At 52.0% G+C, this 461,373-nt stretch carries 319 protein-coding genes, 2 tRNA genes, 4 pseudogenes and 1 riboswitch; of the genes and pseudogenes, 159 read left to right on the forward strand and 166 right to left on the reverse strand.

Translation table 11 applies throughout. The features are described from left to right. The 6 genes from BN4609_RS10345 to BN4609_RS10365 form a co-directional block, all read left to right on the forward strand. A partial coding sequence (locus BN4609_RS10345) for a transposase (RefSeq protein ID WP_164071645.1) occupies positions 1-199 on the forward strand: 199 nt, incomplete at its 5' end. Between the two features lie 86 nt (positions 200-285). Further along, positions 286-504, forward strand: a complete 219-nt coding sequence (locus tag BN4609_RS10350; protein WP_068856613.1) for a hypothetical protein — start codon at positions 286-288, stop codon at positions 502-504. Positions 505-558: 54 nt separating this feature from the next. Then, positions 559-2,874, forward strand: coding sequence for a hypothetical protein (locus BN4609_RS10355; protein ID WP_068856614.1), 2,316 nt, complete (start codon positions 559-561; stop codon positions 2,872-2,874). Between the two features lie 166 nt (positions 2,875-3,040). Continuing rightward, positions 3,041-3,178 carry a hypothetical protein gene (locus BN4609_RS16570; protein ID WP_164071646.1) on the forward strand — a complete coding sequence of 46 codons (138 nt, stop codon included), beginning with the start codon at positions 3,041-3,043 and terminating at the stop codon, positions 3,176-3,178. Positions 3,179-3,399: 221 nt separating this feature from the next. Continuing rightward, positions 3,400-3,924, forward strand: a complete 525-nt coding sequence (locus tag BN4609_RS10360; RefSeq protein WP_084791535.1) for an RNA polymerase sigma factor — start codon at positions 3,400-3,402, stop codon at positions 3,922-3,924. Position 3,925: 1 nt separating this feature from the next. Beyond that, positions 3,926-5,263 carry an anti-sigma factor family protein gene (locus tag BN4609_RS10365; protein WP_068856616.1) on the forward strand — a complete coding sequence of 446 codons (1,338 nt, stop codon included), beginning with the start codon at positions 3,926-3,928 and terminating at the stop codon, positions 5,261-5,263. Between the two features lie 15 nt (positions 5,264-5,278). Here the strand turns inward: BN4609_RS10365 and BN4609_RS10370 are convergent, their stop codons facing one another. Both BN4609_RS10370 and BN4609_RS10375 read right to left on the reverse strand, forming a co-directional pair. After that, positions 5,279-6,067: a glycosyltransferase family 2 protein gene (locus BN4609_RS10370; RefSeq protein WP_068856617.1), complete on the reverse strand. Its 789-nt coding sequence runs from the start codon at positions 6,065-6,067 to the stop codon at positions 5,279-5,281. A gap of 4 nt (positions 6,068-6,071) precedes the next feature. Further along, positions 6,072-7,349, reverse strand: coding sequence for a glycosyltransferase family 4 protein (locus tag BN4609_RS10375; RefSeq protein WP_068856618.1), 1,278 nt, complete (start codon positions 7,347-7,349; stop codon positions 6,072-6,074). Positions 7,350-9,051: 1,702 nt separating this feature from the next. Here BN4609_RS10375 and BN4609_RS10380 point away from each other — a divergent pair. Continuing rightward, positions 9,052-11,475, forward strand: coding sequence for a DUF7689 domain-containing protein (locus tag BN4609_RS10380; RefSeq protein WP_068856619.1), 2,424 nt, complete (start codon positions 9,052-9,054; stop codon positions 11,473-11,475). 9 nt (positions 11,476-11,484) lie between these two features. After that, complete coding sequence (locus BN4609_RS10385) at positions 11,485-11,976, forward strand: hypothetical protein (RefSeq protein ID WP_068856620.1); 492 nt, start codon at positions 11,485-11,487, stop codon at positions 11,974-11,976. 84 nt (positions 11,977-12,060) lie between these two features. On the opposite strand, the gene mobV is transcribed toward BN4609_RS10385, so the two are convergent. From mobV to BN4609_RS10470, 16 genes are all read right to left on the reverse strand, one after another. Then, a complete protein-coding gene (gene mobV, locus BN4609_RS10390) occupies positions 12,061-13,407 on the reverse strand; it encodes a MobV family relaxase (protein WP_068856621.1) in 1,347 nt (448 codons plus the stop codon). A gap of 190 nt (positions 13,408-13,597) precedes the next feature. Beyond that, a complete protein-coding gene (locus tag BN4609_RS10395) occupies positions 13,598-14,548 on the reverse strand; it encodes a DUF8464 domain-containing protein (protein WP_068856622.1) in 951 nt (316 codons plus the stop codon). 276 nt (positions 14,549-14,824) lie between these two features. Then, positions 14,825-16,084: a primase-helicase family protein gene (locus BN4609_RS10405; RefSeq protein WP_371833706.1), complete on the reverse strand. Its 1,260-nt coding sequence runs from the start codon at positions 16,082-16,084 to the stop codon at positions 14,825-14,827. A gap of 379 nt (positions 16,085-16,463) precedes the next feature. Beyond that, complete coding sequence (locus BN4609_RS10410; RefSeq protein WP_068856624.1) at positions 16,464-16,835, reverse strand: hypothetical protein; 372 nt, start codon at positions 16,833-16,835, stop codon at positions 16,464-16,466. Next, positions 16,832-18,055 (reverse strand): site-specific integrase, encoded by a 1,224-nt coding sequence (locus BN4609_RS10415; RefSeq protein ID WP_084791539.1) that lies wholly within the window; start codon positions 18,053-18,055, stop codon positions 16,832-16,834. Before BN4609_RS10415 ends, BN4609_RS10410 begins: the two co-directional genes overlap by 4 nt. 789 nt (positions 18,056-18,844) lie before the next feature. Continuing rightward, positions 18,845-19,321, reverse strand: coding sequence for a 2-C-methyl-D-erythritol 2,4-cyclodiphosphate synthase (ispF, locus tag BN4609_RS10420; RefSeq protein ID WP_021992166.1), 477 nt, complete (start codon positions 19,319-19,321; stop codon positions 18,845-18,847). A 53-nt stretch (positions 19,322-19,374) separates the two neighbouring features. After that, a complete protein-coding gene (porV, locus tag BN4609_RS10425) occupies positions 19,375-20,550 on the reverse strand; it encodes a type IX secretion system outer membrane channel protein PorV (RefSeq protein ID WP_021992165.1) in 1,176 nt (391 codons plus the stop codon). A gap of 64 nt (positions 20,551-20,614) precedes the next feature. After that, complete coding sequence (gene porU / locus BN4609_RS10430) at positions 20,615-24,169, reverse strand: type IX secretion system sortase PorU (protein ID WP_068856626.1); 3,555 nt, start codon at positions 24,167-24,169, stop codon at positions 20,615-20,617. Between the two features lie 46 nt (positions 24,170-24,215). Continuing rightward, the gene (locus BN4609_RS10435) at positions 24,216-24,833 is read right to left on the reverse strand and encodes a fumarylacetoacetate hydrolase family protein (RefSeq protein ID WP_021992163.1); all 618 of its coding nucleotides are present in this window, start codon (positions 24,831-24,833) and stop codon (positions 24,216-24,218) included. A 91-nt stretch (positions 24,834-24,924) separates the two neighbouring features. Then, the gene (tsf, locus tag BN4609_RS10440) at positions 24,925-25,923 is read right to left on the reverse strand and encodes a translation elongation factor Ts (protein WP_021992162.1); all 999 of its coding nucleotides are present in this window, start codon (positions 25,921-25,923) and stop codon (positions 24,925-24,927) included. Between the two features lie 50 nt (positions 25,924-25,973). Further along, positions 25,974-26,819 carry a 30S ribosomal protein S2 gene (rpsB, locus tag BN4609_RS10445; protein ID WP_021992161.1) on the reverse strand — a complete coding sequence of 282 codons (846 nt, stop codon included), beginning with the start codon at positions 26,817-26,819 and terminating at the stop codon, positions 25,974-25,976. A gap of 190 nt (positions 26,820-27,009) precedes the next feature. Continuing rightward, complete coding sequence (rpsI, locus tag BN4609_RS10450) at positions 27,010-27,396, reverse strand: 30S ribosomal protein S9 (protein ID WP_021992160.1); 387 nt, start codon at positions 27,394-27,396, stop codon at positions 27,010-27,012. An 8-nt stretch (positions 27,397-27,404) separates the two neighbouring features. Next, on the reverse strand, positions 27,405-27,866 hold the full coding sequence (rplM, locus tag BN4609_RS10455) for a 50S ribosomal protein L13 (RefSeq protein ID WP_068856627.1): 462 nt from the start codon (positions 27,864-27,866) through the stop codon (positions 27,405-27,407). A 971-nt stretch (positions 27,867-28,837) separates the two neighbouring features. Beyond that, positions 28,838-29,794, reverse strand: a complete 957-nt coding sequence (locus tag BN4609_RS10460; protein ID WP_068856628.1) for a HipA domain-containing protein — start codon at positions 29,792-29,794, stop codon at positions 28,838-28,840. 66 nt (positions 29,795-29,860) lie between these two features. Then, positions 29,861-30,187, reverse strand: coding sequence for a HipA N-terminal domain-containing protein (locus BN4609_RS10465; protein ID WP_068856629.1), 327 nt, complete (start codon positions 30,185-30,187; stop codon positions 29,861-29,863). Positions 30,188-30,223: 36 nt separating this feature from the next. Next, a complete protein-coding gene (locus BN4609_RS10470; RefSeq protein WP_068856630.1) occupies positions 30,224-30,451 on the reverse strand; it encodes a helix-turn-helix transcriptional regulator in 228 nt (75 codons plus the stop codon). A gap of 554 nt (positions 30,452-31,005) precedes the next feature. Between BN4609_RS10470 and trpS the strand changes: the two genes are divergently transcribed. After that, a complete protein-coding gene (gene trpS, locus BN4609_RS10475) occupies positions 31,006-32,097 on the forward strand; it encodes a tryptophan--tRNA ligase (protein ID WP_068856631.1) in 1,092 nt (363 codons plus the stop codon). A gap of 92 nt (positions 32,098-32,189) precedes the next feature. Here trpS and BN4609_RS10480 read toward each other — a convergent pair whose 3' ends face one another. After that, entirely contained in the window at positions 32,190-33,158 is a 969-nt protein-coding gene (locus BN4609_RS10480) for a transporter (RefSeq protein WP_068856632.1), read from the reverse strand. Between the two features lie 414 nt (positions 33,159-33,572). On the opposite strand from BN4609_RS10480, the gene BN4609_RS10485 reads away from it, so the two are divergent. Further along, positions 33,573-34,040, forward strand: a complete 468-nt coding sequence (locus BN4609_RS10485) for a GNAT family N-acetyltransferase (protein ID WP_068856633.1) — start codon at positions 33,573-33,575, stop codon at positions 34,038-34,040. A 53-nt stretch (positions 34,041-34,093) separates the two neighbouring features. Then, the gene (locus BN4609_RS10490; protein ID WP_068856634.1) at positions 34,094-35,116 is read left to right on the forward strand and encodes a hemolysin activation protein; all 1,023 of its coding nucleotides are present in this window, start codon (positions 34,094-34,096) and stop codon (positions 35,114-35,116) included. Between the two features lie 10 nt (positions 35,117-35,126). Here the strand turns inward: BN4609_RS10490 and BN4609_RS10495 are convergent, their stop codons facing one another. Continuing rightward, positions 35,127-36,254 (reverse strand): glycosyltransferase family 4 protein, encoded by a 1,128-nt coding sequence (locus BN4609_RS10495; RefSeq protein WP_068856635.1) that lies wholly within the window; start codon positions 36,252-36,254, stop codon positions 35,127-35,129. Positions 36,255-36,586: 332 nt separating this feature from the next. Here BN4609_RS10495 and BN4609_RS10500 point away from each other — a divergent pair, with 332 nt between their 5' ends. Continuing rightward, positions 36,587-37,186, forward strand: a complete 600-nt coding sequence (locus BN4609_RS10500) for a hypothetical protein (RefSeq protein WP_068856636.1) — start codon at positions 36,587-36,589, stop codon at positions 37,184-37,186. A 3-nt stretch (positions 37,187-37,189) separates the two neighbouring features. Then, on the forward strand, positions 37,190-38,260 hold the full coding sequence (locus BN4609_RS10505; protein ID WP_068856637.1) for an XRE family transcriptional regulator: 1,071 nt from the start codon (positions 37,190-37,192) through the stop codon (positions 38,258-38,260). A gap of 287 nt (positions 38,261-38,547) precedes the next feature. On the opposite strand, the gene BN4609_RS10510 is transcribed toward BN4609_RS10505, so the two are convergent. From BN4609_RS10510 to BN4609_RS10540, 7 genes are all read right to left on the reverse strand, one after another. Further along, complete coding sequence (locus tag BN4609_RS10510) at positions 38,548-42,480, reverse strand: Eco57I restriction-modification methylase domain-containing protein (protein ID WP_068856954.1); 3,933 nt, start codon at positions 42,478-42,480, stop codon at positions 38,548-38,550. 6 nt (positions 42,481-42,486) lie between these two features. Further along, positions 42,487-43,506, reverse strand: a complete 1,020-nt coding sequence (locus BN4609_RS10515; RefSeq protein WP_068856638.1) for a restriction endonuclease subunit M — start codon at positions 43,504-43,506, stop codon at positions 42,487-42,489. Between the two features lie 231 nt (positions 43,507-43,737). Beyond that, positions 43,738-44,946, reverse strand: a complete 1,209-nt coding sequence (locus BN4609_RS10520) for a tyrosine-type recombinase/integrase (protein ID WP_068856639.1) — start codon at positions 44,944-44,946, stop codon at positions 43,738-43,740. A gap of 5 nt (positions 44,947-44,951) precedes the next feature. Further along, a complete protein-coding gene (locus tag BN4609_RS10525; protein ID WP_068856640.1) occupies positions 44,952-45,611 on the reverse strand; it encodes a hypothetical protein in 660 nt (219 codons plus the stop codon). Between the two features lie 2 nt (positions 45,612-45,613). After that, positions 45,614-46,546 (reverse strand): relaxase/mobilization nuclease domain-containing protein, encoded by a 933-nt coding sequence (locus BN4609_RS10530; RefSeq protein WP_068856641.1) that lies wholly within the window; start codon positions 46,544-46,546, stop codon positions 45,614-45,616. After that, a complete protein-coding gene (locus BN4609_RS10535) occupies positions 46,543-46,908 on the reverse strand; it encodes a MobC family plasmid mobilization relaxosome protein (protein ID WP_068856642.1) in 366 nt (121 codons plus the stop codon). The genes BN4609_RS10530 and BN4609_RS10535 overlap by 4 nt, the downstream gene beginning before the upstream one ends. A 192-nt stretch (positions 46,909-47,100) precedes the next feature. Next, positions 47,101-47,544 carry a DUF3408 domain-containing protein gene (locus tag BN4609_RS10540; RefSeq protein ID WP_068856643.1) on the reverse strand — a complete coding sequence of 148 codons (444 nt, stop codon included), beginning with the start codon at positions 47,542-47,544 and terminating at the stop codon, positions 47,101-47,103. A gap of 543 nt (positions 47,545-48,087) precedes the next feature. On the opposite strand from BN4609_RS10540, the gene BN4609_RS10545 reads away from it, so the two are divergent. Further along, positions 48,088-48,402 (forward strand): helix-turn-helix domain-containing protein, encoded by a 315-nt coding sequence (locus BN4609_RS10545; RefSeq protein WP_068856644.1) that lies wholly within the window; start codon positions 48,088-48,090, stop codon positions 48,400-48,402. A gap of 41 nt (positions 48,403-48,443) precedes the next feature. Further along, positions 48,444-48,746 carry a helix-turn-helix domain-containing protein gene (locus BN4609_RS10550; protein ID WP_068856645.1) on the forward strand — a complete coding sequence of 101 codons (303 nt, stop codon included), beginning with the start codon at positions 48,444-48,446 and terminating at the stop codon, positions 48,744-48,746. A 96-nt stretch (positions 48,747-48,842) separates the two neighbouring features. Here BN4609_RS10550 and BN4609_RS10555 read toward each other — a convergent pair whose 3' ends face one another. The 15 genes from BN4609_RS10555 to dapF all read right to left on the reverse strand — a co-directional run bounded on the left by BN4609_RS10555 (position 48,843) and on the right by dapF (position 68,166). Beyond that, positions 48,843-49,217 (reverse strand): virulence RhuM family protein, encoded by a 375-nt coding sequence (locus tag BN4609_RS10555; protein ID WP_068856955.1) that lies wholly within the window; start codon positions 49,215-49,217, stop codon positions 48,843-48,845. A gap of 14 nt (positions 49,218-49,231) precedes the next feature. After that, a complete protein-coding gene (locus BN4609_RS10560; RefSeq protein ID WP_068856646.1) occupies positions 49,232-50,563 on the reverse strand; it encodes a site-specific integrase in 1,332 nt (443 codons plus the stop codon). A 3-nt stretch (positions 50,564-50,566) separates the two neighbouring features. Then, the gene (locus tag BN4609_RS10565) at positions 50,567-51,898 is read right to left on the reverse strand and encodes a site-specific integrase (protein WP_068856956.1); all 1,332 of its coding nucleotides are present in this window, start codon (positions 51,896-51,898) and stop codon (positions 50,567-50,569) included. 354 nt (positions 51,899-52,252) lie between these two features. Then, positions 52,253-53,590: a DUF6080 domain-containing protein gene (locus BN4609_RS10570; protein ID WP_068856647.1), complete on the reverse strand. Its 1,338-nt coding sequence runs from the start codon at positions 53,588-53,590 to the stop codon at positions 52,253-52,255. 116 nt (positions 53,591-53,706) lie between these two features. Then, entirely contained in the window at positions 53,707-55,218 is a 1,512-nt protein-coding gene (locus BN4609_RS10575) for a DUF6080 domain-containing protein (RefSeq protein ID WP_206196554.1), read from the reverse strand. Between the two features lie 195 nt (positions 55,219-55,413). Next, positions 55,414-56,028, reverse strand: a complete 615-nt coding sequence (locus BN4609_RS10580; protein WP_306455827.1) for an HAD family hydrolase — start codon at positions 56,026-56,028, stop codon at positions 55,414-55,416. Between the two features lie 28 nt (positions 56,029-56,056). Next, positions 56,057-56,935, reverse strand: a complete 879-nt coding sequence (locus BN4609_RS10585) for a decaprenyl-phosphate phosphoribosyltransferase (protein WP_068856648.1) — start codon at positions 56,933-56,935, stop codon at positions 56,057-56,059. Between the two features lie 25 nt (positions 56,936-56,960). Beyond that, positions 56,961-58,022 (reverse strand): acyltransferase family protein, encoded by a 1,062-nt coding sequence (locus BN4609_RS10590; RefSeq protein WP_068856649.1) that lies wholly within the window; start codon positions 58,020-58,022, stop codon positions 56,961-56,963. A 41-nt stretch (positions 58,023-58,063) separates the two neighbouring features. Continuing rightward, entirely contained in the window at positions 58,064-59,200 is a 1,137-nt protein-coding gene (locus tag BN4609_RS10595) for an acyltransferase family protein (RefSeq protein WP_306455828.1), read from the reverse strand. Continuing rightward, complete coding sequence (locus BN4609_RS10600; protein WP_068856650.1) at positions 59,187-61,031, reverse strand: phosphoethanolamine transferase family protein; 1,845 nt, start codon at positions 61,029-61,031, stop codon at positions 59,187-59,189. The genes BN4609_RS10595 and BN4609_RS10600 overlap by 14 nt, the downstream gene beginning before the upstream one ends. Before the next feature lie 56 nt (positions 61,032-61,087). Further along, positions 61,088-61,705, reverse strand: coding sequence for an HAD family hydrolase (locus BN4609_RS10605; RefSeq protein WP_068856651.1), 618 nt, complete (start codon positions 61,703-61,705; stop codon positions 61,088-61,090). A gap of 84 nt (positions 61,706-61,789) precedes the next feature. Next, positions 61,790-62,065: a biotin synthase gene (locus BN4609_RS17000; protein WP_241033256.1), complete on the reverse strand. Its 276-nt coding sequence runs from the start codon at positions 62,063-62,065 to the stop codon at positions 61,790-61,792. A 1,253-nt stretch (positions 62,066-63,318) separates the two neighbouring features. After that, positions 63,319-65,508, reverse strand: coding sequence for a glutamine synthetase III family protein (locus tag BN4609_RS10620; RefSeq protein ID WP_068856654.1), 2,190 nt, complete (start codon positions 65,506-65,508; stop codon positions 63,319-63,321). 547 nt (positions 65,509-66,055) lie between these two features. Next, positions 66,056-67,291: an LL-diaminopimelate aminotransferase gene (locus BN4609_RS10625; RefSeq protein ID WP_068856655.1), complete on the reverse strand. Its 1,236-nt coding sequence runs from the start codon at positions 67,289-67,291 to the stop codon at positions 66,056-66,058. A 32-nt stretch (positions 67,292-67,323) separates the two neighbouring features. Continuing rightward, positions 67,324-68,166 (reverse strand): diaminopimelate epimerase, encoded by an 843-nt coding sequence (gene dapF, locus BN4609_RS10630; protein WP_068856656.1) that lies wholly within the window; start codon positions 68,164-68,166, stop codon positions 67,324-67,326. A 424-nt stretch (positions 68,167-68,590) separates the two neighbouring features. On the opposite strand from dapF, the gene BN4609_RS10635 reads away from it, so the two are divergent. From BN4609_RS10635 to BN4609_RS10650, 5 genes are all read left to right on the forward strand, one after another. Next, the gene (locus BN4609_RS10635) at positions 68,591-71,107 is read left to right on the forward strand and encodes a TonB-dependent receptor (protein WP_068856657.1); all 2,517 of its coding nucleotides are present in this window, start codon (positions 68,591-68,593) and stop codon (positions 71,105-71,107) included. Positions 71,108-71,283: 176 nt separating this feature from the next. Beyond that, positions 71,284-71,622: a DUF8478 family putative metalloprotein gene (locus BN4609_RS16585; RefSeq protein ID WP_164071648.1), complete on the forward strand. Its 339-nt coding sequence runs from the start codon at positions 71,284-71,286 to the stop codon at positions 71,620-71,622. Positions 71,623-71,731: 109 nt separating this feature from the next. After that, complete coding sequence (locus BN4609_RS10640) at positions 71,732-74,071, forward strand: TonB-dependent receptor (protein ID WP_068856658.1); 2,340 nt, start codon at positions 71,732-71,734, stop codon at positions 74,069-74,071. A gap of 255 nt (positions 74,072-74,326) precedes the next feature. Further along, positions 74,327-76,549 (forward strand): TonB-dependent siderophore receptor, encoded by a 2,223-nt coding sequence (locus BN4609_RS10645; protein ID WP_068856659.1) that lies wholly within the window; start codon positions 74,327-74,329, stop codon positions 76,547-76,549. Positions 76,550-76,613: 64 nt separating this feature from the next. Then, the gene (locus BN4609_RS10650; protein WP_068856660.1) at positions 76,614-77,813 is read left to right on the forward strand and encodes a PepSY-associated TM helix domain-containing protein; all 1,200 of its coding nucleotides are present in this window, start codon (positions 76,614-76,616) and stop codon (positions 77,811-77,813) included. A gap of 101 nt (positions 77,814-77,914) precedes the next feature. Here BN4609_RS10650 and BN4609_RS10655 read toward each other — a convergent pair whose 3' ends face one another. Next, on the reverse strand, positions 77,915-78,328 hold the full coding sequence (locus BN4609_RS10655; protein ID WP_021992579.1) for a DUF6515 family protein: 414 nt from the start codon (positions 78,326-78,328) through the stop codon (positions 77,915-77,917). A gap of 729 nt (positions 78,329-79,057) precedes the next feature. On the opposite strand from BN4609_RS10655, the gene BN4609_RS10660 reads away from it, so the two are divergent. The 3 genes from BN4609_RS10660 (at position 79,058) to BN4609_RS10670 (ending at position 82,556) form a co-directional block, all read left to right on the forward strand. Beyond that, positions 79,058-80,122 carry a glycosyltransferase gene (locus BN4609_RS10660; protein ID WP_068856662.1) on the forward strand — a complete coding sequence of 355 codons (1,065 nt, stop codon included), beginning with the start codon at positions 79,058-79,060 and terminating at the stop codon, positions 80,120-80,122. A gap of 298 nt (positions 80,123-80,420) precedes the next feature. After that, positions 80,421-80,924 (forward strand): hypothetical protein, encoded by a 504-nt coding sequence (locus tag BN4609_RS10665; RefSeq protein WP_068856663.1) that lies wholly within the window; start codon positions 80,421-80,423, stop codon positions 80,922-80,924. Between the two features lie 9 nt (positions 80,925-80,933). Next, the gene (locus tag BN4609_RS10670; protein ID WP_164071649.1) at positions 80,934-82,556 is read left to right on the forward strand and encodes a hypothetical protein; all 1,623 of its coding nucleotides are present in this window, start codon (positions 80,934-80,936) and stop codon (positions 82,554-82,556) included. Between the two features lie 257 nt (positions 82,557-82,813). Here the strand turns inward: BN4609_RS10670 and BN4609_RS16590 are convergent, their stop codons facing one another. Beyond that, complete coding sequence (locus BN4609_RS16590) at positions 82,814-83,134, reverse strand: hypothetical protein (RefSeq protein ID WP_164071650.1); 321 nt, start codon at positions 83,132-83,134, stop codon at positions 82,814-82,816. A gap of 559 nt (positions 83,135-83,693) precedes the next feature. Here BN4609_RS16590 and BN4609_RS10675 point away from each other — a divergent pair. The 6 genes from BN4609_RS10675 (at position 83,694) to BN4609_RS10710 (ending at position 91,009) form a co-directional block, all read left to right on the forward strand. Continuing rightward, the gene (locus BN4609_RS10675; protein WP_068856665.1) at positions 83,694-85,142 is read left to right on the forward strand and encodes a lipopolysaccharide biosynthesis protein; all 1,449 of its coding nucleotides are present in this window, start codon (positions 83,694-83,696) and stop codon (positions 85,140-85,142) included. A gap of 5 nt (positions 85,143-85,147) precedes the next feature. Continuing rightward, positions 85,148-86,110, forward strand: a complete 963-nt coding sequence (locus BN4609_RS10680) for a glycosyltransferase (RefSeq protein ID WP_068856666.1) — start codon at positions 85,148-85,150, stop codon at positions 86,108-86,110. Positions 86,111-86,705: 595 nt separating this feature from the next. Beyond that, entirely contained in the window at positions 86,706-87,407 is a 702-nt protein-coding gene (locus BN4609_RS10690) for a hypothetical protein (RefSeq protein ID WP_164071651.1), read from the forward strand. A 630-nt stretch (positions 87,408-88,037) separates the two neighbouring features. After that, positions 88,038-88,715, forward strand: coding sequence for a hypothetical protein (locus tag BN4609_RS10700; protein ID WP_068856670.1), 678 nt, complete (start codon positions 88,038-88,040; stop codon positions 88,713-88,715). Positions 88,716-88,796: 81 nt separating this feature from the next. Then, positions 88,797-90,173: a bifunctional cytidylyltransferase/SDR family oxidoreductase gene (locus tag BN4609_RS10705; RefSeq protein WP_021992690.1), complete on the forward strand. Its 1,377-nt coding sequence runs from the start codon at positions 88,797-88,799 to the stop codon at positions 90,171-90,173. A 26-nt stretch (positions 90,174-90,199) separates the two neighbouring features. Further along, positions 90,200-91,009: a LicD family protein gene (locus tag BN4609_RS10710; RefSeq protein WP_068856671.1), complete on the forward strand. Its 810-nt coding sequence runs from the start codon at positions 90,200-90,202 to the stop codon at positions 91,007-91,009. On the opposite strand, the gene BN4609_RS10715 is transcribed toward BN4609_RS10710, so the two are convergent. Next, a complete protein-coding gene (locus tag BN4609_RS10715) occupies positions 90,984-91,823 on the reverse strand; it encodes an O-fucosyltransferase family protein (RefSeq protein WP_068856672.1) in 840 nt (279 codons plus the stop codon). The two genes, BN4609_RS10710 and BN4609_RS10715, sit on opposite strands and share 26 nt — an antisense overlap. A gap of 416 nt (positions 91,824-92,239) precedes the next feature. Between BN4609_RS10715 and BN4609_RS10720 the strand changes: the two genes are divergently transcribed. The 4 genes from BN4609_RS10720 (at position 92,240) to BN4609_RS10735 (ending at position 96,310) form a co-directional block, all read left to right on the forward strand. Further along, positions 92,240-93,139, forward strand: a complete 900-nt coding sequence (locus BN4609_RS10720; RefSeq protein WP_164071652.1) for a class I SAM-dependent methyltransferase — start codon at positions 92,240-92,242, stop codon at positions 93,137-93,139. Then, complete coding sequence (locus BN4609_RS10725; RefSeq protein ID WP_084791541.1) at positions 93,136-94,074, forward strand: glycosyltransferase family 2 protein; 939 nt, start codon at positions 93,136-93,138, stop codon at positions 94,072-94,074. Before BN4609_RS10720 ends, BN4609_RS10725 begins: the two co-directional genes overlap by 4 nt. A gap of 131 nt (positions 94,075-94,205) precedes the next feature. Then, on the forward strand, positions 94,206-94,604 hold the full coding sequence (locus tag BN4609_RS10730; protein ID WP_021992696.1) for an energy transducer TonB: 399 nt from the start codon (positions 94,206-94,208) through the stop codon (positions 94,602-94,604). Then, on the forward strand, positions 94,601-96,310 hold the full coding sequence (locus tag BN4609_RS10735; RefSeq protein ID WP_068856674.1) for a tetratricopeptide repeat protein: 1,710 nt from the start codon (positions 94,601-94,603) through the stop codon (positions 96,308-96,310). The genes BN4609_RS10730 and BN4609_RS10735 overlap by 4 nt, the downstream gene beginning before the upstream one ends. Positions 96,311-97,740: 1,430 nt before the next feature. Here the strand turns inward: BN4609_RS10735 and BN4609_RS10740 are convergent. From BN4609_RS10740 to pyrE, 10 genes are all read right to left on the reverse strand, one after another. Then, positions 97,741-98,430 carry an HAD family hydrolase gene (locus BN4609_RS10740; protein WP_068856961.1) on the reverse strand — a complete coding sequence of 230 codons (690 nt, stop codon included), beginning with the start codon at positions 98,428-98,430 and terminating at the stop codon, positions 97,741-97,743. Between the two features lie 79 nt (positions 98,431-98,509). Beyond that, on the reverse strand, positions 98,510-100,060 hold the full coding sequence (locus BN4609_RS10745; RefSeq protein WP_068856675.1) for a YifB family Mg chelatase-like AAA ATPase: 1,551 nt from the start codon (positions 100,058-100,060) through the stop codon (positions 98,510-98,512). A gap of 11 nt (positions 100,061-100,071) precedes the next feature. Next, positions 100,072-101,076 carry a DUF4369 domain-containing protein gene (locus BN4609_RS10750; RefSeq protein WP_068856676.1) on the reverse strand — a complete coding sequence of 335 codons (1,005 nt, stop codon included), beginning with the start codon at positions 101,074-101,076 and terminating at the stop codon, positions 100,072-100,074. Continuing rightward, on the reverse strand, positions 101,077-102,750 hold the full coding sequence (locus BN4609_RS10755) for a tetratricopeptide repeat protein (protein ID WP_068856677.1): 1,674 nt from the start codon (positions 102,748-102,750) through the stop codon (positions 101,077-101,079). Between the two features lie 21 nt (positions 102,751-102,771). Next, a tRNA-Leu gene (locus BN4609_RS10760) sits at positions 102,772-102,857 on the reverse strand. Between the two features lie 417 nt (positions 102,858-103,274). Next, the gene (locus BN4609_RS10765) at positions 103,275-105,032 is read right to left on the reverse strand and encodes a hypothetical protein (protein ID WP_068856678.1); all 1,758 of its coding nucleotides are present in this window, start codon (positions 105,030-105,032) and stop codon (positions 103,275-103,277) included. 339 nt (positions 105,033-105,371) lie between these two features. Further along, on the reverse strand, positions 105,372-105,944 hold the full coding sequence (locus BN4609_RS10770; protein ID WP_068856679.1) for a hypothetical protein: 573 nt from the start codon (positions 105,942-105,944) through the stop codon (positions 105,372-105,374). Then, positions 105,941-107,278, reverse strand: coding sequence for an argininosuccinate lyase (argH, locus tag BN4609_RS10775; RefSeq protein ID WP_068856962.1), 1,338 nt, complete (start codon positions 107,276-107,278; stop codon positions 105,941-105,943). The genes BN4609_RS10770 and argH overlap by 4 nt, the downstream gene beginning before the upstream one ends. Positions 107,279-107,319: 41 nt before the next feature. Further along, positions 107,320-107,733, reverse strand: a complete 414-nt coding sequence (locus BN4609_RS10780) for an SRPBCC family protein (RefSeq protein WP_068856680.1) — start codon at positions 107,731-107,733, stop codon at positions 107,320-107,322. Between the two features lie 55 nt (positions 107,734-107,788). Continuing rightward, positions 107,789-108,421 (reverse strand): orotate phosphoribosyltransferase, encoded by a 633-nt coding sequence (pyrE, locus tag BN4609_RS10785; protein ID WP_021994308.1) that lies wholly within the window; start codon positions 108,419-108,421, stop codon positions 107,789-107,791. A 670-nt stretch (positions 108,422-109,091) separates the two neighbouring features. On the opposite strand from pyrE, the gene BN4609_RS10790 reads away from it, so the two are divergent. The 4 genes from BN4609_RS10790 (at position 109,092) to BN4609_RS10805 (ending at position 113,395) form a co-directional block, all read left to right on the forward strand. Continuing rightward, positions 109,092-109,406 (forward strand): hypothetical protein, encoded by a 315-nt coding sequence (locus BN4609_RS10790; protein ID WP_164071653.1) that lies wholly within the window; start codon positions 109,092-109,094, stop codon positions 109,404-109,406. 83 nt (positions 109,407-109,489) lie between these two features. Next, entirely contained in the window at positions 109,490-111,307 is a 1,818-nt protein-coding gene (gene argS, locus BN4609_RS10795) for an arginine--tRNA ligase (protein ID WP_068856682.1), read from the forward strand. Between the two features lie 92 nt (positions 111,308-111,399). Then, positions 111,400-111,870: an RNase H family protein gene (locus BN4609_RS10800; protein ID WP_068856683.1), complete on the forward strand. Its 471-nt coding sequence runs from the start codon at positions 111,400-111,402 to the stop codon at positions 111,868-111,870. A 127-nt stretch (positions 111,871-111,997) separates the two neighbouring features. After that, a complete protein-coding gene (locus BN4609_RS10805; protein WP_068856684.1) occupies positions 111,998-113,395 on the forward strand; it encodes an alpha-L-fucosidase in 1,398 nt (465 codons plus the stop codon). Between the two features lie 162 nt (positions 113,396-113,557). Here the strand turns inward: BN4609_RS10805 and BN4609_RS10810 are convergent, their stop codons facing one another. Together BN4609_RS10810 and ribD are read right to left on the reverse strand one after the other, a co-directional pair. Further along, complete coding sequence (locus tag BN4609_RS10810) at positions 113,558-114,703, reverse strand: glycosyltransferase family protein (RefSeq protein ID WP_068856685.1); 1,146 nt, start codon at positions 114,701-114,703, stop codon at positions 113,558-113,560. A 92-nt stretch (positions 114,704-114,795) separates the two neighbouring features. Beyond that, on the reverse strand, positions 114,796-115,773 hold the full coding sequence (gene ribD, locus BN4609_RS10815) for a bifunctional diaminohydroxyphosphoribosylaminopyrimidine deaminase/5-amino-6-(5-phosphoribosylamino)uracil reductase RibD (RefSeq protein ID WP_068856963.1): 978 nt from the start codon (positions 115,771-115,773) through the stop codon (positions 114,796-114,798). A gap of 135 nt (positions 115,774-115,908) precedes the next feature. Here ribD and prmC point away from each other — a divergent pair, with 135 nt between their 5' ends. Genes prmC through BN4609_RS10830 form a run of 3 tightly spaced genes read left to right on the forward strand, consistent with a single transcriptional unit; the run spans position 115,909 to position 117,989 of the window. Further along, positions 115,909-116,769 carry a peptide chain release factor N(5)-glutamine methyltransferase gene (prmC, locus tag BN4609_RS10820; protein WP_068856686.1) on the forward strand — a complete coding sequence of 287 codons (861 nt, stop codon included), beginning with the start codon at positions 115,909-115,911 and terminating at the stop codon, positions 116,767-116,769. Positions 116,770-116,794: 25 nt separating this feature from the next. Then, the gene (locus tag BN4609_RS10825; protein ID WP_068856687.1) at positions 116,795-117,301 is read left to right on the forward strand and encodes a regulatory protein RecX; all 507 of its coding nucleotides are present in this window, start codon (positions 116,795-116,797) and stop codon (positions 117,299-117,301) included. Then, positions 117,285-117,989, forward strand: a complete 705-nt coding sequence (locus BN4609_RS10830) for a ComF family protein (RefSeq protein ID WP_068856688.1) — start codon at positions 117,285-117,287, stop codon at positions 117,987-117,989. Before BN4609_RS10825 ends, BN4609_RS10830 begins: the two co-directional genes overlap by 17 nt. 767 nt (positions 117,990-118,756) lie before the next feature. Here the strand turns inward: BN4609_RS10830 and eno are convergent. Together eno and BN4609_RS10845 are read right to left on the reverse strand one after the other, a co-directional pair. Then, entirely contained in the window at positions 118,757-120,064 is a 1,308-nt protein-coding gene (gene eno / locus BN4609_RS10840; protein ID WP_021994318.1) for a phosphopyruvate hydratase, read from the reverse strand. Between the two features lie 279 nt (positions 120,065-120,343). Then, positions 120,344-121,765, reverse strand: a complete 1,422-nt coding sequence (locus BN4609_RS10845; protein WP_206196555.1) for an alkaline phosphatase — start codon at positions 121,763-121,765, stop codon at positions 120,344-120,346. 316 nt (positions 121,766-122,081) lie between these two features. Here BN4609_RS10845 and BN4609_RS10850 point away from each other — a divergent pair, with 316 nt between their 5' ends. Continuing rightward, positions 122,082-122,759 (forward strand): hypothetical protein, encoded by a 678-nt coding sequence (locus tag BN4609_RS10850; RefSeq protein ID WP_068856690.1) that lies wholly within the window; start codon positions 122,082-122,084, stop codon positions 122,757-122,759. A gap of 129 nt (positions 122,760-122,888) precedes the next feature. Here BN4609_RS10850 and BN4609_RS10855 read toward each other — a convergent pair whose 3' ends face one another. From BN4609_RS10855 to BN4609_RS10875, 5 genes are all read right to left on the reverse strand, one after another. Further along, entirely contained in the window at positions 122,889-123,218 is a 330-nt protein-coding gene (locus tag BN4609_RS10855) for a hypothetical protein (RefSeq protein ID WP_068856691.1), read from the reverse strand. Positions 123,219-123,338: 120 nt separating this feature from the next. Then, a complete protein-coding gene (locus BN4609_RS10860; protein ID WP_068856692.1) occupies positions 123,339-123,758 on the reverse strand; it encodes a hypothetical protein in 420 nt (139 codons plus the stop codon). 24 nt (positions 123,759-123,782) lie between these two features. Continuing rightward, positions 123,783-124,076: a winged helix-turn-helix domain-containing protein gene (locus tag BN4609_RS10865; protein WP_068856693.1), complete on the reverse strand. Its 294-nt coding sequence runs from the start codon at positions 124,074-124,076 to the stop codon at positions 123,783-123,785. A gap of 3 nt (positions 124,077-124,079) precedes the next feature. Further along, the gene (locus tag BN4609_RS10870; protein ID WP_068856694.1) at positions 124,080-124,658 is read right to left on the reverse strand and encodes a hypothetical protein; all 579 of its coding nucleotides are present in this window, start codon (positions 124,656-124,658) and stop codon (positions 124,080-124,082) included. 89 nt (positions 124,659-124,747) lie between these two features. Continuing rightward, positions 124,748-125,386 carry a hypothetical protein gene (locus tag BN4609_RS10875; protein ID WP_068856695.1) on the reverse strand — a complete coding sequence of 213 codons (639 nt, stop codon included), beginning with the start codon at positions 125,384-125,386 and terminating at the stop codon, positions 124,748-124,750. Between the two features lie 712 nt (positions 125,387-126,098). On the opposite strand from BN4609_RS10875, the gene BN4609_RS16595 reads away from it, so the two are divergent. The 4 genes from BN4609_RS16595 (at position 126,099) to BN4609_RS10895 (ending at position 130,894) form a co-directional block, all read left to right on the forward strand. After that, complete coding sequence (locus tag BN4609_RS16595; RefSeq protein WP_164071654.1) at positions 126,099-126,248, forward strand: hypothetical protein; 150 nt, start codon at positions 126,099-126,101, stop codon at positions 126,246-126,248. Positions 126,249-126,333: 85 nt separating this feature from the next. Beyond that, positions 126,334-126,933 carry a DUF4923 family protein gene (locus BN4609_RS10885; RefSeq protein ID WP_068856697.1) on the forward strand — a complete coding sequence of 200 codons (600 nt, stop codon included), beginning with the start codon at positions 126,334-126,336 and terminating at the stop codon, positions 126,931-126,933. Continuing rightward, positions 126,930-127,886: a site-specific tyrosine recombinase/integron integrase gene (gene xerA, locus BN4609_RS10890; protein WP_068856698.1), complete on the forward strand. Its 957-nt coding sequence runs from the start codon at positions 126,930-126,932 to the stop codon at positions 127,884-127,886. Before BN4609_RS10885 ends, xerA begins: the two co-directional genes overlap by 4 nt. A 194-nt stretch (positions 127,887-128,080) precedes the next feature. Then, the gene (locus BN4609_RS10895) at positions 128,081-130,894 is read left to right on the forward strand and encodes a M16 family metallopeptidase (protein ID WP_068856699.1); all 2,814 of its coding nucleotides are present in this window, start codon (positions 128,081-128,083) and stop codon (positions 130,892-130,894) included. A gap of 533 nt (positions 130,895-131,427) precedes the next feature. Here BN4609_RS10895 and BN4609_RS10900 read toward each other — a convergent pair. The 4 genes from BN4609_RS10900 to BN4609_RS10920 all read right to left on the reverse strand — a co-directional run bounded on the left by BN4609_RS10900 (position 131,428) and on the right by BN4609_RS10920 (position 137,920). Then, positions 131,428-131,673 (reverse strand): hypothetical protein, encoded by a 246-nt coding sequence (locus BN4609_RS10900; protein ID WP_068856700.1) that lies wholly within the window; start codon positions 131,671-131,673, stop codon positions 131,428-131,430. A 1,098-nt stretch (positions 131,674-132,771) separates the two neighbouring features. Then, a complete protein-coding gene (gene secDF / locus BN4609_RS10910; protein ID WP_068856702.1) occupies positions 132,772-135,762 on the reverse strand; it encodes a protein translocase subunit SecDF in 2,991 nt (996 codons plus the stop codon). Between the two features lie 120 nt (positions 135,763-135,882). After that, positions 135,883-136,974, reverse strand: a complete 1,092-nt coding sequence (locus BN4609_RS10915) for an endonuclease/exonuclease/phosphatase family protein (protein ID WP_068856703.1) — start codon at positions 136,972-136,974, stop codon at positions 135,883-135,885. Between the two features lie 13 nt (positions 136,975-136,987). After that, entirely contained in the window at positions 136,988-137,920 is a 933-nt protein-coding gene (locus BN4609_RS10920) for a rhomboid family intramembrane serine protease (RefSeq protein WP_068856704.1), read from the reverse strand. A gap of 215 nt (positions 137,921-138,135) precedes the next feature. On the opposite strand from BN4609_RS10920, the gene BN4609_RS10925 reads away from it, so the two are divergent. After that, complete coding sequence (locus BN4609_RS10925) at positions 138,136-138,408, forward strand: HU family DNA-binding protein (protein WP_021994075.1); 273 nt, start codon at positions 138,136-138,138, stop codon at positions 138,406-138,408. A 184-nt stretch (positions 138,409-138,592) separates the two neighbouring features. On the opposite strand, the gene BN4609_RS10930 is transcribed toward BN4609_RS10925, so the two are convergent. Then, positions 138,593-140,002 carry a C1 family peptidase gene (locus tag BN4609_RS10930; RefSeq protein WP_068856705.1) on the reverse strand — a complete coding sequence of 470 codons (1,410 nt, stop codon included), beginning with the start codon at positions 140,000-140,002 and terminating at the stop codon, positions 138,593-138,595. 85 nt (positions 140,003-140,087) lie between these two features. Then, on the reverse strand, positions 140,088-143,234 hold the full coding sequence (locus BN4609_RS10935) for a C10 family peptidase (RefSeq protein WP_084791544.1): 3,147 nt from the start codon (positions 143,232-143,234) through the stop codon (positions 140,088-140,090). 278 nt (positions 143,235-143,512) lie between these two features. On the opposite strand from BN4609_RS10935, the gene BN4609_RS10940 reads away from it, so the two are divergent. The 5 genes from BN4609_RS10940 (at position 143,513) to BN4609_RS10960 (ending at position 149,875) form a co-directional block, all read left to right on the forward strand. Continuing rightward, positions 143,513-143,773 (forward strand): hypothetical protein, encoded by a 261-nt coding sequence (locus BN4609_RS10940; RefSeq protein ID WP_068856707.1) that lies wholly within the window; start codon positions 143,513-143,515, stop codon positions 143,771-143,773. 308 nt (positions 143,774-144,081) lie between these two features. Then, the gene (gene dxs, locus BN4609_RS10945) at positions 144,082-146,013 is read left to right on the forward strand and encodes a 1-deoxy-D-xylulose-5-phosphate synthase (protein ID WP_068856708.1); all 1,932 of its coding nucleotides are present in this window, start codon (positions 144,082-144,084) and stop codon (positions 146,011-146,013) included. 1 nt (position 146,014) lies between these two features. After that, on the forward strand, positions 146,015-147,358 hold the full coding sequence (trkA, locus tag BN4609_RS10950; protein WP_068856709.1) for a Trk system potassium transporter TrkA: 1,344 nt from the start codon (positions 146,015-146,017) through the stop codon (positions 147,356-147,358). Next, positions 147,355-148,812, forward strand: coding sequence for a TrkH family potassium uptake protein (locus tag BN4609_RS10955; RefSeq protein ID WP_068856710.1), 1,458 nt, complete (start codon positions 147,355-147,357; stop codon positions 148,810-148,812). Before trkA ends, BN4609_RS10955 begins: the two co-directional genes overlap by 4 nt. A 100-nt stretch (positions 148,813-148,912) precedes the next feature. After that, positions 148,913-149,875, forward strand: a complete 963-nt coding sequence (locus tag BN4609_RS10960) for a type I phosphomannose isomerase catalytic subunit (protein WP_021994084.1) — start codon at positions 148,913-148,915, stop codon at positions 149,873-149,875. Between the two features lie 225 nt (positions 149,876-150,100). Here BN4609_RS10960 and BN4609_RS10965 read toward each other — a convergent pair whose 3' ends face one another. Beyond that, positions 150,101-151,507: an undecaprenyl-phosphate glucose phosphotransferase gene (locus BN4609_RS10965; RefSeq protein WP_068856711.1), complete on the reverse strand. Its 1,407-nt coding sequence runs from the start codon at positions 151,505-151,507 to the stop codon at positions 150,101-150,103. A gap of 294 nt (positions 151,508-151,801) precedes the next feature. Here BN4609_RS10965 and BN4609_RS10970 point away from each other — a divergent pair. Next, positions 151,802-151,872: transfer RNA gene (locus BN4609_RS10970), tRNA-Gln, on the forward strand. 360 nt (positions 151,873-152,232) lie between these two features. On the opposite strand, the gene tyrS is transcribed toward BN4609_RS10970, so the two are convergent. The 6 genes from tyrS to metK all read right to left on the reverse strand — a co-directional run bounded on the left by tyrS (position 152,233) and on the right by metK (position 157,422). Further along, positions 152,233-153,534: a tyrosine--tRNA ligase gene (gene tyrS / locus BN4609_RS10975; RefSeq protein ID WP_068856712.1), complete on the reverse strand. Its 1,302-nt coding sequence runs from the start codon at positions 153,532-153,534 to the stop codon at positions 152,233-152,235. Positions 153,535-153,629: 95 nt separating this feature from the next. Next, positions 153,630-153,881 carry a membrane protein insertion efficiency factor YidD gene (gene yidD / locus BN4609_RS10980; RefSeq protein ID WP_021994087.1) on the reverse strand — a complete coding sequence of 84 codons (252 nt, stop codon included), beginning with the start codon at positions 153,879-153,881 and terminating at the stop codon, positions 153,630-153,632. Continuing rightward, the gene (gene rnpA / locus BN4609_RS10985) at positions 153,878-154,282 is read right to left on the reverse strand and encodes a ribonuclease P protein component (RefSeq protein WP_068856965.1); all 405 of its coding nucleotides are present in this window, start codon (positions 154,280-154,282) and stop codon (positions 153,878-153,880) included. Before rnpA ends, yidD begins: the two co-directional genes overlap by 4 nt. Before the next feature lie 24 nt (positions 154,283-154,306). Continuing rightward, positions 154,307-155,053 (reverse strand): uroporphyrinogen-III synthase, encoded by a 747-nt coding sequence (locus tag BN4609_RS10990; protein WP_068856713.1) that lies wholly within the window; start codon positions 155,051-155,053, stop codon positions 154,307-154,309. Between the two features lie 10 nt (positions 155,054-155,063). Next, positions 155,064-156,083 carry a DUF4271 domain-containing protein gene (locus BN4609_RS10995; RefSeq protein ID WP_068856714.1) on the reverse strand — a complete coding sequence of 340 codons (1,020 nt, stop codon included), beginning with the start codon at positions 156,081-156,083 and terminating at the stop codon, positions 155,064-155,066. A 76-nt stretch (positions 156,084-156,159) separates the two neighbouring features. Beyond that, a complete protein-coding gene (gene metK, locus BN4609_RS11000) occupies positions 156,160-157,422 on the reverse strand; it encodes a methionine adenosyltransferase (protein ID WP_068856715.1) in 1,263 nt (420 codons plus the stop codon). Here metK and BN4609_RS16600 point away from each other — a divergent pair. Then, positions 157,404-157,967, forward strand: coding sequence for a hypothetical protein (locus BN4609_RS16600; protein ID WP_164071655.1), 564 nt, complete (start codon positions 157,404-157,406; stop codon positions 157,965-157,967). The genes metK and BN4609_RS16600 overlap by 19 nt on opposite strands. 395 nt (positions 157,968-158,362) lie before the next feature. On the opposite strand, the gene BN4609_RS11010 is transcribed toward BN4609_RS16600, so the two are convergent. From BN4609_RS11010 to BN4609_RS11020, 3 genes are all read right to left on the reverse strand, one after another. After that, on the reverse strand, positions 158,363-159,487 hold the full coding sequence (locus BN4609_RS11010; protein WP_084791546.1) for a YncE family protein: 1,125 nt from the start codon (positions 159,485-159,487) through the stop codon (positions 158,363-158,365). 83 nt (positions 159,488-159,570) lie between these two features. Further along, positions 159,571-161,571, reverse strand: coding sequence for a TonB-dependent receptor plug domain-containing protein (locus tag BN4609_RS11015; RefSeq protein ID WP_068856717.1), 2,001 nt, complete (start codon positions 161,569-161,571; stop codon positions 159,571-159,573). A gap of 54 nt (positions 161,572-161,625) precedes the next feature. Continuing rightward, positions 161,626-161,813: riboswitch (cobalamin riboswitch) on the reverse strand. Positions 161,814-161,986: 173 nt separating this feature from the next. After that, a complete protein-coding gene (locus BN4609_RS11020) occupies positions 161,987-163,690 on the reverse strand; it encodes a Na/Pi cotransporter family protein (protein ID WP_068856718.1) in 1,704 nt (567 codons plus the stop codon). A 90-nt stretch (positions 163,691-163,780) separates the two neighbouring features. On the opposite strand from BN4609_RS11020, the gene BN4609_RS11025 reads away from it, so the two are divergent. Further along, complete coding sequence (locus tag BN4609_RS11025; protein ID WP_068856719.1) at positions 163,781-165,442, forward strand: nucleoside kinase; 1,662 nt, start codon at positions 163,781-163,783, stop codon at positions 165,440-165,442. 666 nt (positions 165,443-166,108) lie between these two features. On the opposite strand, the gene BN4609_RS11030 is transcribed toward BN4609_RS11025, so the two are convergent. The 3 genes from BN4609_RS11030 to BN4609_RS11040 are packed head-to-tail and all read right to left on the reverse strand — an operon-like array spanning position 166,109 to position 169,063. Further along, on the reverse strand, positions 166,109-167,086 hold the full coding sequence (locus tag BN4609_RS11030) for a phosphatase PAP2 family protein (protein WP_068856720.1): 978 nt from the start codon (positions 167,084-167,086) through the stop codon (positions 166,109-166,111). 7 nt (positions 167,087-167,093) lie between these two features. After that, positions 167,094-168,092, reverse strand: a complete 999-nt coding sequence (locus BN4609_RS11035) for an NAD-dependent epimerase/dehydratase family protein (protein WP_068856721.1) — start codon at positions 168,090-168,092, stop codon at positions 167,094-167,096. An 8-nt stretch (positions 168,093-168,100) separates the two neighbouring features. Continuing rightward, positions 168,101-169,063, reverse strand: a complete 963-nt coding sequence (locus tag BN4609_RS11040) for a cation diffusion facilitator family transporter (RefSeq protein ID WP_241033250.1) — start codon at positions 169,061-169,063, stop codon at positions 168,101-168,103. Positions 169,064-169,352: 289 nt separating this feature from the next. Here BN4609_RS11040 and rnr point away from each other — a divergent pair, with 289 nt between their 5' ends. The 3 genes from rnr (at position 169,353) to BN4609_RS11055 (ending at position 173,383) form a co-directional block, all read left to right on the forward strand. Then, on the forward strand, positions 169,353-171,548 hold the full coding sequence (gene rnr, locus BN4609_RS11045; protein WP_068856968.1) for a ribonuclease R: 2,196 nt from the start codon (positions 169,353-169,355) through the stop codon (positions 171,546-171,548). Between the two features lie 255 nt (positions 171,549-171,803). Then, positions 171,804-172,142, forward strand: coding sequence for a 30S ribosome-binding factor RbfA (gene rbfA / locus BN4609_RS11050; RefSeq protein ID WP_021992372.1), 339 nt, complete (start codon positions 171,804-171,806; stop codon positions 172,140-172,142). Next, on the forward strand, positions 172,139-173,383 hold the full coding sequence (locus tag BN4609_RS11055) for an FtsX-like permease family protein (protein WP_021992373.1): 1,245 nt from the start codon (positions 172,139-172,141) through the stop codon (positions 173,381-173,383). Before rbfA ends, BN4609_RS11055 begins: the two co-directional genes overlap by 4 nt. Before the next feature lie 44 nt (positions 173,384-173,427). Here BN4609_RS11055 and BN4609_RS11060 read toward each other — a convergent pair whose 3' ends face one another. From BN4609_RS11060 to miaB, 5 genes are all read right to left on the reverse strand, one after another. Further along, the gene (locus tag BN4609_RS11060) at positions 173,428-175,074 is read right to left on the reverse strand and encodes a pseudouridine synthase (protein WP_084791548.1); all 1,647 of its coding nucleotides are present in this window, start codon (positions 175,072-175,074) and stop codon (positions 173,428-173,430) included. Between the two features lie 1,035 nt (positions 175,075-176,109). Next, on the reverse strand, positions 176,110-176,667 hold the full coding sequence (locus tag BN4609_RS11065) for a hypothetical protein (RefSeq protein WP_164071656.1): 558 nt from the start codon (positions 176,665-176,667) through the stop codon (positions 176,110-176,112). Between the two features lie 5 nt (positions 176,668-176,672). Next, the gene (locus BN4609_RS17265; RefSeq protein ID WP_164071657.1) at positions 176,673-176,978 is read right to left on the reverse strand and encodes a C10 family peptidase; all 306 of its coding nucleotides are present in this window, start codon (positions 176,976-176,978) and stop codon (positions 176,673-176,675) included. A gap of 357 nt (positions 176,979-177,335) precedes the next feature. Further along, positions 177,336-179,162, reverse strand: a complete 1,827-nt coding sequence (locus BN4609_RS11075; RefSeq protein WP_068856724.1) for an ABC transporter ATP-binding protein — start codon at positions 179,160-179,162, stop codon at positions 177,336-177,338. Between the two features lie 349 nt (positions 179,163-179,511). Then, positions 179,512-180,834 (reverse strand): tRNA (N6-isopentenyl adenosine(37)-C2)-methylthiotransferase MiaB, encoded by a 1,323-nt coding sequence (gene miaB, locus BN4609_RS11080; RefSeq protein ID WP_068856725.1) that lies wholly within the window; start codon positions 180,832-180,834, stop codon positions 179,512-179,514. An 845-nt stretch (positions 180,835-181,679) separates the two neighbouring features. Here miaB and BN4609_RS11090 point away from each other — a divergent pair. From BN4609_RS11090 to BN4609_RS11140, 7 genes are all read left to right on the forward strand, one after another. After that, positions 181,680-182,102: an META domain-containing protein gene (locus BN4609_RS11090; protein ID WP_021992546.1), complete on the forward strand. Its 423-nt coding sequence runs from the start codon at positions 181,680-181,682 to the stop codon at positions 182,100-182,102. Between the two features lie 1,434 nt (positions 182,103-183,536). Continuing rightward, positions 183,537-184,442 carry a hypothetical protein gene (locus tag BN4609_RS11105; RefSeq protein ID WP_164071658.1) on the forward strand — a complete coding sequence of 302 codons (906 nt, stop codon included), beginning with the start codon at positions 183,537-183,539 and terminating at the stop codon, positions 184,440-184,442. A 388-nt stretch (positions 184,443-184,830) separates the two neighbouring features. Next, entirely contained in the window at positions 184,831-186,276 is a 1,446-nt protein-coding gene (locus tag BN4609_RS11110) for a DUF6734 family protein (RefSeq protein ID WP_068856731.1), read from the forward strand. Between the two features lie 86 nt (positions 186,277-186,362). After that, positions 186,363-187,385 (forward strand): hypothetical protein, encoded by a 1,023-nt coding sequence (locus BN4609_RS16605; RefSeq protein WP_164071659.1) that lies wholly within the window; start codon positions 186,363-186,365, stop codon positions 187,383-187,385. Between the two features lie 1,201 nt (positions 187,386-188,586). Then, positions 188,587-189,126 carry a hypothetical protein gene (locus BN4609_RS11130; RefSeq protein WP_164071660.1) on the forward strand — a complete coding sequence of 180 codons (540 nt, stop codon included), beginning with the start codon at positions 188,587-188,589 and terminating at the stop codon, positions 189,124-189,126. A gap of 204 nt (positions 189,127-189,330) precedes the next feature. Continuing rightward, on the forward strand, positions 189,331-190,821 hold the full coding sequence (gene cysS, locus BN4609_RS11135; RefSeq protein WP_068856736.1) for a cysteine--tRNA ligase: 1,491 nt from the start codon (positions 189,331-189,333) through the stop codon (positions 190,819-190,821). A 64-nt stretch (positions 190,822-190,885) separates the two neighbouring features. Further along, a complete protein-coding gene (locus BN4609_RS11140; RefSeq protein ID WP_068856737.1) occupies positions 190,886-191,167 on the forward strand; it encodes a putative quinol monooxygenase in 282 nt (93 codons plus the stop codon). A 115-nt stretch (positions 191,168-191,282) separates the two neighbouring features. Here the strand turns inward: BN4609_RS11140 and BN4609_RS11145 are convergent, their stop codons facing one another. The 4 genes from BN4609_RS11145 to BN4609_RS17270 form a co-directional block, all read right to left on the reverse strand. Beyond that, the gene (locus BN4609_RS11145; RefSeq protein WP_068856738.1) at positions 191,283-191,747 is read right to left on the reverse strand and encodes a MaoC family dehydratase; all 465 of its coding nucleotides are present in this window, start codon (positions 191,745-191,747) and stop codon (positions 191,283-191,285) included. A 63-nt stretch (positions 191,748-191,810) separates the two neighbouring features. Beyond that, positions 191,811-192,272 carry a nucleoside-diphosphate kinase gene (ndk, locus tag BN4609_RS11150; RefSeq protein ID WP_021992095.1) on the reverse strand — a complete coding sequence of 154 codons (462 nt, stop codon included), beginning with the start codon at positions 192,270-192,272 and terminating at the stop codon, positions 191,811-191,813. Between the two features lie 623 nt (positions 192,273-192,895). Then, entirely contained in the window at positions 192,896-193,780 is an 885-nt protein-coding gene (locus tag BN4609_RS11160) for a PfkB family carbohydrate kinase (protein WP_021992094.1), read from the reverse strand. A gap of 1,202 nt (positions 193,781-194,982) precedes the next feature. After that, positions 194,983-195,462, reverse strand: coding sequence for a leucine-rich repeat protein (locus BN4609_RS17270; RefSeq protein WP_368730396.1), 480 nt, complete (start codon positions 195,460-195,462; stop codon positions 194,983-194,985). Positions 195,463-195,605: 143 nt separating this feature from the next. On the opposite strand from BN4609_RS17270, the gene BN4609_RS11165 reads away from it, so the two are divergent. The 6 genes from BN4609_RS11165 to BN4609_RS11190 all read left to right on the forward strand — a co-directional run bounded on the left by BN4609_RS11165 (position 195,606) and on the right by BN4609_RS11190 (position 202,947). Next, the gene (locus tag BN4609_RS11165; protein ID WP_068856740.1) at positions 195,606-196,238 is read left to right on the forward strand and encodes an epoxyqueuosine reductase QueH; all 633 of its coding nucleotides are present in this window, start codon (positions 195,606-195,608) and stop codon (positions 196,236-196,238) included. 2 nt (positions 196,239-196,240) lie between these two features. Continuing rightward, the gene (locus BN4609_RS11170; protein WP_084791556.1) at positions 196,241-198,226 is read left to right on the forward strand and encodes an AAA domain-containing protein; all 1,986 of its coding nucleotides are present in this window, start codon (positions 196,241-196,243) and stop codon (positions 198,224-198,226) included. A 14-nt stretch (positions 198,227-198,240) separates the two neighbouring features. Continuing rightward, positions 198,241-198,675 carry a hypothetical protein gene (locus BN4609_RS11175; protein WP_021992670.1) on the forward strand — a complete coding sequence of 145 codons (435 nt, stop codon included), beginning with the start codon at positions 198,241-198,243 and terminating at the stop codon, positions 198,673-198,675. Continuing rightward, positions 198,653-199,303, forward strand: a complete 651-nt coding sequence (gene trhA / locus BN4609_RS11180) for a PAQR family membrane homeostasis protein TrhA (protein ID WP_021992671.1) — start codon at positions 198,653-198,655, stop codon at positions 199,301-199,303. Before BN4609_RS11175 ends, trhA begins: the two co-directional genes overlap by 23 nt. Before the next feature lie 73 nt (positions 199,304-199,376). Continuing rightward, positions 199,377-201,062, forward strand: a complete 1,686-nt coding sequence (locus tag BN4609_RS11185) for a hypothetical protein (protein WP_068856741.1) — start codon at positions 199,377-199,379, stop codon at positions 201,060-201,062. A 217-nt stretch (positions 201,063-201,279) separates the two neighbouring features. Beyond that, entirely contained in the window at positions 201,280-202,947 is a 1,668-nt protein-coding gene (locus BN4609_RS11190; protein WP_021992673.1) for a putative transporter, read from the forward strand. A gap of 121 nt (positions 202,948-203,068) precedes the next feature. Here the strand turns inward: BN4609_RS11190 and BN4609_RS11195 are convergent, their stop codons facing one another. Beyond that, positions 203,069-204,829, reverse strand: a complete 1,761-nt coding sequence (locus tag BN4609_RS11195; RefSeq protein ID WP_068856742.1) for a 1-deoxy-D-xylulose-5-phosphate synthase — start codon at positions 204,827-204,829, stop codon at positions 203,069-203,071. A gap of 306 nt (positions 204,830-205,135) precedes the next feature. On the opposite strand from BN4609_RS11195, the gene BN4609_RS11200 reads away from it, so the two are divergent. The 12 genes from BN4609_RS11200 (at position 205,136) to BN4609_RS11260 (ending at position 218,945) form a co-directional block, all read left to right on the forward strand. Then, positions 205,136-206,587 carry an MFS transporter gene (locus BN4609_RS11200; RefSeq protein WP_206196557.1) on the forward strand — a complete coding sequence of 484 codons (1,452 nt, stop codon included), beginning with the start codon at positions 205,136-205,138 and terminating at the stop codon, positions 206,585-206,587. 113 nt (positions 206,588-206,700) lie between these two features. Continuing rightward, a complete protein-coding gene (locus BN4609_RS16610) occupies positions 206,701-206,919 on the forward strand; it encodes a hypothetical protein (RefSeq protein ID WP_164071662.1) in 219 nt (72 codons plus the stop codon). 621 nt (positions 206,920-207,540) lie between these two features. Next, entirely contained in the window at positions 207,541-208,449 is a 909-nt protein-coding gene (locus tag BN4609_RS11210) for a DUF362 domain-containing protein (RefSeq protein WP_241033257.1), read from the forward strand. 21 nt (positions 208,450-208,470) lie between these two features. Continuing rightward, positions 208,471-208,974 carry a hypothetical protein gene (locus tag BN4609_RS11215; RefSeq protein WP_068856744.1) on the forward strand — a complete coding sequence of 168 codons (504 nt, stop codon included), beginning with the start codon at positions 208,471-208,473 and terminating at the stop codon, positions 208,972-208,974. Positions 208,975-208,986: 12 nt separating this feature from the next. Further along, the gene (locus BN4609_RS11220) at positions 208,987-210,510 is read left to right on the forward strand and encodes a 4Fe-4S binding protein (RefSeq protein WP_068856745.1); all 1,524 of its coding nucleotides are present in this window, start codon (positions 208,987-208,989) and stop codon (positions 210,508-210,510) included. Between the two features lie 54 nt (positions 210,511-210,564). Next, a complete protein-coding gene (locus tag BN4609_RS11225) occupies positions 210,565-211,971 on the forward strand; it encodes an aldo/keto reductase (RefSeq protein ID WP_068856746.1) in 1,407 nt (468 codons plus the stop codon). Continuing rightward, entirely contained in the window at positions 211,968-213,833 is a 1,866-nt protein-coding gene (locus tag BN4609_RS11230; protein ID WP_068856747.1) for a TonB-dependent receptor plug domain-containing protein, read from the forward strand. The genes BN4609_RS11225 and BN4609_RS11230 overlap by 4 nt, the downstream gene beginning before the upstream one ends. 173 nt (positions 213,834-214,006) lie before the next feature. Continuing rightward, positions 214,007-215,803, forward strand: a complete 1,797-nt coding sequence (locus BN4609_RS11235; RefSeq protein ID WP_164071663.1) for an ArnT family glycosyltransferase — start codon at positions 214,007-214,009, stop codon at positions 215,801-215,803. Between the two features lie 66 nt (positions 215,804-215,869). Continuing rightward, the gene (locus BN4609_RS11240) at positions 215,870-216,643 is read left to right on the forward strand and encodes an ABC transporter ATP-binding protein (protein WP_206196558.1); all 774 of its coding nucleotides are present in this window, start codon (positions 215,870-215,872) and stop codon (positions 216,641-216,643) included. A gap of 57 nt (positions 216,644-216,700) precedes the next feature. Beyond that, a complete protein-coding gene (locus tag BN4609_RS11245; RefSeq protein ID WP_068856750.1) occupies positions 216,701-217,225 on the forward strand; it encodes a nitroreductase family protein in 525 nt (174 codons plus the stop codon). 775 nt (positions 217,226-218,000) lie between these two features. Then, the gene (locus BN4609_RS11255) at positions 218,001-218,429 is read left to right on the forward strand and encodes a hypothetical protein (protein WP_021992685.1); all 429 of its coding nucleotides are present in this window, start codon (positions 218,001-218,003) and stop codon (positions 218,427-218,429) included. 72 nt (positions 218,430-218,501) lie between these two features. Continuing rightward, positions 218,502-218,945: a D-Ala-D-Ala carboxypeptidase family metallohydrolase gene (locus tag BN4609_RS11260; RefSeq protein ID WP_068856972.1), complete on the forward strand. Its 444-nt coding sequence runs from the start codon at positions 218,502-218,504 to the stop codon at positions 218,943-218,945. A 308-nt stretch (positions 218,946-219,253) separates the two neighbouring features. On the opposite strand, the gene BN4609_RS11265 is transcribed toward BN4609_RS11260, so the two are convergent. Continuing rightward, positions 219,254-221,602: a hypothetical protein gene (locus BN4609_RS11265; RefSeq protein ID WP_068856753.1), complete on the reverse strand. Its 2,349-nt coding sequence runs from the start codon at positions 221,600-221,602 to the stop codon at positions 219,254-219,256. A gap of 63 nt (positions 221,603-221,665) precedes the next feature. Next, on the reverse strand, positions 221,666-221,878 hold the full coding sequence (locus tag BN4609_RS11270) for a hypothetical protein (protein WP_068856754.1): 213 nt from the start codon (positions 221,876-221,878) through the stop codon (positions 221,666-221,668). 1,278 nt (positions 221,879-223,156) lie between these two features. On the opposite strand from BN4609_RS11270, the gene BN4609_RS11275 reads away from it, so the two are divergent. The 8 genes from BN4609_RS11275 (at position 223,157) to BN4609_RS11315 (ending at position 235,775) form a co-directional block, all read left to right on the forward strand. Beyond that, positions 223,157-224,482 (forward strand): hypothetical protein, encoded by a 1,326-nt coding sequence (locus tag BN4609_RS11275; RefSeq protein ID WP_068856755.1) that lies wholly within the window; start codon positions 223,157-223,159, stop codon positions 224,480-224,482. Positions 224,483-224,493: 11 nt separating this feature from the next. Continuing rightward, a complete protein-coding gene (locus BN4609_RS11280) occupies positions 224,494-226,569 on the forward strand; it encodes a beta-L-arabinofuranosidase domain-containing protein (RefSeq protein WP_068856756.1) in 2,076 nt (691 codons plus the stop codon). Between the two features lie 160 nt (positions 226,570-226,729). Further along, the gene (locus tag BN4609_RS11285) at positions 226,730-227,290 is read left to right on the forward strand and encodes a DKNYY domain-containing protein (protein ID WP_164071664.1); all 561 of its coding nucleotides are present in this window, start codon (positions 226,730-226,732) and stop codon (positions 227,288-227,290) included. 405 nt (positions 227,291-227,695) lie between these two features. Further along, the gene (locus BN4609_RS11290) at positions 227,696-229,225 is read left to right on the forward strand and encodes a GH3 auxin-responsive promoter family protein (protein ID WP_068856758.1); all 1,530 of its coding nucleotides are present in this window, start codon (positions 227,696-227,698) and stop codon (positions 229,223-229,225) included. 42 nt (positions 229,226-229,267) lie between these two features. After that, positions 229,268-231,355 (forward strand): Ig-like domain-containing protein, encoded by a 2,088-nt coding sequence (locus BN4609_RS11295; protein WP_021993535.1) that lies wholly within the window; start codon positions 229,268-229,270, stop codon positions 231,353-231,355. A 36-nt stretch (positions 231,356-231,391) separates the two neighbouring features. Next, positions 231,392-232,204: a DUF3108 domain-containing protein gene (locus tag BN4609_RS11300; protein ID WP_021993534.1), complete on the forward strand. Its 813-nt coding sequence runs from the start codon at positions 231,392-231,394 to the stop codon at positions 232,202-232,204. 1,005 nt (positions 232,205-233,209) lie between these two features. Further along, positions 233,210-234,283, forward strand: coding sequence for a metallophosphoesterase (locus tag BN4609_RS11310; RefSeq protein WP_068856760.1), 1,074 nt, complete (start codon positions 233,210-233,212; stop codon positions 234,281-234,283). A 67-nt stretch (positions 234,284-234,350) separates the two neighbouring features. Next, positions 234,351-235,775, forward strand: coding sequence for a retropepsin-like aspartic protease (locus BN4609_RS11315; protein ID WP_068856761.1), 1,425 nt, complete (start codon positions 234,351-234,353; stop codon positions 235,773-235,775). A 21-nt stretch (positions 235,776-235,796) separates the two neighbouring features. Here BN4609_RS11315 and BN4609_RS11320 read toward each other — a convergent pair whose 3' ends face one another. Then, the gene (locus BN4609_RS11320; protein ID WP_068856762.1) at positions 235,797-236,498 is read right to left on the reverse strand and encodes an SIR2 family NAD-dependent protein deacylase; all 702 of its coding nucleotides are present in this window, start codon (positions 236,496-236,498) and stop codon (positions 235,797-235,799) included. A gap of 244 nt (positions 236,499-236,742) precedes the next feature. Between BN4609_RS11320 and bamJ (BN4609_RS11325) the strand changes: the two genes are divergently transcribed. The 7 genes from bamJ (BN4609_RS11325) (at position 236,743) to BN4609_RS11355 (ending at position 243,709) form a co-directional block, all read left to right on the forward strand. Continuing rightward, positions 236,743-237,348 carry a BamJ family beta-barrel-assembly machinery protein gene (bamJ, locus tag BN4609_RS11325; RefSeq protein WP_068856763.1) on the forward strand — a complete coding sequence of 202 codons (606 nt, stop codon included), beginning with the start codon at positions 236,743-236,745 and terminating at the stop codon, positions 237,346-237,348. Positions 237,349-237,393: 45 nt separating this feature from the next. Beyond that, complete coding sequence (gene bamJ, locus BN4609_RS11330) at positions 237,394-238,272, forward strand: BamJ family beta-barrel-assembly machinery protein (RefSeq protein ID WP_068856764.1); 879 nt, start codon at positions 237,394-237,396, stop codon at positions 238,270-238,272. 119 nt (positions 238,273-238,391) lie between these two features. Beyond that, positions 238,392-239,396 carry a BamJ family beta-barrel-assembly machinery protein gene (gene bamJ / locus BN4609_RS11335; protein WP_068856765.1) on the forward strand — a complete coding sequence of 335 codons (1,005 nt, stop codon included), beginning with the start codon at positions 238,392-238,394 and terminating at the stop codon, positions 239,394-239,396. 233 nt (positions 239,397-239,629) lie between these two features. Next, on the forward strand, positions 239,630-240,046 hold the full coding sequence (locus tag BN4609_RS11340) for a hypothetical protein (protein WP_164071665.1): 417 nt from the start codon (positions 239,630-239,632) through the stop codon (positions 240,044-240,046). A gap of 243 nt (positions 240,047-240,289) precedes the next feature. Beyond that, positions 240,290-240,754: an Lrp/AsnC family transcriptional regulator gene (locus BN4609_RS11345; RefSeq protein WP_021992779.1), complete on the forward strand. Its 465-nt coding sequence runs from the start codon at positions 240,290-240,292 to the stop codon at positions 240,752-240,754. A 110-nt stretch (positions 240,755-240,864) separates the two neighbouring features. Beyond that, on the forward strand, positions 240,865-242,634 hold the full coding sequence (locus BN4609_RS11350; RefSeq protein ID WP_068856767.1) for a membrane dipeptidase: 1,770 nt from the start codon (positions 240,865-240,867) through the stop codon (positions 242,632-242,634). A gap of 58 nt (positions 242,635-242,692) precedes the next feature. Beyond that, positions 242,693-243,709 carry a M28 family peptidase gene (locus BN4609_RS11355; RefSeq protein WP_068856975.1) on the forward strand — a complete coding sequence of 339 codons (1,017 nt, stop codon included), beginning with the start codon at positions 242,693-242,695 and terminating at the stop codon, positions 243,707-243,709. 117 nt (positions 243,710-243,826) lie between these two features. On the opposite strand, the gene BN4609_RS11360 is transcribed toward BN4609_RS11355, so the two are convergent. After that, positions 243,827-244,411, reverse strand: coding sequence for a DUF4294 domain-containing protein (locus BN4609_RS11360; RefSeq protein WP_394806067.1), 585 nt, complete (start codon positions 244,409-244,411; stop codon positions 243,827-243,829). Positions 244,412-244,612: 201 nt separating this feature from the next. Continuing rightward, positions 244,613-245,431, reverse strand: a complete 819-nt coding sequence (locus BN4609_RS11365) for a pyridoxamine kinase (protein ID WP_021992775.1) — start codon at positions 245,429-245,431, stop codon at positions 244,613-244,615. A gap of 946 nt (positions 245,432-246,377) precedes the next feature. Between BN4609_RS11365 and BN4609_RS11375 the strand changes: the two genes are divergently transcribed. The 13 genes from BN4609_RS11375 (at position 246,378) to BN4609_RS11440 (ending at position 269,171) form a co-directional block, all read left to right on the forward strand. Next, a complete protein-coding gene (locus BN4609_RS11375) occupies positions 246,378-247,880 on the forward strand; it encodes a butyryl-CoA:acetate CoA transferase (RefSeq protein WP_068856769.1) in 1,503 nt (500 codons plus the stop codon). A gap of 921 nt (positions 247,881-248,801) precedes the next feature. Continuing rightward, the gene (locus BN4609_RS11380; RefSeq protein ID WP_068856770.1) at positions 248,802-250,223 is read left to right on the forward strand and encodes an IPT/TIG domain-containing protein; all 1,422 of its coding nucleotides are present in this window, start codon (positions 248,802-248,804) and stop codon (positions 250,221-250,223) included. Positions 250,224-250,251: 28 nt separating this feature from the next. Then, positions 250,252-253,383, forward strand: coding sequence for a SusC/RagA family TonB-linked outer membrane protein (locus BN4609_RS11385; protein ID WP_068856771.1), 3,132 nt, complete (start codon positions 250,252-250,254; stop codon positions 253,381-253,383). 36 nt (positions 253,384-253,419) lie between these two features. Further along, on the forward strand, positions 253,420-255,489 hold the full coding sequence (locus BN4609_RS11390) for a RagB/SusD family nutrient uptake outer membrane protein (RefSeq protein ID WP_068856772.1): 2,070 nt from the start codon (positions 253,420-253,422) through the stop codon (positions 255,487-255,489). A 39-nt stretch (positions 255,490-255,528) separates the two neighbouring features. Continuing rightward, positions 255,529-256,548 carry a DUF4973 domain-containing protein gene (locus BN4609_RS11395; RefSeq protein WP_068856773.1) on the forward strand — a complete coding sequence of 340 codons (1,020 nt, stop codon included), beginning with the start codon at positions 255,529-255,531 and terminating at the stop codon, positions 256,546-256,548. A gap of 986 nt (positions 256,549-257,534) precedes the next feature. Then, the gene (locus tag BN4609_RS11405) at positions 257,535-258,533 is read left to right on the forward strand and encodes a C1 family peptidase (protein ID WP_241033251.1); all 999 of its coding nucleotides are present in this window, start codon (positions 257,535-257,537) and stop codon (positions 258,531-258,533) included. Between the two features lie 28 nt (positions 258,534-258,561). Further along, positions 258,562-259,239, forward strand: coding sequence for an HAD family hydrolase (locus tag BN4609_RS11410; protein WP_068856776.1), 678 nt, complete (start codon positions 258,562-258,564; stop codon positions 259,237-259,239). Between the two features lie 471 nt (positions 259,240-259,710). Then, positions 259,711-262,632 carry a leucine--tRNA ligase gene (leuS, locus tag BN4609_RS11415; protein ID WP_068856777.1) on the forward strand — a complete coding sequence of 974 codons (2,922 nt, stop codon included), beginning with the start codon at positions 259,711-259,713 and terminating at the stop codon, positions 262,630-262,632. An 87-nt stretch (positions 262,633-262,719) separates the two neighbouring features. Then, positions 262,720-263,673, forward strand: a complete 954-nt coding sequence (locus BN4609_RS11420) for a YitT family protein (RefSeq protein WP_068856976.1) — start codon at positions 262,720-262,722, stop codon at positions 263,671-263,673. Then, positions 263,639-264,235, forward strand: a complete 597-nt coding sequence (locus BN4609_RS11425) for a non-canonical purine NTP diphosphatase (protein WP_068856778.1) — start codon at positions 263,639-263,641, stop codon at positions 264,233-264,235. Before BN4609_RS11420 ends, BN4609_RS11425 begins: the two co-directional genes overlap by 35 nt. Positions 264,236-264,315: 80 nt before the next feature. Beyond that, the gene (gene porZ / locus BN4609_RS11430) at positions 264,316-266,598 is read left to right on the forward strand and encodes a type IX secretion system anionic LPS delivery protein PorZ (protein ID WP_068856779.1); all 2,283 of its coding nucleotides are present in this window, start codon (positions 264,316-264,318) and stop codon (positions 266,596-266,598) included. A 195-nt stretch (positions 266,599-266,793) separates the two neighbouring features. Next, positions 266,794-268,221 carry a hypothetical protein gene (locus BN4609_RS11435; protein ID WP_068856780.1) on the forward strand — a complete coding sequence of 476 codons (1,428 nt, stop codon included), beginning with the start codon at positions 266,794-266,796 and terminating at the stop codon, positions 268,219-268,221. Continuing rightward, on the forward strand, positions 268,218-269,171 hold the full coding sequence (locus BN4609_RS11440) for a glycosyltransferase family 2 protein (RefSeq protein WP_068856781.1): 954 nt from the start codon (positions 268,218-268,220) through the stop codon (positions 269,169-269,171). The genes BN4609_RS11435 and BN4609_RS11440 overlap by 4 nt, the downstream gene beginning before the upstream one ends. 939 nt (positions 269,172-270,110) lie before the next feature. Here BN4609_RS11440 and BN4609_RS11450 read toward each other — a convergent pair. Continuing rightward, complete coding sequence (locus BN4609_RS11450) at positions 270,111-272,522, reverse strand: outer membrane beta-barrel protein (protein WP_068856782.1); 2,412 nt, start codon at positions 272,520-272,522, stop codon at positions 270,111-270,113. A 519-nt stretch (positions 272,523-273,041) separates the two neighbouring features. On the opposite strand from BN4609_RS11450, the gene BN4609_RS11455 reads away from it, so the two are divergent. From BN4609_RS11455 to BN4609_RS11490, 8 genes are all read left to right on the forward strand, one after another. Next, complete coding sequence (locus BN4609_RS11455) at positions 273,042-273,428, forward strand: VOC family protein (RefSeq protein WP_068856783.1); 387 nt, start codon at positions 273,042-273,044, stop codon at positions 273,426-273,428. Between the two features lie 214 nt (positions 273,429-273,642). Beyond that, positions 273,643-274,536, forward strand: a complete 894-nt coding sequence (locus BN4609_RS11460) for a glycosyltransferase family 2 protein (RefSeq protein WP_164071666.1) — start codon at positions 273,643-273,645, stop codon at positions 274,534-274,536. 144 nt (positions 274,537-274,680) lie between these two features. Further along, entirely contained in the window at positions 274,681-276,141 is a 1,461-nt protein-coding gene (locus BN4609_RS11465; protein ID WP_068856784.1) for a rhamnulokinase, read from the forward strand. A gap of 109 nt (positions 276,142-276,250) precedes the next feature. Further along, positions 276,251-277,504: an L-rhamnose isomerase gene (locus BN4609_RS11470; protein ID WP_068856785.1), complete on the forward strand. Its 1,254-nt coding sequence runs from the start codon at positions 276,251-276,253 to the stop codon at positions 277,502-277,504. A gap of 17 nt (positions 277,505-277,521) precedes the next feature. Continuing rightward, a complete protein-coding gene (gene rhaT, locus BN4609_RS11475; RefSeq protein ID WP_068856786.1) occupies positions 277,522-278,553 on the forward strand; it encodes an L-rhamnose/proton symporter RhaT in 1,032 nt (343 codons plus the stop codon). Between the two features lie 135 nt (positions 278,554-278,688). After that, entirely contained in the window at positions 278,689-279,498 is an 810-nt protein-coding gene (gene rhaD, locus BN4609_RS11480; protein WP_068856787.1) for a rhamnulose-1-phosphate aldolase, read from the forward strand. A 263-nt stretch (positions 279,499-279,761) separates the two neighbouring features. After that, positions 279,762-280,679 carry a helix-turn-helix domain-containing protein gene (locus BN4609_RS11485; RefSeq protein ID WP_068856788.1) on the forward strand — a complete coding sequence of 306 codons (918 nt, stop codon included), beginning with the start codon at positions 279,762-279,764 and terminating at the stop codon, positions 280,677-280,679. Positions 280,680-280,987: 308 nt separating this feature from the next. Further along, a complete protein-coding gene (locus BN4609_RS11490; RefSeq protein WP_068856789.1) occupies positions 280,988-282,034 on the forward strand; it encodes a threonine aldolase family protein in 1,047 nt (348 codons plus the stop codon). A gap of 412 nt (positions 282,035-282,446) precedes the next feature. On the opposite strand, the gene BN4609_RS11495 is transcribed toward BN4609_RS11490, so the two are convergent. From BN4609_RS11495 to BN4609_RS11510, 3 genes are all read right to left on the reverse strand, one after another. Then, positions 282,447-284,303, reverse strand: coding sequence for a 4-hydroxy-3-methylbut-2-en-1-yl diphosphate synthase (locus BN4609_RS11495; RefSeq protein ID WP_068856790.1), 1,857 nt, complete (start codon positions 284,301-284,303; stop codon positions 282,447-282,449). A gap of 1,735 nt (positions 284,304-286,038) precedes the next feature. Further along, entirely contained in the window at positions 286,039-289,896 is a 3,858-nt protein-coding gene (locus BN4609_RS11505; protein WP_084791570.1) for a glycosyl hydrolase 115 family protein, read from the reverse strand. A 38-nt stretch (positions 289,897-289,934) separates the two neighbouring features. Next, the gene (locus BN4609_RS11510) at positions 289,935-292,736 is read right to left on the reverse strand and encodes a glycosyl hydrolase 115 family protein (RefSeq protein WP_106390586.1); all 2,802 of its coding nucleotides are present in this window, start codon (positions 292,734-292,736) and stop codon (positions 289,935-289,937) included. Positions 292,737-293,112: 376 nt separating this feature from the next. Here BN4609_RS11510 and BN4609_RS16615 point away from each other — a divergent pair, with 376 nt between their 5' ends. Next, the gene (locus BN4609_RS16615) at positions 293,113-293,340 is read left to right on the forward strand and encodes a hypothetical protein (protein ID WP_164071667.1); all 228 of its coding nucleotides are present in this window, start codon (positions 293,113-293,115) and stop codon (positions 293,338-293,340) included. On the opposite strand, the gene purE is transcribed toward BN4609_RS16615, so the two are convergent. The 4 genes from purE to BN4609_RS11535 all read right to left on the reverse strand — a co-directional run bounded on the left by purE (position 293,327) and on the right by BN4609_RS11535 (position 298,123). After that, positions 293,327-293,833: a 5-(carboxyamino)imidazole ribonucleotide mutase gene (purE, locus tag BN4609_RS11520; protein WP_068856795.1), complete on the reverse strand. Its 507-nt coding sequence runs from the start codon at positions 293,831-293,833 to the stop codon at positions 293,327-293,329. The genes BN4609_RS16615 and purE overlap by 14 nt on opposite strands. An 85-nt stretch (positions 293,834-293,918) precedes the next feature. Then, complete coding sequence (locus BN4609_RS11525; RefSeq protein ID WP_068856796.1) at positions 293,919-294,536, reverse strand: phosphatase PAP2 family protein; 618 nt, start codon at positions 294,534-294,536, stop codon at positions 293,919-293,921. 49 nt (positions 294,537-294,585) lie between these two features. Then, positions 294,586-296,091, reverse strand: coding sequence for an RNA polymerase factor sigma-54 (rpoN, locus tag BN4609_RS11530; protein WP_021992521.1), 1,506 nt, complete (start codon positions 296,089-296,091; stop codon positions 294,586-294,588). A 1,387-nt stretch (positions 296,092-297,478) separates the two neighbouring features. Further along, positions 297,479-298,123 carry a hypothetical protein gene (locus BN4609_RS11535; RefSeq protein ID WP_068856797.1) on the reverse strand — a complete coding sequence of 215 codons (645 nt, stop codon included), beginning with the start codon at positions 298,121-298,123 and terminating at the stop codon, positions 297,479-297,481. Between the two features lie 516 nt (positions 298,124-298,639). Between BN4609_RS11535 and BN4609_RS11540 the strand changes: the two genes are divergently transcribed. The 4 genes from BN4609_RS11540 to BN4609_RS11555 all read left to right on the forward strand — a co-directional run bounded on the left by BN4609_RS11540 (position 298,640) and on the right by BN4609_RS11555 (position 303,638). Beyond that, positions 298,640-299,452 carry a type IV toxin-antitoxin system AbiEi family antitoxin domain-containing protein gene (locus BN4609_RS11540; RefSeq protein WP_068856798.1) on the forward strand — a complete coding sequence of 271 codons (813 nt, stop codon included), beginning with the start codon at positions 298,640-298,642 and terminating at the stop codon, positions 299,450-299,452. Beyond that, positions 299,449-300,252 carry a nucleotidyl transferase AbiEii/AbiGii toxin family protein gene (locus BN4609_RS11545; RefSeq protein WP_068856799.1) on the forward strand — a complete coding sequence of 268 codons (804 nt, stop codon included), beginning with the start codon at positions 299,449-299,451 and terminating at the stop codon, positions 300,250-300,252. The genes BN4609_RS11540 and BN4609_RS11545 overlap by 4 nt, the downstream gene beginning before the upstream one ends. A gap of 218 nt (positions 300,253-300,470) precedes the next feature. After that, positions 300,471-303,110 (forward strand): DNA mismatch repair protein MutS, encoded by a 2,640-nt coding sequence (gene mutS, locus BN4609_RS11550; protein WP_068856800.1) that lies wholly within the window; start codon positions 300,471-300,473, stop codon positions 303,108-303,110. Between the two features lie 39 nt (positions 303,111-303,149). After that, positions 303,150-303,638, forward strand: coding sequence for a GNAT family N-acetyltransferase (locus tag BN4609_RS11555; protein WP_068856801.1), 489 nt, complete (start codon positions 303,150-303,152; stop codon positions 303,636-303,638). Between the two features lie 19 nt (positions 303,639-303,657). Here the strand turns inward: BN4609_RS11555 and BN4609_RS11560 are convergent, their stop codons facing one another. The 3 genes from BN4609_RS11560 to BN4609_RS16620 all read right to left on the reverse strand — a co-directional run bounded on the left by BN4609_RS11560 (position 303,658) and on the right by BN4609_RS16620 (position 306,845). Further along, positions 303,658-305,439: a hypothetical protein gene (locus BN4609_RS11560; RefSeq protein WP_164071668.1), complete on the reverse strand. Its 1,782-nt coding sequence runs from the start codon at positions 305,437-305,439 to the stop codon at positions 303,658-303,660. 15 nt (positions 305,440-305,454) lie between these two features. Beyond that, positions 305,455-305,841, reverse strand: coding sequence for a hypothetical protein (locus BN4609_RS11565; protein ID WP_068856803.1), 387 nt, complete (start codon positions 305,839-305,841; stop codon positions 305,455-305,457). A 785-nt stretch (positions 305,842-306,626) separates the two neighbouring features. Continuing rightward, the gene (locus BN4609_RS16620; RefSeq protein WP_164071669.1) at positions 306,627-306,845 is read right to left on the reverse strand and encodes a hypothetical protein; all 219 of its coding nucleotides are present in this window, start codon (positions 306,843-306,845) and stop codon (positions 306,627-306,629) included. Between the two features lie 649 nt (positions 306,846-307,494). Here BN4609_RS16620 and BN4609_RS11570 point away from each other — a divergent pair. Further along, a complete protein-coding gene (locus BN4609_RS11570; RefSeq protein WP_068856804.1) occupies positions 307,495-308,412 on the forward strand; it encodes a hypothetical protein in 918 nt (305 codons plus the stop codon). Positions 308,413-308,432: 20 nt separating this feature from the next. Here BN4609_RS11570 and BN4609_RS11575 read toward each other — a convergent pair whose 3' ends face one another. Continuing rightward, positions 308,433-310,913, reverse strand: a complete 2,481-nt coding sequence (locus tag BN4609_RS11575; RefSeq protein WP_068856805.1) for a glycoside hydrolase family 127 protein — start codon at positions 310,911-310,913, stop codon at positions 308,433-308,435. 146 nt (positions 310,914-311,059) lie between these two features. Here BN4609_RS11575 and BN4609_RS11580 point away from each other — a divergent pair, with 146 nt between their 5' ends. Further along, positions 311,060-313,165 carry a M6 family metalloprotease domain-containing protein gene (locus BN4609_RS11580; protein ID WP_068856806.1) on the forward strand — a complete coding sequence of 702 codons (2,106 nt, stop codon included), beginning with the start codon at positions 311,060-311,062 and terminating at the stop codon, positions 313,163-313,165. Positions 313,166-314,190: 1,025 nt separating this feature from the next. Here BN4609_RS11580 and BN4609_RS11585 read toward each other — a convergent pair. From BN4609_RS11585 to BN4609_RS11665, 15 genes are all read right to left on the reverse strand, one after another. Then, on the reverse strand, positions 314,191-314,886 hold the full coding sequence (locus BN4609_RS11585; RefSeq protein WP_068856807.1) for a DUF3823 domain-containing protein: 696 nt from the start codon (positions 314,884-314,886) through the stop codon (positions 314,191-314,193). Between the two features lie 79 nt (positions 314,887-314,965). Beyond that, on the reverse strand, positions 314,966-316,801 hold the full coding sequence (locus tag BN4609_RS11590) for a RagB/SusD family nutrient uptake outer membrane protein (protein ID WP_068856808.1): 1,836 nt from the start codon (positions 316,799-316,801) through the stop codon (positions 314,966-314,968). 14 nt (positions 316,802-316,815) lie between these two features. After that, positions 316,816-320,022, reverse strand: a complete 3,207-nt coding sequence (locus BN4609_RS11595) for a SusC/RagA family TonB-linked outer membrane protein (RefSeq protein ID WP_084791572.1) — start codon at positions 320,020-320,022, stop codon at positions 316,816-316,818. Between the two features lie 837 nt (positions 320,023-320,859). Beyond that, positions 320,860-321,618 carry a DUF3823 domain-containing protein gene (locus tag BN4609_RS11600; protein WP_068856809.1) on the reverse strand — a complete coding sequence of 253 codons (759 nt, stop codon included), beginning with the start codon at positions 321,616-321,618 and terminating at the stop codon, positions 320,860-320,862. Between the two features lie 20 nt (positions 321,619-321,638). Then, entirely contained in the window at positions 321,639-323,600 is a 1,962-nt protein-coding gene (locus BN4609_RS11605) for a RagB/SusD family nutrient uptake outer membrane protein (protein ID WP_068856810.1), read from the reverse strand. Between the two features lie 21 nt (positions 323,601-323,621). After that, on the reverse strand, positions 323,622-326,894 hold the full coding sequence (locus tag BN4609_RS11610) for a SusC/RagA family TonB-linked outer membrane protein (protein WP_084791575.1): 3,273 nt from the start codon (positions 326,892-326,894) through the stop codon (positions 323,622-323,624). Positions 326,895-328,187: 1,293 nt separating this feature from the next. Then, positions 328,188-328,814 carry a hypothetical protein gene (locus tag BN4609_RS11620; RefSeq protein ID WP_068856812.1) on the reverse strand — a complete coding sequence of 209 codons (627 nt, stop codon included), beginning with the start codon at positions 328,812-328,814 and terminating at the stop codon, positions 328,188-328,190. Between the two features lie 6 nt (positions 328,815-328,820). Next, on the reverse strand, positions 328,821-329,219 hold the full coding sequence (locus tag BN4609_RS11625; protein WP_164071670.1) for a hypothetical protein: 399 nt from the start codon (positions 329,217-329,219) through the stop codon (positions 328,821-328,823). 602 nt (positions 329,220-329,821) lie between these two features. After that, complete coding sequence (locus BN4609_RS11635; RefSeq protein WP_164071671.1) at positions 329,822-330,427, reverse strand: hypothetical protein; 606 nt, start codon at positions 330,425-330,427, stop codon at positions 329,822-329,824. Positions 330,428-330,538: 111 nt separating this feature from the next. Beyond that, the gene (locus tag BN4609_RS11640) at positions 330,539-330,826 is read right to left on the reverse strand and encodes a hypothetical protein (protein ID WP_068856816.1); all 288 of its coding nucleotides are present in this window, start codon (positions 330,824-330,826) and stop codon (positions 330,539-330,541) included. Positions 330,827-330,857: 31 nt separating this feature from the next. Further along, positions 330,858-331,877 carry a hypothetical protein gene (locus tag BN4609_RS11645; RefSeq protein ID WP_164071672.1) on the reverse strand — a complete coding sequence of 340 codons (1,020 nt, stop codon included), beginning with the start codon at positions 331,875-331,877 and terminating at the stop codon, positions 330,858-330,860. 361 nt (positions 331,878-332,238) lie between these two features. Next, on the reverse strand, positions 332,239-332,742 hold the full coding sequence (locus BN4609_RS11655) for a hypothetical protein (protein ID WP_164071673.1): 504 nt from the start codon (positions 332,740-332,742) through the stop codon (positions 332,239-332,241). 353 nt (positions 332,743-333,095) lie between these two features. Then, positions 333,096-333,746, reverse strand: a complete 651-nt coding sequence (locus tag BN4609_RS16775) for a hypothetical protein (protein WP_206196559.1) — start codon at positions 333,744-333,746, stop codon at positions 333,096-333,098. A 155-nt stretch (positions 333,747-333,901) separates the two neighbouring features. Further along, positions 333,902-335,329: a DUF6734 family protein gene (locus BN4609_RS11660; RefSeq protein WP_164071674.1), complete on the reverse strand. Its 1,428-nt coding sequence runs from the start codon at positions 335,327-335,329 to the stop codon at positions 333,902-333,904. Between the two features lie 761 nt (positions 335,330-336,090). Further along, positions 336,091-336,564 (reverse strand): hypothetical protein, encoded by a 474-nt coding sequence (locus BN4609_RS11665; protein WP_068856821.1) that lies wholly within the window; start codon positions 336,562-336,564, stop codon positions 336,091-336,093. Between the two features lie 162 nt (positions 336,565-336,726). On the opposite strand from BN4609_RS11665, the gene BN4609_RS11670 reads away from it, so the two are divergent. Beyond that, the gene (locus BN4609_RS11670) at positions 336,727-336,960 is read left to right on the forward strand and encodes a hypothetical protein (RefSeq protein WP_068856822.1); all 234 of its coding nucleotides are present in this window, start codon (positions 336,727-336,729) and stop codon (positions 336,958-336,960) included. 245 nt (positions 336,961-337,205) lie between these two features. Here BN4609_RS11670 and BN4609_RS11675 read toward each other — a convergent pair whose 3' ends face one another. After that, positions 337,206-340,301 (reverse strand): fibronectin type III domain-containing protein, encoded by a 3,096-nt coding sequence (locus BN4609_RS11675; RefSeq protein WP_084791577.1) that lies wholly within the window; start codon positions 340,299-340,301, stop codon positions 337,206-337,208. Positions 340,302-340,691: 390 nt separating this feature from the next. Between BN4609_RS11675 and BN4609_RS11685 the strand changes: the two genes are divergently transcribed. The 5 genes from BN4609_RS11685 to BN4609_RS11705 all read left to right on the forward strand — a co-directional run bounded on the left by BN4609_RS11685 (position 340,692) and on the right by BN4609_RS11705 (position 349,310). Next, on the forward strand, positions 340,692-342,950 hold the full coding sequence (locus tag BN4609_RS11685) for a TonB-dependent receptor (protein WP_438360819.1): 2,259 nt from the start codon (positions 340,692-340,694) through the stop codon (positions 342,948-342,950). 100 nt (positions 342,951-343,050) lie between these two features. Beyond that, the gene (locus BN4609_RS11690) at positions 343,051-344,946 is read left to right on the forward strand and encodes a glycoside hydrolase family 32 protein (protein ID WP_068856826.1); all 1,896 of its coding nucleotides are present in this window, start codon (positions 343,051-343,053) and stop codon (positions 344,944-344,946) included. A 76-nt stretch (positions 344,947-345,022) separates the two neighbouring features. Further along, positions 345,023-347,206: an alpha-galactosidase gene (locus tag BN4609_RS11695; RefSeq protein WP_068856827.1), complete on the forward strand. Its 2,184-nt coding sequence runs from the start codon at positions 345,023-345,025 to the stop codon at positions 347,204-347,206. A 48-nt stretch (positions 347,207-347,254) separates the two neighbouring features. Next, entirely contained in the window at positions 347,255-348,412 is a 1,158-nt protein-coding gene (locus BN4609_RS11700) for an MFS transporter (RefSeq protein WP_068856828.1), read from the forward strand. Positions 348,413-348,419: 7 nt separating this feature from the next. Next, the gene (locus BN4609_RS11705; RefSeq protein ID WP_068856829.1) at positions 348,420-349,310 is read left to right on the forward strand and encodes a carbohydrate kinase family protein; all 891 of its coding nucleotides are present in this window, start codon (positions 348,420-348,422) and stop codon (positions 349,308-349,310) included. 190 nt (positions 349,311-349,500) lie between these two features. Here BN4609_RS11705 and BN4609_RS11710 read toward each other — a convergent pair whose 3' ends face one another. Further along, on the reverse strand, positions 349,501-352,191 hold the full coding sequence (locus tag BN4609_RS11710; protein WP_241033252.1) for a hybrid sensor histidine kinase/response regulator transcription factor: 2,691 nt from the start codon (positions 352,189-352,191) through the stop codon (positions 349,501-349,503). Positions 352,192-352,474: 283 nt separating this feature from the next. Beyond that, entirely contained in the window at positions 352,475-353,047 is a 573-nt protein-coding gene (locus tag BN4609_RS11715; protein ID WP_068856830.1) for a flavodoxin, read from the reverse strand. A gap of 343 nt (positions 353,048-353,390) precedes the next feature. Between BN4609_RS11715 and BN4609_RS11720 the strand changes: the two genes are divergently transcribed. Together BN4609_RS11720 and BN4609_RS11725 are read left to right on the forward strand one after the other, a co-directional pair. Continuing rightward, entirely contained in the window at positions 353,391-353,618 is a 228-nt protein-coding gene (locus BN4609_RS11720) for a hypothetical protein (RefSeq protein WP_068856831.1), read from the forward strand. Between the two features lie 55 nt (positions 353,619-353,673). Continuing rightward, complete coding sequence (locus BN4609_RS11725) at positions 353,674-354,768, forward strand: hypothetical protein (RefSeq protein WP_068856832.1); 1,095 nt, start codon at positions 353,674-353,676, stop codon at positions 354,766-354,768. 480 nt (positions 354,769-355,248) lie between these two features. On the opposite strand, the gene BN4609_RS16625 is transcribed toward BN4609_RS11725, so the two are convergent. Further along, positions 355,249-355,602 (reverse strand): hypothetical protein, encoded by a 354-nt coding sequence (locus tag BN4609_RS16625; RefSeq protein ID WP_164071675.1) that lies wholly within the window; start codon positions 355,600-355,602, stop codon positions 355,249-355,251. 498 nt (positions 355,603-356,100) lie between these two features. Further along, positions 356,101-357,222 (reverse strand): glycosyltransferase, encoded by a 1,122-nt coding sequence (locus BN4609_RS11735; protein WP_068856834.1) that lies wholly within the window; start codon positions 357,220-357,222, stop codon positions 356,101-356,103. A gap of 406 nt (positions 357,223-357,628) precedes the next feature. Between BN4609_RS11735 and BN4609_RS11740 the strand changes: the two genes are divergently transcribed. The 5 genes from BN4609_RS11740 (at position 357,629) to BN4609_RS11765 (ending at position 365,131) form a co-directional block, all read left to right on the forward strand. Continuing rightward, complete coding sequence (locus BN4609_RS11740; RefSeq protein ID WP_164071676.1) at positions 357,629-358,606, forward strand: hypothetical protein; 978 nt, start codon at positions 357,629-357,631, stop codon at positions 358,604-358,606. Positions 358,607-358,728: 122 nt separating this feature from the next. After that, entirely contained in the window at positions 358,729-359,349 is a 621-nt protein-coding gene (locus BN4609_RS11745) for a hypothetical protein (RefSeq protein ID WP_068856836.1), read from the forward strand. A gap of 458 nt (positions 359,350-359,807) precedes the next feature. Then, on the forward strand, positions 359,808-360,710 hold the full coding sequence (locus BN4609_RS11755) for a helix-turn-helix domain-containing protein (RefSeq protein ID WP_068856838.1): 903 nt from the start codon (positions 359,808-359,810) through the stop codon (positions 360,708-360,710). Positions 360,711-360,733: 23 nt separating this feature from the next. Beyond that, positions 360,734-361,639, forward strand: coding sequence for a helix-turn-helix domain-containing protein (locus BN4609_RS11760; protein WP_068856839.1), 906 nt, complete (start codon positions 360,734-360,736; stop codon positions 361,637-361,639). Between the two features lie 297 nt (positions 361,640-361,936). After that, a complete protein-coding gene (locus BN4609_RS11765; RefSeq protein ID WP_164071677.1) occupies positions 361,937-365,131 on the forward strand; it encodes a choice-of-anchor J domain-containing protein in 3,195 nt (1,064 codons plus the stop codon). 1,551 nt (positions 365,132-366,682) lie between these two features. On the opposite strand, the gene BN4609_RS11775 is transcribed toward BN4609_RS11765, so the two are convergent. From BN4609_RS11775 to BN4609_RS11850, 15 genes are all read right to left on the reverse strand, one after another. Next, complete coding sequence (locus BN4609_RS11775) at positions 366,683-369,757, reverse strand: SusC/RagA family TonB-linked outer membrane protein (protein WP_068856842.1); 3,075 nt, start codon at positions 369,755-369,757, stop codon at positions 366,683-366,685. A gap of 6 nt (positions 369,758-369,763) precedes the next feature. Continuing rightward, positions 369,764-371,527 carry a RagB/SusD family nutrient uptake outer membrane protein gene (locus tag BN4609_RS11780; RefSeq protein ID WP_068856843.1) on the reverse strand — a complete coding sequence of 588 codons (1,764 nt, stop codon included), beginning with the start codon at positions 371,525-371,527 and terminating at the stop codon, positions 369,764-369,766. A gap of 14 nt (positions 371,528-371,541) precedes the next feature. Continuing rightward, positions 371,542-374,667, reverse strand: a complete 3,126-nt coding sequence (locus tag BN4609_RS11785) for a SusC/RagA family TonB-linked outer membrane protein (protein WP_068856844.1) — start codon at positions 374,665-374,667, stop codon at positions 371,542-371,544. A gap of 16 nt (positions 374,668-374,683) precedes the next feature. Beyond that, positions 374,684-375,751 (reverse strand): DUF4961 domain-containing protein, encoded by a 1,068-nt coding sequence (locus BN4609_RS11790; protein ID WP_084791585.1) that lies wholly within the window; start codon positions 375,749-375,751, stop codon positions 374,684-374,686. A 6-nt stretch (positions 375,752-375,757) separates the two neighbouring features. Continuing rightward, positions 375,758-376,222: a DUF5004 domain-containing protein gene (locus BN4609_RS11795; protein ID WP_068856845.1), complete on the reverse strand. Its 465-nt coding sequence runs from the start codon at positions 376,220-376,222 to the stop codon at positions 375,758-375,760. Positions 376,223-376,244: 22 nt separating this feature from the next. Further along, entirely contained in the window at positions 376,245-378,134 is a 1,890-nt protein-coding gene (locus tag BN4609_RS11800) for a RagB/SusD family nutrient uptake outer membrane protein (protein ID WP_068856846.1), read from the reverse strand. Positions 378,135-378,620: 486 nt separating this feature from the next. After that, positions 378,621-379,913, reverse strand: coding sequence for an SGNH/GDSL hydrolase family protein (locus tag BN4609_RS11805; protein WP_164071678.1), 1,293 nt, complete (start codon positions 379,911-379,913; stop codon positions 378,621-378,623). A 110-nt stretch (positions 379,914-380,023) separates the two neighbouring features. Beyond that, a complete protein-coding gene (locus BN4609_RS11810; protein ID WP_438360817.1) occupies positions 380,024-380,944 on the reverse strand; it encodes an alpha/beta hydrolase in 921 nt (306 codons plus the stop codon). A gap of 80 nt (positions 380,945-381,024) precedes the next feature. Then, a complete protein-coding gene (locus tag BN4609_RS11815) occupies positions 381,025-382,410 on the reverse strand; it encodes an SGNH/GDSL hydrolase family protein (protein ID WP_068856982.1) in 1,386 nt (461 codons plus the stop codon). A gap of 48 nt (positions 382,411-382,458) precedes the next feature. Next, positions 382,459-382,710: a hypothetical protein gene (locus tag BN4609_RS11820; protein ID WP_068856849.1), complete on the reverse strand. Its 252-nt coding sequence runs from the start codon at positions 382,708-382,710 to the stop codon at positions 382,459-382,461. Between the two features lie 1,309 nt (positions 382,711-384,019). After that, entirely contained in the window at positions 384,020-386,305 is a 2,286-nt protein-coding gene (locus BN4609_RS11830) for a GH92 family glycosyl hydrolase (protein ID WP_106390591.1), read from the reverse strand. Between the two features lie 289 nt (positions 386,306-386,594). After that, positions 386,595-389,138 carry a family 78 glycoside hydrolase catalytic domain gene (locus BN4609_RS11835; RefSeq protein ID WP_068856852.1) on the reverse strand — a complete coding sequence of 848 codons (2,544 nt, stop codon included), beginning with the start codon at positions 389,136-389,138 and terminating at the stop codon, positions 386,595-386,597. A gap of 14 nt (positions 389,139-389,152) precedes the next feature. After that, positions 389,153-391,795 carry a glycoside hydrolase family 2 protein gene (locus tag BN4609_RS11840; protein ID WP_068856853.1) on the reverse strand — a complete coding sequence of 881 codons (2,643 nt, stop codon included), beginning with the start codon at positions 391,793-391,795 and terminating at the stop codon, positions 389,153-389,155. A gap of 180 nt (positions 391,796-391,975) precedes the next feature. Beyond that, entirely contained in the window at positions 391,976-394,297 is a 2,322-nt protein-coding gene (locus tag BN4609_RS11845) for a GH92 family glycosyl hydrolase (protein ID WP_084791590.1), read from the reverse strand. 20 nt (positions 394,298-394,317) lie between these two features. Next, complete coding sequence (locus tag BN4609_RS11850; RefSeq protein WP_206196560.1) at positions 394,318-394,641, reverse strand: glycosyl hydrolase-related protein; 324 nt, start codon at positions 394,639-394,641, stop codon at positions 394,318-394,320. Here BN4609_RS11850 and BN4609_RS11855 point away from each other — a divergent pair. Together BN4609_RS11855 and BN4609_RS16630 are read left to right on the forward strand one after the other, a co-directional pair. After that, complete coding sequence (locus BN4609_RS11855) at positions 394,616-397,303, forward strand: helix-turn-helix domain-containing protein (protein ID WP_068856855.1); 2,688 nt, start codon at positions 394,616-394,618, stop codon at positions 397,301-397,303. The genes BN4609_RS11850 and BN4609_RS11855 overlap by 26 nt on opposite strands. Before the next feature lie 1,377 nt (positions 397,304-398,680). Beyond that, complete coding sequence (locus tag BN4609_RS16630; protein ID WP_164071679.1) at positions 398,681-398,845, forward strand: hypothetical protein; 165 nt, start codon at positions 398,681-398,683, stop codon at positions 398,843-398,845. A gap of 476 nt (positions 398,846-399,321) precedes the next feature. Here the strand turns inward: BN4609_RS16630 and nadA are convergent, their stop codons facing one another. The 16 genes from nadA to BN4609_RS11935 all read right to left on the reverse strand — a co-directional run bounded on the left by nadA (position 399,322) and on the right by BN4609_RS11935 (position 429,292). After that, positions 399,322-400,311, reverse strand: coding sequence for a quinolinate synthase NadA (gene nadA, locus BN4609_RS11860; protein ID WP_068856984.1), 990 nt, complete (start codon positions 400,309-400,311; stop codon positions 399,322-399,324). Between the two features lie 914 nt (positions 400,312-401,225). Then, a complete protein-coding gene (locus BN4609_RS11865) occupies positions 401,226-401,573 on the reverse strand; it encodes a heavy-metal-associated domain-containing protein (protein ID WP_068856856.1) in 348 nt (115 codons plus the stop codon). A 24-nt stretch (positions 401,574-401,597) separates the two neighbouring features. Beyond that, positions 401,598-403,814 (reverse strand): TonB-dependent receptor, encoded by a 2,217-nt coding sequence (locus BN4609_RS11870; protein WP_068856857.1) that lies wholly within the window; start codon positions 403,812-403,814, stop codon positions 401,598-401,600. Between the two features lie 664 nt (positions 403,815-404,478). After that, on the reverse strand, positions 404,479-405,069 hold the full coding sequence (locus BN4609_RS11875) for a hypothetical protein (protein WP_068856858.1): 591 nt from the start codon (positions 405,067-405,069) through the stop codon (positions 404,479-404,481). A 67-nt stretch (positions 405,070-405,136) separates the two neighbouring features. Continuing rightward, on the reverse strand, positions 405,137-405,955 hold the full coding sequence (locus tag BN4609_RS11880) for an outer membrane beta-barrel protein (protein ID WP_164071680.1): 819 nt from the start codon (positions 405,953-405,955) through the stop codon (positions 405,137-405,139). A 1,415-nt stretch (positions 405,956-407,370) separates the two neighbouring features. Continuing rightward, positions 407,371-409,365 carry a sialate O-acetylesterase gene (locus BN4609_RS11885; RefSeq protein WP_068856860.1) on the reverse strand — a complete coding sequence of 665 codons (1,995 nt, stop codon included), beginning with the start codon at positions 409,363-409,365 and terminating at the stop codon, positions 407,371-407,373. 319 nt (positions 409,366-409,684) lie between these two features. Further along, positions 409,685-410,377 carry a DUF3823 domain-containing protein gene (locus BN4609_RS11890; protein WP_068856861.1) on the reverse strand — a complete coding sequence of 231 codons (693 nt, stop codon included), beginning with the start codon at positions 410,375-410,377 and terminating at the stop codon, positions 409,685-409,687. Between the two features lie 21 nt (positions 410,378-410,398). Beyond that, positions 410,399-412,219, reverse strand: a complete 1,821-nt coding sequence (locus BN4609_RS11895; protein ID WP_068856862.1) for a RagB/SusD family nutrient uptake outer membrane protein — start codon at positions 412,217-412,219, stop codon at positions 410,399-410,401. Positions 412,220-412,232: 13 nt separating this feature from the next. Continuing rightward, complete coding sequence (locus BN4609_RS11900; RefSeq protein WP_164071681.1) at positions 412,233-415,349, reverse strand: SusC/RagA family TonB-linked outer membrane protein; 3,117 nt, start codon at positions 415,347-415,349, stop codon at positions 412,233-412,235. A gap of 353 nt (positions 415,350-415,702) precedes the next feature. Further along, a complete protein-coding gene (locus BN4609_RS11905; protein ID WP_068856864.1) occupies positions 415,703-417,346 on the reverse strand; it encodes a hypothetical protein in 1,644 nt (547 codons plus the stop codon). A gap of 216 nt (positions 417,347-417,562) precedes the next feature. Next, positions 417,563-419,293, reverse strand: coding sequence for a glycoside hydrolase family protein (locus BN4609_RS11910; protein ID WP_068856865.1), 1,731 nt, complete (start codon positions 419,291-419,293; stop codon positions 417,563-417,565). A gap of 241 nt (positions 419,294-419,534) precedes the next feature. Next, positions 419,535-421,118 carry a glycosyl hydrolase family 28 protein gene (locus BN4609_RS11915; RefSeq protein ID WP_122982648.1) on the reverse strand — a complete coding sequence of 528 codons (1,584 nt, stop codon included), beginning with the start codon at positions 421,116-421,118 and terminating at the stop codon, positions 419,535-419,537. 103 nt (positions 421,119-421,221) lie between these two features. Then, positions 421,222-423,192: a glycoside hydrolase family 97 protein gene (locus BN4609_RS11920; protein WP_068856867.1), complete on the reverse strand. Its 1,971-nt coding sequence runs from the start codon at positions 423,190-423,192 to the stop codon at positions 421,222-421,224. 10 nt (positions 423,193-423,202) lie between these two features. Continuing rightward, a complete protein-coding gene (locus tag BN4609_RS11925; RefSeq protein WP_068856868.1) occupies positions 423,203-425,938 on the reverse strand; it encodes a substrate-binding domain-containing protein in 2,736 nt (911 codons plus the stop codon). Between the two features lie 437 nt (positions 425,939-426,375). Further along, entirely contained in the window at positions 426,376-427,752 is a 1,377-nt protein-coding gene (locus BN4609_RS11930) for a 3-keto-disaccharide hydrolase (RefSeq protein WP_021993791.1), read from the reverse strand. Positions 427,753-427,867: 115 nt separating this feature from the next. Further along, positions 427,868-429,292, reverse strand: a complete 1,425-nt coding sequence (locus BN4609_RS11935) for a Gfo/Idh/MocA family oxidoreductase (protein WP_021993792.1) — start codon at positions 429,290-429,292, stop codon at positions 427,868-427,870. A 324-nt stretch (positions 429,293-429,616) separates the two neighbouring features. On the opposite strand from BN4609_RS11935, the gene BN4609_RS11940 reads away from it, so the two are divergent. Next, a complete protein-coding gene (locus tag BN4609_RS11940; protein WP_068856869.1) occupies positions 429,617-429,892 on the forward strand; it encodes a hypothetical protein in 276 nt (91 codons plus the stop codon). Between the two features lie 1,217 nt (positions 429,893-431,109). Here the strand turns inward: BN4609_RS11940 and BN4609_RS11950 are convergent. From BN4609_RS11950 to dcm, 3 genes are read right to left on the reverse strand one after another with little or no spacing between them, the layout of a single operon-like run. Beyond that, positions 431,110-431,631 carry a hypothetical protein gene (locus tag BN4609_RS11950; protein WP_068856871.1) on the reverse strand — a complete coding sequence of 174 codons (522 nt, stop codon included), beginning with the start codon at positions 431,629-431,631 and terminating at the stop codon, positions 431,110-431,112. Between the two features lie 7 nt (positions 431,632-431,638). Beyond that, positions 431,639-432,364, reverse strand: coding sequence for an NgoBV family restriction endonuclease (locus BN4609_RS11955; protein ID WP_206196561.1), 726 nt, complete (start codon positions 432,362-432,364; stop codon positions 431,639-431,641). 36 nt (positions 432,365-432,400) lie between these two features. Further along, complete coding sequence (gene dcm / locus BN4609_RS11960) at positions 432,401-434,056, reverse strand: DNA (cytosine-5-)-methyltransferase (protein ID WP_241033254.1); 1,656 nt, start codon at positions 434,054-434,056, stop codon at positions 432,401-432,403. Between the two features lie 582 nt (positions 434,057-434,638). Here dcm and BN4609_RS17275 point away from each other — a divergent pair. From BN4609_RS17275 to BN4609_RS12005, 8 genes and pseudogenes are all read left to right on the forward strand, one after another. Next, positions 434,639-435,115, forward strand: coding sequence for a carboxypeptidase-like regulatory domain-containing protein (locus BN4609_RS17275; protein WP_068856872.1), 477 nt, complete (start codon positions 434,639-434,641; stop codon positions 435,113-435,115). After that, positions 435,112-435,354 (forward strand): TonB-dependent receptor, encoded by a 243-nt coding sequence (locus tag BN4609_RS17280; RefSeq protein ID WP_068856873.1) that lies wholly within the window; start codon positions 435,112-435,114, stop codon positions 435,352-435,354. Before BN4609_RS17275 ends, BN4609_RS17280 begins: the two co-directional genes overlap by 4 nt. Before the next feature lie 81 nt (positions 435,355-435,435). Continuing rightward, a pseudogene (locus tag BN4609_RS17285) lies at positions 435,436-437,463 on the forward strand (TonB-dependent receptor domain-containing protein). A gap of 95 nt (positions 437,464-437,558) precedes the next feature. Continuing rightward, positions 437,559-438,686, forward strand: a pseudogene (locus BN4609_RS11980) (PepSY-associated TM helix domain-containing protein). Positions 438,687-439,423: 737 nt separating this feature from the next. Further along, positions 439,424-440,395: pseudogene (locus BN4609_RS11990) on the forward strand (DNA adenine methylase). Then, positions 440,388-441,212, forward strand: a pseudogene (locus BN4609_RS11995) (type II restriction endonuclease). Before BN4609_RS11990 ends, BN4609_RS11995 begins: the two co-directional pseudogenes overlap by 8 nt. Then, a complete protein-coding gene (locus BN4609_RS17010) occupies positions 441,209-441,388 on the forward strand; it encodes a hypothetical protein (protein ID WP_241033255.1) in 180 nt (59 codons plus the stop codon). Before BN4609_RS11995 ends, BN4609_RS17010 begins: the two are co-directional and overlap by 4 nt. A 340-nt stretch (positions 441,389-441,728) precedes the next feature. Continuing rightward, the gene (locus BN4609_RS12005; RefSeq protein ID WP_084791599.1) at positions 441,729-442,598 is read left to right on the forward strand and encodes a DNA-methyltransferase; all 870 of its coding nucleotides are present in this window, start codon (positions 441,729-441,731) and stop codon (positions 442,596-442,598) included. 248 nt (positions 442,599-442,846) lie between these two features. On the opposite strand, the gene BN4609_RS12010 is transcribed toward BN4609_RS12005, so the two are convergent. After that, entirely contained in the window at positions 442,847-443,602 is a 756-nt protein-coding gene (locus BN4609_RS12010; RefSeq protein ID WP_068856875.1) for a helix-turn-helix transcriptional regulator, read from the reverse strand. 206 nt (positions 443,603-443,808) lie between these two features. On the opposite strand from BN4609_RS12010, the gene BN4609_RS12015 reads away from it, so the two are divergent. The 9 genes from BN4609_RS12015 to BN4609_RS12055 all read left to right on the forward strand — a co-directional run bounded on the left by BN4609_RS12015 (position 443,809) and on the right by BN4609_RS12055 (position 455,531). Next, entirely contained in the window at positions 443,809-444,468 is a 660-nt protein-coding gene (locus BN4609_RS12015) for a DUF1349 domain-containing protein (RefSeq protein ID WP_106390595.1), read from the forward strand. Positions 444,469-445,649: 1,181 nt separating this feature from the next. Beyond that, positions 445,650-445,856 (forward strand): hypothetical protein, encoded by a 207-nt coding sequence (locus tag BN4609_RS12020; protein ID WP_164071683.1) that lies wholly within the window; start codon positions 445,650-445,652, stop codon positions 445,854-445,856. Positions 445,857-445,864: 8 nt separating this feature from the next. Next, positions 445,865-446,323, forward strand: coding sequence for a hypothetical protein (locus BN4609_RS12025; RefSeq protein ID WP_068856877.1), 459 nt, complete (start codon positions 445,865-445,867; stop codon positions 446,321-446,323). Between the two features lie 291 nt (positions 446,324-446,614). Next, positions 446,615-448,030 (forward strand): hypothetical protein, encoded by a 1,416-nt coding sequence (locus BN4609_RS12030; protein WP_068856878.1) that lies wholly within the window; start codon positions 446,615-446,617, stop codon positions 448,028-448,030. 400 nt (positions 448,031-448,430) lie between these two features. Continuing rightward, positions 448,431-448,814 (forward strand): hypothetical protein, encoded by a 384-nt coding sequence (locus tag BN4609_RS12035; RefSeq protein ID WP_068856879.1) that lies wholly within the window; start codon positions 448,431-448,433, stop codon positions 448,812-448,814. Positions 448,815-449,325: 511 nt separating this feature from the next. Continuing rightward, positions 449,326-449,856 (forward strand): O-acetyl-ADP-ribose deacetylase, encoded by a 531-nt coding sequence (locus tag BN4609_RS12040; protein ID WP_206196562.1) that lies wholly within the window; start codon positions 449,326-449,328, stop codon positions 449,854-449,856. A gap of 476 nt (positions 449,857-450,332) precedes the next feature. Then, positions 450,333-452,165, forward strand: a complete 1,833-nt coding sequence (locus tag BN4609_RS12045; protein WP_068856880.1) for a glycoside hydrolase family 2 protein — start codon at positions 450,333-450,335, stop codon at positions 452,163-452,165. 581 nt (positions 452,166-452,746) lie between these two features. Beyond that, positions 452,747-453,757 (forward strand): virulence RhuM family protein/type II toxin-antitoxin system death-on-curing family toxin, encoded by a 1,011-nt coding sequence (locus BN4609_RS12050; protein ID WP_068856881.1) that lies wholly within the window; start codon positions 452,747-452,749, stop codon positions 453,755-453,757. Positions 453,758-454,298: 541 nt separating this feature from the next. After that, positions 454,299-455,531 carry a hypothetical protein gene (locus tag BN4609_RS12055; protein WP_164071644.1) on the forward strand — a complete coding sequence of 411 codons (1,233 nt, stop codon included), beginning with the start codon at positions 454,299-454,301 and terminating at the stop codon, positions 455,529-455,531. Positions 455,532-455,625: 94 nt separating this feature from the next. Here BN4609_RS12055 and BN4609_RS12060 read toward each other — a convergent pair whose 3' ends face one another. Further along, on the reverse strand, positions 455,626-458,301 hold the full coding sequence (locus tag BN4609_RS12060; RefSeq protein WP_068856883.1) for a leucine-rich repeat domain-containing protein: 2,676 nt from the start codon (positions 458,299-458,301) through the stop codon (positions 455,626-455,628). Positions 458,302-459,349: 1,048 nt separating this feature from the next. Here BN4609_RS12060 and BN4609_RS12065 point away from each other — a divergent pair. Beyond that, a complete protein-coding gene (locus tag BN4609_RS12065; protein WP_068856884.1) occupies positions 459,350-460,273 on the forward strand; it encodes an AraC family transcriptional regulator in 924 nt (307 codons plus the stop codon). The last annotated feature ends 1,100 nt before the right edge of the window (positions 460,274-461,373 follow it).

The following is a 461,373-nucleotide window of genomic DNA, read 5'->3' on the forward strand; positions in this document are numbered from 1 at the left end:
CCGTTCTTTCAATGTTATTGCTGCAACATTCTATGAACATTACGATGATATTCTTAACTTTTATAAAAATAGATCATCTAATGCTGCAGCTGAATCCTTTAATGCGAAAATCAAAGCCTTCAGAGCATCACTAAGGGGTATCGTTGATGAAAAGTTCTTTCTGTATCGACTTGCAAAGATTTATGCTTATCCCCACTAAATTTCCACTGACCCCACAAAACACCTAAGAAGCGAGCTATAGAATAAGAAAAACAGTAAAATAGTTTATTTAAAAATCAAATTAAGATGAAAAAGAAAACAATTTACATGCCACCGTCTACCGAAGTTGTGGACGTGGAAACAGAAGGACACCTGTTAGCCAACACGTGGTCTACAAACAACGGAACGTCATCTGAAGGCTATATCATAAACGGTCTGCCTTCTGAGGAAGACGACCAGTGGGTGAGACCTGACTTTAACAACAGTGAAGAAAGCGAATCGAAAGGCTACAACGTATGGGATTAAGCAAGACGGGAAAGTGGAAAAAAGATTAAAAGAGAACAAGAAAGGAAAGAGGATATGAAAAAGTTTACAATGTTTTTAGCAAGCGTCGCCACCGCCTTATTCGGCTTTACGACAACCGCTTCGGCACAGTATGAGACGGAGCAGCAGATTCCTTGGGTTGATCATGCGTCTACCTTGGACAAGGCTCTTAACGCTCCGAACGGAATATATCTGTGCTACATGCAGACCGTAAACGGCAATACGACATACAGCTTTGTCACTGCCGGAGGTAGGTTCGGCACACAGGCTGTCACAACAAACCGCGGTATGACTCTGATACTCGCAGCAGAGAGAGAGGATCAATACATGTTCCGTACAACACTATCCAATCCTAATGCGGACAGACAGAACTTCCTTGGCTGTTATAATGGAGATGATACACCTATAATAGGGGGCAATAACAATACTGACGCCTATATGGACAATGACAACAACACATACTCTCGCTGGACCATTGCTGGAGCCGCCAACGGGTATGACATTTACTTCACCGTTCAGGACGGAGGACTATCATCCTCCCCTCACTATCTTCAGCTCAGGGACAACGGCTCTCTGTATGTATCTGAAAACCGTCCTTCCAACAACGGCAAATGGCTTCTTATAGAACGGAATGAGTTCAGAGAGGTTATAACAGGTGTGACAGGACAGACCAATATTGAGGTGAGCGGACTGTTCAACAATACCCGTTTCATACGCTACATGGACGGAGCGTACTCCTGGACATGGTATGACATAATCAAAAACCAGCAAGAAAAGTACGAGGACGAGCTGACAAAAAGCGGTCCGAACGGTCTTGGCATCTCCAGCCTCGGGGCTTATCGTGGAATGGCACCTAACGTTGAGTACGCCGGAGGGAACGGAGATAGCTATGCGGAAAACTACGGTTCGTTCAGCGCAGGAGAGATGCGCGACCCCGTAATCATGCGTCAGCAGTATACAGGACTTAAAGAAGGAACATACATTGTCACCGCTCAGGCATTCGTGTCAAACGATGCCGACGTCACGGCAGCAGCCAATTCGGCAGAGGCGGGAGCATATCTCTTCGCGTCAGGTTCGACAGGCGAGCAGGACGGTGCGCTCATACAGCTCCTCAATGAAGCTGAACAGAACGATTTCACCACAAACTTCTACAATGCCCAGAAGACCTATCTCGGCAACGACGCGTACTTCCGCGGCAACGTGGCGGCAGGTGAGTTCCTCGCGACAAACAACGGTACGATAAGCCGTGAGGACGCTATGTACAATCCGAACATGAGAAACCACATCATCACAATAGCCGTGAGAGTGAATGAAGGAGGACGTCTTGCCATCGGTGTGGCAAAGACCGAAAATGCAGGACGGGCTTACTTCGACAACATAAGAGTGTGGTACACGGGTAACAACGAGTTCGGACTCGACGCATATAGCACAAACAGTACCACAATATCACCCGACAACCTCTACGGAATAGACAATCTGCAATACGGATATCCGCGTGTCTTCAACCTCTCACGTGACTTCGGAATAACCAAAGACAACGCCGAAACATACGAACCTAAGTGGGAAGCCCTCGTATCACCGGTGAACCTGACCTGCACACAGGTATGGAACACATTCGGAAAAGGCACCCGGCTGAGCGAGCTTGTGGGTCTTGCGGAAGACGGACATGAGATGCGCTTCAAGACAGTAGACCTGTCAAGGGCTGACGAAACGGCAATCTACGCCGGCAAATGCTACGTCATAAAAGTACCGGAGGCGCCACAGATAGCACGCTTCACGGGCTCCGACCCGACCCAAGCAGTGGAAGGCGTGGACAAACATGAGTTCAGTATATTCAGCACAGATCCTTTCATACAGGGCGACATCACCTACTACGGTCCGGTATACCAGTTCAACGGTGTGACACGCACATCGACGCTGGAAGGCCTTATCACCGCAAACAATGCGGGAACATACGAGAACGGCACCGTGACAAAGATATACTACAGTCCTGACGGAAGCGGTGACGTGAAGTTCACGGGCTACTTCTACAAGCCGGCATCGGTAAGCAACGCCTACGTTGTGTCAAGAGGGAACATGTATTTCCTCGGTAACCAGAGCTGGAAGAGCCTCACCGGAACAATGTGGACGCTCGAGGAGCTGAATCAGGAGAACAATAACAAACTGACATTCGACTTCGGTGACGGAGAAACGACCGGCATAGAGGACCTCAGTTCCGTTACAGATGACGCTTCGGAAAAAGCCGACGGCGTGTTCAACCTCAACGGACAGAAAGTTGCTGACGGCACTTCCACCGAAGGACTTGCCAAAGGAATATACGTTATAGGAGGTAAAAAGATTGTCGTGAGATAAGCTTATGATAATACACTCAGGCAGTATGGCATCTCAGGATTAGTGCCGTCTGCAAGCCGGAAAGCCGTCCGCTTTCCGGCTTTTATTATAAAACCGGTTTCTCCAGGCAATGAAAGTGTGAACTCATGTTGCTCTCGCTTGTCCGGTTTTTTATTAAAACAGACCGTTGAATCACAACCGCCACATTAACGAGAGAGCTTATCTGATGACGGAAAAAGGCATCGTCACGGGCGTGGAACAGATGAGCGAGCCTGTATTGACCGCTTATCCGCTTGTCCATGCATACGTACCGCCAGGAACATGAAAGCAATTAAACACATATTAAAGCAGACAACTGTGCTTCCACAACCGTATGCCGGGATTACATTATAAAGCCCGATGAATCACGTAAAATTCAATAAACGACAAAAAAATGTCATGAAAAACACGTCGTTTTCGTATTTATCACGTCTTTATATATAGGAACAGCAACGACATCAACAGTCAGGCTGCACAGCTATACGAACATCCTAAAACGAGAAAAAAATGTTGGGAACACTACGAAAAAGATTATCCGGAGACGCGCTGGAGCTGTTCGTAAGGGAACAGACAGACAATATGTTCAGGTTCGCATTCTTCCGTACAGGCGACAGAAGCACTGCCGAGGACATCGTACAAGATACCCTGCTGAGCGTATGCAGGCAGGGCAACAGACCGACAGAGCCGGAGAAACTGAAAAGTTATGTATTCAAGGCTCTGTCAAACAGATGCTGTGACGCGGTACGCAAGCACAACACCACAACAGAACCTCTTACCTTCCGCATGGCAGAAACGGTCGAGGACAACGATGGCAACGAGCGTTCGGCGGTGGAGGAATATACGCGCATCGAAAGAGTTCTGGGCGAAATACCGTACGAACAGGCAGAAACAATACGCATGCACATAATAGACCGGCTGAAATTCACCGAAATTGCGGATATCACCGAAACGCCCGTCACAACGGTGAAATCAAGATTCAAATACGGAATTGAGAATATAAAGAAAAGAATAAACACCCGAAAAAACAATTGATATGGATTGTAACAGTTTTAGAAAAAATGTGTACGACTTCATAGAAGGAAGCACAGACCAGGACCTGACACGTGAGATGGAAAATCACGCAAAGGCTTGTAAAGAATGCGGAGAATTTCTGGAACAGACCGAGAAAGCCATAAGCATGATACGTCCGACATGCGACGTGAAGGCGTCGGACGCTCTGAAAGAGAAACTGAGAATGATAACCACCGGAGCAATAAAGACCGACAGACAGCGCAGAAAGACAATGCCTGTGTTCAGACGCTACGCTGCCATCGCCGCATCGGTGCTCGTTCTTCTGACAGGAGCAGCGGCAATAGGCGGCATACTGCTTAACAGCAGCACGGCAAACGCTGCGCCCAAAGCCATAACAAGTGCGCAGGCATCCGAATATTTCAGTAAAGCCGTACCACTGAAACAGTCGTCTGTACGCCTGAAACTGAACGTGCGCACCTCTCCTAACGAGAACTTCGCGTACGTGACACCTGTGAGCGGATTCGTGGAAACGGTACTGACATTTGTCAACAAGGACAACACCATGCTCTGGAGGATAGAGAAACAGAACGGACGCGCCATCGTCTGCGACGGTAACAGACAGTATATGTGGGGCAAGGGCGGCACAATGGGTTATGAGAGCGGAGCCGACTACGAGGGTTTCGCTGAAGGTCTTCTCACTCTGTTACCGGCAGACATCAACATAATAAAAGGCTTGATGCGTACCTGCAACACCCAAAGCAGATACTCACTCGACACAAGCGACGAGGGAATAACAATAACCGCGACCTCTCCCGCCATAGGAAAAGGGCGCGACGGGAAACCTCTGAACTCGGCGATAGACGAATCCGACAGCAAGACCGAGTACATATTCGACAGCAAGACGAAGATGCTGAAAAGCTACAACGTATGGATGAAGGTGATGGGCGTATATGTGAAGGTGATAGAGAGCACCTCTATAGAATACAATAAAAGCGTGGACGTGGCATCAATGCTGAAACGACCGGACAATATCAGAACATGGATTGACGTGACAGCCGACTATGGCATGTTCGCCGGAAGTACGGCAGAGCAAGCCGTAAAGAAGGTGTTCGAGGCTGTGACAGAAGGAAAGACACAGAGCGTAAGGAAAGTATTGTTCTGCTACGACATCGGAATGATAGACAGCCTGTACGGTGGAGCCGCCACCGTAACAGTTGGAAAGGCATACAAGGAAGGTACTTACGCTGGAGTGTTCGTACCTGTAGAACTGAAATACAAGGACGGAAAGGTGAAAAAACTTACCGTCGCCGCACGCAACGACAATAAGGGCGGCGCATGGACAATAGACGGAGGACTGTGAGAGACAGCCGTACCGTCAGCGGCGCAACAACGCTCTGACAACGAACCAGAGATGCATCGCCACGGTGGGGAGCGTTCCGTAATGAACGCACATCACACGGAAGCGTTCCTTCAACGAGGCGCGGTGGTTCTCGGTTGTCATGCCTTCGGCAAGATAGTTCACCACAACCATGTTGACATTGCGCAGTGCGAGCCGCTCACGGGCGGCTCTTTTCATTATGCGTATGCACCAGTCTACGTCGGCTGAGAAACGGTATCGCAGGTCGTAAGGCACCGCACGGGCTATGTCCGCACGTGCGTAGAACGCCTGATGACAGACGAGCATGCCGTGGCGGAACGACTTCCAGTCGAGCCGCTCAGGCGGTGTCAGCCTCCTGTGCGCCACAAACCGACCCTCCATATCCACAAGATCGGTGTCACCATACAGCGCGGCGGGCAGTTCCCCGTCCGTCCCCACGCATGCGGCAATATCGCTGAGAGTATGCGGCGAAGGATAAGAGTCGCCCGCATTCATGAACACCACGTAGTCGCCGGTGGCTCTTCCCAACGCCTTGTTCATAGCGTCGTAAAGCCCGTTGTCAGGCTCCGACACGATGACAACCTCATGACCGCGGTCCGTGGCGTCAGACTCCGCCTTGTAAGCCCCGGCTATCGCCACCGTGCCGTCGGCGGAACCGCCGTCCATTATGATATGCTCCACATTGCGCCACGTCTGTCCCATCACGCTGTCGAGCGTTGTCTTCACCGTCCGCTCAGCATTATACGTACATGTGACGACCGTAAATCTTATGTTCCTACAGTCCATTTCCTCAGATTATATATTTCTTCATGGCAGCCGTCTCGTTGTAAACCTCAATGTATCTCATTGCCACGCTCTGCTGCGAATAGTGCGTATGGACCTTCGACACAGCCGCTCTGCTCATAGCCTCATAGTCGTCACCACACAACAGCCGGTGCATACCTGCGGCAAGGTCGTCAGCCTTTCTGAAGTCAGCCACATAGCCGTTCTTCCCGTGATCTATCATTTCAGGTATGCCACCCGTACGGAATCCCACACACGGCACGCCGCATGCCATCGCCTCCATGATGGTGTTGGGCAGATTGTCCTCAACCGACGGCAGCACATATATGTCGGCGGCGTTGTATATTACGGCTATCCGCTTCTCGTCGCTTACATATCCCAAGGCGCACGTTTTGAGCGCGAGGCGTCCCGCCATATACTCCGACTCGCCGCCGAGCACAGCCACCACCGTACTCTCCTTCATCTCCGGATGGTCTGCCACGAGCCTGTCCACAGCCTCGATGAAATACTCCATACCCTTGCGGCGGTCGGTCACGCGGTGCGACACGAAGAGAATCACCTTCTTGTCCTCCGGCAGTCCCGTCTCCCTACGGCATTCCGCCTTGTCGCTCCGGCGGAAGAACACACGTCCGTCGATGGCGTTCGGGATGCTCACTATGCGCTGTCCCTTGAGCAGCGCACTCTGCCGCGCCTGACTCTCGAGCCACCGGCTGCAAGCCACAAAGCATATGTTTCCTGCTGAATAAAGAGCTTTTTTCCTGCGCCATATCCTGTTTGAGAGGTCATACCTGGACCCGCCGTCAGGCAGAAGCGGACATCCGGCGCATCCGGTCTTGTAAGACATGCATCCCTCCGAGTAATGGCAGATGCCCGTGGCTTGCCACATGTCGTGCATGGTCCACACCACCGGCTTGCCGCTCTTCACTATCTTTCTGATGTTTCTCAACGACAGCATGCCCTGGTTTATCCAGTTGAGATGCACCACGTCAGCCCACTTGAACTCCGGCAGCGACGTTATGTCCGTTCCGCAATTTGCGATGTCTATCTCGAAAAGATGATTTTTTGAGAACCGCAGATGATTGTATATGCACCATCTTTCCCACAGAAAGTTCCAGCGGGCGCGCATCCTGCCGGGCACTTCCGCCACGGTGATGCTGTCGCTCTGCTTGTCACGCACAAGCATCTTTGCCTTCTCGCCGCTGTTGATGAGCGCCTCCAGCAGTCTTCCTGCGGCAACCGCCGCTCCTCCGGTACGCTCGCTTGTATTTACAATCAGTACATTCATTTTGCCTGTCCGACTTTTTCTCCATACTTAAGACTTCAAACGGGATTTCTGAAAACACCATATTGCTTTCCCGAGTGCAGCCTATCTTATGCAAAGATAGCGCAAACGAGTGGAATGAAAGCTTGCTTTCAGATTCCCGAGTGCAGCCTATCTTATGCAAAGATAGTGCAAACGAGCGGAAAGAAAGCTTGCTTTCAGATTCCCGAGTGCAGCCTATCTTATGCAAAGATAGTGCAAACGAGCGGAAAGAAAGCTTGCTTTCACTTTCCCGAGTGCAGCCTATCTTATGCAAAGATACAAAAATGTTTTATTCAACCCACACCTTATTATATAATAATACAATCCCGTGAAAATAAAAAAAACGGCTGCCGCGCACCCCCATTATCCGATAAACACACATCAGTAAACCGCCCGCCGCTCCTCCGCCCCACAGTGTCAGACACCCTGCATTGCTACCCTGACAAAACCATGGCGACAATGGCATCTCATAAAACGTTAACATCCTTAAAATCAGAAGAATATATGAGAAGCGCTATAAAATATTCCCAAATATGCGGAAATATCGCATAAACCCCCTCCAGGCAACCCTTCAGAATGTCATAATGCTACCTATGGATGACAAATCATGCCATTATCCAAACCCACGGACGACATTTCCGCACATTATGAACGTTGTGCGCGTACACAGATTATTGACATATGTCAAAAAAGAATTAAAAATATCATATTATATGTTTTATTGTTTGCAGGTATCAAAAAGCCTTTGTATCTTTGCAACGTCAAAAGGTTAATAGATTGTTTAGGTTAGTAGTAATAGATTTAGGTTTTTAGTTATTAGGTTTAAGGTAAATCAAAACGATTGTTTAACAGGTAACAATGCTGGGCCGTGAGGTTCGCATTTGTTTCGAAAATTTTTTTAGTTAAACATAGGAATATGTCACTGCTTGTTGAAAGTAGTGGCATTTTTCTATTTTAGACGGTTACAAAACCGACCGCTTCAACGGCACAACGTGAACCTCGTAGAATCACGTACGCAAGCCGGACATTCCACCGGTGCGATAAAGACATTTACATTATATACCATCCACACTCCGTTCCACCGTCATACTCACGGGTTTCCTGTCTTATAGGAAATGCGGCGGGCTGAATCAGGAACAAACGCGAAGCAATACAACGACAGTTGTGCTGAAGAGCGAAAAAGCGCAGTTTTTTAAGTGAAAAACACGCTAAAATCTGCCGAATAGCTTAAAATGAGCGATTTATAACGGTTTCACCTCAATGGAGGTAATGATTTAGCAACATTCCTAATTTCTGCAATCTGCGTACAGTTGCTGTCAAACAACTCTTCTTGGCTGCAAAAATACAAAAAAGAAGGAATTTACATGCCAAGATTGTTATAAAAAACATTAAAAGCAACAACAAATATTAGCAAATCTTTTGCTTATTTGTTTTTTTGCATTATATTTGCAGCGAAAATAAATTTAAAAAAAGCATGGTGCATGAGACTTGCATTGTCTCAGAATAATTATGCTACGATGGAAATGCGTAAAAAGCTATCGTATAGAGGCAACTAAAATTTTGTTTCTTTCGTAGCTTTTATGAATTAGAATTGTAAATTGGAGTCACCAAGGTCAGATTCTGTTTGACCAAGACTTATGTTTTATTTATTCACCCCACTTTAAGTGGCCTTAATTTTACAAACATGAACAAAAAAGTATTCCATTGCAATGGCAAAACGATTTTGACCATCGCTGTCACAAGTCTTCTTGTTGGCTGTAACTCTGAATTGGACTTAGCTTCGTATCAGCAGAAAGAAGAAAAGTCTATCGTTAGTAGCAATATTGATACCCAAACACAAGCTACAACTACGGATTATTTGGGTAAAAGTTTTTATCTTTCAAGTCAAGATGGCGAGCAATCTTTGCTTACTACAAGAACTGGAATTGGTGCCGAGAAGCTAACTCGTAGCTTCGTGGTAAATGCTGAGTCTGAGCAAGAAAAGTGCTTAGGCGTTCATGTTATGGCAGCTTGTGTCAATGAAGGGAAAAGTCTTCAAAAGATAGAAGTTTGGGTAAACAATGAGTACGTTGATGATTTGGACATCACCTCCAACGAATGGCAGTTCGTTTCTTTGAAAAATAGTGGTAAAATCCATCTATTTGCAGGGAAAAATACAATAACTTTTGCAGCCAATGCACCTTATTATCCTGAAATCGATGCTATTCAGGTTGAAGATGAAGCTAGTGCATTACTAAAAGAAGACCCTATGTATAAGGACTTCATTAAGCAAATTAGTGCTCCCAAGAATTTAGGCAATGAAAAGTTAGATCAAGATAAGGTTGACAACCTTCTTTGCAAGTTGGCAGAAGAAAAAGCAATCACTCGCTCTGCTTATGAAAAAGGGTATAACTGGCAAGTAACCCCTCGCACATTAGAGAATCCTGATGGCAATTATCAACACAAAATCTGTGTGCCTATCACCTATACCTATCATCGTAAGTTATCTTTGACCAAAGGAACATACACATTTATGACAGGACCTATCGATGGGGATGATTTCTATTCTGTTGACCCTGTGATGTATCTCTACAAGATAGACGACCCTCATAATTATTCATATTACAATGATGATGCTTCTGGACGTGGTCGCCATTCGCAGATAACAGCAACATTACCTGCAGGAGACTACTACTTGGTTATTCGTGCCTATAGCAGCTCTTACGCTTCCACAACAACAGGAAGGCAAGGACTTATCAATGTTTATCAGAATGGTTCTATATTAAATTCTCAAACTCCTGTAGCAGGATATGTTGTTGATGTGGACTCTCCAAATACTGGTATAATAAATTATTTTACAGCGTATTCTTCTGGCATTCCAGCTTTTTATTTGGAAGAAAAGAGTTCAAGAAAGGTTAAATTCTTTGGTGAAACTTATTTCTATGTTCCTCCAATGGAACAAATGTGGATTGATGACGCTCGCCTCCGCTTGACCAAGCCTTCGGCTAATGACAGGTATCGAATGTTAGTTACCTGTGTCGGTGCTTTCGGAGCATATTATGGCAATTGTGATGTTTACGGTTCTTGTCAACAGGTATTAGATAGTGATGGATTTTCTAAAGATTTTCCTAATTTAAAATCGAATGATGCCATATATAGTAGTGCAAGCGGCACCTATGTGTACAATTGTGCCTCGTGGGCTGGAGGTTTAACCTACGGATGGACTTGGAACGGTATAACTGCGAACAAGTATTCTTCATCTCTTGTTGGACCAAATTATGGTTCCCCTTATATATGGGATAGTTGGGATGCTTATTTTGGCAATACCCCTCAACGATATGCTGGTGCTATAGCTTATACACGTGACGGTGCTCATTCTGGTAATGGAGTCATTGCAGTTTGGTCAACTAGTGACAAAATTTCTGATGTTACGCATTTCTCTTGTAGGGCAACAGCAAACAATCAACCTCATGGCTATGCTTGGGAAAGTAAACCTGGTGGAGCTAGACGTATTTTTCATCCAAGAGATGCCTTGTCAGGCTCTCTTTATGGCTCAATCATTGCATATTATCGTGATGCTAGTGTCTCTGATGACCCAACGACAATGGCGACAAGGGGCTTGTCAACTGCTAACAAATTGACATTTGAGGAATCTATTAAAAGAGGTTTGACCGTTATTAAAGAAGTTACTCTTACTCCAGAGCAAGAAAATAAAATTTCTCAAATCACCACACGTTCCTCAAGTTCGTTTGCTGACACAAAGATTTCGGCATTATATAATGCATGGGAAAAAGCCATTTCGACACCAGAACACCAGCTTCTTAGCAATCCGAGTTCTCTCATCGAAATTCCAGAAGGAAAAGATTTCATGGATTACTGTAGCAAGAACAAAAAAGAGGCCTTTCTATTTTTTGCAAAATTGTACTTTGTGAATAAAGAGAAAACTGTGGCAAAAGAAATCTCATATAATATGTTCTGTACGTTATTCACGGAATACGCAGATATTATCGAGAAAGTTAAGCAGGAATGGAAAGAAAAGCAATATGATGAAAAAGGTGCATATATAGCCCCTTTGCCAGAAACATTCTTGAAAGAATATGTCAAGAAATTAATAGATAAACTTATATAGGATAAAACAATGAAGAAATTATTGGGTATCATATTATTGACAGTACTGGTTGTATTTAGTTCATGCAACTCTAATACAGATGCTTTTCTTACGGGAACATCACCACAACTATTTGGTATATGCCAAGTGAATACAGGTAGTGTTGTGCAAGATAAAGATTCAATAGCCTTTACTGATTTAGATATTACATGGTTCAATCCAAAAACAAGAGAAATCAAATTTAAGGAATATGATAAAATAAAATCCATCCCAATCTATGCATCAATAAGTGTAAAAAGTTCATCTGAGACACTGTTCATTATAGCAGCTAATATCAATCCCGTAGTGAATCGTGCATACGATGATTTGGTTTTATTCTGCGACAAGGATGGCAAATACTATCTCAACGATAATTATCCGAATTATTGGAATTTAGAAAAGACAAAACAAAATGCAGATAAGCGTTCTGAAGGTTGGAATAAATTTATCAATCTTCTCAGAAAAGAAGGGCGTATCAAATAATTAAAAGAGACGGAATTTTTCCGTCTCTTTTTTAAGTTATGCAGCATGAAAGTAATATGATTATGAGTTGCAAACTCACTTTCTCTAATATTTTATCATTTGTTTTTTAAACGGTCTTAGTTTATTCCATTGTACTTTGAACCATTCAATAACAGGCTGTCTATTGATATACAAAAACAGTTGGTTCGGCTTGGTAGAATCAGAAAACACCTTGATTTCAGTATTCTCCACATTGAACTTTCTTTTGTGTTCCTCAGAATAGAGCGAACCGCTAAAGTTCAAAGCCTTTCCTGTAAGAAGCACTCCGATTTGCTCAACGGTGAAGCCAATCTTCCTGCACAGGTTTTCCATTTGCAAACGTGCCTCCAACATCGGGAACCAATGCTTGGCTTTGCGGACGATGTCATTGAGCAAAGAAACTTCTGTTGCGTGCTTGCTCTTCAATTCTACGACCTCTGCTTGGTGTATCTGTTGCATCTCGCCGAGTTGTTGGCTGTGGCTGTCCTCCATTCGCTGTATTTTCTCATGGAGTTCGTCAATGTATTGCTCTCGGTCTGTCACAAGCTCACACAACTTTCGGTTGTGTTGCTCCACCTCTTTCAATTTTCCACTGCCCAAAAGAGAACCAATCTTCGACACAAGGGCGGTCTTGGCTTCCGTCTTGGCAGCCTGTAGTTTCTCTGTGTTGATTTCACTCTTGGTCTGTTTTAGCAGTCGCTCCGCTTCCTCCACATCAGATTGCAACAGTTTCATGCAGTTTTGAAGTCTCTCCGTCTCTCGCTTGATGTTGCGGTAATACTGTGCCGTGGTGGTATGCCTCGCATCCGATCCACGGACACCTCGCTTCAAGCCATACTTGCCCATGGCTTCCGCATAACTGTCGTGATAGCCAACCATCTTGTCACGGTTGAGCACATCATCGGCACACAGCCTCACGGCATTGGCTTTCTTGCGGTATGTCCGCTTGCCTTCTTCCGCTGTCTTGTTCTTCGCCTTTCTCCGCTCGCCTGTCACTATCGGAACGATGGAGGCGTGGAGGTGCGGCGTGTGCTCATCCATGTGGAGAACCACCGACACGACATTCTCCTTGCCGAATGTGTCCTGCAACCACTTCAAGCTGTCGTTGCACCAATCGTCAAGCTGACCATTGGCTGCGATGTTCATCATGTCCTCGTGCGTTCCAGACAGCACGGTTCTAATCACCCTCACCTGGTCATTGGTTATCTTGCGCTTGACGCCTGCCGTCTTGATGCGGTGGGCGATGGCTTCGTCACGACCATACACACCGCTCGGCATCTTGACAAGCTCACGGTTGAGGTGTGTTCTTGTCGGGTCGGCGTTGTCGGGTATCACCTTGCGCTCGATGTGGTCTGATTCCCTTGCGTCCGAGCTGCCCTTCGCCTTCTTGAAATCCAAACTGAAATGTCCCATAATAAACTTGTTTTTGAGTTATACAATTCCGCTTGCCGCATTGCGCCCTGCGCATGACTCACGGGGTTTCAAAAGGGGGTGCCCCTTTTGCTCAATGGGTGTTTTTAGCGGTGGTGTGCCACTGCGTCAAGAAAACGCCCTATTGAGCTATGGCTTTTCCGTTCAGAATAGCCATTGGAGCAGGAACCGCCTACATGCCCAAGGCTGCGCCTTTCCTGCGAGGTGGAACAGTCTGCTTAACAGGCTGTACTTGGTGTACTGACTGTTTGGATTTCACTCCGCACAGATAGTCGTTCAAGTCGTTGTATTCACTGTACAAGTGGGATGCGTCCCTCACATGGTAGCCGAGAGCAGTCTCGATGGCAAGTGTAGCCTTACGCCCTGCGTCATCGTTGTCGAGCAGACAACTGATGCGTTCGTAGCCATGGAGTGCATCAATAGCCTTGTCCACGTTGCTTGTGGAGTTGAGTATCACATAGTCCTGTGCGTCCAATGACGGACAAGCAGGAAACTTCTCCAAGCGTAACGAGAGAAAAGAAAGATAATCCATCATGCCCTCGAAAACATAGCAAGCGTATCTTGGCTCGCCTTGATGTCGGATATGAGTGATATCTTTGGGTGACATGCACCCCTTGAAGAATCGGTTACGCACCTCATAGCCACCCGACTTGTTCTTGAAGCCGATGGCAAAGTAGTTTTTATAGTTATGCGAGAAGTGGAGTTCCGCACATTCCTTTTGGGCAATGTGCAGATTAATCTTTCGCTCGCTCAGATAGCGCAGGAGTGCAGGATGGTTAAGTTCCCTCACTTCCAATCGCTCAAAACTCGGCTCGGTAGCTTGCTGAGTAAAAGAAAAGTCGGTCGGACGAACATGGGGAGTTTGCTTCTCCATCTTGTCCAAAAGATAAGGCAGGTTGTCGGATGCGTAAAGATAGGACACAAGGGTGATGATGTTGCCGCCCTTGCCCATGCCGAAATCGAACCAACTGTTCATCGTGGTGTTCACCTTGAAAGATGCCTCGCTCTCGTTTCTCAGCGGTGACTTGTACCAAAGGTTTGCGCCCTGCTGCTTGACAGGGCGGTGTCCCAAACTTTGCAGATAGTCTGCAATCTTGATTTGCTTTGCTTCTTGAATGTTCATGTCTTACTGTGGATTAAGTGGTGTATGTATTTCTGATGAATTGTTGAGAATCGTATGTATTGGTATGATAGTCAAATACTTATCTTCTCAAAAAACTCTCAACAAATGGTTCTTTTCAACAAAATCACTGGGCAAAAGAGAAAGAAAGGCATGAGCCGTCATGTTTTCTCTTTTCAACAGTCTCTTTCTTTTGTTGAGAGATTTGTTGAGAAAATGTTGAGCCTTAAATACTTGATATTCAATACTTCTTTCATCATATTCAACAATTCAACAAAATTATATGCTATTTAGCTTGTCCCTCGTTACAGTGTAGAACCTGCCCACACGTTTTGTTGGCGAGTAGTGACCGCTGCTATTGTAGTTGTACTCGTATGAGGTGTAGGTGAGGGCGTTCTCTGAAGGTTGCAGCTTCCAACAGTCCTGCACTATCTTTCGCACAAGGTACTTCTCCGCTTTCACGTGGTTGCATTGCAACAAGGCGATTGCGTCATTGAGGCAGAATTGCAAACTGTCGGTTTGGGTGTTCTCCATGACCTCAAGGAACAGCTCCGACATTTCCACCTCAAGTCTGTTACGGTTGCAGCGTATGATTCTCCTCAGAGCATCGGTCGCTATCTGTTCGGGGGCGAACCACATTCGGCTCTTGTGCTCTGTGGATAGCGTTCTGCCTTGCAGATGGAACAGAAAAGCGGGTATCTCCGCCTTCAGTTTCTCCAAGAAGCCGGTATCGTCAGATTGCAACGATGAAATCTTCCTCACCCAATATCGGGTCTCGCCCTCGTCAATGATGACAGGGAGTGATTCGTTGTTGGAGCACAGCACGAACTTGGCAAAGAAGGAAATCTCGTTCCTGTCCTTGCCCTTGGCTTCCACCTTGTACGAGAGGGTGGTGCTGAGGTTCTTCAACCGCTCGGAATCCTCCCTACGACTGAGCAACACCTCGTCCACGACAATCAGCAGCTTGCCAGCCCAATCGGAATTGAACTGACTGCGGAAGTCCTCGTTGGTGTTGAATGTCACGTTGTCTTGGAACAACGCTTTCAGAAAGTTCAAGAACGTGGTCTTGCCTGTGTTCCTCTCCTCTGATACGAGCAGCAGAATGGGCAACTTCTGCACAGGTCTGAGATAGAGCAGTTGCAGGTAGTCCATGCCAAGGTCATATTGCTCACCGAAGATGTGACTAACCAACTTCTTGATATTAGGGAAGTCCCCTTGCATCGGCTTATGTCCTATCGGCTCGTATAGGTTCAGGAAACCGTCTATCACCGTGCGGTGGTTCACATGTTCGGGAACAGTACAGAAGCCGTCATACTTGTGAACGTACTTGATGAACTCCTTGCCGTAGTCCTGACGCAAGGTCTCCATGTTCCAAGGGATGCGCTTTCTTACCTTTCCTCCTGTGATGGTAGGTTGGTCAACCACCTTGTACAAGGTAGTGCCAACACGGATGAACACCTCGTTTGTCGGAGATGCTGCCTGTGGTTGTTTTCTTTCCACAACCACAGGCTGATTGTTGTCGTTTGTCTTGCTCATAATCTAACTTTTGTGAGTTGATAAAATTAAAGTTGCAAAGGTAAGGGCGGAAAATCAAAATGCAAAACACAAACTTGCGCAGAATGGAGAAGTTTGCACCGACAATGTTAAAAGATTGGAAATCAAGGTGCTTGATGTTGCCAATCGGGATAAGATGAAACAAAAAATCCCGAAGAGAGGTTTCCTTGCGAACCTTTCCTCGGGATGAACAAAAATGTATTCCTGCATGTCATACGTTTTATATGTCATACGATAAGCATGTAAAACGTTTGACATCGGCAGCTCTGCATTCTTCACAGAAATGCTTGATACGACAGTGAATCAGTAAGCCAACAAGTCAATACGACAGTGAATAATCGAAGCGTCAAAAATGCGACCATTCTTAGCTGAAGACATTTGTCCCTCCGTAGATTTGCAGGACAATGGCTGTTTTCTCTTTTGCTCCGTACAACCTCTTGAAGATAGCATCACGAAGTTGCGCTGCACCATTGGAGGTTAGACGGAAGCAAATGGCAACAACCATAGGGAATCCATACAGCGTTTGCCAAACATCTTTGGAAAGTTTTTGCCTCTTTTGGACTTCCGACATCAACAACATACCTTCTTTATATATGGCTCTTATCACGGCTTTGAGCTTCGGGGTTGTGACATAAAGCATATCTACCAACTCATTTTCACTCATCCACAAGTCCTCTAGGTTGGACGGAATGGAAAGCCTTCCATTTCCGTCCACGGTGATTACAGTCCTTTTCATGCCATCCCTCCCATTGCAGGCAAATGCCCCTTGATTCGACTTTCAAAGACAGATATGTCATGGTCAAGCTTGGTGCTTGTCACCTTGGCATATATCTGTGTCGTGGTGATATTCGTGTGACCAAGAATCTTGCTCACGCTCTCTATCGGCATTCCGTACTCCAAGGCTAAAACAGCCCAACTATGACGTGAGACATGAAACGAGACACGCTTCTTGATGCCACACATTGCAGCAACTTTCTTTATGCGCTTGTTGATGCTGTCAAGGTTGCCGATATTGAACAAGTGACTTCCTTTTCTGAAAGCCTTGTATCTCCCAATAATCTGCATGGGAATGTCCATCAACTTGATTTGGAACGGAACACCTGTCTTCTGACGCTTGGAAACAATCCAAGGAGCACCGTTTATCATGCTGATGTTATCTTCCGTCAAGTTTTTGATGTCGATGAAAGATATACCTGTCCAACAGCCAAAGATAAAAAGGTCTCTCGCAAATGCCATGTTCGGGTCTTCCAACTTTATCTGTGTCATGGCGGTAAGCTCGTCCAATGTCAAGAACTCACGTTCCTTGTGGTCTGGGTCAACGTGGTACATGGCAAATGGATTTCTCGGTATCTTGCCGTTGTAGTGAGCTGCCGTTACAATATGCTTCAGTGGTATGGAGTAAATCCAAATGGAGGACTGCGCAAGTCCGACGACATTCTTCAGATACAGGCAATAGTCACGGATGAATTCCTCAGTAAGCTCGTTCATGGACATATCGCTGCGCTTGTACTGATACTTGATGAAATCGGCAACATACTTTCTTACCGTCAGATACTTGCGGTAGGTGTTCTTGGCTCTATCCTTGCCCACACGCTTGGCAAAAGCTGCGTTCTCCTTGTCAAAGGCTCTGAGCAATGTCTCGTATTCCGTGCCTATGCCTTGGTAGGCGTTTCTCACCATTTCAGCGGTAACGAACGCCTCACGGTCGGAAAGTCGTTGGTAATGCTTGGTGATTTGAGCCTTGATGTTGTCAAGCGCAAAGTTCACCTCCTTGGCTTCCTTACTCTTGCCTGTGGCTCTGTTGCCCTTGGCATCCCAAATAGCCTTGGTAACGCTCTGCTTGCAACTGAACTGTGCGATAGTTCCGTTGATTGTCACTCGTCCCATGATAGGGACAATTCCGTTTCTCTCCTTGCTTCCATTTACATAGAAGACTGTCTTGAAAGTGCATCTCATAATTCTTACTTTTTTGTTCGGTGCAAAATTAAACTATGAGAGTTGCATGGCAAAGCCAAAACCTACGCAGAATGGGGAAATATGAACCGCTACCGTTAAAAATGCTTATTAGGGCGTTTCCATTGGGTAATGATTTGAAAGCGTTTCTACTTCTCTAATCTGCTTTTTCCTCATTTCCTTGTCACTGACAACTAAAGCCAAAGACTGCCACAACCACTTGAAACTCAAAACAAATGCTCTATTTTGCTATTTTTTGCCTTTTTAGGCGTTCTTTTAATACAAAAACAGGCATTGGCGGTATGATGACCGCTTCTGGATAATACAACAAAATGACGAACGGCAACGAAAAACCATCCACCGTTAACTCCACAGGAATGAGTTATTTGCCGGAGAAAAACTTTCCGGCGTGAAAAACGCGATTTTTCGAGACAATCATTAAAACACTGGCGCACAGCGGATTAGGCAAAAACGCGTTTTCATATGGCGACAACCATGCTGCGGAAGAGGCTCTTCAGGCATGCGGAAGAGCCTTTATGGGCGTGCGATACGGGCTTTTCCGCATGACGGGAAAGGCTTTCTCACGGCACAGAGGAGACAGAAAAAGAGTGAAAAAGGTGTTTTACAGTTGAAAAATACGGAAGAAACGGAATAGAGACTGTGCCAAGACGCGCTTACGACACACCGCGACACGCTCCGGACAGACCATTTTGCGGCACGCCGTACTCTATTCCGCGCTTTTGCGATGTCAAAATATTTTACTGCCTGAACGATGACGGCTGACACCTGATGTCAGCCGTATATGAGCACCGTGGCATATGCGCTGATGCCTTCCTCACGCCCAGTGAAGCCCAGACGCTCGGTTGTTGTCGCCTTCACCGACACGTTGTCAACGTCCGTGCCTATCACCTCAGCCATACACCGGCACATGTCCGGAATGTGAGGATTGAGCTTGGGACGCTCCGCGCACACCGTGGCGTCGATGTTGCCCACCGTGTATCCTTTCTCAGCTATCAGCCCCACGGTCTTCTTCAGGAGTATCTTGCTGTCCACGTTGAGCGTCTCCTCCGCCGTGTCGGGGAAGTGATAGCCTATGTCGCGCATGTTTGCCGCACCGAGCAAAGCGTCGCACACGGCATGAATGAGCACGTCGGCGTCGCTGTGTCCGAGCAGTCCGAGTCCGTGGTCTATCTTTATTCCTCCGAGCCAGAGGTCGCGTCCGGCTACCAGCCTGTGCACATCGAAGCCGAATCCCACACGTATTTTCATGTCCTTATACTTGTTCCGTTAATATAAAATGCATGTTTCCGCCGTCCCGCTCGTCATCTTCTGAACAGGTCTTTTATTCCGTCCATGTCGAAGCTGAGCGTGAACCGCAGTGTCTGGTCGAGCGGATTGCTCTTCGCCGTGGCTATAAGATATGCGGCGTCGAGCGAGAACACGCTCATCTTGAAGCCCGCGCCGACCGTGAAATACTTACGGTTGCCCTTGTTCTCAGCCTCATGGTGATAGCCTGCACGCAGGGCGAACTGGTCGTGATACACGTATTCGCCACCCACACTCCAGTATATCTCCTGCAGCTCTTCCTTAAAACCGCCCGGCGCATCACCGAAACTCTTGAATATACCACCTATGCTGCTCACGTCGTAATAGTCGCGCTGGACACGCTCCTGATAGTCTTCAGTCGACTCACCGTCGTTCTGCTTGGGATAGGTAGGCACGAGAAGCTTGTTGGCGTCAGCCGTGATGGTGAAGCGGTTATACTCGTCCACCGGCACCATGAGCGCGGCTCCGAGGCGCATGTTGGTAGGGATGAACTCGCTGTTGTCGTCGCCTCCGAACGTTATCTTGCTACCGATGTTCGATATGTTCAGTCCGAGACCGATCTGACACTCGCGCGAGCCTATCGTGAAATAGTCCTGATAGTATGCCGCGATGTCGGCTGCGAAAGCGCTTCCGGGCGATGTGTCCTCAGTGTAGTCGTAGGTAAGGTCGGAGTAAATCCATCTCACTGCCGCCGCAATGGAGAACTTCTCGCTGAGCATTATGGAGTAAGCCACGTCGAGCGACATCTCATACGGGTTGATGGTCATGCCCGCGTCCTCACTCATGCCGCCGCCTGTGTACACCTCTCCGAGCGAGAAGTAGCGCAGCGAAGCCGACACTGCCGAGTAGTCGCCTATGCGGTAGTAGCCTGCAAGATAGGCAAGGTCCATGTCGCTTACAAGCTGCCGCAGCCATGGCGTATAGTTGAGGGCGACACCTGCCCTGGATATTGTGAAGGGATATTTTGCCGGGTTCCAGTATTGCGAAACCACGTCGGGGTCGGTCGCCACACCCGCGTCACCCATACCGGCGGCACGCGCGTCAGGAGCGATGGTCTGCGATGTGACCGACGTGTTGACAGGGTTGAACATGTTCTTCTTGTCCTGCGCCGGAGCAGCCAGCACAAGACCGAAAGACAGGCACACAGCCAGTATTCTTATCTTTGCGTTCATTCGTATGATGTTTGTCGTTAAATTAAAATATAATATGGCACTGAATTAAAAACGACGATGCGTCCTATTTATTGCCGACAATGACAAGTTTCTTTGCCTTGGAGGTCTGCGGGCTGCCGTCCGACGACATTCTCACACGGTAGAGATATACTCCCGTGCCGAGCCGGCTGCCTCCGTCGACGGTCAGGTCCCAGTCCACGGTGTAGGCACTTCCCGTGCTCACTCCGCTCTCCTCGTGTGTCCAGAGCAGGCGTCCGCTCATGTCCATCACGTCGATTGCCACGTCCAGGTTGCTTCCCGCGCGGTCGTGGCTTATTATGAATGTTGTGGAGGTGGTGGCGGGGTTGTCCGTACAGCTCACGCTGAGCAGCTGTGGGGAGAGCCCTTTCACCACGTTGAAGCGCAGACTGGTGGACGACATGTTGTTGAACACGTCCCATGCGCGGAACTCGAGCGTGTGTTCGCCTTCCTCGAGCTCGGGAATGTTGTAGTATGTCGAGCCTCGGGTGTATGTTCCGAAGTCGTAGCTGAAGTTGTCGTTGAGATTGTATGTGCGCGCCATCTCGCCGTCGATGACGAGCTGCAGGTCGTGTCCTATACCGTTGCCGGATGTGTTGATGCCGTCCTTGTCCATTATCTCGGCTACGAAGTATGGCGTGCTGTTCACCTTGCCACCGTTGACGAACGACGGCGAATTGAGATAGCAGAATATCGACGGACCCACGGAGTCGTTCTCGGCGATGTCTCCTCCTCCCACGGTGAACGCCTCGCAGCTGCCGTTGCCGATAAGTGTGCGGTCGTTGCTCACGGCATAGAGGTTGATGAGTCCGGTGCCGTCGGTATAGTTGATGTCCTTGGGCACGGCGAAGGAGAACTCGAACCGTCCGCCGGATATGCTGTCGTTGCCGCTGAAGAGCACCTTCGTGCGGTCGTAATAGGTGAACGGCTGGGCAGAAGCCTCATCCTCGTTGCGGTTGTTCCACCGGCATGTCACCAGCTCGCGGCTGTCGCGCACGGTCGCCGAGAGCACACCGCCGAACGTCGGAGCGTCCTTCACATATCCGCTCACTCTCATTATGTTGCCCGCTCCCACCGACACTGTCTTGCCGTCGGTGACGTCGGTTCCGTTTATAGAGTCTACCACAACGGTGAGCTTGGGCAGGCAAAGCGTCATGGCAGGGTCGCCCAGCAGCGAGTACTGAAGGTTGTTCACCACCTCCATGTCGCCGTTTGTCATCACACTGTTCTTCGCCAGCCGCTGCGCCTCACCGAGCGTGGTGGGTTTCCCGTCGGTCAGGGTGAGCACGTTGCGGAGGAAGTTCATGTTCATCGTCTTGTTGTGGGAAGCATACACAGTGCGCGTTGTGCCGTAGAAAGCGACGGCTCCTCCCTTCGGATTGAGCACCGCAGTCTCTCCTATTGTCTGCTTTGTTCCGTCGAAAGGCATGATGTCGCACGACGCCGTAATCCACAACGGGAGGTTGGTGTTGGTGAAACCGGCGAAGTCGGAAAGCCTCAGCACCGACTCGTGGGATATCTGGTCGGCTCGTCCGTGTCCTGCATAGTCCATGATGAGAGCGCCCGCCTGCTGCTGCTGTTTTATGGCTCTGCTTGCGTCGGGATAGGAGTTTCCGGTGGAGGAAGTCTCACGCTTGTATGCGTCCCAGAGCACTTTCTTTATGTTGAAGCCCGGATTGAGCCGCGCCACCATGTCGGCGGCGTCGTTCACGTCGGTCATGTGTATGTTGTAGTTTCCGTCATCTCCCATGAACATAAGGGTGTTCTGCCACGCTCCGGCATTCTCGTTCCCGGTGTAGCTTATCACCTTGTCCACCATCACGGCGGCATCGCTCTCTGTCGTTACGGGAAATCTTCCCACCGCCACATCGAGCTTGTCGCGGAGTAGAGGATTCTCTCCCTCACCGTCATCGAGCATGCAGAAATAGCCGTCGTCGATGTAGCAGCTCACCTCGTTGAACGAGTTCTCGCTCTCGAAGCACAGCAGGTAGTCGTCAGGATTGAGGTTGCGGCACTCCTGTGTGAGCATCCGGTTGTCCCACACACAGTCTCCGAAGAGCACCAGATACTTAGGAATGTCGTCCTCGGATGACGCCCTGTCGTAGAGCATCTTGAGGTAGTTGCGGTAGGCGCTGGCGTCGGGCGTGCCGCTCGAGAACTCGTTGTAGAGCTCGTCGGCAGGCACAATGCGCACTCTCAGTGCGTCGCGTGTCTCGTGGAACTCCTTCAGCCGTTCCGCCTGCTTCCTCAGTTTCTGCGACGTGGGGATGATTATCACCATGTCGGCGGCACCGTCCGCGTGCAGATCCTGGTTGGTTATGTTATACACATACTGCGGTACGGGGAACGACGAGGCAAGGTCGGGCGCGGCAAAAGGCTTGTCCCATGCCATCGACACGAAGTCGAGGCGCGCCGGTCCGCCCGAAACGACACTTATTCTTACAGTGTTCTGAGCCTTCGAGTTGCTTATCCTGTATGTTCCCGACTTCTCGTTGCCTTCGTCATATGCGCCGAGAGTGACATTGAGCGTGCCCACTACGGAGTCGTTGAACTCCACCTGCACACGGCACGCGCTGCCCGCCGTGACATTGACAGTGAGCGAGCCGGCGGCGGTCTCGGGGTTTCCTGCCATCTCCACCGTGTAGGGCGACGACGCTGTTATCTGACGGGTGTCGAACAGATTGCGCCCGCCCTGATACCAGGCGTAGCCGTCCGTCTCGTAAAGAGAATGATAATCGTAGGATGAGGGATAGAACGACGCGATGAAGTCTTCCTGGGATATGCGGGCGGGAGAGCCTTCGTCGTTCTGTGTTATGAAATAATATCCGTAGTCGGAATAAGGGTTGCGCGTGCGGCGGGTGCTGTTGTTCGCCTTCCACGACACCGGACCGAGAGCGTGGAACAGCAGTCTGCCTCCCACCTCACACAACGGAACCTCGCGCAGGTCGTCGTTTTCGGCAAGGTCGTCATCCGAGAGCCGTTCGTCCCTAAGGTTGCCGCCGTAGCCGTATACCTTCACTTTATTTATATCAGAAAAGCCAGCCTGACGGATGAGCGACTCACTGAGCTGGTACACCCCGGTGGAAGGCACGCGTATCTTTGCCCACCGTCCGGAGGCGAGAACCGAATGGGCGGCATAGCGCGAGGACGGGTCGGAAGCGGTGCGTGCGGCTGCTCGTCGTGCGGAAGACACCGGACGGGCTTCCTTCTTCAGCATGAAGCTGACCAGAAGACGGTAGCGTCCGTCGCGGTAAACCACCGGACAGAATTCCGTCTGGAGCGAAGGCCGCTTACGGTCGAACACTATGCGGCTGCTTATCTCAGGCATAGCGGGCGGCAGTCCGGGCACAATCTTTCTGTAAGCCTCAATGTCCCGGCGCGGCATATCGACGAATTCAGGATATGCCAAAGACACTGTGTAAACGGAATCGGAATAATTCTCAGGCAACGGGAAAGTGCTTGCAAAATGCGGAAGCACGGAGTCTGTCCTCACCTGACCTGCCGTCAGGTTGAAGAACTTCTGCGCTCCGGCATCCGAAGCATGCATGAGCAGGAGCATCAGAAAGAATATACTGTAAAACGGTCTGTTCACGCTTATCATACGCTTTAGCTTTTTCCGGCTGTCCGTAAACCGGCTTCGTCACGGTCTAACGGCACGAGAACCCGAGCACCTTGCGGTCGTCGAGCCAGCCCTCCAGTCTGTCTCCTATGGCGACAGGACCCGTTCCGGCTGGCGTTCCGGTGTATATGAGGTCGCCGGTCTTCAGTGTGAAATACTTACTTATATAAGATATGAGTTCGTCGACAGCGAATATCATATCGCCCGTACAGGCTTGCTGAACGGTGGAACCGTTTATGTCGAGCCGCAGATTTATTGCCTGTATGTCGCGGAACCTGCCTATGTCCACCCACTCGCCTATCGCCGCCGAGCCGTCAAAACCCTTTGACAGTTCCCACGGCATGCCTTTCTCGCGCAGTCTGCGCTGCATGTCGCGGGCGGTGAAGTCCACTCCCAGGGTCACGGCATCGTAGTAGCGGTGGGCGAAACGCTGCGGAATGGACTTGCCCAGACGGCATATCCGCACCACAAGCTCTGCCTCATAGTCTATCCGCCCCATGAAGTCGGGCACGAAGAACGGCTTCCTGTCCTTCAGCAAAGCGGAGTCCGCCTTTGTGAAAATCACAGGTTCCTCCGGTTTATATAACGTTCCGTCCAGCTCTTTATTGTGCCGGACATAGTTCATTCCTACAGCAAATATCTTCATTTTGGATAATTAACAAAAGACGGAGTCATAAAGAGCATATGCTCCCCATAACTCCGTCATCTATCATTTGAGCGAATTATCAGCCGTAATCTTATTCAGCAACAAGGGTGAAACGCTTGTAAGCGACAATCTTCAGGTCCTTGTCCTGCTTCTTGAGATAGTCTGCCACGCTTGTCTTGTCGCCGTCGCCGAACTGGAACTCCTGGTTTACGAGACAGCATTCCTTAAGGAATTTGGCAAGACGACCTTTGGCGATGTTCTGTATCATCTGCTCCGGCATGTTGGCAGCCTTCTGCTCCGCTGCCTCCTTCTTGATGACAAGAGCCTTGTCGGCTTCCTCTCTTGTGAGCCAGCCTTTCTTGATGTTCGACTCGATGTGGTCCTCGCTGTCAACCAGGTTAGGATTCAGACCGGCTTTCTTGAGTGCAACCTCGACAGCCTTCTCTATCTGTTCCTCCTTTGTCTTCTGCACAGCCACCTGGAACTCATTGTCCTTCACTTCCTGAGGAACAGACTCCTCATCGAGCGCAATAGGCTTCATGGCAGCCACCTGCATTGCCATCTTGTGTCCCAGCTCCGCATTTTCCTTGTTGAGCTGAACCATTGTGGCGAGAGTGTGCTTACCCATGTGGTCGTACACCTCGATGTTATCGCCCTCAAGAACATTGTATCCGTCGAGCTCCATCTTCTCGCCCGTGATGCCCGAACGCTGTGTGATGGCATCCTGAACAGCCGATCCGTCGGCAAGAGTAAGAGCCTTCACCTCGTCGAGAGTGTGCGCCTTGGCAGCGATGGCAGCGTCTAGTATGTCGCTTGTCAGCTTGATGAAGTCAGCTCCGTTAGCCACGAAGTCGGTCTCGCACTTCAATGCCACGATAGCTGCGAAGCCGTCCACCTTCTTCACGAGCACACATCCGTTGGATGTCTCACGGTCTGAACGCTTTGCGGCGATGGCGAGTCCACGCTCGCGGAGCAGGTCTTTTGCCTTGTCGAAATCGCCTTCAGCCTCTGTGAGAGCCTTCTTCACGTCAGCCAGACCGGCACCGGTCATTGCGCGAAGTTTCTTTATATCGTCAATTGAAACAGCCATATTTTATTATAGTCTTTTGATTATGAATGAATGAATGGTTTCTTATACTGTTACTCTGCAGCCGGTTCCTCAGCAGCGGGAGCCTCTGTTGCCTGAGCGGCAGCCTCTTCGGCGGGAGCGTCCTTGCGTGCCTTGCGTGCGCGCTTCGGTTTTGCGTCGGCGGCAGCCTCAGCCTGTTCTGCGGCAGCCTTCTCGTCTGCCTTCTCAGCCCTGCGCTCCTCCAGACCTTCGGCAATGGCGTTGCAGCATGCTGTAAGAACCACGTCGATGGAGTCCTTGGCGTCGTCGTTGGCAGGTATGACGAAGTCGATGTTCTTCGGATCAGAGTTTGTATCTACCATCGCGAAGACAGGAATACCCAGACGGTTTGCCTCTCTCACGGCGATATTCTCCTTCATCACGTCCACAACGAAGAGTGCGCTGGGCAGGCGTGTCAGGTCTGATATAGAGCCGAGGTTCTTCTCCAGCTTGGCGCGCTGGCGTGTTATCTGCAGCAGCTCGCGCTTCGACAGCTTGGAATAAGTACCGTCGTTCATCAGTTTGTCTATGTTGGCCATCTTCTTAACAGCCTTGCGTATTGTGGGGAAGTTGGTGAGCATGCCGCCCGGCCAGCGTTCGATGACGTAAGGCATATTTACGCTCGTTGCCTTCTCGGCAACGATTTCCTTTGCTTGTTTTTTAGTAGCGACAAACAGGATTTTCTTTCCTGACTTGGCAATCTGCTTGAGAGCGTCCGCAGCCTCGTCAATCTTGGCTACTGTCTTGTGCAGATCGATGATATGAATGCCGTTGCGCTCCATGAAGATATAGGGAGCCATAGCGGGATTCCATTTGCGACGCAGGTGACCGAAGTGGCATCCTGCTTCCAATAACTGGTCAAAGTTAGTTCTTGACATTGTTGTTTTTGTTTGTTTAAATTGTTTACTTTCCTTTTAGTTTTCTCTAACCAGCCTGTGGGTAATCCGTAATACACTACCCGAAGTCTCACAGGCTTGGATACTAAACTCATGCATCCCACGCACCGGACATCACGCCGCGACGCACTGCCATGGCGGCAGCAGACGGCACATCCGGCACAGGACGACATTAACGCTTGCTGAACTGGAAGCGGCGGCGTGCCTTCGGGCGTCCCGGCTTTTTACGCTCAACGGCGCGTGAATCGCGTGTGAGGAAGCCTTTGTCCTTGAGAGTCTTCTTGTCATCGGCATTGATTTTCACCAGCGCGCGTGCTATTGCGAGGCGCAGAGCCTGGCTCTGTCCGGTGTAACCGCCACCGTCAAGATTTGCCTTAATGTCGTATTTGCCTTCCACGTTCAGCAGTTGCAGCGGCTGCTTCACAACATACTGCAGTATGGCTGAGGGGAAATATTTCTCCAGTTCTACCTTATTTATAATGATCTTGCCTGTACCCTCTGTGAGATAAACACGGGCTACAGAAGTCTTGCGGCGACCAATTGCATTTATCATTTCCATCTTACTGTTTATTTATACTGGTTTATATCGATTGTCTTAGGCTTCTGAGCGGCCTTGTCGTGCTCATCGCCCTCAAATACATAAAGGTTATTCAACAGCTTGCGTCCGAGCGGACCTTTGGGCAGCATGCCCTTAACAGCGTGACGAATGATTCTGTCCACACCGTTGGGACGGTTGCGCAAGTCTGCCGGTGTGTTGAAACGCTGTCCGCCAGGATAACCAGTATAACGGGTATAAACCTTGTCGGTCTCCTTCTTTCCGGTGAAAACCACCTTAGAAGCATTGATGATGATTACATTGTCTCCACAGTCAACATGAGGTGTGAAGTTCGGTTTGTACTTTCCGCGGATAAGTTTTGCTACTTTAGAGCAGAGGCGGCCTACCACCTGATCAGTTGCATCAACAACAACCCACTCCTTCTTCGCAGTTTCCTTATTGGCGGAAACAGTCTTGTAACTTAAAGTGTTCATTGTTTAATTTAAATATTACTACTAAAAAACATTATAACTTTGCGCGAGCGATTCACTAACCGTGAGGTCCGGCCAAAGACCTCCACTATTAACACTCTCACGCTGGGGACTCTAAGTGTATCCCCGAAATAATCGGACTGCAAAATTACTTAATTTATTCAGCGGGAGCAAACGGGAACGGCGCGGAGAAAGTAATATTAATAAAATTTAACTGTTTTAGATATTATTAATACCGTTATCAACCTGCACCGACCGCATTACGCACATACGGGACAAGGTGAGGAGGATGACGGAACGGATTCGGAGACGCACAGGATAACGCAAACCGACATTAACAGATGTTCACGTTTGGAGATTCGGATTTAACATATCGTTTTCCGCATTCCGGCATTCCGACAGACAGCCGGCAGTGACCGGAAAGCCCGTCCGGCACCCTCCGGAGGGCGATTTTATATGAATCTCACAGCCGGAAAGGCTCTTCTGCATTGCAGAACATGCCATAGCGGTGTGCGGAAAAGGCTTTCCGGTGGTGCGATACGGGCTTTTTGAGGTCATGAAAAAGGCTTTCCGGTGGTGCGATACGGGCTTTTTGAGGTCATGAAAAAGGCTTTCCGGTGTAATGAAAAAGGCTCTTTGAGGACACGGAACGGGCTTTTCCGCAAAACGGGAAATGCCGTCCCTTAATATCAAACAGCACAAGCGGTTGTATGACAAAGAGTTACGCATTTCACAGAAAAACGCGATTTCCGGTGCAAAATTAAGTCCAAGGGCGTCGCAACCCGGTTTTTCCGCGTTTTTGGAGGATGCCGTTTAACATTCCGGACAGTGCATTTATGATTTTTTAAACAATCGTATATCATATATACAACACCTCACATGGCGTCATGACATATCATATACGATACTATTATATATAATGTGCGGCACTGTCATATATAAGGAACGGCAGCGCGCGCGAGGCACATCCGCTCCTACTTCAGCATCACTATGCGCCGCAGGATGAGGTTCTTGTATTGTCTTTTCATGTCATGCGGCAGGAACGAAGAGTCTATTATCCCGAACCATTTCGGTATGGCGCGGCTGAAGCGTTTAGCCATATTGTCTATCACCTTGGCGTCGACGCCCGACGATGTGATAGACTTTATGAAATCATCTCGCCTGAGCCTGCGCTTCTTACCGTTGAGCGTGAGAGCCAGTTCTTCAGGGTCGCCGGGCATGATGAGCGCGGTCGCCACCATGTCGTAGGCAGGAGTGAGCGTGTAGCCGGTCGTCCCGTTGTTGTAGAGCGAGAAGTTCTTCAGATGCATGTCGGCGTTGCCGGTTATCCACGAGAACACCACCACTTCCCAGAAGTTGACGAGGTCGAGCTTCGGAGCCGCCGAATACTTCTTTATAGCCTTTGCTATCTGCTCGTACGAACCCTTGTATTTATATTCGGTGAGCCTCTCCGTGAGCTGGCACATGTCCTCCATCGGCACCTTCGCGCCCGTCTCCGTGCGGTCCACGCGCCTCGTGATGTAGCACAGCTCGCCGTCGCTGAAGCGTATAAGACTGTGAGGCACCACGCTTATCCTCACAGCCTCGGCAAGGTGCATGGTGACATCCTCAAGCTCGGGCAAAGCCCTGTAGGCGTCGGTCTGCGGCTTGAGGATGAACCGTCCCCACAGACCGACGATGGTGAAGCGGTCGGGCACGTTGCGCCCTCCCTTGTCAATGTCGAGCGACAGCTTTGCCTGCACACCAGTAAGCGTGCTCTGGCTGCGCACCACCTGCCGCGCGAGGTCGCCCAACTGCGCGCGAACGTAAGGCAGAGCCGGTGCCTCGCGCACACCGAAGAACTTCCGCGCACACGCCGGATGATAGTCTTTCTGTCCTTCTTTCAGCGGCTTGTAGCAGTGAAGGCATATTCTTTCCGATTCGTTTTCCATCCCGATAACAGTTTATGAAGTCATTGTCCGTCCTGCCCGATGCGGCTTGCGGAGGCGCGACCACGGTCAGTCGTCGTCCTGTTCGGGCACCACGCTCACCGCCCCTATGCAGTCCTTGCAGCACGCCATGAGCAATGCCATGCGGTCGAGCCGGTTTATCTTCCAGCTCCTCTCCGCTATGCCGAGCAGCCAGCCTTCGGGTATGAGCCCGTCGAAGAAAGGAAACAGCACGGTGGCATGATAAGCCTCCTTCCTCAGAGTGAGCGTGAGGCTCACTGCCTCGGCACCGTCTGAGGCAAGATAAGAGCTGTCGTAGCTGAACGTGAATCCGTTCTCGTCCTCGACAAGACGTCCGGCGAGACGGTCGTAAAGATAAACGCGCGCTGTCTTCATATTCTCTTTAGCATAATGATGTACGTGTCAATGTCCTCACTCCTCACGCTTCCGGCTTCCGCCGCCAGCCTCAACCGCCCCCACCTGTCTGCCGAAGAGGCTCAGCACCTGGTTTATCTTGTCCATGCGCAAGGTCTGTTTGCCCTGTTCGAGCTCACGCACAAAACGGAGTCCCACGCCCGACTTGTCGGCAAGGTCCACCTGCGTGAGGTTGAACTTCTTTCTCATCTCTTTCACAAATGCGGCTATTTCCCTGTCTTCCATATTATACCCGTTTGGGTACAAATATAGCAATTAAACACGTATATTATACCTTTTAGGGTATAATTTTATTGAAATCATTTTATATTATACCCTTTCGGGTGTAATAAGAACACAAATCACAGACAATGACAACCGCCTTGCGCGGACGGAGACACTCCCGTACAGCACCATACAGATTGCCGTAACGGTATATAAGCAGCTGTCCTAAATTAACCTATAAATATAATTACTCATATGTTATATCCGTCTTTCTCATCATCCTATGTGCTCTTCAGGGATTCATTCCGGTGTCTCTTCGGTCGTACATTCCGCCAACCCCACTCTCCGGACTTTGAAATGCAGTTTCTGAACGGCACACAATATGACGGCAATTGATTGGGAACATCTGATTAATCATGACAAAAACGGCATTAAACGGACATTCTCCACTTCCACAGGCGCATTGTTTGGCGTATGTCAGAAAATGTTAGTACCTTTGTGGGCACACTTGGCAACGAAGCGCGCGGGATGCCCACGCCGCCGAGAAACCGTTAACATAACAATATAAAAACACAATGGGAAAAGTAATTCTTACCGGTGACCGCCCTACCGGAAAACTTCATCTGGGCCACTACATAGGTTCGCTGCGCCGCAGGGTGCTGCTTCAGAACGAAGGCAACTACGACCGCATGTTCGTCTTCATGGCTGATGTGCAGGCACTCACCGACAATGCGGAGAATCCTGAGAAGATACGCCGGAACATCATCGAGGTGGCTCTCGACTATCTGGCTGCCGGACTCGATCCGGAGAAATGCACGCTCTTCATACAGAGCCAGATACCCGAGCTTGCCGAACTTACCACATATCTGATGAACCTCATCACCGTGTCGCGCGTGCAGCGCAACCCTACGGTGAAGACAGAGATAAAGATGCGCAACTTCGAGGCTAACATTCCGCTCGGATTCTTCTGCTATCCGGTGAGCCAGGCTGCCGACATCACACTGTTCAAGGCTACCACAGTGCCGGCGGGAGAAGACCAGGAGCCGATGCTGGAGGTGACACGCGAGCTGGTGAGACGCTTCAACCAGACATATGCCGAGGTGCTCGTAGAGCCGGAGATAATGCTGCCAGAGAACGCCACGGCGCGCCGCCTGCCAGGCACCGACGGCAAGGAGAAGATGAGCAAGAGTCTGGGCAACTGCATCTATCTGAGCGACCCGGCTGACGTGGTGTGGCAGAAGGTGCGCTCGATGTACACCGATCCGGACCATCTTCGGGTGGAAGACCCGGGCAAGGTGGAGGGAAACGCGGTGTTCACATATCTTGACGCCTTCTCGACAGACGACGACTTCGCGCAGTACTGGCCCGAGTACAAGAATCTGGACGAGCTCCGCGACCACTACCGCAGGGGCGGACTGGGCGACATGAAGTGCAAGAAGTTTCTCAACACCATCATAAACAACATGCTCGAACCGATGCGCCAGCGTCGCCACGAGTATGAGAAGGACATTCCGGAGATATACAACATCCTGCGCCGGGGCACGGAGAAGGCGCGCGAGACAGCGGCACAGACAATGAGCGAGGTGCGCCATGCAATGCGCATAGACTACTTCGACGACGCCGAACTCATACGCCGTCAGGCAGAATATTTCGCCGGAGGAAAATAAGGAAACGCGGATGCGGGCGCACGGCGCGCCCATCACACATCCTCATACAGCGTCAACGCCGCAGGCACAGTGTGTCTGCGGCGTTGCTGTATTCATCCCGCCTGACCGCGCGAAGCCTTCCGCTCATGGTTCCATATCTCAACGCTGTTTATTATGTTCTGCCATAGTATGTAGCAGCCCGGTCCCACCGACGACAGCGGATTGAGGTAGGTGTAGGATATCCATATGGCGAAGGCGGTGTTCTTCTGTCCGAGTGCCTGTCCGGCATTGACGGTGCTGTCGAAGTAATGACCTATGAACCGTCCCACGGCAAACTGCATCAGGCACAGGATAAATACCACTACGGCTATCGCTATGAGGAATGTCCAGGTGGTGTCGGCATGCACTATGTTCTTCACAGTGGTGCCGCTGACAATCATAAGGGAACCGCACCACAGGTAGTAAGCCAGATCCTTCACTGAGAGTATGGCGCGGTGGAGGCGCCGCATATGGTGTTTCACGACATAGGCGAACAGCATCGGAGCCACAAGCACCGTACACACCTTATATAATATGATGAAGAACGCCTCGAAGAACGACATGTGCGCGCCCTTCTCTATGAGCGGAAGGCACAACGGTATGAGCAGAGCAGTGATGAAGTTTGACAGAAACGTGTATGCCGTCATCTGCTCTATGTCGCCTCCTATCTTCCTCACCACCACGGCGGCGGCTGACGCGCACGGTCCGATGACGCATATAAGCATAGCCTCCATGAGCACAAGACTGTCGCCGGTCATGCCGAACCCCACCACAAGAGCCGTGATAAGCACTACCGTGAGCAACTGGAACGCACTCACCCAAAGATGCCACGGCACTATGCGGAGCTTTCTGAAGTCTACCTTGCAGAAGGTTACGAAGAGCACGAGAAACATGAACACGGGCAGCATGGCGTCGAGAACGGGCGCGAAGAAGGCGGAGGCTGCGCTCAGCGAGGGGGTGAAGGCGAACGTGAGATAGAATATGGCTCCCATGGCAATGGCTATGGCGAGAGTCCAGTCTTTTATGAACCTGATGACACTCATAACGTTTTGGATTTGTCTTACAGGTGACAAAATTAGCACAAAATTATCATATTCGTCGCCCCGCAAACGCTTTTTTTGGCACACAGATTGCGTAGAATAAGATAATGGAGAGACTTGCGGAGGCGTTTGTCGGTTTTTTATCGTATCTTTGCATAAGCCGTGCTGCACTCGGGAAAGTGAAAACCTGTTTTCTTTCCGCTCGTTTGCTACGGCTTTGCATAAGTCAGGCTGGCACTCGGGAAAATAAGAGCAAGCTCTTTTCCGCTCATTGGCACTGACTTTGCATAAGCCGTGCTGCACTCGGGAAAGTGAAAACCTGTTTTCTTTCCGCTCGTTTGCTACGGTTTTGCATAATTCAGGCTGGCACTCGGGAAAACAAGAGCAAGCTCAATGTTATTATAAAACGATGGAATAATGAACATACGCAGAGCGTCTGAAAAAGACATACCACAGATAAAGAAACTGCTCGATCAGGTGAACGCCGTGCATCATGAGGGGCGTCCGGACCTGTTCCGTCTCGGGCGGAAATATGACGACGGAGAACTCAAGGACATATTACAGGACGACAGACGTCCGGTCTTTGTGGCGGCTGACAGCAGCGACACGGCTGTGGGATATGTTTTCTGCGTGCTGCAAAAACCCGGAGACAGCCATATTCTCGAACCTGTCACCACCCTGTATATAGACGACCTGTGCGTAGACAAGGACTGTCGCGGACAGCACATCGGCACGGAGCTTTACCGGCATGTGCTCGACTTCGCGCGCGAGAAAGGCTGCCACAACCTCACACTCAACGTGTGGAGCTGCAACCCGGAGGCAATGAGGTTTTACGAGCGTTGCGGACTGACACCGCAGAAGGTGTGCATGGAACAGATTATCTGACAGCCGCGACGCGGTTATTACACCCGGACAATCATCAGAAAAGGCAAAAGACAATGGACAAACAACCGGCAAAAGTGGATGTGGCGGTACTCATCCTGTTCTTCAACCGCCCCGAAAGACTCAAGGAAGTGTTCGATGAAGTGAGGAAGGCAAGACCATCGCGGCTCTTCCTCTATCAGGACGGACCGCGCGGCGGGCACGACATTGCCGGCATCGAGGCATGCCGGCGCGTGGTGGAGGACATTGACTGGGAGTGCGACGTACGCCGGATGTACCAACAGCGCAACTACGGCTGCGACCCGTCGGAGTACATATCGCAGAAATGGGCGTTCTCCATCGTCGACAAATGCATAGTGCTTGAGGACGACGATGTGCCGTCGCAGTCGTTCTTCCCGTTCTGTAAGGAGATGCTCGACCGTTATGAGCACGACGAGCGCATCACCATGATAGCAGGCTTCAACAGCGACGAGGTGACGCCGGGGGTGCCGTGCGACTACTTCTTCACGTCGGTGTTCTCCATATGGGGATGGGCTTCGTGGAGGCGGGTCGTAGACACGTGGGACGCTTCCTATGCCTTTCTTGACGACGAGTTCGCCATGAGCCAGCTCAAAGGAGTGATGCGCCAGAGACGCTATTGTGCCGACACGCTGCGCGCATGCTACGACCACCGCCCCTCTGGAAAGGAGTATTATGAGACTATCTTCTGGTCTGCCATGGTGATGAACAGCGGACTCGCCATCATGCCTACACGCAACATGATAAACAACCGGGGCGCGACCGAAGGCTCCACCCATTTCGCAGGAAGCCTCGCCACAATGCCACGGAGGCTGCGGAGACTGTTCACAATGAGACGCTTTGAGGTGGATTTCCCGCTGAGACACCCGCGTTATGTCATAGAGAATGTGGAGTACAAGGAGCGGACATACCGCACCTACGGCTACGGACATCCGTGGATAAAGGCTGGAAGGTCGGTAGAGGAGCTTCTGCTCAACCTTCGCTACGGCAACTTCGGCATCATTGCGCGCGCCGTACGACGCCGTCTGGCAAAATGGATGGGACGCGACAGCCACAAATAAGGGGCACGGCTCATCCGAGATAAATCCTTTCGTATTCTTCCTGCATATGTCTTATGCCGAACCGCGACATGGCATATGCCTTGGCTTCAGCACCGAGCGAGCGGAGGTCGGAGCGTGGTATGACTTCTCTGAACAGCCGGAGGAAAGCCTCATCATCATTGCCGCTCACCTTCAGGAGCCATGAGGGAGGCAACGTGTCGCCCAGACCAGGACAGTCGTTTGCCACGACTGGCAGACCCGCCATGCTCGCCTCGATGGACATTATGCTCAGACCTTCAAACTCGGAGGGCATGAACAGGCAGTCGAAAGATGAGAGCACGCCCGACAGGCCGTACATCGGCGGAGTAAGAGTGGCATTGCCGCACCGCGCCACGGCACGCTCCACGTCGGGCAGAAGACTGCCGTCGCCCATCACATGAAAGTGATAACGCCTGTCGCCAGCCATGCTCCCGAGCAGCCTTATAAGATGTTCCACTCCTTTCTGACGCTCCATTCTTCCGGCAAAGAGAACGTTGATGCAGCCTTCCTTTATCCCTGCATACGGCTTTTGGGCAACAGGCTGCACACCATTATATATAATAGGAAGAGTCTGTCCGTAGGCTTTCGCGTAGCACGACTGCACCGACGGCGATATAGCCACGTTGCTCGCGGCGCGCTGAAAGAACCGTTCCATGTGTCTGCCGAGCCTTTCCTGACCCGTCCAGAGGCGCGTGTTGTGCACCGTCCGCACTATGCGGCAGCGGCGAGTCCATGGAAAGAGGAGGCGGAAAAAGCGTATACACATGTCCGGAGTCTCCGTGTGCACGTGTACGACATCGGGTCGCCAGCACATGTATACGGGCAGGAACCACAGCGGAAAGCACAGTGCTGCGATGCGTTCGAAAAGAAAGTGGAAGCGTATGTCGGGCATGTGCGCGCGGTGGAAGCGTATGCCCGAGCGGTTGAGACCGCCGATGAACTCACGTGTGAAAGGCGTAGAGGCGCGCATCACCTCCACCATGTGATATTCCGTTCCTGCCGTATGGGATGACGCTATGTTTGCCGCCACCTTCTCGGCACCGCCCAAATCGAAGTGGGTCACTATGTGGAAGATACGCACGGGACGCTTTCTTCCGTCATGCTTTCCGGTGTCTGTCATTGCATTATGGTTTTTCTTATTGTCCAAATGTTGCGCTAAGTGAAATATTCTTGTAAATCAGAAAGTTATCCTCAATCAAAAAGAGAATAGGTAATGGTTTGGAAACCACCGAACTTCACCATTCTGCTCATCTTCAATAAGTCAATCAACTGGGACAAAGGTACGAAATAAATTTGAGAATGTTCCATAAAAACACTTTTTAAACGATAGATGTATATAAACAAATTATTGCGAAATGTTAAAATACGAGCAAATGGAATATTTTTCTACATATTGTTGCTTGTATTCGGAATATTTTCCGTATATTTGTTACCAGATTAAAAAATTAAATTATGGAGATATTTCAGACATCTTTATTCCCTTCAAGGAAGGGAGAGTTTAAACCCGATGAGTTCAAAAATGCAATCCATGGTACCCCATTTTTAGAATGCGTAAAAAATGGATTAAACAATGGCTTTCGTAGAATGCGAGAAACTTTTGCAGCAGGTGATATGTCAATGCGGAATGAATCCAACTTTTTACATGAGGCTATTTTTAATAGTATAAGGACTCAGATTGATACCTATATGCCAACTTGGAATGTAAATTTTTCTACCAATAAAATTGGTTCTGAAAGGTTGTTCTTTACATTTGGGGACTATATCTTTATTCTTAAGATTACTGGGGCAAAAACTAATGACACCAAGCCGTCACGATGTATTGAATATCAAGAAGCGGATAAGCATATTATCACTTTGGAATACACCTTAGATGACATGCGGGAATCAATACAATCTGCATATTTCCAATATAAAAAGGGTAAATCGTCAACTTACATTATGTCTGTTCCATTGTATCAACCTTTTGAAATCCAAGAAGAAGCTCAATCGGAAGATATAAAAATAGAAGTGAAGAAGCCAATACTAAAGGTTTCAAAGAAAAAAGCGAAGTAAAATATGAACCCATTTAATTATGAGAAGTTAGAGATAGCTCGATTACTCAGACAAAAGACCCAAAAAGACGTTGTTAAAGATGTTGGAATATCACAATCAACTTTATCTAAAGCTGAACATGGGTTATTGGAGTTGTCTGATGATATGATGCAGAAATTGAGCCAATACTACGACATGCCTATTGAGTTTTTTTCCGAAATGTATGAGGTTCCACCTGTAGGTTATCTATATTATAGACGGAAATTGACTATAACAAACAAAATAATAGATTCTTTCATAGCGAAAGTACAAATTTTCAAGGCTATCATAGATTCTCTTATGCAATCAGTTGAACTTCCAGATTATACCCTAGACAACTATAGACCAAGCGAAGATTTATCTCCCAAAGAAATAGCGCATAAAATTCGCTTTTCTTTGAAAGTATTTCATGGACCTGTTCCTAATTTAAGTACTTTATTGGAAAATAATGGAATTGTGATAGTTCGGTTTGATTTCGGAACCGAAAAAATTGACGGTGTTTCAGCTATAACAAATGAAAATAGGAAGGTTATGTTCATTAATAGCCAAATGCCTGATGATAGAATTCGGTTTTCTATGGCTCATGAATTAGGACATATTATTATGCACATTGCAAATCCACCAAAATCAAGTGAAGAGGCTGAAAGAGAAGCGGATGAATTTGCAACAGAGTTTTTAATGCCCGAACTTGAAATACGTCCGATGTTGGAAGATTTAACAATTTCAACCTTAGCCACACTCAAAAGAAGATGGAGAGTATCCATGCATGCAATAGTGAGAAGAGCTAAAGATTTGGAAGTTATTAGTAATCAACAATATCGCAATATGCAAATTTATTTTTCAAAGAAAGGATACACTAAATCAGAACCAATACAATTGCCAATTGAGCAACCTACAATTCTGAAAGAAACATTACGATTATACAAAGATGAGCTTGGATATTCTGACCAAGATTTGATGAGCATAATGCATATAAATAAGAATGATTTTGCAGAATGGTTTGCACCACAACCTAAAATTATAAGGCTTCAACCGATTTTTAATAAGAGTATTTAGGAATAGCGTGTTCTTGGCTATATAATTCAAGAATAAAAACATAGGAGATTAAGCATATGGCAACGAATCCACCGTCTGGTGACGGACATCGTAATGGGGCAGTGAAAGGACGTTCACAGACTTTCAATCCCAAGACAGAACAATGGGTAAAACGAGATTCCGAAACAGGTCGTTTTATGGATGTTAAGAAAGATGGTACGCCATTCAAAGGCGTAAGGAAAGAAAAATGATTATTGCTTATAGCGAAGGTGGGCGAGTTATCCCCACCTTCGCTTTAATTTATACTTTTACTGCATTGGTTTTATCATCTTTTCGATGAATGCAATTTCTTCATCGGTTAGATGATATTTGATATAAAGTTGTTGGTCTATTTCGGGTATTGTTCCACTCCAATTAATATCACCATTTATGGTAAAATCTTGAATCGGAACAAATGCAAAACATTCCTTTGTCACATTTACAGAAGTTATCCCTTGCCGAAGAAAAAAACGAGCAAATTTCGTTAGAAGATACTTTTTATAATTCGTAGCTTCTTCCAATGTACAGAAGACAGCTGTATCAATGTAAGTTTCAGTATTAATTTCAGCAGGGGATAGTATTTGAGGCTCGGTTAATACCCGATATCCTTCACCCGGTTTAACACTCATTTCACCATTGCTGGGAACAAAACGACCAACAATTATCTTAAATTGGTCTATATACTCAATACCCTTAGATATGTCTGTGCGATAAACTTTCGCCCATCCTTTGCTTGTAAGTATCTTCACATCACCTTTATCACTTCCTCGAAAATATGTTCTAAATCCAAATGGATTGATTGAAAGAACAAGACTATTCAGATATGATATGGATTTTGATGTTATTTTTTCAAGGATAGAAACAGCCGCATTTGAACGAATAAGTGTATCAAATTGATTTAAGTATCGGTTTGCCGTAATATCTTTTAAGGCATTATAATTTGTTACCTTACAAGTTCCATTATAATTCGCATCCCATAAGAACGTACAAAGCCCGCCTGCAATATCAACCGTAGGAAAAAGGTCTTTGCTTAGCTCGTAGTCATGTAGTTGAGAAAGATGAGTATCAGAAATCATATCAGAACGAAATTCATCCAAACCTCTTCCACCCGCATACCAACGTGCAGGCATTATCAAACTTATATAATCAGGATGTACTCGTTTTGCAATATTCATAAAGTATTGATACACAGGAACGGCTCCTCTATCAGTGCCTCCGTCCATAACCTGATACGGTGGATTTCCTACTATCGCATTGAATTTCATATTGTCGTCATCATTAGCTTTCCAGAACGAGCGTCCCTTTGCCATCTTCTCGATGAAGTTCTGGGGTTTGTTCTTGATTTGGTTGATTAAATCCTCGAAATAACGTGTGTTTACTTTGGTTTTTCGGAAGCCTACCAGCGTCCGCTTGGTGATACTCTTTGCCATCGGTGTCTTGCACACCACGAAGATGTTCTCCGCCACCACCTTGTCCCATACCGCCTGTTGTTCCTCCAACGTGTCGGCGGAAATGGTGCTGTCTTTCAGCCGCGCCCGATAGATGCCGTAAGCCATGTAAAGCGGATACAGGCCGGACTTGGAGTTGATTTCCAATATCCGTGCATCGGAAGTGAATACCTCAGCCGTCACCTTGCCGTGGTCAATGAAACGTGGCTCGTAAAGCGTGTACTCGTATTCCTTGTCAAAGAAGTTGTAGCCACCCAGACAGTCGCCGAGGTGCATGTTCACCACGCGCCACGGCGTAAGCACGGTTTCCTTATCCGGATTGCGGAAGGTGCTGAAAATGTCCGTGATGCGTCCGATGCGTTTTTCCACACTTAGCTTGTCCGCAGCCTTGGCCATCGCACGGATGCGCTTGCCTGCCGCACGGAAGATGTCTGGGTCGTAGTATTTCTTGAAGGTGTTGAACTTCTGCTTGCTCACCCCCTTGGGCATAAACTCTTGCCACGAACGCGGGTCTATCTTCTCGGCGAAGTTGTCAATGGTGATTTCCTCGTCCTCGTTCTCCAACTCCGCACCATAGATGAGCAAAGGCATACGGATGGAAATGCCCCGGAGAATAGAAATGGCCGCCTCACGGTTTTTCGTCTTCTTTTTCAGTTCTTCCAGTCTGCGCTTCTCTTCCTCGGTAAGTTCCTTCTTGGATTTCTTCTCCAGCTTCTCCTTCTCCTCGTATTCCTCGCCCGTCAGCCCTTGGTTGTTGATGTCCACCTGATTGGTCTTGGGCATCGCCTTGGTCTGGCCGATTATCTTTTTCAGGTCGTCAAACTCCTGCAACTCCAAATCGCCCAGTTTCAACAGTTCGTCATTGTAAAGGCTGTTGTCCTCGAAGCCGTTGCGTACCACGCGCTCCACATAGACTTTCTTGAGCTGCTCCAGCATACGAGGCACATCAAACTTGTCCATCCGGGAGCCTTCAATGGAAATAACCGGACAGAAGTTGAGGAAGTCGCCCATAATCTTGCGGTCGTTCTGTGAGGTCTTTCCCGCCTTAGCGGAAATCTTGGCGGTCTCGGCAAGCACACGCAAGGTGCGGTCGGGGGCAAAGTCGAACACGTAACACTGCTCCTTCACACGCCCGTTGATGGTGGCAGGGGTCTGCACCCGGAAAATAGTCTGCATATAACTGGATGCCGCCGTATTGTATGAGCCGGACAGCATGAACACAGCCGTCCATGCAGGAACGCTTACACCCGTTGTCAAACGCCCGCAGGACAGGGTAATGGTGCGTGTCGCATCTGGGTCTTTGCCGATGGCGTTGTTCACCGCTTCCAAGGCATCGCGGCTTTCCTCGTCCTCATCGCCGTCACCAGCCACGTTGACGATGTTAAAATACTGGAATACTGGATGCCGCTGTAACAACGCACTGAGTGCCTTGGCCTCCTTTACCCCCGGAAGCATCCACAGCGTATGCCGAAAGATACCCCGGTATTCCTCGTTGGCAAAAGGATAACAGCTATCCTTGTCCTCCTTGGTCAGCAGGTTGAGGAAAGCGGGAACATCCCGTTCGTGGACAAAGCCGCCATCCTCGTTCACGCGGAAGAACTCGCGGAAATTGAACGCTACGTCCTCATCGGCGAACTCTTTGAGCAAGCGTCCGAGGTCGTAGGTATAGATGTTCATGACGGGCAGTGCTGCGTAGGGATTCGGGTCGCCCTGATGTACCCTGTCCCATTCCTGTTTGGCGCGTTGCTCCATCACGTAGTCCCAGGTGTATATCTCGTCCTCCTTGAAATCGTCCAGTAGGTTGAACGGTGTTCCTGACAAGCGCAGGACTTTTGTATCGTCCTTGACCAGTTCCGCCATCACCGCCTTGCCCAGTTCCGTCTGTGTGCCCTCGTGCGCCTCGTCCACGATAATCAAGTCCCAAGGCGTGGCGAACACTTCATTGTTCTTATCGAAGTTGCCGCCCACCAGTTCCGAGCCGCGTAAGTCCTGCATAGAAGCGAAATAAACGTAATGCAGACCGTTAGCCTTTGTCCGCCGTTCAAGGCTCTCGTGACTGTCCCCGTTGTTCTTCGAGCCGTAGGCAAAATCACTCCGGTCATAAAATATCTTGCCGAAGTCCTCGAACCATCCGCTGTCCACCACGGGACGGTGGGTCAGAATGAGTGTCCGCCGGAAATCCATGTCCTTGACCACCTGCAAGGCGGACAGGGTCTTGCCGAAACGCATCTTGGCATTCCACAGCATCTGATTGCTTTTCTTGAACTGCCGCTTGGTCTTGTCGATGGCTTCCCGCTGCTCGGGACGGAAGATGATTGGGCTTCGCCCGTATGCCACCTCTCCCGGCAAAAGGGATTCCTTGCCCTCCTTGACGGCTGCGATGGCACGTTTCACAACATCCAAGTTGGTGATGAACCATTCGTTGGCTCCGTTCACCTTGTCAAACACTTTCTTCTTTACGCCGGAACGCTCCAATACGACATGGACTTCCTTGTCGTTGAATGAACGCAAGCCTCCCCGGTTGTAGAGAGCCAACTCGGTGTAAAGCAACTCATAGCGGATGCCTGCCGTCTGCGTGTATTGGTTGATGCGTTTCCTTGCCGCCTCGTTCAAGGGCTTGCTGTTCGGTGCCAGCCCGATGACGTTCCCGTCGTCACAGGTGGCCTCGCCTATTTTCAGACAGCCCTCGTGTTCGGCATCGTTGATGCGGAACACATATATCAGCTTCAGTTTCAGGGAAGAGAAGTATTTCATAGGCATTCATTTTAGGAGGTCGATATATTTGATTCGCTTGCCTTTGCGTCCGGTCTGAGGATCTTTGGCCCGCCAGTCCTTGATAAGGCAATACGTCCCGTTGTGCTTGAATATGTTATCCGTTCTGCATCCCTCGCAAGGAGTGACAATTTCCTTGCTTTCACCGAAAAGGGACACTTCCGTGTGTACCTTGTCCTTGCAACTCCCGGGGACAACGCCTTTCAGCCCGTCCATCTGCCACACGTTCCACGAGATAATATAGGCGATGTAATTGATGGATTTTTGCAAAGGGTTCTTGCCGAATTTGGCACGGTAATACTCGATGAAAGAATAGAGCATGGACTCACGGGCGATGAGCAGGCTGTCACCCTGCCATTCGTAAGCGTATGTACTCTTGTAGGCTTCCTGTGCAGCTTCCAGCCACAGGCCGGAAGTGTCTGTATTCTCGCTGACGACCCGCAGTTTCCGGTCAAGCAGGCCTATACGCTCGACGATGGGAATGACAGCCCCAGTGGTGGTATCATAGCGGCTGACTATATAGGGAGCTTCGCCACAGGTGATTTCAAGACGGGTGTCACGCACATAGTCTTTCCATGTTTTTCCTTCGGGAAAAGTTATCTTGTCAGAATTCGTTGTCCATCCGTACGTGCCATCCTCTGACGTGTATTCCGTGTTGAACACGTCTTTCCTGCCGAACCACGCTTCATCAATGAGGTTGTTCTGCGCGTTGCACACCCATGAAGGGGTGAACACCTCCGCCATGTCCCGTACACGCGCCGACTGGGTGTCCCTGTGCTTCAGGATGCGTGGCATGATGACCTGTCCGTTTTCGCCCGTAATAAGCCCCGGCAATATCGGGTCATGGTAGCCATACCCTTCGCCGAGGTGTTCATAATCGGAAGTTGCCCAGAAGATATTGCACACGGCATCGCCCCTGCTCGTCGTATGGTCTTTGAGCAGGGTCGCCAACAGTTCCGGAGAAGCCCGGAGGATGTCGTTCTCCAATATGTCCGCTATGTCTGGCATGTCTGATACGCTTGGGGCAAAGCGTATCTCCTGACGGGAGATACACTATCGGGTGCAAATTTACACATTTTTGCGAAAAATGAGCAGTTTGCACCCGGCTAAAATACACTTGACAAGCATAAAAGCAGCCAAAAATAGCCTTTGTTTTACAAGCCAACAGGAAACAATCTGATTATCAGCCTTTATTCTCTCCCGTCAGAAGCACCGCCATTGTTTTCAAACAATCCCTGCCTATAAGTCTTTTAGGATGATAGAGTTCGCCTTGTCTATCACCGAACCGTCCAAGGAGGCGAGATAGATACGTGTGGTTTCTTCCGAATCATGTCCCATACCTTCGCTGATGACTGAAATAGGTATGTTCTTGCTTTTGGCAATACTTGCCCATGAATGCCGGCTCACATACATGGTAAGCGGTGTCGTTATTCCGCACAGCCGGGCGATTTCCTTCAGATACTTGTTGATACGGAACATCGTGCTCTTGTATTGGCTGCGCAAATTGATGGATGGAAGCTTGAGGATGGGAAGCAGATAATCCTCGGAACAGCCTGCCGCATATTGGGCGACAATCGCTTCCATGCAGCTTTCCCATTTGATGTGCAATTGCTGCCCCGTCTTATGCCTGCGGTAACTCAATATCCCGTTCTTCAGGTCGGACTTCTTGAGGTACGCCATGTCAATGAACGACATACCACGGGTGTAAAACGAAAAGAGGAACATGTCCCTCGCCAGTTCCCAATGCGGTTTCCCGCTCAGGTTAAGTTCCTTAATGTGCTTGATGTCTTTGAAATGGATGGCACGTTTTGGGGTCTTGTCCATTCCGGTATAGACATGCTTGAATGGATGCTTTTGCACGGTCAGCCCTTTTTCCACGGCACGGTTGTAGGCGGCACGGAGGATACGCATATAAAATGATATAGTGTTCAAAGACACGCTTTTCATCTTCAACCAAGCCTCGTATTCCATCATCAGGTCCGCATCCATATCATCTAACTGCACATCCTTGTTGCGTCTGAAACGCATGAAACTGGATAATGCCGCCGAATAGGTTTCTGATGTCCGTTCCCTGTTTAACCGCCTTAACTGAGCGATGACCGATTCCATGAAGCTGTAGAAGGACTGCAATTCAGATATTTCACGGAAACGGCTTATGATGGCATCTGTGGAGCAACTATCTTTACAAGACAACTCTTTGATAACGGATTCCAACCTCCCCACATCCCGGTTCACTTGCTGGACAATCAACCGAAGGTGATGCTTCCTTTCTGCCGGAAGCATGGTGGGTATGTCAATCATTGACAACTTCCCGTTCCATTCGCTTTCAAATATCCGGTAGTCCGTCCTGATGTGTCGGACCACGCGGTTGTGGATCACTTGATAATAAATGCTGCCCTCCTTGCCGTCTATGGAAGAAGGACGGAATTTTGCTTTTACTGATGCCATCCACGTTACTTTTTGTTATTGGTAATTTGTTCCACTTTCAACTTCTCCTGCATCAGGCTGTCGGAAACAGCCTTCAAATCCCTGTCATAATCGTCAGCCTCTTGGCGCAACCACTCTATGGTTTCCTCGTCACGCCGGATGTCAAACACATCGTTCAGCCAAAGGATAGTCTTTGCATCGCAACCTCCCCATGAACGAATAATCCGGAACTTCAGCGCATCGTCCGCATACTGACATCTGGACTGCCAAAGTTCGATGTTGCCCCAGATGGATAGACCGCAAACGACACCCATGACGACCAAAAAGGAAAACACCTTGCTTGACTTGATGTCGAAGCTGTGGCGGTGGATATGTTCCTGCGGTTCGTTCACCTGTCCGTTAGCACTTCGAGTAAACGATTCTTTCAAATCACGCAACAGATTCAGAATCCGGTTTGACGTGTAGACTTCCGCCTCTCCGAATTTGGTCAGTATGGCTTTAGTCTGTTCCCGGTTTTCTCTGGCAGAAGTATTCAGCAATTCCTTTATGGGAGCCAAATCCATTGCCGGAGGCTGTCCGTCTGACTGGTTGTTGCTTACTTTCGGAGTATTCTCCAACTTGCTGTTTATACTCTTTAAGGCACTTTTGATGTCCTCAAAGAGCGCATACACTTCGTTATTATCCATGTTTATAAACTGATTTTACGTTGTTTCTTTTTCTTACGTTTTAACTGTTTCTCAAAATAGTTCTCATCTGCCTGACCGTTTGTAGCATTCGGCATGAGCAAGCCTATGGAACCACTGTACAAATCATCGTTGCCCATCACTTCAGATTGCAGTGTCGGCTGTTCGGAAACCTGATTGCCCGTCATTATCCTTTGCTGTTCCTCCTGCCTGTTGGCGTTCATAGCCTCGTCTATCTTGGAATAGCTGAACCGCCTGTCAATCTTGGAGCCGCTGAACGAATAGCCGTTCTTGGAGAATATGACACCCTGTACCTCGTTCGACTTGCCTTTGTACTTGAACTGCATTTTCACTCCTTGTTTTTCCAGATTAACGGCTAACTGCCGCCAGTTACCGTATCTTGAAACTTCCGATTTAAGGAGAAAATAAAGTTCATATTTAGTCTTGTCCGGTTCTTTCAGCCGATGCAGTTTCACCTTTTCCTTGCCTTCGGATACGTACAGACCGTACTTCCGTGTCAGTTCCTTGCAGATACGTGTGCTACGTATCCGCTCGTTCTGGTCGCTGATTGTCCTGCCGTCATTAGCGATGCGGTTGAATGCGATATGCACGTGCGGATGCTCCTTATCAAAGTGGCGCACGACAAGAACCTGTGTGTCCTTTATACTCATTCTCTCCAAGTATTCCAATGCAATTCCTGCCATTGTCCGATCGGTAAGGCGGTGTTCGTCCTCTCTGGAGAATGCCAGTGCAATATGTCCGACAGGCTTCGTCACTCTCGGATTCATCCCTGACTGCGCCTCAAAACTCATGACTATCGTGTCCTTATCTTCGGAAAACAAGCCGTCACTAACAAGGATTTCGGCATCCTTTTCCTTGTCAAGAATGTAGTTCACCACCCCCCTGAAATTACTACCCTTGACGATTTTGGCTATCATAGGAAGATAAGGTTCAGAAGTTCCTCGATACGTGCCACGAGCACGCGGCACTCCACTCTCACCGTGACGAAGCCTGCGGCATTCGCCTTGTGCGCAATCTGGTTCAGATTGTTTGCCATACCGCACAGCTTGCGGACATAATTCGTGTGTTCTGGCGTGAGCCGTTCCTTCACATGGCAGCTTCTCATACACTCGCGCAGGAATTCCCCGGCAGATATGCCTGCGCTCCGAGCCTTGCCTTTCAGGGTGTAGTAGTCCGATGTCGCCATCTTCACCGTGAGACGGTATTTCAGCTTGTCTGCCGCCTCCTTCTTGGGGCGACCGCCCTTCTTTCTTCTATTAATTTTTTGTTTTTGTTCCATCTGTAAGATTCAAATTCTAATGTCTATAATGTTGATACTGATTAGACCAACGGGATGCGGCTTCCACGAGTTTTTGAGAGTGGGAGCAGGCGGTTTCGGTATGCCCGAAACACAAACTTGCTCCCCTCAAAACTCCGTTGGATTGGTTCAGAGTAACTCCGAATAACATCCCGTAAACCTGCTCCTTAATTCTCAGAGTTTACGCCATGCCTCGATGTCCTCCCCGTAGGTGGCAAGGTGGTGGCGGGCGATGTTCTCCATCAGTCCCGACACGCTCATCCTGCGACTGCCGAACAGGCTGACGATGCGGTCGAGGGCATCGCGTGTGTCGCGGCTGAGGAACACGGGCTTCCGGTCTTCGATGGACGGTACCGGGAGGAACATTGCCTTGTATTCCTCCAGCGATGCCCTGCGTTGCTTGCCGCTGACACGGTGTATCACCTGCGGGCTTCCATCCGTATTTTCCTGCACGGTTTCACCTGTTTGTTCATTCATGTTCTCATCCGTACCTGTCTGTACATCCTCGTACTCCTGTGCCGGCATACCGGCGGACTTCTGTTCTTCCACTTCCGGCTTGGTTCCCAAAAAGATTTTCAACTCTTCATCCATCGTCTGGTTGCTTACGTTCTTTCTCATACTTGTTTGAATTAAATGTTTAACAATAGTGGTCGTAGTGCGCACATTTGACCGATTATCGGCAGCAAAGGAAATGGATATAATGCAGGAAGTCAAATACTTGGATTGGCTGTGGCAACAATGTGGCATTTTGCATTTTTCATGTATGATTAGTGGTGGATGATTCACCGATTTGCCACGGAGGTAAAGAATAGCCGTTTAATATTTAAGGGCTTAATCTGACCGGATAAGACGAAAATAAAAATGTTTTCAGGGGGCTTGATTGGAGAATCATCTTGCATACATGGTATCCGAAATGCGCCACAGGCTACCGTACCAGCGTCAAATGCTGCCACAATGATGCGGGTTGGTTGGAATCTGCCGAAGTTGGCTTTTCTTTGTACAGTCGGCAACCGGAAGGGTTGTTGCGGAATATAGAATTAAGCCAATCCCTACCACTTGCAGCCACAAGCTGCCAGTCAGTAATAAAGCCATTGTCCGATGTTGGTATTGGCTTTACTTTGCAGACAAACAGGATTACCAACAATAAAAACAGTATATGCAATGAATGAATTTGTGATTATCTCGAAAGACGTGTTTGAAGAAATGGTCGGGAAGTTCAACCGCTTCTCCGACCGGGTGAATGAAATCCTCGGCAAGAGGGAGGAAGGACGGCTCAGCCGCTGGATGGACAATCAGGATGTCTGCCAGCAGCTGCGTATCAGTCCGAGAACCTTGCAGACGCTTCGTGACAACGGAACGCTGGCTTACTCCCAAATTGGACATAAGATTTTCTACAAGCCGGAGGATGTGCTGCGTATCGTACGGCTTGTAGAGGACAGACGAAAGGATGCCGCCTATCGGGGAAAGACCATCTGAATATAATTGAATTTATTGTACCACTAAATCCACTGTAATAAATGAACAAAACGATTATGACTAACGATGAATGGGCTGTCGGCTTCATGGAGCAATTGGATTCCATGCTCAACGGCATTGAAAGCATGAACGAAAAAAGCAAGGCTTCATTCGGTAATGAACGCTTCCTGACGGACAAGGAAGTGTCGGCATGGCTCAAAGTGAGCCGACGTACCTTGCAGGATTATCGTAACAACGGGATGGTGTCCTATTACCAGTTGGGTGGTAAGATTCTCTACAAGGAATCTGACATCGAAAAGCTGGTGATGGGCGGGTATCGGAATGCTTACCGAACGGAAACATAATTTTGTAAAGTGTGAAAGGAACAGAAGCCGATGGAGACAGGTAAATTACCCGGCCATCGGCTTCTTGCATTATTATCATTATAGGTACAAACAACACTAACATTTGTATCGCGGATTGGCTTCGGACAGTGAAAAGAACAAATGAATGGGCTTTTCCTGATTGGGCGCATACAGCCTTTCCATAATGAACATTCTGAAAACCATACATTCCCTGCTGCGTAGTCTGAATGCAAGAGCTATGACGATTTCAAGGCTGTACACCATGTAACGTGTCCCGTCTTCCTGTCTGATGTAGCACATGGTTGTTTCTTCCAACAGTTCATGATTCTTATAAATATCACGGATAGCCTTGCGGATGTCACAGCAGAATACCATAAACAGGTCTGACATTTCCTGCTGTGTCATCCAAACAGGATCGGTCGGTATCGTGACCATTCCTATTTCACTAATTGTAATGATTCCTCGTTCCATGTTTGTATTATTTTTCATTTGTCAGAATTTCGTTTACATTCCTTTTTCCAGCCGCTGTAATTGCCACATTTGAATACACGTGAGGGCATTCCGTCATCAGGCAAGGAGAACTTGCCTTTGGTCGTTTCGGACAATACAGCCAAATCCCGGCTTACTTTCTGGTTGGTGATTTCCGCATAGATTTGGGTCGTCCGAATGGAGGAATGTCCCATCATCTTGCTGATGCTCTCTATCGGAACACCGTTGTTCAGACAAATCAGTGTTGCGAAGGAGTGTCGGCTTTGATAGTAGGTAAGGTGGCATTCCAAGCCGCATTGTTCGGCAATCATTTTCAGGCTACGGTTGAGGTTTCCGGTAATTGGCACATAAAACAGCTTACCGTCTTTTCCTTCTCCGCGATACTTTTCAATGATGCGCAGGGGGATATCTAACAACTTGATATGACACTCCGCTTTGGTTTTCTGTCGGGCAATGTGAATCCACTTGCTGCCATCCTCTTTCGTGATGATGTTGTCCTCTGTCAGGTTAGCCAAGTCAGCCCTCCCGATACCCGTAAAAGTCGAAAAGACGAAAAGGTCTCTCGTATGGCAAAGCCTGTATGTAGGCAGTTTAGCATTCAACAGCTTTTCAAACTGCTCGCCCGTCAGGTAGCGGTGGTTCACCGGGACTTTCTCAATCTTATGTCCTGCAAACGGGTCGCGTTTGAGGATATGCTTCTTCAGGGCGAGCCGAGTCATCTTGTGCAGCAGAATGAGATAGTCGTTGTATGCCGACACTTTCAATTTAAGTACGGTGGAAAGATAGAATGTGAAGTCTGTCATAAAGCGCATGGTCAGCGAACGCAATGGCATGTCCTCCATGTCATACTTGTACTTCATAAAATTGTGGATATGCTTGCGTGTGGTCAGGTATCGGATATAACTGTGCCTTGTCCTGTCAATGCCCACACGTTTGGCGTATTCCTCATTATGTTCGTCCATCAATGCGAGAAGGGTTTCTTTTACCTGCGACTTACCAGTTACGGCATTCTTGATGATTTCAGCCGACACGAAGCCATAGCTGTCCACATTTTCCTTATAGGCGATACGGGCTTTGGCTTCCAATGCGGACAAGGTATCGTTCAATCTGAACAACTCCTTTTTCTTCTCGCCTGCAAGGTTTTCCTTGCGTCCGTCCATAATTGCCTTGCCTGCATCGGCATCCCAATATACAGGTTCAATTTCCAATCCTGTGGAATACTGACTCACCTTGCCGTCAAGGGTAATACGTCCCATAATGGGGCATTTGCCGTTTTTCTTTACCTTTTGTCGGTTGATGTAAAACAATAGTTTGAACGTACTTCGCATGACTTATCCCTCCATCATTTGTTTAACAATAGCCCTTTGTTTCCAACTTGGATTGACCCTGCGCCGGGTGTTATCCTTGCGTATTGTGGAAGGGGCTGCATCAATCCCGAACAGGGAGAACTTGTCGCCAATGGCATCATTCAGCCTGTCCACGTCACGGTCAATCTTGTCCTGCGTGACTTTCGCGTACCGTTGTGTAGTCTTGATATGTTTGTGTCCCATGATTTTACTTACCGTTTCGATAGGAATACCCTGTGAAAGACATATTATGCTGCCGAATGTATGTCTGGCTTGATGAAATGAAATCGGACGGTTGATACCGCACATCACAGCCATTTTCTTCAGATGAATGTTCATGCTCTCCTTCGTAAGCATAGGCAGCAGCCTGCCTGCGGCATCCATGCCCTTGTATTTTTCCAATATGGCGAGCGGTATTTCCATCAGCCTTATACATTCGGGTGTACCTGTTTTCTGACGCTCGGTGTGAATCCACAAACTTCCGTCCTCGGCTTTTACGAGGTTCTTCTCCGTCAATGCCCTCATGTCGCAGTAACAGATGCCCGTCCAGCATGAGAACAGGAACATGTCCCTTGTGAAGTTACGGTTGGGCGTGTCGTAAGTCATGTTGGCAAACTTACCCAGTTCCTCTTCCGTAAGGTACATCTGCTTGAACTCCGGCTTTTGTGGTCTGTAACCTTTGAACGGGCTGAACGGAATAATGCCACGGAACACGGCAAGCATCATCACGCTTTTCAGGCGGTTTACATGTCCGAGTATGGTCTTGGGCATGAAACGCTTGACGGTGCGCATATACATATCGAAATCCTCGATGAAATTCTCATCCATCTGCTTGACGGGCATGTCTGAAAGACGGTACTTGTCTTTCAGAAACGTGGCGAGATGGCGGTAAGTATTCGTGTAATGGTAATAGCTGGTTGCGGAACGGTTCACGCCCACACGTAAAGCATATTCCTCATTATGCTCAGTAAACAGTTTCATGATGGTGTCCTGTGCTTCCGCCAGCCCTTGATAAGCGTTCTTCACTTCCTCTGCCGAAACGACTTCTTTAATATCCTTCAGTTCGTTGAACCGTTGTCGGAGTAGAAGCAACGTGCGTTCAATCTCACGGTTTGCCATAACCGTCATTTTACTCTTGCCCGTACACCGTTGTGCCGTGGCATTCCACAACTTGGCATTTACCTTGAATTTGCAGGAAAACTGTGCGATGGAGTTCTGTTTTCCCTTGACGGCTATTCTACCCATGAGGGGAGACAGCCCGTTCTTGTCCTGTCCGCTGCGTTTGATATAAAGCAGCACTTTCATTTCTGTCTTCATTGCCATAACTTTTTGGTTGCAATATTAGTGATACATTGCCGACCGACAGAATTGGAAATGGTGCAGAACGGTGCAAACGGAACGGACACTGCTAAATCTGCGGATTTGAAGCCATTACCACTCGTATAATGCTTGTTTACAAGCATTAGGAATGCTGTTTTTCAGGCTTTAAGCTGGTAGCAGGACAGGTAATGACTTGGTAGCGGAAACCTTGCATTATCCTGCCTTTCCTTGCTGTTTGGCTGTAATGGCAAACAACCGCAAAACCGTTGTTTTACAACGCGTTCCGTTTGATTTTCTTTATTCCCATCTCCCTTGCTTTGATGCTTCTTTCTTGTTTTACAGTCTTATTCCTTATACGAGATAACCGGTTATCAGCCAGCCGTTGTAACACCACAGCCAGATGGTGAGAAGCAGCGTGAGCGCACGCGCGAAACGGCTTGTCCGCGTGCCGGCGTTCCTAAGGACGTAAGCCGCCGCTATGGGTATGACAAACGCCCAGTGGGCAGTCATGATGTACACTTCGTTTATACCGAACCCGAAGACTATATGCATCGTCATGTCGAAGGCGAACCACGACAGGACGAGACGCAGCAGCCGAGAGTGTCTGCCGTACCATATTCCGGCGGCGAAGAGCAGCACTATGAGAGCCTCTACGACGTAGCTTGCCGCCCAACGGTAGCTTACGAACACCGGGCGGGTCTGCTGCACGTCCTCAAGAAGATGGCTCCGGTGGAGTTGGAGAGACTCTCCGAAGAGATTCTCTGTTATAGAACGCATGCGAGGAGTGGTTATGTCGCTCCACTCAAGCAACGGTATGTCCTCCGTCATTGCCTTTCCGTTCTGCTTCCTTACCCACTCGTCGTGCGCCTTGAACTTGTCTCCGAAGTTCGGATTCTTCTGTTTCAGATGGTCCTCTATCTTCTTTATGTTCTCCGACTGCGGCTTGATGATAGCCTGCTGCTGCCAGTAGAACAGCCCGGCGAAGAGCAGCAGGGGGACAACGAACGCCGTGACATACCGCCACGAGAACGCCTTGCGGCCGTTGGTGAACAGAAGTGCCAGTCCCGTCTTCACTCCGTTGGAGAGCGTCATGCCCGCCGAGAGGAAGAAAAGCGTGCCTGCGAGCAACGGCGACATGGGCTTGCGCTCCTTCATTCTGGTGCCTGCTATATATATGGTAGCCACAAGAAGGAACATGGAAATGCCGAAATGGTCGGGCACCATGGTGGCTATGAGCACATGAGCGAAACCGTAGAGCATAGCCGTAAGCAGCATGGCGTCGCGCCGCGACACACCAGCCAGCCCGTTGAGTATGCGCAACATGAACACGGAGGCATATGTTGCGCAGAACACATTGAGCGAGGCGATGAAGAAAACGGCGAAGTTGAAGCCCGTCACTTCCATGAGCCAACTGTTCAGCCAGTACAGAGGCAGGAGCAGGGCGATGTATAGCGGATGCCGCAAAGTGGAATAATGGACACGCAGGCACGACACCGCTATGCACGAGAACACGTCATATCCCGACATGTTGAGGTGGTTGTAGAATATCGTCCAGAACCCTCCGTGGGCTCCGATGGTGAACCGGTCGAACCTGCTGTATATCAAAAGACCGTTGAACAGAATGAATACCATCATCGAAACGAGCGCGAACAGCCGTTCCTCTTTTCTTATCTTGAATATTGTTTTCATCTTCGTAAAGTCGTTGTTTCATTATTCCCGTCAGCCGGTTTCATGCCTTCAGGCAGCCGGTTTCATGCTTTCTGGCAGCCGGTTTCATACTTTCAGGCAGCCGATAATGCGTTTTCTCACAACAGATAAGACGCGATGAGCGTGATGTTGTAGCCCAGAAGGAAACATGTGAGCAGGAACACCGTCACACCGGCGGCACGTCTCACACGTCTGCCGGAGACTGTAAGGATGTACGCAGTGGCTATAGGAATGGCGTATATCCAGTGTGCCGACATGATGTAAACCTCGTTTATGCCAAACCCGAGACCCATGTGCAACGCCATGTCGAGCATGAAACAAGACATGACAAGCCACATGAAGCGCGACCGGCGACCGAACCACACACCGGCGGCAAACAGGAACAGTATGACAGCCTCTATGACATAGTTAAGCGGCGAAGAGTAATGCACTATCATGGGACGCTTCCTGAACTCGTCCATAAGCAGGTAGTCCTTGTGCAGCTGAATGGATTCGCCGAAGAGGTTTTCCACAGCCGACATTGTGCGAGAGGTGGATATGTCGGTCCATCTCATGAACTCACCGTTGCTGATGGGCTTTCCCTGCCTCACCTTTTTAGGCTTCGCGGTTTTCTTCGGAGCCTGTCTTGCGGTGTCGGAAACGGCGTTTGAGGCACGCGCGGAGGCAGTGTCGCCGCCCGTGGAAGCCTTTACGACGGCAGATCCGTTCTTTTCCGATGTCATGGCAAGTGCTTTCCGCTCATTCTGAAGCCTCGTTTCCTTCTGCCGCTGTTCCGCTTCCTTCTTCGCCTTCAGCCTGGCTTTAGCCTCGTTGCGCGCCATATCGCGCGGCCATACTATATGGTCATACTCCAGCCGGCTGCACGTCCAGAGCAGCGCCGAAGGCAATATGACAGCGGCAAGTATGTATGAAGGACGGAAGAAACGGCGTCCGTTGACAAACAGCGCGGACATGAACGTCTTCAGACCGTTGTTGAGCGACGTTCCGGCAGTGAGCATAAAGAGCGCTATTGTGTGCCATGCCGTCATGCGTCTGCCGTCTTTCATCCACTGCCCCGACAGGTGAAGCGTGAGCAGGAGGAGCATCATCGAGATGATGAAATGGTCGGGCACCATGGACGAAAGCATCACGAAGGCGAACGAGAAGCAGAACACCGTCATGAGTGTGGCGTGGTTTCCGTCCAGTCCGACGATGTCGCGCATTATGCGGCGGAGGAATATCATGGCGTAGAAACCGAAGAAAATCTGTATCGCCGCCACGATGAATATGGCGCAGTTGATGCCGGTCAGCCTCATCAGGAGCTGGTTTATAAGATACGGAACATACATGTAGAACGCCAGAAGAGGATGTCGGTAGACATTATATCCGGCAGTCCAGTCGCTCACCACGGAATAAGTGATGGGGTCGAAACCCGATATCTGGAAGTTGCGGATGAACAACTGCCAGTAGTATTTAGTCAGAGGAGTGAACCGGTCGAAGTATTTTATGATGACAAGAGAGTTCATCGCAACGAGCATAAGCATCATTACCGCCGCGAAAAGACGCTCCTCGCGCCGCAGTCCGAATATGCGTGAGGCAGCCTTTATGAGTCTGTTGTCTTTCAGTTTCATCTTTTTGATGTTGCTTCAGAATTGTCATGACAGTCCGTCAGGCACATTATGCCGCCGCGTCATGGTTGTTATTATCCTATTCTATATTCTTTCTTACAGCATGTCCGCCTTTTCCCCGCTCCACATCATGGCTTTTCATTTCATTAATGAAAAACCATACGGGCAACGGACTCACGGACACCCGGTCAGCGCAGGCTATTTTCCGAACGGCTGGTAGTGGTGTTCGTCCGCATAGCCGAAGAGTTCCCTGTCGCCCCGGCTGTCACCATAGGCTATGACATAGAGCCGGTCGCGCCCTGTAAGAACCTCTTCCAACCGTCTCACCTTTTCCTTTCCGTAACAGTTGGGCGTGGCGAAACGTCCGGTGACGAGCCCTCCGGCCACCTCCGCCTGCGTTGATATGACGCGCACCTTTCCTGTCCCGAAGCGTGCGTCGAAGAACGGCTCGACCCATCTGCCGATGCTTGCCGTCACCACATACACCCTCTCTCCCTTTTCCAGAGCATTGCCTATGCAGCTCATGGCGGCATGCCTGAGTATGCCGTCGCGCTTCCGGGCGAAATCGGCACACAACCTGTCGAACTCCTCCACAGGCATTCCTCCGAACAGATGTGCGAAGAGTCTTTCCTTCACACTGCCTCCTGAGACGAGCCGCAGCTTCATCATCACAAGCAGCGGACTATAGCGCAGCAGTGCCCCGATGAGCGCGCGACTGCCTTTCGCGTGCCTTATGAAGGCGATGAGCGAGTCGGCGCGCGTTATAGTGCCGTCGAAGTCGAATACGTGTACTGTCTCTTTTCCATTCATCATTCAATATTCCCTCACGTCTGTACAGTGTCTACAGATAAATCATCACAAGGAAAGCGAGTCCCCACGCTATAAGGACAAACTGCGAGAAGCGGTCGTGCATTATCACCTTCGTAGGGTCGCCGCTCCTCTTGTCGACCACCGTTATCTGTATATACCGCAGAAGTCCCAGCAGCACGAACACCGACGTGAGATACAGGTTCTCCGTTCCGAACTGCCTTGCCACCTCCGGCGACACGGTGTACATGATGTAGCACACAAGCGTAACGGACGCCGTGATGGTGACAGCCTGATTGATGAAGGTCAGGTTATAGCGTGTGGTGTTCTTCCGCGGAGCCTCTCCCGTCTCGTTCATGCGTATCACGTCGTCGCGCCTCTTTGCGAAAGAGAGGAACAGCGTGAGCAGGAACGTCATGAGAACAATCCATTTGCTCAGCACAATCTCGCCCACTATGCCTCCCGCAAGGATACGCAGCACGAACCCGAAGGCGATGATGCACACGTCGATGATGGCATACTGTTTCAGCCGCGAGCAGTAAGCGAGGTTCATCACATAATAGAACAGCAGCACAGCCATCGCCGAAGGCATCAGCGGCGCAGGCAGGAAGAGCGCGGTGCCGACGCTCAGCACGAACATCACAGCCATTATCCTGTATGCCGTCCCCACCGAAACCTTTCCGGCGGCTATGGGTCTGTGGCATTTCTCAGGATGGTTGCGGTCGTCGTCGGCGTCCACTATGTCGTTGTAGCAGTAGATGGACGAAGCCGTGAATCCGAACGCCACGAACATTATGAGAGTGTTGACGAACACGCCGGTGTTGAACAGTTCGCTGCTGAAGAACATAGGAATAAAGACAAACAGGTTCTTTATCCATTGCTGCGGACGTATGAGTTTCAGTATATCTTTCATATATATAAATAGGTGTATTCATTGTTCACGTGTGCTGTCCGCCCTTTGCCGGAGTAAGCATGCGCACCACCGGCGACACCATGCGCTGCAGCAGCCATGCCGCCGGAACGGTTATCGCCGTGGTGAGAAGGAATGTCTGCCAGTAGCCCAAGTGCATATGGTGTATGTGTACAAGCACGAAGTTGCTGTGTATGAGATAGCATTCCAGACTCAGCGCGCCCACCGTGCGCAGCGCGGCGTTCATCCATCCGGGCGTGCGGCGCAGCATCCTGACGAGCAGCAGCACCGTGGTGAAGGTGAGCGGGATGTATATCATACGCTCGACGAACAGCGGGAACCTGCCGTGCAGCTCCTGTTCGAGATACAGACACGTGCCGAACGTCATGCCGAACGTCACGAGCAGCAGCGGCATGGAGCCTTTCTGAAGGCACCGCCGTTCCATTACGAGCTGTCCGGCGTTGATGCCGAGGAAGAAAACCGGCACCCTGCTCCAGAATATCTCTATGTGACCGACAGCCGAGTGAAGCGGTCCCACCCACTGCACCGCCACACACCACACCACCATCAGCACCGGCAGCCAGCGGTATACCGGCAGTCTGGAGACGAGCCACATGTAGGGCGGTGCGGCGATATAGAGAGCCATGATTGCCGGGATGTACCAGAACGTCAGTTCGTCGTGTTCCCAGAATCCGAGGTTCAAGGTCACGTCGCCTATCAGGTCGCCCAGGCTGCTGCTGTAGCGACCGCTTCCGAGGAAGTCGGGAACATAGAAAAGGCATGCCATGACGAGCCATGCGGGGAAAATGCGCGCGAACCTTCTGGCGTAGAAGAGCCTCGTGTCCGGATGGCGCGTCCATGCGAACCACAGTCCCACTCCGCTGAGGAAGAGAAACATGTCCACCCCCACATTGCCGCAACGGTGCAGTCCGTAGAACGGGTCATCGCGTCTCACCCACACGTGGAACAGTATGATGAAGAGCATAGCCAGTCCCATCAGCTCGCCCCTGAAGCGGCTTATGTCTGCAAGAGGAATGCCCCCTCCGTCCTTTCCGGCTGTCTTTAATCCGCCGTTCTTGCCTGTGTTCATATTCAGGATATATCTTTAAGCCGCACGCCGTAGACGGTGTGTCAGCCTTTCTTCATTTTGTTTATTATAAGCCTTGTAGCCCATGCCAGAGCCACGCAGGCAATGATGTAGAGCAGAAGTCCGGCATAGACGTCGCCGCGGCGGCTTATGCCGATGAATATCTTGCGCGCCACGGGATGTATCACGAAAAGTGCGGCGGAGAGCTTGCCCAGATGCGAGAGCTTTATACAGAGATAGACGGGCATGAGCTTCACCGTACCCACGGCGGCAAGACACACATACAGCGGTGCCCACAGCCACAAGTGGAAATTCATTCCGCAGAGTATCACACTCAAATAAGACAGAAACGTGATCAATGCCCATATCCGACGCGGCATATGAACGCAGTATCTGGCATAGAGAAGTCCGGCGCAGAAAGGCAGCATACTGCCTATGAAGTTGTATCGCAGACGGTTGAGCGTCTCCCCCTGAGGGTCGCATACCACCTGCAAACCCCAGCACACGACAACCACCGCCACCGCCGACAGCCATCCTCCGCGCCTCAGCAGCAGTATGTAAACGGCATAGACCTGCAGCATAAGACCGAAAAACCAGTACGGACCGGGCCATATCACCTTGTCGGGAGAGGGCATAAGGTTGTTGAGCATGAGCAGCTGTCCGATGATGTCGGGCACGGCATAGCGGTGCGCGCCCGGCGTTATGGCGTCGACCATGATGAATATGGCGAAGCCCACAATCATCATGTCGAACAGCTTGCGGAAGTGTGTCCGCATGAACGTCATCCTGTCCGGCACGGGCACATGCGGCGTGTGCTCATATTTAGCCACCAGTCCGTAGGCACTGAGAAAGAGGAACACCGGCACGCCGTAGTGTCCGAAGAACGACAGCAGGTGCACAGGCAGGTTGATGTCGGGCTCGAGCAGTGCCCGCATCAGTGCCATGCTGCGGTCTTTGTCGAACGTATATTCATTCTCCTTCACGGCGAATCCCAGCCAGTGGCAGTAGTTGTGGAGCACTATGCCCGCAATAGCCATTGCCCTGAGAGTCGAGCACTCGGTGCGCGAAAGCAGTTGGTTGTTGTTTATTTTAAGCATATCCTGTGTGGTGTTATGTATCGGCATGCGGGCTGTGCGCTGTATGCGGCGGCGCGCCATGCCTGTCTTCTCATATTCCCTCAAGCCTGTCGTAGTCGGTGACTCCCTTCAGCAGCCTCGGGCGGGTCTCGTCGTAGTCGGGCGACAGCAGGTCGTAGCGCGGCTCGTAGCATGGCGCCGAGATGCCTGCGAGCCCCATGAGCAGATGCGGCAGGGCGTCGGTCATGAACCGTCTGTCGCGTGCCGCCCTCATTGCCCTGAGCACTTCCGGACGCCTGCGCGCGTATCTTGACGAGCACCATATCCAGAACGGGATGTCGAACTCGGCGTGCGCGAGCCGCGCGTCTATCTCAGCCGAGTGCATGCGGCAGAAGAAGTGCATGTCGCCCTCGTAGCATTCCTCGCCGTGGTCGGGCATGTATATCACCACCGCGTCGTCGTTGCGGAAGCGGTCTACAATCCTGTCCACCACGGAGTCGTTGTATAGCACTGCGTTGTCATAGTCGGAAAGGATGCGTCTCTCCCTTGCGTTGAGGTTGGGCTTGAGCTCCTTGTAGTCGTCGCCCTTGAACAGTTTGCGGTCTTTAGGACTGCGCTGGCGGTAGCTCACGTGCTGTCCTATGAGATGGAAAATCACCAGGTTGTGGTCTCCTCCCTGCCCTTTCAGCCTGTCGTAGTCGTCGAGCAGACCCTCGTCATAGGTGTGCAGGCGGTCGTTGCGCGTGTCAAACTGCGCCTCACTGAGCGTAGGGTTGTTGAGGAAGAAGCCGCCGCTGAAGTCGTATACCGCCTCATGCGCCTTCGGCAGAAACTGGTTTGTGAGGAACGTCACGTGGTATCCTGCCTTGCGGAACACCTCTGTGAAGAGCGGATAGTCGCACCACTCGCCCTTCTGCCCCTCCACGCGCGTGGAGAAAACACTCTTGAACACGAAGCTCGTGAGGTTGTGGGGCGACACCACATCGGTGAACTTCACGAGGCGTCCCTGCCTCTCGAGCCTCTGCTGACGGGGCGTCGTGGGCATGGGATAGCCGTACATCGCCGAGTGGTGGCGGCTGTAGCTCTCGCCGATAATGAGCACAATGGTGGGGCTGCTGTACGAGCAGCTGTCCACCCTGACGTCGTTTATGCCTGCTATGAGCCTGTCTATCTGCTTTGCCGCGAGCGAGTTGGCATACACGCTGAACACAAGCCGGTAGGCTGGAAGATATAGCTGGGCGTGGTCTTTCTCCGTGAGCGTGTGCTCCACCTCGCCTATGTTGGTGCCGCTCATGAGCTTCCATGTAGCCTGTTTGTTGTCCGCCGACACGACGGTAGCCCACACCACCATTATCACGACGGCAAGTCCGGCGGCAGCCCTTACGTAAGCCTCCGACGCGAACGCGGCTATCCTCCTGCCCGCCTCGCGCAGGCGTTGCTCCGTGCGGTGCGGGATGATGTGGGGGAACTTCAGGCGCAGGGCAGTGAGCACATGCAGGATGATGAGCGCGAGCACCCATCCCACGCTGCTTGTGATGACTCCCGGCGACACGCACGAGCGCAGAAACTCGCCCGCCTCGCGCGTGTCGGTCTCGCCGACGAGCATGAGCATCGAGGGCGTGAGCGTGGACTGGAACTTCACAAAGCAGTATACGTCGACGAGCGACGTGGTGTAAAGTGCCACATAGAGCAGTCCTCTCGCCCACCGCCTTACGGCAAGCGGCAGCAGCGCGAGCACTATGCACAGGGCGTAAGTGTCGAGCAGCAGTTCGAGATAAAGATTGTCGTAAACCTTGGCACCCTTACTGTCGGGCAACACCGCCCACGAACTTACGCATCCGAGCGCGTACATGAAAAAGAAGAACGAGGCGTTGGCGCCTATCGGCTTTACGGCAAGCGTGAGCGCATCGCACAGTGCTTTCACAACTTTCTGCATGTTATGGAATTTTTGGCAAAGTTACATCAAAATCGTGAAATACGGAAATAAACTCCTCACTGACGCGCACCGGCGATGATGCTGTCGAGCTGCCGGCGCGTGTCCTCCGCTCCGGTGAACACTATTCCGTGCATTCCCAGCCTGCGCGCCGTCTCCACATTCGCCTCCTTGTCGTCGATGAAGACTGTCTGCTCCGGCTTCAGCGAATAGCGGTCGAGCAGTATGCGGTATATCTGAGGCTCGGGTTTCACCTCCTTCTCTATGCCCGACACCACGGTGCCTTCAAGGAGCGAGAGGAAGTCGAACCGCTCGAAAGCCACGTGTATGTTCTCAGCCGACCAGTTGGTGAGACCGTACAGCCGGTAGCCTTCGTCCTTCAGACTGCGCAGCAACGCCACGCTCTCCGGCTTCTCTCCCCGTAGCATCTCTCCCCAATGCACCGGAAACATCTCTATAGCCTCCCTGAACTCGGGATGAAGGGCAGTGAGCTGTGCCACGCCCTCGGCGTAGCTGCGTCCCCGGTCGTTCTCAAGATTCCACTCGTCGGTGCATATGTTTGCGAGGAAATACTCCATACGGCTGTCGTCGTTGAAGTATCCGCGATAGTAGTAGCGGCTGTTCCAGTCGACGAGCACGCCTCCGAAGTCGAATACGATGTTCTTTATCTGTGACATGTCTGTATGTAAATGGTTTTGTGATTATGTCGCCTGCATATTGCAGAAGCGTTATTATGTTGCAAATATATAAATTCAACGGCATTACAGCAAATTGTCACCGCGCTTTTTGGCGTGACACCGTCGCACGACAGGAAAAACGGTGCGGAATACATGAAAACGCGGTTTCGCATTGACTGTTTTTAAATAAAACAGGCTGCACTCGGCAATTTGAAAGCATGCTTTCATTGCACTCACTGGCACTGTCTTTAAATAAAACAGGCTGCACTCGGCAATTTGAAAGCATGCTTTCATTGCACTCACTGGCACTGTTTTTAAATAAAACAGGCTGCACTCGGCAATTTGAAAGCATGCTTTCATTGCACTCACTGGCACTGTTTTTGAATAAAACATGCTGCGACAGGCAATTTGAGAGCAAGATATCATTACGTTCGTTGGCACTGTTTTTGAATAAAACAGGCTGGGACAGGCAATTTGAGAGCAAGATATCATTGAGTCCGTTGGTATTTTTTTTTGACAAAAGAAAACGGCGAAAGAGATTTCGGATAACGCTGAAAAGTGTATCGCACAGCCTCATCCGTTCCTCCATTTCACGGTTTTACTGTTACAGAAAGCCCGTTTTGCGGCAGACGTGTCACCGGAAAGGCTCACCGACAGCTCCGAAAAGGCTTTTCCGCACCGTCAAAATGCCTTTTCCGTACTGCGAAACGGGCTTTCCCGCAGGACGGAAAAGCCTTTCCTGCAATGTTGAAAAGGCTTTTATAAATGGTAAGAATGTGTATGTCATTGGTTTACAATATATTATCCGAATCGCAAAATACTGCGCCAAATGCGTCCGGACAGACGCCCAGCCGCAAATAAACGGTTCTCGCGGAGTTGAGGTTGGACAAATATACGGGTTCGTTGGTATTGCGCACAGAGAACATGTATACCCGTCTCATACCGCAGCCTGCCAAAAGTAGAGACGCAAGATTTTGCGTCTCACGAGGAGACGATAGCAACACACGCATGCAACAATGCATTGACGGCAAAGGACTTACCTCATTGTGAGACGCAAGATTTTGCGTCTCTACTTTGGGCAGGCAACCGTAGTGAGCCTGAGGCATTCACCTTATATTACAATGGCGGCAGCCTTGTAGAGACGCAAGATTTTGCGTCTCACGAGAAGGTAAGTGCAATATATATTGACAGGAATGTGCTGATAGACATTGAGTTTGTTGCTCGGGAGACGCAAGATTTTGCGTCTCTACTTTTTACAGGCATCATAATGAACCCGAGACTTTCACCTTACATTACAATGGCGGCAGCCTTGTAGAGACGCAAAATCTTGCGTCTCACGATTAGGTCAGTCCAATTTTTATTGACGGGAATATGCTGATAGACATTGAGTTTGTTGCTCGGGAGACGCAAGATTTTGCGTCTCTACTTTTTACAGGCATCATAATGAACCTGTGACTTTCACCTTATATTATAATTGCGGCAGTCCTGTGGAGACGCAAAATCTTGCGTCTCCCGTTGAGTCCACAGCAACACAGGCACACAAAAAACGCTCTCCACAGCTATTGCAGCCGCGGAAAGCGTCGGACGTATGATATTCTTATTTAGTCTGAAGGTTATTTTATGAACAGCAGCTCACGGTATTTCGGCAAGGTCCACAGCTCGTCCGACACGATGAGCTCGAGCTTGTCGATGTGGCGGCGTATGAACTCGAGCTTCGGAGCCACGGTGTCGTGATAGGCGATAGCCTTCTCGCGGCAGCTCTCTATCCTGTTCGCCACCTTGCGCGCCTCTACGAGTTCCTCAACGCCGGTCTCTATTATCTGCGTGCGCTGTGCTATTTCCTCTATTATCTTCTTGTTTCTCGACGTCAGCTCATCAGCCTTGTTGGCAGGGAATATGTCGTACATGCTCTGCACGTTCTTTGCCAGCTGACTCTGATAGTGCGTACATACGGGTATGATATGGTTCATCGTGAGGTCTCCCATCACCCTTGCCTCAATCTGGATGCGCTTGGTGTAGGTCTCCCACTTCACCTCGTTGCGTGCCATCAGCTCCTTGCGGTTCATCACGTTGAGCTTCTCGAACATGCCGATGCTTTCCTCGTCGAGGTAGCGGTCGAACACCACGGGGCATGAAGTCTCGCAGTCGAGTCCCCTGCTTTCGGCTTCCCTCTTCCACTCGTCGCAGTATCCGTTGCCCTCGAATATTATCGGCTTGCATGTCTTCACGTCGTCTCTGATCACGTCTATGATGGCACTCATCTTGTCCTCTCCCCCCGCTATGAGCGCGTCCACGCGCTGCTTGAAGCTGTTGAGAGCCTCAGCCACAGCCGAGTTGAGCACAATCATCGCACTGGCACAGTTTGCCTCAGAGCCCACAGCGCGGAATTCGAAGCGGTTGCCGGTGAACGCGAATGGCGACGTACGGTTGCGGTCGGTGTTGTCGATGAGCAGTTCGGGTATCTCAGGTATGTCGAGCTTCAGTCCCTGTTTGCCCGCCACGTTGAGCAGTGTCTCCTTGTCGGCGTTCTCGATGTGTTCGAGCAGTTGGCTGAGCTGGTGTCCGAGGAACGACGAGATGATGGCAGGCGGTGCCTCGTTGGCTCCCAGACGGTGGGCGTTTGTGGCACTCATGATGCTTGCCTTGAGCAGTCCGTTGTGGCGGTAGACAGCCATGAGCGTCTCCACGATGAACACCAGGAAGCGCAGGTTGTCCTCTGGCGTCTTTCCCGGAGCGTGGAGCAGTATGCCCGTGTCGGTGGTGAGGCTCCAGTTGTTGTGCTTTCCCGAGCCGTTGATGCCCGCATACGGCTTCTCGTGGAGCAACACCCTGAAGCTGTGCCGGCGCGCAACCTTCTTCATGAGAGACATGAGCAGCATGTTATGGTCTACCGCAAGGTTGCACTCCTCGTATATCGGAGCAAGCTCAAACTGGTTTGGCGCCACCTCGTTGTGGCGGGTCTTGCACGGAATGCCAAGCTCAAGAGCCTGCACTTCGAGGTCTTTCATGAAAGCCTGGACACGTTCCGGAATGGTTCCGAAGTAGTGGTCGTCCATCTGCTGGTTCTTTGCGGAGTCGTGACCCATGAGCGTGCGTCCGGTAAGCAGCAGGTCGGGACGTGCGGAATAAAGACCTTCGTCCACGAGGAAATACTCCTGTTCCCATCCCAGATTGCATGAAACCTTGCGCACGTCGGGATAGAAATACTGGCAGACAGCCTGTGCCGCCGTGCCCACGGCATGGAGAGCGCGCAGCAGCGGAGCCTTGTAGTCGAGTGCCTCTCCTGTGTATGATATGAAGATAGTGGGAATACAGAGCGTGTCATCGATGATGAATACGGGCGAGGTGGGGTCCCATGCCGAGTAGCCGCGTGCCTCGAAGGTGTTGCGTATGCCCCCGCTCGGGAACGAGCTTGCGTCAGGTTCCTGCTGCATAAGCAGTTTGCCGGAGAACTCCTCTATCATTCCGCCCTTGCCGTCGTGCTCGATGAAGGCGTCGTGTTTCTCCGCCGTGCCTTCCGTGAGAGGCTGGAACCAGTGGGTGTAGTGCGTCACTCCGTTCTCCACAGCCCATTGCTTCATGCCCTTGGCTACCGCATCGGCAATGGAACGGTCGAGCCTTGTGCCGTTGTCCATTACGTCGATGAGCTGTTCATAAACGTCGCACGGAAGATACTTATACATCTTGGCGCGGTTGAACACGTATTTTCCGAAATACTCCGACGGGCGTTCGGCGGGTGTGACTGTTTCCTGTGGTTTCTTCTTGAAAGCCTCTGCCACAACCTCAAATCTTAAGTTTGCCATTGTTTTAAGAATGTTATTTTTGGGTTTTACTGTTGCTATTGCTCCGCATGTGCTGTGTCAGCATTCTATCAGTTTACATGTATTGCGGTGCAAAGTTAAGTTTTTTTTGTCAAAAACCGTGCAAGCGAGTGCAATAAGAGTTTACTCTTTTATTGCCGAGTGAAGCCGGTTTTATCCAAAAACCGTGCAAGCGAGTGCAATAAGAGTTTACTCTTTTATTGCCGAGAGAAGCCGGTTTTATCCAAAAACCGTGCAAGCGAGTGCAATAAGAGTTTACTCTTTTATTGCCGAGAGAAGCCGGTTTTATTTAAAAACCGTGCAAGCGAGTGCAATAAGAGTTCACTCTTTTATTGCCGAGAGAAGCCGGTTTTATCCAAAAACCGTGCAAGCGAGTGCAATAAGAGTTTACACTTTTATTGCCGAGTGCAGCATGATGATGTATCCGTACCGCAATGCCGGACACACTCTTACACTTAAAAAACGACATGGCAGGCATGCCTCCCGCTGCGTAAGGAGGCTTGCCTGCCATGTCGTGACGAGGCGGCGGTCAGTTGCCTGCCCATGCGGTGATGCGCTCCATTGCCTCGTGGCAGTCCTCGCTGTTGCCGAACGCCGTGAGCCGCACGTAGCCCTCGCCGCTCGGTCCGAACCCCGCTCCGGGCGTACACACCACTCCTGTGGCGTAGAGCATCTGTTCGAAGAACTTCCGGCTGGGCGTTCCTCCTGGCGTCTTCATCCATATGTAAGGAGCGTTTCTGCCTCCGTATACCTCCAGCCCCGCACCTTTGAGCGCGTTGAGCATATATGCCGCGTTGTCCATGTAATAGGCTATGGTCTGCCTTATCTGCTTCTTGCCCTCCGGACTGTATATGGCTTCGGCAGCCCTCTGGCTGATATAGCTCGTCCCGTTGAACTTGGTGCTCTGCCGTCTGCTCCACAGCCGGTTGAGCTCTATGCGCCTCTTGTTGTCGAGAGTGGCTGCGGTGACTTCCTTGGGAATTACCGTATATCCGCATCGCACGCCTGTAAAACCGGCTGTCTTCGAGTAGCTGCGGAACTCTATAGCCACCTTCCGCGCACCCTTTATCTCGTAGATGGAGTGCGGGATGTCGTCGTCCTGGATGTATGCCTCGTACGCCGCGTCGAAGAGCAGCAGCGTGTCGTTCTCCAGAGCATAGTCCACCCAGCGGCGCAGCTCGCTCTTTGAGAGCACCGTTCCCGTAGGGTTGTTGGGATAGCAGAGGTATATCATGTCCACACGGTGGTCGGGTATCTGCGGTATGAAGTTGTTCTCAGCCGTGCAAGGCATGTAGTTCACGTTGCTCCAGCGTCCGTCCGAGAGTGTTCCGGCGCGTCCGCACATCACGTTGGAGTCTATATACACGGGATAGATGGGGTCGGTCACACCTATGCTGTTGTCCCATCTCACAATCTCCCCGATGTTTCCGGTGTCGCTCTTGGCGCCGTCGTTCACGAATATCTCGTCCAAATCGGGGCGCACTCCGCGCGGGATGAAGTCGTTCTTCACTATCGCCTCACGCAGGAAATCGTATCCGTGCTCAGGACCGTAACCCCTGAACGTGGCGGCAGAAGCCATCTCGTCGACAGCCCGGTGCATGGCTTCCGTCACGGCGGGGCACAGCGGACGGGTCACGTCGCCTATGCCCAGGCTTATCACTCTCACCTTAGGGTGTGACAGACGGAAGGCATTCACCTTCTTTGCTATGTCCTCAAAGAGATAGTTGTCGGACAGTTTCAGATAATGCTCGTTTACTAATGCCATATGCGTATGATGTTTCTTGTTTGCGGAAATGACTATATGAAGACCTCGCCTTCGAACACAAACTCGGCTCCTCCGGTGAGCCACACGTGGTTGTCTGCCTCGTCCCAGAACACGTTGAGCTCGCCTCCGTCCATCACGATGGTGCTCCTGCGTCCGGCGCGGCATGTGAAAGCGGCAGCCACGGCAGTGGCGCAGGCTCCTGTGCCGCATGCCATGGTGATGCCGCTTCCTCTCTCCCAAACTCTTGTTCTTATCTTGTCTTTGTCTGTGATCTGCGCGAACTCGATGTTGCAACGCTGCGGAAAAGCCGCGTCATGCTCCAGAATGCTCCCGTAGCGGGCTACGTCGGTGTGGAGGATGTCGTCGGTGAATATGACGAAATGGGGATTGCCCATCGACACGAACGTGCCGCTGAACGTCCGGAATGCCGCCGACAGACGTCCGCACGAGGCGTCGTCATACTGTGCGGGGCATGTCATGGCGGGCTCAAGCATATCCACCGTCACGCTCTCCGTACATCCGTCGGCGCCGAGATGCAGCCTGAGGGTCTTCACACCCGACAGAGTGGCGAGCCGTATAGTGGTCTTCTGTGTCAGATTCTTGTCGTGCACATATTTCCCTATACACCTTGAGGCATTGCCGCACATCATCGCCTCCGAACCGTCGGCGTTGAAAATGCGCATCGTGAAGTCAGCGTCTGTGGTGTCGGAGGGTCTGCCTATGAGCACAAGTCCGTCCGCTCCGATGCCGGTGTGGCGGTCGCTGAGCGCTACGGCTGCCTTTTCGGGCTCAGGAACATCGTATAGCGATGTGTCTACATAAATATAGTCGTTGCCTGCGCCGTGCATTTTTGTGAACCTGACAAGATTTTTCATTTTGTCCGCTTTTATACTTGTTTCATGTCTTTTTATAACGTCCAATTGCAAAAATAAGACAAATTGAGATAATATTGAGTCATTATCGCATAAAATAATTGCATCATCCATGACGAAATTACGGTTTACCCGTATTATAGAACAAAATGTTTCATATTATAACCAAAATTGTCGTATTATATTAAAATATGACACTCACATCACAAAAAAGTTACGGCTTGTTCCCGCATATGCGTTTTTACCGGAACAGACAATGCGGGACCACCCCACTGAGGATGCGCGTATTTCATATAAAATGTTCCTTATTGTTAAACTATAATAAAAATTCGGACTTGCTGTATATAACAGACTGTCTTATGCGTATATAAATACGTAAGGGAAACAACACAACAGACAGAACTTAACACAAATAATAATCGGGAAGATGAAAACAAGGTTGGGCATTCTGGTGATGGTGTTCATCATCAGCTCTACAATCACGGCGCAGACCAATGCCGTGTCTTTCAAACTGAAAGGCGAACTGCTCGACTCTCTGACAAAAGACGGAGAGGCGTACGCCACGGTGACGGTGGCGAAGAAAGAGGCTCCTTCCGAGCCTGTGGCAAAGCATGTGACAGACAAGAACGGACGTTTCATGATAAGCGTCAAAGGTGAGGGCGACTTCACGGCAACGCTATCATCGTTGGGCAGACAGCCCGTGGTGAGGGAGTTCAAGGCTCCTGCCGACGGTAAGACGGTGGACCTCGGGACAATGTATGTGCACGATGCGGCAAACGAACTGAAAGGCGTTGAGGTGGTGGTACAGAAGCCGCTGGTGAAGTCGGACATAGACAAGATAGAGTATAACATATCGGACGACCCTGACTCAAAGTCGAACACGATGCTTGAGATGCTGCGTAAGGTGCCGCTCGTGACGGTTGACGGCGACGAGACAATTAAGGTGAACGGCAGCAGCTCGTTCAAGGTGTATGTGAACGGACGCCCGAACAACATGATGAGCAACAACCCGAAGGAGGTGCTGAAAAGCCTTCCGGCAAACAGCGTGAAGCGAGTTGAGGTGATAACAAACCCCGGACCGAAATACGACGCCGAGGGTGTGGGAGGCATACTCAATATCATCACCGAGGGCAGCGGGCTTACGGGATACACCGCAACGATGTCCGCCAACGTGGACAACAGAGGACAGGGAGCCGGACTTTTCGGCACTGTGAAGAGCGGAAAGCTTACTGTCAGCGTGAACTACAACTATAACGGCAGAAACCGCACACCACGTTCCAAGAGCTGGGGAAGCCGGAAGAGCATCGGGGAAATAGACGAGAACTCGTCTGACGTGGAGAGTTACAGCTCGTCGAAAAACAAATACGACTTCCAGTACGGGTCGATGGAGGCGAGCTATGAGATAGATACGCTGCGGCTGGTGAGCATGTCCTTCGGTATGTACGGAGGCGGAAACAGGACCCGGTACACAAGTGTCACGGATGCCACATCGCCTCTTTCGGGCGAAGACATATACAGCTATACGTCGCATAACAGGTCGAAGAACAGATGGACTTCCATAAACGGAGGCATAGACTATCAGCGTCTTTTCCATGTGAAAGACCGCATGCTGACCTTCTCTTACAGGATAAACTCCAACCCGAGCAGCTCGGACGGCAACTTCTATTACACTGACATGACGGCTGACGGCACGTGGCTCGACTTCCTGCACCGCATGAACGAACAGCGCAACAAGAACGAGCAGAACACCGTGGAGAACACTTTCCAGGTGGACTTCACCACGCCCATAGACACGATACACACCGTAGAGGCTGGTCTGAAATACATTCTGCGCAACAACAAATCGGATGACGACCGCTACCAGAGGATGGCGGGAAGCGACGACGAATATGTTTTCTCCGACGAATACAGCACGCATTTCAGACACCGCAACGACATTCTGGCAGCCTACATGGGCTATGGCATCAGACTGAAAAGGTTCTCCGGACGTCTGGGACTGCGCTATGAGCACACCATACAGGACGTGAAGTATCTGCTGGGACGGGGCGACGACTTCCGCAAAGACTTCGACGATGTGGTCCCGTCGGTGAGTGTCGGCTATAAGATTACGGACATGTCGAACCTCAGACTCGGCTATAACATGCGCATATACCGTCCGGGCATATGGTCGCTCAACCCTTACATAGACGACAGCAACCCTACAAGCATCAGTCAGGGAAACCCGAATCTGGACAGCGAGAAGAGTCATTCGTTCAGCCTTTCGTACAATAACTTCACCCAGAAACTGAGCCTCAGCTTCACAACCAAGTACTCGTTCACAAACAACAGCATACAGAGTCTGACGCAATACATCAACGATACGGAGATTCCCGGACTGCATAACCCAACAGGAAAGGATGTGATGTATAGCACATACAAGAACATAGGAAAGACCAGAAGCCTCGATTTCAGCGCATACATCAACTGGAACATCACTCCCGACACACGCATTTACTCCAACCTGAACGGCGGATACAACTATCTGTCTGACGGCAACGGACTGAGCAACCACGGCTGGAACATGTTCTATTATGCGGGAGCGCAGCAGACATTCCCGCACGACTGGCGCATCGGAATAAACGTTTCGGGTCAGACACCTTATATATCTCTTCAGGGGAAAGGAAGCAGTTACTTCTTCTACGGAATGAATGTCTACAAGTCGTTCCTTGACAAACGGCTTACGGTATCGCTGTTCGCAAACGACTTCTTCAACCCTTGGAAGAGACCGACGTCCTCGCTCGAGAGCATCAACTTCGTGTCAACGAGCCGCTCGGAGTACTCTTCCATACGCTACGGAGTGAGCGTGAGCTTCCGCATAGGCAAGCTTACGGCAAGCGTGAAGAAGGCAGCCCGCACCATAAACAACGACGACGTGAAGGGCGGAGGAAACAATAATCCGCAATAAGCCGGTGTGTTCTGTCTCCGCATATGATTGTTGTAATATGCGGAGACAGAGCGTTTTAATAAATATTTTTTGTATCTTTGCACACTCAAATACACCAAGCCGTGAACCCGGCGGGTGGTGGCAGTGCGGCGGAAACGTCACTGTGCCACATCAAGTAAAACGTAACGTAACCGGATTTGAGCAAAAGACTACGCATAACAACGTCACTGTTCCTGCTTGTACTCTTCCTTGTGTTCAAGGCAGGAGCAACGTTGTTTGTACACGTTCACGTCATTGACGGAGTCAAGATTGTCCATTCCCATCCTTATTCGGGCAGCAACCACAGCCACTCATCATCTCAAATCCACTCCATAGCCTATGCCTCTGCCCAGCAGATGACAGCCCCCGGCGAAGCCGCCACGCTGCGTGTATGCCTTCATCTGCTCCATGTCTTTCTGCAGGACGACACGGTAAGCGTTCTTACGGCAGGCTGCATACATGGCGTCAAGAGCCGCGCGCCTCCTTATTTATATTAATATGTCATTACGGTATGCCGGGCATTGTCTGGCAGCACCGCCTTTTTCATCATGCCGGAAGCATTCCGCCGACGGCAGACAAACCATTTATCACACATATTAATACACAATGAGACATCATATTTTAATGCTTGCGCTGGCACTGTACAGCGCATACGGCACAGCGCGTACCGACGGAAACGGACCGGTGACGGAGGGTAACGCGGTAGCCGTACACGTAATAGAGAAAGACAGTGAGGACAATCTGCCGGGCGCAGTAGTAAAGATAAAGGAGACCGGACAGGCGGCAGTGACCGACGCGGACGGACATTGCCTGTTCCGAAACATTCCCGACGGGACATACACACTGACCGTCAGGCTTCTCGGATATGACTCACAGGAGAAGAAGGTGAGCGTGAGCCGCGACTTCGCAGCCGACGTACACTTTGTCATGACAGCCGATGTCACCGTGACCGACGAGGTTGTCGTGTCAGCCAACCGCAACGAGACGAGCCGCCGCGACGCACCTGTCGTGGTGAACGTACTTAACAACAAGCTCTTCGAAGCGGTCAACTCGTCAGACCTCGCCAAGTCTTTGAACTACCAGTCAGGGCTCCGCGTGGAGAACAACTGCCAGAACTGCGGCTTCCCTCAGGTGCGCATAAACGGTCTGGAAGGCCCTTACTCACAGATACTCATCAACAGCCGTCCTGTGGTAAGCGCTCTCTCGGGCGTCTACGGACTTGAACAGATACCGGTGAACATGATAGACCGCGTGGAGATTGTGCGCGGAGGAGGATCCGCGCTGTTCGGAGCCAACGCCGTGGGAGGCACCATCAACGTCATAACAAAGGACCCCGTGAACAACTCCTTTCAGGTTTCATCGACGCTGTCAGACATGAACGGCAAGGCGTGGGAGCAATACTTCGGAGCCAACGCGTCGCTCGTGTCAGACAAGAATACCTATGGCGTGGCACTGTATCAGTCATACCGCAACCGGAATCCGTACGACGCGGACGGCGACGGGTTCTCGGAGCTCGGCAAACTCAACATGAACAGCTTCGGACTACGAGGTTATTACCGTCCGTCACAGTTCAGCCGGCTGGGCATAGAGTATCATGTCACCAACGAGTTCCGCCGCGGAGGCAACAAGTTTGACCTCGAACCGTTCGAGACGGACATCACCGAGCAGACCAAACACGTGATAAACAGCGGCGGACTTACGTATGATGTGTTCTTCAACAGTTACAAGCACAAGCTGTCGTTCTACTCGTCCATACAGCACACCGACCGCAACAGCTACTACGGAGCGCAGCAGAATCCGGACGCATACGGCAAGACCGACGACCTCACATGGGTGGCGGGAGCGATGTACACCGGCAACTTCAGCCGCCTGCTCTTTGCTCCAGCCGTCATAACATCGGGCATTGAGTATCAGAACAACTCGCTCCATGACGTGATGCTCGGCTACAACCGCGACATGAGACAGGACGTGCGCATCGGCGGCGGATTTGTCCAGAGCGAGTGGAAGATAAACCGTTTCACGCTGCTGGCAGGCTTCCGGGTGGACAAGCATAACCTTATAGACAATCCGATATTCAGCCCGCGCGTCAACGTGATGTACAAACCGTCTGACAAACTGCAGGCGCGCCTCACATGGTCCACAGGATTCCGCGCTCCGCAGGCTTACGACGAAGACCTCCACGTGACCGCCGTCGGAGGCGAGGGTGTGCTCATCAGGCTTGCCGAAGGGCTGAAGCCGGAGCGTTCCAACAGTTTCAGCGCGTCGGCAGACCGCACGTTCAGCTTCGGGCACTGGCAAGCCAACCTGCTCGTGGAAGCGTTCTACACACAACTCAACGATGTGTTTGTGCTTGAGAAAACGGGCACGGACGCTTCGGGAAACATAATAAAGGAACGCCGCAACGGCAACGGCGCGAGGGTGTACGGCATAAACTTCGACGGCAAGATAGCCCACGGCTCGGAACTGTCGCTACAGGCAGGCTTCACGGTACAGAGCAGCCGTTACATCAAAAAAGAGAGTTGGAGCGAGGATCCTGACGTCGCTCCGACCAGATACATGCCCCGCACGCCCGGCTGCTACGGCTACTTCACACTCACGAGCGCACCCCTGCGCAACTTCGACTTCTCGCTCTCGGGTGTCTATACGGGCAGAATGCGTGTGCCGCACATCGCTCCCGACGCCTCGGAGATACCCGCCGGATATGAGTACAGCTACATCACGAAAGACGAGCTCGTGCATACACCCGACTTTTTCGAGCTCAACCTCAAGCTCAACTACACGTTCGTGCTCAGCGACCACGTGAAACTGAAGCTCAACGGAGGCGTGCAGAACATGCTCAACGCCTTCCAGAAAGACCTCGACAAAGGCGGTTTCCGCGACTCGGGATACTTTTACGGTCCGGTGCAGCCGCGCACATACTTCATCGGTTTCAAGATAACAAACTGACGTTCCAGGCACGGCAGACCTCTGCCCGCACCGCAACAAGCCCCATACAGGATGCCGCCCCGCATGCCATTACCTTCACTTGTGGCTCCACGCGGCATTTTCCTGTATGACGACTCATACAAATCATAATTATTGGGTATTGTCTGTTATAAGCCCGTACCTTAACTTTGCAGCACTCTTCAGACGCGCACGGACGCATCGGAAGAGTGCTTTTTGTATAAAGGATAATAACAATACAACGACAAACTTATTCATATGGAATCACACACAAAACACACAACACTCTTCAAAACACACACATGCCCTATCCGCATTTTGTCTCTGCTTGTCGCGCTCGCCGCATTCCTGCATGCCGGTGCGGAGAATGCAGAAGACAAAGACGCTCCCAACACAGTGGACACTATGAACATATACAGCCTGAAAGAGGTGGAGGTGTCTGCCAGCATGCGCAACCGCTTTGCCTCACCGACAAGCCACACCGTGGCGAAGATACAGCTCGGCGACCTCGAGAATCCCCAAGTCTATCAGACGGTGAGCAGCGCGCTTCTGAAGGAACAGCTCGTCACGAATCTCAATGACGCTCTGAAGAATGTCCCGGGCGTACAGCGTCTGTGGGAGAGCACCGGCAGACAGAGCGACGGAGGAGAATATTACACCATGCGCGGATTCTCCGTACAGCCCACCATCATCAACGGTGTGGCAGGTCTGAGCAACGGAGCTCTCGACCCGGCAAACGTTGCCAAGATAGAAGCGATAAAAGGTCCGTCGGGCACTCTATACGGAGGCAACCTCATAAGTTACGGAGGTCTGATAAACATAGTGACCAAGACACCCTACAACAGTTTCGGAGGCAGCGTGGGATATATGACAGGCAGCCACGGACTGAACAGGTTCACTGCCGATGTGAACACCCCTCTCAGCAGCAAGGCATACCTGCGTGTCAACGCAGCCTACCACTATCAGCGCAGCTTTCAGGACGCCGGTTTCAGCCGGTCGCTGTTCATCGCGCCATCCTTCCGCTTCGACGCGAGCGACCGTCTGACGTTTCTTGTCAACGCCGAATACTACGCACCCGAGCGCGCAGTAGCTCCAATGATATTTCTCTACCGCTCGTCGGATGTGCAGTTCAAGGACACCAGACTCTTCGACGCGGCATACAAGAGGAGCTTCACAAGCGATGAGCTCACCATAAGCAATCCCACTTTCGGGCTGCAGGCGCAGGCTTTGTACAACATCAACAGCCATTGGAGCTCTCAGACAATAGTGTCGAGCAGCATAGCAGGGAGCGACGGCTACTACACTTACCTCTGGAACAACCAGTCGTCGCAGCTCTTCACACGCTACGCATCTAAGGTCAACTCCACTTCCTCGGCAATAAACATACAGCAGAACTTCAATGCCGACCACCGCTTCGGCACCGTACGCAACCGCTTTCTTGCCGGTGCCGACTTCCTGCAGCGCAACATTGTGAACAACGCCAACCCGTGGGTGGCAAACGGAGAAGTGTCTTTAGCGGACGGAAGCGACACAGGTGTGCTTACGGCATCTGCCATAGACAAGCTCGTGGCAGAAGGCAACGCCACACAAAGCAGGGCTAAGGTGACCATCTACGGAGTGTATGTGTCTGACGTGATAGATATCACACGCCACCTGTCAGCACTCGTCGGACTGCGCCTTGACAACTATTCGGGAGGCTCCATGTACGCGACGGAGGAAGTGAAAGACCAGCTTTCGTTCTCCCAGAAGCTCGGACTGGTGTTCCAACCCCTGCCCGACAAGCTGTCGTTGTTTGCCAACTACATGAACGGCTTCACCAACAACGACCCTGTATCAGTGTATGACAAGGACGGCAAGTTCGTGAAAACGAAGGTGCTCGACCCCGAACATGCCAACCAGTGGGAGGCTGGAGTGAAAGCCAATCTGTGGGACGAGCGGCTCACACTCACGGCAAGCTACTATGACATACGTGTGGGCAACCGCAGCATGACCGACCCCGACAACCCGCTCAACACCATCCAGGGTGGCGTGGAAAGGAGCAAAGGCGTGGAGCTGAGCCTCACAGCCAACCCGCTGACAGGGCTCAACGTCATCATGGGATACAGCTACAACGACAACAAGATTACCAAGGACGCCGCCGACGGCGACTATCTCGGACGCCGGTCGGAGAGCGCCGGACCGGCTCACATGTTCAACCTGTGGGCAAGCTACCGTTTCTTCACAGGTGCGCTGAAAGGCTGGTCGGTGGGTCTGGGAGGCAACGCCGCAAGCGAGAACAAGGTTCTCAACAGGCGCAGCACAGGCACATTCGCATTGCCCGGATATGTTGTCGTGAACGGACTCCTGTCGTACACCGGCGACCGCTACACCATTTCGCTCAAGGCAGACAACCTGCTCAACAAGAAATATTACAACGGCTGGAGCACGGTGTCGCCCCAGCGGCTGTTCAATGTGTCCATAGGTGCGGAGTACCGTTTCTGATTATGCACACCGGACAAGCATAAGATGATATCAAATAAAAACCGTAACAAAGGCGTTAAATGTAATGAAGATACGCAAGATTGCCTATAAACTGCACCTGTGGGTGGGACTTGTGACAGGACTGATAGTCTTCATCGTATGTCTCACGGGCTGTGTTTGGGCGTTCAAGCTCAACGGATGGATTGACGGGAAAGAATCCGTGGCGTCAGTCACGAAGGCTCACGGCTTCATGCGTCCGTCGGTTGCCGTCGCCCGCTCGTCAGCCGTCATCGGAGAAAGACAGCCCGAATCGGTCACCTACACGCCCGAAGGAGTTGTAGAGGTGGCATTCCGCGACAGCTCGGGAGTGACCTCAGTGAGTCTGGATGCCGCCGAAGGACGAATCCTTGACGTGCGCCACACGCCGCAGCACGACATATGGAGCTTCATAGGTGAGGGTCATTACTCGCTCTGGCTGCCCGTAAGCATAGGACGCCCGATAGTAGGCTACGCCACCCTGCTGTTCTTCCTGACCCTCATTTCCGGACTTGTACTCTGGTGGCCGAAGAACCGCCGTGCGCTCAGAGCGGCTCTTCTGCCGAAGTGGAACGTCGGCACCCGACTGCCACGACGGCTTTACGACCTTCACAACGTAATAGGATTCTACGCCGCGCCGCCGCTCATAGTCATCGCCATGACAGGTATGGTGTGGGCGATTGACTGGTGGGGCGACGGCATATATGCCCTGACGTCCGGCGGGAAGAGCGAGGTGCCGTGGCGGTTGGCACAGTCGGACACCACAGCCGTCCTCTCTCAAAAAGACGGCGGCGGCTCATCCGCCACATTCGACATCACCCGTGCTGACATGCTCACAGACAGTCTGTACAGAACGATGTCCTCACCGCGCCTCATGATGGTGTCGTTGCCCGACACGGCAGACAAGACCTCGGCTCTCGTGGTGGTGGCTCAGCGCGACCGGCTTGTATATTATGACGCTGACCGCATGTCTTTCGACCGCTACACTTTTAAGGAAATCACCCCCGAAGGAGCATATCACGGAAAGTATGCCGACAAGACCTTTGCCGACCGTCTGCGCCGTATGAACTATGACATACACACCGGAGGCATAGCCGGACAGGGCGGTCGCGTCATCATATTCGTTGCCTCTCTCTTCGGCATGACCCTCCCGTGGACCGGTGTCGCACTCTACATCAACAAGCGTCGGAAGCGGAACAAGCATAAGGACAAGACCGCAAACAAACACATAACGCAGCATACGCCATAGCTGTATATAACGGATGAGGATGCACCCGTAAGGGCACATCCTCATCATCTTTCATCAATGAACTCACAATCTCATATGTCAACGTCTGCCGTAATCATATATCAGACAAACCCCACCACCTTATACATCTTTCCGTGCCGTGTCTTCACCTTCTTATACAGCACTCCGTCTGAAAGATAAAGTTTCTCCTTGTTGCGTCTGACAGTCTTCGGTTTGTATATCTTCTCGACGAGAAGACCTATCGGCGGACGCACTATCTCATACCTCGACGGCGCGAGCTTACGGTAGTATCTGCCTCCTTCGTCGTATATGAACCGCAGTCCGTTGAAGCTCACATATATGCTCTTCGACGGTATGACGCTTATTGTCCTGCTTCCGAAAGTCCTGTGGCTCGGTGCAACCACTTCCACTCTCCTCACCTTCTTCGGCTTTTTGGGTTTGTGAGGTTGTGCCAACGCTCCTGTGCATGCCATACTCATGACAGCTGCAATCATACAAACAATAATCTTCTTCATAACAGTCAGTTTTTTGTGGTTGTTGTTATTGTTATACTATCACTCTCTTGCGGTATGATGTCATTATCCCCATACAACAGTCTGTATGTGTCTGTGACATTCCGCCACTCAGCCGTTGCCGGCGTTTCCGAGACAGAACAGGCATTCGCAATGAGTGTCTGTGCTCCGCATTGCCTATGCCGTTTGTCTTTTGCAAAGACAGTGCAAGCGAGCGGAAAGAGAGCTTGCTCTTTATTTCCCGAGTGCCGCCTGTCTTATGCAAAGATGGTGCAAGGCGAGAGCAACGACAAAGTGGAAAAACAGAGTTTTTACAACTTTGGCATTGCCGAGCCGAAGTTTATCTTATGCAAAGGTGAAAATAAAATATCATTCCCGCAAAATGATATCCCTAAACCTGCATAGGGAAAAACCTAAACGTTGTAGAATATTCCCTATCGTTGGCTTGACGGCAAGGCGGCATACATATAAGCATATGATAAGAGGATGGTCAAAAACAGACGGTTTTGTTTTGTAAGTCGGACTGTTTGCACTATCTTTGTATAAGATAAGCTGCGGTTCGGCAATGCATAAAATGAAAACACTACGTGATTTCCATTTTCCATTGCACTCACCTTGCACTATCTTTGTATAAGACAGGCTGCACTCGGGAAAGCCAGAAAAAGATTTTGTCACACCCGTTCACACCTTATATTATATATAACAACACCCACCCGCATACAGACAACAGGCATGAAAGTATATTTCTATCACACGCAGGACATCGCACACATCCGCAGACGGATGGAGGCGGGAGAGTTTCCGGCACACTTCCTTTACGGAGCCGCCGGACTGGAGGCAAACGGCATAGGCGTGGTCTGGCACCGCTCGCGTCCCGGTCTGCCCCGATGGCGCATGATGCTCCGCAACGCCCGGCTCATACTCACCTCACGCGAGCGTTTCGACGCCGTGTATGCCACCCATTACCGGGGGCTCGAGCTCATAGTCCTTCTGCGCGCGCTGCGTCTGTTCCGCCGCCCCGTTGTGATATGGCACCACCAGCCTGTGGTCACCTCCAAGGGTTTTGTGCGTGAGCGTTTCGGCAGACTGTTCTATCGGGGATTCGACCGCATGATATTCTTCTCGCAGAAACTGATGGACGACTCGCTCCATTCGCCCAAGGCGCGACCGTCACGCATGGTGCTCGGACACTGGGGGGCGGACCTCGGTTTCTACGACCGTGTGATGGCTGAGGGCGGCGACCGGCGCACGGGATTCATATCCACGGGCAAGGAACTGCGCGACATGCCGACGCTCGTCAGAGCGTTCAACCGCACAGGAGCGCGCCTCGACATATACACCGGACGCAACACGGGAGGGGTGAACTATGAGGAGGTGTTCGCGGCGAATCCTCCAAAGGAGAACATCAGGGTGCACTACGTCAACGGACTTTGTCCCTACGAGCTCAGCCTGAAGGTGAACCGCGCCGCCTGTGTGGTGATATGCTGCAAGGAGACGAGATACACCGTGGGGCTCACCACCGTGGTGGAGGCTCTCGCCCTCGGACTGCCCGTCATATGCAGCCGCAACCCTCAGATACCCGTAGACTTCGAGGCGGAGGGCTGCGGCATCACAGTGCCCTACTACGACACCGACGGATGGGAACGGGCTGTGCGCTACATCACCGACCATCCCGACGAGGCGCGCGAGATGGGAAGGCGGGGCAGACGTCTCGCCGAGCGGATGTTCAACGACAGCAGGTGCGCGCGCGAGGTGGCGGAGGTGCTGCGCGGTGCGGTGAAGGAGAACGGACGGTGATGCGGGAACATTGTGTTTTACTGTTTTACCCCCCGTTAATACATATGACATATACTTAGTTAAAGTATCGAAAATATCTCATTTCATTACATTATGATATGTTTTATATTAAAATGTTTCACTAAATTGCACGTCAGACAATACAATCTGAAACGTCAGCCGAGCCGGTCATTGTGGTGTCCGGACCTTTCCGGGAATGCTGCCACACGGATGTGGCAACCGGCAACGGCACGGCTTTGGCGTCAGAAACCTGTTTGCTCGCAACGGACATTTACTAACTCTTTAAACATATCAGATTATGAAAGGCTATATCATTTCCTTCTGCATGGTGCTGGCGGCTCTGCTTCTGTCCACACTATCGTTCCTTGTAAACAACAGTACTTACATAACCATACACTCGCTTCCCGGCATCGCGCTCGCGGCAATAGTGCTGTGGCGGCTGCATCAGGTGAGCCGCAAAGGTCTCGACGAACGCCGCCATGCCCTTGCAATGATGTGCGGATGGCTCTTTTTCTTCGTAGTCCTCACCGGACCGCTGCTTGTCGACGGTTATCCGGCGTACTCCACAGTCATCGTTCTCGGCTGGGGCATCGCCGTGGCTATGGCTTGTCTGTTCCACTTATACCGCAACGTGGCGGTGGGAGCGGCAGGCGTGGCAGTGTGGATCGCGTTCGTAGCCTTCGCCGTGCCGGCATGGTCGTCCTACTGCAACAACCATACAGACTCGCGGGCTGACAACACCGGGCAGAGCACCGGGGTGCAGGCAGCCGACGGTGAGGGCGCGATGCGCATAACCGGATGATTAAAACATATGATAAAAAAAATGATTTCAGATTCTCTCTTAACTCCTGCCACGAGGACACTCATTCTTGCGGCAGGAGTGTTTTTTTGCGTTTCCCATCATGAGGCGGCGGCTCAGATGCCGGCGGACAGTCTCAGTCTGACGTCGATGACATTCGTGCGGCAGTCGTTCGCGCGCAATTTCTACAACTCGTCGAAGGTGATGAGCAGCATCAACATGGACGGAGCGCGGCTCTTCCTGCCCGATGCAGCCGACGTGGTGCTGATGGGCGGCGACAGCACCGAAGCCGTGACGATGAGGCAGGAGGGGCGCACGCTCCTGCTCGGCACACCGGCTGACAGGCGGGCGGCGTCCACACTGCGTGTCGGAGCGTTCCATCCCTACCTGTGCTATGAGGCTCGGTTCAGCGGTGTGGACGACGGTGAGACAGCCGGGATAGACTTCGCCGCAAACGACGGGAGCGGAACGGTGATACGCACCGTGTACAGCCGGGGGCGCATAGTGTCGTATCTCACCGGCGCGGACGGCACAAAGGAGCTTGCCTCCAAGGATGTGGGACGGCTCGGAAGGGTGGCTCTGCGCGTGCAGTACACTGGCGTGCGGTTTCACGTCTTCATGCTCCGCGACGACGGTGAGGCGCGTCTGCTCTACAGCGCGGAGCGCGACATGCGCCGCGCCGACACCTGCACGCGCTTCTCGTTCGGTGTGCGCGCGGAGCTGCCTGAGGGCGGAAGCGTGAGGCTGGAAGACGCCCGCAGTCTGCTGGCATGCGGCACCGGACAGGCAGACCCGCAGGTGGTGCAGCTGAAGGACGGCTCTCCGCTCATACGCGACGGACGGCTTTATGTATGCATGACCACCAGAGGATTCGAGCGCATATGCGACTCGTGGCAGGGAGTGTACTCCATCGGCACCGACTCATACGACCTGCGGCTCGAGGGCGCGCTCTTCTTCGGCAAGGGCGACGGACTGATGTACGGCTTCCACGCCACGAAGATGGTGTACGACGAGGACGCAGGACGCTTCCTGGTGATGACCACCACGCATGAGGACACCCACACGCTCGCCTTCTGCTCGTCCGAAGCCGACCTGCTCCACGGCATGCATTATCTGGAGTGCGAGGAGCTGCCGTTCCCCCACAGCTACTCCAACGGACACGGGTTCAATACCGAGGACCCTGACTTCTTCTTCGACAGCGGTGCCGGGAAATGGCGTCTCGCCTACTGCGCGCTGAAAGACGGATCGTACGTGACGTATCTCTGCGAGAGCGACAACTGGGACGGACCGTACCGGCAGGTGGCTGAGTCCGACCGCAACAACAACACCGGGATAAGGATAACGACCGTGGGCGGAAGGCGGCATGTGCTGAGCGGCGGTCCGGGCACGACGTTCTACATCTACGACTATCCGTCGCTGCGGTGTCTCGGCACGTTCAGCCAGCAGTTCCCCAACGGCGGATTCAGGGGTTGGCCAACCATAGTGCCCGTGCCATACGGCAACTTTGAGCGTTACCTGTGGATAACATTCGACCGCGGAGCACAGACCGGCCGCTATTCGTACGGCACGCTTTACTTCTACCTCGGTGACAGGATGTGGCGCCGCCATGACCCTGACGGGAACAAACGGCATTGACCGCGCCACATTGCATTCCCCCGCTCACCCCTCCGCATCCTAAAAGTAGAGACGCAAAATCTTGCGTCTCACGATTAGGTCAGCCCAATTTTCATTGACAGGAATATGCATATAATAAATGTGCACGTTGCTCGTGAGACGCAAAATTTTGCGTCTCTACAGGCTGGCGCCATTGGTATGGCATGGGGGAAAATATCTTGCTGGGCGGGGACATCCATTTTCCGCAATGTCAATATCGCATCACCCTCAACACGCTTTCACGTATGTGTCATATCGCGGGCATGGCGCGGAATGAATAAAAATACGTTTCCGACGGTAAAATATTTTGACAAAAATAATTTCATAAACAGGATATGATATACCGGAAAAATGTCTTTTACGATACCGAAAAAGTGGAACGGCGATGCGGCATGCTCCGTCGCGTCACGCAGGAAAGCCTGTTCCGCAGCACCATAACGGCTCTTTCGCACCGCAAAAAAGGCTGAACGGCAATGCGGAACGGGCTTTTCGGACTTGCGGAAAAGCCCGTTCCGCACGACGGGAAAAACAATATCAGTCCGTCGAAAGGCATAAGCCATTGTATATCAACACATTGGTAAAACCGTCTGAAAACCGCGCGTACGCCGCCACACATGTTCCCGTCCGCGAAAAAACAGCTCTCGCGAGGTTGACGTTGTTGCCGGATGAATAAATATTCACTATCACCGCATGTTTATGCAAAACCCGTACTGACATGCGGCGGCACCATAACCACAACATGTCATTATACCGCCGGAGTACGTTCCTCACCCTATTCACATGCCCTTCAACACTCCTCCTCACCGCTGACGGCATATTGCCTGCCGCTTCCGCACGGTGTAGTCCGCCTCAACTTCAGTAAAAACGTAAGCCTATATGCCTTACAGCGGCACGGCATATGTATGCAATATGACAACCGGTTGCGGACAAGCCATGACCGGCAACGACCCCGCCGGACGCGGAAGGGCGTCAGCCGGACGGCACGATTGCGGCACACGGGGACGGCGGAAGGAAATTATTTCTGCGTTTTTCTTTGATTATTAGCCGATAAGCATTACTTTTGCGCATGTTTCGCACACCCCGGCGGCTGCGGGACACTCATCATCCTGAACGGGCGGAATGGAATCACTGAAAGAAAAAACGGCAAAAGGACTGTTCTGGGGAAGCATGAACAACGGCGTGCAACAGATTGTGGGCGTGGTGTTCGGCATCATCCTCGGACGGCTGCTGTCACAGTCGGACTACGGCATGATGGCAATGATAAGCGTATTCTCGCTCGTAGCCACGGCACTGCAGGACAGCGGTTTCCGCACAGCCCTCACCAATCTGCGCGACCCCAAGGACAGCGACTACAACTCGGTGTTCTGGTTCAACATAATAGTGGGCACGCTGATGTATGCCGTGCTCTTCTTCTGCGCGCCGCTCATAGGACGCTACTACAACGCGCCCGACGTGGTGCCGCTCTGCCGCTACGCCTTCCTGAGCATCATCATAGCGTCGCTGGGCACGGCTCAGTCGGCTTATCTCTTCAAGCGTCTGCAGGCGAAGCAGCAGGCGAAGGCGGCGATGACGGCAGTGCTGGCGTCGAGCGTCACGGGCTCGGTGATGGCATGGCAGGGCATGGCATACTGGTCGCTGGCTACGCAGGGACTGGTGTATGTGTCGATAAACACGTTCATGCAGTGGCACTACTCGCCGTGGCGGCCGTCGCTCAGAGGCATAACGTTCGAGCCGGTGAGGCGCATGTTCCGCTTCTCTTTCAAGATTCTGGCAACCACCATCATGACCCACGTCAACAACAACGTGCTCAACATCCTGCTGGGACACTACTTCTCGCCGCGCGACACGGGCGTGTACAATCAGGCTTATCAGTGGAACACCAAGTGCTCATCGCTCGTTCAGAGCATGGTGACGCAGGTGGCGCAGCCCGTACTCGTGGGTCTCGACAACGAGAAAGGGCGTCAGATGAACGCCTTCCGCAAGATGATGCGCTTCACGGCGTTCGTCTCCTTCCCGCTCATGCTGGGCTTCGGACTGGTGGCGAGGGAGTTCATCGTGTTGGCGATAACCGAGAAGTGGCTGCCCAGCGTGTATCTCATACAGATTCTCTGCATCAGCGGCGCGGTGGTTCCGCTGTCCACCCTGCTGTCGAACATGATAATAAGCAAGGGGCGGTCGGGCACGTTCTTCTGGTGTACGTTCTCGCTCGGCATAGCTCTCATATTGCTCATGCTGCTCATATGGCAGCTTGGCATAACGGCGATGGTGACGGGCTACGTGGCTGTCAACGTGGCGTGGCTCTTCGTGTGGCTCTTCTTCGTGCGCCGGCTCACGGGCTACGGTGTCATGATGTTCCTGCGCGACACGGTGCCCTTCGCCCTTGCGGCTGGCGGAGTGATGGCTCTGGTCTATGCTGTGACGGCTCCGATAGCCTCCCTGTGGCTGCTCCTCGCGGTGCGCATAGTGCTTGCCGTGGCGGCATACTACGCCGTGATGCGGATTGCGAGGGTGAGGATACTGGACGAATGCACGTCGTTCGTGCTTTCAAGAATAAGGAAAAAACACTGAGCAACATGACGAAAGGAAAAACGGTGGCGGTGGTGATGTGCACCTACAACGGCGGTATGTTCCTGCGCGAACAGCTCGACTCCATACTGCGGCAGACCTACCCGATAAGCGAGATAATAGTGCAGGACGACTGTTCTACGGACGACACCATGGACATACTGCGCTCCTACGCTGCCCGCGACAGCCGCGTGAGGGTGACAAGAAATGCTGTCAACCTCGGGTTCAACCGCAACTTCAGGAGCGCGGTGATGAAAGCCACGGCAGACTTCGTGGCTATCTCCGACCAGGACGACGTGTGGATGCCCGACAAGATAGGGCTTATGGCGGAGGCGATAGGCGACTATAACATATGCTACTCCGACCATCTGCGCGGCACGACGATGGAGACGGCGCACACGGTGAGCCCGCGCTGCTCGCTCGAGGCTCTGATGTTCGGCGGCTTCGCGGGGCATACGATGCTCCTGAGACGCGATTACGTGCAGCGTGAAGATGTGTGGATGGAGGGCATATACTACGACTGGAGTCTCGGACTGAACGCATGGTTTCACGGCGAAAAGGCGATAACGCACATCAGCAAACCGCTCAACTGGCATCGCTCACACCCACGCGAGGCGGCACTGTTGCAGAGTATGAGCGCCGGTCCCGCACCTAAGAGGCGTCCCACGTGGCAGCCATACGTCCTCGGCATAGCCCACTACCGCCGCCTGCAACGCAAACCTACGTGGCAGAGGCTCTACTCACACATAATGGTACACACGCGCCAGCCGCGCTTCAGGCTCCACCACACCATGGCGCGGCTCATGCTCAGCCGCAGTCCGCTGGCTCTGCTGCGACTCTGCGCCATATGCATGAGGCACCGTCGCGACATCTATCCCGACGCGGCTAAGGCTCGCGGAGTGATGGGAATGGTACGCGGCTTCTTCCACCCGATGATATTCGCCTACCGCTGTTCGCTGTTCGACCTGTGAGCCTCGGGCGATATGGCATGCCTTAAGCACCCCTCACCCTACCTCCCATCGCCTTTACGCATAGTCAATATCGCACGCAAGAGACTATACATGCCGCGATATCACATCCCAACATCACGGCGTCAGCCCTGTAGAGACGCAAAATCTTGCGTCTCACGAGCAACGGACTCAATTTCTATCAGCATATTCCCGTCAATATATATTGGGCTTACCTTCTTGTGAGACGCAAGATTTTGCGTCTCTACTTTTAGGATACGGCGATATAAGACAGAAAGTTGCATCATTTCATTACAACGGCGTCTGCCTGTAGAGACGCAAAATCTTGCGTCTCACGAGCAATGAACTCAATTTCTATCAGCATATTCCCGTCAACAAATATTGGGCTTACCTTCTTGTGAGACGCAAAATTTTGCGTCTCTACTTTCTGCAAACAGCGCGACAAAACACACATCAATATCCTCCGCATACAGCACTTTTTCAGCCCTGCATGGTGCGGAATCGAAGTTTTTCCCTATATTTGCAGCATATTATCTGCACCCGTAAAAAACGCAGTACAAACCTATATCACACATAAACTATACAAAAACAATCTGCTATGATTAAGAAATTAATGCTCATCTTGCTGCTGCAAATATCCTTTGCATCATGTGTCTGCGCACAGAAAGTAATAGACTGGAGAGCCACACGGGACAGTGTGGCAAAGCATGCCGACAAGTTCCTTGAAGTGGAAGGCGTGAAACTGAGACCGGGTATGACAATGAAAAGAGCCTTGGAGATATTTGATGCAATCGGTTGGAAACCAGATCCGTTCTATGACGTTGAAGAAGATGACCTGCAATTGCATATTCTTTACGGAACATCCTTGGGCATAAAGAACTGCGCAATGTTCATAGCACCGACAGATAAAGACCGGAATATCGTAGGCATAATTGGCATAACCTATATTGAAAGCAATTCTTTTAAAAAACTGAAAGAAACGTATGACAAGGTGAAGAAGTCTCTATCTGAAAAGAATTATGCGCTCTCAAGCAGGGAATATTTTAAAGACAAGGAAACGGAAAACTCCAAATCAAACAAGAAAAAGCTTCAAGCACTGGCTCAAGATGAAGCTGTTTTTGAAACGACATTTACCGCTTCCGACAATCCTGACTACAATGTACTGGGATATGCCTCACTTTTCATAGAACGTTATAAGGACAAAACCGGTTCGTTCAATTCTGTTTCCGTGATATATTCAACGTCAGACAAATTTATAGAAGAGGTGGAGGACAATCCCGAATTTATGTTTCCAAGATAAAAACGACTCATATACAAAAACACAAAACAGCGTTGACTTGCGTACCAAGAGAAAGAGACACAAATATGACAGGACTTTTATCTGACACGCATATCGCACAAACATGCCCGGAAGACGCAACAAACACACTGACCGCCAGTATGTCTCCGTCAACGTAAATTGTCTCACCTTAATCGGGAGACGCAAAATCTTGCGTCTCTACTTTTAGGATACAGAGATATAAGACAGAAAGTTGCATCATTTCATTACAATGGCGACAGCCTGTAGAGACGCAAAATCTTGCGTCTCACGAGCAACGGACTCGATTTCTATCAGCACATTCCCGTCAACAAATATTGGGCTTACCTTCTCGTGAGACGCAAAATCTTGCGTCTCTACTTTATGCCAACAGCGCGACAAGACACCCGTCAATATCCGCCGCAAACAGCCATACCGCAACATACCATCATCCTCCCCGACATCCGCAACTTATTTTTCTTACCTCCGCAAACAGCACTTTTTCAGTCCTGCGGAGCACGGACTCGAAGTTTTTGAGTATATTTGCAGTATGTTATATGCACGCTGAAATCAAAGAGCAAACTCATGTTTCATCGGCATGTATCCCCTTTTCACCATATAATACTTACAACTATGGCACAGAAAATCTTATTTACGTTATTACTGCAATTAACCTTTGCAAATTCAGCATTTGCGCAATCAGACGAAGTGGGAGAATATCTTACACAGAACTCAAAAAGATTTCTCACCGTCAAAGGACTTGAATTAAAACCTGGACTGCTCATGGAAGACGCACTGAAAGCGTTTGAAGCCAAAGGATGGGAGCGATCCAAATACTTTGACCATTTTATAGAAAAGAACAATACTTATGTTTTAAATGGCACATTTTACAACCGCAGAGACTGCAAGATTTTTATTGTTCCTACTTCAAACAACAAGAATATTGTCGGAATAATTGGTATCAGTCTGCCCGAACAAGATACTTTTAAAGATTTGAAAAATCAATACGACGATCTGAAAGCAGCTCTCAGCGAGAAATATCATATGGTTTCATCAACGGAATCGTTTGATGATGAATCTATTGGAGAAGGAGCACTTGACGAGTTGAAACTTATGGCTATATCACGCGATGAAGCGAAATTCACGACTGAATTCCATTTGTCGGAAAACAAAGAAGATGATTTGTTAGGCTATATAAAATTGATTATCGGTCACATAAAGGTTAAAGATAATGATTATTTTAAAATTGTAATCCTATACTGTACCTATGATCATATAATGGACCAAATAAATGCAAGTGACGACTTATGATTTCCCACAAATAAAACAAACATACATCAGACTATCATACAGGATATCCAACATATTCATACATAAGATAAAGACATACATATGAAACAAAATATCGCCGTGATACTGGCAGGAGGGGTCGGCACGCGACTCGGAATGTCGACACCGAAACAGTTCTACAAGGTGGCGGGAAAGATGGTTGTGGAACACACCATCGACGTGTTCGAGCGCAACCCGAGGATTGACGAGATTGCAATAGTGTCGAACCCGATGCTCATTGCCGACTTCGAGAACATCGTGCTGCGCAACAAATGGCGCAAGGTGAAGAAGATACTCAAGGGCGGAAAGGAGCGTTACGACTCGAGCCTGTCGGCAATCAGGGCTTACGGACAGAGGGAGGTGAACCTCATCTTCCACGATGCGGTGCGCCCGTTGCTGAGCCAGCGCGTGCTCGACGACGTGATTGACGCGCTCGGGAAGTATGAGGCGATAGACGTGGCGGTGCCGTCGGCGGACACGATAATTGAGGTGGAGGGCGACTTCATCAGCAACATTCCCGACCGGTCGAGGCTCCGCCGAGGACAGACTCCGCAGGCTTTCGACATCAGAGTGATAAGAACAGCGTACGAACTGGCACTGAAAGACCCGGCGTTCCGCACGACGGACGACTGCGGAGTGGTGCGCCGCTACATGCCGCAGACACCGGTCTACGTGGTGAGGGGTGAGGAGAGCAACATGAAACTCACCTATAAGGAGGACACATACATGATGGACAAGCTCTTCCAACTGAAGAACACGGAGGTGGGAACGGCAATGCCCGACGCGCGGTTCTTTGAAGGCAAGGTGGCAGTGGTGTTCGGAGGAAGCTACGGAATAGGCTCCGACATCGTGCGGATGCTCGGCGAACGCGGCGCGAGGGTGTTCGCCTTCTCGCGCAGCATGGGCGGAGTGGACATCGGAGACAGGCAGTGTGTGGACAGCACTCTGAAGCGCGTGGCTGACGAGGCGGGCAGGATAGACTTCGTGATAAGCACCGCAGGCATACTGAACAAGGAACCGCTGGCGGCGATGGACTACTCCGTGATAGAGTCGGCTGTGCGCACCAACTACATGGGAACGGTGAACGTGGCTGTCGGGGCGTATCCTTATCTGAGGCAGTCGGGCGGACATCTCATCTTCTTCACGTCAAGCTCATACACCAGAGGACGCGCTTTCTACAGCATATACTCGTCAACCAAGGCTGCGATAGTGAACTTCGTGCAGGCTGTGGCACAGGAATGGGAGGGCGACGGAATAAAGATCAACTGCATAAACCCGGAACGTACGAAGACGCCAATGCGCGTGTCGAACTTCGGAACGGAGCCCGACGACACGCTCCTGAAGCCGGAGAAGGTTGCCGAAGCCACTCTGCGGACGCTCGCATCAGACTACACCGGACAGGTGGTGGACGTGAGACGCGCCGCGACAGACAACAGATGACTTACTGAGAATATCCATACGACAGAATGAAAAATACTTTTCTCGAGGAATACAAGCGCAGAACGCTGAGACAATGTCAGCTGAAACAACTCGGCATACTGGCGGAGATAGACCGCATATGCGGCAGACACGGCATACGTTACTGGCTCGACGGCGGCTCACTGCTGGGTGCCGTGCGTCACGGAGGGTTCATTCCGTGGGACGACGACATAGACATCGCAATGACTCTTGACGACCTTGAGCGGTTCAAGAAAGTGGCTCCGAAGGAGCTTCCGGCATCGCTGACGCTGCAGACCCCGCAGAGCGAGGACACGAAAGAGCCGATAGTGAAGGTGCGCGACCTCAATTCGTTCTTCGTGGAACCGGGAGATGACTTCTCCGCAGGATATGAGAAAGGGCTCTATGTGGACATTTTTCCCTTCATAGACTATCCCGACGTGTCACGCGGATTCGCAAAACGATATGGCAGAGGAATATCAAAGTGCTACTCGATACTGCGCCGTCCGCACCGTTACTCGCTGCGCTCGGCTGCCGAACTGCCGTGGTTTGCCGCGCAATACGCACTTTGCCGCATGGCGTGGAAGCTGGCTTTCGCATTCAGGAAGAAAGGAACTTACATGTCGAACACGCTCGTGAACAACGGCTACGGCATCATGCACCTGAAGAAAAGCATCTTCCCGCTCGGCACGATAACATTCGAGGGGCGCACGTTCAGCGCACCGCAAGACCCCGACGCCTACCTGCGCGACCTGTACAACGATTATATGCAGATACCGCCAAAAGAAAAACAGAAGATCCACTCGGTCTTCATCATGCCCGAACTGATAGGACAATAAGCTCGCTTCCTCCTATTGCCGACGCCATGGTGGAGAAGCTGCTGCCTGCCGAACCGTATATGCGACGGGTGAGCGAGAGCGTCCACATGTCGGTGAGTCCGCCTCGTATGCCCTCCGTGCTTCCGCGTGCTGCCGCGTCGGAAGGTGTTATGATGCGGTCGGCAAAGACGTCGCGCATCTGCCGTTTCACCCCTTCGCTGTCGGTGGCGAGGAATATGCGCAGGTCGGGATGGGCTTCCAGCTCGCGCCTACCCGCCTCTATGAAGAGCGAGGTGGGACTCTTCTCTATCGACTCGGCGTTGTCGGTGCGGCGAATGTGCATGCCTATCGTATAGCCGGAAAAACTCTCGCGGAACGTCTCCACGCGCTCCATAACCTCGTCAACAGGACGGAATATCTTCTTGTACAGGTCATTGTCGAATGTGCCGAACTCCTGATAGCAGCTCATGTAGCACCGTCTGCCGCGCAGCCATGCCTCAAAATCGAAGTCCGTCTGCTTCAAGGGAGTGACGAACTGCTCGTATATTCGGGCGTCAAAAACAACCTTCTGAAACGCCTTGGGTATCCAGAAGTTGCGCCGACGGGGACGGTCGTTGACGAGAAAATCAAGTCCCCGAGCCTCACGAAGGTCGAAAAGAGAACTGTCTACTGGTCTGAATATATCGCGGAACGGGGCATTCAACGCCCAGTCACGGAACCATACCACCTGCATCTTTCCCCCGACGGCATGGCACAGATTGTATGCCGACACCACGGCACGCATCCTGTTGGCAAGTCCGCCGGCAGGTATCAACATCAAACGGGTCTTGTTCATAACATTATAATGTATTGGCAAAGATAACGCAAACGAGCACAATGAGAGCTTGCTCTTGCATTGTCGAGTGCAGTTTTTATGAGACAAAGATAATGCAAACGAGCGAAAAGAAAGCTTGCTTTCACTTTCCCGAGTGCAGCTTATCTTATACAAAGATATTAAAATAACGCTCAATACGCCTCAAAAGTGCCGATTATTTCAAAACGGACAAGTATTTTAGAGCAATAATACTTATCTTTGCATAAGATATGCTGTATTCCGGAACAACAAAGCAAACTACATTTCCGGATGCAGCCACTGTCTTCCGACATTATATTACTGCACCGGTGTTGCCGGAACACACAGTCTCACGGCATGCCGCAAAGGCTTTGACACAACGGGACGGACCGGCTTCAGACTATCGTTTGACAATAAAGATGAACACAGAACAGAACACTACCACAAGATGGATGAACGGCATCGCCTACGAGGTCGCTTTCTGGAACAACGTGTACAGATGGAAATGGACCTTCGACGGAATGATGAACTGGTCGAAATACGGAGGAGTGATAACGCTCGAAGGGTTCGACGCAAACGCCTTCCTCATAAAGACGGACAACCCGAAAGTGCTCGACGTGGGATGCGGAATGAGCTACGCCACGGGCAACCACATCATGCGCGACGGACGGCTCATGCCGCTTGACATCCGTTACATTGACCCGCTTGCGGCTTACTTCAACAGAATAATGGCGCGCCACCGCCGCAAGCTGCCTGAGATAGAGTTCGGAATGGCTGAGTATCTGTCGGCTTTCTATCCGTCGCACGACATATCGCTCGTGGTGATACAGAACGCCCTCGACCACTCCGCCAACCCCATGAAAAGCATATACGAAAGCATCGACGTGCTGAAAAAAGGCGGATGCCTCTATCTTAACCATCACATAAACGAGGCGGAGACCGAACACTACAAGGGATTTCACCAATACAACATATGCCGCGAGGACGGAAAGCTGATAATATGGAACAAGAACGAGAGGCACGATGTGGCTGAACTCACAGCCGGATTCGCCGAGCTCACCGTAGGACTGACCGAGAACGGGCATGTGGCGGCAGTGATAAGAAAGACCGCCGACGTGCCGCAGAGTCTCATAGACGACAAGGGCGACAAGCGCGCGCTGTGCTCCCTGTTCATGGAGAACGCCAGAACAGCATCCTCGCCGTGGCACGGGCTGAAGAACAGCGCGGCTTACTGGAAATACAACATATTGCAGTTTTTCATCCAGAGTCTGCCGTGGGCACTGAAGATGAAGCTGAAAAAACTCATCAGACAGGCATGAGCCGGGCAATGACAAGCATCATAATACCTGTCTACAGGACGGCGGCGACACTCATGAGATGCGTGGAAAGCATAGTCGCACAGCAGGACGCGCGCTTCGAGATGATACTCGTAGACGACGGGTCGCCCGACCGCTGTCCGGCAATGTGCGACTCCCTGGCTGCCGCCGACAGCCGCATAAGGGTGATACACAAGCCGAACGGCGGACTGAGCAGCGCACGCAACGCAGGCATAGAGGCATCGCGCGGCGACCTGCTTATGTTCGTCGACTCCGACGACCACATAGCTCCCGGCACGCTCTCCGCCCTGAGCCGTCTCGCCGAAGAGCATCCCGAATATGACATCATAGAGTTTCCCATATGCCGCGAGATGCCTTCCGGCAGACAGGAGATGACGGATTTCGGGTGCCGCGAATACCGCGACATGGACGAGTACTGGCTCTCGTGCCGCGCCTACATGCACGCTTATGCCTGCAACAAAATATACCGCCGCGCGCTATTCGACGGCATCAGATACCCGGAAAACATGATTTTTGAGGACATACACACCCTGCCACTGCTCATGGAGAGGGCGGGCGTCATTGCCACTACCGACAAAGGAACCTACCACTACCGCTGGAACAGCGCGGGAATATCCAACAACGCCGGAGGAGAGGCATGGCGCACGCTGCTCGCCACTCACATCATGATGCTGCGGAAGACGCGCCGCCGCTCGGACGAATGGACCGGATACTACATGCATGTGCTCAACATCCAGATATACACAAGCGAACTGACAGGCGACCGCCCCACGCTCCCCACCGTGAGACAGGGCTTATGCCGGGTGGACAGACGATGGCGGCTGAAGGCCCTGCTGCTCTATGTGCTGGGCGTGGGAGGGCTTTGCCGCGCCAACAGAATGCTGCGGACGATTGCCGGACGCAGGCAGAAGGACTAAACAAGACTACACTGCGGCGACGGTGTGTAATATTGTGTAACGGATTGTTTGCTCCGTTTTGTTTTTTTATCCTATATTTGCAGCGTCCTTACAAGACAGAAACAAACAAACCTCTAAAAAACAAACGCATTATGAAAAGATTTCTTATGATGGCGGTTGCTGTGATGATGATGACACTTACGGCAAACGCACAGACAGCGAAAGAGCAAAAAGACAAGGTGTATGACGTATGCGAGGTACTTCCAGAATATCCCGGCGGCACAATCGCACTGATGAAGTTCCTGGGTGAAAACGTGGTATATCCGCCGGAGGCAGCGAAGCGCAAGGAGCAGGGACGGGTTCTTGTGGGATTCGTGGTTGAGAAAGACGGCTCGATATCCGATACGGAAATCCTCACACACGCCACTCCGGCACTCGACGAGGCTGCCGTGGCTACGGTGAAGAAGATGCCGCGCTGGAAGCCCGGAATGCAGGACGGAAAGAAGGTGAGAGTGAAATTCAGCGTACCGATAACATTCCGGCTGAAGTGAGAACCAACCGCACCGGCATACTGCACATACTCTGCGTCACGGTCATGCTCGCCGCCGCATGCTCACATCGCGCCTCCTACAACAGCACGATAGAGCAGGCGGAGGGCATGACCGACACCGATCCGCACGGCGCGCTCACGCTCATCTACGGACGGAAGGACAGTCTGTGCGCCGGTGCGGCGGACAGTGCGCTCTACGAACTGGTATACACAGAGGCGGTGCACGACCTTGGCGTGAAACTGAACGACGGAAGATATATCAGCAGCAGTGCGCAGTACTTCATGCAGGACGGTGACAGAAGGCGCAGGGCAAGGGCTCTCGTGCAGGCAGCACTCTGCATGTATGACAACCGCAACCTGCACGACGCCGTCATGCTCATGAAGAAGGCGGAGGACGTGGCGGACGGAGAGGACGACAGTTTCCTGCATTTCAGGATAGCCGCAGCACTTGCAATGATGAACAGGGAGACGGGAAACCGCACTCTGGTAATGAAATACCGCAGACGCGAACTGGACGCCGCACGCCGCTCGGGAAGCGAGAGGCACATGGCAAGGGCATGGAACGACATGGCGGCAGAATACAGAAGGACAGGCGACACCGACAGTTTCATGACATGCATGAACCGTTGTCTGCCGCTCACCTCAAAGGCTGCGCCTGAGGCACAGGCTCTCATACGCACCAACATGGGCTGCTACCACATGAACAGAGGCGACACCGCACGTGCCATGCAGCTCTTCACCATGGCTTACACCGCCTCGCCCGACCGCCTGGCGTCACTCATGCTGGGCGACATATACGCCACAAGAAACGACATGGACAGGGCTGTCGCCATGTGGTATGACGCAGCCGACTCATACACTGCCGCCATAAGCAAGAATGCTCTGAAGCGTCTCATAGCCAGATCATTGGCAGACGGCGACGGCAAGACACAGCTGTTCCTGAGCGAGAGACTCAACAGCGTGTACGACGGGGAGATATCCGCCGGTACGGCAAGCGAGCTGGTGAACCTCCAGAAAGACTACGACAGCATGCGCAGCGAACGGCTCCACCAGGAAAGAATCATGAAGATGGGAGGCGCGGCGGCACTGCTCGTCATGGTGATGGTGTGGTTCATCGTCTACCACAGGCGCAGGATGAGCCACTACGGGCGCGTGATAAACACTCAGAACCGACGGCTGAAGGAGATGAACGACGGATACACGCGCGACCTTGAGCACTACCGCGAACTGCGCCTGACGCTTGACGGACTGCAGAAGGAGCACGAGAAGTATGCCTCGCTCATAGAGGTGAAGACGCGGGAACTTGAAAAGATGCAGGCGCAGCTTGCCGAATATCAGAACGACAGACGCAAACCGGAGCAGTGGAACATGGAGGACAGACTGATAAACGCTGACTGTGTGTACGCCCTCCACCGCATGGCTTCCGCCGGGCGCGCGGCTGGGAAGCAAGACTGGGACGCGCTGCACGCACTCATAAACAGTCACGACAGCAGACTGGGCGAGCTGCTCGCCTCTCACAGCAACCTGTCTCCCACAGAGATAAACGTCATCATCCTCACGCGCCTGCGGTTCATCCCCACGGAGATAGCGGTGCTGACAGGCATGTCGTCGCAATCGGTCACCAACACGAGGGCGCGTCTGCTGACAAAAATGTTCGGCGTGAAAGGCGGAGCGAAGGATTTCGACGACCGCATACGGGGGATATAACCACTCCATATCATGATGCATTCCCAATCACCCCAAATCTCCGTCCGCCACCACCCTCCACCCCTTTTCCCGCACAATTACAACGGTGCCAGCCTGTAGAGACGCAAAATCTTGCGTCTCACGAGCAACAAATTCAATTTTCATCAGCATATTCCCGYCAATAAAAATTGGGCTTAMCTAAYCGTGAGACGCAAGATTTTGCGTCTCTACWTTTWGCCGACAGCAGCATAAAACAYAMATCCTCATCATGACATYACAACGGCGCCAGCCTGTAGAGACGCAAAATCTTGCGTCTCACGAGCAACAAATTCAATTTTCATCAGTATATTCCCGCCAATAAAATTGGGCTTAACTAACCGTGAGACGCAAGATTTTGCGTCTCTACTTTTTGCCGACAGCAGCATAAAACACAAATCCTCATCATGACATCACAATGGCGCCAGCCCTGTAGAGACGCAAAATCTTGCGTCTCACAAGCAACGAACTCGATTTCCATCAGCATATTCCCGCCAATAAAAATTGGACTTACATAACTGTGAGACGCAAAATTTTGCATCTCTACTTTTTGCCAACAGCGATATAAAACATATATACAAGCGGTATAAAACACATATCCGCATCATATAACCATCACGCCATCCCATAACCCCTACACCTGTTGCATATTTATACAAAACCATTACGACAACCGCATAATTATACATCTACACATCCGAAATACCGGTGTCAAAACGTGCGGACAGCCATCCGGACGCAAATACGCTGTTTTTGCGCTTTTTATGTAACACTCTATCACACAGCCGTTTACGTAAAATCAATAAACAACAGTGCCTTTTCCGATTTGCGGAAGAGCCTCTTTGACCCTGCGGAAGAGCCCGTTCGGCATGACGGAAAAGGCTCTTTCATGGCACGAAACAGCCTTTTCAGCAGCGCGGAGCAATCTCTTGCGTCGCTCTTCCCCACCCTTACACACAGGCGAAAAAAGCTATACGGTGACACCATAACGTGCGTTTCATGTGCGAACAGATATATATATCACGATAAAACACATATTTCGCAGAACATTACAGCAATTTAATCAACATATGGCATGCTTTCTGCTGCAAAGCGGCGACAGTAAGGACGACTTGGACAGACAAACAAATCGCCCTGTCATTTGTCTGATTCAAATTTTCAGAGGATATTTTTCAGAGACTTCATTTTTGCATAATTATGCAAAAACGGGCACACTTTCAAACCCGAATCAGTCGTCAGACTTCCATTCTTATTTAGTACTTCTGTCAGCCGGATTGTATTCGGCTTTATCGAAGATGTGACGGGCTACACCGGGAAAAAGCGGAATACAAGATGACGGCAACAGTGCGGAAAAAGGCTGAAGAGCTGACAATATACATCAAATGTACAATAAGCGTTCTAATGACCGAATCGTGTTAAAGCAGCCCCGGCAGTTGGCTGATGCTTGTTATACGCTCAAGGCGGTCATGGGAGAACTCGTCCGCATGCTCATATTTCCACGTCACGTGGAACGGCACGTACACCGCAGAGGCACCGATAGAAAGCATCGGCATGATGTCGCTCTTAAAAGAGTTGCCCACCATGAGCAGTCTGTGCGGCTCCACACGCAGCGTGCGGCACAACGACAGGCACGCCGCCTTGCTCTTGTCCGCCACAATCTCCACATGAGAGAAGTATTGCGACAGTCCCGAACGCATCAGCTTGCCACGCTGGTCGTGCAGTTCGCCCTTTGTGAAGAGCACGAGCCGGTAGCCGCGAAGGGCTTCGAGAGCGTCGCGCACTCCCGGAAGAGGAGTGGCAGGAAGGCGAAGCAGCGACTTGCCGAGGTCTATTATGCGAGCCACGTCGGCTGCGGATATGCGGTAGCCGCTGAGCTTCAGGGCGTTCTCCACGAGCGAGATGGTGAACGCCTTGCCCCCGTATCCGAGCAGAGGCATATTGGCTGACTCCACTGCAAAGAGTTCGTCAGACACCGTTGTGGCGTCGGCGTAAGGCTCAAGTATGCCGCAGTAGCGTCTCTCTGCGTCGGCGAAGTGCGACTGGCAGTCCCAGAGCGTGTCGTCGGCATCGAATGCTATGACGCTTATGTTGTCGAATTTTCCCATTGTAGAATGTCTTTCAGTGAAACGGTGCCTGCGCTTCCATACAACGGCAGGAAGCATGCCGCATCATCAGACGCGCTTTTCAGTTGAGTCCTCTCTCCGCCCAGTCGCCCCGGTCGAGGTTGCGGTATGAGATGGCTTCGGCGAGATGTTCCGGCATGACACGCTCGCTCGCGGCAAGGTCGGCAATGGTGCGCGCCACCTTCAGTATGCGGTTGTATGCCCGTGCCGACAGACTCAGACGCTCCATGGCGGTGCGCAGGAGTGCCACACCCTCGGTGTCGGGCTCGGCGAAGCTGTGTATCATGCGCTCGGACATCTGCGCGTTGCAGTGCACTCCCTTGTAGGGGCGGAACCGTTCCTCCTGTATGCGTCGCGCGGCGATGACCCGCTCGCGTATGGCAGAGCTCGGCTCGCCCTGCGCTGTCTTCGATATGTCCTTGAAAGGAACAGGCGTTATCTCCGTCTGTATGTCTATTCGGTCGAGCAGCGGACCCGATATTTTGCTCATATACCGCTGTATCTGTCCTGGCGTACACACACAATGGTGCGTCGGGTCGCCGTAATATCCGCACGGACAGGGGTTCATCGAGGCGACGAACATGAACGAGCATGGGAACTCCGTGGTGTATTTGGCGCGCGAGATGGTTATCTTGTGGTCTTCCAAAGGCTGCCTGAGCACCTCGAGCGTGGACTTGTTGAACTCGGGAAGTTCGTCGGCGAATAGCACGCCATTGTGCGCAAGGGATATCTCTCCGGGCTGTGGATTGACTCCGCCTCCCACAAGCGCCACCTCGGAGATGGTGTGGTGGGGAGCGCGGAACGGACGCTGCGAGATGAGCGAAGTGCCCCTGCCGAGCTTTCCCGCGACGCTGTGTATCTGCGTGGTCTCAAGACTCTCGCTGAGCGAGAGGGGCGGGAGGATGGACGGCAGACGCTTTGCCATCATGGACTTGCCGCTGCCCGGCGGACCTATCATTATCATGTTGTGCCCTCCGGCGGCTGCCACCTCGAGCGCGCGCTTCACGTTCTCCTGTCCACGGACGTCGGCGAAGTCGAGCTCAAACTTGTATTGCTGCTCGTAGAACTCGCGGCGCGTGTCGATGACAGTGGGCTCGGGACGTTCCTTTCCGGTGAGGAAGGCTATGACGTCGCGTATGTTCTCCATGCCGTATACCTCGAGATTGTTCACCACGGCTGCCTCGCGCACGTTCTGCTTGGGAACGATCAGTCCCTTGAACTTCTCGGCGCGGGCGCGTATGGCGACGGGAAGCACTCCCTTGGCAGGCTGGAGACTGCCGTCGAGACTCAGCTCGCCTACCATCATATAGCTATCGAGCCCGTCGGAAACGATGCTTCCCGCCGCTGCCAGGATGGCTATGGCGAGAGGCAGGTCGAAACTGCTGCCTTCCTTGCGAAGGTCGGCAGGAGCCATGTTGACGGTGACGTCGGCACGCGGAAACTTGTATCCGTTATACTGAAGGGCGGACGCTATGCGGTCCCGTCCTTCGCGTACGGCAGCGTCACCGAGACCGGTGAAGTGATACATCACCCCACGGTTGAGATTCACCTCGATGGTAACAGTCGTGACATCAAGTCCGTTCACGGCTGCACAATATGTTTTTACGAGCATCAGTATATGGTTTATTGTGTCTTTCCGGGCGTCAGCTGCTTCTTCAGCTCTTCCATGTTGAGGTTGCGTGCCACCACACGTCCGTTCTTCACAACGATGTTGTCGGGTATGTAACTGAACGCGAGCGTTCTGAAAAGGCGGCTGTTCAGCATTTCTCCGTCGCACACCACGTCGCAGTCGAACATGTTGTTCGTCACGGTGCGGCGGCAGTCGTCTATGGACGCATCGGCACATATGCTAACCAGGGTGAAGTCCGCCTCTCCGTTCTTCTTCATGAGCGACAGCTGCCTAAGCACGTTTATACTCTCATAACTCCACGAAGCCCATGCGCAGACAACGGCTGTCGGAGTGGCGGAAAGGCTTGCGGCGGTTATTGTCTTGCCGTCGATGGTCTTTGCGGAGAATGACGGAACCGCCATGCCTGTCTTCGAGCTGCCGCGCCCTTTTATCTGCCGCTGCAGCTGGCGGAGATATCCGTATTTGGTCTGATGCTTCAGCATGAGGGTTATAAGACTGTCGGCAACGGCAAGGTCAGGACTCTGCGACTGGATGAAATAGCGTCTTACAAGATATGAGCCGACCATCGAAGCAGGGTGGTCGAGGATGAACTGCCGCGCGTATTTCCTTGCCTCGGGCGGGGATGCGGACGCCACCTGCTCCCGGAAAGAGTTCATCAGTTTGTTGTCGTCCGTCCCTTTCACTTCCATTTCCTTCAGATTGGACGCGCTTCCCCTTATTTCCACGGTCTTTCCAGGCTCCGCGAACACCGGCTGTTCGGTGAAGTTGGGGAATATTATCATAAGAGTCATCGGACGGCGGCACGGCACCTCGTAGCTGAAACGGCCCGCCTCGACCTTTATAGTGTCGAGTTTGCCGTTGTCGCCGTCGGGCGTGTATACATAAAACTCACCCTGGTTGAGGTGGAGCAGACGACCGTCGATCTTGAAATGACTATCGTCGGTCGAGCACGACACCATAACCAGGGTGAGCAGAAATAAATATATGAGTTTTCTCATTTACTTCAGTATGGACAGTTCCAGGTCGTTGTCAGCATACGCCTTCAACGAAGGATCTTTCTGAAGAGCCTCTTTCAGATAAGAGGATGTGGCGAACTTGTTTGCCTGACGTGCTGCGACGATGGCGTGCAGATAGGCAGTCATGCCGTTCTGTGCGGGCACCTTGTCGAGCGTTGCGGCTGCTGCGGCGTAGTTCTTGTTAAGAATCTGTGCGAGCGCGGCACTGTTTGTGTTCACGTCACCGAAGTCTTTCTCAGCCTGGGCATAGTTGCCTTTTGCTATGTTGAGCACACCGAGAGCATACGATACGTTCTCAGAACCGGCAGCCTTAGCTATGTCTGTCTCCGCCTCAGCCACGTTTCCGTTGATGAGGTAGATAAGTCCGCGGTTGGCATAAGCCTCAGCCGCGTTACTGTCTATGCGCAGAGCTTTCTCTATATAAGACGCTGCCGCATCCTTCTCACCCTTTGCCAGGCTCAGGGAAGCGAGGTTGTTGTAAGCCCGGTAGTCGCGGTCGTAAAGCTCGGCTGTCTTCTTGTATATCTCCTCTTTCTTTACGTTGTCGTCCACAAGAGTAGCCGCGTAGAGCAGTTCGTCCGCACTCAGTTTCGTGGGATCTTCCGCATACTGCTGCTGTATCTGCTCGTCGCTGCGGCCGATTGTCTCATAATTGATGATCAGACGTGCGCGGCGGAGCTCCGGCAGGATGCCGTCGGCGAGCTCGCGGAACACAGCCGACATGTTGCGGATCTGCTGTTCGCGCTCCTCCGGGTCTTTATACATTGACAGAACACGCAGAACGACTTCCTTGTCCTGAAGGTCTGAAGCCTGAACAAGCTTCTGGAAGCCTTCCCAGTCCTGTGCTGTGTAGTGCGCGTCGATACCTGTGCTCACGTTTGTTTTCTTGAGTTGCTCCTTCACGTAGCCCTCAGACACGTTCTGACGCTTGTAAGCCAGCTTGTCGTTGAACTTCACGCCGCCCTCCGGTGAAGCGTATGCCTGCACCTCGACATTCTGTATGTTCAGTCCCTCACGGTCGTCGTTGATCTTCTTCAGCATTCTGACGAACTCAGTGACAGAGTTGTTCTTCAGCTCGCTCTTGCGCAGGTTAGCCTGATTGATAAGGAACTTGATGTTGGCTTCCTGCTTCTTTTCCCTTACGCGCTGGAACGAGTCGGGAGCTATGCAGCCACCGTCGGTGAGGATGGTTTTCCTGTACAGTTCCGAAGTAGAGATTACTCCGGTAGCCACTTTCACTGCCGGCACATCATACTTCTTATTTCCCTTGCGCGCGTCGAAAGTGAGATACAGCTCGCTCTGCTGCATTTCAGGCACATAGTCGAAGCTGGTCTTCATCGTATAACGGCCACCAAGACGGTATGAAATGGTCTGGTTGTTGCCCATGACCTTCTCTCCCTGGAACGTGGCACTCTCTCCTTTGGCAACCTGTCCGTTAGCGTAGCGCAGCTCGGGAGTAACAGTTACGGTTGCCTTTTTCTTCATATACTTTTCAGGAAACATTCCGCTTATGGTTGCCGGAACCTCTCCTGCCTGTGATTCAAGCGGATTCGGTGTCACTGTAAAGTTGTCGGCTGACAGTGGACCCATCTTTGAGCATGACGCGAAAACAAGAACGGAGCATGCCGAAAGGGTATAAATAAGTTTCTTCTGCATAGTTGTAGTTTTTAGAATAAGTGCCGCGAGCGGGACTCGAACCCGCACAGCCATTTCTGGCCAAGGGATTTTAAGTCCCTCGTGTCTACCAATTCCACCATTGCGGCATCGTCTTTGCAATATCAGCCGGTCCTCTTACAGACTGTCACGGCATACATACCTTATTGTAGTACGTAAACCGTCACATGTGGCTTCAATACATATTGCAGATGCAAAGTTAAGGCATTAAATCATAACATCCAAAACAATTTACACTATTTAATACTTTGTTTCCATGCTGAAACAGTGATTGCATACCGCCGCAGAATAAGACGCCGCAGACAGCATGCCGACTATTATGCTTCCGGACTGCCATCTGCGGTTCTCATCTTACCGTTACTCAAACAGAGACATTAGCCCTATGCCTCCATCATTTCACCTTATTATATATATACACATACTTTATCCATTATATACACATTCTTTACTTATGATATACAAAGCCACATTATATTATATATAACATCGTCTGCCGACACGCCATGTCAATTCGCGCCCAGTTCGCTGAGCCGCTGGTCACACGTGCGTATCACCTCTTCGGTGCTCTGTATCACACTTTTCAGATAAGCCGAGTCAGGGTCTTTCACCTGCTGCGCCTTGTATTTTGCGAGCTGGTTTACGGCATTGTTGCGTCGCGACTGCCACTCGGCAATCCTTGACGAGTCCTTTGACGACGATCCGGACGATGACGACACGCTCGCTCCGGTGCCTATATTGTAGGTCGAGGCAGACCGTGTGGTCTTCGCCGTACTCTTCGTTCCCGTGACGGCATTCACCGCACCCTGCACAAATGCGGACAGTATTCCGCCCCAGAATGCCGCGTTCTGCTGACGCTTCAGCTCCTGCTGGCGTTTCAGTTCGGCAGCCTGCGCCGCCTGACGTTGCTGGTATACCTTCATAGCAGCCTCATAACGTGCCACATATTTTGGAATACTGTCGAGATTACTTGCCGTATATCGGAGATAATCTTCCGCGCTTTCAAGATAAGTAGAATCCTCTCCCTGTATGTAAGAATCCAACAAACTCGTTGTTGTATTAAATTGTTTTGTTGCAAGTTCTATGTCAAAGGAGTATTCTTTAATAAGAAAACTATAATCAGGTTTTTTCTCTATGATATATGAAATAGTGTTCATATTATCAATATTATCATTTGCTTTATTGTACAAAGACAATGCAGTGAAGAACTTCGCCCATGGTTTTTCCACACCTTCATGAGCATAGAAGTCAATCACTTTGTCATACTCACGCTTCTCATAATACTCTTCACCTTTATCGCGGAATCTTGGTTCAGAGTTCATTTCCGGAGTATAAGCCACATATTCACTCATTTCCGTTTTCTTAACTTCCCAATTATTTTCGAACTTATCAAAACGCACACTGTTGAAAACAGGAGGAACGGAATACTCGTCATGCCCGATCATGACGCCGCCTTCTTTAAGCAGACCAGCATCATAAGTATAATATACACACCAGTTACATTCCTCACCATACTTCTTGACAAACGATTCCACATTGAAATAAGGAGCAAACATCCTCACAGTTAATGCCCCATACGGTATAATCTCTTTTCCCGACTGAGAAAGCAAGCCCTTTTTGCCATCGTCATCTGCTGATATATAATTTTCCGCAAACACATCATCAATTTCCACTCTTTCCGCCCCGATAAAGAAATATCCCGGAACATACACCCGTTTATCGGTCATGATGCTGTCGCGCAGCACCGTTCCGTTCAGGTCGTATATGCGGCTCGGCGTTCCCTTGGCATATATGACGGCAGGCTCAGCGTCATGATATACAGCCACAGAGTCGCCGGTACGCTCCATCTGATTGTCGTACACATAGTCCACACCCTTGTCTATGGCGTCACAGAAGAGGAAGCTTGAGTATTGCGTCGGCACTATGAACTTGCCTGACATGTCAGCAATGCCGTTCCTGTCATGTCCGTTGTTCACGATGAAAACATCCTTTCCGTCGCTCAGCCTGTCCTTTACGATGCTGTAGTATACGGCGGGCAGGATGACCTTTCCCTCCATGTCGGCGCGCCCCACAAGCTTGCTCTTCGACATGAGGAGCATATAGTACGTGCCGTCAGGGTCCTGTCTTATCTCCACACGTTTGAGTTTTAGCGACTTCTTCAGCTCTTTCATCTTGTCCTTGTGAGCCTTCTCAAGGTCCTTCAGAGTCTGAGCCGGTGCGGCGGCACACACCGCCAGCAGCAGGAAATGAATAAAAAATCTGGTCATATCTTATATGTCTGAAAAATTATCTGTCCCGAAACGACCGTCCGCCATCGCCTCACAGCCGGACCGGCACGCGCCAGACGATTGCGTGAACAGCCTGACTACCGCGTTTGCAGATGCAGTGTCATGACGGCTGACAAAGATGCGGAGTGAAGAAAAGATAATAACATAATTGCCCGTCCGCACACATATACCGTATGCAAAGGTAGGAAAACGCAGCCGTAACCGCAACAGGCACAGCTGCGACAAGTGTCCGGAACGAGGCTTACCGTGTCCGGACGGTAAGAAATGATGCCTTAACGGCATGTTTTCATGGTAAGTTATAAGAAATAAAAACCGCCGTCAGTTGGTCACCGCTACCACTCCTGACGGACTGTACGTGGCGTGATAGCGCGTCAGCGGACTGCCTTTGTCACCCTTGACGATGTTTCCGCCGGTGTTCATGTTGTACTCGCGGTGACACGTGCCGCACGTCGCGATGCCTGTGGACGCCACACTCAGCGGATGGCTTCTCACCGGAACCATGTTCGGATTGAAGCAATTGGGGCACTCGGCGTCGTAGGCATAGAACACCGGAGGGATGTCCAGATTGCCGTAACCGAACCATATGGCGTTGTTCATGCCAAGGAGCACCGACACGCGCTCATCCTCGGCGGTGAATATCACGTCGTCTGTCATGTTCTGGTTTGTGGTGAACCTGTAATGCCGCGCGCCTCCCTTTATCACCGTCGTCACCTTGCAGAAGATGCCCGTTCCGCCCACCGCGCTGCCCAGCGCAGCCGAATGGGCGTGTGTGGCGGTGTTGAATACGAATCGGCACGGATATGTGCTGTACTCCGACATGGTGTCACCGCACGACGCCGGCAAAAGCGCCATCATCACGGCACACACTGTTGACGTCACTCCCTTTCTCATTTCAGCAACTCCTTTTCGGCTTCCTCGGCACGGCTGAAGCCGAAACCGTCGTACACACTCTTCATAAGCTCCGCTATACGGTCATTGCACAGGTTGCCCATGCTGCCCTCGTGCGTATGGCATATATTGCGGTCGGCGCGGTAGGTTCCGTTCTCTATCTCCATGCCCACCTTGCGGTAAGCGTCGCGGAAAGGCATTCCCGCGGCGGCGAGGCGGTTCACCTCCTCCACGGAGAACATCGGGTCGTACATCGGATTGTCCAGAATGTTGCGGTTCACCTCCATCTTGCTGATGATGTACGCCGCCATCCGCAGACAGTCCTTCAACTCTCCGAAAGCCGGGAGGAACACCTCCTTTATTATCTGAAGGTCGCGGAAGTATCCCACTGGCAGGTTGTTCATGATGAGCGTTATCTGCTCCGGCAGAGCCTGAAGCTTGTTGCACTTCGCCCGTATCAGCTCGAACACGTCGGGATTCTTCTTGTGCGGCATGATGCTGCTGCCCGTAGTGCATTCCTTTGGCAGCCTTATGAAGCCGAAGTTCTGGCAGTTGAACAGGCATGCGTCGAACGCCATCTTGGCGAGGGTGCCTGCCACCGACGCCATGGCGAACGCCACGTTGCGCTCCGTCTTGCCGCGTCCCATCTGCGCGTATACCACGTTGTAGTCCATCGAGGCGAACCCCAGCAGGCGCGTCGTCATCTCCCTGTCGAGCGGAAACGACGAGCCGTAGCCTGCGGCAGAGCCGAGAGGGTTGCGGTTTGCCATGCGGTAGGCAGCCTGAAGAAAGAGCATGTCGTCGGCGAGAGACTCCGCATAGGCTCCGAACCACAGCCCGAACGAGCTGGGCATGGCTATCTGCAGATGGGTGTAACCAGGCATAAGGACGTCCTTGAACTGCCCGCTCTTCTCCTGAAGCTCGCCGAAGAGCGTCATCACCCCGTCGGCTATCTCGCGCAGCTCGTGGCGTATGAAGAGCTTCAGGTCAACGAGCACCTGGTCGTTGCGCGACCTTCCGCTGTGTATCTTCTTGCCCATGTCGCCCAGACGCCGCGTGAGCAGCAGCTCCACTTGTGAGTGCACGTCCTCCACCCCGTCCTCTATCACGAATCTGCCTTCCGTGCAGTCGCGGTAGATATTCCTTAGTTCGGCGAGCAGGGCGTCCAGTTCGTCCTTCTCCATGAGTCCTATCGACTGTAGCATCTTTATGTGCGCCATCGACCCGAGCACGTCGTAGCGTGCCAGATAAATGTCGAGTTCGCGGTCGCGTCCCACGGTGAAGCGTTCTATCTCGGCGTTCACCTCAAAGTTCTTTTCCCAAAGTTTTGTAGCCATCTGTCCTCTTTCTTTCTCCGGCATGCCCGCCGGTGGTGTTGTTATTCGTAGTTTATAGCCTGCAACACGTCGGCAATCTTCTCTATGCCCTGTTGCAGCGGTTTCTGCACCATACCCTTTATGAAGGGGTTAAGCTCCGCCTTTATGGTTATCTTCATCTTGCACGACGTTTCCGTTACGGGCAGAATCTGTATCCAAAGGTTGAAAGGCACGGGGCTCGACTCCGTTCCGAACTTGATGCACTTGGGCTCCTCGCGGTCCACTATGCGCAGCCTCACGTTTCCGGCTGGCGGCACGCTTACCGATATCGAGTCGTTGTCGAAGGTCAGATCCTTTATCTTGTCCTCCGGTATGCGGTTCTTCACTCTCTCTATGTTCTCGAGGTTGCTCAGCATGTCATACACCTTCTTCTGCGGGAAGAGTATCTGGCGTATGCTGCTTTCGAATGTTGTCATCGACATGATATGTGTGTTTTTATGTTCATTTGTTGCCTTGCAGGCGCGGAGCCGGTCACTTGCGCCACTCCGACGGGTTCTTGCGCCACTCCGCCAGCACCTCCACGTCGCTCTCGGCGATGTAGCCCGTAGCCACAGCCTCAGCCACCACGTGGTCGTAGTCGGTCAGAGTCTCCAGTCTCACCCCTGCTTCCGCGAACGCCTCTGCGGCGACGGGGAAGCCGTAGGTGTATGAAGCCACCATGCCCACAACCTCATATCCTGCCTCGCGCAGCGCAGCCACAGCCTTCAGACTGCTTCCTCCGGTGGAGATGAGGTCCTCCACCACAACCACCTTCGAGCCTTTCTCCAGCTCGCCCTCTATGAGGTTGCCCATGCCGTGGTCCTTTGCCTTGCTGCGCACATAGACGAAGGGGAGGTTCAGCTCGTCAGCCACGAGCGCGCCCTGTGCTATCGCTCCCGTAGCCACACCTGCCACAGCCTCAGCCTCGGGGAAGTGTTCGAGGACGGCGTGCACCAGCTCGAGCTTCACGAAGTTGCGCAGTCCGGGATAAGACAGCGTCTTGCGGTTGTCGCAATAGAACGGTGATTTCCAGCCCGAAGCCCATGTGAAGGGGTCGTTCGGCTGTAACTTTATAGCCTTGACGTTAAGCAGTTTCGACGCGAAGTCTTTCTTCAAAGTGTCCATGATGTATGTTTTTTAATTATTGTCTTTATTGGATGCAAAGTTAAACTAATTAGACCGAAAGTCAAAATAAAACACCGCGACATTAAAAAATATTTACAAAACGGTTGCCGCCCCGTCTCTCCTTCAGTGAGCCGGAGACCGCCGCGCGACGCCGCCTACCCCGTTCCCTTCCACCATAAAGCCGCCTCCGGAGCGCGTCCTCATGCCTCCCATGCTGGCAAAAAGCCCCTTCCGGCATGCAGGAGAGCCTTTGTCATGAGGCGGAAAAGCCTTTTCCGTGGTGCCGGAAAGCCTCTTTGGCAGCGCGGAAGAGCACGTTCCACACCTCCGCCGCTACCATATCGCATCACAACATATTGTATATCAACAAATTATACCATTTTCTCAAAACTGCGTTATTCGCGTTCCGACACGCGTTCGGGCGCAAAACGGTGAGTATAAAAGACGTATGCCGGTAAAATATTTTGACAAAACGGCATTTTCAGACTGTATGTCACGCATGACGGATATAAAACTTCATTATCATCGCAATATATTCGCACCAATGCCGTTTTTATTAAAAACTATGGTGGCGTCAGCCCTGTAGAGACGCAAAATCTTGCGTCTCCCGAGTAAAAGGCATGGCAACGACAGGTGGATTTTTGCCTTTGTCTATAGCGCATACTTGCTTGTGAGACGCAAGATTTTGCGTCTCTACTTGGATAGTCAGTGCATAGTAGGGTGTGTTTGTTTCATTGGCGACTATGAGCTGGGCGGCGAATGGAAGCTGACACACGTCGGTTACGACTATCTGATACTAAGAGTCAGTCCCTTGTCTGACAATGCTGACGACATAAGCATGGTGAAAAGCATATACACCAACTCCATGCTGACTCTGGAATACATCACCGCAGACAGGATGTACGTGGAGTCTCCGCTCAGCTTCACCCGCCAGACAGTGGGGTTACACCGCGTGAGCGGAGAGCCTGACAGCACCAAGCCTTGACACCACAGATGTTTGCCTGTATTTTATTTTGATTTTTGCGAGGTTTGTGTTAACTTTGCATCCACAATCATCTTCATAAAATCATGAACATCGAAAAAGCTTTATGCAGTTCGGTCATCAAGGCTGTGAAGGAACTGTACGGACAGGATGTGCCTGAAAAAATGGTGCAGCTGCAGAAGACTAAACGTGAATTCGAGGGACACCTCACACTCGTGGTGTTCCCGTTCCTGAAAATATCGCACAAGAAACCGGAGGATACCGCCGGGGATATAGGACAATGGCTGAAGGCGAACGAGGACTGCGTGGCGTCATACAACGTGGTGAAGGGATTTCTCAACATCGTCATCTCAAACGCAGCATGGATAAGCCTGCTCAACGACATCAACGCCGACCCGGCTTACGGAGAGCGCAAGGCGACGGAGAAGTCGCCTTTGGTGATGATTGAATACTCCTCGCCCAACACCAACAAACCGCTGCATCTCGGACACGTGCGCAACAACCTGCTGGGCTGGAGCCTCTCAAAGATAATGGAGGCGAACGGCAACCGCGTGGTGAAGACAAACATCGTGAACGACCGAGGCATACACATCTGCAAGTCGATGCTTGCATGGCTGAAGTGGGGAAACGGTGAGACGCCCGAGACAAGCGGCAAGAAGGGCGACCATCTCATAGGCGACTACTACGTGGCTTTCGACAAACACTACCGCGAGGAGACAGCCGCGCTCAAGGCGCAATACGTCTCCGAAGGTATGGACCCGGACGAGGCGGAGAAGAAGGCTAAGGAAGAGGCGCCGCTGATGAAGGAGGCTCACGCGATGCTCGTGAAATGGGAGCAGGGCGACAAGGAGGTGCGCGCGCTGTGGCAGAAGATGAACTCATGGGTGTACGCGGGCTTCGACGAGACCTATAAGGCTCTCGGAGTGGGCTTCGACAAGATATACTACGAATCGGATACTTACCTCGAGGGAAAGGCAAAGGTGGAAGAGGGACTCGCAAAGGGTCTTTTCTTCAGAAAGGACGACAACAGTGTATGGGCAGACCTCACCGATGAGGGACTGGACCAGAAGCTGTTGTTGCGGTCCGACGGCACCAGCGTGTACATGACGCAGGACATAGGCACGGCGGACATGCGCTTCCGCGACTTCCCCATAGACAAGATGATATATGTCGTGGGCAACGAACAGAACTACCATTTTCAGGTTCTTTCCATACTGCTTGACCGTCTCGGGTTCAAGTGGGGAAAGGAACTTGTGCACTTCTCATACGGTATGGTGGAACTGCCCAACGGCAAGATGAAGAGCCGCGAGGGCACGGTGGTCGACGCCGACGACCTCATCGCCGAGATGATAAAGGACGCACGGCAGACCAGCGAGGAACTGGGCAAGTTCAAGGACATGACCGGGGAGGAGCGCGACGAGATAGCACGCATCGTCGGAATGGGCGCGCTCAAGTACTTCATACTGAAGGTGGACGCACGCAAGAACATGCTTTTCAACCCGGAGGAGAGCATCGACTTCAACGGCAACACGGGTCCGTTCATACAGTATACGCACGCCCGCATACGCAGCATACTGCGCAAGGCGCAGGCGGAAGGCATCGTCCTGCCCGACAGCCTTGACCCTGCCATGCCGCTCAACCGGAAGGAGACCGAGCTGATACAGAAGATGAACGAGTATGGAGCGGCTGTGGAGCAGGCGGGAAAGGACTATTCGCCAAGCGGCATAGCAAACTACTGCTACGAGCTCACAAAGGAGTTCAACCAGTTCTATCACGACTACAGCATACTCAGCGCAGACAGCCTGAACGAAAAAACTGTGCGTCTCGTGCTCGCGGCAAACGTAGCCAAGACTCTGAAGAACGGCATGGACCTGCTCGGCATAGAGGTGCCCGAGCGCATGTAAAGGCTCCGGCATACATCACATACGGGTGCGCCGCCCTACGCCTGCCTGCGGCACGGCTGACCGGCGCGCACCTTTCACCACACACTTAAGCAATGAACAACCAACCGCTCAATCCGCCCGACTACCGTCACGACACCGTCCTGCCCCTCCCTCCGGAGGTATCGGCGCAGGCATGGGCTGTAGACGCGGCGTGCTCGGGCAATCCCGGACCGATGGAATACCGTTGCGTGGATCTCGCCACGGGTGCGGTGGTGTTCCACTTCGGACCAATGCACGGCACAAACAACATAGGCGAGTTTCTCGCCATCGTACACGCGCTGGCTCTGATGGAGCGCGACGGCATAAAGGGAAAAGCCATCTACTCCGACAGCCACAACGCAATACTGTGGGTGAAGAAGAAGCAGTGCAAGACCAAGCTGGAGCGTACGCCGCGCACAGAACAGCTCTATCAGATAATAGCACGCGCCGAGAACTGGCTCCGCACACACCGTGTCACCACACCTATACTCAAATGGGAGACGCAGAAATGGGGAGAGGTGCCGGCTGACTTCGGGCGCAAATGACGCCCGTACTCACCGTCTCTCCTTACGACGCGCGGCAAACCTCACGCACACACATCACCGGCGGCACGCCCGTACGCGCCGTACCACACTCGGAAAAACTGAAAACCAACATAAAAACTTACCTGACATGACAAGTAAAAAACTGTTTATCACGCTTTTCATCCTTCTCGCCGGACTCACAGCGACAGCCCGACAGAAGTCTCTGCACCAGCTTCAGCAGGAGTTTACTGACCTCCGTTTCGGCATGTTCATACACTTCAACATCCCTACTTTCGCACCCGACGACTGGCCAGACCCCGATCTTCCGCCGTCGGTATTCAACCCCACGAAGCTCGATTGCAGCCAATGGGCGAAGGCGGCGAAGTCTGCCAACATGTCCTACGGGTGTCTCACGACCAAGCACCACAGCGGTTTCTGCATCTGGGACACCAAGACCACCGACTACAACGTGATGAACTCGCCGCTCAGACGCGACGTCGTGCGCGAGTATGTCGACGCCTTCCGCAAGGAGGGACTGAAGGTGATGCTCTATTACTCCATCCTCGACACCCATCACCGGTTGCGTCCCAACATGATAACTCCCGACAAAATCGCAATGATAAAGGCACAGCTGAGGGAGCTGCTCACCAACTACGGACCCATCACAGCACTCATCATAGACGGCTGGGACGCTCCGTGGTCGCGCATAAGTTATGATGACGTGCCGTTCCCGGAGATTTATCACTTCATCAAATCGCTTCAGCCGGAGTGTCTGGTGATGGATCTCAACGCGGCGAAATATCCGCGCGAGGCTCTGTTCTACACCGACATAAAGTCATACGAGCAGGGGGCGGGACAGAAGATATCAACATCCGAGAACCGCCTTCCGGCTTTGGCGTGCCTCCCTCTGCAGCAGAACTGGTTCTGGAAGGAATCGTTCCCCACCGACAAAATGAAACCGGCGGAGGAGATGATAAACCAAAACGTCATACCATACAACAAGGCTTACTGCAACTTCATACTCAATGTGGCTCCCAACCGCGACGGTCTGATGGACGAAAACGCGCTGGAGGAGCTGCGCAAGATGGGTAAAATGTGGAAGAACGACGGCAGAGTGGCGGAGCTGCCGGAGTGTGACGCGCCCATAACAGAGCGCAACATAGCCAAGAACAGACCCGCCGAATCGTCATGGAGCTACGACTACGGCATCATGGACTTTGCCAATGACGACGACTTCGTGAGCGCATGGACGTCCAATCCGAGGGTGAACACGCCATGGTGGAGCGTTGACCTGGGCGACGGAAAGACCATCGACATGGTGACGATAACCGAGGAGAAGGGCGGCGTGATGCGGGAGTACACGCTCGAATACCGCTCAGGCGGAGCGTGGAAGACGCTTTTCAGCGGTGAGGCAAAGACGCTGAGCCGTGTCAAGATACACCGTTTCGCTCCGGTGAAAGCCGATGCCGTGAAGGTGACAGTGACCCGCCACGACGGCACAGTAAAGATTGCCGAGCTGGGAGTATATACTCCTTATAAGGAATAAATATATTTTTTATAACGAGCAAGCGTATTTCCAGTACGTGACGGATATATTCCTTATAGGGCAACGGTATGCTTCTTATAGGAAGACAATACTCTTCTTATAGAGAGACAATATGATTCTTATACTATACAGAAAGCCTCCTTATCACGCATAAGGGGGCTTTCACACTCCTGCGAAACGCGACGGTAGCAGCGAGAAGAGGAACGACAGCGACATGTGATGCTCAGGCACGGAAGCCGCCGCACGCTCTATGCGCGACATGATGCGCACCGCACAGCAGTCTACCCAGCTGCGGAAATCGGGGTCGGGAGTATATTCTGACGTGAAGTCGAGCAGACGTCCGAGGTCGAAATCCGTGCTCACGATGCCTGCCCCGCAACGGCTCGCGTCGTGGGCGTTGCAGTCCTGCTCGATGTGCGCGGGCACCATGAGTATCGGTTTGCCCAGATACATCGCCTCGCACACCGACTCAAACCCTGCCGTAGTGGCGTAGGCGCGGCATCCCGCGAGCGACTTGAGGAACGCCTTGTCGTCTATCTGGTTGAACGTAAGGGTGGAGTCGACCTTATATACCTTGTCAACGCCCTTCCTGTCCCAGAAGAAATTGAGCGGCACACCGGGATTGTCGCGGTGCCACCGCGCTATGCTCTCACCGTAACCCGCATTGACCATGTAACCGTGAATATAGTCACCGTCAGACGGTCGGGTGTCGAGCACCTCGCGGCGGAGCAGCGGCGGCACCACGCTCACGCCCTTCCGGCTGTCGTCCGCCATGCTTCTGAACGACAGGGCGAGCTTGTCCTGCGCGCCTATACACGTGATGCGCGTGAACATACGCAGGAAGAAGAGGCTCACCGGGCTTCCCTTCGGAAACTCGAAACCGCTGTGCAGGAAAAGATACTGATGTCCTATGCTCACCTGCGGGACCTGCGGACGGAACAGAAGATAGGTGAGTCCGGTGAGCAGCTCGTAGAAGTTCACCACGAGGTCTGCCTTTGTCTGTATTATCCGGCTGCGTATAAAGAGAATGCTCTTCATGTAAGTCGGAGTCTTGAAGATGTTGTATGCCACGCTGCGCGTGAGGTTGCTGCGCTTGTTTGAGGGCGTGGGGAGGAAGTTGGGACTGTCGAACAGCCTTATCGGAGTGTCCATGCTGCGGCTGAAGAAGTCGGGCAGACTGCGCGCCCCGCTCTTTCCCACAAGCACCTCCACCACCTCATGACCGTTGCGACGGAGCATTGCCTCCATTGTCATTGCCTGCGTGAGATGTCCGCGGCCCTCGCCCTGTACGATGAAGAGAATTCTCATAGATTGTCGTGTTATGGTTGTTGTTTCCTCTTACACAATGTAAAATTATTCATTCCCGGTTACACCGGCATTCAATACATATGACAATTGCGTTAAATGTTGTCATGCCGTGCGTGTCCATAGGTGATTATCGTGTTGGCACCGTATGTCTCCGCGCCTGTCACGACTATGTCTGAGGGCAGCTGCGGAGCCTTTGTCCCGCCGCCGGTCGCGATGGGTGCCGTCTCCACACGTATCTCGTCCCACATCCCTGATGCGATGAACGTGCCGTGGGTGAACGCTCCTCCCTCCACTAAAACCGACTGCACGCCGCGCCGCCAAAGCTCTTCGAGCAGCTGCGGAACAACAGGACGGCTGAAGTCGAGCCCCGGAAAGAACGGGCGTTCGCGGTCGATGACTATCCGCAGAGGGTCTTTGCCCGCCCAGTGGCGCACGTTGAGCCGCGCGTTGTCGCGCCTGTCGGTGACGCTGCCTATGAGTATGGCGTCGTGGCGTGCGCGAAGCTTGTGCACCAGCATGCGCGTGAAAGGTGTGGAGAAAGCCATCGGACGGAAGCGGTCGTCGATGTATCCGTCAGCCGACTGCGCCCACTTCAGGGTGACGAAAGGACGTCTCAGACTGTTGAACGTGAAGAACACTCGGTTGAGACTGCGGCACTCGCTCTCCAGAACGCCCACCGTGACGTCTATGCCCGAGGCGCGCAGCTTTTCTATACCGCGCCCGCTCACCTTCGCGAATGTGTCCACGCAACCAACCACCACGCGACGCACGCCCTTCCTCACAATGAGGTCGGCACACGGCGGAGTCTTGCCGTAGTGGGCACACGGTTCCAGACTGACATACATGGTGGCTTCCGGCAGCAGCCGTTCGTCGTCAGGCGCGACCGAGGCGAAGGCGTTCACCTCGGCATGACCCTCTCCGCAGCGCACGTGGTAGCCCTCACCTATGATGCGTCCGCGGGCAACTATCACCGCCCCCACCATAGGATTGGGGCTGGCGTTGCGGCGTCCGCAGGCTGCAAGCTGAAGGCAGCGGCGCATGTACATTTCGTCTGTCGTGCTCTGGTTCATATCAAAATTATTAAGTATCTTTGTTCCGGCAAACGGCGGACGAGCACGCCCTGACAGGCGTCTGAGCATCATCATGATGCCGTAGTAGCCGGATAAAACCACATCAAAACATAAAATACCACCCTCAAAGACATCATGACGTACAGAGAACTATGGAACACTCTCACCCCGGTCTGCGGCGAGCGCGAGGCGAAAAGCGTCGCGCGGCTGGTCTTCGAGCAGCGTTTCGGTCTTGACATGACCGACATTTGTATAGGCAAAGATAAACAATTATCAGAAGAAACACACAACGAAATGAAAAAAATTGCTGCCCGCCTGCTGCAAAACGAGCCCGTGCAGTATGTTCTGGGCTGCGAGACGTTCTGCGGACGGACATTCGCCGTGCGTCCGGGAGTGCTCATTCCGCGCCCCGAGACAGAAGGGCTGATACAGCTCATGCACAGTCTTGGCAGCAGGGAAAAGCCCGCGCCGCGCATACTCGACATAGGGACGGGAAGCGGATGCATAGCGATAACAGCTGCGCTCGACATGGCGGGAGCCGACGTCACGGCATGGGACATATCGGAGGAGGCACTTGCCACGGCTGAGGAGAACGCCGCCACGCTCGGAGCCCGCGTGCGCTTTGTGAGGCAGGACGCGCTCCGCCCGCCTGAGGACGAGGCTCTGTGGGACTTCGTGGTGAGCAATCCGCCATACATATGCATGAAGGAACGCGCGGAGATGAGCCGCAACGTGCTCGACCACGAACCTGCCACCGCGCTCTTCGTGCCCGACGACGACCCGCTCATGTTCTACCGTTCGATAGCCCGCTACGCACGGCGCGCGCTCAGAGACGGCGGATGGCTGCTCTTCGAGATAAACCCTCTGTATGACGGAGACATGACGGCGATGATGGCGGAAGAGGGCTTTGAGGGCACGGAAACATATGACGACATTTTCGGACGACGCCGCTTCGCCGCCGCACAAAGGCAGGACAGCGGACCGGTGACGGCATGACCGGAAAAGAAAAACATCACACACAATGGCACAACTGAAGAATATGACCGAGGAACAGGCTCTGCGCAGGCTGGCGGCAATGTGCTCCAAAGCCGAGCACTCCTCAGGAGAGGTGGACGCGAAGATGCGCTCATGGCAGATGGACGACGGGGCGCGGACGCGCGTGGCTGAACGTCTGAGAAGCGCGGGATATGTGGACGACGCGCGGTTCTGCCGCTCGTTCGTGCACGACAAGATGGAGTTCGACAAATGGGGACGCCGCAAGATAGAGACGGCTCTCTACAGGAAAGGGGTCAGCCGCGACATCTACGCGCCCGTGCTCGACAGCATCAGCGACAGCGAGTATGCCGAAGCTCTGCGCCCGATGCTCGAGGCGAAGCGGCGCAACACAAAGGCACGGAGCGACTACGAGCTGAACGCGAAGCTCATAAAATACGCCCTCTCGCGAGGATACGGGATGAACATCATACGCATGTGTCTCGACACGGACGCCTGCCCCGACGCTGACGGAAGCGATGAGGACTTTTTTTAGACTTTTACGCTGTCTCACCGACATCATCGCCCCGCGTCTCTGCGCCATATGCGGAGGACGTATGTCGGCAGACGAGGACACCATCTGCGCGCGCTGCGACATGCGCCTGCCGCGCACCGGACACCTTTCCGACCTGACAGGCAACGAGATGGCTCGCCTCTTCTGGGCGAGGATAGCAGTGGTGAGAGCCGCCGCCATGTGGATGTATCAGCCACATTCGGAGGTGAGCGCGGTGATTTACAACCTGAAGTACGGCGGACGCCCCGAACAGGGACGGCAGATGGGCATGGCGGCGGCACGCGAGCTGAACGGCGCAGGATTCTTCGAAGGCATAAGCATGATTGTCCCCGTGCCGCTGGCAAAGGAGAAACTGGCGCGCCGGGGCTACAACCAGAGCGAGGAGATAGCGCGCGGCGTGGCAGCCGTGACGGGTCTGCCGGTAGCCACAGGAGTAGTGGAACGCATACGCGACACCGAAAGCCAGACAAGAAAGACCGACCTTCAGCGCGTGGAGAACGTCGAGGGGGCTTTCCGGCTGACGCGCCCCGACAGGGTGGCAGGACGCCACGTGCTCATTGTGGACGACGTGGTGACCACCGGCTCCACCGTTTGCGCGTGCGGCAGGGAGCTGATGAGGGCAGGCGGAGTGAGCGTCAGCGTGATGTCGCTCGGCTTCACCCACCAGTAGAACACATAAAAACACACGATTGACCCGGACACAATATGACGGCGGTCAATTTGATACATCTACTTAATAAAAACCATGAAAATGCATATTCATGCAATTATCGGAGTAAAAAATATTGACAATTGTTTTTCATGAAAGAGAAAAGCGGAGCGTGACATCCGGCGTTCCGCCACACACGAAAAAGCCTTTTCCGCCACCTCCACGACCCTCCGCCAACGCCTTTACACCATCCGGACGACACAGAAAAGCCTTTCCCGCACAGCAGAAGACACTGTTCCGCAGCGCGGAAAAGCACGTTCAGCCACACGGAAGAGCCTTTTCCGCAACGCCAAAGAGCCTTTCCCGCCGACCGGAAGAATGCGCATCAGAGCGCGGAACAGCGCAAACAACTGATTTACAATATAATAAATAAAGTCTCTGAGAATCGCGTATTTGCCGCCACAATGGCTTACGCACCCGAAAAACGCCTTAATTTGGAGTTGACGGTGAATATTCATGCAAACGCGACATCGGTTTCCGTATAAATATGCAATAACGCTCCCGTCATCATCCACAACCTGAAGCGCGTGGCGGAAGGCATCGCATACGGGCACGCCATATCGTTCCACCACGTCCGGAACAGCATACGTCCGCTCCGCGAATAATCCTTATCGCACGGTGACAATCACAAATCACGACATATGAATGTTGCCTACGGACAGGGACAAAACAAAGAAAGGCAGTCCGAAGACTGCCAATCTCATGAGCAAAATTAAAATTGAAAAAAGTTATTTCAGTTTGGTGTAACCGTACTTAGACACACCGGCGAGTTCCTCTTCGATGCGGATAAGCTGGTTGTACTTAGCCATACGGTCTGTGCGGCTCATCGAACCGGTCTTTATCTGACCTGAGTTTGTAGCCACGGCGATGTCGGCTATCGTTGTGTCCTCGGTCTCTCCGGAGCGGTGAGAGGTTACAGTTGTGTAGCCATGACGGTGAGCCATCTCGATGGCATCGAGAGTCTCTGTGAGCGAACCAATCTGGTTGACCTTGATGAGGATAGAGTTTGCCGCACCCATCTGTATACCTTTCTGGAGGAACTTCACGTTTGTAACGAACAGGTCGTCACCAACGAGCTGGCAGCGGTCGCCTATAGCGGCTGTCAGTTTCACCCAGTTCTCCCAGTCGTTCTCGTCGAGACCGTCCTCGATAGAGTCGATAGGATATTTTGTGATGAGCTCCTCGAGATACTTGATCTGCTCTGCAGCGGTGAGCTTCTTGCCGTTAGGATCCTTCTTCTTGCCGTTCTTCAGCTGGCTGTAGTCATAGAACCACTCGCCGTTCTCGCATACAGCGAACTCGCTGGCAGCGCAGTCCATGGCGATCTTAACGTCCTTGCCCGGCTCGTAGCCAGCGTCCTTGATAGCCTGTATGATGCTGTCGAGAGCGTCCTCAATGCCGTCGAAGTTAGGAGCGAAGCCACCTTCGTCACCCACAGCTGTAGAAAGTCCGCGGCCCTTGAGCAGTTTTGCCAGAGCGTGGAACACCTCGGCGCCCATGCGGATAGACTCCTTGATGGACGGAGCACCTACCGGACGGATCATGAACTCCTGGAAAGCGATGGGAGCGTCAGAGTGTGCTCCACCGTTGATAATGTTCATCATAGGAACCGGCATAGTGTAAGCGTTGCATCCGCCGATATAGCGATAGAGTGGCATGTTCAGTGCTTTAGCGGCAGCTTGTGCCGTTGCCAGAGATACGCCGAGGATGGCGTTGGCACCGAGGTTGCTCTTTGTCGGGGTACCGTCGAGCTCAAGCATCTTCATGTCGATAGCACGCTGATTGAACACGCAATCACCTTTGAGCGCGGGAGCGATGATGTTGTTGACATTGTCAACAGCCTTCTGAACGCCCTTTCCGCAGTAACGGCTCTTGTCACCGTCGCGAAGTTCGAGTGCTTCGTTCTCACCGGTAGATGCTCCAGAAGGAACAGCCGCACGGCCCATAACACCATTGTCGAGGGTCACTTCAACCTCTACAGTAGGATTTCCTCTTGAGTCGAGGATCTCTCTTGCATGAACTTTTTCTATTACCATAATCGTATTTTTATATTGAAGAATAATTATTCACATGCAAAGTTAATACCAATTATTAAAATAAAGGCACTTGCGGTGGTTATTTTTTCGTTTTATGAAGTTAAAAAAAACGAAGTGTGAGAGCTTATTGCGGGCTTTGCAATGTGGAGAATGCAAAACGCCGTGCCGGCAGGTATTGATGTCCTGTTCTCCGGCACGGCGCATATGGTTTTCCAGTCAGCCCGCCGCATTGTTTCGGGTAAGGCTGTTACGCTGTCTCCACAGCATTTCACCGCATGCTTATTTCTTGTCCCAACCGGCGGCGACGGCTATCTTTCCGGCTATGGTAGTGTTGTCTATCCTGCCTGTGAAAGCCTCCGCTCCGGCACCGACGGCAAATACCGGCACATAGCCGTTGGAGTGTCCGCCACTCTGCCATCCCACCATCGCAGCCTCAGCCATGGTGCGCCGTGCCGCGTCGGATATTCCATTGAGCGTGGCATAGAGGTTCTTGCTCTCCTGGTCGTGCCCTTCGGTGAGGTTGCGGTATGCCTTCTTGAGCCTGTCGGTCTGATGGTCGGTAAGCTCTACCTTGTCCCAGAAGCCCCAGTTTGCCTTCAGGTCTTTCTCCACCTGTTCCCATGTGAGTTTCTTCCCGTACTTCTTATACAGCTGCTCAAGATGTTTTGAATATCTCTCCGCGCTCATTTTCTGATATTTGAGCAGGTCGGTGTGTAGCTCGTACTTGCCGCGTCCGAGCACAATGCCGCCCGTCTCGTGGTCTGCCGTGACGACGATGAGCGTCTCGTCAGGGTGCTGCTCGTAGAACTCATAGGCAACGCTGATGGCGCGGTCGAAGTCCTGTGTCTCCCTGAATGCCGCCGCCGCGTCGTTGGCATGGCACGCATAGTCAATCTTTCCGCCCTCTATCATGAGGAAGAAACCGTCCTTGTTCTGTTTCGTCAGCGCGCTTATACCGGCTCTGGTGACCTCCTGCAGAGTCATGTCGGAGCCCGAGCGGTCGATGGCGTAAGCCAGAGAGGAGCGGTCGCCGGCATTGTCCTTCTCCTGCTGGAAGAGGATTATGCGGTCAGCGTTTTTCAGTTTCTTACGGAAATCCTTATACCCCCGCGCAATGGTATAGCCCGCTGCGGCACACTGGTCGTAGAGCGAGCCGGTGGCGGTGGCGTCGTTCTTGTTCTCCGGACTGGCGAAGTCGCTGCCCGCATAGAAGTCGAATCCGGCTGTGATGAGGTCCTTTCCTATCTCATAATACATGTTTCGGTCGGGACGGTGAGCGTAGAACGATGCCGGTGTGGCATGGTTCACCGTCACGCTTGTGCCCACACCTACAGCCGCTCCAGCCTCTTTCGCCCACACGGCGATACTGTTCACCACCGTGTTCTGGTCGGCGAGCATGCCTATCACACCGTTTTTCGTCTTGTTGCCTGTGGCAAGCGCGGTGCCTGCGGCGGCTGAGTCGGTGACCCCGTTTGTGCCGGAGAATGTCGTGACAAAGCCCGTGTAAGGGAACTGCGCGAACTGCAACGGCACGGTGCCGATGAATCCTTCGACGGCTGCGAGATAGGTCTCGGTGCCGTTAACCTGGTTGACGCCCATGCCGTCGCCTATGAAATAGAACACATACTTGGCGCGCCCTTCGGCAAACGCCGTCACCGCCATCACGAACAAAGCCGCTGCGGTCAAAATAAACTTCCTCATATCGTTATCGCAAAATATATTTTCATTATGCCGGCACCGCCGGAAAGACACCGGTGCGGAGCCGTAAGCGCAAGGCGGCGGAATGCGGATGCGGAGAAGAAAAGCCCCGTAAGGTGCTCCGTCACACCTGCGACACCGCCTTTACAGCGCAAATTTAGTAATAAAATACATGAAAAACAACCCCTGAAATATGTTTTTTCGTCCGTTTAACAGCAATGTAACACCACCGGCGAAACATTTTTATCGAAAAATGACAACACAGTCTTGGATGTTTCGGCAAATTGTCGTAACTTTGAGCCAAACGAAAACCAAAGCTATGAACGATAAGATAACACCTGACAATTTCGAATCTACCTATGTCGATCCGATAGAGGAAGAGCGGATAGACAAGTTTGTATGCGACGAGATGGCACGCCAGATACACCGCTACATCAAGGCTATGTCGGGCACTAAACACGCCATGCTGATGTTTGAGGAGCGCATATCCCGCATGTCGGTGCCCGAGAAGGAGCAGGCGATAGCGCGCTACATAGACCTCAACCGTAAGGTGCTGAGCGGTCTTGACTTCAAGATTGTGCTCGCAAGAGCGATGGCGAACTACTGCGACACGTTCGCCTATCTGCTGCGGATGGTGAACGACAAGCGCAAGGCGGTGTACTATCTGAACCGCATCAAGGCGAAATACATGCAGTATCACGAGATATTCGAGCAGGACGGCAAGTTCGGCATGAAGGACTGCAAGGGCAATGTGCTCATCAGTCCGCAGTACGACTTCCTGCGCACATGCTACGTCTACCGCGACGACCTGAGCATAATGCCGGTGATAGCGCAGAAGGACGGCAAGATGGGACTTATCCTTCCCGACGGCAAGGACACCGTCGTAGCCGACTTCCTCTACGACGACATATCGCTGCGCGACGACCCTCCGTACTTCGAGGCGCGCAAGGGCGGCACGGAAGGATATATAGACGACAAAGGCAATTTCACAGAATAAACTGACGGCGGGAAAGCGATGACTTTCCCGCCGTTTTTCTTTTGTATATCATGTGGCGATTATACGGCTGACGACCGACACTCTTATGTGCCGCATACACGCCGGACAGACCGTCCGGCCGCGACACCATCAATCGTCATCGTTGCCATGTTTATACATCAGTTCGGTCTTGACCACCTCCTGTTTCACCAGCTTCGAGTCGATGAAGGTGAACTCCGTGGTGACAGATACCCACTGATCTCTGAAAACGGCTTCTATATAAAGCAGCTTGTCCACCCTGCGGTTATTCTCTATACTCTGGGCCTCACGGGCGAGAGGCTTGCCATAACGCTTCACGAACTCGTCCTCGCTTATGCCCAACTCCACCTTCTCCGTACTGAAACGGCTGCCGGACTTCAGCGTGCCGCACGCCGTGAACAACACCAATACGGCTGCCATGAGAAACAGTCTTACATTCATATTGTCATAAAACTAAAAACAATTATACATCCGATTCACTCTCACTTAGATTGCAAATCTATATATTTTATGACTTCGTCACTCACAGCCGGCAGTTAAAAAAACGTAAACCGCAGCGCCTTACTTCTGTGCCTTGATGCCGTCGGCTATCTTGCGGCACAGCTCACTGTCGTCGCTCAGTCCCTCTTTGGCAAGTATCTTCTTCAGAGCCTCGGTGGTGACGTAAGCCTGAACGACGAATGTGGACGCGGTGTCGCCCTCCGGACGGATGATGACACTCACCTCGGTGCGCACCGCTGTGGTGACGCTCAGCAGCGTGTTGCTGTTCTCATACTTCTTGGCTTTGACAAACCCGGACGGCGAGTCGACGCTCTCCACGAACCAGCCGTCGTCCACCAGCCACGCCAGTGCCTTCTGCAGGAGCGAGTCCTTGCCCACTTCGGCACGGTATTGCTCAGCCGCGCGCGCCGGAACGGCAGTCATTACAGCCACCGCAAGGAGCGCGGCGGCAAGGAATCTCTTTGTGTTTTTCTGTCTCATAAAAATCTTATAGTTTGTAAGTTCTCATTTCACGATATATTCCTTCAGTGCCTCCACATAGTCGGAGAACGCCTGGAGTCCCTGCGGGGTTATGCGGCATGTGGTGCGCGGACGCTTCCCGCTGAAGCCCTTCTCCACCTCCACATAGCCCGCTGCAGCCAGTTTGTCTATCTGCACGCTCAGGTTGCCAGCCGTGGCTCCGGTCTGAGTGCGCAGCCAAACGAAGTCAGCCTCGTCCACACTGACGAGCAGCGACATCACGGCGAGCCTCAGCTCACTGTGGAGCAAGGGGTTGAGCGGTTTGAACCTGCTGCCCATACGTCATTCGGTTTTACGCTCGCGGTCGATAGACAAGCCCTCGAGCACACAGAACAGATAGAAAAATATGTAATAAAGCGAACTGTGCAGTCCGATGCCGGAGAAGAAAGGCCTGTCGGAGAAAACGGCATTCACAATGATGACGATGCCCCAGCCGCCTATAACGAGCAGGCCGGAAGAGCGCAGCAGGCCGCACAGCAACAGCATGGCGCAGGCAGGCGGAGCCACCATCATGACGATGGTGAGATTCATATTCCCCTTGAGCGAATAATAGGCTGCCACAAGTCCCATGAAGGCGAAGAGCAGAAAGCCGTTGCGGAGTATGCGGCTGAAGAACATGCCGCGCCATGTCCACATTCTATAGAGCACGAAAGGCACAGCCAGACTCACCACCGGCACGGCCATCCATGCCCACATCCACGGACCGGGCTCAACAAACTTGACCACGAGGCTCATCACAAAGGCGAGCGCTCCATAGACGGTAAGGAAATTGAACCGGCCGATGTTCTCCTTGCGGGCGCGGTTTATCATGTCGGTTATCACACGGAGACTCTCCTGCTCCGTCATATTCTTGTTTTCCATAAACTTTGTTTCTTCGGTTTCATATTATCAATATCAGCCGGCGGAGACCTGTGAGTCTCGGCCCCACAACCGCCGCGACGGCACGTGGGTCACGCCTTGCGGCGATGGCGCAGACAGATGAAGAAGCCCGGAATGACCAGCTCGCACAGCACAGCAAGAGCCATGGCTATCATCTCATAAGGGCCGGCATAAATCAGGGCATAAGACGCGCACACCACGGCACCGCCCGTCGCACCGCCCATAATGAGACGATTGTCAATGATGTATCCCGTGACCACTCCTGCAAAACCCATGAGGAGGATGATTACGGGAGTGACCGGCAGGGGACACAGACCGAGGTTCGCCGCCACGACACCCAATATCCACACCACAAAGCATGACCCTCCGAACGCAGCCCACACAAAGCCTGTCACCTTGCTGACGAACGAACGGGGAGTCACTCCGCGCACTCGCGTCATGACAGAAGCGGTGGCTATGCCCACTACAGCCATGAATATCCACAGCAGATTCCACGAGGCGTTGCCCGTGTGCTGCCACAGATGACCAACGACAAGGGCTGTGACAAACACCAGCACGCCCCAGAGAAGCATCACCCTGCCAGTATACCGCTCCACGTCGCGGCGGCTCTTGTCTATCAACTCTTTTATCAGCTCCAGACGGTATCCGGCGTCTGCCGCATCCGATGTGATGTTCTGACTGACATCACGAGTTTTTTCTGTTCCGTCCATAATCTTTTCCTGTTTAGATGGTTAATACTGTATGTCGCATTGAATGTGCGGACAGCCGGAACGCCTCCTGCCTGACACCCGCGTAAAAGGAGCGGGACGTGTGTCCGGGGAATGACCGGATGTTCACAATGCAAATATAAATAAGTTTACAATATAAACCAAACTATTTTATAAATAAAACTTTCCGGTGATGTCGTTTTAACTTTCTTTTACATCGCAACAGAGCATCCCTCCTCGTCTCCGCCCCTCCGCAGGACGGAAGGAGAGCACCGCATGACATGGGAGGGAAACCGTATAAACGCATAAATATGCATCAAACGGCGGTAAAAAATTTTGACAACGGAAAATCGCGAAAGAGAAAAGCGGAACACGCGGAAAAGCCTTTCCGGCAGCCGGAAAACGTCTCCCGAGACCTGCCGACGGTCATAAGGAGAGACGGAAGAGGCTTTATGGCGTGCCCGGAAAGGCTGTATGACGCCACGGAAAAGGCGGAACGAAGATGCGGAAGAGGCTCTTTCGCATTGTCATAAAGCCTCTTTCGCATGACGGAAAAGGCGCATCCGGACGGCAACATGGCGCAAACGTCTGACATACAAAGACTTGCGCAAACACCAAAATACGGACGCACAGCGCGGCGGAACACGTCTGGCGCGCACCGGAGGCACTCTCGCGGGGTTGGGAGGAAGTAGGGAGCACGGCATATACGCTTTTGATGTATAAATATGCAAAAACACTGTCAGAGGACGGAATAAGCCTTGTGACGACGGCATTGTGCGGACACTGGAAAAAGACCCAGCCGCAACGCCACCGCACCACCGCGCGCACGCTACAACGCCGGAGTACGGAGGGCTTCTCAGGATAAACAAATATAAAATATGACATATACATTATTATATAACGAAAATATTGAGTACTTTTGCCGCGCATAACAAAAAGAAAAGATTAAAATGAAGAAAACAAGACTTATGCTCATGGCAATGCTGGCATGCTTTTGCTGCATGGGCGCACAGGCTCAGGGACTGAAGGACTTACTCAACGGCATAAGCAACGTGGCTGAACAGATAACCGGCAAGTCGACAACCGTTGAGTCGATTACCGGAACATGGACCTACGACAGCCCGCAGATGAAGCTCGAGAGCGACAACGTGCTGGCGAAACTGGGCAGCGCAGCCGCAAACGCGAAGGTGAGCGACAAGCTGGGCACAGTGTACAAGAAGGTGGGACTGGACAAGATAAGCATCACATTCAGCGCCGACAGCACATACACCTCGACCATAAACGGCAGGGAGACGGCGGGAACATACTCGCTCGACACGAAGAACAAGACGCTCACAATGAAGACACGGCTCGGACTGTCGCTGAAGACTCACGTGAACGTGAGCGGAGACCACATGACACTGCTCTTCGAATCGGAGAAGCTGATGGACGGACTGAAGACCGTGACGAACATGGCGGCACAGGTGAACTCGACGGCATCGACCATCAACTCGCTCATAAAAAGCTATGACGGCATAAGCCTGGGCTTCAAACTGAAGAAGACAAAGTGAGCGCGACACCATCCGACAACGACAGCGGAAAACAGAGAAGGCACGACAGCGCGACCGTAAGGAGGTATCTGCGCTATCTGAAGCTGGAGCGCAACTACTCGGCAAACACAATAGAGGCTTACCGCAACGACATAGCGCATCTGGAACGCTACATGAGGCAGGAGGGACTGACGCCCGAAAGCGTGACGTGCGGGCATCTGAACCACTTCGCAGCGACGCTCCACGAATACGGCATAGGTCCGTCGTCGCAGGCAAGGATACTGAGCGGGGTGCGCTCGTTCTTCAGATATCTGCTGCTGGAGGGGTATGTGGAGGACGACCCCTCCGAACTGCTGGAGTGGCCCACACTCGGCGAACATCTGCCGGAAGTGCTCACCACAGAGGAGATAGACCGCATGGAGGCGTCGATAGACCTGTCGAAATGGGAGGGACAACGCAACAAGGCGATAATAGAAACGCTCTTCTCGTGCGGGCTGCGGGTGTCGGAACTGACCACGCTGAAGATGTCCGACCTCTTCACCGACGACAATTTCATACGCATAAAGGGCAAGGGCAGCAAGGAGAGACTGGTGCCCATATCAGCCAAGGCGGTGAAGGAACTGAAGCTGTGGTTCTTAGACCGTAACCTGATGAAGATAAAACCGGGCGAGGAGGACTATGTGTTCCTCAACCGGAGGGGAGCGCACCTCACACGCACGATGGTGTTCATAATGATCAGACGGTGCGCCGCGGACGCCGGAATAGAGAAGAACGTGTCGCCGCACACCCTGCGCCACTCATTCGCCACAGCCCTGCTCAAAGGTGGAGCCGACCTGAGAGCCATACAGGAGATGCTCGGACACGAGAGCATATCGACAACGGAGATATACACACACGTGGACATGACGACACTCAGACAGGAGATACTGGAGCACCATCCGCGCAACATAAGGTATGCGGAAGGCAGGGAATGAGAAGGGAGGAGACTATCCATATGGTAAGTCACGGACGCTTTTTGATGAGCGTTTAATCAAAAAAAAGCGTCAGTGACTTTATTATTGACACATCACACTCCGTTTTTTCTTATAAAAAGAGATGTATTATTAAATAAAAAGAGGTATATTTGCAGTTTGGAAATATAACACATCAAATTTAAAGTCTATATTTTATGAAACTCAGGAAAATCATGGCGGCAGTCCTCATATGTTTCGCAGGACTCGCCAACGCCCAGATGCAGATGCCCACAATACCGCTCGACCCGGACGTGCGCATAGGCAAGCTGGACAACGGACTGACTTACTACATCCGTCACAACAACTGGCCGGAAAAACGCGCGAACTTCTACATCGCACAGAAAGTGGGCTCGATACAGGAAGAGGAAAGCCAGCGCGGACTCGCACACTTCCTGGAGCACATGTGCTTCAACGGCACAAAGAACTTCGAGGGCAACGAGGTGATGAGATTCTGCGAGAGCATCGGTGTGCAGTTCGGACGCGATCTGAACGCCTACACGTCGATAGACCAGACCGTGTACAACATATCGAACGTGCCCACAGACCGCCAGTCGGCGCTCGACTCATGCCTGCTCATACTGCACGACTGGGCAAGCGAGCTGACGCTCGACCCGAAGGAGATAGACAAGGAGCGCGGAGTGATACACGACGAGTGGCGCATGCGGTCAAGCGCATCGGGTCGCATGTTCGAGCGTAATCTGCCGAAGCTCTACCCGGGCTCGAAATATGGTCTGCGCTACCCCATCGGTCTGATGAGCGTGATAGACAACTTCAAGCCGAAGGAGCTGGAAGACTACTACCACAAATGGTATCACCCGCAGAACCAGGGCATAATCGTCGTGGGCGATGTGGACGTGGACCACGTCGAGGCGGAGATAAAGAAGCTGTTCGGAGACATAAAGAACCCTGAGAACGCGGCACCGATTGTGGACGAGCCTGTGCCCGACAACGCCGAGCCTATAGTCATAATAGACAAGGACAAGGAACAGCGCACCAACATGGTGGAGGTGATGATAAAGCACGATGTGTTCCCCGACTCACTGAAGAACACCATGGCTTATCTGGTGTACGGATATGTGAAGGGTGCCGCGATGAGCATGCTCAACAACCGCTACACTGAGGCTGCGCTCAGCGCAGACTGCCCTTACGTGAACGTGGGAGCAAGCGACGGCAACTACATATTCGCCAAGACGAAAGACGCTTTCGACATAGGCATCATGCCCAAGGAGATGGGCAAGACGGCAGACGCTGTGAAAGCGGCTTTCATAGAGGCAAGACGCGCGGCTGAGTTCGGATTCACCGCCACTGAGTATGAACGCTACAGACAGGACTACCTCAGCTCTCTGGAAAAGGCATACAGCAACAAGGACAAACGCTACAACGAGCAGTTCTACAGCCAGTATCTGGGTCACTTCCTCTCGAACGAGCCGATGCCGTCGATAGAATTCCAGTATCAGACGATGAAACAGCTCGTGCCGATGATTCCGGTGGAGGCTGTGAACGAGGTGATGAAGGAGCTTGTGCCGCCTAACGACACCAACCTCGTGATAATGAACTTCAACAACGAGAAGGAAGGGAACGTGTATCCGACAGAGGAAGCGTTGCTCGGAGCCGTCAAGGCAGCACGCGCAGAGCAGATATCGGCTTATGTGGACAACGTGAAGAACGAACCGCTCATCACCGAGAAACCTAAAGCGGGAACAATAAAGAGCGAGAAGAAGAACGCGAAGTTCGGATATACAGAGCTCAAACTGTCGAACGGCGCCACAGTGGTCCTCAAGAAGAGCGACCTGAAGAAAGACCAGGTGATACTCAGCGCAGAGGGATTCGGAGGCTCGTCGCTGTACGGCGAAAAGGACTTCGTGAACCTCAAGGTGTTCGACGACGTGATAGGACAGAGCGGACTCGGCTCTTTCTCACTGACTGAACTGAACAAGGCTCTCGCAGGAAAGATTGCCAACGTGAACCTGTCAATGGACGGTCTCTACACACACGCAAGCGGATCGTCAACACCGAAGGACGTGGAGACAATGCTGCAGATGCTTTATCTTTACTTCACAAACATCAACAAGGACCAGAAGTCGTTCGACAATCTCATCAAACAGTATGAGGTTGCGCTTAAAGACCGTGCTCTCTCACCCGACGTGGCACTGGGAGACTCGCTCACGGCAACCATGTACGGACACAACCCGCGCCTCAAACCGCTCGTTACGGAAGACCTTCCGCAGATAAGCTATGACCGCATACTGCAGATGGCAAAGGAACGCACGGCTAACGCCGCAGGATGGACATTCACTCTGGTGGGCAACTTCGAGGAGGACTCCATACGTCCGCTCATATGCCAGTACATAGCATCACTGCCTGCACAGGGCAAGATTGTGAAAGGCAAACGCACGGCATTCATGCAGAAGGGTGAGATAGTGAACGAGTTCAAGCGCAAGCAGGAGACTCCGAAGTCTACCGCATACATGATGTGGCACAACGAAGACATGCCTTATACTCTTGAAAACTCCATCCGCGCAGACATGGCTGGACAGATTCTTTCGATGATTTATCTGAAGAAGATACGCGAGGAACAGAGCGCGGCTTACTCCGTAGGAGCACAGGGCTCGGCTTCTATCAGCGACAACTACCACAACATCAACATCTTCGCTTACTGCCCGATGAACCCTGACAAGAAGGAACTGGCGGTGAAAATAATGAACGAAGAGGTGAAGAACATGACCAAGACATGCGACGCCGACATGCTGAAGAAGGTGAAGGAATTCATGCTGAAGAGCATAGACGACGAGAGCAAGACAAACGGTTACTGGGTTGGCGTGATAGACACTTACCGCAAGTATAACATCGATATGGACACCGACTATAAGAAGACAGTGGAGGCTCAGACTACACAGAGCATCTGCGACTTCATGAAGGAGTTTCTCAAACCGGGCAATCATATATCTGTAATAATGATACCGGAATAATAAGAATGCACGTGCCGGGGCATGACGGCACACAATATCTCTGCGGACGCGGTGTGAGAACGGCGTTACAGAGGCAAATACAAACAGTCTCCGGAGACACGACAAATGTCTCCGGAGATTTTTTTATCCCCTGTCGGTCATTATACTTCATCCGTATTCAGTACTGACATCAGACATATCGCTTTCCGACATTGCCAAAGATGTAGCGGGCTACATCATAAAAAGCGGTGAAGAACAATGGCGTCAGCCCAGTAGAGACGCAAAATCTTGCGTCTCCCGAGCAACAAACGTAGCAATAACTGCCATATCCTCACTCCAACTTATTGCCCAACCTTACGTCTCCCGAGCAACAAACGTAGCAATAACAGCCACATCCTCGCCCCATCTTATTGTCCATCCTTGCGTCTCCCGAACAACAAACGCAACAATGACTGCCATATCCTCACCCCAATTTATTGCCCATCCTTACTTGTGAGACGCAAAATTTTGCGTCACTACTTTTTGCAGGCTGAGATACAAAAGGAATATATTCATCATGCCATAACAATGGCGTCAGCCTGTAGAGACGCAAAATCTTGCGTCTCCCGAACAACAAACGCAGCAATAACTGCCATATCCTCACTCCAACTTATTGCCCAACCTTGCGTCTCCCGAACAACAAACGCAACGATAACAGTCATATCCTCACCCCAATTTATTTCCCATCCTTGCTTGTGAGACGCAAAATTTTGCGTCTCTACTTTTTGCAGGCTGAGATACAAAAGGAATATATTCATCATGCCATAACAATGGCGTCAGCCTGTAGAGACGCAAAATCTTGCGTCTCCCGAGCAACAAACGCAACAATAACAGTCATATCCTCACCCCAATTTATTTTCCATCCTTGCTTGTGAGACGCAAAATTTTGCGTCTCTACTTTTTGCAGGCTGAGATACAAAAGGAATATATTCATCATGCCATAACAATGGCGTCAGCCTGTAGAGACGCAAAATCTTGCGTCTCCCGAGAAATAAACGCAGCAACGGCAGTCACATACCCACCCCAATTTATTGCCCATCCTTACGTCTCACGATAAGGTCAGTGCAAACCATTTCCGGAACAGTCATATTGCCATACACACATTCCCTGCACATTACAACATATATATCATCATGTAAGTTTGTTTATAACGCACTGTAATAATCGCACTTTTTGCTTGTGAGACGCAAGATTTTGCGTCTCTACTTTTGATTACCAATATATAATACTGCGTTATTTTCATGTGTGAAACAGTGCCGGATGGCGCAATGAAAGTTTGCTTTCAGATAGCTAAGCACAACCTGTTTTTATTAAAAACAGTGCCAGCGAGCGCAATGAGAGCTTGCTATCAAATTGCCGAGCGCAGCCTGTTTTATTTAAAAACACCCCATAATTCACTGTAAACTTATGATGACCGGTAAGGGATAATACGCGATGTCGCTTTTGTTTTTACTATAACAAGGCTGGTGAGCATAATGTATGCATTGATAATAATACCGCAACCGCACACATATATATTATATACCACACACATATATATTATATAATGTATAAAGGACGGTGCTACATGCACTAAGAATATATTATATAATGTATCAGAAACAATGCGATACGGACACCATATATATTATATAATGTATAAAGGACGGTGCTACATGCACTAAGAATATATTATATAATGTATCAGAAACAATGCGATACGGACAACATATATATTATATAATGTATAAAGGTCTGTGCGGTATTGTCAGCATATATTTAATATAATGTGTGTATGGAAGGAAAAAAAAGACATAAAAAAAGGTTGCATTCCTGAAACGGTATGCAACCTTTAACTATAAAATTATGAAAGAGTTGTCTTACTTATTCCTTGCCACCGCGTCTTTCTCACGTATCTTACGACCCAATGTGAAGTAAGCTACAGGGGCTGCAATGAATATTGAGGAGAACGTACCGAATACGATACCCAGAATCATTGCAAGCGAGAAGCTGCGTATACTCTCACCTCCGAAGAACAGAATGACGATGAGCACGAGCAGAGTAGAGGAACCGGTGTTGATTGTACGTGCAAGAGTCTGGTTGAGTGAATCGTTGAACAGCGTCCACTTGTCACGGTTCATGTACAACTGCATGTTCTCACGTATACGGTCGAACACAACCACCTTGTCGTTGATGGAGTAACCGATAACCGTCAGTATGGCTCCGATGAATGTCTGGTCTATCTCGAGCGACATCGGCAGAATGCCCCACATCAGCGAGTATACACCCAGAACGAATATCGTATCGAATGCCAGTGCGGCTGTCGAACCGATTGAGAATGCCACGTTGCGGAAACGTAACAGGATGTAAAGGAATATCGCTACGATTGCCACAAGCACACTGATGATGGCTCCGTAGGTGATGTCCTTGGCGACAGACGGACCGACCTTTGCGCTGCTTATGATGGAACCGCCCTCACGTATGTCCGGATTTCTGAACTTGGAGATATCCTTCTGTGTGATAAGACCGGCTGACGAAAGCGACTTGAAGAGTATGCTCTCCACCTCGGCATCAACGTTCTGGTCGTTGGACTCTATCTTGTAGTTGGTGTTCACACGTATTGTCTTGCCGTCAACACCTATGGCTATGGCACTGAAAGTGGATTCGCCGAAAGCTCCGTCGAGTGCTTCACGAACCTGCTCGGGCTCTACCTTCTGCTCAAAACGCAGCACGAAATTGCGTCCTCCTGTGAAGTCGATACTCTTGCTGAAGCCGCGCCAGAAGAAACTTACGAAGAAGATGAGCGTCAGAACACCCCAAACGGTGAACGAACGCTTGTAGCCTCCCATGAAGTTGAAGTTGGTGTTCTGAGGCATCTTGCGCGAGATGGATGTGGAGAACGTGAGGTTCTGCCACTTGTCGCGCTTCATCTGATGGTCGTAAACAAGACGTGTCAGGTATACTGCGGTAAAGAACGAACAGCAGATACCGATTATCAGTGTTATGGCGAAGCCTCGGATAGGACCTGTTCCGAACACTGCGAGAATCACACCTGTGATGATTGACGTCAGGTTGGAGTCGAAGATAGCTGAGAAGGCGTTCTTATAACCAGCCTGCAATGCAGTCTTCACGTTCAAGCCTTTCTGCAGTTCTTCCTTCGCACGTTCATATATGAGCACGTTGGCATCGACCGCCATACCGAGAGAAAGCAACAGACCGGCTATTCCAGGCATGGTAAGCGCGGTCTGGAAGGAGCTCATCACACCCAACGTAAAGAAGAGGTTGAACAGCAGAGCCATGTTGGCGAGCAGTCCGGGGATTACGTTATAGAGGATAATCATGTAAATCATGAGGATGACAAACGCTATAACGAACGATATAAGACCCTGTTGTATGGACTGGGCACCGAGCGACGGACCTACGATATCTTCCTGTACGATGCGTGCGGGAGCTGGCATACGTCCCGATCTAAGCGTGTTTGCAAGGTCCTTTGTATCCTCAATCGTGAAGTTACCAGTTATGGCTGAGCTTCCGCCGGTGATTTCACCGTTAACGCGGGGAGCCGAGTAGACGCTTCCGTCAAGTACGATTGCTATTGCCTTTCCGATGTTTGCCTTTGTCATAGCTGCCCAACGGCGTGCGCCCTCTGTGTTCATTCTCATGCTCACCTCAGGCGCGCCTGTCATATGGTTGAACTCATCAGTAGCTTCTGTAACGACATCTCCTTCCAGCGGAGCGCGTCCGTTGGTGGTCGTCACCTTGATGGCATGCAGCTCGTACATGTTCTTCACGCTCAGACCGTCACTCGGTTTGGCACTCCAAAGCAGCTTGCAGTCGGACGGAAGAATCTTCTTCGCCATTGCGGAATAGATTATCTTGTCCACTGCGGCTGTGTCGAGAACGTTGGCATAACCCACGACACTGAGTGAGTTAGCGCCTGTAGTGGTGAGCATGGAGAGCAGCGGATTTGCCTTCTTTGCCTCTTCCGATACTTTAGAGGCAGAGGTCTTGGCAGCCTCAGCAACCTTTCCCTTCAGCTCAAACTTGCTGTTCTGTGCCTTTGCGGCAGTCTCCTTCTTTGCTGAAGTGGTGTCAACGGCAGCAGTGTCAGCCTCTTCCGGACCGTTATTGGCGAGCGTCTGGTCTATCTGGACAAGGTAAGGAATTATCTCTTCGGCATTGTATGTCTCCCAGAACTCGAGGTTTGCGCTACCCTGAAGAAGCCGGCGTATACGTTCAGGCTCGCGTATTCCAGGCATCTCAACCATGATACGGCCTTCCTGTCCTTCAAGTTTCTGGATGTTGGGCTGAACGACTCCGAACTTGTCTATACGTGTGCGGACAACCGTAAAAGAGTTGTCTATCGCAGCCTTTATCTCTTCGCGCAGCACTTTCTCCACGTCCTTGTCAGAGCTTACAGGCGAAACCTTACCCTGAAGTCTTTGTGTTGCGAACAGTTCAGAGAGGTGATGACCGGGCGCGTTTCTCTTGTACGCCTCGATAAAGAGGCTCAGAAAGTCCTTCTGGCTTGCCTCTTCCTCAGCCTTGGCTTCATTGAGCGACTTCACGAAAGCAGCGTCGGTCTTATGCTCGGCAAGCGCTGCCACAACGTCCGGAACACTTACTTCGAGGACAACATTCATACCGCCTTTAAGGTCAAGACCAAGTCCGATCTGCGTCTCAAGGCAATCCTGATAAGAATAAATTCCGAGATACTTCACAGAGTCTTTGTAGTCCTGCTGTGCAATCGGGTCCTTTATCTTTGCAATCTGGCTGTCATAGTAGCTTGTGGCAACCGAGAATGACAAATAAAAGATGCTTGCAAGCGTCAACAAGACAGCTGTTACAATTACAATTCCTTTGTTTTGCATTTTGATATATTGTTATTAATTATTTTATTTTTCTATGTATAGACGTGCAAAGATAATATTTTTTTCACATTACGAAAAATTTATGCACCTAATTATATATATTTTAAGGCATTATGAAGTTTATTTCCACGTATCGCCGTGTTTTTCCAACCAGCATATTATAGGATAATGGTCGGACGCCTTTATCTTGCTGTCTACAACACAGCGCACGGGCTTCCAGTCGTCGGAACACATGATATTGTCTATCCGGACATAGAATCCGCTCTCGTGATAGGATATTCCCGGTCCGTTGCCGCTTGCCACATAGCAGTCTGTGAGTTCGTCGGCAATGACTCGGCGGACATAAGATATGGGACTGTCGTTGAAGTCTCCGCACAGTATGATGCTCTTTCCCTTGTTGTCACGTATATACCGCGCCACTGCCTCTGCCTGCGGAGCGCGCACCGCCGAAGCCGTTCCAAGTTTATGGACAAGTTTCTGTGACTCGCTCCTTGCTGAGTCCTTCTCCATCCGTCCCTTCATCATCGACTTGAAATTGCTTTTCTCATCGTCTGAAAGACCGATAGACTCGAGGTGGTTGGCAATGAATATCAGAGTGTCGCCCCGCACGTTCAGTGTGAACGCAGCCGAATGATTGTTTTTTGATTCGTAGCTAATGCGCTTCTTTCCCAATATCGGGAATTTGCTGAAAAGAGTTATCACGTCCGAGCTTCCGGAAGGCTTCACGGTGTCGCTGTAAGCATACACCGCAGTCATCCGGCTGTACATCCTGTCGCGCTTGTCCGTTGTCGTGCCACTTTCCTGAAGGCATACGATATCGGAATTCTGCTCAAGGATGTATTCCACAATCTCACTCGGCTTGTCCGCGTCGCTCCAGTCCCTGAAGTTCCAGACATTGTAAGACATCACTTTCACCGTTCCGGGCGGAAGAGACCCGTTTATATTCAGCGGTGTATACACTCTTACGGGTGAATAACACACGACGAATCCCGCAAAGGGGATTATCACCCGCTTTATGCTGAACACTATCCAGAACGCCGTAAAAGCGAGGTTTATGCAAAGAAAGAGTGGAAACGTGAGTCCTACAGTCGCCAGCAGAGGATGGTCTACAGGGTTGAACACATCGCTGTGACCTACAAGAAACATCACGATTATTGTCGCGATGTTTGCCCCGGCAATGATTTGCAGTGTCAGTTTCCCAAGACATTTCATCCCACTACCGCCTTTATTTTCTGTTGCTGCTGTCGAAGAGAGTCTGCTTTTCCTCCTTTGTCAAGCTGTCATATCCGTTTCTCCGTATCTTGTCGAGTATGCGGTCTATCTCCTCCTGTTCCGCTTTCTTATGCGCGTTGTACTCCCAGTCGGGGTCGGAACCGGCAGACTGGCGTCCGGTGTCGCTCCTGCGGTTTGCCGTCCATCTGTTTCTCTGCCTCTCCCATGAGGCGCGCATGCTGTCGAAAAACTGCGTTCCGCCGTCCATGCCGTATCCTGTGCCCGGATGCGAACGCCAATAGCGTATCATCATATAGCCGAAAGCCATACCTCCGAGGTGCGCAAGATGCGCAACACCATCGCCCGGTGTGGAGAGAGCCTGCGCCACCTCAAGTCCCGCATATATGATGACGAACCACTTAGCCTTTATGGGGAACGGGAAGGGAAATATGAAAATGCGCTGTTCGGGGAATATCATTCCGAATGCGAGCAGTATGCCGTACACCGCACCGGAGGCACCCACGGTCGTCCACGTGTTGAGTCCCTCCGCGTTGGCTTCAGCCACCTGCAGCAGTTCAAACATCCCTATGCCCGGCACCTGCTGCGCCGCGATGACATGGAACTGCACAAACTGCGCCAGCTCCTGAAAAAGTCCGGCACCCACACCGCACGCCATGTAATAGAAAAGGAACTTCTTCGGTCCCCATACATTCTCCACCACGCACCCGAACATCCACAAAGCGAACATGTTGAGAAACAGATGCATGAATCCCGCATGCATGAACATGTAAGTGAAGAACTGGTAGAAATGAAAGTCGGGAGCAAGAAAGAAATGCAGCCCGAACACATCATTCAAGTCTAAACCGCGCCACATCACCAACGTGGCAAGATATACTATGACATTGATGATAAGGAGATTCTTGGTTATCTTTGGAATATTGAACATACGAAATATCTGTAATTAAATGAACACGAGGGCAAAATTACGAAAAAATATCTGTTATACTGAATAAAAAAAGGGTGTAAACCGTTTTTTTTCAGAAATAAGTTCATTTTTTTTTATTTTTTGTTTGATTTATGAAAGTATTGATTTATATTTGTTCCCGATAAGAATACTGGCAATAAAGAAACTACATATTTAATCATTTAAAATTCATAATTATGAACAAAACAGAACTGATAGAGAAAATAGCAAACAGCGCAAACCTGAGCAAAGCAGACGCAAAGAAAGCTCTTGACGCTACCGTTGACGCAATCAAGGCTGCGCTCGTAGAAGGCGACAAAGTACAGCTCATCGGATTCGGAACATTCAGTGTGAACGAGCGTCCGGCACGCGAGGGCATCAACCCCGCCACAAAGGAGAAGATAACAATCGCCGCAAAGAAGGTCGCTAAGTTCAAGGCAGGTGCCGAACTGGCTGATGCCATCAAATAAAAAGAACAATTTTTCACAGCATTAATTTTTCAATCAAAGGGGTATGGACTATGTTCATGCCCTTTTTCATTTGCGTCCGGTCCCGCGCGGAGCACACCGCAGCGTCACCGTAAGGATGCAGACGGCGACCGGAACGCATCGTGCCGTCCGGTCGCCGTCCTGTCTCCTCAATGCCACAAAGCCGTCAGTCGTCCGTTCCGAAGAGCGGATCCTCTGGCATCACCATCACCGGCTTCTGCTCATACTGCCTCAACATGTCCTGCGGAACATACTTCTTGTCAACCACAAGACGGAACATATACTCGCGGAACCATCTGTCCGACATTATCAGACAGCCAGCCTGACCGTATGACGCGCCCCAGCTGTTCTCCACCTTCCACTTCTTCGCCTTGCCGTCCGCGCCGAGGTCGACAGCCGTGAGAGTCATGGCGTGTGTGGAGCCGCTGTCGTATGTGGATATGCGCTCAGCCTTGTCCATGCCGAAAGTGGTGCCGAAGAGCGAGCCGTAGTCATAGTTCTCGGTGTCGAGATAGCCTCTTTTACGGTCGAGCTGCTTTCCCACGTCGTAGGAGCTGTACATCTTCCTGCCGTCCTTTATCGAGGCGATGGCAAGCCGCTCTATGTCGTCCATCGGCAGATTGAGATACTTCCAGTTCTGTCCGTCGTAAGTGTGGCGGTCGTACTCCACCTCGTAAGTCTTGTAATACTCCCGTCGCGGGTCGTTCATCACCATTATGAACGAGCCCTTCAGAGGTCCTCCCACCGTAGCCTCATAAAACTCCTTCGGCGTATACTTGCGCGGTTCGCCCACCGTCCTGCCGTCCTTTGTCCTGAAGGCATAGGTGAACTCGCTCACCGGCTCGCCGAGGGTGAGACACAGCATGTTGTAGACAACAGACAGCATCTCCGTCTTACGCTCTTTCAGGGCAGCCGCCTTCTTGCCTTCCGCCGCCATCTTGCGCAGCTCGAGTCCGAACTCGCGCAGTTTCGACGACACCAACGACGACATCTTGCTTGTGTTTTCAGCCGAGAAAGTCTCAGGCTGCACACCTGCCGGAACGAGTCCGTACTTGTCCGCAAGGTCGCTTACTCCGCAGAAAGTACCGCCGTCGCTGAGCGGATTCTTGAAGAAAAACCTCACCCTCTCCGAGTCTATCGGCTCGCCGGCATGGTCTATCACGCCCTGCAACATGAGGTTGGCTTTCTCCAGCTGGTCGTAGAAGAACAGGTAGTTGTGAGAGAACTCCACCGTCAGCGAGTCGGCGTGCTGCTTCGCGAAGTTGGCTCTCAGCACGTTGAATCCCGAGAACATCCAGCAGCGTCCGGAGCTTTTCTGGTCGTGTATGCTCTGTGCCGGTGTCTCGTCACTGAAATACGTGTCCACCGTTCCCTGATTGGCGAAGTTCACCGCTATGTCGTCAATCCTGTTTGAAGCCATTGCGTTGAACACAGCCTTTGCCGAGGGCAATGCCCCGTGTGCCTTTCTCATGGTGCCGAGCATGTCGGGCGTAATGCCACCGTCCCTGCTCTGGGCGTATGCTGCCGCCGCTACGGACAGGCAGATACAGAAAATCGTGATTCCTTTTTTATTCATGTCTTTATGTGATGTATAGTCATTCGTTCGTACACACTCCCGCCGCCCGGGCGGGAGCCGGACGGAGTCACCGTCCGGCATGGCGTCAGAGCGCCACTTTCCTGCCGTTCACGATGTATATGCCTTTGGGCAGCTGCGGCATGATGACGTGTCCGTCTCTCACCGTGGCGGTGCCCACTCTCACACCGTCGACGCCATACACACCCGTCTCTCCGTCCTTCATGCCGGTCTCCGTTCCCTCTATGCCGTCTGTCACGGTGTTTATCGGAAGCTGTGCGGCGCGCAGACCGTCAGGCAGCTTTGTCCTGAAATAAGCCCTGAAGGGTTTTACGTCAGCGTCCTCCGTAGCGAGAGTGAATGCCGTACCTGCGTCGTTGAGCACGTATATGCCGTTGTCTGTCAGTGTCACAGTGGTGCCGTAGAAGCTGTAGCTGTCGGTTCCAGCCACGATGCGCGCGCCGTCTGAAGCCGCCACATCGACGTCTGACGCCGAGAACACGAGTGTCTTGCCCACCAGACTCTCGTCTGTCACCGAGAAGATATACGGCACTCCGTCCTGCATAGCGTCCGTCGTCTCGAAGAAGATGCCCGCTCCCTCGTCAGCCATACTGAATTCTTTGAGCATCAGTCCTTTCTCGGTGTTTATCCCGACAGGCACTCCGTCTGCCGTCACACTTTCCGGACGGAACGGCAGGGCTATTGTCTCCCACGAGCTGCCCATGCCAGCCTTGTCCACCACACGGCTGTAAGACATTGTCCGAGCCGTGAAGTTCTCGGGCGAGAAGAACCCGTAGCTGTCAGAGACAGTCACGTCTCCGGCTGTTCCGCCTTTCACCACCTGCGCCGACTCGAGTCCCGACGGCGTCTCCATATCCTCCCCTATGAAGAACAGGGCTTCCGGAGCGCGGCTTGCGTTCACCATGGTCACCTGCGGCGCATGCCTCAGGTCTACAGCCACTATGTCTCCCATCGGGATGTATCTCGCTGTTGGAGCCGATGCCGTCTTGCTTCCGTCAGCCTTGTAGGCTATCACTCCGTCCATCAGTCTGTTCACGTTGCCCAGTCCTCCCGAGGCGAGCTCGCCGCCCGTGCCATACTCCACGTTGAATCCGTATTGCATTCCCGTGGTCAGATTGTCAAACCTGAAAGGCAGCGACACGGTCTCTCCCGGCTCTATGCTTGCAGGCAGCAGCGTGTTCGAAAGGCTCCAGAAGGTGCCCTGCCCTATCTCTCCTCGCCATATGTTGAGCTTCACATTGCCCTCGAACTTTGTCCGGGCGTTGTTCTTCACTCTCACCTGTCCCTCTATGAAGTCGCCGTAGATGGTGCCCGAGGTGATGTTGCTGAACGTCATGGAGCTCACCTGCAGGCTGGCAGCGTCAGCCGCCGGGGTCGCCGTTATGTCCACCGTTGTGTGTCCTCCCGGCACCACGTTGTTGCCTGCACCGTCGTATGTGAGCCACACGTTGTATGTTCCCGTCTCCTTTGGAGTGAAGAAGAAGGTGAGCGTTGTGGTGTGTCCCTTCTTCAGCGAGAGAGCCGAGCGGCTTGCCTGTCCGCCCTTGTCACCGGTCTTGCTTGCGAAGAGATATATCTCGCCATAGAACTCTTCGGTGTTGTTTCTGAACGTCACGTCGAGCTTCTGCTGCCTGTTCACCGTCCTGTCGCCCGTGAACTCTATCGACTCTATGGCGAGGTCTACCGGGCGTGTGTACATTTCGAGCGTGTAAGACCCGTCAGCCTTCACGTCGGCTATGATGTGGCGGTCTTTTATGTTGAAGCTTGTCTTCCACACGTCCGACCCCGTTGTCTTGCTTATCGGCACCACAGTGTAGACGCCTTCCTCCAGTCCGCTGATGCCGAAGCTGCCTCCGTAGTAGTAGTTCGCGCCCAGATTGTCAGCCCGGCTGGTCTTGCCTATGCTCACGAGCGAGCCGTCCTCAGCCACATAACCTATGCCGTAGTCGAAGCTGTTGGTCTCTCCCGTCCAGTTGATGTAGTTGCTGAATATCTCGTCGCCCCTTATCTCGGTGTCGTTGATGGTCATCATAGCCGTGTCGTCAGCCTCCACTCCGTCAGGCAGACGCAGTATGAGAGCCTCCTGTCCCATGGAGTAGCCGTCGCTGCTCGAGCTTGCCCCGATGCCGCTGTTGTCTCCGGGGTTGAGTATCTCTATGCGGAAGTAGCCGTCGCTGCCGCCTCCCCATCCCCAGTTGAGGTGGAAAAGCCCGTCTCCGTCGTATCCGTCCACCACGAAGGCGTGCGCTCCTCCCGACGCCGTACCGGCGAAAGCTACGGGATGACCGGTGGCTATCTCGTTGTAGATAAGGTCGGTCCACTCGTCCAAGGTGTAGTTGCTGCGGTACTCGGAGTGCGTGGCGTCATCATATCCGAAGTATTCTGCCAGCGGCTTTCCGCCGTTGAAACCCGCTCCCGACGACGGACCGTAGCCCATCTTGACTCCCGTTCCCACATACACCATCAGCTCCGCCACGGCGTTCTTCTGCTCGTCGGTGCTCTGTCCGTCGTATATGTCGGTCATGTTCGCCCAGTCTATCTCCGTTCCCTTGGGAATGGAGGGCATGCTTATCTGATGTCCGTTGCTGTCGAACGAATAGCGCGGTATGCTCTTCACCACCGCGTCGGGCCACTTGTAGAAGTACATCACCTGCGCGAGAGCCGTCGCCACGCATCCCGTCGCGCTGCGGTCGCCCTGCGTTCCGTCCGCGTTGTAGTAGCGCGGGCACAGCAGATTGTACGGGTCGCCCTGGTTCCAGCGGCTTGTCACGAGCGGTTGTATGGCGTGGCGCACCTTCTGCGCCTTCATCTGCCGGGCTTTCCTTTCAGCCGTCTCTTTGGTCACGCCCTCGCTGTCGAGGCGGTCGATGAACTCCAGATAGCCCTTCAGCCATGCCATCATGCCCTCCGGAGCGGTAGCCGGGTCGAACTCTCCGCTGTCAGTATAGCCGAGGACAGCCTCCGTGCGGTCGTCGCCCGACACGATGACATATCCCCTGTCGCCGCCCGCATTGAATATATAATATCCCGCAACCTCCGCGGCTGCCGACCTGCGGCGCGCCTTATACGCCGGTGTGGCGTCGGTTGTCATGGTTATTCCCTTCCCGGCAAGAAACGCCCTTGCCGTCTCGTGTGCCTGCTCCTTGCTTATCGGGTCTGCGTGAAGACACATTGTAAGAAGGAGACACAACATCGTAAGTAATCCTTTTCTCATAGATACAGTTTTTATTATCAGTGTTATTTATCGGTCGTATAGGTCAGTCGCTGCCGCCGTCACTCGTCCCGTAACCCGCACCCTTCCTCACAAGGACATGCACATGAGCCTAATCATGACTGTGACGGCATCTATCGGCAAAGATAGCAATTTTGTTCTTATCTGCACAATATTACTCTTAAAAAGAGGAAATATACCACTTTTTTCATCTTCCGCAATACTTCACGCGCCGCGCGACGGATGCATGCGCATGGCGGGAAACGCATAAATATACTTAGATGATTTTGACAACGCAAAACCGCAAAACAGAAACGGCGGCAGACCGGAAACCGTATAATAACCGCATACGCATGCGTTTCCACAACAGCGGAGGCATCCAGAACATGCCGAACGGGCTTTTCCGCTCCTCCGGAACGTCTCTTCCGGTCATCGGGAAAGGCTCCTTTGCATCGCGGAACGGGCTTTTCCGCATCGCGAAAGAGGCTCATCCGCATGCCGGGAAAAACCCAATAAACGCGCAAAACACGGCAACGCGCTGAATGTCAGCCACATAACCATACATCGAAAATAAGCGCATAAAAACACCGGAGGCAGTCTGCCGTGACTTACAGGCGATTCTCGCGGGGTTGAGGACGTGCCGAATGAATAAATATGCACGCGCATATGAATATTTATGCACAAACGCTCCGCACCGCCATACACCGCACGCCGCGCCACACATGGCACTGACGCGCACGTCGGGGGAATAATCCGTAAAACGTGAAATAATAATGCCGATATATTCGAAATAAGAAAATTTTTATGTAAGTTTGCATACCTGTTTATATGATACATATTACTGATACAGATGGACAAGAACAAGCTGCGGCTCCTCAGCCGCATAAGATATCCTGAAGACCTGCGACACCTCAGCGTGGAGGAGCTGCCCGAACTGTGCAGGGAACTGCGCGAGGACATCGTAGACGAACTGTCTGTCAACCCCGGACACCTCGCCTCGTCGCTCGGAGTGGTGGAGCTCACCGTGGCTCTGCACTACGTCTTCGACACGCCTTACGACCGCATAGTGTGGGATGTGGGCCATCAGGCTTACGGACACAAGATTCTCACCGGACGGAGAGACTGCTTCTGCACAAACCGTAAGCTGAAAGGGCTGCGGCCGTTCCCCTCGCCTCTTGAGAGCGAATACGACACATTCACGTGCGGACACGCCTCCAACTCCATCTCGGCTGCGCTCGGCATGGCGGTGGCGGCGAAGAAGACGGGGCACGACGACCGGCATGTGGTGGCTGTGATAGGCGACGGGGCAATGAGCGGAGGACTCGCCTTCGAGGGCATCAACAACGTGTCGTCCTCGCCAAACGACCTGCTCATCATCCTCAACGACAACGACATGTCCATTGACCGCGCCGTGGGGGGAATGGAGCAGTATCTGCTCAACCTCGACACCAACGCCACATACAACCGCCTGAGATACAGGGTGTCGCGCTGGCTGCACTCCAAGGGTTATCTCAACGACAACCGGCGCAAAGGCATCATAAGGCTCAACAACGCGCTGAAGTCGGCGTTGAGCCACCAGCAGAACATCTTCGAGGGAATGAACATACGCTACTTCGGACCGTTCGACGGGCACGACGTGGCGGAGGTGGTGCGCCTGCTGCGCCAGCTCAAGGACATGAAGGGTCCAAAACTGCTGCATCTGCACACCACCAAAGGCAAGGGATATGAGCCTGCCGAGAAGGAAGCCACCATATGGCACGCGCCGGGGAAGTTCGACCCCGAGACGGGAGAGCGGCTCGACACCGTGCCCGCAGGGTGCCCGCCGCGCTATCAGGACGTGTTCGGGCAGACGCTCCTGCGCCTTGCCAAGGACAACCCGCGCATAGTGGGAGTGACGCCCGCCATGCCCACAGGATGCTCCATGAACATCATGATGAAGGCGATGCCTGACCGGACGTTCGACGTGGGCATAGCCGAGGGGCACGCCGTGACCTTCTCGTGCGGAATGGCTAAGGACGGACTCATACCGTTCTGCAACATATACAGCTCGTTCGCGCAGCGAGCCTACGACAACATCATACACGACGCCGCCATACTCAACCTGCCCGTAGTGCTCTGTCTCGACCGCGCCGGACTCGTGGGAGAGGACGGACCAACACACCACGGGGCGTTCGACATTGCCGCGCTGCGACCCATACCCAACCTCACCATAGCATCGCCCATGGACGAGCGCGAGCTGCAACGGCTGATGTACACCGCGCAGCTGCCCGGAAAGGGGACGTTCGTCATACGCTATCCGCGCGGCAGAGGACTGCTCTCCGACTGGGAGTGTGACTTCGAGGAGATAGAGGTGGGCACCGGACGGCTCATACGCGAGGGCTCCGACCTTGCCATACTCAGCTACGGTCCGATAGGAAACAACGCCGCCCAGGCGATAGACAGCCTGAAGGCGGAGGGCTGCACGGCGTCGGTGGCTCACTACGACATGCGCTTCGTCAAGCCGCTCGACACACGGCTGCTCAATGACATAGCGCGACGCTTCAGCCGCATCATAACCGTTGAGGACGGCGTCAGGGCTGGAGGGTTCGGCTCGGCGGTGCTCGAATGGATGTGCGACAACGGACATCACCCCGACATAACGCGCATCGGACTGCCCGACACGTTTGTGGAGCACGGCAAGGTGGAGGAGCTTCAGAGAATAACGGGTACTGACGCGGAATCGATAAAGAACGAAATAAAAAAGGCACTCGGACTTAACGACGCACAAAACAATACTCACTGACATGAAAATAATAATAGCCGGAGCCTATGCCATAGGCACTCATCTGGCTCGCCTGTTCGCGCGCGAGCACGAAAACATCATTCTCATGGACGACAGCGAGGAACGGCTCGAACGGGGAGAAGCCGACCTCGACATTCTCACCATCAACTCCTCGCCAACCAGCGTGAAGGGTCTCAAGGAGGCGGGAGCCGACCACACCGACCTCTTCATTGCCGTGACGCCCGACGAGAACACCAACATCACGGCATGCATACTTGCCAAGGCGCTGGGCGCAAAGAAGACTGTGGCGAAGATAGACAATGCCGAATACATGGAGCAGGAGGCTCAGGAGTTTTTCAGGAAAATAGGAATAAGCTCGCTGATATACCCGGAAATGCTCGCCGCAAACGACATAAACACCGGTCTGAAGATGTCGTGGGTGAGACAGCGGTGGGACGTGCACGACGGCGCGCTCGTCATGATGGGCATCAAACTGAGGGAAAGCTGCGAGATACTCAACCAGCCTCTGCGCACTCTTTGCGGTCCGGACGACCCTTACCACGTCGTGGCGATAAAACGGATGAACGATACCATCATACCGGGAGGTAACGACTCGCTACAGCTGAACGACATGGCTTACTTCATGACAACGCGCCAATACATTCCCTACATCCGGCAGATTGTGGGCAAGGAACATTATGCCGACGTGAAGAACGTGATGATAATGGGAGGCGGGGCTACCGCAGTGAGGGCGGTGAACACGATGCCCTACTACATGGACGCGAAAATAATAGAGACCGACGAGGAACGATGCGAGCAGCTCAACAATCTGCTTGACAACGACAAGGCGCTCGTGATAAACGGCGACGGACGCGACATCGCGCTGCTCACGGAGGAAGGCATAAGGAACACTCAGGCTTTCGTGGCGCTCACGGGCAACGCGGAGACAAACATCCTTGCCTGTCTCACGGCTAAAAGACTGGGAGTGCGCAAGACCGTGGCTATGGTGGAGAACATCGACTACATAAGTATGGCGGAGAGCCTCGACATCGGCACCATCATCAACAAGAAGGCGATAGCAGCCAGCCACATCTATCAGATGATGCTCGACGCCAACGTGTGCAACGTCAGATTCCTCATGGCTGCCAACGCCGACGTGGCGGAGTTCATACCGAAAGAGGGCTCGCGCATAACGCAGAAGGAGGTGAAGGACCTCGGACTGCCCAAAGGAATGACCATCGGAGGACTCGTAAGAGACGGCAAGGGGATGCTCGTGTCGGGTAACACACGCATAAACGCGGGCGACTCAGTGGTGGTTTTCTGCCACGACATGAACATGAAGAAAATAGAAAAACTGTTCATATGATCAACCTGAAAGTCATTTACAAGATCATAGGCTCACTCCTTTTCATCGAGGCTGCGCTCATGTCGGTATGTCTCATAATGGCTATGGCATACGGAGAGGACGACATGTATGCCTTCCTCTATGCCGTGGGGATAACCGCGGCGTGCGGGGCGGTGCTGAGATACATGGGGCGCAACAGCGGTAACATGCTCTCGCGGCGCGACGCCTATCTGGTGGTGTCGCTGGCATGGGTGCTCTTCAGCCTTTTCGGAACACTGCCGTTCGTCACGGGAGGATACATAAAGAGCTTCACCGACGCATACTTCGAGACAATGTCGGGATTCACCACCACCGGCGCTACGATAATAGACGACGTGGAATGTCTGCCGCACGCCATACTCTTCTGGAGGTCGCTCACCCACTGGATAGGCGGTCTGGGCATCGTGTTCTTCACCATCGCGCTGCTGCCGTCGCTCATCGGAGGCTCGGTGAAGATTTTCGCGGCGGAGTCTACGGGTCCCATCAAGATGAAACTGCACCCTAAGATATCCACAAACTCGAAATGGATAGGAAGCGTTTACATCATTCTCACACTGGCATGCGCACTGAGCTATATGTTCTTCGGCATGGACTGGTTTGACGCCATAAACTATTCCATGTCGACAACAGGCACGGGCGGATTCGCCACACACAACGCCAGCATAGCCCACTTTCAGAGTCCGGGAATAGAATACAGTGCCATCCTGTTCTGTTTCCTGTCGGGAACAAACTTCACCCTGCTCTATTTCACAATGGCGAAACTGAGGTTCAGGGAGCTGTTCATGAACTCCGAGTTCAGGCTTTACTTCATTCTCGTGGCGGCGTTCTCGCTCTTCATCGCCTGTGAACTGGTGGTGCACAACGGCTATGATGTGGAGCACGCGCTGAGAAGCAGCCTCTTCCAGGTCACGGCGTTCATCACAACTACAGGCTTCTTCAGCGACGACGCCGGACTGTGGCCGCACGTCACATGGGTGGTTCTGTCCTTCTGCATGTTCATCGGGGCATGCTCGGGCTCGACAAGCGGCGGTCTGAAATGCGTGAGAGGTGTGATGCTGCTGAGGATAGTGAGGAATGAGTTCCGACAGATACTGCATCCCAACGCCGTGCTTCCGCTAAAGATAGACAGCACCAACGTGCCAAACAACAAAAGGGTGACGCTGCTCGCCTTTCTCACGGTGGACCTCATACTGATTCTGGTGTGCTCGTTCATCTTCATAGTGCAGGGCATCGAGTCGACAAACGCGGTCACCGTGACGCTCAGCAGCCTTGGTAACGTGGGACCGGCTCTCGGTTCCGACATCGGTCCCACAATGTCGTGGAGCTCTCTCCCCGACAATGTCAAGTGGATATGCACGCTGCTCATGCTCGTGGGACGTCTCGAGATATTCTCCGTTCTCGTGATTTTCACATCGGCGTTCTGGAAAGACAACTGACAAGGACGCCCCAAGGGCGCATACTGTCACTTACATCATATGGCATACAACAACGGATATATAGCTCTCAAATATAAATAACTGTAAAAACAAACGCATCATGAAACCATTAAAATTCAACCCGCTGCTCAAGTCAACAATATGGGGCGGCGACAAAATCATCCCTTTCAAGCATCTCGACATTACACAGGAGAACGTGGGAGAAAGCTGGGAGATTTCTGGAGTGAAGGGCAACGAGACAACCGTAAGCGAAGGCGAGCTTGAGGGAAAGAGCCTCAACGAGGTTGTGGAACTGATGAAAGACGAGCTCGTGGGGAAAGAGAACTACAAGCGGTTCGGCAACGAGTTCCCGCTGCTCATCAAGTTCATTGACGCGCGTCAGGACCTTTCCATTCAGGTGCATCCTACGGACGAGATTGCAAAAAAACAGGGAAAGGAACGCGGAAAGACCGAAATGTGGTATCTGATGGACTCTGACAAGGACGCCACTCTGCTGTGCGGACTGAAAAAGAAAATCACTCCGGAGGAGTATGCGGCTATGGTTGAGAACGACACTATAGTAGACGCGATTGCCAGATACGACGTGAAGGAGGGCGACTGCTTCTTCCTTCCGGCTGGCAGAATACACGCCATCGGCACAGGATGTTTCCTCGCCGAGATTCAGCAGACAAGCGATGTGACCTACCGCATATACGACTTCAAGCGCAAGGACAAGAACGGCAACTACCGCGAACTGCACACAAAGCAGGCTGCCGAGTGCATCAACTATAACGTGGAGGACAACTATCGCACCAACTATCTGCCCACTAAGAACATGGGAGTGTCGCTTGTGAAGTGCCCGTATTTCTGCACCGCCGTCTACGATCTGGACGAACCGATGACCATCGACTACTCCGAGCTCGACAGTTTCGTCATACTCATCGGACTCAAAGGTGAGGCTACGATAACCGACAACGAGGGCAACGTGACCTCACTCAAGGCTGGCGAGAGCATACTCGTGCCCGCAACGACAAAGGAACTGAAGGTTGACGGCACGCTGAAGTTCCTCGAGACTTATGTATAACAGTGCATCTGCTTACGCATAAAGATGCGGAAGCTTACGCATAAAAGCAAAAAGGCTTATGCATAACGGTGCGGAACCCTACGCATAACGGTGCATGCCGCATGGCGGAAAAGGCTTTTCCACCTCGCAGGGACACCGGTAAAGACGACAGAGACAGGCTGCGGAACAACTCCGTCAGACCTGTCTCTGTCTTGTTCTTTTACTCACACAACTTGCAGGATGCTTCTAATAAGCGTTCTTGTCGCCCGTAAATATGTTGGCGACGGTCTTATATATAATGTAGAGATCGAGCGAGAAGCTCCAGTGTTCCATATACCATATGTCATGATCGACACGCTTCTCCATCTGCGAAAGCTCTTTTGTCTCACCCCGGTAGCCCGTCACCTGACTCCAGCCGGTGATGCCCGGCTTCATGTAATGGCGCACCATGTACTCGTTTATCACCTTTGAGTAGTCCTCGGTCTGCTTCACCATGTGCGGGCGGGGACCCACAACGCTCATCTGTCCGAGCAATACGTTGATGAACTGGGGGAACTCGTCGATGTTGGTCTTGCGCATTATGTTGCCCCACTTGGTCTTTCTCGGGTCGTCCTTCGTTGCCTGGAGCGTGTCAGCCTGGTCGTTCACCTTCATGCTTCTGAACTTAAGGCAATAGAATTCCTTGCCGTTTATGCCGCTGCGCAACTGCTTGAAGAAAATCGGACCGGGCATTGTGAGCTTGGTGATTATGCTCACCACAATGAGTATTATGGGAAAAAGGGTCACCAGAAACACCAGAGAGAAACACACGTCGAACAGCCTTTTCACCATACGGTTGCCCACCTTGCTAAGCGGTTCGCGGTAAAGACTGAGATAAGGCACACTCCCGAACATGTTGAAAAACATGCGGTGGTGCAGATAGTTGGTCACGTTAGGCACGCTGTAGAAATGCACCAGATGCCTTATACAATAATTGATGATCGGCAGAATCTCGTTTTTGCGCACCGACGGAAGACAGCAATACACCTCCTGTATGTCGCTGTTCTGCCTCAGATAATCGGTCACCGACGACGGCTTTCCTATATACTTGCACTCTTCGGGAAACCTGTCATTAGGCTCGTCGTCAAAATATCCGGCTATCTCATAGCCTTTGTATGGCGACGACACCATCTCGTTGTAAAGGGCTACAATATTGTCATAGCTGCCCACAAAGGCAACCTTGCGTATGTGCTTTGTCCCCGAGCGGTACCACACAACGGCTTTTCTGACCGCAAACCTGTATAATATTATAAGCAAGGCGGACGAAAGCCAGAACAGCATAAACACAGGAAAAGACAGGCAACTGTAGTCTCCGAACCAGAGTATAAGCCAGCTGAGCACGGCATAATAAAAAATATTGCGTATCACACGCACAGCTATCTTAAAGCGCGTGGCATGCTTTTTATAGAGCACCACACCGTTGTTGGAAGTGCAGAGCAGATATACCACCGATGCCATAAGCATGGTCTGGCGCGCAGAAGCCATTCCCCCCTCACATCCGAAATTCAAAAGAAATGCATAATAAAGAAGATTCAATATCAGCAAATCACCCAATAGAACTGCCATTATAAGCACCGTATTATTGTCGGTGTTATCTATACGGTTTCCTCCCATTCTTAGTTTAAGTTTTAGTTTGTAAGCTGTCTGATATAAACTTGCACTCTGATGCGCATCAATTCGGTATGCTGCAAAAATAGAAATTATTCCTCAAATAACGTTGAATTTTCATTAAAAATATTTATAAAATTACGTTTCATAAAGAGAAAAAGCCTGTTTCATATCATTATGCCATGTCTACGCCACTGTATGACAGCCTTTTCCACACCACCATAAAGCCCGTCCGGAATGAAAAAATGGCGCGAAAAATTTGGTGATAGCACGGAAAACAACTATCTTTGCAACCGTATTTGTCCTATGGTGTAATGGTAGCACTACAGTTTTTGGTTCTGTCAGTGGTGGTTCGAGTCCGCCTGGGACAACACGGAAAGCGTACAGTCATCAAACCGTACGCTTTTTTTCGCACCGGCATAGACGCTTACCACACCGGAACACGGGGCAGTAGAAATTCGGAACACACGTATTATTATACAGCGAAAGAGCCGCTTCGGAGCGGCTCTTTCTATTTAACGATGATGAAAGTATCACCTTTCAGTGTCAGAAAATAAATCTTTCAGTGGCACAAAGTCAATCTTTCAGTAACGGTATATCAACCATTTCATGCCTGCATATCCGCCATATTGCGTTAACGTATACACCTTATTATATATATGCGTTTGCAGTAGCATGACGTCATACGCACCTTCTCATTGCGGATTATGCGTCTTGCGCCGGGCGGGAAATCACTTCACAGTGATGAGATAATAGTTCTTCTTTCCGCGCTGCACGAGCAGATACTTACCGTCTATGAGGTCTTCGGCAGTCACGACACGGTCGAACGCCGCCAGCTTTTCCTTGTTGAGCGACACTCCTCCGCCCTGAACGAGCTTACGCATCTCACCCTTGCTTGCGAACACTTTGGCTTCGTCGCTTGTGAAGAGGTCCACAGCCGGCTGTCCGAGCTTGTCCTTCGGCATGTCGAAATGAGGCACTCCCTCGAATATGTTGAGCAATGTAGCCTCGTCAATCTTCTGCAGCGTCTCCTTCGTTCCCTTTCCGAAGAGGATGCCCGAAGCCTCTTTCGCCATCTCGAGATCTTCCTCCGAGTGCACCATAACGGTTATCTCGTCGGCAAGACGCTTCTGAAGCACGCGCTGACCCGGGTCTGCCTTGTGCTGCTCCACGAGCGAGTCGATGGTCTCCTTGTCCAGACTTGTGAAGATCTTTATATATCTTTCGGCGTCGTCATCGCTCACATTGAGCCAGAACTGATAGAAAGCGTAAGGCGTGGTACGGTTCCGGTCGAGCCACACATTGCCGCTCTCGGTCTTTCCGAACTTCTTTCCGTCAGCCTTGGTGATGAGCGGACACGTGAGCGCGAAAGCCTCAGCCTCGTTGCCCAGAGTACGTCTGATGAGCTCAGTACCCGTTGTCATGTTGCCCCACTGGTCGTTTCCACCGAGCTGGAGTCTGCATCCCTTGGTCTTATACAGATAAAGGAAGTCGTAGCCTTGGAGCAGCTGGTAAGTGAACTCGGTGAAAGACAGACCGTCGCGCGACGTTCCGTTGAGCCTCTGCTGCACGCTTTCCTTCGCCATCATGTAGTTTACGGTGATGTGCTTGCCCACAGTACGCGCGAAATCGAGGAACGTGAAGTCCTTCATCCAGTCGTAGTTGTTCACCAGCTCAGCCTTATTGTCGCCCTCGGCGTCGAAGTCGAGGAACTTCGCCACCTGCTTCTTGATGCACTCCTGGTTGTGATAGAGCGTCTCGGCATCAAGCAGATTGCGCTCCTGGCTTTTACCCGAAGGGTCGCCTATCATACCTGTCGCGCCGCCGACGAGTATTATCGGCTTGTGTCCGCAACGCTGCAGATGGCGCAGCATCATGATTCCGCACAGGTGACCAATGTGTAAAGAGTCGGCTGTCGGGTCGGTGCCGAGATATGCCGTAACCATTTCCTTCTGCAGGAATTCCTCTGTTCCCGGCATTATCTGCGCGAGCATGCCGCGCCAGCGCAGTTCTTCAACAAAGTTCTTAATCATCAGATATATGTTTTTTGGGGATTAAATGTCGTGTGTAATATATTTTCCGGGGCGCATGCGGATGGTATTCCGTGTGCGCTCCGGTTCTTTTCCGTTTATGGGACGGGGTCGTATCCGCTTCCACCCCACGGATGACACCTGAGCAGTCTTCTCACAGCGAGATACAGACCTTTCACCGGTCCGTGCTTGAGCAACGCCTGCCGGGCGTATTCCGAGCATGTAGGCGTGAACCGGCACGATGGAGGAGTAAGCGGACTGATTATTTTCTGATAGAACACCACCGGCACCACAAGCACGCATGCCAGGCAATGCGACAGGAAGGAAAGTATGCGTCTGAGGGTGTTCATAGCTTCTCACCGAGTCTGACAAGCAGGCTGCGCACACGCGACTCCACCTCTTCCGTGTCATGAAGGTTGTTGTCGAGCCATATCAGGGCAACCGCCATCATCCTGTCAGGACGCGCCTCCATGCGGTCGAGCACGATGTGCTTGTTCTTCCGGTAAGCCTCCCTCAGCTGCCGCTTCACCCTGTTGCGCTTCACGGCACGCTTGAAGTGACGTTTCGAGACGCTCACAAGCACCTTCGCCTGCGGTGCGTTCTCCCCGTCGCGCTCCACCTCCAGATACACCATCCTCACCGGAAACGAAGTCATCGCACGGCTTCCGCCTCCGCCGAAGAGCCTTTCCATGAGCGTCCGGCTCGTTATGCGCTCTTCCTTTTTAAGTGTGAAAGCCCTGTCTGCCTGCATCATTCCGGTTGCCGGTATCTGCCGTCACTTGTTTTTCTTGAGATAATCTCTCAGCGCGCTCGTCATGGAAGGATGCTCCGCCGTAGGCGCCTCGATGTCGAGAGACATTCCGCTCTCCTGCACAGCCTTCGCCGTAGCCGGTCCGAAAGTGGCTATGCGCAGGTTGGCGCACTTGTCGTCAGGTATGTTCTTCTTGAAAGACTTGATGCCCATCGGTGAGAAGAACACGAGCATGTCGTAGTCGAACGCCTCCAGCTCCTCGTCCGTGAAGTCGTTGCTCACGGTACGGTACATCACACATTCGCCGTGTGTCAGCCCCTTCGAATCAAGCAGTTTCCTCACGTCATCGTTATGAACCTCGCTCATGGGGACAAGATATCTCTCCTCCTTATGCTTCACCATGGTGGGCAGAAGGTCGTCTATCTTGCCCGTGGTGCCGAAGAACACCTTGCGCTTGCGGTACTGCACATACTTCTGTATGTAGAGTGCGATTGTCTCCGTGACACAGAAATACTTCATATCCTCGGGTATCTCGACACGCATTTCCTTTGCCAGCTTGAAGAAGTTGTCTATCGCATGGCGTGAGGTAAAGACGATTGCGGTATAGTCGAGGATGCTTATCTTCTGCTGCCGGAACTCTTTCGGGCTCAACCCCTCCACCTTGATGAAAGGTCTGAACACAAGTTCTACGTTGAATTCCCGTGCTATGTCATAATAAGGAGATTTCTCGCTTGCAGGTTGTGGTTGAGATATTAAAATCTTCTTTATCATCTTTGATTTGTTAGAAATTCACTTTCAGATAGTCGCCTGCCATGCCCAGGATGCCGAGCAAAGCAAACACCGGCATTATTTCAAGGGCACAAAAGTACAAAAAAAATTGCAGAATGGCTTCCCTCCGCCTGAAAAAGATGTTGTAAATCTTATAGAATGACAGTATTTTTGAGAAAATAACGACAGCCGATGTCAATAAAAGCGTGTTGCCGACCGAAAACCCGAAGTAGGCGTGAAGCAGCACAACGGGCAGCAGGCACAGCCCTTCAATGGACATGATGAACAGCAGCGACTTCATCCACGACTCGTTGCGGCGGCGGCTGAAGAACACTATGCCGCACAGCCATTGCAGGAGCATCTTGAGCATGACGTACGTCACGAATATGGCGAAGAACGCTCCGATGACCACATACTGGTCTACCACGAACGTGTCGGTGACGTAGGTCTGTATGTAGAAGAACGTGACGAGCGACAGCAGAAGGCACGTCTGCATCATGAGGAAGAACTGGAAGCGCAGCTCGGAGGATGTCTCCGTGAGCGCGCCGGCATCGTCGCGGCTGGCGCGGAAGAACCTCCGGGCTTGCCGCGACATGAATCCGCGCGACTTGGAGAGGGCTATCGCGCCAAAGACGAAGCATGCCAGAAGCAGGGCCGTGATGAGATTGTCGCGCCCCACGCTGTAAGGCACGGGGTCGCCAGCCACTCCCGGCAGTCCGCCATAGAGGTCGGGATCGAAGCAGGGCTTGCCCGTGAAGTACGACTCCCGGCAGAGCGCGTCGAGCGTCAGGTCCACGCTGCTCTCCGTGTGGCTGTATCCGGGCAGACCGAGCGTGTCCGGACGTGTGCTCGGAGCCACTATCACAGGCTCGAAGTTTGCGCTTACGGCAGAGTCCTGCTGCGCCGGTGTGGCACCGGCGGGCAACCTGTCGAGCACCTCCTTTACCGTCAGCGGTCTGGCGTGCGTGTGTGTGTCAAGACTGTCTGCCGTGACCGCCGCATGGCGCACGGAGTCTGCCTGCACTGTTGTCATAGCGTTATTGATATGCTTGTTAAACGTTTTCTCACCACAGAGCATCCTGTCTTATGCCCCTTCCTCGCGTCAGGCGTCATTTCAGACCGAAAGCCTCCTTTATCATGTCCGTCTTGTCGAGCTTCTCCCATGTGAAGAGCTCCACGCTCACGGTGCGTGTGGGATGATAGTGGCTGGTGAATGTCTTCTCCACCACCTCGTTCTTCCGTCCCATATGACCGTAGGCGGCGGTCTCCAGATACATTGGCTGGCGGAGCTTCAGCGCACGCTCTATCGCCTTTGGACGGAGGTCGAAGAGGCGTCCGATGGCAGCGGCTATCTCACCGTCGGTCATGTCCACATGACTGCGTCCGTATGTATTGACATATATGCTCACCGGACGCGCCACACCGATGGCATAGCTTATCTGCACGAGCATCTCGTCGGCGACTCCCGCAGCCACCATGTTCTTGGCGATGTGGCGTGCGGCATAGGCAGCCGAACGGTCCACCTTGCTTGAGTCCTTGCCCGAGAACGCGCCTCCGCCGTGCGCTCCCTTGCCGCCGTAAGTGTCTACTATTATCTTGCGTCCGGTGAGTCCGGTGTCGCCGTGAGGTCCGCCTATGACGAACTTTCCGGTGGGGTTGACGTAGTATTTGATGTCGTCGCCGAAGAGCGCGAGCACCTTCTCCGACTTTATCTGCGCCTTCACCCTCGGCATGAGCACCGTCCTCACGTCGTGCTCTATGGTTGCGAGCATGCGCTCATCGTCCGTGTCGAACGGGTCGTGCTGCGTAGACACGACGATGGTGTCTATGCGCTGGGGCACGCCCTCGTCAGAGTATTCCACCGTAACCTGACTTTTCGAGTCGGGACGGAGATATGTCATCACCCTGCCTTCCTTGCGGATGTCGGCGAGAGTGCGCATTATGAGCTGCGCGAGGTCGAGCGCAACGGGCATGTAACTGTCGGTCTCGTTGGTGGCATAGCCGAACATCATGCCCTGGTCTCCGGCTCCCTGCTCCTCGTCCTGCTCACGGCTGACACCCCGGTTGATGTCGTCGCTCTGCTCATGTATGGCGGTCAGTATGCCGCACGACTCACTGTCGAACTGGTATTCCGACTTTGTGTAGCCTATCTTCCGTATGGTGTTGCGCGCCACAGTCTGCAGGTCTATGTAGGCGTCGGAGCGCACCTCGCCCATTATTACCACCTGTCCGGTGGTCACGAAAGTCTCGATGGCACAATGCGCATGCTCGTCGTATGCCAGAAACTGGTCGAGCAGCGCGTCAGATATCTGGTCAGCCACCTTGTCGGGGTGTCCCTCAGATACTGATTCTGATGAAAAGAGATAACTCATTTTTACTGTATTTGTTTTTATGTGAGGCAAGAAATGCTCCTCACTGCAAGACACAACGCATGGCGCGAGATTACCTTTCACGCCGTTTTAGCATTTTTTTCCGTGGTTGCAAGCAGCCAAATTCTTCCACACTGTTTCACATTCTGTTTACAATCTCTTGGATAATTCCTGCAAAATTACGTATTATTTCCAACATGGGCAAATTCTTTTTTCTTAATTTTAATGAGACTTCCGTTGTCCTCTTCCATACCGTCCGCACCGCGTGTCATGCTCCGCCGCACGGCATGACGCATATTGCATATTTATGCAATGACGCCCTTCACGTGATGAATAAATATGCACAGCAAAACGGCGAGAATGCCGCCGTGGCGCGCGAAGGCTGCTGCGGGCGCGAATACGCAGGTTTTGAGCGTTTCAGCCAACCGACTGTCACACAGCGCGTTGTGCCTTTCAGCATGACGGAAGAGATTTTCCGGCAATGCGAAAGAGCCTTTTCGGGGTCGCGGAAGAGCCTTTTCCGCACTGTCATACAGGCTTTCCGGTGATGCCGTACGGGCTTTCCGGTGGTGCGGAAAAGGCTCTTCCGCACCTGAAAACGCGCTCCGTGCCATCATAATACGTTCTCCGAGGTGGCGCGAACTGGCTGAAAGCACCGTCCGGCAAGCCACATGCCGCCTGTCCGTTTCTATTTCGCGATTTTGTTTTGTCAATATTTTTTACTGTCAGTATTGCATAAATATTCATTTCCACATTATCCTATGGTCGTACGCAAAGCCTCCTTCCACACCTCCTGACGCAATGAACCGTCCTGCATAACCGCAAAAGAAGAGCCGGACACAGCATTATCATACGTGTCCGGCTCTTGTCTCATCCACCCTTTTTACCCTTTTACCTTTTTACTTTTTTACCTTTTTACCCTTTCACACTGTCTCATTCCACCTCAGTTGAGGAACACAACCTTCTTCGGGTTCTGCCCTCCCGAGGCGAACTTACCTACATATTTGCCCTGCGCATTGAAGTGATACACAGTGCCGTCTCCCCACACGAAGTTGGTGGTGCAGATGTATATGTCGCCCGTTATGCCACTCACGCTTATTCCGTAAACGGTGGATTTCTTCAGCTCCTCGGGCATATCCTTCAGCACTCCGGTGTCTTTCGCTCCGGTGTTGAGGTTATAGGAGTACACCTCGGTGGTGCCTGTGTACGGCTGTGTGGAGTAGTCGGTGGTGGTGTATGCCACATAGAGCGTGCCGCCGTTGCCCGCGATGTGGGTTCCCTTGCCTATATCGGTGAGCTTGCCCGTCCTCGGGTCGTACACCTGCACGGGGTTCGTACACTGCGTGTAGTCAGCCGAGCCGTATCCGCACACCACAATCTTGCCGCCCGAGGCGACGATGCTCTGCGGGTTTGTCATTATCTCCACCTGCTCAGCCTTGTCGAAACTCTTCTCGTCTATCACCGACATGCGGTTGTCATAGCCCCATCCTGAGTTGACGCAATACACCTTACCGTCAGCCACAGTCACCTGCTCGGGGTTCTTTCCCACCTGCACAGAGCCTTCATACTTGAGCGTGGAGGCGTCGAGACGGCTCACGTAGCCGCCGTAGGAAGTGACGTAGATGTAGCCCGAGCCTGCCGCCAGACCGCGCACCTGACCCAAATCTTCCATAGAGGCGAACGACACGCGCGCCTCCTCCTTGCCCACTCCGTTGAGCTTCACCACGTAGTTGGAGTTGTACACCGCCATGTACAGGCTGCCCTTATAGGCTATGATGTCCTGTCCGGTGTCGCCTATCTTGCGCCCGTTCTGTATCTCGTAGATGTCGGTAGTGGTGCTGCCGTACATCCGGTCGTCTGTGAAGTTGAAGCATCCGAGGTGCGCGTTGTTCTCTCCGTAAGACCCTTCGTTGAGCACAAAACCGCGTGTCCGCGCCAGCTCAATCTTCGAACCTTCGTCCTGCCACGACCATCTGTCGTCGTTGTCGTCACACGATGCTAACATAGCAGCAGCCGCCATGACGCACAGCGCGGCTGTCTTGATTTCCGATTTAAACATTTTCTTCATTTCCGTATTGTCTTTATGTTATATCTGTATTGTCGTTATATATTGAAATTGATGTTCTTTCAGTCATGCCGCAGAGCCTGCGGTCATAAGCCGAAGGTAGCCGTCAGTTCCACGGAACGTCCCGGCATGGGATAATATCTTATCACTTCGTATCGGCAGTCTGTCAGATTGCGCACGGCGGCATTGAGCGTAGCCGACCACCGTCTGAACCTGAATGTGCGGTTCACCGACACCGTGTGCTCCGCATATCCGTCTATCTCATACTCCCGGGTGTTCTGCTGCATGGCATAGCGGCTGCCGCACATCTGCACGCTGTAGGTGATGTCAGCCCACGGAGTGAGCACCGTCAGCACCGCGTTGCCCGAATGCCGGGGCGTGTAAGGTATCTGGCTCTTGTAGTAGAGAGCCGAGGCGTCGGTCACATCGAGTGCCTCCTGAAGCATGTACGACGCTCCCAGCTCCACGGCAAAACCGCCAAACGGTTCAACGCGGGCGGCTATGGTGGCGTCCAGTCCGTTTATCCTCACCTTGCCGAAGTTTGCCATCTTCCACACATAGAGCGTTGGGAAAGCCACTATCTTGTCCTTAACGCTGTTGTGGAAACAGTCGGCTGTGAGCCTCACATAGGCGAGACAGCCTGTCGGGCGGCTCGTCCATGCCAGTCCCACATTGAGCTCCTCAGCCTTCTCGGGCACAAGTGTGGAGGTGCCGCTGCGGGCATAATACATGTCGTTGAACGCAGGCAGGCGGAACGTGTGCTTGTACATCGCCCTCAGATAGAGTGCCTCGTTCCTCAGCAGACGCAGCGAGAAGGCAGCCGACGGTGACAGCCGACGGCGGTCGGAGGGTCTGTCGCCGTGCTCCACATGATCCGTAGCCCATGTCGCCACAAGCCCCGCGCCAATCTCGGCGCGCCCTGCCGTCCAGCGCGCGGTGAGTGCGGTGAGCGACGTCAGCCTCCGTGGCGCGGCATGGTTCTCCGTGTTTGAGCTCAGGGTGTTGACAAAGGCGTCCTGCGCGAGCGACAGCGACAAGCCCCTGAAGGGGAACCATCCTATCGTGGCAGAGGCGTAGTATTCGTTCTGGCGGTAGGTCTCCACGTGTCTGCCGCCAGGATATTTCACGTCGGTGTCGGCATATCTGTTCCATGAGCTTACGTATTTTGCCCTCGCCTCGAGCTTCATTCTCCGTCCTATATTCTGTCCGTATACGCTCTGGACGAAGAATTCCTCGTCCCACATGCGCTCGTGCGACTTTCTGGTGTTGTAGAGGATGACCGCTCCGGGCAGCCCCCGCGACGAGCTGAACCACTGCGCCTTCACGTCCAGACGGCTGCCGCGCGGCAGCAGGGCATACAGGTTAGCCTCGCCCTGCCATGAGTATATGTCGGTGTTGTGACGCTTGTCGGTGAGCCGTTCAGCCCCGTTGGGCAGCTCGTAGGGATAGCGTCCGTCGGCACGCATGTATGTACCGTCGAGCGACAGTGTCAGACTGTCGCCCAGCCTCTGCCAGTATCGCAGCTGCGGAGACAGCAGTCCCCAGCTTCCGGAGCGCACTCTTGTGCGCAGCGACCAGTCGCGTCCGTCGGCGAAAACGGGTTTCCTGCCAGTTATCGACAGCACAGCCGCAGAGGCGCGGTGGCGCGCCGGCTGCATCACGTCGTCGTCCTCGCCGAGCGTGAGAGTAACGTTCTGCACGTTGTCTGTCGTGAACCGGCTCAGATCAATCTGTCCCGCCTGCGTGTTGCTCACCGTAACACCGTCGTAACTCACGGCAGTATGTCCCGCCCCGAGGTTGCGCACAGACACCGTCTTCATGCCTCCTATGCCGCCATAGTCCCTGACATTGGCTCCGGCAAAGCGTTTCACGGCATCAGAGAGGGTGTATATGCCGGCGCGCTCAAGCTCGTCTCCGCCGACAGTCTGCACCGGACGCGCCGACCGCACGGTGCGGTCTATGCGGCGGGCGGTGACCTCCACTCCGCCGATATGCCTCACTCCGCCGTCCAGAGAGTCGGACGGTGTCTGCGCGCAAACGCCTGTCGATACCGCGGCGAGCGCGGCGGAAAGCACAAGTATGTTCATTTTATGACAATGAAAAAGGGCATTTCGCGCGGTCTTCCTCGAAACCGCATGAAACATCAATGAGCATTGAAGGCAGGTCTTCTGACTCGCAGCCCGGACGCGAACGCCTTCCCGGTGAATTGCCAGTGGCTTGTTGTTCGCTCCTGATAAGGGCTGCTCACAGCAGCGGGACTGTCGGAGACTCTCACTCCGTTCCCTTTTCATCGCGCCTGAGACGCGAACCTTTCAACGCTGCAAATATACATAATTTATCTGTAATACTCTTATCCGCACCTCAAAAAACTGTCCGCGCCACGGCTTTTACGCCTGACCTCATGACAGGAAAGCCTTTTCCGCACACCGGAAGACGCACGGCGGCGCGGCTGGAATGTCCAACCGCGCCGCCGTCATTGTGCTTGCGTGCCTGCCGGGACCGTCACGCCTCTCTCTGCCGCGTGCCCATGTGCACCTCGACAACGTTCACCACATAGTCTGCCAGCTTCTCGCACTCGCTCACGATGTCCATATACATGGTGCCGATGGCGTACGTATACTTATGGTCGTTCACGTCGTTTATGTTCTGGCTTTTAAGTTGTGTGCGGTAGTTGTTTATCTCGTTCTCTATGTTGAACGACCTGTTGACGTCGAGGTTGTCCTTCCGTCCGGAGATGATAACGTTCATCTGGGCTATGCTGTCGTTGGTAAGGCTGAACATCTGATGCAGGTGCTGATACTGCTCTTCGGTAAAGTCTTCCTTTCCCTTTATCTTTCTGTTGATGGTGCGGGCTATGTTGTAGCAGCTGTCACCGATGCTTTCTATCTCCGATATCTCGCGCAGCATGACACGTATCTTCGCTTTCGTCTCGTCGCTGAGGTGCGCGTTGCTCACGTTGTCGAGATATTTGGCAATCTCAATCTCCATGTTGTCGCTGATGGACTCATATTTCTCTATGCGCGCGAAGAGCTTTGCGAAGTCGGCGTCGTTGTTTGTCTCGAGCAGGTCGCGCACCATTGAGAACATTCGCTGTATGCGTTCGGCGAACAGGGTTATCTCCTTCCGCGCCTCAAGCACCGACAACTCGGGGGTCTGCATGATGCCGCTGCTGATGAAGCGCAGGCGCGAATCCTCGTCCTCATCGCGTCTTTTCATCTTTATAATCCTGCATACCGCCTTTTCCATCTGCGGTATGAACCATATCAGGATGAACGTGTTGCACACGTTGAAAGCCGTATGGAACATGGCGAGCACCATCGACAGCTTCTGCGCTCCGGCGTGTCCGTCAGCCGGGTCGTAGTTTACGAGCGAGCAGACCATATTGACGAACGGATAGAAGAACACGAGAACCCACACCACACCGAACACGTTGAACATGAGATGTGCGAACGCTGCGCGGCGCGCCTGGGTGTTGGCGCCGAGCGCGGCGAGGTTTGCGGTGATGGTGGTGCCGATGTTCTCACCCATCACAAGGGCTATGCCGAGGTATATGGGAAGCACACCGGTGGAGCACAACAGTATGGTTATTGCCATGACCGCAGCCGACGACTGCACCACGCACGTTATGGCGGTGCCGATGAGGAGGAATATGATGATGGTGAGATAACTGCCTGTGTCGAACGACTTGAAGAATTCTACAAGTTCGGGATTGTTGTCGAGCCTGAGCTCATTGCCCGCCTGACTGAGCAGGACAAGGCTGAAGAACATGAAAGCTATACCGAAGAGGAAGTCTCCTATATAGCGGTGGCGCCTCGTATAGATAAGAACCAGACCCACGATGAACGCCGGGAAGACAAAGTCTATGAGGTTGACGGAGAAGCCGAGGCTCATGATCCATGCCGTGAGGGTGGTGCCTATGTTGGCTCCCATGATGACCGAGATGGCTTGTGCGAGCGTGAGCAGCCCCGCGTTGACAAACGAGACGGTCATCACGGTGGTTGCCGACGACGACTGGACGGCGCAGGTGATGAACGTTCCTGTGAGCATACCGGTGAAGCGGTTGGTAGTCATGGCGCCGAGAATGTGGCGCAACTGCGCTCCTGCCATCTTCTGTAGGGCTTCGCTCATCACCTTCATGCCATAGATCAGAAGTGCCAAAGAACCGATAATCTTCAAAAAAATGCTAAAATAATCTGGCGATTCCATATGTAAATGTTATGATTGTTCAATGATTGCATATACTTTATGAAAAATGAATTACCTTTACGTTCATTATCAATAAAAACGATTCCGTATATGAAACAGATGTTGCAAATACGTTGCAAAAATAATAAAAAAACTCTAACAGCAGAAATAGGAAGTACACTTTCTGACATTTTTAATGAACATAAGATGTCCATGCGCTACGGTCCGGTGAGCGCGAAGGTCAACAATAAAGTGGAAGGCATGCACTATAGGGTGTATAACAACAAGGACGTTGAGTTTCTCGACCTTTACTCCGCTTCAGGTTCGAGGGCATACACACGCACGCTCTTCTTCGTGCTTTGCAAGGCGGTGCACGACATCTTTCCCAAAGGCAGCGTGGTGATAGACATCCCCGTGAGCAACGGATACTACTGCGACCTGCAGATAGGACGCGCCGTCACACTGCAAGACGTGGACATGCTGCGCACGAGGATGCAGGAGATAATAGACCGCGCGTTGCCCATCCACCGCCACGAGGCTACCACCGAGGAGGCTACAGAGATGTTCCGCAAGCTCGGAACGCACTCTAAGGTGACCCTGCTGAAGACCATCGGAAACATCTACACCACCTATTATGAGATAGACGGATATGTGGATTACTTCTACGGAACGATGCTCACGAACACCTCGCAGCTGCATCTCTTCGGACTGGAGAAGTATTACGACGGACTGCTGCTGCGCATACCTGCGGCAGACGACCCGTCGAAGCTGGGCGAGATGACGCGGCAGGACAAGATGTTCGAGATATTCCAGGAGCACCACCGGTGGCAGAACCTCGTGGGGATAGGCACCGTGGGAGCGTTCAACGAGGCTGTGGCGCACGGCAGGACAAACGACATAATAAACGTGTCGGAGGCTCTTCAGGAGAAGAAAATATCGAGAATAGCCGACGAGATAGCCCAACGCAGGGGCGTGAAGGTGGTGCTCATATCGGGACCTTCGTCGAGCGGGAAGACCACCACGTGCAAACGGCTGTCCATACAGCTGCTCACCAACGGCATAAAACCGGTGCCGATTTCGCTCGACGACTACTTCGTGGACCGCGAGCTCACACCGAAGGACGAGAAGGGCGAGTATGACTACGAGAGCCTCTATGCCCTTAACCTGCCGCTGCTCAACAGCCAGCTCGGCGCACTTTTCAGAGGAGAGGAGATTGAACTGCCCAAATACAACTTCCAGTCGGGAAAGAGCGAGCGCAGCGGACGGCGCATGCGGCTCGGTGAGAACGAGATTCTCGTGATGGAGGGAATACACGCGCTCAACCCCGAACTGACTGCCCAGATACCCGAGGAGCACAAGTTCCGCGTCTACGCATCGGCTCTCACCACCATACTTCTTGACACTCACAACTACATTCCCACCACCGACAACAGACTGTTGCGCCGCATCATACGCGACTACAAGTATCGCGGAGTGAGCGCGCAGGAGACTATACACCGCTGGCCGAGCGTCCGCGCCGGTGAGAACAAGTGGATATTCCCTTATCAGGAGAACGCCGACGCGATGTTCAACACGGCTATGATATACGAGCTTGCGGTGATAAAGGGACAGGCGGAGCCGTTGCTCGAGCTCGTGCCGGAGAACTGCGACGAGTATGCCGAGGCTTACCGGCTGCGCAAGTTCCTGCGCTACTTCACCCCGGTGCGCTACAACACGCTGCCCTCCACATCGCTCCTGCGCGAGTTTCTCGGCGGAAGTTCGTTCAGGTATTGATTTTCCATCCATCCGTTTCACACCGTCCGGCTGCGCAAAGCACGGGCGGTTTTTCTTTTTTCATATAATTCATACACAACTTTAATATAAGTTATAAACAGCTTTAATATAATTCATACACACCGGCAGCATGTATGCCGCACTGCCGGAAAGTGACTGGCGCACCGGCACACGCACACTGTCCTCATGCCGGAACCGCACGATGGAATGAATAAATATGCAGTTCAGGAAGTAAAAAGTTTTGACAAAACAAATCAGCGAAACAGAAACGGGAAAACGGAACGAAACCTTCCGGACGACAGTTTAAAAAGTTCCGCACATCCGGAAAAAGACAATCATGGCGTATAAAACACCATTTTCACGCACGACATTGATGAAACCGTGTCGCGGAAAAGGCTGTCCGGCATCACAGTAAAGGCTTTGCCGTGTCATGAAAGAGGCTTTCCCGCATCACGGAAAAGGCTCTTTCGCGGCACAGGAAAGCGCATACCGAATGATAAAAACACATAATCCGCTATATATCAACGACTTGCTTAAACCGCGCGAGAGCGGCGTATTTGCCTCCGGAGAGTCTTCCGCGCTCCGCTGCGGCAGTCATGACGAGTTGAGGGGGAATAATTATGCATACGCAAAAGCATATCCGCATAATTATACATTCTGGCGTGCTCACCTGCGGACGCGCCTCTGCCGCATCCTGCCGGTGAGTCCGAAGAGCAGAGCGTAAAGCAGGAGTCCGCTCACGAATCCGGCTATCGAGTCGATGGCATAGTGGGCTTGGATGTACACCGTGGACAGGCACAGCAGCACATAGAGCGGAGCCAGCACCACGAGAAGCAGCTTGCTGCGGCTGTGAAGGGCAAGCATCATGAGTATGGTAGCCACTCCCACGTGCGAGCTGGGGAACGCTGCGGTGGGCCGTTCGCCCGCTGCCTTGGCTCCTTCAACCATCGCATAGAACGTCCCGTCGGTGTATCCCGGTGTGGGAAGACACTCGCGGTGGGTGTTGAAATAGTAGTGCACGTCGGGGAATATGCCTGCCGCCGCGTTGCCTGTACCTATCGCCTTATAATAATATGTGGGTCCGGTGACCGGCACAAGTACGAATATCACGTAATAGATGAAGAACGCCGACAGCACTATGAAGGCGCAACGCTCGAACTCCTCATACCTGCGGAAGAAATAGAAGAACACCACCAGGGCTATCAGAGGATAGTAGGAGGCGTAGCCAAGACTCATAAGCTCGCTCACGACAGGCGACGGGAAGCGCGCCGAAAAGGCAAGGGCGGGCTGGAATCCGAACACCGTCTGCTCGAGAGAGGCGAACACGTGGTCGAGGTTAGGGAACACCCTGTTGAGCTCATAAGTGTCGGGATACCACCAGGCAAGCAGCACTATCTGCGTAATTACGCGCGCGGCGCGGGTCAGCCTGCACGGCACGAGCCTGTAGACCACCCACAGCGCGACTATGGTTGCGAGCACCCGCATGCGTCCGAGCACCATTGCCTCGGGGTTGACGCTCTTTGTATAGGTGAAGAGCAGCACCATGAGTGTGAGCGCGGTGTACGCCACGACAGCCCACTCCACGGCAAGCAGTCCGCGCACAGGCTTCTTCTCAATCTCGAAAAGTTTCTTTATGTAGTTCATTTCTGTGTCACAACCATTTGTTATCCTTATACCATGCCACCGTCTCCTTCACTCCCCTGTCGAGCGGATAGTGCGGATGGAAGCCCAGCTCGTCGAATGCCGGCTCCACGTCACACCGCCAGTTGCGTTGCCTCAGTATGTGATACTTGTCGGCGTTGAGGGCTGTCGGGCGTCCGGTGATGTGGCTTATGCGCTCCCCAGCCCACGTTACGAGGCGCAGCATCCATAGCGGAGCCACCACGCGCGCCACCCATGGAGAGCCCAGCTCGCGGCGGAGGATACTGCTGAAGTCGGCTGATGAGTACACATGTCCGTCGGTAAGGAAATACTTTCTGCCGCTCATGCCCCTGTCCAACGCGAGGAACACCGCCTGCACAACGTCCTTCACATACACGAAAGTGATGTCCTGACGCCTGTAGCCCACGGCAAAGTCCACATGCGAGGCTATGCTCCGTGCCATCAGGAAATAGTCTTTCTCGCGCGGACCGTACACGCCCGTGGGGCGCAGAATGATGTAAGGGAAGTCGTTGCCTATCGATTCGAGGTAGCGTTCAGCCTCAAGCTTGCTCCTGCCGTATGCGGTGTTGGGGCGCGGAATGTCGTTCTCGCTTATGTCGCGGTAGGGCTGCCGCTCGCACACGGCTCCGTAAACGCTCAGCGAGCTGATGAACACGAAACGCCTCAAGGGCATCTGCAACGCCAGAAGAGCGTCCACCAGATTCTTCGTCCCCAAGGTGTTCACCCTGTGGAAGTCATCGCGGTGAAGGCACTTCGTCACTCCTGCGGCATGCACCACGTAGTCGAACGTGTGGTGTCCGAGACTTTTTCCCAGCCTTTCAGCCGAAGAGAAGTCAAGCTCTATGAAGTTTATGCGCTTGTCGGTGAGATAGCGCCGCGAGCTCGTATGCCTCACGGCAGCCCACACGTTCATGCCTCGGCGCAAGGCTTCCTCAACGATAAAGCTGCCGATGAAGCCGCTCGCGCCGGTTATAAGAATATTGCTCATTTTCGCAGTCAGTTGTCATTAAGTGATAAGTCGGGGTGTACGGAAGGGTCGTGATATTCTCCTCCTTCCTTCAGAGGCTCCACATGAATGTTCACATATGTGTGGCTGCCGAACCGTCCGCGCAGCCTCCGTTCTATGTTCGTGGCGTGCTCGTGAGCCTCATACAGCGAAAGACCGCCCGGCATACGCACGTGCATCTCTATGGCATAGAGGCTTCCGATGCGCCGTGTGCGCAGGTTGTGTATGCCGCTCACCTGCGGCTCGTCCGTGGCGATGTCCGTAATCTCGTCCTCAACGCTTCCGGGCAGGCTCTCCTCGAGCAGCTCGCCCGTAGCCTCACGCACAAGTCTGTAAGCCGAACGGATGATGAGCAGACCCACGACGACGGCGGCTATAGGGTCGAGCACAGCCCATCCGCTGCCGAGAATGATGGCTCCGCCTATGCCGATGGCGGTGCCCACCGAAGAGAGGGCGTCGCTGCGGTGATGCCATGCGTTGGCTATGAGCACCTGAGAGCCCGCCTCACGTCCCGCCCTGACAGTGAAGCGGTAGGCTGACTCCTTCACAATGATGCTCACAAGAGCCGCCACCAGAGCGATGACACCGGGCGTGCCGATGTCCTCACCTTTGAAAAAGCCGATGACGGACTTCACTCCTCCCACGCATATCATGGCTCCCGTGGCAAACAGCACCGCACCTATGATTGCCGTGGCGAGCGTCTCATACTTGCCGTGACCGTAGTCGTGGCTGTAGTCCTGGGGCTTGCTGCTCAGTCTTACAAAGACAACCACGACAATGTCGGTGAGAAAATCGGAAAGCGAATGTGCCGCATCGGCTATCATGGCAGCCGAACCTCCGAGCACTCCAGCCACAAACTTGAACACAAGCAGCACCACATTGGCAAGACCGCCAAGCAGTGTCACACGGTATATCTCACGCTCACGCTCATCCGTTTTCATCTCTTCGAACATATTAACGGCTGCAAATTTAAGTATTTTAATTCACATTACGTCTTACTATTCATTAATTTACATAAAACAGAGGGTTTAATGCAAAATTATCGTAAAGGTGAAAGGATTTCTCGGATTTATTTTGTTTATTTGCATATACTTACATCCGGACTGCGTGACACAGGCTCTTCCGTGCCGCGGAAAAGAGGCGGAAAAACAGCGGAAACAGCCACCTCGCACCGAAGGAAAGGCTCCAGCACGGGACGACAGAGCCGCAACGGACAGTCCGGAAAACAAAAACCCCGACATTATGGCAAAAGGAAAAAAGGGCGGGAAACGCCTTACTAAGAAACAGCTTTCGGAGAAGCTCGAGGGCTTCTTCACTTCACAGCCTGACAAGACATTCAGTTTCAAGGAGATATTCCGTACCCTGCACCTTGACACACACCCTCTGAAGATGCTCGCAATAGACATCATGGAGGAGATGGCATGGGACGACTTCCTCACCAAAGTGAGCGACAACTCCTACCGGCTCAATACGAAAGGGCAGGTGCAGGAGGGCACGTTCCAGCGCAAGCAGAACGGAAAGAACACGTTCATACCCGACGACGGCAAGGCACCAATATTCGTTGCGGAGCGCAACTCCATGTGGGCACTGACGGGAGACAGGGTGAGGGTGTCGGTCATGGCGCGCCGGCGGCACCACATAAAAGAGGCTCAGGTGATAGAGATAATAAAGCGCGCCAAGGACACTTTCGTGGGACGGCTGCGCTCCGACCGCGACATCACCTACCTCATAACGCAGGACGGCACCCTGCCGGCAGGCATCATAATACCGCGCCGCAAGCTTAAAGGAGGCAAGAACGGCGACAAGGCGGTGGTGAGGATAATGCAATGGCCCGACGGCGACAACCGTAACATGATAGGAGAGGTGACAGACGTGCTCGGTCCTACGGGCGACAACGACGTCGAGATGAACACCATCCTCGCGCAATACGGACTGCCCTACAAGTATCCCAAGGCTGTGGAGGACGCCGCCGACAAGATAACGGGCGAGATAACAGAGGAGGATCTGAAGGAGAGGGAGGACTTCAGGCAGACCTTCACGTGCACCATCGACCCGCACGACGCCAAGGACTTCGACGACGCACTGTCCATACGGAGGCTCGGCAACGGCTTGTGGGAGGTGGGAGTGCACATCGCCGACGTGTCGCACTACGTAAAAGAAGGCTCCATAATAGACAAGGAGGCACAGAAAAGAGCTACGAGCATCTACCTCGTAGACCGCACCATACCGATGCTTCCGGAGCATCTCTGCAACTTCGTGTGTTCTCTCCGGCCCGACGAGGAGAAGCTTTGCTACAGCGTGATATTCAATCTTGACGACGAGGCGACGGTGAAAAGCTACCGCATAGCGCACACCGTCATACGCAGCGACAGGCGGTATGCCTACGAGGAAGTGCAGCAGCTGCTCGAGGACAACGGCGTTGTCGACGGTACGGGAGAGCCCGCTCCCGCTCCGGGAAAGGACGGATACAAGGGTGAGAACGCCGAGATGCTCATCACGCTCGACCGACTTGCCAAGAAGCTGCGCAAGGCGCGGTTTGCCAACGGAGCCGTGAAGTTCGACCGGGAGGAGCTCCATTTCGACATCGACGAGAAGGGAAAGCCCGTGCGCTGCTACTTCAAGAGGTCGAAGGACGCCAACAAGCTCATCGAGGAATTCATGCTTCTTGCCAACAGGACGGTTGCCGAGAGCGTGGGAAAGGTGAGGAAAGGTGTCAAGGCGAAGACTCTGCCATACCGCGTACACGACAATCCCGACCCGCAGAAACTGGAGACTCTGCGCGAGTTCATAGTGAAGTTCGGCTACAAACTCAAGACCGAAGGCACCAAGGGAGCTACGGCGCGGTCGCTCAACAAGCTTATGGACGACTGCCAGGGAAAGAAGGAGCAGAACCTCATACAGACCGTCGCGCTGAGGGCTATGATGAAGGCGAAATACTCGATACACAACATCGGACACTTCGGACTGGCTTTCGACTACTACACTCACTTCACTTCGCCCATCCGACGCTACCCGGACACCATGGTGCACCGGCTGCTCACACGCTACCAGAACGGCGGACGCAGTGCCAACCGCGAGCACTACGAGGAGCTGTGCAAGCACTCGAGCGAGATGGAACAGATTGCCGCCAACGCCGAACGCGACTCCATCAAGTATAAGGCAGTGGAGTTCATGAGCGACAAGATAGGCAATGTGTACGACGCGCACATAAGCGGCATCCAGTCGTACGGCATCTACTGCGAGATTGACGAGAACCATTGCGAGGGACTGGTACCCATGCGCGACCTCAACGATGACTATTATGACTTCGACGAGAGGAACTATTGTCTGGTGGGACGGCACCGACATCACAAGTACCAGCTGGGCGACCCGATACGCATAAAAGTGGCGGCGGCGAACCTGGAGAAGAAACAGCTCGACTTCACTCTCGCCGAATGACGCCTCCGGAGAGACACGCACGCAGGGCGTGAAGCATGGGGAAAAGGAAAAATAAAACTGCTTTTATTTCCTCATACACACGGTTTGCAGTATCTTTGCATAAGATTTGCTGCACTCGGGAATATAAGAACAAGCTCTTATTCCGCTCGTTTGCTAAATCTTTGCATAAGATTTGCCGCACCCTTATGTACGGGAAAAGTTTTTTATTCCGTCCGTATGCAAACTCGTCTCACATAAAACAATAATATATAAAACATGCAAGAAACAAGACAAAACCGCATAGCAAGACTCCTGCAGAAGGAGCTCAGCCTCATATTCCAGTCACAGACACGCATGATGCACGGCGTGATGGTGAGCGTGACCCGCTGCCGTGTGTCGCCCGACCTGAGCATATGCACGGCTTATCTCAGCATTTTCCCGTCGGAGAAAGGCACAGACATGATAAAGAACATCAACGCCAACGAGCGCACAATACGCTATGAGCTCGGCACGAGAGTGCGCAACCAGCTGCGCATAATACCCGAACTGAGATTCTTCATCGACGACTCGCTCGACTACATCGAGCGCATAGACGAACTGCTGGGCAAGAAATGAAACGGCACAACTTTCCTTTCTACATCGCCAGACGGTATCTTTTCTCTAAGAAAAGCACCAATGTCATAAACATAATATCGGCAATATCGGTCACGGGTGTTGCCGTCACGACAATGGCTCTGGTCATTGTGATGAGCGTGTTCAACGGGTTTCACGACCTCGTGGCGTCGTTCTTCACCAGCTTCGACCCCCAGCTGTCCGTCGTTCCAGCCAAAGGCAAGGCGGTGGCTGCTGACGATCCGCTGCTCACACAGATGAAACGGCTGCCCGAGGTGCAGGTTTCCACCGAATGTGTGGAGGAACTCGCGCTCGCCATGTACGGCGACAGGCAAGCCATGGTGACCGTGAAAGGAGTGCAGAGCAACTTCGACAGCCTTACAAACATACGCGACATACTCTACGGCGACGGCAGTTTCACGCTGCAGGCAGCCAACCTCCAGTATGGCATTCCGGGCATACGTCTTGCCCAGACGCTCGGCATGGGCGCGCGATGGGACGGCTTTCTGAAAATATACGCGCCCCGGCGGGAGGGTCAGATGGTTGATGTGACCAATCCGTCGGACGGTTTCGTAGCCGACTCCATACTCTCCGCAGGCGTCGTCTTCGCAGTGAACCAAGCCAAGTATGACAAAGACTATATCCTGACATCAGTAGGTTTCGCCCGTAGGATATTCGACCGGCAGGGCATGGTCACCTCTCTCGAGTTCAGGCTGAAGCCGGGCAGCAGTCTGAAGGCGGTGAAAGCGGAGATGCAGAAGATAGGAGGCGACAAATACCGCGTGCTCGACCGCTTCGAGCAACAGGCAGACACGTTCAAGATAATGCAGATAGAGAAGGTGCTTGCCTACATATTCCTCACGTTCATACTCATAGTGGCGTGCTTCAACATCATAGGTTCGCTGTCGATGCTCATCATAGACAAGAAGCAGGATGTGGAGACTCTGCGCAGCCTCGGAGCAGGCGACAGGCTCATAACGCGCATCTTCCTCTTCGAGGGACGGATGATATCTGCCATAGGAGCAGCCATAGGCATCGTCGTCGGACTGCTGCTGTGCTGGCTGCAACAGACCTACGGGCTTGTCGCCATGGGCAGCACCAGCGGAGCGTTTGTCATCAACGCCTATCCCGTGAGCGTGCATTATGACGACGTCGCGCTGATTTTCGTCACCGTGATAGCCGTGGGATGGCTTGCCACATGGTATCCTGTGAGATACATGTCAAGGCGTCTGCTCGGCGACTGACCCCTCTTCCGGTGTCAGGGCACGCCATTGTCCGTGCCCTGCCCTTACATTTCCTGAAACCCATCATCAACACAGAACGTCATGGTCTTGCCCGTGGAAGGATGGACAAGAGTGAGCGACGTGGCGCGGAGACACATCCTTCCGCCGCCCTTGCCGTAGAGTCTGTCGCCCGAGATGGGGCATCCCAGCCCGTCCTTATGGGCGCAGTGCACGCGCAGCTGGTGGGTCCTGCCTGTCAGAGGATAGAGGCGTACGAGCGTGCGGTCGCCCCGACGCCCCATTATCTCATAGCGTGTGACGGCGCGCCTGCCTGTCTCCATGTCCACTTTCCGGCGCGGACGGTCGTTGAAGTCGGCTCCCAGCGGCAGGTCTATCGTGCCCTCGCCCGGACGGTCGGGTGTCCCGTCGAGCAGCGCGGTGTAGCGTTTGCTCACCGTGCGAGCCTCAAACTGGGCGTGCAGAGCGCGCTGAGCCTGTGCCGTGCGAGCCATGACGAGCAGTCCGCCGGTGTCCATGTCGAGCCGGTGGACGGCAAGAGCCTCCCCCGCACCGCCGTAACGGGCGCACATGAGCGACAGAGCCGACACACAGCCGCCGCGACCAGGCACGCTCAGCATGCCGTGGGGCTTGTCCACCACCACAATGTCGTCGTCCTCATACACTATCTTCAGCTCACCCTCAAACACCGTCCCGAGCGGGTCGGGCTCCACATCAAGCCCCTGCATCATGTAGCGCAGCAGCGGACCGCACTTGCCCGTGCACGACGGATAGAAGTGTCCGTGACGGCGAAGCTCGCCCGACGGTGAGCCGCCCCACCAGAACTCAGCCATGCAAAGCGGCTTGTAACCGCGCTGATAGGCATACTGCAACAGCTTGGGAGCGCAGCAGTCGCCTGTCCCGGCAGGCGGAGCACCGGCAGAGAAGGTGGCGAATATGTCGGGCAGGGAGCGTCGCTCGCCGCGAGCGTTGAGCATCTCGTAGCGTCGGAAGAGCCACTCCTGCAGTCCGTCGCTCATAAGGCGGCGGCGTGTCCGCAGACGCTCAAGCCTTTCGTCGAGAGGGCGCAGGCGGGCGGCAAGCTCCTCGAGCCGGGCGGCATAGGCGCGTTTCATGCGCCTCAACTCAGCCTTCATGAACCTGCTCTCGTTCCTCAGTCTCTCCTCCACAGCCTCGTCCGTGCCGCCGCGGCGCGTCTCCTCCCTGCGCAGGCGTGCCTCCTCCATCTGCCGCCGGTATGCCGCTGTGGCGTGGCGCGCCTCTTCCTCCACATCCTTCATTTCCTTCATGAGAGCCAGCCGGGCGGGGTCGGCGGCGCAACGTTCCAAATCCCTGCCCACCTCCGTTATCTGCCGCTCACGCATGCGGAAGTATCCTCCGGGGCGGCAGGCGTCGAACACCGGCGGCACGAAGTAGGTCCAGTCGTTGCGTCCGGCAAGAAGTCCGGAGTAGGCGGCAAGAAAAGCCGTGCCGCCGTCGCCCGTGTCCACCACAAGCACGCCGAACATCTTGCCGCCTCCGTGCTCCTGCCGCAGCACTCCGCTCTCATCCACATGACGCTGCACCTCACTTGCCGCCGCCACACACATGGGATGCGGTGTGTAGCAGAAGGGGAAAGTGAACTGCCGCGGACGCTCAAAACGTCCGTGAAGCGCATGCAGGCGCGGGTCTTTGGAAGAATGATCTGACGACATGGATGTGTGTATGATGATTTGAAGTGGCGCGTAGTGCGTCACGGATGCAAAAATAACGATTATTCGCTCCGCCAGCAAGCAATCGCCGTTTTTTCAGTTTTTTACGGCAAGATGCAGGTGTCCTGAGCACCCGAAGGCGGACATCACGAGGCTGCACCGTGTATTCCGGGAACCGCCGCCATAGCATGCGGACTACAGGACGGTGAGGGATGTTTTCTATTATATATAAAGTTAAATATACTTAACATCGTATCTGAAAGGTTAAAAACGCATCTTCAAAATCTCGGAAAAAACGAATAAAGACAGAAAAAGCACCGAATAACGCGAAAATCGGCATTTTCATGTCATTCCGTATAACTGTCGTATATTCAGCATATTACGCCATCAGAAAAGCGACATGCCGCGAACGGCATATTCTCCCGCGCCCAACGCCTCAGCCGAAAAGGCTTTTCCGCAACGCCAAAGAGCCCGTTTCATACTGCCAAAGAGCCTTTCCCACGCCACGGGAAAGCCCGTATGAGACATCGGAAGAGGCTTTTCCGCAACACCGGAAGCACCTTTCCGCCATGCGGAAAAGGGTAGACAGGCATACGGAATGGGGGTAGCACCGCCTCGGGAGCGGCGCGGGGGATGTATGGAAAGCGGAAAACGCTGTCCGGAGGGAGCCGGAACAGGAGAAGCGGAATGTTAAAACGGAAGTGCCGGAGAAGGAGTGAGGGCATAAAAGGCACGGTTTTTGAAGCCGGTATGCCATACGTCGCACCATCTGTCATGCACTTTATGCCGCATAGCATACGCCCCGCACAGTGCAGCTCATTCCCTTAAAGCCAAACCGGTCATCAGAACGCCGAATATACATTTAAGGTTTATTGCCAGCTCTTCATCCCTCATCCGCACTGCCGCCGTCATCTTGTCTTCCGCTTTTGCACGGTAAGATACGCCGCATATTCTACAGAAGAGGAAGAGAAACTGACCGACAGCAGCAGGCGATAAGGATGATGTCTGATGACCGGTTCAGCTCAGAAGAGTCTTTCATCACACGGGAATCCTCACCCCTATACAGGTTATTATATATTCGGGTGATATTTTCCGGTCCTTGACGTACATCACATCAAGCCCGTCAGATTCCCATGACACAGGCCGCAACGACCTCATGTCATCCTTATCAGAATCGAACTCCTCCATCCGTATATCCACATATTGCACACCGGACTCTTTAAACCAGCTGTCTGACATGAGTCCGAACTTAACGACAAACGGCTCTATGACCGGTGGTTTTGAACTGAATATGACACGGGTGAAGGTAAAAGGACCGACCACATTGCCTGACACACGCGACTCGGAGTCGCTGAACCATCTCGGCGCTATGCCTTCATCATACTTATAGCATGTAGAAAACGCATCGTCAGAGGATGATTCCACCATATAGGGATTGCCCTCAGCATCGTAGAGTTCAAACTGATAGAAAACACTATACACATGTTCACCTTTTCCAGTTAAAGTGGAGTCGTCATCGTCACCACACGATACCAATGTGAAAAGCGACATCATCACTGAGACGACAAGCACCATATTCTTATATATCCTGCGCATAACAGTCATTTGTTATAAGTTATACCTGTTATTACTTGTAAGTTTTTCGAATAATTGAAGTCATAATCTACATATCCGGATGATTTAAGGGCATTATAAAGATAATATCCGTTACAATATCCATCCCAGCCCCAATTGCAATGTACATAATTCTTTTCCGGTGTCCTTGTTCTGTCCAACAGACGCAGATCATCAGCCGCATAATAGGCGTGAGTGTCATATTGTATACGATAGCCATCAACCACCCAGGCGTGCCCCTCAGAGTTTACAGTATTCTTACCGCACATATATACAGGCTGCATATTATTCAATGAACCCGCGATTTTTAGAAACTGTAGTCACTCAAAGAACCGCATGTATAGTTTTTCAATATCCTTTTCATAATCATTAAGTATTAAACCGTCGTCAAAATTTGTTACAAATATAGTGAAAGTTCAACTATATTACTACTCGAAAGAATAATATTTACAACATTTAACACACGGAACAGCAGCCGGGACAACACCGGGTCATGGCAGCGTCTCACGTAAGGCAAGAGACAGGAAACTGATGGTGTGACACGGAAAGAAGCATATCTGTTATAAAAAAACCGGCAACATGATATGTTACCGGACAAATACGGCATGCCTTCCATTCGTGGGATGCAAGCCTGCGGCTACGTTTCCGCCTCACGACTGCAGGTCGTGCAGCTTACGGTAGTAGCCGTTGAGAGCCATCAGCTCGTCGTGCGTGCCTCGTTCCACGATGCGTCCCTCGTGCAGGACACATATCTCGTCGGCGTTCTTTATGGTGGACAGGCGGTGCGCTATAGCCACCGTGGTGCGCGTCTTCATGAGCTTCTCGAGGGCGTCCTGCACCAGACGCTCGCTCTCAGTGTCGAGAGCCGAGGTGGCTTCATCGAGTATCAGTATGGGCGGATTCTTGAGAATGGCGCGCGCTATGCTCACTCTCTGCCGCTGACCGCCGGAGAGCCGTCCTCCGCGGTCGCCTATATTGGTGTCGTATCCCTGCTCGGAAGCCATGATGAAGTCGTGCGCGTTGGCTATCCGCGCGGCGCGTTCCACATCTTCCCGTGTGGTGTTTTCCACGCCGAAAGCGATGTTGTTGTAGAACGAGTCGTTGAAGAGTATCGCCTCCTGGTTGACGTTTCCGATGAGCATCCGCAGGTCGTGTATGCACAGGTCGCGCACGTCGGTGCCGTCGATGAGCACCTGTCCCTCCTGCGTGTCGTAGTAACGCGGTATGAGGTCGACAAGAGTCGACTTGCCGCTGCCGCTCTGTCCCACGAGCGCGACGGTCTTGCCTTTCTCTATCTTAAGGTTGATGTCGCGCAGAACCCACTTCTCCCCGTACCTGAACGACACGTTGCGGAACTCTATGCTGTGTCCGAACGACGTGATGCGCACCGGTTCCGGCTTCTCCTTTATGGTGTTCTCAGCCTTCAGTATCTTGTCCACGCGCTCCATGGACGCCAGACCTTTCGGTATGTTATAGCTTGCCTTGGAGAACTCCTTCAGCGGATTGATGATGCTGTAGAGCATCACAAGGTAGTAGATGAACATCGGTCCGCTCAGCGTCATGTTGTTAAGGACGAGCGTACCACCGAACCACAGCACGATGACAATGAGCAAAGTGCCGAGGAACTCGCTCATAGGGTGGGCGAGCTGTTGGCGTGTATTGACCCTGCGTACCTGCTCCCTGTAGGAGCTGTTGATAGAGTCGAAGCGGCGGTTCATCTTCTCTTCGGCGCAGAAAGCCTTGACTATGCGCAGTCCGCCGAGCGTTTCCTCGACGAGACTCATCGTGTCGCTCCACATTGCCTGTGCCTTGATGGACTTCGCCTTGAGCTTTCTGCCGACGAAACCCATGAACCATCCCATCACCGGAACGATGACAAGGGTGAACAGAGTGAGCTGCCAGCTGATGAAAAGGAGCGTGGAGAAGTAGAAGACAATGAGTATGGGGTTCTTGAAAAGCATGTCGAGCGACGACATGATGGAGCTCTCCACCTCCTGCACGTCGCCGCTCATGCGGGCTATGATGTCGCCCTTGCGCTCCTCGGAGAAGAAGCCCAGCGGCAGCGACGTTATCTTGCGGTAGAGCTGGTTGCGTATGTCGCGCACCACACCGGTGCGTATCGGGATGATCGTTGCGGACGAGAGGAAGTACGCCCCGGTCTTGAGAAACGTCATGAAAGCCAGGAACAGTCCGATGACGAGCAGCGTGGTGGACGCCCCGAGAGCGTCTATCATCTGATAGACATAATAGTTCATGTTGTTTGTGAGCACTTCCTTTATGTCCGCGCTGCCTATCGCGAGGAGCACGGGATGCGTGTCCGTTGTGTCGATCTTGAACAGAATCTTGAGTATCGGCATTATTGCGAGAAACGAGAAGATATTCAATATCGCCGAAAGAATATTGAAAATAACCGTCAGGACAAGATATTTCTTATACGGCGGAACGAATCGGCGCAATACTTGGAAAAACTCTTTCATCAGTGTGTATTGAGGAGCTTGTTATATTATTATATATGTATGAATACTTCAAATACGGCATGTGCGGTCTTGATAAACTGATTGTCCGCAACGTGAATGCCCAGACTGCCATTATGCAAAAACAACGCAAGCGAGCGCAATGAGAGCTTGCTCGCAGATTGCCGAGCGCAGGATGTTTTATGCAAAAACAACCCAAGCGAGCGCAATGAGAGCTTGCTCGCGGATTGCCGAGCGAAGGATGTTTTATGCAAAGTTAGCGTTTTTGCGTTATATTACAAAATATGGAAGGTCATTTAAAACAAATATGCCGCCCAACAGAGTGTGCGGCATATGCTGTTTTATTGTGAAATCAGTCAGTGGCAGTGCCGAGCAGCGTCGCGCTTGTGGAGCCTGTGACTCTCACCCGCACCGTCTCGCCGATGTGATGCCGTCCCTTGTCGAACACCACCATCTTGTTCTGCTCCGTTCGTCCGCACAACTGCTCGTGGCTGCGCTTGCTGAATCCCTCCACGAGGACGTCGAACTCGCGCCCCTCGTCGCGCCTGTTAGCCTCAGCCGACAGCTCCGTCTGCAGATGTATCATCTCGTTCAGGCGGCGCAGCTTCACCTCCTCGGGCACGTCGTCGGGCAGATGTTTCGAGGCGTAAGTGCCGGGACGCTCGCTGTACTTGAACATGAACGCCGAGTCATATGCAGCCTCCCGCATGAGCGAGAGCGACATACGGTGGTCCTCCTCCGTCTCGCTGTGGTAGCCCACGAATATGTCTGTGGACAGTCCGCAGTCGGGAATGATGCGTCTGATAGCCTCCACCCTGCCCATGTACCATTCCCTGGTGTACTTGCGGTTCATCAGTTTCAGTATGCGGTCCGAGCCCGACTGCACCGGCAGATGTATGTGACGGCACACGTTGGGCATCTCGGCAATGACGTGCAGCGTGTCGTCGCTCATGTCCTTAGGGTGGCTTGTGGTGAAGCGCACGCGCATTCCCGTCGCCGTCTCAGCCACAGTCCGCAGCAGCTCGGGGAAGGCGATGACGTGTCCGTCGTGCTCGAAGCGGTATGAGTTGACATTCTGTCCGAGCAGCGTCACCTCCTTATAGCCCCGCTCCTCAAGGTCGCGCACCTCGCGGAGGATGCTCTCCACGTCGCGCGAACGCTCACGGCCGCGGGTGTAGGGCACTATGCAGTAGTGGCAGAAGTTGTTGCATCCGCGCATGATGCTCACATATCCGCTTATGGGCTGAGCCAGGGCTATGCGCCGGGGAACGATGTCGCGGTAGGTCTCTGTGGTGGAAAGCTCTATGTTCATAGCCTTGTTGCCCGTCTCGGCTTGCGCCGTGAGGTCGGGCAGAGTGAGATAGGCGTCAGGTCCGGCTACAAGGTCGGCGCCGTGGTTCTCCAACAGATCGTCCTTCACCCGTTCCGCCATGCATCCCAGCACACCTATGATGAGCTTCCTGCCCTTGCGCCGTTCGGCGTTGAGAGCCTCCAGACGATGATATATCTTGTTCTCCGCGTTCTCGCGTACAGAGCATGTATTAAGGAAAACGGCGTCGGCGTCATCAGCCGATTCGCACAGGTCGTAGCCCGCCATCTTCATGACCGAGGCGACCACCTCGCTGTCGGCGACATTCATCTGGCATCCGTATGTCTCGATAAAGAGTCTCTTCATTTTTGATATGTTATGTTAAACTTCATCGTCAGACAACATGGCTGCGGCACGACACAGCATGTGCTCCACCGCCATATTGCCCGACAAAAACCTTTTATTTTGCAAAGTTAATGCAAACCGAGCGCAGGATAAAATAAACGCAGACTTATTTTTACAGGCGAGTAAAGCGGAGTCTTATATTAAGACGAAGCGATACGAAGCACGGAAAAGATAAGGATGCGCTTATTTTTCATGCCGAGGTGCAGCTTAACTTATTCAAAGTTAATGCAAACCGAGCGCAGGATAAAATAAACGCAGACTTATTTTTACGGAGCGAAGGAAGCGGAGGCTTACGGAAGACTACGCTATACGAAGCGGAGGAAAAACAAGTATGCGCTTATTTTTCATGCCGAGGTGCAGCTTAACTTATTCAAAGTTAATGCAAACCGAGCGCAGGATAAAATAAACGCAGACTTATTTTTACGGGCGAGTAAAGCGGAGTCTTATGTTAAGACGAAGCGATACGAAGCACGGAAAAGATAAGTATACGCTTATTTTTCATGCCGAGGTGCAGCTTAACTTATTCAGAGTTAATGCAAACCGAGCGCAGGATAAAATAAACGCAGACTTATTTTTACGGAGCGAAGGAAGCGGAGGCTTACGGAAGGCTACGCTATACGAATCACGGAAAAACCTCATTATGCCATTCCACGGTTTAATTAACGCACGTTAAAGTTGTTAATGTATAATATTTTATTCTGCTTTACCGCTTCTTTCAACTATCTTTGCGGTCGCAAAACAGACACAGGTATAAAAGATTGTTCAGACTGACATAATTCATTATTTTAATAAAGCGACATACTGACATGAAGAAAGTATTATTTGCAATATGCATGACCGCGTTCCTCGCCTCGTGTGCGACAAGCGGTAAAATAAGGTCCATATCAGCACTCGCAGGCGAATGGAACATCACCGAAGTGGAAGGCAAGGCTGTCGGAGCAGGCAATGACGGCAACGCACCGTTCATCGGTTTCGACACGAAAGAGAACCGCGTGTACGGCAGCACAGGATGTAACCGCCTCACAGGAGCGCTCAACGCCAACGTGGAGACAGGCACGATAGACTTCGGGGCACTGGGAAGCACACGTATGATGTGCGCTGACATGAAGACCGAACAGGCTGTGCTCGGAGCTCTCGGCAAGGTTTCTACGTTCAGCATGCAGAAGAAGGGCGTGCTCGAATTCAAGGACAGCACAGGCAAGACAGTAATGACACTGAAGCACAAGTAAACAAAACATACACAAACCACATTTTCATAAGGCAGGAAGAGCACCCTCACGCACGGCTGCAAACGCACGGCACGGGATGCGCTTCCTGCCTTTCCGTTTTACATGAAAGCCTGAAACGCGCGACAATCCCGAATCGGTCATCAGACTTCCATTCTTATTTCGTGCTGCTGTCAGCCGGATTGTATCATGCTTTATCGAAGATGCAGCGGGCTACATCGGGAAAAAGCAGGATGCAAGATGACGGCAGCAGTGCGGAAGAAGGATGAAGAGCTGACAATAAACCTTAAATGTATAATCGGCGTTCTTATGACAGATTCGGGATAATCATAACAGCGACGCAGCCTTGAAGGTATGATAATATACACGAGTCCGTACGTTTTCAACCAGCCAAAAAAACCGCGCGGCATTGCCGGAAATGAATATTTATGCAATAAGGAAAGTAAAAAATCATTACATTTTTTTCTTTCAAAAGAGAGAATAAAAACCGTTCCGAGCAAGCATTCGCACCCTCTTCACCAGCTCCTCCCCACCCTCCGCACCGCCATAAAACCCATCGCGGCGGACATTCCTCACAATATTGGCTCGCCACGACCGTCCTCCCGCACCACGGAAAAGCACGTTCCGCACCATAAAAAAGCCTTTCCCACACCACAGGAAAGCCCGTATCGCGACACCGAAAAGGCTCTTCCGCAACCCGGCAAACACCACCTTGCAGCACAAATACGCACAAACCACTGACTGTCAACATCTTACCAAAACCGCACAAAACCTGCGTATTCGCGTCCGCAATGTCTTTACGACGAAAATATCTTACTCTCGCGGAGTTGCCGATGGATAAATATGCACACCCGTCCGCGCCTTTGCATTTTTATACGAAATTAGGTGTCCGCAATCCGAAAGCAAGCCCTTATTGAGCTGTTGACTTTGCCTTATACATGTAAACAACGCGATATTATATGTGGGCAAACCAAAGTAGAGACGCAAAATTTTGCGTCTCACAAGCAAGGATGCGCAATAAACAAATGCGAAATATGCCTGCCATTACCGCGCTTTTTGCTCGGGAGACGCAAGGAGGGGCTATAAACAAATGCTATTATATGCCTGTCATTGCCGCGCTTTTTGCTCGGGAGACGCAAAATTTTGCGTCTCTACTGGGCTGACGCCATTGTTATTTTGATACAAAAAAACGTGCAAGTGAGTGCGATAGTGTTTTACACATATCCCCACACACTCTTCCCTATCCAATAACCTTTTTCCTTTCATTCCGTGCTGACGCCTCATCCGCTATACGTTAAAAACCGTTATGAAATGTAATAAAATCATAGGCATGTGGCAAATTAAGTTAAATCTCATCTCAATTCATGTCATATTGCAAGCGCGGTATGCACATTTATCGCTATATTAGCGGATATTCATAACCTAAAAACACACATTATGAAACACCTCTTTATACTATTATTCCTATGTCAGGGCATTCTCATGCAAGCCCAGACACGCCTCAGCGAGATGCCGTGGCATGAGCGCGACAGCATCATCACAGCGAAGGTGAAGCGGTTTTTCAACGAGGAGAAAAGCCGGAATTATGACGACTGCGTCACGATAATACGTCAAAGGGACAACGACATGTATAATATCAATTGGGTGGCAGAGGCATATTCTCCTTCGTCAATCAAGAAAGGCGTATGGAGAGCAGTTGTTCCTTCTGACTCATATTTATATGATGTAAGACTGTACGGCGAGCGTATGATCTTTGGCGGTGACTATGTGAACCGGCTGGTAGCCACGGCTCTTTTGGACGAAAACCTTGATGTGCTTATGACTTCAATGACAGATGACTGCACATATTATTGGTATAAATACGACATGAACGACAGGGTGACCGGTGTCTTCGACCATCCTACACGCAGACCGGCTAAATATAAAAGACCTACGGACGAACAGCTGCATTCCGACGAATATGCATGGGGCAGGTCGATTGCCTCGCTCAGCAAGGATGAACGCATACGCGTGCTCACCGGTATAGCATTCAACGCCTTGCAAATGTTAGACGGATTTGACAGAAAGGAGGCTGTGCTGTATTCTGTCATTTCAGAGTCAACCTTCAAGTTCATAGGACATTACTGGCTACCGGAGAAAAACCTTGATGTCCGTCCGAGCGAGGTTCCGAGAGGCATGAGCCCGGACGACATTTATCATCGTGTGGAAATATACTGGGAAAAAGCCAAAAGAGTGGGATACGCAACGTCACAAGTGGCGGTTGTCTACATAAMCGACAAAGACCACCGCGCGTTTCTCGTCCGCAGGAATAAAATGAAAGACGCACCGCCACTGCTTGACTGATGACGCTGTTGTCAGTTATATACATGCCGGATTGCACGTCTTCCTGAGCAGGCATAGACACTACATTTCAATATAAGAGCCGGATGCTCACAGGTCCGGCTCTTGTTCTCATCACATATGCAGTATATCTTCATACATAAAACAAGCTTCGGCGGTTTTTATCCGACACAAACCACGATATGTGAATCATTGTTACAAAACTCTATAAAATCTTATTTATATGATAAATTAAGTTAAATCACGTCCAACTTCCTTTCATATTGTAAGTGTAATATGGAATTAAAGTGTTATATTAGCGGATGTGCAACAACCTGAAATAATCTGATCGGGTACAAAAACACATACCACCACATTTATATATACTACTATATTAAAACAATCATATTATATGAAAATCACACAGACTTTATGGACAGGGCAAAAGGATTTATTAAAAGACGGATTCGGTTGGATTGATTCTGAACACCATCTGACAGCTTGGGCTTTAAGCAGCATAAAGCTACGGGAGTTTTACGATGACGTTGTCCTATACACAGATTCACAAGGAAAGAAGATATTAGGTGACTGCCTGCACCTGCCATACACTGAAATCAAAGTGGTGTATGATAATCTTAAATGCCGTCAGGCACACTGGGCATATCCCAAAATCATGACTTATTCTCTTCAGGACGGACCGTTCCTTCATGTTGATGGAGACGTCATACTGACACATCCTATAAGTGAAGACATCATGGAAGCCGGACTTATAGCGCAGAACAAGGAGATAATAAGCGATTACTATACAGGTATGGTAAACGATATTATCAAACGTGGAACCGTATTTCCGTCTTATCTCAAAAAAGACATAGACGAAAAGACGTTCGGCTCATATAATGCCGGTGTGATAGGAGGCTCTGACATAGATTTCATAAAGAGATATTGCAATGAGGCAGACAAGATAATCAGGGACAACGGAATGAATGACCCTGCATCACCGAACATGGCTGTCAACAATAACATCTTGTTTGAGCAGATGCTGTTCTATTCCTTGGTGAAACATGAGAACAAGAGTGTGAAAACAGTGGTAAGCCATGATGTTCAGGACAACGGGTATTCTTACCATGAATTTGCTGACTTTTATCAGCAGGACAAACATCCGTTGATACATATGCTGGGCGGACACAAAAGAAGCCGCAAAGTATGTGAGCTGATGAGGAGAATGCTGTTCAAGCTGTCACCGCAGACTGCCGGCAATATCAGCATGCTGTTCAGAGACAACCACGTCAGACTCGTGTCAGACACCGGCAAAGAGCCTGACTTGTCAATACAGATGTGCGTAGGCATGTACCTGGACCATTTGAAAGACACGACAGCCAAGTGGAATGACATTCCACGTGACAGACTGTTTGAAAATGAGAGACAGTCATCCTCATACCTCGATTTTATGATTGGTGAAAATCATAACCGTGAAGAGTTTGTTTTTAAACGCAATCCTTACACGGATATCTTTCTTATTCCCGAGGAATGGCAGGAAGAAGCCAAAATACTGGTAAGAGACAGGATTGACAGAAAGAAAAGCATGAAGCCACTGAACGTCGCACTTATTCCCCTGCTTTACGGCAACAAAGGGTACAGTGAGGTTCTTATAAACGACTTACAATACAACATTCTGCTGTTGTCAGAAAAAGAGACCGGCTATGATGATTTGTTTGAAGGCATAAAGTCATGTATGTCTGATGATGTGGTCATTGATGACAGACAACTGCACGATTTAATCAAGGTTGAATCCGAGTATCTTGCATATAACAAATTACTGTTTATATATCAAAGTCATCAGAAATGTCCTATACGATAATCTTATATTGACAATAAACCTGTAAAAGGTATATTGCATATACATAATCAAAAACACACAAACATTAATTAAAAACAATTTAAGAAATGGAAAACAACGAAAAGAAATTAAGGAAGATTGACAATCTGTCAACTCAAAGCAGTATTGAGAGAACTTCCATGATGTATGATGAGAATCACTGTGGCTCATGCGGATGCGGCTCATGCGGATGCGGGAGCGATGGTTGTTGCTCATGCGGATGCTGTGGTTCACACAACGGCTCGTGCGGATGTGGCTCAGAGAAATGCTGTTCAGGCATGTACGGTTCTGACTGCAGTGAATCTTGTGGTTCCTGTGGCTCCAACAACGGCTCGAGCGGATGCAGTTCGTCCGGATACGGAACTGACATTTGGGGATCGTGCGATACTTCAGGTTCTTCCGATGAGGATGAGATAGATTATTCTTTAATAATGGGCAGCGGATACAAAGGCAGTCCTACCGGATGTGCGGAATCAGCTTCTACAGGTTCAGCTCCTGACACATGGAAAGCCGCGAAAAATCCGGTAAATGTCATGAACAATGCTTTTGTAAGGGGACGAATCAATATGATGTGGGATGAAATGCTTGCCAAAGTGAAAGATAATCCGAAAATGGAAGTAGCATGTTGTATTTTTTATGATTTAGATAATAAAGAATACATTGGTGGAAAATTTATCTATGGCAAAGACGGAAAAGTAGAGATAAAAGATTATTCAGCATCAGGAAATGGCTATACAGGCAGTTCCGAACATATAAAACTGGTAACGGTTGTTCACACTCATTTTTCATTGACACATGACAAAGGACACAATGTACGACATGTAGGACCATCGGACGATGATTTTAAAGCCGTTTCCAAAAACAAATATGAGTTTGGTATTGTCATTGATTACCAAGGAAAAGAAGAAGATTATAGAAGAAATCCTAAAGAAGGTGAGACTCCAGATGGATACTACGAACATGAAGATGGTACAAGGACTCCATATAAGAATGATCATGGAATTATCATCCGTTCAGGGCATCCAGCTTCTGACACACGTGAATATTCAATAATTAACGGCAGCGGTATAAAATATCACGGCGAATTTTAAGTATAAAAATCAAAAAAATAATTATCATATAAATATGCGTCAACAGCTGATATATCTACGTATAGAATCTATTCTGATATATTTTCTTAAACCATTCAATAATAAGATGGAAGCAGATTTATCCAGAAAAAGAATATAGGAATAATCCGATTACATCGTCATATTATTGTAAATATATTTATATTAGTTGTTGATGCATATTTGTTATAATATTAACACACACATTATGAAACACCTCTTTATACTATTATTCATATGTCAGGGCATTCTTGCGCAAGCCCAGACACGCCTCAGCGAGATGCCGTGGCATGAGCGCGACAGTGTGATAACGGCGAGGATGAGAGATTACTTTCACAACAACAACATTGGTAAGGAAGCTGTCGCTCTCATATATCAGAATGATTTCGACGAGAGTTACGTGGAATGGTTATATAACTTTCTTCATCCTAAAGAAAAAGACAGTATAGAAAGGGCTTTCGCACCGTCCGACAGATACATTTATCATATAGACATCATAGGCAAGGAATATTATCCTTTCGATTTTGACAATACCGAGCCGGAGATAGGGCGTCCTGCCACAGCAATGATGGAAGAGAACTTCAACGTGCTGCTATCGGAATATACGTATGACGTGACAGTCTACGGCAACGGCTTCGACATGAAGGACAAGATTCCGACATCGGAGATATTCAGGAACGCTCCGCGCCGTCCCAAGAAGTACGATATACCCACCGACGGGCAGCTGCGCGGCAAGAAGTATGCGTACGGGAAGTCTGTCGCCTCGCTCAAAAAGGCTGAGCGGATAAGGATACTCACCGGCATCGCGCTCAACCATCTGGTGTATCACACAAAGAAAGGCGAGTGCTGGACAGACATGAGAGACGTCGGCGAGATATATCCCACTATCNAAATACGACTGGATACCGGAGAAATACAGGGCTTTCAAAAAGGACGAGATACCGGAAGGGACGCTCCCGGAGGACATTTACCATTGTGTCACGATATATTGGGAGGGCTGGAAGAAGGCTGGTCTGGAATCTCCGATACTCGCATCGTGCTGGATAGCCGACAAAAACCGCAAGGTAATCAGATGCCGTATGCACAAGCCGGAGAACAGGAAAGTAAATGTGCCGTTATAATTATACTGAGAAAATGAAGCGACAATCATTCTTAATCATTCTGTGCGCATGTTTCTATGCACGTGATATTCTCAGAAGCCACCGGCGATGTCACTGTATATACATACGGCATAGACGAGAATGAACGTGTGACAGGCGTTTTTGAAAACCCTACACGGCATGCGCAAAGATACGTCATTCCTACAGACGCACAGCTGCGGAGCAGAGAATATGCCAAAGGCAAACCCATATGGAATATGAAAAAGGACGAACGGATAAGAATACTCACCGCTATCGCCCTGAACCACATGGCATATCACATGAAGGGAAAGGACATACCGATTGACATACACAATCATGGCGACATGTTCCCTACCATCGGTGAGTATCCGTTCAGGTTCATTGACTACAGCTGGATTCCCGAGAAATACCTGCCTGTGACGACGGATGAGATACCCGGATGGGTGAGGGCGGACGACATACTGCATGTCGTCACCTTATATTATAAGGAATGGCAGACAGCCGGACTGCCGTCGCCAGAACTTGCAAAGCTTTATATAACAAACCGAAAGCGGAAGGTGATAAGATGCGAAGTGGCTGTACGGGACGCGGACGAGCCGTAGGACACGGTAGAGGAATGACCTGGAAAAGGTGTCACATACGGCGGAAAACGTTACGGATACTGCCATAGCGGCTTACGTGAGGTGCGAAGCGATGAAAATGAACAAATTTTTCATGTATATCAAAAAAAATAAGTAAGTTTGCAAATCGGTAAACATTAACAGTACGGACACCGCCTGTGGTCCGCCAAACTCATATAAACCATTATGGAACAGAAACTTTTCATATACAACACTCTTTCAAGACGAAAGGAGCTTTTTGAACCTCTGCACGCACCGAACGTGGGAATGTACGTATGCGGACCCACCGTATACGGTGACCCGCACCTCGGTCACGCGCGCCCGGCGATAACGTTCGACCTGCTCTTCCGCTATCTGAAGCACCTCGGATATAAGGTGCGCTACGTGCGCAACATCACAGACGTGGGTCATCTGGAGCACGACGCGGACGACGGCGACGACAAGATAGCAAAGAAGGCGCGCCTCGAACAGCTCGAGCCGATGGAGGTGGCGCAGTATTACACCAACCGCTACCACGCGGCGATGGACGCCCTCAACGTGCTGCCTCCGAGCATAGAGCCGCACGCCACAGGACACATCATAGAGCAGGAGGAGCTGGTGAAGCAGATAATGGACAACGGCTTCGCCTATGAGAGCAACGGAAGCATATACTTCGACATAGCCAAGTTCAACAAGAAACATCATTACGGAGTGCTCTCCGGACGCAATCTCGACGACATAATAAACGCGAGCAGGCAGCTCGACGGTGTGGGAGAGAAACGCAACCAGGCTGACTTCGCACTGTGGAAGAAGGCACAGCCCGAGCACATCATGCGCTGGCCGAGCCCGTGGAGCGAGGGTTTCCCGGGATGGCACTGCGAGTGCACTGCCATGGGACGCAAATATCTGGGCTCGCACTTCGACATTCACGGCGGCGGACTCGACCTCGTCTTTCCCCACCATGAGTGCGAGATAGCGCAGGCTGTGGCAAGCCAGGGCGACCAGATGGTGAAGTACTGGATGCACAACAACATGATAACAATCAACGGACAGAAGATGGGCAAGTCGCTGGGGAACTTCATCACGCTCGAGCAATTCTTCACAGGAGAGCACGAGAGCCTCGACAAGGCATACTCGCCGATGACCATCCGCTTCTTCATACTGTCCGCACACTACCGTGGAACGGTGGACTTCTCCAACGAGGCGTTGCAGGCAAGCGAGAAGGGACTGGAGAAACTGATGAACGGCATAGCCGCCCTGAAACGCATAAAACCGTCTGCCGAGTGCGACGGACAGACAAAGAAGACCGTAGAGGCACTGCGCCGGAAGTGCTACGACGCGATGAACGACGACCTTGCCACGCCACAGGTGATAAGCCATCTGTTCGAGGCGTGCGGCGTGATAAACCGCCTCGTGGACCACAAGGCGTCCATATGCGAGGACTGCCTGAAGGAGCTCACGGAGACGATGCGGCTCTTCACCTTCGACATTCTCGGACTGCGCGACGACCGCAGCGGCTCGTCTGACGAGCGCGAGAAGGCATACGGCAAGGTGGTGGACATGGTGCTCGACCTCCGCGCCAAGGCTAAGGCGGCGAAAGACTGGACTACCAGCGACCGCATACGCGACGAGCTCGCCGCCGCCGGATTCGAGGTGAAGGACACAAAGGACGGTGCCACGTGGACTCTGAACAAATGACCATAACCCCGCCGGCACCGGTTGCCGGCACAATATTAACATAAAACAAAAGAAAGGATATATTATGATAAGACTGAACTGCTTCGTAAGACTTAACGACGCCGCCATGCGCGACGAGGTGACAGCACACGCCAAGGCTCTCGTAGCCGCCACACTGGCAAACGACAAGGGCTGCGTGGCTTACGATTTCTTCGCAAGCGCCACACACGACAACGTGTTCATGTTCTGCGAGACATGGGCTGACGAGGCGTCACTCGAGGCTCACTCCAACGCACCACACTTCAAGGAGCATGTCGGAGCCATAGAGAAAGCCGCCGAGATGAAGCTCGAGAAGATGACGCTATGACATCAGCCGCCGCCACGGAGCGGCAAGGATGAACAAACATAAAGCCCGGAGCGCGGTGGATCATCACACCGTTCTCCGGGTTTTCTTTTCTGTCAGCCCTCACCGTCAGGCTGTGTCACTCGAAGTAGTAGAGGAACGTGGCGATGCCGGTGAGCGCCTTTTTCGGGCAGTCCTTTATCTCTATGGCGAACTTTATCTGCGCCTTTGTCACTCCGCGCAGGTTCTCTATGGCGTGAAGGTCTGCCGACAGGCGTATTGCCTGACCCGACTTCACCGCCTGACCGAACTTCATCTTGTCCATGCCATAGTTCACCATCATCTTCAGATTCCTCACGTCTATAATCTGGTTCCACAGATAAGGGAGCATCGATAGCGTGAGATAGCCGTGCGCTATGGTCGTGCCGAACTGGCTCTCACGTGCCGCGCGCTCCGTGTCAACGTGTATCCACTGATGGTCGAGAGTGGCGTCTGCAAACATGTTTATGCGTTCCTGCGTCAGCTCCACATAGTCTGACACACCCAGATTCTTGCCCAAGTAAGCGGCAAACTCATCATAACTGCTTATTACTAATTTATCCATCGGATTTAAAAGTTTATATTATATTAATCTGATATGCTTATTTGTATGCCGCCTTCCGCGCCATCATATGCCGTCAGGACTGTAGAAGAAGTCGCGCATGGGGTAAGGATAGTCGAATATCTCCTCCTCCTTGAAGAAGCGGCGCAGCTCTATCGCCGCGTTCTCAGGACTGTCTGAGGCATGCACGATGTTCTCCTGTCCGCTCATGGCATAGTCGCCTCTGATGGTGCCGGGGGCTGCCTTGCGTCCGTTTGTCGCTCCTGTGATGCTGCGCACCACCTCCACCGCGTCAGTGCCTTCCACACACATAGCCACCACGGGAGTAGCCATCATGGCGTTTTTCACCCACTGGAAGAACGGGCGGTCGGCAAGATGGGCATAGTGCTCGTTGAGAATGGCTTCGTCGAGCTGCATCATTTTAAGTCCTTTTATGCGCAGACCTTTTCTCTCGAAGCGATGTATCACCTCACCGATGAGCCCTCTCTGCACTGTGCAGGGTTTTAGAAGAATCAGTGTCTTTTCCATTTCATTTAAGTTTTTATCCGTTATTTAAGTTTAATACCAGCCGTCACGGTTTTTTCAGCAAAACCTTACGGGAATGCGGACATAGTGAAAGGCGAGTGCAACGGCAAAGCGGGAAAACAACGTTTTCACAGGATTGATGTTGCCGAGCCGCATCCTATATTATGCAAAGATGTTGCAAACGAGTGGAATGAAAGTTGCTTTCATATTCCCGAGTGCAGCTATATCTTATGCAAATATAGTGAAAGGCGAGTGCAACGGCAAAGCGGAAAAACCGTGTTTTTACAGCTTTGGCACTGCCGAGCCGCATCCTATATTATGCAAATATAGTGAAAGGCGAGCGCAACGGCAAAGCGGAAAAACCGTGTTTTTACAGCTTTGGCACTGCCGAGCCGCATCCTATATTATGCAAATATAGTGAAAGGCGAGCGCAACGACAAAGCGGAAAAACCGTGTTTTTACAGCTTTGGCACTGCCGAGCCGCATCCTATATTATGCAAAGATGTTGCAAACGAGTGGAATGAAAGTTGCTTTCATATTCCCGAGTGCAGCTACATCTTATGCAAATGTACGAAAAAAAACTCACAATCAAACAAAATTCGCCTCAATTTTATCACTCTCCGCCATCACCCCCTGCGCTCTCCCCGCACAAGAGCCTCGGCTTCCGCCGCAGTGCGGTCGAACGGTCCGTTATGCTCGAGCTTCAATGTGCACATGGCGGCGGCAAACCGTCCCGCCTCGGAATAGCCCGCACCGAGCGCGCGGCAGTACAGATAACCGGCGGAATAGGTGTCGCCGCAGCCCGTGGCATCCACTATCTCACGCGGCGCGTACGCCGGTATCTCGTGGAAACAGCCATCGGCATATATCAGCGAACCCTCGCTTCCCAGCGTCACCACAACCTCCTTCACGCCCCACCCCGCCAGGCGCAGCGCAGCGTCCCGGGCGTCGCTGAGCCCCGTGATGACCTGCATCTCGTGCTCGTTCACCTTTATTATGTCCGTCAGGGCGAGTATCCTGAGCTTGTCCTCCCAGTCCACCGCATGCACATCGTGCCCCCGAACGTCGCGCAGATAGCCCTGGGCGTCGATGGATATGCTGCCTCTCTGCGAGAGATACTCCACCACCTCGGGCGAGAAATCGTCGGCAAGGAGCGACCCGAGATGATATATGCCGGCGTCAAGACCGCTCACGTCCTCAACGGTGAAAGGGTCTGCCTTCTCCAGGACACGCTGTGTGCGCTCGTTCTGGTTATCCCCATACTTGTTCTCAAAATACACCGTGTGGCGGCTCCGTCTCACTTCCACGTCGATGCCAGCACCCCGCATCAGTCTCACGGCGTCCATGTCTTCCTCCCCGAGCTTCGTCACGAGCCTGAACGGAACCCTGTGCGGAAGACTGTTGAAGGCATATGAGAAATAGAACGACGTGCCTCCCGACATGTAGACGGTCTTGCGCGGAGTGATGATCTTGTCTTTTGTGATGTGCCCTAAGCAACAAATATCCTTCATTGCGAACCTGTTATTAATCGGCTGATTATACCAAATGTGTGCAAAATTACTCATTTTAAGGCAAACGGCAAAGAACATGAGGCATAATGAATGCATATCACCGGATATTGTGTACGTAAGATGTTGACGATGGAGAACAATGTCCACGGAATAACGCACGGACATCATCGTCATACGACAACCGCAATGCCGCAATTCACGGATATGAATATTAAAAATATATAAAACCGTAACCGAAATGTTAAATATCCGTTGTAAAAACACCGCAAATACTACGTCAGAGCGCGGCAGCGGCAAAACAATCCGGAAAAACGCAGAAAACAGGAACCCGCGCAAGCCACTGACAGACAACCGGTTGACTGCAATGGTGTCATGAAAGCCATTTCTCCGTCACACGAAAGAGCCCGTTCCGCATCACGAAACAGGCTTTATCACACTGCCATAAAGCCCCTTACGCACCCTCAAAAAGCCGTTTCCGCAACACGAAAGACCCTTTTCCGCACCTTCCCCACCCGTTTTTCACCACACAACCGACGTAAAACAGGCTTTCCGGACAGACATTGTCGAGGTGCGGAAAGCTGTAAGAGAGAAAACGATATGTTAAATTCAAAACACCAAACATAAATATATGTTAAGCAAAAACCGCATATATCCGCGCTCCGCAGACGTTTTGGCATGGCATATAAAAAGACATCCCATTTTAAGAACGGATAACAAGACGACCGTGCGAAACGTCATATGGGCACGATAAAGACGTCATATGGGCACGATAAAGACAGCATATGGGCACGATAAAGACAGCATCCGTCGCCATAACATCATCCCCTCCACGCCACAACCCCGCTTTCATCCCAAAGTAGAGACGCAAAATCTTGCGTCTCACAAGCTACCATCCGCTACATAAAACATCATAACACACTGACAATAAACACATTTTCCCCATCACGACCACAAACAAACCGCACACCCAAAATGCGCAACCAACCAAGTAGAGACGCAAAATCTTGCGTCTCACAAGCTACCAACTACGCTATCAGAGAACATCATATCACACTGGAAACAAACACATTCCTCAATCGTATAATCACACACCTCCCTCGTGAGACGCAAAATCTTGCGTCTCTACTTTCCGCCAGCCATGTTATTTTAAAACACGTAAGCACTGCGCGGAAACACCTCGCCGACCCCTTACTGACATGCTCCTACTGCATACGTGTCATTTTCTTTGATATAAACTCTGGCTCATTAAAAAATTTTACGCTAACTTTGCATAAGACAGGCTGCACTCGGCAATTTAAGAACAAGTTCTCATTGCACTCGCTGGCTCTGTCTTTGCATAAGACAGGCTGCACTCGGCAATCTAAGAACAAGTTCTCATTGCACTCGCTGGCTCTGTCTTTGCATAAGACAGCCCGCACTCGGCAATCTAAGAACAAGTTCTCATTGCACTCGCTGGCACTGTCTTTGCATAAGACAGGCTGCACTCGGCAATCTAAGAACAAGTTCTCATTGCACTCGCTGGCTCTGTCTTTGCATAAGACAGGCTGCACTCGGCAATCCAAGAACAAGTTCTCATTGCACTCGCTGGCTCTGTCTTTGCATAAGACAGCCCGCACTCGGCAATCTAAGAACAAGTTCTCATTGCACTCGCTGGCACTGTCTTTGCATAAGACAGGCTGCACTCGGCAATCTAAGAACAAGTTCTCATTGCACTCGCTGGCTCTGTCTTTGCATAAGACAGCCCGCGCCAGGCAACACAACGACAAGTAATATTAATTGAAACATCAAATACATCCCGGCGCGCCGCAACAACACAACATATACAATGAACAAGATAAACTATCAGCTCAGACTCGACGAGATAATAAAACGGCACGAGGCTGCCGGAGAGACACCCACACTGCTGCTGCACAGCTGTTGCGCACCGTGCAGCAGCTATACCATAGAGTATCTGTCGCAATACTTCCGTATAACGGTGCTTTATTACAACCCCAACATATCGCCCGAATCCGAATATGCCACGCGCAGAGAGGAACAGCGGAGACTCATAAGTGAGATGGAGACCGTGAACCCGGTGATGTTCGAGGCTGACGAATACGACCCGCAGACGTTCTACAACGCCGTGCGAGGACTGGAGAACGAACCTGAGGGAGGCGACAGATGCCTTGTGTGCTACCGCATGAGGCTCGAACGCGCGGCGCGGCTGGCGGCAGAACGGGGCATGGACTACTTCACCACGACACTCACAATAAGTCCGATGAAGAGGGCTGACAGGATAAACGAGATAGGCGAGGAGATTGCCGCACGCACGGGAGTGAGCTTCCTGCCGTCCGACTTCAAGAAGCGCGGGGGCTATCTACGCTCCATAGAGCTGTCGCGCGAGCACGGTCTCTACAGGCAGAACTACTGCGGCTGCGTCTTCTCCAGACGCCAGGCGCGACAACACGACGACCGATAGGCATGGACAACCAGTCACCCATACAGGCTCTCACGCGGCAGAGGATGCTGCTGCAAGTGGAATATGCATGCGAGAAAGAGAACTTCCGCAGGCAGACGGAGGCTTTCGGCATAATGCGGAAGGTGAGGCGCGGCGACGCATGGTATCCCGTAAGGACGGGACGCACGTATTATAACTCGCTCAATCAGGAGGTTATCGAGATAATAAGACAGGACGGGAGCGACATCGAACACAACTTCGAGTACGGACGCCCGGTGTGTTTCTTCACCATGAGCACCGGTGCCGGTGGAGAGGAGAAAAGCATCCGCTACCTGTCGTTCACAGCCACGGTGAGCTATGCCGAAGCCGACCGCATGGTGGTGGTGATGCCGTCAGCCAGCCACATTCTCGAACTGCAACGCATGGAGAAGCCCTTGGGCGTGCAGCTGTCGTTCGACGAGACGTCATACAGACTGATGTTCGAGGCTCTCGACCGTGTCACAGGCGCGCGCTCGGGACGCCTTGCCTACTTGCGCGACCTGTTCTACTCGGGAGCGAAGGCGGCTCGGTTCACGTTCGCCCCGACACGGTTCCCGTGGCTCAACCCTTCGCAGGAGCACGCCGTCAACGAGATGCTGGCGGCAAAAGACGTCATGGTTGTGCATGGTCCTCCGGGCACAGGGAAGACCACAACGCTCGTTGAGGGAATATACGAGACACTCCGGCGAGAGAACCAGGTGCTCGTATGCGCCCAGAGCAACATGGCTGTCGACTGGATATCAGAGAAACTTACCGACCGGGGACTGAACGTCCTGCGCATCGGCAATCCCACGCGCGTGAACGACAAGATGCTTTCCTTCACCTACGAACGACGCTTCGAGGCACATCCCGACTACCCGCAGCTGTGGAGCATACGCAACGCCATACGCCAGCTACGGGCACATCGCAGACGCGGAGAAGACTTCCACCAGAAGCTGGACAGGCTGCGCGCCAGAGCCGTCGAGCTGGAGCTGCGTATCAACAACAGCCTTTTCGGCGAGGCAAGGGTGATAGCATCCACGCTCACAGGGTCGGCAAGCCGGCTGCTGGAAGGCATGAAGTTCGGCACACTCTTCATCGACGAGGCGGCGCAGGCTCTCGAGGCGGCGTGCTGGATAGCCATACGCAGGGCGTCGCGTGTGGTGCTCGCAGGCGACCACTGCCAGCTTCCGCCCACCGTCAAGAGCATAGCCGCGCTGAAAGGCGGACTGGGCACGACGCTCATGGAGCGCATCGTGGAGAGCAAGCCGGAGGCGGTGACGCTGCTCACTGTGCAATACCGCATGAACGAGGAGATAATGCGGTTCTCCAACGAATGGTTCTATCAGGGACGGATAACCTCCGCACCGCAGATAAAAAACCGTGGAATACTCGACTTCGACTGCCCCATGACGTGGATAGACACCTCCGCGCTCGAGGGCAAAGAGGAGTTTGTGGGCGAGAACTTCGGCAGGATAAACCGCGGAGAGGCTGAGCTCACCGTCACCGTTCTCACCTCCTACTTCAACAAGATAGGCAGGCGCAGACTGCTCGAGGAGAGCATCGACGTGGGCGTGATATCTCCCTATCGGGCGCAGGTGCAGTATCTCAGACGGCTGATAAGGAAGGACGCCTTCTTCAAACCTTACCGCCACCTCATCACCGTCAACACCGTCGACGGGTTTCAGGGGCAGGAGCGCGACGTGATACTCATCTCGCTGGTGCGCGCCAACGGTGAGGGGCAGATAGGATTCCTGCGCGATCTGCGTCGCATGAACGTGGCGATGACACGCGCAAGGATGAAGCTCATCATCCTTGGAGACACATCCACCATGACGCGCCATCCTTTCTACGACAAGCTCTACCGCCACATCATGAATACAGGACGGGCATACGGCGGAGCGGGCGTCATCACCGTCGGAGGCGACAGTCACAATGACGGCGGCGCGGACACCACGGACAACGGTACAGACGAAACAGAAACAACATAAGACAACACAACAATATGCTTCAACGTGACTACATCCTGCGCCTCATACGCGAGTTCATGGCTGCAATAGAACGCATGCTCAGGAAGAAGGAAATAGCCGACCGGCGCGAGGAGATAAAACAGCTCTACGAACAGTATGTCGGTCCGTACGCGCTCTACCGCAACGCCACGACCGACGAGGTGATGCTCGCTCTTGCCGGACTCGATCCCGAACAGCGCATGGCGCGCATGGAGATGCTTGCCGAACTGTTCTATGTCGAGGCTGACACCGTATCCTTTCCTGACAACGAATTCCTTCTTGAGAAGGCTTTCGCACTCTTTTCCGTCATAGAGAAAGAGGGAAAGACCTACTCGATGAGACGCAGATGGAAAATGCAGGACATACTCGAAAGGACAGGAAAGGATTCACACCGAAGCGCGGAACGCAATGAAAATATTCTTCAATCATAAGGAAGAGCTGTGGAACTCGTGGTCGCACGCAGCCGGAATAGTGATGGGTGTGGCGGCGGGAGCGGTGTTCCTGGCATGGTGTATGCACACCGACAACATCTGGGCTACAACGGGTGTCATACTCTATCTCTTCGGTATGCTGTGCTCATACGCCGCTTCCACGGTATACCACTCGCTGAGCGCATGGTCGAAATGGAAGGAACGGCTCCGCCGGTGGGACCACGCGGCAATCTACTGGCACATCGCCGGATCCTACTCTCCCATCACTCTGATAGCCCTGAGAGAGTGCGGGGCATGGGGATGGTCGCTGTTCGCCTTCATATGGACGGCTGCCATAGCGGGCACCATAATGAGTTTCGCGCGGCTGAAAGACCACAGCAACATCGAGACGGCATGCTTCGTGGCAATGGGCATGAGCGTGCTCGTGGCGTTCGGACCGCTCTCCCGCAGCGTGAGCGGCATATCCATGGCATGGCTCATAGCCGAGGGAGTGAGCTACATCACGGGCGCGCTGTTCTACAGTATCAACAAAAGGAGGTTCATGCACACGGTGTTCCACTTCTTCGTCCTGCTCGGCTCGCTATGCCATATATTAGCAGTCTGGGACATACTCGTGACCTATCTCTGAACGGAAAAGCCTCTTCCGACCCGCACTGCTGACTATAATATACTATATAATAATGTGTAATAACCTTCAAGACATGACAAAAACCAAGACACTGTTCCTCATCCTGACCCTCGCGGCAGCCACCGCGACGGCATGCGCGCGGACCGTAGGCGTGACTGGGACCGACAACCAGCCGCGCATAATAAACATAGTGAACTTCATACGACAGACAGACTATCGCGTGGAAGACTCCGACCGGAAACTCTACGAGACGGTGTGCAGGCAGGTGGAGCTGGTCAACCGTTACGATCTTCCGGCAACGTTCCTGCTCGAGTACGACACTCTCATCAATCCACTCTACCAGAAACTGCTGAAGACCAAGCTGCGCAACGGCGCGGAGATAGGCGCATGGTGGGAACTGACACAGCCGCACATCGAGGCGGCGGGGCTCAAGTGGCGGGGCGAGCATCCGTGGGTGTCGCACGCGAACATAGCCTTCAGCACCGGATACACAAAGGAAGAGCGGGAGCGTCTGGTGGATGTCTACATGCGGAAGTTCAAGGACGTATTCGGCACTTACCCCAAATCGGTAGGCTCATGGTACATCGACGCGCACACACTTGCATATATGCACGACAGATACGGCATCGAAGCGTCGTGCAACTGCAAGGACCAGATAGGCACAGACGGCTACACCCTGTGGGGCGGATACTGGAACCAGGCTTACTATCCCAGCCGTCTCAACGCCTACATGCCTGCCCAGACCGGGGCGGGACAGATACCGGTGCCCGTCTTCAGAATGCTTGGCAGCGACCCGATATACCAGTATGACGACGGACTGGGCAACGAACGGCAGGGCGTAATATCGCTCGAGCCGGTCTATAAGCATGCCGGGATGAACCGCAAATGGGTGGACTACTTCTTCGACGCGCTCACCGACGGACCGTGCCTCGCCTTCGGCTATGCGCAGGCAGGGCAGGAAAACTCCTTCACATGGGACAACATGAGGGAGGGACTCGAGATGCAGATGCCGCTCATCGACTCTCTGCGGCGTGCCGGAAAGGTGCGTGTGGAGACGCTCGGAGAGTCTGGCAGATGGTTCAGAAAGCGTTTTCCGCTCACTCCCGCCACCGCCGTCACCACCGTGAGCGACGTGCGCGGCGAGGGCAACAAGACCGTCTGGTACGACAGCCGTTACTACCGCGCCAACCTGCTGTGGGAAAAGGGACGCTTCAGATTCCGCGACATACATCTCTTCGACGAGCGTTTCAAGTCGGAATATCTCGACACTCCGGGCACGGGAGACCGTTTTCTGTTCTACACGCTGCCCTTCGTCGACGGCTTCATGTGGAGCAAGGGCGAGGACAGAGCCGGACTGTCACTTGTCAGGACCGGCAGTGACGGACATGCGGAAGAGCTCAGGCTCGACAGTCCGGAAGTGAAAGAGCGCGGCAGAAGCGTGCTCGAAGTGAGAGGCAACGACCAGTATGGCGACACATTCCGCATCACGCTGCACGACGACCGCATAGAGGTGAGCTCGCCGGATGCGGACAAAGACGTAGCATGGGCATTGCAACTGCACGCCGCACCGGGCACGGAACTGCCGTTCACCGACGTCGGCGGCAAGTCTGCCAACGCCGTGTTCCGCGGACACTCCTACTCCGTGACATGCTCAGAAGGCAGGTTCGAGAAAGCGGCGGAGGGCGACAGCCACGTCCTGCGCATCATTCCCGACAACGGAAAGATAACGATAGACTGCGCCGTAAGGCAATCCAGATAATGTCACTATTGTCATGACAATTGACAGAAAAGCCCCTTCCGCAGTACGGCGGCTTGTATAAAACACGGTAAAACATACATTTCGGCATCTTTTCTTTGCAGTGTCTGCAACTTGAGCTATCTTTGCACAGGATATTGGCGGGTCCGTGGAAGCAGGGCATACATATCTTTCCACCGGTCAGCCACATCCGGACACTCATCACATCAATAACATAACAATGGACTGGATAAACGGGCTTTTCAGCACAAATCCTGCCGCACAGACGGTCATAGTGCTGTCCATGATAACCGCCGCAGGCCTCGCGCTCGGCAAACTTCATGTCCGCGGCATATCGCTCGGAATAGCTTTCGTGTTCTTTATAGGCATCATAGCGGGTCAGTTAGGCTTCTGCGCCGACCCCATGATGGTGAGTTTCGCAGAGACGTTCGGGCTTCTGCTCTTCGTCTACACCCTCGGACTGCACGTCGGACCGAGCTTTGTCGGCATGATGAGGCACGAGGGTCTGTCGCTCAACATATGGAGCATGGCTGTCATCGCAGCCGGAACGATACTGGCGCTCATACTCTGTCCGCTGACAGGAATAAGCGTTCCTGACATGACCGGCATCCTTTGCGGAGCGACAACCAACACCCCCGCCCTTGCCGCAGCGCAGCAGGCACTCAACAGCGCAGGACTTCCGAGCAACGGAGCGGCACTGGGATGCGCCGTGACCTATCCGCTCGGAGTTGTCGGAGTGATACTCGCCATGATGTTCATACGCCGTTTCTTCGTCAAGCCGGCAGACCTTGAGCCGCGCGAGGAGAACAGTGAGGACAACACATACATAGCACAATACATCGTCGTGAACCCCGCGCTAGACGGAAAGACCATCTTTGAGATATCGCAGATGACCCACCGCCACTTCATCATATCGCGCATATGGCGCGACGGAAAGGTGATTGTGCCGCTGGCGGAGACCACGATGCAGCAGGGCGACAGCGTGCTCGTGGTGACTAAGATAGACGAGTCGGAGGCAATGAGCATACTCTTCGGCAAGAAGGTGGAGAAAGACTGGAACCGCGACAAAGACCGTATAGACTGGAACGCCATAGACAGCAACGTGGAGAGCCGCGTGATTCTGCTCACCCGGACAGAGCTCAACGGCAAGACGCTCGGCACGCTCCACATGCGCACGGCATACGGAGTGAACGTCAGCCGGATAATGCGCGGCGACATAAAGCTGCTTGCCAGCGACGACCTTCGCCTTCAGTACGGCGACCGCCTCACCGTTGTGGGAGCGCCGAAAGACATCTGTCACGCCGAACAATTCCTCGGCAACGCTGTCCAAGTGCTCAAAGAGCCCAACCTCGGAGCCATCTTCTTCGGGATGATACTGGGTCTTGCGCTCGGCATGATTCCCATCAACCTGCCGGGAATGAGCGCGCCCGTACACCTCGGAATAGCAGGCGGAGGCATCATCATGGGCATACTTGTCGGCGCGCTCGGTCCCCGCGCCCACTTCATAAGCTACACCACACGCTCCGCATCGCTCATGCTGCGCAAGCTCGGACTGTCGCTCTATCTTGCAAGTCTGGGTCTTGTGGCAGGCAGCGACTTCTTCAGCACCATCATGCGACCCGAAGGTCTGATGTGGGTTGCTACCGGATTCGTGGTCACCGTGCTCCCTCTCATCATCGTGGGACTGCTCGCCCTGCACACGGGAAAGTTCGACTTCGGCACCATCTGCGGCATTCTCTGCGGCTCGATGGCAAACCCCATGGCTCTGAGCTACGCCAACGACACGCTCAAAGGCGACTCCGCCTCAGTGAGCTACACCTCGGTCTATCCGCTCGGAATGTTCGTCAGAGTGGTCATAGCACAGATTATAATAATGTTCTCCGTCTGAACCTGAGTCACGGAAACATACCTTCACATATGCGTCACCCCCGGCATCACAGTGAGTGGATGCCGGGGGTGACTGTCGTTATGCCGCGTCAGGAGCTGCGGTTGGACGGCATTCACGCCGCTCATCTGCCCATTACGCCAAGTATGTCCTCCACAACCTGCCCGTCGGTGAGCCTGTTGTCGAGCAGGAGCTGCCGCACGTCGTAACGGTCGTAAAGAGCCTTTGCCACGCCGAAGTTCATGGTCTTCATGTCGGAAGAGCCGTAGAAGCGGCTTATGCGCTCGCCGAACCCGCCGTCCACACAACCGTCCTCCAGCGTCACCACCAGACTGTGGTCTGCCTTCAGGCTCTCGAGCAGCCCTTCGTCGACACCGCTTATATAGCGCGGATTGATGACGGTGGCGTCCAGCCCGCTCTCTTTCAGCATGTCAGCCACGCGCTCCGCCTTTGCAAGGAAGTTGCCCAGACCTATCAGAGCCACCCCTTTGCCTCGTCTCACCACCTTGTAGCGGTTGAGCTCGGAGTAGTCGGTGTCATACTCCTCGGTGCTGTGGCTCACCTCACCTTCAGGCACACGCAGCGCGACAGAGTACTTGTCCTGTCCTATAGCCCACTTTTCCATGGCTATCATTTCCTCTACCGTCGTCGGCGCAAGGTAGACAAGGTTGGGTATATGACTCGACATCGGGATGTCGAAGAAGCATATATGCGTGAAGTCGTTCATGCCGTAGACCGACGCGCCCAGCACGTTTATCACGGCTGGATTGCCGTTCACGCACAGGTCCTGCGCCATCTGGTCGTACGTGCGCTGCAAGAATGTGGCGTAAGTGCTGAACACCGGGTGCGCTCCCCTGCGCGCCATGCCCGACGCCATAGCCACCGCCGCCTCCTCGGCAATGCCCACATCCACATACTGCGCGCCTGCCTGGCGACGCTCCTCGGGTCCGAAGCCTATCGAAGCCGGTACCGCCGCCGATATGCTCACAAGCTTCGGGTCGCGCCTCATCTCCTCCCTGAGCCATCCGCCCAGTATCTGTGCCGCGCTCTCTCCGCCTCCTTCCGACTTGGGAGCACCCGTCTCGATGTCGAAAGGAGAGTTCCAGTGCCATTTCTCCTTGTTGTCCACGGCGGGCTGCCATCCGTGTCCCTTCTCGGTGTGGAGGTGCACCACCACCGGACGCGGTGTGTCCCTGACCTCCTTGAACGCCTCTATGAGAGCAGCGATGTCGTTGCCATGCTCCACATATTTATATTCGAAGCCCATCGCCTTGAACAGGTTCAGCTCAGCCTTTCCCCCGGTCTGGCGCAGCAGTTGCAGGTTGCGGTATATTCCTCCGTGGTTTTCGGCGATAGACATCTCATTGTCGTTCACCACAATTATTATGTTCGTGCCCAGCTCCGCAGCCACGTCGAGTCCCTCGAAAGCCTCTCCGCCGCTCAGCGAACCGTCTCCGATGACCGCCACCACGTTCTCCTTGCCTCCGAGAATGTCGCGTGCCTTCTGCAGACCTGTGGCGAGGGCGACCGACGTCGACGTATGACCTATCTCGAAGCAGTCATATTCTGGCGACTCCGCCGGACTGCTGTAGCCCGACACCTCAGCCATGCGCCTGCTGTCGATGAATCCGTATGCGCGTCCTGTAAGCATCTTGTGCGGATACACCTGATGCGACACGTCGAACACAATCCTGTCCTCCGGCATGTCGAACACATAGTGCAGGGCTATCGTAGCCTCCACGAATCCGAGATTGGGACCCACGTGTCCGCCTATCGTACTGTCGCGCTTGAGTATTCCTCCGCGTATCTCGGCGGCAAGAAGTCTGAGCTGTTCCGCCGTCATATCCTTGATGTCGGCAGGCGATTTGATTTTTTCAAGTAACATATTTCTGTCTTTCCGTTTTTGAATTTTGTTAATAATATGTGATTATCCAGCCTCAGCGGACGCGGCTCTTGACGTCCCTGCGTCCGCCATAACGGCATAGTGGCGCAAAGTTACGCTTTTTGCCGTTAAACGGCATTACCTTTTTTACGCTTTTTACTACCATATATAACGTCTCCGCCATACGCGTGCCTACGCGCGCAGGGTTTCCTTACATGACATATTTTTACTAACTTTGCATGCGGATAACACACGTTCCGCCCACACGACACGCGCAGGCGGAGCGACGGGACACTTATGACGATAATTATGAACAGCACTAAAGACAGCACCCCTACCACATCCGTGAACGCCAATGACGGCGCAGCCGCCGGACAGCTTACGGGCAACCTGCAATGGGACGGACTGCACCGCCCGCGCATCTATTATGCCATGGCGGCAACGTTCTGCGGACTTTTCCTCTCCGTTCTCGACGGGACGATATGCAACGTCGCCCTGCCAAGCATAGCCTCGGAGCTGGACATACCGTCGTCTGACTCCATATGGATTGTCAACGCCTTCCAGCTCGTCATCATGATGACGCTCCTCCCGTTCGCCTCACTCGGCGAGCTGAAAGGCTACAAGCAGGTATACATGGCGGGGATAGCGGTGTTCACGCTCGGCTCACTGCTGTGCGCGCTGTCGCCCGGACTCACAACGCTGGTGCTCTCGCGCCTCGTGCAGGGACTGGGCGCAGCCATGATAATGAGCGTCAACACGTCAATAGTCAAACTCATCTACCCCAAACGCCACCTCGGCAAGGGCGTGGGGCTCAACGCCACCGTCGTGGCGATAGCCTCGGTGACAGGTCCTTCAGTCGCGGCGGCTATCCTCTCGGCAGCCACATGGCAGTGGCTCTTCGCGGTGAACGTGCCCGTCGGCATAGTGACTTTCATAATGGCGCGCAGGTATCTGCCCGACAATCCGGTGAAGATAAAGGGCAGAAGGTTCAACCTGAAAGAGGCTTTGCTCAACGCGGCGACATTCGGACTGATGATAGGATGCGTGGAGGGCGTGTCCCACGACCTGCCCGCCGCGCTCCTGACCGGCGGAGCCTGCGCCTTCGTTTGCACCGCCGTGCTCTACGTGCGCATGCAGATGAGGAAGAAATATCCCATGCTTCCCTTCGACCTTCTTAGGATTCCGATATTCTCAATGTCTGTAGTGACGAGCATACTATCGTTCACCGCGCAGATGCTCGGTATGGTGGCGGTGCCCTTCATGCTTGCCGGCACGTTCGGGCACAGTGCCGTCGAGACAGGGCTCATCATGACCTCATGGCCTCTGGTCATAGTGTTCGTGGCTCCGATAGCAGGCTCTCTCGTCGGCAAGATACATCCGGGAATACTCGGCGGAGCCGGACTGCTGCTGATGAGTTGCGGATGCATGAGTCTGGCATTCGTGCCTGAAGACACCGGACACCTCGGTCTGGCACTCAGACTGATGGCGTGCGGAGCCGGATTCGGACTGTTCCAGTCGCCCAACAACCACCTTCTGCTCAGTTCGGCACCGCCCCAGCGCGCAGGCAGCGCGAGCGGGATGCTTGCCACGGCAAGGCTAACCGGACAGACGACGGGGGCTGCGCTGGTGGCTCTTCTCTTCCATCTCTGCGGCGACAGCGCGCCTCACGACGCCATGCTCCTCGCAGGGATACTCACCATTTGCGGCGCGCTGTGCTCGTGCCTGCGCCTTAAGGAACGCATGCCCTCAGCCCGGGCGTGAGACAAAAAAACGATAATGAAGGCGCGGCGCAGGCTTTCCGCTTTTCCAACACAGTCACGGCATTCTGCATATTCATGCATTTCCGCAGTAAAAATTTTTGACAACCGTAAATCGTGAAACAGAAAACGGAAATGCCCCTGAACGCCTTCCGCACACCCGTCATGCACCTTCCACAGCCCCACTTTTCACATTTTTCTCCGCACTCACGACTCTCCAAAGCCACAGGAAAGGCTCTTCCGCCTTACAGAAACGCCCGTCCGACACAGCCGGAAAGCCTCTCCGGCACTGCGGGAAAGCCCGTTTCGCAATGCGGAAAAGGCTCTTTCGCATAACCGGGAAGTGGCTTTGGAAGGAGAATATGGAACAATCTGCTGACTGTCAGACACATATGCAAACCGCGCAAAACCCGCGTATTTGCAGCCGGAGAGCCTCGCGGAGACAAATACACGAGTATTACGGAGTTGTGATGTATATTTATGCGTCGCGCAGGGAGGATTCCCGTATATTTATACATCTTGCTCATGGCGGCGCAGTTCTTTTTCTTTCATATCTTGACATGGCTGACGGTGCGGTGTGACGGATGGATTACGGAATTGCAGGAATAATCGTACGATTCTGTAAAACTGGTAACTTTTTCCGTAATTTCATTGTTTTACAATACGTATTATTTATTTATCTTTGCAGAAGATAAGCTTCGGTTCGGCAATATCAAGCCTGAAGAAACTCCGTTTCTCCGCCTTGCTGTTGCGCTCACCTTGCATTATCTTTGCAGAAGATAAGCTGCACTCGGGAAATTAAGAGCAAACTTTCTTTGCACCCGTCCGCACCTTACACTCCGCCGCTTATAAAAAAGCAAGCCGCAAGACCCACAATCATTACACACTCATACGGAACCATTCAAACAATAGAAGAATATGATAAGAAAACTGTTTCTTTCAACATTTGCCCTCATTATGGCAATTGCCGCGACGGCGCAACCGAAGGTTTACGTAACGCGCGACATATCTCCTGAATCCCTTATTAAGATTTACGAGGCTCTCGGACGCAAGGCTGAGGGGCGCGTGGCGGTGAAAGTGAGCACCGGAGAGGCTGGTAACCCCAACTATCTGCAGCCCTCGCTCATAGGCGGACTGGTGAAGAAGGTGGGCGGAACCATCGTAGAGTGCAACACGGCATACGGCGGACGGCGCGGCACAGTGGAGGAACACATGCGCGTGGCGGAGGAACACGGATTCACAAAGATAGCCAAGGTGGACATCATGGACGCCGAAGGGGAGTTCAGGATACCCGTGCGCGACACCACAAACATAAAGTACGACCTCGTGGGAAAGAATCTGAAGAACTATGACTTCATGATTAATCTCGCACACTTCAAGGGTCATCCGATGGGCGGTCTGGGCGGAGTGATAAAGAACCAGAGCATCGGCGTGGCGTCGGCAAACGGCAAGGCATACATCCACACCGCCGGTTATCAGGACAAGGTGGAGGGTATGTGGAACCATACACAGAACCAGGAAGGATTCCTCGAGTCGATGGCTGCGGCGGCACAGGCGGTGGCTGACTACTTCGGAGACAGGATTCTGTATATCAGCGTGATGAACAACATGTCGGTGGACTGCGACTGCGTAGCCACTCCAGAGAAGCCCGCGCTCAAGGACTACGGCATCCTGGCGTCGCTCGACCCCGTGGCTCTCGACCAGGCTTGTGTGGACATAATATTCAACATGACCGCATCCGAGGGCAACGACAATGCTCCCCTGAAGGAGAGGATAAGCTCGCGGCACGGCACGCACACCATCGAGCACGCGGAGAAGATAGGGCTCGGCAGCCGCAAATATACTCTTGTAAACATCGACAGATAATCATAAAACGACAATAACATTATGCGAAACCAAACCAGACTGTACTCTCTCTCGCTGAGAGACGGGCGCACCTATGCGCTCATAGCCATCTTCATGCTCGGCAACATTGCCCTGCCACAGCTCTGCCATCTGGCTCCTCACGGCGGACAGATGTTCCTGCCTATATTCTTCTTCACCCTCGTGGGAGCTTATAAATACGGTTTCACGGTAGGACTTGCCACAGCCGTGCTCTCTCCCATAGCCAACTCCATGCTCTTCTCAATGCCATCCGCGCAGATGCTGCCGCCCATGCTGATACAGTCGGTGGTGCTCGCGGCAGCCTCGGCGGCACTCGCCCGGCACATGGGAGAAAAGGTGACGCACACCGCGCTCGGACTCACCGCCACGGCATGCCTGCTTGCCGGACTGCTCATAGAGCGCGCCATGATAAGTGTGGACCACAGCATACTCTCCTCGCTGGCACTCGCCGTGCCGGGACTTCTGCTCCAGACGTTCGGAGGATACTGGCTTATCAGAAAACTGTAAAACCGACACCATATGCTGAGAAAGACAAGAATAATACTCGCGGCGGTGTTCTATGTGCTCATCACGCTGCTCTTCCTCGACTTCACGGGCACTCTCCACGCATGGCTCGGATGGACGGCAAAGATACAGTTCCTGCCGGCTCTGCTCGCGCTCAACGTGCTGGTGGTGGCTGCGCTCGTCGTCCTGACTCTCGTCTTCGGACGAATCTACTGCTCCATAATATGCCCGCTGGGCGTGATGCAGGACATCATAGCGTGGCTGGGACGCCGCGGACACCGCAACAGATACGGTTTCTCGCCTGAGAGGAAGTGGCTACGCTACGCCCTGCTCGCATTAATGGTGGTGACGCTCGTGGCTGGACTGGTGCCGCTGGCTGCGCTCATCGCTCCTTACAGCAGCTACGGACGCATCGCCGCCAACCTCATGCAGCCTGTATATATAGGTGTGAACAATCTGCTGGCGATGGCTGCCGAGCACGTGGGAAGCTACGCCTTCTATGAGCGCGACGTGTGGGTGCGCTCGTGGGCGACGTTCGGTGTGGCTGCGGTGTCGTTCGTCATAATATCCGTCATGGCGTGGCGCGGCGGACGCACATACTGCAACACCGTGTGCCCCGTGGGCACTCTGCTCGGCATCCTGTCGCGTTTCTCGTGGCTGAAGATACGCCTCGACACCGACAAATGCACCGGATGCCGTCTCTGCGAGCGCAACTGCAAGTCGGCATGCATAGACATCAAGAACCGCAAAGTGGACTACAGCCGCTGCGTGGTGTGCGGCGACTGCCTGGACAAATGCCGTTTCGGAGGGCTCACATATACATCGCGCAGACCTGCTAAGACCGCTGACGCTCCGTCGCGGAAAGTCGGCAGGGCTGAGGTTGACACCTCCAAGCGGGCTTTCCTCTTAGGAGCGGTGACGGCGGCGGCAACGGCTGCGATAGCCGAAGACAAGGTGAAGTTTGACGGCGGACTGGCGAAGATAGAGGACAAGGTGAGCCCCGAAAGGCAGACACGGCTCACCCCGCCCGGCTCAATGTCCGCCCGCCACATGGCGCAACACTGTACCGCGTGCCAGCTTTGCGTCGCCGAGTGTCCCAACGACGTGCTGCGGCCGTCCACAAGTCCCGGAACGTTCATGCAGCCCGTCATGTCATACGAGCGCGGCTATTGCCGTCCGGAGTGCACACGGTGCTCTGAGGTGTGCCCCACGGGTGCCATAAAGCCCATAACAAGGGCTGAGAAGTCTGCCATACACACCGGACACGCCGTGTGGATAAGAAAGAACTGTGTGCCCGTTACCGACGGACAGCCGTGCGGCAACTGCGCGCGCCACTGCCCGACAGGTGCCATCACGATGGTGCCGCTCTATCCGGAGGCACAGAAAGACGGCGGGAAGGACGAGGAAAAGAGCCGTCTGATGATTCCCGTGGTGAACGAGGAGATGTGCATCGGATGCGGGGCGTGCGAGAATCTGTGCCCTTCACGTCCGTTCCCGGCTATATATGTGGAGGGTCACGAGGTGCACCGCAAGGGATGACAGCACACGAGCCATTTATAAAAAGCATTGCCAACACTCAGTAAAGCAACCAATATGACAAACATAAAAAAACATATCTCACGACGCGGATTCCTGAAGCTGATGGGCGGAACGGCTGCCGCGGCGACGGTGTCTCTTACGGGATGCAAGGACAAAGACCTGTCGACAGAAGACGACTACAGGAATCAGGTGGAGCCGCCGAAAGGAAAGATGACCTTCCGCACCGACCCCAAGACCGGTCAGAAGGTGTCGATACTGGCATACGGAATGATGCGTCTGCCGTCGGAAGAGCGCGGATCGGCACGCGAGAACACCTCCTCGCCAATAGACCAGGAACAGGTGAACCGTCTCGTGGACTACGCCATAGAACATGGAGTGAACTATTTCGACACGTCGCCCATGTACTGCCAGGGCATGTCGGAGCGGGCAACGGGCATCGCCCTGAGCCGTCACCCGCGCAGTTCTTACCTCATCGCCACCAAGATGTCGAACTTCGCGGCTGAGAACCAGACACGGGAGAAGTCGATAGAGATGTTCGAGAACTCGCTCAAAGAGCTTCAGACCGACTACATAGACTACTATCTGCTGCACATGATAGGCGGAAGCGGGATGGAGGAATTCCGACGGAGGTTCATCTACAACGGCATTCTCGACTGGCTGCTCGAGCAGCGCGAGAAAGGACGAATACGCCATCTGGGGTTCTCCTACCACGGTGACGTGAGCGTGTACGACTATCTTCTCGCCAACAACGACAAGTACCGGTGGGACTTCGCGATGATTGAGCTGAACTATCTCGACTGGAAACACGCCAAGGATATCAACGACCAGAACACCAACGCCGAGTATCTCTACAACGAATTGGACAAAAGGCAGATTCCGGTAATGGTGATGGAGCCGCTGCTCGGAGGCCGTCTGTCAAACGTACCGGAGCCTATCGCCGTGGAGATAAAGCGGCGCGCGCCGGAAAAGACGGTGGCTTCGTGGGCGTTCAGATATGCCGCAAGCAAGCCGCGAGTGCTCACCGTGCTGAGCGGAATGACCTATATGGAGCATCTGAAGGACAATCTTCTGACCTACAGTCCGCTCGTGCCGCTCAACGAAGAAGAGGAGAACTTCCTCGAACAGGTGGCGAAGAAGATTCTCACATTCATGCTCATACCATGCAACGACTGCAAATACTGCATGCCGTGTCCGTATGGTGTCGACATACCGGGCGTACTCCTGCACTACAATCTGGTGAAAAGTGAGGAGCGGTTGCCCGAGGACAGGCGTCATCCGGACTACGCGCGGTATCGCCGGGAGTTCATTATCGGACAGAACAGGGCGGTGGATGAGGAGCGGCAGGCTAACCATTGCATAGGCTGCGGACAATGTGTGCCGCACTGTCCGCAACGCATCGACATTCCGGCTCGGCTGCATGAGATAGACAACTTTGTGGAAAGACTGAAGCAGGAACTATGATACTTACAACTCTATATGCGCTTATGATGGCGCCGGCGGCGGCATCTGCCGCCACGGTTGAGCCGTCTGACTCTCTCAGAAGGAACATTGCGGAGGTGGTGGTGACAGGCACACGCTCAACAACCGACGTCAGACATCTGCCCATGACCATATCCACGCTGAACCGGAAACAGCTCACGGCAGACTTCAGAGAGTCTGTCCTGCCCACCGTGGGCGAGCGTGTGCCGGGACTGTTCGTCACAAGCCGTGGCGTGATGGGATACGGTGTGTCTACCGGGGCGGCAGGTTCCATAAAGCTGCGGGGCATCGGCAGCGGAGCGTCGATGCTGGTTCTCGTGGACGGACAGCCGCAGTATGCCGGTCTCTACGGCCATCCCATACCCGACGCATGCCTCACCATGACCGCCGAACGGGTGGAGGTGTTGCGCGGACCTGCCTCATTGCTCTACGGATCGAATGCCATGGGCGGCGTGATGAACATCGTGACGCGGCAGGCAAAGGCAGACGGTGTGAGGACAGACATATCCTTTGAGGGCGGATCATACGGCTCGCTGCACGGCGAGGCGGCGAATGAGGTGAAGGCGGGACGCTTCTCCAACACCGCAGCCCTGTCCTACAGCCGCACCGACGGACACCGTCCCGACTCGCAGTTCGAGCAGTATGCCGGATTCGTAAGACCCGTATGGACGTTCAACGACAACTGGAAGGCTGGCGGCGAGGCTAATGTCACGTTCTTCAAAAGCTCGAATCCCGGACCGGCGGAGGCTCCGCTGATTGACAACGACATGAAGATAACGCGCGGAACGGCTGCCGTGGCTCTGCAGAACGACTACGGACACACGTCGGGAGCGTTGCGCCTGTACTACAACTGGGGTCATCACAACATAAACGACGGGCACACCGCCGACGAGCAACCGCGCACCTCGCTCTATCTGCACGATGACGTGATGGCGGGAGTGTCGCTCTATCAGAGCGTGGAACTGTTCGGAGGAAACCGCACGACCGTGGGATTCGACTACCAGCACTTCGGCGGCAAGGCATGGAACAGAGCCATAGAGGGAGGCGCGGAGACCGTCATAGCGGACAAGACGCAGGACGAATACGCCGCTTATGTGGACATTCGGCAGGACATAACACCGTGGCTCACGGCAGGAGCAGGGCTTCGTGTGGACCATCATTCGCGCTCGGGCACCCAGCTTGTGCCGCAGGGCGGACTGTCGTTCAGGCTCTCGCCGGACGCTGAGATAAGGGCTATGGTGAGCCGGGGATTCCGCAACCCCACCATTAAAGATATGTATATGTTCAATCCGAAGAACCCCGACCTGGAAGCGGAGAGCATGACCAACTATGAGCTGTCGTGGTCGCAGCGGTTCATGAACGGACGGATGAGGGCAGGACTGAACGTGTTCTATCTCAAAGCCGACAATCTCATAACAACCGTTTTCACCGACGGTCGGCCGCTGAACGTGAACACCGGCAGGACCGAAAACAGCGGTGTGGAGGCAGAGATAGCCCTTCAGGCGTCACCGCAACTGACGCTCGACGCCAACTACAGCTATCTTCACACAAGCGCGCACATCACCGGAGCACCCGAGCACAAGCTTTATGCGGGCGCGACATACACCCTGAAGCGTCTCACTCTGAACTCCGGACTGATGTATTTCGCCGGTCTTCGCACAAGCGAATCGGACAACAGCACATCGCACGCAGCCCTCTGGCACCTCACGGCAAGCCTGCGTCTGGGAAAGATTCTCAACATCTACGTGAGAGGAGAGAACCTTCTCGCACAGGAATATGAGATAAACAAGGGTTTCACAATGCCCCGGGCGACTGTCACGGCGGGCATGAAAMTCAGTCTGTAATAATTCTATACAACACGGAGCGCAGCATTTTGAAGTTTCAAAATTTGCTGCGCTCTTTCTTTTGGAGTATCTTTGCACGCGGTTGGAGTCACCGTATTTTAAAACAGAAAAAACCGCGCCACGTGACAGGCGGCAAGACAATACAACCTCAAAAAGGAAAACTGACATACATTATGAAGACATCCGGGAAATACATTCCCCTCATTGCAGTGATTGTCACAGGCTTGGCGACACTGCTTCCCTTTCTCTGGCAGACTGAGTTTTTCAGCATGGACGAACCGCGCGAGGCGATGGTCGCAGTGTCGATACTGAAAGACGGGAACATCATCCTGCCCTTCACGTCGGGCAACGACCTCACGGCGTGTCCGCCGCTCTATCATCTGTGTGTGGCACTCGTGTCGCTGCCGTGGGGGCACGTGAGCGAGTTCACCTCGCGTCTGCCCTCCGCCCTGTCGCTCGTTGTGATGTGCGCGGCGGTCTTCCTGTTCATGCGCAGACGCTCGACAACACCGCGCGCCATGCTCGCCGCACTCGTCATGCTCACCTCTTACGGCTTGCACCGCGAGGCGACGGCATGCAGTCCCGGCATGATGGGGGCGGCGTTGGCAACCGGAGCGATGCTCCTGCTCTACCGGTGGCATGAGGACGGCATGCGCGGACTGCCTCTCGCGGCAACGCTCTGCATGGCTCTCACAGGACTGACGACAGGTCCGCTGATGGTGATACTGCCTCCGGCGGTGTTCTGCATATGGCTTCTTGTGCGTGGAGAGAGCCTGAAGAACACCGCGGCGAAGTCTGTGCTGTGCACCGCCATTGCGCTCATAGTACCGGCAATGTGGTATGCCGCCGCCTTCGTCCAGACTGGAGGAGACTTCGGCAGACTGTTCATAGCCTATCACTACGGCTCGCTCAAAGGCATAACGACACTCAATCTGTTCGACCATAACCTTGCCGGCAATCTGGCATATGCCGCCACCGGATTCGCGCCATGGCTGATATTCATCGCCTTCACTCTCCTCGCACGACCGTGGAAGAGCGCGGGCATAAGACTCACTCCAGCCTTTCCGGCACAATGGCTGCGCACCGCACGACCGCTGGCATCGTTCTCCGCCACAGCCGCAGCGGCTCTTCTGGTTATCTCATGGCTGCCTACGGGTCATCACGACATAAGCCTTCTGTGCTGCCACGTGTTCCTCTCGATGTTCACCGCACTCTATCTGGCGTGGCTCTCACGCCGCCACAGGAGCAGCGCGGTGGCTGTCTTCGCCGCCTTCACCGCACTTGCCGGAATACTGTTCAGCACGGCTTTCCAGGTGATACAGTCGGGCGCGTTCTCCGACATCTTCTTCGACACACACAAAGCCAACGCCCGCCTGTCGATGGCTAAAGCTCTATACGACATCACCCCCGACGCCACCGAGACGGCACTCATGACCCTTCCGGCTGTCATGGGCATACTTCTGGCTGGCGTGCTGTGCGCAGGCAGACTGCGCCGGAGTGTCCGCACGCTCACCGCAGGTACTCTCTGCGTGTTGTTCAGCATATATATCGCGCTCGACGCGGTGTGTCTGCCTACAATGACAGGGGTGGTGTCGCTGCGCCAGATGACTGAGGCAGTGAACAAGGCGTTCCACGGACAGAAGCTCTACTCCCACATCTCGCGCCCTGGCATGCACTTCTTCGGAGCCGACTTTTATCTCGGCGGCACCATACAACCGTTCCTTAATCCGGCTCCCGACAGCCTCGGAAGGGTGAGGAAACCTACCGGCGGCATACTCATAATACCCGAAAAGGACAGCGAGGAGTTCATAGCGCGACACAAGGAATATGTGTTCACGCAGCGCATGCGCTCGCTGGGACATCCTTCCGAGGTGCGCGACAGGATAAAGTTCTATAAGTTCGTGCATGTGTCGAAGGTGAACTCACCGGAAGACAACTACGACCCGATGTCGATAAAGATAGATTTATAAGACAAAGAAAAGCTACGCGCGACACTCCACGCGGGCACGACGGCAAAGGAAATGACGGCAGAAAACATGGAACAGAAGCCATACGTAAGACTCGAGAGACTGCGCATAGGCTACCGCACAGGACGACACGGACTGCGCATAGTGGCTGACTCGCTCGACGCCACACTGCCGTCCGGACGGCTGACATGCCTCATCGGGCGCAACGGGACAGGCAAATCGACTCTACTGCGCACCATTGCCGCACTGCAACCTACGCTCGGAGGAAAGATACTGATAGGCGGAGAGGACACCGGAACGCTCTCGCAGAAAGACATGGCAAGGCGGGTGAGCATAGTGCTGACAACCGCACCGAACGCCGTAAACATGGATGTGGCACAGCTCGTGGCTCTCGGACGCACGCCGTACACGGGCTACTGGGGCTCGCTGAAAGCCGAAGACCTGCGCGCCATACAGCGTGCCATGAGCCTGACAGACATCACGCGGCTCGCCCGGCGCGCCGTGAGCACACTGAGCGACGGGCAGCGACAGAAGGTGATGGTGGCAAAGGCTCTCGCACAAGAGGCTCCGCTCATGCTGCTCGACGAGCCCACCGCCTTCCTCGACTACCCGTCGAAGGCGAGGCTTATGCGCCTGCTCGTAAGTCTGGCTCACGATGAAGGCAAGACCATACTGCTCTCCACGCACGACATGGAAATGGCTCTGCGCTCGGCTGACAGGCTCTGGCTCATGGACAACAACTCGCTCACAGAGGGCACTACGGAGCAGATGGCTGCCGACGGAACGATAGACCGCTTCACCGACGGACTCATGCCGCGCGACATACTCACCACTGCGAGATGACCACGCAAGCCGGACAACATTCGCAGAAACATAAAAACATCATTAAAAGGAACAAATATGGAAAACGAATTTCTCAATCTCATCCGCACAAGACGGAGCTGCCGGAAATACAAGACAGAACAGGTGGACGACCGGCTGCTTGAAGAAGTGCTCAAGGCAGGCACTTACGCGCCTACCGGACACGGCTCGCAGGCACCCTACATAGTGGCTGTGCAGAACAGCGGACAGCGTGCCGCGCTGTCGAGAATGAACGCAGAGGTGATGGGCGTCACGTCCGACCCGTACTACGGCGCGCCCACAATAATACTCGTGTTCGCACCGTCCGACTACGCCAACGCATTCCAGGACGGCAGCTGCGTGCTCGAGAACATGATGCTCGCAGCGCATGCCGTGGGACTGGCTTCGTGCTGGATAAACCGCGAGCACCAGATGTTCGACACAGAGGAGGGCAAGAGCCTTATGAGGCAATGGGGACTGCCGGACGGTCTGATGGGCATCGGCGCGCTGTCACTCGGCTACGCTGCGGCTGAGCCAAGGGAACCGAAGCCGAGAAAAGAAGACTATTACCGCATAATACGCTGACGCCACCGGCTCACGGAAAAGGCTTTCCCGCATCCTCAAAGAGCCTTTTTTGTGTCATGAAACAGGCTTTTTCACAGTATGAAAGAGGCTCTTCCGCGTTATGAAAGAGGCTCTTTCGGGACATGACAAAGCCCGTTTCGCAGCATGAAATAGCATCTTTCTCAGTATGAGAAACCTCTTCCGAAGCGTAAACGAATCTTTTTATAGGCATAAAAAAACATCTTTAACAACACAATAAAAACCTTTCCCGCAGAACAGGAAAGGCTTTTTTGTTTTTTCATAATGACAAACAGCATCCGGTGTCCGGTCAGAACCGTTTTCCCACATCGTGCCCATTGCCGGGACACATAGCAATGACCGCTGCGTCATACCGCTCCAGCTACTCCGCCGCCATAGCCCTCCGAGGGGGTAAAGACAGGGTAGAGAGTCCCCGTTTTAGTCTAAATTAACCCGTCAGAACACATTTGGAAAGGTTTCTTCCATGCTATATGCTACTTTTGCCGCAGTAAACCCGCAGCGGTAATCAGGCTTTATCCTTATTCCGTACTGCTGTCGTTCAGATTGGTTTCCGCGTTTGCCGAAGATGTAGCGGGCTGCATCGGGAAAAGACGGGAGGCAAGATGACGGCAGCAGCGAGGAAGAAGGATGAAGAGCCGGCAACCTGATGAAAGAGCCGCGCAGGCGGCATGATGCCCTCCGGGGGTTGAACCCGCAGCTGTAAAATACATGTCTTGACGTGACATAAACTTATTAACATATAATATAAGGTATGACTATGGAATATTGTAAAACACAATCCTCACTGCACGACGCGACAGGCAGCCCCACCATGCCGACGCGCGAACAGAGGGACGAGGGGCGTAAGATGATGGAAGAGGCGTTCGTAAGGCTCATGAAAGAGAGCCGCAAGGGGCACATCCGATGGACAGGCACGGTGAAAGACCTTATGGAACTGACCTACATCGCATACAGGGGATGCGCCGTGAGACACTCCGACGGAAGTCCGGCGCCCATGTCCGAGCTGGTAAGGGAGATATGCGCGCGACTGCATGTGCGCACGCCCGCCAATCCTTACAAGGTGGCTGTCGACGCCATGGCGCGCAAGGGAGTGAGGCAGCAGGCTTATCTGGAACGGTTCTGCTGGCTGCACTTCGTGGCTGGAATGGCTGACCCGACAGACGCGGAGATAGAAAGGACGGAATGAAAAAGCCGTCAGTAGAATGGAAAACACACAAATCTTAATAATCGGAATATGAACAAAAACACACAAGGACACATGGACACAATCGATCTTAACCTCAGACTGAGCCCCCACTTCACTCTAAAGGAGTTCACACTTTCGGGCACCGCCATCGCGCACAACATCGGAAACACACCCCATAAGGAGCACGTGGAACGGCTGAAGGCTCTCTGCGAGAACGTGCTCGAGCCGCTGCGGCGACGCTTCGGAGTGATAAGGATAACCAGCGGATACCGTTGCGCGGAGCTGAACGCACGGGTGGGCGGCTCGCCGTCGTCCCAGCACATGCGCGGCGAGGCGGCGGACATCAACGTGTCGGGCAAGTCAGGAGCCATGAAAATGGCTGCCTACATACGCGACAACCTGCCTTTCGACCAGCTGCTGATTGAGAGCAGGGCTAAGGACAGCGTGTTCTGGCTGCACGTGAGCTACAGAAGCGACGGGAAAAACCGTCATGAGTGCGGCAGGATAATGAAATGAAGAAAGAATGATAATGTAATGGACAAACAATCACAATGAAATGAATAAAGAAGTATAATGTAAAGGGCAAACAATCATTATGTGATGAATAAAGAATGATAATGTGATAAACAAATGATGATATTGTGACGAAAAGAACGCGGAATGCCTGACGCCATCATTACGTACATGCATTCGCGACACACGTGACACACCGTTCCGGCACACGTCATTACGGTTGCGACGGACATGAAAAAGCGCGGCAGACTCACCGTCATACGGTGTCTGCCGCGCTGCTTTTTATCTGCAAAAACAGAAGCAAAACAAACTTATCTCACAACGACCTTCCTGCCGTCTACGACATATATGCCCTTCGGCAGGTTGTCCGTGCTGTCGCCGTCGGACACTTTCTGTCCGTTGAGGTTGTATACACCCTCCATCCTTGCGCCTTCCGCACCATCCGTTGTTATATCAGATATTCCTGTAAGCTCTCCGTCACCGAAGTCGAATGAGAGACGGTTGCCCTCCACCACATTGCCTGCGGCGTCAACTTCCTGTAATGTCCACATAGTGCCCATCAGACGGTTCCACGGCTGCGACAGCCAGTAGACCGTACCGTTACTCAAAACATAACTGTTGGCAGGAGCACCATTGGTGTTTCTGTAGAAGTAACCTTTGAACATGAGGTTATGTCCGCCGCCATCTTCTGTGCGATAATACTTCGTCACGACGCCGTCCTCGTATGTTGTGTTCTGCCCGTCATAATTGTTTGCCTCTATCAAAGCCGGCAATGTATTCATTCGCGACACACCCTCAAAATGGTAAACCGGACCCGTGTAGCGGATTCTTCCGTCAAGAATGCCTGCGTCAACGTTGTATACATTAAACTCATAAGGCGTGTTTCTTGCAACATCAGGAGCGTCCACAACCTTCACAGCATAACATTCTCCGGCATAGACAACAGTCTCGCTTGTGTTCGTAAGATCCACTTTATCAAACTGTATTCTGTTTCCTCCGTTCTGGAGTCCGACCAGATGGCACAGCTCAACATCATTGCCGAATGTCTGGCGCAACTGTCCTGCTGTAAGGTTAACAGGCATCACCAGAGCCTCCCACTTAGGTTCGACAATAGAGTATCCTGTTGTCTCCCCGAAATCACGTGCAAGATTGAAGCGGCGGGAGTATCCGTACTGGAACTCATCGAGGGATGTGAGGTCGTCGGATGTCATGGCAGCAGACTTTGTACTGTACGCATTGATACCGAATTCGTTCATTCCGGAATAATTGACCTTTATATTATCCACATAAACGCGACCCTGCACAGAGGCTTTAACCACACCTATGGTAAGCGTACCTGTACCTTCCGGATTCTCAGCTGTCACCGTTCCATCGTCAGCTGTCACCGTTACGGCTATTCTCACGATGTGGTTTGTCTCGTCAGGACTTGTCGTTGCCTGACCGGTAGTCAGCTCACCGCCGTTCGATGCGAGGAACTCTCCGGCGGCGACATTACGGCGGAAGTATAAGCTGACATCGTTTGCGTCTTCGTCAAATTCATTCATGTGTTTTGTTATAAATCCGTTGAATGTAGCCTGTTCGCCCTCCGACAGTCTCGGAATGGACGCGCCTGACGAGAGCGAAGCGTCACCGGCAGAGCCTGTGGCGGCAAAAAGATAAGCCACGTCAGCGTCTGTTACAGGTCTTTCAGAGTTGTCGTCAGACACGAAAGCCTGCGCCGTAATAACATAAGTTCCGGGTTTCAGACCGCTTACAGTCTGACGCATGATAATCGGGTCACGCATTTCAGCGGCACCGAACGCTCCGTATGTGGTAACATAACTGTTGCTGGCGTAAGGATAATTACCGCCGTTTCCGATATGAGGATCTATCGCACGGTACGCACCCTTGTCCACTATGCCTCCGAAACTGAGTTCTTCAGTCTGGTCTGGATATCTACTGTAATTATTGTTGTAATTGTATTCATCTTCCTGCAATATTTCTCCGATAGTGCCTGCCTGTCCGTCTGTGCCCGGCGTATAGTCTACCCACTGCCACGAATAAGCTTCCGGAAGATTACGTAAGAACCGTGTATTGTTGTACAGACCGCTCACATCGATGTTGGTCTGACGTTCAACGTTAAGCACAACTTCCTTGAACTTGGTGCGCGGTATGATGAACCAGCGACCGGAAGGACTGCTATTAGAAGTTGTCAACAAGCCGTTTTGAACTGTAAGATAATGGTCTCCATCCAAGATCGGAAGACCCTCTACATATATCTGATATCCGTTTTTAAGGTTTCCGCTTACCTCCCACTGCGTGTCCTGATCAAGGTATACGTCACTACTGGAAAAGATGCCTGACGGATAACCCAAGTAAGATCCGTTGTCATCCTGGTTCGGATTTCTCTGCACACTCTTAAATTTAAAACCGCTGCTGCTGCTTCCGCTCACGTCGAACCGGAGTCCGCGGTTTGTCAATATACCTCGTGTTCCGTTGTCAGCACCTGCTGTCACAAAGCCATATCTGGTCTCTCCGCCTTCCTGATACCTGTAACAGAGGTATACACCTTCACTTTCATCTGCTGCATTTTCTATCGCCACGGCATGCTTCTCCCAAGGAACAGCTTCCTCAGTAGCATACTCCTGAGCATATGATTTGCCTGCTAACAATGTTGTCATAAAGACAACCATCAAATAAAACAGTTTATTTTTCATACCCGTTATCTCCTACATTTAAGTTACTTAATCCCATAAGCTTTTGCTTCTCACCTCGTTTGTCACGTCCTCTGTCTCACCGCCACCGTCAGGAACGAACCCTCCGGGAAGCATGTTTCCGCCACTTTCAACATCATCAACATCCGGACCGAATCCTACAGTAGTAGCCTGCAGGAGGTCGCTTTCAACCTCCACCTGCACAATCTCCGCACAGGGCTTTACATAATGTCTTTTTACCATCTGCTCTAATGATTAAAGTTTATTGTATAACTGATTATTGCATAAGTCTGAGAACCGCACCGGAGGACATTAAGAGAGCCGTATCTCCGACGCACAGGTGCAGCCTGTTTTATATGATAAAGTTTAATCCATGTCATTAAACTCTTTTCCATATACATCCATAATTCCTATTTCTTACACTATATACGGTTAAATAAGTTGTCAAAAATAGTTAAAGCAAATTAACATCAGTACATTTCCGTACCTATATTTTACCTGTATCCTGTTCTTTAATACCGCAAATTTAAGCACAGATAATTATAGTATGCCATTTTACCCCCTCCGTAACGTTTTTCAAGATTTATTATAATACATTGCAATACAGGTTTTCCCAGACCCTTGTTTGCAGACAAACATACCACTGCAAGGTAAAAACCTAACAGTCAAAGAAATAAATATATGAATTGAAACCGATTTCTTTTTATTCTTACAAATTTCGTATAGAATCACACAAACGTCATAAACGAGCAACAAAAATATACCTGTCACACATCTGTAGAGCAGTATTTACACAGTCCGGCTGTTTACATTTCTTAACAAAACACGCTCCATACGGTGCTTTTCATGTGTTAAAAGCAGTGCGGCTTTTTCTCTGTCGCGACACGGTTTTCAGGATGTCGGACGGTGGTTTCAGCCGTTTTCCGCAGTCATAAAAACGCTGCGGGACAGCCGGACGGGACATTCTGTTGTGCCAAACGGGCTTTTCCGCGTTGCAGGACGGTGTCTGTCGTACTGCCGGAAAGGCTTTTCGGTGCGGCAATAAAGCCCGTATGGCAGGGCGGAAGAGGCTTTTCGGGACATCGGAACGGGCTTTTCCGGGCGGAGACAGAGCCGAGACGGGCGGGCGGTTGCGCGTAAGGCGTTGACGGACAGAGGTGTATGCATATCCTCGCAATACACAGGTATTTTGCCGAAAAAGTGATTTTCGTCGGACAGGAGCGTTAAAATGGCGTTAATAAATGTTATACACAGACTTGCCGCACAGTATTGCATACGCTCCATATGAGGGCATCGCATCAGACCGGAAAACGGATGTGCGGTGGCAGAAGAGGATTCACAGCAGGATATGTTTCATTATTTTTAACAGCCGGACAGATATTATATATACTAAAAATAATTATTTTTGTTCATTCTGGGCATTCTGTCAGGCTTGCCATATCCACGGCATCAGCCCCACGACAGGCGTATAAAAGGAAAAGAAAGACTGAAACCGAAAAATATAACCCAAAACAACCGTAAATGAAAAAGAACATCTACTTACCTTTAAGAACGCTGATAGCGACCGCATTCACAGCCGCACACGCCTTCAACGCAGACGCGCAGGACAGACTGATAAGCACGTTCAACGCCGACAGACCCATTCTGCCGTCATCGCAGTATACCCCTGCGGAGCAGTATCAGGCAGACGTGTGGATATACGACTCGGGCATGCGCTACAACGACCAGTATTATAATAAGGTGTGGGGCGAGCCCGACGCCGACTCCGAGGGCAGGATGTGGTATGAGCCCGGATATGAGCTTACCGACGGCGAGAGGTCATGGCAGAGAGCCACATCGCCGTTCAGCACGGACGAGTATTATAAGGACAAAAAATCGTTCAGATGGATTCAGGCTGAGATAATGGGCGACATATACATGCGCCGCACCTTCACCGTGGACAGGACGGTGCCCGGCACGGTGTTCCTCAGCGCGGGTCACGACGACGCTCCGGCTGAATGGTATATCAACGGAGTGAAGGTGCACTCCTCGGCAGACGGATGGAACAACGACGAATACATTCTGCTCACCGACGAGCAGAAGGCTCTCATAAAGACAGACGGGTCGGAGAACGTCCTCGCTGTGCACGTGCACCAGAACTGGGGAGGCGCGTTCGCCGACTGCGGACTGTATGAGGCTGACATGACGGCAGCCACCGACTACCTCACCACGGTGGCTTCGGGCGAGTGGGACTGCCGTTACTACTTCCTCAACTACAACTCCGACATAGCCGTGGCGGAGGCTGGAGAGTGGGCATCGTTGCAGGAGGACGAGCAGGACTGGATTCAGGGAGTGGGTCCGTTCAGCAACGACGCCAACATGTTCTTCATCAACAAGTGGGCGAGTCAGGTGCGCCCGATGCTCGTAAGGCGTCACTTCAGTCTCACGGCAGCCGACATCGAGAAGATAAAGGCTGGCAGACTGGTGCTCTCGTGCAGCTATGACGAGAACCCGAAGGTGTATCTCAACGGCACGCTCATATGGAGCGCGACGGGCTGGAACGACAACGACTACGCCGCACACGCCCTCACCGACACACAGAAAGAGCTGCTGCGCGAGGGCGACAACGTGCTTGCCGTGTCGCTGACACAGGGCGAGGGCGGCGGACACATAGACTACGGACTGAGCCTCATCAGCGAGTACATACCCACAGACATTGATGCCGTAACGGCTGGAAAGAACGTGCCGTCAGACGCGGACAACAGGGTGTACAGCCTGAGCGGCACCTATCTCGGCACGTCTACCGACGGACTGAAGAAAGGAATATACATCGTGGGAGGGAAAAAGAAGGTTACAGGAAAACAATAACACATCATACAATGGACAAAAAGACTCACAGCAACAGGAAATGGATTACCGCATGCGCCGCCACAATGCTCTTCGCGGCGACGGCACAGGCACAGGACAAGGTGACGGTGACAGACCGTCCGCTCGTCTCCACAAGCTCAAACTACACCAACTTCAGGGCTCCGCTGAGGCAGGCTCCGCTGCTCAAGCTGCCCGTCGGACAGGTTCAGCCGCGCGGATGGCTGCGCAAGTATCTTGAGCTTCAGCGCGACGGACTCAACGGAAAGCTCAATACCATCAGCGCATGGCTCGACAAGAACAACAACCAATGGCTCTCCGACAGCGGCGACCACGGCTGGGAGGAGGTGCCCTACTGGCTTAGAGGCTATTGCAGCCTTGCCTACATACTCGACGACGAGGACATGAAGAAGGAGGCGCAGGTGTGGTTCGACGCCGTGTTCGAAAACCTGAAGAGCGACGGTTTCCTCGGTCCGCGCAACTACGAGAACGGCAATCCGGAGGTGTGGGCGCAGATGGTGATGCTCTGGGCGTTGCAGACCTACTACGAGCACAGCGGCGACGAGAAGGTGCTCGACGCCATGACAGACTACTTCAAGTGGGAGATGACCGTGCCCGACTCTCAGTTTCTCAAAGGACTGTGGCAGGAGAAGCGAGGCGGCGACAACCTTTGGAGCGTCATATGGCTGTACAACCGCACGGGCGACGAGTCCATACTGCCGCTCATAGACAAGCTCCACCGCAACACGTCTGACTGGACCATGAAGGACGACCTGCCCAACTGGCACGGCGTGAACGTGGCGCAGGGATTCCGCGAGCCTGCCACCTATTATATGTATAACAACGATCCGGACATGCTTCAAGCCACATACAACGCGTTCAACACCATGCGTCAGCGTTACGGACAGGTGCCGGGAGGAATGTACGGAGCCGACGAGAACGCGCGCGACGGATACTTCGACCCGCGCCAGGGAGCGGAGACGTGCGCCATTGTGGAACAGATGGCAAGCGACGAGATACTGATGGGCATCACAGGAGACCCGTTCTGGGCAGACCACTGTGAGAATGTCGCGCTCAACACATTCACCGCCGCGATGACCAGTGATATGAAAGCGCTGAGATACATCACGTCTCCCAACATGGCGATAAGCGACGAGAAGCTGCACGGACCGAGCATTGACAACAACCTGAGAGGCATGCTCTCGATGAGTCCTTTCAGCAGCCGGTGCTGCCAACACAACCATGGAATGGGCTGGCCATACTATGCCGAGCACCTCGTAATGGCTACATCGGACAACGGACTCGCCACAATGCTCTACGCGGCAAACGAGACCACGGCGAAGGTTGGTGCAGAAGGACATACCGTAAGACTCACGGAGGACACGGAATATCCGTTTGAGGAGAAAGTGACCCTCACCGTCCACACCGGCGGCGAAGGCGTGACCTTCCCGCTCTATCTGCGCGTTCCGGCATGGTCGGACAAGACGGCGGTGAGCCTGAACGGCAAGAGTCTCAGCGTGGCAGGAGCTGAAGGCAAGTATGTGCGCATAGAGCGCGAGTGGCAGGACGGCGACAAGGTGGAGCTCGAGATGCCCATGTCGGTCACCTCGCAGGTGTGGCAGCAGAACAAGGGGAGCGTGAGCGTGAACTACGGACCGATGACTCTGTCGCTCAAGATAAAGGAGAACTTCGAGCAGCACGACAGCCGCGACCCCGCCTTCGTGCAGGACGACTCTCACTGGCAGGAGGGTGTTGACGCCTCGCTGTGGCCCTGCTACGTGCTCAAACCCGAGTCGCAGTGGAACTACGCCCTGAAGGTGGACCGCTCGTTCATCCCTTCCGGCATCACCGTAACGAAGAAAGAGTGGCCCGCAGACGACATGCCTTTCACTGCCGAAAGCGTGCCGCTGGAGTTCAGCGTGAAGGGTTATCAGATTCCGTCGTGGGGATATGACGCCACAGGAATGACTGACCAGCTGCCCGTGAAATGGGCTGAACGCAGCACACAGGAGACTTCCCTCACGCTCATACCCATGGGTGCGGCACGCCTGCGCATATCGGCGTTCCCCAAAGTGGTGGACGGTGAGTGACAGAAACGTCTCCTTACACAGCATTATACATAACCTATGACCACGGCGGCGGCATTGCCGGGCGGCACGGGAAAGCCCGTTCCGGCACATGCCGACGCCGTAATCGATAATATATATAAGGTATATACAATAACGGTATAAGTTTATCAGAATGCAATTTATGAGAACATTGCTCATCAGCACAATCCTAATGCTGTCCCTGGCGACACCGGCAGAGACAGTGACGGCAGCCAACACACACTCTCGGCAGACCGCCTCCGTATGCCAGAACCCTCAGCGCGACAGGCACAAAAAGCACAAACGGCACAAGAGAAAGAGGCATTACATCATAACCGCAGACAAGGTTTATTACGACAGGCAGGCGGTGAGCGGAGCGTCGGCATCGAGCTTCAAGGAGATGAAAGACGGTTACGCCGCCGACGACTTCACCGTTTATTATGAGGGAAAAAAGATTGGCGGCGCGACGGCAATGAGCTTCAGGGTGCTGGGCGACGGATATGCCACCGACGGATTCGGCGTGTACTACAAAGGCAGGGAAATGAAAGACGCCACCGAGTCGGGCTTCAAGGTGCTCGGAGACGGATATGCCACAGACGGCTTCAACGCATTCTACAAAGGCAGGGAAATAGAAGACGCGGCGGTGACAAGCTTCAAGGTGCTCAAGGACGGGTACGCCCGCGACAGCTTCAATGCCTATTACAAAGGCAGGAAGATGGATTGAGCGCGCGCCGCACAGTGCCTTTGGACTCCTCATTCTAAAAAAATGGTCAAATTGTTCACTGTTTAGAAAAGTTTGAACTATATTTGCATAAGATATAGCTGCACTCGGGAAACTAAGAGCAAGCTCTCTTTCCGCTCGTTGGCAATATCTTTAAATAAGATAAGATGCGGCTCGGTAGTATCAAGTTAAGTAAAACTTCGTTTTCCTTACTTGCTTCTGCACTCGCCTTTCATTATCTTTGCATAAGACATAGCTGCGCTCGGGAAACCATAGCAAGCTCTGTTTCCGCTCGCTGGCAATATCTTTAAACAACATAAAAACAGGACAGACGACAAAGAGTGTTTCTGTTACGGGCCGGCAAATACGGCTCATTAAGAGAAGTATTCTTTTATATATTTAACTAAAATGAGCTTAACAAGCATAGCAGGAAAGTTTTTTCTGGCAAGGCAAAAAAAACTTGAACAGCACATCAACGGTGCAGAGACGCTGCAGAACAACGTCCTACATCATCTCATAGAAAAGGGCAGATACACCGAGTACGGCCGCAAACACCTCTTCAGCAGCATCAAAGACTACGACTCATTCACGCGCAACGTGCCCGTGAACACATACGAGGAGCTCAAAGCCGACATCGACCGCATGCGCCACGGAGAGCCGGATGTGCTGTGGCAAGGTACTGTGAAGTGGTATGCCAAGTCGTCCGGCACGACCAATGACAAGAGCAAGTTCATCCCCATATCGCAGGAAGGGCTTCACCGCATACACTATCAGGGAGGCAGCGACGTTGTAGCCATCTATCTCAGAAACAATCCCTCGAGCCGCATGTTCGACGGCAAGGGACTCATTCTCGGCGGAAGCCACTCGTCAAACTACAACCTTCCGAACAGTCTTGTGGGCGACCTGAGCGCGATACTCATAGAAAACATCAACCCTCTTGTGAACCTTGTGAGAGTGCCGAAAAAGAGTACCGCACTGCTCAGCGACTTCGAGGTGAAGCGCGAGCGCATAGCCGCCGAGACGCTCAACGCCAACGTAACCAACCTCTCGGGCGTGCCGTCGTGGATGCTCAGCGTGCTGGTGAAGGTGCTGGAGATGTCGGGCAAGAAGACAATAGACGAGGTGTGGCCCAACCTCGAGGTGTTCTTCCACGGAGGAATAGCATTCACTCCATACCGCAGTCAGTATGAGAAGATAATCACCTCGCCTAAGATGAGATACATGGAAACCTACAACGCCAGCGAAGGATTCTTCGGTATACAGGACGATCCGGCAGACAAGTCGATGCTGCTCATGTGCGACTACGACGTGTTCTACGAGTTCCTGCCCATGGACGAGCTTGAAAGCGACCACCCGTCGATAGTCCCTCTGTGGGGCGTGGAGACGGGGCGCAACTATGCCATGCTCATAACCACATCGTGCGGACTGTGGCGTTACATGATAGGAGACACCGTCCGGTTCACCTCACGCAATCCCTACAAGTTTGTCATCACAGGCAGAACGAAATACTTCATCAACGCCTTCGGAGAGGAACTCATACAGGACAACGCCGAGAAAGGGCTGGCATACGCCTGCGAGATGACCGGAGCGGAGGTGAGCGAATACACCGCCGCACCGCTCTTCATGGACCAGAAGGCAAAGTGCAGGCACCAATGGGTGATAGAGTTCGCAAAAGAACCGGACAGCCTCGAACGCTTCGCCGCGCTGCTGGACAAGCGTCTTCAGGAGGTGAACAGCGACTATGAGGCAAAACGTTATCACGACATCACGATGCAGCACCTTGAAGTGATAAAGGCGCGGCCGGGACTTTTCAACGACTGGATGAAGTCGCGCAACAAGCTCGGAGGACAGAACAAGGTGCCACGGCTGTCCAACAGCCGCGACAACATAAACAGTCTGCTGGAAATGAACGGCGGCTGCGAGGGCGGGAAAGAGTGAGCACACGCCATCCGCACACCGCCCGCATAAAGACAATGAAGAATGGACAAGGCTGAGAAAACGACATATCCACACAACAGTACGGGCTACCGCCGACGTACACACATCATGCGCAAGGCGATGCTGCCGCTGTGCATGGCAGTCATTGCTGCCGTGATGTCGTGCGCAAGGATGGGTCAGCCCGACGGGGGATGGTACGACGAGACCCCGCCGAGCGTCATCGGCGCGTCACCGGACGACGGTGCCACGAACGTGAGACAGCAGAAGATAAGCATCTTCTTCGACGAGTTTGTCAAGATAGACAACGCCACGGAGAAGGTGGTGGTGTCTCCTCCGCAGGCTGAGATGCCTGAGATAAAGAGCGCGGGAAAGAAAATCGAGGTTGAGCTGAAGGACTCCCTGCGCGCCAACACCACCTATACGATAGACTTCAGCGACGCCATTTCAGACAACAACGAGGGCAACCCGCTCGGCAACTACGCCTACACCTTCTCCACGGGCGACCGGATAGACACCCTGCAAGTGTCCGGACACGTGCTCGAGGCAGAGAATCTGGAACCCATAAAAGGCATTCTCGTGGGACTGTACAGCGACATGGCTGACTCGGCTTTCGTGTCGTCGCCGATGATAAGGATAGCGCGCACCGACAGCAGGGGACAGTTCGTCATAAAGGGAGTGGCTCCGGGAAGCTACCGCATATACGCCTTGCAGGACATGGACGGCGACTACAAGTTCAGCCAGAAGAGCGAGAAGATAGCCTTCACCACCGACATCATCACACCGTCCACTACCGGTGCCACACGCCAGGACACCACATGGCTCGACTCACTCCGCATAAAAAGCATCTCTAAAGTGGGATACACGCGGTTCATACCCGACGACATAGTGCTCAAGGCGTTCACCGAGCCGCTCACAGACAGATACCTCATCAAGAGCGAACGGCAGGAGCCCGACCACTTCACGTTCTTCTTCAGCTACGGAAACGACAGCCTGCCGCAGATAAAAGGCATTGGTTTCGACTCCTCCGACGCCTTCATCATAGAGCACTCGGAGAAGCGCGACACCGTGACTTACTGGCTGAAGGACACCACACTGGTCAACCGCGACACGCTCAACGTGCAGCTCAGATACATGGCTACCGACACGCTGGGACACCTGCAACTGCAGACCGACACGCTGCAGATGCTCTCCAAAAAGCCGTACGAGAGGCGGATGAAGGAAAAGAAGAAGTCGTTCGAGGAATGGCAGAAGCAGCAGGAGCGGAGAAAGAAGCGCGGACAGCCATACGACTCCATCATGCCGCCCGAACCGCTCGACTACGACATATCCGTGCCACAGAAGCTGCGGCCTGACGAGAACATACACTTTGAGTTCAAGACACCGCTCGCCCACATCGACATAAGCAAGATACACCTCTACTCCAAGCGCGACACGCTGTGGTACAACGCGCCGTTCGAGCTGCTTCCCGACCGCAAGGACACGCTCGACCACGCCGACACCACATACGCAGGAACGCCCGAGCTGCACCTGCGTAAGTATGTACTCATGGGCGAATGGAAGCCCGACATAGAGTACAGTCTTGAAATCGACTCCGCCGCATTCACCGACATATACGGCAAGAGCACCAAAAAGCTGAAACAGGGATTCAAGGTGAGCGCGCTCAGCGAGTTCGGAACGCTCCTCCTCTCCATCAACGGCACGGACGGACAACCCATCGTCGTGCAGCTGCTCGACACGTCGGACAAACCCGTGAAAGAGGTCAAGACAAGCGGAACGACGGCAGAATTCTTCTACATCAAGCCCGGACGCTACTACCTCAGGATGTTCGTCGACTCAAACAACAACGGCATATGGGACACGGGCGACTACGCCTCGGGACGCCAGGCGGAGGAAGTGTTCTACTATCCCGAACCCGTCGAGTGCCGCGAGAAGTGGGACATAAGCAAGACATGGAGCCCGAGGGCAACGGTGCTGACACGACAGAAGCCGTCGCAGATAACCAAACAGAAGGCTGAGCAGACCAGGCAGGTGAAGCAGCGCAACGCCGAACGGGCACGCAAACTGGGAATAGAATATCTTCCGGAGATGCAGAAACAGATGCAGAAGAGACTGAAACGGCAGAAAAAATAGGACATACAGTCCTACAACCATCATAAGCATAAGACTATGGACATAAGAAAACACTCCTTCGCAATAATGTTGCTGACGCTCATCACCACGGTGGCGGCGGCACAGTGCACATACAAGAACACGGCGTTCAAGTCGGGAGAGTTCCTCTCCTACAACCTTTACTACAACTGGAAATTCATCTGGGTGAAGGCAGGAAACGCAAGCATGTCTACCGTGGAAAGCCACTACAACGGGAGAAAGGCATACAGGGCGTCACTCACAACGCGAGGAAACAATCGCGTGGACGACCTCTTCGTGCTGCGCGACACGCTGTTGTGTTACAGCAGCCTTGCCATGGAACCGCTCTACTACCGCAAAGGCGCGCGCGAGGGTTCGCGATACACCGTCGACGAAGTGTTCTACTCATACTCCGACGGACAGCAGAAGATGAAGATGCACCGCCAGAAACACGACGGCAAACACACATGGAAGGACATATCACCCGATGAGTGCAGCTACGACATGATGAACATTTTCCTGCGCGCGCGCTCCTTCAATCCGGAGGGATGGAAGACGGGCAACGTGATAAGCTTCCCCATCGCGGACGGGAGGAAGACCACTCCCGCACGGCTGGTATACCGGGGAAAGACCGTCATAAAGGCGGACAACGGACGGAAATACCGCTGTCTGCAACTATCATACCTCGAACTTGAGAAAGGCAAATACAAGGAGATAGTGCGCTTCTATGTGAGCGACGACGCCAACCACATACCCGTAAGGCTCGACATGTTCCTGAAGTTCGGCTCGGCAAAGGCGTTCCTCGTGGGCTACAAGGGACTGCGCAACCCCGTGTCGTCGCTGGTGCAGTGACACGGTTTATGCAATGTCCGCACACGGAAGACATGACACATTTGCAGTGAAATCATCCATCGACATCTCAATAATACCCGCGTATTCGCACGTCGGCACACATCCGGCTGCAAATACGCGGGTATTCTGCATTTTATATAACACTCTGGCATACAACCGATTACTGTTTTTCATATCATAAAAAACATCATTCCGCACCGCGAAAGAGGCTCTTCCATGCCGCGAAACGGGCTTTTCAGCAATGCAGAACAGGCTTTTCAGCACCTCCGGAGAGTACATTCCGCAGTGAGTGACAGTGATTCCGGCAACGTCATGGAGCGGATATTTCGGAATAAGAACATTTACACGGACATACCGTAGACACATGGCGGCATCCTGAAAGCCTTTTCAGCATCGCGCGGCAAGCGCAGGCATGCGTCACGCTCTCTATTTTGAGAAGTTCCGTTGTCAAAATTTTTTACCGCCGCCACGCGCTTTCCCGTTCCTATATTCTGGCTTAACCGCAATCCGTAAATGTTGTCGGACTCACCGCATTAAGCCATTGTAAAAAACGCATCGGTACATTTCCGTAACCGGAAGAATAAAAAACAGAGGCGGCATCACAGTCCTCCGGTCGCCCGTACACACATGCCGTGAGTGCTTTTTCGCGCTGTGTGAAATTTTATAAAAAATTGGTTTATCATTTGTCTATAAGTCGGGCTTTCACTAACTTTGTAGAAGTCAGGCAGCGGCTCGGCAGTATCTGTTTTGATAAAACTGCGTTTTCCCAAACTGATGCTGCACTCGCCTTGCACTGACTTTGTAGAACTCAGGCGGCGGCTCGGCAATATCTGTTTTGATAAAACTGCGTTTTCCCAAACTGATGCTGCACTCGCCTTGCACTGACTTTGTAGAACTCAGGCGGCGGCTCGGCAATATCTGTTATGGTAAAACTCAGTTTTCCCAAACTGATGTCGCCCCAGTCTGGTTCCGTCATCATAAAAAGAATCTTAAAACAAACATGTCATGAATATGAGAAACATTATCATCGCAACAGCAGCAATGCTTTGCTCACTCACCGCAACAGCGCAGGACAGGGCTGACCGACAGCATCTCTCCGACCCCAACTCCTTCTCCATGATTCTGTTGGGCGACCCCCAGGGCTACGTGAAATACGACATCAACCAGCCCATTTTCGAACTTACCACGGCATGGTGTGCCGACAACATCGACAACCTTAACATCAAGGCGGTGCTGTGCACGGGCGACCTCGTGGAGCAGAACGAGAACATCGTGCGCAACAGAGCGATGCTCAACCAGACCAGCAAACAGATGTGGGAGTGGGCGTCTCACTGCATGAAGCGTCTCGACAACAAGGTGCCGTACATCATTTCCACCGGAAACCATGAGTACGGATATGTCAGGGGCGACGAGGGATTCACCCATTTCCCCGAGTACTTCCCCTTCGAGCGCAACAGCAAGTGGGCAGACTGCGTGGTGAGCGCGTTCCCCAACCGCGAGGGAAAGGTGTCGCTCGAGAACGCGGCATACGAGTTCGAGGACAAGGCTTGGGGCAAGATGCTCGTCATAGCCGTGGAATGGGCTCCGCGCGACGAGGTGCTCAACTGGGCGAAAGACCTCGCCGACAACAAGTATAAGGACCATAAGATAATGCTCCTGCTGCATTCCTTCCTGTGGGAACGCACCGCAGAGCGCACCGAGAACGAGGACTACAGGATAAATCCGCGCAACTACGGACAGGACGTATGGGACAAGCTGGTGTTCCCTTGCAAGAATATCGAACTGGTGATGTGCGGACATACGGGCAAGCCGGGTGACTTTGAGGACAACGTGGCATACCGTAAGGACAAGAACTCGGCAGGCAAATACGTACACCAGATGATGTTCAACGTGCAGACACTCGGTGGTGGCTGGGAAGGCAACGGAGGCGACGGATGGCTCCGCATACTGGAGTTCATGCCCGACGGAAAGACCATCAGGGTGAGCACATACTCTCCGCTGTTCGGCATATCGCCCGCTACGAAGCATCTGGCTCACCGCACAGGCGAGTGCGACCGGTTCGACATGGTGTGGGAGTAAGGCTTCCGCACTACGCATGACAGACCGCGCCGTGACAGCCTGACGACAATACAATCTGTGCAGACTTATGAGAAGAAGCGTAATAATTGCCTTTATAATAATGTGCGGAGCATGGCATGCCGCAGCACAGGACGCCGACCGGAGGGCAGGAGAACTGATTAACGGGTCGGACTATTTCGCACTTGAGCGGATGATGCGCTCGTCCGAGGCGCGGCGGCTGTCGCCTTTCATGCACCGGCTGGCGTCGGCTCTCACCGCGCACTACTTCAACCGGCCCGCCGAGGCATGCCTCCACATCGGCTCTCTGCTGCGGGAGAATCAGGCTGAACTGGGCACGGAGAGCTATATGAGCATGGCTTTCCTCATGGGCAGAAACCTTGCCGGAGCAGGCAGATATGCCGAGGCGGCGGAGTTTCTCGACAGTATGGCGGTGCGGATGAGAGCGTCCGGCGCACAGGGTCAGGCTTCCGGCACCCATTTGCTTGGCGCTATGGCGGAGGAGGCAGGCATCTTCCGCGCATACGCGGCGGAGGCTCCGCTGTACCGTCAGCTGCATGAGCCGGGCACATACAGCGCGTCGTTCTACATCGACGGGCGTCTGCACGGCTACCGCAAGGGAGGATTCCTTACGGTGAACGGCAGCGTCAACGGCAGACCGACAGCCATAGCGATAGACACCGGAGCCGGAGTGAACATCGTTCCGCCCGAAGAAGCCGACAGACTTGGGCTGCGTTACATCGGCGCGGACATAAGAATGATGGGACTGGGCGTACAGACCGGACGCATAGCCATAGCCGACACACTGCGCATAGGGCGTGGCATGGCGTGGGCAAACGTGCCATTTGTCGTGGTGGACATAAAGACAGGCAACAGCGAGGCGGACAAGGTGCTGGAGCGCGGATGGCATCTCACCGTAGGCGTACCGATGCTCAACGCAATGAAGGAACTGCAGATAGACTGCTCCGCTCACCTCATCACCGTGCCCGAAAAGCCCACTCCGCTGCCGGATGAAGGTCCGAACATGATGATGAAAGACTCGCGCAACATGACTTTAAGGATAGAGGACAAGGACGGAAAGCCGCTTCTCATGCACTTCGACACGGGCGACTACCACACGTCGATGAACACACGGTGGTACAGGGCGCACGAGACGGAGGTGAGAGACACGGGCATCGCCGACTCCATGCGCATGGCTGGAGTGGGCGGAGTGGAGATGCAGCACAGCTACACACTGCCCTCACTGCGCCTGAGGATAGGCGGCGCGGAAGCCGACATCGACTCTGTCTCCGTCGAGACAGGCATCGACCTCCACACCGGAAAAAAGCTCTCAGGCACCGGCACGGCTGTCGGCGGCGACGAGAACGCCGAGGACGGCTGCGTAGGTCTGAACATAATAGAGCACTACGGAAAGATTACAATAAACATGCGCGACATGTTCCTGCGCTGCGAAGAGCCGGGCAAAGGATACAGAAGGGAATGGCTGTTCGACTGACACCGCACAGCCGCCCTTCCGTCACACTGCTCCGAGCAGACCGCAAAGCTCTTTCATGCCCTCGCTCGCGCCCTTTTCTATGTGGGTGACGTCACGCCGCGACGGTGCCGTCACAGGCTCGGGGTCTATTATATACACCGGTACCGACGGACGGACATTCTGCACCAGACCCGCTGCGGGATACACATTGAGCGATGTGCCCACTATTACGAACACGTCGGCTTGTGACGCCTGTTCGGCGGCTGCCGATATCATGGGCACCGCCTCACCGAAGAACACGATGAAAGGACGCAGCAGCGAGCCGTCACCGGCGCGCGTTCCGGGCTTCACCTCACAGTTGTCCGGACCCAGCTCCACCTGCCAGCGCGGGTCGTCGGGGTCGCGGCTGGAGCACACCTTCGTCAGTTCGCCGTGCAGATGTATCACCTTCGACGATCCCGCACGCTCATGGAGGTTGTCCACGTTCTGCGTTATCACCGTCACGTCATACATCCTCTCCAGACTCTGTATGAGCCTGTGTCCCTCGTTGGGCTGCGCTCCGTAAAGCTTCTTCCGCAACATGTTGTAGAACCCTGTCACAAGTTCCGGGTCGGCGTTCCATCCCTCGTGCGAAGCCACCTGCTCCACGGGATAGTTCTCCCACAGCCCGTCACTGCCCCGGAATGTCTTGAAACCGCTTTCCACAGACATTCCCGCTCCTGTAAGAAACACCAGTTTTTTCATATTGAAATTCTTTTTTAGTAAACCTCAGCCGCCGCGCCCGCACTTCAGTCAGCACACGCCGGAGGCACCGCACGCGCCGTTCCGCCAAACGCCATGATAATCAAAAGACAAGCGCAAAAAGCTAATTAACCACAAAATTAGTATTTTTCACATAATAATGACAATGCTGTCAGATAAAATATGTAACTTTGCGCACTTGATAGACAAACAATATTATAATATCACAACAACATTCTGACATTTTATGGATAAAGTAAGTTACGCCCTGGGACTCGGCATCGGCCGCCAACTATCGCAGATGGGCGCGGACAATCTGGACATCGACGATTTCGCAAAAGCAATAAAGGACATTCTCGCAGGCAAGAAGCCGGAAATAGACGATGCCGAAGCGCAGACGCTCGTAAAGGATTTCTTCGAGAAGCAAGAGGCTAAGCAGCGCGCCGCGGCAGCCGAGAAGTTCAAGGAGACAAAGGAAAAAGGCGAGGCATATCTTGCCGAGAACGCCAAGAAGGAAGGCGTGGTGACACTGCCCAGCGGACTGCAATATCAGGTGATAAAGGAAGGCAACGGCCGCAGACCGAAAGCCACCGACAAGGTGAAGTGCCACTATGAGGGCATGCTCGTGGACGGAACGCTCTTCGACAGCTCCATACAGCGCGGCGAACCTGCCACATTCCCGCTCAACGGAGTGATAAAGGGATGGACCGAAGGACTGCAGCTCATGCAGGAAGGTGCGAAATACAGGTTCTTCATCCCTTACCATCTGGGCTACGGTGAGAACGGTGCGGGAGCGTCAATACCTCCGTTCGCGGCTCTCGTGTTCGACGTGGAGCTCATCGAGGTGGTCTGAGCAAAAAACAGGAACAAGGAAAACAAAATAACGAAACACAAGAAAATGAGAAAAATTACAATCGTAGCCGCAATGGCTATCACCGTCGCCGGATTCATGACATCGTGCGGCGACTCAGCTTCAAAACCCAATCTCAAGAGCGACGTAGACACGATGAGCTACGCCATGGGTATCGCCCAGTCGCAGGGACTGAGGGAGTATCTCGCTCAGATGGAGATAGACACCACCTACATGGACGCTTTCATAAAAGGTCTGAAAGACGGTGCCAACGCCGGTGAGGACAAGAAGAAGGCTGCATACTACGCCGGTATAAACATCGGACAGCAGATTTCAAACCGCATGGTGAAAGGCATCAACCACGAGCTTTTCGGCAATGACTCCACCAAGAGCATCTCTATGAAGAACCTGCTCGCAGGATTCATCACCGGCGCTACGGGCAAGAAGGGACTCATGACACCCGAACAGGCACAGCAGCTCGCACAGGTCAAGATGATGGAGATAAGGACAAAGTCTATCGCCGACCGCTTCAGCGAGAACAAGAAGGCAGGCGAGAAGTGGCTCGAAGCCAACAAGAAGAAGCCCGGAGTGAAGACTCTGCCGTCAGGACTCCAGTACAAGGTGATAAAGGAAGGCAACGGTCCGCTTCCCAAGGACACCTCTTTAGTGAAGGTGAACTATGAGGGCAAGCTCATCGACGGTAAGGTGTTCGACAGCTCTTACAAGAGAAAGGCTCCTATCACAATGCGTGCCAACCAGGTGATAAAGGGATGGACAGAGGCTCTCACACGCATGCCCGCAGGCTCGGTATGGGAAGTATACATCCCGCAGGAGCTCGCTTACGGCGACCGTGAGCAGACAGAGATAAAGCCATTCTCTACTCTTATATTCAAGATTGAGCTCTTGGAGGTCGATCCGAAGAAATAAAAATCATATACCTCAGAAATGACTCTAACACAACAGGGCGGTGCTTTTTTCAATCAGAAAAGATACCGCCCTGTTGCAACATAAAAACTCCGAACCTAACGTAAACGTTTCATAAGAAAATGAAAAAGATTTTATTGCTCGCCGTCATAATGATGGCGACGGCTGCCTACGGAACGACTCCGGACAACAAGAAGAAAAAGAAGAAGGACAAGACAGAGGTGAAGGCGGAGCCGCTGAAGCTCGTCACACCTTCCGACTCCATCAGCTATGCGGCAGGCATGGCGTCAACACGCGGACTGCTGAGCTACATACAGCAGGAATACAACGTCGACACAGCCTACATCCAGGACTTCATCCAGGGCTACAAGGACGCCATAGCATCAGCAGGCGACCCGAAGTTCACCGCCCGCAACGCCGGAATGCAGATAGCGCGGCTGGTGGAGCAGCGCATGCTTCCGTCTGCCACAAAGCAGTTTGAAGGCACAAAGTACGCCATAAACAAGGACATCTACAACACGGCATTCATAGCAGGAGTGCTCAGCGACACCACCCTGATGGACGTGAAGTCGGCTGCACAGCTCTTCACAAAGGTAAGCGAGGCTGAGAACTACCGCAAGGAGCAGGCATACAAGAGCGAGAACGAGCAGTGGCTCACAGCCAACGCCGCAAAGGAGGGAGTGAAGACCACGGCAAGCGGACTGCAATATAAGGTGATAAAGGAGGGCACAGGCGAGACTCCTAAAGCCACCGACAGGGTGAAAGTGAGATATGAGGGCAAGCTCATCGACGGCACCGAGTTCGACAGCTCCTACAAGCGCGGTCCGGAACCCACCGCCTTCCGCGCCGACGAGGTGATAAAGGGATGGACCGAAGCTCTCACGATGATGCCTGTGGGCAGCAAGTGGGAACTGTACATACCGCAGAATCTGGGTTACGGAGCACGTCAGGCAGGAAAGATAAAGCCTTACTCCACACTCATCTTCACCGTCGAGCTGGTGGGCATAGACAAGCCCGAGCCTGCTCAGGAGAGTCTGAAGAACACGGGCGACAGCTCAAAGAAAGACGCCCGGACAGTCAGGAAGACAAGAGCGGAAAGAAGAAAAGCGGCTGCCGGAAAGAAATGACGGTATGTCAGCTGAAACAATACTGACAGCCTACGGCACGCAAACACCAAGCCGGGCATCGCACAATGACAGTGCGGTGCCCGGCTTTTTTATCATACAAATACCTTATTATATATGCCGATACCGCCATAGACCGCGCCATAAAAGGCATGTCCGCATGTGCTCCGTCCGCACCGCTCCACCGCCGCACGCATGCTTCAACGGGAACGTACACATCGTCCGGTCGATTCTTAATGTCAAATAAATTTACCGGAAAAAGGCATGCCGTCAACCGGCATTCTACAGAGCGCACAACGGGACACACACCGCCTGAAACCGGAACGGCATATGTCGTACATCTGAAAAACACCATCCTACAGCGCATAAATCACATTCCGTACGCGCTCCACGACCGAAACATCGCACGGAAAAGCATGTTCCGCCACGCCATAAAGCCAATATCACACCGCAGGAAAGGCTTTTTGGCAGTGCGGAAGAGCCCGTTCCGCATCACCGAAAGGCGTCTTCTGCGGAGCGATATGTATAATACGCTGACACTCAAAAGTTTATCTAATCTCTCCAAAATCAGCGTATACGGCGGCAAAAGCCTTTCCGTCTGCAAATGGCGCGGTCTCATGAAGGCTGGTGTAATGATTTTTTACCACATCTGAAAAGCCGTCTCCCCACACCGCGCGGCAGGCAAAAGGCGTGCCGTCCCCACTCCATCACGACAGCCATGCGTCCCCGTCACGGCGGTTTCCGTTCTCCGCAACGCTCCGTCACCGACCCTTCCCCCGTCACGGCAAGATGTCACAATGTAAACAATTAGCATATTTTTAATACAAATATTGTTGTCCATGTCATGGGAATTGACTACATTTGCTTTCAAAAAGTAAAATTAAAAACAAGTCATAATGGAAAAAATAGACAGACTCGACAAGAAGATTCTCGGGATACTATCAAAGAATGCCCGCATACCTTTTAAGGATGTGGCAGCCGAATGCGGCGTTTCAAGAGCCGCGATACACCAGCGCGTGCAGCATCTTGTGGAAGACGGAGTGATCACCGGAAGCGGTTTCGACGTCAATCCGAAGAGCATCGGCTACACCACATGCACATACGTAGGTCTCAATCTCGAGCGCGGCAGCATGTACAAGAACGTGGTGCAGCGTCTGCTGAGCATACCCGAGATAGTGGAATGCCACTTCACCACAGGTCCGTACACCATGCTCGTGAAGCTCTACGCACGCGACAACGAACAGCTCATGGACCTTCTCAACAACCAGATGCAGGGCATCCCCGGAGTGGTATCTACCGAGACGCTCATCTCGCTCGAACAGAGCATAAAGAGAGAGATACCGGTACACATAGACGACTGAGCCCTACGCAGCCTGCGGCAGGACTCCGGCGACGGGCGTCAGGCATATTCCCCTCCGCAGGCGGCACTCTTTGTTTACCACAGCATCATGCAAAATACCCCTCGCAAGAAATGAAATCATTTGATCTCAACGCGATAACAAAAGACATTTACTCGGCTTATCCGGAGGCGGAACGCAAGCCGCTGATAGGCATAACGGCAAACTACACCGACGGAGACGCCTCGCTGCGCGACCGCTACTACACTCAGATAGCGGATGCCGGAGGCGTGCCCGTGATCATTCCGCCGCTTGCCGACAAAGACATAATCATCAACACGCTCGACAACATCGACGCGCTGCTGCTCACTGGAGGCGCCGACCACAACCCGCTATGGAGCGGACAACAGCCCCAACCGGGTCTGCACAACATCAATCAGGCACGCGACCTGCCCGAGCTTCTCGCCACACGGCTCGCCTGCAACCGCCAGATGCCCATACTGGGGATATGCCGCGGCATGCAGACCATAGCCATCGCACTGGGCGGAGAGGTGTGTCAGGACATACCTCATACGCCTCAGCTGATAAAGCACTCGCAGGAAGCCGACCGCACGGAACCTACACACAGCGTGGACATAGAGCCCGACTCGGCTCTGCACGGCATATTCGGCGCAGACCGGATATTCGTCAACTCCTTCCACCATCAGGCAGTGACGTCGCCCGGAAAGGGCATGCGCATAACGGCGACCGCGCCCGACGGCACGGCAGAGGCGATGGAAAGCACATGCCACAAGCCCGTGATAGGCGTGCAGTGGCATCCGGAATGGATGGGCGCGGACGGTCTGCCGCTCTTCAGATGGCTCGTTGACGAGGCACGACTCTTCAGTGAGGCGAAGCGCACTCACGCATCCACGCTCACCCTCGACACCCATTGCGACACCCCGATGTTCTTCTCCCAAGGCATAAGATTCGAGGAACGCGACCCCAGGATACTCGTGGACCTGCACAAGATGGACGACGGACGGCAGGACGCGGTGACCATGGTGGCATATCTTCCGCAGCCCGCCGAAGGACAGAAGTTCGCTGATGTGGCGCAGTTCGGCACCGAGAGCCCGAAGGACTACGCCGACCTCATCTTCGACAAAATAGAGGACATCGCCGCGCGCAACGCCCTACACCTGTCCATAGCGCGCACTCCAGCCGACCTGTATGAGGCGAAACGGCTCGGACGCAAGTCCATAATGCTCGGCATAGAGAACGGTCTGGCTATAGAGGACAGCCTCGACAACATCGACCACTTCGCACACCGGGGCATGGTATACATGACTCTGTGCCACAACGGAGACAATGCCATCTGCGACAGCGCACGCCGCAGCAAGGGGACACACGGCGGAGTGAGCGCCTTCGGAGCGGAAGTGATAAGGCGGATGAACGACCTCGGCGTGATGGTGGACATGAGTCACGCAGGCGAGAAATCGTTCTACGACGCGCTGTCCATAAGCCGCGCGCCGATAGTATGCTCCCACTCCAACTGCCGCGCGCTGTGCGACGTGCCGCGAAACCTCACCGACGACCAGCTGCGCGCCATAGCACGTAAGGGCGGAGTGATGCACATCACGCTCTACCACGGATTCCTCCGCACAGCAGGAGAGGCGTCCATACTCGACGCCATAGCCCATCTGGAGCATGCCATAAGCATAATGGGGACCGCCCATGTGGGCATAGGCACCGACTTCGACGGCGACGGCGGGGTGAGCGGAATGGCTGACAGCAGCGAGATGATAAACTTCACGCGCATGCTGCTGCGCCGCAGATACTCCCCGGAGGACATCGCCCTGATATGGGGAGGCAACTGGCTGAGGGTGATGGACACGGTGAAGGGCATGGCTGCCACAACAGCATAGAAAGGAGACATGCCGCCATGAGGACGGCAGAATAATGACAGACAACATACAGAAGACAATGAGACAAATCCGCATAACAATGGCTATAACAGCCGCAATGATAATCACCGCGGCGTCGTGCGCATCTTGCAGGAACGCGAAAAAGACTTCAGGCGACACTCCGGCAGACTCCGTGGCACTCGCAGGACCGGAGTTCAACGCCGACTCGGCTTACAGTTTCGTGGCTAAACAGTGCTCGTTCGGTCCGCGGACAATGAACAGCAAGGCGCACGAAGAGTGCGGGGAATGGATAGCAAGCAAGTTCGAGGCATACGGAATGGAGGTGGAACGGCAGCGCGCCGACCTCAAAGGATATGACGGGACAACCTTGCGCAGCTGCAACATCATAGCACGCTACAACCCGGAAGCGAAGAAAAGGATAATCGTCTGCGCACACTGGGACTCGCGCCCGTGGGCGGACAACGACCCCGACACCGCCAACTGGCGCAAGCCTGTCATGGGAGCCAACGACGGAGCGAGCGGCATCGGAGTGATGCTTGAGCTGGCACGGCTACTCAAGAACGACAGTACGCTCAGGCTTGGCGTGGACTTCGTGTGCTTCGACGCGGAGGACTGGGGAACGCCCGAGTGGGCTGACACACCGTCGGACAACGACTCCTGGGCTCTCGGAGCGCAGCACTGGGCTACCCATCTGCCCGAGGGCTACACGGCGGCATACGGCATTCTGCTCGACATGGTGGGCGGACAGGGCGCGCGCTTCCACCAGGAAGGGATATCGAAGAGCTATGCCCAGGACATCGTGAACAAGGTGTGGGGAGCCGCCCACAGCATAGGCTACGCCGAATATTTCCCGATGACCGACGGCACAATGGTGAACGACGACCACGTTCCGCTCAATGAGAAGGCGGGAATACCCACCATAGACATCATACCATACCATCCGGAATGTGCCCAAAGCTCGTTCGGTCCGACATGGCACACAGTGTATGACGACATGGACCACATCGACGCGAACACTCTGAAAGCCGTGGGACAGGTGATGGTTCAGGTGATATACACCGAGAGCGCGGAATGACCGGCACGCGGCGAGGCATACTCCGTGATACGGAAACAAACATAAAAGGCGGACATCATGACGTGTCCGCCTTTTCCTTTTATTATTATTTGATGGGCGCATTATTATTATAAGAACCTACAGCTGCCCTGCCTCAACCATCAGCACCACCCTTTCGGTGAGACGGTCGATGCCCTCCGGCTCATACTTCTTGGTGAGACTCGCCCCGAACAGCATGGCGAACGCCTGATAGAATCCTGCCCTTATGGGTCCGAGAAACGCCTGTATGAGTTGGTAGGACGACGAGTTGCACTCGCGGTAGACAAGTTTTATGAGCAGCTTTCCCTGCTGATAGGACAGCTTCTTCATACGTGGCGTGTACTCCTTGCGTATGCTTTTCTCCACAAGTTTCATATGGGCGTCGCGCGCCTTCTTGTCGGGCAGCGTCTGGAGATACTCGTATGTCTCTATGATGATGCGGTTCACCTCCTTCGCTATGGGCAGCACCTTCTTCACGTTTGCCACGAGCCGGTTGTAGGCGGCGCGCTGCTTCTCGTTCTTGAATACCGGAGCGGGATAGACATACACGCTGTTCATCTCCACATACTGTATGCTGTCGCCGTTGTCGTCGAGCACCTTGCTCACCTTCACCATCGGCTCGAGCACTCCTCCGTCAGCGGTGTCGCCTCCGTCGTTCTGCGCGGCGCATCCCGCCGACCACATCAGACAGAGTGTCAGAACAATAATAAACCTGTCCATATAACAAGCGCAAAAATACATATAAAAAATCATTCCGACCGGCAGAACGCATTATTTTTATCTCTTTTTTGCACGCCCACGCACACAGACGGCACCTCGGCGCACAGGCGGCGGACGCGGTAAGGGGCTGTATGCCCGTGCCTGCGGTTGGCTGACTGCGCACGGTCAGAGCACGTCGAGATACTTCTCGAGAGGTATGCCCCGGTTCTTGTCCTCGTTGTCCTTGTTGAGGTCGATGAGCGTGTATACGGCGTCCATCGCCCTGCGGGTGCTCGGCTTGAGCATCTCTCCGTCGAGCAGACGCCCTATGAGCACCGCCGAGAAGATGTCGCCCGTACCGGGGAAATGTACCGGAATCTCGGTGTAGGGCAGACAGAAATACTCCCCGTCCACATGATTGTAGCCCACCACCGACGGCTGACCGTCCACAGGGATGCTCGTGATGAGCGCCGACTTGGTGCCCAGAGCCAGGAGTGCGTCGGTGAGACGGCGCGCCCCGTCGCGGCTCACACCCCGGGCGTCGTACTCCATACCCGTGAGATAGCATGCCTCGGTGTGGTTGGGAAACACCAGATGGGCTACGCTCACCATCTCGCGCATGCTCTTTATCGCCTCACCGGTGACTCCGTTGTAGAGCTTTCCCTCATCACCCATTATCGGGTCGACGAATATCACCGTGCCCGAGGCAGCCTGCTCGCGGCAGTAGTCGGATATCATGCGCGCCTGACTCTCCGATGCCATGAAGCCCGTCGCTATGGCGTCGAAGGTGAAACCCAGCTCGCGCCACACGGGAAAGACACCTTTTATATAGTCGGTTGTCTCAAGAATGTTGAACTTGCCGTAGTCGAGCGTGTTGGACACAAGTGCCGTCGGCAGGTTGTAAGTGGGATGACCCATGTACGAGAGTATCGGCAGCATCGCGGCGGTAGCCACCTTGCCATATCCGGCAATGTCGTTTATAAGCAGTATCTGTTTCTTTTTCATCTTATTCGAGTTTCGCCTGCAAACTTACACAAAATAGTCGGAATAAGCGAATTTTTTCATTATTCGCTCGCACGGAAGCACATGTCGCGGACGTCTCACGGCTGCGACACACTCCCGGAGGGGCATCCAGCCGCCTCGGAACACACCCGACGGAAACGCATAATTATACATAATAACAGTAAAAAATATTGACAACAGAAAACAACAAAACAGAAACGGCAGGGCGCGACGGACGCCTCCGCGATATACGGAAAGCGACCCTGCATCCTACTTTCTTCCCCTTCATACTGCCGGACAGTCTCCGCCATAGCGCGAAAAAGGCTCTTCCGCACCGCAGAAAGCACCGTTCCGCACCGCAGAAAAAGCTCTTCCGACACACGGAAAAGCCCGTTTCGCATGGCGGAAAAGCCTCTTTTGCGACGCTGGAAAAGGGTTTTTATTATGTCGGACAATATATCTTATTGTGTGTCAGCAGAATATGTAAAACGCCCAAAAGCCGCGTATTTGCAGCCGAAAGCATGTCTGCGCGCAAAAACGGCGGTATTTTCGCGTTGCGATGTATATTTATACATGCGCCCATGTATATTTATGCATGCTTCCATGTACATTTATTCATGCTTTCATGTATATTTATTCATACATCAATACATATTTGCGCATATTCGTGCTGCGGACGGCACGGCATGCTGCGGTTTTTCTTCCGCCTCGCGACAACATGAAAGGAGACGCTCCACTGGCTCCCCACTGTGACGCGACAAAGGAATGGCGGAGGCACGGATATGCACATTTCTGCATATTTAACGGTTATTTCTGTATATTTATACAGTTTTAGTGCCTTTTTGAATGTATTTTTGTAAATTTATGCAGAAAATCATGTCGCAAGGCGTGTTTTATGCTTTAAAATAACTAACTTTGCCATCCGAACAAACAATAGACATTTAAGGAGATGGCATACACACGCATAACGGCTGCCGAAGGCGCAGCGATGATAAAGGACGGCGACAACATCGGATTCAGCGGATTCACCCCCAGCGGTGTCCCCAAAGCCGTGACGAGGGCACTGTCGAAACGCGCGCGCGAAGAGCACGAGGCAGGCAAACCGTTCGCCGTGGGCGTCATCACGGGCGCATCGTCGTGCCAGAGCCTTGAGGGAGACCTCGCGGCGGCTCATGCCATAAAGTTCCGCGCGCCCTTCTCCACCAACGCCGACTTCCGCAACCACGCCAACCTGGGCGAGATAGACTATGAGGACATGCACCTCGGACACATGGCTGAGCGTCTGCGCAGGGGTTTTTATGGTGACATTGACTGGGCTGTGATAGAGGTGTCTGCCATAGAGGAGTATGGCGGAAAGTGCCGCGTGTATCTCACCTCGGCAGACGGCATAGTGCCGACAATAGCGCGTCTGGCGAAGAGAGTGATTCTGGAGCTGAACACTTTTCACAATGCCGACGCACGCTATCTGCACGACGAGTATGAGTGTCTGGAGTATCCTTACCGCCAGCCCATACCTCTGACAGGCGTGGGACAACGCATAGGCACGGAGTATCTGGAGATAGAGCCGGGCAAGATAGCCGGAGTGGTGGAGTGCTGCATACCAGAGGAGGCGCGCACCTTCAAGCCCTCGACTCCCGACACCGACATGATAGGCCGTCACGTGGTGGACTTCTTCCTGAGCGACATGCGCGCCGGACGCATCCCCAAGTGCATGTTCCCCATACAGAGCGGTGTGGGCGTGACGGGCAACGCGGTGATGGAGGCTATCGGACAGTGCGACGACATGCCCGTGGTGGAGGTGTTCAGCGAGGTGGTGCAGGACGCCATAGTGGACCTTATGCTCAAAGGACGCATCTCGCAGGCGTCGGTGGCGGCGATGACAGTGTCTAACGAGTGCCTTAAGAAGGTGTATTCCAACATGGACTTCTTCCGCAGCCGTCTCACGCTGCGCCCGAGCGAGCTGTCCAACTCGGCGGAACTCATACACCGGTTCGGTGTGATAGCGATGAACACCGCGCTGGAGTGCGACATCTACGGCAACGAGAACTCGAGCCACGTGTGCGGCTCACGGCTGATGAACGGCATCGGAGGGTCGTGCGACTACGAGCGCAACGGCTCGATAAGCATATTCTACACGCCGTCGACAGCCAAGGGCGGGAAAATCAGCGCGATAGTCCCCATGTGCAGCCACATCGACTCCACCGAGCACGACGTGGACGTGATAATAACCGAACAGGGCATAGCCGACCTCAGAGGAAAGGGTCCGGCACGGAGAGCGGAGGAGATAATAAACAACTGCGCGCACCCCGACTACCGCCCGTTGCTGCGCGAATACCAGCGCATAGCCACAAAGGGACACTGCCCCGGTTCGCTGCGCGCCGCCTTCGCATTCCACGACACGCTCACAAGAAAGGGTGACATGAGGCTCACCGACTTCGCCGAGTATCTGTGACATGACACGTTCCATAAGCACATCATCCCCCCAATCAACATCGCATCCCTAAAAGTAGAGACGCAAAATCTTGCGTCTCCCGTCCTCCCCATACCAACATACGCACGCGAAAATACGCAGGCAAACAAACGCATCCTTGCGTCTCCAGTCCACCCTACACCAACATACGCACGCGAAAATATGCTGACAACAAGCGCAAACCTCCTTGTGAGACGCAAAATTTTGCGTCTCTACTTTGACTTGCAGCACATACCATCCCGTCCACCCCACACCAACACGCACGCGACTATACACTGGCAACAAGCGCAAATCTCCTTGTGAGACGCAAAATTTTGCGTCTCTACTTTAGCTTGCAGCACATATCATCATGCCGTATTCAATTTGTCAATGGAAAACAACGTGATTATCGCATACATGAACAACATTATCATATATACGGAAACAATCTCAAAAAACATCAAAAAAGCCGTTCAAAATCCACCGAAAACACTCTCAAACGACATCCCTGACACCCATATACGATGTCACCGACCCGTCATGAAATGAACAAAAAAGCATATGAATCAGTCAAAAGGCGGTTTTTAAATTGGCGATAAAGATAATAATAAATCTCCGAAATAGAACAAATAAAAACCAAAATCAATCTTTATTAATCACAATTAACTTATTTTCAATAATAAAGTACCATTATTTTTAATTACGAAAGAAATATTATCATATATTTGCAAACTGTATTGAATACTTAAGCCTCAAAAGCCTGACAATTCATTTACACCCATAAACCATACGAACTACCGTCAACAAACACAATAACAACCCATATAAAACACAAAAAAACATACAAAACAAAACACACAAAAATCAATCTTAACAATAACGTGAGCGCAACTCACAAAAATCAATCTAAAAATTCTAACCAACATGAAACAAAATTTCATTATTTCAGCATTCCTATGCTGCATGATGTTCATCGGTTGCAAGGATGACGACGTCGCCTCAGGCTCGTTCGATCCGTCACAACCGGTCGAATTCAAAGACTTCAGTCCGAAAGAGGGACAAGTGCGAACGCGCCTCTACATCTACGGAAAGAACTTCGGCACAGACGAGACGAAGATTCACGTGAATGTGGGCGGAAAGGAAGCGAAGGTCATCGGCTCTACCGGTGAGATTATCTATTGTATGGTAGGAAAGCGTTCTTACGACGGCACAGTAACCGTGACAATAGACGACAAGGACGGCAAACCCGCTGCGACAAAGACTTTTGACGAAAAATTCAACTATATACCTAAGACCACTGTTGGAACATTGTTAAGAAAGGTGGACGAGTCAGGCAACTCGTCATACTCGTACGGCTCGTTCGACGGAGAGGCATCCGCGCCTGCAAACGACTGGCTGGTGTTCGACCCGAAATATGCGGAGATAGGCGGTGACAGAATCCTCTTCGCAGCCAACTGGCATGACGGACTGCGCGTGCTCAACCTTACACAACGCACCCACACACGCCTTTTCCCGCGCAGACAATACTCTGCCATGTTCTCGTTCACATTCACTGCCGACGGCGACACGCTCATATTCCCCGACGACAACGGACAGGCTTCAAACGAGACAAGACCGAACATGTATTACTGCCTGCGCTCGGAAGGATTCAAGAAAATGCGTCCCTATAACTACGGACCGTGTGCCTACGGCGTTGTATGCATGCCTAACGGCACAAAGTTCTACTCCTCATGGACCAACGCATGCGTTTACCGCATGGAGAACCCTACCGGAGAGATACCCAATACCGACGTGAACCGCACGCGGTGCTTCTCTCTTACAGCACTCACACAGACCGACGGACAGCACATGCGCCTCATCCTTCACCCGTCGGCAAAGTATATGTATATAATAATGGAAGGCGCGCCCGTTGTGTTAAGATCTAACTATAATGAGAAGACAAACATGTTCGAGACTCCTATAATCATAGCAGGAAAGTTCGGAGCATGGGGATGTGTGGAAGGAACAGGTACTTCGGCGCGTTTCGACCAGCCTTGGTCGGGAACTTTCGTAAAGAACTATGACTACGTGAAAAACCCGCGTCCGGACGGTGAACTGTACGACTTCTACTTCAGTGCGTATGAGAACCACTGCATATGGAAACTCACCCCGGACGGTGTCGCCACAATTGTTGCCGGACGAAGCAACGAGAACGCCGACGGAAAAGTGACCGGATATATAGACGGAGACCCGCTGAAGGAGGCACGGTTCTATCATCCTACAGGAGTCACCTACGACGAGACCAACGAGACATGGTATATCGGCGACAACGGCAACAGGGGCATACGCTATATCACGAGAGAGTAAACCGTAATAATCCAATACAAATTTTACTATGAGGAATCTTATATTTATGCTTATGCTTGCTATATGCATACCGCTGCAGATGCAGGCACAGGACGATCAGAAGACAATAGAAGTGACGGGTACGGTGACCGATGAGACCGGTGAGCCGCTCATCGGTGTGAGCGTGACGCCCAAGGAGAACCCGTCACTCGGAGTGATAACAAACATCGACGGTGTTTATAAGATAAAGATAAAGGCATACACCCGACTGGTGTTCAGCTACATCGGAATGGAGTCACAGGAAGTTCTCATCAAGGAACAGACCACGCAAGACGTCAGGCTTAAGGAAAAGAAGGACAACGTGATAGACGAGGTTGTCGTCACAGGTACGGGTGTGCAGAAGAAGCTCACCGTGTCGGGAGCCGTCACGACGGTAAACCCTGGCGACCTGCGCACACCTACCGCCAGCATCACAAACTCATTCGCGGGAGTCATACCGGGCGTGTTCGCACGGCAGACGACAGGTAATCCGGGCGACAACGTGTCCGAGTTCTGGATCCGCGGTATCTCCACCTTCGGTGCTGGAAGCAGCGCGCTCGTGCTCGTCGACGGTTTTGAGCGTAACATCAACGACATAAACCCTGAGGACATAGAGACCTTCAGTGTGCTGAAAGACGCTTCCACAACTGCCATCTACGGTTCGCGCGGTGCCAACGGCGTCGTTCTCATAACGACAAAACACGGCCGCGACGGAGCGACACGCATAAACGGAAAAGTTGAGTACAGCTACAACACTCGCACGAAGACACCGGAGTTCGTCGACGGAAAGATATACGCACGAATGATGAACGAGGCTCTCGAAAGCCGGAACATGTCTCCCGCCTACAGCGACGACGACCTTTATCTGCTCGACAACCAGCTCGACCCCGAGGTGTTCCCCAACGTCAACTGGATGAAACTGTTGCTCAAGGACGGCGCACCCACTTTCCGCGCCAACGTTGACGTATCGGGCGGCGGTTCCAACGCACGCTATTTCGCATCTATGAGCTATGTTGAGGAAGGCGGTATGTACAACAGCGACTCCGCGCTGAAGGACTATAAGACCAACGCCAACTACCACCGTTGGAACTACCGCATGAACTTCGACATGAACATAACCAAGACCACTCTTATTAAAATAGGTATATCTGGAGCACTGGAAAAGCAGAACCAGCCGGGTGCGGACTACAAACACATATGGGAATCGCTTCTGCTGTATAACCCGATTGCCACTCCTGTGAGATACAAAGACGGCAAATGGGGCTCGCAAGGCAAAGACGGACACAACAACCCGTGGGTTCTCGTCACACAGTATGGTTACAACCAGATTTGGAAAAACACCATAAACACTACTGCGGAGCTTACTCAGGACTTCAATTTCATCACTCCCGGACTCAAGGCTTTGGTACGCTACGGATATGATGTCTACACCGACAACGGCAATGAACATTGGAAAGCACCTGAAGGATGGCAGGCAGAGCGTCTGCGCGACAGCGATGGCAACCTCGTGTTCAAAAAGATGGTGGACGAGCAACTCATGATATCACAACCTTATTCCAAAGGAAAGAAGAGGGAGTTCTTAGAGGCTGAACTGCACTACGCGCGTAATTTCGGCATGCATCAGGTAGGTGCCATCCTCAAATATTCGCAGGACGGGACTACCGACAACTCTGAGAACAACTGGGTACATCAGTCAGACGATGACCCAATAAAGAGCCTTAACATCGCCTTCCAGCGCACCATCCAGGGCATAGACCGCCGCCATCAGGGTCTTGCAGGACGCTTCACCTACGGTTATGCCAACCGTTACTTCGTCGACTTCAATTTCGGCTACAACGGCTCGGAGAACTTCGCAAAAGGCAAACGCTTCGGTTTCTTCCCTGCTTATTCGGCTGCATGGAACATCGGTGAGGAGCCTTGGATAAAGAAAGTGGCTCCGTGGGTGGACATGTTCAAGGTGCGTTATTCATACGGTAAGGTGGGCAACGACTATCTCGAGACACGTTTCCCGTTCCAGGGACGCTTCTACACCAACGAAAAAGACCGCTATGTATATGGTGACTTCGACACGAGCAACTTCACATACAACGGTATATCATATCTCATTCTTGCGAACAAAGGCATCACTTGGGAAGTTGCGACGAAGCACGACCTGGGACTTGACTTCTATCTTTTCGGCAACAAGCTCAGCGGAACGGTCGATTACTTCCGCGAGACCCGTGACGGTATCTTCATGTGGCGCAAATATATACCTGAGATAATAGGTGTAAGCAACTCACAACAGCCGGCAGCCAATGTGGGCAGCGTGCGCTCGCAAGGAGTCGACGGCAACATTGCCTACAGCGACAAGATAGGAAACGTGAACTTCACCATACGTGGAAACTTCACCTACAGTAAGAGTAAGATACTCGAATATGACGAGCAATACAGCCACTACGGCTACAAACGCTCGGCTGGATACCGTGTAGACCAGACACGCGGACTTGTGGCTCTCGGACTCTTCAAGGACTATGAGGACATCCGCAACAGCCCAGACCAGTCCGCATTGGTTACAGCCGTGGAGATAGCTCCCGGTGACATCAAATATAAAGATGTGAACGGTGACGGAAAGATAGACGACAACGACATCGTGCCTATCGGCTCTACAACAAAGCCGAACTTCATCTACGGTTTCGGAGCATCGGCATCATGGAAAGGTTTTGATGTCAATGTACTGTTCCAGGGTGTCGGAAAGACATCGTTCTTCATCGGCGGTTATACTGTCTATCCGTTCTCAAACCACTCTTGGGGAAACATCCTTACAGACGTTGTCGGCAACTACTGGCAACTCGGAAAGAACGAGGACGTGAACGCGAAATACCCGCGCCTCACTTACGGATGGAATAATAACAACTACCGTAACTCCACCTTCTGGCTGCGCGACGGCTCATATCTGCGACTGAAGAACGTCGAGATAGGATACACACTGCCGAAATCGCTTACATCACGCATCAACATACAAAATGTACGCGTGTATCTGATGGGTACCAACCTGCTGACTTTCTCCGACTTCAAGCTTTGGGATCCGGAGCTCGGAAGCAGCAACGGACAGAAGTATCCATTGTCAAGAACATTCACGCTTGGTATGACCATCAGTCTGTAATTGTAATACTATATCAACAATCTAAAGACAACAGATATGAAAAAATATAAATATATGATAGCCGGAGTTGCCGCAGTGTGCGCAGCGTCAGCCCTGACGTCCTGCTCCGACTATCTTGATACAGAGAAATATTTCAAGGACCAGCAGTCGCTTGAACATATATTCAACAACAAGACAAATACGTTGGAGTGGCTGTCACTGAGCTACAGCCGCCTGCAGGGAGACAACATCGAGATAGGGCACAGCGACAACAATCCTACGAACTTCTGCGATGACATCACCTTCAACGAAGGATACAACGGTGCGCGTTACCGCTATTTCAAACTCGGTGAGTATGGCGACGGATACAGTTACAGCGACTTTTACAAGAAGTCATGGCCATGGTCATACCAGGGAATACGTCAGGCGTCCATTTTCATAGAGAGAGCGCACGCCAACGAGGGGCTCACCCAAGCAGAGATAGACGTGCTTAAAGGAGAGGCACACTTCCTGCGCGGCTACTTCTATTGGCTGCTCATACGCAAGTACGGTCCTGTGCCAATCATGCCGGATAAGGGAGCTGACTTCAGCGAGAGCTACGACAAACTGTCTTACCCGCGCAGCACGTTCGACGAGTGCGTCGACTACATATGCAAGGAACTGGTTGAGGCTGCAAAAGTGCTGCCCGACCGACGCGACAACCTCAACATAGCACGTCCGACAAAGGGTGCCGCCTTAGCGTTGCGCGCAAAGGTGCTGACCTACGCCGCCAGCCCTCTCTACAACGGAAACACCGAGATGGCAGACTTCACCGACAAGACAGGACGCCACCTCATTTCCCAGGAGTATGACGAAAGGAAGTGGGCTCTCGCCGTTGCGGCAGGCAAAGACTTCCTTGACTACAACGACAAGGCAGGCGTATACAGGATATATACCGTCGGCGTAAGGAAAACCGCGCAGGACAGAGCCTATCCTACGACCGTCACTCCTCCGCAATGCGAGCCATACTCAAGTCAGGACTTCCCGAACGGATGGGCTGACATCGACCCGTACGAGTCTTACCGCTCGGTGTTCAACGGTGAGCTTGCCATCGCCGAGAATCCGGAGATAATATTCACACGCGGGCAGAATTACCGTGGCAATTCTCTCGATGGCAATGGTATAAGCAGTGTGGCAGACGTTGTGAGACACCAGCTGCCCAACACACTCGGAGGATGGAACATCCACGGCATCACACAGAAACAGTGCGACGCCTACGACATGGCAGACGGCACACCGTTCGACCGCGAGCGCGTGATGGCACAATACGGCAAGGGCAACGAGTTCACCACAGCGAACAACAAATACCTGCACCCGTACGACCATCTGCCCGACAACGGCATCTTCATGGGCTATGCCAACCGCGAGCCGCGCTTCTATGCGTCGGTGGCATACAGCGGAACGGTATGGCCCGGACTGAGCACAACAGAAGAGCGTTACCACTACCAGCAGGTGTTCTACTACCGTGGAGAGGCTGACGGACGTGTTAACGGCAACGAGCGTTGGGTGAACACCGGCATAGGAGTGATGAAGTATGTGCATCCTTACGACATCCTCGTGGGCAACTACAGTGAGATAAGACAGAAGGCAGACCCAGCCCTGCGCTACGCGGACATACTGCTGCTCTACGCAGAGGCTGTGAACAACCTCACGTCGAGCTATGACATTCCGTCGTGGGACGGCACTCAGACCTACACCGTGAGCCGTGACATAGAGCAGATGAGGCGCGGAGTGAAGCCTGTGAGGATGCGTGCGGGCGTGCCCGACTACTCTGACGGGGTGTATGCCGACCGAGACAAGTTCTTCAACGCCATCGTACACGAGCGTCAGGTGGAGCTGTTCGCCGAGAACCAGCGGTTCTTCGACCTGCGCAGATGGAAGATTGCCGAGAAGCATGAGGCTGAACAGATATACGGATGCAACACCCTTATGGACAAGAGAAACGCGCTGCAGTTCTACAATCCGGTGAGAGTGCCGAAGCTGCAGACCTCGTTCTCGCGCAGACAGTACTTCTGGCCCATATCATGGGAGGAGCTCCGCCGCAACAAGAACCTGACACAGGCTCCAGGCTGGAGAGACTACGAATAAACGGAATCATATCCTGAACAACGATAAAACATATAAAAGATGAAAAAGATTCAATTATATATCATGGCGGCGATGACCGCAATGTGCGGCATGCTCACTTCATGCAACGAGGACTGGGAGGAGGAGGTTTACGAGCAGCTCGTATCCTTCAAGGCTCCCGTTGGCTCAAACGGAGTGCACGACATATACGTACGCTACAAGGCAGACGGCACGGGACAGTTCAAGCTGCCTGTTATAATAAGCGGCTCGGCGACCAACCACAGGGACTTCAACGTGAAGATAGGCGTCGACAACGACACGCTCGGCATACTCAACAAGGCAAGGTTCGCCTCCGGACGCGAGGACCTCTGGTTCAGACAGCTGCCCGAGAACTTCTACTCGTTCCCCTCTCAAACATGCCACGTGGCGCCCGGACAGAACACCAATCTCTACATCATCGACTTCAATCTCAAGGGTCTTGACACCAACGAGAACTGGGTTCTGCCACTTACTGTCATGCCGGACCCGTCATATAAGCTCAACATACGCAGCGGATGGGACAAGGCTCTGCTCAACCTGAAGCTCTTCAACGACTACTCGGGAACCTACTCCTCCACCAACATGTATGTATACATAGACGGTACGAATTCGGACGGCGCAGTGGAGGACACCCGCGAGTGCCGCGTGGTGGACGACAGGAGCGTGTTCTTCCTTGCCGGAACGACATGGAGCGAGGATGTCAACCGTGGGCTCTATAAGGTAATCACACACTTCGAGGAAGGCGTGAAGGACGAGAAAGGCGTCATCACCGGCAAGCTCACACTGAGCGCGGGCGACCCTGCCAACGCCATAAACCTTGAGACAAGCGGTGACTGTACCTACCGTTACGAGGTGATAAGGCACGCCACAAAGAAGTATCTGGAGAGGCGGATAACCACGATGTACCTTGACTACAAGTACACCGACATCACCTCCGACCCGAAAAACCCGATGCGGTTCCACGTAAAGGGTAACATGACAATGGAACGCCTGTACGACATAAATGCTCCTGAGGAGTATCAGGCTGTCCTTTGGAGATAAGCATCCACACCAATTAAAGGTCAATGTATAACAGTTGAGACGGGGCGCGCCGGCATGGTGCGCCCCGTTTTTTATGATGTATCGGGAAACAATTATGATGGCGTCAGCCTGTAGAGACGCAAGATTTTGCGTCTCCCGTCCAACGAACACAGCAACGACAGCCATAATATCGCCTCAATTAACAGCGCATACTTGCTCGTGAGACGCAAGATTTTGCGTCTCTACTGTGGTTTGCCAACATATGAATCGCGGCATTTTCCATTACTGTCATAATGTAATGCGGATGCGGCATGCGACTTACACAATGATTTTTCGTATGTCGCCATAACTCCCTTTCCTGCAACCGGGGCGTTGGCGCGACGCATACAGCGTGCCGTTTCGTGTGCAGCCGCAACGCGCATAATATCATACGGTTACGGCAAACACACCATAAATGTGCATCAAATTTGCTGTATGAAACAATGCGAAACAGCCTTTTCGGGCGCGGAAAAGCATCTTTTACGTCGCGGAAAAGGCACTGTCACCGCGCAGGAAACACCGTTCCGTGCCGCGAAACACACCGTACGACGACTCCGAAGGGACTTTTCCGCACTCCCCTATGGTATGTTCCACCTGCCGGAACGGTGTATTTTGCGGCATGGGAGCATGACTGACGCATATCCGCCTGTACAGAACACCACGTCGTGACGGTTTTTTATGAATATCATTATGTCTCGAAAGAAAAATATTCCGTGACAATATGTCAATTCAACAAATTAACAGTCAAACCGATAATAATACTTTATCCCTATCCCGCCCCACCTCCACTCATACCGCTTTCCGCTTTTATTGCCCCCAAATCCCGCCTCACCGTGCAGAAGCGGGCTACGGAATGACGACGGAGGGACATAAAAATCAGGCGGCGGGAAAAATTTTATCGCCATGCCGTTCCACACCCGCGCATAAATGATTAATTTTGCGGACGGATGAAAAAACATATACTTATCATGGCGGCATCCGCAATGATGCTGCTCGCGTGCGGCAGACCGCAGCACGCACACCGCAAGCCGCACGGCACGTTCACCGACGAGGTGAGACTGCGCACCACACCTGTCAAGAACCAGGGACGCAGTCAGCTGTGCTGGATATACGGCATGCTCGCCACCATAGAGACCGACCGCATCATGGCAGGCGACTCCGTCAACCTCTCGCCCGACTATCCGGCACGCATGTGGATGGCTCACCTTGCGAGGCGCAGCTTTCTCTCCGGAGGCAGGGAAAGGGTGGACATGCGCGGCATGGCACCCATGACGCTCGCTCTGGCGGCGGAATACGGTATGATGACATACGACCCGTACAACTGCGGAGGCGACGCCAACTACAACGTGCTCGCGCGCCGTCTGACGGCAATGGCGCGACGCTCGCACAGCATGTCAAGATTCGACAGCCGCTGCACGGACATCCTCGACGAGTCGCTGGGCTACATGCCGTCGCGCTTCTGGCTCTATGGTGTGGAGTATTCTCCGCGGCAGCTCGCGCGCAGCCTGTTCCTTCCGGGCGACTACACGGCTCTCACCAGCTTCACCCATCATCCCATGGGCGATACGTTCGCGCTCGAGGTGCCCGACAACAAGACCGCCTGCCGCTTCCTCAACGTGCCCGTCGACACGCTCATGGCGCGCATATGCTCAGCCCTGAAGACAGGACACGCCGTGTGCTGGGAGGGCGACGTGACGGAGCCGGGATTCTCCTTCGCACGCGGAACGGCGGAGCTTCCTTCGCACACGCCCTGCACCCAGGAGCAGAGACAGAAGGAGTTTGAGGCGCGTCTCACCACCGACGACCACTGCATGGCTCTCACCGGCATGGCGCGCGACCGACGGGGACGGCTCTACTTCATAGCCAAGAACTCGTGGGGCACGGACAATCCGTACGGAGGAATGATGTATCTCTCGGAGGAATATGTGCGGATGAAGACAATAGCCGTGGTGATGCGCGGCTCATGAACATTGAAACCATCACACAACACAAGTCATGATAAAAACCCTTATTCTCGACTTCGACGGCACGATAGCCGACACAAGAAGCGTAATTCTCAAGACAATGCACCAGACCATAGCCGAATATGGCATGACGCAACCCGACGACTATACGTGCGCGGCGACGATAGGACTGCCGCTCGACGAGGCTTTCGTGCGCATGCTCGGCATAAACCGCGACGAGGGACTGCGCTGCGCCGGCATCTACAGGCGTCTGTTCGAGGTGAACAACAGCGAGGGAGCCGTGACGATGTTCCCCAACGTGGCTGACACCATAAGGCGGATGCACGCCCAAGGACTCACCATCACCATAGCCAGCAGCCGCGGACACCACTCGCTCAGCGACTTCGTAAGCCGCTTCGGGCTCAGCTCCTGCTTCAGCGCGATAGTGGGAGCGGACGATGTGGACAACGCCAAGCCCGACCCGGAACCGGTGAACAGAATACTCACACAGCTCGGCAGAGATGCAGACACGGCAATGGTGGTGGGCGACACGGCGTTCGACATCACGATGGGACGGCGCGCAGGAGCGCATACATGTGGCGTGACCTACGGCAACGGAACGCTCCGCGAACTGGAGCAAAGCGGCGCGGAATGCGTCATAGACGATTTCTCCGCACTGCCCGACGTCATCTCGCGCACTGCCGACAAACAGGCTTCTGATGCCCAATAGCATGCAAATGTTTGCCGTTTGAGGTAAAATTTGTATCTTTGCATAAGATATAGCTGCACTCGGGAAATTGAAAACAAGCTCTCTTTCCGCTCGTTTGCAATAGCTTTGCATAAGATATAGCTGCACTCGGGAAATTGAAAACAAGCTCTCTTTCCGCTCGTTTGCAATAGCTTTGCATAAGATAAGATGCGGCTCGGCAGTATCAAATTAAGTGAAACTATGTTTCCCTTCATTGCTTCTGCACTCGCCTTTCATTATCTTTGCATAAGATAAGATGCGGCTCGGCAGTATCAAATTAAGTGAAACTATGTTTCCCTTCATTGCTTCTGCACTCGCCTTTCATTATCTTTGCATAAGATAATCGGCACTCGGGAATCAGAAAATAAGCTTTCGTTCCACCCGTCCGCATTATCCCTGATATACTACATAAACAATTGAACAAAGAAAAAGAACAAAACAACATATACCGCAATGGACTACAATTTCAGTGAAATAGAGAAGAAATGGCAACGCTGGTGGGAGGAGAATGACACCTATAAGGTTGTCGAGGACAAGGAGAAGAAGAAGTTCTATGTGCTCAACATGTTCCCATATCCGTCCGGAGCAGGACTACACGTGGGGCATCCGCTCGGATACATAGCGTCTGACATATACGCCCGCTACAAGCGTCTGAGAGGATACAACGTGCTCAACCCCATGGGCTACGACGCCTACGGACTGCCTGCCGAGCAGTATGCCATACAGACAGGACAGCATCCGGCGAAGACCACCGACGACAACATACGACGCTACAAACAGCAGCTGGACAACATAGGATTCTCCTTCGACTGGAGCAGAGAGCTGCGTACGTGCGACCCGGAGTATTATAAGTGGACCCAGTGGGCTTTCCGCAAGATGTTCAACTCGTTCTACTGCAACAAGTGCGGTAAGGCGCAGCCCATCGAAAAGCTCATCGCGCGCTTCAGCGAGAAGGGCACCGAGGGGCTCGACGCGGCTTGCTCGGAGGAGATGAGCTTCACAGCCGGGGAATGGAACGCCATGAGCGAGAAGGAGCGGCAGCAGGTGCTGATGAACTACCGCATAGCCTACATGGGCGAGACGATGGTGAACTGGTGCGCCGGACTGGGCACGGTGCTCGCCAACGACGAGGTGGTGGACGGCGTGTCGGTGCGAGGCGGCTATCCCGTGGTGCAGAAGAAGATGAGGCAGTGGTGCCTGCGCGTGTCGGCATACGCACAGCGTCTGCTCGACGGACTCGACACAATAGACTGGACGGAGTCGCTTAAAGAGACACAGCGCAACTGGATAGGACGCTCGGAAGGAACGGAGATGGAGTTCAGGATAGCCCCCTCAGGCTCCCCCTGTGGGGAAGGTCTGTCCCCTGACTCAGCAAACCAGAACTCCTCCACCGGGGGAGCTGAGGGGGCTTTCACAATCTTCACCACCCGTGCCGACACCATCTTCGGAGTCACCTTCATGGTCCTTGCGCCTGAGAGCGAGCTCGTGGCAAGACTCACCACCGACGAACAGCGTGACGCCGTAGCCGAATACATAGAGTATGTGAAGAAACGCACCGAGCGCGAACGCATCAGCGACCGCAAGGTTACGGGCGTTTTCTCCGGATCGTACGCCATAAACCCGTTCACGGGAGAGAACATCCCGATATGGATTTCAGAGTATGTGCTTGCAGGATACGGCACGGGAGCCATCATGGCAGTGCCTGCCCACGACTCGCGCGACTACGCTTTCGCCAAGCACTTCGGGCTTGAGATACGTCCCCTCATAGAGGGATGCGACGTCAGCGAGGAGAGTTTCGACGCCAAGGAAGGCATCGTGTGCAACTCTCCGGCAGCCGGATGCGGCACCCTCGACGGTTTCTCGCTCAACGGACTGACCGTCAAGGAGGCGATAGCCAAGACAAAGGAGTTTGTCACCTCACACCATCTGGGACGTGTGAAGGTGAACTTCCGCCTGCGCGACGCCATCTTCTCGCGCCAGCGTTATTGGGGAGAGCCGTTCCCGGTATACTACAAGGACGGCATGCCTTACATGATTCCGGAGGACTGCCTGCCGCTGCTCCTGCCGGAGGTGGACCAGTACAAACCCACCGAAAGCGGCGAGCCGCCGCTCGGACACGCCCGTATGTGGGCATGGGACACCGTGGGCAACTGCGTGACAGACAAGAGCAGGATTGACAACATCACCGTGTTCCCGCTCGACCTGAACACCATGCCGGGCTTCGCAGGGTCGTCGGCATACTATCTGCGCTACATGGACCCGCACGACAACGATGCTCTCGTGAGCCGCGAGGCGGACGAATACTGGCAGTGCGTGGACCTTTACGTAGGCGGAACGGAACATGCCACGGGTCACCTCATATACTCACGGTTCTGGAACAAGTTCCTCCACGACTACGGATACTCATGCTGTGAGGAACCGTTCAGAAAGCTCGTGAACCAGGGAATGATACAGGGCAGGAGCAATTTCGTGTATCGCGCCAACGCCCTCAGCACCGAGGATAAGCCTGTGTTTGTGTCGCTCGGACTGAAAGACGGTTACGGCGACGTCACCCCGATACACGTAGACGTGAACATAGTGCACGGTGACGTGCTCGACATCGAGGCGTTCAAGGCTTGGAGACCGGAGTATGCCAATGCCGAATTCAAGCTCGAAGACGGCAAGTATGTCTGCGGATGGGCTATAGAGAAGATGTCGAAGTCTATGTACAACGTCGTAAATCCCGACATGATCGTCGAGAAATACGGTGCCGACACGCTTCGCCTGTACGAGATGTTCCTCGGTCCGGTGGAACAGAGCAAGCCGTGGGACACCAACGGAATAGACGGATGCCACCGCTTCCTGAAGAAACTGTGGGCACTGTATTACAACCGCGACGGACAGTTCCTGCCCGACTCCACCGACGCTACGCCCGAACAGCTCAAGAGCCTGCACCGGCTTATAAAGAAGGTTACGCAGGACATAGAGCACTTCTCATACAATACCAGCATCTCGGCGTTCATGATATGCGTGGGCGAACTGCAACAGCTGAAGTGCCGCAACCGCACGCTGCTCTCGCAGCTCGTGGTGCTCATCGCCCCGTTCGCGCCTCACATAGCCGAGGAACTGTGGCACGCGCTGGGCAACGAAGGCACTGTGTGCGACGCCGGGTGGCCCGCATACGACGAGAAGTATCTCGTTGAAAGCACCGTGCAGATGGGCATAGCGTTCAACGGCAAACGCCGTTTTGAAATGCAGTTTGCGGCAGATGCCGACAACGCCGCCATCGAACGCGCCGTCATGGCAGACGAGCGTACAGCCCGGTATATGGAGGGCAAGCAGGCGGTGAAGGTCATCATAGTGCCGAAGCGCATGGTGAACGTCGTCATAAAATAGACACATCAACCGTAAATGAAAGGCAAAGCCCATCCTGCCCGCACACCTATATGTGGGAGGATGGGCGTGTCTGTCATTATAATAAATATGTATATGTACAAACAATTCATTCTGCGTGAGGCGAAAGACTATTTCAACATCACGCTCGGACTGCTGCTCTATACGTTCGCTTTCACCGTGTTCCTGCTGCCGTATGAGATTGTCACGGGCGGCATAGCAGGTATCGGAGCAATCATCTTCTACACCACGGGGTTCAAGGTGGAGTACACTTTCTTCCTCATAAACGCCGCGCTGATCTTAGGTACGCTCAGGATTCTGGGCTGGCGGTTCCTCATGAAGACCATCTACGCCACTTTCGCACTCTCCTTCCTGCTCCGGTTGGCGCAGGAGGTGGTGGTCCGCCCCGACGGCACATTCTACAGACTGCTTGGCGACGGCAACGACTTCATGTCGCTCGTCATAGGATGTATGCTCTCGGGAACAGCCATGGCTATAGTCTTTCTCAACAACGGCAGCACCGGAGGAACCGACATCGTGGCGGCGACAGTGAACAAATACCACAACATTTCGTTAGGAAAAGTGCTCCTCGCTGTGGACCTGTGCATCATCGGAAGCTGTCTTTTCATCGACTCGTTCGGCGACATCGACGTGAGAAGCAGGAAGGTAGTGTTCGGTCTGTGCACAATGTTCATCGAATGCTCCATGCTCGACTACGTGATGAGCTGGCAGCGGCAGTCGGTGCAGTTCATGATTTTCTCCATGCACCACAAGGAGATAGCCGAGGCGATAACACGCAAGACAGACCACAGCCTCACCATTCTCGACGGACACGGATGGTACACCGGACGCGACATGAAGGTGATATGCCTGCTCGCGAGGAAGAGCGAGAGCGTCACGATATTCCGCCTCATAAAGATGATAGACCCCAACGCGTTCGTCAGCCAAAGCTCCGTCATAGGAGTGTACGGCGAGGGATTCGACCAGATAAAAGTAAAAGTAAAGAAAGATGAAGATAGTATTCGCGACAAACAACAGTCATAAGCTCGAAGAGATAAGGCAGATTCTCGGCGCAGGCATCGAAGTGCTGTCGCTCGCCGACATAGGATGCCACGACGACATACCCGAAACGGCGCCCACGCTTGAGGGCAACGCCGTGATGAAGGCGCGCTACGTGTACGACAGATACGGCACACCGTGCTTCGCTGACGACACCGGTCTGGAGGTGGACGCTCTTGACGGAGCGCCCGGAGTGTACAGCGCGAGATACGCGGGAGGCAAGGGTCACGACTCTGAAGCCAACATGAGCAAGCTGCTCCATGAGATGGAAGGCATGCAGGACCGCCGCGCGCGCTTCCGCACCGTCATAGCCCTGATAGAGCGGAAGGACGGACTGCCCGTGCAGCACACCTTCGAGGGCAGGATAGAAGGCACCATATCGCACGAGAGGAAAGGCTCTTCCGGCTTCGGCTACGACCCCATATTCGTGCCTGAAGGTTATGAGCGGTCGTTCGCCGAGCTCGGCAGCGACATAAAGAACAGCATCTCCCACCGCGCGCGAGCCGTGGCACGGCTGGCTGAGTATCTGCTTTCAAAGGACAGATAACGCGGCATTCACGGAGGAAGGCTGCACATATCATGCCGCGCAGGCATACTTACACCCATCACACACGCACTTACACGAATATGAAGAAACTGTTTTCCATCGTCACACTGATGCTTTCGCTCTTTGTGACAGACATCTGCGGAGCTCCTGTAGGCTCATGGAACGCCTACCCGGCATACTCGGACATAACAAGGATAGAGGACACCGGGAGCGTCGTCTTCGTGCTTGCCTCGGGCGGACTTTATTCGTACAACCCTTCCGACCAGAGCATACAGACCTACGACAAGGTGAACGCGCTGAGCGACTGCGGCATCAGTGACATAGCATGGTGCGCCCGAGCCGGACGGCTCGTCGTGGTGTATGAGAACTACAACATAGACCTCGTGACACCCGACGGCAAGGTGACCAACATGTCGGAATACTACAACAAGTCTCTCACCGGTGACAAGACGATAAACAGCATCGCCATAAACGGCTCCGACGCCTACCTCTCCACCGGATTCGGAATAGTGAGGATAGACGTGCGCAACGCCGCGATAAGCGACACATACAACCTCGGCGTGAACGTCTACGCCACCGCACCTGACGGCAACCGCATCTTCGCCGCCACGGCGGACGGCATGTACCGCGCGGCGGCTGACGACAATCTGGCTGACAGGTCGAAGTGGACAAGGTACAGCCAGAAGACGTTCGGCAGCCTGTTCGTATTCGACGGAGAACTCATCGGACTGAACAGCGGCGAGGCATGCGTGATGGACAGGACGGCGGACAAGTACAGAGTGTTCTACACTCCGTGGTTCCGCAGGGTGAAAGTGAGCGGCGGCAAGATGCTGTGCTATGGCGGAAGCCACACCTATATCATATCCGCCACCGACCGCAGACAGGACATCGCGTTCTCATGGGGAGGCATAGAATACTCTCCGGCGGACGATTCCTACTGGATTGCAGGCAGCGACGGCAAGCTGGCGAAGGGCGTGATAGGTGGCGACGGCAGCGTGCAGACCACTCTCGCGGGCGTCGCTCCCGACGGACCGGAGTACAACTTCTTCGGTTTCATGCGCTTCATCAACGGACAGCTCTACACCTGCGGCGGACTGGGCAACCCCGAGCGCGACGCCTGCCTGCAGGTGTACGACAGACAGGAGGGCTGGAACGTCTATCCCGACGACTTCGCCGCGACGCTCGGATACAAATATAAGGGTGCGATGAGCGTTGATGTCGACCCCAAGGATCCGGCTCATGTGTTCTTGGGAACGCAGGCTGGCATGTACGAGTTCAGCAACAGGGAACTCGTGAAAGCGTTCACAATGGACAACAGTCCGTTGCAGGGAGCGGGTAACGTTGCCAGTACCGACAAGAAGAACTACACTCTCGTGTCCTCCGTCAGGTTCGACACCGAGGGCAGGCTGTGGTGTCTCAACAGCGTGGCTCCGTCCGCATCACTGTTCGAATATGCCGGAGGCGAATGGACATCACACCACAAGAGCGACTTCATCACCAGTGTAGGGCGGTCAATGGAATACATGGTGGGACTCATGTTCGACAGTCGCGGACTGATGTGGTTCGGCAGCAGCGACTGGCGCAAGCCCGCCCTGATATGCTACCAGCCGTCCACCGACGGGATGAAGATGTACACACGCTTCGTCAATCAGGACGGAACGGCTCTCACCGCACAGGGAGTGAGATGCCTGGAGGAGGACATCGAGGGCAACATATGGCTCGGGACGGCTGCCGGACCGCTCATGCTAACGGCGGCAGACATAGCCGACGGCAGCGAGACATTTACCCAGGTGAAGGTGCCACGCAACGACGGGACCAACTATGCCGACTATCTTCTCGACGGCATAAGCATCAGCGCGATAGCCATAGACGGAGGGGGACGCAAGTGGTTCGGCACGGACGGCAGCGGGGTGTTCCTCATCAGCGCCGACAACATGACCCAGCTGCAGCACTTCACCACCGACAACAGTCCGCTGCTTTCAAACACAATCGAGTCGATAGCGGTCGACGGAACAAGCGGAGAGGTGTTTTTCGGCACCGACAAGGGACTGTGCTCCTATATGAGCGACGCCTCGCAGGCATCCGACAAGATGGACAAGGACAACGTATATGCCTATCCCAATCCTGTAAGACCTGACTACACAGGACTCATCACCGTCACCGGACTGACGCTCGACGCCGACGTCAAGATAGTGACAGTCAACGGAACGCTCGTAGCCGAGGGCAGGAGCAACGGAGGACTCTTCACGTGGGACGGATGCGACAAGAGCGGACGGCGCGTGGCGAGCGGCGTGTACATGGTGCAGACAGCCACCTCAGACGGCAAGAAAGGCACCGTGTGTAAGATTGCGATAGTGAACTGAAGACCACAGAAGCATCCCGGCAGGAATATCCTTATATCCATAATGCATCCATTCGGAGTCTCACCCATCGTGGCAGCCTCTCCGCCTTATTGCCCTGACATGACACCTTGGAGGCTGACTGCCGCCATGTAATGGATGTGAAAGGGGATATAATGTGACTCATCAGACATAAAACAACATACATACAATATAATAATGAAGATTGGCAAGACATCACCCCTGACATTAATACTCGTAAGCCTGCCGTTCGTTCTGTGGGCTGTCGTGGGCATCTATCCCTCGTTCGATGACTGGAGCACCCTGTCGTCGCCCAACTTCGACCCCGACAGCGCAAAGTTCTTCCTGCCTTACGGCAGTGTGTGGAGACCGTTCGACGCGCTTATGGGCTACATCGTGGGAGCGGTTTCGCAGCTCTTTCCCGCACTCAACCACGTATGCATTGTCATCGGACATCTGCTCGGCGCGGTGCTTGTGATGAAGCTCTCGCAGCGTCTGGGCTTCTGCCGCGCGGCACAGTTCGCGTCAACCCTCTTCTTCTGGATGTCGCCGTGCATGCTCGGAACGGTGCTCAGCTGCGACGCGCTCAACCAGACCTATTCCCATATGTGGGGCATGGCGGCTGTGTGGTTCTACCTCTCGATGGAGGGCAAGAGACGGTATGCCGCATGGGCGGCGTGCGTCATGATGGCTGCACTGTCCAAGGACAACGGCATAGCGTGGGCTGTCGTGCCTCCGGTGCTGGCTTTCGCCTTCGGTATGGAAGACCGCCGCAGTGCACTGCGCCACCTGCTTTTCGGCGTGTCGATAGCCGTGGCATACGGGTGTATAAGGCTCGCACTACCCTCAACGGAGTATTACAACCCCGACTACAACACATTCCTGCCGGCGAAAAAGCTGAAGGAGATAGCCATATTCCTTGGCTACACGTGGGTGGCAGCCGACTATGTGAGCATCGTCCACACCGCATCGCGCTGCCTGCCGCTTGCCGCCCTGACGCTCGTTCTGTCGCTTCCGTTCGTCTATATGATGTTCTTCCGCAGTCCGCGCCTGTGGCTCACACGCCGCTTCCTCGGTCTGGCGGTGTGCATTCTCATAGTGATGTCGCCCCATCTGCTCATAAGTCTGAGCGTGATGAACGCCTACGCGGGTCTCGGCATGTCGGCTCTGCTTGTGGCATTCGTAGCCGACCACATGAGCCGCAACCATCCCGCGCTGCTCCGCACGGCATTCGCCATGTATGCGGCAGCGGCAATCATCACCGACGTTCACCACTGGTATAAGGCTTACACCACCGCCGCCGTAGGACGTGAGATGGCACATGAGGCAATACGTCTTGCCGGTCATCCCGTTAAAAACGCCTACTGCGTGGTGACAGACGATGACGAAAAGAAGTTCTCATCATTCTGCGTGCTGCCGCAGGACGCCTTCGGACCGCAGGCGGCAGCCGTGGCTCATGAGACGATGTATCGCTGGCCGACATGCGTGAAAGACACCATCATCCCGCGCGAAAGCGGTCATGAGGCACGCTCCATAGCACGGCGCGCGCTCGCTACGGGCAAGTATGAGTGTGTGTGGCTGATAGACAAGAACCGAGTGGACATAATGAGGAAGGACAGCAAATGAAGAAAGTGTCGGTCATAATACCATGCTTCAACGAGCAGGACAACATAGCGGGACTCTACGAAGCCCTGCGGACGCTCTTCGCGCAGAACGCGCAGTATGAGTGGGAGGCAATAATGATAGACGACGGCAGCTGTGACGGTACGCTCAGCGAGATAAAACGCATAAACCGCACCGACAGACGCATAAGGTATGTCAGCCTGTCGCGTAACTTCGGAAAGGAAAACGCCATGCTCGCCGGGTTCGACCGTGCGGGCGGAGACTGCGCCGTCATCATGGACGCCGACCTGCAACACCCGCCATCACTCATACCCTTGATGCTCCGCCATTGGGAGGAAGGCTTCGACGACGTGTATGCCGAACGCCGCAACAGGGGACGCGAGAGCTGGCTGCGACGGCGTCTGTCGATGGCTTACTACCGCATGCTGCAGCGCATGGCGAAGATTGAGATACTGCCAAACGTTGGCGATTTCCGCCTGCTCGACCGCAAGTGCATCGACTCCATGAGGCGTCTGCGCGAGACACAACGCTACACCAAGGGGCTGTACTGCTGGATAGGGTTCAGAAAAAAGAAGATTGTCTTCGACCAGGGCGACCGCGTCAACGGCAGTTCATCGTTCAGTTACATGCGTCTTTTCGACCTTGCGGTGGAGGGAATAACGTCGTATACCACCGCGCCTTTGCGCATATCGACATGGGTGGGCATACTCGTCTCGTTCGTGGCATTCATATACATGTGCTATGTGCTTGTGAAAACCATAGCCGTGGGCGACCCCGTGCAGGGCTATCCCACGCTGATAATAGTAATCCTCTTCCTCGGAGGCATGCAGCTGCTCTCGCTCGGCATCATAGGCGAATATCTGGGACGGGTATTCAACGAGACGAAATGCAGACCGCCGTACATAGTCAGGGAGACCGACTCGGACAATGCTCCGGCTGACGGCAGACGCTGAGCCGCGGGCGTTATGCGGCGGGTGTCGGCGCGCGGATGTACGTAAAGGCGAGGCAGGCGGGAATGAATAAATATGCGGAAATGTGTGTATGATTATGCAAAATGGTATGGCGTGAAGTCCGCGAGAGTGAGTTATTTGCATCCGGACAGGGTTTCGGAGGCAAATACGTGAGTTTTGGAGCGGCTTTATTAAACTGTTGATAATCAACGATATACACAAAACAGATGCATTGAAAAGCGCGTTCTGCGATGCGGAACGTACTGTTCGGGACTGCGAAAGGGGCTTTTCCGCATGACGGAAGGTGCTGTTCCGCGATGCGGCGGAGTGTTTTTCGCGCGGCGGAAGAGGCTTTCCCGCAGTATGACAGACGCAGGACGGTGGTGGAAAAGCCATTTTTTTGCGATATGACTGATGGTGTATGGTGCGATAAAGCCTTTTCCGCAGCAGTGCCATTCCTATTCCGCGATTTTTATCTGTCGCGTTTTTTTACTTTCCATATGGCATAAATATACGGTTTGCAGTGGGATGTGTGAGGCGCGGAAGGAACGGTTCCAGTGTGCCGGGGAATGGCGTCATTTGTGGCGTGGAAGCGTTTTTCATGGATAAAAACGGGGAAGTGAGGGGCAATGTGAGCTGTAAGTATTATTTTATAATGATGGCGTCAGCCCGGTAGAGACGCAAGATTTTGCGTCTCACAAGGAGGTTTGCGATATTGACAGTGCTGAAAGTATGCCTGAATATTTGCACTCATTGTACGGGAGACGCAAGATTTTGCGTCTCTACTTTAGGATGTGGCGGTATATAAAAAATAGGAAATGATGGCTATAATTGGTGTTTTCTTTGCGCGGCATACACCACATCCTTGCCTTCCCGCGCCTCTCATCCTCACCGTGACAGCGTATGACACCGTAAGGATGCAGCCTTACGGCTGTGTCACCATCAGAAATCCTTACCCTCGAACATTGCTCCCGACGACACCTTTCCGCCCTGCATCTTTCCTCCCGAGGCGTTGAAGAAATAGCTGACGGACAGCATTATGTTGGGATACTTGGGTCGGACGTAGGTTGAGGACATGAGTGTGGCGGTGGAGCGGCGGTTGTCGTAGCGTGCGGTGCGGAACACGTCGTGCGCCACGAGCGACACTGCCAGGCGGTCGCGCATGAGCTGGCGGCGCACGGCAAGGTCGAAGTAGCAGTAAGCTTTCTCCCGTCCCTGTGTGAGAACCGTGGGTCCCACGAAGTTGGCATCGAACTGCATACGAGTGGACCGTCCCAGACTGAAGTTGTTCATCATCGAGAGCGAGTAGCTCGTGTTGGCTGCGTCGGCGCATCCCTCGTAGCGGCTTGTGAACTCATAGCGGAACAGGCTGCCGTTGAGCGTCATGTCCCAGCAGCGCAGCAGGCGCAGGTGAGAGTTGAGCTCGAGTCCGAATGTGATGTCGTTGCCGGCGTTTATGAGCGAGTCGAGCGTCACTCCCGGCTCGTATGGCACCCTCACCTTGTCCATCACCCCGCGTCTCGAGCGGCAGAAAGCGGTGAGCGACACACTGTTCTCCTGCGCGAACGACTTGCGGTAGCCCACTTCCACGGTGTGTATATATTCCGGTCTGATGTCCGGGTTGCCTATCTGTTTGGTGTAGTAATCCTCATACGTGATGTACGGTTCGAGCTGCCATATGCCCGGACGGTTTGTCCGGTAGGAGTAGCCGAGGGTGAAGACGTTGCCCCGTCCGGCGTCGTAGGACACGTGAGCCGACGGGAACAGCTCCAGCCTTCTGATGTATCTGTCGGCACCGGCTACTGATATTGTCAGTTCGTCGATGGTATGGTCGGCACGCAATCCGGCGTCGAACTCCACCTTTCCCATTCTGTCTGTGAGCATGGCATAGAGCGAATGAATCTGCCTGCGGTAGAAGAACGGCGCATGGAGGTTGTCCTGCCACACGAAGTCTTTCATCTTCCTGTCCCAGTATTTTATGTTGTACTCGCCGTGTTCGCTGTATGATGTGTACTGATAACCCGCCTCTATGCGTCCCGAGGGACGGTAGTTCACGAGCAGTGACGCCACCCCGTCGAAGTCCCAGTGGTGCTCCTTCTCATATCCGCGCGTGCCCTCATACCTCGCTCCTGACCCGTCGAACATGTTGCTTTCGGTATATTCCAGCGCATACCAGTCGTGCCTCAGCCGTCCGCTTACGGATATGCGGTCGCCCCGCCCGTTGAGGTTAAGCACATAGTCTGCCGAGAGCTGCGCGAGCCTTTTCTCGTTTGAGTAGCGGTCATGACTGTCATACAGTCCGTCGTTCATCACCTCGTCACCCTTGACGCGGTGCTCGTAATAGCTCATGTCGCCGCCCCTCCTGTTGTCGGTCATGCCTCCCTGCAGCTCCGCCTGCAGGTGGTGGGCTCCGGAGTCATACTCCCATCCGGCTCGTCCGATGTACGATATCTTGTCGCTGTGGCGCGTTCCGTCAGCGTCGGAGGTGGTGGTGAAGTCGTCTACGACGGTTGTCTTTTTCTGCCTGAAGTCGCTCTTGCCCCTTATGTCAGACGCCGCCATGCCCACATACCACCTGCTTGCCCCTCCGCGCCAGCCTATGGTGGCGTCGGTGTTCCACGTGCCTATGGTGCTTCCCGACAGGTGCGCCGCTCCGCTTATGCCGTTGTCAGCGTGGCGTCGTGTGGTTATGTTGATTATTCCCACGTCACCCTCGGTCTTATATCGTGCCGAGGGCGTTGTCATTATCTCAATGGCGTCGATGTCGGCGGCGGCTATCTGCTCCAGAGCCTGCGTTCCCTCGAGCATCGACGGCTTGCCGTTCACGTAGACGAGAAAGCCCGTGCTTCCCCGGAACGACACGTTGCCGTCGGCGTCCACACGCACCGATGGTGTTGACTTGAGCACATCCGCTGCGGTGCCACCCGACGCCGAGAGCACCGACGAGGCGTCTATCCTGCGCCTGTCGAGCCTGTACACCACCTTACTACGGTCGCGCGTGACCACCACTTCCTCCAGACTGCTCTCCTCCATCTCCATGCGTATGGTTCCAAGGTCAGCCGTCCTGCCCCTCCTTATGTCCAGCGTGTCGCTACGGTATGTGCGGTAGCCGAGGAGCATTATGGTGACGATGAACCGCCCTTCGCGCGCGGTGTGAATCTCGAGGCGTCCGTCCTCCACCTCAGCCGAGGCGATGGTGTTGTTGTTAGTGTCGGTAAGTGTCACGCCGGCATATTCCACCGGCTTGCCCGTCGAGGCGTCCACCACACTGCCTTTCACTGCCGGTGCGGTGCTCTGCGCGCATACTGCGGCTGACATGACAGACATGATGAGTATTATGAAAAAGCGTGTCATAAACGATAAATGTCATTTCTCTGATTGCAGGACGGAAGGGTGCGCACCGTCCTGACGGTGTAAGTTAATAATAAAGATACGGTTCCGACGGCACCGATGCTGCCGAGCCACCGCCCGGCTTTTTGCAAAGGTACAAAGAAAAAACCATATCCCGCGACGTTTATACCAATGAATGGACACATAAACCGGATAAACTTTATAATATTGACTGCCCGCTTCCATATGTCCGTAACCCCATTTAACGATAATCATACATCACAACTCTGATGACGGATTTCGCCTGACTGTCAGCCGTCCATACATTTTCCATACTCCCGTTTATTCCCGTTCTCCTCTTTATCCGTACGCAATCCGCCGCATACTTGGCGAAGCCTGAAAAACCATTTGCCTGACAACGGTATGAGATACAGTCAATATATGACCTCCTGTTACGGTAGAATAATGTTTAAAAAACAGTCTCCCATAAGAGGAAACCGCCACTTTATATTAATTTTGAAGAAATAAATAAGACACAGACTTATGAAGATAGACCATCTGGCAATATGGGCGGACGACATTGAATCGCTCAGAGAATTCTACACAAAGTACTTCGGCTTCGTATCAGGGGAAAAATACCATAACCCGCGCAAGAACTTCTCGTCCTACTTCCTGTCTGCCGAAGAGGGCGGAGCAAGAATAGAACTGATGAACATTCCAGCCATGGCAGACAGGCACGAAGGCGCGGACATGATAGGACTCGCCCATTTTGCAATATCAGTAGGAAGCAAAGAGAATGTGGACACGCTCACGGAGACGCTGAGAAAGGACGGATACACCGTTCTTGGCGAACCGAGGACGACCGGAGACGGATGCTATGAGAGTGCCGTCGCCGACCCTGAGGGAAACCGCGTGGAGATAACAGAATGATGGCGGAGCATGGAAAACATATGACGTAATGCCTTGGTCATCATTGTTGTCACGACAATGCGGTAATCTCGTTTTTTATTGATATATTTGCACGGAGACTTCCATACTGTCGTTACTCCATTGGCTGTGGCTATTCGCACAGACAATGATGCGAGACTGCGGCGATGTGGAAAGTATGCATTTTATTAACGGCAAATATGTTATTTCTATTATTATGCAACAGCGTAAGGAGATTTCAATATTGCTTCCGGTATACAACCGCGTGTGCGTCGGTATGGTGGCGCGGCTGAAGGAACTGTGCGACGACGTGGAAGGGCTGCGCTACGAGATAATAGCAGCCGACGACGGGTCGGACGACAGGGATGCCGTGGCAAAGAACAAGGCGATATGCAGGATGGAGGGATGCAGGTATGTGGTGCGCGACACCAACTCGGGGGCGGCAGCCACACGCAACTTCCTTACAGGCATAAGCAGGTACAGATGGCTCCTTTTCGTCGATTGCGACATGTCGGTGCCCGACGACTGGTTCATACACCGCTATCTGGAGGCTCCCGAGGCGGGCGTGGTGAGCGGAGGAATGCGCACGGGCGGCAGGGCGGCAGACGCGCGCCGCAGCCTCAGATGCGCCTACGAGCGGAGGGCGCAGGAAAGGCACACCGCCGCTGAAAGGCGCAGACACCCCTATCAGGCGTTCCGTTCGGTGAACTTCATGGCTGAGCGGAGCGTGATGGAAAGCTGCCCTTTCGACGAGCGCATGAGGCGGTATGAGGACGTGATGTTCGGACGGCGGCTGGAGGAGAACGGCGTGACGGTGTGCCACATAGACAACCCCGTGGTGATGGACGACTTTGAGAGCAACACCCGCTTTGTGGAGAAGACGGAGAAGGACATGCTTACGCTGCGCGAATTCTACAGCGACATGAAGGGCTACTCGCGCATGATTGACATAACAGAGGCGTTGAGCCGCCGCCACATGCTGTGGGCGGTGAAGTCGTGGCACAACGTGTTCGGGCAGGCTGAGCGCAGGCTGCTCACCGGAAAGAAGGCTCACCTGAGGATTTATGATGCCTACAAGCTGGGCTTTTTCGCCACATGCGGGGCTGGGTGAGCGTCCGTGTGTGCGCCCTGCCACGGCTCCGCAGGCGGGTCAGTGTCAGATAATGAATGATTTACATCAAAAATCATACACTCTTTTATTGCCTTAATTGCTATATTTGCTCGTACAATTCATGAATCTAAGCAATATAACCGGATGAGCGATAAAAGACAATGCTTCTTTGCGGCAGACCTTGGAGCGACGAGCGGACGCACCGTCTTAGGGTGGTTCGGACCGTCGGGACTGGAGCTTGAGGAGGTGAGCCGATTTCCAAACCATCTCATATGCAGCGGCGGGAGGTTCTATTGGGACATCTACGAACTGTTCCGAAACGTGCTGGAGGGACTTAAAAAGGCTGCCGGACGCGACGGCTGCGAGATATGTTCGATAGGTGTCGACACATGGGGAGTGGACTTTGTGTGTGTGGGCGGAGACGGAGCTTTCATGCGACTGCCGCGTGCCTACCGCGACCCTTTCACTTCGGGAGCGGCTGAGAGGTTCTTCTCTGTGGTGCCGCGCGACGAGGTGTACCGCCGCACAGGCATACAGGTGATGGACTTCAACACCCTCTTCCAGCTTCACGCCATGCGCCTTTCGTCAGACAGCGCGCTTGCCGCCGCGCACAGACTGCTGTTCATGCCTGACGCCATAACCTACATGCTCACGGGCGAGATGGTGACCGAATACACCATCGCGTCGACCTCCCAGCTCCTCGACGCATCCACACGGCGTTTCGACAGACAGTTGCTTGAGGCGGTGGGACTGACGGAGGAGAGTTTCGGACGTTTTGTCTTTCCGGGACAGAAGGTGGGAACACTGACGCCGGAGGTGCAGAGGCTGACAGGACTCGGACCCGTTCCGGTGATCGCCGTGGCTGGTCACGACACGGCTTCCGCCGTCGCTGCGGTGCCGGCATCGGGCAGTGACTTTGCCTATCTCAGCAGCGGCACATGGTCGCTCATGGGAATAGAGACCGCAGCTCCGGTCATGACAGACGCCGCACGTGAGCTTAACTTCACCAACGAGGGTGGAGTCTGCGGCACCATCCGGCTGCTTAAGAACATCTGCGGCATGTGGATTCTGGAGCGTTGCCGCGCTGTCTGGGGTGCAGTGCCCTACGATGTGCTTACCGGCGAGGCACTCGCAGCCGAGCCGTTCCGCAGCATTATCAATCCCGACGACGCTTCCTTCGCCAATCCGCCGGACATGATTGAGGCGATACAGACATTCTGCCGCCGTCACAGCCAGCCTGTGCCCGACACTCGGGGACGCCTTGTGCGCTGCATATTCGAGAGTCTTGCCCTGCGCTACCGTCATGTGTTCGACAGCCTGCGCACATTGTCGGGACGTCAGCTCAGCGTGCTTCACGTCATCGGAGGCGGCAGCTGCAACGCCCTTCTCAACCAGTGGACCGCCAATGCGACGGGTGTCACGGTGGTGGCGGGTCCCGCTGAAGCCACCGCCATAGGCAACATCATGATGCAGGCGGTAGCGGCAGGACATGCCGCCGGTATGGAGGACATGCGCAGGATGGTGCGTTCGGCGGTGAGACCGGACACATATGTGCCGACAGACACGGGCGTGTGGGAGGATGCCCTGCGGCGCGCGCCATTCTGACGGCGGCGTAAAGGCGGTATGCATACGTTTATGCGTAATGCTCGGCAGCACTTTATCATATACATATTTATAATGTATCACATAACCATATAATAAAAAAACCTTTATTATGAAAGAACAACTGATTGACAATGCCTACAGCATAGCAAAGGAACGCTATGCATCCATAGGCGTGGATACGGACAAGGCGATGGACATCCTTCAGAATATCTCTCTGTCGATGCACTGCTGGCAGGCTGACGACGTGACCGGATTCGAGTCGGCAGGCGCGCTTACGGGCGGCATACAGACCACGGGCAACTATCCCGGCAAGGCGCGCAACATGGAGGAAGTGCGCACGGACATACTGAAGGCGATGTCGTTCATACCCGGCAGACACCGTCTCAGCCTGCACGAGATATACGGTGACTTCGGCGGACGGTTCGTCGACCGCAACGAGGTTGAGCCGTCACACTTCGAGAGTTGGATGCAGTGGGCTGCGGAGAACGGCATAAAGCTCGACTTCAACTCCACGTCGTTCTCACATCCCAAGAGCGGAAACCTCACGCTTGCAAGCCCCGACAAGGGCATACGCGACTTCTGGGTGGAGCACACCTCACGCTGCCGCGCCATAGCGGAGGAGATGGGACGAAGGCAGGACGACCCTTGCATAATGAACCTCTGGATACACGACGGCAGCAAGGACATAACCGTCAACCGCATGATGTACCGCGAACTGCTCAAGGATTCGCTCGACCGCATATTCTCGAAGGAATATGCCAACATGAAGGACAGCATCGAGTCGAAGGTCTTCGGCATAGGACTGGAGAGCTACACCGTCGGTTCCAACGATTTCTACATAGGCTACGGGGTGAGCCGCCAGAAGCTCGTCACGCTCGACACCGGACACTTCCACCCCACCGAAAGCGTTGCCGACAAGCTCTCCTCACTGCTTCTCTTCGTGCCGGAGGTGCTCCTGCACGTAAGCAGACCTGTGAGGTGGGACAGCGACCACGTGACAATAATGAACGACGAGACGCTCGACCTGTGCAAGGAGATAGTGCGTTGCGGAGCTCTCGGACGTGTTCACATAGGGCTCGACTACTTCGACGCCTCCATCAACCGCATCGGGGCATACGTCATCGGCAGCCGCGCCACACAGAAATGTCTGCTCCAGGCTCTGCTCGAACCGCTGCCCGCGCTGCGCCGCTATGAGGCTGAGGACAAGGGCTTCGAGCGTCTCGCGCTGCTTGAGGAGGCGAAGTCGATGCCGTGGAACGCCGTGTGGGACATGTTCTGCATGCGCAACGGCGTGCCCGTGGGCGAGGAGTTCATAGCCGGAGTGGAGGAATATGAGACTGAAGTGACATCAAAACGTTGTTGAATACACCGTTCGCAGCTATGGACATCATACTCGGATTACTCATAATAGCGGTGGGCAGCTTCGGCCAGAGCAGCTCATATGTGCCAATAAACAAGGTAAGGGAATGGTCGTGGGAGAGTTTCTGGCTCGTCCAGGGCATCTTCGCGTGGCTCGTGTTTCCGCTGCTCGGCGCGCTGCTCGCGGTTCCCGAAGGGGGCAGCCTGTGGCAGTTGTGGGGCTCGGGCGGGGCGTTGCTGTCTGTTGTCTACGGCGTGCTGTGGGGTGTGGGCGGACTGACGTTCGGTCTGTCCATGCGCTATCTCGGTGTAGCTCTGGGTCAGAGCATAGCTCTCGGCACGTGTGCGGCGTTCGGAACACTCTTCCCCGCGCTCTTCGCAGGTACCGACCTGCTGCACGGCGACGGACTCATGCTGCTCTGCGGAGTGTGTGTCACCATAGCCGGAATAGCCGTGATAGGCTACGCCGGAAGCCTCCGCGCGGCAAATATGAGCGATGATGAGAAGAAGGCGGCGGTTAAAGACTTCGCCCTTACCAAGGGTTTGCTTGTGGCGTTGCTTGCCGGAGTGATGAGCGCATGCTTCGCTCTGGGACTCGATGCAGGCGGTCATATCCGCTGGTCTGCCCTCAACGGCGGCGCGGCACCGCTCTATGCCGGACTGCCGGTGGTATTCCTCGTCACCCTCGGAGGTTTTATCACCAACGCCACCTACTGTTTGCGGCAGAACGTGAAGAACCATACCGCCCGCGACTATTTCTCATGCAGCAGCTGCGTGCTTGCCAACAACGTGTTCTTCTGCGCCCTTGCCGGAGTGCTGTGGTACTCACAGTTCTTCGGTCTGGAGACCGGCAAGAGCTTTCTTGGAGACAGTCCGGTGCTGCTGGCATTCTCGTGGAGCATACTCATGTCGCTCAATGTGGTGTTCAGCAACGTCTGGGGCATCATCCTGAAAGAGTGGCGCGGATGCGGCAAAAAGGCTGCCGCAGTGCTCGTGGCAGGACTTCTGCTGCTCATAGCGTCAGTCATTGTGGTGGCGATGGCGCAGCAGTGACACCGCGTCGTGCGCACCGTCTGAAGACAAGACCTGCCCTTCGGAGCATGGCGGCAGACGGTGGCACGGCGTCGCCGGAACATTGGCGCGGACTATGCAAAACAAAACGACAAACACATAATACTTATATAATATATGGAATCCATATTGACAAACCGTCCGGAACTTGCCGCCGAGGTGGAGAAAGTAGCCGAGACCGCAGGCTATCTGTGGCAGAAAGGCTGGGCTGAGCGCAACGGCGGCAACATAACCATAAACATTACAGAATATGTCGACGACGCCGTTAGGCAGCTTCCGCCCATCAGCGATGTGATGCCGATAGGCGTGACGCTTCCCTTTCTGCACGGTTGCTACTTCTACTGCAAGGGTACCAACCGCCGCATGCGCGACCTTGCGCGCCGTCCGATGGACAACGGTGCGGTGATACGCATCCTCGACGACTGTGCCAGCTATGTCATCATAGCCGACCGTCCGGTGCTGCCCACGTCCGAACTGCCCTCGCATCTCAGCGTGCACAACTATCTGCTGTCTGTCGGCTCGCCTTACAGGGCGTCGCTGCACACCCATCCCATCGAGCTCGTAGCGATGAGCCACAACCGCCGTTTTCTCGAGAAAGACGTGGCGACAGAACTGTTATGGAGCATGATACCAGAGACAAAGGCTTTCTGTCCGCGCGGTCTGGGCATCGTGCCATACCAATTGCCCGGCTCCGTAGAGCTTGCCGAGGCTACCATCCGTGAGCTTTCCGACTACGATGTGGTGATGTGGGAGAAGCACGGAGTGTTTGCCGTAGACACCGACATCACCGCCGCCTTCGATCAGGTGGACGTGCTCAACAAGTCGGCTCTCATCTACATGGCTGCCAGAAACATGGGGTTCGAGCCGGATGGGATGAGCCGTGAGCAGATGAGAGGGCTGACAGAGGCGTTCGGCTTGCCCAAATAGCGGCAGAGACAGCAGCCTTCAGCAATGTCTCACACATAGCCTTTTTAAATAAAAAAACGCCATGACACACACTTACTTTCAGATATCCGTCCCGTGGCTGTCCACGTCACGGCATCCTGCCGCATACGGAGTGCGTATTTATGACAATCCGTATGTGGTATGGAAAAGCATATCGGAATATTTCATAAAAGTTGAGTAAAACATCGTGATTTTGATATTTTATTAGTTATATTTGCCTCCACACCTGACAACAATTACTCAATATGACCAACGACACTAATAAGGACGACGCCGAATTCAAGTATCTCATTGTGAACGAGACCGACCGCCGGTTCGGGCTTTGGGTCAACACGGTAGGCTTCGAAGCCATCGCCCCCGACTCACCTTATCCTCTCAAGGAGCACCCATCGGGTTATTTCTTCAATGCCGAGAAAGGTCGTGTGCTGCACGAATACCAGCTCATATACATCACCAAGGGCTGCGGACAGTTCTCCTCGGAGAGTGTCGGCGGACGGCATGTATGCGGCGGACGGCTCATGCTTGTCTTTCCAGGCAGGTGGCACACCTATCGTCCCTACCGCAACGTGGGTTGGAACGAGTATTACATCGGTTTCGAGGGACCTGTCGCCGACAGTCTGATGCGCGGAGGATTCTTCTCTGAGGAGCAGCCCGTCATCGACATAGGACTCAGCGAGGAGTTTGTCTCCCTCTATTCTCGCGCCCTCGATGTGGCAGAGGCTGACTCCGTGGCGTCGCAGCAGCATCTTGCCGGAATAGTGATGCACATGCTCGGTCTGGTGATATCGCTTTCGCGCAACAGGCAGTTTGAGATGAGTGCCATCCGGCAGAAGATAGAGAAGGCGCGCATATACATGAAAGAGCATGTCGGCGAGAACATAAGCGTGGAGCAGCTTGCCGCAGATCTCAACATCAGTTACTCTTGGTTCAGGAAGGCTTTCAGGGAATACACCGGCTACGCGCCTGCAAAATACTTTCAGGAACTGAGGATTCAGCGGGCGAAGCAGATGCTTGTCGGCACACCGCTGTCAGCCAAGGAGATTGCAGTAGAGCTGGGCTACGGCTCCGCGGAGTACTTCTACTGCATGTTCAAGAAGTCAACCGGTCTGACGCCGCACGAATACCGGTCATACGGTCACGTGCCCGACACTTCCGGCAGATGACTCCCGTGTAAGGCGTCCGCCGCCTTGCGCTCCTTCATATCCTTTACTCCATCATCGCGCTTCCGTCCTTGCGTCGTGCCCGCAGACGGCTGAATGAGACTCCGTAGGCATGGTTTTCCTCCATATGTCATCATGTTCCGGACATATGAAAGAATATATCCGTCTTATTCCGGTGGCAGGTCTGCAAATAAATATATACCTTTGCACCGCCTTTTTTCTTTCCGCCGCGCTTCATGCGGACACTTTGCCGGACTGCGGCAAGGAAGGAAAGAAATGATATATAAACAGGTATGAAACAATAATAAGATATGTTACATTTTGACAGTGATTACATGGAAGGCGCCCATCCGGAGCTGATGCGCCGCCTTGCGGAGACAAACCTCGAGCAGACTCCGGGCTACGGACTCGACGAGCACTGCCGTTGTGCGGAGCGGCTCATTCTCAACGCCTGCTCGCTGGAGCACGGACGGGTTCATTTCCTGGTGGGAGGCACACAGACAAACGCCACGGTCATCGACGCCGTCCTTGCCCGCCACGAGGGCGTGCTTGCCGCAGAGACGGCACACATCAACGTGCACGAGGCGGGCGCGATAGAGGCTTCGGGACACAAGGTGCTCACCCTGCCGCAACACGACGGCAAGATAAGCGCGGCGGATGTGCGACGATACATAGACGACTATTATGCCGACGAGACCTACGAGCATGCCGTCGCGCCGGGAATGGTATACATCTCCCATCCCACGGAGCTCGGTACGCTCTACTCGCTCGATGAGCTTTCGGCTCTCAGTTCGGTGTGCCGCGAGGCTGGCATTCCGCTTTATATGGACGGCGCGCGTCTGGGCTACGCGCTGGCTTCATCAGACTCGGATGTGGCTCTTGCCGATGTGGCGCGCCTGTGCGATGTCTTTTATATTGGCGGAACGAAGGTCGGCGCGCTCTTCGGAGAGGCTGTCGTGACGTCGCGACCCGAACTTATGCCTCATTTCTTCTCCATAGTGAAGCAGCACGGGGCACTTCTTGCCAAGGGACGTCTGCTCGGCGTGCAGTTTGAGACGCTGTTCACGGACAATCTGTATGTCGACCTGGCGCGCCACGCATGCCTCATGGCAGGTAAGCTACGCCGTGCCTTCGTCAGCCACGGATACCGTCTCTTCATCGACTCACCCACCAACCAGCAGTTCTTTGTCCTACCCAACAGTGTCATCGACGCTTTGTCCAAGGTGGCGACATTCGAGCTTTGGGGACCGCGCCGTGCCGTGGAGACTCCCGTGCGCTTCGTAACATCATGGGCGACACGCGAGAGTGACGTCGACGAACTCATCTCCGCGCTTCCACAGTGCCCTGCCGCCGGATGACGGTTATATTTATTACTGCTGTGCGGCACGGTTTTTCCGTTATTAAAAACTGACGGCGCCAGCCCAGTAGAGACGCAAAATCTTGCGTCTCACGAGCAAGACTGCGCAATCAATTGAGGCTGTTATATACCTGTCGTTGATGTTTTTTTACTCGGGAGACGCAAGATTTTGCGTCTCTACAGGCTTGCGCCACCATTATTATATATGGGAAACGCCGCGGCATAATGAAGTGACTAACTAAAGTAGAGACGCAAAATCTTGCGTCTCACGAGCAAGGACACGCAATCAATCGAGGCGATTATATACCTGTCGTTGCTGTTTTCTTACTCGGGAGACGCAAGATTTTGCGTCTCTACAGGCTTGTGCCTCCATTATTATATATGGGAAACGGCATCATATATCAATCATGGCGTCACTCCTGGCGTGCCTTGCGGTCCCTGTCGATGAGTGCGAGGAGGCGTTCCACAGCCTCAGCCTCGGGTATGTTTTTCTCCACACACTCCTTGCGGCGGTATAGCGACACCTTCCCCACTCCGGCTCCCACATATCCGTAGTCAGCGTCAGCCATCTCTCCGGGACCGTTCACTATGCACCCCATGATGCCTATTTTGAGTCCGCGCAGATGAGCCGTCGACTCCTTTATGCGTGCTATTGTCGAGCGCAGGTCGTACAGGGTGCGTCCGCATCCCGGACAACTTATATATTCGGTCTTCGACGTGCGCAGCCTTGCCGCCTGCAATATGGCGAACGCGGTGTCCGCGATGTCGCGCAGGGCGATGCCTCCGTTGTTCATCAGCCACAGTCCGTCGGTCAGTCCGTCTGCCATGAGCGCGCCCATGTCCGCAGCCGCCTCAAGCTGCATGTCAGCCTTCTCCTGCGCGTCGTGGCTGTACATCTGTGCGAACACAACGGGGTTGCTCACTCCCGCGCACATCATCTCGTGCACCAGCGCGCGCTGCTCTCCCGTGCGGTTGCGGTGGTTGCTCATGCACACCACCACCACTTCAGGATGAGCCTTCAGGCATGCCGTGTATTCCTCCGCGGGTGTGCCGAACTGCAGCACGAGGAATTTAAGCGGAGCGTTCACGAGCGATATGAACGGTATGGCGTTTGACGGGAATACGGGGAAAACGTTCCCGCTGCCGTCATACGTGCCGAAGTCCACGATGTATCTCACGCCGTCGATGCGGTGCTCCGGCATTGCTCCGCCGCAGTATATGTAGTCGGGCGTGGTGTCGGAGCCGAAGCTGTCTGCCGTCTCCCTGCCCGTTCCGTTGACGATGACCACCGGCACGTGTGCGCCTCCCACGTTTCCGACAGCAGTGGTGGACCGCCGCTCCGGGTTGAGCCAGTCGAACGACGGTGCCTGTGTGCCCGGTATGAGCATGTGTCCCGCCCTTCGTGTGATGTATTCCACAAGATGGCGTGCCACGGGTATCTCAGCCTCGGGCTCCTCACTGAGCGACACGCGGATGGTGTCGCCTATCCCGTCCGCCATGAGCGCGCCCATACCGACGGCGCTTTTTATGCGTCCGTCCTCGCCCTCGCCAGCCTCCGTCACACCGAGATGGAGCGGATAGTGCATGTCCTCGGCTTCCATGCGGCTCACGAGCAGCCTCACCGAACGCACCATAACCATCGTGTTAGACGCCTTGACAGATATCACCACATCGTCGAACGCCTCCCTCTTGCATATGCGCAGGAACTCCATGCAGCTCTCCACAATGCCTTCGGGCGTGTCACCGTAGCGTGACATGATGCGGTCGGACAGCGATCCGTGGTTCACTCCTATGCGTACGGCTGTGTGATGCTCCCGGCATATGTTGAGGAACGGCACGAAGCGCGCCTCTATCTTCTTCAGTTCGGCGGCATACTCCTCGTCGGTGTATTCCAGTTTCTTGAACGTCCTCGCCGGATCCACATAGTTGCCGGGGTTGATGCGCACCTTCTCCGCATAGAGCGCGGCGACGTCCGCCACGTTGGGATTGAAGTGCACGTCTGCCACGAGCGGCGTGTCATATCCCTTAGCACGCAGTGAGGCGTTGATGTTCTTCAGGTTTTCAGCCTCGCGTGTGCCCTGCGTAGTGAGCCTCACCAGCTCCCCTCCCGCCTTTATTATGCGCTCAGCCTGCGCCACGCAAGCCTCCGTGTCGTTGGTGTTCGTTGTAGTCATCGACTGCACCCGTATGGGGTTGCCGCCTCCTATCGCCGTGCTTCCGGCGTGTGCCACGGTAGATTCGCGGCGTTTATAGTTGAATAAATCGTTCATGATGTATGAGTTGTACGTACAGTGCAAAAGTAGTAAAAATGGCGTTCAGTTGCAAGCGTCACCGCGTTTTTTATCCATGGCGGTGCGGCAGCGCACGTCCGGACGCGGGAAAGACATTCTTATTCAGCGACGGAGGGGAAAAGCAAAGGCGGGAAACAGACATGTGGATATCGGCAGTACCATAAAAATTAGCAACAGTAAATATGTTCTGTAATTCGCGATCAATCAAAAGTAGAGACGCAAAATCTTGCGTCTCACAAGCAAGGATGCCCTATTAATCGAGGCGATTATATGTCTGTCATTGCTGAGTTTGTTGTTCGTGAGACACAAGGATGCGCTATTGGTTGAGGCGATTATATGCTTGTCATTGCTGAGTTTACTGCTTGTGAGACGCAAGATTTTGCGTCTCTACTGGCTCGCGCCGTCATTATTATCAACAGTAAATGTGTTCTATCATTCGCGGTCTATCAAAAGTAGAGACGCAAAATCTTGCGTCTCACAAGCAAGGATACGCTATATTTCGAGGTGATTATATGTCTGATATTGGTGTGTTTATTGCTTGTGAGACGCAAGATTTTGCGTCTCTACTGGGCTGGCGCTATCATTTATATATCGTGGTATACTTTTATAAAGCATACAGGCGGCTGTCTCCCGAGCCATGCCGTCACACCATCGGAATAGGAAATATAGACCACCGTCATCGTCACAACACCCGCATCGGTTGACCGAACGCACTTTTCGGTTTTGCGGAAAAGCCTGTTCCGTGCTCTCAAAAAGCCTGTTCCGCAGTCCCGAAGAGCCTTTTTCGCAGTGTCAAAAAGCCCGTTTTACAACGCGCTGACATACAGACTGTTATGTCGTAGGAAAACTGTCGTATGGCAGCAACCGACGCTCAGCCCTGTCATCACAGTAAGTAGGATATGTCCAAACATGAAAAGGAAGAATGGAACACTTGTCTGCTGCCGTCCTCCCCGTTTTTTATGTCGTTACGTCACCTGCTCATTCCGCCTTCCATATATGTTTTCCCTCAACCTGCCGGCATTGCCGCACGTCCCCCGATGCGTCATTCCTATCCTGCGTGTCACGCCATCATTGTTTCAATTGAGCACATCGTGTCATGCGCTGCAAACCAAAGTAGAGACGCAAAATCTTGCGTCTCACAAGCAAGCATGCGCTGTTGATTGAGGCGATTATGCGCCTGTCATAGCCGGGTTTATTGCACGGGAGACGCAAGATTTTGCGTCTCTACAGGCTGACGCCATCATTATTATCAACAGTAAATATGTTCTGTAATTCGCTGGCAAGCTAAAGTAGAGACGCAAAATCTTGCGTCTCACAAGCAAGGATGCGCTATTAATTGGGGTGATGATACGCCTAAAACTGTCTGGTTTCACTGCTCGTGATACGCAAGTGAGCGCAATTGTCACATGCGTATTATCAATATGGCTTATTGCGCATGACTCCCCGGGAGGCGCAAAATGTTGCGCCTCCCGAGGGCGGACGCCACCATTATCATTGATGGGAAACGGTATGGTTTATACACTGGCAAACTCCCGATACAGCACACCACATATTCTACGAAACAGGAACAAAACATGTATGGCGTCAGGACGAAGTACGGATAAAACATGATGGGCTGTTCCGGGACAAAAAACCGCCGCCACGGCTGTATCGTTCCGTAGCGGCGGCGTTATGGGGGTGTGGCATGGCGTCATGCATCCATGCCGTTCCGCACTCATCTCACAGCCTTCTTCTTTCCGTCAACGATGTATACCCCTTTTGGCAGAGACGACATGTCGTCAGCCGATGTGGAGAGCCGTCTGCCGTCGATGGTGTACACACCTTTCGCGTTACTGTCTGTACCAGTTGCCACGGGAGACGTTATGCCGTCGGTGGTGACCTTGTTTATGCGGAAATAATCCACCTTGAACCATCCGTTCTTGAACACTGTTCCGGGCGTGCCGTCAGGGTTGTAGTTGCCCGAACGTATGCCGAGAGTGAGGTCCTCTCCCTCACTTATGTCCGTATACACCCACATGTCCTGCATGACATAGTTGCCTGACTGTCCGCCGATGTATCCAGCGAAGGTGTTGTTCTCACCGTCTGTGAGGCAGCCCCGGTAGTCGTAGTCCATTCCGTAGTACTGCACGTCGTCGTTGGCGAAGAGCCTTGTGTTCGACAGTAGTCCTTCCTCCACCCACAGCTTGCACTGTATGAGATAACGTCCCGGCGTGAGACTCTCCGCCTTTATGGTCTGGCTGAGCTGGAAACCGTCAGGCATGTAGTCGTCGTGCGGCTGGAACCAGCATGCGTTTGTGCCGTGCGGGTTTGCCGCATCGTTGTTAAGTCCGTAAGAGTTACCGGGGAACGAGCCGTTCAGATGCCATCCGTAAGGAGTGTAACGGCGCGTCTGTCCGGACGTGTTCTCGCGTATTGTGCCGTTGTCATCGTAGAGTTCGAAGTCGTAGTTGGTTATAAGCTTTTCGGTGAGCGTAAGGTCCTCTTCCGAGGTATCGGGAAAAGCGTCGGTCTTCTCAATCCTGAAGTCGTCCACCTTGAACCATCCCGAGTTGTCTGATGCGTACGAGCCGTCGTTTCTTCTGTTTCCCGTGCGTATGCCGATCTTGAGATCCTCGCCTTCCTTTATCTCAATGTAGACAGCCATGTTTCTCAGAACGATGGAGTTGGCGTCGCCTCCGTCATATCCGGCATAGGTGTTGTTCTCGCCCGGTGTGAGCACGTTGGTGTAGTCAGACTCCTTTCCGAAGTACTGCACATTGTTGTTGGCGAAGAGTCGGCAGTTGGTGAGCATCGCCTTTTCCACCCACAGGCGGCATGTCACTCTGTAGATGCCAGGCTCAAGCTTGTCCGCGCTTACGGTCTGCGACAGCTCGAAGTCTGCCGGGAACGGACGGCTGAGGAACCAGCACAGGTTGTTTCCGTGATAGTTGCCCCCGTCGTTGTTTATTCCCCACGACTCACCGTTGAGACGGCTTGTGTCCGCCTGCCATCCGTAAGGCACGCCCCTCCGTGTCTCCCCTTCGGGGTTGAGGTTGCCGTCGTGGTCGTATTCGAAGTCAGGGTTTGTGAGCAACTGTGATGTCAGACTGTCGCTGTCGCCCTCGAGCGGAGTGCTGTGTATCTCGCTGAGCACCACGCCCGGATCGAGCATCCACACTCTCACGGTGACTGTCTTGTCGCTGTCGGAGTCGTAGACCACCGCTCCCTCGTTGTATCCCTGTATGGATGTCTTGTTCCATTTTCCCTCCATAGCCGTTGTCTTAAGCGAGCGTATCTCCGCCTCTCCGCCGTCCACGGATATCGCTATCCTAAGGTCGTAGGCGGCGTTTACGGGGAATGTGGGCAGACAACGTGCCTCTATGGTGTTGATGCCCCGCCTCACGGCTATCTCATATTCGGCGTATGGCGCGCTGTCGAGCCTGTCGGCGCCGTATGCCGTCATGTCCATGGGCCACACGGTGAGGGATGCTCCGCTTATGCCCAGTCCTCTCATGACGGTCAGGTTGCCTCCCGAAGCCTTGAAATCTGTCGCAGGCACAGCCTCAGCAGGTGTGGGGGCGACAGTCTTATGCTCCTTTGACACACTCGATATTGTGGCAGTCTCCGGCATGTTGAACTGCGTTCCGCCGTTCGGTTTCCAGCTCATCATGCCTCGCCATTTTCCTCCTGCCGTCTCGTTGTTGTACTTGCGCGTGATTATGTCTATCTGTCTGTATGCCGCCCTTGCCTCCGCGGCGCATGCCATAGCCTTCTCCCTGTCGCCGGCATCAGCCCATGTGATGCTCTGCGCAGCCCTGAATGTCTTTACGTTCATATAATATGCGGCTTTCACGGGATATTCTATCATCTCGTAAAAAGCGTCCTGCAGTGCGGCGGGCACGGAGCCTCTGATGTTCTCCACACGGCTCACCAGCTCCTCATATGCGGCTATGCGGCTGTCCATCTCCTCCATGGTGTAGCTCACCTTGAATATGTGCTCGGGCTTGCCGGCAGCCGCCAGCCTGTAGTATTCCTCCTTTATGGCAGCCAGCTCATCGGCAGTCTGCTCGCCGAATGTCTTCGCCATCCAGTATCTTGTGAACTTCCAGGCGTTCTCCGGAGTCCATCTGTCGATGTCCCAAGCCAGCTCCATGCAGAACTCAAGCTCCGCCTCGGCAGGCTTTATGTCGCCTACGTTGATTATCCACTGGGTGTCCATGCCGTTCCGGTAGCCCTTTGTCAGCTCATAACTAATGAGAGACGGCGATATGCTCGACAGCCAGAGATAGGACGCCGGAGTGCCGAGATAGGACAGATGATAGTATATTCCGTTGCCTCCGCTGCGCGCCTGCTCGGCGTCGGTCGGCAGCTGGCGTATGTAGCCATGGTTGTCGTCCACCCACAGGAGCGTCACGTCGTCGGGCACCTTCAGTCCGGCGTTGTAGGCGTCGAGCACCTCCTTATAAGGTATGAAGGCTTGCGGAATGGTCGTCGGGTCGCCTATCGAGTCGGCAAGGAGCTGTCTCTGGTAGGCTATTATCTCCGTGAGTCCGCGCACCTTGTCGGCTGTTGTCGGGTAGCCGTTGATGCCCTCGTCGTGCACACCGCGCATTCCGAGCGTGTAGATGGCGTCATATCCCCGGCTCTCTCCCACTCTGTCAGCCCAGTATTTCTGCACCATCGCCTTGTTGGTGGCATAGTTGAAGTCGCTGTTGCCGTGTCCTCCGTAGCGGTCCCACTCCCAAAGGTTGTCGCGCAACATCTGCTCGCAGTGGCTCGAACCGAGCATAATGTCGTACTTGCGTGCCACGGGCAGATTGTCCTTGTTTGCCCAGAAAGCCTCTGTCTGATGGTGCATGGCAGGCCACAGGGTGTTGGCTCTGAGGCGGAGCAGCAGTTCCATCACCTTGGCATAGGTCTTCGGACCCATGTTTCCGTGGTCGGACTCGAAGTTGTCCTTTGCCCACACCCATATGCCCCAGTCTTCGTCGTTGATGAATATGCCCCTGTATTTCACCGAAGGCTCGCCCACCAGCGTCCTGTCACCGCCCACATGGAGAGCCTGTCTTTTCTGCGGAGCCACGTCAGCCCACCATATGAAGGGCGACACTCCTGCCAGACGCGATATCTCGAACAGAGCGTATGCCGTGCCGCGCGGCGTGCTGCCGAACACCACGAGAGCCTTGTCGAGTCCGTCAACCGGATTTTCCACCATCTGCAGACCGAAAGCCTCCCACTTGCCTTTTATTCCGCTCACGTCGAGCCTGCCGCTTTCCACCATGCCGTCTATGAGCGACGACTGTCCTATTGTGCCCGCTATCACGGCGGTTCCGGCAGATGGAACGGAGGTGAGGACGGCAGGTCTCACACCTGTCACCGTCTCAATGTCACCGCATACCGCCTGTGCGGCAGTTGCCACAACCTCAGCGTCGGCGGCGTCTATCACAAAAGGCGCAGCACCGTCTTCCTGAGTCACGAGAGCCATACCGTCAGTCCGGCTCTCCTCACTTATCGTGATGTCGACGGCATGAACAGCGTTACATGCCATTGAAAGCGCGACGATAAGTGCTGAAAAAGATAATGAATGTTTCATGTAGTGTAGTTTTTAGTCAATTATTGTACCTGTTCTGTTCATCTCACAGCCTTCTTCTTACCACCGACGATGTATATCCCGCGTTTCAGCTGAGCCTCCGTCGTGTTGTCGCGGCTCACGAGTTGTCCGTCGAGAGAGTATATTCCCTCTGGCGCGGGGGAGGCGGCGGAGGTATGAGAGCTGTCTATCGAGGTGGGCGTGAGGCGGTGGATGCGGAAGAAATCCACCTTGAACCATCCCGCGTTGTCGGTAGCCACGGTGCCGTTGTTCTTCCTGTTGCCTGTCTTTATGCCTATTGTGAGGTCCTCGCCGTCGGCTATGTCCACCGTCACCTCCATCTCTTTCAGCACGATGTCCGACGTGTTTCCTCCGGCATATCCGGCGTAGTCGGCATGCTCGCCTTCGGTAAGCAGGTTGGTGTAGTCGCTTTTATATCCGTAATACTGCACGTTGTCGTTGGCGAAGAGTCGGCACGACGTCTTCTTGTTCACCTCCACCCACAGGCGGCAAGCCACCCGGTAGGTGCCCGCCCCGAGCTTCTCGGCGGGTATGGTCTGGTAGAGTGTGAACTTGTCGGGCATCGGTACGGAGTTTATCCAGCACACGTTGAGCCCGTGGGGATTCTTCGCGTCCTGGTTTATTCCGTATGAGTCGAGCCCGTTGGCGCCCTTTTTCAGTGTGCCTTCCGACTCCCATCCGTAGGGAATGCCGCGCTCGATGTTGCCCGAGGGGTTATGCTGTCCGTTGTGCTTCAGCTCGAAGTCGTAGTTGTCTATGAGCTGGCGGGTGAGCGTGAGGTCCTCGTTCTCGGCGAGGCGCGAACGTATTATGTCTATCTTGCCGTCCATGTCGAACTTGTCATCCGTGTCGTACCAACCATCGAACACGTCATGCTCCGACGCAGTGAGCGCAGACTTGGCGGCTTTCATCTCAGTAAGCGCGCGGGAGAGGTCGTCAAACCGGCTGTCAGCATGTTTGTAGGCGTGTGTGAAGTAATGGGTTGCCGCGCTCAGATGAGCCATGTAATGGGCGTATGCCGCCACGTGGTCGTAGAAGAAAGTCTGCCTGTCGGCGGGCAGGAGCGGCATGAGCCGGTCGCAGCGGTCAGCCACATCGGCGAACGCCTCCATCTCCGCAGCCGTGCCGTCGATGATGCTCTGCACCTGATTGTCGCCCTCTATGCGGAACGTGCGGCCCGGAACGCTCTCATAGCCTATCTCCTTCAGCGGATTGTCTGAATAGCTGTTCCATGCGTCGTTTATCTGTTTTATCACCTGCGCGTGCCTCAGGTCCTGGAAGACATACTGACGGTCGAACCCTCCGGGGAAGTCGCTCTTCTTCTGATTCCAGTATGAATAGTAGAAGTCGTGTATTATTCCGGCAGCCTCGGCGGCATGTTCCTCACCGAAATACTGGCTGCAGAACGAGGCGAGGAAGGTGTCGGTGTCGTAGGTCTCCGCGTTCCACATCATCGCGGCGTTGGCACTCATCTCCATGAGAAACTCACGCAGGTTGCCCGCGTTCACCACACTGAACGTGAGAGGACCCTTCGACTGCACGTAGCGGTAGTTGTCCTCCATCTTCCACGGTCCCTCTGCCGGAGCAAGATGCGCGCCTGTTGAGTAGAACTGAAGGTTCATGTAGTAGCCCAGCTTCACGTTATCCTCGTTGTTCCAAGCCACGAGGTCGTCGTAGGGATAGTGGTCGCGGCGTCCTGCCACGAATGTCCATAGCATGTTGGTAGCCGTAGGCGGCTGTATGTGTCCGGCTGCGAGGAGCGACGATATCTCGTCGTAGAAGGTCATTCTCACGAACGGATTGTCCTCTCCTGTCGACTCGCGTATCATCTCATACTGCGTGTTCACCATCTCGGTGATGACCTTCCCGCGCTCCGCGTCAGACTCCGGCGCGTCGACGAACACCGACCAGAAGGGCTGGTCTGTCTTTCCCCGGAACGACACCTGCCACAGATTCTCCACCCCGCTGTTCTTCACCGCGTCGATGGAATACTGCCAGAACTCCTTCAGTGACGCCATGTCCTTCACCGAGAGAGGCGGCGGCGTGGTGTGGCGCACCTCTTTCCAGTAAGCGTCCCAGTTGGCGAAGCTGTTGTTGAGTGCTATCATGTGGTGTGAGGTAAGCACCAGTCCGTATTTCTTGTAGAGCTGTGCCTCGCTGTTGAGCGTGCCGTCTGTGGTCACGGTGGCGGTGTGCTCTACGGTGTTGAGCTTCAGTCTGAGCATTGTCTCGAGCCACAGTTCGTTGTTGTCACTGCTCTTGGCGCGCCACGGAATGAACAGGTCCTCATCGTTGGGGAACCATGCCCGATAGCGCACTGTGGGCGACGGCTGGAAGTAACTGTACGCCGCCGGCACCTCCACAGCGTCCTTATGCTCCGGCTGCCAGCTGCACCAGTACCACAGCGGCGGCACTCCGAGGAACTTCTCGCTGAACGAGTAGATGGCATAGATGGTTCCGCGCATGTCCATGCCGTGCAGGTATATGCGGTTGCCGTCGGCTTTTATGCGGTGAGCCTCGAAGGTGTTGTCGCCCCACCCTTCAGTCTCCGCAGGCAGGAACGCCCTTGACGACGGTGTGGCGTCGTTCACCACGACGAGCTCAATGCCGCTTCCGGTGATGCCGTCCTTCACTTCCGGCTTGAAGCCCATCACCTTGCCGAAGTCGCGGCACAGCGCATCTACCGCCAGTCTGACCGGTCCGCACTCGTCCGCAGACATCACTACAGACGTGTTCTCCTTTGTGATTGTAATCGCGTTGTCCGCCTTTGACATCTGAAAGGCGGCAATGCACATAATCATAATGGTAAATAATCTTCTCATAAAAGTTGAAAGTAAAAAGGTAAAAAAGTAACAATGTAAAAATATTATAGTAGCAGTGATAAAATATCAGAGCAACAGTGATAGAATATCATAGTAGCAGTGATAAAGTATCATAGCAACAGTGATAGAATATCATAGTAGCAGTGATAAAGTATCATAGCAGCAGTGATAGAATATCATAGCAGCAATGGTAAAGTATCAGAGCAGCAGTGATAGAATATCATAGCAGCAATGGTAAAGTATCAGAGCAACAGTGATAGAATATCATAGTAGCAATGGTAAGATATCATATTAATAATGATAGGATGTTATAGTAACAGTTGCAGTGCCATCAGGTCAATGGCTTCGCAGGTTATCATATGTCATACGCACATGTGTGCGGCTTCTGTCAGGATGGGATGCGCGGCGTGAGCGTGACAGCCGGGGCATGACGCACGGTTGTCTTGCCGGAGAGGGCTTGCGGAAGAAGGCGAACACGCGCGGAGACTTGCTTCCGGCGATGTATATGCCGGTGGCGTACGCACTTCTGAGCGCACGTCGGTGTGGCGGGAGCAAGTGCGGTGACGGACCTTGCCACCGCACTTACAGCGTCAGTTTGTCTTGAAGTCGTACTTCACTTCGGCAAGTTCCTTGTTTGCCTTCTCTATCTTCGCGCCCAGTCCAGCCTTGTATTCGGCAAGGCGTGCGGCTACGTCCTCATCGGCGAGGGCTATCATCTCCACTGCGAGTATGGCGGCGTTCATCGCGCCGTTCACCCCTACCGTAGCCACAGGTATGCCCGGCGGCATCTGTATGATGCTCAGCATGGCGTCGAGTCCGTCGAGCATTCCCTTTATGGGTACGCCTATCACGGGCAGCGTTGTCATTGCCGCTATCACTCCGGGCAGTGCCGCAGCCATTCCCGCTCCGGCTATGATGACCTTTATGCCGCGTCCCTTCGCCTCCTTGGCAAACTGTTCCACCGCCTGCGGTGTGCGGTGTGCGGAGAGGGCGTTCACTTCAAACGGTATCCGCATGTCGTTGAGAAACTTGCATGCTTTCTCCATTACGGGCATGTCGCTTGTGCTGCCCATGATGATGCTGACTGATGGTTTCATGTGTCGTTATGTTTTTATGTTGCTGTTGTTTTATTTCCCTGTCATTGCCTGCGAGCCGCCGGCAGCCTGCGCAAAGCCTCCTCCGCTACACTATGAGCACCGTCCAGTAGGCGATGAACCATCCCGCCACGAACCCCATGACCACCTGCGCGAGGGTGTGCTGGCGCAGAATCATGCGGCTTGTGCCCACCGCTCCTGCCAGCAGGAGCACTACGCAGAGCCACCATATGGGGTTGAACATGAAGATGAAGGCGAAAGCCATGAGCGCGCCCGCCACTCCTCCGATAGCCGCCGTGTGGGTGGATATCTTCCACCATGTGTTGATCAGCGCGCAGACTATCTGTATGAGCAGTGCCGCGATGAGTATGCTTATCATGAAGTGTGGTATGTGGAACAGTGCCATGACGTAGCAGCAGGCGAAGTAGCACACAATGGATATGACGTAGGGTACGGCACGCCGCTCCTTCGCCCCGAGCTGGTGGCGGTTCCATCCACGGTTGCGGCGGTAGACACGGATGAGCAGTGTGGGGGCGAGAATGGTGAAGATGTAGACCAGGGCGAGCACCGTCGCCTTGTATTGCCACGGCAGCAGACTGAGGTAACTGAACGTGAAGAGAGCCATCAGTCCCACCAACGACAGATAGAACGGTGTGAAGACGATGCTCATTATCCTTGCTGCCAGAATTATCGGGTTTCCTTTCATATGTCTGTTGCTTGTGTCACGGTTGACTTCATAGTGTGTCCTCCTGCCTTCATTTGCGCAGGCGCGCCACCGGTATGCCCATCTGCTCGCGGTATTTAGCCACCGTGCGCCGTGCGATGGGATAGCCCAATGCAGCCATCTCCCGCGTTATGACGTCGTCGCTCTTGGGCTTTTTCTTGTCCTCCTTGGCTATGATGTCCTTCAGAGCCATCTTTATCTTGCGTGTGGACATCTCCTCTCCGTTGTCCGTGGTGTATCCGTCGGTGAAGAAGAATCGCAGCGGGAACGTGCCCCAGTTGGTCTGCACGTACTTCACGTTGCTCACGCGCGATATGGTGGATATGTCGAGTCCGGTCTTGTCGGCTATGTTTTTGAGAATCATCGGGCGCAGGTCAGCCTCGTCGCCGTCGGTGAAGAACTTGCGCTGCCAGTCTATTATGGCCTGCATTGTGACACGGAGCGTGTGCTGCCTCTGTCTCACCGCTTCTATGAAACCCTGCGCGCGGCTCACCTTCTCCTTTGCGTAGAGCAGGGCTTCCTTGTCGCGCCGTGTCATGCCCTCCTTGTTGTTGCGGTATGTCTCCACGAGGTCGGCGAACGACTGCGACACCTTCAGCTCCGGCACATTGCCCGTGTTGAGCGTGAAAGTGATGTCTCCCGTGTCGCTTGTGTCCACGATGAAGTCGGGCGTTATCTGTTGCAGGGTGCTTCCCTGCGTCTCTCCGAGCGACGCTCCCGGCTTGGGGTTGAGCCGTCGCAGCTCGTCCTGCAGGCGTCGTGTGGTGTAGTCGTCGGTGCCGAGAGCCGACTGTATCTTGTTCCAGTGTTTCTTCGTGAACTCGTCGAAGTGGTTCTCCACCACCTCCCTCATAAGTCTCTTCATCTCGCTGTCGGGTCTGCGGTCTATCTGGAGCATCAGACACTCCTGCAGCGAGTGTGCCCCTATGCCCGGCGGGTCGAACGTCTGGAGTATGGCAATCACCCTGTCCACCTCCTCCGGTGTCACGTCGATGTTGTAATATATTGTGAGCTCGTCGCTGATGCTCTCCGAGTCTTTCCTGAGCAGACCGTCGTCGTCGAGCGATCCGATGATATATTCCATCACCTCCCTGCTCTTCGCGTCAAGCTCCGTCTCCCCCATCTGCTCCTTGAGTTTGTCGTAGAACGATGTGGTGTCGCCGTACACACGTTCCTCATACTCCGCCCCGTTGCTCTCTTCGCGGTTGTACAGTGCCGGCATCTCGTCGTCGCGCCCGATGTTCTCGAGTGCTGCGTTGAGCGCGTCGTCGCGGTCCTGCCGCTCCTGCACGGTGTCGAAGTCGGCTTCGGCGGTGTCGGAGTCGTCGTGGTAGTCGCCTGTCTCTGCCACGGGTGCGGCAGTGTCCTCATGCGGCAGAGCCTCAAGCGCGGGGTTGTCGTCAATCTCCGCGTTTATGTTCTCCTCAAGCTCCGCCAGCGGCATTTCAAGAAGTCTCACCTGCAACATCTGTTGTTGCGAGAGCCTCTGCACCTGTTGCAGCTTCTGTTCCTGTGACTGTATGAGTCTTTGAGCCATGTTTACGTGAAATTGATGTTAGTGGAGATACAACCGTCCCGGCTTTCCGGACGCGCCATATCGCATTGAATGATACTGCAAACGAGCGGAAATAGAGCTTGCTCTTGCTTTCCCGAGTGCGGCTATATCTTATGCAAAGATATAAAAATAATTATGTCTCATCAAAGAAAAAGGTGAAAATAATGTCAAGTCCTGAGCGTTCGCCATACCGCCACAGCCCCTTTTTTCGCATTAGTAAAGGCTCGTCATCCGTCTTCCGCAAATTGCCTGACCATTCCTTTGGTTTTTCCACGCATAATATAACGGCACTCCCAATTTAAAACAATGACGGTGCCAGCCAAGTAGAGACGCAAAATCTTGCGTCTCACGAGCAACAAACCCAGTAACGACAGGCACATAATCGTCTCAACCAATAGTCTATCCTTGCTTGTGAGACGCAAGATTTTGCGTCTCTACTTTGGATTGCAGCGCATGACATGATGTGCTCAATTGAAACAATGATGGCGTGACATGCAGGATAGGAATGACGCATCGGGGGACGTACGACAATGACAGCGGGTTGATGGAAAACATGTATGGAAGGCGGGATGAGCAGGTGGCGTAATGACATAAAAATAGGAGCGGGCGGAAGCCGGTGAGTGTTCCATTCTTCCTTTTGCTGTTTGGACATATCCGACTTGCCGTGATGACAGGACTGGATGGCGGTTGCTGTCATACGACAGTTTTCCTGCAACATAACAGACTGTATGTCAGCGCGTTACAAAACGGGCTTTTTGACTCTGCGAAAAAGGCTCTTCGGGACTGCGGAACAGGCTTTTTAAGAGCACGGAACAGCCTTTTCCGCAAATCAGAAAAGCACGTTCGGTCAACCGTTACGGGTGTTGTGACGACGACGGTGGTCTATATTTCCTATTCCGAAGGTGTGATGGCATGGCTCAGGAAACAGCCGCCTGTATGTTATAAAAGCATGCCCTTGATATATAAATGATGGCGCCAGCCCAGTAGAGACGCAAAATCTTGCGTCTCCCGTACAACAAACCAGGCAATGACAGGCATATAATCGAATCAACCAATAGCGCATCCTTCCTTGTGAGACGCAAGATTTTGCGTCTCTACTTTGGATTGCCAGCGAATTACAGAACACATTTACTGTTGATAATAATGACGGCGTCAGCCTGTAGAGACGCAAGATTTTGCGTCTCTACTTTGGGTTGCAGCGTATGACATGATGTGCTTGCGATTGAAATAATGATGGTGTTTCATGCGCCTGTCCGGTGGAAATATGGCGGCGGTACGGCAGGGAATGTTCCTGCGGTGCTGCGTGGAATGTTCCTGCGGGGTATCGGAAATACGGCGGGCGGTGGCGTTCTGCCGCCGCTGAAGCACGTCATCTGAAGTACGCGCGCATCTGTGCTGCGGTGGCGGCGAGCTCTTCCGGCTCTTTTGATATATACTTTCTCCATACTGCGAGACACTCCGGATAGAGTCCCGATGACGGGTCGTTGTACTTCATGCACGGGTCGCACACGAGGAAGCAGCCCATCACCTCGGCTACGAGCGACGGCGGTATGCGCATGCAGCGCGCCAGTTCGCCCACCTCGGGCGTCTCCGCCACCATCGTGACGGGCGTGAGACGGTAGTACAGGTCGAGAATCATCGTGAGCATCATGGGCGTGAGTCTGCTGTCGGCATCTATGGGCCGGTATTCCTTCTCGAACGACTCGCTCGTGGCAACACCCTCATAGAATGCCCCTGCCGTGCCGAACCCGCTCATCTGTCTCAGGCGTTTCACGTCGCGCGCCAGTCTCCGCGTGTCGCCGGAGTATCTGCGCCACAGGTGCTGCAGCGACGGAGTGTCGGGCTGGCGCAGTCTGAACATCTGCGCGTAGAGTATTTTCGGCTCGATGTGCAGCTCGAGACTCAGCTGTATGAGATGGCGTGAGAAGAGCGGTTTCACGCCTTCGGGCTTTTTAAGGTAAAGCTGCATGAGAGGCAGCCACATTTCATCTGACCAAAGAGGATGTATTGTCATGCTGTGTCGTGGTGTTGTCCGGTTGAGTATATATGCGGTGTGCCGTGCCCCGACCGCGCCTGTCCGGATGACGTGAGCTACGTGTGCGGCATGGCGCGGGGCAGTGTAACATCGGTGCTAATATAGCAAATAATTTTGAGAAAGCGGCAATAGCGCGCGTGTTTTTTGACACAACGGCTGTTTACGCATGGCGATACGTGCCGTCAGGCATATCCCCTCGGAGTCATTATCACATAACAATAAGACCGCCACAACGTATAAAACCTGCAAAAACACATGCTTGTTGCCGGCTTTGTATTATAAATGCTTAGCGATGAACGTTAATGAAAAGTCACCTTTTTATCATTTCGCCGTGTGATGCCGCATAAACTTTCACATACTGATTGATGATTTGCCTCACGTTTGTCGCTCCTTCCCTTGCAGGTATTCCGAAGTCTTTGTACATTTGCAATCAAACTGCGTAAGTTAACAAATAATGATAACTATTGCAGTTCTGATGCAATTTATGATACTTGTATGGAATACTCTGATTATACGAATTGGATATACGAAAGAAGCATACGTGGACAAGTGTTCTTCTCTTTAGATGACTTTAAGAAGAGTTATCCCGCTGTCAGCAAGGAAGTAATACGTGTCGCATTATCCAGAATGCAGGACAACGGCTTGATAATTTCTCCGTGGAAGACATTCTACGTCATTGTCCCGACTGAATACAGGCTGAAAGGAGAGGTTCCACCGTCTTATTATATCGACGAACTGATGAAGTATCTGCACCGTGACTACTATGTATGCCTTCTCTCGGCTGCCACAATCTATGGTGCCTCCCACCAGCGCAGCCAGACCTACTACGTAATGGCTTCGGGGAAATCGCTGCGTGATGGAGTCAAGAACGGAACAAAACTGGTGTTTTCACAAAGACAGTACATTCCGAAGGTTTACGTCCGTCAGGTGAAGACACAGACCGGCATGATGAACATATCATCGCCTTTGATGACCGCTCTCGACATTATTAACATGGAAAGTAAGATAGGCGGAATGAGCCGTGCCGCAGAGATTATCGCAGAACTTGACGAATCGTTCAGCCTCTCCACGGCAGACTACGGCTTGCTGAAGACATATCCTGTTCCCGTAATACAAAGATTCGGATACATCCTGAACATTCTTTCATACGATGAGCATGCCCGATGGGTGGAAGACGCTTGCAAGGATTTGGGCATAAAGTTCCGTAAGACACCTCTCAAGGCAGGTAAACCGTGCGGGGAATCACACGTGACAGACAAGCGGTGGAAGCTCATTGTCAACACCCGGATAGAAACAGACGAATTATGATATACGAAAGAGCGATAAGGGAATGGAATGAGACTGTACCATGGAAATCGCCTCAAATGGTGGAACAGGACTTGGTTATCTGCCGGGCGTTGGTAAGTATCTTCAGTGATGAGTTTCTGCGTGCGAACCTCGCTTTCCGCGGTGGCACGGCACTTCACAAGCTCTATCTCTCACCCCAACCGAGGTATAGCGAGGATATAGACCTTGTGCAGATCAATCCGGGACCAATCAAACCAATCATGTTTCGGTTGGGAGAAGTGCTTGATTGTTTGCCAAACCGCAGCACAGCACAAAAGCGGCACAGCAACAAGATGTACTTTAAGTTCGAGTCAGAAGTGCTGCCGGTAGAGCAGATACGGTTGAAAATTGAAATCAATTGCTTTGAGCACTTCAATGTGATGGGACTAAACCATGTTACATTCAAGATGAGAAACTCATGGTTCAGCGGTGAGACAGAAATAGCAACATACCACTTGGAAGAACTCATCGGCACGAAGATGAGAGCCCTTTATCAGCGTAAAAAAGGACGTGACCTGTTTGACATCAGCTGCGCCTTGGCACAAGGAGACCTCAATATTGAAAAAGTGCTCGAGTGTTATAGGCGTTACATGGAGTTCGTGGTAGAACGGGCGCCTTCTTATAAGGAATTTGTCTTAAACATGAACGGTAAGATGAACGACAGCGAATTTATAACCGACGTAGCTCCTCTGCTCCGTCCAGAGATACACTTTGACCCGACCGAAGCCTACAGGTCTGTTTACGACAACCTTATAGACAGACTGCCGGGCAAGCGAGATTAGGCAAACGATGCCGCTATTCGTCTTTTGTATAATATGCAACATGACGGATAGGACAAAAACGGAAGACAAGATGACGGCAGCAGGACGGCATGCGGATGAAGCGATGAGGGCGTCAACGTGACTGCAATAAATCCCTGCCGTCCGCTTAATGTTGCCGTCAGATTATCGTTTTTCATTGATTTTGTTTAATTTTGCGTATTGAAAAACCATACAACGACATGTCTGCAAAAAAGAAAGATGACGGCCTCACGCCGATGATGAAACAGTTTTTCGACCTCAAGGCGAAGCATCCCGACGCACTGCTGCTGTTCCGCTGCGGTGACTTCTACGAGACTTACTGCGAGGATGCCGTAGCTGCGTCGAAGATACTCGGCATCACTCTCACGCGGCGCAGCAACGGACGCTCGCGCGACGGAGGTCAGACTACGGAGATGGCGGGCTTTCCCTATCATGCGCTCGACACCTACCTGCCCAAGCTCATCAGGGCTGGCAGGCGTGTGGCGATATGCGACCAGCTGGAGGACCCGAAGCTTACGAAGACTCTCGTGAAGCGTGGCATAACCGAACTCGTCACTCCCGGTGTGGCGATGGGCGACAACGTGCTCAACTATAAGGAGAACAACTTCCTGGCGGCGATACACTTCGGGCGGTCGGCATGCGGTGTGGCGTTTCTCGACATATCCACCGGCGAGTTCCTAACCGGTGAGGGCACGGCAGACTATGTGGAAAAACTGATGGGCAGTTTCCAACCCAAGGAGGTGCTGTATGAGAAATCGTGCAGGCAGGAGTTCGAACAACGGTTCGGCTCCCGATGGTGTGTGTTCGAGCTGGACGAATGGATGTTCACCGAGCAGAGCGCACGCCAGAAGCTGCTGCGCCACTTCGGCACGCGCTCGCTGAAGGGGTTCGGCGTGGAGCACCTGCGCAGCGGGGTCATCGCCTCGGGCGTCATCCTGCAGTATCTCGAGATGACCCAGCACACTCATCTGTCGCACATAACGTCGCTCGCGCGCATTGAGGAGGAGCGTTATGTGCGGCTCGACAAGTTCACCATACGCTCGCTCGAGCTTCTCCACTCCATGCAAGAGGACGGAGCGTCGCTGCTCGACGTCATCGACCGCACCGTCACACCCATGGGCGGACGCATGCTGAAGCGGTGGACGGTGTTCCCGCTGAAGGACGTAAGGCAGATAGAGGATCGCCTGGACGTGGTGGAGCACTTCTTCCGCAAGCCCGACTTCCGCCTCATGGCAGACGAGCAGCTCCACCGCATGGGCGACATAGAGCGCATCATATCGAAGGTAGCCGTGGGGAGAGTGTCTCCGCGCGAGCTCGTACAGCTGCGTACCGCGCTTCAGGCGATGGCTCCGCTGAAGTCGGCGTGCTGCCATTCGGGCAACAGCATACTTGAGGACATCGGCGCGCAGATGAATCTCTGCGAGAACCTGCGCGACAGAATAGAGCGCGAGATACAGCCCGACCCTCCGCAGCTCGTGAGCAAGGGCGGCGTGATAGCCGACGGGTTCTCGCCCGAGCTCGACGAACTGAGAGCCATATCGCGCGGCGGACGCGACTATCTCATGCAGATACAGGAGCGCGAGACGGAGCGGACGGGCATAGCGTCACTGAAGGTTGGCTACAACAACGTGTTCGGTTACTATCTCGAGGTGCGCAATACGTATAAGGACAAGGTGCCGGAGGGATGGGTGAGAAAGCAGACTCTCGCCAACGCCGAACGCTACATCACGCAGGAGCTGAAGGAGTATGAGGAGAAGATAATGGGAGCCGACGAGAAGATTCTCGCCCTGGAGACACGCCTGTTCGGCGAGCTCGTCACCGCCGCAGCCGAATACATACCGCAGATACAGATAAACGCCAACATCGTGGCGCGGCTCGACTGTCTGCTCTCTTTCGCCAAGACGGCGGAGGAGAACAGATATGTAAGACCGGTGGTGACAGACGACGACGTGCTGGAGATACGCGGCGGACGACATCCGGTGATAGAGACGCAGCTGCCTGCGGGCGAGACCTATGTGCCCAACGACATAGAGCTCGACACCGAACGCCAGCAGATTGTCATCATCACAGGTCCCAACATGGCGGGAAAGTCCGCCCTTCTGCGCCAGACCGCGCTCATTGTGCTCATGGCGCAGGCGGGTTGCTTCGTGCCGGCGGAGAGCGCGCGGATAGGTATGGTGGACAAGATTTTCACACGTGTGGGCGCGTCTGACAACATATCTCTGGGCGAGTCCACCTTCATGGTGGAGATGACCGAGGCGGCAAACATACTCAACAACGTCACGCCGCGCTCGCTCGTGCTCTTCGACGAACTGGGACGCGGCACGTCGACATACGACGGCATATCCATAGCGTGGGCTATAGTGGAATACTTGCACGAGCATCCCAAGGCGCGGGCACGCACACTCTTCGCCACACACTACCACGAGCTGAACGAGATGGAGAAGAACTTCGCGCGGATAAAGAACTACAACGTGAGCGTGAAGGAGGTCGACGGAAAGGTCATCTTCCTGCGGAAGCTCATGCGCGGAGGCTCGGAGCACTCCTTCGGAATACACGTGGCGGAGATTGCCGGCATGCCGCGCAGCATAGTGAAGCGCGCCGGTGTCATACTGAAAGAGCTCGAGGCGGACAACTCGCAGGTTGGGCGCGTCGCCAAACCTTCGGCAGACAGGCTGAACATGACGCGCGAGGGAATGCAGCTGAGCTTCTTCCAGCTGGACGACCCGGTGCTCTGCCAGATACGCGACGAGATTCTCGGGCTCGACATCAACAACCTCACGCCTGTCGAGGCTCTTAACAAACTCAACGAGATAAAGAGGATAGTGGCGGGAAAGTGAGACTTTCCCTCATTTTTTTWTAATAACAAAACGTGGACGATGATACGCGACGTAGAAGACAGAGACATAGCCCGGATAACGCAAATATACAACTGGTATATAGTGAACGGTGTGGAGACGTTCGAGACCGAACCTCTCACCGTGGAGCAGATGAGCTCCCGCGTGCGGGCGATATCAGCCACCCACCCTTACATAGTGGCAGAGGAAGACGGAGAGGTCGTGGCATACGCCTATGCCCATCCGTGGAAAGAGCGCGCCGCCTATGCCGCGACGTGGGAGACGACCGTATATGCTGACCATGCCTGCGTGCGCCGCGGACTGGGCACCGCGCTCATGCGTGTGCTCATAGACCGCTGCCGCCGTCAGGGCTGCCGCGTGCTCATAGCCTGCATCACGGGCTGCAACGCCCCGAGCATAGCCATGCACCGCAAGCTGGGTTTCTTCCGGGCGTCTCACTTCAAGGGCGTGGGCGTGAAAATGGGACGCACGCTCGACGTCACAGACTACGAGCTTCGGCTCGACGTCTGAGCAGATGCGTCCCTGTGGGTCAGTCTGCGGCGAACACCCTTATCACCGGTCCGTCGCCTCCCTTGAGCACCTCGTAGGGTCTTACCTTGCCGTTTTCGGTGTACAGTCCGCGTGTGAACACCGTGCGTCCCTCAGGTTCCGGATAGAGCCATTCCCTGCGTCTGCCTGTCTTGCGGTCCACCTCCACCAATGTGAACCGCTGCTTCGGGTCGTTGGGAGTGGACAGATCGCCATATTTCACCATGCAGAACAGCCTGTCGGGCGTTAGCCTCATGTCCATGATGCCGCGGCAGAGCAGTCCCATGTAAGCCTTCGCAGCCGCGAAGGAGTAGAAGTTTGCCGTGTCGGGCGGCGTCATGTCGTCATCGTTTATGGCGAACACCGTGTATCTCGCCTTTGTCTTTGCCAGGTCGGCAGTGTCTGCCACACACACCTTTCCGGAGTAAGTGTCGGTATATGCGAGCTCGTTTCCGCACACCACCGAGACAGGATCGAAGAAGTAATATCCCGTGCGTGTCTTGCGCGCGATGTCGTCGAGGTTGCCGAAGCGGAACAGCAGCTTGCCCGTTTTTCTGTCGAAGGCAGCCATGAAAGGGTTCTGCACGCTGTAGAACGACTCGTCAAACGGGTCCATGCCCGCCTTTCCCCGGTACTCCTCTTCCTCCATGTCGTAGGGCCACGTCAGTTTTCCGCATCCCACTATCAGTTTTCCGCCTGTGGAGCTGAACTGGAAGTGCTGGTAGAAATAGCCGTCGCGCTTTGTGTCGAAGTCGAAATCGGTAAGCGAGTCGGGCGTCAGCCCGTCCTTGCGGCGCGAGAGCACGCATGCCTCATTATAGTATGCCATTTTTGTGGGAGTCTCGTAGAAGATGTGCGGGAGCGAATAGGAGAGTCCGATGTGTCCCTCGTCGAGCGGTGCGGCGTTGCACGGAATGTAGTGCACTCCGCCGTTCGACGCCATGAGTCGCAGGTCTGCGGAGTCAAGCTTTATGAAAGCGTTGCGCTCACTGTCCGCCGGGCGCATCACGTCCACAAGGTCGAGGCTGCCCCGAGAGCCGAGCCTGTATATCGGCATGCCGGCGACAAGCTCGTCGGTGTAGTAGAACTCCCTGCCGTCAAACCACGGATTGCTGAACGTCTCGCACAGCGGAGCGTCGGCTGAGACATTCAGCCTGTAGTCGCGCACCATGCTCATGGCGTGAGGCTTCGCCTGCTCCACGGTGTAGACATATTCTGTCTGCACGCTTCCCGTAGCCTTCTCCACGAAGTCATGATACGGTAGAGGCTCTCTGCGCGCCGTGAGCTGGGTGAACAAATTGTCGTCGAACGACGATCCCTCGATGCCTGTCACCATGCGTCCGGAGCGCGCCAGCTTGAGCAGATAGAGTCCGCCGAGGTCCACATTGTTGAAGCTGAATATGCCCTTGTATCTATCTGTAGAGTCGCACAAGGCGTAGTCTGGCTCATAACCCTTCCTGCGGTTGTAGTAGTCGGCAGTCTCCTTGTCGCCTATTACGCTGATGAGCATCAGTTTCCTGCCCGTCTTGCGTAACTCTTTATGGTAAAGCCTGATGCTGCTCTCGCATCGCGGACAGCTTCCGGGAACAAACAAGAAAGCATACACAGTGTCCTCTTTCACGCCGGCAGCGTCGAGCCAGTCCGCCAGCAGGCGGTCGCTTCCCGGCTTCTGGCGCACCTGAAGCTCTCCCTCCTCATACGAATTCAGGAGGTCAGTGGTCTGACCTCCTGAGTATAAGTGCGAGAGGGTCACTGCCAATAATAATGTTATGGCCTTTCTCATGATTTTTTCCTCTCCTTATTCCGCAATACCTCCATTCTCAATAATCTCTCTGTCAATCTCCTCCATTACGGCATTTTCGTTGCCGACATAGGTTCTCCGTTCTTCTGTTATGACATTACCGTCTGCATCTTCCAACGTAACTGTCACCGTGGTCTGCTTCTGTCTCGGAGCGACTTTCGCTCTGGTAGGATCTACGGGGGCACCACCACCGATAGGACCTATATCTCCAATGTTATAGGTTATGTGTGCGCAGATTCTTACACACTCACCTTTGCATGGAGTCTTCAGACTTTTGCCTGCTTTTTCTCCATAAAAATATGCCTCCTTCATGGTTTGTGCTGAAACGGTTGTAGTAGAAAACAAGACTGTGCCTAACATGGCGATAAAAAATTGTTTTACCATAATATTGTAGTTTTAGGTTTGCCTGGTGACTATCATCAGGCTTATGTAGGCAAATGTAACAAATATTTCAATGCAGCGGTTAATATAAAACGGGAAAAGTGTTTTATTTAATAAAATTTAAATAAAAACGGTTAATACATTACCTTTTGTCAACTATTTTCCTGTAATACAATCAATATTGTTATTCAGAATAGACTTTAACATTACACAAGATACGCAAGATTTTGCGCATACACAGGCTCGAGTCATCGCCATTTCAAGTCCTGAACCAGCTGTCAAACCTAAGTAGAGACGCAAAATTTTGCGTCTCCCGTGTTGGAATATCCCTGTGAAAGGTGCGCAATAATATGTGGTTTGTCAGGGTGTTTGTCGCTCGTGAGACGCAAGGATGGGCTATAAACAAATGCGATTATGTGCCTGTCATTGCTGAGTTTTTTGCACGGGAGACGCAAAATTTTGCGTCTCTACTGGCTGACGCCATTGTTATATCAATCTTTAAACACGCTGTCAAGCTAAAGTAGAGACGCAAAATCTTGCGTCTCACGAGTGATAAACGCATTCATCATCAGCATTTCATTGCACGCATTTCAATGCCATAGACTGCTCATGGATATGTGTCTTTGGCATCACAAAACATCCGGACGAGCGCGCGGGACGGATATACGGATGTGAAAACATAGCAGCGCGGCATTGCCGGAAATGAATATTTATGCAATAAGGACAGTAAAAAATCATTACATTTTTTACTGTCAAAAGAGAGAATAAAAACCGTTCCGGGCAAGCATTTATACCATCCTCACCTGCTCCTCCATACCTTCCGCACCGCCATAAAAACCACTCCGGCGGATATTCCTCACAATATCGGCTCGCCACGACCATCCTCCCGCACCACAGGAAAGCACGTTCCGCACAGTAGAAAAGCCTTTCCCACACCACAGGAAAGCCCGTATCGCGACACCGAAAAGGCTCTTCCGCAACCCGGCAAACACTGTCTTGCAACGCAAAAACACACACTCCTTTGACTGTCAATACCTTACCCAAACCGCGCAAAACCCGCGTATTCGCGTCCGCAATGCTCTTACGACGAAAATATCCTACTCTCGCGGAATTGCCGATGGATAAATATGCACACCCGTCCGCGCCTTTGCATTTTTATACGAAATTAGGTGTCCGCAATCCGAAAGCAAGACCTTATTGAGCCATTGACTCTGCCTTATACATGTAAACAACGCGATATTATATATGGGCAAACCAAAGTAGAGACGCAAAATCTTGCGTCTCACAAGCAAGGATGCGCAATAAACTGAGGCGATTATGTGCCTGTCATTACCGCATCTTTTGCTCGGGAGACGCAAGATTTTGCGTCTCTACTGGGCTGACGCCATCATTATTTTAATACAAAAAAATGTGCAAGTGAGTGCGATAGTGTTTTACACATATCCCCACACACACTTCCCTGTACAATTACATTTTTCCATTCATCCCGTGCTGACGCCTCATCCGCTATACGTTAAAAACCGTCATAAAATGTAATAAAATCATAGGCATGTGGCAAATTAAGTTAAATCTCATCTCAATTCATGTCATATTGCAAGCACGGTATGCACATTTATCGCTATATTAGCGGATATTCATAACCTAAAAAAACACATTATGAAACACCTCTTTATACTATTATTCCTGTGTCAGGGCATTCTTGCGCAAGCCCAGACACGTCTCAGCAAGATGCCGTGGCACGAGCGCGACAGTGTGATAACGGCGAGGATGAGGGATTACTTTCACGACAGCAATATTGGTAAGGAGTCTGTCGCACTCATATATCAGAATGATTTCGACGGGAGTTACGTGGAATGGATATATAACTTTCTTCATCCTAAAGAAAAGGACAGTGTGTTAAGGGTTTTCGCACCGTCCGACAGATACATTTATGATATAGACATCATAGGCAAGGAATATTATCCTTTCGTTTTTGACGACACCGAGCCGGAGATAGGGCGTCCTGCATCAGCCCTTATGGAAGAGAACCTCAACGTGCTGCTTTCGTCGGCGACGTATGACGTGACAGTCTACGGCAACAACTTCGACATGAAGGACAAGGTTCCGACAGCGGAGATATTCAGGAACGCTCCGCGCCATCCCAAGAAGTACGAGATACCCACCGACGGGCAGCTGCGCGGCAAGAAGTATGCGTACGGGAAGTCTGTCGCCTCGCTCAAAAAGGCTGAGCGGATAAGGATACTCACCGGCATCGCGCTCAACCATCTGGTGTATCACACAAAGAAAGGCGAGTGCTGGACAGACATGAGAGACGTCGGCGAGATATATCCCACTATCGGCGAGAGCACATTCAAGTTTCTGAAATACGACTGGATACCGGAGAAATACAGGGCTTTCAAAAAGGACGAGATACCGGAAGGGACGCTCCCGGAGGACATTTACCATCATGTCACGATATACTGGGAGGGCTGGGAGAAGGCTGGTCTGAAGTCTCCGAAACTCGCATCGTGCTGGATAGCCGACAAAAACCGCAAGGTGATCAGATGCCGTATGTACAAGCCGGAGCCGAAGTGAGGCGAGACCTCACGCCGGTCTCACTTCACCTCCTCTATCTGCACGCTCAGTATGCCTGCCGCCGCATCGGCTTCAGGCACTATGTGGAGCCTCAACGCCTCCGCCGTGATGTCCTCGCCGGGGTGCACCATGTTGTATTGGTCCTTCAGAACGCGGTATTCGTCGGTGACGTAGATGGGGAAAGGCTTCCACTGTCCGTCAGCCTTGTACTCGAGAGTCCACGACTGCGGCACCTGCACCCCGCCGTTGTCGTCATACCAGTACACCGAGAGGCTCTGCAGCCTGAGCGGACGTTTGAGAGTCATCTCGACGGTCTGCTCCCTTCCTTTCTCTGGCCAGCTTGTCCAGCGCGGTATGGACGTGTCGTGCGAAGAGGCGGGGTAGCCGTTCGTCACCATGGCAAGCACGTCGTCCTGTTCGAATGTGTGCGTGGCTTTCACGTCGGAGATGTATTCCGGGATGACCGGTATGGACGCCCTCGCAAGGCTGTCGTTGTCTGCCATCCACACAGTCATGGCATCGTCGCCACGGTTGTCCCACGCATAGTAGGGCACCATCGTGAGGGTGCCGTCGGCTCCGTCCTGCACCGAGCGCGCCTCCACCGTCACGAAGTCGATGCCCTTGAGCGGTCCGTCCGAGGCTTTCCTCACACCTGTCGCGTCGTCGGGCGAGAGCACGTAGCTTGCCGGCATGGCGGCGTTGTCCACCGCCTCGGCGCAGTAGACGAGCGGTCCGCGCGTGACGCAGAGCCGTCCTCTGTCAGCCTCGACCTGCGGCAACGCCCTGTTGAAGCGCACCGGCATGGGCAGACGTAGCTCCACGCGGTCGCCCCGTTTCCATGTGCGGCTGACCGTGACAAAGCCTTTCTCTGGCACAGCCTTCACCTCCTCACCGTTCACCAGCAGCTGCCATGCGGCGCGGCTGTCACCGGCATACGAGTAGAGCCTGCCCGGAACGAACTGCGTGCCGGTCCATGTGGGGATGCGCAGGTGGAGGGCGAACCTGCCGCTGCCGCCTTCGGGACTTATCTCGAAACTTATTGTCTCGCCGAACGGATATTCAGTCTGCTGGCTCAGGCTCACCTTTCCCTTCTTCAGCGGTATCACCGTGGATGTGCCGGCATAGAAGGTGCAGTATATGTCATCGTCGGTATAGGCATACATCATGCCCGGAATCTGCGGTATGAGGCGCGCTATGTTTGACGGGCAGCATGCCGTGCCGAACCACGGCGAGCGACCTTTCACACCCTGGTTGAACGCCTGCCGGCTGTCGGTCTCGAGCGGGTTGACATAGAAGAACCTGTTTCCCGAGAGGCTGACGCCCGCCAGCACGTTGTTGTAGAGAGCCACCTCAGCCACGTCTATGTATCTGGCGTCCTTCTCAGCCATGAACATGCGGTAGTTGAACATCACGTTGCCCACAGCCGCGCACGTCTCGTTGTAAGCCTCCTTGTTGGGAAGCAGATATTCAGGACCGAATCCCTCGATGCCGTGTACGGCTCCCAGTCCGCCGGTGATGTGCATCCGTGTGTCCACGATGTTGGTCCAGATGCTGTCGAGGGCGGGTCGCAGCGTGGTGTCGCCTGTCTGCGCCATGACGTCAGCCATGCCCGAATAGAGATATGTGGCTCGCACGGCGTGACCCACAGCCTTTGTCTGCTGTCTCACCGGAAGATGCTGCTGGGCGTAGCTCGGGCTCATCACCCCGTCGCCGTCCGGGCGGTATGTCACTCCGCGTATGTCTATGAAACGCTTCGCCATGTTGAGATACAGCGTGTCGCCCGTGGCGTGGAAGAGCTTCACCAGCGCAAGCTCTATCTCCTCATGTCCCGGTGCCTGGTTCACCGGTTTGCCTCCGTTGTAATTCGGGTCGCCCTCGAAGAACACGTGGTTTATGTGCCGCGCGTTCTTCTCGGCTATCCTCAGCCACTTGTCCTTGCCCGTTGCCTGCCAGTAGGCTACGGCTCCCTCATACATGTGCCCCATGTTGTAGAGCTCATGGCTATGCACCACCCACGAGTAAGGGCGGTCGCCCATGCCCGCTCCGCCCCAGTGTTCGTGGTTTGCGGAGACACCCGTGGTGTGCGCCTCATACAGATAGCCGTCGTCCTGCTGGGCGCGCCCTATGAGGTCGATGATGCTGTCCATGGTGTGCTCGAGCGCGGCGTCCCTCTCCAACGTGAGCAGATAAGCCGCCCCCTCCATCACCTTGTAGAGGTCTGACGCCACGTAGCGGTGGGGGAAAGGCAGTTCGTCCTTCACCCCGTGAAGCCAGTTTCCCGTCTTGCGCAGGTTGTCCATGGCAGGCCGCACCTTGTCGAGCGCGAACGGCACGAGCACCTCTTTCTGTGTCTTCAGGCGCGGAAGCCAGAAGTTGTCCTCCAGAGTCACCTGCTGGAACGGAATCTGCTGCAATGTTGCGTCGTCGGTGTTGCTGCGTGCGGAGCATCCTGCGAGCACCGCCACACATGCCAAAGGCAGTATGAAATGTTGTCTTTTCATTCTCAATTGTTCGGTTTTTGGATTATTTATAAGGCAAAATTACGAAAAAACACGTATATCCGTAACTATTATACGATATTTAGTAAATAATTTGTAGTTTTGTGGCTGTTTTACCAAAAGGCTTATTTATTCGAACATTTGTAGATATGAAAAGACTTTTTATTTGTTCTGTCATGCTCTCGCTTGTACTCGGAGCGGCTGCCGTTCCAGCCAAGCGGGGGCTTTGGAAAACCCTGCGCCTGGCTGACGGACAGGAAGTGCGCGCCCGACTGACGGGAGACGACATCGTGCACTACTATCAGTCGGAGAGCGGCGACTGCTATGTCATCGGGTCAGGCGGTGTGTACACAAAGGTGGAAAAGACCGTTCTGGCAGCTCATGCCAAGGCGCGCCGGGCGGTGTTCGACAACGCCAACCGCGCAAGGGCGCGCAAGCTCGCGGGCGGAACGGGCAAGGTGTTCGAGGGAAAGAAGAAGGGACTGATAATCCTTGTGCAGTTCAGCGACAAGAAATTCAAGGACTCTCACGACCTCACATTCTACAAAGGCGTGGCAAACGAACCTGGATTCACGACGGAGGACGGTTTCCACGGCAGTGTGAGAGACTATTTCAAGGCACAGAGCAACGGTGTGTTCGATGTGGAGTTCGACGTCGTCGGTCCGGTGACAATGCCCAACGGATACGCTTACTACGGACAGAACGCCGGGATAAGCGGTGACGCCCGTGCGGGCGAGATGGTAGCCGAGGCGTGCAAGGCGATAGACGGTGAGGTGAACTTCGCCGACTATGACTGGGACGGCGACGGCGAGGTGGACCAGGTGTTCGCCCTCTACGCCGGAATGGGCGAGGCGTCAGGCGGGTCGGAAGACACCATATGGCCCCACAAGTGGACCCTCTCCGACAGCGACTACGGCAGCAAGCTCAATCTCGACAACGTGGACATAAACACCTATGCGTGCAGCTGCGAGATGACTCTCGACGACAGGGACAACTACAAGGAGACCGTGGACGGCATCGGAACGATATGCCACGAGTTCTCACACTGTCTGGGCTATCCCGACATGTATGACACATCGCAGTATGGCGCGAGCAACTTCGGCATGGACAGATGGGACCTCATGGACTACGGAAGCTACAACGACGGAGGGTTCACACCGTCGGGCTACACCGCATACGAGAAGTGGGTGGCAGGCTGGATCACTCCAGTGGAACTGACGGAAGACACGGAGGTGACGGCTCTCAAGCCCACGAGCGAGGGCGGAGAGGCTTACATAATATACAACAGCGGCAACAAGGACGAGTTCATCATCCTTGAAAACCGCCGCCAGACAGGATGGGACGCCGCACAGTTCGCGTCGGGACTCATGGCGATGCACGTGGACTATGACGAGAAGGTGTGGTATGAGAACACCGTGAACAACGACAGCGAGAGACAACGCTGCACCATATTCCATGCCGACAACTCTGCAACGACCGACACTACCGACATCATGGGCGACCTCTATCCGTACGGAGGGAACGACTGCCTGAACAGCATCTCGATGCCGAAACCGCTGTGGTACTCGAAGAACGCGGACGGACGGAAGAGCCTCGGCATGTCTGTCACGGACATAAAGAAGGACACTGACGGGACAATATCGTTCCGTTTCCACTCCACACCGGTGGAGCGCGACGCCTACCTGCTGCTCGAGACCTTCGACGACAACTCCAGCCAGGGAGGCAACGACGGCATGTGGACAGGCATGGGAGGCTCAGCCCTGCTCACCGACCTCGAAGGATGGACCGGCGTGAAGCAGTATGCCGGAGCACAGTGCGCGCGTTTCGGCACGAAGAGCACGCCCGGCTCGCTCACCTCTCCGGAGTTTGTGGCTGAGAAGGGAGCCGTGCTTAGCTGTCTCGCCGGTCCGTGGAGCGGTGAGGAAAGCACCATGACCGTGAGCTTCATAGACAGCAGCACGGGCACGGAGACCGAAATAGGAACGTTTGACATCACGGAGGAGAAGTGGCGGCAGTGTGAGATGACGCTTGACATGAGCGGCAAGGGACGCCTGAAGTTCGCGTCGTCCATGCGCCAGTTCCTCGACGAGGTGAGGGTGTCGAAGCCTGTCACTGACGGCATAGGCGGCGTGACCGTGAACGGAAAAGCTTCCGACAGACGTGTATACAGCATCGACGGACGCTATCTGGGAGACGATATAGACAGCATGGGACGCGGTCTGTACATCGTAGGAGGAAAGAAAATCGCGAGATAATCCCGCATCCCAACAATACACAAGCGGCTGTTCAAGACTTGCCGACAGCACAAGTCACGAACAGCCGCTTATCCGTTATTCAGAAGCTAAGACCGAATGTATAGTCGGACTTCCCAACCTTTTCCTCCTTGCCATTTATGCATAATTATTCATTCCCGTTCAACCTCAACTCAGCGAGAGCGTCCTGCAGCCGACGGCAGGGGCTCGCGGGCGCAAATACGCGGCTTATTTGCATTTTACGTATTTGTCTGAAGGTCAGTCTGATACACTCAAATATGACACGGACGGGCTTTTCCCGACATGCAGGAAAGGCTTATCGGGATTGCGGAAAAGCCTTTTCGAGGTGGCGGAAGGATGTGTTCAGGCATGCAGGAACGGTGTTTTGGAAAACCGGGAAAGGCTTTTCCGCACAAAAGAACGGACCTGCGCACCGGTGGAATGAGTCCGTATGCGCTTTTTATACGGTTTTAGTGCCTTCGCATTTCCTGTTTCGCGATTTTATTTTGTAAAGATTTTTTACTGCCGGAACCGTATATTCATGCATTCCGGTATGTACCGAGCAATTGCCATTTCCTCATTACCCGCTCAATGGCGCATGCCCAGTAGAGACGCAAAATCTTGCGTCTCCCGTGCAACAAACTCAGCAATGACAGGCATATTTCGCCTCAGTTTATTGTGCATCCTTGCTTGTGAGACGCAAGATTTTGCGTCTCTACTTTTGCAGGCAGCGGATATTGTGATTGGATTCCTGCTCATTTACTTGATGGCGGCAGGACGTGATGGGAATGAATAATCTTCGGTTGGACGGGAAAGAGGCGGTGGCGGTGTGATGACCTGTCATGATTGGGAAAAGCGTCACACCTCATGACCTGAGAAAAAGAGGGCGCATCAGACAGGTATATATCTGACACGCCCTCATGATAAACTGTTATGTAAAGCACTAATTTCGCATGTGCGGTGCCATGAGTGACACACACGGTGTCGGAACGGGTGACCCTATCCCGGCTAAAAACCTGTGTGCGGCGTCACTTCAGCGTGATGACGGGCGAATAGATGCACTCCGATGTGGCGGTGCTCTTCAGTCCGATGCGCGTCACGAGACGTGTGTAGCCGATGCTCTTCATCTTCTTTATCTGCGCGTCGGTGAATGTGCGCGTGACGGAGTTCTGCCCTACATGCAGGTCAGACGCAGGGATGTCGATGCGGAAATCGTTCTGCGCGGCATCGCAGAGCATTGTATGTCCGAAACAGAGATACACGCTCTCGATGGCAGCGTCGTCCACGATGCGCTCGATGTTGAACGTAGCCGTGACGGTGTTGCCGCTCACTGTGGCGGTGGCGTTGCCCAGAAGGAAATACGGCTTCACCTCTATATCGACGTTGGTCGCGCCCTTCACGTTCACGTCAATGGAGTCGCGCGAGTTGACCCACGGTCCGTTGTTGTCTCTGGTGACAAGCTTGTAATGCCCCTTGAACACTCTGGCGGAGAACTTTCCGTCCTGGTTGACATACACGTTGATGGGCGACTTGAGCGGGAAGCCCACCTGATAGAGCTGCACGCACACCGCTCCCGACGTGCCCCGGAGCTGCAGGCTCTCACCCTTATACCTCACGCTTCCGGTGAACGTTGTCTCAGGCTCGTCGAAGTTGTCGTATCCGCATGAGCTCAGACCCGCTGCGGCAGCCAGCGCGAGCACTATGTTGAACAATATCTTTTTCATAATATCTTTTGCGTTTTGTATTTAAATTTCACTTACAGTATGCTTTCTCACCTTTATATCCCTATACATTCCTCACTCCTTACTGATAGGGATTCTTCACGAGCAGCGGGTTCTTGTCAATCCAGCTGTTGTCTATGAAGTTGTAGTAGTTCTTTGCCTGGAAGTAGCGGGCGTTGGGCGACATCCAGTAGAAGTCCTCCACAAACATCCACTCCCCGTTGTGCGGGTTGCCCGGGTCTACCACGAGATAGGGCCACAGCATGCGGTGGCGTGCCCTGCGGTCGCTGCTGTTGCCGTTGAAAATCTTGTCGGCAAGACGCCAGCGTTTGAGGTCCCACCAGCGGTGGAACTCGAATGCGAACTCCACGGCGTTCTCATGCACTATGTTGTCGAAGGTGACTGTGGTCAGAGGCTGTACCCCCGCGCGTTTGCGCACGGCGTTTATGTAGGTGAGCGCGCTGCCGTTGTCGCCGAGCTCGAAGGATGCCTCGCAGGCTATGAGGTAAGCCTCAGCCATGCGGAAGTAGACCCACCACATGTCGGAGCGGGCACCGTTGCGCAGCGACGAACCTGCGGACTCGTCGAGGAACTTGCGGAAATAGAATCCCGTCTTGTTTATGAACTGCTGGTTGCTGTACTTCGGTCCGTTTATGGATGTTATGACATTGCCGTCGGCATCGACAGAGTTGAGGTCGCCCGTGCGGAACTTCCACACACCGTTCTCCTGATAAGCCTGTCCTGCCTGGAGCAGACACGGCGCGCCGCGGAACTTTCCGCCCGGATAGAGCACAGAGCCGTAGAGACGCGGGTCGCGCGAGTCGAACGGTGCGCTTGCGGTCTTGTAGAACACCGGCGAGCCGTCGGCGTTTTTGGTCTTCACAGGCTCTCCCTCACCGGGTTTGTCGGTCTGCAGCGGCTCGAACATCTCAACCATGTTGAGCGTCGGTCCGGCATAGCTGTTGTCTATGTCTTCCTTGAACTGTGACGGGATGTTGGCGTTGGAGAAACTCACGGTGCTTGTGGGCGAGTCGTAGTCGCGGCTCCATATCACCTCCGTGTTGTTGTCCTTTATGCACACGGCGTTGTAGAAGTTCTCCCCCTTGTTTTCCTTTGTGTCCTGCAGCGAGTAGGGACTGTTCTTTACGACATCCCTGGCTGCGGCAAGGGCAGTCTTATAATATCCTTCAGACAGATTGGCTGGAATGCCCACCTCGCCTCCGGCGGTCTTTATGGGTCTGTCGAGTTTGTTGTTGTACTTGGCGAGCGAGCCAGCATACACAGCCGCGCGCGCCTCCAGCATGAGAGCCGTCCACTTGTTGGCACGTGCCGAATGGGTGTTGGTGGAAGTGCTCATGATCTCAGCGGCAGCCTTGCACTCGCTGATGATGTAGTCGTAACACTCAGCCTCCGTGGAGCGTTTCCTTGTGAGCTTGCCCACATCCTGCGGACCGTTGTAGGCGAACACCTCGTCGCCCATCAGCGGCACGCCGCCAAGGCTGCGCACCATGTTGAAGTAGCACCATGCGCGGAGGAAGCGCACCTCACCCTCGAGCGGTTTCTTAGCCGCCTCTGACAGTGCGGACGACTTCTTCAGTCCCGCAAGGAACTGGTTGCAGTCGCGCACGAACTCATAGTCGTACACCCGCCACAGGTTGTCCTCATATGTTGACCGCTCGTCCGGACCTCCGTCCATCTTCGCAGCCTCGTCGATGTAGGTGAAGCTGTAGCTGTCGTTGAGGTTCATGCCGTAGTTAACACGGCTGTAGAGGTTTGAGAGCACCGACTCTATCATGTTGGCATCGCCGAACACGACTTCATCAGGATATATCGAGTCAGGATCCTGGTCGAGGAATCCGTTGCAGCTGCTCAGGGTGATTGCCGCGAGCGCCGTCACAAATATATGTTTTGTCTTCATAACGTTTAAAGGCTTTAGAATGTGAGATTGAAACCGATGTTTATAACGCGCGTTGTAGGATACTGCAGACCGCTGTCGGTGGTGCCTTCAGGATCGTATCCCGGCTTGTTGGTGATGACGAACACGTTGGTGCCGGAGCAGTATACGCGCAGCGACTGCGCCTTCATGAACGACAGCCACTTGGCAGGGAAGGTATAGCCCACCTCGAAGTTGCGCAGCTTGATGTAGCTCACGTTGACAAACCAGAAGTCGCTGTTCCAATAGTTGCTGTGAGAGCTGTTGCCGATGAGAGGCATGGGGTACTTGCCTCTGGTGAGCTTGCTTCCGGCGTCGTAGATGTCGCTCAGGCTCCATGTGTCGCTCAGGTAGTACTGCGGGTTGTTTCCTCCGTCGTGGAACGGAAGCTTCTGCTCCCAGTTGGGGTTGAAGCCCATGCCGCTGCCGCCTGTGAAGTCGAGAGCCACGTCGAAGCCGCGCCACTGCATGGCGAGGTTGATGCCGTAGTTGAAGTTTGGCGTGTTGTCGGTGGTATAACCTATGGGACGGAGGTCCATGTCGTTTATCACACCGTCGCCGTTGAGGTCCTTATACTTTATGTCGCCGGGACGCAATGTGCGGTTACCCTTCTGGTCGTTGTCCACTGGCCAGTTGGCTATCTCCTCCCACGACTGGAACTGTCCGTCGCTCTTGTATCCCCAGAATATTCCGGCATAGCGGTGCCATGCCGAGTTGCGGTACTCATCCCATGAGTTGCTGAAACGCGGCTTGTACTGTTCCCAGTTGTAGCGGCGCGCATAGGTGAAGTTGAAACCTACCGAATAGTTCACGTCACGATACTTGTCAGACCAGCGGATGGCACCGTCGAAACCGCGGCGCACGTCGGAATTGAGGTTCTCCTGCGGCAGGCTGAATCCCACCTCGACAGGGATGAGCACGTCATAACGGCTTGCGGGCAGACCCGTACGCTTGCGGCTGAAGTAGTCGAGCGAACCGGTGAGACGCTGTCCGAAGAAGGCGTAGTCTATACCGATGTCGAGAATGTGAGCCTTCATCCACGTGAAGGTGGTGGCAGGCAGCGCGCGCGCCTTCGAGCCGATGACATACTTGCCGTCGATGGCGGTGCCTCCCTGATTGTAGTTGTAGCCGCTCATATAGTCGTAAGCCCTGTAGACGTTGGCGTCAATGTTGTCGTCGCCCACGACACCGTAGGAGGCGCGTATCTTCAGGTCGTTGAAGATGGAGCCCAGCTTGCTGTCTCTCCAGAAGTCCTCCTCAGAGATGCGCCATCCCACAGACCCTGCGGGGAATGTTCCCCAACGGTGGCCGGGAGCCCACTTCCACGCTCCGTCTCGGCGGACAGTGAACTCGACGAGGTATTTTCCGGCGAAGTCGTAGTTGAGACGTCCTATCCATCCGAGACGGGTCTCGGTGTTGTCGCCGGTGTCCTGATACTCGTCCATCGAGGTGGTGTAGATAAGCTCCATCGAGTTGGCTGCCGGTTGGGCGTGTACCCATGTGGAAGGAGCGCGCAGCTTGGATGCGTCCAGACCTATGACGGCAGCCACGTGGTGCTGTCCGAAGGTCTTGTCGTATGTGAGACGGAGGTTGGACGTGAGCTCCTCCTTATGTCCGAGACGACGCTCGCGCCACGGGTTGTTCATCTCGTCGGTGACATAGTAGCTGTCGTTTTCCTTGTCATAGCCGTAGAGCTTCCATGTGTACTCGTGGTTGTTGAGCTGCTGGTAAGCCAGATAGTAGCCCACGAGCCACTGCGCCTTGAGTCCGGGCAGGAACTCGTAGTCGGCGTGCGCGTTGAGCTGAGCCACGCGCCACCTCTCCTTGAACTTGCCCGACATGGTGTAGTTGAGCAGTCCGAAGTTGGTGTCAGCCTCCGACGACACCTTCTGCGGATATTTAGGGTTGTCGTTGGCGAAGGGCCGCTTGGTGGGAAGGTTGCGGTAGACGGCGAACTGCGGCAGCCAGTAGTCGTCGCCTCCGGGCACTCCGGGCTGCTGGCGCGTCTCTATGCGTCCGTTCATAGACGCTCCCACAGTGAATTTCTTTGTTATCCTGGCGTCCACGCTCATCTGCACGTTGGTACGCGAGAACCCTCCGTAGTTGCGTATGGCGGCGTCCTGCTTGAGGTGTCCGAGGGAGAAGTAATAGTTTATCTTCTCAGAACCTCCCGATGTGTTCACGTTGATATAGGTCTGCGGAGAGGTCACCCAGATGTACTTGTACCAGTCGAACGGACGGTAGCCGTCTTCCTTTCCCCGCATCCACTTGGCGTAGTCTTCCCTCGAATAAGTGAGGTCGGCTCCCTGAACGGTCTGCGCCGCCGTGTAGGCACGCATGTATGTGCCTATGTCGGCAGGCTTCGCCATACGCGAGTTGTTCTGCCAACCGTAGTAGCCGTTCACCTGAATGGACGGCTTGTCGTTCACCCTGCCGTGCTTGGTTGTCACGACCACCACACCGTTGGCGGCGCGCACACCGTAGAGGGCTGCGGAGGCGTCCTTCAGCACACTCACCTGCTCGATGTCGTTCACGTCGAGGTTGTTGAACTGTCCCTCATCTTTCACTATACCGTCTATGACGTAGAGAGGAGTGCCCATGTTGCGTATCTGCAGCGATGTGCTCGCTCCCGGGCGTCCGTCTGCCTGACGGCTGTTTATTCCGGCAATCTTTCCCACAAGGGCTCCCGAGGTGGTGGTTGCCAGAGTACGCGATATGTCCTTGTCGCCTATGCTCGAGATGGCTCCCGTGAGCGACTCTTTCTTCTGTGCGAGACCGAAGCCCTGCACCACAACCTCGCCCAGAGTCTTGAGGTCTTCCTCAAGGGTGATGTCTATGTCGGAGCGGTTGTTCACAGCCACGGACTTTGCGGTGTAACCCACATACGACACTTCGAGGACCGGAGCCGCCGACTCCACATTGATGGTGTAGTAGCCGTCCACATCGGTTATAGCACGGTTCTGCGTGCCTTTCTCGGCAATGGTGACGCCTATGAGCGGCTCACCATTGCGGTCGGTGACACGACCTTTTATCTCTTTCTTCTGCTGCGCCGTCTGCACGACAGAATTTTTCAGGCTGCCTGCAAAAGCATCTGACGAAGCCGCATTGGCAGCGAGCATTGCGCATACAAGCGTTGCTCCCGTAGCCAACTGCGACAGACGTCTGTTGGCAGGCAGGATACTTTTCTTACTTGAATGGTGTTCCATAAAAATAAAGATTTGTTTATAAAGTGAGTGGTAATATTGGTTTCACTCCCAGATGCCGGTCATGTAATGACGGCATGGGGATATGACGGTTTTCTGAAAAAGTGTTCTGTTTGTCAGGAAGGAGCTTTCGGTAATGATAAGGATTTCATAATGCTTCAATGTTTTCAGTTATCTTATTCTTTAAATATTGTCTCTTTCCCGCTGCGTAATTTGCATTCCACGACTCTATCCGGGATAAGACAATGCGCACGAAACGGTTTTATCACGGTCCGACATTACAGTCTCCGTAACCGTTGTGCGTGGTAAAAGTAAAGAAAAAAATAATTTAACGATGTTAACCAAAGCATTATTTAAGGGATAAATAGTTAAATATCATTAATCTTTTTCGTTATTTCTGTAGCATTGGTATAACGGTAAGATAATTTGCTCATGAGATGTCACAGCCGCTGTATTATTTTTTCAAGTAAAGCCGTGAAACCGTATTTTTGTCTTGTAACAATGTTGTGACTTATTGGTATATTTGCGAACATAAGACACTGACCGGCAAACAGACTGCCAAGGCGTTTTTCTCCATCTGATTGCCGAATCCGCGTCCATCCCCGACACTGCCGCCGCCATGCAGCCTTCGGTTTCTGACAGGTGTGGAAAGCCGCGTATTACAGGCGAAAAGAATAAAAACCGTATGGCACCGGCACGGGATAGGGTGAAAGCCTTGTGACAGGTGCGGACTGATAAAAAAAACAACGGGACGCATCATCACGACGCATCCCGTTCTTCAAAAAAAACATTTTTTTAAAAACACTTATATTTTTACTTTAATCACACGTTCGTTTCTGTTCAAGGGACATAAACCGTGAGAGGCGCGGTGTAGTTGTACCGGCTCACACCGTTAGTCCTGAAACCGGTCCTCGCTCCCACTCTTACGTAATACTTCTGGTGAGTGCCGTTAGCCTTGTTCACATCGTCGGTAGTAAGAGTGATGTCGTGTCCGACGGCGTTCTTAGCCTCATCGCCCCTGACGAAGGTGGATATGCGGCTGTCGTAATTGTTGTTGCCAACATATGTGCTTGAGTTGTTGGCGAAGAGCACCACGTCGGTGCAGTCCTGCTGATAGCGTGGGTCGGACGTGCCGCGCTCAATGCGCACGGTGACGGATATGCGGTTGTCCTTCACCACCGGCTCTCCCACGACCTTTATCCGCAGGAACGGCTCCACCTTGAACTGATGCACGGTTTTGCCGGATATCCTGAAGTCTTTCAGACGCTCGTCCTTTGTGAGCGTTCCGTCGGCGGCTGTCTCTGTGAGAGGCACGAACGGTCCGTAAGGCAAGACGGTGTATGTGGCTTTGAAGACACGTGTGTTTCTGAACGTTCCGTCCTGCATTGCGGTGAACTTCCATGGAGTGGGGTTTTCCTTATAGCTTGTCTCATACATATAGAGCTGTATGCCGTTGTCTCCTGTCTCAGTCTGTATGGGCTCACCTGTGGCTTTGTCTACAAACGCTCCGGTGAAAGTCTCCTCCGGTGCGTCGTAGTCGTCGAGCTCGCATGAGGTGAGACATGTCACAGCCACAAATATATAAAAAAGTTTTCTCATAATCGTTATTTCTTAATGAATTAATAACCGGGGTTCTGTATTATAAGATTGTTGCTTGACGATATGGCGTCAGACGGTATTTCCTGATAGTACCAGCGCGTGTCGAAGGTGTAGACACGGTTGCCCTCGTCGAGCCTCGTGTCGAAGAACCATTTGCCTGCATAGTCGGCATAGAATGGCATGAGCACCCGCCAGCGTCTGTTGTTCTGTTCCTTTTCAATGATGCGCCAGCGTTTCAGGTCCCACCACGTCTTGTTCTCGAAGGCGAGTTCCTTGCGCCGTTCCTTGCGTACTGCCTGTATGAGTGACGCCGCATCGGCTTTCTCGGCATCAGAGAGAAGGGACGCTCCTGCGCGTCGCCTGATCATGTCTATACACTTCCCGGCATCCGCCATAAACGAATTGTCGCCCAAAGACGCGAGCTCAGCCGCAGCCTCGGCACGCACGAGAAGTACCTCGGCGTAGCGCAGTTCCATCCAAGGGTCGGTGTCGTGGTTCTCCAGTCTGTTCTCGTCGGTGAGCTTCTCACTTATATACTTGCGTATGGTGAATCCGGAGAGTGCGCAGTCGCCCGAGCCAGTGAAGTATCCGCTGCGTCCAGCCGGATTCATCACAGTGCCGTCATGAAGAGTGTAAGGAGTCTGCGTGTCGTTGGAAGAATAGACAATCTTACGCTCCACCTCGGGTATGTTCTGGTAGGCGCGTGTCTCACCGTCGGACGTGAGACGACTTATCCTGCCACCGGCAGCGTCGGGAGCGGTGTAGATGCCGCGCCATATCTCGACAGTCTCCCCGTTCATCACATCGCCGGGGAACACGACGGTGGCGCGCAGACGCGGCTCGGCTCCGGCAAACAGGTCCATGGGACTACCGTACAACTTATATGTGTTGTCGCTGTTGTACACGTCAAGATGCCCCTTGGAGTCTTTAGGCAGTCCGTCGAACATCTCAACGAAGTCGAGCGTAGGGCAGGTCTCCGCCGAGTAGCCGTTTCCTCCGCGCAGCTGGTGAGGCACGTTGTAGGCGTTGTATCCGTGCACGCTCTCAGGATAGGTGTATTCGCGCGCAAGCATTATCTCGGGATTGCCCGCATTGGTGAAGATGTGCATGAAATTGTTATACTGCGCCACGGCGTCGCCCTCTTTCCACTCGTCCATGTAGAGCGAATAATGTCCCTCAACCATTTTTGCGGCATTGTATGCCTGCTTGAAGAAATCCCCGGCAAGGCTCTTGTCCATTCCGCATACGCGCTTTCCGGTGTTCGGGTCGAAATAGCTCACCTCATTGTATTTTGCTATCGACCCGGCATGCACCATAGCCCTTGCCTTCAGTCCGGCTGCCACATACTTGTTGATGCGTCCGCGCTGCTCCTCTTTCTCGGGCAACAGTTCTATAGCCTTGTCGAAGTCGGCAGCGATCTGTCTCCAGCACTCCTCCTCAGAATTGCGCGGGCTGTTTATCTCATTGGTACGCTTTCCCACCGGATCTATTACATCGTTTATTATCGGCACGCCTCCGAACCTCTTCACCATCTGATAATAAGTGAGCGCACGTATGGCATACATCTCACCTTTCCATCTGTCGGTCTGCCCTTCCTTGAACTTTCCGGCATAACCGCCGATGTTTTCAATGAAGTAGTTGAGCTCATGTATCAGTCTGTACTGATTGCCGAAGGTGTTTGTGTTGTTTGCCACGGTGTTTTCGGTAGCGGCACCGTTCCACTCCCGGCACAGAGCCTCGCCTGTAAGTCCTGCCGGCACGCGCAGCACCCAGAAATGGTTGTAGAGATATTCAGGGCTGTATCTGAAGTCTTCAATCGGCATTTCGCCATATACACGCGCCATATAACTTTTCACTCCTCCCTCCGAACCGAGAATCTGTTTGTCGTTGACGATGTTCAGCGGCGGCACGTCAAGGTCGGTGCATGCTGTCAGACAAAAGAGCGAGACTACTCCGACGAGGGTTTTGTTTATCTTTTTCATATTTGAGTATTTACTGTTTGTTTAGAATTTCACGTTTACTCCGAAATTGAACGACTTGTTGAGAGGATAAGAGCATCCCCAGTTGTCGCTCGTATGCTCAGGGTCGATATACTTCATGTTGCAGAACGTCAGCAGATTGTATCCGTTGACATAAACGCGGATGCTGCGTATGCCCGCGAGTTTTGTGACGCTCTCAGGCAAGGTGTATCCTATCTCGACGCTTTTCAGGCGCATGTAGTTGGTGTTGAATATCCTGAACAGCGAGCTGCCGTCGGCAACCGTTCCGCTGTAGGCATACTCACCCTTTATCCACTCCGTGTTGGTGTTGTAGGGGTTGGCGTGGGTGTCGGCAGGATGCCAGCGGTCGAGGAAATAGTCGAGTGTTCCGGAGTTGTCGTCACCCCATGCAGGCTCGGCAAGAATCTCCACATAGCTGACAGACTTTTTCAAAGCACCCTGGAAAAGGGCGTTGATGTCGACCCCGCGCCATTGCGCCGACATGTTTATACCGAAGTTCACCTTAGGCACACCGTTGTACGCTACAGGATGGCGGTCGAGGTCGCTCTTGATGCCGTCACCGTTCCAGTCCTCATATATGTAGTCGCCCGGCAGCGTCTCACGTCCGGCATATACAGGCGAGTTCGCTATATCCTCATATGAGCCGTATCTGCCTCCCTTGCCGTATCCCCACCATATGTCGGAATAACGGTTCTCCCTGCTATTGAGCCATTCGTCGTATGAGTTGCCGTAGGCTCCGTGCTCCTGGTGACGCAGTTTCGTACGTGTGAAAGACACGTTTGCCGCTATCTGATATCTGAAGTCTCTTACGGTGTTGCGGTGGCGCAGTTCCAGTTCGAAGCCTGTGGTCTTGTCGCTGTTGATGTTCTCCTGCGGCAGGTCTGTACCTACTGTCACCGGAAGGCTTGTAGCACGTGTGGCGAGCAGTCCGTCGCGCATGCGGTTGAAGAAGTCGAACGTGAATCCCAGCATGCCGTTCCACATCTCAAGGTCCACACCGATGTCGAGTGTCTTTGCGGTGTACCATGTTATCTCCCGGTTGGCAATGCCTTTGCTCTTGCTTGCGTTCACAAAAGCCCCGTCAAACACATATCCTCCTGGAAGACGGTTGTTGTCGCCTCCGGCAGGATAGCTGTAGCCCGTGATGTACTGATATGCGGCAGCAGTATCGTCACCGAGCTTTCCGTATGAAGCCCTTATCTTGAAATTGTTGATGAAGCCAAGTGACGACTCTTTCCAGAATTTCTCCTCAGAGACACGCCATCCTGCCGACGCGGCGGGGAAGAATCCCCATCTGTGTCCGGCAGCGAACATGGACGAGCCGTCGTAGCGGAAACTGAACTCAAACAGATATTTGGAAAGATAGTCATAGCTCAGACGGCCTATGTAAGACAGGTTTGTGAGATGGAAGACATCATTCTGTCCGCTGTTCATGCCGCCCTGCTGGTCTTTTGAGTCACCCGCGAAGAGATATTCTATAGGCATCGACAGATTGCGCTGGGCATAGAAGTTGTCTCCCTTACGGTCGCGTCCCTCCACAAGGAATATGGCGTCCACGTTGTGTGCGTCCGCGAAAAGACGTTTGAATCCGAGCGAGACCTGATAGAGAAACGCCTCGTTGAAGTATGCCTGACGGCGTATGCGGTTGGGACCGTTGTGCGACGTGCCGTTGTAAGTGTCGCTCGCCTCGTCGTAGGTGTAGGTGTAGAACTGGTTCCAGTAAGTCTTGTTGTTGTTCTCCTTATAGTCGTAGCTGAACATTCCTTTGATGTTAAGACCCTTCACCCAAGGTATTTCCCATGTGGCTGACGCCGAGTTCTGCATCCACTTTGTCTTATACTGCCTTGACCCCACATATTTTGCGTGTGCCTGGGCATAAGGATTGTCGTCCACGCGGGTGTCATACAGATAATCGGGGTTGTCGTTGGCGAACACCGGAAAGTATGATGGGGAACGCTGCATACAGCGTATTATCCAGTGTGTGTCGTAATTGCTCTTGTTGTTTGTCTCCATTATTCCCGACATGCTTGCCTCGACTGTGAGATTGCGGAAAGGTTTCGCCGTCACATTGGCACGCATGTTGAACTTGTCATAGTTTACGTCGCCGCTCCTTATGAACGACTGCTGGTACTGATAGCCGAGCGATGTATAGAAGTGAATCTTGTCAGTGCCTCCGCTGAGACTGATGTTGTGGTCGGTCTGGGGGACTCCGCCTTTCATTATGACACCGTACCAGTCGGTAGACTTTTTGGTTCCGTTGCGGTAGGCGGCTATCTCCTCGTCGCTGAAACGTAGGCTTCCTCCGTTCACGTTATGCATCTTTTTCTCATTGAGTATGGTCATGGCGTCGGCGGCAAGAGCCGATTTCGGCGATCCGGTGGGATATTGCAGACCGAAGTTTCCGTTATACTCAAGGTCCAGCTCACCAGCCTTTCCGCGTTTTGTAGTGATGAGCACCACGCCGTTGGCGGCTCTCACGCCATATATGGCAGCCGAGGCGTCTTTCAGTATCGATATGCTTTCGATGTCGTGGGAGTCTATCCGGCTCATGTTGTCGCGCGGTACGCCGTCCACGATGACAAGCGGACTGCCCATGCCTCGTATGTCGAAACTGTTGTTGAACTCGCCCGGCTCCGCCGTGTTCTGCACCACGCGCACTCCGGCAATCTTTCCGGTGAGCATGTTCTCCACGTTCTCGTTCTTTGTGGTGACGATGTCCTCGCTCTTTATGGCGGAAACCGCACCGGTGAGGTTGGCTTTCTTCACCGTTCCGTATCCCACTACGACAATCTCTCCCAACTGTCTCTTGTCCTCAGATATGCTGATGTGCATGTTCTGTCCGGCTTTCACCTCTATGCTCTTATATCCTATATATGAGATGACAAGTGTGCTTCCGGCGGGAGCGGAGAATGCGAACCGTCCCTCTGTGTCTGTATGACCTCCCGTCTGCGTGCCCTTCACTATAACGCTTGCGCCTATGACCGGTTCGCCTGTCGCGGCGTCGGTCACCTGTCCGTTCACGCTCACATTATTGTCGTTTGCGATGTTTCCGCTTACCGCATTGCCGCGAAGCGTGGCTATGTTTGTCCCGTTCACGGCTGTAAGGTAATTGTGTTTTTCTACAGCCGCATATGCGTATGGCTTACCGATGCCCGTCTGCAATGTCTTGTGTCCGGCTCCATAGGCTGTTGCCGAGATGGCAGTCAGTAGAACAGGCAGCATAAGCTTATGTATATTAAGAATCGTTTTCTTAATTCCCAATAACTGTTTGTTCATAACATTTGTATTAAAAGGTGTTGGTTTCAGTGATGTGGTTGATTTTAATTAAACCTCTGTCGGTATGTTATAACGTTAATAGTGCATTTTCGTCTGGCTGCAAGCTCATCATCCCTCTTACGAACTGCCGCCGTCATATTGTTTACCGTTCATTCCAGGTGCTCCCCGCCATCTCTTCAACAAGAGCGGGACTCTCTCTGCATGACGGCATTACAAGACACAGGTTAAGACTGATTACCGATTTAGGTTTGAATATATTTTTTCATTGTATTTGCTCTTTTGCTGTGATATCTACGGCTTACCTCCTTTCCTTTTTATATAAAACAGGCTGCACTCGGCAATTTGAGAGCAAGCTCTCATTGCGCCCGTTGGCACTGTTTTTTTTATTAAGTGAATAAAAATATGCATATGTTCACATAACCGCTTTCATGGAACGGCGGATTTATGAAATACATCATTCATCTTACTCAGTACTATATAATTGTTCATTTTGTCGTCTCGTAGGTTGTCTGATTGTCTGTATACAATGCTTGTCGGTTGGAGGTGACGGCATAATTTTCATCGGTAAAGATCTCGTCTTTCACAAATTTATGTATGATAAATTCGCACATGTCTACCGCTGTATTTGCCTTTTTCATCGGCTTCCTCCTCACATCCGCAGCCGTTGTGTGTGGTAAAAGTAAAGAAAAAATAATTTAACGATGTTAATACAAAGCATTATTTAAGGGATAAATAGTTAAATATCATTAATCTTTTTCGTTATTTCCGTAGCATTGGTATAACGGTACGGAAATAAGCTCGTGCTATGGCTCCGGTGTCGTGTTATTTATACAGAAAAAGCGATAAGGCAGCGTTCCTCTCCCGTATCGTTTCTATCAATTGTTGGTCTTTTTGAAAACAGTCAATGAAACGCCCAAAGTGTTTTTATATCTGACATCACAATGTTTGCACATGGTATATGTTATGGTATTCAAGATTTATACTACTATGTTTTCACGATTGCCGTTTATTGTTTTTTATAAAGCAGTAAAGCAGTACTGTAACGGTAAACACAGACAGTGAAAGCAGCAATATTACAGGTAATGACTCACATACACATGATATAAGTATTATAAATGTACCCATCAATATAATAAGGAATAGCAGCAACGGATCTTTATCCATTGGCTGCCGTAAGGGTCTGAAAAAGTCTTTAATATCATTCTTCATTATCTGCAATCCGGTAAGACTGTTCATTTGATTGACATCGCAAATATACAAAACATTATTGTATGATGCAAGTGTATTTATCATTTATAATGATTCTCTTATGTCAGGAAGTTCCTTGTCTCCCAAGTAATCGTCAGATTTCTTATAGTTTTCCACATACTCGGGGAAAATCTTTTCTACATCGAAGTCTATCACAGTGAAAACACCGGAACGCTGATAATACATTTCATAAAGATGTGTCCCGCGAAGCACGCTCGACTCCGGCAGAGTGAAATGGTACTCGTCAAACGTTCTGTCTGTAATAGCTTCCACAGGCCATGCACGCTCCGGTCCGTCCACATCAAATATATCCTCAATACTATAACTTCGAGACATCGGCTCCCCGTCTTCTCCTGCAGTATTCAGATAAAACTTGAATCCGCTCTCGTATAATGGCATGCCATAAAACATACCTTTATAATCATAATGTGTGTATACTTTTCTCGCGATTCCGGGATTGTTTCTTTCACGGGTGTTCTGGTAATGATAGTCTGGAGCGGGTCTCATGTATTTTTCCACCATCTCACGGCTTACAGTGTCCCTTAACATCAGTGACCCGTCATAATTGAAGAAAGTCAGCTCAAAATGATTCCTCCATCCGTTATACTTCAACTCGTTGCTTCTCAGCACAAAGTATTTCTCATGCATCACACCGTGCTCTATGCTGTCCACAGGAAGTTATGTATGGCGCACAGTGCCGTTGCCGTCCTTGCTCAAAACTATCAGCTCCCGGTTCATGTCATGAGCCAGATAAAGGCTGTCGCCGCAAAGGCGGAACAACGCTAACTTCGTGCTCTCCGCAGACACCTCACGCCGCCACTGCAGTTTTGTTCCTTTGAAGCACGACACACGCAGAGGACTGCCACCGGCAAACCAGAACGTGCCCTTGTCGTCGGTATCAAAACCGGAAAGAAACAGTTCTTTATTGTTTTTGTTATATATACAGTCTATTGAGTTTGGGTCACCACGAAACGCAAATTCCCAAAGGGTTATCTCGGGAAAACCATTCCTCACACGCTGCGCGTCGGCAGTGACGACAAACGACAGCAACATGGCTATTATTGAAAGTGTACGCATTAAATATATGCTTTTCATATTATTCATATTTATCATCAGTTAAGAGATTGTTGTTTGTTAAACATATTTATAGGACATCGCAAATACATAAAAACATTACTGTTTGCTACAAGTACTATTAAGTATATATTATTGAGAGTCATTCCCGTTTATGCGGCTTTCCCTCTGAATCAAAATATATCACATTGCCGCGACTGTCATATTCTACGCCATAGCCTTTATGGCAGTTCACATGAATGCGGTTCTTATATTTGTCCTTCATCTTGCGGTATTTTATCTTATACTTACAGATACTTCTTTCTTTAGAAGGACCGTCGTTTACATTAAAACACAATTTAAGCNTATTATTCTAAGATCATTGAAGTTATTGCCGTCCTTATGGAAAATCGCTAATGTCCACACTTCTATACGCTCTTTATTCTTCTTGTCCCATATATACTGGTTAGTTGAAAAAACTCCAGATTTCATATCTTCGGATGAAGTGTCTGAGCTGTCATTATACGATACTGTCAATTCTTCACGTTCTATTCTATCCTTTTGTCCCGCCGCCATCGTCAACGGAGCAGATAACAGCAAAAATGCCGCAAACAGTCTTGCAATATTCATAACCTTATATTTTTATGGAACAACTTTTCCAAATCCTTAATTTCCTTATCTCCTATGTATTTTGCCCACCTCTTATAATGTCTCATATATTCCGGGAACATCTTTTCTATATCGAAGTCTATAACCGTGAGTATGCCGGAATCCCATTGTCCGGTCAATTCATACAGGTGTGTCCCACGATATATGTTTCCATCCCAATATCCAAAATGACAATCATCATCCTCCAGGTCTGTGAAATTTATCGTATTGAACAGTTTTCCTTCATATACATCATCACTCAGGTCATATTCCTTAATGGTAGGCATATCGTCCGGTCCTCTCAGATTCAATGTGAATTCCCACAAACTCTCATACAATGCCGTTCCATGAAACATACCTTTATAATCATAGCTCGAAGCCACATTAGGATTGCAGCAACATTCTGGCACAGGTTTCATGCATTGCTCTATCATACATATGTCAACAGTATCCTTCCACAGCAGCCTACCTTCATAGTTGAAGAAACTCAGCTCGTAGTTGAATCTCATATCTTTATTTTTAACCTCGTCGCTTCTGAGAACGATATAGTTATTATGCATAAATCCTCCAACAATGCTGTCCACAGGAAGCTTTATATGACGCACAGATCCGTCCTCCTTAATCATCACTATCAGCTCCCGCTTCATGTCATGAACCAGATATACTTTGTCACCGCGCATACGGAACAGAGAGCATCAGGTCCGTTCGTCTGCCACCTCACGTCGCCACTGCAACCTATTGCCCTTGAAGCACGACACTCGCAGAGGACTGCCGCCTGCAAAGAAGAACGTGTCCTTGCCGTCGGTGTCAAAACCGGTAAAATATAAACCAAGTTTTTTATTATATATACAGTCCACCGAGTCTGCCTTACCACGGAACGTATAATCCCAAAAAGTTATCTCCGGGAAACGGTTGCTCACACGCTGCGCGTCGGCAGTGACACCGAACGACAGCAGCATGGCTACGATTGAAAGTATACGCATTAAACGGATGTTTTTCATATTAATATCATTGTTATTCGGCAACTGCCTCCGGAAGTTCCTTGTCTCCCAAGTAAGTGATGGAATACTTGTAACATTTCACGTACTCGGGGAATATCTTTTCTATATCGAAGTCAAGCACGGTGAAATGCGGATTAAGATAAAATATATAATAAAGGTGTGTGCCCCTGAATATACTTGAGTCACAGAAATCGGTGCTGGCGATACCGTCAGTCATATCGTTAAATGCAGGATGTGGCCAGTACTCGTCATCTAAAGTAAGACCGAACAGATTCCCCCACTCGTATTCCTTAATCATAGGCTTCCCTTCCATGTCCGTATTCAAGTAGAAAGTCAATCCCCTCGTATACAAATCCGTGCTGTAGAACTTACCCTTATAGTCTACGTTCGGGTTTATGTATTCCGCTATTCTTCTGCCATATTCATCACGTGTATTCTGATCATAATAATCAGGTGCCGGTCTCATCTGTTTGTTCATCATTTCATAATCTACAGTATCCTTCCATAGCAGCGTCCCGTCATAGTTGAAGAAACTCAGCTCGTAGTAATCGCCCAATATTTTATACTTCAGTTCGTTGCTTTTGAGCACAAAGTGGCTTTCATGCATCACGCCGTCCTTTATGCTGTCAACAGGAAGTTTTGTGTGGCGTACGGAGCCACTGCCGTCCTTACTCATCACTATCAGCTCACGCTTCATGTTATGGACCATATAAAGGCTGTCGCCACGAAGACGGAACAACGCTAATTTTGTGAGTCCGTCGGACACCTCACGCCGCCACTGCAACTTAGTCCCCTTGAAGCACGACACACGCAGAGGATTGCCACCGGCAAACCAGAATGTACCCTTGCAGTCGGTGTCGAAGCCTGAGATATACAGTTCGCCCCATTTGTTATATATACAGTCCACCGAGTCTACCTTACCACGGAATGTATAATCCCAAAAAGTTATCTCGGGGAAACGCTTGCTCACACGCTGCGCGTCGGCAGTGACAACAAACGACAGCAACATGGCTGCGATTGAAAGTATACGCATTAAATATATGCTTTTCATATTATTCATATTTATCATCAGTTAAGAGATTGTTGTTTGTTAAACATATTTATATAACATCGCAAATATACAAAACATTATTGTATGATGAAAGTACTATCAGTATATATTATTGAGAGTCATTCCCGTTTATGCGGCTTTCCCTCTGAATCAAAATATATCACATTGCCGCGACTGTCATATTCTACGCCATAGCCTTTATGGCAGTTCACATGAATGCGGTTCTTATATTTGTCCTTCATCTTGCGGTATTTTATCTTATACTTACAGATACTTCTTTCTTTAGAAGGACCGTCGTTTACATTAAAACACAATTTAAGCCTGNAGTATATATTATTGAGAGTCATTCCCGTTTATGCGGCTTTCCCTCTGAATCAAAATATATCACATTGCCGCGACTGTCATATTCTACGCCATAGCCTTTATGGCAGTTCACATGAATGCGGTTCTTATATTTGTCCTTCATCTTGCGGTATTTTATCTTATACTTACAGATACTTCTTTCTTTAGAAGGACCGTCGTTTACATTAAAACACAATTTAAGCCTGCATACAAGCACGCCCTTCGGATATTCCTTTACGTTCCACAACGGGCGACGCGAGTCTGCAAGCACAATCTCAAGATTCTTATTAAAAACAGGTCCCTTTACTTTTCCTAAATGAAATTCATGCGCTTCCGACCTTTCCGGATAGCCTGCTACACCTTTACGTATTGTTATTATTATTATTCTAAGATCATTGAAGTTATTGCCGTCCTTATGGAAAAYCGCTAATGTCCACACTTCTATACGCTCTTTATTCTTCTTGTCCCATATATACTGGTTAGTTGAAAAAACTCCAGATTTCATATCTTCGGACAAAGAGTCTGAGCTGTCATTGTACGACACGGCTAATCCTTCGCGTTCAATTCCAGACACTTCTCCTGCCAGTATAGACAATGGCATAACTGATAGAATAAATGCCGCTAAAAACATTGAATTTTTCTTGGTCATATTGTTTATCTTGTTTGTGTTTCCCATTTAACAATATAGTTATTTAAATAATATTTATCAAATATACAAAAAATACATATACATATTGTATATTAAATATATATTCACCTTATTTAATCTATTTTATCTATATCTTTTATCACACGACATTATTAAAGGCTATCCGCCATTAGAATATATTTTCAATAACGAATAGCCATTTTATCACTTTAACTCATAGAAACACTAACAAACATGTCTTCTGTTCCTATATCATGCGATATAGATACACTTACACGAATAGATCGAGGTTCTTCTCCTTCAACATTGAGGGATAAATCAAATTCTATGGTTGTATTGATAGAACTGCCTGAAGAACTTATTTCTTTATACTTTCCCCCAGAGGATATGCTATACTTTTTCCCATGTATAGATATTTCACCAGGCATCGATGTATTGCAAGACAATAAAATATTGTTTGCTGAATATGTATCTTTATTCCATGAATAAGCAATAACAACATCAAACTTTATTTTATAACCATCATAACTTTCAATTAGATCTTTGTGTATGTGATTTTTTTCATCAGAGGCAGTTCCGCTTCCGCAGCCGCAGCCGCTTCCACAACCGCAGCCGCTTACGCTTCCACAGCCACTTCCGCTTCCACAACCACAGCCGCAGCCACTCCCGCTTCCACAACCACAGCCACTTACGCTGCCACAGCCACTTCCGCTACCGCTGCCACAACCGCTTCCACAACCGCAGCCACTCCCACTTCCGCACACACTCGCTACCCTCATCATCATCGCACTTGGTTTCATACTCATCTGAGCCTCATTCCCAATAAGTCTCAGACCTTCATTTGTCACATTCTTTTTCATAATCATTTAATTTTTAATTTATTAATAAACACCGGACCGCCCGGCATCCCTTCTCACTTTCTCACCATCTCACTTTCTCACCCTCTCACCTTCCCACCTTCTCCCCTTCTCACCCTCTCCTTTTTCCCCTTTTACTTTTTTACCTTTTTACATTTTTACCTTTTCCTCCACATCACAGCTCCCTCCATCATCAGTCTCTCCATCGCATCTCTCACGCATCCGTCCACATACGTCGCGTCCATCTTCAGTCTGTCCGCCACACACGCCATGATGCCCTTGCGCAGCTCGCGCCATGACTGTTCCCGTCGCAGCAGCGACAGAATGTTGAAGCACAGGTCATTGAGCACTATCTCCCTGTACCCCTTTCCCGTCACCGTCGGCACGCACGCTATGTCGCGCATGCCACACGTCCAGTGCCCGCAGAGCGAGGATATGAGCAGTGCCCGTGCCTCCGTGCGCCATTTCTCAGGTATGGAGAACACCCGCATGTAAGGATTCACCGCAAGCACACATCCTTCCCTACGCTCCTCACCGATGTTGAAGAACTCCACCACACGTGCCGACAGCTCCTCCTGCCGTATGAGCCTGTCGCGCTCAACGGTGTCCCATTCCCGTTTCCTCTCCTCCAGCCAGTCAGCGTAAGAGGCGACACACCTCACGGCAGACAGCCTGTCTGTTTCAGCCACCGGCATGCCCGAAAGCCTCGGATGCCTCCCGCCGAACATCTCCGCTATTCTCCAGAAATATTCCGGATATCTGCCGAGCAGTGTCCTGGAGAGCAGCGCGCACGCCTTGGCGTTGCGTTTGTGTCCGCCCAGAAGATGCAGCAGCGGACGGCGGCTGATGTTGAGGAAGTCGCAGAACTCACCGTAGGTATATCCGTTGTCGCACGTCCTTCCTGCGAACAGCGTCGTCACCTTCCTCCTCTCCGCCTTCACCATGGCATAGAACAGCACCTGCTCGAACATAAGGTTATAGTTGCCGTTCAGCCGTCCGCTGTCCGCGCGGTCAAGCCCGTTGTCCCTTATTATGCGGAACGCCTCGTCACAGTAGCGTTGTATGAAACCTGTGTCGCTGCCGCCCAGCACTCCCGCGTTGTAAGAGCCGATTGACTGCCGTGCCAGCTCCTCGTGCAGGCAGCTCGGCATCACCATGTCACGTGTGTCCAGACCGTCCATAATGTTCTTATAATAAGCCGTGCCCTCCTCCTCGTTCTGCGCTATGAGTCCACACGAACCTATGTCGGCGGCGAGCCTCCTTGGCACGAATATGTCGCCGTCCACATGTATGAAAGGCGTGTCCTGCATCGAGTATGTCATCATCTTGGCGTAAGCCCAGTGCGGTTCAGGTATGTCAAGACGGTCATAACACACCCTCACCTGCGTGTAAGGCAGCCTTAGACGGTCTATGAGCACCGCCGCTCCCTCAGAGTCGGTGTAAAGCTCCACGTCGTCATAACTCTCCCTCAGCATCAGGCAGCTCAGTGCCCATGCCATGAGATGATACTGCGGTTCGAGCCAGCCAAAGCTGTCCCAGACAAGGCTTTTGTGCCCTGTCCAAAGTGTCTGTACTGTTTTTTCCATTTTTGTGTGTATGTTTGTGTTTTTCTCCCCAACCATCCATGAGTATGCCTCCGGCTGGCTGTCAATACGGCAGATATCCTCTGCCGGTGCGGGATTACTAAGGTACCGTGTTTTTCTTCATCCCCTGTCAGACGTCACAAAGACAATGCAAACGAGAGGAAAGAGAGCTTGCTCTTTATTTCCCGAGTGCAGCAATGTCTTATGCAAAGATATTGCAAGGCGAGAGCAACGGCAAGCAGGGAAGACCGAGTCTTGCCTGACTTTACACTGCCGAGCCGCCGCTTGTCTTATGCAAAAATATAACAACGCCCTGCCGGATGCAATAGCTTATAGGGGTAGTTAACGTTTGTTTACATTTGAATATACGTTACACAACCCATGCAACTATATGTTTTCCAATAAATTACGTCATAGCGGCAACGCAAAAAAAATTTTCGGGAAACCATACGCGCCCTTCCCATTTTCCCACTTTCATAAACACAACACAAGCATGAGCCGCTCTCCGCAAGCATTATTCCCGTCGCACAGCATGCGTTACGTCACACGGGTGCGGATAAAAAAGAAAAGCGGCACCACAGCCGCTTTTCTCTCACACATACATACCGTCGCATATACATAAATGCCTTGCATGCATGTCCTGTCTCACCCTGACCGCCCGTCACACCGCCAAAGCCATATTGCCACAGGCTGCCGGCTCTTCAACCACACTGCGCACTGCAAGTCCGGCTGAAGTCCGATAACCGGTCCGGAGTAAAAAAGAGCTATTCCGCTTTCTTTACGTCCTCTTTGAGCTGGCGGTTGTCAAGCGGCTCATGCAGCCTCACATAATCTCCTTTCAAGGTACCTCCGCCCGAACAGTAATAATAAAGGATGGTGTCGTCGTCTGATGAAATGCCAAGAGTGTCATCGCGAAGGGTGAAATATATGTGGTTTCCTTCTGTCTCGACAACAAGAGAGTCACCGTCAGGCGTAAGTATGCCGTCACCGTCGAAGGTGCACGAAGGTTTCTTTATGTCGGCTCTTGAACGTATGCTTATGTGTGCGGTAGAGTCAGATGTCTCCGTTATGCTCACCGCCGTCCAGTCGTTGCCCTCGGCGCGCTGGGCATATTCCTCTGTCACGAAGTCGCCTAAGAACGACGACTCCTTCAGTGTTTTCCGTTCGGCTTGTTTTACAGGTTTGTTTCCGCATGATGCAATGACGGCGAGTACCGCCAGAAATGCGATTTTCTTCATAATCTTTAATTTTTGGGGTTTTAATTTAAAATTTTTCCGCTTATCATATAAGTCTGACAAAAATAAGGATAATTTCCGAATAAACATAACAAACGCACGCGAAAATATTCCGGAAAAGCGTCGCGCCGTTGCATAAATATACGTTTCCGACGGTAAAAAATATTGACAAAACATTTTTGCAAAACAGAAAACGCCGTGCGCCATGACGTGTCCTTCCTCACACCGGAAAGCCTTTTCTGTGACGGCAAAGGCGAAGCCGGACGGCTGGAATATTCCTTTCTCACTGCGGAAAAGGCTCTTCCGCGCCACGGAACGCGCTCTTTCAGCTCACGGCAAAGCGTCTTCCACCGTGCCGAAAAGCCCGTATCGGTGACCCATAAAGGCTCTTCTGCATAGCCGAAGGGCGTGACTGACGGGCATGAAAAACGCAACCCGCTGACCGGCAGCGGGTTGCGCTAAGTCTCCGAGAACGGTGTATTTGCCTCTGAAAAACATTCCGTACGCAACAGGCGGCTTGATTTTGAGTTATGCCCCCGCATCCATGCATATGCCGCCCGACTTTTTGCATATATATGCATACCTTTGCCTGAAGCGCGCACCATGGCGTGCGGGGCTGACGCTCACTGTCCGTAGGCGGCTGTTCAGTCCGTCACCAGCTTCCTGCCTCCTACGATGTACAAGCCCTTTCCGAGAGTGCCGTAGCTGTTCAGTCCGCGTTTCACGTTCAGACGCGCCTTCCTCGTGCCGTCCGGACGATACACGTCCACCTTGCACTCCCTGTCTGACGAGATGTAGAGCACGCCGTTCTCCGCATACACCTTCATCCCTTCCTTTACGGAGGATATGTCTGTCGACAGCTCGCTCACGGTGAAGTGCTTCCTCTCCGACACCTCGTCCCACGAGTCGTTGATGTAGAGCGAGCAGAAATATTTGCCCGGCTTGAGGTCGCCCGCCTTTATCTCTATTTTCCCGTCGATGCTTCCGTAGGTGTAGAAGAATCCGTCGAGGTCGTCCACGCCCGGCACTTTTCCTTCCTCATACACGCCTATCCAGTCTTTCGGTGTGCCCGGAGCCTCGTGGTAGTGTATGGTGATGTCCTCGTCGCAGAGATACTCCGTCTTGTCAAGACTCACCGAAGAGATGTTGTCTCCGATGGCGAACATGAGCCTCTCCGACGGTTCGAAGTACTTTCCGCGCGTAAAGTAGTTCACGAAGTAATAGCCTTTCGGCAGGTCTTCCGTGAGCGTCATCACACCCTCTTTAGCCTCTCCGGTGTAGTCCCATGAGTCTGAGAGGTCTGACGTTCCCGGCACTTCGCCCATGCGGTAAATGCCTATCCAGTCGTCCTTCAGTCCAGGCGCGTTGGCGAACGTGATGCTTATGTCCTCGCCCACCTCATACTTGTCCTTCTCCAGCGACAGCTCAGGTACCGGTCCGAAGTAGAACGGCAGCCGCTCCGTTATCTCTGTGTAGCCCTCGTCGGCGAACAGCACGGCGTAGTATTCGTTCACCTCGTCGATGGTGAACTTCAACGATCCGGCAGCCTGCGACGTGTAGTTCCATTTGTATGATGTCGTCGTGCCTGCTCCCTCTCCTCCGGGAGTCTCGCCATTGCGGTATATTCCTATCCATGCGTTCTTGCCCACCGGCGCGTTGGCATAGGATATCTCTATCTCGCTTCCCGGCTCATACACTTTCTTTTCTATGGTGATCATCGGCTCGCTTATGACGCTTCCCGTCACCTCGAACCCCTTCGGCTCCGACCATTCCGACCACTCCAGATTCTCGTCGCGGTATCTCACCCGCACGTAGTATGTGCCGTTGCCCAGTCCGCGCGAGGGCAGTGTATATTCGGTTATGTCCTGATTGTGGTTGAGGTCTATGGGCAGATAGAGCGGGGCTCCGGTAGAGCCGTAGAGGTTCTCCACGTCTCTCACCACGTTGAGCGATATTGCTGAGAAGTTCACGTTGGTAGAGAACTGATACTGCACGGTGTTGAGCTTCTCACCGGTCTGTGTCTTGTATGGGCTGGCGTGGAACGTGTAGGGCAGCTCCACCTCGCTGTCCACCTCTCCGAGCTCGGGCTTCTCGGGCGCCGCCTTGCCGAATGAGCGGTGGAAGGAGTCTATGAGGATGTTGTCCACCACGAGTCCCTTGTTGCCTATGGCGTAGCACTCAGCCCTCATCTCCTTCTTCTCGAAGTCGAACTCCAGTATCTGGTAGCCCCAGTAGTCAATGGTTTTCTGCACGTCGTCATAGTCCTGCTCCGACGACATTCCCCACAGCTGGTCGTATGACGCCGCTCCGTTTATGATGTGATAGAGCGGATAGTCGGCTATCTGTCCGCGGTGATAGAGGTGGTGGTGTCCTCCGTAGTTGAGCACATGCTTGGGAGTCTCCGAGAGTATTGGCATTATCTCGTTTCTTGCCCACGCCGATATGTCGCCTATATACTGCTCCGCCTGTATCGGACGGTGGTTCACGCTGATGATGAAGTCCACGCTGTCGTCGTTCTTTGCGGCGTCAACCACCTTCCTCACCCAGCTCTTCTGCTCCTCGCCAGTGTGCTCGGTGCTCAGCACCACGAAGAGTATGCGTCCTGCCTGATAGGCGTAATAGTTCTCCGTGCCGCTCTTTATGCCCTGATACTCCAGCTCCTCGAAGTGGTTGTGCGCGGCATACCGCTCCATGCCCGGGTCGCTGTAAGTGTCGTGGTTGCCCACAGCCGTCATGATTGGGAGGTAGGGCGACATCTGCCTGTTCTTCCAGTAGTTCACGAGCTCATACTGGTCGAGCGTTCCGTTGTCCACCTGGTCGCCCACGTTCATTATCATGTTGATGTTCTCCTCGAGGTTGCCGTATTTCTCGTTTATCTTTCTTTTGGCAGCCTGCATGAGCCATTCATATCCGCTGCGCTTCTTGAGCTGGTGGTCGCCCATGAGTAGTATGCGCATGGGAGTCTTTCCGCCTTTCTCCGGCATGGTGCGGAATCGGTAGACGGGGCTTTCCTCCGAGCCGCTCCTCACCTTATAATAATATATGGTGTTTGGCTCGAGCGAGGTGAGCTTCACCGAGTTCCAGAAGTAAGTGTCCGACAGTTTGCCGGCTGTTCCCCCCACGGTTGCGTCGAGATTGTCCTCAGACTTGCCGAACATCACCTCCGGAGTGTTGTCGAAGTCGGTCTTCCAGCTTATCCATATGGAGTGGTCGGTGGCTGTCTGGAGGTAAGGCTCGGTCATCTTGCGGTATGGCGCGCCCTCGAGATCCACCGTCACGCGGTGTGCCATCACCTGCTCATAGCCGTCGTCACCGGTCACGGGCTCATAGTAGATGTCAGCCTCGGTGTATGTCTTTCCGCCTATCTCTATGCTCTCGCCCGGTTTGATGGAATGGTCTGTGAAGCCCTTCACATAGCGGTGGAAGGTGATGTCGAGCGACAGCGTGTCCTTCGTGCCGTCGTTGAAGGTGCGCTCCACCATCATCGGACTGTCCTGCGCGATGAACGTGGCTCTTATCCTTGCCGTGGGAGTGCCCTGTCCATCCACGATGTCGCAGCCCGTGGCAGGCAGCCAGCGGTAGTCTGTCACGTCAGCGTTTTCGTCCACGCTGTAGGTCTTCACGTCGCCTGTCCTCATGTCGGCGTCGCCTTTGATTGTGCCGGTGTTGTCCGCCTGAAGGCCCAATACATGTCCTGCAAGCAGCATCGCCAGCGATCCTGAAAGTAAAAATCTGTTCATAATATAGCTTTGTTTGGTCGTGCAAAACTACACATACGATGTTACCGCGCGGTTTCAACGGCTTTGCAATGTGGTTGAGAATGCGCGACAAGACTGCGACGGGCTCCGTCACAGAAAGCTGCATGGCGTTCCCTGCCATGAGCCTTGCCGTGCGCCGGATGCCTGTCCGCATGATACGGTGGTTTGAAAAAATCGTTCAAAACCTGTCAAAAATGTTACATGAACGATTTTTTATATACTCTGAAACATATATGTAACAGCAGTTTACGCTTAATTCATACATTTGCGGCAGAAAAAAATTGAATAACTAAAACGACAACAACTCTTTTTTATTTTACCGTTATGAGAACACTCAATCACACAAAAGCAAGATTCCGCACAGTGGCGTTCATGTCATTGCTCGCATGCTCTTATGTACACGCGCAACAGACAGCTACAGGCGATGAAGGCTCCGGAAAGGAGGAAGGCAACCGCAACGTGATGCTCAACGCCTCAAGCGCAAACGGACCGAGGGAGATACAGATAGGACTGCCCTCTGCCGACGTGAATGTGCTGGAGAACGGACTGCCCGTCACCTACGCCACCAATCCTCACTCTATCAACTCCAACTGGCGCTCGGACGCGAGCCTGAGCCATGTGGGACTGCTCAAAATCTCGGAGACGGCAATCACTACCGGAAACATAGGATATGCCGTCAACTCGTTCACGCAGCTGGGACAGGAAGGATTCAACGGCAGACTCGACTACAAGTCGAACCACTTCGGCTTGCAGGAGTTCTCGCTCAACCTCAACGGATCCATCGGAAAGGGATGGTATTACAGCACAAGCCTTTATCAGGACTTCGACCCGGGAACGTTCAAGATAAGGTCTACGCCCTTTCAGGACCGCACGCAGATATACAAGGCGGCTCTCACCAGACGCTACAGCGAGGGCAGGGGTGAGTTCACGGCAATGTACCGCTATTCCAACAGCCACCCCGTATACACTTACGCCACACAGTCGGCTCCGTTCATCTATGCCGGAGACGGCAGCGTGAAGGAATATGGGGGATTCAGGCTCGGCACAACCTCGTATCTTCCCAAGGACAACACTATGACCTATCGTGACATGCGCACGGGCGAACTGAAGCAGACCACACTCTATGACGCCATAGCCAACCGATCGAGCGAGGTGTCGCTGATGAACACTTACAAATGGGACAACGGACTCACGTGGAAAGTGGCAGGACGCTATGACAACGCGCACGGAGCGCTGGTCTACCAGACTCCAATGTCGCTCATCAACGTGAAGGACGGCAACAGCTACAACTATGTGACCCGGGGCATCGGCGGACAGCTCACTCCCTATACCGGAGAATATGTGCAGACGCGCATGTCGTGCCTCAACTCGGGCGACATAGACGAGCTGCTCCTCACCTCGGAGCTTTCGAAGAAGTTCGCCACATCAACCCTTCGCATAGGTGTGAACGAGTGGTATTACAACGTGGACTATACGTCCAACACCACGATGTACGACCAGAGCGTGCCTGCCGACGGCGGTTATCCGGTGAGGGTATACGACGCCGCCAGACGCAGCGACTATTTCTACGACTTCAACAAGAACGCATCCGAATATTACAAGGGACACGAGAACAAGCTCGCGCTTTATCTCACACACGACTGGGACATCACTCCGAAGTTCAATGTTTACTACGGCGCGCGCCTCGAATGGCAGTCGCTCAAAGGAGAGAACGCGGCTGTGAGAAACGCCGAGGGACAGTATGTGGGACGCTTCGCCGACTATCACTTAGGCGCGACAGCACCTGACGGGACAAAAATCACACCCACTCCGCTGAGCTACGACTGGCTGAACTACGACCTTACTGCCGCCCTCACATACCGGCTCACAGGAAACTTCGGACTGACAGGCGACTTCACATACATCGTGCAGCATCCGCGTTTCGAGAACTTCTCGCCCGCCACACTGCCCAACACCGACAGAATCTCAGTGCCGCTCGGACGTGCCGGAATATACTACAACAACTCTTGGCTGAGCCTCACCTCGCTTTTCTCATACATCTCAAAGACAAACAACAACTCCACGCTCAACCTCCAGCACGGCGGGGAGATAATGGCTGCGCCGCTCACATACGACATACAGACCATCGGATGGACAACTGACGTGATGGCGCATCCTGTGAAGGGACTCGACATACACTTCCTTTTCACTTACCAGAAGCCGACATACAAGAAATATGAGACGTCAGTCACCTTCTCAGACGGATATGAGGGGAAAATCAACGCCACAGGAAACATCGTGGCTGAGATACCGCAGGTGCTCATAGAGTTCGACCCGAGCTACATGATAACCGACGACCTGAAGATATGGACAAGCTTCCGCTACTTCAGCAAGACCTACGCCAACATCAATGAGGCTTACTACTTCAACGGACACTGGGAGACCTTCGGAGGAGTGAACTGGCAGGTGAACAGGAAGCTGTCGCTCGGATGCACCGTGGTGAACTTCCTCAACCAGACCGGAGCGAAGGGAAGCATAGCCGGAGCGGAGCTTATAACAAAGGACGAGGCGAAACAGTATGACGGTCACCTCATGACCGGAAGCTACCTGCGTCCGTTCACAGTGGAGTTCTCCGCATCGCTCAGATTCTGACCACAAGGGCTGTCCCGCACGCATGACGGCTGACGGTGCGGCAGGACAACCTTTCTTTACAACCGTTCAAAATATAATAACTGACAATCCGAACAAATCTATGAAAAAAATCGTTTTTATCAAGACCATTGCCCTTGCGGCTGTTTCTCTCGCCGCACAGGCTGCCGTTGCGCAGGACATCAAAGTGAGCCGCAGCGGCGACACGACGGTTGTCGTGATAGACAATCCGAAGAAATATCTCATCCTCCCAGTGGAGGAAGACAAGGGAGAGGCACGGGTGTTGCTCGACACAGGCTCTCCGGCTGACACTTGGATGGACGTGCGCCTCGCACAGGACAGGACAGACTACTGCGTGCCATTCGCATTGGGCGGCGGCAGCAAAGCCGTTGTCAGGATTCTGAACATCAGTCATGACGCTCTCGCGCTCAGATCGCTGAGGACGTCTGACACATGGAGCGTGGCGAACACCGACTACTACCGCCCGCTTTACCATCACACTCCGTCATACGGATGGATGAACGACGCCAACGGTATGGTATACAAGGACGGCGAGTATCATCTCTATTTCCAGTACAACCCTTACGGCTCGAAGTGGGGAAACATGCACTGGGGACACGCCGTGAGCACCGACCTCGCACACTGGAGGGAGATGGAGCCTGCCATAGCGCGCGACACCATGGGGCACATCTTCTCGGGAAGCTCTGTGGTGGACAAGGAAAACACAGCCGGATATGGCAAGGGTGCCATCATCGCGCTCTACACTTCGGCGAGCGACAGGAACGGACAGATACAGTGCATGGCATACAGCACCGACAACGGACGCACGTTCACGAAGTATGAGGGAAACCCCGTGCTGCGCCCGTTCGACGGACTGAAGGACTTCCGCGACCCCAAAGTGTTCTGGTATGAGCCTGCCGGAGCATGGTATATGATTGTCTCGGCAGACAAGGAAATGCGCTTCTACAAGTCTGACAACCTGAAGAAGTGGACGTATGTCAGCGCATTCGGACGCGGATACGGCATGCAGCCGTCACAGTATGAGTGCCCTGACTTCGTGCGGCTGCCTGTCAACGGCGACATGAACGACATGAAGTATGTCATGCTCATGAACGTCAATCCGGGCTGTCTTTTCGGTGGCAGCGCGACAGAATACTTCGTGGGAGACTTCGACGGCAAGGAGTTCAGATGTCTCGACGACCCGCACACGCCCAAGTGGCTCGACTACGGCAAGGACCATTATGCCACAGTGTGCTTCTCAAACACAGGCGACAGGGTAATCGCACTGCCATGGATGAGCAACTGGCAGTATGCCAACGTCACCCCGATAAAGCAGTACAGGGGCGCCAACGCCCTGCCTCGGGAGCTGTCGCTCTACACCAAGGACGGACGCTACTATGTGGCTGCCGACGTGGCGCCGGAGATAAGGGCGTTGAGGAAAGACACAAGGAATGTGCCCGACATGAGGGTAGACGGCTCTGAAGACAAGGCGGCGGTGGCTGACGGATGTGACGGGGCGTTCGAGATAGAGGCTGACATAACCCCGGGAGAGGCAGGCGTTGCAGGACTGGAGATTTACAACGGAAAGGGAGAAAAGACCGTCATATATCTTGACATGAGGAACAGGCGCATCGTGACAGACCGTACGCAGAGCGGACTGACCGACTTCGGACTGAAGGCTGAGCCTCACGACATAGAGAAGAAAGCCGACGCGCAGCGTGCGGAAGAGAACAGAAAGCCTATGCGCATTGAGAACGCCGTGAACTACAAGAACGACTTCGCGCTCGGCACATGGGCTCCGCTGGAGCTTTGCGAAGGCAAGACCTATCATGTGGACATATTCGTAGACAAGTGTTCGGTGGAACTGTTCGTCGACGGTGGACGCATTGCCATGACCAATCTCGTGTTCCCCACAAGCCCATACGACTCGCTGCGGTTCTATACCGAAGGCGGAACGGCGGCTTTCAGAAATGTGAAGTTGCACAAAATAAGCCTGTAGACACAATATCATAACGCCTCCGTGCGTTATGATTATTGTAAATCTATTTAATACAATCTTATAAAAACACATTCTGATGAGAAAACTCTTACTTATGGTGTCAGCCTTGCTGATACTCGCACTCCCGGCGGACGCCGACGGACAGAAGACCATCCGCGTAAGCACCGACAACACAGACATGATATTCCAGGTGAACGACAAGGGACGGCTATACATGGTTTATCTCGGCGACCGACTGCTCAACGCCGACGACGCCTCACGGTTCGGATGGAGCGTGTACACCGGAACAGACGGCAGCGTGAGCCAAAGGGGACACGAGGCGTACATGGCTTCGGGCGGAGAGGACTTCTTCGAGCCTGCTCTGGCGGTGACGCATGCCGACGGAGACATGACCACCTATCTTTATTATAAGGACTCGCAGACACGCGCCATCGACGGAGGCACGGAGACGGTGATACGTCTTGCCGACAGGAAATACCCGCTTGAGGTGACCCTCCACTACGCCGCCTACACACGGCAGAACGTCATCAAGGCGTGGAGCGAGATAAAGCACGGGGAGAAGTCGGACATCACGCTGTGGAGATATGCGAGCACCATGCTCTACTTTAACGAGCCGGCATACTATCTCACCAACTATCACGGCGAATGGGCACGCGAGGCGCAGCCTGCCACACAGCAGCTCACGTTCGGAAAGAAAACCATCGACACCAAGCTGGGAACGCGCGCGGCGATGTTCATGCAGCCGTTCTTCGAGCTGGGCATAGGCTCTCCGGCGCAGGAGAACGCCGGACGGGCATTGCTCGGAACGATAGGATGGACGGGCAACTTCAGCTGTACGTTCGAGGTGGACAACGTGGGCGGACTGCGCGTCATACCGGGAATAAACCCTTATGCGTCCGACTACAGGCTGAAGGCTGGCGAGACGTTCGTCACGCCGGAGTTCATCTTCACCCTCAGCGACAACGGTACGGGAGAGGCAAGCCGCAACCTGCACGACTGGGCAAGGCTCTACCAGCTGAAGGACGGAAAGGGAACACGCATGACGCTCCTCAACAACTGGGAGAGCACAGGGTTTGACTTCAACCAGGAGAAGCTCGCCGGAGTGATGCAGGATGCCGCACGGCTGGGAGTGGACATGTTCCTTCTTGACGACGGATGGTTCGCATCGAAGTATCCGCGCGACAACGACCGGGCAGGTCTGGGCGACTGGGAGCCTAACCCGGTGAAGCTGCCGCAGGGCATCGCAGGGCTGACGGCTGCCGCTGAGAAGGCGGGAGTGAAGTTCGGCATATGGATAGAGCCGGAGATGGTGAACCCCAAGAGCCGCCTCTACGAGGAGCATCCCGACTGGGTGATAACGCAGAACGGGCGCGACACCTACTACTACCGCAACCAGCTTGTGCTCGACCTTGCCAATCCGAAGGTGCAGGACTATGTGTTCGGCGTCGCCGACAAGATACTCACCGACAACCCCGGTGTGGCTTACTTCAAGTGGGACTGCAACAGCCCCATCACCAACATACGCTCGCCTTACCTGAAGAAGAGGCAGGGCAACCTGTATGTGGACTACGTGCGGGGGCTGTACAACGTGCTCCGCAGACTGAAGGCTAAATATCCGGACGTGCCGATGATGCTCTGCTCGGGTGGAGGATCGCGCTGCGACTATGAGGCTCTGAAGTATTTCACCGAATACTGGTGCAGCGACAACACCGACCCCTTCGAGCGCATATACATACAGTGGAGCATGTCGAAGTTCTTCCCAGTGAAGGCGATGGCGGCTCACGTGACCGACTGGAACCGCGGGGCGTCGCTCAAGTTCAGGCTCGACGTGGCGAGCATGTGCAAGCTGGGATTCGACATCGACGTGAGCAAGATGTCCGAACAGTACCTCAATCTCTGCCGCAAGGGTGTGGAGAACTACAACCGCCTGAAGCCTGTCATCCTCGACGGTGACATGTACAGGCTCATATCTCCGTATGAGGGCAACCACGCCGCCGTAAACTACGTGTCGAAGGACAGAAGCCGCGCCGTGCTCTTCGCCTACGACCTGCATCCGCGCTATCAGGAACCTGTGCCGAACGTGAGGCTGCGCGGACTCGACCCGGAGCGCGCATACAGCGTCAAGGAGATAAACCTGCCCGACGGACGCGAGGCTGAAGCGCGTACCTACACGGGCGACTGGCTCATGAAGATAGGCTTGCCTGCGCTTTCGGCGGCTGACGGCGCGAGCCACGTATATGAGCTTACGGCGACCGACTGACGCTCCGGAGCCAGAATGACGAATGAAAAATAAAAACCGCAAATCATTATGAAACAAAATAAGACGATTTACATTGTCCCCGTGATGTTCTGCTTCTTCGCGATGGGATTTGTCGACCTGGTGGGCATCGCCTCCAATTATGTCAAGGAAGACCTTGCGCTCAACGACTCAACGGCAAACATACTGCCGTCGCTCGTGTTCTTCTGGTTTCTCATCTTCAGCGTGCCCACGGGCATGCTCATGAACCGCATAGGACGCAAGAACACCGTCCTGCTGTCGCTTCTGGTGACACTCTTGTCGCTGCTGATGCCTCTCATAGACGAGAGCTTCGCCGTGATGCTCGTAGCCTTCTCGCTGCTCGGCATCGGCAACGCGCTCATGCAGACGTCGCTCAACCCGCTCATCTCCTCCATCATCAGCGGCAAGCATCTCGCCAGCACGCTCACTTTCGGACAGTTCATCAAAGCCATAGCGTCGTTCCTCGCGCCTTATCTCGCCATGTGGGGAGCAACGGCGGCAATGCCTTCGTTCGGTTTCGGATGGAAAGTTCTGTTCGCCATATACCTTGTGGTGGGCATCGCGGCGACACTGCTGCTGTGGGCTACACCGATAGACGAGGGCGGACAGCGGGACAGCGCGTCGGGTTTCGCCGACTGCCTGCGACTGCTCGGCAAACCGGTAGTGCTGCTGTCGTTTGTAGGAATAATGTGTCATGTGGGCATTGACGTGGGAAGCAACACCACCGCGCCCAAGATTCTCATGGAGCGACTTGGCATGACTCTCAACGAGGCGGCGTTCGCCACGAGCCTCTACTTCATCTTCCGTACAGTGGGATGTCTCACGGGTTCGTTCATTCTGCGTGTGATGAACCACCGCGCTTTCTTCACAGTGAGCATCCTGATGATGGCTCTCAGCATGGCTGGACTTGCCTTCGGCACGTCTGAGGCGGTGCTCTACACTGCGATTGCGCTCGTGGGCTACGGCAACTCCAACGTATTCTCGCTTGTCTATTCGCAGGCTCTGCTCTCCGTACCCGACCGTCAGAACGAGGTGTCGGGACTGATGATAATGGGTCTTTTCGGCGGTACGGTGTTCCCGCTGCTCATGGGATTCGCCGCCGACGCCGCCGGACAGACGGGAGCCGTGGCTGTGATGGCTGTGGGAGTGGTATATCTTCTTACTTTCATAAAGAACATAAAACACTGAAAGACATATGAAAAATATTGTAGCAGGACTCGGGGAGGCTCTGTGGGATGTCCTTCCCGACGGCAGAAAATTAGGTGGCGCACCGGCAAACTTCGCCTATCATGCCGGACAGTTCGGAATGGACACGGTGGCTGTGAGCGCGCTGGGCGACGACAGTCTGGGCGACGAGACGTGCGCCGAGCTCGACAGCAAGGGACTGAGACATCTCATGCCGAGGGTGCCTTTCCCCACGGGAACGGTGCAGGTGACGCTCGACAAGGCGGGAGTGCCGGCATACGACATAAAGGAAGGCGTGGCGTGGGACAACATTCCGTTCACGCCCGAGATGGAGAGTCTGGCACGCGGATGCCGCGCGGTGTGCTTCGGGTCGCTGGCACAGCGCAACGCCGTGTCGCGCGACACCATACACCGCTTCCTTAAAGCCACGCCGAAGGACTGCATGCGCATCTTCGACATCAACCTAAGGCAGAACTTCTACACGAAGGAGGTGATACAGGAGTCGCTCAGAATGTGCAACGTGCTGAAGATAAACGATGAGGAGCTGGTCATCATAGGCAGGATGTTCGGCTATCCGGGACTCGACATGAGCAACAAGTGCTGGCTCTTACTCGGCAAGTACAACCTCGACCTGCTCGTACTCACCTGCGGGGTGAACGGCAGCTATGTGTTCACACACGGGGAGATGTCGTTCTTCGAGACACCCCGGGTGGAGGTTGCCGACACTGTGGGAGCGGGCGACTCGTTCACCGGATCGCTCTGCGCCGCGCTCATCAGCGGCATGCCGGTGGCGGAGGCTCACAGGCTCGCCGTGGACGTGTCGGCTTATGTGTGCACACAGAACGGCGCGATGCCGGAGCTTCCTGAAGGACTTACGTCGAGAATAGCGCGCAAGGCGTGACTCCGGAAGGCTGATGGCGCACCGCTCAGGAGTGTCTGCCGGACAGCAGTCGCCGGTCCAACAGTTTACGGGTTGTCTGCCCATGACACCCAATAAGAAAAAACATGACACCCAATACGAAGAAAGCAGAGGATGCCCGCTGTCTTAGGCGCGTCCTCTGCTTTTCTCATACGCCACGCCGTGCGGCGCGTCATTTGCCGTTGGGCGTATGTCCGAAGTAGTCCTTATAGCATTTGGAGAAATACGACGGTGATGAAAAGCCCACCTCATACGACACTTCCGACACGGTGTATGCGCCGCTCTTCAGCAGTTTGTCCGCACGTCTTAGTCTTGTCATACGTATCAGTTCCACAGGCGTGCTGCCGGTAAGAGCCTTCACCTTGCGGTACATCTGCACGCGGCTCAGCCCCAATTCGGAGCTGAGTGTCTCCACATTGAAATCAGGGTCGGCAAGATGCTCGTTCACCTTTGCACTGAACTCGTTCATGAACTTCCTGTCCATGCTCTCCGGCTGCTCGCCGCCGGTGTCTCCGTGTGCGTATATGCTCTTCAGCCGTCGGCGGCTCTCGATGAGGTTGCGCACCCTTGACGTGAGCACCTTGCCGCTGAACGGCTTCACTATATAGGCGTCAGCTCCGCAGTCGTATCCGTCGGCGCGCTGCGTGTCCATGGCGTTTGCCGTGAGCAGTATGACGGGTATGTGGCTCGTCGCCGTCGTGGTCTTTATACGGCGGCACATCTCCAGCCCGTCCATCTCCGGCATCATGACGTCGCACACGATTATTCCCGGCACTCCGGCGACAGCCTTGTCGAGTCCCTCAAGCCCGTTGGAGGCATAGCTCACGTTGTATCTGTCAGCCAGGAGCGAGCCTATGTATTTTCTCATGTCACCGTTGTCGTCGACCACAAGCACGTCCTCGCGCTCTCCGATGTCCTCAGGACTTGTCATGATGTCGGCGGGGCTTCCGGATGCTGCGGAGGTGTCAGTGCTGTCGATGACGGTGTATTCCTCTGGAATCATGTCGTGCGCCTCTTCTTTCTGTGCAGAGTCCTCCCCGGCAGGAAGTTCCGCCGCAGGAATGGTCACGACAAACTCAGCCCCCTTCCCCTCCTCGCTGCTCACCCTGACGCTGCCGCCGAGCAGACCGGCGAACGAATGGACAAGAGCGAGTCCGATGCCCGTTCCTCCCGAATCTTGCCTCACCTGATAGAACCTGTCGAACACATGGGGCAGCATGGCGGCAGGTATGCCTATTCCGCTGTCAGCCACCGCCAGTGTGAACGAGCCGTCGTCTCCTCCTTTCAGGCTCACGTCTATGCGTCCACCCTCAGGTGTATACTTCAAGGCATTTGACATGAGATTGTAGCATATGCGCTCTATCTTGTTGCGGTCGGTGCATGCCACGAGTGTCTCCGGAGCCGTGACGTCCAACGTTATGCGCTTGCCGCTTGCCATAGACTCGAAGTTTCCCGCCCAGTCACGCAGTGCGGCGGCAAGGTCGAAGCACGAAACCTCGATGCCCATCTTTCCGTTCTGCACCTTGCGCAAGTCGAGAATCTCCCCCACCAGACGCAACATCACGCTCACATTCCTGCGGACGAGCGTCAGCAGACGGCGTTGCTCACCGCTTGTCCCGGCGTCAGCCAGAAGCCGGTCCACCGGGTCGGCTATGAGTGTGAGCGGAGTACGGAACTCGTGGCTCACGTTTGTGAAGAACTGCAGTTTGGCGTTCGCCGTCTCCTCGGCAAGGCGCCGTTTCATTATTATGGTGCGGTAGATGTATATGAAGAACGTTATGAGCAGGGCGATGATGATGGACGAGAGCAGCATGAAGAGCTTCTGATGGTTGTACTGCGCCAGATAGCGGTCCACCTTGCCATGAAGCACCTCAAGCCTTTCGCTCTGCTGCTCCATCTCTTCTGCCTGCATGAGCATGGCTCCCGCATTGTCTGGCGTGACGATGGCGCTCTTCAGATAGTTTTCCTTGCTGTATGGCTTTCCCTGAAGGATGTTCATGGCGAGCTGCATCACAAGGTCTCCGCGCGTGGGATAAAGGTATGAGGCAGCCAATGTGCCGTCCTTCACGCGGTTCATGCCGCCGTCCGGTGTGGACAGGGCGTCCACTCCTACAAATGTGACATCATGTCTTGCGCCGTAGCGCATCATCACCTCGCGCGCTCCGTCAGCCATACGGTCGTTATGTGCGAACACACAGTCGATGTCGGAGGTGTGCGAGAGTATGTCGTTCATGGCATGTCCTCCGCTCGCCCGGGTCCATTCGCCGTGGCTCACACATGCGAGCGTGATGCCGGGATAAGCCTTCAGGGCGTCGGTGAAACCGCGGTGGCGGTCGATGGCAGGCGACGAGTCCTTCAGTCCGGTTATCTCCACCACGCGCCCCCTGCCGCCAAGCTTGGTGGCGATATAATGTCCCATGGTGGTTCCTATGGAATAGTTGTCGGCTCCGATGAATGCGGTGTATTTTGTGGAATTGGTCTTACGGTCGAAATATATCACCGGTATTCCCCTGTCGTAGGCTCGGTCTATCGCCTCAGACACGGTGTGAATCTGGTTCGGCGACACCACGAGCAGGTCTATCCCACTATCCGCCAGACTGTCTATCTGGGCTATCTGCCTCCGGTCGTCGTCGTTGGCGGAAGTGATGCGCAGCTCTACATTGTTGAAGAGATAAGTGCCCATGCGCAGCTCTTCGTTAAGCTTGTCACGCCATATGTCCTCGCTGCACTGCGACACTCCTATGACATATCCCTTCCGCCCGGAGCATCCTGACGCAGAAAAGACAAGTGCCAGGATGAAAAGACAGCCGTACATGGCAGCCGACGGACGGATGTGTATGATGTCAAAAGATTCCTTTTTCATAATTCTTTCATATTTTGACCCGAATCGGTCATTATACTTCCATTCTTATTTCGTGCTGCTGTCAGCCGGATTGTATACTGCTTTATCGAAGATGTAGCGGGCTACATCAAGAAAAAACAGGATACAAGATGACGGCAGCAGTGCGGAAGAAGGATGAAGAGCTGACTATAAACCTTAAATGTATAATCGGCGTTATAATGACCGATTCGGGTTTATATAAGAAAGATGGTATCCTGCAACGGAATAGCGGGTTTTATTCCGGCTCGCCGCACAGCCCCTCCGGTCAGTCTGAGAGCACTGTCCTCACCCACTCAGCCACCTCCTCGCGCGACGCTCCGGCTGCAAACCGCCGTCCCTGTTTCCACTCCGCGCCCGGCGCACTCTTGTGAATCTGTTCCACACTCTTGTCCAACGGGCTTTCAGCCGAGGTGCAGAACGGTATGACGGTCTTGACTCTGAAGTCGGCGCCTTCAAGAAACGACTGTATGATGCGCGGCGCGATGCCCCACCATATGGGATAACCCACGAAAACGATGTCGTATCGGTCGGGTCTCGGAGTGTCACGGAACATCTGCGGGCGCGCCCTCACGTCGTGCTGTTCGCGGTTGCTCCGCGAGGCTGCCGTGCGGTAGTCAAGGTCTCTCCGGCTGCAAGGCAGTACGGGCTCGATGCTCCACACGTCACCGTCAGTGACGCTGGCAATGTGTTCGGCAGCAGCCCTTGTGTTGCCGCTCACAGAGAAATACGCCACAAGCACCTTCTTGCCGCCGCCGTCTCCTATGCATACGGCATCACAGTCCTGTTGCGGCAAGAACACCGCAAGCAGACACGCCATGAGAACAAACACACCTTTCATATAATATACCGGTTTTTATAACTATCCCTGCATTTGGGCATAATGATGCAAATATATAAAATTTATGTTCACGACGGTAGGATTTAATCATATTTTCCAATCTCTTTAACGATACGCCGGAGACACCATGAATGAGTTGAAACCTATGATTTTCAACTATATATAACATCGGTTAAACCCGTAAAGTTATATAATCTTAATATCATATTAAAAAACATACATTAACAAACTTTACCGATTTAAAATTCATAACTTTACCGCGGACAGGCGCGAGTATGTGCATGAGAATGCACTAACGAAGAAACCACGTGTATAAGATTATTACTGTATATTGTAAATTGTTATGAAAGAAAAAACAAAGAAAACTCTTTATGTGCGTCCGGAAATAAAAATGATTCCCATGGACGGCTTTGAACTCATGGCGGCATCGCCTTCAAGCGATGGCATAACGCTCAACTACAGAGACGTGGAAAGCATTGATACGTATACGTTCGACCCTGACAACAAATGGGGAAATGAAGACGGATTTGGCAACAAATTAGGAGACGGGTGGTCTGTTTATTCTTCTTAGTAAACACACGGCATCATTAAAGACAACACATTAACAGAACATAACAGAATCAGACATGAAACTACGACACACACTCATTCCCGCGCTGGCATGCATGTCCTTCATATGGAGCAGCTGCAGCAGCGATTCTGACATAAAGCCGGAACCTAAAACCGGCATGGCGACAATCACTCTTAACCGCCCATCCAAGCTTCAGGCAGCGGTGGCAGCGGCAAAACCGCTCATTGTGGAGGTGCCGTGCAAGAACCACCCTGACGGTCCGAAGCTCTACGTTACGCTCACACCGAGACCGGCACCGAGACGCGCAAGCGTCAGTACACCCAAACCCTCACAGTTCAAACTGTGGTCGGCAACTCTGACAGACCAAAACCTCAACCCTCCCTACAAAGAGGAGACACTCGCCCTGCAAGGCAACAAGGCGACATGGAAGTATGAATGGCCGTCGGGAGCACCGAAGAGCCAGCTGAACCTCGTAGCCGTTACAGACCTGCCGGACGAAATGACTGTCACTCCGAAAACCGACAACAGCAGTAATGTGGAGGCTGAGGTGTCAATCAAAAACGGACAGGTATTGGTGCCGTTGGACGGAAAACCGATACCGTTCTTCGGTATGAGCACCAACATGATGGAGCAGCCGCAGAGCCAATACTCATTCACCATAGACATGGAACCGTTGCTCTATGTGCTGAACATAGACCTTGACGTGTCTGACGCACCGGAACCGCTGAACGAAAAAGGGCGTGAGTTCTGGAAGGTATACATCAATACCCCGCAGAGCAAGTATGATTTCGCAAAATCGTCATATCCCCAATTAAACCTGTACGACCGCATTATGGCAAGTTATGACCAACGCGAAGAAGGTCAGAAAGAAAATATGATATATGATGGGTCCGCAGATATATGGAACTACGACTTCAATGAAAGCACTGCGAACAAACAACTTACTTCTTACTACCTGATGAGCCAGAGAGCCGCCGGAAAGAAGAAGACAACAGTTGGTATATTAGATCCCAGAGGGTTGATTATAAGCTATCTGTTCAGGTCTGACGACATGGAATACAATCAACAATACATGTACGACTTGGGTAATGTAGTATATCAACACAGTAACTTATACGTATTCAATATAAACTTCGGCACAAAGCCATAACAATAAGATTTGCGAGTTTTAGTGCAGACTGTGCCATCGAGCGCAATGGGAGCTTGCTCTCAAATTGCCGGGCGCAGCCTGTTTTTTATAAAATGTGACGGCGTCAGCCTTGTAGAGACGCAAAATCTTGCGTCTCACGAGCAAAAAACGCGGCAATACCAGGAATATAATCGCATTTGTTTATAGCCCATCCTTGCGTCTCACGAGCAAAAAGCGCAGCATTGACAGACATGTTTCGCATCTGTTTATTGCGCATCCTTGCTTGTGAGACGCAAGATTTTGCGTCTCTACTTTTTCATCTGCGCATAACAATATAATGTATTCCCAAAACAAACATGCTTGCATCTGTATGCATTAAGTATGTGCATAATTATTCATTCCCGTCCATCCTCAACTCCGCGAGAGCTTCCTACAGCCGACGGCATAGGCTCACGGACGCGAATACGCGGATTTTGCGTAGTTTGGGTAAGGTGCTGACAATCAAAGGAATGTGTGTTTTTGCGTTGCAAGACGGTGTCTGCCGGGTTTCGGAATAGCCTTTTCGGTGTCGCGATACGGGCTTTCCTGTGGCGTGGGAAAGGCTTTTTTATGGTGCGGAAAGTGCTTTTCTGTGGTGCGGGAGGGTGGTACAGGCATGACGGTTCTGTGAGGGATGTCCGCCGGAGTGGGTTTTATGACGGTGCGGAGGGTATGGAGGTGCATGACCAGACGGTGTGACATACTGCTCGGAACGGTTTTTGTTTTCTCTTTTGAAAGTAAAAAATGTAATGATTTTTTACTGTCCTTATTGCATAAATATTCATTTCCGGCAATGCCGCGCGGCAATGTTTTCATATCCGTATATCCGTCCCGCGCGTTTGTACGACTGTTTTTTGATGCCAAAGAAACATAGCCACGAGCAACACGATGGCAATGAAATGCGCGCAATGATATGGTGAGGATGAATGCGTTTTCCCCTCGGGAGACACAAGATTTTGCGTCTCTACTGGCTGCCGCCATCATTGTAATAAGCAGTAAACATATCCAATTATTCGCAGTCAATATAAAAGTAGAGACGCAAAATCTTGCGTCTCCCGAGGGAAAAGCGCGGCAATGACAGGAATACTCCATCTCAATTTATTGCTCATCCTTGCTTGTGAGACGCAATATTTTGCGTCCCCGCTTTGGTTTGCAACGGATTGTATCGGGGGAAACATGGAAACTTCATGACGCGGCAGCGCGGAAAAGGGAGGAAGGCAGACCAACCGGCATATGTTCATCATCAGCGTCCTGATGAATGATTGGGATTAAATACGCCCGCAGCATCATAAAAACGTCATGGCTTAATGCGGACTAAACACCTCGTGAAGCATCCCTCAACACATCGTTGATGAGTTCCGCCTCACGGCTCTTCGGCAATTGTCCAGCCATATGACGCCGTGCCTCGTCGCCTATGCGGCGCGCGGTGTGAGGCTGTTCGAGCAGCAGAGCCATGTCACGCGCCATTGACATGTAGTCGCCCTCGTCCACAAGCAGCGCGGTGACGTCATGACGTGCGACAAACGGAATGCCGGCATGGCGCGTCGAGATGACAGGCACTCCGGCTGCCATCGCCTCCATCACCGATACGGGAGTGCCCTCGCAGTCGCCGTCGGGAGCCGTCATGGAATGCTGCACATAGGCTGTGGCTCTCTCCAGAAACTGTCCGTGCGCGCTTCTGTCTATCCATCCGGGAAAGCTGACGGCACCGTCTATGCCCAGCAATGCCGCCAGCTGACGGGCAGATTTGAGCAACGGTCCGTCGCCAGCCATCACCAGCCGTGCTTCAGGATGGGTCCGCACAAGCTCCGCAAAGGCAAGAAGCACGGCTTGGGGACTCTTCTTCTCCACGAATCTGCCGCAGAAGAAGAACATCGGTTCGGCAAGCGTGGCGCGAAGCTTATAATAGAACGGTGACGGCAGACAGGGCACGCTCACAACCGGCACGCGGCATCCCATGAGCCGGAGACGCTCTGCAAGGTGGGGCGAGGCGCAGAGCACGCAACGGGCATAGGCAAAGAGACGGGCGTAACGCTCGCGGTAACGGCGCACCACATCGCGCCGCGTGGCGTCCATGCCGTGGAAGAACGGCACCACGGCGACACCGGCATGGCGATAGACCGGCAGCAGGTCGGCAGCCGATGTGCCGAACTCGCTTAGCACAACCGTGGTGTGCCGGTGCCGCAACCACCTCGACAGCAACAGCTGTTCGGCAGTGAGACCATGAAAAGCTCCGCGCCACAGCCTGCGCACCACCCACACTCCGCAGCGCAACATACGCAGCCTGACACCGCGGCGGGCATACCATGAAGGCAGGTCGGTAAGCAGTTCGACGGAGCCGTGCACCAGGGAGGCGTGGCTGTAGATGTAGGATGGGGTCACACGGTGGGGATCAATCACCACCACATGTTGCGTGAGAGACGTGCGTCGTGACATGAGTATGAATTTTAAACGGTTAAGGAGGCATGGGAAGAGAAGCTTCCCGCCTGCAACAAAATTATATAAAAAGACTGACAGGACAAAACAGCGACAACCGTTTACGGACAAAACGATGAAAGAAACCACCCTATCCTCCTGTCTTTCACAGCATCCGCCATGACTGAACCCGCGTTCCGGAGCATTCCGGCATATAAAAAAAATAGACCGGATAACATCCATTTCACACCACAGAGACAGGCATAACGCACATTGTGCACATACACCGGAAAACACCGTTTGCACATTATTACATATATAACTAACTTTGAACAGAAATTGAACGCGAATATGTCGTCGGGCTTTATCCCCATTCCGTGCTGATGACAGACATAACACATCATAACATAAAACAAAACAAACAAGTATGAAAAGTAAAAGTATTCTATCCGGAATGAGCTCCCTGCTGCATTCCGCATCGTTCGTTTTCATGACAATGGCGTGCTGCGCGTGCCTCACATCGTGCGGTGACGACGACGGAGACGGAGGAAGCACCAGCGGAAGCGGCAACCTGCCGTCGACAGGCGACATGGGAATAACCGACCCGGTGGTGGCAATCACAAGTCCGTGGGGCGACGTGGCAAGATTCAACTACACCGACGGAACATTGACATCCGGCGTATCATTGACCGACGGCATCAACTTCACCATCGGCGGAAACCCTCTTGTGATAAAAGGCTCGGCAAACGAGAGCGACGGCGAATCGTATAAACAGACAATCAGCAACATAAGGCAGAACGCAGCCGGAGCAGTGACCTCCGCCACGCTTACCATTGAGGAATCGGGCTACGGAGAGACATACAGGGCATCGGGAAACTTCACGTGCACTTACGACAGCGGCAACAGGCTCATAAAAATGGTGTCTGAGTCGTCAAGTCCGGAATATTCCTACGAGGCTGTCTACACCAACACATGGCAGGACGGCAATCTTATAAAAACGGTGATGACCTATACCGAGAAGGAGACGGAAGAGGGCGAGACGTATGAGTACAACGGATATGAGGAGTACAATTTTGAATATGACGGCGGGAAGAACAACGGCATATACGTCCGCTTCATGGACGACAGCGTGCCCGAATATATATTATACGCCGGACTTATGGGAAAGCCGTCTGAGGATATGATTTCAGCCTACTCCGTGAAATACAGCAAGGACTCGCAGCCCAACAGCGTTACATGCAGCACGGACAAGGACAGCAAGGGCAGAGTGAGCGCGTATTACGAGAACGGCAGCCTGCAATATTCATTCTACTATTCGGACACCGTCAGCCAGATGCAGCAGCAAGGCTCCGCCGCCAAGAGGACTCACGCAAGACGCATGTTCAAGACGCATGCGGAAAAATGACCTCCCTGCCTGCCACCGTCAGCCACCGCGACGCATGACGGCGGCAGGAACAGGATGGGACGGACACGATACACGCACAGGATATAACAACCGTTAAAGTATAAAGCAAAACATATAAAACCATGCTTACAAAAATAAAATACGTTTTATTCGCCGCCGCACTGATATGGGGGAGTCCGGCAAAGGCGCAAAGTTTCCTCGAAAGCCTTCTCGACGGAGTAGCCAAAGGACTGTCGTCTGCCGCCGAACAGGTTCTGCAACAGCAAAGACAGAGCAGCCAGCAGACGAACACCGGCGTGCGCACAACAGACAACATACCGCCAAACTCAATGGTGTGCGCCATATGCAAGGGCACGAAGAAGTGTCCGTGCGGGAACGGAACGCTTACGTTCAAATCAGAGATTACAGGCAAGCCGCTTACCATACAGTGCACCAACTGTCTCGGCACGCTCAAATGCGGAGCATGTAACGGCTGGGGATACGTGCCGCTCAACACCGCGGGCGGAACGTCGGGCGGCACCTCCGTAGGTTCAGGCAGCGGCTCTTCAGGCACCTCAGGCAGCAGTACGTCAGGCTCCAACGTATGCAGACTGTGCGGCGGAACGGGCAAGAAGATTAAGGAGTATTACACAGGTTCTGCCGTGACAGGAAAGACAAAATGGTGTGACACGTGCAACAAAGAGGTGCGCCTTGCACACTATCACGTCACCTGCGACCTTTGCAAAGGCAAGGGCACATACTGAGGAGCGGCGTACTCTGCCTGCCATGACGCGCTGCCGCCGTGCCGCAAGCATTCGCCAAAGGCATGAAGTGACGCTTTTGCCATATATGCATTCAACCAAGTAGAGACGCAAAATCTTGCGTCTCCCGTCCAGCCCATACCAACATGCGCATGCGACAATACGCTGGGAACATACGCATTTCTTCCTCGTGAGACGCAAAATTTTGCGTCTCACGTCCTGCCCATACCAACATGCGCATGCCATAATACGCTGAAAACATATGCGTTCCTTCCTCGGGAGACGCAAGATTTTGCGTCTCTACTTTAGCCGAAAGCGCATGACGCCGCACTGTAAGTACACATTTTACGCTGCTTATAAACTTATTTACGGTTTTTACACGACAGATGTCACACGTAAACGATATTATTATTAAATTTGTGAACGTATACAACTGTCTGAACACAAAACCATTCGCCATTATGAAAGACATCATAAAGATAGACAGCGTGGAGAAATACAACGCACTGTTCGGAGTGGAGACGCTGCATCCGCTCGTAAGCGTAGTGAGCCTTGCGGAGGCAAAGACGCAACCCGTGGGGCGCACCGTATTCAACTACGGGCTGTATGCCCTGTTTCTGAAGAACCTCATGTGCGGTGATATTCTCTACGGACGGCAGACCTACGACTACCAGGAGGGGACGGTGACAAGCTTCGCTCCGGGGCAGGTGGTGGAGACAACGTTCGCCGAAGGGATGAAGCTCGACGCGCTCGGACTGCTCTTCCACCCCGACCTCATAAAGGGCACGTCGCTCGGACAGAACATAAGGCGTTACTCCTTTTTCTCTTATTCGTCCAACGAAGCGTTGCACCTGTCTGACGAAGAGAAAGGCATCTACACCGACTGTCTTGAAAAAATAAAGATGGAAATAAGCCGTCCGGCTGACAAGCACAGCCGCAGGCTCATCTCGCGCAACATCGAACTGCTGCTCGACTACTGCATGCGGTTCTACGAAAGGCAGTTCATCACGCGCTCGCAGAGCAACAAGAGCGTGATAGTGAAGTTCGAGAACCTCCTCGACGACTACTTCCGCGAGCAGCGCACCGTGACAGACGGTCTGCCGACGGTGAAATACTTCGCCGACAAGGTGTTCCTCTCGCCAAACTACTTCGGCGACATGATAAAGAAGGAGACGGGCATAACGGCGCAGGAATACATAAAGTCGAGACTCATAGGCCACGCAAAGGAGCTGATACTGGGAACGGAGAAGACGGTGAACCAGATTTCCATGGAACTGGGATTCCAGTATCCGCAGCACTTCAACCGCATATTCAAGAAAGCCACCGGACTGACACCGAGCGAATACAGAAAAACAACCGTCTGACACACAACACACATTCCGACCGGATGTACACGAAGAGTCACGACTCTGAACATATGTGCGGCAGGCAGCGCGGCTGTCTGCCGGGCGTGAGGATGCAGCATCCGCTCGCCGGCACCGCCGTGCTCACACCCGACAGTCTGAGGAGGATAGACGGAGCGGTGACATCACTTTACACAATCCTGAAGATAAAAAACCGGCGCCGCGGCACCTTGCCGTGCTACGGACACAAGGGATGTGACTTCTCGCATGCCTCACTGCTGTTTTTCCGTCCGGGCGAGCGCATAAGCCTCAACACCGCCACCTACGCCGAGGAAGCCTGCATCGTGGCGTTCGCCAAAGAGCTGGCGGCAGGCAGCGGCATGGAAAGCGACATGGAAGGATACACTTTCTTCGGATACAGGACAGACGAGGCTCTGCACGTGTCGGAGTGTGAGGAGCGCACGCTCGACAGACTGTTCCACGACATCACGGCAGAGCTGGAAACATGCATCGACGACTACAGCTGCAAGATAATAGGCAGGCGCATCGGCATGATGCTCGACTACTGCGGAAGGTTCTACAACAGACAGTTCATCATGCGTGCCGACAGCAACAGGAAAACCGTCAGACAGGCAAGGCACGTCATACACGACTTCTTCACGAAGGAAGCCGACAGGCACGGCGACATGCCGCAGGCTGACTACATAGCGGCGCGCACCGGCACGTCAGAAGCCTATCTGAAAGACATCATAAGGAAAGAGACCGGACTGAGCGTCGGCAGATACACCGAGATGATACGCCTCGACATGGCGCGCGACATGCTCATGCACTCACACAAGACCGACGGTGAGATTGCCTCCGTCCTCAACTTCGGATCAGTCCGCTGCTTCCGTCTCTTCTTCAGCAGGACAACGGGCATGACCACCGAAGAGTGCCGCACGAGCAGCTGACCGCACGGCATACCGGCACGGAACACACGGAACAGCCGCCACATTATTTATACATACAATATTAAAGAAACGATATTCATTACAGCGGAAAAACGTCGTCGCACACCGCACACGCCCCCGGCACAAATGGCGCGACACTTGTAGAAGCGCACGGATTTAACCTTTGTTAACCTGTGTGAGAATAAATTAATGTCATATTTTTGTATATTTGTGCTGTCATTTTGACGAAACAAATACGCACACTATTACAATATGGCATGTTTTTGCCTTAATAACAAATCTTCAAATGTATTTCTTATGAGAAAAGTATTACTTGTATTCACAGCCCTAATCGGATTTATGCTGACCGTTGGGGCGCAGACTCCTTATGAAAGAACCATAGGAACACAGACCGACAATCTGAGAAAACTTAACCGACAGAGCCACTTTCCCAAGAGCGGCAGGGCTGTTACAAAAGCCGCGAAGCCCCTGTACGCCGGAGAAAAACCTGCCAACGCCATAGAGACTCCGTTCTCGCACGACCTCGGGAAAAGCAGCGACGCGATAGACATTGTGAAGCAATACACCTTCATAGACGCCAACAACGACAGCCGCAGCTGGAAGATAGCGGCAATGTCAAGCTACAGCGCGTGCATGCCTCCGAAGGATGAAGGTGTGGAAGAGAGCGACGACTGGCTGGTGTCGGTGCCGGTGCACATGACAGCAGGCGACTACATCGTGTCCTTCGACCTCGGATATATGGGCAGCGGAGCGACGGGCGTGAGGCTCGAGGTGAAGGCGGGGACAGCCCCGACGGTGGAAGGCATGACTACGGAAATAGTGCCGCCGACAGTGTTCGGGACAAAAGACCAGACAAAATATCAGTACAACTGCAAAATAACGGAGGAGGGATATTACTACATCGGAGTGCACAACACCACGACGAAAGCGATGAACGGCACAGTGAAGCTCTTCAACCTGAGCGTGGAGAGCGGCACCGTGGAGCCGTCAGTACCCACAGACCCTCCGGCAGCGGGCACACTCACATGGACGCTCGCACCCAAAGGCGAGCTGAAGGCAGACCTCACCTACACCGCGCCTACAAAGACAAAGACGGGCGCGGAGCTTAAGGAGATAACCAAGGTGGAGATAACCTCGCGATGGGGCGAGGACGTGTTCACCTACGACAACGTGAAGCCCGGAGAGACCATTGAGGTGAAAGACGTGGCGATGAACGCCGGAAGCAACAACTGCATCACAGCCGTGGCTTACACCGGAGAGACAGCCGGAGAGAAGGTGGAGCACAGGAACATATTCTGCGGACCGGACGCTCCGCTCGCACCGCAGAACGTAAGGCTCACCGTGAGCGCCGACTTCAAGTCTGCCGTGCTGTCGTGGGACGCCGTGGGAGAGACGGGCAAGAACGGCGGATACGTCAATCCGGACGAAGTGACATACTACATATTCGACGCCTTCGGCTCATACTACGACCCTGCGATAGCCACAACGGGCGACACATCAATAAAACTGGACTATCCGGACCTCAAGGGACAGGACTTCGTGGCTTATCAGGTGACAGCCGGTTACGGAGAGAATTACTCCGACTACACCAACTCCGCCATCGTGACAATAGGCGAGCCGGACAAGCTGCCTTACACAGAATCGTTCGCAGACTCGCACTTCAAGAACATATGGCTCATCGACCCGCAGTCTGACAACGAAAACCAGATGGCAGGAACGATAGACGACAGCTACTTCCCTTCCATCATCGACCCGGACGACCCGGAGGCTCCCGTACCGCTCACATCGCAGGACGGTGACAACGGTTTCTTCTACTGGCTGCCTTACGAGAAGGATGTGATGTACGGAATGATTTCCGCACGCATCGACATATCGGCTGCGGCGAACCCCGCCCTGGAGTTCTGGTATCAGGGACAGGGCAGCGCGCTGGACGTGCTTGTGTCCGCAGACGACGCTCCTTTCGAGGCTGTGAGGACCATAGACCTGCAGAAGACGCCTACAAAAGAGGGATGGACGCTCGCCACGGTGCCGCTAAACGCATATAAGGACGCCAAAGCCATACAGATAGAACTGAGGCTGCGGGCAATACACAACACCGACGGGACAACATGGAGCGTGCCGCTCGACAACATACGCATACGCGACGTCGTGGACAAAGACCTGCGGCTCGTGGCTGTGGACGTTCCCGACAACGTGAAGCCGGGCGACAAGATTGAGATGAAGGCGCGCGTGGAGAACATAGGAAGCGACATCACCGAAGGGCACATAGAGTGGACCGTAAACGGCAGGAAAGCCGGAACGGCACAGCTGCCGGAGATGGGGCAGAACTCGTTCGCCGACGTGTCGTTCGGGTATGACGTGCCGCTGAACGCCCGGGAGACACTCCTCGTGGCTGCGACGGCAGTGCTCGAAGGTGACGGATGCGCCGAAAACAACACGGCGGAGAAGACTGTAGGCGTGAAGCTGAACGACTATCCCACAGTGACCGACCTTGCATACACCCTGTCGGATACGGGCACGGAGGTGAGCCTCTCATGGTCGGCTCCGTCACTCGACGGCATCACCGACGCCAAGACAGTAAGCGAAGACTTCGAGAACCCCGACTATACACCGATGTCAATAACGGGAGCCGGCAAGTGGACAGTGTACGACGGCGACGGACAGGCGACATACAACATATTCCGCGAGACATACAACCCGTACCAGACACAGCCCATGGCGTTCCAGCTCTTCAACCGCACCGTGGCTCAGGTTCCCGAAATGTATTGGAAGGACGCTGAGCCTCACAGTGGCGAGACATTCATGATGGCTCCAAGCTGTCAGGCAAACAACAACGACAACCGGCTCATTTCGCCGGAGCTTTCGGGCAACGCGCAGACAGTGTCGTTTTGGGCGAAGAGCTGCATGATAACGTGGGGCGAGTCGTTTGAGGTGGCTTATTCCACAACAGGCAACGCTCCCGAGGACTTCACGCATACGGTGGCAGTGGAGAACTATCCTGCCGACGGCATCATACCTGAGGTATGGACAGAATATAAGGTGGCTCTGCCGGAGGGCGCGAAATACTTCGCCATACTCCACAAGACGTACGACACGCTCGCGCTGCTGGTTGACGACGTGACATACGAAGCGGCTCCCGACGTGCCGCAAGACATTTCGCTCATTGGCTATCACGTGTTCTGCAACGACGTACAGCTGACAGACGAGCCGCTGAAGGAGACAACCTACACAGACCGTCCCCAGACAGACAGCTCCGCAGAAGGAGGACAGGAGTTCACATACACCGTCGTGCCGGTATACAACTACGGTCCGGCTCCGGCAAGCAACAGTGTGACCGTGTCGGTAAGCACGGGCATCGACAGCATCAAGGGCGACGGGTCCACCGCAACATACTACAACATCAACGGTGTGCGTGTGAGCGGCAGGAATCTCACTCCGGGCATATACGTAAGAGTGAAAGACGGAAAAGCCTCGAAGATTGCAGTGAGATAACCGTCTCACACACAGGTATCCATATCACCCGTATGTGCGGGATGCCGCTCCGGATGCGGCATCCCGCACTTTTTTTTAACCCGAACAGGTCAATATACTTCATCCGTATTTCATACAGACATCAGTCATCCTGTCCCAAAACTGTCATTATATCTTATCCATATTTCATACTGATGCCTGTCAGACAGACTCCGGATTTCATTGAAGATACGGCGGGCTGCATTTGCAGAAAGCGTAAGCTCAAGCATAACATCCGCTGCCAACAAAAGTAGAGACGCAAAATCTTGCGTCTCACAAGCAAGGAAAGCAATTGATTTCACCGTGTTCATCACATGCGTATATTGCCATGGACTGGACGTGAGACGCAAGATTTTGCGTCTCTACAGGGCTGACGCCATTGAGTATATTAGGAAAAATCAAGGATATTATATGCATTCAACAAAAGTAGAGACGCAAAATCTTGCGTCTCACAAGCAAGGAAAGCATTTGTTCTCAGCGTATTCATCGCATCCGTATATTGCAATGGATTGATCGTGAGACGCAAAATCTTGCGTCTCTACCGGGCATGCGCCGTTGAGCGGGTAATGAAGGAAAGGAAAGTGCGCGGTTGATGCCGGGATGCATGAATATACAGTTCCGGCAGTAAAAAATCTTTACAAAATAAATTCACAAAACAGGAAAGGCAAAGGCACTAAAACCGTATAAAAAGCGCATGCGGACTCGTTCCACCGGTGCTTCAGCCGCTTATGTTGTGCGGAAAAGCCCTTTCCGGCTTTCCAAAACACCGTTCCCGCATGCCGGAACACATTCTCCCGTCACCTCAAAAAGCCCGTTCCGCAATCCCAAAAAGCCTTTCCGGCATGAAGGAAAAATCTTGTCCGTCCCACATATAAGCCTATATCACTGGCTGTCAGGCAAATACACGAAACGCACATAAACAGCGTATTTGCGTACGTGAGCCCCTGCCGTCGGCTGTAGGACGCTCTCGCGGAGTTGAGGATGGACGGGAATGAATAATTATGCACATTCATAATGCATGCTGATGCAAGCATGCTTGTTTCTGTGACACATTATATCATTATTCGCTGGCAGCAAAAGTAGAGACGCAAAATCTTGCGTCTCACAAGGAAAGAAAGCATCTGTTCTCAGCGTATTCACCGCATCCGTATATTGCCATGGATTGTTCGGGAGACGCAAGATTTTGCGTCTCTACAAGCAAGGAAAGCATTTGTTTCCAGCATATTCACCGCATGCGTATATTGCAATGGATTGCTCGGGAGACGCAAAATTTTGCGTCTCTACAAGGCTTGCGCCGTCATTGTGATTGATTGCCTACTTCTTCATCCCTCTTCCGCACTGCTGCAGTCAGTTTTGTTTCCACTTATCCCGATGTAGCCCATACATCTTCGATAAAGCAGGAACCAAACTGACTGCAGCAGTACGAAACACGGATGAAGTCTGACGACCCATTCCGGTTTGATTATAAGTCACACCTGAAAAGATACTGTTACTTACAATATTTTTCAAGGGAGACTTATCACAAGCATTTCACTAAAAGCTTATATTGACACCAAAGTTGACAACCCTTTGATTCATGTAGGCGTCGCCCGCAGAATTAGTCTGTATTTCCGGGTCCTGCTGATACTTCTTGTAGCTTGTCCACGTAAAGAGGTTGTAGCAATTGGCGTACAGCCGAAGCCCGCTCATGAACTTAGGAATCCACTTGCGAGGGAAGTCATAAGACAGGTCGACGGTCTTAAGGCGTATGTACCATGCGTCGATGAGCCAGAAGTCGGACATATAAGCCTCAGCCGAGTTTACGGTAGAAGGATTGCTGGTAAGGCGCGGGAACTCAATGTCCTCCCCATTCTGCCAACGCTCCAATGTCCAACGTTTCTCGTGCAGAGGCTGGAACTGACTCTTGAAAGGTTCGATACCTGTTCCTTTAATAGAGAAGCTGTAGTTGAACGAACCTTGAAAGAGCACGCTCAGCGAAAATCCCTTCCATGTACCGCCAATGGTCCAGCCCAGCGTGGTATTTGGCAAGTTGGGCTTGCCTATGGCACCCTTATCGTAGTCGTTTATCACACCGTCATGGTTCAGGTCTTTATATTTCAAGTCGCCTGCCTGTACAGGCACGTCGGTGTTGGGCACGGCAGGCGCATTCTCGGCACCGCTCTTTATGAGCTTTATGTCCTCTGGCGTATAATAACCTATCCATTTGTATCCAAACTCCTGCCCTATGGAACGTCCTGTGGACGCAAGCCATGGATAACGCTGCTGAGCCTCGGCTTTGTACAACACCTTGTTCTTGGCAAATGAGAACACAAAGTTTGAGTTGAATCCGAAGTCACCCCACTGGTCACGGAATCCAACCTGACCGTCGAAGCCCCAGTTCTCGGTCTTGGCAACGTTGAGTGGAGCCGACCCTGCGCCTATTATAAGTGGGATATCATTGCGATAAACAAGTTGGTCATAGCGATTGTCGTGGAAATAATCGACAGTGATGGAGATGCGATTGAAAAGGTTGAGGTCTATACCGATATCAAACTTCTTTGCCTTCTCCCATGTAACATGGTCGTTGGCCAGATCACCTTCCCTGTAACCCTGCGATCCCTGGTTGTTGTTCTCCCCGAAAGAATAGCTGTCACCAGTCTTATACACATTTTTGTAGAGGTAACGGTCGCCAGGAGCCACATCAGAGCCTACTATACCATAGGATGCACGTATCTTGAAATGCTCCACGGCTTTACCGAATATATTCCGGAACCACTTCTCCTCAGACATCACATAGCCCACACCCACGGCAGGGAAGAAACCGTATCGGTTGTCTGCACTGAAACGGTCGGAGCCGTTGTAGGCGGCGTTGAAGTCGATGAGGTATTTACTTGCATACTTGTAGCTGAGTTTTGCCGTAACACCCGTGAATTTGGTAGGCACCTTGGGGTCATCCTTCTCATTGGTGTCGCTCTGCCTATTGTATAGCAGCATGGCATTCACGTCATGTACCTTATTGAACACCCTTGCATAGTTTATGCTTGCAAGGAGGTTCAGGCTCTTCTTTGCAGTGTTGGTGCCACCGCCCACCGCCCACGTGCCAGAAGAATAGTGCCCGTCGGGATTGATGGTGTAAGAGTCGCTGGCAGAGTCGTAGTGGTAGGTGGGATACTGTCCGCGGAACACGCTACGGTACGTCTCATCTATGGTAGAATATGCCAGACGAGCCGATGAAGACAGCCCCTCGGTTATGAAATCCATCTTCCAGTTTATCTGATAGAGAAGGTTGTTGTCATTACGGCGCGTACGGTTGTATCCCTCGTTTGCCAGCCGGGCGTTGAGAGTGGGCTTATGATCAGAAGTATCGTATATGTAGGCATACGTGCCGTTGGGGTTTATCACCGGTGCAGAGTAGGGATGCATCTTCTCGAAGTTATATATCTCTCCCGTGGTGTTCATGCCGTGAGGCTCATTTATGTTCATGAACCTCGATGTCACGTCAAGACGCATGGAGAGATTGTCCGTTACCTTGAAATCGAGATTGGTGCGAAAGTTGAAACGACGATAGTTGTAGTTGGTGTTTATGCCATCGGTGCCTGTAGAGAAATCGCGCATCAGGCCGCTCTGGGAGAACTGTCCCAGCGACACGAAATATTTCAGCCGCTCTGATCCTCCACTTATGTCGAGGTTGGTATTTCTCTGCCATGCCATCTTTTTGAATATCTCTTTGTACCAGTTTACATCAGGATGTCCATATGGGTCATCACCTGTGCGGAAGTGATTGAGGTCAGACTCACTGAAGAGCGGCTGCAATCCATCATTTGTATATGCTTCGTTCACAAGCGAAGCTGTCTCGAATGAATTGAGGAACTTCGGGGTGCGCACTGGCGTCTGCATACCTCCTTCCATACGCACATTTATCCTTGGGCGTCCGTCAATGCCACGACGTGTCTTCACCACAAGCACACCATTGGCTCCTTTTATACCATATATGGCGGTGGTAGACGCATCTTTCAGGATAGAGATGCTCTCTATCTCGTTTATATTAATCTGTGACAGTTGGTCATAACTGTACTCCACGTCATCCACGATAATGAGCGGTTTGTTGCCATTGGGGTTCAGGGAGCTTACACCGCGTATGAAAAAGTCGGAAGCATCCCTACCTGGTTGTCCGCTGCGCTGCTGTGAGAAGAATCCGGGCAGCTTACCAGCAAGCGTGTTCTGCACACTGCTCACAGGCACTTTCTGCAGTTCCTTTCCGTTTATGGCACTTACAGCTCCTGTCAAGGTTATGCGCTTGGACTGTCCGTATCCCAACACCACCACCTCATCGAGTCCGTTATTGTCGGGAGTCATCTTTAGGTCCAAATGTCCCAGTCCCTTAACCAAATGACTGTGGGTCACAAATCCTATGTAAGACAGTTCGAGGCGATCTCCCTTACCGGCATTTATCTTGAAGTTTCCGTCAATATCGGTGATGGCCAACGCACTCTGACCCTTCACCTTCACAGTGACACCGGAGAGCGGTTCACCGTCAGTGGCTGATGTTACCGTACCAGTTATGCTGTTCTGTGCCAATGCGCCAGCAAACACGAACATGCAGAAGAATAGCAAAATATATTTTTTCATAATCTTTTACCACTTAGGATTTTGTTTCATGTTGTCGTTCTTGTTCACCTCACCGTAGGGTATGGGATATAAGTACCGACGGTTGTCCCAGCTTACGGTCAGCACATCATATGGCGTATAAGTCACTCCCTCTCCGACCACAATCTTCATACCTCTAAGAGGCTTACGGTATATGTTCTCAGCCTCACGCCAGCGACGTATATCGAAAAAGCGGTGTTCCTCGAAAGCCAGCTCTATGCGACGCTCATTGTGTATAACCTTACGCATCTCGTCTTGTGTCATGCCGGGCTTAAGACCATACATACCGTTATTTCCCGGCTCTATACCGGCACGCTTGCGCAGATACTTTATGGCGTCATAGACCTCATCTGTCGGAGTGTCGAGCCATTCGTTCTGTGCCTCGGCAAAGTTAAGCAGTACCTCAGCATAGCGAAGCATCACCCACAGGTGGTAGCAGTTGCTGTACTCGGTAGAGGACTCAAAGCGTCCCATGAATTTCTTCGAATAGTAACTTGTAAGCGAGTAGTCGCCAGCACTGGGATTGTTGGCTCCGCCCTGCCATGTTTTGAGCGCGCTGCCTAGCCACTGCGAACCGTTGTGCAGGATGGTATAGTCGAGTCGCGGGTCGCGGTTGGCATAAGGGTTCTGAGAATCATACGGATACTTATCGCTTTCTCCAGGCATCTTGCCATCAAGCATAGGGAAAGCGTCCACCAGATTCTGCGTTGGGTTGGTGCGTCCGCTGCCATTGTTGCCTCCGCTCAAACCTAGCGGTCCGTTGTCTGTTTCTACGCTCTTGCCCTGTCCTACCTGACGGAAGAACAGAATCTCGGGATTGTTGTCTGTCTGATAATAAGAAAGGAACGTCTCGCGGAAGTCGGGTGAAAGATTCACATCGCCGGTACCGAGATGTCCGCGTCCCTCAATCAGCTCACGTGCTGCGTCGGCAGCCAGTTTCCAGCGGTTACGGTCATAGTAGGCATAACCAACAAGTAAGTTGTCCTTCTCCACAGGGTCGGCATTGAAGAGCGGACTTGCAGCATAGAGCAACACTCTCGACTTTAAAGCCTGTGCCGCCTGTTTGGTGGGACGGTGGGCATTCACAGTGGGATTTGGTATGGGAATCTCATAGAGAGAGTCCTTCACTGCATCAAGCTCGCTCACTATATAGTTTACACACTCCTCAAATGAATTGCGCGGCAACTCAAGATTGTCTTCTATGTCAAACACCTTATCTCCCACAAGTGTCACACCTCCATACCTTTCTATCATCTGGAAATAGAACCAGGCGCGTATAAAGCGCGCCTCTGCCTTCAGCAGGTTGGCATAACGCTGCGGCTTATCATCGCTGAACCTCTTGTAGGTCATCATGAACGGCACTCTGTCAATGCCGCGCAGGAAGATATTCACCTTGCGGAACAGCTCGTAGTAGCTGTTCCACTTCATGTCGCCACCCACAGTAGAGCGCGATGTATACTGACCGAGCTGCAGTCTAAGCACATCGGGGTTCGATGACATGGCGATGGGCAATGCGTCGTCGGAGGCAACGTCTAAATAATAGCCGCCGACTCGTCCGTGACCGTTGTCAAGACTTTCATATATCGTACCGAGGAAACCTAGGGCGCGGTCACCGATAGAGTCTGTACGCGAGAAGAGAAAATCGTCCGTATATTGGTTTACGGGCAAATCCTCATAGTTGTCGGTGCATGACATAACCAGAGTACATGCAGAAGCGAGAATCACGGCAATCGTCTTTAAGTTCTGTTTCATAGTAGTCTTCTTTTTTAGAATTTCAGGTTTATACCGGTTATTATGCAACGTTGCAGGGGCGAATTGTAAAACGCCACCTCTGGGTCTACCAGGTCGCAAGCCGAAAAAGTAAGCAGGTTCTGCGCGTTTACGAAGAGTTTCACTCTCACGCCTCCGAGAAGATTGCGACTTACGCACTCCGGAAGGTTATAAGCAAGGCTTATGTTTTTGAGGCGCAGATAATTGCCGGACTTCATGTACATAGAAGAATTCCAACCACTGCCAAAGTTGTAGAAGTTTCCTCCAGCTGACAGGCGCGGATATGTGGCAGTGTTAGCAGTTTCCGGAGTCCATCGGTTGAGCAAGTTGGCATATGCCTGTCCGTAGCTCTGTCCATTACTAAGGAATCCCTGCATGAGGGTCTGGTCGCCCAAGTACATGTCGCGCTTATATGCTCCTTGCCACAGCATTGAAAACTCAACACCTCTCCACTCAAATCCGAGATTGATGCCAAAATAGCGAATAGGTTTGTCACCGCCTATTACAACTCTGTCAAAATCGTCTATCACACCATCCTCGTTCTGATCCACATACTTCACATCTCCAGGCTGCACCTTGTAGCCGTTTATTATAGGATAACCTGAGGCTATGTCTTCCTTTGTAAGGAATCCGTCGGTCTGAAGACCAAGAATAACACCTATAGGTCGTCCTGTCAGACGCTGCCAATCATACTCCACGCGTTGCTCGTCCATGAAGAGTAGCTTAGTCTTCTCTATCGTCCAGTTGGCTGTCACATAGTAGTTGAAATCTGCCACGTGGTTTTGCCATGTAAGAGTTAGTTCAGCTCCCGTACGCCGACTCTTTCCAATGTTCTCAGACGGATAGGATATACCGAGGAAGGAAATGCTCTTGCCTCTATACTGCAACAAATCATAATACTTGTCGGTATAGAAGTCGGCGGTGAAAGCGAGTTGGCGGTTAAAAAATTCGGCATCCAACCCGATGTTAAGTTTATGTGCTTTCTCCCATGTACGGTAAGGGTTTGCCAATGAACTCTCTGAAGCGAACACGTTACCCTGTCCCTGCGATGTGCCTTGTGCGTAGCTGCCAACACCATTGTCCACATAAGTTTGACGGAAATCATAGTAGCCAGAGTTGGTCATGCCATTACCGGTCTTTCCATAGGTGGCACGCAACTTCAGTTTGTCCACCCATTCCACGTCTGACATAAACTTCTCGCGTGCCATGTTCCAGCCCAGCCCAGCGGCATAGAACGTACCCCATCGTCTGCCTGGCGCATAGCGGTTGAAGAAGCTTTCCGTCACGGTAAGCTGAGCAAAATACCGTTTGTCGTAGTCGTAGGATATGTCCTGCAACACGTTCGAAGGAAAGAGAGGCAAATCATAGTCATCTACCTCGTGGCGGGTGTCGCCCTGAAGAGTTGCCTTGATGCTATGCATACCAAAGGTGCGCTCATAGTCTATGCCCAGCAGTCCTGTCATGCTGTTGTAAGATGCCACGGCACTGAAATCATTTCTCTGCGGTTTCGACTCTCCGTACATAGTGTAAAGTGGATTACCCGTGGCGTCTAACCTGTAGTAGTATACGGGCGATGTCTTGACACGGCTTATGGATGTACGTTGTAAGTTAGTCACTGTACCTATAGCACGCACCGACATTCCCTTAACAACCTTATCCAAGTCGTAGCGCAGACGCAGCGAGGCCTGTATGTCGCGCTGGTTGTCGGATATATATCCACTGTTCACGGAACGCGAATAGAGATTGTTGGCATAGTTCACGTTGCCTCCCCACGACCCATCGGGATTCTTCACAGGATAAGCATTGTTTGGGGTTGAGTAAATGGTCGAAAAAAGACCCAAGTATCCGTTATCCCCTCCACCACCTGGCTGGTTACCTTCCTGTATACGTCCAAGTGCTGTCATCGTGGCATCGAAGTCGTCGGTTATTTTTATGTGCACCTTAGACGACAGCATGTACCGGTTGAGGTTAAGATTTGTGTTGTAACTGTTAGTTTTGTCGGTCTTGAATGGTCCTTGTTCGTTGAAATAGCCCAGACTTACAAAAAACTGTGCTGCACGTCCTCCTCCAGACACGTTGAGGTTGTAAGACTGTGACATGCTGTTGTTCTTCAGCAACTGGTCGCTCCAATTTATATCGGGATGGAGATATGGATCATTGTGGTTGAGATATGCTTTATAGTCGCTATAGTCGTAGAGAGGAGCTTTTCCGTCGTTCTGCAGAGCCTCATTCAGAAGGTAAGAATACTGCGAGGCAGACAACGGTTTAAGCTTCTTTATGGTGCTGTTTATACCCAGTTTTCCTGTGAACGAGAGATTGAGTTTGCCGCGCGTGGGATTCTTAGTAGTGATAATGAGTGCGCCGCGCGAGCTGCGCATACCGAGAAACATGGACGACAGAGCATCCTTAAGCAATGTCACCGACTCTATAGCCTCAGGATCGATATTGAACATCTCACGCTCCACTCCGTCCACTATCACCACAGGAGTCATGCCGCGAGAAGCGAGAATAAACTGTGAGTTGTCACCATAACTGCCCGAGCCGAAACTCTTGGGCAAGGAGCCTATAAGAGATCCCTCGGTGTTGGAGATGGTGCTGCGTGTGGCGAATCCTCGATACTGGCTCACGTTGAACCCTGCCATGCGACCCTGTAGTCCAGTCAGTATGTTGCCACTCAGATACTTGTCGAGTTCCTTGCCTTGTACGTTAGCTGATGAACCGAGGAATCCGTCGGACGGTACGGGGTCGGTGTATGGCTGTGCCACACTGTGCCCTGTGTCTACAAAACGGTCATACAGGTGTATGGTATAGGTATTGTTACTTTTTATGTCGCGCAGTTTCTCCACCGTAATCTCCTTCTGCAGGTACATGGGATGGGTGATAGTGAGCACGTCACCCTTATTGAAGTCGAAGTCGAATGTGCCGTCTACACCTGTTGTAAGGCTCTTGCCTGTTGACTTCTGTGTAACGACAGCTCCAGATACAGGTTTGCTATACTGGTCGGTGATGAGTCCCTTAACAGGATTGCCGGCATGAGCCACACACATTCCAACCATCAGACATGCCATGACAACCTTTGCACGTCTGCAAGTTTTCTTGTTGTTTGATTCATTCTGTGTCATAAATTGTTTGTCTATATCAGTTGCAGGTAAAGATGAAGTTAAAAGGCTTCTCATCAACAGGACTAATGGTCTGATCCATGTTGTCATCCGACTTCTGCCCTATCACCACGCTGCGGTCTTTGTTGGTGAAATAATAGTCGATACTCACAATCTGGTCGCCATCGGTCACTCCAAACATGCCTGTTGGCCATATCGTGAGCTGGTAAGTATCGCTGCCAGCCACACTGTGCATTAGAGTAGTGTCATCCTTGCGGTCCACCTTAAGCACCTGTCCAGATGCGGTGTAAGCTGTGGCCTCAAGATATACATCCCCACCTACCAGACCATTTGGATTGACACCGCCAACGAAAGTGAACGTAACGAAGTCGTTGGGCAGTGCCTGCATGGGGTTAACCTTGAAGTAGTGATTGCTGCAAAAGTCGATAACGGCTCCCTCACCCTTCACCACCTCAAAACAATCATCCATGAGCACCACCTTCTTATGGTCGTCGCCTCCGGAGAATCCGTCATTAGTATGATTTACGAAGAATGCCGGTTTAAATTTCAGATTGTCGGAGCCAACATTGGTAGTGATGTATATTGTATAAGTAATGTTCTGACCGTTGGATATGCTCCACGACTTATCGGTGACAAACACAACCCACTCCATATCCTCAAGAACATTGTGACCAACACCGTAGGTTGACGATAGAGCCTGCTTCCAGGTCTTGCCATTAGCGTTCTTTGCCACAGTGGTAGCAGGCATCTCCGACATGGGGAACAGCTGACTCACATCATCAGCGAGACCGCAGCGATATGTAACCTTGGCGTTATCTCCCATCTTCCATGACTTGGGAACAAGCATGGCAACCACAAACTGTGTATTCGACTCGTCACTTTTACACTCTATGTGTCCTCTCACGGTGAACGTAGCCTCTGTCCCAGCAATGGCATACTTGCACTTCTTGCCGTCTATGGTCTGCTCTATGTCCACACTGTCGATATATACACAGCCTACGACCACCATGACAACCATTGCCACAACCACTACCCACGAACGCATACACATCATGCTGAATTTATTTAGATATCGCATTGCTTTCATTGTGTTTTAGTAAGAGTTATTTTTAATTGATGAACGTTTCATCTTGTAAACATACGTGTTGGTGTAGCATCCAGGACTCAGACTTATCAAGAGCGATCGCTCACCATCTATTATGGGGTATTTCAACTCCACCGATGTTGGCTCAGCAGAACCCTCTTCCTTGAACACTATGTGGAAAGGGTGTGTCGGGTCATCAATGGTCCATGTTCCGTCTGTCTTCACCACAAAGGGCAGATAATTTTCCATTTTAAACGATCCGTCATCGTTGAGTTTGAGCTTAAATTTGCTGAAATCGAAATCATTGGTTATGTCGACGCCGTTGCGAGACACAGTCTCTATAGTCCACACACCACTGAGATCCTTCAGTGGCTCGATAGCCTTATAGGAGTCCTCTTCTGAGCTGAACGTGCTGCACGATGCCATTGCCACATACATTACGGCAAACATTGCTGACTTTATTATTTTTTTCATGTCGTGAATGGATTATTTCATACTAATCATAATATGGATTCTGCAAAAGCTCGCCATCTTTGCTCTTCACAACCTCCTGATAAGGTATGGGCATGAAGTACAGAGCCGGTCTCCAAATATGTGTACGCACGGTGAAATACTTGTATGAGGTGTTTCCGTTCTTCTGCATTATTGCCAATCCGTGCATGGGCTTTCCGTCGGTCTGGTCTGCAATCATCCAGCGGCGCACGTCGTAGAAACGGTGACCTTCGAAGCAAAGCTCAAGGCGACGTTCAAGCCGTATAGCCTCACGCATCTCCTCCTGCGTCATGCCATCCTTCAGACCATACATGCCGTCATCGCCCGGCTCTATGCCTGCACGCTCGCGCAGCATCTTGAGCACGGTGATGGGACTGACATATGTAGCAGGTGTCACGTTGCCATCGGCATCGGTTATCTCGGCTGTCATCATATCTTCGTGTGACGGACCGTAGTACTCGTTGGTAGCTTCAGCATAGTTGAGAAGTATTTCGGCATAGCGTATTAACGAGAAACTGTTGGACGGAGATATCCACCAGTTTGCAGCACACTCGCGGTTTGTGAACTTACGTGTGAAGAAACCGGTAGGAGTTCCCTTGCGAACCTCATCCTGTGTGGTGACGTCACCGGTGCATGTACGGACAGTATAATTGTCGTTAGCTGAGTTGCGGTGCGTGGCTCCGTCATACACCACGCAGTTAGCAAAACGTGGATCGCGGTTCACGTTGGGATGCACTGGGTCGAATACATACTTACCGCTATTGTCATCCACAGCCCTGCCGTCTGCCATGGGAAAGGCGTCTGCCAAATCAGCATAGACATATCCGCCACGACCACTGCCACCGCATGATATTGGGTCATAGGCAGAGTGGAAATCAAGGCCTAGCATTTTACGCTCGAATATTATCTCCTGATATGGTCCATATGGTGTGATTACCTCGCCGTTGCGTGTAGTGCACTTGGTAGCGGTGGTGAAGTCGGAAGCATGCGTTATGGCGTAATATCCCCAACCCAACTCTTCTTTTCCTCCATTTTTACCGTCCTTGTGGTTGACATAAAGCGCATAGTCTCCGCATCTCATCACATCGAGAGCAGCATCGGCAGCATCCTTCCAACGTTCCTTACTATAGTCTGTATTACCCAACAATTCCTTGGTCTGTTCGGTGCCCCACGAACCTTCAGGATTGTTGTGCAACGGACTGGCGTCGTAGAGCTTCATGCGCGAGATAAGAGCCAAGCAGGCAGCCTCTGTGGCACGTCCGTTGATGCGTCCCGTGGCACGCACCGGCAGTGTGTTTGAAGCTATCACGGCATTACACTCGTCAACAATATAGTCTATACTCTTCCTCCATGTCATGCGCTTTGAGGGGATTACATCATCTGACGAATAACAGGTGTCGCCAACCAAAGGCACTCCTCCATAGTCGCGCACCAATGCGGCATAGTACCACGCGCGCAGGAAGCGTGCCTCATTGTAGTAGCGGTCCTTCACACCCTGCACCATGGGTGAGCGATGCACGTTCTCCAGAAATTTGTTTACGCGACGTATGTTAGCGTAGCATTTTTTCCAGCAATCGTCGCTTACAATGTTTGGGTTCAGCGTACCTGTTGCCAGAGCCATGCCAGTAGTTATAGACGATTCGTTCTTGAATTCCGCTTCATCACATGCTATCTGCAGACCGCCGTTGCCGAAACGGGTAGGCATAGTCTGGAAGCCGATATCCACATAGATTTGGGTAAGGAAACCTGCCGTATAGGAACTGTCCGTAAACACCTTGTCCTCGTCAAGATCGGTAGTAACCGTCTCATCGAGATAGCCGTCGGAACACGAACAAAATCCCCCAAAACACAGCAGTAATCCCTCGATAAAAAGAACAGCTTTCAGTGGTTTCATGTTACTTAAGTTTTGTTATTACGTTTTATTTAAATTGTTTTTTTGCTTTATTTATAAGCTATGTTTCAAATAGTTAAAACATATTTTCTTGCCAACACATTACATCCGGAAGTTATACATGCTCATACATTTAGGTTTTATATAAACAATACGAATTAGAATGTAACAGACATAAAAAGAATGCGAGATTTTCTTATCTTCTCCAAAAGACATTCCTGTAAGGAAAAACAAAAAGGATTGCAGTGTCTCTTATTCTACCATAACTGTCTGTTATGTCTTTTTACATCATATCATTTCAATTTACAATATTCACCAATGCCGTGCCTTCCACGGTAGAAGATACTGAATCACGCTACGTCTTAGACAAAATTGAGAAACATTCTGTCTGATAGCATCACAATATAAAGATGAGGTCAAATAACGACTTGGGGGTATTTTATAGTTCAAACATATAACTCTAATATATTACCCTATCGTTTCATGCTGTCATTTCACACGCACAAGTTTTATATGCCGTGTTACGGGACGGTTCACACGATAAATCTCGTCCACTATACTGTCCTGATATTTCTCGCATGCCAGACGCACGGCTTTGTTGCCCATCTTGGCATAAATATCACGTCGCGAAGCCAGCCACCAGCTACTCTGCTTGTCGCGGTCGTACATACAGCGTGCCTCGGGCGAAAGCACATCAGCCTCCTTAACTCCATTCTTCAGGAAATAGTCATACTCTACCCATGCCCAGTCGCGCATACGGCGTTCCATATCCCAACGGTCTTCGTTTAACATCATGACCGTGAGAGCCTGCCGGTATTGAGGTGTACACACATACTCTGCAAGATTTACACCGGCAGCCAATCGGTAATTCTGAATCGTGTCTATAACAACATCATCGATGGTAAGCCGATAAGAACCTTTCTTAAGGTTGAGCACACGTAATGTTTCGCTGTCAAACTCCTTCATAAAGTCTGGCACAAGCGTCTTTATACGCGACTGCGGTCTATCAAACACCATGTCACCACGGGCTATCGTGTCGAGCGGATAAGGCAGCGCGGCAGCAAGATAGTCGAATTGGACACCCTTATCAGTACGCTCTATGCACGACAATCGGCAGTTTGTTGCCTCCACAACGCTCTGCGTGGCGGCATCTATACAAACTGTAGCCACTGGCTTTCCTGCCATGCCCTGTGCCTTAAGGAATATGTAAGCCATCATCATATGACCGTCGTTGTCGGGATGAATACGGTCATGACCGCAAATGGTAAATGTCGAATAGGTGCGTTGCTTCCCAATGTTATAGTCGGTCATGGGCTTGTTCCAGTCTAAAAACTCCCATCCGTGCTTCTTGGCAGACTCGCGTTGCATATCTATCATACGGCAAATAAAATCGTTCTTGCCCTGATAGATGTTGTCATTAAACCGTGAAGTCTGGTCGTATGGCGATGTGCCTACCTGTATGACACGAGCCGAATGTGACTCGAGTATGTCCTCTATCTTGCGGTAATTGTCCTCAACAAGCGCAAAACGCTGCTCACGGAAACGCGATGCAGTGTCCGTGTTATGCTCAAGATAGCCGCTATCATTCATGCCAAAGGTAAGAGCCACCACGGTAGGCATCTTCCCATATACGTCAGCCTCAAGACGATTCAATATTTCCGTACTGGTGTCACCACCTATACCCAGATTGCCTATCCACAACCGCATTTCCGGGAAACGGGTCATGTAATAGAGCCAGATATACGAATGGAAATGTCCGCCGTCTGTTATACTGTTGCCCACAAAGGCAACGCGGTCACCTTGCCGAAACGGTTTCAGCCTCTGCTGCCCAGCAGTATTAATGCAAGACAGAACCATGAAAAGCACAAATAAAATATATTTACGCATACTATTCACCTTTTCTTTGTTTTTAAACCATTGACATTCTTTACTCCCTTTACCATCTTGGAAGCTTTCGCCGCACGCCATTGCATTTCCACGAACGTGCCGCTCTGACGGAAGAACTTCTCGAAGAAGAGTAGATGATAGTCGATGGAGTTCGCCCAATACTGGCTTGTGTGTCCGCCGGGACGGGTGGTGAAGTCGTGGTCGATGCCAAGCCCGAGCAGGCGTTTGTGCAAGTCTTTGTTCACCTCGAGGAAGAAGTCAGACTCGCCACAGTCGAACGTTATCCGCAAATCGCCGTTCTTTATGCGTCCCAGCTGCCCCACGACAGTGTGCTCGTCCCACGACTGCTTGTTGGCGGACATCTCGCCCAGCACATCCGGAATGTTCCAGTTCTGCGGGAACGGTCTTATGTCCACTCCGCCGCTCATGCTGCCGCAGGCTCCGAACATGTCCTTGTGGCGCATGGCGAGGAACAGCGCACCGTGTCCGCCCATGCTCAGACCGGTAATGGCACGTCCCTCGCGCGAGGGCACCGTGTTGTAATGTGCGTCCACCCAAGGCACGAGCGTGCGGGTGTAGAATGTCTCATACTGGAAATCCTTAAGGACAGGACTGTCAAAATACCATGAATTGAGAGCCGCCATCGACACGAATATCATGCCCTTCTCGTCGGCTATGTCGGGCAGCTGCGGCTTTATCTCCAGCCACGAACGCTCGTTGCCGTAGGCTCCGTGCAGCAGATAGACCACCGGATAGCGCACATCCTTGGCGGCACCTTTCCTTTCAGGCGTAATCACCACCACAGGTATGTCGCGGTTCATCACGTCGCTGTGCAGCTTCAGCGTGTCCACCTTTCCGGCGAAAGCCCTGCCGGCGGACAGCAGAAGGAGCACACACAACAATCTTAACATTTTTATTCTAACCATAGTTCACTGTCGTTTATATTCGAACTTATCTGACAAAGCACCGTCGCCCGGCACGTCACAGACACCTGTCCGCAGCCACCTTACTTTACTGCCGTAAGCACAAAGCGGCGTGTGACGGGCTTGTTTATGCTGTATATCTTGTCTACCAGAAGATCCATCATGGCTGTATAGGCGTCGCGCACATCCTTGTGTATCATCTTGTCGTAGATGTCGCGGCGCGCAGCCACCCATCCGTCCTTCGTCTCACCGTCGCGGAACACGCGCGCCGCATGCTCGTCGTTGGCATGGAGCAGACCTTTCTTCATGAAGAAGTCGTATTGCAGCCAGCCGTAGTCGCGGAACTTGCGCTCCAGCTCCCAGCGGTCCTCATTGAGTGCCATCACGGCGCACGCCTGCTGGTATTGCGGTGTGTGGCGGTATTCGGCAAGGTTCACGCCCTGTGCCAGACGCTGTGCCGGAATGGTGTCTATGACCACCCCGTCTATGGTAAGACGGTAGTTGCCCTTGAGTCCCGTAATCTTGAGCTGCTCGTTGCTTATGTCCCTGACCAGCGACGGCACCATCTTCACCGCCTGCGCCTGCGGACGCTTGAATCCCCATCCGTGCGCGATGGTGTCCAGCGGATAAGGCAGCGACTCCGCCAGATAGCTGAACGAGAGTTCTCTCCTGCCTGCCATCAAGTCGCTCACGGTGCAGTTCACGCTCCTTACCACCTTCTTTGAGCGCGCGTCTATCTGCACGTCTGCCACCGGCTTGCCCACCATTCCCTGAGCCTTGAGGAAGATGTACGCCATGACCATGTGCCCGTCGTTGTCTGGATGCACGCGGTCGTTGCCGCAGATTGTGAACGTGGGGTCCTTCGCCTGCTGCTCTTCGTTAATCCTGAGCATCGGTGCGTTGAAGTCCACAAACTCCCAGTGGTCAGCCCTTGCGGCTGAGTCCTGGAACGCTATTATGCGGCGGATGGCGTCGTTCTTCTTCCTGAACACGTTGTCGTTGAAGGTGGATGTCTGGTCGTAGGGCGACGTGCCTATCATGACCTTGCGTATGTCCGTAGCCTCCTTCAGACGCTTCTCTATCTCAAGGAAATACTTGCGGCTGTTCTCCACCTTACTGTCGGCGAACTCCCCGGGATTGTCGCCGTTGTACTCGAAATAGCCGCTGTCGTTCATGCCGAACGAGAGTGTGAGCACATTCGGGCGTTTGAGGAACACGTCGTCGTCAAGACGCGCCAGAATGTTGGAGCATTCGTCACCGCCAATGCCGCAGTTTGCCATCCACATACGCTCGTTGGGGAAGTGCGTCATGTAGTATAGCCAGATGTACGAATGATAGTGTCCGCCGTCTGTTATGCTGTTGCCCACAAACGCCACACGGTCGCCCGCCTTGAACGGTGTCACCTGTTGTGCGGCTGTATGTAAGGTCCCCACGCACAGGGCAAGAGCCATTGTCACTATTTGTCTTATCATATCATTTATATATATGTTATTTGTTTTATGAGAAAACACTGCTATTCATTTTTCCATATCCAACAAACCGTGGCGGCAGACACGCCACGCGCGATGTTCGGAGTCGCACGCATCCGCCAGCCGACAACCGTTCCTGACAGTCATGAACATATGTACCCACAGCTTGGCACGCCCCATCGGGATGTCCGTCCGTTCCCGAACCTCATCACCGGCAGCCCCGACGCTGACGCGACCTTGTGCAAATGCGTGAATCCGCAGATAGCAGGTTTTATAAAATTCTGTATAGTCCATTGTCATAAACTTAGGCTTGTTATCGCTGCAAATGTAGCCCTATTACGGTAAAACACATATAAAAATTGAACCTTAAAAACCCAATTTTGAATCAAAAGCATCATGGATGTAATGTATATACCATTCTTCAGAACAAACATACCAAAGCGTTCTGACTGTATTTCAAACACTTCTCTAATCATTCATTGGGAATAACACATATCTTTCCGGATATATCAATGCACAGACATGGCGGACACCGTCGGGTGAATAAGTAGGAAATCGGGGATTATACGCGTTGCCAGCAAAAGTAGAGACGCAAAATCTTGCGTCTCACAAGGAAGGAGTGCGAATATTGTCATTGGATTATCGCATGCGTATATTGCAATGGATTGCTCGTGAGACACATGGAATGAAGATATGGAGAGCAACTACAAGCAACATTAATTGAACTGTCGGGGACGGGAGACGCAAGATTTTGCGTCTCTACTGGGCGGACGACGTTGAGGAGGAAAGGAGGGGATGGAAAATGCGCGGAGGATACCGGAATGCATGGATATGCAGTTCAGGCAGTAAAAAATCTTTACATAATAAAATCGGAAAACAGGAAGCGCGAAGGCATTTGTGGTGTATAAAAAACGAATATGGATTCGTTCAGACCTTGCGCCTGCCGTTTCTGTCGCGCGGAAAAGCACGTTCCGGCTTTCCAAAACACCTTTCATGCATGCCGGAACGCGCCCTCCCGTCACCTCAAAAAGCCCGTTCCGCGTTCCCGAAAAGGCTTTCCGGCATGAAGGGAATGTCCCGTCCGTCCCATATATGAGTATATCTCGCTGACTGTCAGACATATACGCGAAACGCTCATAAGCTGCGTATTTGCCTCCGTGAGCCTATGCCGTCGGCTGTAGGAAGCTCTCGCGGAGTTGAGGATGGGTGGGAATGAATAATTATGCACATTATTCATGCATGCGTATGCAAGTATGCTTGTTTCTGTGGATACATTATATCATTATACGCTGACAGCAAAAGTAGAGACGCAAAATCTTGCGTCTCACAAGGGAGGAGTGCAAATATTGTCATTGGATTATCGCATGCGTATATTGCAATGGATTGCTCGGGAGACGCATGGAATGAAGATTTGGAGAGTAACTACAAGCAACATCAATTGAACTGTCGAGGACGGGAGACGCAAGATTTTGCGTCTCTACTGGGCGGACGCCATTATTAAATATTGATGGAAAATCCATATTATTATAGCAAAATCTTGCGTCTCCACCGGGCTCACGCCGTCATTGTCTTACTTGACCGGCATCTTCTTCATCCCCCTCACCGCCTGTCATAGCGGAGCCGAAAGCGAATAGGGCGCGGCGTCCTTACCGGTGTTGCGGGTTCTGTTGGGCTGTGCGCCCATAACAAACTTCAGCGTTCCGCCGCGGGCGATGTCCCCGTAGGTGATGTAGTTCTTGTCAAGCGGGCGTCCGTTGAGCGTGCCGCTCTGTATATACACGTTGTCGGCACTGTTGCCTTCCGCCTCTATTACGAACTTGCTGCCGTCCTCCATCGTGATGGTAGCCTTGCGGAAGAGGGGCGAGCCTATCACATACTGGTCGGTGCCGGGCGTAACCGCGTAGAGACCGAGGGCACTGAGCACATACCACGACGACATGCCGCCCTGGTCCTCGTCGCCTGGGAATCCGTCGGGAGTGCTGTTGTACAGGCGTCTCATAATCTGGCGCACCCAGTATTGCGTCTTCCACGGCTGTCCCGCATAGCTGTACAGGTAAGGCATGTGCTGTATGGGCTGGTTGCCGTGGGCATACTGTCCCATGCGCGCCTCCTCCATCTCCACCATCTCGTGTATCTTGCCGCCATACCAACCCGGATGTACCGTCGCCGGCTGCGAGAACACGGAGTCCATCTTCTCCACGAATGCAGCGTCGGAGCCATACAGGTTTATGAGCCCCTGCACATCATGGAACACCGACCATATGTAGTGCCAGGCATTGCCCTCGGTGTAAGGACCACCCCATGCCAGCGGGTCGAACGGCTCAAGGAACTTGCCGTCCTTTCCTCTGCCCCGGAAGAATCCGGTGGCGGAGTCCCACAGGTTGCGGTAGTTGTACAGCGTGCGGGCAAACACCTGTTCATAGAACCTGTTGCCTGTCTGCCTTGCCAAGGTGTAGGCGCACCAGTCATCATACGCATACTCAAGCGTCTGCGAAACCGATCCGTGCGACTCCGGGAACGACACATATCCCAGAGTGTAGTACTCATGCCATCCCGCACGGCCGTTGGCACCGCCCATCGGACCCTTGTTGAAAGCCTCGTGGGCATAGCCCTTGAGCACGGAGTCTACAGGCACCGTGCGTATGCCCTTGGCAAAGGCGTCTGCAAAGAGCGATATGGCGTGGTTGCCCAGCATGCCTCCCGTCTCTCCGGGGCACGACCATGCGGGAAACCATCCCAGCTCCTTCTGCTGCACGTTGAGCATAGCCTGCATGTAGCGTCCCTGCTGAGTGGGGTGCAGAATGTTGGTAAGAGGGAACTGCGAGCGGAAGGTGTCCCAAAAACCGTTGTCGGTATACATATATCCGTGGTGTATCTTGCCGTCGTACGGGCTGTAATAATACGGTTTGCCATCCCTGTCAAGGTCGTAAAAACGGCGCGAGAACAGGTTGGCGCGGAACAGACACGAATAGAAGGTGCGCATGTCCTCATCGGTGCCGCCCTCCACGCGCACACGGTTGAAGAGATTGTTCCACACCTTGAAGCCGCGCGCCTTTGTGACTTCCAGCGAGCGGTCGCCTCCGAGCTCGCGTTCAAGGTTAAGCTCCGCCTGAGCGTAGCTTATGTAAGACGACGCTGCCTTTGCCTGCACCTTACTGCCGGGACGGAACTTGATGTACACACCCGCGCCCTTGCCCTTGGCGTAGGTCTGGCGGCTGAAGGTACGGTTGTTCTGGTTCTCCCACGTGCCATAATCGGCAAAGGGCTGGTCGAACTGCACCACAAAGTAGCAGCGGAAGTTCTCAGGATGGTTCACAAAGCGGTGGTTGCGCACCCATCCGCGTATCTGACGCCTCTTTGCGTCTATCTTCACCTCGCTGGTGTCGGTGTAGCCGTCTATCACAAGAAAGGCGTCCTGCCCCTTGGGGTAAGAGAAACGCAGATGCACGCCCCGGTCGGTGGGAGCCATCTCGGTGGTTATGCCGTTGTCGAACGTCACCTTATAATAATGCGGACGTCCCACCTCGTTGTCGTGACTGAACTTTGAGGCGCGGTCGTTCTCGTTTACCACGAGCCTGCCCGTCTCCGGCATGAACGTATACACGGCATAGTCGCTCACCCATGGCGAGCACTGGTGGCTCTGTCCGAAGCCGCGTATCCTGTCGTGCGAATACAGATATTTGAAGCCCTCGCCGTTCACGTTGGTCTGAGGAGTCCACACATGTACGCCATATGGCATGGCAGTCGCCGGGAAGGTGTTGCCGTGGCTGAGTCCGAAGTTTGAGTCGGTGCCTTGCAGCGTGTTGGCATACCGCACCAGATCAGGCTGTTTCTGCGCCACAGCCATTGCGGGCACAAACAGCAGCACTGCGATAAGTACTTTTATTTTATACATCATATTGTATGTTTATGTTTGCTTTATTAAACCCAAATCGGTCATTAGAACACTGATTATACATTTAAGGTTTATTGTCAGCTCTTCATTCTTCTTCCGCACTGCTGCCGTCATCTTGCATTCAGCTTTTTCTTGATGTAGCCCGCTACATCTTCGATAAAGCTGAATAGAATCTGGCTGACAGCAGCACGAAATAAGAATGGAAGTCTAATTACCGATTCGGGTTAAAAACAGTGCAAGTGAGTGCAATGAGAGCGCGCGCTCAGATTGCCGGGCGAAGCCTGTTTTATTAAAAAGTCCATTTCCCTGACCCGACATCCTCATGCCGCCTGTCCTGCCATACGACCGTAGCGGTCACGCCTACCGGTATCTCGACCGACAGCCGTGTGCCGTGCCAGCTTACACGTATTGTTCCGTAAGGAGTCTCCTTGTCTACTGAAACCCAATCAATGCCGTCCGGCTTCTGAGGACAGATGAGGACATGACGGTAGCCCGGACGGCTCATGTCAGGGACAATGCCTCCGAGCGCTTGAGTGAACCATATGCCGACGCCGTTGTAACAGTTGTGTATGTGGCTGCGCTCGCCGCTCCAGTATTCCCATGTGGTTGTAGCTCCGTGGTCTATCATATAGAGATAGCCGGGATAGGAGCGTTTCTTCAATATGTCGTACATCAGCTGGCACTCTCCGTTGTCTACAGCCCACTGCGTGAAGATGTAGGTTCCGACAAGTCCGGCGGCTATGTGCGACTTGTATTTGCCCCGTGAAAGAGCAAGAAGCCTGGCTGTGACAGCACTGCGAAGGGAGTCGGGCACGACGCCTGTCAGCATGGGATAGCTCATGTCGAGGGGTGAGCCGGTGGCATAGGTGCTGTCGGCAGGATGATAAAAGCGTGCGTGTATTTTCCTGTTCAGGGAATCTCTCTGCGCGGCAAACAGCCCGGCATCGCTTTTCTCTCCCAATATATCAGCCATCAGCGACATGCTGTTGAGACAGTCGCTGAGGACGCAGTTGCCCGTGAGAAGCTGTGAGTCTCCGCCCACGTCGACGCCTTTGGGTGCCAGCCAGTCACCGAGGAACCACATCCTGCGGTCGGTGTCAGCCCAAGGCTGGAGCAGTCCGTCCTTTACGTGCCCGTCCACAAAGCCAAGCCATTTTTTCATCTGACCGTAAAGCTTCACAAGCATACGCCGGTCACCGTAATTGAGATAGGTACGCAGAGGTGCCTTTATGATGAAAGAGTTCCAGTAAGGACCGCCGCCTCCGCCACCTGCGGGCGCGACATACGGGAGGTCTCCGTCAGCAGCCATGGCGTCGCCCCATGCCGTGAGCCAGTTGTAATATACAGGAGCCACGTCGCACAACGTCTGTACGGTCATGGTAGACGAGTTTCCGTCACCGCCATACCCCATTCTCTCGAGATGCGGACAGTCCACCATATATCCGCTGAATGTCAGACAACGCATTGTGCGGCTTATCATCTGATATATGCTGTTTATGTCATCGTCAGAGCACTTGAAGCTGACCGTCTCCGAATAATCGCCTGAAATCTGCAATGCCGTCAGGTCCTCCGCGCGCGGCTGCCGGATGTTCTTGACGAGGACATAGCGGAACGCATGATGGTGGAACTTGTTGCAGAACACGTCCTTGCCGTCACCCGCCGTAATATATTCGTCATATTCTCCCTGAGGAGTGAACACTCCGGTGGTGTCAATCCAGTCGCCATACTCCATCCTGACTGTCACATCACCTGGCACATCGGGCATTTCCAGCCGCAACCACCCTGTGATGTCGCGCCCGAAGTCAACGAGCCATCCGCCGTCATATGCCGTTATGCTTACCGGCTTCAGGGTGTCTATTATCCTGTTGCCCTCTGTCATCTGCGGCGTCGCCGTCTTGTTGGCCACATTCACCACATGAGCCTTTGTCCAATGTCTGCCTCTATTGTGAAGGATGCGGGCGTCGACGCGCTCCCCTCCGAACTGCAGTGCCTGCCATGTGCCGAAGTCATGATATCCGCTTGGCGTGCCCTCCCATGAAGAGTCAGTAACCGCCACAGGCTGCCATCCGGTGCCATTTTGCCGCATGACGGCAGCCTTGACCAAAGGACCTTCGTATTCCGCATGAAACAGATTCTCACGATACCACCCCTTTCCGAGCCATATCTCCACCTCGTTGTCGCCCTCACGTGAATATGAAGTGATGTCGTAAGTGACGATATGCGAGCGTTTGTCGAGTTGTGACACAGCCGGAGCCAACACCGCGTCACCCACTTTCCTGCCGTTGACCCTTACCTCGTGATAACCCAGAGAGTTGACATGGATGAAGACGCGATGGCGTCCACGGAGCTTGAAACGCTTACGCAGTATGGGGGCGGTGACGTCACCGGCAGACTTGTCCAAGCCGATATATTCTCCGGGAAAGTCCTTGTCCGTCAGCAATCCGACGCTGAAGCGATGGATGTCGCTCCATGAAGACACTTTGGAACGTTCGTCCCATGTACGCACGCGCCAGAAACACAACATGCCAGAACGGAGCTTCCTGCCCTCATAACCCACCATGACACTTTCGGCAGAACGCTGTTTGCCGGAGCTCCACAAGTCAGCCTCTCCCCGTGACACTTTCACACTGTCAGTCCCCACCTGTATCTCCCATGCCGTCTGCCTTGCATTGTTGCGTGGGGAATAATTCTTCCAGCTGAAGTGGGGAGCGGTGTTGTCTATGCCCAACGGGTCGTAGAGATTCTCACATTTCAAATCGTCTGTCCTGAGTCCCTGCGCATGGAACGCCAACGGAACGATGGAAAGGCAGAGCAATATATGTCTCAGACTCATAGTTGTTTTAGTTTTTACATATCGAGCACTTTGTTTTCCTTGTGATGATATTGCTTACACAGGAGTCTCACCTTACCTGTGTTGTCGGGCATTTCTATCGTGATGACCTTCTTCTCGCCAGGCATCAGTGTGACATAATTGTCGCTCCATATGACGGGAAGAACCGCTTCTTTCTTTTTGCCTTCAACAAGCCGCAGGCGGTTGGCGAAACTTACATTCCTGCTTTTGTTTATCAACTCGAACGTGGCTTTGCTGCCGTCACGGCTGACGAGACGTGCTTTCAGAGCCGCCTCCGGCATGTCTGCGAGTTCCTCATACGCCAGATATTCCTTGCCGTTGTGCCAGTAGAAGTTCTCGGAAACAAGTCTGCCACCGGCATCTTTCAGACAGAGGCGGATGAACTGCAAGCCGTCCGCCGAAGGCGTGAGCGTCATAGCCTCAGAGATGTCGCTTGCCTTGCAGCCCGCAACAGCGTTCTGCGTATGGATAATATTGCCTTTGAGGTCATATACCGTGGCTGTCACACGTGCGTCATTAAGGTCGGATGCCGTCGTGTTCACCACTTTCACACTATTGTCCAGACAGTTCCACTGCACGTGCAGAGGCTCGCAAGCCTTGCGCGCACCCCAGTAGCATCCTGTAGGGTTGCCGTAATAATCGTAGGTCTGCCATACGAATGACGGATAAGCCGGATGACTCATCCATATCAGCAGCCCTGAAGCGTCATTCCACATCTTGTCCTGCCAAGCCTCATACATGCCCTTCATGTCCTCTATGTTGACGAGCTGGGCTTTCTCGCAAAAGTCTTCCAAGGAGGTTGCCTCACCGTAGCGGTCGTTCACGTTCTTCTTGTAGCTGACAGGGTCGGCATTGGAGGCTTCCTTGCCGAAGAAGTGACGGTTCCACACATTGTCATCGTCGTTTTTCAGCCGCTCGTCGTCAGGCAACGGCCATTGCTCTTCTTTCGGAATGAAACGTACGACGCTTTCATACTGCGGGAAAGTAGCCATGCCTATTTCCGTCCTGAATCCGTAGCCATGGTCTGAGCCATAAGGGTAAGACGGCTTGTTGAACGCCAGATTGCTTGCTGAAGTCTCGAAGTGATGTCTGGGCGGAAGGTCTTTCCACCAACCGCTTCCCGACAAGGCGTCCTGATTGGAACATGACTTGTAAAGACGGTCGTTGCCGTCTTCTTCCATAACAATCATGCGCAAAGCCTGGTCGATGTCGGCTACAGGGTGCGTCTCGTTGGCACCGCACCAAACAGTGATAGAAGGATGGTTTCGCAGGCGGCGCACCTTGTCGCGCGCGTTTGCCTTGAACGCATCATGGTCTGCCACATCATTCCAGGCAACATAAAGCCAGAAGTCATCCCACACCATAATGCCCGATTCGTCACAATAATCATAGAACTCCTCGTCCGTAACACATCCTGTCCAAAGTCGAATCATATTATAATTGAGGTCCTGATGCAAGCGTATCCATTTGCGGTAGTCTTCATTGTGACATCGCAGCAGATACTCGCTCATGCCCCAGTTGCCTCCCTTGACATATATGCGCTGTCCGTTGACATAAATGTTCAGCACCGGATAGCCCACGGCATTCGTCTCTATACGATATTCATTTTTCTTGATGCCGAACCGTATGCTGCGCTCATCGCTCATTTTCCCGTCGACGAACGCCTGCAACTTACAGGTGTAAAGGTTGGGCTTGCCATATCCGTTGGGCCACCACAGACGGGGATTGTCTACGACGAAGCCGATACAGTCAGCCTTACTGATGTTGATGATTGCAGTGTCGCCGCTCTCCACCCTGACACTCTTTGTGAAGGTGATGTCGCCCGGCGTGATGACACCCTTAACCGTAACAGTCTGAGACTTGCCTGAATAGTTGGCTATTCCCGAAGCAAGCTTCAGCTCAGCCCTGTCGAGTGAAGGCAGATAACTTCTCATCCAAGGGTCTATCATCTTGGCTGCGCCCGTCACCTCAACGGAAGCCTTGCCGGTGATGCCAGCCTCGCGTCCGGGCACATATGGCATCCAGTCCCATCCCGCACCGGCAAGATATGAGGGGCTGCACACCACCCCATAGGGGTCCTTTCCAGTACGTGTCTTTTTCTCGTCGGGGTCATAAATAAGCACGGCTATATGATTGTCACCGTCATTTCTGTAAAAGTCTGTGATATCAAAACGCGAACGCATCATATGTCCTTTCACGTCCTTCACTGACGAGACCGTGCCCGACAGCTTATGACCGTTAAACCAGAAATCAGCAAACTTGTTGGTGTTCTCAAAGCAGAGCCACACATGCTGACCTGCCGCAGGCTTTTCGGGAAGCCTGAAAGACGTAATGTACCAGAACGGACGGTTGTAAAGAGCCTCATCCACCTTATATATATTGTCGCCATATTCGGGACACGGTTCCTTGCCAGCCCGGACATATGAGGCGAATACGGTTCCGGGGACAATTCCTGTCACCGCATTCTTCACAGTGTTCCCCGAGGACAGCTTCTCTCCCGACATTGGTGTCTCAGCCTGCGGGAAAATCTTCCAGACGACATTGCCGTCCTCACTGTTGAGTGAGAAATGGTTTATCTGAGCTTGCACAGGAGTAAACATGAGCACAAGCAACGCAATAAGAATGGATTTTGTTTTCATATAATTATATTGGACTTTTATTTCACACATTATTATATTACCGTTATCTGACGGATCATTTTACGGTTATCTGACGGCAGGAAGAATGGAAAAGGCATCTTACAGATTTGCGTTGTATAAGATTCACGACGTGAACCTGAATGCCGAAACGTTCTCTTCCGCCGTCTCGGTTTGTCTCAGTTATTTTTCAGGCTCGGCTCCCATCTCGAGCTGGAGAACGCCTCCACCCACAATATCCTTGTAATCAAGATGCAGAGGAATGTTCTTTCCGTTGAGAGACGCCTTCCGGATATATATATTCCTGTCGCTGTTTGCCGGAGCGTTTACGGTAAAGGTCTTTCCGTTCTGCAAGTGAATCGTGGCACGGCGGAAGACAGGTGACGTAATCTCAAAGCGCGTGTCGCCCGGACAATACTGGTGTATGCCTATTGCGGAAAGGACATACCATGCCGACATCTGTCCCACATCCTCGTTGCCTCGCAGACCTTCCACCTTGTTCTCATATGCGTTACGGCATATGTAACGGGTGTGATATTGCGTTTTCCATCCGGCTCCCAAACGGTTGTAAAGGTAAGGAACGAAATGCACAGGCTCGTTGGCGTGATTATAATACATATTCCAGAACATGTCCTGCGGCGTGTTTCCGAACATCCAGTCGAGGTCTGCAATGACTTTCTTCTTTCCACCCATGAGTCCTACCATACCCTTGACATCATGGGGAACGAACCATCCTTGCTGGAGCGGATTGCATTCCATGCATCCGTACCACTCCTTCAACCTTCCTTCCTTCGGCCATGGCAGCCAGTTGCCTTTCTCATCCTTAGGGCGGAACCATCCCTTCTTCTTGTCAAAAATATTACGATAGGCTTGTCCCTTGTGATAATACAGCGCGGCATCCTCATCCTTGCCGAGCATCTCCGCAAGCCGTCCTGTACACCAGTCGGTGTAAGCATACTCGAGCGTGTGGGACAGACACAGATTGCCCGGGGAATAACCCAGACTGCCGTTGCCGGTGTTCTTGGAGGAGTTCTTAGCATATTCATATGCCTTACTGATGTCGTAGTCTCTGATTCCCTTAGCCCATGCGTCAGCGAGAACAGAGACGGCAGGATTGCCCAACATGCATCCGGAATATGAATTGAGAAGCTCCCATCTCTCGAAATAATGCCTTCCGCTCTGGTCGGCAAGAGTAATGAGCGAGTTAAGGAGGTCGTTCACGAGCTGCGGACGGATAATTGTCTGAAGCGGCATCTGCGAACGGAACACGTCCCAACCGCTGAACACCGTGCGTTTGACAAACTTTCCGTCACTCTGATGGACCTTATAATCCCCGCCGACATACCTGCCGTCCACATCCTGACAAATGCGCGGGTCTATCATAGTGTGATAAAGCGCAGTATAGAATATGGTCCGCTCCGCTTCCGTTCCGCCTTCGATGTCTATGCAACCGAGTGCTTTGTTCCAATCCTCAACCGCTTTCCGGTGGATGCTGTCGAAGTCTCTGCCTTGAGCCTCAGCCTCAAAATTGCGTCGCGCGCCTTCAATATCAACATAAGAAACAGCACAAGTGAGAGTAACGGCTTCATCCTCATCAGTAGCAAAGTCGGCAAAGAAGCCTATGTGCCGACCCAGCATGTCATTGGCATCCCGCACGTTTCCTTTCACGACAGAAGCCTTGGCGATTCTTTCAAGATATTCAGGTGTGACGACATCATCTTTTTTATGAGGCTGCGACTCGGAGAAATCCGCTTTCCAGAAACCGAATGACTTCATGGGCTTGCTCAGCCTTGCATGAAAATAAAGAGTGTATTTCACACGTCCGTCACCGTTGCCCCATCCGCCTCCTTGGGGTGTACACCTGATCCAGCCTTCAAATGTGAGACTGTCGACCACCTTGATATATTCATAGTCAGCGGAGCCTCCCACACGCCGTGCGAGGTCAATCAGAATATGTGACTGTCCGTTTTTAGGGAAGGTGAAGCGCAGCGCGCCGCAACGGGGCGTACAAGTGGCTTCCGCCTTAATGCCATAGTCTGTGAGCCGGACACTGTAATATCCGGCATGTGCATGCTCCGACTCCTTGTCGTAGTGCGATCGCCAGCCGTCAATGTTTTCCTTCTCACGTCCGGCAAGAGTCTTTATCTCGCCTGTCGTAGGCATAACCAGAAAGTTGCCCATCTCGCCATACCATCCCACTCCGCTCATCTGCGTCATGGAAAAGCCCTCTATGGTCTGATGTTCATAGCTGTATCCGGAGCCATTGTCTCCACCGGTGATTGTCTGCGGACTTACCTGTACCATACCGTAGGGAGTCGCGGCACCCGGGAAAGTTTTCCCGAGCCCATGATAAGCTCCTGCTGTCTCGGTGTTCGTACTGGCTCCGATAAACGGGTTCACCCAATGTGCCAGATCCTTGTCCTGCGCTGTAACCGCAGCCGGACACATTAACACAGTAAATAAGAGACACCCGGCAACATCTCTGAATTTCTTTTTTCCATCCATTGTATTATGATATTTTGGTTTCATTTCTTTAAAGTCAGATTGACGGTACGTATGCCGAAGCGGGGAATACTGAGATTTATCTTCCCGTTCTTCACCTGCAATTCTTCCTGCGTTTCTCCGTTCAGGTCTGTTACCACGGCACGGCTGACAGGAAAATCCAGCGTTACTGTCTGGCGGCTGTCGTCACTGTCCGCGTTGAAGAGACGGATATTCATGCTGCCGTTATCCTCCACAGTGACTGAAGACAAGGCGCAAGAAGTCTCCAACAGGGACTTGTCGGCAACCCTTCCGGGTCTGACGATGACCGGTTGACGCCACGTGTCCTTTCTCAATCCTGAGGACAAAAGGAAGATATACTCCGTCTATTCCATCGTGAGGCACGGTGCTCATACGCTCTTTCTCGGCACGAGCGGCAACGGCATACTGAAGGCTACAGTAAGGGACGGCATCATAACGTCTGTCACCGAATACAGGAAAATGCTGCCTCACGACCTTACCGCAGGCGTTGTCTACTCGCTTGTGCTTGACTATCCCCACCTTTGGGCGGGCACACGGGGAGGAGGCATCATATGTCTGAACGTGGAAGACAACACATACAGGATATTCAACACCAAAAGCCGCGACCGCAGCTCTCTTGTGAGCGACGACATCATTTCGTTATATCTTGACGTCTCCAGACGTCTGTGGATAGGCACGTCGCAGGGACTTGACATGATGAGCGACATCTACGGGCGGTCTGATGTGACGGACATAACTTCTGCCGCGGGGCTCACCAACATGAACGTACACCATATATTGGAAGACTTTTACAGGAACATATGGATAAGCACCGGCACAGGACTGTTCAGGATAGACACCAACCGCGACATCACAAACTTCAACTACCTGGACGGACTGCAGGGAAACGAGTTCTCCGACGGGGCTGGACTGGCTGCCGACAACGGTAAGGAGATATACTTCGGAGGGACCAACGGCATAAGCAGGATATCCACAGCAAAGATGCAGCTCAACACGTTCATGCCCGGACTTCTTCTCAGTCAGGTCACCGCCGACGGCAAGGAATATCCGCTGACGGGGAATCTCAGGCTGCCCTACGGCTCAAGAACGGTGGAGCTGGATTTCTCCATTCTCGACTATATAAACAACGGGCGGTGCGGTATTTCCTATTATATTGAGCGCGACAGATGGGTGAGGCAGGGCATCGAAAACAAGTGGACATATCTGCAAGGAAGCAAGAAGATAATACTCAACGAGCTTGCTCCGGGCGAATACACCCTCGTGGTGAGGCAGAGCAACTACGCCCACCGGTGGAGCGACAAGCCTTTGCGCCTGTCGTTCAGCGTGAGCTATCCAGTGTGGCAGCGGTGGTGGGCGGTGATGATATATTTTCTTTTCATTGCCGGAATGACAAGGTATGTCTATCTCAGAAAGAAATACAGACTGCTCAGGAAGCACCGCTATGAGCTTGAGAGGCAGGGACAGCAGGCACGGGACGAGATACATCATGCCAAACTCAACTTCTTCTCGAAGATAACAAACGGCTTCTCAAACAACATAACGCAGATATTCGACGCCGTAAGCAAGATAGAGGATAACAACGGAAGGGCGTTATACTCCGACGAGCTCGAACGCATCACGGTGAACATAACGCGCATGAAAGAGCAGATAAGACAGATAGGCGAGATGAAATCGTCGGGAGAGGAGAACGTGGAGCTTACTCCGGAGAGGTTTGATCTCGCGGAGATGGTGATGGCGGTCATGGACAACCATATGGACACCATACTCAACAAACGGCTGCGACTCGTCATTCCCGAGACAAGGGAAAACACCGTTATAGTGTCCGACCGCACCATTATCAGCCGAGCACTCAACTATATGCTCAGATACATCTTCGTGCATGCGCAGACTGAAGGCGAGGTGAGGATAGGATGGACTGCGGTGGAGGACAGCCGAAAGCTCACGCTAAGCTATCAGGGCAAGGGTCCGGAAAAGGACGAGCTGGACAGCATCTTCAACTATGAGAACGCCTTGGACAGGATGGAGGTGGGAAGCACGGATGAGGATACATACAACATCATCGGACTGACCATAGGAAACAATCTCATAAGAAAGGCGGGAGGACAGTTGCAAGTGCACTCATCTGAAGGCAGGACGGGCTTAACCCTCATACTCAACTCACTGCCCGCGCTGCAGAAGGATGAGCCAAGACAGGAGGAAAACACGCTGCAGAACATCATCAACAGGAAAGACAAGCATATAGCCGTGATTGAGGACGACGAGCTCATGGGCAACTTCATCAGCCACATCCTCAGCGAACGCTACCAGCTGAGCTTCTTTACACACGACAGCCTGAAGGACTCCGCCTCACTCATGTATGCAGACCTCATTGTGGCAGACCTCATGGACGACGGCAGCAGACTCATCGCCAATCTTAAAAACATGCTTAACGGGAAGTACATACCCATCATCGCCATATGCAACGAAGGCAGCAGGGAGAAGCTCTCTGATGTGCTGTCGATGGGGGTGAGTACGCTCCTGGAGAAGCCTTTCACAAGGAAATACTTCAGCGCGGTGGTGGAACACAACATCCAGACCATCAACCGCATGCGCGACTACTCTGTATCCGGAGAGGCTTTCGTAAACCGTTTCGGGGGCAGCGGGATGAACACTGAGGTAAGGCTGTGGCTGCAAAAGGCGGCGGACATACTGAAGAGCCATTACTTTGACGACACATACGACGCCTCGCGGCTGGCGGAGGACATGGCAATAAGCCGTTCGCAGCTTTACCGCAAGATGAAAGCGTCGGTCAACTCTTCTCCAAATGAGTTCATACTTGAATACCGGATGATTCAGGTGGAGAAGATGCTGAATACCACAAACAACACCGTTTCCGAAATCATCAACGCCTGCGGATTCCACAACCGCTCCTATTTCTACCGCGAGTTCACCAAGCGTTTCAAGTGCTTACCTACAGAATACCGCGAGCGCAGGAACAGGAAAGGCTGACAACCGTGCGGAAGGTGTATGGTGTGAGGAATGATGGAGTGGAAGCATACGATATATACCGTTCCAACAACGGAATGCGGTTTTGTGTGAAAACATAATATATCGCTTCAACAATGGAATGCGGTTTTGTGTGATAACATAATATATCGCTTCAACAGTGAAATGAAGTTTTTCAATGGGACATAATATATCATTCCAACAATGGAATGCGGTTTGTCAATGGGACATAATTTATTGTTCATCAGTGTGTTGTAATATGTTTCATGCAATACGAAATATGTTCTCGCGGAAGAGCCTTTTCCGCATTACGAAAGAGCCTCTTTCACCATGCGAAAGAGCCTTTATGGGAGTGTCATAAAGCCCGTTTGAGCGTGCGGAAGAGGCTCTTCCGCAACACGGGACATTTAATGAGGAAATAAGTGTGTGCAAACAATAACCTGTTTTTTGCACATGAGGCGCAATATTTTGCATTCAACATGCTCTCCCCAACCGCAATCAACCCAAGTAGAGACGCAAGATTTTGCGTCTCACAAACAACCATGTAGCAAACGGATGCGCTACAATATACCACATATAAATATGCTTTCATCCCACTGGAGACGCAAGATTTTGTATGTCACGAGGGTTCGCGCCATCAATAAAACAGTGATTAACCTAAGTAGAGACGCAAAATTTTGCGTCTCACAAGCGAGTATGTCGCAAACCGATGCGCTACAATATATTCACATATAAGTATGCTTTCATTCATCGTGAGACGCAAGATTTTGCGTCTCTACAAGGCTCGCGCCACAAATATAACAGTGATTACCCCAAGTAGAGACGCAAAATCTTGCGTCTCACAAGCGAATATGTCGCAAACATAACTGCTACAATATACCACATATAATCATGCTTTACTCCCTCTGGAGACGCAAAATTTTGCGTCTCTACAAGGCTCGCGCCACCAATATAACAGTGATTAACCCAAGTAGAGACGCAAAATCTTGCGTCTCACAAGCARCCGTGTCGCAAACCGACGCTAAACTATATACCACATATAAGCATGYTTTTATYCCTCGGGAGACGCAAAATCTTGCGTCTCTACAAGGCTCGCGCCATCAATATAAAATATTATTGACCTTACTGATGCGCTACTKCATGCCATATCCCTACGTTCCTTCATCACTCGCGATCCGCACTTTTTGGCTATCCGCCAAAGYTCTTTTTGGTTTGTATATCGTTTTTTTTTTACATATTTCCGATGAAAATCAAATAGTTAYGYCATTCTTCCCACGTCCGGTTTATTCTTTATAACTTTAYAGTGGAAACTMACCTGCACAATCAAAAAAAGCACATAACATTTACAATAATATATTATAAACAAAACATTAAAACATCATGAATAAAAAAGAGTATCTGAAACCGGAGTCAAAAACAATCGTAATGGAAGGCACTGAAATACTGGCGGGGTCGGACGGCACAGGAATACATGCAGGTGAACAKCCAGTGGTAGATGGTGATGAAGAYGGGGAAGATGATGGCAGCGGTAATATTGATTTATGATTCCACACATCATTGACACATGCGTAAGATTTTTCATCACATCCGCATAAGAATTGTGGAGAATGCACGCATACCTGTGTAGAGACGCGAAAAAGTTCGTCTCACGGACAATCATGCTGATATAAGGCACTACAAATGCCATATGTCAGCATTTTTTATGCGTAATTCGGCTCTCCACATCCCACATTCCAATTTTCCAAACCGCAATCAATCCAAGTAGAGACGCAAAATCTTGCGTCTCACAAGCAATCATTCCGCACACTTACGCGCTACAATATATCACATATAAGCATGCTTTTACCCCTCGGGAGACGCAAAATCTTGCGTCTCTACAAGGCTGACGCCATCACAATAAAAGGTGATATGGAGCCGGATGATGCGCCATAACATAACTTTTATGCGTGTCTGTTGTCCGGAAGACGCAATATTTTGCGTCTCTACAGGCTGTGCCGACAGGACGTCAGGAAGGCATCCTCTCAGCTCAGCTCCAGCATGCGCTCTATCGGCTTGACGGCATCGCGGGCGACGGCTTCGTCCACACTCACCTCGGGCCACTCATATCTGAGCGTGTTGTATATCTTGCGCAGGGTGTTCATCTTCATATATTCGCACTCGTTGCACATACATCCCACGGTGCCCTCGCCTACCTCCGGCGGAACGGGATAGAACGTCTTGTCGGGACACTGACGCTGAAGCTCGTGAAGTATTCCGCTCTCCGTAGCAACGATATACTCCTTCCCGTCGTGCTCCATGGCATACTTCAGCATCACAGCCGTCGATCCTTTCACGTCGGCAACGGCGAGCACAGGACCCTTGCACTCCAGATGTGCCATCACGACGGCACCGGGATGCTCCTTCTTCAGTTGCGTTATAGCCTCCACGGAGAACTTCTCGTGAACGTGGCATCCGCCGTTCCACAGCAGCATGTCGCGTACGGTCACCGAGTTGATGTACGACCCGAGGTTATGGTCCGGACCGAATATTATCTTCTCATCCTTTGGGAAAGAGTCTATCACCTTCTTCGCGTTGCCGCTCGTAACTACCACATCGGTGAGTGCCTTCACCGCGGCTGTGGTGTTGACATAGCTCACCACCTTGTAGCCGGGGTGCTCCTCCTTGAACCTCTTCAGGTCCTCCGCGCGGCAGGAGTCGGCAAGCGAGCATCCGGCATTGAGGTCGGGCGCGAGCACCTTCTTCTCCGGACTGAGCAGCTTGCATGTCTCCGCCATGAAATGCACGCCGCACATCACGATGATGTCGGCGTCTGTCGCGGCAGCCTTACGTGCCAGCGCGAGCGAGTCGCCTATGAAGTCGGCGCACTCCTGCACCTCTCCGGGAGTGTAATAGTGTGCGAGCAGCACGGCGTTCTTCTCCGCGCACATCCTTCTTATCTCTTTTCTGAGGTCGGTGCCTTCCTCCACCGTCTCATCGGCATAACCTTTCTCAATCCATTCCTTTTTCACCATTTCTCTCTCCATATATATGTTTTTTTATATGACGTGATACATGAAACGCACGCCTTACGTTGTTCTTATCCTTATGTATTCCCGTTCTTCCGGGCTTTTCCGTTCTGTTTCCCATCCCGTCAGGCTTCGTCAGCACAGTCGGCATGCCTTCTCTCTCCTTCCCACCTTCTCATCCTCTCACCCTTCTCACCTTCTCATTCTCTCACCATCCTCACCTTCTCATCCTCTCCCCTTCTCACCCTCAAATCCTCTCACTTTCTCCACAATCATATATCATTATTATATTTATTTCTTTTTAAAAATAAAATAATATGATTATGATGATATGCTGTTTATATGTTCAAAACTTTACGGCTTTTTTCTTGCATATTCTGATGTCAACATCAGGAGAAAGTGTTATGAACGACGGTCTTTAATAAGTAAGGTCTGAATAACAGTAATATATGCAGTTTATCCACAAACTTTGTTGCACTGTGCAAAGTTAATAAGTTTATAAAATTTACGCTTTAAGAATTATGGAAAACTTATGGAAAAAAATTTAATAACCCCGTGTATATCCACAATAAAAAACATATGGCTCCGCGCCTGTGGATATCCCCCGGGTTATGATTTATTTGCCAACAGTGTTATCAACGCTTTTCCACATGGTTTTCCACAGTTTTTAAGCCTTAAACGGATGTTATTCTTAATTATACTTTTTAGTGTATGTGAAAGCCGGTTTTATTCCTATTTTATATAAGATAGATTAGGACTGCATGAAAAAGTGTGGATAATGCGGGGCGATAAGGCAATAATTGTATAATAATATAATGGAAAAGGCAATGGGAAAACATTGCGTGCATGGAATGGGCATGTTACGTTTTCCTGTTGCCTTTATTGTATGTGCCTGTATGGGCAGTGTTTTCCGGACAGCTCTATTCTTTATCCTTCTTTTGTGAAGGGTCTTTTTTTCCTGTATTCGTTTTGTCCAACGGTGTGACGGTATATCCCAGCTGGCGGATAGCATCTTTCAGTTTGTCGGCTGATGTCTTGTCCTTGCGGTATTTGATGGTGACCGTCTTCTGCGGAAGATTCACGTCGAGATCGGTCACACCCTTCTCGAACGACATCTTGTTCTCGATGCGTTTCTGGCAGTTCTCACAAGTCATGGACACAAGGAAAGTCACTTCCGACTTCTTGTCTCCTTTCAAGTCCTTTGCGTTTACTGTGTATGACAGTCCGAAGAAAAGCATGGCTGTCATGATGATTGTTCTTGTTTTCATTGTCTTCTGTTTTTTAAAGTTATATTACATCTTGGGTATATTGAAGCGGATGCCCGCATACAGTTTGTATCCCATGGTGGGTCCCCATACCATTGTGGCGTCGAAGTCACGGCTGTACGGGTCTGCCGCCGACACCACAGGGTTCTTCTGCCTGATGTTAGTGAGGTTTTCGCCGCCCGCGTAGATGCTCCACCGGCGGAAGCGGCGTGTTATCTGTGCGCTCAGTTGGGTGTATGATGGGAACGTCCTGTGCCACAGCGGACGTTCCGGATCGGGCGTTGGCATGCGTCCGCCTCCGTTGAACTGCGCTGTGACATCAAACTGCCATTTCTTCAGCGGAGTCTCATACGAGGCTGTCAGCAAAGCCTTGTAACGGCTGGTGAGCGGCTTGCGCATTGTCTTTCCGTCGTAGGTGCACTTCACGTCCATCCATCTGTAGGCTCCCATAAGGGTGAATCCGCGGAACAGCGGAAAGGTGGCGTCTATCTGGAACACGCTTGAGGTGGACCTGCCTTTGAGATTATAGAAGTATATGGCGTGCGCGTCCTTGTCCATATCTGTCACCACCTGATTGATGAAGTCGGTGTAATACCATTCCGCGTTCATTGTAATCTCCTCATTCCTCACCGGTATGTGGAACGACGCGCTCACTCCATAGTTCCATGCCTCTTCCTGATTGAGATTGTCGGAAACATGCCACGTGCGGCTGCTTGCCAACAGATAGTTGTTCTCCGGAAATATGAATGTGCTGCGGTAGCCCTTTCCAGCCGAGGCGCGTAGGTCGAGCCATGAGAAAGGTGTGTACTTCACATGCATGCGCGGGGTGACGAACCAGTGGTAGATGGAGCTGTAGTCGGCACGCAGTCCTGCCATGATAGTGAGGTTGTCGGCAGGCGTCCATGTGTATTCGGCGTACGCTCCCGACACGTTCTCGCTTATGTCGCGCAGGTCAGGACGGTAGAGGTTGATGACGTTGCCGCGCTGTTCGAAGTTGTCCCAGTTGTAGTTCAGTCCTGCGGCGAGCTTGTGTCTCTTTCCGAAGGCGGTCTCATAGAGCAGCGAGGCGTAGACGTTCGACTCATACACATCATACGTCTTGTCCGCGTAGTCAGACTGCTGGTCATGATAAGAGCCCGAGACTATCAGCGCGATACTCTCGTTGCGGTCCTGGTTCAGGATAAAACCGTTCTTTGAGAACAGCTCCACGCGGTTTGCGTCGTTGTGGATGGTGTATGGAGAGAAAGCAGCGTCGGAGCGAAGGGTGTGTGATGTCTGTCCGCTCGTGCGGCGGTCGGTGAGCACCTTTACGCCCCATTGCGACACGAAGCGCGGTGTCTGGTAGTGCCAGCGGTTCATCATGCTGAACGACTGCATCTGCGGCATGTCGAGGAAAGTATCCTTGTTCTTGTCGTGCGACTGCTCCTCATTGTAGTAGTTGAGGAATAGAGCTGTGGAGAGGCGGTCGTTGAGTTCCAGAGCCCCCACGGCGTTCCCCTCGTAGCGTCCTGCGCTTCCGGCGAAAAGATTAATAAACAGCGGGTCGGCTATTTTGGGTTTCTTATATTCCACGTCAATCTGTCCGGTGACCGACTCGAAGCCGTTCTTCACCGACGCCGCGCCCTTCGACACCTGTATGCTCTGCATCCACGGTCCCGGGATGTAGTCGAGTCCGTAGGTGGAAGCCGCTCCGCGCAGGTTTGGAAAATTCTCGGTGAGCATCTGCACGTATGTTCCGGCAAGTCCGAGCAGCTGTATCTGTTTCGCTCCCGTCACGGCGTCGCTGTAAGCCACGTCCACCGAGGGGTTTGTCTCAAAACTCTCCGAGAGGTTGCAGCATGCTGCGCGCGTGAGTCCCTGCGCCGTAATGCTTTCGGTGTTGAGTAGGTTGCCCCTGTTCTTCAGCATCCCTATGCCCCCTGCCGTCACCACAACCTCCTTCAGTTCCGTATTCGGGCTCATCACCAGAATCTGCACGTCGTCGGGCCGTTCCATCGTATGGTCGAGCAGAGCGAACCCCACATATCCTGCCTTCAGCATCCTTGCCTCCTCCGGAACGGATATCTCGAAATATCCGTTCTCGTCTGTTATGGCTGTGTTTTTCTTGTTCTCATCATATACATATGCGCCTGTCAGCGGCGTTCCTTCCTTGTCAAGCACATATCCTTTTATCTTTCTGTCAGAAGCCCAAAGGTCTGTGCATCCTATCATAAATATCATTAAACATACCAAAAACTTGTTCATAACATTATTATCCTTTTGTTCCGGTTACAAAGTTAAGCGGCATGCGGCGTCCGGATGTTATATAATTATGGATAATGTTTATATCCAGCCACATGGCTTGTGTGTGTTTCAGATTGACGGTAAGAAGAAAGTGTTCTGTTTGGGAGATAAATTTAAAAGTGAGGAGAAATTGTGTGTTACATCAGCACGGATGTTGTCATAATGTTATAATACGCCGGTAATAAAGTAGAGACGCAAAATTTTGCGTCTCACGAGCAACGATTGCGATATCGGCAGTGACGGTTTATTATTTCAATTATTTGCGCTGTTTGCTTGTGAGACGCAAGATTTTGCGTCTCTACTTTAGTGGCAGCGAATAATAAACAGCGTGTTCCCACCAATAATTATGAAGACGCGAGCCCTGTAGAGACGCAAGATTTTGCGTCTCACAAGCAAATAATGCAATTTTCATAAGTAATTATATGTATTATAAACAGCGCGATCCTTGCGTCTCACAAGCAATAAATGCAATTTTCATAAGTAATTATATGCACGATTAACAGCGCAATTCTTGCTTGTGAGACGCAAGATTTTGCGTCTCTACTTTATTACCGGCGAATAATAAAGATGGTGTTTACCGTCATTTTACTGACAGGTTGTGGATTATTCTGTCGGTGTAATATCGTCAGAAAGTGACACCTATTCCGAATGACAGCGAGTGTCTGGTGCTGTTCTCCTTGCTGTATGTTGTCTCCCCCTTATCCACATTATATATATATGTGGGGATGTCGTTGAAACGCTTCAGATTGTATGCTATCTGGAAATTCAAGCCGAAATGCTTGGCAAACATATGTGTATATCCTATTCCCAGGCTGCCTGTGAGTCCTTTTGTAAACTCACCTGACTTTATGGAATATCCCATATCGGCAAAGACATATGCGTCGGGAACTTTCTCGAGTGCCTTGTATCTCACCGTCGCGAACACGGGCATCGTGTTGTAGTCGGGCTCGGTATATCTGTCAAGTCCTATTCCTATTCCCGCCGACCAGAGGCGCGACACGTCGTAGCGCGTGCTCAGACGGAGGGAGTGTCCGCCCATATGATATTCGTTACGTTTAAGCGTTATGCCATTGAATGACTCAGACAGTCCGAGATTATAGTGATAATCAAGGTCTATATGAAACCTGCTTTGTCCGCGCACAATGGTAACGCAACCCGACACCAGAAGGAAAATCAGAAGATGTTTCCAGGAGAATGATTTAAATGAATGATTCATAATAATGTTTTTTTTTGTTTATAATATTTGTAGAAGTATAAAACAGCGTACCTTCATATGGATATTCTCAGATATGTGCCCTCACTCCCACACATATGTTAAGAGCGGATATGGCAGTTACCATGTTGAAATAACCCATTTCATCATGTATTCTAATATTACCCTTCGTCAATCCGATAGACGCGCTGATGCCTATGATTCTCGACAATACATATTCGGCTCCGAAATGCAGGTTGTATCCGAAACCGTCGTCTGATGACTCTGTCTCATACGTCGGATAGTTGTATGTGAACAATCCTAAACCCATTTTCCCGTCGATAATCCATCGCCTGACGTATGTTTTTAAGACTATCTGCGGAGCCAGATAAAATATTTCCGACTTTTCTCTGTAACCGTTGTGCTCGTACGTGGACCTGAACCCGTTGTACATCATTCCTGCCCCGATGCCAAATTTCGACGTCCAGTCATAGCCGAACTGCCAGAACAAGCCGTTTCTTGGATTGCCCTTCACGCCTTCTGCCATGTGTAGCTTGCTCATGATGCGTCCGTATCCTATGTAAGCATAAAATGTGTTGCTGTTCGTATAAGATATTCTGTGTCTGTGTTTAGGCATATCCCTGATTATTTCAGAGACCTGCGTATGAGGCGACATCAGCCGCCCCGCATCTGTACGCCATCTTTTCATGTCTGCGGATGGCGCGTCAGCAGTATGCGAGGTGTCAGCCATGGCGTCATCCGGCGTCATCACGCATGCTTCCGTGTTGCCGGTGTAGCGGCACGTCTCGGGCAGTGAGACTGTCTGTGCCGTCGCTTCTGCCCCGGAAAAAACGGTGAAAAACGGAAACAGCAGTATGTATGCATGTCTCCTGATGCTTGTTTTAAACATATCGATACAGCTTGTGTGTTTTTGCGTTATGCTGTAAGTAATTTTATCGCAGTATTTTTCTTTGTGTGTCTTTATTATGTTTGTCCGGTGCAAATATATTAATATTTTCAATATAAGAAATTTTTTTGATGGATAAAATACGGTAAAATCCGGTTCGGATGATGATTCCTTCAGTGTGAGATATTCTTATAACTATAACCGTATATTTTACAGGAAAAACAGGCGAACGGCTGATATGGCGCGTCGCCATAATCCGTACGGGATTCGTGCCTCATGCATGCTGTAGGACATACGACATTCCGTAGAGTGGACATGATACCTTACATGAATGTGAAAAGGATGATTGCGGGGAGGCGGAAAGGAATGTACGAATATGCGCGATATGATGTAAGAAAGAAGAAAAACAGCACAACGTCAAGTCGCTGAGAATCGTCTCTGGCTGACCGTACTGCCTTAATGGCTGAAATAAGCCCGTATTTTGAAGGTTAGCGAAATGCGTTGTATATCAGTGTGTTGCGCCATAATGTGTCATAATGATGGTATTGTTGCGCTGCGGAAAAGCCTCTTCCGTGGCGTGAAAAAGGCTCTTTGGGTGTGCCGTAAAGCCTCAATGAGGTCACAGGAAAGGCTCTCGCGGCGGGCGGATATGGTGTGCGCGTCTGCGTAGAGAGTATCAGTCGCTCTTAAAAAGAACAATATTCACGATATAAAGAAGAAAGACACGAGTTTTTATGCGGTTCCCTTGCATATACTGAACGTATGCCGGTTGCCTTAAAGAGACGTGAACGTGTCGTCTCACCGCTGTTTTACGGAAATGAAATGTAAAGATTTTTTACTTCGCGTCATGCCTGCACGTGATGTGCGTTTCATAAGAGAAAGGTTGCCGACAGCTTCCGTCGCGTCACTTGATACGCCATCCGTATTATACGCATGCCACTAAAGTAGAGACGCAAAATATTGCGTCTCACAAGGGATAAATGCAAATTTCGTGAGTAATTATAAGCAGTATAAATAGCGCAATCGTTGCTCGTGAGACGCAAGATTTTGCGTCTCTACAGGGCTCTCGCCATCATAATTATTGATAAGAATACGCTGTTTATTATTCGTTACCACTAAAGTAGAGACGCAAGATTTTGCGTCTCACAAGCAAACGGTGCAAATATAGAAGTAATAAACCGTCACTGCCAATATCGCAATCGTTGCTCGTGAGACGCAAGATTTTGCGTCTCTACAGGGCTCGCGCCGTCATGATTATTGATGAAATATGCCATGATATCATATGCGACAGGTAAATTATGATTGCTGATAAATGCGCATACATGAGAAAAAGGAATGTTACGGGCAAAGCGTCCCGCCACATTCCTTTTTTTATTTTTATATTGCCGCACGGTGAAAGTCCACCTTTGTGCGTAAGGTCAGTATGAAGTGTTGCCGTAGGTGAGTCCCTTCCAGTCGTCGGTGCGGAAAGGCACAGCCGGCAGACCGGTGCTGTTTGTGAGGTTACACTCAGGGTTGTCCGCCCATGCATAGCGCACAGCCACGGGGTGTCTCACTTCCGGTGAGGACACAACAACAGTGTTGCCGTCTATCACAGCGTCCGCCCAGTGGAACCGGTGGTCGGGTCCGGCTATGGCGAATCCCTTGAGCTGTTGTCCGTCGCTTATGGCGAGACCTTTTGCAGTGTGGTCGAAGAATATTCTGATGGTGTTCTTCTCTATGCGGCAATCGCGGTATGCCGGTCCCGAAGCCTCCACTTTCTCACCATACACTTTCTGCCGTGCCAGCAGCGCAAGCCTGTGCCCCACGTCCTGTTTGTTGCGCGGATGGATGTCGCCAGCCTCTCCTATGTCTATTATGCACGCCATTCCGCACCCTGAGAGTCTGTCGGCAGTCATCTGCTGAGCCTCGCGCAGCTCTGCCCAACGCGACTCGGTGGGCTGGTCGTGACGCTGCATGAAGTTGGCGAGCTGCACCATGAAGAACGGGAAGTCGTAGCCCCACTTCTGCCTCCAGTCCTCTATCATGAGCGGCATGAGGTCGCGGTACTGCCACGCACGGTTGGAGTTGTCCTCTCCCTGATACCATATGGCACCCTTGATGGCATATCCCACGAGCGGATTTATCATCGCGTTGTAGAGCACGCATGCGTTCTTCGGGTCGCTCACGGGGTCGCGCGGCTTGGAAGAGAGCGAGCTCAGAGGAGCCGCCATCCGTGTCTTCCACGTTCCGTTGAGACTTATCGTTGTGCCGTCCTCAGCCGTGAGCCGGCATTCACGGTCGTCGTAGCCCGTTATTCCAGCCAGTCCGCCGGTGTCGATGCTCCTCACCGTTATCACCGCCTTGCCGGCTTTCACCGCTCCTGCCGGTATGGTGTACTCCCTCGTCTCGCCCGGACCGGTGGTGCTGCCTATCATCACGTCGTTGAAGAACGTCATGTCGTCGTCGTCCACCTTGCCCAGACAAAGGGTGAGACCCTTTCCGGCGATGGTCTTGGGAATGTCTACCACCCTGCGGTAGATTATCATTCCGTCGAACGCCCCATACTTGCTGTCGGTTATGTATCCCGGCACCGGAGTGTCGTCCCATCCCGAGTCGTCGTAGGATGCGGCGAAATAAGCGAACCGTCCGTCCTTGAACTCCGGGTCATTGCCGTTAAGCTTGTCGAACCATCCGGCAAGCTCATCCTTGTATATTGCCGCGCGCTCCTCCTTGTTGTCCGGCATGGAGCCTATGCGTTCCACCTCTCCGCGGAACTCGGGCATCTCAGTGAGCGACTCGCCGCTGGTCCATGCCTCGGCGGGAGTGCCTCCCCAGCTCGACTGTATCAGTCCCACCGGCACGTCGCGGTATTTCTCTATGTCCCTGCCGAAGAAATAGGCTACGGCAGAGAAAGGAGCTATGACCTCCGGCGAGCATACCTGCCATCCGCCGTTCATTGCCGTGAAGCTCTGCTGCGGCTGCATAGCCATGACGTTGTCCACGCGCAGCAGACGTATGTCAGGGTGACCGGCGGCTTTCACCTCAGCCTCATAGTTGTTCACCTGTCCCCATCCGTTGACTGGCATATCCATGTTTGACTGTCCCGAACACAGCCATACCTCCCCTATCATGACGTTGCGCAGCGTCACCGGAGTGCCGTCGCTTACTGTTATCTCGTAAGGTCCGCCTGCCTTGGGCGTGGCTACCTTCACCTTCCATTTCCCGTCGCTGCCAGCCACAGTCTCGTATTTGCGCCTGTTCCATGATGTGGTGACGCTTACCGTCCTGCCAGCCTCGCATGTGCCCCATATAGGAGCGTCGGTCCTCTGCTGCATCACCATGTTGTCGGTGAAGAGCGGGCTCAGTCTTACCTGTGCGTTTGTCGCCGCACATGATAAGGCAAACATGATAAATGTCGTTTTTATTCTCATAGTATATAAAGTATATAATATATAAAAGTCCAGATTGTTATGTTATTCACAAAGATAATGCAAACGAGCGGCAAAAGAGCTTGCTCTTGTTTGCCCGAGTGCAGCTCATCTCCACAAAGGTATATAAAAATATTGTCATATCATGCTTTACCGTTTTTTTTCGTATATGCAATAATACGCACAGACCAGCTATTTGTATTTATATGTATTCTTTTTCACATGTATTTGTATATGTGTTATGCCAGCAAAAGAGTTGTCATACATACAGCATGGTGGAAAACGTAAGTTCTCCACCATGCATGAATGCCTTAATGTAATGTTACCATATCATATAAGGTTCTACTGAATATGCGGCAGCGTCGGCACCCTCTGCAATAACGAACACGCGTGCGTAAAGATGTATATTCTCTTTTAATGAACGCAGGTCTATGGTGTATGTCAGCTCACCCGGTTGCGGAGTGTTTTTTATGCTTGTTCTGTTGTATGTGAGGTCAACGAATCTTGTATTGTTTATAACAACACCGGCATTCTTTATTATCGCATCAGGTACTATTTTTTCCACACTGAACCTTACAGTCAGGATACTGTCGGAGGACAGTGAATAATGTTCGTTCGAGACAGTGAAGTAAGGAGTTACCTCATACTCAATATTCGTATTGCCTTTTACGTTAACGCTGACAGTATCGCCGTCAAGCCACGGACCTACTCCCTTTTTGGTAATAAGCCGGCATTTACCGGCATACACATAAGTAGAGAACGAACCGTTCTGTGCTACATTAACACGTTGTGCTGACGATGCTCCGAATCCGTCCTGCCACAGTTCAATCATGGTGGTAGTGACAGAATTGTCACTACCCGATTCGCATTCCACTCCAATGGGCTGTCCTTTATATACAATCTTCCCTGTCAAATGGCAGTCCGGCGCGTCCATGTTGTCGGCTTCGCACGACGTGAGTGATGTAATGAGAAATGTTATTACAACAAATGATAAGCAATATTCTGTAAATTTCATAATGTCTTTTTTATGTTATAATTACTGATAAGGGTTCTTGACGAGTTTGGGGTTGTTCTTGAGCATGTTGTCATCTATGAAACTGTAGTAGTTGGCAAGCTCGAAAGTGCGTGCCTTAGGCATCGATACGCTTGGTATCTTCTCAAATACCCACTTCCCGTTGTGTTTGCTCCGTCTGTCTTTTATGTGATATGGGAACAGTCCCCATTGTATGGAAGAGTCTGACGTACCGTCCCATACCATGTGTGCCCTGCGCCATCTTTTCATATCCCAGAAACGCTGGTTCTCGAGTGGAAACTCCACCCTTCGTTCATGTTCGATTGTTTTTATGTCGTATGATTGTAGGGACGGCACTCCTGCTCTGTCCCTTACTTGATTGAGATAAGGCAGTCCTTCGCTTTCCTCGTGGAGTTCCAGACAAGCCTCAGCATATATGAGTAGGACCTCGGCATATCTGAACCTTATGGTCCAAGTCTCTCCTCCGTGTGAAGGATTACGGTTCTCAGCGTTTGTCTCCACGAATTTGCAGAAGTTGAATCCAGTCTTGTTGCTCCACCATGCTCCTCCGGTTTCCTCCGGACCGTTCAACGATGTTATTATGTCTCCGTCGGCGTCATTTGTCCCTACGGATTTTACAATTTTCTTCCACTTTTTCCCCTGTTGCTGCATTTGTCCCGCCTGATACACTATTTTTGTGTTGAGGAACATGTCTCCCGGGCAAATTATGGTGCCGTGTAGTCTTGGGTCTCTGTTTCTGAAAGGTTCTTCCGGTGAGTCGTAGAACACATAATCACCGTTAATCTGTTTTGTTTTTATTTCCGGGTCGCTTCCGTCAAGTCTTTCATAGCTTTCCACCAGATTGAGCAGAGGCGTTATCTCGTTGTTTGTCAGAGTGAGCGACACGGCAGTGGGTACGGCATTTACCGACCACGAGTTTACCGCATTGGGATAAAGATAGTCTTTCGCCCATATTATCTCAGGATTGTTGTTCTTGTCGATCATGGCTTTGTAGAAATTGTAAGCCTTGTCGTATTCCTTATTGTATAGACCGTATTTTTTTGAGTTTATTATTTCCCATGCGGCTTCCTTCGCTGTTCTGTAGTACTTCTCTGCCATACCGGCAGGTATTCCCACTTCCATTCCGGATGTTTTTATCTGCGGTGTAACAAGATTATTGTATTTTGCTATGCTTCCCGCATATATGGCTGCTCTTGCCTTAAGTGCAAGAGCCACCCATTTGTTTACTCTTGTGCAATGATTGGCTGCGCCGGTCTCTGCAGAGAGCACGTTTGCCGCATTTGTGCATTCAGATATTACATAGTCGTATATTCCGGCTTCCGTACTGCGCGGAAGTCTCATGCCTCCGACATTATCGGTGATGTTGTATACAGTGTCGCCTACGATGGGCATTCCACCCAAAGAACGTGCCATACAGAAGTAATGCCATGCCCGCAATACTTTCATTTCTGCAATATACTGTTTTTTCTCTTCCTCAGTAAGTACTTTCGTGTCAGAAAGATTCTTTATGAAGATGTTTATGTTGCGTATGGCGGTGTAAGGATATGCTCTCCATAGTGTGTAGCCATATTTTGTGTCGGTCTTTCCCTCATATTGTGTCGCCTCGTCAAGAAGTCCGAACCCTTGCGGACTGCTCCATGTCGGTTCGTAGTCAAGTCCGGCGTAGAATCCTGCGAGCACTGATTTTATCATCGATGCGTCTTTGAATATCTCCTCATCGCTGAATATGGTGGAAGAACTTCTGTTCAGGAAGTCGTCACATGAAATGGCGATTACTGAAACGACGGCAATTATAAATCCCTTTAATATATATTTTATATTCATTATAATGCTGTTTTTAGAATGTCAGATTGAAACCAAAGTTTATAATTCTCATAGTCGGATAGTCGAACCCGGCTGTAGAGGCTGTCTCAGGGTCGATGTTGTAATACCCGAGATTGTCTATAGAGAACAGATTCTGCATGAGTGTGTATATTCTCATGCGCTTTATGCCTAATTTTGCCGTCCACTGTAATGGGAGCGTGTATCCTATCTCAAGGTTGCGCAGCTTGATGTAGTTCACGTCTTTCATCCAGAACGTGCTGAATCTGTAGTTCGAGTGTCCGGCGTTTCCTACAATGTTAGTAGGATAATGTCCCGGTATTATCTCACTGCCGGCATCGAACGGGTCGGAGAGTCTCCATTGGTCGGCAAGCATATTCATGGGCGAGTTGCCAGAATGGAAAGGAAACCGTTGTTCCCAATTAAATATGTGTGTGACCTTTGCTGCTCCTGCAAAATCAGCGGCGAAATCCATACCTTTCCATTCCAATGAAAGACTCATTCCAAAATTAATTATAGGAGTGTTTCTGTCTTCATAACCCAGCACACTTACCGCCTGCTGGTCATCATCTGTTATTATTCCGTCTTTATTGGTGTCTTTGTATATGAGGTCTCCCGGACGCAGCGTGCTGTTGCCCTTGCCGTCGATATTGACAGGATATTCAGCTATTTCTTCCCATGTGCGGAACTGTCCTATACAGACGAGTCCCCATGCTGCTCCTGCGAGCCTGTGACGGGCGTTGTAAACGTAGTAGTCTCTTGAGTTTCCGAATGTAGGTTTGTACTGGTTCCAGTTGTATCGTCTTGCCAATGTTATGTTGCCGCTTACTGAATAAGAGAAGTCTTGTTTCCTTTCAGTCCATTTCACCGAAGCGTCAAAACCTTTGACAAGGTCTGAGTTGAGGTTTTCACTTGGCAGTGAGAATCCTACTTCTCCAGGCAGCCTTACGTCATAACGTCCTGCCGGCAAGCCTTTCCGTTCTCTACGGAAGAAATCGAATGTTCCCGTGAGTCTGTTGTCAAGCAATCCGAAGTCTATTCCCACATCAAGCATATGAGCCTTTATCCACGATATGTTTGTTATTGGAAGCGATCTTACGGAAGCTCCTGTGATATATGCTCCGTCCATCACGGCTCCCGCTGTTCCGTAGTTATATCCCCCTCGCCAGCTGTTGGCATTGTATCCGCTTATGTTGTCATCTCCGAGAATGCCCCATGATAGCCTTATCTTCATATATTGTATGTATTTCTGTAAGTCAAGCTTCTGCCAAAGCGGTTCCTCGGACATGCGCCATCCTCCTGATATAGAAGGAAAGAATCCCCATCTGTGGTTTGGCGGAAATTTCCATGAACCATCGTATCGTGCGGAGAATTCCAATATATATCTGTCTGCATAGCTGTAGTTGAAACGCCCCATGAATCCTACGCGTGCACTTTTTTCGTCGCCCACATCATTCATCAGCGTGACATCGTTCTTGTCCAGAAGTTTTACAGCGTCAGTTTCCGGTTTGCTCTGTATTGTGAGATTAGGATAAGAATTGAGATAATTCTCCGCTCCTATGAATGCGCTTATCTTGTGTTTTACGGCTATTGTAGTGTTGTAGTTGGCACTCAACTGTCCGTTTATCAGTTCTTCATTCATGTAGTCTCTTTGTATGAGTCCAGAGTTTGAGCGTATGGCCTCATAGTATGTGTCAGTGGCTTCATCATATCCGTACAGCGAATAGCCTTTGGCTCTCATGTTGTGTCGCCGTGCTCCGACCATATAGTTTATTATGCCTTTGAGTTTGAGGTCTTTTAAAGGTTCCCATTCCAGATTGAGACTTCCTTGAAAAATTCTCCAACTGTCTTTATCTGTGCCAGCCCTTTCATATGTGAGATTAGCGAAGTTTGTGTATATTCCGCGGCATACGGCAGGATATTTAGGATTATCGTTGGCGTAAGGTCTCATTATTGGCTCGTTGTTGAGAGATGCGTAGAATGCGGTCCAATATGCATCGTTTCCCGAAAGATAAGAATTGAACGCCACATGATGGGTATTCTCAACACGTCCGTTTATTTTCATGCCGAAGGTAAGGTTCTTTGCTATATCGGCGTTGACATTGAGTTGTAGGTTAGTGCGTTCGAAGTGTCCATAGTTTCTTACGATTGACTCCTGCTTCACATGACTCATGGCTGCATAATAACTCATACGTTCGGAACCTCCTGTAGAGTTTATTTCAATGTAGTTCTGCGGAGCAGTATCGAATATGAATTTCTTCCAGTTGAAGTTCCGGTAACCTTTTTCCGTCCCATCATAATATTTCTGCAGGTCTTCCGGAGTATACGGATTAGTCTGTTTAAGAATTGTAGCAGACTGGGCTTTCGCCCTTACCCATGTAGCGGCGTCCGCTCCGTCCGGGTATCTGAACATTGACTGAATGCCGGTGTATCCGTTTACGTTTATGGTGCTACTCGTTTTTCTCCGTCCGGATTTCGTAGTCACTACTATAACACCGTTGCCAGCCCTTACTCCATATATTGCCGCTGAAGCGTCTTTCAGTACGGATATGCTTTCTATATCGTTAAAATCAATATTGTTGAATTGTCCTGCGTCTACTTGCATTCCGTCAACCACGTATAAAGGAGCCCCCATGTTTCTTATCACTATGTCTGTGACATCTCCCGGTCTTCCCTGTGACTGACGTGAGTTCACACCGGCAATCTTCCCTGCAATGGCACCTGAAGTGTTGACAGCCGATGAACGTGCTATGTCTTTTGAGTCTAATGTTGATATTGCCGATGTAAGCGATTCTTTCTTTGCCGTGCCATATCCTATTACAACGACATTGTCTATCGTGGCACTTACCGGCTGCATGCTGACATTTATCTCCTGTCTGTTGCTTACGGATATTTTTTCTGTTTTATATCCTATAAATGTCAGAATGAGCACGGTATTGTCATAAACCTTTATTTCAAAATTACCGTTTATGTCTGTAAGGGTTTTTAACATGTTATTCTCAGTGTTCACAACAACACCTATCATGGGCTGTCCCATTTCGTCAGTCACATGACCTTTCAGTATCCTGCCGTCATCAGACTGTAGCGTGCATGAAGGTGAAAATGCATTGTAGTGTGCTTTTGTTGCAGCCATGGAATATGTAGTGGCGACACATACTAAAACTAAGGTAATGTATTTGAAAAATGCCGGAAAAGTCTTTTTTCTTTCCATGTGTATCGGTTTGATTTTTTTATTATAAGAGGTTAGTGAGGCAGTTTATGTTATTTTGGGAAACTGCCTTTATTTAGAGTTTAGTATAATCACAAATAAGCCGTTAGACCTTTATACACTTACATATGGCTGTCTGACCTTCATACCTCTTTCTTCTCAACTGTGTTTACATATTAGAAATCAATATGTATGACAGCATTACGAAAAGAGAATGAAGTATAACGACTTATTTGTGATAACAGTTCAGTTCATAACACAATACAGTTGTTCATTTATTATCTTGCGATATATTTTTTGCCGTTTGTGATGTAGAGTCCTTTCGCTGGTCGAGTGATTCTTACTCCTTGCATGTTGTATATAGCGTTGCTTTGTTTTTTATCTTTTTCTTGTTCTATTTTTGTTATTCCAGTTGTCACTTTTTCTACAACAGCCTTTACAGCCGGTGACCACATCGTGTCTTTACCTTTTGCAATTACAACCAGTCGTTCTCCGTCCAACACTTCGTCGTTAGGGAATTCTGCCTTAAACGTTCCGTTATTTATTGTAATAGGTACATCAAGGGTGAAGTAGTAGCTTTCGTCAATTATTGTGATTTCCTCAACATCTGTACCGCACGTTCCGTCTATTCCGCTCATATCGCATGTGTTAATTTTCACCGGTGCCGCCTGTGTTGCCAGATATGGAGTCATATCACCGTCTGTGCCTGTCCATTTACTCATATCAGAAAAAGAGAAATTAGAAATTTCTTTCATCTGCGTTGCCGTGAGTCCGTACACGTCGAAAGAACTTGGATCAGCCCCATCAGCGAATGGTGTTGCCGCTCCTTCCGTATTGTAATATAATTTTGACATTGTCGCAGCGTTTTTCTGTCCGAAAAGTCCTCCTGCATATGCTCCGTCATCAGCTGTTATTGTTCCGGAGAAATAACAGTCGTTTACGTCAGAACTGTTCAGGCTTCTCGCAACGAGACCTCCGCTCCATACGTCGTCTGCGGGATTGGCAGGTTTCTTTGCTTTGAGAACGCCTGTAGCATAACAGTTGTTCATCTTAAGTCCGAATGATTTGCCGATGATGCCTCCGACCATGTCGCTTGTTATGTTCATATACGAAGAGCAGTTGTTTATAGTGCATTTGTCGGTGTTCCAGTTGGTGCCACCACAGATGCCTCCGCTTATTCGTCCGGTGGATGTTATGTCTCCATATGTCACGCAGTTTTCTATTTTCAAACCTGTCGTGGTGTTGATGAATCCGCATATACCTCCGGTATTTTCTCCGGAAGCCTTGATGGAACCGAGGAACACGCAGTCGTATACGCCATATTCCCAGCCGGCATTCTTCTCACTGTCACCTATTATTCCTCCTACGTTGGCAGTGCCTGTGACATTGCAGTTTAATGCGGCGCAGTTTCTTACAGTAAGCCCTCCGGTGGTTCCTGCGAATATGCCTATACATTCACCTCCGCTGATGTTGCAGTCTATGGCACGGCAATTTTCTATTGTACCTCCACTTTTTTTATCTTCCCAGTTGCCTGAAGTTGATACAAGACATCCAGCCCAGTTGCCGCACACTATGTCGAAGTTACGTAAGGTGAGATTTCTTATCACACCAGGTCTGTCAAAGTTTCCGAAAAGTCCAACCCCGTTACCGCCTGCAGGTATGGTGAGATACGATATTTCGTGACCGTCCCCGTCAAGTGTTCCTGAAAAATCAAACGTACTCCATGCAAAGTCAGTAAGGTCAATGTTTTCTACCAGTCTGTAACATGCCGTTGGCTCGTCTTTGATGTTCTGGAGGTCTTGGGCTGTAGCTACGAGATAAGGGGAGTCGGCTGAACCGTTTCCACCTTCATAGGCATACAAATTACTTGCACACATAGTAAGTATTGCAGTAATAATGTAGATCATTTTTTTCTTTTTCATAAAATTATCATTTATTAGTTGAGTAAATTTTTATATGAATAGGATTAGTTTTTGTTTCTTGTCTTGATTAATGATGTCTTATGTCTTTGGATTGTCGGTGTTTTACTTATGTCGCAAATTTATTTAAACATCAATAGAGTGGGTGTAACAAACAGCTTGAACAGTATAAGTTTTGTCTTAACATGTTTGTTTTCACAAATATTCTTGTAGGCAGGCTTATCTGTTTATGTATTTCCTTCCATTTTTTATATAGATGCCTTTTGCCGCCTTTTGTGTTTTAGTTCCGTTTATGTTATATATTCCGTTCTGAATGTCAGAATCTTTGAATGATGTGTTTTTTATTGATGTTTGTATAGGTGCGAACATGAGTCCCTTGACAAGTCCTTTTTCCATGTCATGACTGCTGATATCGATGTGTCTGTCTGATATGGAACTTACGTATTGTCCCTCGATTGATACATGGTCAAAGGTTATGTCACTTATGGTCTTGGACGGGGTCCCTACTTTTTCCCATCCATAAAGTCGTATACTGTTCGCTATTGCAGACTGTGATGTATTCGGGCATGATATGTTTTTGAATGTTACGTTTCTTATTCCGCCGTCAGTACTTTGATCACCCTGTATAGAGCCGAACCAGAAACTTTCTTTGAATCCCATACCGATGAGCCGCTCACACCGGTTCACGTATATGTTTTCGAATGTGATATCATGGAAGTAAGTGCCATGAAGCGCACATATATTCATGGCAGACCGTTCGTCCAGTCTTTCATGATAATAAGGGTCATCATATGAAAACAGAATCTCGCTGTTGGTGAGCTTAATGTTGCTGAACTCCGAGGCACGTGTTTCGGCGCCAATGCCGAATGCGTTGTTGCCGTCGTTCCAGAGTTGCATTCTGTTGAATGTAAGTCCGGTATTCGGAGGGCATTGTGATATTGGTATGCTCTCGTCGTAAAGTCCCTTTATGGCAACCGCGTCATCGCATGAGCGCACGAATATGTTATCGAAGGTGCAGTTTATGCAACGTGTAAGATCCATCCCATCGGTAGAGGCGTATTTTGTGCCTATTATTTTAATATTGCTTACATTGATGTTCTTGCATTCGGTGAAAGTTGTTTGCCAGGCACTGTGTCCGTGGGTGAACACAATGATACCGTCGACTTTTCCAGCATCAGTCCACGACATGTTCAGGCTGTTACCTCCGGTTTCTGCTGAAGTCATTATTATTCCGTGTCCGTATATTTTTGCACAGTCATCTCCGGAAACAGAACCGCTTAAATTTATTTGTCCAAGAACAACGGCTCCTCCCTCAATCCATACTTTTCTGTTGCCGCTTACAGTCAGTTTTCCGCCGAATGTAGAGATGTTGTTCAAATCCCAATATCCAGGACCGAAATAATATATTCCAAGGCGGCTGTCATAGTGAGTCCTATTGTTGTAGAATCGTGTCAGTTGCGGTTTCGGCTCGACTTTGTTGCAGAACAGATGCAGGATGTCGCCTTTATAGCTTCCGTTGAATACAATTGTTATGTTCTGTTGAGGTTTGTTAATCTTGAACCTGACGTATCTTGAAGTCTGCTCAATGTCACTTATGTCAGCGTCATGCGGCAGTATTTCAAAACTGTTTATCTTCTTTTCCGAAGCAATGGTGACGTACGGTTTCCTGTTTTCCGTAAAGTCTATATATCCGAATTGCACATTTCCGTTCCAGAAGTTCTTGTCATTGTACAGTCCTATGTAAGACACGTCATCAACAGACACATTGAAGGTTGGTTTAAGTTGTGTGTAAGGATATTCCTCAGGTACGGAGTATGTTATCAGAGAACTGTCTGTCGCCTGATAGTCCGTGCCTTTCCATAGAGTGTTGTTGAAGCTTTTGAAGTCTTGCGCTATGGACGATACTGATATGATAATCTCGACAATTAAGAATAATAATGTCTTTTTCATAAAATATGTGTGTGCTTTTATAAATGCAAATTTATTAATAGAAGAATCCTTTGAATGTAAGAAATAGCTTGTATGCTGTAATTTTTGTATTGTTTCATACTGACTCCGCAATATATTTCAGAATTGCATTTCAATACACGGTTATTATCTCTTCATTTCATTGTTTTCATCCTGTCGTTTCGTGTAGCATCATTCTCTTTGTTTACATGATAAATGAATATTTGGTGTATGTTTTTTCTTGTCAGTTGAATGTCATATTATATACCAGACGTTTGTCAACAGCCTTGTTTGTCGTTATTATATTAGGGTCTTTATCGCTGTTTATTTTTTTACCACATATCACAACATTGTCAAAATTTATGTCATGGATATATTTTGTCGGAGTTCCCGGACTGTACCATCCGTATAGCCATATTTTATTGGCAATGCCTGAGCCAGAGTCGTATGGACTGTATATGTTACGGAAAGTTATTCCGCTTATCTCACCGTCTGTGCTCTGGTCTCCTTGTAGTGCACCGAACCAGAAACTACTTTTGAATCCCATTGCAATCAGACGTTCGCAACGGTTTACGTATATGTTTTCGAATTTTATGTTATGGAAGAAAGTGCCATGAAGTGAACAGATGTTCATAGCGGATCTTTCGTCCAGGTGTTCGTGAAATTCCGGGTCATCATATGAAAAGAGAATCTCGCTGTCTGTCAGACTTATGTCGCTGAAATATGCAGCCCGTGTCTCTGCACCTATCCCGAATGCGTTGTTGCAGTCGTTCCAGAGTTGCATACGCTTAAATTCAAGACCAGACTGAGGCTTGCTTTTCACCGGAGGCAAGTTTCCCAATCCTTTTATCGCCACACAGTCGTCAGAGCTTCTTACGAAAACATTGTCAAAACTGCAGTTATTGCTTGCTATAATGTCAATACCGTCGGTTGATGCGTATCGTGTGCATACAATCTTCATATCATTCACTTTTATGTTCGAGCAATTAGAGAATACGGTTTGCCAGCAATGTTTTCTGTGAGTGTGTACAAGGATTCCCTCAACATGCCCTCCTTCAGAGTATTCAACACTCAGGCTATTAAGTCCGGTTTCTTTGTCATTCATGACCATTCCGTGTCCGAAGATTCTCGCGCATTCAACACCTTTGTTAGATTCGGTAATTCTTAGTTGTCCATTTATGACAGCACCGGGTGCTACGTATATTTTCTGTTTACCCTTTATGGATATGCTTCCGTTGCATCCTGGTATTTTTTTCAGATTCCAGTAACCGGGTCCGAAGAAGTATGTTTGCGATTGTTTATCGTAATGTGTTACCTTATTATATTTGTCAGACGGCACCGGCTGTTTTTCCATTCTGTTACAGAACAGATGTAACACGTTTCCTTTATAGTTCCCATTTATTACGAGAGTGATATTCTGGTTGGGCTTGTTGATGTTGAAGGAAACATGACGTCTGTCTTTTTCAACATAACTTATATCTGCGTTGTGAGGTAAAAGTTCAAAATCATTTATGTCTGTATCAGTTGTTATTGTTATAGTCGGATGGGTCCCTTCTTTAAAATCAAAATATCCGAAGCAAACATTTCCGTTCCAATAGTTGAAATCATTGTACAGCCCTACATATGCTTTGTCATTTATAGAGACATTGAACACCGGTGTGCCTTCAATGAAAGGATATTCTTCTGGAACTGCGTAAGTACAGAATGAGCCATTACTTGCACAGAAATTATTTCCCCTCCATAATTCATTATTATACTTCTTATAGTCGTTGGCTACGACGTTGATTACTACTGTCATTAAGATAATTAGTGCTGTGGTCTTTTTCATTGCATTATATATGTTTTATGTTGAATATCATATTTATCGCATATTGTTGATGCACATAGGAAGAATAACTGTAATCGGATATGTTTCTTCCGTGTAATTGGTTTTATTGCATCATGATGAATCCTCCACGTCCCTGAAGAGTCATTCTTATTTTTCCGTCATTGGGTATCGTTATATTTTTCATTTCGGCGTCGGGTATTATTTGTCCCTTTTTCAGTTTTTTGTCAATCATACAACTGGCGCGTTTACCTGAAAACATAGGCAGGTATAGGTCTAATCTCATGGGCTTTTCAGTTCCGTTGATGCCTGCTATATACCATTTGTCTGCATTTCTGCGTGCGATGACGGCATATTTCCCTGGAAATCCGTCTATAAACAGTGTCTCGTCCCATGAGGTTGGCAGTTTTCTTATAATTTCTTTTTCAAACTGAGGTATATTTCCCATTATGTTTGGAGTTACGGCTATACAGTTTATTCCGGACTGATTGGTTATAGCAGTGGCTATCTCAAAAGTATCTGATGTGTATCTCTGATGACGGCTGTTATTATCATGGCTCATGTATTTGTTGAGTATCACCCCACCCCAGTCGAAACTTCCTATTGCGTTTCTGCAGAAAGGATGTAATGTCATCTCGAATGCTTCGCTGACGGAATGCTTTTCTTGAAAATATACGTTTTCGGATGCAAGGCAAGCTTCGCTTCCCATATAATTAGGATACATACGTTCCCATCCTCTTGGTATCGTACAACCATGGAATATCACCATAAGTCCGTAATCGTTTGCATCGGACAGTATATCCTCATACAATTTCATTGTTTCTTGCTTGTCTCCTCCTAAGAAATCCACTTTTATTCCTTTCACTCCTATTCTCTCAAGCCATTCCATTTCTTTTTTCCGCCTTACGGTATTGTTCATTATGTTTCGTGGCGTTTGCGGAGGATTGTTTGCAGTCCCGTTAGAATTGTACCATAAAAACAGCCCGACATCCTTAGACTGCGCATATTCCGAGAGTCTGGCTATATTTTCACGTCCTATTCCCTCATCCCAGTTCGCATCTATGAGTGTGTATTCCATTCCGAGTTCAGATGCGAGGTCTATAAACTTTATCTGGTCTGGATAATTGCATGAAGCGTCCTGCCAAATCAGCCAGCTCCATGAATAGTGTCCGGTCTTATATTCTTTTTTGGCTTTATAAAGTTGTTCTACGTTATTATATGGAGCCATTGTCTCAACTATTGGTTTTAGTGAGTTTCCAATAGTTATTGTACGCCATGGAGTGTTTCCTGGCAGTCCGAAAGCGGGTTGTACGCTTCCGCTTCCATTGTTTTCTCCTTTTTGTGGAAACTCCACCTTATATCCATTGGTATAATCGTAGTCGCTAAGCCTGCATCCGCAGTAATCACCTGTTGTGCCTGTTTCGCTAATGAGTATCCATCCTTTATCTTCTGTTCTGAAAAGGCATGGGAAAGTATATCCGACATTATATCTTGATGGTTCATCCATCGGCATGTCTGTCTGATAATCTTCTTCATAAGAAGGTTTTGTCGCTTCCCATCCTGTGTTGGGAGGAGCCTGAGGCGTTAGGAACGTCCTTGTATGTTGTGGCAGCATGAAGAATGTATGTTCGTCCATTATTCTTGCTGTTCTTGTGCCGTCGTGCTGCTCCGGAATGTAATATCTGAATGAGATGTCATTGTCTGAGACGCGAAATGTTAACGTGAAGGTATAATCGTCATTTCCCTTGCATGATAAATCGATGCAATTCGCATGATAGTCCGTTTTCAACCGTTTTGCTCTCGTAACTGTATATGATGTGTTTATGGATTTTCTTTTTACTCCTGTTATGCTTATCCCTGACGTCATGTCTGCAAAATTTGTACTCAGTCCGAGTCTTGATGGCAAAAGCATTATATTGTTGCTGTAGATTACTTTATAAGAAAGTATTCCTCCATCATCTGATATTGTTACATATAATTCTCCGTCGGGTGATGCCACTGTGTATTCTGAAGCACCGGCATGGGACATGATTACTGCCGTCAGTATAAATAACATCAAGGTTCTTGGTAAATTCATATTTTATTGCTTATTGTTCATTTTGTGTTGTGACGTTTTGTCTTGTTTGTTTCGCCCTGTATTCGTTGGGTGTCATTCCGTATTTCTCACGGAAGCATTTTGTGAAATATGATGGAGACGTGAATCCCACATCATATCCAATATTGGACACTTGTATGTCTGTGGTTATCAGCAATTCTTTTGCTTTTATCAGTCGTGCGGCTTTAAGTTGTTCTATCGGTGACATTCCTGTAAACGACTTTATTTTTGAATACAGTTGTGCCCTACTTATGCACATGTGTTGTGCCATTAGTTCTACAGACAGAGTCTGATCCGACATATTTTCCTTTATATAGTCGCGGAATCTTCTCAAGAACTCCATTTCTTTCGGCTTGTCGTTATGGATGTATCTGTTGTCCATATCATTTCCGAATATGTTTCTTAGAAGTATGCGGTTTTCGAGCAGATTCTCGATACGTGAGAGCAACAGTCTTGCCTGAAACGGTTTGGTTATATATGAATCCGCACCGACCTCATATCCTTCTGTCTTATGTTCGTCAAGACTTCTTGCTGTGAGCAATATGACCGGAATATGGCTTACTGATATGGTAGATTTCAATTTACTGCAAAATTCCTGTCCGTCCATGACCGGCATCATCACATCACAGATTATCACATCCGGTACAGTAGATTGTGCTTTCTCGTAACCTTCCAGTCCATTGCAAGCTTCTACGGTCACATATTTGTCGCCAAGTATGAGTCTTATATAATTTCTCATCTCCGTGTTGTCATCTATTATTAAGATTTTCGGTCGAGTGTCCTTATCTTCATTTCTTGTTTCTGTATCAATCTCTTCCGGTTCTGCTGTCATACAGGTTTCTATTTTAGTCTGTCTCAATGGCATTGTTATCTCAAATGTAGTCCCTGCTCCTTCCGTGCTTTGTACGGTTATCGTTCCGTGATGCATTTCTACGAATGATTTTGTTACAGACAGACCTATCCCGGTTCCTCCGCGAGTGTCGCTTGATTGATAAAATGTGTCGAAGATGTGTGGCAAATCTATCTTTTTTATACCTCTGCCATTGTCGCTCACACAGAACTGCAGCTCAGACGGATTCGATTTGTCCACATTTACGGTAACTCTTATGATTCCTCCAGGCTTTGTGAATTTGAATGCGTTTCCTACAAGGTTCACAAATATGCTTGTCATTTTTATTCTGTCAGCCTCAATCCATATAGGATGCACCGATGAAGGTATGGATAGTGTTACTTGCCGCTCTATCTCCATATGCCTGAAGTTTTCTGCCCAATCATTTATGGCTTTAGCCAAATCAAAATGGACAAGTTTCAGTTTCATCATTCTGTTTTGTAGTTTCTGGAGATCCAATACTTCGTTGACAAGTTCGTGTAGTAACGACAGATTATGGCTTGCGAGAGTAAGAAGATTCTTTTTCTGTCTGTCAGAAAGCGTGCTTACGTTCATGAGTTCCTCCACCGGTCCCATTACAAGGGTTAATGGAGTTCTTATTTCATGGCTTATGTTTGTGAAGAAGTTCATCTTTATCTCAGCCTCTCTTGCTATTCTCTGGTTTTTGTTTTTCAGAGCGATATTGTTTTCCTTCAGCATAAGGGTCTGCTCTTTCTGTTTGTCAAGTTGTATATGCAGAGAAGCTTTGAGCCTTCTTATTTTTTTCAGTTGTATATATGATATTATGAGAGCCGAAAAGATAGTTATTATTATTATGCATAGCATCCATACAGCCATTCTCTGTTGTTTTCTGGAGTTATACATTATCTTCATGTCTTCCTGCATCTGGCTTATCTGTGAATCCAGACTGTTTATCTCTATATATTGTTGCAGTATCGTTTGCAGGTTGCTACTGTCAACAACTCCGGTGGGAAGTATTGTCTCTCTCGTGTATTGCTTTCCTTTAAGTATGTTTATGGCGAGGTCGAGCACCATGTCGCCACGTGTCGGATATACAAACGAAGCCGTGAGTATACCGTCCTTTATTTTTTGCAGTCCGAATGGTTCCTTTGAAAGGGCGTCTATGCTGACCAGCTTCAGTTGCGGGTTCTTTTCGCGTAGTTTGGATATAACGCTAATGTCTGGCACCATACCGTCCGAATGAAAGAATACAAGGTCCACTTTCTTGTTTTCGTTGAATAATCTCTCAAGACAAGGAATTGCCTCCTGGTATCTCCAGTTGCAATATTCACTGCCAACTATATGCATGTCAGGATGTTTCTTCAATACTCTGAGGAAACTGCTGCTGCGTTCTATTGTCGGGATGTCGCCTTTCTTTCCCATTATTTCAACGATGTTGCCCTTGTTGTTTAGTATTTCACTGACATAATCGGCGACTTGTTCCCCTATTTTGTTATTGTCCGCTCCTATATATGCGGTGTATCGCTTTATAACCTGTCTGTTGTCAACGGCTATTATTGGGATGCCACTGTCGTAGGCTTTGTCCAAAATGGCAGTTACACGAGGGTCTGGTATTGGTGATACAATTATTAGATTTATACCGTTGTCTATCATTTTCTTGATTTGTCGGGCTTGCCGCGCGCCATCGTTCTCTGCAGATGCTATGTCAAGAACCACATTGCTATATTTGAATGAAGTGTATCTCATCTCATCACAAAGCTTCTCACGCCATGAATATTTATGAAAAAGAGAAACTCCTATTTTGAATTTCTGTTCCCTGTCGCATGATGACAGGCACATAAGTGTTGCTGCTGCTGTCAGTATGAGAGCAAGGCACATCAACCTCCATGTTGTTTTTTTATGAATCTTCTGTGACATATTATGATTCTTGCGGATTGTTCGTTCTTTATTAAGGGTCTTCAATTATTGAGTTCGGTACTCATGCAAAAGTATAAATAAAGTATATGGTGATATGTAATAAATGTATGGAATGATATAAATAATGTCTTGTGTTTTTTATATTATATATCTACCTGTTCCTGATAATAAAGGATTCGGTACATATATTATCTGTTTTTCATGTGTTTATGGCATTTATATCTTTAGCCGGATAATTCTTTTTTTTATATAAAAATCCCCGGTGCCAGTATCTTGTTTCACTGCCACCGGGGATGCTCATGTCTGTATATGTTATGACGTGCTGCTGTTGTCGCCTGCCGTTATATGTAAAGGTCTGTCGGTGTTGTTTTGTGTGGAGGACAGACCTTGGCTGTTTTTCAGCGACGGGGACGCCTGTCTATCCTCTTCATCTTCAGAGGCTTTATCTTCACGTTCTTGAACCACACCTCGTTGCCGTGGTCCTGAAGCAGGATGTTGCCGCGCTTGTGGTTGCCGAAGTTCTTCCAGTTCTTGTACTTGCTGTATGCCACGAGTGCGTTCCACATCTGGTTGTCGCGCTCGTACTCCAGCAGTTTCACTCCGTTGAGCCAGTGCTCCACGTGCTTGCCTCTTACTATCACCATGGCTGTGTTGAAGCTGTTGATGTCGAAAGGCTTCTTTTCCGGAGCAGGTATGAGGTCGTAGAGCGAGCCGAGCTTGCGGTTGCCTTTCACTCCGAGCTTGGCGTCCGGGTGGCGCAGGTCGTCGAGAATCTGGAACTCGCAGCCTATGGCAGAGCCCTCGCCTTTGTTGGCTTCCGGGTCCACGAAGTATTTTATGCCGCTGTTTGCGCCCTCTGTTATCTTGAAGTCTACGGTAAGTATGAAGCTGTCGTACGTGTCGGTGGTGACGATGTCACCTCCGTTTGACGACTCTCCACCGTCGGCAGCCAGCACCTTGAGCACTCCATCCTCTATCTTCCATCCTTTGTCGGGGAATGCGTCGAGTTTGGCTCCGCGCCATCCGTTGGTTGTCTTGCCGTCCCACAGCAGCTTCCAGCCAGCCTTCTCCTCCTGTGGCGACAGGGTGTTGTCTATGCAGTTGGCTTGCGGGGTGCGGTCTTCGGGTGTGAGATATTTCTCCACGTCCTCCGTGCATATGCGTATGTCGCGCCATGCCACGGTCTTGCCCTCGTCCGCCTTGTTGTCTATGGCGTGCACCTGCAGTGCTATGATGCCGCTCAGAGTCTTGTCGTCCCACAGGTTGGCGCACGGAATGTCGTTCACCCATGTGCGTATGCTGTTGCCGTAAGCCTCTATGCGTGCCTTGTTCCACTGTCCGTTCTTGAATGCCTTTCTGGCTTTCGGATTCTTTGTGAGCGGATAGAGCCATCCTCGGCGCGCCTCGTCGTAGATGCCGCCCGTCCATGCTCTCTGCGACGGGTCTATCTCGAACTGATAGCCGTGCACACGTCCGTCCTTATACGACTTGACGCTTTCGCTGCGCAGCTGCACTCCTGAGTTGAGCCCGTCGGTTATTCTGAACTGGAACTCAAGGATGAAGTCGCCGTACTGTTTCTTCGTGCACAGGAAGGAGTTGGGCGTGTTCATCTTAGTATATCCCACTATCGCGCCGTCCTCCACCTTATATTGCGCCTTTCCGTTCTTCTGTGTCCATCCGCTGAGACTCTTTCCGTTGAACAGCGGTTTCCATTCCTGTGCCGTCGCCGGCAGCAAGAGCAGTGCGGCGAAGGCTGTCATTATCTGTTTTTTCATTTTCGTTGTAGGTTTATAATCTGTTCTCCTCCGTAATGCCGTCGGAGTTGTTTTATGTTATATTGTGTACTGCACACACGGATGCGTCAGCACAATGGTGTGTGTGCGTCGTGCCTTACACCTTGTACAGGAATTCCCATCCCTTGCGCGGCGGCATGCCCGAGAGCAGCGCGTTGGCGAAGGTGTTGTTGGTGAACTGTTTTGTGCGCGGGTCGAAGAAGAGCTGCGCGTTCAGTCTCTGTGCTATCACGCCGAGGCAGAACACCTGGCTGAGCACTCCGTTTATCTCGAACGGCGAGCGGGTCTTCTCGGTTCCCTGACAGGCGCGGAGGAAGTTCACGTAGTGGTTGGACGGGCTCTTCGGCACCTCGGGCAGTTTGCTCTTCATCTCCTCAGCCTTATCGCCTATGATGGACAGAGTGCTTCCGTGGCTGCTGCCCTTGAATATGAGGTCGCGGCTGTATATTATCTTGCCCGGGTTGAGGTTTGCCACCGGAGTGTCGCCCTGGTTGCTTGCGGGGATGTCGGGGTTGTATTCCGATTTGCCGTAGCCTTCGGGCAGTTTCGGCAGATTGTCTATTCCGTCATACCATGTCACATCGCACGGCGGCATGTTGCCTCTTGCTCCGAAGCGGAAAAGTATGGTTGAGGAATATGGATAGAAGAAGTCGTTGTGGCCTTTCTCGTATGTGAGCGACACCTCATAAGGCAGTCCGAGGTCGAGAAACTCGTGCGCCGTGTCGAGGATGTGCGCTCCCCAGTCGCCCAGCGCGCCCATGCCGAACTCATACCAGCTGCGCCAGTCGCCCTGATGGAACTTTGCTGAGAAGTCACGCCACGGACACACGCCGAGCCACACGTCCCAGTTCATGCCGTCGGGCAGGGCGTCTCCTGACGGCAGACGGTACATCTTGGAGTCGTAGCTGTGCCAGCGGCGCGGGTTGTTCATATGGGCTGTGATTGCCGTGACATCCTTGATGATGCCTGCTTCCTTCCATGCCTTGAACTGGAAGTAGTTTGCTTCGGAGTGACCCTGGTTGCCCACCTGTGTCACAACCTTCGGGCACGAGCGCGCTTTCTGCATGAGCAGCTCCGCCTCAATGAACGTGCGTGTCATCGGTTTCTCAAGATAAATGTGCTTGCCATACTCAAGCGCCATCATCGCGATGGGGAAATGACTGTGGTCCGGAGTAGAAGCCACCACGGCGTCGAAGTTCTGGCTGTACTTCTCGAACATCTCGCGGAAGTCGGTGAACAGTTTCGCCTTCGGATACTTGCTCTGTACCTTCTGTGTCTGTTTGCCTTTAAGGTCCACATCACACAGTGCCGTCACCTCTATCATACCCGTGCGCTCGAACTCTGCCACGTTCTGCTCACCACGGTTTCCGATGCCGATAAAGGCTATCTTCACCTTGTCGCCGCCGGTGTTCTTAGTCTTGTTTGCACCTGCCGGCCCTGCAGCCAGCGAACCGAGTGGCGCCAGTCCCAAGCCTGCCGCAGCCACTCCCATCTGTTTGAGAAAGTCTCTTCGTGTAGTCATTACCTTATCAGGTTTTTATTATTATTACTGTTGTTATGTCGTTTATGTCGTATAACACCCTGCCGTGAGTGCTCCGGTTTAGGTTTTGCGGGCATCACCATTAGCTTGATACATATTTCCGTGTACGTGCACGGAAGCTTTCCAATATAAAAAAGTGCCGTTTCTGACCCTTTTAAAGTTTTGTTCTGAAGAAACGGCAGATTCACCGCCGCACTCCGGACACACGTTGCTGTCCGCACAGAACGCTCCTCAATATGTAGCAAAGATGGTGCAATCGGGCGGAAAGAAAACCTGTTTTCAATTTCCCGAGCGCAGCCCGTCTTATTGAAAGATGGTGCAAGCGAGCGGAAAGAAAACCTGTTTTCGGTTTCCCGAGCGCAGCCCGTCTTATTGAAAGATGGTGCAATCGGGCGTAAAGAAAACCTGTTTTCGATTTCCCGAGCGCAGCCCGCCTTATTAAAAGATGGTGCAAGCGAGCGGAAAGAAAACCTGTTTTCGATTTCCCGAGCGCAGCCCGTCTTATTAAAAGATGGTGCAATCGGGCGTAAAGAAAACTCGTTTTCAATTTCCCGGGCGCAGCATCATTTTGTGCAAAGATAGTTATTTCTGATAATAAGATGTATCATAAATCATATCAATGTTTACGTTTTTTTATTTTTTTTACATTTCTGTCTGCGATAAACCCTAACGCATCAGAATGCCGGTTGTGCGTTTAAGGCTTATTGCCGGTTCCTCATCCTTCTCCCTCACTGCCGCCGTCATCTTGCCTTCCGCTTCTTTTCAGACGCAGCCATCCACATCTCAGATAAAGCTGAACACAATCCGGCAGACAGCAGCACGGTATAAGAATGGAACTATGATGACCTGTTCTCGGTAAGGAGTAATATTAAGCAGCTGTTCAAAATCAACCTGTTATTATATGATTACTCATATGTTGTATATATATTTGCCATCATCCTGTGCTGCCGTTCAGGTCTTCATTCCAATGTCTCATCGGTAGTTTAGCCCGCCACACACCCTCTTCATACTTTGACATGCGCCTGTTGTTTGACTGCGCCATATGGTGGAGCGGAGACGAACTTGCGTAGAGCGTCAACTCGCTGAGAATAGCCTACAGCCGGACAGAAGACCCTCCGCCTCCGTATGGACGAATTTTGGGACGTTTGCGCAATGTGTTGAGTATCAACGTGGTGCGTTTATGGCGGTCTCGATGGGCTTTCTCCGGTGTGCGGAAAAGGCTTTTCCATGGTGCGGGAAAGCCCGTATGGGAGCACGGAAAAGTACGTTCGGGCATGCTGAAAGAGCTTTTCCGCGATAAGTTAATGCCGAAGAAGGATAACGGACATTATGAGAAAGCCAGGTAAAAGAACTGGAGGGGTTATATTGCGATGTAGGTTGTGGCATAGAATGCAGGGTAAGACGGTGTGGCGGATGACTGGAACGGAAGAAGGGGACAGCCTGCACGCGCGTCGCGTTTCTGTTTTGCGGAAAAGCGGTGTAAAAATTTTTTACTTCCGGTATTTCGTCATCATGCGGTTCTGCGGCACCGCGCACCGTTGCAGACTGCTTATCACGAACAGGTCATTGTACTCCTGTCCGGGATGAAGGAGCGTTTTTCTCGTATCCGAAAGCAAACGCTTCCTCCCTCCGGCATCATGGATTATGTATGTCTTATGTTTTCTTCTGCCCCGAATAGGTATTGTTACTTTCTTGGTTTAGGGGGTGGAGGGGTGGTAACTGCTGACGGCATTTGTCCCTGAATCTTCTTAACATCATCGCCAGTACTAATATGTATTGTGTCTGGCGAATAACTTCTATTATTGCTGCTCATCTTGATTATAAATATTATAATAAACTTCTTTTATATATGTATCAACTTCTTTATCAACTTTATTTTGTAGCCATTTTGGAATCCATCTGATTAACCTGTTTAGCTGTGATTGCTTCTTGCATTCGGTTTCTTTCAGAATGAAAAGCTCCATCATCACTTCATCATCTGTCTTTTGTTCCTTGTCAAGCTGGTAGAAAAAGACTTCCAGTTTGTTCAAGAACGAATTATAGTAGTCCATTATTCCATCAAGCTCACAGAGTTCTTTCTCCTGTTGTAAAATTTCAGGAAAGATTGCTTTTGCAAGAGATACTATAGCTATTGCCCCCAATGCATATACAGAGGCTTGGATGTTGAACGCGGAAGCAACAGTACCTATTGCAGCTGATGCAGCAATAAATACCTGATAGAGACAGTTCATTTGCCGTTGAATACTGTTATAACGGCGAATGCATACCACATTTGCTTTTGCTTGCTTGAACTCTTCCCAAATCTTGTTACGCACTTCCATGTGTTAGTTAGCCTTCTGAGCTCTCTTTTATATACTTACTTTTGATATCGTTCCACCGAGGAATGTTCAAGTTTTTACCATAGTACGCTTTATAAGCTTTGCAAACTTTCTCATTCCAATGCTCAGCAATGGTACTGCGAGTATCATGGTAACGATATATAGTCTCTTCGAGGGCTGCAAGGAAGTCTTCAAGTGATTCAAACGACGGAAATTCTGGATTTTCTGAATACCATGTCGAGGGGCGAATGTTCACTATGACTTTATTCTTGTATTGCACTTTGACAGGCCATACTCCGCTTGTTGAACATATTTCCCAAAGGTTTTTCATCCAGAATTTCTCTATTGTAACGATTCCGTCCTCGCTCTTGTACTTGATGAGCAGGTGTTTGGAGTGGAGTTTCCAGGGCTTGTCTATAATGAGATTGATAAAGCTGCGGAAAGCCGCCACGTCGAAGTTTGGGCTGCCTGTGAATGATTTGATTTCAAGCCAATCACTGTTGAGGTCATCGGGATTGAGCCAGAAGTCGGGCGATGATTGCTTCTCGTTGTGAATGTGTGTAATGCCCTTTGAGGTCATCCACTTGTCGAGCCATTCTTCAAGAATGTTGCCTACAACATTGTTCTGCTCAACCGTTATCTCATAGTCTTTCAGTTTGAACTTAATAGCTCCCTGTGCGCCCTCAAAGCCGAAGTCTTCTTGTAGGGCTTTGTAAAGTATGTCTGCTGGATTCATATCGTCAAAAACGAAAAACATTTTATCACGTTAATTTTACTGTTTGCTAATTTCGTTAACAAGTCGCTCGGCCACGGCCTTTATTACAGGTACGACCACGGTATTGCCCAACAGGTCGTAGCCATCCCTTTCGGACATTCCTAGCACATATTCCTCTGGATAGCCGAACAGCCGCAAACCCTCGCGCAGTGTAAGTCGGCGCAGCCCTCCGTTGTCACCCACATATAGTTTGTTCATATCCATTGCTACAAGCGTGGGAGCTACATCATTGGGATCTAGTATCTTGCTTATGTCAAAGCTCAGTTTGCCTGCTACGATATTGTAACCCTTTGACTTATTTTCATCCGCCACTCTTACGTTGTAGCTTACGCCACTTCCATTTTTTTTTGTGATGCGCTTCTTGGGATGTTCGTACACAAGATAACGTTTCTTCACAAGGCTTTCAAGTAGTGTGTCAAGGTCTTCACCTTGATAGAATGATGCGATCATTTCACGAGAAAGCGGCATCCCGTCCATCCAATCAATGCCCCATTGGCTAGCCCATTTCTTCTTTCGTCTCTCGGTGAGTATCTTGTCAAGCAGGGCGCGTTCCGTCTCTGTGGTTTCGCCTTTGATGCCAATGTCCCAGCTATGTATGTTGTCGCAGCCACCGCGTTTATCTTTAATGGATTTTCCATAGAGTTCATCCAAGGAAAATCTTTTGAGTAGCAGCTTTGCAATTTGGTTATCTGATACTGGTTTGCCCTGCTCCAGCACGTCACCCACTTTTGCTTTTCTAACGGGGAAACCATCTAGCGACACCTCGTTGCCGAATGTTCCCACAATGTATATTCTTCGTCTTGCTTGCGCCACCCCGAAGTCTGACGCATCCAGCACTCTGTGGCTGACTTTGTAACCAAGGCTTCGAAGTGTGTCGAGGATGATGTGTAACGTGCGACCTCCATCGTGGTTTACCAAGCCCTCCACATTTTCGAGGAAGAATCCTTTTGGGCGTTTCTCCTTCAAAATGCGAGCCACCTCGAAAAACAGCGTTCCGCGTGTCTCGTCGGCAAAGCCCTTTCTTACCCCCGCTGCCGAGAATGCCTGACACGGGAAGCCTGCACAGAGAATATCAAAATGGTCTGGGATGTATCGTTTGGTCGATTCTTTCGTGATGTCGCCAAATGGCATTTCTCCGTAGTTCGCAATATAGGCTTGCTGTGCCGCAGCTTTGAACTCAGATGAATAAACGCACTTGCCGCCAAGTTGCTGCATAGCGATGCGGAAACCTCCCATGCCGGCGAAGAGGTCTATGAAGGTGAACTTAGGATTTTCGGGCGCAGGAAAAGGAATATTAAAGAAGTCATCGAACAGATTATATTGCAAAGGCGATTCTGCAACCTTCCATATTTCCTCGTCGGATAAGCCATCTACCATCTCTTGATGGAACTGCTTGTGCGAGATAAATTCACGGATAGCTGTAACTATTTCCTTTCTCTCTTTCTCGCATGTTTCCTTCTGATGATTGTGCAGATAGAGGCTCATCACCGCCATCAGGTCTTCATACGATGTCTCTCCGTATATTTTTATGTTATTCTTACTGTCTATTTCCTCAGGGAAATCAGTCAGTTTTAAATCTTTCAGTTGTTTCTTGGTCATTGCTTCTAAAATAACCTGATATCCGCACCACAGCAGTCCTTGAAGTTTCAACATTCTTGACAACAAAAAATTGCCCGTAATTTAGCCTTGTCTAAAGAATTATTGGTGGCGCAAAAATATATCAGCAATTCATCGACACGGCATGGCAAAAATACAAATAAAATCTGAGAGACAGACAACTGTCTCTGGAATTTTATACGTATATCTCAATTTGTAGGGTGTTTTTAGTAGTATTTAGCCAGTGGATTAAATTGTAAGTGGTTTTCCACTATATTTTTCAAGTTGGTTTTGTACTTTTGCATGCACAATCCGAAGCGTAGAGGAGTACAGCTGTTGAGCTATTCCTTGTTGTATCGGTTGTACCTGGTGTTTTCTTCAACCCATCTGCCTTGTCATTATAACATCAATCTTTTTGTCTAAAAAGAATCAGTACAACCGTTATAACCACAACAGCTTAATGCTTTTCTTCATAAATGCGTATCGCATCGTCCATTTATACCTAATTATAGGTGTGTACCTGTTGTATTCTTCGGTTTAGGTTTCCCATTTGAGAGAAATTTTACCTATATTTTGCGATTATATGTATATTGTGTCTGTTTGTACCTTTGCACCACGAAAAATACACAACATATCAGTATGAAATCATATCTCTCACTGGTCTCCTTTCTTGTTTGCTTCACAGGCATTACATCTGTTTATGCACAACACAGAGGCGACCGTCAGGGGCGGGTCATCATCAGCGGACGGGTCGTCTCTTCAGATAACGGAACGATAGACCTTGCCACCATACACCTTGAGGGCATTCCATTCGGTGCCAGGACAGACGGTGACGGACACTACACCATATCGGCACCGGAGGGTGAATATACAATCTCTGTATCTGCATTGGGCTATAAAGACGCGCACCGGAAGATAAAGGTAGGCGGCAACGGACTGCAGGGGCTCGATTTCAAACTCTCCCCCGACGTTATAGAACTTAATGCCGTGACGGTCACGGCGACAGGTGTCGGCAGGGTGAAGCGTTCTGCCTACAACGCCATTGCCATTGATACGCGAGGCATGCAGAACACCACAAAGAACCTGAGCGACGCGCTCGCCGCGCGCCAGGAGTGAAACTGCGCGAGAGCGGAGGCGTGGGCTCGGACATGCAGCTGATGGTCGACGGTTTCAGCGGCAAGCATGTAAAGGTGTTCATCGACGGAGTTCCGCAGGAAGGTGTGGGGAGTTCGTTCGGACTTAACAACATCCCTGTGAGCTTCGCCAAGCGCATTGAGGTGTACAAAGGTGTCGTCCCCGTAGGGTTCGGTACCGACGCGCTGGGCGGGGTCATCAACATCGTGACAGAGAAATAGCCGCGCCGGTGGTTCGCCGATGCCTCCTATTCTTACGGCTCGTTCAACACGCACAAGTCGTACGTACACTTCGGACAAGCCTTGAAGAACGGTTTCACCTATGAGGTCAATGCTTTCCAGAACTATTCTGACAACGACTACCGGGTGGACGCTCCCGTAAAGAATTTCGATACGGGCAACTTCAACGAGGCGGAGAAGGTGAGAGTGCGCCGCTTCCACGACAATTATCACAACGAGGCGGTCGTAGCGAAAGCGGGTGTTACAGGCAAGCCGTGGGCAGACAGGCTGATGGTGGGGCTCACCTATTCACATATGTATAAGGACATACAGACCGGTGTGCGCCAGAAGACAGTGTTCGGAGAAAAGCACCGTTACGGTCATTCGCTTATGCCTTCGCTGGAATACAGCAAGCGTAACCTGCTGGTTGAGGGACTGAACGTGGTGCTGACAGCCAACTACAACCGCAACTCCACCGTCAATGTAGACACAGCACGCTACCAATACAACTGGCTGGGCGAGCGGCACGAGCTCAACTCGCCGGGCGAACAGTCTTACTTCATCTTGCCTGAACTTCAGGTGAAGCTGTCATATGAGAAAGCTTATCGCCTGCCTACCATTGAAGAGATGTTCGGCGACGAGGATCTTGAGAGCGGAGACATAGGCATACGTCCGGAGAACAGCGACAACCTCAATCTCAACATCAGCTGGTCAGGCAAGATGGGCGACCATTCGCTATACGCGGAAGGGAGCCTTGTCTTTCGCGACACCAAAGACTACATACAGCGCAACGTGCAGGACCTCAGCGGAGGACGTGAGAATGCCACCTACACCAACTACGGAAAGGTGCTGACCAAGGGGTATAACCTCTCTGTGAGATATATGTTCAGGAATGTGCTGAGCGTCGGAGGCAACTTCACTCAGATGGACGTGCGCGACAACGAGAAATATCTGTATGCCCTCAACTATCATCAGGGCAACGCCGGAACGACCCAGTCGTTCGTGATGGACGCAGCCCACAACATCACCAAGCGCACGCAAGAGTATAACGTCAACCGCTTCACCACATACGGATTCTATGACGGCTACATCATGACAACCTCCAGCGGCAACGGTCCGAAGGAACTGGCTGACGCCAACGGCTACATTCCCAAGTCGTTTCTTATATCTTACCTTGACGTGGACAATCAGACTTACACGTCGAACAAGGTTTCAGCCGAGACGCCGTTCCTGGCTGAGAACTTTCTCGGCAATGGTGAGTTTGTCACGTTGGCGGGACTTCAGCAGGTGGGCGGAAAGCTTTATGCGGCAGCCGTACCTATGGGACTGAGCCAGTATGGATGTATGCAGAAGAATGCGGACGGGAGCTAAAAGTGGGTGCTCCCCGGAAACGAGGACCTTATAAAGAAGGAAGCCGGAGGACAGGGAAGCAGCTCGTATAAGAAGGATGAGCTGTAGTGGACTCAATATCCCGACGAATGCTGGGTGACAATATTCTCCGACAAGACGCTGACGCGGCACAAGAACATCAGGACCGACAGGATAAGCTATGCCGCCGTACGGTTCAAGTCGCAGTACTACCAGATGACGTGGGCTGCCGACGACGGATATGTGTACGTGTTCTCACCGAGCTATGCAAAGGCTATGACAGACAAGAGACAGCGGACAACTCTGCCGGCTGGGGTGGTGAGAATCAACACGAAGACGGAAGAGTTTGACAAGAACTACTATTTCAACATCGAGGAGAAGACCGGCGGTCTGTCCTTCCTCCGCACGTGGTACATAGGCGGCAACTATTTCCTCATGCTGATGTACGACCGTCCGCTTACCGAGTCAAAGCCTGTGGGCAACCGGCTTGCTGTGTTCAACGTTTCCAACGGCAATCTGACATACGTCGAAGGGCTGCCTGACGACATCACGGGCTTCAGCAGTATCCCTTACATGGAGAACGGCAACGCCTACATAGGTGTGACCACGGCAAGCAGTCATCTCGCCATCTACAAGATTGTTCCGGCATCAGCCAAAGCCACCAAGGGTCTTGTGGTGGAAGCCACCTCGCTTGACGGCGTGGGTAAACTGGACGCAGTCAGGGTTGGGGATGTCTTAAAGTAAATCATATTCATCAGAAAAAATCAAGCCGGTCGGACTGCCGTATGTCAACGTCCTGTCAGGTCCGGCTTGATTCATCATCAACGGACACATAGCTTATGAGAAAATACGCAAAGAAACTCCATCTGTGGCTGGCTCTCCCTTTCGGCGTCATCCTGACGCTGGTTTGCTTCTCGGGGGCTGTGCTCGCCTTCGAAAAGGAGTTCACGCAGTGGGCTTATGCCGGACTCTATCAGGTGGAAACTGTGGGAAAGGACAGACTGCCGGCAGGCGACATCGCGGCTAAAGTGGCGTCTTCCCTCCCGGACGACGTAAGGGTGACGGGCATCACTATATACTCCGATCCTGCCCGTACTTATCAGGTCAACTTGTCAAAGCCTCATCATGCGTCGGTGTTTGTTGACCCATACACAGGTGAGGTGAAGGGGTCTTACAGGCGCATCCCATTCTTCCTCACCATGTTCAAGCTTCACCGATGGCTGCTGGGAAGCCGTCCTGCCGACGGAGGCGTCTTTTGGGGAAGGGTTGTCGTGGGGACGAGTGCGCTCGCCTTTGTCTTTGTCATCCTTTCGGGCATCGTAATGTGGTTGCCACGTTCGAAGAAAGCGTTGGTCAACAGTCTGAAGGTCAATTGCTCACACGGGCTCCGCCGCTTCTGTCACAGCTTTCATGTGGCTGTCGGGGCGTACACCTGTCTGCTGCTGCTCTGCATGGCTCTCACCGGACTCACATGGTCGTTCGACTAGTATCGCAGCGGTTTTTATGCTGTGTTCGGGGCTGGCGGACAGCAAGGCGGTCACAGACATTCACCTTCGGAAGAACGGCATAGAGGACACCACCGCAACAACGGAACGGAGACATATGCCGTCTGGCAGACGGTATATAAGGAACTGGCGGCACGTAATCCTGAATACAGTCAAGTCACTGTCAATGCCGACAATACGGCAACGGTACAGCTCCGTCGGTTCGGCAACACCATGGGCGGCGACCGTTATGAGTTCGAGCCGTCCGCAGGCAGGTTGACGTCGTTCACGCCTTATGCCGACCTGCCGTCCTCAGCGAAGATAAGAGGACAGATATATTCCTTGCACACCGGCACCTGGGGAGGATGGCTCACGCGCATACTCTATTTTCTTGCAGCCCTGCTTGCCTCCGCGCTCCCTGTCACAGGATATTATCTGTGGTTCCGCCGCGTTTTCCCAAAGAAGAGGGTCTCTGAGACTTAAGCACGCTCCGCTTATTGGCACATCATGCAAAAAGGCACCGTCGCGGTGCCTTTTTGCCTTCATGGTCGTCCCTCAGAACGAAGAATGGCTTTATTTTCCAATGTTTATTGCAGTACAAACGTAACAGTTCGGTATCTGAAACGCACTCGGTCTTGGTGCCTGTGGAGTGCAGAAGGTGTTTCTTTTCAGAAGAATATTTCCACAGATGAGTGGACATCTGACCGAAACAGAGATAATCAGATTCTTCTGCTTGCCTGTCCGGAAACCGATGAGGCATGTTGGCGGGCTCATAAGTGGTAATCCATTTCATGTTATTGGATTTTAAAATGATAAACGACAGCGACTGTCGGAGCAAAGGTAGGAGTTCCTTTCGGAACAGTCAAACGGTTTGGATCTAATTTAAAAACATTATATATGGTTTGACGGATAACATATATCATAGACATAAAAGACATCCGCAAACTTTAAGGAAAGGCTTCGGGATAAGTCCCGCATGCCTGCATTGTCTTTGCGTCAACAGCAAGACGTGTTTTTTGTAACGCCGCATCACCCATCTTTAAACACCCAAGAATCTCTTTAACTCTCTTTATTTGCTTTCACAGCTTGCGTTTCCAAAGAAAACATTAACTTTGTGGGAAATAACCGATAGTTATCTGTAATAAATATACTGAATCAGGTATGTTTAAGAGTGAAAGATACATATGAAGTCCAATGATAAGGGATAAGGGTATTATAATATGAATACAAAAGCGAAACCTTTCATCAAATGGGTTGGAGGCAAAGGGCAGCTCATCGAGCAACTGTAAGCAAAGCTTCCGGCTGACTTTGATAATTGGAAAAACGCGACATACATAGAGCCTTTTGTTGGTGGTGGTGCCATGTTGTTCTATATGCTGCAACAACACCCAAATATCAGGCGTGCCGTAATCAACGACATCAACAGCGACTTGATTACTTGCTATAGAATCGTCCGTGACAACGTGGAAGAGCTTATTCCTGCTTTACAAGACATCCAGGCACAATATTACGCTTTGCAGGACATGGAGGCGAAGCGTGAGATGTACATGGCTGTGCGCCAACGCTACAATGAGAAGAACCTTGATCCTGTTGAGAATACTGCAAAGTTTTTCTTCCTCAACCGCACGTGTTTCAACGGGCTGTACCGCGTCAACAAGAAAGGCTTGTTCAACGTGCCTTGTGGAAAGTATATGCAACCACAGATTTGTGATGAAGAAACTCTTAGAGCTGACAGCAAATTACTGAAACGGGTAGAAATTATGGAGGGTGACTTTGAAAAGACTTTGCTTTATGCTAAAGGTAAAACGTTGTTCTATTTCGATCCTCCATATCGACCGCTTAGTGATACATCCAGCTTTAATGACTATACCAAAGAATCATTCAATGATGATTCGCAAGTTCGATTGAAAGAGTTCTGTGACAGAGTGGTGTCTGAAGGACACTGTTTTATGTTGAGTAATTCTGATTGCAAAGGGAAGAACGAAGAGGATAATTTCTTCGATGTTCTCTATGCCGATTATTATATAGACAGGGTTATGGCATCACGCAATGTGAATGCGAATGGGGCAAAACGAGGAAAAATATCAGAATTGCTTATTCACAGCTATCCCAACACTAAAGATAGGTTGTCTGATAATATTAGCGAGCTCAATTCACGACTGATGACAAAAAAACTGAAAATATATGCTTAAAGATTTTAATAAATTCATGTCTCAACTTAAAGAGACAAACCAAACGTTAGACTTCTTCTGCGACTTTGAAAAAATCTCGCAGAAAGTTGAGGATATTAAATTGAGCCTCTGAATGTTAAATAGCCTAATAGGAGCGGATGACTTGCGCGGAAGTGTAGAAACAATATGGAAGAGAGACCCGAAGGCTTTTTCTGTTATGGATATCCTTGTAGCAGTCCGAACACGTGATAAGAAGAAAATTATTGACTCCGTAGGCAACTGTGTTCCTTTAGAGAGTATGTTCACATCCGTTGATTCTGTGTTGATATTCTTGGAAAAAACAGGATTGGGCGATATTCTCCAACATCAAAAGGTAAAAGACCTTGTTGACTATGTCTTTGGCATAGAGATAGGACTTGACACCAATGCACGAAAGAACCGAAGTGGTCGTGTTATGGAGAATACTGTCTCCAATATACTGACCGAGGCTGGTGTGCCTTTTAGGCAGGAAGTATATTCGAGAGAATGGAAACAGATTACCGAGGTTTTAGGGGATGATGAAAAGCGTTTTGATTTCGTGGTTGAAACGGCTTCGAAAGTGTATCTGATAGAGGTAAACTTTTATAGCGATGGAGGCTCTAAGCTAAACGAGGTTGCCCGTTCGTATTCTGATATAGCACCAAAGATTAATTCTGTTGAGGGCTTTGAATTTGTTTGGATTACAGATGGTATGGGATGGAAGTCGGCGAAAAACAAGTTGCAGGAGGCATACGGAATCATCCCAAATGTTTATAATCTAACGACAATTTATGACTTCATCAAAACCCTGAATGCATGAAAGCAGGTGGAAAAGACGGTGCTAATACCAGAACCGGGTTAATTTGTGAGGGCAAAGTAAATTTGGCAACATTTATTGCCAAACAAAAAAATACACGGTTAAAGATTGCAATGTACTTTATCTTGGAGAATGCGTTGCGCACATCTTTAAGAAATACGCTTTCAATACGTTTTTAGAAACGAGAGGGATTGATTGGAGGCAACATCTGTCAAAGCAGCTTCTTCCTGATAATGCCATATATGTTATAGTAAACAATACGATGCTCATCTTAGAGGTAAATACGCGACACACAGTTGGTAGTGTTGATGAGAAAGTGCAAACTTATGATTACAAGAAGAAACAGTATCAGAAGCTGTTGTTTCAACTGAACATGGAAGTGGAATATATTTACATTTTAGACGAATGGTTTAGACAACCCAAATACAAGGATGTTTTGGACTATGTGATTAGTGTGGGTTGTCAATACTATTTTAATTATATTTCATTGCAAAAACTTGGTCTTCCTATACCTCAATAATGATACACCCTTACTACACTTCCCCATCTAAAGACTTCCTTCTCGCTAACGGTGACAGTTTCAAGCTCCTCAAAGAGTTTGATTTCAAGTTCGACATGATATTCGCCGACCCACCCTACTTCCTCTCCAGCGGTGGCATATCGTTGCAGAGCGGAAAGGTCGTGAGCGTGGACAAGGGTGAGTGGGACAAGGGTATGTCGCAGGATGAAGTGATGGCGTTCAACATGGAATGGCTGCGGCTCTGCCGAGACAAGCTAAAGGACAACGGCTCAATTTGGATTAGCGGCACCTACCACAACATCTTCTCAGTGGCAAACAGCCTGACGCTTCTCGGCTATAAAATTCTGAACGTCGTCACTTGGGAAAAGACCAATCCGCCAGTAAACATCTCGTGCCGTTACTTCAAATACTCTACAGAGTTCATCATATGGGCGAGGAAAATGAAAAAGGTGCCGCACAAGTTCAACTACGAACTTATGAAAGATCTTAACGGAGGAAAGCAGATGACCGACGTGTGGCGCATGCCAGCAATAGGTAGATGGGAGAAGACCTGCGGCAAGCATCCAACGCAGAAACCCCTGCGCCTGCTTGTCCGTATTATTCTCGCCACGACCAGCCAAGGCGACTGGATTCTCGACCCTTTCAGCGGTAGCTCCACCACAGGCATCGCAGCCAATCTTTGTGGTCGCCGCTTTGCAGGAATTGAACAGGAGGAAGCATACTGCCGGTTGAGTAAGGCTCGACGCGAGGAGATTGATAATATCGAAAGCTATGACAACCTTATAAGCCATATAGAAGACCTGCAAAATCTGAAACAATGTGCGATGGCATACGAGCCTCTTGCTGCATATTGCCGTACGCCTTTCTGAAACCTCCTCTGACATACATTTCAGCTCATTCCACAGCCGGGACAATAGCATTTTCACATCGCGGCTCAACGGTCCGGAGTAAACATTGTTTACAGGCTAAATATGTTGAATCTTAATTGTTTCTTAGACATCATTATGAGAGACAGATGAATACTGACGGCCGTAGTGAAAAGTATTATAGGAAATGTAGGTGTGGCGTAGAGACTGGTCTCATGCCGCATGAGCCGCCATGTGTGTATGTATAAAATCTATATAAGTCCCAGCAGTCTTGCCGTCCGGCATGCCTCTATGGAGTTTCTCACCTGCAGTTTTCTGAGAATGTCCTGACGGTGTCGGCTCACCGTGTTGACGCTTATCGACATTGCCGAGGCGATGTCCTTGCTTGTCATGCCGCTGTCTATGAGTCTCAGTGTCTGCTTCTCGCGTCCGGTGAGAATGTTGCGGTCGTCACCGGAGTCAAGTTCCGTGGTCTGCCCGCTCAAGGTGTCCACTATCATCGTGCGCCACTGCATGGCGTCAGGTTGCGGACCATACAGGCACATGGCGAGCCACAGACCGTCTGACGACGAAGCCGAGACGTAGAACATGCGGTGCAATGCCTTGACATATCCGCCCGCCGTCTGTCTCATGCGGAGGGGCGTAAGCAGATGGAAGTCCGTGCGTCTGTGGCGCGGCTGTCGTTTTATGAAACGGAAGAAACGCAGTTCCTGCAGATACTTGGCGGTGAGGTCGTCGGGATGGATGCGCCTGAGAATGTCCTCCTCCCATATGGAGCACACCTCGCTCTGCGCACCGCCCCTGCCGAGCCCTAACGCTCGTGCGAACCCACCGTAATGTATGTAGCTCGTGTTTGTGCGCATGTCGCTCAGCACAGCCACGGCGTTCTCGGTCATGGCATAGCATCGCGCCGCGGCTTTATAGCGTTCCAACACCTCGCTGCGGTCGGTCTGTCCGGTGAAGTCCTGTCCGGCGAGCACACGGTTAAGTCTGTCCTTCAGTTTCATTTAGTGCGGTAAAATGGTTATTAATGAGCATTGCGGCTATGTCGGCACATATATATCTTTGCAAAAGATAAGCTTCACTCGGGAAACAGAGATCGGGCTCTCTTTCCGCTCGTTTGCGTTATCCTCGCATTTTTCTTATCATATTCAAAGATAATGAAAATATATTGCTCATGCAACAATCATATAACAATAAAACAATAAAGACAATGGGAAAAATAAGACAGATTGCGGCAGCTGCGCTCGTGAGCCTTGCCGCTCACGGCGTCACGGCGCAGACTCTGGAGAAGATGCAATGGTTCAACGAACCGGAACGGTGGAATATTGAGAACAACGCGCTCACCATGTCGGTGACTCCGAAGAGCGACTACTGGCGCATATCTCACTACGGATTCACCGTCGATGACGCCCCGTTCTATTACGCCACATACGGAGGTGAGTTCGAGGTGAAGGTGAAAATCACAGGGAAATACCGTCAACGCTTCGACCAGGCGGGACTTATGCTGCGCATAGACCACGAGAACTACATCAAGGCTGGCATAGAGTATGTGGACGGAAAATACAATCTCAGTGCCGTGGTTACTCACAAGACGTCTGACTGGAGCGTCATCGAGCTTGACAAGGCTGTGCCCTGTGTGTGGATAAAAGCCGTGAGACGGCTCGACGCGGTGGAGATATTCTATTCCTTCGACGACGAGAACTACACGCTCATGCGCAACGCATGGCTCAAGGACAACACGCCGGTGATGGTCGGTATGATGGCGGCATGTCCCGACGGCGACGGCTTTGACGTGACGTTCGAGCACTTCAAAGTGAGACACCTGCCCGACATGAGGCGACTGGAGTGGCTGAAGAAGAACGCGGAGTGAGGTGCGGCAATGCCCCGTAGTATGCCGGATGACCACTGACGGACGAGACTTCCGCCAACGGTGCTTTATGTGTGGTCATGGGCTTTCCGTCCCTCTTCCTTGCCGCTGCGCTCAGGGTGTGACGCCCCACTACGCACGCTTCGTTACAATGCATTTTTATTCACAATGCAATGGGATATTGCATAAATTCCCGTTCGCATAACTCCTCAACTCCGCGAGAACGCTCCACAGCCGTCGGATGTGACGTACGGACGCAAATACGCGGTTTTTGAGCGTTTCTCGCATGTGTCTGTGAATCAGCATAATACACTCATTTATGAGACGGAAGAGCTTTTCCCTCCATGCCGGAAAGGCTTTTCCGGCATGCGGAACGGGCTTTTTGAGGATGCGTAAGGGTGTGTTCCGTCATTCGGAAAAGGTTTTTATGAAATGCGGAACGGGCTTTTCCGCACAACAGATGAGGTTGACGCGCCACCGGAACGAATCCATATGCGCTTTTTATAAGTTACAGATGTCTTCGCGTTCCCTGTTTTTCCAAAAAATAATGTAAAGATTTTTTACTGCTCCGTCCGTATATTTATGCATTCAGTGCGGCACCCGGCATTTTCCATAAAAACCTCCCCGCCACCTCCGTCCTCCCAAAGTAGAGACGCAAAATCTTGCGTCTCCCGAGGGATATGTGCATTTATCATCAGTGTATTGTCGCATGTGTACATTGCTATGGGTTGCTCGTGAGACGCAAGATTTTGCGTCTCTACAGGGCTCGCGCCGTAGCATTTGGTTTGTGCCGTCGTGGGTGTGACGCTACGGGAGCATATTTACGGCTACGTATATTCAAAAAGGCAGGGATGTGGAATAAAACCGTTGCGCTTGCAGGCATTGTTTTTCTGTCTGTTGTGCGATAATCTTCTTCCGTTCAGTGCCGTATTTCTTCAGTCTGCATTTTTATTTTCAATTTTTCCTATAGTTACTGTTGCATCGTATCTAAAAAACGTGTATATTCGCAAATATTTAATAACTTAAAAGTTGGTATTACACATACACCTGTCCTAAACAGAACAAATCCTTGTATACGCGGAGCCCATTTGGAACGGCATACACATGCGCACGGGTGAGCGACGCCGCGGATTCATCCTGAAAAAAGGCAACTGAAAACATACTACAATAAACACATGACGCTTATGACAGCTAAACTCAAAGGTCTTGCATTCGCGGTTTTGACGTTTCTTGCCGCGATTCCGGCATCCGCACAGGAGGAAGGTGCGTTCGACGGTTTGATGCGAAAGTATGATATGACATTCACCCTAACGACAGGTTCGACATCATACATAAAGATGAATATCACCGTATATTTGACACGGACACATGCCACGCCTTGCCAAGAGTGATGTTGTCTATGGACAGCAAAGACGGAAAGTGCAGGGTGTGCATTTATGTCAATCCGATGATACCTATGATGTACGACGGGAACGGAGAGAAGTCGGAGGCTGACTACAGTAGCGGAAAGACGGCGAGACCCGCAGGCGAGACTTTGTGGGAACTGAAAGCTGTGCTGAGAGGCGGGCATGTCGCCTCTTCCGATGTCAGCAAAAAGTGGGAGGAGGACAACCTTGTGAGCATGATGACGTTCCTTTCTTCGTCAAAGGCACGGAGAATGTTCAACTCCGACTTCCTTGCCTGGATACCGCTCGACTTGCGCGAAAAGGTATATGAAGGCAAATATACCAACGCCCGTTACGTGGTGACCGGCAGGCACGGTGACGACATCTTGCTCCTCTTCTTCATGACAGACGACGGGGCGGAGCACTTCGACAAGTATCTTGAAGACATGAAGGGCATGTTCCGCTTCAAATGACTGGGGCTTTTATTATAGAATGAACATAATGATATATATTAATGACAAGCGGACGTTCTGAATCAATTGCCGTCATGTTGTGTGCAGTTCAGTAGCCGCATCTGAAAGTCCGGAGAGTGTGAGTGGCAGGTTACAAGACCGCTGACACTTTGGTATGAAACCCTGAAGAGCGTACGGTCTGACGACAAGGATATATATAATATGTGAGTGATTTTATAATATCGGTTAATTTAGAACGGCTGCTTAATATAAAGAATGAAGTGAAATATAAACGTAAAAAACTGACAGAGTATGAAGAACAATAACATTTTCCGGCTGGCAGCTTGCGCATGCGTCATGCTGTGTTTGCCTATGCATGTCCTCGGACAAGGTATGGGAGTGGCGTGGGACGTTCTTACAAAAGACGACACTCCGGAATATCTCGACGCATATGACCGGTGGTTCGGAGTGGACAAACCCACATCTTTCCGTCTGGCTCTGCGCTATTACGGCATCACATCCGTCCGTCCCGCGTCCCTGTCTTATCCCCTACCCGTTGACGACAACAGCATATCAGCGTCTGTAAAGATGATGAGATACGATTCGTCCGACGGTGACTTCCAGTTCTGGCTGTCCGCTCCTTCGCGCGACTCGGAAGACCCTGGGTATATGCCGTTTCATGATGAAATGCCGGCACAGCGTCTGTATTACGACTGGAACGACCGCGGACGTTATCTGACGCTGAAGCCTGACACGTCGGTAAGTCTGCAGCCCGCATACGGACACAGGCTCTTCATGAAAGCCGACAATGCCGGAGATGTGCTCACATGGCACGTCAGTCATGCCCGGACGATGTTCAACGCTGACACGGTATGCCTCTATGACATGCCCCGTAAGCGTCTTGAAGGTATGAGGAATGCCAACAGGGTGGACTCACGTTTCACTCATTGCAAGGTGATGATAATACACAAGCATGACCGCTGCTTCATGTACGCCTACTGCCTGTTCACGGACAAGGGTCTTTCCAAGGCAAACAGATATATCGGAAGCCTGAAGGACATCGTGCGCTTTGACGACAACTATGTGCCTACATGGAAGATTCCTGGTGTGAAACAGGCTGAGCGAAGACTGAAGTATCATAAAGAGAAGCTCGCCACCGTGGGGATAGAGTTCGCGATACCGTGCGGATATATGTACTGTCACGAAGGCAGTGTGATGCTCGGAGGTGCGGGCAAGACCCTGTTTCCGCTGAGTGCGGGTGATGTGGACGGTATATGTATGGAGTCGCTTGACGCCAGGGATATGATATATTTCACCTGGAGATTCAAGCCAAAGGACGCGTCTGACAACAGGAACGACCTTACCTACTACAATTACCTGCGCGTTCCGTTCGCCAGATGGTGCAAGATACCGGAGTCATTCATTGAAAAGATCGACCTGTCGCTTCCAGACAGAAACGGCTTCAAGGCAATTGACGACATTTCTGTGCGCAAGGCTTTCAACAGCGATACGATACGAGTGTTCGCCGGAAAGACCTCAGACCAGAAACGATTCGTCTTCCGCAGTCTGCATGAGGACGGTGACATGTATCTCGAACTGATGGATGATGATTTCCCCGAGATGGAGATATGGGAGATTGAGAAGAACGGAATCCAGGTCCGCATGTACCGGTTCATGAAGTCCGCGTCCGGAACAGAAGTACTGCCACAGGTTATGTGGTTCATCTGACGCGACCTCACTACACCGTAATGACATTGGGACACATCATGCAGACACCCCTTTCCGCCATGCCCCCACCGCAGCCTGACAAAGTAGAGACGCAACATCTTGCGTCTCCCGAGGTGTATATGCATATATTGTCGGTATCATATTCCATATCCATATCGTGCAATCTTGCGTCTCCCGATGAACCAATGCATTTATCATCGTCATCATACTCCATACATATCACGCTATTTTTACAGTATTGTCCTGCGCCAACCGCTTCCCGTTATGCCGCTTGGTGCGCTGTGCGGTGTAAATGCTGGCAGTCGTATAGCGGACATCTTCAATTGAATGATATATGAAATTACGGCACGCACAGCCGGAAAACAAACATAATAAACCATCAAAATAAAACACACAAATTATGAAAAATCCGATTGTAAACATGTTCGTGGCACACTACCACTTCTGGTTTTTGAAATTCAGAGACAGAGACAAAGCCTGTCACACGGCTTTGCTGTTCATCGCCCTCATGCTCACCCTCTTTGAGACGACGGTCCTTCTGCTTGTCGGCGGAAGGTTTTTACAGCTCTTCTTGAACATGGGTGCGGCGGTACTCATCCTGGCGTTGGCAGCCAACATGGTGGCTTACTATTTCCTGCTCAGACTGGCTTTCACGCCCGAACGGCTCGAGCTTGAGGCAGGAAAACTCACGAAGGCGGGATATTACACGCACCATGTGACATTCCTCATCATCTGTCATGCCGATTTCATTGTGCTGTTCCGTCTGGTAAGAAACATCTTCTGACGGGAACGGATGCACGATGTCTTGGTGATATGAAATCTTGTCCGTGTGAATAAAAAAGAATGTTTATCCCGAATCGGTCATTAGACTCCGGTTTGATTATGCGTTAATGTAGAGTGGATTGCTTGCCGTTCCGACGAAGGCGTAGCGGGCTACGCCGAGACGAAACGGTGAGCAAGACGCCGACAGAAACGTGTAAGCAGGCCGGAGAGTATGTGAAATGAAGATTTATTCAAATATATACGTTCTAATGACCGATTTGGGTTTATAAGTAGGAACAAAAAGATGAAGACAGGGGAAAAATGTATATCTTTGTAAAAGATAAGCTGCGCTCGGGAAATGAATGGCTGGCTTTTCGTGTTCTGATGTCAAATATGGCTGCAAGGGATATACCTTAAAATGATAATGATAAGCGGTTGTCGGGTATTTGTTCTTGTTGATCGTGCGTCTGTTAAGGTGCGGCTTGCGGTTGTGGCAGACACTTATGCATTTGTAGGATGATAACTGAAAACTTATGATGGAATACAACGGAAAAAGGATAAGAGTGGTGGCAGGAGACATAACACGTCTTGATGTCGACGCCATAGTGAACGCCGCAAACTGTTCGCTGCTCGGAGGCGGAGGTGTGGACGGTGCCATACACAGGGCTGCCGGAAGGGAACTGCTGGAGGAATGCCGCACGCTCGGCGGATGCAGGACGGGCGAGAGTAAGATGACGGGGGCTTACCGCCTGCCGTGCAGGAGGATTATCCACACCGTGGGACCGGTGTGGCGCGGCGGCGGTCACGGTGAGCCGGAACTGCTGGCTTCGTGTTACGCCACGTCGCTCAGGCTTGCCGCGGAGAGCGGCATGCGCTCCGTAGCCTTTCCGTGCGTCAGTACCGGTGTCTACGGCTATCCGCATGAGGCGGCTGCGAGGATTGCCCTCAATACTGTGACAGAAGCCTTAAGGAGCGGAGCTTATACGGGTGAGGTGATATTCTGCTGTTTTCTTGAAGAGGACGAGATGATTTACAGGAGACTGCTGAAAGAGAACGGATTGTGAGAACGGTGTCTCTCAAAACCTCGTTTCTTATGGCTTTCACGCCGGTTCCGGATGTCGTGTGCCGCGAAACGGGCTCTTTGATGCTGCGGAACGGGCTTTATGAGGTTGCGAAAGAGCCTCTTTGAGTGTCCCGAACAGGCTCTTTGGCAGGCTGGAAAAGGCTCTTTGAGAACGCGGAACGGGCTCTTTGGGACAACGGTGTCCGCACAGGGTGTCTGAGAAGCGTGCGGAACGCCATTGCGGGATGAGGCGTGGCGGCATGGCGTGACATCCTGAGGAAGGCGGAAACAACCTTTGTGAGCAGCATAGGCTGATGTGGACGGGGTGAGATTTTATACACTGGTTTTATTCGACAATGTCTTTAAACAATATAAAGACAATGCTCCTGCCATATTACCTAAGTGTCTTGAACGCGGATTTTTAATGATTCCCGTCAGGTGTGATGAAATGAATGATAATTTATAAAATACCATCGTATGAAAAGAAAACTTATTGCCTGCATGGCTCTTTTCCTGTTGTCGGGAGTCACTACTGTAGGAGTGAACGCACAGGAGGGGAAGAAACGTTTCACCCTGCCCACACCGTGGACAGAGGAGGCTGCCGCAGCCGTGACACCGCTTCCCGAATATCCGCGTCCGCAAATGGCGCGCGCGCAGTGGCTCAATCTTAACGGCGAGTGGGACTACATGACCGACCCCTCCGGCGTTTCGCCCGTAAAGGCTTCCGCCCCGCCGTCCTTCGCGTCGGGCGTGCGCAGAATACGGGTGCCGTTCCCGCCCGAGTCGGAGCTTTCGGGCATAGGCAGGAAGGGCGACTCATGCATGTGGTACCGTCGCAGGTTCACCGTTCCGAAGGAATGGAAGGGCAGGCGCGTGATGCTCAATTTCGGAGCGGTGGACCGTCACTCCATAGTGTTTGTCAACGGCAGGAAGGCAGGCACGCACACGGGAGGGTATGATGCGTTCGGCTTCGACATCACCGACATGCTCAAGTCGGGTGAGAACGTGCTGGTGGTGGGTGCTTACGATCCCAACGACGGACGCGCGGCATGCGGCAAGAACGGTCCGCGCGGCGACTATACCTTCACCTCGGGCATATGGCAGACGGTGTGGCTCGAGCCTGTGGGCAGACACCACATCTCCGGCATAAGGCTCATACCCGACGTGCGGAACAGCCGTCTGGAGGTGACGGCATATGCTGACGGCGGACAACTGCAGGTGGTGGCGGTTGCCGGAAGCGGCGGAGAGAAGGTGTCGGAGGCAACGGGCATGGCGGGCAAGACGTTTTTCCTGCCCGTTCCCGATCCGCACCTGTGGAGTCCGGACGATCCGTTTCTTTACGACCTTAAGCTGCAACTGAAGGACAAGCGCGGCAAGGTGGTGGACGAGGTAGGCTCTTACTTCGGCATGCGCTCAGTAGGCATGAGGAAGATAGACGGTGTGATGCGCCCCACTCTCAACGGCGAGTTCGTGTTCCATCTCGGTCTGCTCGACCAGGGCTACTGGCCCGACGGCATATTCACCGCGCCCACAGACGAGGCTCTGCGCTACGACATAGAGCTGGCTAAGCGTGCCGGATTCAACGTCATACGCAAGCACATAAAGGTCGAGCCGCAGCGTTGGTATTATCATTGCGACCGCCTCGGCGTCATGGTATGGCAGGACATGCCCAACCTGTGGGAACCCGACGGAGCCGACTCTGTGGCAGTGCGCAGGCAGTTCCGTGCCGAGCTGAAGACCATGATAGACCAGCACGTCAGCTCACCGTCCATCGTCATGTGGGTGCCTTTCAACGAGAACTGGGGCGCGTTTGAGGCTACCGACATCACCGCATGGGTGAAAAGCTACGACCCCCACCGCCTCGTCAACGGCATGTCGGGCTACAACTACGCGCCCGGCTACCGCAAGGCTTACGGCGATCCGGGCAACGGCGATTTCGTGGACATGCACCACTACGGCAAGATAGAGCCGGGCGCAATAGCCAAGCCCGACGAAAGGCGCGCCGCCTCACTGGGCGAGTTCGGGGGCAAGGGACTCTTTGTGAGAGGGCATATGTGGCCCGTGCGCAACGATGCCTACGAGATGATGATAAACAGCGGAGTGCTCACCGACACATACGTGATGATGGCTACCGAGCTCGAACAGATGGTGAACTACTTCGGACTGAGCACCGCCATATACACTCAGACCACCGATGTGGAACATGAGATAAACGGACTCGTGACTTACGACCGACGGGTGGAGAAGATGAGTCTTGACAAGGTGCGTGAGATAAACACCTCGGTGATTGAGGCTACGAGGAGGAAATAAGAGATAGCCGGGTTTTTTCTCACACTGTGTAAAGAACATCGTGGTGCATCCAGGCTGCGAACGCGGTTCCTGACACGATGTTCTTTAATCAGAATCAGCCATCAGAACGCTGATTCCAAATTTAAGGTTTATTGTCTATTCTTAATCCTTCTTCCGCACTTCTGACGTCATCTTGTGTGCTGTTAAGTACTGCGTTTCAATGTATCATCGGTCGTTCAGTCTGTCACACGCCATCTCATGACTTTGGAACGCAGCCCTGGACAGCACGCAAGAGGACGGCAAAGATATGGACGACATGTGAGTATTATTATGATGTCGGTTATTTTTGAAAAGCTGTTTATATATATAATAATACATTACTGTATGTCTGTGAAGATATTATATATTTCCTTCATTGGACGAAAATATACTCGAAAGCCATCTTGCATAAAGAATATTTACATACCTTTGTTTTCGTTAATGATGACGGTTACCGTCGGTTGTTCTTCGTGTTTAAACACTATAAGGCAGCAACACGTTTTGTTAATCATCATAATTATGTGCTTCGGCAATACGCCGGCAATACGTTACACTAAGAATTTATGGAAGAGTTTTTTAACCTTAACAATGAGATTGTCATTTATCGGAGCGAGGACGGCAAGACCAGACTTGATGTCAAGCTGGAAGGTGATACCGTTTGGCTGTCACAGCAACAGATGAGTGAGCTGTTTGAGAAAGACAGAACCGTTATCGGACGTCATATCAGAAACATCTTCAAGGAGGGTGAATTGCAAGAGTCCTTGGTATGTGCAAAATTTGCACATACCAAGGATTACGGTCGTAGAAAAGGATTTACACAAGAAGCAACAACAACGTTGTACAATCTTGATGTTATCATTTCTGTGGGTTACCGCGTCAAGAGTAAACGAGGGGTAAAGTTCCGTCAATGGGCAAGCTCTGTCTTGAAGCAGTATCTCATCAAAGGTTATGCAGTGAACGAAAGCATGCGCAAGAAACAGGTTGCGGAGCTGCGGCAGCTGGTTCAGATGCTTGGAAGAACTCTCCGGCACTCTCCCGACCCGTTGAAGGAGGAACAGAGCGCGCTTGTAGATGTGGTTGTGGACTATACCTACGCCCTCGACACCTTGGACGATTACGACTATCAGCGGCTGGGCATCAGGAACACTACCGCCCACGGGGCTTTTCGCGCCACTTACGAGGGTGCCATGCAGGAGATAAGACAGCTTCGTGAGAAGTTCGGAGGGTCTGCTCTTTTCGGCAACGAGAAGGACGATTCGTTCAGAAGTTCCATCGGACAGATATACCAGACGTTTGACGGCATGGAGCTGTATCCGTCTGTTGAGGAGAAGGCGGCTATGCTTCTGTATCTCGTTGTTAAGAACCATTCGTTCTCAGACGGCAACAAACGCATAGCGGCTACCTTGTTCCTGTGGTTCATGAACAACAACGGCATACTCTACCGTGAGGATGGCACCAAGAGGATTGCGGACAATACGCTGGTCGCCATAACGCTTATGATAGCCGAGAGCCGCACGGAAGAGAAAGACGTCATGGTGAGTGTGGTGGTGAATCTTATCAATAAAAGCAACTGACAACGTTGTTCCGACGGAGCGAGAGCGGTAATTCAGATGTACAGCCAAACCGTTCTTCCGCCTGCCGCTAATGTGTGTGCGTCTTCGTGATGGAACATACAGGGAATATTCGGACAGGCTTCGGGTTGTTGACACCGTATTCGGGAAACCGCCTGACAGGGAATTTTTGACCCTGTACCGTCATCATGATTCATCCTTATTCCATGCCGCTGTCAGTCCTGGCTGTATTTTTTTTAACCGCATATCAACTTTTTTTCATCGCTTATGCATCATTACGTCGCGTCCGGACCATATGCGTGGAAGTGACGTTTGTACTGTATTGTATATTATTGTAATTTTACCATCGGACACGTCATGTGCCTTTGCGCGTGTCTTGCCGTGTCTAATGGTGTTTTAAGGCGGCAAAATACGTTTAAGGTTTTTATTTCACAGTAATGACACACAGATACTCTCTGATGGCGTGTCCTCGTTAAACGTGCGACGGCATGTTCCGGAGCGTCATGCCGTCGCTTGCATAGTGTAAAACAATAAAACAGACAAAATGAGAAAGAATGACATTTGTTCGAGGATGACGGGCACTGTCCATGCGGTCCTGTCGTGGTTTATGATGTTGCTGTGTTGCGCAGTCGTGTCTTCGTGCGGAGGCGATGACGACGGTGGAAGTGGCGGCGGGACGACCGGCAGCATACTCGACAGACTCGTAGGAAGCGAGTGGAAGGGTGAGTATTTTCAGGTAAGCGAGAACGGTGAGTATGAGGAAGGCACCATGACACTGAAGTTCACAAGCAGTGACAGAGCCGAGCAGCACACCGCGTACAGCGGAATGGAGTGGAACTCCAACGGCGAATATGTGGAGTACAGCGGTGAGAGCGACACCTTCTATGAGTACGTCATAAGTGACGGAAAGATAACAATGACCGATACAGGCGGCTACGGTTCGTTCACGCTTACACCCTCCGGAGACAACACGCTCGTATACGGCTCTACGGTATACAGGCTTGTTAAGGCTGGCACGGAAGGTGGTACAGGCGGCAATCATGGCGGCGGTGACGTGGGAGGAAACCCGGAAACAGGCATAGCCGACTTCGTTACAACCCCAGTAAGGACATTCGAAATGGAGTTCGCACAGGGCTCGCGTGACTTCAAGGTGGAGTATGTTTACTCCGGCAACAAGGTGGTGCGCATGCTGCGTTCCGGTTCGTCGTCGGCTTCCTACGCCCTCAGCTACTCCTACGATGAGGTTACGGCAAAGTCAAGCGCATACACTTATACGTTCGGACTCGGCTCTACAGGCTACGCCAACTTCTTCAGAGACGGCGCTGACGGAGCGTGGAGTTGCCGCACGTCGGGCGACAACGACGGATACATGAGATATTTCTCAATCGAGAATCCGTACGACTACCGTTATTATATGGTGAGCTACAGCGGAGGAAATGTCAGCCGTGTGGAGGAATACCGCAACGATGGAGAGCTTTACTGCACGTATACGTTCAGCTACACATCACGTGACAACAAGAACGGACTGTATCCGGAGGCGAGCGTAATCAACACCAATCTTGAGTTCCTACGCTATCTCGGGTTCCTCGGACAGCCCAGCCGCAAGCTTGTGGACAAGATTGACTTCAAGCCAGCCGACTCGTCGTACGGTACGATGGAGTTCAGCTATCAGTTCGACTCAGCCGGAAACGTGACATCATACCAGTATACGTCAGACCCGATATACAAGACAACCGACAGACGGCAGCCTTCGCCCGTGTTCCGGTTCACGTATTAAACCGGACGCATACGTCATAATCCGGTATCAGAAGAATGCGGGTCAGGACTGTAGGTGGAGTCCTGACCCGCATTGGTATATGCTGTATCCGTGTTCAGCGTACAATCACCTTGCGTGTCTTTCCGTCGCTTCCTCGCACTATGTGCAGACCTTTTGCCGTCGGCGGTACAGCCTTTCCAGACATGTCGTAGTGTCTTTCGGATGTGTTGCCGTTAGCGTTCTCCACAGCGTTTATGCCGGACGGGACGAACTCCTCGAAGTATGTAGCCCATATTCTCCATCCCGGCGCGTTGCAGTAAGCCTCAAGCGAGCCCTCGGGAATGTATATCTTTGTGTTGTAAGACAGTCCGAACGAGTCCGACCCGTCGGGGTTGATGTCGGGCAAGAGAATGTGTAGTGCCGGCGGGACAACGGCGAGGCACGTAAGCTTCTCTATCGAGTTGGAGTATACAGCCAGCGATCCTATCTTTGTCACATTGCCCGGTATGGTGACCGATTTGAGCGACGTGCAGTTGTAAAGCACACCGTCGCTTACCTCGGTCAGCGCGTCGGGCAGTTCCACGTCAGTCAGTCCGGTGCATTCGGAGAAGGCGTATGCGCCAATGGAGCTTACTCCGTCGGGCAGGTCTATCCCTGTAAGTCCGGTGCAGTTGCTGAACGCCGAGGCTCCTATTGAGGTGAGCGACTGTGGCAGGCGTATGTCCGTCAGGTTCTGGCAGAATTCAAACGCTCCGCCGCATATGCCTCTCGTGCCGTCTTCCACGGTGACGCTTGTGCCCTCAGGCATGTCTCCCTTGTATTTGTATGCGAAGTCGCCGAGGTATATCAGTCCGTCAGGCTTGCTGTCATACCATGCCGTGCGGTCGAAGACACCGGCTCCGATATACTCCACCTGGTCGAAATTGATGTCAATGTCAGCAAGCTTGGGGCATCCGCTGAACGCTCCGTCGCCCAGTATTATGCCTCCGTTCTCCGCCTCAAGTGCGGCAGGCGCGTTCAGCTGCTCCACTCCGTTTATCTTCAGCGACGTTATGTTTGGCATTTCGGCAAAGGAATAAGGTTCAATGTTCGGCTCTATATAAGGCACGTCAACGGATGTTATTGCCGGACATCCGTAGAAGGTGTATGCCTTGGCAAAGTTGCAGGGCAGTCTCAGGTGTCCGCTTATGAGCTTGCCGTCCACATAGAAGTCGTGTCTGACGAAGGGGTTGCCGTCCGGGTCGGCGAAGGTTGTGCCAAGCCATTCCGGCAGCGTTCCCTCATAGTCGGTGCGTTCCAGATTGTTGGAATAATAGGGTCTGAACGCCATGACGCCCACCTTCCGCATTCTCGGTCCTATTGTGGCGGTCTTCAGGTTTGTGGCGAAGAAGGCATAGTCGCCTATGTTTCGCGCGCGCAGCACGAGGTTGTTGAGGTTTATGCAATAGCTGAACGCCATGTATCCCACGCTGTTCACCGTTTCAGGCACCGTGAGACTCCTCAGTCCCTTGTATCCTGCGAACGCGAACTGACCTATGTCCGTCACGCCTTCCGGTATTGTCACGTCAGTCACGAGCTGCTCGTCGCCGGTGCCATAGTTCACATAGAACTCCTTGGCATAACTCAGCGGACAGGTGTCCTCCTCGTATGTCATGCCGTCCATCCTTATCGCGAGCCATTCCTCCAGCGACCCCTTGTAGTATACTTTTTCCAGAGACGTGCACGACTCGAACGCTCCGTCGCCCACCGTCTTCAGTCCCCGGCATATTATTATAGCCTCCAGACCGCGGCATTCGGCGAACGCGGTGCGGTCTATTGTCTCCAGAGTGGAGGGCAGCCTGAGCGTGTCTATCTCCTCACACCATCCGAATGCGTTCTCGCCTATGCACCTGAGCCCTTCCGGAAGAGTCACATTCTTCAGCGCGGAGCAATACTCAAAGAGCGAGCTTGCCAGGTAATCCATCTTTGACGGAACCGTTATCTCCTCCAGAGAGGAGCAGTAGGAGAAGGCGTTCATGCCTATGCTGTCCACGCTTTCGGGCAGGGTGATGTCTGTGAGCGACGTGCATCCGGAGCACGCCCACTCTCCTATGGTTGTCACGCCCTCGCCTATTGTCAGTGATTTGAGGCTTGAGCACATGTTGAACATATTGTCGGGGACGGTCTTCACGTTGCCCGATATGGTGGCGTATTCAAGTGTCGAGGAGTTCCATTTGGGTGAGGAGTACGACGTGAAGTTTATTTCCCTGCCTATCTGCAGTCTCTTTACCGGCATCGTGGACATGTCGTCGAGAGATATGGGAGTGTCGCCGTCCTTGATGACAAACTCCTCCAGCGACTCGCACCCGTCGAACGCGCTGTATCCTATGGTGCTGATGTTGTTGTCGACGGTGAACGACGCCAGCGACGTACAGCCGCTGAAGGCGTATGAGCCTATTGTGGTGACAGTCTCCGGCAGGCTTACCGACGTGAGCGACGTGCATCCGCTGAACATGCTCCCGGTCTCTGTTATAGGCGCATGGATGTCTACAGATGTTATGAAACCGTTGTATGAGAACGCCGTGCTTTCGATATTTGTAACGTCATAGGTCCGGTTGTTGTATGTGATGGAAGCCGGAATGACGAGCGCGCCCTTATAAGGCTCGCCGTCGGAAGCCACCACCGTTGCAGTGAAGTTGTCGTCGTTTGTCTCATAGTTTATGCCGTCCACGACAACACGTTCGGCATAAGCTGTTACCGACAGCAACAGAAGACCTGCCGCACACTGTGCAAACTGTAAAAAATGCTTCATACTGTTTTGGGTTTGTCATGTCCGGTCCCGGCTCCTGTCCGGACTCTGTTTTCGTGTTGATGTGCTGAAGCGCAAAGCCGGGTGTGGCGTGCACGCTGCGTTTCTGATGATTTGCCTGGTGTGGAAAATCTTTTACAAAGATGCCGCAAGAGAGTGCAATGAGAGCTTGCTCTTGCATTGCCGAGCGCCGCAAATCTTATGCAAAGATTCCGCAAGTGAGTGCAATGAGAGCTTGCTCTTATATTGCCGAGCGCAGCAAATCTTATGCAAAGATGCCGCAAGAGAGCGCAATGAGAGCTTGCTCTTGCATTGCCGAACGCCGCAAATCTTCTACATATATAGTTATTATTTGAATGCCGTTGGATGATTTGTATTTAAATTTAAACTATATGTAACCAAAATAAAACCTCCCCACCCCTTTCCCATGCTTTTGAGACAGCGGTCGCGTCACGCAGGCGTTCCTTTGCCATGCCCTCATCACGGGAGAGTTCCCACTCCTTGCAGCCTGCCCTCTTGCTGCTTACGTTGTGACGCATGCCGCATCCCTCGCGCCTCCGTTGCGCGTCCTTTCCATGTCTGTCACGACGCACCGTGCGCGCGGCTCGGGACTCAGGAGCTTATGAAAACATAAAAGCCGACTTCACAGCCGGCTTTCTTCTGATTATACAATAACATTATGTATCTTTAACTATAAGCTGATATTAACTTCAGTTATGCAAAGTAACACCATTAATCTAAATACGTTTGCAAAGTTAAGCATTCGGCTGTAAGCGCGCAATACCTTGAAATAATGAATTTTACGTGCCTCGGAGCATGTCCTGCCACCCGAATCGTGCCTGCCGATACCCTGTTGTTGCTATCAGGCAGCGCGCGCATGCCCGTGACGGCGTGAAAGGCGCGCCCCTCCCGTTGCCTCAACCACTGCATACAGTGTGGCTGCAACTGTTCTGTTTTTACCTTTTTCTTGATTTTTTATCATTATATAAACCGCCTTCGGTGTGGCGGAAGGAAAAAGAACGGTAAATTTGCAGGCATATAAAGCAATGATATGAGCGGAATAAAGAAAATCAATCTTGCCGACAACGCGGTCAGCAAGGAGACGTTATACAACGACGGCGACATAGCCATAGGCAACAGTCTTAGAGGTTCGGAGGGAGAGGACGCTTTCATGTTCGACTTCCACGTGATGGTTCTGTGCACCGGTGGGGAGATTTCGTTCCGCATAAACAGCACGCCATACACAATGAGGAAGAACGACGTGCTCATCTGTCCGCCCGACATGATAGTGAGCGGCATACGCAAGAGCGACGGCATGCAGTGCCGCAGCATAGCCATCTCGCCCGGTTACTTCAGGCGCATACTGCCGATGGTGAACATCGACTGGAACGCCAAGATGGCGTTCGAGACCCATCCCGTGTTCTCGCTCGACGAGAAGGACGCCGCCCTTTTCTGTCAGTATCATGCCCTTTTGCAGAAGAAGGTGGCGTCGAACCTTGGGAAACACCGCACCGAAGTCATCGGTTCGCTCATGCTCGCGTTTCTCTACGAGTTCGGCGATGTGGTGGACAGGTTCGTCGAACGGCAGGGACACACGTTCTCTTCGGCTGAGACAATATTCAACAACTTCATCAACATGCTCACAGACATGCGCCCCAAGAAGCGCAGCGTGAGCTTCTACGCCGGCAGACTGCACATCACGCCCAAATATCTCACTGCCGTATGCAGCGGCGTGAGCGGATGTCCGGCATCCAAGATAATAGACACATACGTGGTGAAGGACATAAGCTACATGCTGAGATACACGCGGAAGTCGGTGAAGGAGATTTCGTGCGACCTCGATTTTCCCAACATCTCGTTCTTCGGGAAATATGTGAAGAAGCATCTGGGCGTGTCGCCAAAGAACTACCGTGAGCGTTTTGTGAAGGACGCGGGCACGGAAACGGGGCGTGACGCGGCGAAAAAAAGAGAGTGACACACCGCAACCCTTCATGCCTCCGCCACCATTGTCATCAACAGCAAACCATCCTATTATACGCAGTCAAACCAAAGTAGAGACGCAAAATCTTGCGTCTCCCGTCCCTTCCATGCCAACATACGCATGCTATAATACGCTGCCAACAAATGCATTCCTCCTTTGTAGAGACGCAAAATCTTGCGTCTCCCGTCCTACCCATGCTAACATGCGCATGCTATAATACGCTGCCAACATACTCACTTCTCCCTCGTGAGACGCAAGATTTTGCGTCTCTACATGCTGCCGCCCTCATTATCATCAACAGCAACATATCCTATTATACGCAGTCAAACCAAAGTAGAGACGCAAAATCTTGCGTCTCCCGTCCTACCCATGCCGACATACGCACGCGACAATACGCTGCCAACAAACGCACCCCTCCCTCGTGAGACGCAAAATCTTGCGTCTCTACAAGGCTGACGCCCTCAATATGCATGCATATATCCCCCACATCCGCCGTGCGTTCTTATCCGCCTGCCACGGTATGGTGGTAAAAATACATGCGCCATCATGACGTTTCGTGACACCTTGTGACTGTTGTCAGCACGGTTTTACGCCCCCGGCGGATGCATAAATATACACTCCGACAGTAAAATATTTTGACAATGGAAAATCGCGGAACAGAAAACGGTGATGCCGGAAAAACGGGAGTGTGGCATTAGGGAGGACAGTAGTGCGATGCTTTTTGCGATGTTTTTATACCCGAACGGGACGGTTACTGATGCACATCGTGCACAGTGACGGTGCGGAAAAGGCTGTATTGCGGTGCGTAAAAGGCTGTGTGATGCGGCGGAACAGCCTCTTTCGCGTCGCGGAACGGGCTTTCCTGCAATGGCGGAAAGCACCTATGGATGTGTTGCGGAGCGCAAACGGCTGGCTGTCAGGGCGTTGTCTTAACTGCACGAGAGCCGCGAATTTGCATGCGTAAAACCATTCGCGTGCAAAAACGGCGGTATTCTGAGGTTGCGGTGAATAATTATTCATTCCGCAACTCCCATTCATGCATATTCTTGCAATATGCGGCAGGCATAGCATACCGTCCTCGCCTTTCCTGTGGG

Source organism: Leyella lascolaii, from assembly GCF_900079775.1.
Taxonomy (GTDB): domain Bacteria; phylum Bacteroidota; class Bacteroidia; order Bacteroidales; family Bacteroidaceae; genus Prevotella; species Prevotella lascolaii.

Coding starts and splice junctions, on each gene's coding strand:
- BN4609_RS10350 (WP_068856613.1), top strand. CDS start 286: ATGAAAAAGAAAACAATTTACATGCCACCGTCTACCGAAGTTGTGGAC.
- BN4609_RS10355 (WP_068856614.1), top strand. CDS start 559: ATGAAAAAGTTTACAATGTTTTTAGCAAGCGTCGCCACCGCCTTATTC.
- BN4609_RS10360 (WP_084791535.1), top strand. CDS start 3,400: ATGTTGGGAACACTACGAAAAAGATTATCCGGAGACGCGCTGGAGCTG.
- BN4609_RS10365 (WP_068856616.1), top strand. CDS start 3,926: ATGGATTGTAACAGTTTTAGAAAAAATGTGTACGACTTCATAGAAGGA.
- BN4609_RS10370 (WP_068856617.1), bottom strand. CDS start 6,067: ATGGACTGTAGGAACATAAGATTTACGGTCGTCACATGTACGTATAAT.
- BN4609_RS10375 (WP_068856618.1), bottom strand. CDS start 7,349: ATGAATGTACTGATTGTAAATACAAGCGAGCGTACCGGAGGAGCGGCG.
- BN4609_RS10380 (WP_068856619.1), top strand. CDS start 9,052: ATGAACAAAAAAGTATTCCATTGCAATGGCAAAACGATTTTGACCATC.
- BN4609_RS10385 (WP_068856620.1), top strand. CDS start 11,485: ATGAAGAAATTATTGGGTATCATATTATTGACAGTACTGGTTGTATTT.
- mobV (WP_068856621.1), bottom strand. CDS start 13,407: ATGGGACATTTCAGTTTGGATTTCAAGAAGGCGAAGGGCAGCTCGGAC.
- BN4609_RS10395 (WP_068856622.1), bottom strand. CDS start 14,548: ATGAACATTCAAGAAGCAAAGCAAATCAAGATTGCAGACTATCTGCAA.
- BN4609_RS10410 (WP_068856624.1), bottom strand. CDS start 16,835: ATGAAAAGGACTGTAATCACCGTGGACGGAAATGGAAGGCTTTCCATT.
- BN4609_RS10415 (WP_084791539.1), bottom strand. CDS start 18,055: ATGAGATGCACTTTCAAGACAGTCTTCTATGTAAATGGAAGCAAGGAG.
- ispF (WP_021992166.1), bottom strand. CDS start 19,321: ATGAAAATACGTGTGGGATTCGGCTTCGATGTGCACAGGCTGGTAGCC.
- porV (WP_021992165.1), bottom strand. CDS start 20,550: ATGAACGCAAAGATAAGAATACTGGCTGTGTGCCTGTCTTTCGGTCTT.
- porU (WP_068856626.1), bottom strand. CDS start 24,169: ATGATAAGCGTGAACAGACCGTTTTACAGTATATTCTTTCTGATGCTC.
- BN4609_RS10435 (WP_021992163.1), bottom strand. CDS start 24,833: ATGAAGATATTTGCTGTAGGAATGAACTATGTCCGGCACAATAAAGAG.
- tsf (WP_021992162.1), bottom strand. CDS start 25,923: ATGGCTGTTTCAATTGACGATATAAAGAAACTTCGCGCAATGACCGGT.
- rpsB (WP_021992161.1), bottom strand. CDS start 26,819: ATGTCAAGAACTAACTTTGACCAGTTATTGGAAGCAGGATGCCACTTC.
- rpsI (WP_021992160.1), bottom strand. CDS start 27,396: ATGGAAATGATAAATGCAATTGGTCGCCGCAAGACTTCTGTAGCCCGT.
- rplM (WP_068856627.1), bottom strand. CDS start 27,866: ATGAACACTTTAAGTTACAAGACTGTTTCCGCCAATAAGGAAACTGCG.
- BN4609_RS10460 (WP_068856628.1), bottom strand. CDS start 29,794: ATGGAAAACGAATCGGAAAGAATATGCCTTCACTGCTACAAGCCGCTG.
- BN4609_RS10465 (WP_068856629.1), bottom strand. CDS start 30,187: ATGAAGACAGCGCGCGTTTATCTTTACGACCGTCTCGCCGGACGTCTT.
- BN4609_RS10470 (WP_068856630.1), bottom strand. CDS start 30,451: ATGGAAGACAGGGAAATAGCCGCATTTGTGAAAGAGATGAGAAAGAAG.
- trpS (WP_068856631.1), top strand. CDS start 31,006: ATGGGAAAAGTAATTCTTACCGGTGACCGCCCTACCGGAAAACTTCAT.
- BN4609_RS10480 (WP_068856632.1), bottom strand. CDS start 33,158: ATGAGTGTCATCAGGTTCATAAAAGACTGGACTCTCGCCATAGCCATT.
- BN4609_RS10485 (WP_068856633.1), top strand. CDS start 33,573: ATGAACATACGCAGAGCGTCTGAAAAAGACATACCACAGATAAAGAAA.
- BN4609_RS10490 (WP_068856634.1), top strand. CDS start 34,094: ATGGACAAACAACCGGCAAAAGTGGATGTGGCGGTACTCATCCTGTTC.
- BN4609_RS10495 (WP_068856635.1), bottom strand. CDS start 36,254: ATGACAGACACCGGAAAGCATGACGGAAGAAAGCGTCCCGTGCGTATC.
- BN4609_RS10500 (WP_068856636.1), top strand. CDS start 36,587: ATGGAGATATTTCAGACATCTTTATTCCCTTCAAGGAAGGGAGAGTTT.
- BN4609_RS10505 (WP_068856637.1), top strand. CDS start 37,190: ATGAACCCATTTAATTATGAGAAGTTAGAGATAGCTCGATTACTCAGA.
- BN4609_RS10510 (WP_068856954.1), bottom strand. CDS start 42,480: ATGAAATACTTCTCTTCCCTGAAACTGAAGCTGATATATGTGTTCCGC.
- BN4609_RS10515 (WP_068856638.1), bottom strand. CDS start 43,506: ATGCCAGACATAGCGGACATATTGGAGAACGACATCCTCCGGGCTTCT.
- BN4609_RS10520 (WP_068856639.1), bottom strand. CDS start 44,946: ATGGCATCAGTAAAAGCAAAATTCCGTCCTTCTTCCATAGACGGCAAG.
- BN4609_RS10525 (WP_068856640.1), bottom strand. CDS start 45,611: ATGGATAATAACGAAGTGTATGCGCTCTTTGAGGACATCAAAAGTGCC.
- BN4609_RS10530 (WP_068856641.1), bottom strand. CDS start 46,546: ATGATAGCCAAAATCGTCAAGGGTAGTAATTTCAGGGGGGTGGTGAAC.
- BN4609_RS10535 (WP_068856642.1), bottom strand. CDS start 46,908: ATGGAACAAAAACAAAAAATTAATAGAAGAAAGAAGGGCGGTCGCCCC.
- BN4609_RS10540 (WP_068856643.1), bottom strand. CDS start 47,544: ATGAGAAAGAACGTAAGCAACCAGACGATGGATGAAGAGTTGAAAATC.
- BN4609_RS10545 (WP_068856644.1), top strand. CDS start 48,088: ATGAATGAATTTGTGATTATCTCGAAAGACGTGTTTGAAGAAATGGTC.
- BN4609_RS10550 (WP_068856645.1), top strand. CDS start 48,444: ATGAACAAAACGATTATGACTAACGATGAATGGGCTGTCGGCTTCATG.
- BN4609_RS10555 (WP_068856955.1), bottom strand. CDS start 49,217: ATGGAACGAGGAATCATTACAATTAGTGAAATAGGAATGGTCACGATA.
- BN4609_RS10560 (WP_068856646.1), bottom strand. CDS start 50,563: ATGCGAAGTACGTTCAAACTATTGTTTTACATCAACCGACAAAAGGTA.
- BN4609_RS10565 (WP_068856956.1), bottom strand. CDS start 51,898: ATGAAGACAGAAATGAAAGTGCTGCTTTATATCAAACGCAGCGGACAG.
- BN4609_RS10570 (WP_068856647.1), bottom strand. CDS start 53,590: ATGAAAACAATATTCAAGATAAGAAAAGAGGAACGGCTGTTCGCGCTC.
- BN4609_RS10575 (WP_206196554.1), bottom strand. CDS start 55,218: ATGAAACTGAAAGACAACAGACTCATAAAGGCTGCCTCACGCATATTC.
- BN4609_RS10580 (WP_306455827.1), bottom strand. CDS start 56,028: ATGATGAATGGAAAAGAGACAGTACACGTATTCGACTTCGACGGCACT.
- BN4609_RS10585 (WP_068856648.1), bottom strand. CDS start 56,935: ATGAAAGATATACTGAAACTCATACGTCCGCAGCAATGGATAAAGAAC.
- BN4609_RS10590 (WP_068856649.1), bottom strand. CDS start 58,022: ATGAACACAGGCAAGAACGGCGGATTAAAGACAGCCGGAAAGGACGGA.
- BN4609_RS10600 (WP_068856650.1), bottom strand. CDS start 61,031: ATGCAGAAAGTTGTGAAAGCACTGTGCGATGCGCTCACGCTTGCCGTA.
- BN4609_RS10605 (WP_068856651.1), bottom strand. CDS start 61,705: ATGTCACAGATAAAGAACATCGTATTCGACTTCGGAGGCGTGCTCGTC.
- BN4609_RS17000 (WP_241033256.1), bottom strand. CDS start 62,065: ATGAAAGCATGCTTTCAAATTGCCGAGTGCAGCCTGTTTTATTTAAAA.
- BN4609_RS10620 (WP_068856654.1), bottom strand. CDS start 65,508: ATGGCAAACTTAAGATTTGAGGTTGTGGCAGAGGCTTTCAAGAAGAAA.
- BN4609_RS10625 (WP_068856655.1), bottom strand. CDS start 67,291: ATGGCATTAGTAAACGAGCATTATCTGAAACTGTCCGACAACTATCTC.
- dapF (WP_068856656.1), bottom strand. CDS start 68,166: ATGAAAAATCTTGTCAGGTTCACAAAAATGCACGGCGCAGGCAACGAC.
- BN4609_RS10635 (WP_068856657.1), top strand. CDS start 68,591: ATGAAAACAAGGTTGGGCATTCTGGTGATGGTGTTCATCATCAGCTCT.
- BN4609_RS10640 (WP_068856658.1), top strand. CDS start 71,732: ATGAGACATCATATTTTAATGCTTGCGCTGGCACTGTACAGCGCATAC.
- BN4609_RS10645 (WP_068856659.1), top strand. CDS start 74,327: ATGGAATCACACACAAAACACACAACACTCTTCAAAACACACACATGC.
- BN4609_RS10650 (WP_068856660.1), top strand. CDS start 76,614: ATGAAGATACGCAAGATTGCCTATAAACTGCACCTGTGGGTGGGACTT.
- BN4609_RS10655 (WP_021992579.1), bottom strand. CDS start 78,328: ATGAAGAAGATTATTGTTTGTATGATTGCAGCTGTCATGAGTATGGCA.
- BN4609_RS10660 (WP_068856662.1), top strand. CDS start 79,058: ATGAAAGTATATTTCTATCACACGCAGGACATCGCACACATCCGCAGA.
- BN4609_RS10665 (WP_068856663.1), top strand. CDS start 80,421: ATGAAAGGCTATATCATTTCCTTCTGCATGGTGCTGGCGGCTCTGCTT.
- BN4609_RS10670 (WP_164071649.1), top strand. CDS start 80,934: ATGATAAAAAAAATGATTTCAGATTCTCTCTTAACTCCTGCCACGAGG.
- BN4609_RS16590 (WP_164071650.1), bottom strand. CDS start 83,134: ATGGCTTATGCCTTTCGACGGACTGATATTGTTTTTCCCGTCGTGCGG.
- BN4609_RS10675 (WP_068856665.1), top strand. CDS start 83,694: ATGGAATCACTGAAAGAAAAAACGGCAAAAGGACTGTTCTGGGGAAGC.
- BN4609_RS10680 (WP_068856666.1), top strand. CDS start 85,148: ATGACGAAAGGAAAAACGGTGGCGGTGGTGATGTGCACCTACAACGGC.
- BN4609_RS10690 (WP_164071651.1), top strand. CDS start 86,706: ATGATTAAGAAATTAATGCTCATCTTGCTGCTGCAAATATCCTTTGCA.
- BN4609_RS10700 (WP_068856670.1), top strand. CDS start 88,038: ATGGCACAGAAAATCTTATTTACGTTATTACTGCAATTAACCTTTGCA.
- BN4609_RS10705 (WP_021992690.1), top strand. CDS start 88,797: ATGAAACAAAATATCGCCGTGATACTGGCAGGAGGGGTCGGCACGCGA.
- BN4609_RS10710 (WP_068856671.1), top strand. CDS start 90,200: ATGAAAAATACTTTTCTCGAGGAATACAAGCGCAGAACGCTGAGACAA.
- BN4609_RS10715 (WP_068856672.1), bottom strand. CDS start 91,823: ATGAACAAGACCCGTTTGATGTTGATACCTGCCGGCGGACTTGCCAAC.
- BN4609_RS10720 (WP_164071652.1), top strand. CDS start 92,240: ATGAACACAGAACAGAACACTACCACAAGATGGATGAACGGCATCGCC.
- BN4609_RS10725 (WP_084791541.1), top strand. CDS start 93,136: ATGAGCCGGGCAATGACAAGCATCATAATACCTGTCTACAGGACGGCG.
- BN4609_RS10730 (WP_021992696.1), top strand. CDS start 94,206: ATGAAAAGATTTCTTATGATGGCGGTTGCTGTGATGATGATGACACTT.
- BN4609_RS10740 (WP_068856961.1), bottom strand. CDS start 98,430: ATGGGAAAATTCGACAACATAAGCGTCATAGCATTCGATGCCGACGAC.
- BN4609_RS10745 (WP_068856675.1), bottom strand. CDS start 100,060: ATGCTCGTAAAAACATATTGTGCAGCCGTGAACGGACTTGATGTCACG.
- BN4609_RS10750 (WP_068856676.1), bottom strand. CDS start 101,076: ATGAGAAAACTCATATATTTATTTCTGCTCACCCTGGTTATGGTGTCG.
- BN4609_RS10755 (WP_068856677.1), bottom strand. CDS start 102,750: ATGCAGAAGAAACTTATTTATACCCTTTCGGCATGCTCCGTTCTTGTT.
- BN4609_RS10765 (WP_068856678.1), bottom strand. CDS start 105,032: ATGACCAGATTTTTTATTCATTTCCTGCTGCTGGCGGTGTGTGCCGCC.
- BN4609_RS10770 (WP_068856679.1), bottom strand. CDS start 105,944: ATGAGAAAGGGAGTGACGTCAACAGTGTGTGCCGTGATGATGGCGCTT.
- argH (WP_068856962.1), bottom strand. CDS start 107,278: ATGGCTACAAAACTTTGGGAAAAGAACTTTGAGGTGAACGCCGAGATA.
- BN4609_RS10780 (WP_068856680.1), bottom strand. CDS start 107,733: ATGACAACATTCGAAAGCAGCATACGCCAGATACTCTTCCCGCAGAAG.
- pyrE (WP_021994308.1), bottom strand. CDS start 108,421: ATGGACACTTTGAAGAAAGACTTCGCGTCGAAACTGCTTAACGTCAAG.
- argS (WP_068856682.1), top strand. CDS start 109,490: ATGAACATCGAAAAAGCTTTATGCAGTTCGGTCATCAAGGCTGTGAAG.
- BN4609_RS10800 (WP_068856683.1), top strand. CDS start 111,400: ATGAACAACCAACCGCTCAATCCGCCCGACTACCGTCACGACACCGTC.
- BN4609_RS10805 (WP_068856684.1), top strand. CDS start 111,998: ATGACAAGTAAAAAACTGTTTATCACGCTTTTCATCCTTCTCGCCGGA.
- BN4609_RS10810 (WP_068856685.1), bottom strand. CDS start 114,703: ATGAGAATTCTCTTCATCGTACAGGGCGAGGGCCGCGGACATCTCACG.
- ribD (WP_068856963.1), bottom strand. CDS start 115,773: ATGAACCAGAGCACGACAGACGAAATGTACATGCGCCGCTGCCTTCAG.
- prmC (WP_068856686.1), top strand. CDS start 115,909: ATGACGTACAGAGAACTATGGAACACTCTCACCCCGGTCTGCGGCGAG.
- BN4609_RS10825 (WP_068856687.1), top strand. CDS start 116,795: ATGGCACAACTGAAGAATATGACCGAGGAACAGGCTCTGCGCAGGCTG.
- BN4609_RS10830 (WP_068856688.1), top strand. CDS start 117,285: ATGAGGACTTTTTTTAGACTTTTACGCTGTCTCACCGACATCATCGCC.
- eno (WP_021994318.1), bottom strand. CDS start 120,064: ATGGTAATAGAAAAAGTTCATGCAAGAGAGATCCTCGACTCAAGAGGA.
- BN4609_RS10845 (WP_206196555.1), bottom strand. CDS start 121,765: ATGAGGAAGTTTATTTTGACCGCAGCGGCTTTGTTCGTGATGGCGGTG.
- BN4609_RS10850 (WP_068856690.1), top strand. CDS start 122,082: ATGAACGATAAGATAACACCTGACAATTTCGAATCTACCTATGTCGAT.
- BN4609_RS10855 (WP_068856691.1), bottom strand. CDS start 123,218: ATGAATGTAAGACTGTTTCTCATGGCAGCCGTATTGGTGTTGTTCACG.
- BN4609_RS10860 (WP_068856692.1), bottom strand. CDS start 123,758: ATGAGACAGAAAAACACAAAGAGATTCCTTGCCGCCGCGCTCCTTGCG.
- BN4609_RS10865 (WP_068856693.1), bottom strand. CDS start 124,076: ATGGGCAGCAGGTTCAAACCGCTCAACCCCTTGCTCCACAGTGAGCTG.
- BN4609_RS10870 (WP_068856694.1), bottom strand. CDS start 124,658: ATGGAAAACAAGAATATGACGGAGCAGGAGAGTCTCCGTGTGATAACC.
- BN4609_RS10875 (WP_068856695.1), bottom strand. CDS start 125,386: ATGGACGGAACAGAAAAAACTCGTGATGTCAGTCAGAACATCACATCG.
- BN4609_RS16595 (WP_164071654.1), top strand. CDS start 126,099: ATGTATAAATATGCAAAAACACTGTCAGAGGACGGAATAAGCCTTGTG.
- BN4609_RS10885 (WP_068856697.1), top strand. CDS start 126,334: ATGAAGAAAACAAGACTTATGCTCATGGCAATGCTGGCATGCTTTTGC.
- BN4609_RS10895 (WP_068856699.1), top strand. CDS start 128,081: ATGAAACTCAGGAAAATCATGGCGGCAGTCCTCATATGTTTCGCAGGA.
- BN4609_RS10900 (WP_068856700.1), bottom strand. CDS start 131,673: ATGATGAATATATTCCTTTTGTATCTCAGCCTGCAAAAAGTAGAGACG.
- secDF (WP_068856702.1), bottom strand. CDS start 135,762: ATGCAAAACAAAGGAATTGTAATTGTAACAGCTGTCTTGTTGACGCTT.
- BN4609_RS10915 (WP_068856703.1), bottom strand. CDS start 136,974: ATGAAATGTCTTGGGAAACTGACACTGCAAATCATTGCCGGGGCAAAC.
- BN4609_RS10920 (WP_068856704.1), bottom strand. CDS start 137,920: ATGTTCAATATTCCAAAGATAACCAAGAATCTCCTTATCATCAATGTC.
- BN4609_RS10925 (WP_021994075.1), top strand. CDS start 138,136: ATGAACAAAACAGAACTGATAGAGAAAATAGCAAACAGCGCAAACCTG.
- BN4609_RS10930 (WP_068856705.1), bottom strand. CDS start 140,002: ATGAATAAAAAAGGAATCACGATTTTCTGTATCTGCCTGTCCGTAGCG.
- BN4609_RS10935 (WP_084791544.1), bottom strand. CDS start 143,234: ATGAGAAAAGGATTACTTACGATGTTGTGTCTCCTTCTTACAATGTGT.
- BN4609_RS10940 (WP_068856707.1), top strand. CDS start 143,513: ATGATTTTGACAACGCAAAACCGCAAAACAGAAACGGCGGCAGACCGG.
- dxs (WP_068856708.1), top strand. CDS start 144,082: ATGGACAAGAACAAGCTGCGGCTCCTCAGCCGCATAAGATATCCTGAA.
- trkA (WP_068856709.1), top strand. CDS start 146,015: ATGAAAATAATAATAGCCGGAGCCTATGCCATAGGCACTCATCTGGCT.
- BN4609_RS10955 (WP_068856710.1), top strand. CDS start 147,355: ATGATCAACCTGAAAGTCATTTACAAGATCATAGGCTCACTCCTTTTC.
- BN4609_RS10960 (WP_021994084.1), top strand. CDS start 148,913: ATGAAACCATTAAAATTCAACCCGCTGCTCAAGTCAACAATATGGGGC.
- BN4609_RS10965 (WP_068856711.1), bottom strand. CDS start 151,507: ATGGGAGGAAACCGTATAGATAACACCGACAATAATACGGTGCTTATA.
- tyrS (WP_068856712.1), bottom strand. CDS start 153,534: ATGATTAAGAACTTTGTTGAAGAACTGCGCTGGCGCGGCATGCTCGCG.
- yidD (WP_021994087.1), bottom strand. CDS start 153,881: ATGAACACCCTCAGACGCATACTTTCCTTCCTGTCGCATTGCCTGGCA.
- rnpA (WP_068856965.1), bottom strand. CDS start 154,282: ATGCAGGCAGACAGGGCTTTCACACTTAAAAAGGAAGAGCGCATAACG.
- BN4609_RS10990 (WP_068856713.1), bottom strand. CDS start 155,053: ATGATAAAGAAGATTTTAATATCTCAACCACAACCTGCAAGCGAGAAA.
- BN4609_RS10995 (WP_068856714.1), bottom strand. CDS start 156,083: ATGACAACAGTGCAGGCAGACTCCGTGCGCCATGCGGCGGTCACGGCA.
- BN4609_RS16600 (WP_164071655.1), top strand. CDS start 157,404: ATGAAAAGAGATAACTCATTTTTACTGTATTTGTTTTTATGTGAGGCA.
- metK (WP_068856715.1), bottom strand. CDS start 157,422: ATGAGTTATCTCTTTTCATCAGAATCAGTATCTGAGGGACACCCCGAC.
- BN4609_RS11010 (WP_084791546.1), bottom strand. CDS start 159,487: ATGAAGAAAATGTTTAAATCGGAAATCAAGACAGCCGCGCTGTGCGTC.
- BN4609_RS11015 (WP_068856717.1), bottom strand. CDS start 161,571: ATGAACATACTTGTGCTTTCCGCCGCGCTCGCCGCGGTATCGACAGGC.
- BN4609_RS11020 (WP_068856718.1), bottom strand. CDS start 163,690: ATGGAATCGCCAGATTATTTTAGCATTTTTTTGAAGATTATCGGTTCT.
- BN4609_RS11025 (WP_068856719.1), top strand. CDS start 163,781: ATGAAACAGATGTTGCAAATACGTTGCAAAAATAATAAAAAAACTCTA.
- BN4609_RS11030 (WP_068856720.1), bottom strand. CDS start 167,086: ATGAACTACATAAAGAAACTTTTCGAGATTGAGAAGAAGCCTGTGCGC.
- BN4609_RS11035 (WP_068856721.1), bottom strand. CDS start 168,092: ATGAGCAATATTCTTATAACCGGCGCGAGCGGCTTCATCGGCAGCTTT.
- BN4609_RS11040 (WP_241033250.1), bottom strand. CDS start 169,063: ATGTTCGAAGAGATGAAAACGGATGAGCGTGAGCGTGAGATATACCGT.
- rnr (WP_068856968.1), top strand. CDS start 169,353: ATGGCAAAAGGAAAAAAGGGCGGGAAACGCCTTACTAAGAAACAGCTT.
- rbfA (WP_021992372.1), top strand. CDS start 171,804: ATGCAAGAAACAAGACAAAACCGCATAGCAAGACTCCTGCAGAAGGAG.
- BN4609_RS11055 (WP_021992373.1), top strand. CDS start 172,139: ATGAAACGGCACAACTTTCCTTTCTACATCGCCAGACGGTATCTTTTC.
- BN4609_RS11060 (WP_084791548.1), bottom strand. CDS start 175,074: ATGTCGTCAGATCATTCTTCCAAAGACCCGCGCCTGCATGCGCTTCAC.
- BN4609_RS11065 (WP_164071656.1), bottom strand. CDS start 176,667: ATGCGCAGGATATATAAGAATATGGTGCTTGTCGTCTCAGTGATGATG.
- BN4609_RS11075 (WP_068856724.1), bottom strand. CDS start 179,162: ATGAAAGAGTTTTTCCAAGTATTGCGCCGATTCGTTCCGCCGTATAAG.
- miaB (WP_068856725.1), bottom strand. CDS start 180,834: ATGAAGAGACTCTTTATCGAGACATACGGATGCCAGATGAATGTCGCC.
- BN4609_RS11090 (WP_021992546.1), top strand. CDS start 181,680: ATGAAGAAAGTATTATTTGCAATATGCATGACCGCGTTCCTCGCCTCG.
- BN4609_RS11110 (WP_068856731.1), top strand. CDS start 184,831: ATGAAAATCACACAGACTTTATGGACAGGGCAAAAGGATTTATTAAAA.
- BN4609_RS16605 (WP_164071659.1), top strand. CDS start 186,363: ATGGAAAACAACGAAAAGAAATTAAGGAAGATTGACAATCTGTCAACT.
- cysS (WP_068856736.1), top strand. CDS start 189,331: ATGGAACAGAAACTTTTCATATACAACACTCTTTCAAGACGAAAGGAG.
- BN4609_RS11140 (WP_068856737.1), top strand. CDS start 190,886: ATGATAAGACTGAACTGCTTCGTAAGACTTAACGACGCCGCCATGCGC.
- BN4609_RS11145 (WP_068856738.1), bottom strand. CDS start 191,747: ATGGATAAATTAGTAATAAGCAGTTATGATGAGTTTGCCGCTTACTTG.
- ndk (WP_021992095.1), bottom strand. CDS start 192,272: ATGGAAAAGACACTGATTCTTCTAAAACCCTGCACAGTGCAGAGAGGG.
- BN4609_RS11160 (WP_021992094.1), bottom strand. CDS start 193,780: ATGAAGGATATTTGTTGCTTAGGGCACATCACAAAAGACAAGATCATC.
- BN4609_RS11165 (WP_068856740.1), top strand. CDS start 195,606: ATGAACAAGATAAACTATCAGCTCAGACTCGACGAGATAATAAAACGG.
- BN4609_RS11170 (WP_084791556.1), top strand. CDS start 196,241: ATGGACAACCAGTCACCCATACAGGCTCTCACGCGGCAGAGGATGCTG.
- BN4609_RS11175 (WP_021992670.1), top strand. CDS start 198,241: ATGCTTCAACGTGACTACATCCTGCGCCTCATACGCGAGTTCATGGCT.
- trhA (WP_021992671.1), top strand. CDS start 198,653: ATGAAAATATTCTTCAATCATAAGGAAGAGCTGTGGAACTCGTGGTCG.
- BN4609_RS11185 (WP_068856741.1), top strand. CDS start 199,377: ATGACAAAAACCAAGACACTGTTCCTCATCCTGACCCTCGCGGCAGCC.
- BN4609_RS11190 (WP_021992673.1), top strand. CDS start 201,280: ATGGACTGGATAAACGGGCTTTTCAGCACAAATCCTGCCGCACAGACG.
- BN4609_RS11195 (WP_068856742.1), bottom strand. CDS start 204,829: ATGTTACTTGAAAAAATCAAATCGCCTGCCGACATCAAGGATATGACG.
- BN4609_RS11200 (WP_206196557.1), top strand. CDS start 205,136: ATGAACAGCACTAAAGACAGCACCCCTACCACATCCGTGAACGCCAAT.
- BN4609_RS11210 (WP_241033257.1), top strand. CDS start 207,541: ATGGCAATTGCCGCGACGGCGCAACCGAAGGTTTACGTAACGCGCGAC.
- BN4609_RS11215 (WP_068856744.1), top strand. CDS start 208,471: ATGCGAAACCAAACCAGACTGTACTCTCTCTCGCTGAGAGACGGGCGC.
- BN4609_RS11220 (WP_068856745.1), top strand. CDS start 208,987: ATGCTGAGAAAGACAAGAATAATACTCGCGGCGGTGTTCTATGTGCTC.
- BN4609_RS11225 (WP_068856746.1), top strand. CDS start 210,565: ATGACAAACATAAAAAAACATATCTCACGACGCGGATTCCTGAAGCTG.
- BN4609_RS11235 (WP_164071663.1), top strand. CDS start 214,007: ATGAAGACATCCGGGAAATACATTCCCCTCATTGCAGTGATTGTCACA.
- BN4609_RS11240 (WP_206196558.1), top strand. CDS start 215,870: ATGGAACAGAAGCCATACGTAAGACTCGAGAGACTGCGCATAGGCTAC.
- BN4609_RS11245 (WP_068856750.1), top strand. CDS start 216,701: ATGGAAAACGAATTTCTCAATCTCATCCGCACAAGACGGAGCTGCCGG.
- BN4609_RS11255 (WP_021992685.1), top strand. CDS start 218,001: ATGGAATATTGTAAAACACAATCCTCACTGCACGACGCGACAGGCAGC.
- BN4609_RS11260 (WP_068856972.1), top strand. CDS start 218,502: ATGGACACAATCGATCTTAACCTCAGACTGAGCCCCCACTTCACTCTA.
- BN4609_RS11265 (WP_068856753.1), bottom strand. CDS start 221,602: ATGACAACATTGTTAGCAGGCAAATCATATGCTCAGGAGTATGCTACT.
- BN4609_RS11270 (WP_068856754.1), bottom strand. CDS start 221,878: ATGGTAAAAAGACATTATGTAAAGCCCTGTGCGGAGATTGTGCAGGTG.
- BN4609_RS11275 (WP_068856755.1), top strand. CDS start 223,157: ATGAAAAAGAACATCTACTTACCTTTAAGAACGCTGATAGCGACCGCA.
- BN4609_RS11280 (WP_068856756.1), top strand. CDS start 224,494: ATGGACAAAAAGACTCACAGCAACAGGAAATGGATTACCGCATGCGCC.
- BN4609_RS11285 (WP_164071664.1), top strand. CDS start 226,730: ATGAGAACATTGCTCATCAGCACAATCCTAATGCTGTCCCTGGCGACA.
- BN4609_RS11290 (WP_068856758.1), top strand. CDS start 227,696: ATGAGCTTAACAAGCATAGCAGGAAAGTTTTTTCTGGCAAGGCAAAAA.
- BN4609_RS11295 (WP_021993535.1), top strand. CDS start 229,268: ATGGACAAGGCTGAGAAAACGACATATCCACACAACAGTACGGGCTAC.
- BN4609_RS11300 (WP_021993534.1), top strand. CDS start 231,392: ATGGACATAAGAAAACACTCCTTCGCAATAATGTTGCTGACGCTCATC.
- BN4609_RS11310 (WP_068856760.1), top strand. CDS start 233,210: ATGAATATGAGAAACATTATCATCGCAACAGCAGCAATGCTTTGCTCA.
- BN4609_RS11315 (WP_068856761.1), top strand. CDS start 234,351: ATGAGAAGAAGCGTAATAATTGCCTTTATAATAATGTGCGGAGCATGG.
- BN4609_RS11320 (WP_068856762.1), bottom strand. CDS start 236,498: ATGAAAAAACTGGTGTTTCTTACAGGAGCGGGAATGTCTGTGGAAAGC.
- bamJ (WP_068856763.1), top strand. CDS start 236,743: ATGGATAAAGTAAGTTACGCCCTGGGACTCGGCATCGGCCGCCAACTA.
- bamJ (WP_068856764.1), top strand. CDS start 237,394: ATGAGAAAAATTACAATCGTAGCCGCAATGGCTATCACCGTCGCCGGA.
- bamJ (WP_068856765.1), top strand. CDS start 238,392: ATGAAAAAGATTTTATTGCTCGCCGTCATAATGATGGCGACGGCTGCC.
- BN4609_RS11340 (WP_164071665.1), top strand. CDS start 239,630: ATGTCAAATAAATTTACCGGAAAAAGGCATGCCGTCAACCGGCATTCT.
- BN4609_RS11345 (WP_021992779.1), top strand. CDS start 240,290: ATGGAAAAAATAGACAGACTCGACAAGAAGATTCTCGGGATACTATCA.
- BN4609_RS11350 (WP_068856767.1), top strand. CDS start 240,865: ATGAAATCATTTGATCTCAACGCGATAACAAAAGACATTTACTCGGCT.
- BN4609_RS11355 (WP_068856975.1), top strand. CDS start 242,693: ATGAGACAAATCCGCATAACAATGGCTATAACAGCCGCAATGATAATC.
- BN4609_RS11360 (WP_394806067.1), bottom strand. CDS start 244,411: ATGTGGTCGGCGGGATGCGCCGCGCAGAACGACGGAGGCGACACCGCT.
- BN4609_RS11365 (WP_021992775.1), bottom strand. CDS start 245,431: ATGAAAAAGAAACAGATACTGCTTATAAACGACATTGCCGGATATGGC.
- BN4609_RS11375 (WP_068856769.1), top strand. CDS start 246,378: ATGGCATACACACGCATAACGGCTGCCGAAGGCGCAGCGATGATAAAG.
- BN4609_RS11380 (WP_068856770.1), top strand. CDS start 248,802: ATGAAACAAAATTTCATTATTTCAGCATTCCTATGCTGCATGATGTTC.
- BN4609_RS11385 (WP_068856771.1), top strand. CDS start 250,252: ATGAGGAATCTTATATTTATGCTTATGCTTGCTATATGCATACCGCTG.
- BN4609_RS11390 (WP_068856772.1), top strand. CDS start 253,420: ATGAAAAAATATAAATATATGATAGCCGGAGTTGCCGCAGTGTGCGCA.
- BN4609_RS11395 (WP_068856773.1), top strand. CDS start 255,529: ATGAAAAAGATTCAATTATATATCATGGCGGCGATGACCGCAATGTGC.
- BN4609_RS11405 (WP_241033251.1), top strand. CDS start 257,535: ATGGCGGCATCCGCAATGATGCTGCTCGCGTGCGGCAGACCGCAGCAC.
- BN4609_RS11410 (WP_068856776.1), top strand. CDS start 258,562: ATGATAAAAACCCTTATTCTCGACTTCGACGGCACGATAGCCGACACA.
- leuS (WP_068856777.1), top strand. CDS start 259,711: ATGGACTACAATTTCAGTGAAATAGAGAAGAAATGGCAACGCTGGTGG.
- BN4609_RS11420 (WP_068856976.1), top strand. CDS start 262,720: ATGTATATGTACAAACAATTCATTCTGCGTGAGGCGAAAGACTATTTC.
- BN4609_RS11425 (WP_068856778.1), top strand. CDS start 263,639: ATGAAGATAGTATTCGCGACAAACAACAGTCATAAGCTCGAAGAGATA.
- porZ (WP_068856779.1), top strand. CDS start 264,316: ATGAAGAAACTGTTTTCCATCGTCACACTGATGCTTTCGCTCTTTGTG.
- BN4609_RS11435 (WP_068856780.1), top strand. CDS start 266,794: ATGAAGATTGGCAAGACATCACCCCTGACATTAATACTCGTAAGCCTG.
- BN4609_RS11440 (WP_068856781.1), top strand. CDS start 268,218: ATGAAGAAAGTGTCGGTCATAATACCATGCTTCAACGAGCAGGACAAC.
- BN4609_RS11450 (WP_068856782.1), bottom strand. CDS start 272,522: ATGACACGCTTTTTCATAATACTCATCATGTCTGTCATGTCAGCCGCA.
- BN4609_RS11455 (WP_068856783.1), top strand. CDS start 273,042: ATGAAGATAGACCATCTGGCAATATGGGCGGACGACATTGAATCGCTC.
- BN4609_RS11460 (WP_164071666.1), top strand. CDS start 273,643: ATGCAACAGCGTAAGGAGATTTCAATATTGCTTCCGGTATACAACCGC.
- BN4609_RS11465 (WP_068856784.1), top strand. CDS start 274,681: ATGAGCGATAAAAGACAATGCTTCTTTGCGGCAGACCTTGGAGCGACG.
- BN4609_RS11470 (WP_068856785.1), top strand. CDS start 276,251: ATGAAAGAACAACTGATTGACAATGCCTACAGCATAGCAAAGGAACGC.
- rhaT (WP_068856786.1), top strand. CDS start 277,522: ATGGACATCATACTCGGATTACTCATAATAGCGGTGGGCAGCTTCGGC.
- rhaD (WP_068856787.1), top strand. CDS start 278,689: ATGGAATCCATATTGACAAACCGTCCGGAACTTGCCGCCGAGGTGGAG.
- BN4609_RS11485 (WP_068856788.1), top strand. CDS start 279,762: ATGACCAACGACACTAATAAGGACGACGCCGAATTCAAGTATCTCATT.
- BN4609_RS11490 (WP_068856789.1), top strand. CDS start 280,988: ATGTTACATTTTGACAGTGATTACATGGAAGGCGCCCATCCGGAGCTG.
- BN4609_RS11495 (WP_068856790.1), bottom strand. CDS start 284,303: ATGAACGATTTATTCAACTATAAACGCCGCGAATCTACCGTGGCACAC.
- BN4609_RS11505 (WP_084791570.1), bottom strand. CDS start 289,896: ATGAAACATTCATTATCTTTTTCAGCACTTATCGTCGCGCTTTCAATG.
- BN4609_RS11510 (WP_106390586.1), bottom strand. CDS start 292,736: ATGAGAAGATTATTTACCATTATGATTATGTGCATTGCCGCCTTTCAG.
- purE (WP_068856795.1), bottom strand. CDS start 293,833: ATGAAACCATCAGTCAGCATCATCATGGGCAGCACAAGCGACATGCCC.
- BN4609_RS11525 (WP_068856796.1), bottom strand. CDS start 294,536: ATGAAAGGAAACCCGATAATTCTGGCAGCAAGGATAATGAGCATCGTC.
- rpoN (WP_021992521.1), bottom strand. CDS start 296,091: ATGGCTCAAAGACTCATACAGTCACAGGAACAGAAGCTGCAACAGGTG.
- BN4609_RS11535 (WP_068856797.1), bottom strand. CDS start 298,123: ATGACAATACATCCTCTTTGGTCAGATGAAATGTGGCTGCCTCTCATG.
- BN4609_RS11540 (WP_068856798.1), top strand. CDS start 298,640: ATGGAATACTCTGATTATACGAATTGGATATACGAAAGAAGCATACGT.
- BN4609_RS11545 (WP_068856799.1), top strand. CDS start 299,449: ATGATATACGAAAGAGCGATAAGGGAATGGAATGAGACTGTACCATGG.
- mutS (WP_068856800.1), top strand. CDS start 300,471: ATGTCTGCAAAAAAGAAAGATGACGGCCTCACGCCGATGATGAAACAG.
- BN4609_RS11555 (WP_068856801.1), top strand. CDS start 303,150: ATGATACGCGACGTAGAAGACAGAGACATAGCCCGGATAACGCAAATA.
- BN4609_RS11560 (WP_164071668.1), bottom strand. CDS start 305,439: ATGAGAAAGGCCATAACATTATTATTGGCAGTGACCCTCTCGCACTTA.
- BN4609_RS11565 (WP_068856803.1), bottom strand. CDS start 305,841: ATGGTAAAACAATTTTTTATCGCCATGTTAGGCACAGTCTTGTTTTCT.
- BN4609_RS11570 (WP_068856804.1), top strand. CDS start 307,495: ATGAAACACCTCTTTATACTATTATTCCTGTGTCAGGGCATTCTTGCG.
- BN4609_RS11575 (WP_068856805.1), bottom strand. CDS start 310,913: ATGAAAAGACAACATTTCATACTGCCTTTGGCATGTGTGGCGGTGCTC.
- BN4609_RS11580 (WP_068856806.1), top strand. CDS start 311,060: ATGAAAAGACTTTTTATTTGTTCTGTCATGCTCTCGCTTGTACTCGGA.
- BN4609_RS11585 (WP_068856807.1), bottom strand. CDS start 314,886: ATGAAAAAGATATTGTTCAACATAGTGCTCGCGCTGGCTGCCGCAGCG.
- BN4609_RS11590 (WP_068856808.1), bottom strand. CDS start 316,801: ATGAAGACAAAACATATATTTGTGACGGCGCTCGCGGCAATCACCCTG.
- BN4609_RS11595 (WP_084791572.1), bottom strand. CDS start 320,022: ATGGAACACCATTCAAGTAAGAAAAGTATCCTGCCTGCCAACAGACGT.
- BN4609_RS11600 (WP_068856809.1), bottom strand. CDS start 321,618: ATGAGAAAACTTTTTTATATATTTGTGGCTGTGACATGTCTCACCTCA.
- BN4609_RS11605 (WP_068856810.1), bottom strand. CDS start 323,600: ATGAAAAAGATAAACAAAACCCTCGTCGGAGTAGTCTCGCTCTTTTGT.
- BN4609_RS11610 (WP_084791575.1), bottom strand. CDS start 326,894: ATGAACAAACAGTTATTGGGAATTAAGAAAACGATTCTTAATATACAT.
- BN4609_RS11625 (WP_164071670.1), bottom strand. CDS start 329,219: ATGCGTACACTTTCAATAATAGCCATGTTGCTGTCGTTTGTCGTCACT.
- BN4609_RS11640 (WP_068856816.1), bottom strand. CDS start 330,826: ATGCGTATACTTTCAATCGTAGCCATGCTGCTGTCGTTCGGTGTCACT.
- BN4609_RS11645 (WP_164071672.1), bottom strand. CDS start 331,877: ATGCGTATACTTTCAATCGCAGCCATGTTGCTGTCGTTTGTTGTCACT.
- BN4609_RS16775 (WP_206196559.1), bottom strand. CDS start 333,746: ATGAAAAAGAATGTGACAAATGAAGGTCTGAGACTTATTGGGAATGAG.
- BN4609_RS11660 (WP_164071674.1), bottom strand. CDS start 335,329: ATGGAAAAAACAGTACAGACACTTTGGACAGGGCACAAAAGCCTTGTC.
- BN4609_RS11665 (WP_068856821.1), bottom strand. CDS start 336,564: ATGAAGAAAATCGCATTTCTGGCGGTACTCGCCGTCATTGCATCATGC.
- BN4609_RS11675 (WP_084791577.1), bottom strand. CDS start 340,301: ATGAACAGATTTTTACTTTCAGGATCGCTGGCGATGCTGCTTGCAGGA.
- BN4609_RS11685 (WP_438360819.1), top strand. CDS start 340,692: ATGTCATTGCTCGCATGCTCTTATGTACACGCGCAACAGACAGCTACA.
- BN4609_RS11690 (WP_068856826.1), top strand. CDS start 343,051: ATGAAAAAAATCGTTTTTATCAAGACCATTGCCCTTGCGGCTGTTTCT.
- BN4609_RS11695 (WP_068856827.1), top strand. CDS start 345,023: ATGAGAAAACTCTTACTTATGGTGTCAGCCTTGCTGATACTCGCACTC.
- BN4609_RS11700 (WP_068856828.1), top strand. CDS start 347,255: ATGAAACAAAATAAGACGATTTACATTGTCCCCGTGATGTTCTGCTTC.
- BN4609_RS11705 (WP_068856829.1), top strand. CDS start 348,420: ATGAAAAATATTGTAGCAGGACTCGGGGAGGCTCTGTGGGATGTCCTT.
- BN4609_RS11710 (WP_241033252.1), bottom strand. CDS start 352,191: ATGAAAAAGGAATCTTTTGACATCATACACATCCGTCCGTCGGCTGCC.
- BN4609_RS11715 (WP_068856830.1), bottom strand. CDS start 353,047: ATGAAAGGTGTGTTTGTTCTCATGGCGTGTCTGCTTGCGGTGTTCTTG.
- BN4609_RS11720 (WP_068856831.1), top strand. CDS start 353,391: ATGAAAGAAAAAACAAAGAAAACTCTTTATGTGCGTCCGGAAATAAAA.
- BN4609_RS11725 (WP_068856832.1), top strand. CDS start 353,674: ATGAAACTACGACACACACTCATTCCCGCGCTGGCATGCATGTCCTTC.
- BN4609_RS16625 (WP_164071675.1), bottom strand. CDS start 355,602: ATGAAAACATTGCCGCGCGGCATTGCCGGAAATGAATATTTATGCAAT.
- BN4609_RS11735 (WP_068856834.1), bottom strand. CDS start 357,222: ATGTCACGACGCACGTCTCTCACGCAACATGTGGTGGTGATTGATCCC.
- BN4609_RS11740 (WP_164071676.1), top strand. CDS start 357,629: ATGAAAAGTAAAAGTATTCTATCCGGAATGAGCTCCCTGCTGCATTCC.
- BN4609_RS11745 (WP_068856836.1), top strand. CDS start 358,729: ATGCTTACAAAAATAAAATACGTTTTATTCGCCGCCGCACTGATATGG.
- BN4609_RS11755 (WP_068856838.1), top strand. CDS start 359,808: ATGAAAGACATCATAAAGATAGACAGCGTGGAGAAATACAACGCACTG.
- BN4609_RS11760 (WP_068856839.1), top strand. CDS start 360,734: ATGTACACGAAGAGTCACGACTCTGAACATATGTGCGGCAGGCAGCGC.
- BN4609_RS11765 (WP_164071677.1), top strand. CDS start 361,937: ATGAGAAAAGTATTACTTGTATTCACAGCCCTAATCGGATTTATGCTG.
- BN4609_RS11775 (WP_068856842.1), bottom strand. CDS start 369,757: ATGAAAAAATATATTTTGCTATTCTTCTGCATGTTCGTGTTTGCTGGC.
- BN4609_RS11780 (WP_068856843.1), bottom strand. CDS start 371,527: ATGAAACAGAACTTAAAGACGATTGCCGTGATTCTCGCTTCTGCATGT.
- BN4609_RS11785 (WP_068856844.1), bottom strand. CDS start 374,667: ATGACACAGAATGAATCAAACAACAAGAAAACTTGCAGACGTGCAAAG.
- BN4609_RS11790 (WP_084791585.1), bottom strand. CDS start 375,751: ATGAAAGCAATGCGATATCTAAATAAATTCAGCATGATGTGTATGCGT.
- BN4609_RS11795 (WP_068856845.1), bottom strand. CDS start 376,222: ATGAAAAAAATAATAAAGTCAGCAATGTTTGCCGTAATGTATGTGGCA.
- BN4609_RS11800 (WP_068856846.1), bottom strand. CDS start 378,134: ATGAAACCACTGAAAGCTGTTCTTTTTATCGAGGGATTACTGCTGTGT.
- BN4609_RS11810 (WP_438360817.1), bottom strand. CDS start 380,944: ATGGTTAGAATAAAAATGTTAAGATTGTTGTGTGTGCTCCTTCTGCTG.
- BN4609_RS11820 (WP_068856849.1), bottom strand. CDS start 382,710: ATGACAATGGACTATACAGAATTTTATAAAACCTGCTATCTGCGGATT.
- BN4609_RS11830 (WP_106390591.1), bottom strand. CDS start 386,305: ATGTATAAAATAAAAGTACTTATCGCAGTGCTGCTGTTTGTGCCCGCA.
- BN4609_RS11835 (WP_068856852.1), bottom strand. CDS start 389,138: ATGAGTCTGAGACATATATTGCTCTGCCTTTCCATCGTTCCGTTGGCG.
- BN4609_RS11840 (WP_068856853.1), bottom strand. CDS start 391,795: ATGAAAACAAAATCCATTCTTATTGCGTTGCTTGTGCTCATGTTTACT.
- BN4609_RS11845 (WP_084791590.1), bottom strand. CDS start 394,297: ATGGATGGAAAAAAGAAATTCAGAGATGTTGCCGGGTGTCTCTTATTT.
- nadA (WP_068856984.1), bottom strand. CDS start 400,311: ATGGTGAAAAAGGAATGGATTGAGAAAGGTTATGCCGATGAGACGGTG.
- BN4609_RS11865 (WP_068856856.1), bottom strand. CDS start 401,573: ATGAAAACAAGAACAATCATCATGACAGCCATGCTTTTCTTCGGACTG.
- BN4609_RS11870 (WP_068856857.1), bottom strand. CDS start 403,814: ATGAACAAGTTTTTGGTATGTTTAATGATATTTATGATAGGATGCACA.
- BN4609_RS11875 (WP_068856858.1), bottom strand. CDS start 405,069: ATGAATCATTCATTTAAATCATTCTCCTGGAAACATCTTCTGATTTTC.
- BN4609_RS11880 (WP_164071680.1), bottom strand. CDS start 405,955: ATGTTTAAAACAAGCATCAGGAGACATGCATACATACTGCTGTTTCCG.
- BN4609_RS11885 (WP_068856860.1), bottom strand. CDS start 409,365: ATGAGAATAAAAACGACATTTATCATGTTTGCCTTATCATGTGCGGCG.
- BN4609_RS11890 (WP_068856861.1), bottom strand. CDS start 410,377: ATGAAATTTACAGAATATTGCTTATCATTTGTTGTAATAACATTTCTC.
- BN4609_RS11895 (WP_068856862.1), bottom strand. CDS start 412,219: ATGAATATAAAATATATATTAAAGGGATTTATAATTGCCGTCGTTTCA.
- BN4609_RS11900 (WP_164071681.1), bottom strand. CDS start 415,349: ATGGCTGCAACAAAAGCACACTACAATGCATTTTCACCTTCATGCACG.
- BN4609_RS11905 (WP_068856864.1), bottom strand. CDS start 417,346: ATGAAAAAGAAAAAAATGATCTACATTATTACTGCAATACTTACTATG.
- BN4609_RS11910 (WP_068856865.1), bottom strand. CDS start 419,293: ATGAAAAAGACATTATTATTCTTAATTGTCGAGATTATCATATCAGTA.
- BN4609_RS11915 (WP_122982648.1), bottom strand. CDS start 421,118: ATGAAAAAGACCACAGCACTAATTATCTTAATGACAGTAGTAATCAAC.
- BN4609_RS11920 (WP_068856867.1), bottom strand. CDS start 423,192: ATGAATTTACCAAGAACCTTGATGTTATTTATACTGACGGCAGTAATC.
- BN4609_RS11925 (WP_068856868.1), bottom strand. CDS start 425,938: ATGTGCCTTGCTCTCATACTGACAGCAGCAGCAACACTTATGTGCCTG.
- BN4609_RS11930 (WP_021993791.1), bottom strand. CDS start 427,752: ATGAAAAAACAGATAATGACAGCCTTCGCCGCACTGCTCTTGCTGCCG.
- BN4609_RS11935 (WP_021993792.1), bottom strand. CDS start 429,292: ATGACTACACGAAGAGACTTTCTCAAACAGATGGGAGTGGCTGCGGCA.
- BN4609_RS11950 (WP_068856871.1), bottom strand. CDS start 431,631: ATGGAAGTGCGTAACAAGATTTGGGAAGAGTTCAAGCAAGCAAAAGCA.
- BN4609_RS11955 (WP_206196561.1), bottom strand. CDS start 432,364: ATGAATCCAGCAGACATACTTTACAAAGCCCTACAAGAAGACTTCGGC.
- dcm (WP_241033254.1), bottom strand. CDS start 434,056: ATGTTGAAACTTCAAGGACTGCTGTGGTGCGGATATCAGGTTATTTTA.
- BN4609_RS17275 (WP_068856872.1), top strand. CDS start 434,639: ATGAAATCATATCTCTCACTGGTCTCCTTTCTTGTTTGCTTCACAGGC.
- BN4609_RS17010 (WP_241033255.1), top strand. CDS start 441,209: ATGAAAGCAGGTGGAAAAGACGGTGCTAATACCAGAACCGGGTTAATT.
- BN4609_RS12005 (WP_084791599.1), top strand. CDS start 441,729: ATGATACACCCTTACTACACTTCCCCATCTAAAGACTTCCTTCTCGCT.
- BN4609_RS12010 (WP_068856875.1), bottom strand. CDS start 443,602: ATGAAACTGAAGGACAGACTTAACCGTGTGCTCGCCGGACAGGACTTC.
- BN4609_RS12015 (WP_106390595.1), top strand. CDS start 443,809: ATGGGAAAAATAAGACAGATTGCGGCAGCTGCGCTCGTGAGCCTTGCC.
- BN4609_RS12020 (WP_164071683.1), top strand. CDS start 445,650: ATGACAGCTAAACTCAAAGGTCTTGCATTCGCGGTTTTGACGTTTCTT.
- BN4609_RS12025 (WP_068856877.1), top strand. CDS start 445,865: ATGGACAGCAAAGACGGAAAGTGCAGGGTGTGCATTTATGTCAATCCG.
- BN4609_RS12030 (WP_068856878.1), top strand. CDS start 446,615: ATGAAGAACAATAACATTTTCCGGCTGGCAGCTTGCGCATGCGTCATG.
- BN4609_RS12035 (WP_068856879.1), top strand. CDS start 448,431: ATGAAAAATCCGATTGTAAACATGTTCGTGGCACACTACCACTTCTGG.
- BN4609_RS12040 (WP_206196562.1), top strand. CDS start 449,326: ATGATGGAATACAACGGAAAAAGGATAAGAGTGGTGGCAGGAGACATA.
- BN4609_RS12045 (WP_068856880.1), top strand. CDS start 450,333: ATGAAAAGAAAACTTATTGCCTGCATGGCTCTTTTCCTGTTGTCGGGA.
- BN4609_RS12050 (WP_068856881.1), top strand. CDS start 452,747: ATGGAAGAGTTTTTTAACCTTAACAATGAGATTGTCATTTATCGGAGC.
- BN4609_RS12055 (WP_164071644.1), top strand. CDS start 454,299: ATGAGAAAGAATGACATTTGTTCGAGGATGACGGGCACTGTCCATGCG.
- BN4609_RS12060 (WP_068856883.1), bottom strand. CDS start 458,301: ATGAAGCATTTTTTACAGTTTGCACAGTGTGCGGCAGGTCTTCTGTTG.
- BN4609_RS12065 (WP_068856884.1), top strand. CDS start 459,350: ATGAGCGGAATAAAGAAAATCAATCTTGCCGACAACGCGGTCAGCAAG.